Origin of the sequence: Sorangium sp. So ce1014, assembly GCF_051521505.1 — a bacterium.
GTDB lineage: Bacteria > Myxococcota_A > Polyangia > Polyangiales > Polyangiaceae > Sorangium.
The window spans coordinates 11,667,127-12,128,499 of record NZ_CP150356.1 but is presented as its reverse complement, the minus strand read 5'-3'; the positions used below and the strand labels follow the sequence as shown (position 1 = coordinate 12,128,499).

At 71.8% G+C, this 461,373-nt stretch carries 340 protein-coding genes, 2 tRNA genes, 1 other RNA gene and 2 pseudogenes (2 of these 345 cut by a window edge); 150 read left to right on the top strand and 195 right to left on the bottom strand.

Going from position 1 to position 461,373, the window contains the following annotated elements:
- The 7 genes from WME75_RS45695 to WME75_RS45665 form a co-directional block, all read right to left on the bottom strand.
- On the bottom strand, positions 1 to 234 hold the start of the coding sequence (locus WME75_RS45695; protein WP_437484651.1) for a methyltransferase domain-containing protein. Its footprint begins 2,145 nt before the window's first position; only the first 234 of its 2,379 coding nucleotides appear in the window; its start codon is at positions 232 to 234; its stop codon lies off the left edge, out of view.
- Between the two features lie 105 nt (positions 235 to 339).
- Positions 340 to 1,632 (bottom strand): DUF1552 domain-containing protein, encoded by a 1,293-nt coding sequence (locus WME75_RS45690; protein ID WP_437484649.1) that lies wholly within the window; start codon positions 1,630 to 1,632, stop codon positions 340 to 342.
- Positions 1,633 to 1,718: 86 nt separating this feature from the next.
- Positions 1,719 to 3,023, bottom strand: a complete 1,305-nt coding sequence (locus tag WME75_RS45685) for a DUF1552 domain-containing protein (protein WP_437484647.1) — start codon at positions 3,021 to 3,023, stop codon at positions 1,719 to 1,721.
- Between the two features lie 51 nt (positions 3,024 to 3,074).
- The gene (locus WME75_RS45680; protein WP_437484646.1) at positions 3,075 to 4,838 is read right to left on the bottom strand and encodes a DUF1592 domain-containing protein; all 1,764 of its coding nucleotides are present in this window, start codon (positions 4,836 to 4,838) and stop codon (positions 3,075 to 3,077) included.
- A gap of 597 nt (positions 4,839 to 5,435) precedes the next feature.
- Positions 5,436 to 5,978, bottom strand: a complete 543-nt coding sequence (locus WME75_RS45675; protein ID WP_437484644.1) for an inorganic diphosphatase — start codon at positions 5,976 to 5,978, stop codon at positions 5,436 to 5,438.
- Between the two features lie 202 nt (positions 5,979 to 6,180).
- Positions 6,181 to 8,610: a DUF1592 domain-containing protein gene (locus tag WME75_RS45670; RefSeq protein WP_437484642.1), complete on the bottom strand. Its 2,430-nt coding sequence runs from the start codon at positions 8,608 to 8,610 to the stop codon at positions 6,181 to 6,183.
- 59 nt (positions 8,611 to 8,669) lie between these two features.
- Positions 8,670 to 9,965: a DUF1552 domain-containing protein gene (locus WME75_RS45665; protein ID WP_437484640.1), complete on the bottom strand. Its 1,296-nt coding sequence runs from the start codon at positions 9,963 to 9,965 to the stop codon at positions 8,670 to 8,672.
- A 477-nt stretch (positions 9,966 to 10,442) separates the two neighbouring features.
- On the opposite strand from WME75_RS45665, the gene WME75_RS45660 reads away from it, so the two are divergent.
- Positions 10,443 to 11,948 (top strand): hypothetical protein, encoded by a 1,506-nt coding sequence (locus WME75_RS45660; protein ID WP_437484638.1) that lies wholly within the window; start codon positions 10,443 to 10,445, stop codon positions 11,946 to 11,948.
- Positions 11,949 to 11,951: 3 nt separating this feature from the next.
- Here WME75_RS45660 and WME75_RS45655 read toward each other — a convergent pair whose 3' ends face one another.
- From WME75_RS45655 to WME75_RS45645, 3 genes are all read right to left on the bottom strand, one after another.
- Complete coding sequence (locus WME75_RS45655) at positions 11,952 to 13,283, bottom strand: phosphoribosyltransferase family protein (protein WP_437484636.1); 1,332 nt, start codon at positions 13,281 to 13,283, stop codon at positions 11,952 to 11,954.
- A 141-nt stretch (positions 13,284 to 13,424) separates the two neighbouring features.
- Entirely contained in the window at positions 13,425 to 14,717 is a 1,293-nt protein-coding gene (locus WME75_RS45650; RefSeq protein WP_437484634.1) for a DUF6882 domain-containing protein, read from the bottom strand.
- A 156-nt stretch (positions 14,718 to 14,873) separates the two neighbouring features.
- Positions 14,874 to 16,874, bottom strand: a complete 2,001-nt coding sequence (locus WME75_RS45645) for a DsbA family protein (protein ID WP_437484632.1) — start codon at positions 16,872 to 16,874, stop codon at positions 14,874 to 14,876.
- A gap of 262 nt (positions 16,875 to 17,136) precedes the next feature.
- Between WME75_RS45645 and WME75_RS45640 the strand changes: the two genes are divergently transcribed.
- The 4 genes from WME75_RS45640 (at position 17,137) to WME75_RS45625 (ending at position 23,787) form a co-directional block, all read left to right on the top strand.
- The gene (locus WME75_RS45640) at positions 17,137 to 18,423 is read left to right on the top strand and encodes a GNAT family N-acetyltransferase (protein ID WP_437484630.1); all 1,287 of its coding nucleotides are present in this window, start codon (positions 17,137 to 17,139) and stop codon (positions 18,421 to 18,423) included.
- Positions 18,424 to 18,501: 78 nt separating this feature from the next.
- Positions 18,502 to 21,357 carry a DUF4175 family protein gene (locus tag WME75_RS45635; protein ID WP_437484628.1) on the top strand — a complete coding sequence of 952 codons (2,856 nt, stop codon included), beginning with the start codon at positions 18,502 to 18,504 and terminating at the stop codon, positions 21,355 to 21,357.
- Positions 21,354 to 22,925, top strand: a complete 1,572-nt coding sequence (locus WME75_RS45630) for a hypothetical protein (RefSeq protein WP_437484626.1) — start codon at positions 21,354 to 21,356, stop codon at positions 22,923 to 22,925. The genes WME75_RS45635 and WME75_RS45630 overlap by 4 nt, the downstream gene beginning before the upstream one ends.
- A 220-nt stretch (positions 22,926 to 23,145) precedes the next feature.
- Positions 23,146 to 23,787, top strand: a complete 642-nt coding sequence (locus WME75_RS45625; RefSeq protein WP_437484624.1) for a hypothetical protein — start codon at positions 23,146 to 23,148, stop codon at positions 23,785 to 23,787.
- A gap of 71 nt (positions 23,788 to 23,858) precedes the next feature.
- Here WME75_RS45625 and WME75_RS45620 read toward each other — a convergent pair whose 3' ends face one another.
- Complete coding sequence (locus WME75_RS45620) at positions 23,859 to 25,340, bottom strand: sigma-54-dependent Fis family transcriptional regulator (protein ID WP_437484622.1); 1,482 nt, start codon at positions 25,338 to 25,340, stop codon at positions 23,859 to 23,861.
- Positions 25,341 to 25,396: 56 nt separating this feature from the next.
- Complete coding sequence (locus tag WME75_RS45615; RefSeq protein ID WP_437484620.1) at positions 25,397 to 26,239, bottom strand: MBL fold metallo-hydrolase; 843 nt, start codon at positions 26,237 to 26,239, stop codon at positions 25,397 to 25,399.
- A 564-nt stretch (positions 26,240 to 26,803) separates the two neighbouring features.
- Between WME75_RS45615 and asd the strand changes: the two genes are divergently transcribed.
- Genes asd through WME75_RS45600 form a run of 3 tightly spaced genes read left to right on the top strand, consistent with a single transcriptional unit; the run spans position 26,804 to position 31,923 of the window.
- Positions 26,804 to 27,529, top strand: a complete 726-nt coding sequence (gene asd / locus WME75_RS45610) for an archaetidylserine decarboxylase (RefSeq protein ID WP_437495070.1) — start codon at positions 26,804 to 26,806, stop codon at positions 27,527 to 27,529.
- Positions 27,526 to 29,847, top strand: coding sequence for a methyltransferase domain-containing protein (locus WME75_RS45605; RefSeq protein ID WP_437484618.1), 2,322 nt, complete (start codon positions 27,526 to 27,528; stop codon positions 29,845 to 29,847). The genes asd and WME75_RS45605 overlap by 4 nt, the downstream gene beginning before the upstream one ends.
- Before the next feature lie 21 nt (positions 29,848 to 29,868).
- Positions 29,869 to 31,923 carry an FAD-binding protein gene (locus WME75_RS45600; protein WP_437484617.1) on the top strand — a complete coding sequence of 685 codons (2,055 nt, stop codon included), beginning with the start codon at positions 29,869 to 29,871 and terminating at the stop codon, positions 31,921 to 31,923.
- A gap of 22 nt (positions 31,924 to 31,945) precedes the next feature.
- On the opposite strand, the gene WME75_RS45595 is transcribed toward WME75_RS45600, so the two are convergent.
- From WME75_RS45595 to rpmE, 5 genes are all read right to left on the bottom strand, one after another.
- The gene (locus WME75_RS45595; RefSeq protein WP_437484616.1) at positions 31,946 to 32,284 is read right to left on the bottom strand and encodes a histidine triad nucleotide-binding protein; all 339 of its coding nucleotides are present in this window, start codon (positions 32,282 to 32,284) and stop codon (positions 31,946 to 31,948) included.
- Between the two features lie 82 nt (positions 32,285 to 32,366).
- Positions 32,367 to 32,930 (bottom strand): hypothetical protein, encoded by a 564-nt coding sequence (locus WME75_RS45590; RefSeq protein ID WP_437484615.1) that lies wholly within the window; start codon positions 32,928 to 32,930, stop codon positions 32,367 to 32,369.
- Positions 32,927 to 34,027: a peptide chain release factor 1 gene (prfA, locus tag WME75_RS45585; protein ID WP_437484614.1), complete on the bottom strand. Its 1,101-nt coding sequence runs from the start codon at positions 34,025 to 34,027 to the stop codon at positions 32,927 to 32,929. Before prfA ends, WME75_RS45590 begins: the two co-directional genes overlap by 4 nt.
- Positions 34,028 to 34,092: 65 nt before the next feature.
- Entirely contained in the window at positions 34,093 to 35,208 is a 1,116-nt protein-coding gene (locus WME75_RS45580) for a DUF1385 domain-containing protein (protein WP_437484613.1), read from the bottom strand.
- Between the two features lie 299 nt (positions 35,209 to 35,507).
- Positions 35,508 to 35,723: a 50S ribosomal protein L31 gene (gene rpmE, locus WME75_RS45575; RefSeq protein WP_437484612.1), complete on the bottom strand. Its 216-nt coding sequence runs from the start codon at positions 35,721 to 35,723 to the stop codon at positions 35,508 to 35,510.
- Between the two features lie 553 nt (positions 35,724 to 36,276).
- On the opposite strand from rpmE, the gene dnaK reads away from it, so the two are divergent.
- The 3 genes from dnaK (at position 36,277) to WME75_RS45560 (ending at position 41,085) form a co-directional block, all read left to right on the top strand.
- Complete coding sequence (gene dnaK / locus WME75_RS45570) at positions 36,277 to 38,196, top strand: molecular chaperone DnaK (RefSeq protein WP_437484611.1); 1,920 nt, start codon at positions 36,277 to 36,279, stop codon at positions 38,194 to 38,196.
- Positions 38,197 to 38,387: 191 nt separating this feature from the next.
- Positions 38,388 to 40,412: a hypothetical protein gene (locus WME75_RS45565; protein ID WP_437484610.1), complete on the top strand. Its 2,025-nt coding sequence runs from the start codon at positions 38,388 to 38,390 to the stop codon at positions 40,410 to 40,412.
- 163 nt (positions 40,413 to 40,575) lie between these two features.
- The gene (locus WME75_RS45560) at positions 40,576 to 41,085 is read left to right on the top strand and encodes a TraR/DksA family transcriptional regulator (RefSeq protein ID WP_437484608.1); all 510 of its coding nucleotides are present in this window, start codon (positions 40,576 to 40,578) and stop codon (positions 41,083 to 41,085) included.
- A gap of 71 nt (positions 41,086 to 41,156) precedes the next feature.
- Here the strand turns inward: WME75_RS45560 and WME75_RS45555 are convergent, their stop codons facing one another.
- Entirely contained in the window at positions 41,157 to 42,755 is a 1,599-nt protein-coding gene (locus WME75_RS45555; RefSeq protein WP_437484607.1) for a bifunctional metallophosphatase/5'-nucleotidase, read from the bottom strand.
- Positions 42,756 to 42,782: 27 nt separating this feature from the next.
- Positions 42,783 to 43,358: a peptide deformylase gene (gene def, locus WME75_RS45550; RefSeq protein WP_437484606.1), complete on the bottom strand. Its 576-nt coding sequence runs from the start codon at positions 43,356 to 43,358 to the stop codon at positions 42,783 to 42,785.
- Between the two features lie 106 nt (positions 43,359 to 43,464).
- Here def and WME75_RS45545 point away from each other — a divergent pair, with 106 nt between their 5' ends.
- The gene (locus tag WME75_RS45545) at positions 43,465 to 44,388 is read left to right on the top strand and encodes a hypothetical protein (protein WP_437484605.1); all 924 of its coding nucleotides are present in this window, start codon (positions 43,465 to 43,467) and stop codon (positions 44,386 to 44,388) included.
- 66 nt (positions 44,389 to 44,454) lie between these two features.
- Here the strand turns inward: WME75_RS45545 and WME75_RS45540 are convergent, their stop codons facing one another.
- Entirely contained in the window at positions 44,455 to 45,243 is a 789-nt protein-coding gene (locus WME75_RS45540; protein ID WP_437484604.1) for a hypothetical protein, read from the bottom strand.
- Between the two features lie 264 nt (positions 45,244 to 45,507).
- Between WME75_RS45540 and ffs the strand changes: the two genes are divergently transcribed.
- Positions 45,508 to 45,597: signal recognition particle sRNA small type (gene ffs / locus WME75_RS45535), an RNA gene on the top strand.
- Positions 45,598 to 45,684: 87 nt separating this feature from the next.
- On the opposite strand, the gene WME75_RS45530 is transcribed toward ffs, so the two are convergent.
- Complete coding sequence (locus tag WME75_RS45530) at positions 45,685 to 47,154, bottom strand: right-handed parallel beta-helix repeat-containing protein (protein ID WP_437484603.1); 1,470 nt, start codon at positions 47,152 to 47,154, stop codon at positions 45,685 to 45,687.
- A gap of 55 nt (positions 47,155 to 47,209) precedes the next feature.
- Positions 47,210 to 51,529, bottom strand: a complete 4,320-nt coding sequence (locus WME75_RS45525; protein ID WP_437484602.1) for a protein kinase domain-containing protein — start codon at positions 51,527 to 51,529, stop codon at positions 47,210 to 47,212.
- Between the two features lie 345 nt (positions 51,530 to 51,874).
- Here WME75_RS45525 and WME75_RS45520 point away from each other — a divergent pair, with 345 nt between their 5' ends.
- On the top strand, positions 51,875 to 53,281 hold the full coding sequence (locus tag WME75_RS45520; protein ID WP_437484601.1) for a sigma 54-interacting transcriptional regulator: 1,407 nt from the start codon (positions 51,875 to 51,877) through the stop codon (positions 53,279 to 53,281).
- Positions 53,282 to 53,360: 79 nt separating this feature from the next.
- On the opposite strand, the gene WME75_RS45515 is transcribed toward WME75_RS45520, so the two are convergent.
- Complete coding sequence (locus WME75_RS45515) at positions 53,361 to 53,801, bottom strand: deoxycytidylate deaminase (protein ID WP_437484600.1); 441 nt, start codon at positions 53,799 to 53,801, stop codon at positions 53,361 to 53,363.
- A gap of 256 nt (positions 53,802 to 54,057) precedes the next feature.
- Between WME75_RS45515 and purD the strand changes: the two genes are divergently transcribed.
- The 4 genes from purD to WME75_RS45495 all read left to right on the top strand — a co-directional run bounded on the left by purD (position 54,058) and on the right by WME75_RS45495 (position 57,959).
- Positions 54,058 to 55,395 (top strand): phosphoribosylamine--glycine ligase, encoded by a 1,338-nt coding sequence (gene purD, locus WME75_RS45510; RefSeq protein ID WP_437484599.1) that lies wholly within the window; start codon positions 54,058 to 54,060, stop codon positions 55,393 to 55,395.
- A 193-nt stretch (positions 55,396 to 55,588) separates the two neighbouring features.
- Positions 55,589 to 56,038 carry a hypothetical protein gene (locus WME75_RS45505; RefSeq protein ID WP_437484598.1) on the top strand — a complete coding sequence of 150 codons (450 nt, stop codon included), beginning with the start codon at positions 55,589 to 55,591 and terminating at the stop codon, positions 56,036 to 56,038.
- Positions 56,039 to 56,228: 190 nt separating this feature from the next.
- The gene (locus WME75_RS45500) at positions 56,229 to 57,107 is read left to right on the top strand and encodes an FHA domain-containing protein (RefSeq protein ID WP_437484597.1); all 879 of its coding nucleotides are present in this window, start codon (positions 56,229 to 56,231) and stop codon (positions 57,105 to 57,107) included.
- Between the two features lie 3 nt (positions 57,108 to 57,110).
- The gene (locus tag WME75_RS45495) at positions 57,111 to 57,959 is read left to right on the top strand and encodes an FHA domain-containing protein (RefSeq protein WP_437278710.1); all 849 of its coding nucleotides are present in this window, start codon (positions 57,111 to 57,113) and stop codon (positions 57,957 to 57,959) included.
- Here the strand turns inward: WME75_RS45495 and WME75_RS45490 are convergent.
- The 3 genes from WME75_RS45490 to WME75_RS45480 form a co-directional block, all read right to left on the bottom strand.
- Complete coding sequence (locus WME75_RS45490) at positions 57,850 to 58,470, bottom strand: DciA family protein (RefSeq protein WP_437495068.1); 621 nt, start codon at positions 58,468 to 58,470, stop codon at positions 57,850 to 57,852. The two genes, WME75_RS45495 and WME75_RS45490, sit on opposite strands and share 110 nt — an antisense overlap.
- A gap of 321 nt (positions 58,471 to 58,791) precedes the next feature.
- Positions 58,792 to 58,874: transfer RNA gene (locus WME75_RS45485), tRNA-Leu, on the bottom strand.
- Positions 58,875 to 59,037: 163 nt separating this feature from the next.
- The gene (locus WME75_RS45480) at positions 59,038 to 59,901 is read right to left on the bottom strand and encodes a Crp/Fnr family transcriptional regulator (RefSeq protein WP_437484596.1); all 864 of its coding nucleotides are present in this window, start codon (positions 59,899 to 59,901) and stop codon (positions 59,038 to 59,040) included.
- 372 nt (positions 59,902 to 60,273) lie between these two features.
- Between WME75_RS45480 and WME75_RS45475 the strand changes: the two genes are divergently transcribed.
- Entirely contained in the window at positions 60,274 to 61,212 is a 939-nt protein-coding gene (locus tag WME75_RS45475; protein WP_437484595.1) for a hypothetical protein, read from the top strand.
- 11 nt (positions 61,213 to 61,223) lie between these two features.
- Entirely contained in the window at positions 61,224 to 63,143 is a 1,920-nt protein-coding gene (nadE, locus tag WME75_RS45470; RefSeq protein ID WP_437484594.1) for an NAD(+) synthase, read from the top strand.
- A gap of 25 nt (positions 63,144 to 63,168) precedes the next feature.
- Here nadE and add read toward each other — a convergent pair whose 3' ends face one another.
- Both add and WME75_RS45460 read right to left on the bottom strand, forming a co-directional pair.
- Positions 63,169 to 64,350 (bottom strand): adenosine deaminase, encoded by a 1,182-nt coding sequence (add, locus tag WME75_RS45465; protein ID WP_437484592.1) that lies wholly within the window; start codon positions 64,348 to 64,350, stop codon positions 63,169 to 63,171.
- A gap of 57 nt (positions 64,351 to 64,407) precedes the next feature.
- Positions 64,408 to 65,754, bottom strand: coding sequence for a vitamin K epoxide reductase family protein (locus WME75_RS45460; RefSeq protein ID WP_437484590.1), 1,347 nt, complete (start codon positions 65,752 to 65,754; stop codon positions 64,408 to 64,410).
- 92 nt (positions 65,755 to 65,846) lie between these two features.
- Between WME75_RS45460 and rnr the strand changes: the two genes are divergently transcribed.
- From rnr to WME75_RS45415, 9 genes are all read left to right on the top strand, one after another.
- Complete coding sequence (rnr, locus tag WME75_RS45455; RefSeq protein WP_437484588.1) at positions 65,847 to 68,300, top strand: ribonuclease R; 2,454 nt, start codon at positions 65,847 to 65,849, stop codon at positions 68,298 to 68,300.
- A gap of 332 nt (positions 68,301 to 68,632) precedes the next feature.
- Positions 68,633 to 69,115: an MSMEG_0572/Sll0783 family nitrogen starvation response protein gene (locus WME75_RS45450; protein WP_437484586.1), complete on the top strand. Its 483-nt coding sequence runs from the start codon at positions 68,633 to 68,635 to the stop codon at positions 69,113 to 69,115.
- 14 nt (positions 69,116 to 69,129) lie between these two features.
- A complete protein-coding gene (locus WME75_RS45445) occupies positions 69,130 to 70,158 on the top strand; it encodes a Nit6803 family nitrilase (protein ID WP_437484584.1) in 1,029 nt (342 codons plus the stop codon).
- Entirely contained in the window at positions 70,103 to 71,422 is a 1,320-nt protein-coding gene (locus WME75_RS45440; protein ID WP_437484582.1) for an MSMEG_0568 family radical SAM protein, read from the top strand. The genes WME75_RS45445 and WME75_RS45440 overlap by 56 nt, the downstream gene beginning before the upstream one ends.
- The gene (locus tag WME75_RS45435; protein ID WP_437484581.1) at positions 71,319 to 71,825 is read left to right on the top strand and encodes an MSMEG_0567/Sll0786 family nitrogen starvation N-acetyltransferase; all 507 of its coding nucleotides are present in this window, start codon (positions 71,319 to 71,321) and stop codon (positions 71,823 to 71,825) included. The genes WME75_RS45440 and WME75_RS45435 overlap by 104 nt, the downstream gene beginning before the upstream one ends.
- Positions 71,825 to 72,811 carry a sll0787 family AIR synthase-like protein gene (locus WME75_RS45430; RefSeq protein WP_437484579.1) on the top strand — a complete coding sequence of 329 codons (987 nt, stop codon included), beginning with the start codon at positions 71,825 to 71,827 and terminating at the stop codon, positions 72,809 to 72,811. Before WME75_RS45435 ends, WME75_RS45430 begins: the two co-directional genes overlap by 1 nt.
- On the top strand, positions 72,808 to 74,037 hold the full coding sequence (locus WME75_RS45425) for an MSMEG_0565 family glycosyltransferase (protein WP_437484577.1): 1,230 nt from the start codon (positions 72,808 to 72,810) through the stop codon (positions 74,035 to 74,037). Before WME75_RS45430 ends, WME75_RS45425 begins: the two co-directional genes overlap by 4 nt.
- Before the next feature lie 8 nt (positions 74,038 to 74,045).
- On the top strand, positions 74,046 to 74,333 hold the full coding sequence (locus tag WME75_RS45420; protein ID WP_437484576.1) for an MSMEG_0570 family nitrogen starvation response protein: 288 nt from the start codon (positions 74,046 to 74,048) through the stop codon (positions 74,331 to 74,333).
- Between the two features lie 15 nt (positions 74,334 to 74,348).
- Complete coding sequence (locus WME75_RS45415) at positions 74,349 to 75,260, top strand: methylenetetrahydrofolate reductase (protein WP_437484574.1); 912 nt, start codon at positions 74,349 to 74,351, stop codon at positions 75,258 to 75,260.
- A gap of 446 nt (positions 75,261 to 75,706) precedes the next feature.
- On the opposite strand, the gene WME75_RS45410 is transcribed toward WME75_RS45415, so the two are convergent.
- The 6 genes from WME75_RS45410 to WME75_RS45385 all read right to left on the bottom strand — a co-directional run bounded on the left by WME75_RS45410 (position 75,707) and on the right by WME75_RS45385 (position 87,964).
- On the bottom strand, positions 75,707 to 76,213 hold the full coding sequence (locus WME75_RS45410; protein ID WP_437484572.1) for a suppressor of fused domain protein: 507 nt from the start codon (positions 76,211 to 76,213) through the stop codon (positions 75,707 to 75,709).
- 41 nt (positions 76,214 to 76,254) lie between these two features.
- Positions 76,255 to 76,608, bottom strand: coding sequence for a GH-E family nuclease (locus WME75_RS45405; protein WP_437495066.1), 354 nt, complete (start codon positions 76,606 to 76,608; stop codon positions 76,255 to 76,257).
- A 250-nt stretch (positions 76,609 to 76,858) separates the two neighbouring features.
- Positions 76,859 to 79,066 (bottom strand): RHS repeat domain-containing protein, encoded by a 2,208-nt coding sequence (locus tag WME75_RS45400; RefSeq protein WP_437484570.1) that lies wholly within the window; start codon positions 79,064 to 79,066, stop codon positions 76,859 to 76,861.
- Positions 79,067 to 79,442: 376 nt separating this feature from the next.
- A complete protein-coding gene (locus WME75_RS45395; protein WP_437484568.1) occupies positions 79,443 to 80,690 on the bottom strand; it encodes an RHS repeat-associated core domain-containing protein in 1,248 nt (415 codons plus the stop codon).
- Between the two features lie 102 nt (positions 80,691 to 80,792).
- Entirely contained in the window at positions 80,793 to 81,257 is a 465-nt protein-coding gene (locus WME75_RS45390; RefSeq protein ID WP_437484567.1) for an Imm26 family immunity protein, read from the bottom strand.
- Positions 81,254 to 87,964, bottom strand: coding sequence for an RHS repeat-associated core domain-containing protein (locus WME75_RS45385; RefSeq protein WP_437495064.1), 6,711 nt, complete (start codon positions 87,962 to 87,964; stop codon positions 81,254 to 81,256). Before WME75_RS45385 ends, WME75_RS45390 begins: the two co-directional genes overlap by 4 nt.
- An 890-nt stretch (positions 87,965 to 88,854) precedes the next feature.
- Between WME75_RS45385 and WME75_RS45380 the strand changes: the two genes are divergently transcribed.
- The 4 genes from WME75_RS45380 to WME75_RS45365 all read left to right on the top strand — a co-directional run bounded on the left by WME75_RS45380 (position 88,855) and on the right by WME75_RS45365 (position 92,821).
- A complete protein-coding gene (locus WME75_RS45380) occupies positions 88,855 to 89,838 on the top strand; it encodes a hypothetical protein (protein ID WP_437484566.1) in 984 nt (327 codons plus the stop codon).
- 437 nt (positions 89,839 to 90,275) lie between these two features.
- Positions 90,276 to 90,893 (top strand): hypothetical protein, encoded by a 618-nt coding sequence (locus WME75_RS45375; RefSeq protein WP_437484564.1) that lies wholly within the window; start codon positions 90,276 to 90,278, stop codon positions 90,891 to 90,893.
- 49 nt (positions 90,894 to 90,942) lie between these two features.
- Positions 90,943 to 91,422 carry a hypothetical protein gene (locus tag WME75_RS45370; protein ID WP_437484563.1) on the top strand — a complete coding sequence of 160 codons (480 nt, stop codon included), beginning with the start codon at positions 90,943 to 90,945 and terminating at the stop codon, positions 91,420 to 91,422.
- 613 nt (positions 91,423 to 92,035) lie between these two features.
- Entirely contained in the window at positions 92,036 to 92,821 is a 786-nt protein-coding gene (locus tag WME75_RS45365; RefSeq protein WP_437484561.1) for a hypothetical protein, read from the top strand.
- Between the two features lie 309 nt (positions 92,822 to 93,130).
- Here WME75_RS45365 and WME75_RS45360 read toward each other — a convergent pair whose 3' ends face one another.
- From WME75_RS45360 to WME75_RS45340, 5 genes are all read right to left on the bottom strand, one after another.
- Positions 93,131 to 94,294: a flavin reductase gene (locus WME75_RS45360; protein WP_437484559.1), complete on the bottom strand. Its 1,164-nt coding sequence runs from the start codon at positions 94,292 to 94,294 to the stop codon at positions 93,131 to 93,133.
- A gap of 75 nt (positions 94,295 to 94,369) precedes the next feature.
- Positions 94,370 to 94,738, bottom strand: a complete 369-nt coding sequence (locus WME75_RS45355) for a cupin domain-containing protein (RefSeq protein ID WP_437484557.1) — start codon at positions 94,736 to 94,738, stop codon at positions 94,370 to 94,372.
- Between the two features lie 14 nt (positions 94,739 to 94,752).
- On the bottom strand, positions 94,753 to 95,217 hold the full coding sequence (locus WME75_RS45350) for a hypothetical protein (RefSeq protein ID WP_437484555.1): 465 nt from the start codon (positions 95,215 to 95,217) through the stop codon (positions 94,753 to 94,755).
- A gap of 55 nt (positions 95,218 to 95,272) precedes the next feature.
- On the bottom strand, positions 95,273 to 96,262 hold the full coding sequence (locus WME75_RS45345) for an FHA domain-containing protein (RefSeq protein ID WP_437484553.1): 990 nt from the start codon (positions 96,260 to 96,262) through the stop codon (positions 95,273 to 95,275).
- A gap of 34 nt (positions 96,263 to 96,296) precedes the next feature.
- A complete protein-coding gene (locus WME75_RS45340; protein ID WP_437484551.1) occupies positions 96,297 to 98,282 on the bottom strand; it encodes a methyl-accepting chemotaxis protein in 1,986 nt (661 codons plus the stop codon).
- Positions 98,283 to 98,692: 410 nt separating this feature from the next.
- On the opposite strand from WME75_RS45340, the gene WME75_RS45335 reads away from it, so the two are divergent.
- Complete coding sequence (locus tag WME75_RS45335; protein WP_437484549.1) at positions 98,693 to 100,456, top strand: sensor histidine kinase; 1,764 nt, start codon at positions 98,693 to 98,695, stop codon at positions 100,454 to 100,456.
- Between the two features lie 265 nt (positions 100,457 to 100,721).
- Complete coding sequence (locus tag WME75_RS45330; RefSeq protein ID WP_437484547.1) at positions 100,722 to 102,191, top strand: Do family serine endopeptidase; 1,470 nt, start codon at positions 100,722 to 100,724, stop codon at positions 102,189 to 102,191.
- Between the two features lie 27 nt (positions 102,192 to 102,218).
- Here WME75_RS45330 and WME75_RS45325 read toward each other — a convergent pair whose 3' ends face one another.
- Both WME75_RS45325 and WME75_RS45320 read right to left on the bottom strand, forming a co-directional pair.
- Entirely contained in the window at positions 102,219 to 103,148 is a 930-nt protein-coding gene (locus WME75_RS45325; protein ID WP_437484545.1) for a phosphatase PAP2 family protein, read from the bottom strand.
- 325 nt (positions 103,149 to 103,473) lie between these two features.
- On the bottom strand, positions 103,474 to 105,339 hold the full coding sequence (locus tag WME75_RS45320) for a hypothetical protein (protein WP_437484544.1): 1,866 nt from the start codon (positions 105,337 to 105,339) through the stop codon (positions 103,474 to 103,476).
- 472 nt (positions 105,340 to 105,811) lie between these two features.
- Between WME75_RS45320 and WME75_RS45315 the strand changes: the two genes are divergently transcribed.
- Positions 105,812 to 106,387, top strand: a complete 576-nt coding sequence (locus WME75_RS45315) for a hypothetical protein (protein WP_437484542.1) — start codon at positions 105,812 to 105,814, stop codon at positions 106,385 to 106,387.
- A 184-nt stretch (positions 106,388 to 106,571) separates the two neighbouring features.
- Here the strand turns inward: WME75_RS45315 and WME75_RS45310 are convergent, their stop codons facing one another.
- The gene (locus tag WME75_RS45310; RefSeq protein ID WP_437484540.1) at positions 106,572 to 107,522 is read right to left on the bottom strand and encodes a LysR family transcriptional regulator; all 951 of its coding nucleotides are present in this window, start codon (positions 107,520 to 107,522) and stop codon (positions 106,572 to 106,574) included.
- 83 nt (positions 107,523 to 107,605) lie between these two features.
- On the opposite strand from WME75_RS45310, the gene WME75_RS45305 reads away from it, so the two are divergent.
- Together WME75_RS45305 and WME75_RS45300 are read left to right on the top strand one after the other, a co-directional pair.
- Positions 107,606 to 108,832 (top strand): MFS transporter, encoded by a 1,227-nt coding sequence (locus tag WME75_RS45305; RefSeq protein ID WP_437495062.1) that lies wholly within the window; start codon positions 107,606 to 107,608, stop codon positions 108,830 to 108,832.
- A 111-nt stretch (positions 108,833 to 108,943) separates the two neighbouring features.
- Positions 108,944 to 109,765 (top strand): FkbM family methyltransferase, encoded by an 822-nt coding sequence (locus tag WME75_RS45300; RefSeq protein WP_437484538.1) that lies wholly within the window; start codon positions 108,944 to 108,946, stop codon positions 109,763 to 109,765.
- A gap of 91 nt (positions 109,766 to 109,856) precedes the next feature.
- Here WME75_RS45300 and WME75_RS45295 read toward each other — a convergent pair whose 3' ends face one another.
- The gene (locus WME75_RS45295) at positions 109,857 to 110,582 is read right to left on the bottom strand and encodes a glutathione S-transferase family protein (RefSeq protein WP_437484536.1); all 726 of its coding nucleotides are present in this window, start codon (positions 110,580 to 110,582) and stop codon (positions 109,857 to 109,859) included.
- 253 nt (positions 110,583 to 110,835) lie between these two features.
- Here WME75_RS45295 and WME75_RS45290 point away from each other — a divergent pair, with 253 nt between their 5' ends.
- Together WME75_RS45290 and WME75_RS45285 are read left to right on the top strand one after the other, a co-directional pair.
- A complete protein-coding gene (locus tag WME75_RS45290) occupies positions 110,836 to 111,453 on the top strand; it encodes a gamma-glutamyltransferase (RefSeq protein ID WP_437484534.1) in 618 nt (205 codons plus the stop codon).
- Positions 111,431 to 112,111: a gamma-glutamyltransferase gene (locus tag WME75_RS45285; RefSeq protein WP_437484532.1), complete on the top strand. Its 681-nt coding sequence runs from the start codon at positions 111,431 to 111,433 to the stop codon at positions 112,109 to 112,111. Before WME75_RS45290 ends, WME75_RS45285 begins: the two co-directional genes overlap by 23 nt.
- A gap of 51 nt (positions 112,112 to 112,162) precedes the next feature.
- On the opposite strand, the gene WME75_RS45280 is transcribed toward WME75_RS45285, so the two are convergent.
- Positions 112,163 to 113,845, bottom strand: coding sequence for a DEAD/DEAH box helicase (locus WME75_RS45280; RefSeq protein ID WP_437484530.1), 1,683 nt, complete (start codon positions 113,843 to 113,845; stop codon positions 112,163 to 112,165).
- The gene (locus WME75_RS45275) at positions 113,842 to 114,057 is read right to left on the bottom strand and encodes a hypothetical protein (protein WP_437484528.1); all 216 of its coding nucleotides are present in this window, start codon (positions 114,055 to 114,057) and stop codon (positions 113,842 to 113,844) included. Before WME75_RS45275 ends, WME75_RS45280 begins: the two co-directional genes overlap by 4 nt.
- A gap of 204 nt (positions 114,058 to 114,261) precedes the next feature.
- Here WME75_RS45275 and WME75_RS45270 point away from each other — a divergent pair, with 204 nt between their 5' ends.
- Positions 114,262 to 115,560: an RICIN domain-containing protein gene (locus WME75_RS45270; RefSeq protein WP_437484526.1), complete on the top strand. Its 1,299-nt coding sequence runs from the start codon at positions 114,262 to 114,264 to the stop codon at positions 115,558 to 115,560.
- A 330-nt stretch (positions 115,561 to 115,890) separates the two neighbouring features.
- Positions 115,891 to 116,832: a hypothetical protein gene (locus WME75_RS45265; protein WP_437484525.1), complete on the top strand. Its 942-nt coding sequence runs from the start codon at positions 115,891 to 115,893 to the stop codon at positions 116,830 to 116,832.
- Between the two features lie 162 nt (positions 116,833 to 116,994).
- Here WME75_RS45265 and WME75_RS45260 read toward each other — a convergent pair whose 3' ends face one another.
- The 6 genes from WME75_RS45260 to WME75_RS45235 form a co-directional block, all read right to left on the bottom strand.
- Positions 116,995 to 117,987, bottom strand: coding sequence for an alpha/beta hydrolase family protein (locus tag WME75_RS45260; protein WP_437484523.1), 993 nt, complete (start codon positions 117,985 to 117,987; stop codon positions 116,995 to 116,997).
- A 28-nt stretch (positions 117,988 to 118,015) separates the two neighbouring features.
- Entirely contained in the window at positions 118,016 to 118,969 is a 954-nt protein-coding gene (locus WME75_RS45255) for a pseudouridine-5'-phosphate glycosidase (protein WP_437484521.1), read from the bottom strand.
- Between the two features lie 90 nt (positions 118,970 to 119,059).
- Complete coding sequence (locus WME75_RS45250; protein ID WP_437484519.1) at positions 119,060 to 120,667, bottom strand: hypothetical protein; 1,608 nt, start codon at positions 120,665 to 120,667, stop codon at positions 119,060 to 119,062.
- 2 nt (positions 120,668 to 120,669) lie between these two features.
- Positions 120,670 to 124,521, bottom strand: coding sequence for an RHS repeat-associated core domain-containing protein (locus tag WME75_RS45245; protein WP_437484517.1), 3,852 nt, complete (start codon positions 124,519 to 124,521; stop codon positions 120,670 to 120,672).
- Positions 124,522 to 124,870: 349 nt separating this feature from the next.
- Complete coding sequence (locus WME75_RS45240) at positions 124,871 to 127,321, bottom strand: hypothetical protein (protein ID WP_437484515.1); 2,451 nt, start codon at positions 127,319 to 127,321, stop codon at positions 124,871 to 124,873.
- Between the two features lie 152 nt (positions 127,322 to 127,473).
- Complete coding sequence (locus WME75_RS45235; RefSeq protein ID WP_437484514.1) at positions 127,474 to 127,602, bottom strand: hypothetical protein; 129 nt, start codon at positions 127,600 to 127,602, stop codon at positions 127,474 to 127,476.
- A 275-nt stretch (positions 127,603 to 127,877) separates the two neighbouring features.
- Between WME75_RS45235 and WME75_RS45230 the strand changes: the two genes are divergently transcribed.
- The gene (locus tag WME75_RS45230; RefSeq protein ID WP_437484512.1) at positions 127,878 to 128,810 is read left to right on the top strand and encodes a hypothetical protein; all 933 of its coding nucleotides are present in this window, start codon (positions 127,878 to 127,880) and stop codon (positions 128,808 to 128,810) included.
- A gap of 76 nt (positions 128,811 to 128,886) precedes the next feature.
- Here the strand turns inward: WME75_RS45230 and WME75_RS45225 are convergent, their stop codons facing one another.
- The 3 genes from WME75_RS45225 to WME75_RS45215 all read right to left on the bottom strand — a co-directional run bounded on the left by WME75_RS45225 (position 128,887) and on the right by WME75_RS45215 (position 133,346).
- The gene (locus WME75_RS45225) at positions 128,887 to 129,900 is read right to left on the bottom strand and encodes an aldo/keto reductase (RefSeq protein WP_437484510.1); all 1,014 of its coding nucleotides are present in this window, start codon (positions 129,898 to 129,900) and stop codon (positions 128,887 to 128,889) included.
- Positions 129,812 to 132,442 carry a transglutaminase-like domain-containing protein gene (locus tag WME75_RS45220; RefSeq protein ID WP_437484508.1) on the bottom strand — a complete coding sequence of 877 codons (2,631 nt, stop codon included), beginning with the start codon at positions 132,440 to 132,442 and terminating at the stop codon, positions 129,812 to 129,814. The genes WME75_RS45225 and WME75_RS45220 overlap by 89 nt, the downstream gene beginning before the upstream one ends.
- A gap of 337 nt (positions 132,443 to 132,779) precedes the next feature.
- Positions 132,780 to 133,346: a hypothetical protein gene (locus WME75_RS45215; protein WP_437484506.1), complete on the bottom strand. Its 567-nt coding sequence runs from the start codon at positions 133,344 to 133,346 to the stop codon at positions 132,780 to 132,782.
- A gap of 322 nt (positions 133,347 to 133,668) precedes the next feature.
- Here WME75_RS45215 and WME75_RS45210 point away from each other — a divergent pair, with 322 nt between their 5' ends.
- Positions 133,669 to 134,169, top strand: coding sequence for a VOC family protein (locus WME75_RS45210; protein WP_437484504.1), 501 nt, complete (start codon positions 133,669 to 133,671; stop codon positions 134,167 to 134,169).
- A gap of 34 nt (positions 134,170 to 134,203) precedes the next feature.
- Here WME75_RS45210 and WME75_RS45205 read toward each other — a convergent pair whose 3' ends face one another.
- Complete coding sequence (locus tag WME75_RS45205; protein ID WP_437484503.1) at positions 134,204 to 134,482, bottom strand: hypothetical protein; 279 nt, start codon at positions 134,480 to 134,482, stop codon at positions 134,204 to 134,206.
- Between WME75_RS45205 and WME75_RS45200 the strand changes: the two genes are divergently transcribed.
- From WME75_RS45200 to WME75_RS45185, 4 genes are all read left to right on the top strand, one after another.
- A complete protein-coding gene (locus WME75_RS45200; protein WP_437484501.1) occupies positions 134,481 to 135,077 on the top strand; it encodes a hypothetical protein in 597 nt (198 codons plus the stop codon). The genes WME75_RS45205 and WME75_RS45200 overlap by 2 nt on opposite strands.
- Positions 135,078 to 135,239: 162 nt before the next feature.
- A complete protein-coding gene (locus WME75_RS45195) occupies positions 135,240 to 135,884 on the top strand; it encodes a DUF2267 domain-containing protein (RefSeq protein WP_437484499.1) in 645 nt (214 codons plus the stop codon).
- Between the two features lie 35 nt (positions 135,885 to 135,919).
- Entirely contained in the window at positions 135,920 to 136,489 is a 570-nt protein-coding gene (locus tag WME75_RS45190; protein ID WP_437484497.1) for a YybH family protein, read from the top strand.
- Positions 136,490 to 136,761: 272 nt separating this feature from the next.
- Positions 136,762 to 137,874, top strand: coding sequence for a DNA glycosylase AlkZ-like family protein (locus tag WME75_RS45185; protein ID WP_437484495.1), 1,113 nt, complete (start codon positions 136,762 to 136,764; stop codon positions 137,872 to 137,874).
- A 48-nt stretch (positions 137,875 to 137,922) separates the two neighbouring features.
- Here the strand turns inward: WME75_RS45185 and WME75_RS45180 are convergent, their stop codons facing one another.
- The 8 genes from WME75_RS45180 to WME75_RS45145 all read right to left on the bottom strand — a co-directional run bounded on the left by WME75_RS45180 (position 137,923) and on the right by WME75_RS45145 (position 147,444).
- Positions 137,923 to 138,933 carry a UDP-glucuronic acid decarboxylase family protein gene (locus tag WME75_RS45180; protein WP_437484493.1) on the bottom strand — a complete coding sequence of 337 codons (1,011 nt, stop codon included), beginning with the start codon at positions 138,931 to 138,933 and terminating at the stop codon, positions 137,923 to 137,925.
- Positions 138,934 to 139,002: 69 nt separating this feature from the next.
- Positions 139,003 to 140,205, bottom strand: coding sequence for a CgeB family protein (locus WME75_RS45175; protein WP_437484492.1), 1,203 nt, complete (start codon positions 140,203 to 140,205; stop codon positions 139,003 to 139,005).
- Complete coding sequence (locus WME75_RS45170) at positions 140,196 to 141,392, bottom strand: glycosyltransferase family 4 protein (RefSeq protein ID WP_437484490.1); 1,197 nt, start codon at positions 141,390 to 141,392, stop codon at positions 140,196 to 140,198. The genes WME75_RS45175 and WME75_RS45170 overlap by 10 nt, the downstream gene beginning before the upstream one ends.
- Positions 141,379 to 142,671 carry a TIGR04295 family B12-binding domain-containing radical SAM protein gene (locus WME75_RS45165; protein WP_437484488.1) on the bottom strand — a complete coding sequence of 431 codons (1,293 nt, stop codon included), beginning with the start codon at positions 142,669 to 142,671 and terminating at the stop codon, positions 141,379 to 141,381. The genes WME75_RS45170 and WME75_RS45165 overlap by 14 nt, the downstream gene beginning before the upstream one ends.
- Positions 142,668 to 143,774, bottom strand: a complete 1,107-nt coding sequence (locus WME75_RS45160) for an SDR family NAD(P)-dependent oxidoreductase (protein WP_437484487.1) — start codon at positions 143,772 to 143,774, stop codon at positions 142,668 to 142,670. Before WME75_RS45160 ends, WME75_RS45165 begins: the two co-directional genes overlap by 4 nt.
- On the bottom strand, positions 143,771 to 144,892 hold the full coding sequence (locus WME75_RS45155) for an NAD-dependent epimerase/dehydratase family protein (RefSeq protein WP_437484485.1): 1,122 nt from the start codon (positions 144,890 to 144,892) through the stop codon (positions 143,771 to 143,773). The genes WME75_RS45160 and WME75_RS45155 overlap by 4 nt, the downstream gene beginning before the upstream one ends.
- A gap of 770 nt (positions 144,893 to 145,662) precedes the next feature.
- Positions 145,663 to 145,998, bottom strand: coding sequence for a DUF6968 family protein (locus WME75_RS45150; RefSeq protein WP_437484483.1), 336 nt, complete (start codon positions 145,996 to 145,998; stop codon positions 145,663 to 145,665).
- 1,245 nt (positions 145,999 to 147,243) lie between these two features.
- Positions 147,244 to 147,444 (bottom strand): helix-turn-helix domain-containing protein, encoded by a 201-nt coding sequence (locus tag WME75_RS45145; RefSeq protein WP_437495060.1) that lies wholly within the window; start codon positions 147,442 to 147,444, stop codon positions 147,244 to 147,246.
- Between the two features lie 428 nt (positions 147,445 to 147,872).
- Between WME75_RS45145 and WME75_RS45140 the strand changes: the two genes are divergently transcribed.
- The 3 genes from WME75_RS45140 (at position 147,873) to WME75_RS45130 (ending at position 150,094) form a co-directional block, all read left to right on the top strand.
- On the top strand, positions 147,873 to 148,370 hold the full coding sequence (locus tag WME75_RS45140; RefSeq protein WP_437484481.1) for an RNA polymerase sigma factor: 498 nt from the start codon (positions 147,873 to 147,875) through the stop codon (positions 148,368 to 148,370).
- Positions 148,367 to 148,672: a hypothetical protein gene (locus WME75_RS45135; RefSeq protein WP_437484479.1), complete on the top strand. Its 306-nt coding sequence runs from the start codon at positions 148,367 to 148,369 to the stop codon at positions 148,670 to 148,672. Before WME75_RS45140 ends, WME75_RS45135 begins: the two co-directional genes overlap by 4 nt.
- An 855-nt stretch (positions 148,673 to 149,527) precedes the next feature.
- Entirely contained in the window at positions 149,528 to 150,094 is a 567-nt protein-coding gene (locus tag WME75_RS45130) for a hypothetical protein (RefSeq protein ID WP_437484477.1), read from the top strand.
- 233 nt (positions 150,095 to 150,327) lie between these two features.
- Here the strand turns inward: WME75_RS45130 and WME75_RS45125 are convergent, their stop codons facing one another.
- From WME75_RS45125 to WME75_RS45110, 4 genes are all read right to left on the bottom strand, one after another.
- Positions 150,328 to 151,695, bottom strand: coding sequence for a hypothetical protein (locus WME75_RS45125; RefSeq protein ID WP_437484475.1), 1,368 nt, complete (start codon positions 151,693 to 151,695; stop codon positions 150,328 to 150,330).
- 371 nt (positions 151,696 to 152,066) lie between these two features.
- Complete coding sequence (locus tag WME75_RS45120) at positions 152,067 to 153,167, bottom strand: hypothetical protein (RefSeq protein ID WP_437484474.1); 1,101 nt, start codon at positions 153,165 to 153,167, stop codon at positions 152,067 to 152,069.
- A gap of 190 nt (positions 153,168 to 153,357) precedes the next feature.
- Positions 153,358 to 155,748 (bottom strand): substrate-binding domain-containing protein, encoded by a 2,391-nt coding sequence (locus WME75_RS45115; protein WP_437484472.1) that lies wholly within the window; start codon positions 155,746 to 155,748, stop codon positions 153,358 to 153,360.
- 113 nt (positions 155,749 to 155,861) lie between these two features.
- Positions 155,862 to 158,102 carry a substrate-binding domain-containing protein gene (locus WME75_RS45110; RefSeq protein WP_437484470.1) on the bottom strand — a complete coding sequence of 747 codons (2,241 nt, stop codon included), beginning with the start codon at positions 158,100 to 158,102 and terminating at the stop codon, positions 155,862 to 155,864.
- 300 nt (positions 158,103 to 158,402) lie between these two features.
- Between WME75_RS45110 and WME75_RS45105 the strand changes: the two genes are divergently transcribed.
- Positions 158,403 to 159,590: a hypothetical protein gene (locus WME75_RS45105; RefSeq protein WP_437484468.1), complete on the top strand. Its 1,188-nt coding sequence runs from the start codon at positions 158,403 to 158,405 to the stop codon at positions 159,588 to 159,590.
- 149 nt (positions 159,591 to 159,739) lie between these two features.
- Here WME75_RS45105 and WME75_RS45100 read toward each other — a convergent pair whose 3' ends face one another.
- From WME75_RS45100 to WME75_RS45075, 6 genes are all read right to left on the bottom strand, one after another.
- Positions 159,740 to 161,146, bottom strand: coding sequence for a sensor histidine kinase (locus tag WME75_RS45100; protein ID WP_437484466.1), 1,407 nt, complete (start codon positions 161,144 to 161,146; stop codon positions 159,740 to 159,742).
- A 246-nt stretch (positions 161,147 to 161,392) separates the two neighbouring features.
- Complete coding sequence (locus WME75_RS45095; RefSeq protein ID WP_437484464.1) at positions 161,393 to 162,421, bottom strand: hypothetical protein; 1,029 nt, start codon at positions 162,419 to 162,421, stop codon at positions 161,393 to 161,395.
- Complete coding sequence (locus tag WME75_RS45090; protein ID WP_437484463.1) at positions 162,418 to 163,086, bottom strand: hypothetical protein; 669 nt, start codon at positions 163,084 to 163,086, stop codon at positions 162,418 to 162,420. Before WME75_RS45090 ends, WME75_RS45095 begins: the two co-directional genes overlap by 4 nt.
- Before the next feature lie 276 nt (positions 163,087 to 163,362).
- On the bottom strand, positions 163,363 to 164,550 hold the full coding sequence (locus tag WME75_RS45085; RefSeq protein ID WP_437484461.1) for a glycosyltransferase family 4 protein: 1,188 nt from the start codon (positions 164,548 to 164,550) through the stop codon (positions 163,363 to 163,365).
- Positions 164,547 to 165,908: a phenylacetate--CoA ligase family protein gene (locus WME75_RS45080; protein WP_437484459.1), complete on the bottom strand. Its 1,362-nt coding sequence runs from the start codon at positions 165,906 to 165,908 to the stop codon at positions 164,547 to 164,549. The genes WME75_RS45085 and WME75_RS45080 overlap by 4 nt, the downstream gene beginning before the upstream one ends.
- 331 nt (positions 165,909 to 166,239) lie before the next feature.
- Entirely contained in the window at positions 166,240 to 170,184 is a 3,945-nt protein-coding gene (locus WME75_RS45075) for a protein kinase domain-containing protein (RefSeq protein ID WP_437484457.1), read from the bottom strand.
- Positions 170,185 to 171,132: 948 nt separating this feature from the next.
- Between WME75_RS45075 and hisC (WME75_RS45070) the strand changes: the two genes are divergently transcribed.
- Positions 171,133 to 172,218 (top strand): histidinol-phosphate transaminase, encoded by a 1,086-nt coding sequence (gene hisC, locus WME75_RS45070; RefSeq protein ID WP_437484455.1) that lies wholly within the window; start codon positions 171,133 to 171,135, stop codon positions 172,216 to 172,218.
- A 73-nt stretch (positions 172,219 to 172,291) separates the two neighbouring features.
- Here the strand turns inward: hisC (WME75_RS45070) and WME75_RS45065 are convergent, their stop codons facing one another.
- On the bottom strand, positions 172,292 to 173,041 hold the full coding sequence (locus WME75_RS45065; protein ID WP_437484453.1) for a hypothetical protein: 750 nt from the start codon (positions 173,039 to 173,041) through the stop codon (positions 172,292 to 172,294).
- Positions 173,042 to 173,249: 208 nt separating this feature from the next.
- Positions 173,250 to 174,443 (bottom strand): cytochrome P450, encoded by a 1,194-nt coding sequence (locus WME75_RS45060; RefSeq protein ID WP_437484451.1) that lies wholly within the window; start codon positions 174,441 to 174,443, stop codon positions 173,250 to 173,252.
- A 42-nt stretch (positions 174,444 to 174,485) separates the two neighbouring features.
- Between WME75_RS45060 and WME75_RS45055 the strand changes: the two genes are divergently transcribed.
- Together WME75_RS45055 and WME75_RS45050 are read left to right on the top strand one after the other, a co-directional pair.
- Positions 174,486 to 175,238, top strand: coding sequence for a helix-turn-helix domain-containing protein (locus WME75_RS45055; RefSeq protein ID WP_437484449.1), 753 nt, complete (start codon positions 174,486 to 174,488; stop codon positions 175,236 to 175,238).
- Positions 175,239 to 175,348: 110 nt separating this feature from the next.
- Positions 175,349 to 176,521: an aminotransferase class V-fold PLP-dependent enzyme gene (locus tag WME75_RS45050; protein ID WP_437484447.1), complete on the top strand. Its 1,173-nt coding sequence runs from the start codon at positions 175,349 to 175,351 to the stop codon at positions 176,519 to 176,521.
- A 15-nt stretch (positions 176,522 to 176,536) separates the two neighbouring features.
- On the opposite strand, the gene WME75_RS45045 is transcribed toward WME75_RS45050, so the two are convergent.
- A complete protein-coding gene (locus WME75_RS45045; protein WP_437484445.1) occupies positions 176,537 to 177,781 on the bottom strand; it encodes a phosphatase domain-containing protein in 1,245 nt (414 codons plus the stop codon).
- 73 nt (positions 177,782 to 177,854) lie between these two features.
- Positions 177,855 to 178,883 carry a hypothetical protein gene (locus tag WME75_RS45040; RefSeq protein WP_437484443.1) on the bottom strand — a complete coding sequence of 343 codons (1,029 nt, stop codon included), beginning with the start codon at positions 178,881 to 178,883 and terminating at the stop codon, positions 177,855 to 177,857.
- 186 nt (positions 178,884 to 179,069) lie between these two features.
- Here WME75_RS45040 and WME75_RS45035 point away from each other — a divergent pair, with 186 nt between their 5' ends.
- Positions 179,070 to 179,765 (top strand): HAD family hydrolase, encoded by a 696-nt coding sequence (locus tag WME75_RS45035; protein ID WP_437484441.1) that lies wholly within the window; start codon positions 179,070 to 179,072, stop codon positions 179,763 to 179,765.
- A gap of 112 nt (positions 179,766 to 179,877) precedes the next feature.
- Here WME75_RS45035 and WME75_RS45030 read toward each other — a convergent pair whose 3' ends face one another.
- Complete coding sequence (locus WME75_RS45030) at positions 179,878 to 180,597, bottom strand: RNA polymerase sigma factor (protein WP_437484439.1); 720 nt, start codon at positions 180,595 to 180,597, stop codon at positions 179,878 to 179,880.
- 150 nt (positions 180,598 to 180,747) lie between these two features.
- On the opposite strand from WME75_RS45030, the gene hisZ reads away from it, so the two are divergent.
- Complete coding sequence (gene hisZ / locus WME75_RS45025; protein ID WP_437484437.1) at positions 180,748 to 182,169, top strand: ATP phosphoribosyltransferase regulatory subunit; 1,422 nt, start codon at positions 180,748 to 180,750, stop codon at positions 182,167 to 182,169.
- 112 nt (positions 182,170 to 182,281) lie between these two features.
- Positions 182,282 to 183,565, top strand: a complete 1,284-nt coding sequence (locus WME75_RS45020; protein ID WP_437484435.1) for an adenylosuccinate synthase — start codon at positions 182,282 to 182,284, stop codon at positions 183,563 to 183,565.
- 102 nt (positions 183,566 to 183,667) lie between these two features.
- Here WME75_RS45020 and WME75_RS45015 read toward each other — a convergent pair whose 3' ends face one another.
- Together WME75_RS45015 and WME75_RS45010 are read right to left on the bottom strand one after the other, a co-directional pair.
- On the bottom strand, positions 183,668 to 184,333 hold the full coding sequence (locus tag WME75_RS45015; protein WP_437484432.1) for a hypothetical protein: 666 nt from the start codon (positions 184,331 to 184,333) through the stop codon (positions 183,668 to 183,670).
- A gap of 583 nt (positions 184,334 to 184,916) precedes the next feature.
- Positions 184,917 to 185,459 (bottom strand): hypothetical protein, encoded by a 543-nt coding sequence (locus tag WME75_RS45010; protein WP_437484429.1) that lies wholly within the window; start codon positions 185,457 to 185,459, stop codon positions 184,917 to 184,919.
- A gap of 457 nt (positions 185,460 to 185,916) precedes the next feature.
- Here WME75_RS45010 and WME75_RS45005 point away from each other — a divergent pair, with 457 nt between their 5' ends.
- Positions 185,917 to 186,915, top strand: coding sequence for an SDR family oxidoreductase (locus tag WME75_RS45005; protein WP_437484426.1), 999 nt, complete (start codon positions 185,917 to 185,919; stop codon positions 186,913 to 186,915).
- Positions 186,916 to 187,190: 275 nt separating this feature from the next.
- Complete coding sequence (locus WME75_RS45000) at positions 187,191 to 187,928, top strand: type 1 glutamine amidotransferase domain-containing protein (RefSeq protein ID WP_437484423.1); 738 nt, start codon at positions 187,191 to 187,193, stop codon at positions 187,926 to 187,928.
- 89 nt (positions 187,929 to 188,017) lie between these two features.
- Here the strand turns inward: WME75_RS45000 and WME75_RS44995 are convergent, their stop codons facing one another.
- A complete protein-coding gene (locus WME75_RS44995) occupies positions 188,018 to 189,463 on the bottom strand; it encodes an FAD-dependent oxidoreductase (RefSeq protein ID WP_437484420.1) in 1,446 nt (481 codons plus the stop codon).
- Between the two features lie 342 nt (positions 189,464 to 189,805).
- Between WME75_RS44995 and WME75_RS44990 the strand changes: the two genes are divergently transcribed.
- Positions 189,806 to 190,609 carry a class I SAM-dependent methyltransferase gene (locus WME75_RS44990; protein WP_437484417.1) on the top strand — a complete coding sequence of 268 codons (804 nt, stop codon included), beginning with the start codon at positions 189,806 to 189,808 and terminating at the stop codon, positions 190,607 to 190,609.
- A gap of 405 nt (positions 190,610 to 191,014) precedes the next feature.
- Entirely contained in the window at positions 191,015 to 191,869 is an 855-nt protein-coding gene (locus tag WME75_RS44985) for a DUF4142 domain-containing protein (protein ID WP_437484414.1), read from the top strand.
- A gap of 174 nt (positions 191,870 to 192,043) precedes the next feature.
- Here WME75_RS44985 and WME75_RS44980 read toward each other — a convergent pair whose 3' ends face one another.
- Complete coding sequence (locus tag WME75_RS44980; RefSeq protein WP_437484411.1) at positions 192,044 to 192,712, bottom strand: hypothetical protein; 669 nt, start codon at positions 192,710 to 192,712, stop codon at positions 192,044 to 192,046.
- A 194-nt stretch (positions 192,713 to 192,906) separates the two neighbouring features.
- Here WME75_RS44980 and WME75_RS44975 point away from each other — a divergent pair, with 194 nt between their 5' ends.
- The 3 genes from WME75_RS44975 to WME75_RS44965 all read left to right on the top strand — a co-directional run bounded on the left by WME75_RS44975 (position 192,907) and on the right by WME75_RS44965 (position 196,478).
- The gene (locus tag WME75_RS44975; RefSeq protein WP_437484409.1) at positions 192,907 to 194,148 is read left to right on the top strand and encodes a hypothetical protein; all 1,242 of its coding nucleotides are present in this window, start codon (positions 192,907 to 192,909) and stop codon (positions 194,146 to 194,148) included.
- On the top strand, positions 194,145 to 195,167 hold the full coding sequence (locus WME75_RS44970) for a tetratricopeptide repeat protein (RefSeq protein WP_437484406.1): 1,023 nt from the start codon (positions 194,145 to 194,147) through the stop codon (positions 195,165 to 195,167). The genes WME75_RS44975 and WME75_RS44970 overlap by 4 nt, the downstream gene beginning before the upstream one ends.
- 216 nt (positions 195,168 to 195,383) lie before the next feature.
- A complete protein-coding gene (locus WME75_RS44965; protein ID WP_437484403.1) occupies positions 195,384 to 196,478 on the top strand; it encodes a hypothetical protein in 1,095 nt (364 codons plus the stop codon).
- Positions 196,479 to 196,506: 28 nt separating this feature from the next.
- Here the strand turns inward: WME75_RS44965 and WME75_RS44960 are convergent, their stop codons facing one another.
- The gene (locus tag WME75_RS44960; RefSeq protein ID WP_437484400.1) at positions 196,507 to 197,349 is read right to left on the bottom strand and encodes a Uma2 family endonuclease; all 843 of its coding nucleotides are present in this window, start codon (positions 197,347 to 197,349) and stop codon (positions 196,507 to 196,509) included.
- On the opposite strand from WME75_RS44960, the gene WME75_RS44955 reads away from it, so the two are divergent.
- Both WME75_RS44955 and WME75_RS44950 read left to right on the top strand, forming a co-directional pair.
- On the top strand, positions 197,343 to 197,771 hold the full coding sequence (locus WME75_RS44955) for a hypothetical protein (protein WP_437484397.1): 429 nt from the start codon (positions 197,343 to 197,345) through the stop codon (positions 197,769 to 197,771). The two genes, WME75_RS44960 and WME75_RS44955, sit on opposite strands and share 7 nt — an antisense overlap.
- A gap of 345 nt (positions 197,772 to 198,116) precedes the next feature.
- Positions 198,117 to 200,435 carry a beta-propeller domain-containing protein gene (locus WME75_RS44950; RefSeq protein ID WP_437484395.1) on the top strand — a complete coding sequence of 773 codons (2,319 nt, stop codon included), beginning with the start codon at positions 198,117 to 198,119 and terminating at the stop codon, positions 200,433 to 200,435.
- Between the two features lie 59 nt (positions 200,436 to 200,494).
- Here the strand turns inward: WME75_RS44950 and WME75_RS44945 are convergent, their stop codons facing one another.
- Complete coding sequence (locus WME75_RS44945) at positions 200,495 to 201,232, bottom strand: glutathione S-transferase family protein (protein WP_437484392.1); 738 nt, start codon at positions 201,230 to 201,232, stop codon at positions 200,495 to 200,497.
- 83 nt (positions 201,233 to 201,315) lie between these two features.
- On the opposite strand from WME75_RS44945, the gene WME75_RS44940 reads away from it, so the two are divergent.
- Positions 201,316 to 202,041, top strand: a complete 726-nt coding sequence (locus WME75_RS44940) for a helix-turn-helix transcriptional regulator (protein ID WP_437484389.1) — start codon at positions 201,316 to 201,318, stop codon at positions 202,039 to 202,041.
- A gap of 13 nt (positions 202,042 to 202,054) precedes the next feature.
- Here WME75_RS44940 and WME75_RS44935 read toward each other — a convergent pair whose 3' ends face one another.
- Complete coding sequence (locus tag WME75_RS44935) at positions 202,055 to 202,396, bottom strand: hypothetical protein (protein WP_437484386.1); 342 nt, start codon at positions 202,394 to 202,396, stop codon at positions 202,055 to 202,057.
- A complete protein-coding gene (locus WME75_RS44930) occupies positions 202,396 to 203,349 on the bottom strand; it encodes an esterase/lipase family protein (RefSeq protein ID WP_437484383.1) in 954 nt (317 codons plus the stop codon). The genes WME75_RS44935 and WME75_RS44930 overlap by 1 nt, the downstream gene beginning before the upstream one ends.
- 215 nt (positions 203,350 to 203,564) lie before the next feature.
- Between WME75_RS44930 and WME75_RS44925 the strand changes: the two genes are divergently transcribed.
- The gene (locus tag WME75_RS44925; protein WP_437484380.1) at positions 203,565 to 206,024 is read left to right on the top strand and encodes a substrate-binding domain-containing protein; all 2,460 of its coding nucleotides are present in this window, start codon (positions 203,565 to 203,567) and stop codon (positions 206,022 to 206,024) included.
- Positions 206,025 to 206,089: 65 nt separating this feature from the next.
- Here the strand turns inward: WME75_RS44925 and WME75_RS44920 are convergent, their stop codons facing one another.
- The 3 genes from WME75_RS44920 to WME75_RS44910 all read right to left on the bottom strand — a co-directional run bounded on the left by WME75_RS44920 (position 206,090) and on the right by WME75_RS44910 (position 207,906).
- Positions 206,090 to 206,680, bottom strand: coding sequence for a Uma2 family endonuclease (locus WME75_RS44920; RefSeq protein ID WP_437484377.1), 591 nt, complete (start codon positions 206,678 to 206,680; stop codon positions 206,090 to 206,092).
- A gap of 76 nt (positions 206,681 to 206,756) precedes the next feature.
- Positions 206,757 to 207,026, bottom strand: coding sequence for a DUF2277 domain-containing protein (locus WME75_RS44915; RefSeq protein WP_437484375.1), 270 nt, complete (start codon positions 207,024 to 207,026; stop codon positions 206,757 to 206,759).
- A 91-nt stretch (positions 207,027 to 207,117) separates the two neighbouring features.
- Entirely contained in the window at positions 207,118 to 207,906 is a 789-nt protein-coding gene (locus WME75_RS44910) for a Uma2 family endonuclease (protein ID WP_437484372.1), read from the bottom strand.
- 194 nt (positions 207,907 to 208,100) lie between these two features.
- Between WME75_RS44910 and WME75_RS44905 the strand changes: the two genes are divergently transcribed.
- On the top strand, positions 208,101 to 208,883 hold the full coding sequence (locus tag WME75_RS44905; RefSeq protein WP_437484369.1) for an HAD family hydrolase: 783 nt from the start codon (positions 208,101 to 208,103) through the stop codon (positions 208,881 to 208,883).
- 70 nt (positions 208,884 to 208,953) lie between these two features.
- Here WME75_RS44905 and WME75_RS44900 read toward each other — a convergent pair whose 3' ends face one another.
- Both WME75_RS44900 and WME75_RS44895 read right to left on the bottom strand, forming a co-directional pair.
- A complete protein-coding gene (locus tag WME75_RS44900; protein ID WP_437484366.1) occupies positions 208,954 to 209,892 on the bottom strand; it encodes a hypothetical protein in 939 nt (312 codons plus the stop codon).
- Positions 209,893 to 210,113: 221 nt separating this feature from the next.
- A complete protein-coding gene (locus WME75_RS44895; protein ID WP_437484363.1) occupies positions 210,114 to 210,671 on the bottom strand; it encodes a glycine cleavage system protein R in 558 nt (185 codons plus the stop codon).
- 205 nt (positions 210,672 to 210,876) lie between these two features.
- Between WME75_RS44895 and hisC (WME75_RS44890) the strand changes: the two genes are divergently transcribed.
- The 3 genes from hisC (WME75_RS44890) (at position 210,877) to WME75_RS44880 (ending at position 214,705) form a co-directional block, all read left to right on the top strand.
- Positions 210,877 to 211,965, top strand: coding sequence for a histidinol-phosphate transaminase (gene hisC, locus WME75_RS44890; RefSeq protein ID WP_437484360.1), 1,089 nt, complete (start codon positions 210,877 to 210,879; stop codon positions 211,963 to 211,965).
- 359 nt (positions 211,966 to 212,324) lie between these two features.
- A complete protein-coding gene (locus tag WME75_RS44885) occupies positions 212,325 to 213,926 on the top strand; it encodes a DUF4832 domain-containing protein (protein ID WP_437484357.1) in 1,602 nt (533 codons plus the stop codon).
- A 290-nt stretch (positions 213,927 to 214,216) separates the two neighbouring features.
- Positions 214,217 to 214,705, top strand: a complete 489-nt coding sequence (locus tag WME75_RS44880; RefSeq protein ID WP_437484354.1) for a hypothetical protein — start codon at positions 214,217 to 214,219, stop codon at positions 214,703 to 214,705.
- 117 nt (positions 214,706 to 214,822) lie between these two features.
- Here the strand turns inward: WME75_RS44880 and eutB are convergent, their stop codons facing one another.
- From eutB to WME75_RS44865, 3 genes are all read right to left on the bottom strand, one after another.
- On the bottom strand, positions 214,823 to 217,036 hold the full coding sequence (gene eutB, locus WME75_RS44875; protein ID WP_437484351.1) for an ethanolamine ammonia-lyase subunit EutB: 2,214 nt from the start codon (positions 217,034 to 217,036) through the stop codon (positions 214,823 to 214,825).
- A gap of 43 nt (positions 217,037 to 217,079) precedes the next feature.
- Positions 217,080 to 218,492: an ethanolamine ammonia-lyase reactivating factor EutA gene (locus WME75_RS44870; protein WP_437484348.1), complete on the bottom strand. Its 1,413-nt coding sequence runs from the start codon at positions 218,490 to 218,492 to the stop codon at positions 217,080 to 217,082.
- Between the two features lie 106 nt (positions 218,493 to 218,598).
- On the bottom strand, positions 218,599 to 219,282 hold the full coding sequence (locus tag WME75_RS44865) for a DUF4336 domain-containing protein (protein WP_437484346.1): 684 nt from the start codon (positions 219,280 to 219,282) through the stop codon (positions 218,599 to 218,601).
- Positions 219,283 to 219,332: 50 nt separating this feature from the next.
- On the opposite strand from WME75_RS44865, the gene WME75_RS44860 reads away from it, so the two are divergent.
- Positions 219,333 to 219,827, top strand: a complete 495-nt coding sequence (locus WME75_RS44860; protein ID WP_437484343.1) for a MarR family winged helix-turn-helix transcriptional regulator — start codon at positions 219,333 to 219,335, stop codon at positions 219,825 to 219,827.
- A gap of 38 nt (positions 219,828 to 219,865) precedes the next feature.
- Here the strand turns inward: WME75_RS44860 and WME75_RS44855 are convergent, their stop codons facing one another.
- Positions 219,866 to 220,831: a hypothetical protein gene (locus WME75_RS44855; RefSeq protein ID WP_437484340.1), complete on the bottom strand. Its 966-nt coding sequence runs from the start codon at positions 220,829 to 220,831 to the stop codon at positions 219,866 to 219,868.
- A 235-nt stretch (positions 220,832 to 221,066) separates the two neighbouring features.
- On the opposite strand from WME75_RS44855, the gene WME75_RS44850 reads away from it, so the two are divergent.
- Positions 221,067 to 221,447 carry a hypothetical protein gene (locus WME75_RS44850; RefSeq protein WP_437484337.1) on the top strand — a complete coding sequence of 127 codons (381 nt, stop codon included), beginning with the start codon at positions 221,067 to 221,069 and terminating at the stop codon, positions 221,445 to 221,447.
- Between the two features lie 40 nt (positions 221,448 to 221,487).
- Here the strand turns inward: WME75_RS44850 and tam are convergent, their stop codons facing one another.
- Entirely contained in the window at positions 221,488 to 222,258 is a 771-nt protein-coding gene (gene tam / locus WME75_RS44845; protein WP_437484334.1) for a trans-aconitate 2-methyltransferase, read from the bottom strand.
- 382 nt (positions 222,259 to 222,640) lie between these two features.
- On the opposite strand from tam, the gene WME75_RS44840 reads away from it, so the two are divergent.
- A complete protein-coding gene (locus WME75_RS44840; protein WP_437484331.1) occupies positions 222,641 to 223,309 on the top strand; it encodes an HAD family hydrolase in 669 nt (222 codons plus the stop codon).
- Between the two features lie 91 nt (positions 223,310 to 223,400).
- Here the strand turns inward: WME75_RS44840 and WME75_RS44835 are convergent, their stop codons facing one another.
- Positions 223,401 to 225,338: a hybrid sensor histidine kinase/response regulator gene (locus WME75_RS44835; RefSeq protein ID WP_437484328.1), complete on the bottom strand. Its 1,938-nt coding sequence runs from the start codon at positions 225,336 to 225,338 to the stop codon at positions 223,401 to 223,403.
- A 348-nt stretch (positions 225,339 to 225,686) separates the two neighbouring features.
- Here WME75_RS44835 and WME75_RS44830 point away from each other — a divergent pair, with 348 nt between their 5' ends.
- From WME75_RS44830 to WME75_RS44810, 5 genes are all read left to right on the top strand, one after another.
- A complete protein-coding gene (locus WME75_RS44830) occupies positions 225,687 to 226,298 on the top strand; it encodes an NADPH-dependent FMN reductase (RefSeq protein WP_437484325.1) in 612 nt (203 codons plus the stop codon).
- Positions 226,299 to 226,716: 418 nt separating this feature from the next.
- Positions 226,717 to 227,847, top strand: a complete 1,131-nt coding sequence (locus WME75_RS44825; protein WP_437495058.1) for a glucose 1-dehydrogenase — start codon at positions 226,717 to 226,719, stop codon at positions 227,845 to 227,847.
- A 22-nt stretch (positions 227,848 to 227,869) separates the two neighbouring features.
- On the top strand, positions 227,870 to 229,648 hold the full coding sequence (locus WME75_RS44820) for an IlvD/Edd family dehydratase (RefSeq protein WP_437484322.1): 1,779 nt from the start codon (positions 227,870 to 227,872) through the stop codon (positions 229,646 to 229,648).
- A gap of 27 nt (positions 229,649 to 229,675) precedes the next feature.
- Positions 229,676 to 230,671: a C-terminal binding protein gene (locus tag WME75_RS44815; protein ID WP_437484319.1), complete on the top strand. Its 996-nt coding sequence runs from the start codon at positions 229,676 to 229,678 to the stop codon at positions 230,669 to 230,671.
- 65 nt (positions 230,672 to 230,736) lie between these two features.
- On the top strand, positions 230,737 to 231,396 hold the full coding sequence (locus tag WME75_RS44810) for a cyclase family protein (protein ID WP_437484317.1): 660 nt from the start codon (positions 230,737 to 230,739) through the stop codon (positions 231,394 to 231,396).
- Between the two features lie 4 nt (positions 231,397 to 231,400).
- Here WME75_RS44810 and WME75_RS44805 read toward each other — a convergent pair whose 3' ends face one another.
- Complete coding sequence (locus WME75_RS44805; RefSeq protein WP_437484315.1) at positions 231,401 to 233,458, bottom strand: amylo-alpha-1,6-glucosidase; 2,058 nt, start codon at positions 233,456 to 233,458, stop codon at positions 231,401 to 231,403.
- 18 nt (positions 233,459 to 233,476) lie between these two features.
- The gene (locus tag WME75_RS44800; protein WP_437484312.1) at positions 233,477 to 233,854 is read right to left on the bottom strand and encodes an SCP2 sterol-binding domain-containing protein; all 378 of its coding nucleotides are present in this window, start codon (positions 233,852 to 233,854) and stop codon (positions 233,477 to 233,479) included.
- A gap of 119 nt (positions 233,855 to 233,973) precedes the next feature.
- Between WME75_RS44800 and WME75_RS44795 the strand changes: the two genes are divergently transcribed.
- From WME75_RS44795 to WME75_RS44775, 5 genes are all read left to right on the top strand, one after another.
- Positions 233,974 to 235,845: a glycoside hydrolase family 15 protein gene (locus tag WME75_RS44795; RefSeq protein WP_437484309.1), complete on the top strand. Its 1,872-nt coding sequence runs from the start codon at positions 233,974 to 233,976 to the stop codon at positions 235,843 to 235,845.
- A 333-nt stretch (positions 235,846 to 236,178) separates the two neighbouring features.
- Positions 236,179 to 236,901, top strand: coding sequence for a hypothetical protein (locus WME75_RS44790; RefSeq protein WP_437484307.1), 723 nt, complete (start codon positions 236,179 to 236,181; stop codon positions 236,899 to 236,901).
- A gap of 30 nt (positions 236,902 to 236,931) precedes the next feature.
- The gene (locus WME75_RS44785; protein ID WP_437484304.1) at positions 236,932 to 237,447 is read left to right on the top strand and encodes a hypothetical protein; all 516 of its coding nucleotides are present in this window, start codon (positions 236,932 to 236,934) and stop codon (positions 237,445 to 237,447) included.
- Between the two features lie 4 nt (positions 237,448 to 237,451).
- A complete protein-coding gene (locus WME75_RS44780; protein WP_437484301.1) occupies positions 237,452 to 237,949 on the top strand; it encodes a hypothetical protein in 498 nt (165 codons plus the stop codon).
- A 122-nt stretch (positions 237,950 to 238,071) separates the two neighbouring features.
- Positions 238,072 to 239,460: a cytochrome P450 gene (locus WME75_RS44775; protein ID WP_437484298.1), complete on the top strand. Its 1,389-nt coding sequence runs from the start codon at positions 238,072 to 238,074 to the stop codon at positions 239,458 to 239,460.
- A gap of 387 nt (positions 239,461 to 239,847) precedes the next feature.
- On the opposite strand, the gene WME75_RS44770 is transcribed toward WME75_RS44775, so the two are convergent.
- The 3 genes from WME75_RS44770 to WME75_RS44760 form a co-directional block, all read right to left on the bottom strand.
- Complete coding sequence (locus tag WME75_RS44770; RefSeq protein ID WP_437484296.1) at positions 239,848 to 240,279, bottom strand: nuclear transport factor 2 family protein; 432 nt, start codon at positions 240,277 to 240,279, stop codon at positions 239,848 to 239,850.
- Positions 240,280 to 240,580: 301 nt separating this feature from the next.
- Complete coding sequence (locus WME75_RS44765) at positions 240,581 to 242,224, bottom strand: 5'-nucleotidase C-terminal domain-containing protein (RefSeq protein WP_437484293.1); 1,644 nt, start codon at positions 242,222 to 242,224, stop codon at positions 240,581 to 240,583.
- Positions 242,225 to 242,277: 53 nt separating this feature from the next.
- Entirely contained in the window at positions 242,278 to 242,772 is a 495-nt protein-coding gene (locus WME75_RS44760; RefSeq protein WP_437484290.1) for a GNAT family N-acetyltransferase, read from the bottom strand.
- A 204-nt stretch (positions 242,773 to 242,976) separates the two neighbouring features.
- Here WME75_RS44760 and WME75_RS44755 point away from each other — a divergent pair, with 204 nt between their 5' ends.
- Positions 242,977 to 246,213, top strand: coding sequence for a hypothetical protein (locus WME75_RS44755; RefSeq protein ID WP_437484288.1), 3,237 nt, complete (start codon positions 242,977 to 242,979; stop codon positions 246,211 to 246,213).
- Between the two features lie 71 nt (positions 246,214 to 246,284).
- On the opposite strand, the gene WME75_RS44750 is transcribed toward WME75_RS44755, so the two are convergent.
- From WME75_RS44750 to WME75_RS44740, 3 genes are read right to left on the bottom strand one after another with little or no spacing between them, the layout of a single operon-like run.
- Entirely contained in the window at positions 246,285 to 247,601 is a 1,317-nt protein-coding gene (locus WME75_RS44750; protein WP_437484285.1) for a hypothetical protein, read from the bottom strand.
- 41 nt (positions 247,602 to 247,642) lie between these two features.
- Entirely contained in the window at positions 247,643 to 248,146 is a 504-nt protein-coding gene (locus WME75_RS44745) for an SRPBCC family protein (RefSeq protein ID WP_437484282.1), read from the bottom strand.
- Complete coding sequence (locus WME75_RS44740) at positions 248,143 to 248,520, bottom strand: ArsR/SmtB family transcription factor (RefSeq protein WP_437484279.1); 378 nt, start codon at positions 248,518 to 248,520, stop codon at positions 248,143 to 248,145. Before WME75_RS44740 ends, WME75_RS44745 begins: the two co-directional genes overlap by 4 nt.
- A gap of 277 nt (positions 248,521 to 248,797) precedes the next feature.
- Between WME75_RS44740 and WME75_RS44735 the strand changes: the two genes are divergently transcribed.
- On the top strand, positions 248,798 to 251,575 hold the full coding sequence (locus WME75_RS44735) for a hypothetical protein (protein WP_437484276.1): 2,778 nt from the start codon (positions 248,798 to 248,800) through the stop codon (positions 251,573 to 251,575).
- Positions 251,576 to 251,597: 22 nt separating this feature from the next.
- Here the strand turns inward: WME75_RS44735 and WME75_RS44730 are convergent, their stop codons facing one another.
- The 3 genes and pseudogenes from WME75_RS44730 to WME75_RS44720 form a co-directional block, all read right to left on the bottom strand.
- Complete coding sequence (locus WME75_RS44730) at positions 251,598 to 253,040, bottom strand: PAS domain-containing protein (protein ID WP_437484273.1); 1,443 nt, start codon at positions 253,038 to 253,040, stop codon at positions 251,598 to 251,600.
- Between the two features lie 319 nt (positions 253,041 to 253,359).
- Complete coding sequence (locus WME75_RS44725; RefSeq protein ID WP_437484270.1) at positions 253,360 to 254,373, bottom strand: hypothetical protein; 1,014 nt, start codon at positions 254,371 to 254,373, stop codon at positions 253,360 to 253,362.
- A gap of 442 nt (positions 254,374 to 254,815) precedes the next feature.
- Positions 254,816 to 255,034, bottom strand: a pseudogene (locus tag WME75_RS44720) (hypothetical protein); the annotation flags it as partial.
- A 133-nt stretch (positions 255,035 to 255,167) separates the two neighbouring features.
- Here WME75_RS44720 and WME75_RS44715 point away from each other — a divergent pair.
- Positions 255,168 to 255,797: a TetR/AcrR family transcriptional regulator gene (locus WME75_RS44715; RefSeq protein WP_437495056.1), complete on the top strand. Its 630-nt coding sequence runs from the start codon at positions 255,168 to 255,170 to the stop codon at positions 255,795 to 255,797.
- Between the two features lie 111 nt (positions 255,798 to 255,908).
- On the opposite strand, the gene WME75_RS44710 is transcribed toward WME75_RS44715, so the two are convergent.
- Positions 255,909 to 256,889 (bottom strand): endo alpha-1,4 polygalactosaminidase, encoded by a 981-nt coding sequence (locus WME75_RS44710; protein ID WP_437484267.1) that lies wholly within the window; start codon positions 256,887 to 256,889, stop codon positions 255,909 to 255,911.
- Positions 256,890 to 257,198: 309 nt separating this feature from the next.
- Between WME75_RS44710 and WME75_RS44705 the strand changes: the two genes are divergently transcribed.
- The 11 genes from WME75_RS44705 (at position 257,199) to WME75_RS44655 (ending at position 272,879) form a co-directional block, all read left to right on the top strand.
- On the top strand, positions 257,199 to 259,337 hold the full coding sequence (locus WME75_RS44705; RefSeq protein ID WP_437484264.1) for a cytochrome C peroxidase: 2,139 nt from the start codon (positions 257,199 to 257,201) through the stop codon (positions 259,335 to 259,337).
- 141 nt (positions 259,338 to 259,478) lie between these two features.
- A complete protein-coding gene (locus tag WME75_RS44700) occupies positions 259,479 to 260,444 on the top strand; it encodes a class I SAM-dependent methyltransferase (protein WP_437484261.1) in 966 nt (321 codons plus the stop codon).
- Between the two features lie 143 nt (positions 260,445 to 260,587).
- Entirely contained in the window at positions 260,588 to 261,364 is a 777-nt protein-coding gene (locus WME75_RS44695) for an ABC transporter ATP-binding protein (protein ID WP_437484258.1), read from the top strand.
- A complete protein-coding gene (locus WME75_RS44690; protein ID WP_437484255.1) occupies positions 261,361 to 263,466 on the top strand; it encodes a TonB-dependent receptor in 2,106 nt (701 codons plus the stop codon). The genes WME75_RS44695 and WME75_RS44690 overlap by 4 nt, the downstream gene beginning before the upstream one ends.
- Before the next feature lie 39 nt (positions 263,467 to 263,505).
- A complete protein-coding gene (locus WME75_RS44685; protein WP_437484252.1) occupies positions 263,506 to 264,939 on the top strand; it encodes a DUF3526 domain-containing protein in 1,434 nt (477 codons plus the stop codon).
- Complete coding sequence (locus WME75_RS44680; RefSeq protein WP_437484249.1) at positions 264,936 to 266,438, top strand: DUF3526 domain-containing protein; 1,503 nt, start codon at positions 264,936 to 264,938, stop codon at positions 266,436 to 266,438. Before WME75_RS44685 ends, WME75_RS44680 begins: the two co-directional genes overlap by 4 nt.
- Positions 266,431 to 267,228 carry a methyltransferase gene (locus WME75_RS44675; RefSeq protein ID WP_437484247.1) on the top strand — a complete coding sequence of 266 codons (798 nt, stop codon included), beginning with the start codon at positions 266,431 to 266,433 and terminating at the stop codon, positions 267,226 to 267,228. Before WME75_RS44680 ends, WME75_RS44675 begins: the two co-directional genes overlap by 8 nt.
- 14 nt (positions 267,229 to 267,242) lie before the next feature.
- Positions 267,243 to 268,607 (top strand): MATE family efflux transporter, encoded by a 1,365-nt coding sequence (locus tag WME75_RS44670; RefSeq protein ID WP_437484244.1) that lies wholly within the window; start codon positions 267,243 to 267,245, stop codon positions 268,605 to 268,607.
- Positions 268,608 to 268,656: 49 nt separating this feature from the next.
- A complete protein-coding gene (gene asnB, locus WME75_RS44665) occupies positions 268,657 to 270,468 on the top strand; it encodes an asparagine synthase (glutamine-hydrolyzing) (RefSeq protein ID WP_437484241.1) in 1,812 nt (603 codons plus the stop codon).
- A gap of 369 nt (positions 270,469 to 270,837) precedes the next feature.
- Positions 270,838 to 271,674, top strand: a complete 837-nt coding sequence (locus WME75_RS44660; RefSeq protein WP_437484238.1) for a nicotianamine synthase family protein — start codon at positions 270,838 to 270,840, stop codon at positions 271,672 to 271,674.
- 53 nt (positions 271,675 to 271,727) lie between these two features.
- Positions 271,728 to 272,879: a methionine aminotransferase gene (locus tag WME75_RS44655; protein ID WP_437484235.1), complete on the top strand. Its 1,152-nt coding sequence runs from the start codon at positions 271,728 to 271,730 to the stop codon at positions 272,877 to 272,879.
- A 48-nt stretch (positions 272,880 to 272,927) separates the two neighbouring features.
- Here WME75_RS44655 and WME75_RS44650 read toward each other — a convergent pair whose 3' ends face one another.
- Positions 272,928 to 273,077: a class II aldolase/adducin family protein gene (locus tag WME75_RS44650; RefSeq protein ID WP_437484233.1), complete on the bottom strand. Its 150-nt coding sequence runs from the start codon at positions 273,075 to 273,077 to the stop codon at positions 272,928 to 272,930.
- A 294-nt stretch (positions 273,078 to 273,371) separates the two neighbouring features.
- Between WME75_RS44650 and WME75_RS44645 the strand changes: the two genes are divergently transcribed.
- Together WME75_RS44645 and WME75_RS44640 are read left to right on the top strand one after the other, a co-directional pair.
- Positions 273,372 to 274,226: an aspartyl/asparaginyl beta-hydroxylase domain-containing protein gene (locus tag WME75_RS44645; protein WP_437484230.1), complete on the top strand. Its 855-nt coding sequence runs from the start codon at positions 273,372 to 273,374 to the stop codon at positions 274,224 to 274,226.
- Positions 274,227 to 274,434: 208 nt separating this feature from the next.
- Positions 274,435 to 274,917 carry a hypothetical protein gene (locus WME75_RS44640; RefSeq protein WP_437484228.1) on the top strand — a complete coding sequence of 161 codons (483 nt, stop codon included), beginning with the start codon at positions 274,435 to 274,437 and terminating at the stop codon, positions 274,915 to 274,917.
- Between the two features lie 52 nt (positions 274,918 to 274,969).
- Here the strand turns inward: WME75_RS44640 and WME75_RS44635 are convergent, their stop codons facing one another.
- From WME75_RS44635 to WME75_RS44615, 5 genes are all read right to left on the bottom strand, one after another.
- Positions 274,970 to 275,326, bottom strand: a complete 357-nt coding sequence (locus WME75_RS44635; RefSeq protein WP_437484225.1) for a response regulator — start codon at positions 275,324 to 275,326, stop codon at positions 274,970 to 274,972.
- Positions 275,327 to 275,417: 91 nt separating this feature from the next.
- Positions 275,418 to 275,798: a response regulator gene (locus tag WME75_RS44630; protein ID WP_437484223.1), complete on the bottom strand. Its 381-nt coding sequence runs from the start codon at positions 275,796 to 275,798 to the stop codon at positions 275,418 to 275,420.
- Between the two features lie 22 nt (positions 275,799 to 275,820).
- Positions 275,821 to 277,083: a histidine kinase dimerization/phospho-acceptor domain-containing protein gene (locus WME75_RS44625; RefSeq protein WP_437484220.1), complete on the bottom strand. Its 1,263-nt coding sequence runs from the start codon at positions 277,081 to 277,083 to the stop codon at positions 275,821 to 275,823.
- Positions 277,084 to 277,108: 25 nt separating this feature from the next.
- Positions 277,109 to 277,846, bottom strand: coding sequence for a sensor histidine kinase (locus WME75_RS44620; RefSeq protein ID WP_437484217.1), 738 nt, complete (start codon positions 277,844 to 277,846; stop codon positions 277,109 to 277,111).
- 55 nt (positions 277,847 to 277,901) lie between these two features.
- Positions 277,902 to 278,504, bottom strand: coding sequence for a response regulator (locus WME75_RS44615; RefSeq protein ID WP_437484214.1), 603 nt, complete (start codon positions 278,502 to 278,504; stop codon positions 277,902 to 277,904).
- Between the two features lie 731 nt (positions 278,505 to 279,235).
- Here WME75_RS44615 and WME75_RS44610 point away from each other — a divergent pair.
- The 5 genes from WME75_RS44610 (at position 279,236) to WME75_RS44590 (ending at position 282,436) form a co-directional block, all read left to right on the top strand.
- A complete protein-coding gene (locus WME75_RS44610; protein ID WP_437484211.1) occupies positions 279,236 to 279,727 on the top strand; it encodes a GreA/GreB family elongation factor in 492 nt (163 codons plus the stop codon).
- Positions 279,728 to 279,878: 151 nt separating this feature from the next.
- Complete coding sequence (locus WME75_RS44605; protein ID WP_437484208.1) at positions 279,879 to 280,988, top strand: Spy/CpxP family protein refolding chaperone; 1,110 nt, start codon at positions 279,879 to 279,881, stop codon at positions 280,986 to 280,988.
- A gap of 29 nt (positions 280,989 to 281,017) precedes the next feature.
- Entirely contained in the window at positions 281,018 to 281,584 is a 567-nt protein-coding gene (locus WME75_RS44600) for an RNA polymerase sigma factor (protein WP_437484205.1), read from the top strand.
- The gene (locus WME75_RS44595; protein ID WP_437484202.1) at positions 281,577 to 281,966 is read left to right on the top strand and encodes a hypothetical protein; all 390 of its coding nucleotides are present in this window, start codon (positions 281,577 to 281,579) and stop codon (positions 281,964 to 281,966) included. Before WME75_RS44600 ends, WME75_RS44595 begins: the two co-directional genes overlap by 8 nt.
- Entirely contained in the window at positions 281,963 to 282,436 is a 474-nt protein-coding gene (locus WME75_RS44590) for a hypothetical protein (protein WP_437484199.1), read from the top strand. Before WME75_RS44595 ends, WME75_RS44590 begins: the two co-directional genes overlap by 4 nt.
- Before the next feature lie 123 nt (positions 282,437 to 282,559).
- On the opposite strand, the gene WME75_RS44585 is transcribed toward WME75_RS44590, so the two are convergent.
- Positions 282,560 to 283,483 carry an NAD(P)/FAD-dependent oxidoreductase gene (locus tag WME75_RS44585; protein WP_437484197.1) on the bottom strand — a complete coding sequence of 308 codons (924 nt, stop codon included), beginning with the start codon at positions 283,481 to 283,483 and terminating at the stop codon, positions 282,560 to 282,562.
- A gap of 158 nt (positions 283,484 to 283,641) precedes the next feature.
- Between WME75_RS44585 and WME75_RS44580 the strand changes: the two genes are divergently transcribed.
- Together WME75_RS44580 and WME75_RS44575 are read left to right on the top strand one after the other, a co-directional pair.
- Positions 283,642 to 284,646, top strand: a complete 1,005-nt coding sequence (locus tag WME75_RS44580; RefSeq protein WP_437484195.1) for a DUF4349 domain-containing protein — start codon at positions 283,642 to 283,644, stop codon at positions 284,644 to 284,646.
- Positions 284,647 to 285,121: 475 nt separating this feature from the next.
- A complete protein-coding gene (locus WME75_RS44575) occupies positions 285,122 to 285,973 on the top strand; it encodes a hypothetical protein (RefSeq protein ID WP_437484193.1) in 852 nt (283 codons plus the stop codon).
- Positions 285,974 to 286,218: 245 nt separating this feature from the next.
- Here the strand turns inward: WME75_RS44575 and WME75_RS44570 are convergent, their stop codons facing one another.
- From WME75_RS44570 to WME75_RS44515, 12 genes are all read right to left on the bottom strand, one after another.
- A complete protein-coding gene (locus tag WME75_RS44570; RefSeq protein ID WP_437484192.1) occupies positions 286,219 to 287,142 on the bottom strand; it encodes a cyclase family protein in 924 nt (307 codons plus the stop codon).
- Positions 287,143 to 287,210: 68 nt separating this feature from the next.
- Entirely contained in the window at positions 287,211 to 288,611 is a 1,401-nt protein-coding gene (locus WME75_RS44565) for a pyridoxal-phosphate dependent enzyme (RefSeq protein WP_437484190.1), read from the bottom strand.
- A 205-nt stretch (positions 288,612 to 288,816) separates the two neighbouring features.
- Positions 288,817 to 290,538 carry a helix-hairpin-helix domain-containing protein gene (locus WME75_RS44560; protein WP_437484188.1) on the bottom strand — a complete coding sequence of 574 codons (1,722 nt, stop codon included), beginning with the start codon at positions 290,536 to 290,538 and terminating at the stop codon, positions 288,817 to 288,819.
- Between the two features lie 399 nt (positions 290,539 to 290,937).
- Entirely contained in the window at positions 290,938 to 291,351 is a 414-nt protein-coding gene (locus tag WME75_RS44555; RefSeq protein WP_437484186.1) for a hypothetical protein, read from the bottom strand.
- A 194-nt stretch (positions 291,352 to 291,545) separates the two neighbouring features.
- A complete protein-coding gene (locus WME75_RS44550) occupies positions 291,546 to 293,141 on the bottom strand; it encodes a hypothetical protein (RefSeq protein WP_437484184.1) in 1,596 nt (531 codons plus the stop codon).
- Positions 293,117 to 296,113, bottom strand: a complete 2,997-nt coding sequence (locus WME75_RS44545) for a hypothetical protein (RefSeq protein ID WP_437484182.1) — start codon at positions 296,111 to 296,113, stop codon at positions 293,117 to 293,119. Before WME75_RS44545 ends, WME75_RS44550 begins: the two co-directional genes overlap by 25 nt.
- Before the next feature lie 118 nt (positions 296,114 to 296,231).
- Entirely contained in the window at positions 296,232 to 296,663 is a 432-nt protein-coding gene (locus tag WME75_RS44540) for a hypothetical protein (protein WP_437484180.1), read from the bottom strand.
- Between the two features lie 282 nt (positions 296,664 to 296,945).
- Positions 296,946 to 298,322 carry an SIR2 family protein gene (locus WME75_RS44535; protein WP_437484178.1) on the bottom strand — a complete coding sequence of 459 codons (1,377 nt, stop codon included), beginning with the start codon at positions 298,320 to 298,322 and terminating at the stop codon, positions 296,946 to 296,948.
- A 49-nt stretch (positions 298,323 to 298,371) separates the two neighbouring features.
- On the bottom strand, positions 298,372 to 299,496 hold the full coding sequence (locus tag WME75_RS44530) for a hypothetical protein (protein WP_437484176.1): 1,125 nt from the start codon (positions 299,494 to 299,496) through the stop codon (positions 298,372 to 298,374).
- A 203-nt stretch (positions 299,497 to 299,699) separates the two neighbouring features.
- Entirely contained in the window at positions 299,700 to 301,928 is a 2,229-nt protein-coding gene (locus WME75_RS44525) for a biotin carboxylase N-terminal domain-containing protein (RefSeq protein WP_437484174.1), read from the bottom strand.
- Positions 301,929 to 302,038: 110 nt separating this feature from the next.
- Positions 302,039 to 303,349, bottom strand: a complete 1,311-nt coding sequence (locus WME75_RS44520) for a FecR domain-containing protein (protein WP_437484172.1) — start codon at positions 303,347 to 303,349, stop codon at positions 302,039 to 302,041.
- Positions 303,346 to 304,125 carry an RNA polymerase sigma factor gene (locus tag WME75_RS44515; protein ID WP_437484170.1) on the bottom strand — a complete coding sequence of 260 codons (780 nt, stop codon included), beginning with the start codon at positions 304,123 to 304,125 and terminating at the stop codon, positions 303,346 to 303,348. Before WME75_RS44515 ends, WME75_RS44520 begins: the two co-directional genes overlap by 4 nt.
- Positions 304,126 to 304,424: 299 nt before the next feature.
- On the opposite strand from WME75_RS44515, the gene WME75_RS44510 reads away from it, so the two are divergent.
- Together WME75_RS44510 and WME75_RS44505 are read left to right on the top strand one after the other, a co-directional pair.
- A complete protein-coding gene (locus WME75_RS44510; protein ID WP_437484168.1) occupies positions 304,425 to 304,646 on the top strand; it encodes a hypothetical protein in 222 nt (73 codons plus the stop codon).
- A 353-nt stretch (positions 304,647 to 304,999) separates the two neighbouring features.
- On the top strand, positions 305,000 to 306,079 hold the full coding sequence (locus tag WME75_RS44505) for a hypothetical protein (protein WP_437484167.1): 1,080 nt from the start codon (positions 305,000 to 305,002) through the stop codon (positions 306,077 to 306,079).
- Positions 306,080 to 306,148: 69 nt separating this feature from the next.
- On the opposite strand, the gene WME75_RS44500 is transcribed toward WME75_RS44505, so the two are convergent.
- Both WME75_RS44500 and WME75_RS44495 read right to left on the bottom strand, forming a co-directional pair.
- On the bottom strand, positions 306,149 to 307,303 hold the full coding sequence (locus WME75_RS44500; RefSeq protein WP_437484165.1) for a ferritin-like domain-containing protein: 1,155 nt from the start codon (positions 307,301 to 307,303) through the stop codon (positions 306,149 to 306,151).
- 238 nt (positions 307,304 to 307,541) lie between these two features.
- Positions 307,542 to 309,017, bottom strand: coding sequence for a serine/threonine-protein kinase (locus WME75_RS44495; RefSeq protein ID WP_437484163.1), 1,476 nt, complete (start codon positions 309,015 to 309,017; stop codon positions 307,542 to 307,544).
- A 223-nt stretch (positions 309,018 to 309,240) separates the two neighbouring features.
- Between WME75_RS44495 and WME75_RS44490 the strand changes: the two genes are divergently transcribed.
- The 3 genes from WME75_RS44490 (at position 309,241) to WME75_RS44480 (ending at position 315,721) form a co-directional block, all read left to right on the top strand.
- Positions 309,241 to 310,050, top strand: coding sequence for a hypothetical protein (locus WME75_RS44490; RefSeq protein WP_437484161.1), 810 nt, complete (start codon positions 309,241 to 309,243; stop codon positions 310,048 to 310,050).
- A 7-nt stretch (positions 310,051 to 310,057) separates the two neighbouring features.
- The gene (locus WME75_RS44485) at positions 310,058 to 314,341 is read left to right on the top strand and encodes a serine/threonine-protein kinase (protein ID WP_437484159.1); all 4,284 of its coding nucleotides are present in this window, start codon (positions 310,058 to 310,060) and stop codon (positions 314,339 to 314,341) included.
- A 570-nt stretch (positions 314,342 to 314,911) separates the two neighbouring features.
- Positions 314,912 to 315,721 carry a sugar phosphate nucleotidyltransferase gene (locus WME75_RS44480; protein WP_437495054.1) on the top strand — a complete coding sequence of 270 codons (810 nt, stop codon included), beginning with the start codon at positions 314,912 to 314,914 and terminating at the stop codon, positions 315,719 to 315,721.
- 4 nt (positions 315,722 to 315,725) lie between these two features.
- Here the strand turns inward: WME75_RS44480 and WME75_RS44475 are convergent, their stop codons facing one another.
- The 5 genes from WME75_RS44475 to aceB all read right to left on the bottom strand — a co-directional run bounded on the left by WME75_RS44475 (position 315,726) and on the right by aceB (position 326,300).
- A complete protein-coding gene (locus WME75_RS44475) occupies positions 315,726 to 319,667 on the bottom strand; it encodes a protein kinase domain-containing protein (protein WP_437484157.1) in 3,942 nt (1,313 codons plus the stop codon).
- Positions 319,668 to 319,678: 11 nt separating this feature from the next.
- Positions 319,679 to 320,527 (bottom strand): hypothetical protein, encoded by an 849-nt coding sequence (locus tag WME75_RS44470; RefSeq protein WP_437484155.1) that lies wholly within the window; start codon positions 320,525 to 320,527, stop codon positions 319,679 to 319,681.
- 191 nt (positions 320,528 to 320,718) lie between these two features.
- Positions 320,719 to 323,073 (bottom strand): glutamine--tRNA ligase/YqeY domain fusion protein, encoded by a 2,355-nt coding sequence (locus WME75_RS44465; protein WP_437484154.1) that lies wholly within the window; start codon positions 323,071 to 323,073, stop codon positions 320,719 to 320,721.
- 230 nt (positions 323,074 to 323,303) lie between these two features.
- Positions 323,304 to 324,602, bottom strand: a complete 1,299-nt coding sequence (aceA, locus tag WME75_RS44460; protein WP_437484152.1) for an isocitrate lyase — start codon at positions 324,600 to 324,602, stop codon at positions 323,304 to 323,306.
- A 75-nt stretch (positions 324,603 to 324,677) separates the two neighbouring features.
- Positions 324,678 to 326,300 carry a malate synthase A gene (gene aceB, locus WME75_RS44455; protein ID WP_437484150.1) on the bottom strand — a complete coding sequence of 541 codons (1,623 nt, stop codon included), beginning with the start codon at positions 326,298 to 326,300 and terminating at the stop codon, positions 324,678 to 324,680.
- Positions 326,301 to 326,513: 213 nt separating this feature from the next.
- Between aceB and WME75_RS44450 the strand changes: the two genes are divergently transcribed.
- On the top strand, positions 326,514 to 327,944 hold the full coding sequence (locus WME75_RS44450; RefSeq protein WP_437484148.1) for a helix-turn-helix domain-containing protein: 1,431 nt from the start codon (positions 326,514 to 326,516) through the stop codon (positions 327,942 to 327,944).
- Between the two features lie 30 nt (positions 327,945 to 327,974).
- Here WME75_RS44450 and WME75_RS44445 read toward each other — a convergent pair whose 3' ends face one another.
- From WME75_RS44445 to WME75_RS44435, 3 genes are read right to left on the bottom strand one after another with little or no spacing between them, the layout of a single operon-like run.
- Positions 327,975 to 328,346: a response regulator gene (locus WME75_RS44445; protein WP_437484146.1), complete on the bottom strand. Its 372-nt coding sequence runs from the start codon at positions 328,344 to 328,346 to the stop codon at positions 327,975 to 327,977.
- Entirely contained in the window at positions 328,343 to 329,026 is a 684-nt protein-coding gene (locus tag WME75_RS44440; protein ID WP_437484144.1) for a histidine kinase, read from the bottom strand. The genes WME75_RS44445 and WME75_RS44440 overlap by 4 nt, the downstream gene beginning before the upstream one ends.
- Positions 329,027 to 329,053: 27 nt before the next feature.
- Positions 329,054 to 330,487 carry a sigma-54-dependent transcriptional regulator gene (locus tag WME75_RS44435; RefSeq protein ID WP_437484142.1) on the bottom strand — a complete coding sequence of 478 codons (1,434 nt, stop codon included), beginning with the start codon at positions 330,485 to 330,487 and terminating at the stop codon, positions 329,054 to 329,056.
- A gap of 812 nt (positions 330,488 to 331,299) precedes the next feature.
- Here WME75_RS44435 and WME75_RS44430 point away from each other — a divergent pair.
- On the top strand, positions 331,300 to 331,779 hold the full coding sequence (locus WME75_RS44430) for a hypothetical protein (RefSeq protein WP_437484139.1): 480 nt from the start codon (positions 331,300 to 331,302) through the stop codon (positions 331,777 to 331,779).
- A gap of 84 nt (positions 331,780 to 331,863) precedes the next feature.
- Positions 331,864 to 332,343: a hemerythrin domain-containing protein gene (locus WME75_RS44425; RefSeq protein ID WP_437484137.1), complete on the top strand. Its 480-nt coding sequence runs from the start codon at positions 331,864 to 331,866 to the stop codon at positions 332,341 to 332,343.
- Between the two features lie 305 nt (positions 332,344 to 332,648).
- Here WME75_RS44425 and WME75_RS44420 read toward each other — a convergent pair whose 3' ends face one another.
- From WME75_RS44420 to WME75_RS44405, 4 genes are all read right to left on the bottom strand, one after another.
- Positions 332,649 to 332,933, bottom strand: coding sequence for a hypothetical protein (locus WME75_RS44420; protein WP_437484135.1), 285 nt, complete (start codon positions 332,931 to 332,933; stop codon positions 332,649 to 332,651).
- 16 nt (positions 332,934 to 332,949) lie between these two features.
- A complete protein-coding gene (locus tag WME75_RS44415) occupies positions 332,950 to 333,168 on the bottom strand; it encodes a hypothetical protein (RefSeq protein WP_437484134.1) in 219 nt (72 codons plus the stop codon).
- 49 nt (positions 333,169 to 333,217) lie between these two features.
- On the bottom strand, positions 333,218 to 333,772 hold the full coding sequence (locus WME75_RS44410) for a hypothetical protein (protein ID WP_437484132.1): 555 nt from the start codon (positions 333,770 to 333,772) through the stop codon (positions 333,218 to 333,220).
- Positions 333,773 to 334,016: 244 nt separating this feature from the next.
- On the bottom strand, positions 334,017 to 334,181 hold the full coding sequence (locus WME75_RS44405) for a DUF1328 domain-containing protein (RefSeq protein ID WP_437484130.1): 165 nt from the start codon (positions 334,179 to 334,181) through the stop codon (positions 334,017 to 334,019).
- Between the two features lie 550 nt (positions 334,182 to 334,731).
- Between WME75_RS44405 and WME75_RS44400 the strand changes: the two genes are divergently transcribed.
- The 3 genes from WME75_RS44400 to WME75_RS44390 all read left to right on the top strand — a co-directional run bounded on the left by WME75_RS44400 (position 334,732) and on the right by WME75_RS44390 (position 339,890).
- Positions 334,732 to 337,578, top strand: coding sequence for a hybrid sensor histidine kinase/response regulator (locus WME75_RS44400; protein ID WP_437484128.1), 2,847 nt, complete (start codon positions 334,732 to 334,734; stop codon positions 337,576 to 337,578).
- A gap of 261 nt (positions 337,579 to 337,839) precedes the next feature.
- Positions 337,840 to 338,256 (top strand): response regulator, encoded by a 417-nt coding sequence (locus WME75_RS44395; RefSeq protein WP_437484126.1) that lies wholly within the window; start codon positions 337,840 to 337,842, stop codon positions 338,254 to 338,256.
- Entirely contained in the window at positions 338,253 to 339,890 is a 1,638-nt protein-coding gene (locus WME75_RS44390) for an ATP-binding protein (RefSeq protein ID WP_437484124.1), read from the top strand. The genes WME75_RS44395 and WME75_RS44390 overlap by 4 nt, the downstream gene beginning before the upstream one ends.
- 40 nt (positions 339,891 to 339,930) lie before the next feature.
- On the opposite strand, the gene WME75_RS44385 is transcribed toward WME75_RS44390, so the two are convergent.
- The 5 genes from WME75_RS44385 to WME75_RS44365 all read right to left on the bottom strand — a co-directional run bounded on the left by WME75_RS44385 (position 339,931) and on the right by WME75_RS44365 (position 347,698).
- Entirely contained in the window at positions 339,931 to 343,167 is a 3,237-nt protein-coding gene (locus tag WME75_RS44385) for an efflux RND transporter permease subunit (protein WP_437484122.1), read from the bottom strand.
- Between the two features lie 16 nt (positions 343,168 to 343,183).
- Positions 343,184 to 344,644, bottom strand: a complete 1,461-nt coding sequence (locus WME75_RS44380; protein ID WP_437484120.1) for an efflux RND transporter periplasmic adaptor subunit — start codon at positions 344,642 to 344,644, stop codon at positions 343,184 to 343,186.
- Positions 344,641 to 345,903, bottom strand: a complete 1,263-nt coding sequence (locus tag WME75_RS44375) for a TolC family protein (protein ID WP_437484119.1) — start codon at positions 345,901 to 345,903, stop codon at positions 344,641 to 344,643. The genes WME75_RS44380 and WME75_RS44375 overlap by 4 nt, the downstream gene beginning before the upstream one ends.
- Before the next feature lie 164 nt (positions 345,904 to 346,067).
- Positions 346,068 to 346,457 (bottom strand): hypothetical protein, encoded by a 390-nt coding sequence (locus WME75_RS44370; protein ID WP_437484117.1) that lies wholly within the window; start codon positions 346,455 to 346,457, stop codon positions 346,068 to 346,070.
- A gap of 404 nt (positions 346,458 to 346,861) precedes the next feature.
- Positions 346,862 to 347,698 carry a hypothetical protein gene (locus tag WME75_RS44365; protein WP_437484114.1) on the bottom strand — a complete coding sequence of 279 codons (837 nt, stop codon included), beginning with the start codon at positions 347,696 to 347,698 and terminating at the stop codon, positions 346,862 to 346,864.
- A 573-nt stretch (positions 347,699 to 348,271) separates the two neighbouring features.
- Between WME75_RS44365 and WME75_RS44360 the strand changes: the two genes are divergently transcribed.
- Complete coding sequence (locus WME75_RS44360) at positions 348,272 to 348,586, top strand: hypothetical protein (protein ID WP_437484112.1); 315 nt, start codon at positions 348,272 to 348,274, stop codon at positions 348,584 to 348,586.
- 2,422 nt (positions 348,587 to 351,008) lie between these two features.
- Here WME75_RS44360 and WME75_RS44355 read toward each other — a convergent pair.
- The 10 genes from WME75_RS44355 to WME75_RS44310 form a co-directional block, all read right to left on the bottom strand.
- Positions 351,009 to 351,788, bottom strand: a complete 780-nt coding sequence (locus WME75_RS44355) for a hypothetical protein (RefSeq protein WP_437484110.1) — start codon at positions 351,786 to 351,788, stop codon at positions 351,009 to 351,011.
- Positions 351,789 to 351,950: 162 nt separating this feature from the next.
- Complete coding sequence (locus WME75_RS44350; RefSeq protein ID WP_437484108.1) at positions 351,951 to 352,736, bottom strand: hypothetical protein; 786 nt, start codon at positions 352,734 to 352,736, stop codon at positions 351,951 to 351,953.
- A gap of 15 nt (positions 352,737 to 352,751) precedes the next feature.
- A complete protein-coding gene (locus WME75_RS44345) occupies positions 352,752 to 354,317 on the bottom strand; it encodes a hypothetical protein (RefSeq protein ID WP_437484107.1) in 1,566 nt (521 codons plus the stop codon).
- A 10-nt stretch (positions 354,318 to 354,327) separates the two neighbouring features.
- The gene (locus tag WME75_RS44340; protein ID WP_437484106.1) at positions 354,328 to 355,326 is read right to left on the bottom strand and encodes a PEGA domain-containing protein; all 999 of its coding nucleotides are present in this window, start codon (positions 355,324 to 355,326) and stop codon (positions 354,328 to 354,330) included.
- A gap of 756 nt (positions 355,327 to 356,082) precedes the next feature.
- Positions 356,083 to 356,164, bottom strand: a tRNA-Leu gene (locus WME75_RS44335).
- 168 nt (positions 356,165 to 356,332) lie between these two features.
- Complete coding sequence (locus WME75_RS44330) at positions 356,333 to 357,568, bottom strand: hybrid sensor histidine kinase/response regulator (protein WP_437484105.1); 1,236 nt, start codon at positions 357,566 to 357,568, stop codon at positions 356,333 to 356,335.
- A 57-nt stretch (positions 357,569 to 357,625) separates the two neighbouring features.
- Positions 357,626 to 359,299: a carboxypeptidase-like regulatory domain-containing protein gene (locus WME75_RS44325; protein WP_437484104.1), complete on the bottom strand. Its 1,674-nt coding sequence runs from the start codon at positions 359,297 to 359,299 to the stop codon at positions 357,626 to 357,628.
- A gap of 565 nt (positions 359,300 to 359,864) precedes the next feature.
- Positions 359,865 to 364,295 carry a tetratricopeptide repeat protein gene (locus tag WME75_RS44320; RefSeq protein WP_437484103.1) on the bottom strand — a complete coding sequence of 1,477 codons (4,431 nt, stop codon included), beginning with the start codon at positions 364,293 to 364,295 and terminating at the stop codon, positions 359,865 to 359,867.
- 3,568 nt (positions 364,296 to 367,863) lie between these two features.
- Positions 367,864 to 369,723, bottom strand: a complete 1,860-nt coding sequence (locus WME75_RS44315) for a S49 family peptidase (protein WP_437484100.1) — start codon at positions 369,721 to 369,723, stop codon at positions 367,864 to 367,866.
- Positions 369,716 to 371,827 carry a zinc-ribbon domain-containing protein gene (locus WME75_RS44310; protein WP_437484097.1) on the bottom strand — a complete coding sequence of 704 codons (2,112 nt, stop codon included), beginning with the start codon at positions 371,825 to 371,827 and terminating at the stop codon, positions 369,716 to 369,718. Before WME75_RS44310 ends, WME75_RS44315 begins: the two co-directional genes overlap by 8 nt.
- Before the next feature lie 400 nt (positions 371,828 to 372,227).
- Here WME75_RS44310 and WME75_RS44305 point away from each other — a divergent pair, with 400 nt between their 5' ends.
- The 3 genes from WME75_RS44305 to WME75_RS44295 all read left to right on the top strand — a co-directional run bounded on the left by WME75_RS44305 (position 372,228) and on the right by WME75_RS44295 (position 374,600).
- Positions 372,228 to 373,373, top strand: a complete 1,146-nt coding sequence (locus WME75_RS44305; RefSeq protein WP_437484094.1) for a hypothetical protein — start codon at positions 372,228 to 372,230, stop codon at positions 373,371 to 373,373.
- Between the two features lie 193 nt (positions 373,374 to 373,566).
- Complete coding sequence (locus tag WME75_RS44300) at positions 373,567 to 373,890, top strand: YtxH domain-containing protein (protein WP_437484092.1); 324 nt, start codon at positions 373,567 to 373,569, stop codon at positions 373,888 to 373,890.
- Between the two features lie 296 nt (positions 373,891 to 374,186).
- Positions 374,187 to 374,600 carry a hypothetical protein gene (locus WME75_RS44295; RefSeq protein WP_437484089.1) on the top strand — a complete coding sequence of 138 codons (414 nt, stop codon included), beginning with the start codon at positions 374,187 to 374,189 and terminating at the stop codon, positions 374,598 to 374,600.
- Between the two features lie 232 nt (positions 374,601 to 374,832).
- Here WME75_RS44295 and WME75_RS44290 read toward each other — a convergent pair whose 3' ends face one another.
- The 4 genes from WME75_RS44290 to WME75_RS44275 form a co-directional block, all read right to left on the bottom strand.
- Complete coding sequence (locus WME75_RS44290; RefSeq protein ID WP_437484086.1) at positions 374,833 to 375,144, bottom strand: hypothetical protein; 312 nt, start codon at positions 375,142 to 375,144, stop codon at positions 374,833 to 374,835.
- A gap of 10 nt (positions 375,145 to 375,154) precedes the next feature.
- Positions 375,155 to 375,529, bottom strand: coding sequence for a hypothetical protein (locus WME75_RS44285; protein ID WP_437484083.1), 375 nt, complete (start codon positions 375,527 to 375,529; stop codon positions 375,155 to 375,157).
- Between the two features lie 127 nt (positions 375,530 to 375,656).
- Positions 375,657 to 376,370 (bottom strand): HAD family hydrolase, encoded by a 714-nt coding sequence (locus WME75_RS44280; RefSeq protein ID WP_437484080.1) that lies wholly within the window; start codon positions 376,368 to 376,370, stop codon positions 375,657 to 375,659.
- A gap of 2 nt (positions 376,371 to 376,372) precedes the next feature.
- Positions 376,373 to 378,151, bottom strand: a complete 1,779-nt coding sequence (locus WME75_RS44275) for an AMP-dependent synthetase/ligase (protein WP_437484077.1) — start codon at positions 378,149 to 378,151, stop codon at positions 376,373 to 376,375.
- A 386-nt stretch (positions 378,152 to 378,537) separates the two neighbouring features.
- Between WME75_RS44275 and WME75_RS44270 the strand changes: the two genes are divergently transcribed.
- The gene (locus WME75_RS44270) at positions 378,538 to 380,559 is read left to right on the top strand and encodes a serine/threonine protein kinase (RefSeq protein ID WP_437484074.1); all 2,022 of its coding nucleotides are present in this window, start codon (positions 378,538 to 378,540) and stop codon (positions 380,557 to 380,559) included.
- Between the two features lie 14 nt (positions 380,560 to 380,573).
- Here WME75_RS44270 and WME75_RS44265 read toward each other — a convergent pair whose 3' ends face one another.
- The 4 genes from WME75_RS44265 to WME75_RS44250 form a co-directional block, all read right to left on the bottom strand.
- Complete coding sequence (locus WME75_RS44265) at positions 380,574 to 381,269, bottom strand: hypothetical protein (RefSeq protein ID WP_437484071.1); 696 nt, start codon at positions 381,267 to 381,269, stop codon at positions 380,574 to 380,576.
- A gap of 124 nt (positions 381,270 to 381,393) precedes the next feature.
- Positions 381,394 to 381,753, bottom strand: a complete 360-nt coding sequence (locus WME75_RS44260) for a YXWGXW repeat-containing protein (protein ID WP_437484068.1) — start codon at positions 381,751 to 381,753, stop codon at positions 381,394 to 381,396.
- Positions 381,750 to 382,712, bottom strand: coding sequence for a prepilin peptidase (locus WME75_RS44255; protein WP_437495052.1), 963 nt, complete (start codon positions 382,710 to 382,712; stop codon positions 381,750 to 381,752). Before WME75_RS44255 ends, WME75_RS44260 begins: the two co-directional genes overlap by 4 nt.
- 10 nt (positions 382,713 to 382,722) lie before the next feature.
- Positions 382,723 to 382,986, bottom strand: a complete 264-nt coding sequence (locus WME75_RS44250) for a hypothetical protein (protein WP_437484065.1) — start codon at positions 382,984 to 382,986, stop codon at positions 382,723 to 382,725.
- 86 nt (positions 382,987 to 383,072) lie between these two features.
- On the opposite strand from WME75_RS44250, the gene WME75_RS44245 reads away from it, so the two are divergent.
- On the top strand, positions 383,073 to 384,371 hold the full coding sequence (locus WME75_RS44245) for a formylglycine-generating enzyme family protein (RefSeq protein ID WP_437484063.1): 1,299 nt from the start codon (positions 383,073 to 383,075) through the stop codon (positions 384,369 to 384,371).
- A gap of 31 nt (positions 384,372 to 384,402) precedes the next feature.
- On the opposite strand, the gene WME75_RS44240 is transcribed toward WME75_RS44245, so the two are convergent.
- The 5 genes from WME75_RS44240 to WME75_RS44220 form a co-directional block, all read right to left on the bottom strand.
- On the bottom strand, positions 384,403 to 384,843 hold the full coding sequence (locus WME75_RS44240) for a YbjN domain-containing protein (RefSeq protein WP_437484060.1): 441 nt from the start codon (positions 384,841 to 384,843) through the stop codon (positions 384,403 to 384,405).
- Between the two features lie 200 nt (positions 384,844 to 385,043).
- Positions 385,044 to 386,225: a hypothetical protein gene (locus WME75_RS44235; RefSeq protein WP_437484058.1), complete on the bottom strand. Its 1,182-nt coding sequence runs from the start codon at positions 386,223 to 386,225 to the stop codon at positions 385,044 to 385,046.
- Complete coding sequence (locus tag WME75_RS44230) at positions 386,222 to 387,142, bottom strand: alpha/beta fold hydrolase (RefSeq protein WP_437484055.1); 921 nt, start codon at positions 387,140 to 387,142, stop codon at positions 386,222 to 386,224. The genes WME75_RS44235 and WME75_RS44230 overlap by 4 nt, the downstream gene beginning before the upstream one ends.
- Before the next feature lie 42 nt (positions 387,143 to 387,184).
- Positions 387,185 to 387,415, bottom strand: a complete 231-nt coding sequence (locus tag WME75_RS44225; RefSeq protein ID WP_012241296.1) for a TIGR04563 family protein — start codon at positions 387,413 to 387,415, stop codon at positions 387,185 to 387,187.
- 134 nt (positions 387,416 to 387,549) lie between these two features.
- The gene (locus tag WME75_RS44220) at positions 387,550 to 389,532 is read right to left on the bottom strand and encodes an aconitase family protein (RefSeq protein WP_437484053.1); all 1,983 of its coding nucleotides are present in this window, start codon (positions 389,530 to 389,532) and stop codon (positions 387,550 to 387,552) included.
- A gap of 232 nt (positions 389,533 to 389,764) precedes the next feature.
- Here WME75_RS44220 and WME75_RS44215 point away from each other — a divergent pair, with 232 nt between their 5' ends.
- The 4 genes from WME75_RS44215 (at position 389,765) to WME75_RS44200 (ending at position 394,949) form a co-directional block, all read left to right on the top strand.
- The gene (locus WME75_RS44215) at positions 389,765 to 391,114 is read left to right on the top strand and encodes a protoporphyrinogen/coproporphyrinogen oxidase (RefSeq protein WP_437484050.1); all 1,350 of its coding nucleotides are present in this window, start codon (positions 389,765 to 389,767) and stop codon (positions 391,112 to 391,114) included.
- On the top strand, positions 391,111 to 391,854 hold the full coding sequence (locus tag WME75_RS44210) for a glycosyltransferase (RefSeq protein ID WP_437484047.1): 744 nt from the start codon (positions 391,111 to 391,113) through the stop codon (positions 391,852 to 391,854). Before WME75_RS44215 ends, WME75_RS44210 begins: the two co-directional genes overlap by 4 nt.
- 84 nt (positions 391,855 to 391,938) lie before the next feature.
- Entirely contained in the window at positions 391,939 to 393,723 is a 1,785-nt protein-coding gene (locus WME75_RS44205) for a glycerol-3-phosphate dehydrogenase/oxidase (RefSeq protein WP_437484045.1), read from the top strand.
- Positions 393,702 to 394,949: an FAD-binding protein gene (locus WME75_RS44200; protein ID WP_437484042.1), complete on the top strand. Its 1,248-nt coding sequence runs from the start codon at positions 393,702 to 393,704 to the stop codon at positions 394,947 to 394,949. The genes WME75_RS44205 and WME75_RS44200 overlap by 22 nt, the downstream gene beginning before the upstream one ends.
- 49 nt (positions 394,950 to 394,998) lie before the next feature.
- Here the strand turns inward: WME75_RS44200 and WME75_RS44195 are convergent, their stop codons facing one another.
- Positions 394,999 to 396,327, bottom strand: a complete 1,329-nt coding sequence (locus WME75_RS44195; protein ID WP_437484040.1) for a S41 family peptidase — start codon at positions 396,325 to 396,327, stop codon at positions 394,999 to 395,001.
- A 381-nt stretch (positions 396,328 to 396,708) separates the two neighbouring features.
- On the opposite strand from WME75_RS44195, the gene WME75_RS44190 reads away from it, so the two are divergent.
- The 4 genes from WME75_RS44190 to rpsT all read left to right on the top strand — a co-directional run bounded on the left by WME75_RS44190 (position 396,709) and on the right by rpsT (position 399,397).
- The gene (locus WME75_RS44190; RefSeq protein ID WP_437484037.1) at positions 396,709 to 397,296 is read left to right on the top strand and encodes an RNA polymerase sigma factor; all 588 of its coding nucleotides are present in this window, start codon (positions 396,709 to 396,711) and stop codon (positions 397,294 to 397,296) included.
- Complete coding sequence (locus tag WME75_RS44185) at positions 397,293 to 398,837, top strand: hypothetical protein (RefSeq protein WP_437484034.1); 1,545 nt, start codon at positions 397,293 to 397,295, stop codon at positions 398,835 to 398,837. Before WME75_RS44190 ends, WME75_RS44185 begins: the two co-directional genes overlap by 4 nt.
- Positions 398,838 to 398,910: 73 nt before the next feature.
- Entirely contained in the window at positions 398,911 to 399,099 is a 189-nt protein-coding gene (locus tag WME75_RS44180) for a hypothetical protein (protein ID WP_437484031.1), read from the top strand.
- Positions 399,100 to 399,112: 13 nt separating this feature from the next.
- The gene (rpsT, locus tag WME75_RS44175; RefSeq protein WP_437484028.1) at positions 399,113 to 399,397 is read left to right on the top strand and encodes a 30S ribosomal protein S20; all 285 of its coding nucleotides are present in this window, start codon (positions 399,113 to 399,115) and stop codon (positions 399,395 to 399,397) included.
- Positions 399,398 to 399,558: 161 nt separating this feature from the next.
- Here the strand turns inward: rpsT and polA are convergent, their stop codons facing one another.
- The 6 genes from polA to WME75_RS44145 all read right to left on the bottom strand — a co-directional run bounded on the left by polA (position 399,559) and on the right by WME75_RS44145 (position 408,586).
- Entirely contained in the window at positions 399,559 to 402,261 is a 2,703-nt protein-coding gene (polA, locus tag WME75_RS44170) for a DNA polymerase I (RefSeq protein WP_437484026.1), read from the bottom strand.
- Positions 402,262 to 402,294: 33 nt separating this feature from the next.
- On the bottom strand, positions 402,295 to 403,626 hold the full coding sequence (locus WME75_RS44165; protein ID WP_437484023.1) for a carboxypeptidase regulatory-like domain-containing protein: 1,332 nt from the start codon (positions 403,624 to 403,626) through the stop codon (positions 402,295 to 402,297).
- Between the two features lie 19 nt (positions 403,627 to 403,645).
- On the bottom strand, positions 403,646 to 403,849 hold the full coding sequence (locus WME75_RS44160) for a hypothetical protein (protein ID WP_437484020.1): 204 nt from the start codon (positions 403,847 to 403,849) through the stop codon (positions 403,646 to 403,648).
- An 85-nt stretch (positions 403,850 to 403,934) separates the two neighbouring features.
- A complete protein-coding gene (locus WME75_RS44155) occupies positions 403,935 to 405,863 on the bottom strand; it encodes a S8 family peptidase (protein ID WP_437484018.1) in 1,929 nt (642 codons plus the stop codon).
- A 346-nt stretch (positions 405,864 to 406,209) separates the two neighbouring features.
- Positions 406,210 to 407,751 carry an aminopeptidase P family protein gene (locus WME75_RS44150; RefSeq protein WP_437484015.1) on the bottom strand — a complete coding sequence of 514 codons (1,542 nt, stop codon included), beginning with the start codon at positions 407,749 to 407,751 and terminating at the stop codon, positions 406,210 to 406,212.
- A 94-nt stretch (positions 407,752 to 407,845) separates the two neighbouring features.
- Positions 407,846 to 408,586: an SDR family oxidoreductase gene (locus WME75_RS44145; protein WP_437484012.1), complete on the bottom strand. Its 741-nt coding sequence runs from the start codon at positions 408,584 to 408,586 to the stop codon at positions 407,846 to 407,848.
- Positions 408,587 to 408,830: 244 nt separating this feature from the next.
- Between WME75_RS44145 and WME75_RS44140 the strand changes: the two genes are divergently transcribed.
- On the top strand, positions 408,831 to 409,673 hold the full coding sequence (locus WME75_RS44140; RefSeq protein ID WP_437484009.1) for a hypothetical protein: 843 nt from the start codon (positions 408,831 to 408,833) through the stop codon (positions 409,671 to 409,673).
- A gap of 96 nt (positions 409,674 to 409,769) precedes the next feature.
- Here the strand turns inward: WME75_RS44140 and WME75_RS44135 are convergent, their stop codons facing one another.
- From WME75_RS44135 to WME75_RS44125, 3 genes are all read right to left on the bottom strand, one after another.
- Positions 409,770 to 411,116: a DUF1552 domain-containing protein gene (locus WME75_RS44135; RefSeq protein WP_437484006.1), complete on the bottom strand. Its 1,347-nt coding sequence runs from the start codon at positions 411,114 to 411,116 to the stop codon at positions 409,770 to 409,772.
- A 46-nt stretch (positions 411,117 to 411,162) separates the two neighbouring features.
- Positions 411,163 to 412,842: a DUF1592 domain-containing protein gene (locus WME75_RS44130; RefSeq protein ID WP_437484005.1), complete on the bottom strand. Its 1,680-nt coding sequence runs from the start codon at positions 412,840 to 412,842 to the stop codon at positions 411,163 to 411,165.
- Positions 412,843 to 413,394: 552 nt separating this feature from the next.
- The gene (locus WME75_RS44125) at positions 413,395 to 413,832 is read right to left on the bottom strand and encodes a hypothetical protein (RefSeq protein WP_437484003.1); all 438 of its coding nucleotides are present in this window, start codon (positions 413,830 to 413,832) and stop codon (positions 413,395 to 413,397) included.
- Between the two features lie 237 nt (positions 413,833 to 414,069).
- Between WME75_RS44125 and WME75_RS44120 the strand changes: the two genes are divergently transcribed.
- The 4 genes from WME75_RS44120 to WME75_RS44105 all read left to right on the top strand — a co-directional run bounded on the left by WME75_RS44120 (position 414,070) and on the right by WME75_RS44105 (position 418,444).
- Positions 414,070 to 414,759 carry a DNRLRE domain-containing protein gene (locus WME75_RS44120; protein WP_437484000.1) on the top strand — a complete coding sequence of 230 codons (690 nt, stop codon included), beginning with the start codon at positions 414,070 to 414,072 and terminating at the stop codon, positions 414,757 to 414,759.
- On the top strand, positions 414,756 to 416,147 hold the full coding sequence (locus WME75_RS44115) for an oligopeptide/dipeptide ABC transporter ATP-binding protein (RefSeq protein WP_437483997.1): 1,392 nt from the start codon (positions 414,756 to 414,758) through the stop codon (positions 416,145 to 416,147). Before WME75_RS44120 ends, WME75_RS44115 begins: the two co-directional genes overlap by 4 nt.
- Positions 416,144 to 417,280, top strand: a complete 1,137-nt coding sequence (locus tag WME75_RS44110) for an ABC transporter ATP-binding protein (RefSeq protein WP_437483995.1) — start codon at positions 416,144 to 416,146, stop codon at positions 417,278 to 417,280. Before WME75_RS44115 ends, WME75_RS44110 begins: the two co-directional genes overlap by 4 nt.
- Before the next feature lie 186 nt (positions 417,281 to 417,466).
- On the top strand, positions 417,467 to 418,444 hold the full coding sequence (locus WME75_RS44105; protein ID WP_437483992.1) for an NADPH:quinone oxidoreductase family protein: 978 nt from the start codon (positions 417,467 to 417,469) through the stop codon (positions 418,442 to 418,444).
- A 45-nt stretch (positions 418,445 to 418,489) separates the two neighbouring features.
- Here the strand turns inward: WME75_RS44105 and WME75_RS44100 are convergent, their stop codons facing one another.
- Complete coding sequence (locus tag WME75_RS44100; RefSeq protein WP_437483990.1) at positions 418,490 to 420,709, bottom strand: glycoside hydrolase family 3 protein; 2,220 nt, start codon at positions 420,707 to 420,709, stop codon at positions 418,490 to 418,492.
- 597 nt (positions 420,710 to 421,306) lie between these two features.
- Here WME75_RS44100 and WME75_RS44095 point away from each other — a divergent pair.
- Both WME75_RS44095 and WME75_RS44090 read left to right on the top strand, forming a co-directional pair.
- A complete protein-coding gene (locus WME75_RS44095; RefSeq protein WP_437483987.1) occupies positions 421,307 to 421,696 on the top strand; it encodes a DUF1264 domain-containing protein in 390 nt (129 codons plus the stop codon).
- Between the two features lie 83 nt (positions 421,697 to 421,779).
- Positions 421,780 to 422,865, top strand: a complete 1,086-nt coding sequence (locus WME75_RS44090) for a hypothetical protein (protein ID WP_437483984.1) — start codon at positions 421,780 to 421,782, stop codon at positions 422,863 to 422,865.
- Positions 422,866 to 422,901: 36 nt separating this feature from the next.
- Here WME75_RS44090 and WME75_RS44085 read toward each other — a convergent pair whose 3' ends face one another.
- Positions 422,902 to 424,827: a fructose-1,6-bisphosphatase gene (locus WME75_RS44085; RefSeq protein WP_437483981.1), complete on the bottom strand. Its 1,926-nt coding sequence runs from the start codon at positions 424,825 to 424,827 to the stop codon at positions 422,902 to 422,904.
- A gap of 141 nt (positions 424,828 to 424,968) precedes the next feature.
- On the opposite strand from WME75_RS44085, the gene WME75_RS44080 reads away from it, so the two are divergent.
- The 4 genes and pseudogenes from WME75_RS44080 (at position 424,969) to WME75_RS44065 (ending at position 429,400) form a co-directional block, all read left to right on the top strand.
- Entirely contained in the window at positions 424,969 to 425,667 is a 699-nt protein-coding gene (locus tag WME75_RS44080; protein ID WP_437483978.1) for a hypothetical protein, read from the top strand.
- Positions 425,668 to 426,615: 948 nt separating this feature from the next.
- A pseudogene (locus WME75_RS44075) lies at positions 426,616 to 427,259 on the top strand (hypothetical protein).
- A gap of 129 nt (positions 427,260 to 427,388) precedes the next feature.
- A complete protein-coding gene (locus tag WME75_RS44070; RefSeq protein ID WP_437483975.1) occupies positions 427,389 to 428,165 on the top strand; it encodes a helix-hairpin-helix domain-containing protein in 777 nt (258 codons plus the stop codon).
- Between the two features lie 167 nt (positions 428,166 to 428,332).
- A complete protein-coding gene (locus WME75_RS44065) occupies positions 428,333 to 429,400 on the top strand; it encodes a hypothetical protein (protein ID WP_437483972.1) in 1,068 nt (355 codons plus the stop codon).
- A 75-nt stretch (positions 429,401 to 429,475) separates the two neighbouring features.
- On the opposite strand, the gene WME75_RS44060 is transcribed toward WME75_RS44065, so the two are convergent.
- Positions 429,476 to 432,028 (bottom strand): serine/threonine-protein kinase, encoded by a 2,553-nt coding sequence (locus tag WME75_RS44060; protein WP_437483969.1) that lies wholly within the window; start codon positions 432,026 to 432,028, stop codon positions 429,476 to 429,478.
- A gap of 396 nt (positions 432,029 to 432,424) precedes the next feature.
- Here WME75_RS44060 and ggt point away from each other — a divergent pair, with 396 nt between their 5' ends.
- Both ggt and WME75_RS44050 read left to right on the top strand, forming a co-directional pair.
- Positions 432,425 to 434,248, top strand: coding sequence for a gamma-glutamyltransferase (ggt, locus tag WME75_RS44055; protein WP_437483966.1), 1,824 nt, complete (start codon positions 432,425 to 432,427; stop codon positions 434,246 to 434,248).
- Between the two features lie 601 nt (positions 434,249 to 434,849).
- A complete protein-coding gene (locus WME75_RS44050; RefSeq protein WP_437483964.1) occupies positions 434,850 to 439,820 on the top strand; it encodes an AAA family ATPase in 4,971 nt (1,656 codons plus the stop codon).
- A 120-nt stretch (positions 439,821 to 439,940) separates the two neighbouring features.
- On the opposite strand, the gene WME75_RS44045 is transcribed toward WME75_RS44050, so the two are convergent.
- The 3 genes from WME75_RS44045 to WME75_RS44035 form a co-directional block, all read right to left on the bottom strand.
- Complete coding sequence (locus tag WME75_RS44045; protein WP_437483961.1) at positions 439,941 to 440,933, bottom strand: terpene synthase family protein; 993 nt, start codon at positions 440,931 to 440,933, stop codon at positions 439,941 to 439,943.
- A 75-nt stretch (positions 440,934 to 441,008) separates the two neighbouring features.
- The gene (locus WME75_RS44040; RefSeq protein WP_437483958.1) at positions 441,009 to 442,097 is read right to left on the bottom strand and encodes a cytochrome P450; all 1,089 of its coding nucleotides are present in this window, start codon (positions 442,095 to 442,097) and stop codon (positions 441,009 to 441,011) included.
- A 1,408-nt stretch (positions 442,098 to 443,505) separates the two neighbouring features.
- Positions 443,506 to 444,699, bottom strand: coding sequence for a serine hydrolase domain-containing protein (locus WME75_RS44035; protein ID WP_437483955.1), 1,194 nt, complete (start codon positions 444,697 to 444,699; stop codon positions 443,506 to 443,508).
- 182 nt (positions 444,700 to 444,881) lie between these two features.
- Between WME75_RS44035 and WME75_RS44030 the strand changes: the two genes are divergently transcribed.
- From WME75_RS44030 to WME75_RS44020, 3 genes are all read left to right on the top strand, one after another.
- A complete protein-coding gene (locus tag WME75_RS44030; RefSeq protein ID WP_437483953.1) occupies positions 444,882 to 445,550 on the top strand; it encodes a TetR/AcrR family transcriptional regulator in 669 nt (222 codons plus the stop codon).
- 22 nt (positions 445,551 to 445,572) lie between these two features.
- Positions 445,573 to 446,337, top strand: coding sequence for an SDR family NAD(P)-dependent oxidoreductase (locus WME75_RS44025; protein WP_437483950.1), 765 nt, complete (start codon positions 445,573 to 445,575; stop codon positions 446,335 to 446,337).
- A 277-nt stretch (positions 446,338 to 446,614) separates the two neighbouring features.
- Positions 446,615 to 448,138, top strand: coding sequence for an ATP-binding cassette domain-containing protein (locus tag WME75_RS44020; protein ID WP_437483947.1), 1,524 nt, complete (start codon positions 446,615 to 446,617; stop codon positions 448,136 to 448,138).
- Positions 448,139 to 448,219: 81 nt separating this feature from the next.
- Here WME75_RS44020 and WME75_RS44015 read toward each other — a convergent pair whose 3' ends face one another.
- The 9 genes from WME75_RS44015 to ffh form a co-directional block, all read right to left on the bottom strand.
- Positions 448,220 to 450,481: a S46 family peptidase gene (locus tag WME75_RS44015; protein WP_437483944.1), complete on the bottom strand. Its 2,262-nt coding sequence runs from the start codon at positions 450,479 to 450,481 to the stop codon at positions 448,220 to 448,222.
- A gap of 281 nt (positions 450,482 to 450,762) precedes the next feature.
- Entirely contained in the window at positions 450,763 to 452,337 is a 1,575-nt protein-coding gene (locus WME75_RS44010; RefSeq protein WP_437483941.1) for an Eco57I restriction-modification methylase domain-containing protein, read from the bottom strand.
- Positions 452,338 to 452,385: 48 nt separating this feature from the next.
- Positions 452,386 to 452,727 (bottom strand): hypothetical protein, encoded by a 342-nt coding sequence (locus tag WME75_RS44005; protein WP_437483938.1) that lies wholly within the window; start codon positions 452,725 to 452,727, stop codon positions 452,386 to 452,388.
- Positions 452,728 to 452,732: 5 nt separating this feature from the next.
- Entirely contained in the window at positions 452,733 to 454,709 is a 1,977-nt protein-coding gene (locus tag WME75_RS44000; protein WP_437483935.1) for an ABC-F family ATP-binding cassette domain-containing protein, read from the bottom strand.
- Between the two features lie 61 nt (positions 454,710 to 454,770).
- Positions 454,771 to 457,560 carry a YncE family protein gene (locus WME75_RS43995; RefSeq protein ID WP_437483932.1) on the bottom strand — a complete coding sequence of 930 codons (2,790 nt, stop codon included), beginning with the start codon at positions 457,558 to 457,560 and terminating at the stop codon, positions 454,771 to 454,773.
- Positions 457,561 to 458,120: 560 nt separating this feature from the next.
- Positions 458,121 to 458,696: a hypothetical protein gene (locus WME75_RS43990; RefSeq protein ID WP_437483929.1), complete on the bottom strand. Its 576-nt coding sequence runs from the start codon at positions 458,694 to 458,696 to the stop codon at positions 458,121 to 458,123.
- Complete coding sequence (locus WME75_RS43985; RefSeq protein WP_437483927.1) at positions 458,689 to 460,005, bottom strand: DUF3696 domain-containing protein; 1,317 nt, start codon at positions 460,003 to 460,005, stop codon at positions 458,689 to 458,691. The genes WME75_RS43990 and WME75_RS43985 overlap by 8 nt, the downstream gene beginning before the upstream one ends.
- A gap of 58 nt (positions 460,006 to 460,063) precedes the next feature.
- Positions 460,064 to 461,149, bottom strand: coding sequence for a carbohydrate-binding family 9-like protein (locus WME75_RS43980; RefSeq protein WP_437483925.1), 1,086 nt, complete (start codon positions 461,147 to 461,149; stop codon positions 460,064 to 460,066).
- Positions 461,150 to 461,159: 10 nt separating this feature from the next.
- Positions 461,160 to 461,373 carry the end of a signal recognition particle protein gene (ffh, locus tag WME75_RS43975; protein WP_437483922.1) on the bottom strand. Its footprint extends 1,430 nt past the window's final position, so only the last 214 of its 1,644 coding nucleotides appear in the window; its start codon lies off the right edge, out of view — the gene reads right to left on this strand; it ends in the stop codon at positions 461,160 to 461,162.

Here is a 461,373-nt window from a genome sequence, read left to right as displayed (position 1 = left end):
ATCGATGTCGACGCCGATCACCTCGAGGCGCGGATAGAGCTGGGCCAGCGCGGCGCTGCCCTGCCCTGAGCCCATCCCCATGTCGGCGACGCGGCCCTCACACAGGAGGTGCGCGGCCGTGAGCGCGACCTTCTGGCGCATGGACGCGTCCATCGCGGCCAGGTACCGCGCGTACGCGGACAGGTCGTCTCGCCGTTGCTCCGCCTCGTACCCCGCCGGCGCGCTCGTCGTCATGACGACCAGTGTACGCCGGTCGAGGGACACGGATCGACGATGGCAGCGCCGGCGCGGTCACGTGACCGGCGAAGGCCTCTCCGGGGAAGCCGCGCGCCGGCCGTCTCAGCTCGCGGCCAGGCCCGGGAGCGGCGACTTGGCCTGGAGGTTCGGATCGCCGAAGCCGCTGAAGCTCGTGACGCCCATCGCGTCGCACAGGCTGAGCAGCACGCGCTCGTGCCGCTCGTGGCTCGTGACGTAGCGGCCGCCGGGGCTCGTCTTCAGATAACCGCCCTCGCCGCTCGCCAGGACGAACTTCATCTCGTTCATGTTGTGGTTCGGCGAGTCGCCCATGTCGCGGCACCAGGCGATCAGCGTGTTGTCGAAGAGCGTCCCGGAGCCGTCGGCCTCGGGGATCGCCTTCAGCTTCGTGATGAGGTCGACGAACCGCTGCGCCAGCCACTTCTCCAGCTTGATCAGGTCGAGGTGCGCAGGGGCGCCGGTGTGGATCATGGTGCCGTGCTCCTCGCCTCGCAGCCCGATGTCCGGGAGCTCGACGTTCATGGCCTGATCCGAGCCCCACTGGATCGCGGCGACCCGCGTGATGTCGCACGCGAACGCGCCGACGAGGAGATCCATGTGCAAGAGGTTGGCCTCCAGCGGGTTGCTCGGATCGCCGGCGGGCGTCGTGGGCACGCTGCAGGCGCCGCCTTCGCCGGAGGACGCGTTCGACAGCCTCGTCTCGATCTGCCGGATCGACTCGAGGTGCAGATCCAGCTTGTACTTCTGCTCCGAGCCCAGGTTCCCCTTGAGCGTCGCGATCTCGCTCTTGAGGTTGTCGAGCACGCTCCGGCGGCGGCGCAGCACGTCGTCCGAGGAGGTGTTCGACGGGATCGCCGAGCCGAACAGGGTCGAGTAGGCGGACTTGGGCGAAGCGATCGTCGGCAGGTTGTCCGCGCGGTAGTACGGCGACCTCCCGCCGTTCACCGTGCTCTCGGCCCCGAGCAGGAGCGAGGGGATGAGCGTCGTCGTCCCGCCGGCGACGAGCTTGTCCGCGATGAACTGATCGACGGAGATCAGCCCTGCGGGGCCGCCGCTGAAGCCGAGGCCGGTGAGGCCGTCGGGGGCGCCGTGGTTGTTCCCGGGGTTCCCGCTGGGGAGGCCGTCCACGAGCACGACGTGCTGCTTCACCGCCGCGAGCGGCGACGTGGCCTCGCTGAACGTGGGCGTCTCGCCGGAGACGCTCGCGGGCTTCCAGATCTGGGTCGCCGTGCCCATCGTGCAGAACAGGAGGAGGCGCTTCGGCTTCTTCCCGGGCGCCGCCTGGGCGATGGAGTCGAGGAACGGCGTGAACAGGAAGCCGGCCCCTACGCTGGCACCCAGGCCTTGAAGAAAAGCTCTACGATGATGGCTGCGCATGAACGACCCTCTCACTCACCCGGAGCTCGCCGCGACAGGCGCGTGGGGGCGCGCCTGTCGCGGCGGGGGCCTCGCGCCCCCTGTTCTCAGGTAGCCGCCAGGCCCGGGAGCGGCGACTTGGCCGACAGGGTCGGATCGCCGAAGCCGGCGTAATCCGTGACGCCCATCGCGTCGCACAGGCTGAGCAGCACGCGCTCGTGCCGCTCCTTGCTCTGGATGAACCGGCCGCCGGGGCTCGTCTTCAGGTAGCCGCCGTTGCCGCTCGCCAGGACGAACTTCATCTCGTTCTGCGTGTGCGCCGGCGCGTCACCCATGTCGCGGCACCAGGCGACGAGCGTGTTGTCGAGGAGCGAGCCGGAGCCGTCGGCCTCGGGCAGCTCCTTCAGCTTCTTGATGACGCCGACGAACTGCTCGTGCAGCCACTTCTCGAGCTTGATCAGCTTCACGTGCCCGGGGTCGTTGCCGTGGATCAGGCCGTTGTGCTCCTCGTCGGCCAGGCCGATCTCCGGCAGATTCACGTTCATCATCTGATCCGAGCCCCACTGGATCGCCCCGATCCGCGTGATGTCGCACGCGAAGGCGCCGACGAGGATGTCCAGATGAAGCTGGTTGGCCTTCATCGCGTTGGTCATGTCGCCGGAGGGCGCTGTCGGGACGGCGCAGCCGCCGCCCCCCGGTCCTCCGCCGGGCATCGCGGTCGAGAGCCGCTGCTCGATCTGACGGAGCGACTCGAGGTGCAGATCCAGCTTGTACTTCTGCTCCGAGCCCAGGTTCCCCTTGAGCGTCGTGATCTCGCCCTTGAGGTTGTCGAGGATGCTCTTGCGCCGGCGCAGCCGATCCTCGGCGGAGGTGTCGTTGGGGACCGGGGTCGTCGGCCCCACCCCCGAGAACACGGTCGAGTAGGCGGACATCGGGGAGCCGATGGGCACCAGGTTGTTGTTCTTGTAGAACCCCGTCTTGCCGCCGCTCGTGTCGGCGCCGAGCAGGAGCGAGGCGATGGGCGTCGCCGGCTTCAGCTTCTCCAGGATGAACTGGTCGACCGAGATCAGCCCGTAGGGGCCGGCGCTGTGGTAACCCATCCCCGTGATGCCGTCGGCGGACCCGTGGTTGTTGCCGGGGCTCGCGCTGGGGAGGCCATCCACCATCACGATGTGCTCCTTCACCTGCTCGAGCGGCGAGGTGGCATCGCTGAACGTGGGGGTCTCACCGGAGACGCTCTTCGGCTTCCAGACCTCGGGAGCCGTCCCCATGGTGAAGAAGATCAGGATCCGCTTCGGCTTCTTCCCGGGAGCCGCGTTGGCGATGGAGTCATAGAAGGGCGAGAACAGGAGGCTGGCACCGAGGCTGGCACCGACACCCTTGATAAAGTTCCTACGGCTGTGGCTGCGCATGACCGATCCTTTCGCTGACTACCGATCTCTTCGTTGTTTGCAGCCGTGGGGTCACGGACCTTGGACTCTGCGGGTGAAGTGCGGCGCGCGCGTCAGCGCGAGCCACACGCTCTTCAGGCGGTACTCGTCGACCGCCGCCTCTTGCTGGACCTTCTCGTACGTGCAGCCGTCTTCCTTCCAGGTGCCGCCGAACGCGTAGTAGGACCAGTAACGGACCATGCACGCCTTGACGTCCTCGCTCGCCGCGAGGTAGTCGGCCAGCTCGGTCGCGCCGCTGAAATTGACATCCGACCCGGTGGGCGGCTCGATGATCGTGCCGGTCACGTCGAGGGGGAGCCCGTTCTCGTCGTTCCGCCACCGACCGAACGTGTCGTAGTGCTCGAAGCCGACACCGATGTTGTCCATGTACTTGTGGCAGCCGTTGCAGGTACCGGCGGTGTGATTCGCGAGCGTCTCACGCGTGGTCGCCGGGGTCTCCAGGGGCTTGACGTTCGGGTCGACGCCGGGCGGCGGGGGCTCGAGCGGCTGGCAGAGGAGACGGGTGCGGACCATCTTGCCGCGCTGGGTGGGCGAGGACAGCTTCGCGCCGCCGTGCCCGGTCAGGAAGCTGCCGTGGGCCAGGATGCCCCGATCGCGCTGCCCGGGGGTGATCTGCACCCGGGTCAGCTCGGTGCCGCCGGCGCCGCCAAGGCCGTAGTGCGCCGCAAGGCCGCTGTTGACGTACGTGTAGTCCGCCTGCAGGAGGTTGGAGAACGTGCCGTTCTGCGTGAACGCGGTGTCCAGGATGAGCGCCTGCGTCTCGGACATCATGTCCTTGCGCAGCTCGTCCGGGAGCGTGAAGACCGTGTTGTCCTTCACGCTGGTGACCAGGCGGTTGAGCTGGAGCCAGCCGCGCATGAACCGCATCATCTCCGCCTCGGCGAGCGGCTTGGTCGCCGGGTCCTCCAGGATGCGCAGCGCGTGCTGGGAGATCTGCTCGCTGGTCAGCGTGGTGCCCTGGGCGACGGCGTCGTCGGCGGCCTGCAGCAGCGCTTCGTCCGGCATGGTCCCGGTCAGCAGGTACGAGAGGTTGTTCGCGATCTCGTGCGGGGCGAGCTCGTAGACGCCCGCGCCGCCGGCCTCGGTCCCGATCTCGTGGCGGTACAGGAAGTACGGCGACTGCAGCATGGCGCTCACGACCACCTTGGCGCCGTCCTCGAACGTCTTCTCCGGCGCGAACAGGGCGTCGTAGGACGCGACGCGGTCGTCCGAGAGCTTCTCGCGGAACGCACGGCGGCCGAAGTCGCGGATGAACTCGCCCCGGCAGGCGGCGTCCGTCGCCCTGCAGGTGACCGACGTGATGCTGCCGAGCTTGGTCGTCACCGCCCACTCGGCGGTCGCCTCCGCCCAGTCCATGATTTGCTGGGCGGTCAGGTCGCGGACCACCAGCGCGTTCGCGTCGGCCGTGAACCCGAGCACCTGCGGATCGTTGAAGATGCTCGGCAGGGTGACGCCCGGATCCCTGAAGAGATCGCGGACGGTGGCCTCGAACTGGTCCACCGTCAGGCGACGCACCATGCGCGGGCCGGGGGTGCTGAGGTCCTCGACCATGCAGGCCGACACCTTGGGGATGTCGTGCGGCTGCGGCGGCGGCTCGTCGGTCGGCAGCGGGTTGGTGGTATCGGGATTGTTCTCCTCCTCCTCCTCCTCCGCGGGCGTGCCGTCAACATTGCCCAGATTGCCCAAGCAACCGAGCGGGCCGGCGAGGAGGAGCGCGACCGCTGAATAGCGGCGACACGCCCTCGCCGAAACCAAGCTATTAAGCGTGCTCATCATTGCTTGAGAAAAGCTGATGTCTCTCATGTTGTCAAGCCCCGATCAAGCGGTGTCGCCTCGATAACTCACGTGATTTCCCACGTACCTTGACGCAGCTCGTCATTCTCTATCGAATCTCTATCAAATCTTTCAAATCTTTATCAAATCTGGATCGAATCTTTATCGGATCTCTCAGCGCTCTTGCCTGGTTCCGCTGGCGGACCGGGCTGGCTCTCCAGGGGTAGAGTCGGGTCCGACGCTCCGCGTCGAGCCGATTCACGATGCCGCCCGCCACCGCGAGCGAGCTCGGTCGGCCCTCGAGCTCGGAGCCGAACCGGAGCCGCTGGATCGCCAGGCGCGCTTCGACCTCGGGGCTCGCGGCGAGCCGCTCATTTCCCGTGAGTGTCGAAAAGCGATCCACGGCGAGACACTAAGCAACCCGTGTGCCGCTCCGTCTCTCAGGAGCTACCCACGGGTTTGGGGCCAATTTATGGATTTTTTCGGAGATTTCGCGTGGGTGGACGCCAAAAAGTCCAGGAAGCGTGATCCACCCCGGCAGCGATCCATCCGTGCTCTTCTGTGACCGGGCCCCCCAACCCCGGCCACGTCAGCCCCACGTCAGCCCTTGGACCAGGCGCTGATCGAGCGATAGCTGGCGACGGACTCCTCGATGACCTCCAGGGCGCGCTTCCTGTCGTACATCATGTCCACCTCGGCGAGCTTGTTCTCGAGTGTCTTGTAGTCGATGAAGAACCGCATGAGCTCCTTGGTCACGTGCGGGGGCAGCTCCTCGTGGGTCAGGTAATGGGCCACGGAGGGGTCGTCGACGGCGACCGCGATGATCTTGTCGTCGACGCCCTTGTCGTCGCGCATGAAGAAGCCGCCGATGGCGCGCGCCCGCACGATCGTGAGCGGCACGACCGGCTCCTGCATGAGGACGAGGACGTCGAGCGGGTCGCCGTCGCCCGCGTGCGTCTGGGGGATGAAGCCGTAGCTGGCGGGATAGTGCACAGACGAGTAGAGCACGCGGTCGAGCATCAAGAGCCCGGTCTTCTTGTCGAGCTCATACTTGCACTTCGACCCCTTCGGGATCTCGATCACCACGGGAAAGAAATCGTGCCGGCTGTCAGGAAGCACGATGTCGTGAAGCGGATGTGTCATTGAGGCGTCCTGGGCTTTCGCCCCGCCCTGGAGGCGGGCGAGGGGTACGCAGGATAGCAGAATTCAAGGCAAACTGGCGCGCGGCGTGTCGCCCGCCACGCACCGGGGCGGCCGAGCTGGCTGGGTCGGGTGGGCGCGCCCGGGCCGGCGCGGCCGGGCGGGCGCGGCCGCACCGGGGCTGGCGGCCATACGCCGCCGCGGCTCACTCCCGCCAGCAGAAGCCGAAGGAAGCGGACTCCCCTGGATCGAGCTCCGCGTTGTAGCTCACGCCGGAGAACTTCACGCCCGCGCTGCCCGCCTCGGTCACGGCGTTCCACACGTCGGTGGGCGTGCCCTCGGTGTGGAGGGTGACCTCCCAGAGCACCTTGGCGTCGCCCTGGTGGGTGACCACGACCGACTTGCAGCCGCCGCCGTCCCACACCGAGTCCACGGTCTCCTGGATATCGAAGCTCGAGCTCGTGGGCGGGGGGTCGTTGTCGGTGCCCGACGGCCCCGTGCCGCCGCCGGGATCCGTCGAGGAGCCCGGGTCCGCCGCCGCCTCGGCGAGGCGCCTCGTGAAGCGCGGCGACCGCGCGATCGCCTTGATGACGCCTGCGACGGTCAGCTCCTCGGGCCCGAGCTGGCCGGTGATCTGCTCCGCCATGCAGGAGAGATCGGCCTGGTCCATGGCGCCGAAGCCGAAGCGGAGCCACTGGAGCGTGAAGCACGCCTGTGCGTCCGGGCTCTGCGCGAGCTTCTGGGCGAGCTCTCCGGTGCCGTCGAACGGGCCGCTCGCGCTCGGCGCCCCCACGATGTCGCCGCTCGCGTCGACCGGGTGCCCGTCGTCGGTGTCGCGGTAGCGGCCGACGCCGTCGAAGTGCTCGAAGCCGAAGCCGATCCCGTCGATGAGCGAGTGGCAGCTGCCGCACGCCTCGTTGCTGGAGTGCTCGAAGAACCGCTCGCGGGTCGACTTCGTGGGATCGGGCTGGGGCGGCTTGACGTCGAGCCCCGCGGGCGGCGGCGGCAGGGGCTGGCAGAGGAGCTGCTCGCGCACGAACTTGCCGCGGTGCACGGGCGACGACTCGGCGGCGTGCGCGTGGGTGCTGAGGACGCTGCCGAGCGTGAGGAGGCCCATCCGGTTCGACCCGGTGAGGTCGACCCGCGTCATGCCGTCCTGGTCCGCGGCCCCGCCCGGCGCCTCCAGGCCATAGAACGACGCGAGCTCCTCGTTCACGTAGGAGTAGCGCGCGGTGTACATCTCGTTCAGCGAGCCCGAGCCCTCCCGGATGAGGTGACGCACGAAGGCCGCGGTCTCCCGCTCGATCGCCTGCCGGACCGCCTCGGTGTACTCCGGGTAGGCGGTCATGTCCTTCGACGGCTTGGCGTTGAGCTGGAGCCAGGTCCTGAAGAACCTGAGGACGCCGGCCTCGGCCCGCGGATCCTGCATCATCCTGTCGACCTCGGCGGAGATGGCCTCCGGCGTCGCGAGCTCGCCCGACTCCACCTTGCCGAGCAGCTCGTCGTCCGGCATCGAGCTCCAGATCATGTAGGAGAGCTGGGACGCGATCTCGTGCGGCAGGAGCTGATACGTGCCGTCCTGCGCGACGGCGCCTAGCTCCGGGCGATAGAGGAAGTACGGGGACTGGAGCGCCGCGGCGATCATCGACTGGACGCCCATCGCGAAGCCCTCGTCCGCCTCGACGCTGCGGTGGAGCTCCATGTACCGCGCGCGGTCCTGGTCCGTGAGCGGCCTGCGGAAGGCCCGGCGCCCGAAGCTCTCGAAGAACGCGGTCGCGCAGGCGTCATCTCCGGTCTCCACCGCGCAGGGGATGAGCGAGCCCGGCGCCTCGATCACCCTGGCGGCGATGTCCTCGGCAGCGTCGCGCATCAGCTGAACGTCGGTCCCGGCGTAGAGGAGCGCGTCGGCGTTGTTGTCGAAGCCCTCGACGTTCGCGTCCGTCGGGAGGATGTAGCCGGTCGAGTCGACGCCGAGCAGGTCGGCCACGGTCCGGTCGAACTCGACGCGCGACATCCGGCGCAGGACGCGCCGCCCGGACACCGTGTCGGGCTCGCAGGCCGTCGGTTGCTCCTCGCACCCCACGCCCAGGTTGACGCGGTTGACGAACTTCTCGAACACCACGTAGTCCTCGCCCTGGAACGGGATGAGCGCGCCGCCGGCGTGCCCCTCGGGGTGCCGGCCGGAGGGGCGCAGGAGGAGCGCCGACTCGCCGTTCACCTGGATCGCGGCCATGTCGCGCACCGCCTCGAAATTCGCCTGCAGCGCCTCCTCGGTGCCCGAGGTGTCAAACACCATGCGGGTCCCCTTCGCGAGCCCGCTCTCGGTGTGACAGACGGTGCACTTCGAGGACATGATCGGGTCCCAGAGGTTCGCCTCGAAGAACGCGACGTTGTCGGCACATCCCGAGTCGAGGGAGCCCGTGTCGTCTCCGCCGTTCGTCTGGCCGTCGTCGTCGCCGCCTCCGAACAGGCCGTTGCAGCCGGCGACGGCGGCGCCCAGCGCGGCGCACGAGAGCACGAGCGCGTGGCCGAGGCGCGGTGTCCGCCTCCGCCGGGGGGCATCGCTCGTCGGCAGAGGCCGGGAGACAGGCGCATCCGCCTCGTCGAAGGGTCCCGTCGTGTTGTGTGTGTTCATGAGCTTGTTCCTCGTGATCCCGAGTGCTGTGGGTGGACGGCCACGCGGAGGACCGCGCATCACGCGAGCCCATCCAGCGGGCCAGTGCCCTTCGAGGCGTCGCCGAAGGTGCTGTTGCCGAGGCCCATGGCCTGGCAGATCGAGACAAGGAGCTGCTGGTGGGGAGCGCCGCCGAAGTTGACGTAGCGGCCGGGCGTGAAGGCTCCCCCGCCGGCGAGGACGAACGGGACCGACTCGCACCGGTGCAGCGGCGCGTCGCCGAGCTCCTTGGCCCACACGACAAGCGTCTCGTCGAGCAGGGTGCCGCCGCCGGAGCCGGCGGTCGACTTCAGCTTCCCGAGGAGGTAGGCGAACTGCTCGGCGAACCATCGCTCCGCGATGCGGAACCTGTCGACGTCCTCGCCCGTGCTCGCGTGCGAGAGCGAGTGATGGTCCTGGCCGGACAGGCCGAGCCACCGGAGGTGCAGCGGCGAGACCGTGTGAGAGAACTGGACGGTCGCGACCCGGGTCCGCCCGCACGCGAGCGCCGCGGCGACGAGGTCCATCTGCGCGATGGCGATGTCGGGGACGGCGTCCTCGTCGGTCGGGTTGAACGAGGGCGGAGGCGCGGGCGCCGTGTTGCAGCTCGCGGCGACGGGGCCGGCGCCCGCGCCGGCGCCGGGCGCGATCTGCTGGAGGCCGTCGATGTGCGCGTCGAGCTTGGCCTGCTCGCGCGCGGGCGCGCCGGCGCGCAGCGCCTCCATCTCGCCGTTCGTGACGCGCAGGATGCTCTGCCGGCGCTTCATCTTCGGATCGACCTCGCCGGCGCCCGTCCCGGTCGGCTCGCTCGCGCCCGTGAAGCCGTCGAAGATCTGGTTGTATGCGGTCCGCGGCTCGTCGATCACGGGAGCGAACTGCCCCGCCGCGCTGTACGACATGCGGGTCTGCGAGTTCGTCCCCCACGGGCTCGTGTAGATACCGAGGTTGACCGGCCGGCCGCCGAGCTCCTGGGCGACGTACCAGTCGAGGCTCTGGCCGCGGCTGGCGCTCCCGGCGTTGCCGCCGCCCGTGAGCATGTTGACCATGCCGGGCTCGTGGTTGTCGACGCCCTTGAAGTCGATGCCGTCGCAGAGGATGAGATCGGACTTATGCGCTGCGAGCGGCTCGAGGATCGAGCCCGCAGGGAGAGAGAAGCTCGATCCCGAGCCCGTCGGCCGCCAGAGATGATGATGAGTCCCGTTGGGGGAGAAAAAGACAACCAGGTTGCGAGCAGTCCCACCGTCGGCGCGAAGCTGGCTGATCCTCCCGAGGAACGGAGCGGCGAGGAGACCAGCGCCCAGGCCGGCGACGAAGCGACGTCGGGATATGCGGTTCATGCACGCGGGCTTTGCAGAGGCCGTGCCCCGCGAGGCGAGCGGCGCCGAGGACTCGAATTCATCGAAGAATAACAGGGCCACATGTCGCCTGAACCCGGAGCGGTTCTGGGCGCGGGATCCAGGCGATTCCGAGGGCGATCCTGGACTGAAACGAGTTCGGCGCACATGCACCACAATGCGTGAGCCTCTGCGCCACAGGAGAAGTCGCAATTTTATCTTCCGGACATCCTTTGTACCTCGGCCGCTCAACACCTCCTCGTCCGAGCACAGCCACGCAGCGAGCTCGGCAGTATCTGGTACGGTCACATCGGTACAATCGGCAGGACGCTCCGCGGCGCGGCCGCCCGACCCGACGCCGGGACCCGCAAGCCGTCCGCGTGGTGGCCGCGTGGAGCATCCCGGGATGGGCAGGAGGCGCCGCTCGTGCGATGAGCTAGGGCCCCATCGCGGGGGCAGACCTCGCCCGCGGGCCTCCGGATGGCTGTAGCGCTCCCCACGAGACCGTGCCCCACGCACGCCCCACCAGAGGGACGGGAGCGCGCGCCTGCTCCGCAGCGGCCGCGGCGCAAGGCGCCCTGCGCGCTCGCGCTGCTCGCGCTTGTCACGTCCCTCGGCGGCCCCCACGCGGCGGCAGCGCGCGCGCCGGACGCGCCGTCGGCCGGCCCGCCCGCGCCGAGCGCGCAGCCTGGCGCGCCCCCCGACGAGGCCGCCAGCCCGCCGGCCGAGGGCCGCCCCGTGGTCTCGCCGGTGCAGCGCCCCGACGAACGCGACGCCCCGCAGCGCGCCTGCTCGTTCACGTTGCCCGTCTGCGTGCACGCGCCCGCGGACGTCCCCGGCGCCGCCCTCCTGGAGAGCCTCGCTCACCTGGAGGCCGCGATGCGCGCCTACGACGCGCTCGGCCTGCCGAGGCCGCTCCCCGACGGCGCGCGGGGCGGCAGCCCGTCGTACGATCTCTACCTAAAGCGGGGCCCGCGCCGCAGCCCCGCGCGCGTCGGGCACGACCTGCGGGCGGTCGGGGAGCGGTTCGACGCCGCGAGCGCGTTCGCTTTCATCGCGGCGCCGGGGCGCGGCGGGTGCACGAGCGCGTCCGACGCGGCGTATGCGCTCGGGCACGCCGTCGCCGTGCGCCTCGACGCCGGGGCCGAGGAGGGCGCGCTCGCCATGGCCGCGAGCTACCTCGCCGCGATCGCGGCGCCCTGCGCGGCCGAGGAGCTCGCCGCGATCGACGCCTTCCAGCGCGCCCCCGAGCGGGCGCTGACGGGCGCGGCGCTCGGCGCGCTCGACGGCGCCCTGCTCTTGCCGTGGTACCTCGACGACGCCTACGGCACCGGGACGCCGGCGCAGGTCGCGATGTCGCTGCTCGCCATCGCGGCGCAGTCCACGCCCGCAGGCGCGGCGCGCTTCCGCGCCGAGCCCGACACGTTCGACGCGCTCCGGGCGTCGCTCAGGTCCCGCGGCGAGGACCTCGACGACCTGCTCCTCGAGCTCGCGATCGCGCGGGCGTTCCTGGGCAGCCGCAGCGACGGCGCCCACCTGTCGGACGCCGAGCGGTTCGGCGACTTCGGCCGGGTGCGCTTCGAGTGGTCGCTGCCCTACGCCACGCTCCCGCGGCGGGTCGCGCCCCTGCGACCGATCGAGCCGACCGGCGCCACCTATGTGTGGCTCGATCTCTCCGCGGAGAACGCGGGCGCTCGGCCGGACCTGAAGGCGGCCGAGATCACCTTCGTGGCCGACTGGGAGCTGCCCGCGCTGTTCCGCTGGGCGATCGTGAAGGTCGACAGGCAGGGCGCCGAGGCCGGCCGCGTCGAGGTGGCCGGCATCTTCGGCAGCAGCCGCGCGCAGCGCACCGTGGTCGGGCTCGACGGCCTCTCGGGGCTGCTCCTCGTGGGGGTCAACGCGGGGAGCATGATCCGGAGCCGCCCGTTCGACCCCGACGATGCGCCCTTCATGCCGCACGCCTACACGGTCTGGCTCTCGAAGTAGGCGTCACGGCCGCGCCTCGTCGCCCCTCGGGGACAGGTGCTGCGCGAACCATTCGCCCGCGAGCCGGGCCACCGCCGCGAGCGCGCCCGGCTCCTCGAACAGGTGCGTCGCCGACGGCACGACGGCGAGGCGGCGCGGGCCGGCGAGGCGCTCGAGCGCGTCCTGGTTCAGCGCCAGCACCGCGGTGTCCGCGCTGCCCACGATGAGCAGCGTCGGAGCCCGCACCCTGGCCAGGGCCGCGCCCGCGAGATCGGGCCTGCCGCCGCGCGACACGACGGCGCCCACGGCGCGAGGCCGCGCCGCCGCGGCGATCAGCGCGGCCGCCGCGCCGGTGCTGGCGCCGAAATAGCCGACGCCGAGATGACGGAGCTCGGGGCGCGCGAGCGCCCAGTCCGTCACCCCGATCAGCCGCCGGGCGAGCAGGTCGACGTCGAAGCGGAGGCGAGCGCTCCGGCGATCTTCCTCCGCGTCGTCCTCGGTGAGCAGGTCGAAGAGCAGCGTGGCCAGCTGCCATCGCCAGAGCGCCTCCGCGACGGAGCGGTTGCGAGGGCTCTTGCGGCCGCTGCCGCTGCCGTGGGCGAAGAGCACGAGGCCGACCGCCCTCTCCGGGACCGCGAGATCCCCGGGCAGCGCCGCCGTCCCCGCCTGGACGCAGAGCGGCCGCTCCGCGCCCTCCGGCGGCGGCAGCTCGCGCTGCGCCTCGGCGAGCAGCCGGACGACCGCCTCGTCGGAGGTCTGCGAGAAGTCGTCGTAGTAGGCGCCGATCGCCTGGAGGCCGGGGTCCTCCTCGATGCACGCGGTGCCGTCGACCTCGCGGCAGAGCGACGACAGGCTCGACGGCGCGGCGACCGGCACCGCGAGCACGAGCCGCCTCGGCGAGCGCCTGCGCAGGTCGCGCAGCGCGGCCCGCACCGTGCCGCCGGTCGCGATGCCGTCGTCCACGACGATGACCGTCCGCCCCTCGATGAGGGGCATCGGCCTGTCACCCCGGAACCGGCGCACCCCCCGCTCCACCTCGGCGGCCTGCTGCTCCGCGACCTCGGCGAGCTCCGCCTCGGTGATCCCGAGCAGCGCGACGAGGCTCCGGTCGATGTACACCTCGCCCCCCTCGGAGATCGCGCCCACGCCGAGCTCCGGCTGCCCGGGTGCGCCGAGCTTGCGCACGATCCACACATCGAGCGGCGCGCCCAGCGCGCGCGCCACCTCGTAGCCCACCTCGACGCCCCCTCGCGGCAGGGCGAGCACGAGCGGCGCCTCGCTCCTGTACCCCGAGAGCAGCTGCGCGAGCCTGCGCCCGGCGTCCCTGCGATCCTCGAACAGCTTCGCTCGACCCATCGCCGCCTCCCCTCACCTCCGCCCCTCTCGACCTTTCAAGAGCGGTGCCGCGCGGGTCACGCACCGCGCTGGCGCGGGGCGGTGGGGGACGGGGCCGAGCGCCGGCGCGAGCTCAGCCGCGCGGCGCCGCGCGGCGGCCCGTCAGCCGAACAGGCTCCACTCGTCCTCGATGAGCGAGAGCGCGTTGAGCAGCTCGAGCGCGAGCTCGCGCTCGAGCCACTCGTCGACGCGCTGGCCGGCCGCGACGGCGCTGAAGCACGCGCGCGGGATGCGCTTCGCGAGGTGCATCAAGCACGAGCCGGTCCGGTCGAGGCGCGCGACCCAGTCGGTGTCGCGGTAGGCGTACCTGGCCTGGTGGAGCAGCGAGTCGCTGAGCGCGGAGATCCTGTCGCGGATGACCTCGGCGGGCTCGGCGCGGGACGCGATGGCCTCGCGGATCTCGCCGATGGCGCGCAGCACGAGGCCGACCGGCGCGCCGGGGTGGAACGAGGCGCGCTTCGGCGAGAACGTCAGATCGTCGAGCGCCAGGAAGTACAGGGCCTGCGGCGAGGACACGCGGTAGAGGTACGCCGCGCCGCAGGCGTCGGCCGACCTCATCGCGATCTGCCAGGCGCCCTCCTCGTCCACGCTGTCCTGCTCCGCGGGCATCCCGTCGAAGCGCTCGATCCTCGTGCTGCTGGCGAGCGGATCGGCCCACGCCATGACCAGGACCGACGTGGCGCGCGACCAGCTGCATAGCAGGCGCGCGCCCGCCTCGGCGGACACGCGGCCGCCCGGCGCGATCCAGACGAAGCGCCCCTCCTTGAGGTCGGCGCGGTACTCGTGCTGTGAGGCGCCGTGATCGGCGAGCTGCTGGAAGAGCTCCTCGCCCCGCGCCGCCCAGCGCTGGGCGAGCGCTTCCTCGGCGCTGCCGGACGGCGTGTCGTCCCAGTCGAGCTCCGGCGGACGGGGAGGCGAGAGCTCCGCGTCGCCCGCTTTGCTCTTGGCCTTCGCGGTGCTCTTGACCTTCGCGGTCCGAGGTCGTCGCTTCGGCGGCGCGGCGCGGGGCTGCTCGTCGGCGCGCGCCCTCGCGGCGCCCTTCCTCGGCGCGGCCGCTCGCTCCTTCGCGGCGCCCTTCCTCGGCGCGGCCGCTCGCTCCTTCGCGGCGCCCTTCCTCGGTGCCGGCCGCTCCGTCGCGGCGCGCTTTTTCGGCGCGGCCCGTCGCTCCGCCGGAGCGGCCTCCACAAGCGCGGCGGCCCCCTTCGCCCTCTTGGCTGTGGCCCGCGCGCTGACGGGCGACCGCTCCTGCCTGTCGCGCAGCGCGGCCGGCGAGCCCGCATCGGCGACGCCGCGCTGGCCTGCCTTGTCACGAGGCTGCGCGCGTGCCCGCCCGGTCGATGCCTTGACGGTGCGCCTGGGTTCGGCCGAGGTCCCTCGACCGCGCGGTTTGGGCATTGGGACAAGGTATCACGAGCTCGGCGGGCGATACCGATGGACGCGCCCCGAGCAACGCGCATGGCGAACGGAAGGTCAGTCGACCGAGCGCCAGGCCGGAAGCCCGCGGCCCAAGCTCGGTCTGCCTGGCCACGTTCAGCGCACGTGCGTTTGCGTTCAGTTTGCGTTCAGTTTGCTTCCGTTCGCTTCACTGAGGGCGCGGCGCACGACCTTCTTGAATTTCGCGAGCGGCTGGGCTCCGCTGACCAGGTAACCGTTGATCACGAACCCCGGAGTCCCGGTGATGCCGGCGCTCCGCGCGGTCTGCGCGTCGGCCTCGACCGCGGCTCGATGGGTGCGCTCGTCGAGCGCCCGGGCGAAGCGCGCCGCGTCGAGCCCGAGGCTCGCGGCATGCTGCTCCAGGGCCGCGCGATCGAGGTTCGAGGCGTCATGGGCCTTGAAGAGCCGATCGTGCATCTTCCAGAAGCCGGCCGGCCCCTGCTGCGCGAGCGCCTCCATGGCCGCTTCGGCCGCCAGCTGCGCTTCGGGGTGGAAAGGGAGCGGCAGGTGGCGGAAAACCACACGGACCTTGCCCGGGAAGGCCTTGATGAGCTCGTCCATCGTGGCGCCGCCGCGCGCGCAATAGGGACACTGGAAGTCGGAGAACATCTGGATGACCACCTTGCCGGCGGCAGCGCCCTTGCCGGGGTGGCCCTTGGACGGGGGCGGGACGGACACCTTCGGTGGGGACGCCGGCGGGACAGCTTGCTTCTGGATGGACTCGTAGACCTTCGCGCGCGGCGTCCCTGCCACGACCATGGCCTCCGCCTTGGCGATCTCCTCGTCGATGAGCGCCTGGAACTTCTCGATCGGCTGCGCGCCGACGAGCCGGCGTCCATTGATGAAGAAGTGCGGGGTCCCCGCGGCGCCCAGGTCGTCCGCGAGATCCATGTCGGCCTCGATCTTGGCCGCGTGCTTGCGCGAGGCGATGGCGCGCTTCACCGCCGCCACGTTCAGCTGGAGATCCGCGGCGAGGGCCTCGAGCGCCGCGTCGTCGAGGCCGGCCTCGACGGCGAGGAGGCGGTCATTGGCCTGCCAGAAGGCGGCGTCCCCCTTCTGGGCCCGAGCCTCGCGCGCGAGCTCCGCGGCGGGCTCGGCGCGGGGGTGGAACGGCAGCGGGTTGTCCTTCCACACGACGCGCAGCTTGTCGCCGTACTGCGCCGCGAGCTTCTCGACCGTCGGCGTGATCCGCCTGCAGAACGGACACTGGTAGTCGCTGAACAGCACCATCGTGACGAGCGCCGTGTCCTTGCCGCGCGCGGGCGAGTCCCCGACGGGCACGAGGTGCACTGTCCTGCGCTCTTCCTCCTCCTCGGCGTCCTCGGGCTCCGCGGCGGGCGGGGCGAAGCTCTTCTTCGCGAGCGCCGCGTACACCTGCTCCGGCGGCGTCCCCTCGGCGCGGAGCGCCCGCGCCGAGGCGAGCTGCGCGTCGATGATCTCGGCGAACCGCTCCGCCGACTCCGCGCCGACGAGGGCGACGCCGTTGACGAACGACGCCGGCGTGCCGTTCACGCCGAGCCGCGCGGCGAGCGCCATGTCGGCGTCGACCTTCTGCGCCGCCGCGCTCCGCTGAACGAGCTGCTTGACCTGGCCGGGGGTCACCCCCGCCCGCCGGAGCGCCGCGGCCTCGAGCTCCGGCGAGAGCCGCTCGTCCGCGCCGAAGATGGCGTCGTGAAACGCCCAGAAGGCGCTGGGACCGGCGTGCGCGAACACCGCCATGGCCGCCTCGGCGGCCGGCCGAGCCTGCCTGTGGAAGGCGAGCGGGAAGTTCTTCCACACGATCCGCAGCTGCTCCGGGCCGTAGCGCCGCTCCAGCTGCCTCAGCGTGCCGTCCAGGTGCTTGCAGAAGGGGCACTCGAAATCGGAGAACACGACGATCGTCACGGGCGCGAGCCGGCTGCCGCGCGCCGGATCGGCGCGGGTCACCGGCACCGGACCGGGGTCGCCCTCCGCGACCATGACATCGTCGAGCGCCGCGCCCGCCCCCGACGGCTGCGCCGCGGCCCCGCCGGCCTTCGGCTGCGAGGTGCCCGGAGGGGGCGGCGGGAGAGCGGAGCTGCAGGCCAGGGCGAAGATCAGCGAGAGCCAGGCGACGGCGACGATGGCGCGGCGGAGCATCGCGCGAGTGTACCCCCGTTCCGTGATGGCGCCGTCGCCGCGCGCGCCTCGCTGCGCCCGGCGCGGAACGTCCCCTCGCGTCGTGCGTCGTTGAGGAGGAACGGAGAGGTGAACGGAGACGTGAACGGAGACGTGAACGGAGACGTGAACGGAGACGTGAAGGGAGAAGCCCCGGCCAGGCACGATTGACGCCCTCGCCGCCTTCGGCCATGACGGGCCCGGCGCGCCGCTCGGCCGCGCCAGGAGAGCGCACCGGGAAGCCATGCAGAAGGTCTACAGCGCCGCCCGCATCCAGCCGGAAGAGCACAGGGACGTCCTCGCGCAGCTCTGGAAAGAGAACCTCGCCCACGGCGAGGTATCGCAGGAGCTCGTGGAGCGGCGGATGCGCTGGTTCCAGGAGCAGAACCCGGCGGGCCCGCCGCGGACCTGGATGGGCTTTCACGGCCCGGAGCGGGAGATCATCGGCAGCGGCTCGTTCTACCCGCGCGACCTCTACGTCAGCGGGCGGAAGCTCAAGGCCGGCGTGCTCGGCGACTTCGGCGTGACCAGGGCGCACCGCATCGCCGGGGCCGCCATGAGCATCCAGCGCGAGCTCGCGAAGGGCTGCCGCGACGCCGGGGTCGACTTCCTGTTCGGCTTCCCCAACAAGGCGTCATTCCCGATCTTCCAGCGCGCCGGCTACAAGAAGATCGCGGACTCCACCCTCTGGGTCCGCCCCCTCATGGCCGCGTACAAGCTGAACGAGCTCGCCGCCTCGTCGGCCGGGGAGCAGCGGAGCACGGTGAGCGCGGTGGTGCAGCGGGTCGCGGAGCGGGCGGCCTCGGCGGTCCCGCACCCTCGCTGGCGCGCGCTCTGGGAGGCGGCGGCGCCGGGCGACCCGCCAGCCCCCCTCACGCAGGCGCTGTCGACGGCCGCCGAGCGCGTCGTGCAGCGAGCGACGGTGAAGCCGGACAACGCCCTGGTGCGCGCCGCCGGGCGCGCCGTCGACGCCTCCATGGCGCTCCGGGACGCCACAGCGCTGCTCGCGAAGGGCAGCCGCGTGCGCACCGAGCTCGTGGACGCCGCCGACCATCGCTTCGACGAGCTGTGGTCGCGGGCGAAGCCCTCGCCGATCGCCGGCGAGCGGAGCGCCCAGTTCCTGAACTGGCGCTATGCGCCGCTCGGCAACACGCGGCACCGCTTCTTCTGCATGCTCGACAGGCACGACGGGCGGCTGCTCGGCTACGCCGTCTACTCGGTGCGGAACAACAAGGTCGAGATGACCGACGTGTTCTGCGAGGACACCGGCCCCCTGCTCGACGCCCTGTTCCTCGAGTTCTGCCAGGCGATGCGGCGCGAGGGGCACGTCTCCGTGGGGATGCTCCTTGTGACCCCCCCTTCGTTCAGCGCGCGCCTGCGGGCGCTCGGCTTCTTCTCCCGCCCCCACCCCCCGAGCGTCGGCTCGCGGTGGCTCATCGTACATCTCGACCCCAGCTTCCCGGACGAGCTGCGGCGCGTGCTGCTCGACCCGGACAGCTGGTTCATGACCGACGGCGAGCTCGACGTCTGATCGGCCAGGCGCTCACCCCCCCGGGGATCCCACCGATCCGCTGGACCACCTCCTGCCGCCGGTTACCCTTGCCTCTCCATGGATAACGAGGCGCCCGCCCTGTCCATCGCGCGGCTGCGCTCCCTCTGGGACACCGAGGTGGATCCCTCCGCGCGGCGCGCGCTCACCGCGGCGGCCTTCGCGGGGCTGTTCGGCGCGGCGCACGTGGCGCGCGTGGGCTCCCCGCTCGCCCGCGGGCTCGCCGGCGCAGGCCTCGCGGCGCTGCTCGCGGCGGTCGTCGCGCGGGCGATCCTCGCGCGGCGGCGGCGCGGCGACGCCCGGCGCACCGTGCGCGAGATCATCGGCCGCACGGACGAGGCGCTCGGCGCCGCCACCCTGAGGGCGCTCTCGCTCGTGGATCGCGCCTCGGCCGACGATCGGGTCGGGTCGCCGGAGCTCGCCGGCCTGCACCTCCGGCGCCTGCTCGGCCGCGCCTCGCAGGCGCGCATCCTCGCGCGCGCGCAGCAGGCGGCCGCGCGGTGGGCGAGCGCGGGCCTCGCCCTCGGCGTGGCGGCGCTCGCGGCCGCCGCGATCGAGCCGTCGCGCGTCGTCGAGGGGCTCGACGTCCTCGCCGCCCGCGGCGGCGAGGCGCCGCTCGATCTACCGTGGCTCGAGGACGTCGAGATGATGGCCACGCCGCCCGAGTACCTGCACGAGGGCCCGGAGGTGCTCCTGCCGTTCGCGACGACGATGCAGCCGCGGGGGACCGTGATCACGATGCGCGGCCGCCCGATCCGGGGCGGGCGCGCGCTCGTGCTGACCGACGGCGGCGCCGAGGTCCCGTTCGTGGACGACGGCAAGGACGGCGTGATCGCCCGCTGGACGCTCGGCGAGTCGACGACCCTCCAGGCGGCCGCGCGCTTCGGGCAGGTGCGCGTCCGGCAGGCCGACGCGCAGCGCGTCGTGTCGATCGCCGACGACGCGCCGCGCGTCACGCTCGAGGGCGCGCCGCGCACGGTCAGGATCCTCGACGAGCCCAGCATCCCGCTCCGCTACGAGATCACCGACGATCACGGCCTGCGCGAGGTCGATCTCGTCCTGCGCGCCGGCGCGAAGGAGGAGCGCCGGGTGCTCTCGCGTCCGGCGGGGGACGCGAAGATCGACCGCGGAGGCTACGAGCTCAGGGCGCGCGATCCGTTCTTCCGCAGGACGTACGTGCCCGTCGAGGTGCGGATCGAGGCGCGCGACAACGACCCGATCGAGGGCCCGAAGTGGGGCAGGAGCGAGGCGATCCTGGTCATCCCGCCGCAGGTGGGCGAGCCCGAGGCGCGGCGCTACGTCGCGCTCGCGAAGGCGCGCGACGCGCTCACCGACCTGCTCGCGGACCGCATCGGCCAGAGGACGCCGGACGCGGTCGGCGCCGCGGCGCACGCGGCGCGCGAGGCCGAGGTGCAGGCGACCGCGAAGGCGGAGGTCGAGCGGGCGCTCGCCGCCGACTACGGCGGGCTCCGGGTGCGGGGGCGCATCGCGTCGCTCGCGCGCGGTCAGCTGGCGAGGCTCGACGAGGCGCTCGCCGCCGAGCGGAGAGCGACCACGCGCGCGGCGCACCAGGGGCTGCTCGACGAGACCGAGGGCGTGCTGCTCGCGTTCGACGCCGGCCTGCGCGGCCTCGGCTCCCGGGACGCCCGGGCCGTCGCGCAGCGGCTCGCCGACGTCGCGGACGAGGCCGCGGCCGCGGCCGAGCTCCTGGGCGGCGGCGATCGCGAGGGCGGCGAGGTCCGCCTCGAGGCGGCCGTCACGGTGCTGGGCGGCGGGGGGGTCGAGCTGAGCAAGATCGGCGAGCTCGGCCTCGACCTCGGCGAGATCGTCGCGAACGACCTGCGCAGGATCGCGCGCGCCCGCGGCGCCGGCGACTGGATGCACGCCGAGCTCGCGGCGCGCGACCTCGCGGCGCGGCTCAGGCGGCCGGAGCCCTCGTTCGGCGGCGGCGGCCGCGGCGGGGTGGAGTCCGGGGCGCCGCGCGGACCCGAGCCCGGCGACGCCTCGAGCGCCGACGAGAGCGTCGCGCAGAGCGAGCGGGACCTCGAGGAGCTCGCGCGCGATCACGCCGCCGAGGTGAACGCGGTCGCCGAGGAGCTCACGCGCGCGTCGCGGCCCGAGGACATCGCGGCGCTCCGCGAGGAGGCGAAGAGGCACGCGGAGGCGATCCGCGAGGCGGTGCGGGATCTGCCGCAGCCGGGCGGGGCGCCGGGCTCGGCCGAGTCCGCGGCGGCGGCTGGCAGGGAGCAGGCCGAGGCGATGGCCGGCGCGCTGGAGCAGGTGCGCCCCGAGGAGGCGGTCCGGAGCGGCCAGGGCGCGATGCGCTCGCTGGGCGAGGCGAAGCGGCTCGGCGCGCAGGGCGGCGGCTTCTTCCCCGAGGAGCGGGCCGGCCGCGAGGCCGCCGAGGCGCAGCAGGCGCTCGCCGAGGAGCTCGCCTGGGCCGAGGAGGCGCTGCGCAGGCTGCGGCAGGCTGCAGCGGGGCGGGCGCGGGAGGGCCTCGCGAGGTCGAGCCAGCGCGAGGGCTCGCTCGCCGATCGCGCGCGCGATCTGCGCAAGCGGGGCGAGCGCGGCGACGGCCGCATGCCGGAGGAGATGCTCGAGCGCCTCGACGAGGCCGAGGAGGCGATGCGCGACGCGCAGCGCGCCCTCTCCGAGGGGGACGGCGAGCAGGGCAACGAGCGCCAGCGCGACGCGCAGCGGCTGCTCGAGATGTCGCGCAGCGAGGACCAGGGTCAGGAGGGCGACGCCGAGTCGGAAGGGGAGCGGAACATGGCGAGGAAGGCCGACATCCCGGACAAGGACAAGCACAAGGGCCCCGAGGAGTTCCGGCGGCGCGTCCTCGATGGGCTCGGGGGCGCCTCGGATCCGCGGCTGAGAGAGGCGGTCAAGCGCTACGCGGAGGGGCTCCTGAAATGAGGCGCATCGACGGTGCAGCGGTCCCGGCCAGGGCTCCGCGCAGGGCGACGGCCATGGCGAGGCGCGGCCTCAGGGCGGTGATCCTCGCCGCGCTCGCGACCGTGTCGGCGACGGCGTCCGGCCGCATCACGGTCGGCGATCTCGATCGCGCCGTGCGGGCGCGGGCCGCGATCCTGGAGATCGACGCCCCGGCGGCGCGGGACATCCTGAAGGGGGCGGATCCAGCCGACCCCGCGCTCGCGATCGAGCGCGGCCGGCTCGCCATCTACGAGGGCGACTGCGACGCCGCGTCGGCGATCCTCGCGCGCCCCGATCTCGCGGCGACGGCGGAGGGCGCGGCGCTCGGGGACATCGCGCGCGGCTGCGCCCGCGCCACCGCGGCGACCGTCGTCGTGAACGACGAGGCGCGCGGCGTCTGGGTGCGGCTCCAGGACGACGAGGATCGCGCGCTCGTGCCGCTCCTCGTCGAGGTCGCCGCGAAGACGCGCGACGTGCTCGCGAAGGACCTCGGGGTCGAGCTCCTCCGGCCGCTGCGGATCGATCTCGTCCGGGATCAGTTCACGCTCTCCGCGATGACGGGCCTGCCCGAGGACGCGGCGCGGACGACGGGCACCGTCGCCATCGCCAAGTGGGGGCGGGTGACGATGCTCTCCCCGCGCGCGACGCCGAACGGCTATCCCTGGCTGGACACGCTCGCGCACGAGATAACGCACCTCGCGCTCTCGCGCGGGACGCGCGACAACGCCCCGCTGTGGCTGCAGGAGGGCGTGGCCAAGCGCGAGGAGGTCCGCTGGCGCGAGCCCGACCCGCTGGACGACGTGCCGTCCGCGGACGCGATCGCCTTCCTCGGCATCCGGAAGGGCCTCGGGCGCCCGCTCGACAAGATCGGCCCCTCGATCGCGATGCTCCCGAGCGCGGAGGAGGCGGCGATCGTGTTCGCCGAGGTCGCGAGCTTCATCCGTTACTGGACGAGGGAGGCGGGCGACACGGCGCTGCCGCAGCTCCTGCGCCGGCTCAAGGACGCGAGCAGCGACGCGGACCTGGAGCGAGCGATCGCCGAGATCTCCGGCGCGGACCTCGCGGCCTGGGACAAGCGCTGGCGCACCTACCTCGCCACGGTGCCGGCCGACGTGCCGCCCGACCTCGCGCCGGGCGGGGACATGCCGCACCGGCAGGAGGTCGCCAAGCGGGTGCGCCTCGGCCAGCTGCTCCACGATCGCGGCCACCACGCCGCCGCCGCGGTCCAGCACGCCCGCGCGCAGGCGCTCGCGCCGCATGAGCCGGCGGTGCGCTGCTTCCTCGCCGCCGCCCTGCTGGCCTCCGGCGAGCGGGCGAGCGCCGCGCCGCTCGTCGAACAGGTGGAGGACGTGAACAGCCGCCATGGCCGGTGGTGGTCGCTGCACGGCCTGCTCCACGGCGGCGCCGACGCGGATCGCGCCTTCTCGGCGGGCACCGCGCTCGACCCGCTGAGCCCCGAGGTGGCCTGCGAGGAAAAGCTGCCGCCGGAGCTCCCCAGCGACCCCACCCGCTCGGCCCTCTGCGAGGCCGCGCGCCGCAGGGCGCGCTAGCGCGTCGGAAGCTCCGGCGACCTCCGAGGCCGTCAGGACGAAGGGACACCCTCTGGCGCCGCGGAGCTCCCTCGGCCGACCTGGCGGCGTCCTGCGTCGAAAAGACAGCGAGACGAGGTAAACGCCGCCGCTCGGCGCAATGGCCTACGCTTGCCGGTTTCTGCGCGAGCACGCCCGCTTCGACTTCCGTCGCGCCGTAGCGCTCTCCTACGGTCGCGCGGTGACGAACACGGATCGCATCGCCCTGATGGTGGCGCTGAGCCTCGCTCTGTCGGCTCGGGCGTACGCAGGTGACACGCAGCGCGTCTCGGAGCCGCGCGGGGTCGGCGAGCCGCGCGGGGTCGGCGAGCCGCGCGGGGTCGGCGAGCTCAGCACGTCGACCGTGCTGGCGTCCGGCTTGATGCCCGCGACGGGGTTCGGCCCCTCGGTGGCCGCCACCCTCCGCTGGCTCGACGTGTCCATGTCGGTCGAGGCGCGCGTGCTCTGGGCGCTGGGCAGCGATCCGAGCGGCGCCCCGCCCCTGGCGCCGGTGAGCCGCGTCTGCGTCGGGCTCCTGTCGCTCTGCAGGCACCGGGATGGCGTTTTCGTGTGCAATTTCTTGCAGTCCGGCGTCGCCAACGCGGAGCTCGCAGGTGACCTGAAGCCGGTGGACGACGGCAACCTCCCCTGGATACTCACCTCCGGCGTGCGCGGGGGCGCCGATTGGCGCCTCTGGCGAACCGTGGAGCTGCGCAGCTTCCTCGAGCTGCATGTCGTCCTGGCGCGCCCTCATCTGAAGGTCGGCCCCGTCCAGAGGTGGCAAGCCTCCTACGTCGCGGCGGTCGCCGGCATCGGCGTGGCGTTTCGTGTGACCCCGGAGTGACGCGGGATCTCCCGGCGCTCCGAGCCGCGCGCCCGCGCAGGCCTCCGCGCGGCCGGAGGCGCGCCGCGGCCTCAGTTCTTCGTGCGGAGCGCGCGCGCCAGGGTGTTCCTGCCGACGCCGAGCCGCTTCGCCGCTTCCGTCTTGTTCCCCTCGCACGCGCGGACCATCGCCTCGACGTAGCGCCGCGTCACCTCGTCGAGGGTGAGGCCGAGCGGCAGCGCGACCTGCTCGTCGCCCTCGCGGCCCGCGTCGACGTGCGACGGGGCGCCCTCGCGCCGGCGCGCCGGGAGGTGCCCCGCGGAGATGCGGCCGTCCGGCGCGAGGGCGATCGCGCTCTCGACCCAGTGCTCGAGCTCGCGCACGTTGCCCGGCCAGGTATGGGCGCGGATGTGGCGGAGCGCGTCCAGATCGAAGCGCGGCGCGGGCCTTCCGTACCTCGTCGCGTAGACGTCCGCGAAGTGGCGGGCCAGCGTCTCGACGTCCTCGGGGCCGCGCTCGCGCAGGGCCGGCAAGTCGATCTCGACGACGCGCGCGCGGTAGTAGAGATCCTTCCGGAAGCGCCCCTCGGCGACGAGGCGCTCGAGGTCGCAGTGCGTGGCGCACACGACCCGCACGTCGGCGCGGAGCGTCTGGCGACCGCCGACGCGCTCGAAGGAGCGATCCTGCAGGAAGCGGAGGAGCTTGCCCTGGATGTCGAGCGGCAGGTCCCCGAGCTCGTCCAGGAACAGCGTGCCGCCCTCCGCGAGCTCCACCTTGCCCGGCACGCGCCGATCCGCGCCGGTGAACGCCCCGCGCTCGTGGCCGAAGAGCTCGCTCTCGACGAGCTGCGCCGGCAGCGTCGTGCAGTCGACGGTGACGAAGGGCCGCGTCTGTCGCCGCGAGTTGACGTGGATCGCCCGCGCGAACAGGCTCTTGCCGGTGCCGGTCTCCCCGCGGAGCAGCACGGTCGCGTCGGTCTGCGCCGCGAGCTGGACCTTCTCGTACACGGCGGCCAGCCGCTCGCTGCGGCCGACGATCCGGTTGAACGGCCCCTGCAGCACGACCCCCGGCCCGCCGCCCTCGGCCGCGCGTAGCGTCGTCAACATGAGCGCCCGGGCGAGCTGCGTCGCGAGCGCGACGAGGTAGCGCTCGTCCTCCTCGTCGAACGGCGCTCCCGCGCGGTTCAGCAGCTGGACGACGCCGCGGATGGGCGCGACGCCGTCCTCGCGGATGGGCGCGACGAGCATCGAGCGCGTCGTGTAGCCCGTCGCCCGGTCGGCCGACGGATCGAAGCGCGGATCGCGCGCGGCGTCGTCGACGCGCACGACCTCGCCGGTCCTGGCGACATGCCCTGCGATGCCGCGCTCGAGCGGCTGCCTGAGCGCGGGGAGCTCGGGCAGCAGGGCGACGCGCGTCACGAGATCGCCGCGCTCCGCGTCGACGAGCCATATCGTCGCGCGGTCGGCGCGGAGCGCCTTCGCGAGCCGCTCGCACGCCGTGCCGAGGAGGGCGTCGAAGTCGACCTCCCGGGCGAGGAGGGAGGCGAGATCGACGAGCAGCGAGAGGCGCGACATGGATAACGGAGCAAGATCCAGCATAGAGGGCGCCGCCCTTGTCGTCATCCGCGTCATCACGCGGCCCGCGCGAGGGCCTCGACGTGGATGCAGAGCCCCTCGCGCGCGGCGACCGAGGCAGGGAAGAGCTCGCGCGCGAGGCGCTCGATCTCGGCGACGCCAGCGTCCGTCCGCTGCGGGTCGTGGTGGAAGAGCACGAGCTGCCGCGCGCCGCACGCCCGCGCGATCTCGGCGCCCGCGATGTACGTCGAGTGCCCCCATCCGGCCCTCGATCGCCCTGCGTCGCCGCGGTACTCCTCCGGGGTGTACTGCGCGTCGTAGATGAGCACGTCGGCGCCGTCAGCGAGCGCGCGCAGCGCCGGATCGACGCAGGCGTAGTGCTCGGTGTCGGTCGCGTAGACGAGGCTGCGGCCTGCGTGCTCGAGGCGGTAGGCGAGGACGCCGCCCGGGTGGTTGAGCTTGGCGATGCGCACGTGGACCTCCCCGGCATCGAACGCCTCTCCCGGCCGCGCCTCCCGCAGGGTGAGCTGCGCGCCGAGCTCGTCCAGCCGGACCGGGAAGCTCGGCGCTGCCATCTGCGCCGAGAGCGCCTCGCGGAGGGTCCCGACCCCGTGCGTGCTGCCCACGATCGACAGCTTCGAGCTCGGCAGGTACGCCGGCACGAAGAACGGCAAGCCCTGGATGTGGTCCCAGTGCAGGTGGGAGAGCAGCACCGTGGCCTCGACCGACCCTTCCCGGAGCAGGGCGTCTCCGAGCTTGCGTACGCCTGTCCCTGCATCGAGGATGATCCGCGACGATCCGCAGCGAACCTCCACGCAGCTTGTGTTTCCGCCCACCGTCGCCGTCTCCGGCCCAGGCGAAGCGATGCTCCCGCGAACTCCCCAGAACCTGATCTCCATCGTTGTCGCGTGCCTCCTGTGCGCTCTTCAGCGACCTTCTCAGCGAGCGGCGTGCCAGGGCGCAGGCACTTGAAACGGCTCCGTTTTTCTGCTGCCCTCGCAGGGGTCGATCGAAGTTGCAGCGCGGTATCCGGAGCGGCGCTTCAGAATGGAGCGCACGGGCGGCGCGGTCTGCCCGCGCTCGCGGGCCCATTTGCGCGGAGCGGCGCTTCGCGGTTGACGCGCTCGCAACGACGTGGAGAAACGTGGGGCGCGGGGGACGGGCCTGGCGTCGCGCCACGGATCGCTCTGAGCGTCGCGCGTCGCGTCAAGGCTGAGCTCCTTCGCTGGATGGGAGGACCGCGCCGGCGCATGAAGGTTCGCCTGACCCGAGCGTTGACCGACGTCCTTCCCGAGGCCTAGCATTCCTGCACCGCTCTCTTTCCCGCATTGTTACCGTTCCGCACAATGACCGTTGCCACCTACGCCGCCGCACAGCTGTTGCGGGTGCTTCCGCGAGAGCGCATTACCCGGGCCGTTGGCCGCCTCTGCGACGCCAGAGCACCCGCCGCCGTCTTGAACGCGGTGGTCAAGCTCTACGCGCGCGCGTACCGCGTCGACATGGACGCTGCCGAGGTGCTGACGAGCCCTTACGAGAGCTTCGACGCGTTCTTCACGCGCAAGCTCCGCGAGGGGATGCGCCCTGTCTGCTCCGATCCCGGAGCCATCACCAGCCCTGCCGACGGACGCGTCGCGGCGCTCGGCCCCGTGACCGAGGGCGGGCGCCTGCTCATCAAGGGGCAGCCTTACCGCGTCGAAGACCTCGTGGGCGACCCCGCGGAGGCCTCGCGCTACGACGGCGGGCAGTTCGCGGTCGTCTACCTTTCACCGCGCGACTACCACCGGGTCCATTCGCCCGTCGCCGGCCAGGTGAGCCTCATCCGCTCGATGCCGGGGGAGCTGTTCCCGGTGAACGCGATCGGCGAGCGCCACATCCCGGGACTCTTCGCGCGCAACCGGCGTGTCGCGATCGTGATCGACACCGAGCGCCACGGACGCGTGACGGTCGTGATGGTGGGCGCGATGATCGTCGGACGGATCACGGTGAGCGCGGTCGACGCGCGCGACGTGCCGCTCGGCGTGCACACGCTCTCGCCGGCCCTTCCGGTCCAGTGCGGCGAGGAGATCGGCAAGTTCCACCTCGGCTCCACCGCGGTCATGTTCGTGGAGCGCGGGGCGGCGCTCCCCTGGAGCAGGGCTCCGGGGCCGATCCTCTACGGTGAGCCGCTCGACGGAGGGGGCAAGCAATGACGAGCGAGCGGCCGCGCAACCCCCTGGCTGCGCCCGCCCAGGAAGGCGGCGCCTCCGGAGAGCCCGGCGCGCCCCTGCCGGGCGAGGCAGGGAACGCGGCCTCGCTCGCGCCGCAGGGAGAGGGCTCGCTCCCCGCGCGCTCGTCCGCTCCACGGCCCGAGCGCACGCCCAGCGTGCGCCCGCAGCTCGCGACGACCACGCCGCTGCCGCGCCTCGACGTCATCCCGGGCATGACAGACGGAAGCTCCGGCGGGCAGCTCTCGGAGATCCCGGATCTCGATCTCGACCCGCGCATCGCCGGGCCGCCCACGGAGCGCTCGCGGCACGGCACTCCCCTGCCGGCCACGCCCACCTCCAGGCGGGCCTGGCAATCGCTGGCCGCGGAGGTGGAGCGGGCCGCGGAGGTGGAGCGCGGCGACAGCACGAAGGCCGCGCGGCGCCGCTCGCGGCGGCTCGTGAACGTGCCCGGAGACGCGGCGCAACAGGGCGACGACCAGGGCGCCGCGCACGACCAGGGCGCCGCGCACGACCAGGGCGCTGCGCACGCGGACACGGCGACGCCGCGATCGCCGGCGCTCGACGACGTGGAGGACGACGGGTGGCTGAACGCCGCCGCGAGGTCTCCCAGCGACCCGGCGCTCGAGGTGCCGAGGCCCGCCAGCAAGCCGGCGCCGCCGCCGAACCTGGCGGAGCTTGTCGCGCCGCGAGCGGTCCCGCGCCCGTCGCCGAAATCCTCGAGCGTGCCGCCGATGCCGACGCCGGGGCTCCTCATCGATCCGGACTCGGTCGCGGTGATCCGGCCGCTCCAGATCCTCAGCATCGAGTCGAACCTGCCGCCGGTCACCTCGCTGGCCGAGCCCGCCAAGCCGCCGCTGCTGACCGAGCCGACCGAGAACGAGTGGCCGCCGCTTCAGTTCAGGATCCGGCCGGAGGAGCGCCAGACCGTGCTGGGCCTCGAGCCGTACCAGGAGGGCCTGCCGGAGGGCCCGCCGACGGCGCGCGACACCGCGTTCGACTCCCTCCAGCCCGAGCCCCGACGGCCGCAGCCCTCGGGGCCGGAGATCGAGGCGCGCCCCCTCGACTGGCCGCCGGGGTCGGTTACGGACGAGCTCGCGGAGCTCGAGCCGGAGCCCGAGCTTGTCGACGACACGAAGGCCGAGCCCTCGAGCGCCTCGCCCGCGGAAGGCGAAGACGAGCCGGTGCAGGCCGACGCGAAGCGCAGCACCTTGCCGCCGAAGAGCAGCGAGATCGATCTCGAGGAGGTCGAGCCCGAGCGCGACGCCGAGATGACCGACGCAGCCCGGGCCGCCCGGGCCGACGCGCAGGCGGCGCAGCCCAAGAAACCCCCGCCTCCGCCTCCGCCCCCGCCGCGGCGCCCGCGCGCGCATGCGCTGGCCTCGCCTGATCTCGCGACGTTCACGAGCTCGGTGCCGCCGCCGCCCCTGTCCGTGCCGCCGCCGCACGGCGAGGCGTCGGCGCCCGCGCGCCCCTCCGCTCCCCCCGCCCCGCCCGCGGCGAAGCCGATCGAGCATGAGCCGAACTCCGGTCCCTCGACCGAGCCCGCCGCACGCCGGAAGCGCCCGTGGTGGGAAGAGCTCTTCGGCGACGACTTCCTGCGCACGCTCGACAAGATCGACGGCAAGGTGGTTCGCCGCGAGGTCAATTTCATCGAGGAGCGGCTCGGCGTCGAGAAGGGCGCGGTGATCCTCGACCTCGCGTGCGGCGCGGGCAGCCACGCGATCGAGATCGCGAGCCGCGGCTACAGCGTGGTCGGCTACGACCTGTCGCTCGCCATGCTCGCCCGCGCCGCCGACGACGCGCAGGACCGCGGCCAGAAGCTGAACTTCCTCCAGGGCGACATGCGCGAGATGACGTTCGAGGAGACCTTCGACGGCATCTACTGCTGGTCGACGAGCTTCGGCTACTTCGACGACGAGAAGAACCTGGACGTCCTCGCCCGCATCCGCCGCGCCCTCCGCGCGGGCGGCATGCTCCTGCTCGACATCGTCAACCGCGACTACGTGGCGTCCCGCCAGCCGAGCCTTGTCTGGTTCGAGGGGGACGGCTGCGTCTGCATGGATGAGATGCAGGTGGATTTCTTCACGAGCCGGCTCAGGGTGAAGCGCACCGTCATGTTCGAGGACGGCCGCTCGCGGGAGATCGACTACTCGATCCGCCTCTACGGGCTGCACGAGCTCGGCAAGATGCTCCACGAAGCTGGCTTCAAGGTCACCGAGGTGACCGGCCATCCCTCGCACCCGGGCGTCTTCTTCGGCTCGGAGTCGCCTCGGCTCATCATCCTTGCCGAGCGGAGCTGAGGCGCTAGGGCCTTCTCACGCATGAGCTTCGAGGCCGCGATCTCGCGCGCGCTGCCGGGGATCCCGCGCAGCACGTCCCCCGTCGATCAGATCGCCTACGCCCGCGATCTCTGGCCCCGGCACCACCTCGCCGTGACGGAGGGCCGCATCGCCGAGCACCGGCCCGGGATGATCGTCTGGCCGGCGTCCACCGAGGAGGTCGCCCAGGTGGTCCGCTTCTGCGCGGACGAGGGGCTCCCGCTCGTGCCGTACGGCGCGGGCTCGGGCGTGTGCGGCGGCGTCCTGCCGGACGACCGCACGGTCGTGCTCGACCTGAAGCGGCTCTCCCGCCGCCGCTCGCTCGATCGGCAGGTTCCCTCCGTCGAGATCGAGGCCGGCGCCCTCGGCATCCGCTTCGAGGAGGAGCTCAACGCCGAGGGCTTCACGCTCGGCCATTTCCCGTCGTCGATCCTCTGCTCGACCGTGGGCGGCTGGGTCGCTGCGCGCAGCGCCGGCCAGTGCTCCGGGCTCTACGGCAAGATCGAGGACATGGTGGCGTCGCTCGAGTGCGTCGTCGGCCGCGGCGAGGTCGTCCGCCTCGATCGGCGCGCGCACGGCCCGGATCTGACGCCGCTCCTCATCGGCAGCGAGGGCGTGCTCGGCGTGGTCACCGCCGCGACGCTCAGGCTGCATCCGGCCCCGCCGGCGCGCGCGTTCGCCGCCTTCTCGTTTCCCACCCTGGAGGCCGGATGGAACGCGATGCGGGAGATGTTCCAGGCCGGCCTTCGCCCGGCGGTCTCGCGCCTCTACGACCCGTTCGACTCCTTCATGGCCCGGCTCGGCGCGGTGCGCCGGCAGCGCGCCCACGCCGGTGCCGGCGACGAGCCGTCCGAGGGGGCGGCCGCGCGGGCGCGCGCCGGGCGAGGCCCCGGGGCCGGCGCCGCCGTGCTGCGCGGCCTGCTGCGCGCGCCGGGGCTCCTCAACCAGGTCGTCGACACCCTCGGGGCACGCGCGCTCCGCGGCGCGACGCTCATCCTCATCTTCGAGGGCACGGCGCGCGCGAGCGCGGACGATCTCGCCCGCGCCGCGGCGATCGCCGAGCGCGGCGGGGCCAGGCCGCTCGGCGAGGAGCCGGCGCGCCACTGGCTCGCGCACCGCTACAGCGTGAGCTACCGCCAGGCGCCCGTCTTCATGGCCGGCGCGTTCAGCGACACGATGGAGGTCGCCGCGCCCTGGTCGCGCCTCGACGCGCTCTACCGGTCGGTGCGCAAGGCGCTCGGGCGCCACGTCTTCGTGATGGCCCACCTGTCCCACGCCTACCCGGACGGCTGCAGCATCTACTTCACCTTCGCCGGCAGCGCGCCGACCGTCGCGGCGGCCGAGGCGAAGTACGACGCGGCCTGGCGAGCGGCCCTGGACGCCGCGATCGACGCCGGCGGCACGCTCTCGCATCACCACGGCGTCGGCCGCAGCAAGGCGCCGCGGCTCGGCGCCGAGCTCGGCCTCGGCGTTGGCGTCATCCATGCGCTCCGGGGCGTCTTCGACCCTGCCGGCATCATGAACCCTGGCAACCTGCTCCCGCGCGACGCCGCCCCCGCCGCGCGCCGCCCGCTGCCGCCGCCGCCCGCGGCGCCCTTGATCGACGGTGACTCCCTGCTCGTGCACGCCGCCGGCGCCGCTCGCATCGGCGAGGTCGAGCGCGCCCTCGAGCAGCGCGGCCTCACCCTGGCGCTCGACTTCGGCGCGGCCTCGCGCGAGCTCACGCTCGACGCGTGGATCGCGGCGGGCGCCCCCGGCGCGCCCGATCCGTGGAGCGACCCGGTCGATCACCTCGTCGCCGGCTTCACCGCGCGGCTCGCGTCCGGCGGCGAGCTCGCGGTGCGGCCCGCCCCGCGGCGCGCGGTGGGCCCGGATCTCTTCGCGCTGTTCCTCGGCGTCGGCGGGCGCGTCGGCGCCATCACGTCCGTGCACCTGCGCGCCCACGGCGCGTCGCGGCCCCGCGCGCTGCCGACCTCGCTGCCGCGGCAGCCGCCGCTCGGCCACGCCGAGGCAGCGTGGCTCGACGCGGTGGTGAGCGCCGCCCGCGACGTTCGCTGATGGCGTCCGGTGCTGGCCGGATTCAGCCCGGAGGCCAGGCCATGGGCCGTCCGCCCATGACGTGGACGTGGAGATGGAAGACCGTCTGACCGGCGTTCGCGCCGTTGTTCACCACGGTCCTGAAGCCGCTCTCCGCGATGCCGGTCAGCTCTGCCACCCGCCGCGCGGCGAGCAGCAGCCGGCCGAGGACGGCCTCGTCCTCGGCCGCGGCCTGGGCGATCCCCGCGATGTGGCGCTTCGGAACGACGAGCACGTGCGTCGGCGCCTGCGGGTTCACGTCGTGGAAGGCGAAGACGTGCTCGTCCTCCAGCACGACCTTCGACGGGATCTCCTTGTTCGCGATCTTGCAGAAGATGCACATGGTCGTCTCCTAGTACCGCGTCGTACCGCGCGTCAGAAATCCCTATCAGGATTTCTGACCGCCACCTCGCGGCGGCGCGGAGCTAGGGCGCTTGCGTATCGCGCCGCTCCCGGTCGCGAGGCATCGCCCTTGTCGCAGGATCCGGCTCTCCCGGCTCCCCCTGCCCAGGACTTTCCACGGCTCCGCCGTGCCCGTCGCTGGGCAGCAGCCGGGCGAGCGCGCGCTCGATCCGAGAGGTATCCGCTGGCTCCGGGAGCAGGTCGTCGGGCAACGCGGCGCCCGCCGCCGGGCTCGGCGCAGCGCCTCCGTCGTCCTGCTGCCCGGCTCGCGGGACCGCCCCGCGCGCGACCGCGATGCGGAGCACTGCGAGCTCGAGGTCGTCGAGCGCGGCGGTGCGCTTCAGCCCGAGCGATGGCACGTCGTAAGTGAGCCGCGCGCCGCCGCTCGCCTCGGGCGCGAGCCCGGCGCGGCACGCGCCGGCGACCAGCTGCCGCACGATGCTCCTGAGCAGCGCCGCCCGCCGCCGCACCCGGCGCGCTGCCGGGTCGGCGTAGAGCGAGAAGAAGCGGTTTCGCGAGAATGTGGACGGCGCCAGCACGAGCGCGACGAACAGCGCCTCCAGATCGATGGGCGGCGGCGCCCTCACGTCGCGGGCCCCACCGCGCCCGCGGCCTCCGAGAGCCCGCCGCGCCGCAGGAGCTCGGCCTGACGGTGCGTGCGCAGCGCGCCGATGAGCTCGTCGAGATCCCCTTCGATGATCTTGTCGAGCTTGTGCAGCGTGAGGCCGATCCGGTGATCCGTCACCCGGTTCTGCGGGAAGTTGTAGGTCCGCACCTTCTGCGCGCGCTCCCCCGTGCCGACCATGGTCCTTCGCTCGGCGCTCTGGGCCTCCTCCTGCCGGCGCTGCTCCAGCTCGAGCAGCCGGCTCCGGAGCACCTTGAGCGCCTTCGCCTTGTTCTTCAGCTGGGAGCGCTCGTCCTGGCACTTCACGATCATGCCTGTCGGCAAGTGCTTGATCTGCACGGCGCTGTTCGTCGTGTTGACCCCCTGACCGCCGGGGCCCCCCGACGCGGCGATCGAGATCTCCAGATCCTTGTCGTCGATGTGCACGTCGACCTCGTCCGCCTCGGGGAGGACGGCGACGGTCGCGGTCGAGGTGTGGATGCGCCCCTGCGTCTCCGTCGAGGGGACGCGCTGCACGCGGTGAACGCCGCCTTCGTAACGGAGGTGGGAGAAGACGTCCTGCCCCGTGATCAGCGCCGCGACCTCCTTGTAGCCGCCGGCCGAGGCCTCGCTCAGGTTGAGCACCTCGACCTTCCACCGCTTCGTCTCCGCGTAGCGGCAGAGCATGCGGAAGAGGTCGGCGGCGAACAGCGCCGCCTCCTCGCCGCCCTCGCCGCTCCGGATCTCGATCACGGTGTTTCGCGTCTCGTTCGGGTCCTTCGGCAGGAGGAGCACCTCGAGCTCACCGGCGAGCCGCTCCCGCTCGAGCTCGAGCTCGGGCAGCTCCGCCTGGGCGAGCTCGGCCAGGTCGGGATCGTTGAGCGCCTCCCGGTCCTCGGCGATGCGGCGCTCGACGTCCCGCAGCCGAGCGAAGGCGGCGACCACCGGCTCGATCTCGGTCCGCTCGCGGTTGAGCCGCTGGAGCTCGGCCGGCGCCGAGAGCACCGCAGCGTTGCACATGAGGTGCTCGAGTTCCTGAAAGCGGCGCTGGACCGCCTCGAGTTTCGCGATAGGTAGCATCTGCAATCCGAAGACGGCGCGGAGTTGGACGGCGGCGGCGAGGCGTGCGGCGGCGCCGGTGCGCGCTAGCCGGGGGCGCCAGCGTAGCCGGGGTCGGCCAGCAGCTTGGAGTAGTCCTCGAACACCCGATCCGGCTGGGCCGGAGCGGCCACCGACTCCTCCCGCCAGAGCGTCGCGCGGAGCGAGGCGAGGGCGACCTCCAGCTGCGCGTCCTCGGGCTCCGCCGTCGTGATCTTCTGGACCAGGAACCCCGGCCAGAGCAGCGCGCGGAGCGGGCCGGTGGTGCAGTAGCGCGCGAAGATCCGCTGGATCTCGAAGGTCACCGCGGCGATGAGCGGGAGGAACGGCAGCTTCATCAGGAAGAAGCCGACGCTCTCGACGAGCCGGCCGCCGGGCAGCTTGGGCAGGAACGCCGCGAGGGACGCCCCGGCCACCGAGAACACAACGATCGACACGAGCGCCACCATGACCAGGAAGGTCGTCCCGCAACGAGGGTGCATGGCCGTCTTCCGGCGCGCGTTCTCGACCTCGAGCGCCTCGCGCGCCTCGTAGGTGGAGATCGCCTTGTGCTCCGCCCCGTGGTACTGGAAAACGCGCCGAACCTCGGAGATCTGGCGGATCAGGAGGAGGTAGGTGACGACGATGGCCAGCTTCGCCACGCCCGTGATCGCCTGGAACCCCGGCGACGTGACCTCCAGCTGGAGGCCCAGGAGCTTGTTGACCAGCTCGGCGCCGGCCTGAGGCGCCGCCACGAAGAGCAGGACGGCGAAGAGGATCGGGATCACGCCCATCCCCCCTCCCCGCTTCTTCCCGTCCGCGCCGCCTGCGCCAGGGCTGCCCGAGATCTGCGCGGGCTCCCCGTCCTGCGTCGCGATCGCGGCCATGCTGAGCGCCAGCGAGGTGAGGGTCGCTCCGCTCGCCTGTCCGGCGCTCGAGCGCTTGGACGCCGGGCCCTTGGTCGCGGCCGCCTCTTCGGCCGAGAGATCCTGCTCGTAGAGGTCCGCAGACCACCGGAGCGCCTGGGATCCGAGGCGCAGCGACTCCACGAGCGTCGCGACCCCCCGCACGAAGGGCCAGGTGCGTGGCCCCTTCGAGATCGCGGTCATCGGCTGCTCGCGCACCACGAGCTCCCCCGAGCGGCGCCGGCAGACGATGGCGACCGAGCTCGGCGATCGCATCATGACCCCTTCAATCACCGCTTGGCCGCCAATATACGGACGTGCAGGCTGATCGCTCATACGCGTTCCAATCTAGCGCATAACGCGGCGGGCGCATCGCGCCCGGCCGACCAGCGCCGCGAATGTGGATGGGCGAGGTCGTCCGCAGCGCGACGTCTCGACCGCCCGCCCTGCGCGGCTCGGCCGCTCGTGAACCGCGGCGAGCTCGGGACGCGCCGAGCCCTCCGCCACGCCCCGGGCGGGTGCGGCGTGACGGACGTATCTGAAAAGGAGGGATTCGGGGATGTCGGTCGGGCGGGCGTTCAGACCGCCGGCTTGGCAGCGGTCCCGTACTTCCTGCGGAAGCGATCGACGCGACCGGCGACGTCCATGATCTTGTGCTTGCCCGTGTAGAACGGGTGGCAGGCCGAGCAGACGTCGGTGGTAAAGCTGCCGCGGGTGGAGCGGGTCTCGACGACGGCGCCGCACGCGCAGGTGATCGTGGAGTCCTTGTACTCGGGGTGGATGCCGGGCTTCATGGTGAGTCCTTCGGGTGTTGCGAGGGAGGGCGCCTATAGCTCAGCGCGTCTCGGACCGCAAGAAGCCCCTCCGGCGCGCCGCTCTTCCATCTCCCCGGCCTGTGTCTCCCGGACCGGGCGTCCGGCGCGGGATGCGCGGCGGCATGTACGAACAGAGCGGCCGGGGAGGGTCCTGGCGTAGCCGGCGGAGCCCGCCGCTCCGTACCAGCACATCGGACCGGGACACCGGCACGAAGCGCTGGGCAGCACGGAGGGTGGACGACCTACGTGCGGCCCGGGGTCGCTCCGGTCAAGGGCCGGGGGACGGGCCGGGCCGCGCGCACGGCAATTGCTAGGGGCGGCGTTGACGCTCGGGTGCACATGGTTAGTTTCGCGGTCGCGAGCCAGCGAGCTCGCGAAATTCGGCGAAAGTATCCGGATTCCCAGCGGTTTTGACGGCTCTGGAGCAGAGGCTCGCGGCAGCTGTCAGCCGAGCCCTGCTGGCCGGTCGGGTCTTCTCGCCCCCCGCGGCTACCAAGCCGTCGCGCAAACATTTCTCGGAGGGTTCAACGTCATGGGCAAGATCATCGGCATCGATCTCGGCACGACCAACAGCGTCGTCGCGGTGATGGAGGGCAAGGAGCCCAAGGTCATCGTGAATGAGGAAGGCTCGCGCCTCACGCCGTCCGTCGTGGCCTGGGACGACAAGGGCGAGGTGCTCGTTGGACAGATCGCCAAGCGCCAGGCGGTCACGAACCCCACCAACACCATCTACTCGGTCAAGCGCTTCATGGGGCGCCGGGCCGAGGAGGTGCAGGAAGAGTCGAAGCGCATCCCGTACAAGGTCAGCAAGGGCAAGAACGGCGACGCCTCGATCGAGGTACGCGGCAAGCAGGTCTCGCCGCCCGAGGTCTCGGCGAAGGTCCTGCAGAAGCTGAAGAAGGCCGCGGAGGACTATCTCGGCGAGAAGGTGACCGAGGCCGTCATCACCGTGCCGGCCTACTTCAACGACGCGCAGCGGCAGGCCACCAAGGACGCCGGCCGCATCGCCGGGCTCGAGGTGAAGCGCATCGTCAACGAGCCCACGGCGGCCGCGCTGGCGTACGGGCTCGACAAGAAGAACGAGCAGGTCATCGCCGTCTACGACTTCGGCGGCGGCACGTTCGACATCTCGATCCTCGAGGTCGGCGACAACGTCGTGCAGGTCATCTCGACCAACGGCGACACCCACCTCGGCGGCGACGACGTCGACCACCTCGTGATGGACTGGCTCGCGGCCGAGTTCAAGAAGGACACGGGCATCGACGTCTCGAACGACAAGATGGTCGTGCAGCGGCTCAAGGACGCCGCGGAGCAGGCGAAGATCGAGCTGTCGAACGTGCAGGAGACGACGATCAACCTGCCGTTCTTGACCGCGGACGCCTCGGGGCCGAAGCACCTCCAGAAGCAGCTCACCCGGGCGAAGCTCGAGCAGATGATCCGGCCGCTCATCGACCGCACGCTCGAGCCGACCCGCAAGGCGCTCGCCGACGCGAAGAAGACGCCGCAGCAGATCGACGAGATCGTCCTCGTCGGCGGCTCGACCCGCACCCCGCTCGTCCAGGAGACGGTCAAGAAGTTCTTCGGCAAGGAGCCGCACAAGGGCGTGAACCCGGACGAGGTCGTGGCCGTCGGCGCCGCGGTCCAGGCGGGCGTGCTCTCGGGCGAAGTGAAGGATCTCGTGCTGCTCGACGTCACGCCGCTCTCGCTCGGCGTCGAGACGCTCGGCGGCGTGATGACCGTGATGATCTCGAGGAACACCACGATCCCGACGCAGAAGAAGGAGATCTTCTCGACCGCGACCGACAGCCAGCCGAGCGTCGAGGTCCACGTCCTCCAGGGCGAGCGCACCGAGGCCCGCTACAACCGGACCCTGGGCCGCTTCCACCTGGAAGGGATCATGCCGGCGCCCCGCGGCGTGCCGAAGATCGAGGTGACGTTCGACATCGACGCGAACGGCATCCTGTCGGTGCACGCCAAGGACACCGCCACCGGCAAGGATCAGCGCATCACCATCACGGCGTCGGGCGGCCTGAAGGAGGACGAGATCAACCGGATGGTCAGCGAGGCGGCGTCGCACGAGGCCGAGGACAAGCGGCGCCGCGAGGAGATCGAGCGGCGCAACAAGCTCGACAACCTCTGTTACACGCTGGAGAAGACGATCAGCGAGAACAAGGACAAGCTGCCGGAGGGCGACGTCTCGGCGCTGAACGGGATCATCGCCGAGGGCCGGTCGGCCATCGAGAAGCAGGACGACGCCGCCGTGACGGTGGCGCTGGAGCGGCTCGAGAAGGAGGCGCACCGGATCGCGAGCGTCATGTACGAGAAGGCCGGCCCGCCGCAGGACGGCGGGGGCGCCACGCCCGGCGCTCCGGGAGGCCAGCCGCCGCCCCCGCCCGCCGGCGGCAAGGGGAAGGATTCGGTCATCGACGCGGAGTTCGAAGAGTCGAACTGATCGCCGCGAGGTGAGCCCTCCTCGAGGGGCGTAACTGACGCAACGAGCAACGAGCGCGGCTTCGTCCGCGCTCGTTTGCATTTGCCTTCCGCGCCTCGAGCCCGCGAGGTCGGCGCGGACCGCCGGAACTCCCCCGCCGCGCTCTCCTTGGGCGTCGACTCGGATGTCAGGGAGCCGTATAACCGGCGCTCATGCGAACCCTCCTGCCGCTCGCCACCCTGGTCCTGATGGCCGGTCCCGTCGCCTGTGGGCCGTCCCCCACGCCTGCCGCGCCGACAGGAGGACAGGGAGAGGTCAAGGCCGGACCTCCCCAGGCCGCGAGCCCCGCGTTCGATCTATCCCCCGTCGCCGAGCCCGCCGACGTCGTGGGCGTGCTCCGCTGGAGCAGCCCGGCGGCCACGCTGTCGAGCATCGCCACCTGCGCCGGGCTGCCGCCGGCGCTCGCCGAGGCGGGCGCGCAGGGGCTCTCCGCGGGCGTCCTGAGCGAGCTCGTGAGCCCCTCCATCGACACGAACCAGCTCGCCGCGGTGCTCGCGCTCGACGCGCCGGTGCACCTCATCGTCGCGCTCGACGACAGCTCGAAGCGGGGCAACCCGGTCGCGGCCGTGTCGCTCGGGCTCACGTCGCTGGAGCGGGCCAGGGGCGCGCTCGAGGCCGGCGCCACCCTCACCGAGGTGAAGCCGGGCATGTGGAAGATCGGCGGCAAGGAGCGCGCGTCGTCGAGCTGCTTCCTCGCCGCGTCCGCGGGCTCGACGCCGGCGCGGCTCCTCTGCGGCGAGCGGGACCGGGATGTGACGACCCTCGGGCCTTACCTCGCGCGCACGCTGCCGACGCTCGCGCCCGGGGCGCGCGACATCCACGGCGAGGTCCGCTTCGTCCCGCTCAGCACGAAGTACGGCGACATGGCCAAGCAGCAGCTCGGCGGGCTCCCGATCCTCGCGCAGAGCCAGCTCTCGATCGGGCAGCCCCAGTTCGACCGGGCGCTCACCGACGCGACCGCCGCCGTCCAGGAGGAGCTCGAGGCGCTGATCAACGACGCGAACAGGGCGGTCGTCGATCTCCAGGTCGACAACCAGTCCTGCGTGAACCTCACGGCGGCCCTGGAGCTGCGGGGCAAGTCGTCGTGGCTGGCGCAGACGATGGCCGACGGCGCGAACCGCGCCGGGCCCGCGCCGGCGCTCTACTGGCGCGTGCCGAAGGACAGCCACGGCGCCTTCTTCGACCAGGGCTACGACCCGGCGCACTACGGCGGCATCCTGAAGACGCTGCGCGCGATGCTCGAGGGGTGGCTCGAGAAGGAAAAGATCGGCAAGCCCGCCGATCGCAAGGCGCTCGCCGACGTCCTCTCGCTGCCGATCAACCAGGCGCCCGGCGTGTCCGCCCACGGGTACTTCGACGCGCCGCCTGCCGCCGCGAAGGCCGGGAAGCCGTCGCCTAACCAGGTGTTCGACAGCATGATGGGCGGCCTCGTCGGCTGGAACCTGTTCGGGTTCGAGGAGGCGCCCGACACGCACATCAAGTACCTGAAGAACGTCGTCACCGCCTACAACACGCCCGCGCTGCGCAAGCGGCTCCCGGAGCTCGACATCGATTTGAAGGATCTGCCGACGGTCAAGACCGTGCAGGCGCCGAAGGAGCTCGGGACGAAGTCGCTCGCCGTCGAGATCCAGATCACCAACGAGCTGCCGTCGCTCGACGCCGACGCGGAGCCGGCGCCCTCCGGCAAGGCCAAGCCGAAGCCCAAGATGACGGTGACGCTGCACCTCTTCCTCATGGGTGAAGAGAAGACGACGTGGATCGCGTTCGGGCACGACAAGCGTGAGCTGCTGAGGCGGCTCGCCATGGTGAAAGCGGGCGCCCCCGACACCGAGACGCTCGCGTCGCGCCCGGGGCTAGAGAAGCTGAAGACCGGGAAGTTCGTCTCGGGTGGATTCTCGACGCTCGCCCCGATCACCCGCACGCTCCAGAGCGTGCTCGCGACGATGGACAGTCCCGGCGCGGCGCCGGTCGTGCTGCCCCCGGAAGCCCGGCGGTTCGGCGAAGCGCTGGCAAAGCTCCCCCACAAAGGGGAAGGGCTGATGTTCCTCACGACGCACGACCAAGGCGGCGCCGCGCCGCGCGCCGAGCTCTCGATCAACGTGTCGAAGCCCGTGATCGAGGACATCGGCGCGCTCCTCGCCGCGGGGCTCCAGATGGCCGGCATCACGAAGCCATAGGCCCCCGGATGCGCTATCACAGGCAGGAGCGCAGCCCAGCCCAGCACGGCCGCTCCTGCTCGGTCGTGTCCTCTGGACGACGCGCGCAGCGCGTGCGTCGTCCGCCCACGTTCAAGACCGGTACGCGAATTGCCCAGCTGCTTGAAGAGATGAGAGGAAACCAATGAACAACCGTGAAGGTGCGAGTCGCGACGGAACCAGCCCGGAGCGGCCGGAGACGTCCGAGAACACCACGGCGGCAGCCCCCATGCCGAAGCCGCCCGTGCGCCGCGCGGCGCCCGATACGGACGACTCCGATCTGCCCGAGCTGGCACCGGAGCAGCTCAGCGAGCTCAAGCAGGCGCTCGAGGAGCGCCGGGCAAGCCTCGTCGCCAACATCGATGAGCGGCAGCACGCGGAGCGCGACGTCTCGCGAGAGGTAGGCGACGAGATGGACGAGGCCAACGCCGAGGGCGCGACCTCGCTGACATCGAAGCTCCTGGAGCGCGATGTCCGGGTGCTCGCGGAGATCGACCGCGCGCTCGTCAAGATAAAGGAAGGGACCTACGGGATGTGCGAGGGCACCGGCGAGCCCATCGGCTATCGCCGCCTCAAGCTGCGCCCGTGGGCGCGCTACAGCGTCGCCTACCAGGAACAGATCGAGCGCGAGGAGCGGACCGGCGGCGGCTCCTGAGCCCGCCCTGCCAGCGCACGTCCCGCGCCGCGTCAACGCGGGTCGCGGGACGTGCGCTGGCAGGACGCTAGCTAGCGGAAGCGCGCGTCCAGCGGAGCGCTCGAGCTCGTACCGAGCGCCTTCGTCCACGCGATCACCGGCGCGCGCCAGTCAAGACCCGTCCAGCGCGGCGAGGGATCCTGGGCCTGGAAGCGAAAGCCGTCCCCGCCGTAGTAGAGAAAATCGATCGTCGCGACGGTGTAGCGGCGGTCCTCGTCCAGCAAGCGCCCATCGGACAGGGCATAGCGACCGCCGACCGACGGCGATAGGCCGACGAGCACCGCATCGCGGTGGCGGAGCGTCTCGAGGATATCGCTGCCCCGGAGCGAGCAGATGACCAGCTTGTTGTCGAACGGAAGGACGGAAAATACCGTTGCTTTCGTGATCGGTCCCCTCGGGAGGGCCTGCCGGATACCGTCCTTGTTCAGGATCGCGAGGTCGACCCCGAGCTGATCGCGCCACGCCCCTGCGATCCAGCGCTGGATCTCGGCGGAGTCGCGCTCCATTCCGTCGCTTGAATACCCGATCTGCTCGCCGAGCGCGGCGTCCAGCGCGCGCTGCCAGCCCGCGGTGGCCTTGACGAGCGCCTCATCGGGCGGGACCGCGGGCGCGCCCTCCGGGTGGGCCACGTCGACCACCTCCGTGGAGGCCGACACCACGCGCTGCTGCAGCGGACGACGCGGATCGATCTCGAGCGAGACACGGGCGTAGCTGCGCATCCGCCAGCCGGGGTTGACGAGCGGGACGCCGCCCACGCGCAGCTCGGCCTTCCTGTGGCAGTGCCCGGCGCCGACGAACGACAGGCGCCACTCGGGGTAACGCGCGAGGATCGGCTCGAGCACGTCCTGGCACTCGTGGGCGACGAGCACGAGCGCGTCCGGCGCGGCGCGCCACGCCTCGGGGATGGCGCGCGCGAGCGCCGCCTCCTCGCCCTGAATATCGATGCCTTCGAAGCGGCTCGCCGTCGCGGCCTCGCGGGTGCGCGCCGTCGCCAGGCCGACGACGCCGATGCGCAGGCCGCGCCGCTCGAACACGGCGAAGGAAGGCAGCGCGAAGGCGGAGAGCGCTGGATCCGTCACGCGCAGGTTCGCCGCCAGGTAGGTGGCCCGGGACCGTGTCCTGTTCTGGAGGAAGGCGTCCCTGCCGAAATCGAACTCATGATTTCCGAAGGCCGACGCGGCGTAGCCCATGCGCGCCATCGCATCGGCCATCGGCGCCCCCATGAAATAGGAAGAGATCGCGGGGCCGGTCCAGTTGTCGCCGCCGGAGAGCGCGAGCGTCGACGGGTCCTGGCAGGCGGGCAACGGAGGGAGGCGAGGCGAAGCCCCGGGCGCCGGGTCAGCGCAGTGGCCCTCGCGCGAGATCCACACGGCCAGCATCTCGGCTGCGCCGCCGAGCACCGTGTTCTTCTCGGTGGTGGGCAGGAGCCACCCGTGCTCGTCGGTCGTGTAGAGAAGGGTGATCGCCGCCGGAGCGCGCTCGGCCGGAGCCGGCGCCCTCGCGGCGGCCGTCGTCGCCTCCCTCGGGTCGCACGCGGCCAGGGACAGGAGCGCGTGCGCGCCGAGCGAGAGCGCGACGATCCCGCTCGCTGCGCGGGACCGTCGCGCCGCCGGCGCAGCGCTCACGGGCATCGACCCGGCTCCGCGCGGCGAAGCACCTCAGCCGCCCATCCGCTGGATGAACGGGACGATGCGCTCGACGAAGGGCTGCTTGTGGTAGCGATCGAACTCCGCCCAGGTGCAGAGCGTGCGGGGATCCTTCACGCGATCGACGAAGAGCACGCCGTCGACGTGGTCCTTCTCGTGCTGGAAGGTGCCCGCCGACAGTCCGCGCACGACGCGATCGATCGGCTTCCCGTCGCGATCCAGGCCGGTCAGCCGGATCTCGGTGGTGCGATCGACGACGCCCCTCAGGTTCGGGACGCTCAGGCACCCTTCGTAGTTCTCGAACGTCTCCTGTGTGAGCGGCTCGATCGCCGGATTGACCACGATCGTGAGCGGGATGTTCGGCTTGTACGGATACCGCGGGTTGTTCTGGACCTCGACCGCGAAGATCCGCACCGGCGCGTGGACCTGCGTGGCGGCGATGCCCGCGCCGTTCGCGTCGCGCATCGTCTCGACAAGGTCGTCGATGAACGCCTGCATGGCAGGAGAGGAGAGCTCTTCCGGCGTGACCTCGCGCGCTCGCTGCCTGAGAACGGGGTTGCCGATGTGGGCGATTTTCAGGAGCGTCACGCCGCGATCGTACCATGCGCGCGCGCCGGCGACCCGGCCTGCGACGGCCTCCGTTCACGCGCCCGGCCATGCGGCGCGCGGCAGCGTCGGCTATGGAGAGGGGGCCATGCACGACTTCCCCGACGAGCCGCACGTCCCCGCGCAGCAGCAGGCGACCGCCGTCATGCACCTCCGCTTCGAAGACGTCAGCCAGAGCGGACGGGTGATGCTGGACGCGCTGCCGCACGGCCTCGGACCCGCGGTCTGGGTGAAGCTCATGCGAGCGAGCCCCATCGAGGCGCTGATGACCACACAGGGGATCATCCCGATCCTCACCCGCCTCATCATCGAGGGCGGCGACGGCCCGATCGCGGCGCGGGAGCCGCTGCAGCTCGAGGGCCGCTACCAGCTCGCGCGCACGGAGGACGCCGCGTCCGAGGTGAACCGGCTGATCCTGGCCATGTGGCTCTCGGCCACCGCGCGCCGCAGCCGGACCTACGGCCCGCCGCCGCCCGGCGCCGGCGAGCCGATCCAGGTCGGCCGCGTGTTCGCGGAGCACGTCTTCACGCGGCCCTTCGCCGAGCCCGGGGCGCGCAAGGTGCTGCGCTTCGACTCGCCGGATCTGCCGCCGGTGCCGCCGGAGCGCTACGCGTGGCGCTCGCCGGAGACGCTGATGGTCCTGCCGACGGGCGCGGAGCCGTTCGACGCGGAGCCGACCCTGGATCCGGTCTCCGTCGCGTTCGGCCTGGATCACACGGACGGGAACCAGCACGTGAACTCGCTCGTGTACCCGCGGCTCTTCACGGAGGCCGCGCTCCGGCGCCTCGCGGCGCACGGGCACAGCACGGCGCTGCTCGCCCGCAGGGTGGAGGTCGCCTACCGCAAGCCGTGCTTCGCGGGCGCGCGGGCGAGGATCTTGCTGCGCACGTTCGCGATCGACGGCGCGCTCGGCGCGCTCGGCGCGTTCGTGCCGGATCCGCCGGAAGACGCCGCGAGCGCAGCCCCCGACGCGCGCGCCTACTGCACCCTCCGCACGCTGTTCCAGGGCTGAGCGGGCCCTCGGGCGAGCGCGCCGCCGCCTCGAAAGAGAGCGGCCTGCGCGCGGCCACCGGGCGCGCTACGCGCTTACCGGGCGGGGGAGGCCGGCGCGGTCGGCGATCTCGTCGTGGAAGGCGCGGAACGTCGACTCCCGCGGCCACGAGGGCGCGTCGGCGAGGAGCTCTCCGACGCGGGTGAGCTCGCCCTCGTCGATGGCGATGACGGCGGCGGCGTAGCGCATGGCCCAGAAGACGAGCGGGCTGGCCTCGCTCGCGCGCTCCAGCAGCGCGCGATCACCCGGCACGCTCGTGTGCGCGAAGGCGCGGGCGAGCGCGCCGGCAGCCACCCGCAAGGTGACCACCCGGTCGCGGAACGGAGCGCTGACCTTCGGGGGCGGGAGGCGCTCCAGGCGACCGGCCCGATCGAGGGCCGTGTCGAGATCGCCTTCGAACGTGCAGAGGAGCGTGTCCAGGAAGAGCCGGTGCTCCAGGGCCGCCTCCCACGCCGGCCCCCGCTCGGCAGCCGCCATGGCCGCCCGCGCCTTCTCGACCCAGCCGTAGGCAGCGAACGCCGTCGCCGTCATGAGCGGAGCCATCGTGGCGGGGTGCGGGATGCGGTGGAGCGTCGGCGACCAGCGCTGCAGCACCGAGCCCACATCGCCCGAGCGGAGCAGCCTGCGCAGCTTGCGGCGAGCGAGCCAGCGGGCCGCAGCGAACGCGAGGACCACGCTCAGCACCGCCGTCATGATCACCGGCTGCTGCCAGGCGAACTGGAGCGCGGCCGCCGCCAGCGCTGCAGAGCCGGTGAAGAGCAGCACCGAGATCAGCCGGCTGCCCCGTCCCTCGTCCTCGGAATCGAACGGATCCACGACACTTCCAAGCGTACGGGGCTTCCCGTACGAGGCAAGTCCCGTACGACGCCCGCTCCGGCGCCGTCGCACGTCGCTCCCGCGCTCTGAATTGCACTCCGACTGCGGTCCGATGGCGCCCGGAGGAGCACCAGGGGAGGCGCGGAGCTCGCCACGGAGCCGCGACGCACGCAGCCACGAAACATCGCCGCGCGCTCCATGGGGCTCGACACGGCGCAGAGGTTCGACTACGAAGTCCGTGCGTCAGGCGACAGCGCCTGGACTTCATGGGTCCGCCGACAGCGCGCCGTGAACCCCGCCAGGCCCGGAAGGGAGCAACGGTAGCGGAAAGCGAGTGTGGCGGGCCCACTTGCTTTTTGTGGGCTCGAACCTCTCCCGCACCCACCTGGGGCGCGGTCCCGGAGCCCGACGCCGGGTCGCTGTCGTGGCGCTGCCTGCCGATCAGGGCGCTTCGAGCGCCGCCGGCGCGAGGGGCGCGAGAGGCACGGAGAAGAGCGCGTCCGGGCTCGTCGTGATGCGCGGGACATCCGTGGCGCGCAGCGGGCTGACGCCGCCGGCGGGCAGGCGCTGCTGCACGATACCCGCCGCCTCGTCGCCGCCCTCCAGCGTGACGGCCGCGATGCGGCTGTCCGGGCCGACGTCGCCGTCGATGAGCACGCTCGCTCGGCGCGACGGGCGGATGGATGGATTGCTGGACTCGAGCCCGTTGCCGCTCAGGACGAGCCCGGAGATCGACGCCTGCGCCCGCTCCTGCCAGCTCACGCCGTCGCCCACGACCTCCTGGGAGTGCTCGCCGCCCGCGCTCACCACCGCGGAGTCGGCGAAGGTCCCGGCGATGCGCATGCCGTCGATGATGATGCCGCGCGCGTCGCCGCTCATCCCCAGGCCGATGGCCCTGTTCTTCTCGAGGACGCCCCCCCGGAGCGCGACGGCCTGCTCCGGCGTCGTGTTCTGGATCCAGATCCCGGGCTGGTTGCCGCTCACCTCGAAGCCCTCGCCGTCGAGGCCAAGGGACGCGCTCGCGCGATCGATCAGGAGACCGAAGCCGCTGTTGTCGGCGACCCTGAGGGCCGCCCCGTCGAGGGTCGAGCAGCCGGACACCGAGACGCCGCCGCTCGGGTCGAACCCGCTCAGGCCATTGCCGCTCACCTCGACGCGGGACATCGCGGCGCGCGCCCCGACGAGCGCCACGCCGACCACCTTGTTGTCGCGGAGGATCGCGTCCTCGACCTCGAGCTCCACCTGCGCCTCGCAGTCGCATCCGCCGGTGCACTGCGCCCAGAGACCCGGACCCCGCGAGCCGGAGACGATGGACCGCACCACCGAGACGCGATCGGCGTCGAACGCGCTCAGGCCGTAGCGCGCCGAGCCCTCGATCGCGGACTCGACGACGTCGAGCCGCGCGCCGAGGCCGAGCGTCACGCCGTCGGACGCGCTCCCGGTGACGCGCACCGCCTCGATCCTCACCCGCGCGCCGGAGGCGAGCGCCACGCCGCCCTCTCGCACCGTGAGCCCGCGGAGGACCGCGCCGTCGCCGGCCGCGAGCGAGACCGCCGCCACCGACACGGAGCCGGCGCCCCGGCCCAGCAGGCTGACGCCGGGAGGCAGAGCGACCGGTCCATAGACGCCGGGTCCGAGCGCGATGCACGCCCCGGGTCGAGCCGCGTCGGCGGCCGGCGAGAGCGCCGCGTCGCCCGCGATCTCGAACACCTCGGCGCAGTCGACGGAAGCGGCGCAGAAGTCGCCATCGCAGAGCGCTCCGGCGGGGACGCCGATGCACGCGCCGGAGGCGGCGCGCGCGCCCGGGCACGCGCCCTTCGGTTCAGGGTCCGACGCGCACCCGAGCGCCGCCGGGCCGAGGACGGCCGCGGCGGTCAAAACGAGGGCTGCCTGATTCCAAGCCTTGATCATGACGAACGTCTCCCGCGCGGCACGCCGCGCTACCTGACCAGAAAAGGGTCGACCCTCAGGGTCGCGCGAGCACCGCGCGGCACTCGTCTGCCCGCGCCGCGAGCTCGCCTTCGCCGAAATGCGCCACCAGCGAGGCGGAGAGCTGCGCCGCGGCGGTCTCGGCGCGAGGGCGCGTCGAGGCGTCGCGCAGGCCCGCGCGGCAGATCCTCGCGAGGCCGAGCGCGACGTCGGCGAGGTACACGCGCCCGCCGCCCACCTCGGCGAGGCGCAGCGCCGTGCAGCCGGATTCGAGCGCCTCGCCCACGTGGCCGACCGTGAGCAGCGCCGCGGCCAGGTTGCGGTAGGCGTCCGGGAGGTCGGCGCCGGCGCCGGACTGCTCGCCCAGCATCACCGCGCGCCGCGCGTGCTCCAGCGCGGCGTGCGGGCGCGAGAGCCGGAGCTCGACCTCCGCGAGGTTGTTGTGCCCCGAGGCGATCGCCTGGAGATCGCCGAGCCGCTCCTTCAGCGCGAGCGCGCGGGCGAACACCTCCCGGGCGCCGCCGAGATCGCCCCTCGCGAACAGCACCGCCGCGACGCCGTTGAGCGCGAAGCTCAGCGCCTGCGGGCACGCGCGATCGTCGACGGCGCGCGCGGCCTGGCGGTAACAGCGCTCGGCCTGCACGAGCCGGCCGCGCGAGTAGAACACCGTCCCGAGCGCGAGGAGCAGCTGCGACGCGGCCTCGCGCCGGCGGCCGTCGCCGGGCGGCAGCGTCGAGCAGACGCGCAGGCTCCGGAGCGCGACCGCGCGGCAGGCGTCGAGATCGCCGTCGCGCCGGTGGAGCGCCGCGAGAAGGCCGACCATGGGGAGCGCCTCCGGGGCGGCGCCGCCGCGCTCCGCGAGCGCGATCGCCCGCTCGACGAGCGCGCGCGCCTCGGCCGTGGCGCCGCGCACCTTGAGCGCGAGCGCGAGGCGGAAATCCACGCGCGCATCCCAGAGCAGCGCCGCGTTCGGGTCGTGCGAGGACGGCGCGGTGGCGCGCCGCTCCACGCGGAGGATCCGCGCCCGCGCGTCGTGGTAGGCGCGCTCCGCCTCGTCGAGGCGGCCCGCCCGCCGGAGCGCGTCGCCGACGTCGAGCAGGAGCCCCGCGCGCTCGTGCCATGCGAACAGCCGGCGCTCGCCGCCCCCCGGCGCGGCCGCCGACGGGGCGCGCGCCGCGACGCCGACCGCCGCGGCGCCGCCCCCGGCGCTCGCGTGGATCTCCCGGGCCCGCTCGAAATGGCGCAGCGCCTCGGCGTTCTGCCCGAGGGATGACGCGCCCGCCGCGGCGCGCGCGTAGGCGAGCGCGGCGCTCCGCGCGTCGCCGCCGCGATCGTGGTGGAGCGCCGCGAGCGCCGCCCCGACCTCCCCGAGCCCTCGCGGCGCCGCCGACAGGCCGTCGAGCCAGGAGGCGACCGCGCGGTGCATCGCGCGGCGCACCTTGAGGCTGAGCGTGTCGTAGGCGATCTCCTGGGTCGCCGCCTCGGCGAAGACGTACTCGCAGTCCTCGGCGAAGATCGACGCGTCGCGCGCGCGGATGAGCTGCTGATCCCGGAGCCGGCGCAGCACGTCCGAGGTGCTCGAGGCGCCGCCGTCGAGCGGCGCGGCGCCGCGGAGGTGGTCGATCGCGCCCTTCCAGAACGTCCTGCCGACCACGGCCGCCTGCGCCAGGACGGCCCGCGCCTCGCCGTCGAGCCGATCGAGCCGCGCCTGGACGATGCCCTGGATCGTCGCCGGCAGGGAGAGCCGGGCGAGCTTCTCCTCGTGCAGGATCCAGGGCTCGCCGGCGCGCCGCTCGAGCGCGCCGACGTCGATGAGCAGGTAAAGCGTCTCGGTCAGCGTGAGCGGGTTGCCCTCGGCGCGCTCCGCCAGGGCGCGGATGGCCTCCGCGGAGCAGCGCGCGACGAGGCGCAGGCGATCGCGGGCCATGTCCTCGACATGCCGCCGCGATAGCGGGCCGAGATCGAGGCGCGCGTGGCCCGCCTTCCCCTCGCCCCAGTGCGGCCGCCGATCGTAGAGCTCGGGCCGCGCTGCGCCGACGAGGAGCAGCGGCGCGTCCGCGAGGCGCACGGCCAGGTCGTCGAAGAGGTCGAGGCTGGCGTCGTCCGCCCAGTGGATGTCGTCGAGCAGGACGACCACGGCCCCGCGCGCGGCCATCGTCCGCAGGAGCACCGCGACGGCCGCGGCCACCCGCTTCTTGACCTCCGCGCCGCCCTCGTCGGGGACGATCGCCATCGCGGACACGACCGGCGCCGGGCGGGGCGGCGGGCAGAGCACGGCCGCGACCTCGGCCAGCGCGTCCTCCAGGGCGAGCGGATGGGGCGCGCCGCCGGCCTCGCCGCCCGGGCCTGCCCCGGAGACGCCCGTCCTGAGCTTGCGCAGGACGACGTCGCGCGCGTCGTCGTCCTGCACGCGGAAATGGGAGCGCAGGAGCGACGCGGCGAGGTGGTAGCTCGCATCCATCGACAGCGAGGAGCACGCCGCGCCGAGCACGACGCACGGGTCCGCCTGCGACAGCGCCGCCGTCCGGATCTCCGAGAGGAGGCGGCTGCGCCCGATGCCGCCCGCGCCGACCACCGAGACGAACATCGCGCGCCGCTCCGCGACGACCGTCTCCAGCGCCTCCGAGAGCCGCTGCACCTCCGCCGCCCGCCCGACGAAGCGGGTGTCCTGGCCGAGGAAATCGGACCCGGCGATCGATCCGCTCGCGGGCTTGAGGACGCGGAAGCTCGGCACGCCCCCTCCCTGCGGCTCGACCTGGAAGAGCCCGGCCACCTGCCGGAACGTGGGCTGCGCGATCAGCACCGCGCCCGGCGCGGCGGCCTGCTGGAGCTGCGCGGCCGCCTTCATGGCCTCGCCGGAGGCGTCGACCGGGGCGCCCGGCCCGGCCGCGCCGCTCACGAACAGCCTCCCCGTGCTGATGCCGACGCGCAGCCCCGGCCGGCACCCCGGCGGCAGCTGGACGCGGAGCGACGCGGCGTCGATCGCGGCGAGCTCCAGCCCGGCGCGGACGGCCCGCTCGGCGTCGTTGTCGCTCGCGCGCGGCGCGCCGAACAGCGCGGTGACGGCGCCCTCGCTCCGGCCGTTCACGACGCCGCCGAGGCCCTCGACGCGCTCGCGGACGAGCTCGAGGCAGGCCTCGCGCAGCTCCATCTCCTGCTCCGGATCGAGCGGCGCTTGCCCGTCGCCGCCGGCCACGATCTCCGCCGAGAGCACGGTGCAGACGCGGTACTCGCCCGCAGGCTGCGCGGCCCTCGCGGCGCGCGCGGGCGCCGCGAGGGCCGGGCGCGGCGCGCTCCAGCCCGGCGCGGGCGCGCGATGGGTGTTCGCCAGCGTGACCGCCAACGGGTCGGCCGGCCTCGGCGCGGCGCCGCGGCGCGCGGCGGCGAGCGCGTCGCCGAGCCCCCGCGCGTCCCGGAAGCGCGCCGCGGGCTCGACCGCGACGGCCCGCTCGATGACCGCCTCGAGCTCAGCGCTCACCTCGACGCCCAGCGCCGCGAAGGACGGCCGCCTGCGCGGGTCGACGCAGGCGACGTAGAGATCGGCCCAGTCGCTCCCGTCGAGCGGCTGCTTCCCCGAGGCCAGCTCCAGCAGGATGAGCCCCAGCGCGAACACGTCTGTCCAGGGCCCGGTCGCGCCCAGCCTCGGATTGAACTGCTCCGGAGCGCCGTAGAGCGGCGTGAACGCGTGCAGCGTCCGCGATGACGCGAGCTCCTGCGTCGTGTCGGAGGCGGCCCCGCCGGGCGCCGACGCCGCCGATCGCCGCGTCTCGACGAGCGCCCTCGACAGCGGCATCGACGCGTCGATCACCTTGGCGATGCCGAAATCGACGATCTTGATCGTCGTCGCGCCGGGAGAACCGACGAGGAACAGGTTCGCCGGCTTGATGTCGCGGTGCGAGACGCGCTCGTCGTGCGCCATCGCGAGCGCCGACACCGCGGGCGCGAGGAGCTCGATCGCCTCGTCGACGGGGTACGGCCCGCGCCCGGCGGCGCGACGCGCGTCGATGTGCTGCGCGAGCGTCTCCCCCTCGAGCCACTCCATGACGATGTACGGCGTCCAGTGGCCCTCCGGCGAGGTCGCGGCGGAGACGTCGAGCGCCTGGACGATGCCCGTCGTCCGGCGCGAGAGCCGGTGCAGCAGCCGGGCCTCCCGCTCGAACATGTCGAGCAGCGACGCCTGCTCTTCCGGCGAGAAATTCGCCGGCAATTTCAAGCACTTGACCGCCACCTGCTCCTGGAAGCCGAGGTGCGTCGCCCGGTAGACCACGCCGAACGCCCCCTCCCCGGCCACGGCGTCCACCAGCAGCTTGCCGCCCAGGGTGCTGCCCACCCAGCCGAATGGGTCTCCCGCGATCATCCGCAGAAATTCTACCGCCCGGGCCGCGGCGCCGGGAGCGCGCCGCCTCCGCAAGGCGACGATCGCCGTCCCGCGCCACCGCCGGAAGCCGGGGGAGCAAAGCGAGCGCGACGGCAGTCGCCCTGCGCGCGCGTCCGTGCTACGCAGCCGCCTGCAGGGCGCGCCCTCGGTCCTGGCTACCGTCCTGCGCGAGCTGCCGCAGCGGTCCCCGGGACGGATCGCACGCGTGCAGTGGAAGGGCGTCCTCGGGCGTCGGGCGCGACTCTGGGGTGCGATGTGGCTGAGCCGGAAGTTCTTGCCCGCGATGGTGGCCCGCTCGAGGTCCTGATCATCACCCAGAGCTCGATGAGCACGCGACAGCTGCCGGGCTCCGGGAGCCTCGTCCTGGGCAGGGACGAGGACGCCGGCCTCTGCGTCCCGGACTCCTCGGTGTCGCGCCGGCACGCGGTGCTGCACCTCGGCCCGCCGCTCCGGATCGAGGACCTCGGCAGCAGCAACGGGACCCGCGTGCGCACCCGCCATAGCAGCGCGGCGACCGAGCGCCTCATCGACGTCGGCAAGGGCGCGCCCGCGCGGAGCGGCGCCGTCGAGCTCTCGCCCGGCGACGTGATCTACCTGGGCGCCGCGCGCGTCATCCTCCGGCAGAAGGACGGCGAGCGGGGCGCGCGCAAGGACGTCATCGTCAAGGACGACGCGATGCGCGCCGTCTACGAGCTGGCCGAGCGCGTCGCGAAGGGCCCCATCAACATCCTGCTCCTCGGCGAGACGGGCGCCGGCAAGGAGGTGCTGGCCGAGTCGATCCACAGGGCCTCGCCGCGCGCGGGCCGGCCCCTCCTGCGCCTGAGCTGCGTCGCGCTCTCCGAGTCGCTGCTCGAGAGCGAGCTGTTCGGCCACGAGCGCGGCGCCTTCACCGGCGCCGTCCGGGCGAAGCCGGGGCTGCTCGAGACGGCCGAGGGGGGCACGGTGTTCCTCGACGAGATCGGCGAGCTGCCGCCCTCGATCCAGGCCAAGCTGCTCCGGGTCATCGAGGAGCGGAAGGTGATGCGGGTCGGCGGCCTGACCCCCACGAAGATCGACGTCCGCTTCATCTCGGCGACGCACCGCAACCTCGAGGCCGAGGTGAGCCGCGGCGCGTTCCGGCAGGACCTGTACTTCCGGCTGAACGGCGTGACCCTCACCATCCCGCCGCTGCGCGAGCGGCCCGGGGAGGTCGCGGCGCTGGCGCAGCTCTTCGCGGAGCGCACGGCGAAGGAGCTCTTCCCGAGCGAGGCGAGCGCCGCGGCCGTTCCGCTCCCCCCGCCGGCCCTGGCCGCGCTCCAGCGCCACAGCTGGCCAGGCAACATCCGGGAGCTGCGCAACGTGGTCGAGCGCGCGGTGATCCTCGCCAACGGGGCGCCCATCGGGCCGGAGCACCTGCTCCTTTCCCCCCTGGCCGATCCCACCCGTCCATCGCATGAGCCTAGCCTTCCGGTGCACCCGTCGCCGGCGCCCGCCTCGGTCGCCGCGCCCCCGAACGCGAATGTGAATGCGAAGGGCGTGCCCGACGGCGCGAAGGGCGCGCTCGACGGCGCGGGCGCGAGCCCCACACGGCTGCGCGACACCATGGAGGCCCACGAGCGCGAGCGCATCGTCCAGGCGCTCGAGCAGTGCATGGGGAACCAGACGCGCGCCGCGGCGCTGCTCGGGATCTCGCGGCGCACGCTGGTGGAGCGCATCCGCGTGTACGGGCTGCCGCGGCCGCGCAAGGCCTGAGCGTTTCCCGAGCGTTGCGCAAGACGCCGCGCAAGTTGCGCGAGGGCTCGCTCAACCGAGCGCCCGCGCGCGCAACGCCTCAGGCGGGGGTCTCGCGCGGCGAAAGCGGGGCGAGCTCGATCCCGAGCTCGGTGGCGAACCGGAAGATGCGCTCGTCACGGTAGAACTCGCCGAAGACGACGCGCGAGATCCCCGCGTTCGCCATCATCTTGAAGCACCCCCAGCAAGGCGAGGCCGTGACGTAGACCGTCGCGCCGTCGATCCGCACCCCGTTCCGCGCGGCCTGGATGATCGCGTTGGCCTCCGCGTGGATCGTGCGCACGCAGTGGCCGTCCTCGATGAGGTGCCCCTCCTCGTCGCAGTGGGGCAGCCCCCGGATCGAGCCGTTGTACCCGGTCGCGAGGATGCTCTTGTCGCGCACGATCACCGCGCCGACGTGCTTCCGGTCGCACGTCGCCCGCGACGCGACGACCTCGGCGATGCGCATGAAGTATTCATCCCACGAAGATCGGTGAGTCATCGCTCGTCTCCACGACGGGGATCCGCGCCCGCTGCCCCCTCGATGCCCAGGGATCCGCGCCCGCTGTCCCCTCCAGAATGTTCAGGGATCCGCCCTCCGGTCACCCCGCGAGGAGGCCCGGCGATGCGCGCCCGCGGCCCTGGCTGAGCCGCGCGGGCGCTTCTATCACGATGTCGGGCGCCGCGGAGCCCCTCCCGGACGGTCGACCACGCGAGGCGCCTCGACAGCGAGGGCCGCCGCGTGGTAGCGCGCGTGCGTGAGCTCCACTGCGAAACCACGCCGGTCAGATCGCCGCATCCTCGTGCTCGGCTCGGGGGGGCGCGAGCACGCCCTCGCGCGCGCGTTCGCCCGATCGCCCTCGGTCGCCGAGGTCATTGTGGCGCCCGGGAACGCCGGCACCCAGGCGCAAGGCGGCGCCGGCCGCGCCCCGATCCGCCGCGCCGACCTCGCCGACCTGTCGCCCGACGAGGCGACCCGGCTCGCCGTCCGCGAGCGCGCCGACCTTGTCGTCGTCGGCCCCGAGGCGCCCCTCTGCGCCGGCGTCGCCGACGCGCTCGCCGCCGCCGGCATCGCCGTCTTCGGGCCGAGCCGCGAGGCGGCGCGCCTCGAGGGGTCGAAGGCGTTCCTGAAAGAGTTCGCCGCGCGCCACGGGATCCCGACCGCGCCGTTCCAGATCGCGCGCTCCTTCGAGGAGGCCGCCCGCATCATCCGCGAGCGCGGCGCCCCCATCGTCGTGAAGGCCGACGGGCTCTGCGCCGGCAAGGGCGTCGTCGTCGCGACGACCGTCGACGAGGCGCTCGCGGCGGCGAAGGACATGCTCGTGGATCGCCGCTTCGGCGACGCCGGCGCCACCGTGATCCTGGAGGACGCCATCCAGGGCGAGGAGGCCAGCGTGCACGCCCTCAGCGACGGCGAGGCGATCTTCGTCCTGCCGGCGGCGCGCGATCACAAGCGCGTCGGCGAGGGCGACACCGGGCCGAACACCGGCGGCATGGGCGCGTTCGCGCCGAGCGCCAGCGTCAACCCCGCCCTGGCCGCGCGCGTCGAGCGCGAGATCCTCCGGCCGACGATCGACGGCATGCGGGCGGAAGGGAGGCCCTTCCGCGGGGCGCTGTTCGCGGGCCTGATGATCACGCCCGCGGGGGATCCGATCCTGCTCGAGCACAACGTCCGCTTCGGCGATCCCGAGTGCGAGGCGCTGATGGAGCTCCTCGAGGGCGACGTCGCCGAGCTCTGCGCGTCGGCCGCGGCGGGCGCGCTGGATCCCGGGGCGGCGCGCGTCGTCCCCGGCCGCCACGCGCTCACCGTGGTCCTCGCGGCGCGCGGCTACCCCACGGCGCCCGTGACCGGCGACGCCATCCGCGGCCTCGACGCCGCGGCCGCGGTCGAGGGCGCCTTCGTGAACCACGCGGGCACGGCGGAGCGGGACGGCGCGATCGTGACCGCGGGCGGCCGCGTGCTCGCCGTCACCGCGGCGGGCGGCTCGCTCGCGGAGGCGCGGGAGCGCGCGTTCCGCGCCGCGAGCGCGATCGACTTCGACGGCAAGGTGCTCCGCCGCGACATCGGGGTGGACGGAACGCGCGCCGCCGGGTGAGGCGCGGCGCCGGCCCGCGCCGGCGCGGCGCTTGACCCTCGGCCGCCTGTCGTGCCTATCGTCTCACGAGGGCGCGCGATCGCCGCCCAGGCCGTCCGCCGAGGTGCGCGGCGACGCGGCTCGCCGGGGAGCGCATTTGCCACAGAGAGAGGGGGGCGGCGCGGCGTCGTTCCAGACGCGAGAGCGCGACACCATGGAGCCCATCATCGATCTTGCCCCGGGCGCGGAGGAGAACGCGCTCGCCGCCCACTTCGGCCGGCTCATCCGCGAGCACCTCGGCCGTGACCCGCGGCGCTTGTCCGATTTCCGGACGCTGCGCGGCGCGGTGCTCGTCGTCGCGCAGGACACCGGCACGTCGATGACGATGCGCTTCGATCACGGGCGCCTCACCGTCCATGACGGCGCCATCGGTATCCCCACCGTCACGTTCTGCGGCGACGAGGCGGCGCTGCGCCGGCTCCCCGACATCGCGTTCCACCGCTGGCTGAGGCTCCCGAAGGTGGGCCTCTTGCACCGCCGCCAGAGCGGCCCCCTGCGCGAGCTCGCGCGGCTCGTGGCCAGCGGGGAGCTCAAGATCTACGGCCTCCTCGCGCACCCGCGGCTCATCCTCACGCTGCTCCGGGTCCTCTCGAGCCACCCCTGAGCTCCGACCCGCCTCCGACCCGCCTCCGACGAGAGCACCCGCGCGGGGCGTCTACCAGTGCGACATTGTAAGACGGCAACGGACGTCGCCGTCCGCGGTGCAAGACCGTTCTTGTGGGCTTGCAAACCTTTGCTACGCGGCCCGGAAGCTGGCTTTTGACGGCCTGTTGGGCTGTTGGTATGGCTCGATCATGGGCATCCGATTGCGCTACCTCGCCCACGATCTCGAGGTGCCGCTCGGCGAGTTCTTCATCGGACGGAGCGCTGACTGCCAGCTGTCGCTCGACGACCCGCTTGTGTCGCGCAAGCACGCGCTCTTGACCGTCGGCGAGGGCGGCGTCGCGATCGAGGATCTCGGCAGCCGCAACGGCGTGCTCATCAACGGGACCCGGATCACGGGGCGCCAGCTCCTGTCGGACGGCGACAAGATCGCGATCGGGGGGCAGGAGATGTTCCTGCTCGGGGCGATCGAGCCGAGCTCGACGCACTCTCCGCGGAGCGCGCCGCTCTGGACGAGGCAGCAGAACGCGCGCACGGTCGACATGAGCGAGCTGTCGTCGGGCGAGGACGACGGCGCGACGGCCATCGCCTCGCGCAGGTCGCTGCCCGGGCTCATCCCGCAGCACCCGGACAAGCGCGTGCACGCGCTCAGCCTCATCGGCAGCGTCGCCGACAAGGCGCTCGCCCTGGGGCGGGTCGACGAGGCCGAGCGTATCCTCCAGCGCTCGCTGGCCGACATCCTCACCAAGGCGCGGGAGGGGGGCGTCGGCGCCGTCCAGCCCGAGCTGGTCGAGAAGGCCAGCACGTACGCCACCCGACTCGCCGCGGCCACCGGCCGGGGGGCGTGGATCAACTACATTTTCGAGCTGAATACGCGGCTCGAGCTCCTGCTTCCCGCCTACCTCGTCGATGAGCTGTATAGTGTCCTGCGCAAGGTGAAGGCCGTCGACATGTCCATTCTCCGTGGCTATGCGAAGCGGCTCCGCGAGCGTGCAGGAGAACGTACCCCGGCGGAGCGGTTCATCCTCCAGCGAATCGAAGGGCTCGAGCGCCTCGGCGCACTGAAATAGACCATGCCTTTCCGCCTCCGGTACCTGGCGCACGACTTCGAGCTCCCCGAAGGTCCCTTCGTGATTGGCCGGAGCGGCGACTGCCAGCTCTCGCTCGACGATCCGCTCGTGTCGCGCCGCCACGCCACGCTGCAGGTGCGCAACGACGGCGTGGCCGTGCTCGATCTCGAGAGCAGGAACGGCGTGTACGTCAACGGCACGCGCATCTCCGGCCAGCGCGAGCTGACCGACGGCGACCGCATCATCATCGGCAGCCAGGAGATGCTGCTCTACGGCGGCGAGGAGTCGCGGCCCCACGACGCCTACGGGGTCGAGTTCCGGCGCGCGACGGCGACGCTCGGCGCGATGGCGCTGACCGAGATGCGCAAGATGTCGGACGACCCGACGGAGCTCACGAGCCCGACGGGCGACGGCGGATCGAAGGGCTTCCAGTCGCTGCGCCTGCTCGCGAGCCTCGCCGACAAGGCGCTCGCGATGGGGCGGAGCGAGGAGGCCGAGCGCATCCTGCAGACCGTGCTGATCGACATCCTGAGCCGCGCGCGGACGAACGTGCCGCTGGAGATGCCCGCCGCGGAGCTCGCCGCGCGCTACGCGGCCCGGCTCGCGGGCGCCACGACCAAGGGGACCTGGGTCAACTACGCGTTCGAGCTCTTCACGATCGCGCGCCGCCCGCTGCCCGGCCCCGTCGTCGACGAGCTCTACACCGTGGTCCGCCGCGTCAAGACGCTCGATATCCAGCCGCTCAGGATCTACCTCGACGACCTGCGCCGGATGGCTCCTTCGTTCGGTCCGACCGAGCGGTTCCTGATGCAGCGGATCGAGGGTCTCGAGCGGCTCGTCGCGGCGAAGTAGCGGCCTCCGCCGCGTCGTCCGGCGCCGCGGTGGCACGCGGCGGCACGCGCGGGGCCGGGGCCGCGGTCGCACGCGAGGGCGGCGGCGGCGAGGCCACAGAGGGGGCCGGCGGCGGCGCGTTGCGAGGGCGCGCGCTCGCCTCCGCTTCCTGCCAGCCGAGGTTCGTCGCGGCGGCCTTCGCGATCGCGTCGCGCAGATCGGGGTCCGCGACCTTCCCGAGCTCCCGCCGCACCTCGAACGGAAGCGGCGCCTCCTTCGGCGCCGAGCGGACCTCCTCGCGCCACGGTGGCCGCGCGACCGCCTCCACCTTGCCGACGCGGAAACGGAGCGACTGCACCGGGAGACCGCGCGCCCGGAGCTGCTCGGTGATGACGTCGCCGAGCATCGAGAGCTCCTGCGCCCACGTCGAGCTCGCCGCACGGACGTGAAGGACGCCGCGCTCCAGCTTGAGCGGCCGCGCGCGCGCGGCGATCCGGGACCCCACGGCGGCCTCCCAATCGCGGAACGGCATCGGCGCGGTGTCGACCTCCGCCGGCGCCGCGAGCGCGGACTGCCGCTGGATCATCGCGCCAAGCCGCTCGATACCTCCGCTCCGACGCCCCATGCGCGCCGAGCGTAGCAGCCTCACGGCTCGCTGTTCCGACGGAGCGCGGCGTCCAGCGCGCGCAGCATCACGGACGGCCGGCCCCCGCCGCGCCGTCGTGCGACAACGACGCCCAACGGTCCACCGCCGGCGCCCTCACCCCGCCTGAAGGGCCCGGAACTGCAAGCGATTTCATCAACAGCGGACGAGATCCGCGCTCATGCGCCTCGTCCAAGGATTCCGCATCAGTACCGAAGGTGGGACTCGAACCCACAAGCCCTTGCGGACAGCGGATTTTGAATCCGCCGCGTCTGCCATTCCGCCACTTCGGCTCAGCGCTCCGATGTCCGTGCGCTCCGGGAACCGTAGATCACCGGGCACGACCCTGGCAACGGTCTGGAACGGGTCTGGAACGGTGAGGAGAGCGAGGGAGCGACGAGCCCGGGAGCAGCGAGGCCGCGCGGCGGCCGCGGCGCCGGGCCCCGAGGCGCGAGCTCACACCACGAAATCCAGCATCTGGAGGCGCGTCAGGTAGTCCTGGAGCGCGGCGGCGTACTCGTCGATCAGGAGATCGAGCTGCACAAGCGCGCCGTGATTGTCGACCGAATCGATGGTCCCGCTCACCGGGATCTCGCGTGCGGGCAGGACGAGCACGCCGCTCCAGTCGGCGCCCTTCGCGGCGTCGCGGAGCCCGGCGAGGCGCAGCCAGCCGTCGGAGAGCTCGACGACGGGGACGAGCGCGCCGCTGTCCAGCCGGACGGAGCTCTTCAGCGTGTGCGCCGGCTCGACCATGTAGTGAGAGCGCCGGTTCTTCTCGATGAGCTCCTCGAGCGTCGCGCAGATGACCTTGCTCAGCGGCGTCTCCTCGCTGTCGAGCACGAGCTCGAGCAGCCGCTTCATCGCCTTCTGCGTGCGGATGAGGTTCGCGCGCACCTCCTCGAGCCGCCGCGCGTCGCGCCGGATCTTGCCGGCCACGACGTTGAGCAGGTTGTTGTAGAACGGGTACGCGACGTCCCCGTGCTCCTCGAAGAAGTCCCGCAGCTCGGCGACGCCGATGCGCCAGATCTCCGAGGGCTGCGTCGTCACCGCGGTCGTCGTCCGCCGGAAGCCGGTCAGCGCGCCGAGCTCGCCGATGGGCGAGATGGGGCTCAGCCGGAAGCGCGTCTCGCCCCCGTCGAGCAGCGCGACCTCGCCCTGGACCAGGAGGAGCAAGTGCGCCGGCGCGCTCCCGGCCTCGAAGAGCACCTGGCCCGATGGGACCTCCTGGCGCTGGAACGCCATCATCAGCTCGTCGAGGTGGTCCTCCGTGATTCTCTCGAACAGGGGGATCGCGTGCAGGTCGGAAGGACGGACCGCCATGGGGGGACACTCCTCTTCAACGTGGGTCGGGCTCCGCGTCCGCAGCGTTGCGAGACACGGATCCTTGCGGCGCGCACGGCTCGGCGTGGACCGCGGGAGCGGCATCCTACTCCAGGTTCCGACGCGAGGAAGAGGGATGGCCGCCCCGCCGCGATGCGCGCGGCGGACCGCGATCCCGCGCACGTTCTCGCATCAGCCGCCCGGTCGCCGCGCCGCGGTGCGCCGCACATCGGTGGCTCGACGCAGGGGCACGCGACGCCGCGCGGACGCGCACCGACACGCAGGGAAGGCTTGCCCCGCTGGCAGGATGGAGTAGGTGCCGGTAACGTCGCCCGGGTGATGCCGTCCGTTCGTCAAGGGCTCCTCGCCGCGATGCGCCTTCCGCCGCTGCGGCTCATCGTCGTCGCCCTCGCCCTCGCCGTCGTCGCGTGCGGCTCCGCGTCGTCGGCGACGCCGGTCAGCGCGGAGACGGCGCCGCCGCCGAGGCCGCGCAACGCGGCCGCCATCGCGCAGTCGATCGCCGGGGGGAAGGTCTCGGTGCTCGTCTACGCCGACAGGACCCGGGGCCACCCCATCATGCCGCGGCTCGCGGCCCTCGATCTGTGGGGCCCCGTGCTCGCCGGCACGGGCCTCGATCCGGAGCGGGACCTCGAGCGCGCCTTCCTCACCGCGCCGCGAGCGGACGCGGCCCATGAGGCGGTGATCGTCCTCGAGCACAACGTGCCGCCGGAGAGGCTTCAGTCGGGGATCGACACGCTCCTCTCGCGCAGCCAGCCGCCGGGCACCGAGGAGAGCGGGCTCGGCGTGCCAGCCGTGCGCGTGACCATCAAGGGGCACGCGCGCGTCGTGGCGACCGTGGAGCCGAACTTCCTCGTGGTGCTGCCGGTGACGCGGGCGCGCGAGGCGCGGCGCTTCATCGGCACGGGCGGCTTCCCCGACCCGATCGGCGAGGAGGCCGCGATCGCCGCGGCGATCGACCCGGCGCGGACGCTGAAGGGCCCGCGCCAGGCGCCCCGCGTGCCGCCCACCCTGAGGTCGCTCGAGGCCACCGTGACGCTGACCAAGGACGGCGGCGCCCTGGTCGCGCTCGACGGCGCGAGCGAGAGCCGCGAGCACGCCGCCCGCGACGCGGCCTTCCTCAACGAGGAGATCGACCGAACGACCTCGTTCCGCATCGCCGTCGTGACGGTCCGGGTCGTCGATCCGATCGGGTTCTTCGCCGAGGAAGACCGGGTGAAGGCGAACCGGCGCGTGACGCCCGGAGAGCTCGACAAGCTCTTCACCCTGCTCAGCGCCGTGCTGCCGCGCTAGGCTGGCGCCCGATGCGACTCGTCAAGATCGGAATCGCCAGCGTCAACGCGACCGTCGGCGCCGTCCGCTCGAACACGGACCGGTGCCTCGCGCTCGCCGGCTCGATGGCGCGCGACGACGTCACCCTGGCGGTCTTCCCGGAGCAGGTGATCGGCGGCTACGCGCCCGAGGACCTCGTGCAGTGGCCGGCGTTCGTCGCGAGCCAGCAGCGCGAGCTCCGCCGGTTCGCCGAGCAGACCGCGTCGCTCCGCACCGTGTTCGTCCTCGGCGTGACCGTCGGCGTGGGCGGAGACCTCTTCAACGCCGGCGCGATCGTCCACGCCGGCGAGGTGCTCGCCTTCTCTCCGAAGGAGAAGCTGCCGACGTACAACATCTTCTACGAGGCGCGGACGTTCTCGCGCGGCATGCCGTTCATGGAGCTCGACGCCGACGGCGTGTTCTGCGGCGACCGCATCTTCGCCTTCGATTTCGGGACGATCGCCGTCGAGGTGTGCGAGGACATCTGGTCGCCCGACGGGCCGATGCGGCGCCGCTGCTACGCGGGCGCCGAGATCGTCTGCAACATCTCGGCGTCGCCGTTCCGCGCCGGGGTGACCGGCACGCGGCGCGAGATGATCGCGACCCGCGCGGCGGACAACCAGTGCACGATCGCCTACGCGAACCTGGTCGGCGGCAACGACGGGCTCGTCTTCGACGGCGGCGGGTTCGTCAACCAGAACGGCCGCCCGATGCTGGAGGCGCCGCGGTTCCGCGAGGGGTTCTCCACGGCGGTCGTCGACCTCGACCGGACGACGCGCTGCCGCCGCGAGGCGAGCACCTGGCGCAGCGACCTCGAGGAGTTCCGCCGCGCCTCCCCGCACATGGTGGACGTCGTCCGGATCGGCGGGGAGACCGCGGACCGCTCGCGCCTCGCCTACCCCGCCCCGCCGCCGGGCACGACCCCGTTCCTGCCCTCGGCGACGCGGCCGGCGATCTCGGCGCGCGACGAGCTGCTCGACGACTTCTACGACGTGCTCGCGCTCGGCGTCGCCGATTACTACCGCAAGATCGGCGCCTTCAAGAGCATCGGCCTCGCGCTCTCGGGCGGCCGCGACTCGCTCCTCACGCTGCTCGTCGCCTGGCGCGCGGTGCAGCTGCTCCACCCGGAGCTCGAGGGCGAGGCGCTGCGCGAGCGGATGAAGACGTCGCTCCACGCGTTCTTCATGCCCTCGCGCTACTCCAGCGACGCGACGCACCGGGCCGCCGCGCAGATCGCCGACGAGCTCGGGGCGTCGTTCGCGGTGATCCCGATCGAGGACGCGTTCCCCCGGGAGCTCGAGGCCGCCCAGGCGATGGTCGGCGGCGACCGGCAGCTCACCGAGCTCACGAGGCAGAACGTGCAGGCGCGCATCCGCGGCGGGCGCATGTGGAACTGGGCGAACACGAGCGGCGCGCTGTTCCTGCAGACGGGGAACATGAGCGAGAAGGCGCTCGGCTACACCACGGTGGGCGGCGACCTCGAGGGGGCGTTCAGCGTCATCGCCAACGTCCCGAAGACCGTGGTCATCGCGCTGCTCGAGCGGCTCTCGCAGCGCTTCGGCTTCAAGGGCATCCAGCAGACGCTCGCCACGACCGCGGGGCCCGAGCTCGCCGAGAACCAGTCCGGGGAAGCCGAGCTCATGCCGTTCGAGGTCCTCGACGCGTGCCTCTACCTCTACGGCGCGGAGAAGCTCGCCGCCGACGAGCTGGCGGCCGCGCTCCCCAGCCTGTTCCCCGACAAGGACCCCGCCGCGCTGGGGGCGTGGGCCGAGAAGTTCGCGACCCTGTTCTCGCGCTCGATCTTCAAGTGGGTGCAGTCGCCGATCGCGATTCACCTCGGGTCGCTCGATCTCGACCGGGAGCGCGCGCTGCAGCTGCCCGTGGTGCAGCGGACCGAGTGGAAGGGCGGCTGAGCCCCGCCCGGGCGGCGGCGGCGCGTCAGTTGGCGGCCTTCTCCACGGACGCGTGGGCCCCCTGCCTGCCGTCCTTCCCGTCCGGCGAGGCGACCTCGAGGACCTCGTGGCCAGGGGCCGCCTGGGGCGGGGCGGCGCGGATCGAGCCGTCGGCGGAGAAGCGCTCGAGCTCGTCGGTGACGCGGCGGAGGTACGCCTGCTTGATGTGGAACGGCAAGAAGGCGCTCTTGAAGCCGGCCACGATGGTCGACTTGATCTCCTTCAGGCCGAACCCCATCTTCGTGTGACAGTGCCAGAGCTCGTGCGACACCGTCGTGTCGGTGACGAGCCGGTTGTCGGTGTTGACCGTCACGCGCAGGCCGAGGCTCTGGTAGAGCTTCAGCGGGTGCGAGGCGAGGTCGCGCACCGCGCCGGTCTGCACGTTCGAGGACGGGCAGCACTCGAGCGGGATGCGGTGATCGTTGATGTAGTGGAGCAGGCCGCCGTCCTCGCGCAGGCGGCAGCCGTGGCCGATCCGGTGCGCGCCGCAGACGTGCAGCGCCTGCGCGATCGACTCGGGGCCGTAGGCCTCGCCGGCGTGGATCGTGCAGTTGATGTTGTTCTGGCGCACGAGCTGGAACGCCGCCTTGTGGTGCTTCGCCGGGTGGTCGTACTCGGCCCCGGCGAGGTCGAACCCGACCACGCCGCGGCTCTTGTAGGCCACCGCGAGCTCCGCCATCTCGAGCGACGACTCGGGCGAGATGTTGCGGATGCCGCAGACGATGACGTTGCTCTCGATGCCCAGCGCGTCGCGCGCCGCCCTGAGCCCGGAGAGCACCGCCTCGACCACGCTCGTGAGGCGCAGGCCGAGGCGGGTGTGCAGCATCGGCGAGTAGCGGACCTCCATGTAACGGACGTTCTCGCGCGCGGCGTCCTCCGCGAGCTCGTAGGCGACGCGGAAGAGCGCCTCCTCGGTCTGCAGGACGCGCAGCGTGATGTCGAACGCCTTGAGGTACTCGACGAGCGAGCCGCAGTTCTGGCCCAGGTTCATCACCCTGCGCAGCTCCGGCGGCTCGTACGTCGGGAGCTCGACGCGGTGGGTGCGGGCGAGCTCGATGATCGTCTCGAGGCGCAAGGAGCCGTCGAGGTGGACGTGCAGATCGGTCTTGGGTAGCTGGCGGAAGAACTCCAGCGGCAGCCTGGCGGTTAGCTCTGGATGATCACTCATGAGCTATTCTGTCACCCGCCGACCAGCCGCGAAAGGCAGCAGCGGGCGCGGCGCGGCTCACGATCGCTCGGGCGGCGAGGGCGGCGCGCTGCCCTGGCCCGCCGAGCGATCCCTGCTGCCGACGACCACGGCGACCGCGGAGACCCCGAAGAGGGCGACGAAGAGCCACGGGAGCGGCAGGCTGAGCGGATCGCCGGCGGCCTCACGGCGCAGCGCATCGCGGAGGCGATCGGGGTTGTAACCCACCACGAGCCGCCGACCGACGTAGGTCGCAGGGAGACCACGCGCCTCCATCCGCCCATACAGCGCGACGTCCGCGTCGATGGCGGCCTGCGTCTCGGGCGCGGCGAGGCAGGCCTGGAGCTCCGTGGCGGAGAGCCCGAGCGGCGCCAGGACGGACGCGACGCGCGCGTCGGTGAGCCTGCCGGGCGACGCGCTGTAGAGCAGCGCCGCGGCCTGCTCGCGCTTCTCCGCGGGCGTGCAGACGTAGGCCTTCGCCGCGGGGAGCGCGCCGGGGTGGCTGGGGAGCGGCACCATCTTGCGCACGTGGCGCAGGCGGTCGCCGTAGGGCTCCTCCATCCTGGTCATCTCGGGGTGCAGCCTGCGACAGAAGGGGCACTCGAAGTCGGTGAACGCGACGACCGTGATCTTGCCGGGCTCCTGCAGCGCCGCGAGCTCCGGCGGGAGCGGCGGGACGACCGGGTGGTCGCCCCAGAGGAACGGCAGGCCGATCGCCGCCACGGCGGCCGCGCCCCACGCCGTGGCGCGCCGCAGCCCGCCTTGCGCGGCGCGCTCGAACGCCGCGCGCGGCGTGCGCCACGCCTGCCAGGCGACGAGGGCGGACGTGACCGCGGCCGCGAGGGCGGCGAGATCGACCGCGACGCACCACGCGCAGAACGCGCCGATCGCGAAGGCCTGCAGCCCGAGGAGCACCGCGGCGCCGAGGCCCCCGGCGGCCGACGCGGCCGCGAGCGCGACGTGGTGCCAGCGCTCCCGCGCGAGCAGCGAGGCGGCGAGCAGCGTGGTGTAGGCGGCGAGGCCGAGGTTCGGCAGCGGGACCCCGAACAGCCGGCTGTACGGCGAGACCCGGACGGCGAAGCAGCCCGAGCTGACGCCGCAGAACGCAGGGTCGCCGGCGTTCTGGTACTCGACAACGAGGGCCGCGCTCGCCGCGATGGCGACGAACAGCGCGAGCCGGAAGAGCGTGACGAAGAACCGGGCGCGTCCGGCCTGCCGCTGCTCGGTCGAGGGCGCAGGCGCCTCGGGGCCCGCCCGAGGAGCGTCCATGGATCCACTCGCGGCCTGCTTGTCGCGGGCCGGACGCACCGCGAAGACGTTGCCCCTCCCGGCGAGGAAGACGAGGAGCATCAGCGCGAGGAGCAGGGCGATCGAGTTCAGCAGCATCGGTCGTGGCGGCTCGTAGAGAAGTGGGCTCGAGGCATACCGGACCGGGGCGGAGACAGCCAGCGAGAGGAGACTCGTGCTAGTCGAGTTTCATGCGTTCCTCATCTCGCGGAGATTCCCCGACCACCAGCTCCGGCGCGCGTCGCCGGGAGGCCGTCGTCGCCGTGGTCGACCTCTTGTCCTCCTTCAAGCGCGCCCTGCACACGAACGAGATCGCCGAGCGCCTCGGGGTCGATCCGAGCCGGTACACGAAGCTGCAGCGGCTGCTCGAGGAGCTGGCGCTGGAGGGCAGCATCGTCGCCTTCCCCGGCCAGCGGTTCAGCACGAGCCGCCAGCAGGTCGAGGCGCGCGGCGCCGAGCACGAGGGGACGCTGACCGTGAACCCGCGCGGCTTCGGCTTCGTGGCGCTCGGAGGGGCGGCCGATGACGTCTACATCTCGCCCGAGGCGATGGGCGGCGCGCTCCACGGCGACACCGTCGCGGTGCGCGTCGCGACGCGCTCGCGCCGCGGCGTGGAGGGGGAGATCGTCCGCGTCATCAAGCGGCGTCACGTGCGCGTAGCGGGCGTGCTGCGGCGACGAGGGAGGAGCGCCTGGCTCGAGCCGGACGACGGGCGCGTCCGCGGGCCCATCGTGATCGTGCCGCGCGAGCCGGGCGGGCCGCTCGTGCCGCCCGACGCCGAGGACGGCGCGGCGGCGGTCGCGTCGATCGTCCGCTTCCCGGACCTGCCCGACGAGAACCCGGAGGGCGTGATCGAGGCCGTGCTCGGGGCGCCGGGCGACCCGAACGTGGAGGTCGCCAAGATCCTGATGCGCGAGGGGATCGAGGAGGAGCACGCGCCGGAGGCGATCGCCGAGGCCGAGGCGTTCGGGGGCGAGGTGCCGGCCGAGGCGCTCGAGGGGCGCACCGACCTCACCCACCTGCCCATGCCGACGATCGACCCGGAGGACGCCCGCGACCACGACGACGCGGTCTGGGTGATCCGCGAGGAGAACGGCTCTTACCGGGTCTGGATCGCGATCGCCGACGTGTCGCACTACGTGCGGCCGGGCAGCGCGCTCGACAAGGCGGCGCTCGAGCGGGCCAACTCGATCTACCTGCCCGATCGCGCGATCCCGATGCTGCCGCGGGCGCTGTCGTCGAACCTCTGCTCCCTGCTGCCGGGCGTGATCCGGCTCTGCCTGTGCGTGGAGGTCGAGCTCGACGCGGCGGCGACGGTGCGGAGCGCCCGCGTCATCGAGGGGTACATCCGCTCAATCGCGAAGCTCACCTACCCCGGCGTGGCGCGCGCGCTCGGCTTCACGCCCGAGCCGCCGCGCAGCCCCGAGGCCGAGGCGCTCAGGAACGAGCTCCAGGTGATGTGGGACCTCGCCCGGCTGCTCCGCGGCAAGCGGATGCGGCGCGGCGCGCTCGATCTCGACCTGCCCGAGGCGAAGGTGGTGCTCGACCCGGAGACGGGCGCGCCCGTCGACGTGCAGAAGCGCAGCCGCGACCCCGGGCTGGCGAAGGCCTACCAGCTCATCGAGGAGATGATGCTCCTGGCGAACGAGACCTGCGCGCAGTTCGTGGTCGACCAGAGCATCCCCACCGTCTTCCGCTACCACGCGCCTCCGGACCAGGCGAAGCTCGAGCGCTTCGCGACGATGTGTGGGGAGCTCGGGCTCGCGTTCGACCCGGAGGACGCGACCGACCCGAAGCGGCTGTCGGTGTTCCTGAAGAAGCTCGACGCGCACCCGCAGAAGCAGGTGCTGCACATGCTCCTGCTCCGCGCGATGAAGCAGGCGGTGTACGACGTGGCCAACGTGGGCCACTTCGGTCTGGCCTCGAGCGCTTACCTGCACTTCACCTCGCCCATCCGGCGATACCCGGACATCACGGCGCACCGGGCGATCCGCGCGGTGCTGCGCGGCGAGAGCATCGACAGGAGCGATGCGGCCATCGAGCGGCTGCGCGAGGCGGCCACCACGTCGTCGGAGCGCGAGCGCAAGGCGATGGAGGTGGAGCGCGAGGTGGTCGACCTGCACCGCGCGCTCCTCATGCGCTCCCGGCTCGGGGACACCTTCGAGGGCATCGTCACGGCCATCGTGGGGACGGGCGTCTACGTCAACATCGAGGATCCGTTCGTCGACGTGCTCGTCCGCATGGAGTCGCTCGGCCCGGATCAGTACGAGATCGACGACGAGGGGCTGCGCGTCATCGGCCGCCGGTCGGGGGACCGGATCGCCATCGGCGACGCGATGCTCGTGCAGATCGAGGACGTGGCCATCCTCCGGCGCGCCATCTACGGGCGGCGGCTCGCCGGAGGCGCGGCGTCGGACGAGGCGAAGCCGCGCCGGGCGCGGCGCGAGGCGGCGGACGCACGGCCAACTCGTCGTGTCAAGACCAGCAAGCGCACGATGCCCGCCAAGGACGCGACGACCAGCAAGAGCGCCAGGGGCAGCAAGAGCGCCAAGGGCAGCAAGAGCGCCAAGGGCAGCAAGAGCGCCAAGGGCGGCAAGAGCGCCAAGGGCGGCAAGAGCGCCAAGGTGCGAAAGAAGCAGCGGTAGCAGGGCGCCCGAGGGCGCGACTCTCCGCCGGCATTCCCCGCCGGCCTTTGCCGCTCGGACACACGAGCGCCCAGCACCTCTCAAGCCACGTTCACGCGCGCGGACAAGCGCGCGAAACCTCCTCGAAATCACCGAGACGAGCCCTCGAAACAGTCGAGGCTCGCGTCGACGCGAGCCGCTCGGTCCGCGCGCGGCTCGCGCCGACGCGAGACCCACAATCGCACCTCCTCCGCGGCGGACACCCGCTCAAAAAGGGGAGGGCTCCTGCATTTTTCTTGCGTTCAGAAAACCGCTATGGTCTCAACTATTTCATTCTAGGAGAGAGGTAACCAATGCCGAAGCCGACGTATCCCGCCTACAACGCTGGTGACTTCCTGGTTGATTACGAGGAGAAGGTCTTCGAAGACGTCAAGGCGACGCCGGGAGAGAAGGCGCTGGTTACCTTTCACACCGTGGCCTTCGAGGGCTCGATCGGCCTCGTCAACGTGCTGACGGCGATCCGCCTTCAGCGTAAGGGGTTTGAGACATCCATCTTGCTGTATGGGCCGGGCGTCACGCTGGGGCTGCAGCGCGGCTTTCCCAAGCTCGGCAGCGAGGCGTTCTCCGGGCACCTCGCCGTGAACCAGCAGATCGGCCGGTTCATGGAAGAGGGCGGCAAGGTCTACGCGTGCCGGTTCGCGCTGCAGGCGCTCTACGGCCACGGCGAGCACGCGCTGATCCCGGGCATCAAGCCCATCAGCCCGCTCGACGTGCTCGACATCCAGCTGCTCCACCGCCGGGACAACGCGTTCGTTGTCCACTCCTGGACGCTCTGACCCGAGCGCCGTCCATGGAGTACAACCGCAAAGTCCGGGCAGCCGCGGTGCAGCTCAGTCCCGTCATCGGCAGCCGAGACGGGACGACCGAGCGAGTCGTCGCCGCGATCGCCAGGGCAGCGAAGGAGGGCGCCGAGCTCTGCGTCTTCCCCGAGGCGGTTGTCCCGTATTATCCCTACTTCTCCTTCGTGCTCCCGCCGCCCGCCATGGGGAAGGAGCACATGCGCCTTTATGACGAGGCGGTCACCGTCCCCGGCCCGGTGACGCGGGCCGTGGCGGCCGCCGCGCGCGCGCACGGGGTGGTCGTGGTGCTCGGCGTGAACGAGCGCGATCACGGGACGCTGTACAACGCGCAGCTCGTCTTCGACAGGGACGGCGCCCTGGTGCTCCACCGGCGCAAGATCACGCCGACCTACCACGAGCGGATGATCTGGGGGCAAGGCGACGGCTCGGGGCTCAGGACCGTGGACACCGCGGTCGGGAGGCTCGGCGCGCTCGCCTGCTGGGAACACTACAACCCGCTCGCGCGGTTCGCGCTCATCGCGCAGCACGAGCAGATCCATTGCAGCCAGTTCCCCGGCTCCCTGGTCGGGCCCATCTTCGCCGAGCAGATGGAAGTGACCATCCGGCACCACGCGCTGGAGTCGGGCTGCTTCGTGGTGAACGCCACGGCCTTCCTGACGCCGGAGCAAGTCCAGGAGATCGCGCCGAACGAGCCGATGCAGGGCGCGCTGCGCGGCGGCTGCATGACGGCGATCGTGACGCCGGAGGGCGCGCACGCGTGCCCGCCGGTGACCGACGGCGAGGGGATGGCCGTCGCGGACCTCGACTTCGCCCTGATCACGAAGCGAAAGCGGATGATGGATGCGGCAGGGCATTACGCCCGGCCCGACTTGCTGCGGCTTTGGATGGACACGGCAGAGCGCTCGATAACGATCGGCGCGGGCAGCCCCAAGGCCTCCTCCCTCGATCCTGCGGCGGTGGACCATGGATACCCAGACGCTGATCACCGAGCTCCAGTCGTCCGGCCTGAGGCTGGCTGAAGCCCCCGAGGGCGCCCCCGGCGCGGGCGCCGCGACACAGCAGGAGCCCGCGTCCGGCGAGGGTGAGGGCCGACGCGCGGCGTGGACCTCGCGCCGCGGCGGGGCGGGGCCGACCCAGCACGTGGCGGCGACGCTCCGCGGCGCCACCGTGATGATCCCGATCCACACCGACCAGGCCGCGGCGTCGCCGTTCGTGGCGCGGCTCGGGCGCGACGGGGCGGGGACCGTCGAGCGGGACGGCAGGGAGCTCGCGCCGATCACCCTCGTGAAGGCGCCGCGCTTCTATGCCCTCTCGACCGAGGACGGCATCCCCTACCCCAAGATCGCGCTGTTGCACGGGGCGGACGTGCTCGCCTCGACGGTGCTCCAGACGTGCATCCGGTACACGGAGCGCGAGAAGGCCTGCACGTTCTGCGCGATAGGGCAGTCGCTCGCGGCCGGGCGCACCACCGCGAAGAAGACGCCGGAGCAGCTCGGCGAGGTCGCCGAGGCGGCGGCGCGGCTCGACGGGGTGCGGCACGTGACGCTGACCACGGGCACGCCGCGGTCGGCCGATCGCGGGGCGGCGCACCTCGCCGACTGCGCGCGCGGCATCAAGGCGCGCGTCGACCTGCCGGTGCAGGCGCAGTGCGAGCCGCCCGACGATTTCGCCTGGTTCGAGCGGATGCGCGCGGCCGGCGTCGACAGCCTGGGCATGCACCTCGAGGCGGTCGAGGACGAGGTGCGCGCGGCCGCGATGCCGGGCAAGGCCGAGGTCAGCGTGGCCCGGTACTTCGAGGCGTTCGAGGCCGCCGTGCGCGTGTTCGGGCGCGGGCAGGTGTCGACCTACCTCATCGCGGGGCTCGGCGACTCGCTGTCTTCGCTGCGCGACGCGAGCGAGCGGCTCATCGCGATGGGGGTCTATCCATTCCTCGTCCCGCTCGTGCCCATCCCGGGGACGCCCGCGGCCGATCGCGGGCCGCCCTCGGGGGACTTCATGCGGGCGCTCTACGCGCACATCGGCCCGCTGCTCGCGCGGTCGGGGCTGCGCTCGACCGACGTGAAGGCGGGCTGCGCCCGCTGCGGCGCCTGCTCGGGGCTCTCGGGCTTCGAGGCAGAAGGCCGGGCCGCAGCGCCGCCGGAGGCCGGCGCGCCATGGACATCAACCTCGGAGAGCTCCGATGACGCCACATTACAGCTTCGAGCTTGTGCAGAGCAGGGACACGTATCTGGCGTACCTCCGCTTGCGCCGGGCCATCTTCTGCGACGAGCAAGGGCTGTTTAAGACGACCGACGAGGACGACTGGGACGCCTCCGCGTTCCCCATCGCCGCCGTGCAGCGCGGGGCGCCGGGGGGCGAGGCGGTCGTCGGCACGGTGCGCATCTACGAGGCGGAGCCCGGCCTGTGGTACGGCGGCCGGCTGGCCGTCGAGCGCGCCCACCGCAAGCAGGGCGTGGTCGGCCGCGGCCTCGTGCAGAAGGCGGTCACCACCGCCCACGGCTGGGGGTGCCACCGGTTCCTCGCGCTCGTCCAGGCGGCCAACGTCCCGTTCTTCGAGAGCCAGAGCTGGCGCTCGCTCGAGGAGCGGGCGCACCGCGATCGCCCGCACCACCTGATGGAAGCCGATCTCGCGAGCTACCCGCCGAGCGACGAGCCCCGCCCGCTGCCCGGGCAGAGGTTCCGCTGATGCTCGCCGGCGTCGCGGCCCAGCTGCGGGGCGCGCTCGGCATCCTCGCGAAGCGGGACGTGCAGATCCCGGCGCGGCACCTGTCCGGCAAGAGCGCAACCGGCGCGGCCGACCGGCCCGCGGCGCTCGGCGACGACTGCGCGGCCATTCCCGACGGAGACGGCTACCTGCTCCTCGCCGCCGAGGGGATCTGGCCGGCGTTCCTCGAAGGCGACCCGCGGTTCGCGGGCTACAGCGCCGTGATGGTCAACATCAGCGACATCTACGCGATGGGCGGCCGCCCCATCGCCGTGGTCGACGTCGTCTGGGGGACCTCGGCCGGCGCGCTGGAGCCGGTCTGGGAAGGCATGGTCGCCGCGTCGCGCGCCTACGGGGTGCCGATCGTCGGAGGTCATACGAGCGCGCGCAGCCCCTACAACGCCCTCGCCGTGGCCATCGCGGGGCGCGCGCGGCGGCTCATCACGAGCTTCGCGGCGCGCCCCGGCGACGTGCTCGTCGCGGCGATCGACCTGCGCGGCAAGATGCACGCGGAGCACCCCTTCTGGGACGCCTCGACGGGGACGGACCCGGCGCGGCTCCGCGGCGACCTCGAGGTCCTGCCCGCCCTCGCCGAGGCGGGCCTCTGCGACGCGGGCAAGGACATCAGCATGGGCGGCGTCGCGGGGACGCTGCTCATGCTCCTGGAGACGTCCGGCGCCGGCGCGGTGCTCGACCTCGCCGCCGTCCCGCGGCCGGGCGACGTGCGCGATCTGTCGATCGCGCGCTGGCTGCTCGCGTTCCCGAGCTACGGCTTCCTGCTGAGCGTGCGCCCCGACGCCGCCGGCGAGGTGCTCTCGGCGTTCGCGCGGCGGGGCATCGCGAGCGCGGCGGTCGGCGCCGTCGACGGCTCGCGGCGGCTCACCCTCGAGGCCGCCGGCGAGCGGCAGACGCTCTGGGACCTCGCCGCCGAGCCGCTCACCGGGTTCGCGGGCGAGGGCGCGCGATGAGCGCCGGCGCTTCAGACGGCGCGACGAGCGCCGGCGCCGCCACCGGCGCGCCGCTCTCGGTCGCTCTCCTCACCTACTCGACGAAGCCGCGCGGCGGCGTCGTGCACACGGTGGAGCTCGCCGAGGCGCTCCACGACCTCGGCGTGGAGGTCTGCATCTACGCGCTGAACAAGGACGAGGGCGGCTTCTACAGGCCGCCGCGCTGCCCCGCCGTCCTCGTGCCCGCCGCGCCCCCGCCGGCGGGGATCGACGCGGTCGTGAGGCAGCGCATCGCGGAGCTCGAGGTCGGGCTGCGCCGCCTCGGGGCGCGGCACGACATCTGGCACTCCCAGGACTGCATCAGCGCGAACGCGCTCGCGGCCCTGCGCGCCGAGGGGCGCGTCCCCCACTTCCTCCGGACGGTGCACCACCTCGACGACTACGACAGCCCGTACCTGCGCGCCTGCCAGGAGCGCTCCGTGCTCGAGGCGGACGCGTGCCTCGTCGTCAGCGAGGCGTGGCGGAGGACGCTCCGGGCCGATCTCGGCGTCGACGCGGCGATCCTCCCGAACGGCGTGAGCCTGCGGCGCTACTCGCCGGCGCCGGACGGACGGGACGCCGAGCTCCGGGCGCGGCTCCACGCCACGGGGTCGCCGCTCTACGTGACCGTCGGCGGCGTCGAGCCGCGCAAGAACTCGATCGGCCTGCTCAAGGCGTTCCTGTCGGTGCGGAGGCGGCTGCCCGGAGCCCAGCTGATCATCGCGGGCGGAGAGACGCTGTTCGATTACGCGCCCTACCAGCGCGAGTTCGAGGCGCTCGCGCGGGAGCACGGCGTGTGGCCGGCGGGCGCGTCGCCGGCGGGCGCGCCGCCGCCGCTCGTCCTGGCGGGCGTGCTCCCCGACGCGCTGATCCCGCCGCTCTACCGCCTGGCCGACGCGTTCGTCTTCCCGTCCGTCCGCGAGGGGTTCGGGCTCGTCCTGCTCGAGGCGATGGCCTCGGGCGCGCCGGTGGTGAGCTCTGCTCAACCTCCCTTCACCGAGTTCCTCCGAGACGGCGAGAGCGCGCTGCTCGTCGATCCCTCGAGAACAGAGGATCTCGCGCGCGCGATGGAGGCTATCCTGGAGGAAGGCGTGAGGCGGCGCCTGCGCGCCGCGGCCCTCGAGGCCGCGGCGCGGTACACGTGGGAGCGCTCGGCGCGCATCGCGGCCGGCGTCTACCGCGAGTTCCTGGGATCCCGCCGGAGCTAGAGCGACGTATGCCGGAGATGCGCTTCGTGATCGAGTGGCCGGGCGGCGAGCACCAGGTCTGTTACTCTCCGTCGCTCGTCGTGAAAGAGCACCTCGACGTCGGGGAGAGCTACACAATCGACGATTTCGTGTCGCGTTGCCGGAAGGCGCTCGAGCTCGCGAGCGAGCGGGTGTTCAAGAAGTACGGGTTCCCCTGCAACCTGGCGCGGGCGGAGGCGGCGCGCATCGCGAGCACGGCCGCGCGATTCCACGGCCAGAGCGGGGCCAAGGTCCGGGTCCTCAGGTTCGTCGAGTGACGGAAGGAGCAGTCGATGGTGTCGAAATCGAAGATGGAGCGCCTCCTCAGCGAGCGCCATTTCCTCGTGTCCGCCGAGCTGACGCCCCCGCGTCACCACGACCTGGAAAAACTGCTGAAACACGCCCGGAACATGGCGGGGCATGTCGATGTGGTGCAGATCAACGATCACCTGCTCTCCCAGGCGCGCTGCGCCAACATGGCCGTCGGCCATTTCGTGAAGCAGGAGGGGCTCGAGCCGGTGCTCCAGTTCTCGCTCCGCCACAAGAACAAGATCGCCCTCCAGGGCGACCTCCTCGGGATGGCGGCGCTCGGGCTCTCGAACATCATCGTCCTGGGCGGTTATCCGTGCGCCATTGGCTCGGATCCCGACGCCAAGGAGGTGAGCGACGTCGACAGCTTCGCGGCGATCGAGCTGACCCGCCGGCTGACGCGCGAGGGGAAGCTCTTCAACGGAGACGTCATCTCGCCGGCGCCCTACTTCCACGTGGGGACCATCGATTTCCCGTGCGCGGAGCAGGCGATCGCCGGGGCGATGGACCGGCTCAGCGCGAAGATCGACGCGGGCGCGAGCTTCATCCAGGTGCAGGCGGTGTTCGAGCTCGCGTCGATGCGCCGCTGGATGGCGGCGGTGGTCGAGCGCGGGTTCCACGAGCGCGCGCACTTCATCGCGGCGATCTTCCCGTTCGCCGGCGTGGATCGGCTGAGCTTCCTGCAGAAGGTGCCGGGCCTCGTGGTCCCGGAACACCTGATCGAGCGCGTGCGCCAGAGCGGCGACGCCGAGGGGGAGAGCTACCGGATCACGCTGGAGCTCGTCCGGGGGCTCCGCGACATCCCGGGGCTCTCGGGCATCCACATGCGCTCCATCGGCGCGGAGGACTGGGTGCCCCGGCTGGTCGAGGACGCGGGGCTCCGGCGGGCGGCGTGATGGATCCAGCGGCCCTCGTCGCTCGCCGATGTGCTTCAAGAGCGGGTGATCGCCCACGCTGAGCACCGATGCCACGAGCCCCCCGAGATCGCGGACCTCCCGCCTGCTGACCCGTCACCCCGGGCCGCCGTGGTCGCCTCGCTCGCCGAAGCTCTCACCCGCGCCATCGCGGTCGGCAACGAGATGGCGGCCCGGGTGAACTACGAGGCGATCGGCCGGCTGGTCGGCCTACCGCTGGCATTCGGCGTAGGGGTCGAGCCAGCAGCCATGGTCGACCTCGCTCGCGAGCGGGCTCGGCTTCCGCGTAGGTAGAGCCGAGCGGCAACGCACACACGCGGGTCGATGCGGACGGCACCCGAACGACCGGTGGTCGCAGCACTCACTGCCCAGCGCATCAACGGCGTGCGGCGCTCGCCGGTGAGCTTCAGCAGTCCACGCCGACCGCTTTACACGACGGGTGGACGTTCAAGGTCGAAGAGGTCGGGATCTGTACGCTCGAGTCGATCTTCAAACTCGTTCCATCCGAGGCGAGTTACGAGTTCGGCCTCCGCGGCATGAACCGGAATGAGCCAGGCGAACACGGTGGGGGGCTGCGTATCGGCGCAAGTAGCCAGTTCGTCAGGAAACACGACTGGTAGTGCGACGTATAGGCTGGTGCAGCGAGACCCGCGAGCAACGGCATGACCTAGGGGCAGCACCTGCCCGCGAAGGAAGGCACGGTGCTCCCGAACGAGTCCCTCGGCAACGTACGCGAGGAATTTCGCGAGGTCGTCGTCCGCGAAGCGGCGCGAAACGGAGAAAAGCAGTTCCTGACGAACTTCACGTCCTCGTGGCATCTCCAGGATGTGCCGACTCAGCCCAAGCGTCGCGTATGTCACCGTGCCCGTAGTGGGATGCTCCTCGAACAGGCAAACCTGAACACCGGCCAACTCGCCAACCCAACCCTGGGCCATTGGACCCAAGTAGCGCTCTAAGTGTTGGTCAACGGAGTATGTCATTCTGCATGCCTCGCTCCCCGACTTTGGTTGCATGTCGGACACTCGAGGCGCGTGCCCGTGTTGTAGCCGTCGAGCACTTCCTTGCGTGTCCTGCCAGCCTGGTCCCTCGTGCTCCACGGAGGCTGGTGGTCCACATCCCAGTCGCGCGGTGCCTCGCGTGTGCGCTTTCCGGGTGGGACCTTCACCTCCTTACTGCATGTTGGGCACAGCCTTCCGCCGCTGGGTCCTTCGGCGGCAGAGTCCCACGCATCCTGAACAGTACCCTTCCGGAAACTGCCAGGCCGCTTTGCTACACCCCCTGCGGCGGGCGCTGTCCCCTGCGGGTCCTTATTCCCCGACCCGCTCGACATCAGCGCCTGCGACAGCCCCTGGAGCCCCGCCGCGATGTTCCCGACCCCACCGACGACGAGCCCGGTCGACACCACGATCGCAGGCACACCGATCGTGGCGCCGATTCCGGTGGCGCTCGAGATGCCCCCGAAGGCCTCCCCCGTCAAGCCCCCGAGCGTGAGGGCAATCCCGCCGACGATCTGACCGATGGCCAGCCCGATCCTGGCTTCCGGCGTCCCATGGGCCAGCACGCCGGCGGCGTCCAGCAGCTCATGACCCACGCCGGCGAAAGGAACTGCCCCGAGTAGCAACCCGGCGACGACCCCCCCCCTCGAGCTGGGTATAGGGGTTCTGCGACCAGTCGATCGGCGCCGTGGTCACCGGCTGCGGCACGTACCCGGACGCGCTTCCGGTCGTGCTGACGTCGATCGGCGCCACGGCGCCGCCCGCCTCGGCAGCCATGGTCTTGGTATCGGCGTCGGCGCGCGCCTCGTGCTCCGAGGACGGGACGACGATCAGCTCGAGTCCGATCGGCGACAGGTCGAGCACTTCCAAACTGAACTCCGCGCCGGCCGGCAGCGGTGAGCGAGACCCGTCCTCCGGGAGCGCTCCCTGAAAGCCGCTCGGGTCGACGTATGCGAGCGGGTTGTTCAGCACGTAGCTGTACGGATTCCAGCTCTGCCCGAAGGACGGAATCGACACGATGGGGTCCGTCGTCAAGAACCGCCCGATCCTGGGATCCAAGATCCTGCCCTTCATGTTCACGAACCCGAGCTCGTCGTCGCTCTCGTGCCCGGTGAACCCCTGCGTCGTCTCGCTGGAGAACGACGCCGGCACACGCTCTCCCCACACGGGGTTCCTGCGCTGCCCGAACGGGTCGTAGCTCCGCCGCTCGATCACGTCGCCGTCCTCGTCGGTGAGCGCATCGACCGAGCCGAGGTGATCGACATGCACGTAACGGGTGCCGTCGTCCGAGCCTCCCCGGGTCACGATCGCCACCACGCGCTCCGGCGAGTGGACGTGGTACCGATGCTCTACCGTGCCCGACGCCGCCCCGGTGACCCGTTCGTACAGATCGCCGAAGTAGAGCGTCTCCTTGTCCGGCGTGGTCTTGCGGATCCGCTGCTGGTCGCCGTCGTAGGCGAACGTGACGGTGCTCGTGCCCTGCGTGATGCGCTCCGGCAGGTCGAACGGCGTATAGCGCACGGTCGTGCCGCCGGGGCGCGCGCTCTGATTGCCGACGGCGTCATAACTGAAGCTGTCCGTTCCCGCGCCGGTGACCGCGTGCGGGTGCAGCGGGTCGTCGTAGACAAGCGTTCCGACGTCCGACTTGAAGGTGAGATTACCGTTCGGCGCGTAGTCGTAGCGGAGCGCGCAGGGCGCCGACGCGCTCTCCACCTCGCCGAAGTACGCGCAGGTCAGCCGGTGGATCGCGTCGTGCCGGAAGCGCTCCGTCGTGTTCTGGGGCTGGAGCGCGTCGGTGCGGTGGGTGAGATTCAGGCGATCGTCGTAACCATAGTCCAGGTCTTGCACCTCGCCCGCGCCGCTCTGCGTCACCATGTGCCTCAGGCGCTGCTTGTCGGCGAGGTAGCTCCGCTCCGTGACCGCGCCATTGCCGAACACCTCCTCCCGGAAGCGCCCCGCGCTGTCCACGTCCGTCAAGCGCCAGTACGCGGCGTTCGTCTGGCTGTCGCGCACGGCGCGCACATGGCCATGCGGGTCGTGGTCGTGGGCCACCACGAACGACGCCGCGCCGGAAGGCGCAGGATACGTGACCGTATCGATCCGGCCGAGCTCGTCGTAGCCCAGCTTGGCTTCCAGGGGAGCGGCCTCTCCATCGATGCGGAGCGTGATCGTCTCGGTCTGGCTGAAGCGCGTGTATCCGTACGTCTTGTCGCCATCGGGGCTCGCGAGCCTGTGGAGCTTGCCGATCCCGTGCGCCGCGGTATCCCAGGTCCACTTCGTTGTCAGAAGCTCGGCGCCGAGCTGATCCACGCGCGTGTCGGGTCGGCCGAGCGCGTCGTACGTCCACGTGATCTCGCGTCCGAGCGCATCGGCCTGTGACATCGGCTCGCCGAAGCCGTCATGAATCGAAAGCGTCGTGCCCCGATCGGGGTCGTCGAGCTGCCGGACGCGGCCGAACGCGTCGCGCGTCGTGCGCGTCACCGCGCCGCCTGGATCGGTGACCGTGTGCAGCATGCCGAACGGGCCGTAACCATAGCGGGTGATCCCGCCGGCCGCATCGGTGATGGCCTCGGTTCGCCCCAGCGGATCCTGCTCGGTCACGGTCACGTGATCGAGCGGGTCGGTGACGCGCGCGAGCAAGCCGTCGTACTCGGCCGTCGTGACCGCGTTCCACGGCGTCGTATGGCGCACTTCGCGGCCCACGGCGTCGTGCTCGTAGCGGTCGTACAGCCTCTCGCGCTCGGGCGTGCTCCCGCTGACCGGCAGGTTAAGGAACGCCTGGAGCAGTGTCAAGGAGCTCGACCCATATTCTGGCTGGGTGCATCTCGTCATCTACCAATACTCTGACAGGCACTCGACGACGATTGATATTCATCTCAAGCAACGCTCGGTTCTCGGACGTAACTAGCGCCACTTTTCCGCCGGGAGTATCAATGACCCCACGAAACACTTCTGTGCTGCCTGTAATGGTTTCAGACGGGAGATCTGCCGCAAGAGTCACGGTTACATCGCCGTCGACATCCGCCATCGTGCGAACCGAGACGCAGGAGGCGTTGAAAGAGACTACCTGTCCGGGATCATACACAGGCACATCCATGCTACTGTTTGATGGATCGAAGACGAAGAGGATGGGATGCGGAGGGGAATATGTTGTCGTTCCCATTGTTCATTACCTTCTTCTTAGCTCTCGTAGAACCTCACCACCTTGACGCGCTTTGCAGTGATTGCAGTGTGGAAGAAATACCTTTGGTTCGTCAAGTGCCTGTGGCGGTTGATGGTCGGCAATAGAATTGCCGCTCTTCGTTCCCGGGTCCTTGGTACCACAGGTATGGCAGCCATGCTTTCCCATTAGTGCATTGACTTGCTTCTGCTCGCTGGCGGTTGGCCGACCTCGATGGGCGGGTATCGACTCCTTCGCGAACGGACCCGGTTTGAGGGTAGTGGGTCCCTCTCCAGCGGGCACCATCCCCTGCGGGCCCGTGTTGCCCGACCCTTGCGACATCATCGCCTGCGACAGCCCCTGGAGCCCCGCCGCGATGTTGCCGACCCCACCGACGACGAGTCCGGTTGACACCACGATCGCAGGCACACCGACCGCCGCGCCGATTCCGGTGGCGCTCGTGACGCCACCGAAGACTTCCCCCGTCAAGCCCCCGATCGTGAGGGCGATCCCACCGACGATCTGCCCGATGGCCAGCCCCATCCTGGCCTCCGGGGTCCCATGAGCCAGCACGCCGGCGGCGTCCAGCAGCTCGTGACCCACGCCGGCGAAAGGAACCGCCCCGAGCAGCAAGCCGGCGACGAACCCTCCCTCGACCTGGACATAGGGATTCTGCGACCAGTCGATCGGCGCTGTGGTCACCGGCTGCGGCACGTACCCGGACGCGCTTCCGGTCGTGCTGACGTCGATCGGCGGCACGGCGCCGCCCGTCTCGGAAGCCATGGTGTTTGGTTCGGCGTCGGAGCGCGCCCCGCGCGCCGAGGATGGAAGGACCAGCTCGATTTCGATCGGCGGCAGGCCGAGCTCGTCCGAAGTGAACTCCGCGCCGGCAGCCCCGTCCTCCGGGAGCGCTTCCTGAAAGCCGCTCGGGTCGACGTACGCGAGCGGGTTGTTCAGCACGTAGCTGTACGGATTCCAGCTCTGCCCGAAGGACGGAATCGACACGATGGGGTCCGTCGTCAAGAACCGCCCGATCCTGGGATCCAAGATCCTGCCCTTCATGTTCACGAGCCCGAGCTCGTCGTCGCTCTCGTGCCCCGTGAACCCCTGCGTCGTCTCGCTGGAGAACGACGCCGGCACACGCTCTCCCCACACGGGGTTTCTCCGCTGCCCGAACGGGTCGTAGCTCCGCCGCTCGATCACGTCGCCGTCCTCGTCGGTGAGCGCATCGACGGAGCCGAGGTGATCGACATGCACGTAACGGGTGCCGTCGTCCGAGCCTCCCGGGGTTATGATAGCGACCACACGCTTCGGTGAGCGGACGTACGGTAAAGCCGACGCTCTACCGGATGCCTCACCTCACGGAGCGGCAAGCAATCTCGTGAGCACGATCTCAGCTGCACCAGCTCCGAGGACAGCATCACGTTCGAGACCAGTCTCTTCATACGCCGTCCGGACCTCGGAAACCACGACATTTGCGTCACAATCAGAATATGCCACTTTCCATGCTTTTCGCGAGAGCTCGTCCCTTCGGAGGAACTCCGGCACCTTCCATTCGCTGCGTTGCCAGTCTGGATCGCGCCCAATCACAGGCCAAGTTTCGTCAATTAAGCCAAGGTCTCCAACTCGCAAGATCCGAACGGCAGACTCAGACCTAAGGCGCTTAACGTCCTTCAGTGGCGGTGGCTGCTCCCATACGTCACCAAAAAAGTACGACAGCACAACTCCGCCGCCTGATGAGGTTCGTGCGACCACGCCAATCGCAAACCCTCGTGAACGTAAAGGAACTGCGAACCATGTGCCTTCATCGACGATCTGTCTCATTGCCTCTCCAGGAAGAGCCTGGCTGCGTTTAGGTACTTTTGGAGCCCGGGGTTTTGCGGACTAATTGGACTGATCCGGTTCAGCGGTGGCTGATACGTTTGCTGCAACATCTGCTCCAAGCCTCGTTGCTCTGCATAGACATCGGTTCTGTGCACTGGTTCGAATCTGAGGTCTCGCACCGCAGGATCTCGACCGTGCTCCGCCGCTCTCCTTGCGAGATCATTCGTCCGCCCGGTGCGCATCACCTGCCCGGTCGCCGGGTCGCGAAGGACGTAAGTTCCGCCTCTGGGGACTGCGCCCGTTACGGTGGGCGCCGTCCCCTGCGGGCGCGTGCTGCCCGACCCGCTTGACATCATCGCCTGCGACAGCCCCTGGATCCCCGCCGCGATATTGCCGACCCCACCGACGACAAGCCCGGTCGAGACCGCGATCGCGGGCACACCGATCGTCGCGCCGATTCCGGTGGCGCTCGTGACGCCGCCGAAGACTTCCCCCGTCAAGCCCCCGAGCGTCAGGGCAATCCCGCCGACGATCTGCCCGATGGCCAGGCCCATCCTGGCTTCCGGCGTCCCATGGGCCAGCACGCCGGCGGCGTCCAGCAGCTGATGACCCACGCCGGCGAAAGGAACGGCCCCGAGCAGCAAGCCGGCGACGAACCCTCCCTCGAGCTGGACATAGGGGTTCTGCGACCAGTCGATCGGCGCCGTGGTCACCGGCTGCGGCACGTACCCGGACGCGCTTCCGGTCGTGCTGACGTCGATCGGCGGCACGGCGCCGCCCGTCTCGGCAGCCATGGTGTTTGTATCGGCGTCGGAGCGCGCCTCCTGCTTCGGCGATGGGACGACGCGCAGATCGAGTCCGAGCGGCGCCAGGTCGAGTACTTCCCACCTGAACTCCGCGCCGGCAGCCCCGTCCTCCGGGAGCGCTCCCTGAAAGCCGCTCGGGTCGACGTATGCGAGCGGGTTGTTCAGCACATAGCTGTACGGATTCCAGCTCTGCCCGAAGGACGGAATCGACACGATGGGGTCCGTCGTCAAGAACCGCCCGATCCTGGGATCGAACATCCTGCCCTTCATGTTCACGAGCCCGAGCTCGTCGTCGCTCTCATGCCCCGTGAACCCCTGCGTCGTCTCGCTGGAGAACGACGCCGGCGCACGCTCTCCCCACACGGGGTTTCTCCGCTGCCCGAACGGGTCGTAGCTCCGCCGCTCGATCACGTCGCCGTCCTCGTCGGTGAGCGCATCAACCGAGCCGAGGTGGTCGACATGCACGTACCGCGTGCCGTCGTCCGGGCCTCCCCGGGTCACGATCGCCACCACGCGCTCCGGCGAGTGGACGTGGTACCGATGCTCTACCGTGCCCGACGCCGCCTCGGTGACCCGCTCGTACAGATCGCCGAAGTAGAGCGTCTCCTTGTCCGGCGTGGTCTTGCGGATCCGCTGCTGGTCGCCGTCGTAGGCGAACGTGACGGTGCTCGTGCCCTGCGTGATGCGCTCCGGCAGGTCGAATGGCGTATAGCGCACGGTCGTGCCGCCGGGGCGCGCGATCTGATTTCCGAGCGCGTCATAAGAGAAGCTGTCCGTTCCCGCGCCGGTGACCGCGTGCGGGTGCAGCGGGTCGTCGTAGACAAGCGTTCCGACGTCCGACTTGAAGGTGAGATTACCGTTCGGCGCGTAGTCGTAGCGGAGCGCGCAGGGCGCCGACGCGCTCTCCACCTCGCCGAAGTACGCGCAGGTCAGCCGGTGGATCGCGTCGTGCCGGAAGCGCTCCGTCGTGTTCTGGGACTGGAGCGCGTCGGTGCGGTGGGTGAGATTCAGGCGATCGTCGTAACCATAGTCCAGGTCTTGCACCTCGCCCGCGCTGCTCTGCGTCACCATGTGTCTCAGGCGCTGCTTGTCGGCGAGGTAGCTCCGCTCCGTGACCGCGCCGTTGCCGAACACCTCCTCCCGGAAGCGCCCCGCGCTGTCCACGTCCGTCAAGCGCCAGTACGCGGCGTTCGTCTGGCTGTCGCGCACGGCGAGCACATGGCCATGCGGGTCGTGGTCGTGGGCCACCACGAACGACGCCGCGCCGGAAGGCGCAGGATACGTGACCGTATCGATCCGGCCGAGATCGTCGTAGCCCAGCTTGGCTTCCAGGGGAGCGCCCTCTCCATCGATGCGGAGCGTGATCGTCTCGGTCTGGCTGAAGCGGGTGTATCCGTACGTCTTGTCGCCATCGGGGCTCGCGAGCCTGTGGAGCTTGCCGAGCCCGTGCGCCGCGGTGTCCCAGGTCCACTTCGTCGTCAGAAGCTCGGCGCCGAGCTGATCCACGCGCGTGTCGGGTCGGCCGAGCGCGTCGTACGTCCACGTGATCTCGCGTCCGAGCGCATCGGCCTGTGACATCGGCTCGCCGAAGCCGTCATGAATCGAAAGCGTCGTGCCCCGATCGGGGTCGTCGAGCTGCCGGACGCGGCCGAACGCGTCGCGCGTCGTGCGCGTCACCGCGCCGCCTGGATCGGTGACCGTGTGCAGCATGCCGAACGGGCCGTAACTATAGCGGGTGATCCCGCCGGCCGCATCGGTGATGGACTCGGTTCGCCCCAGCGGATCCTGCTCGGTCACGGTCACGTGATCGAGCGGGTCGGTGACGCGCGCGAGCAAGCCGTCGTACTCGGCCGTCGTGACCGCGTTCCACGGCGTCGTATGGCGCACTTCGCGGCCCACGGCGTCGTGCTCGTAGCGGTCATACAGCCGCTCGCTCTCGGGCGTATCTTCGCTGACCGGTACCGAGCGCCGCGCGATGTGCTCGCCCAGCGCGTCGTACTCGATCTCTTGCAGGATGCGCTTCGCCTCGCCCCAGCCCTGCGACGGTTCCGGCTCGGGCCCGTACCACCACGACCGGATCGGGCGGCCGAGGCTGTCGTACTCCACCGTGTCGTCGGCGCCGCCGGTCGTCGTGCTCTGCTGCATCACGCGCCAGGCATCCTGGCTCGGGCCGCCGTCCTTTGTGCGCGAGAGCGTGACCGTCGTCGTGGTGCCGTCCGGGCGCGTCTCGATGCCGAGGCGCCCGAAGCCGTCGTACTTCCACTCCGTGACGAGCTGATTCGGGTCGACCCGCTTGAGGAGCACGCCGAGCGCGTCGTCGTACTCCACGATCGTCGTGTGCTCGGCCGCGTTCACGTACTTCTCGGGGAACAGGCCCTCCTCGTCGAGCTCCGTGGTGGATGTACGCTTGTGGCCGAAGGCGTCCTCCGCCGTGACGCCGGTGATGTTCCCGAATTCATCGCGCGTGTACGTGAGCGACAGCTTCGTGTCGGGCAGGCCGTCGTCGCTCTCGGTCGACTCGGTGTCGACCTCGCCGTGGATCGTCGTCGTTCGCGTGAGGGTCCGGCACTGCGACAGCCCCGCCGCCGCGCTGCACTCCTCCTGCGTCTCGAGCTGGCCGAGGACCCAGCGCTCGGTGTCGTTCTTGAACGTCCGCGTGACGTTGAGCGTGAGGTCGACGCCGCCCGTCGAGGCCTCCTCGGCGCGCACGTTGCCGAACTCGTCGAACTCCGCCACCTTCGACACCGAGTCGCGCAGCAGCATCGCGCCGCCGCCTCCGCCCTCGACCTGACGCACGTACGTCTCGAGCGAGGGCATCGCGCCGCTCGGGGGAGGATAGACCCCTTGCGCTCGCCTCACCCGGCGCTCGGTCGGCAGCGTGAAGTACGTCGCGCCGTCGTTCGTCGGAACGACCGTCCGCTTCACGTCGACGAACGAGAGCTCGATCTGCTCCGGGCTGGGCTGACTCGGCAGCCCAGGAGCCCAGCGCCACGTCCGTCGGACGTGCCCTGCGAAGGGGAAGACCTGCAGCTCGTCGTCAAAGGTGACATGGTCGTAGACGTCGCTCCTCGCGGCGCCCGTATCCAGATCGGTGACGTTCCGCTCCCCGAACCCGAGAAATCCGCGGCCGAGCCGGTGATAGCGCCCGTCCCGGTAGCTGACCTCGAAGCGCCGCGGTCGGTCCGCGCCATTGTTGAGGGCGTACCCGCTGACCACCCGCCGAGGGCCCACGATGCAGCGCCGCGGATAGCCGCAGTCGTCCGCCGCGCCGGAACGGGCGAGATAGAGCGCGCTCCTCCGGTCCGGATCCTCCTCCGCTGCGCCTCCGCTCGTGACCGACGCATCGGTCAGGTGGCCGTAGGAGATGCTCACGTTGGGCACGAAGTCCGGCTCGGTCGGGTCGTGCGCGTTCATCCCGTCGGAGACCGCGACGAGGAGATCCTGATCGGCCGAGAGGTTCTGGAAGATGTTGAACACGCCGCCGAGCGGCAGGATCACGTCCTGGGCGCCGTCCCCATTGACGTCTCCGGTGCGCGCCCCGTGCGGATCGGCCAGCGTGACGGCATCGCCGAGGCTGGCCGCGAACGGCACCCCTGCATCGACGAGCTTGAACGGCGGCCCCGCGCGGTCGCCGGTCGCCTGCAGGACGGCCCAGGACGGGAGCGCGTCGGAGCCGCCCAGCAGCATGCCTGGTGGGACGGGCGTGAGGAGATCCTGCCGCCCGTCGCCATTGAAGTCGAGCGGCACGGCGAACCGGAAGAACGCATCTTGATCCGACAAACCCAGCAAATCGCCGAAGCTGAACGCGCTCACGGTCCGGAACGACGAGGCCACGAACGTCGGTCCGGTGTTGAGATAGGTGATGAGCTCGTGGTGGCTGAAGCCGGATTCGACGGCATCGGGTAGGCCATCGCCATTCACGTCGAGGAAAACGACGCGGCCCCCACCCCACACGACGGGGAGCTCGGTGTCGATCACCTCCCAGCGCCCGTTGCCCCGGCGCATGATCGCGTCGTAGCTCTCTCCGAGGAGGACCGTCCCGTCACCGAACCGCCGCAGGGACGGCACGATGAGATCGATCTTGCTGTCGGCGTCGACGTCGAGCGTGTGGAGCTCCGTATCGCAGGGATAACCGGTGAGCAGCTCGATCGATTCGCCCGTGGGGTCGAATCCCGCGGGCGTCGCGCCGCGCACAGGCCGCCAGAGGTGGACGGTCCACACGGAAGAGGCCGGGATCGGCGATTGCCCCAGTCGGTCGTGGTCCTCGCACTGGAGGAGATCCGGCATGCCATCGCCGTCCAGGTCGGCGAGGTGCATCGAGCCGCCGGGGCTGCTCAGGCTCGGCGGCGCGGGCGTGACCCCGAGCGGGAACGGCCGGCGGATCCCCGTGTCATGAAGCGCGAAGGTCCGGTCCGGCCGGGACAGGAGCACATGCCACGTGGTCTTGGCATCGTAGGCATCGTGAAGCAAGACGTCCCTCCGCCCATCGTCGTCGAAGTCCAGGACCGTCCCGAGCTCGGGCTGGAGAAGGGCCGGGTCGGAGGGACCAGCCGGATCGGCGACGAACAGCCAATCCTCGAGGAAGGCGAGCTCCGCCGGTGCGAGGTAGGTCGGTGAGCTGTCCGGCCCGAGGTTTCGCGCCACCCGCCACGCGGTGATCGGATTCGACGGCGTGCTGAGCCCCGCGACAATGTCCGGAATCACGAGGTCGTCGAGCCCATCGGCGTCGATGTCGAACACCATCGGGCTCGCCAGCTCGGAGACTGGCTTGTCGACATCCGTCGTCAGCCGCTTGAATCCCGGCTTCCCATGACTGTACTGAAAGCGGGTGGGAGGCTTGCAGACCCGATCGCTCGCGCACTCCTCGACCTCAGTCAACAGCGTCCGGGTCGTCGTCGGGCTGAGCTCGTAGCGGAATCCGTAGCTCCGGACCAGCGCGTCGCCCGGACCGAGCATCTGGATCTCCTCCAGGCGAAGCGAGCGCTGGAGCGCCATGCCGCCCGAGTAGCCCGTACGAATAGCGGCCGGGTCCTTGGTGCCATACACGAAGCGCACCGCCCGGGAAGGCGCGAGCGACGGCGTGCCCTCGAAGCTCGTGTAGCGGATCTCATCCACCGCGTACTCGGCGGCATGGCCGTCCTCGGTCTCGGTCTCGGCCTCGGCGAGGCAATATGCGTACGTCATGGCGTTGCCCCGGCCGTCACGGACCTTTTCCGCGAGCCACGCGCGCGGGACGCCACCCCGCGCGAACGGCTTGCTGCCCTCGGTGCGCCCGTACTCGACGACGCGGCCATTCGGCAGGTAGGCCTCGAAGAAGAGCGCTTCGGCGGGCGCACCGCCCTCCGGAGGGTAGTGCCCGACCACCTTGACGAAGGTCTCCGGGAACGTCCGGTACTCGATGGTTCCCGGTCCCTCTCCCACGGGGACGAGGCGCTGGCCGTCGAGGCAGAGTTTGTCCTCGCCGTCGTACCGCACGCCGCGGATCTCGCCGTCTTGCGCGAGGCTCTTCGGACATCGCGTGATCGCGGAGAGCCCTGCGATGGAGAAGCCGGCGCCGAGTACGCCGTCGCTTCCATCGCTGCGAAAGACGAGCTGGAGCCGAGGTCCCATGCCCGCGCGGGAGGGCACGGTAGCCAACTCCATGGTGTACACGGCCTCCCCGGTGCTCGTGACGGAGAACGTCCCCGGGAGGGTGCCGGCGGCGACGGTCTCGACCGCCGGCGCGGGGCGGGACGTGGCAGGGCCGTGCGCGCGCTGGGTCCGGCAGGCGATGAGGCCATGGGGCGGCTCCAGGGGCGGATCGCCGCGCACACACTGGCATCCCCCCTGCGCGAGCACGCAAGCGAGAAACATCAAGAGCGGGATGAACGCCCGGAGCACACATCGCGGAATCGCCGCCATGGCAGCCTCCCTGGCGAACAGCAGTGCCATGGCGCTGCATCGCGGGTCAAGAGCCGAGCTCATGCTGAACGCCCCATCCATGCCGGCATCGAGGCATTCGTGAATGCATCTGTGCCTGTTCGGCATGCACGCCGCGGGTGCCACAGCTGCCCTCGTCGAGGCGCGATTGACCGTCCATAATGGATCAGCGGCGAGGAGAGAGCAATCCGAGCGTGAACGCGCGCGGATCGGCCGGCGTGCGCACTGCCTCGACGACCATGAGAGCGGTTATCGGCTGAGCGTCGCACAACCCGAACTTGAGTGGAGTGAGCCGGTGCAGGAGGTCAGCGTGCACGAGGGCGTGTTCGGGACGCTCGACGGGAGCCCAGGCGCGACGGCGATTCGAAACCTCGCGATGCGTGCAAGTCGCTGTCGGGCGCGTGGTGCGCGAGCGGCAGCCCGAGCACGTGGTCGACCGGCGCTTCGCCACGCGGGCCCACTGGGTGTCGAGCCCAGGGAGCGGCGCGGCGAGATGCCCCGGTCCACCCAGGCCGCGTGCTCCCTCTCACAGGGGAGCTCGTATCGAGCCGTACCTGCCACCATGAGTTCTGTCCGCGTGCGACCTCATGGGTTGCAATGCGCCGGACGCTCCGGCGCGCGACCCGTGGACGGGTCGCGAAGGCCAGCAGCAGCGGCGAGCCGGTCGAAGCGCGCGCCGTCGACGCTCGGCGCGGTTGTCCTTCGCCCGATCCGCGGGTGCCCATGGTCCGACACGCCGCATCGCACGCGTGGCCGTCGCCAAGACGCGCGCCTTGTAGGCCATGTGACCAGCGTGGTACAGGTGCCACATCCGCCGCGCTGGGTGCCGCCGGCGCGGCGTCGAAGGCCCCTCGAATTGGGCGAGGCGAACCATGGCCACTTCCCTCCGACGAGCGTGTTCATCGCAAGCAGCGGCCATCGCCGCGCTCCTCGCGTCCTCCCACCTGAACGCCGCGGAGCCTTCGCCTCAGTCCAAGGAGCTGAACGCGCTGATCCAGCAGGCCGAAGCGGCCATGAAGAACCTCGAGTTGGGCGAGGCTCGGAACCTCTGGGCACGCATCCACCACCTCGACCCCTCGCCCATGGCGATCTGCCAGCTGGGGGTGGTGAATACTCGTCTCGGTCGCTGGGACGTGGCCGCGACCGAGCTCTCCGAGTGCGTCGCGCGGATGCCGCCGCCGAAGAACCCCATCGAGCGCCGCCGCTGGGAGGTCAGGCACGCCGATTTCGCGAGGGTGCTCCAGGAGGTGGGCGAGGTCCACATCTTCACGGCCCCGGGCGTGGCGGCGGCGCATATCTTCGTGGATGGGCGCGAAGTCACCCGCGCCGATCGGGTGTACGTGCTGCCAGGCCGGCACGAGATCGTCGCCATGGCGTACGACGGACGGATCGCTCGTGTGAGCGTGACGGCCAAGGCCGGCGAGTCACAAGGCGTGCCCATCGCGTTCGAGAGGTTCGAGAGCCGGCCCGCCCTGCCCGCGGGTACCGTCGCCGGCCCGCTCGCGCCGACGCGGGCAGCGCTGTCGGAACCCGCTCCGTCCGGCGTGAAGCCGTGGGTCGTCGCCGGCGGCGCCACCGCGGCGGTGGGCCTGCTCGTGACGGGGATCGGGCTCCACATCGCGGCCAACAGCCAGGAGGACGCGCGGCAGGCGGCGCTGTGCAAGCCAGAGCGTGAAGGCAAGGATGCTCATACGGATGTTTCGGTCGAAGGAGTGAGCACCATGAGCCACCTGGGAACGGCTTCGCTCACGGCCGGGGCGCTGCTGGGCGTCGCAACATTTGCTTACGTCGTCATCGCGGCCGACACGGAATTACGGGCGCGCCCCGGTGGTGCGGAGGTCAAGGTCCAATGGTAGCCGGCCGAGATTCACACCACCCGGCGCGCCGCCGGCCTCGCTGCAACCCCGTTCTGCGGGCGCCCCGTTCCGGCTCCGATGCGGCCGCTCGCGACGGACAGAGCCGGCAGGAGCCGCGATCGTCTACCCACTGGCTGGAGGTTTTACCGATGCGAATGGCTGTATTGTTTGTACTGGCACCGGCCATGCTGCTGGCCTGTGACGATGTGCCGGAGCTCTCCGACGAGCCTCATGCAGGCTGCCCGGCGGTCTGGCTCTGGGAGGGGGCGCAAGACGAGGCTCCTGCATGTCCCGACGAGCGCGAGACGCTGTGGGAGGGATGGAAGGGAGCGATCGTGCCGCAGACGTGTGGAGCGTGCGAGTGCGGCCCTGCCGCATGCGTGCTCCCCTCCTCGGTGACGACACACTCCTCCCTTTGCCCAGGGACCGAGGAGCCGATGTCCTTCGATGCTGGCGCAGGGTGGGACGGGACGTGCTCGCCGGCCGGCGCACCGATCCCGAGCGATGCGCCTGCCTCGGTGACCTACGAGCCGCCGACGCTGGGCGCGTGCACGCCATCCCCTGCGCCCGAGCCGCTGCCGGTCATCGCGACGTTCGGGAAGGCCTGCGGTGGCTACATCGGGCAGCCACCCGAGGGCTACGACCTCTGCATCCAGACGAGATCAGATGGATCGTGCTGGGACGACTACCCGGAGAAGCGCGAGTTCACCGAGGAGCTCATCGACAATCGCTCGTGCTCTGCTTGCGAGTGTGGTCCGCCGGCAGGAGGGGAATGCAGCGCTGACGTCTTCCTGTATGGCGATGCCGCATGCAGCGAAGAGATCGCGGCATCGGAGGGGATCGGTCAAGCGGAGACGCGCTGCGCCGACGTCAGCTCGCCATCGCCGCTGGTCGCCATGCGCGCCGAGCTCACGAAGGCGGAACCGGGCTCCTGCACGCCGAGCGTATCCACGGTCACCGGCACGGTGGAGAAGGGCAAGATGCACATCGTGTGCTGCGCTCCGCGCCGTTCGCCGACCAACCAGACCCTGACGTACACGTGCCCGAGGACGTGATCGTAGCTCATGTGTGCGCGTCGTGCCCTCGCTTCACCCAGGCCTCGTCATGCATAAAACCGCGCTCGCCCTTTGGATCTCCGCCGTCTGTCTGTCGCTTGGCTGCGGATCGAACAACTCGGACATCGCGGGCAAGGCAGTCGTCGACGTGAGGGGCAAGCAGCTCGTGCTCGACACGGGCAACGACGGAAGAGATGTCGTCAACGAGTACGATCGTTGGGGAACGATATGCGGCGTGGAAGACGGCATGCAAGAGGTGTTTCTGGACGACAAAAATCGCAGCGACGGCTTCGTAAGCATACTGATCTACGACAGATCGACTGACACCAACGTCTATGTGCTCGCCGACGGATATGACTACACGGGTATCTGTAGTGTGACGGTCAAGGTGACGTCGAACGATCCCTACGAAGCGGACTTTTCGGTGGCGCCGTGCGATCTGGGTCGCGCCTTCGACGACGCCCCTGCGCGCCTCGTGTCGGCCTCCTTCCGTGTGGCGTCGTGTGAATACGACGGCCCGGGTGGATAGACGGCCCGCGTGCGGACACGCGCCGTGCCGGCAGCGCGCGGGTCCCCACCACGCCTCGGCGATCTGAGGCCGAATGGGCGCGCTCGGCCACGGGCCAGCGCCCCGAGCACCTTCCCGGCGCGCCGCCTTCCCGGTGCGAAAGCGCCCCACCTGGGCCTCGAACCCCGCCGCCTCCCTCCGCAAGCCCTGTCGGCCGCTCCGGGAGGCCACCCCCCGCGTCCCGGAGGCCATGCCGGCCGCTCTCGAAGCCTTGTCGGCCGCTCCGGAGGCCTTGTCGGCCGCTCCGGAAGGCCACCCCCCGCGTTCCGGAGGCCATGCCGGCCGCTCCGGAGGCATGTCGGTCCGCCCGACATGCCCTCCAGGCCGTCAAATCCGGCTCAAATCCCGGCCGCGCCGCCGTCCAGCCGGCCACCGAGGCCCTCGGACCTGCGCGACATCCCCTGAAAACCGCACCCCTGGGCCTTCAGGACCGCCCGACGGCCCTCTGGACCGGCCGACATGGCCTCCGCCACGCGCCGGGCACCTCCTCGCCGGACGCCGCGTTCGTGCGGGGCGCACCGCCGGCTTGCCGGCCGAGCGGGCTCCGTGCTCACCTTCCGTGAGGGAGGTTCAATTGAGCTCAGAGATCGAGATCGACGGCGAAGGTCCCAGCCGGCAGGTCCTCGCCGAGGCGCCGGCGCGCGCGCTGAAGTTCCTGTCGGCGGCGGGCAAGAACAGGCAGATCCGCGCGCTCCTCCGGGAGCGCGGCTACACCGACGAGGACCACAGGGAGGGCTGGGACATGCTCCACCGCGCCTCCGGCTTCGGCATCGGCGAGCCCGACGAGGTCGAGGACGCCGAGGTCGGCGCGGCGATCGCCGAGCTGGACGCGTGGGACGAGCCGCACTTCCGGATCATCCGCGCGGCGCTCGAGCGGCGCCACCCGCTCCAGGAGAAGTTCGTGTTCGACAACCTCACCCCGCAGGTCGGCGCGGCCGCGGTCGTGTCCGTGAAGACGCTGCTCGGCCGGCTCGACGCCCTCGAGAAGAGCGCGAAGCGCAAGCCGACCCGCAAGGACGACCACGCCGCGTTGGAGACGCTCGCGAAGCGCGGGTACACAAAGGAAGAACTCAGCCGCCTGCGGCACCTCGTTGACATCGCGTCGGGCGAGGGAACGGCGGCCGAGGAGGGCGACGGAGAAGAAACTGGCGGCGCCGAGCCGGTCAGGGCGGTCGTCGACAGTCAAGAGCACGTCGATGCGCTCCGCGCGCTTTATGCCTGGCACCGTGAATGGTCCGAGACGGCCCGCGCCATCATCAAGCGGCGCGACTTCCTGGTCCGGCTCGGCCTGGCGCACCGCAAGACCAAGGCGAAGGCCAAGCCGAGCCCCGCCGCGCCGCCCTCGCCGGACGTGTTCTGAGCGAACCCCGATCGCCAGCAGTTCAGCGTTGACCAGCGGCGGCCGATGTGCTGCCCCCTTTCATGCCCATCGTTCCGCGGAGCCGCGACCGCCCGCGGACCTCGCGGGCGGCGCGAGCGCGCCGAGCTGCCCAGCGGGCCTGGCTGCCTAGAGCGGCTCTCACTCGGATCTGATCCAGCCGTCGCAGAGCGGTGCTCAATCGCACAGGAGACGGGCCCAGATCGGCGTTTTCGGCGCGGAAGCGCACTCCAGTGCGCTGAGCACCGAAAACGTCGAGATGGGCCCGTATCCGAAGCGAGTGAGCACCGCTCACGCCTTGTGCGCGATCCAGAGCAGCGCGAGGCCGTTCATCCTGCGCTCGCGGCGATCGACCTCGAAGCCCGCGCCGCTCAGATCGGCGCTGAGCCGGTCCTCGGTGTGGCGGTAGGTGGCCTCCGCCGCGTCGGCCCACGCGAGCATCGCGTGGGCCGTCGACGGGTTGTACCGGTGGCTGCGCAGGTAGCCGGCCATCGCGACGCGGCTCATCCCCGGCGCAGGCTCCAGGAGAGCGACGCGGCCGCCCGGGCGGAGCACGCGCGCCGCCTCGGCCAGCACCGGGCCCGGCTCGGGCACGTGCAGGAGCAGGTTCGACGAGGTCACCACGTCGAACGAGGCGTCGGGGAACGGGAGCCGCGTCGCGAGCGCCTCCCGGAAGGTCACGTTGTCCAGGCCGAGCGCCTTCGCCCGCTGCGCAGCGCGCTCCACCATCGCCGCCGTCGCGTCGATCCCGACCGCCTCGTGGCACCGGCGCCCCATCTCGCGCGTCAGGCGGCCCGTGCCGCAGCCGAGGTCGAGACACCGATCCTCCACGCCCGGATCGACCAGCGTGACGAGCTCGTCGACGAGCGTCGCATAAGGGCCCTCCGCCTGCATGCGATCGAAGAAGTCGACGAGCTCGTGGAACGGGGTCGCCTGCTCCTTCGCGGCGTACCGGTCACGCCACCGCCAGACGTCGTCGAGCGCCTGGTACGTGCCCCGGTAATACAGGAGCGGTGCGCCCGCCTCGCCCCGGCCGGATGAGAGCGCGCGGCCGACATAGATGATGTGATCGCCGCCGTCGTACGCGTGCTCCACCTTGCAGTCGATGAAGGCGAGCACGTCCTTGAGGATCGGGCAGCCGGAGTCGGCCACATGCGCCTCGGTGAGCACCGCCTGCCGATCGAGGTCCGTCCCCTTGCCGGCGAACAGGTCCGAGATGTCCCGCTGCTGCTCCCGCAGGATGTTCACCGCGAAGACCCCCGACGCCTCGATGGCCGCGCTCGTGCGCGACCGCCGGTCCGCGCAGAACAGCACGAGCGGCGGGTCGAGCGAGACGGCGCTGAACGAGTTCACCGTCATCGCCTGCGGCGTACCGTCCTGCACCGTGGTCACGAGCGTGACCCCGGTCGCAAACTGGCCCAGCACCTTCCGGAACTCGGCGGGATCGAAGAGCATAGGGCATAGTACGCGCTCGGCGCGCACCGGGGATCCAGGATCTGCGCCTCTCGCGCCGCGCACGCGCGGCGCAGCTCACCCGGCGTCGCGCCGCGCGAGGTCCGGCGCGAAGGCCGGTATGCAGAGGGCGAAGTACTCGCTCTCCTCGTCGAACGGGTTGCTGTAGCGGACGCGCTGTTCAGGCTCCGTCCAGATGGCCTGGCCGGCAGCGAGGTCGACCGTCTCGCCCGCGATCTCGACCCGCATGCGGCCGCGGATCATGAGCGTCAGCTCGCCGAACGAGGGCGTCTGCGCCGGCTCGCTCCACCCCGGCGGGGCCACCATATGCGCCAGGCTGAAGCCGTCCGTGCCGGTGTTCACCCGGCCGAAGAGCTCCTCGATCAGCTTGCCACCAGGGACAGGGATCCGGGTCGCGGACGTGACGAGACGGTAAGGCTGCGCCATCGGGGGCCTCCAGATCAGAAGGCGCGGGTCCGATCGTCGGACACGCGGTAGAGCTGCATGAGCAGGTGGCGGCCGCCGAACGGCTGCAGGTAGCGGAGCGCCGCGACCTTGCTCGCCACGAAGCGGTGGTAACGCCGCGCCGGCACGACCACGAGATCGCCCGCGCCGACCCAGATCCGCAGCCACTCGTCGTCCATGCAGCGGATGTCGTAAAGGCCGTGCCCCTCGACGAACAGCCGCACCTCGTCGCCGAGATGGCAATGCTCGTCCGCCTCCCGCGCGCTCTCCGCCTCGTCGCGAGGATTGCTCGTGTCGCGGCGGACCTCCTCGTGGTCCGTCCATCCACGCTCCGCATGGATGTGCTGCAAGACAAGCGCGGCTGCGCCCGGGTCGAACGCGCCGCACCCGATCCCTTCCGCCAGCAGCTCCGCCTCGGTGTACTCGATCTCGCCTTCAGCGCTCATTCGGATCGCACGCATGCGCACCCTCCGGGACTGCGCTCTTCGACCTCTGCGCGCGCGCGACGTCAAGACGCTAACCGCGTCCAAGCATCCACATCAGGCCTGCAATGCTGAGACCCAGCACACCCAGCGCGAGCAACGCAATGAGCGCCTCCGTGAACCCCCACCCGCCGCCCTGCGCGACGCGAGGAGCCGCCGCTGCAGGCCGCGAGATCGGCGATAACGTGCTCACGGAGGCAGGCGGAGGCGTCGGCGTGGAATGCGCAGCGGGCTCTTCGGCCGAAGGGGGCTCGAACAGCGCGTCTGGACGGAGTGGCTCGCACGGGCTGCGCTCGATTTCGGCGAGCGCCTCGGCGGCCGGATGCTCGAATACGAGCCGATCGGCCGAGATCGCGAGCACCTGTCCAGGACGCCAGATCGTATCGAACTGAGGCACCGGAACGCCGTCGAGCGAGGCGCCGGAGCGCGATCCGAGGTCCTGAACTGAGAATTGATCCCCCCTGCGCGTAATGGCCACATGGCGGCGAGAGACGTCCGGGTCGTCGAGGCCAAGATCGGTGTCCTTGGCGCGTCCGACGAAGTAGGGCCGCGCCGACTCCGGAAGGCGCAGGACGCGGCCCTGGTCCGGGCCGTCGACGACGAGGACGCGCGGCGTGGGATCCTCGTCCTGAGCCGCCAGGCCGCGGGCGACAAGCTCGAGGGCGAGCTCCCTGGCGGCCACGGCCGGGGCTCCCTGCGGGACCGCCGCCTCGATCCGGAGCGCGAGCCACACGCGGCCGATGCGGATGCGGTCGCCGGTGCGCAGCGGCATGGCCGTGCGCGGGGCGATGCGGGTCTTGCCGAGGTAGGTGCCGTTGTCGCTGCCCTCGTCGAGGAGCAGGTAGGCGGCGCCGCGCTGCCGGATCGACGCGTGCCGGGGGCTCACGGTCGCGTCGGGGAGGCGGACCTCGCAGCCCTCCGCGCGGCCGAGGATGATGCGGGGCGCGTCCAGGGTCAGGGAGAGCTCGCCCCCGCCCTCCTTCCCCGCTCCGGCGGGCGCCAGCACCACGATCGTCAACGCCATCGACGCTGCCTCTGCGCGGAAGGGCGGCGAAGGGTCAAATCGCCGCCGTGCGACGCATCCGCTCGGCGGCGCTGACGAGCTGCCGCACGGCCTGATCCTGCTGCCGCGCCGCCTCCTCGATGCGCTTGCCGGCCTCGACGAGCTGCTCGCCGCCGCGCGTCTGGCTCCGGTGCGAGGCGTTGAGGCTGTGGACCATGTTCGAGATCTGCTCGATCGCGCTCGTGATCTGGCGCCCGCCGCGCGCCTGCTCCTGGCTCGACCGCTCCACGTGCTGCGTGATGGTCCGCATCTTCTCCGCGCTCTTCATGATGAGCTCCGAGCCGCGCGCCTGCTCCGCCGTGGCGGCGGCGATCTGCTGCACCGTCTCGGCGATGCGGCCGATCGCGTCCGTGACCTGCTTCGACCCCTTGGCCTGCTCGACCGTGGCGCGGGCGATGGCGCGCACCATGTTGGTCGACTTCTGCGAGCTCTCGAGGATCTTCTTCAGGGCCCGCTCGGCCTCGTTCGACACCTCGACGCCGCGGTCGACGTTGTGCGCGCCGCGCTCCACGGCGGCGATCGCGTTCTTCGACTCGGACTGGATCGTCTTGATGAGCTCCGCGATCTCCTTCGTGCTGCCGCCGGCGCGCTCGGCGAGGTCCTTGATCTCGTCGGCGACGACGGCGAAGCCCTTGCCGTGCTCGCCGGCCTGGGCGGCGATGATCGCGGCGTTCAGCGCGAGCAGGTTCGTCTGCTCGGCGACGTCGTCGATGACGGCCAGGATCTGCCCGATCGCCTCGATGCGGAAGCCGAGGTTCGAGATGACGGCCACGGCCTCCTGGCTCGACTCCTTGATGCGGTAGATCTCGCCGATCGTCTTCAGGATGGCCTCGGCGCCCTTCTCGGCGTCGGTCGCCACCTCCTCCGAGAGCCGGGCCGTCTCGTTCGCGTTCGACTGGACCTGGTCGATGGAGACGTCCATCTGGTTCATCGAGGAGCTCGTCTCCTCGGCCGTCAGCGCCAGGGCGTCGACGTTCTTCGCGACCTCGCGGATCGAGTACGCCATCTCCTCGATCGACGAGACCGTCTCGCGCACGCTCGACCCGAGCTCGCCGACGTTCTCGGCGACCTCCTCGTTGGTGGCCGTCATCTCGAGGATGCTCGAGCTCGACTCCTCCGCGCTCGACGCGAGCGACTCGACCGACTGGGCGATGTTGGCGAGGGCGGTCGTCATCTCGCGGATGTAGACGGTGGCCTGCTCGCTCGCGTGCATGACGCTGCTCACGCCGTCGCTGAGCTTGGGCAGGAGCTCGTCGAGGAGCATGGTGGCCTGGGCCAGCTCCGTCCGGCGCTGCTTGTCGCGCAGCTCGGCCTGGGTGATCCGCTCCGCGATGCCGGTGAGCTCCGTGTAGAGGCGCGAGAGCTCGGGCGGCGCGCCCTGAGGGACGCGCACCCGCTCGCCGGCGGTGGCGCGCAGCACGGCGTCGACGAGCGCGTCGACGTCGATGTCGGGGCCCCGCTGCGCGAGGTCGTTCACCTTGCGGGTGAGCGTCGCGCACTCCCGCTCCAGGGTGTCGCGCTCCTTCACGAGCCCGTCGCGCTCGCGGCTCAGGGCGTCCCGCTCCCGCTCCAGGACGTCGCGCTGCCGCTCGACCCCGTCGCGCTCGCGGCTGAGGCCGTCCCGCTCGCGCGCGAGCTTGTCGCGCTCCTCCGCGAGCGCGTGGCGCTCCTCCGCGAGCTCGACCTGTCGGCCGGCGATCTCGGCGATCTGCTCGTAGGTCTCGGCGACGTCGGCGGGGGCGCCCTCGGGCAGCTTGGGGCGCTTGCCCCGCGCGGCCGCGCGGAGCGCGTCGCGCAGGCCTCCGAGGGGGACGCCGCCCTTGCCCGCGAGGCTCGCGTACACCACCGCCACCGCCGCGGAGAGACCGAAGAACATGAACAGCTGGCTCGAGAACTCCGCCAGCGGCTTCGACGCGAGACTCAACCCGAAGCCGATGAGCAGGAGGATTACGGCGATGGCGATGGAGAGCTTGGAGTTCATTTCGTGCGTTCCAGCGCGATCGAGCAGCGGCGCGTGCGTGGCCCAACGTGCACCCGACGACCCCGAGGACGACCGAGCGTAAGAGGCGAGTGCCCCCCGGTGCAAGGAGAGCGCGCGGCAGAAGCGCGGCGAGGCGCCGCCGGCAGGCGAGCAGCGGACCGAGCGCTCCTGGGCAGAGGCGCAGGGTCGGGCCGCACTGTGGCCCCGGCGTGTGGGGAAGTCGCGATGAACTTGGACGACCTCGACCCGATCGCGTATGCACGGAGATGCGGCGAAGAAGGTTCGCGCCGCGGGGGCTCGGCACGGGCGCCGTTCCCTCCACGCCCGATCCCTGAACACCGCCGCAGGCCGCGGCGGCCGCCCGGCCGTCCTGGCCGCCGGGGTGGCCATGCGGCCGCGGCCGCCCCGCCATGCCCCTCGCCGCTCGCCTCCTGCTCGCCTTCGGGCTCGTCGCGATCATCGCGACGGCCTTCGTCGGCCTGACCTTGCGAGAGGCGTCGCGCGAGATCATCGAGAGCGGCTTCGCCGATCGGATCGCCGCGGCGCACGCCGGCGTCCGGCAGCAGCTCGTGTGGGAGGCCGAGGCGCTGCGCGATCTCTTGCCGCCGCTCTGCCAGCACGACACGTTCGTCGACAAGGCCCACGTCGAGCTGGAGCGGGGCAAGGGCGACCCGGACGCGATGGACCCGGGCAGCCGCATCGCGCTGCGCCGGCAGGTCCCGAGCCAGGCCAAGGCGCTGCGCCTCGACGAGCTGTCGCTCGTGGCGAGCAACGGGAGCGTCCTCGCGGCCGAGGACGCCTCGCGCATCGGCGCCCGCGACCCGCGGCTCGCGGAGCTGATCAAGGCCCCCGGGGGCGCGCCGCGGCTCCGGCCGGCGAAGGCGGGCGGCGAGCCGTCGCTGGAGGTCCACTGCGCCCTGTCGCGCCACGGGGTGACGCTCGGCCTCGTGGGGGCGCGGCGGATCGGCCCGGTGCTCGCGCGGATCGGCGACGCGTACCACGTGCGGCTCACGGCGGCGGCCGAGGGGCGGCCCGCCCCCCGGAGCGGCGAGGCCGACGTGGTGCGCGTCCTCGACTTCGCGGAGATCCCGGGCCTCGACGTGGTCGCCTCGGTGTCGCGCGAGCCGCTGAAGCAGGCGCTGGCCCGGCTCGATCGCGCGATCGCCCTGACCGGCGCCACGGTGCTGGCGATCGCGCTCGGGATCGCGGTGGTGCTGGCGCGCAGCCTGTCGCGGCCGATCGCGGCGCTGGCCCGCGAGACGCGCGAGGTGATGAGCGGCGCGCCGCGGCGGGTGGAGGGGCGCGGGGGGCGGGAGATCGCGGATCTCGCGGCGGCGTTCAACGCGACCATCGACGAGCTCGCGGCGATGCGCAAGCGCCTGGCGGCGACCGAGCGGATCGCGGCGCGGCGCGAGGTCGCGCGCCAGATCGCCCACGAGATCAAGAACCCGCTGGCGCCCATCCGCGCGGCGGTGGAGACGCTGCGGCGGCTGCGGCAGCGCGAGGATCCGGCGTTCGACGACTACTTCGAGGAGGCGACGTCGACGGTGCTGAACGAGGTGCACCGGATCGCGAACATCGTGACCGAGTTCACGCGGTTCGCCCGGCTGCCCGCGCCCCACCTGGAGCCGGTCGACCTCGTGGCGATCGCGCGCGGGGTGGTCACGCTGCACGCCGCGCCGGCGGGCGAGGCGATGGTCACCGAGACGCGCGGGACGGGCGGCGCGGCGGCGGCGCGCGTGGAGCTCGCGGCCGACGCGATCCCGCGGGTGTCCGCGGACCGGGACCAGATGATCCAGGTGCTCACGAACCTGGTCCAGAACGGGCTGGACGCGGCGGGCGCGATCCGGCGCGATCCGCGCGTCTCGGTGACGATCGGCCCGCTGCCGAACGACCGCGTGCGGATCGTGGTGCGCGACAACGGGCCGGGCGTGGCCGACGACATGGTGCCGCGCCTGTTCGAGCCGTACGCGACGAGCAAGGAGAAGGGGACGGGGCTGGGGCTCGCGATCGCGCAGCGGATCGTGTTCGAGCACGGCGGGGAGATCAGCTACCGCAAGGCCCAGAAGGGGGGCGCGGTCTTCGAGGTCTGGCTGCCGGTCGGGGGGCCGCCCCTCCTGGAGAAGCCGCCGGGGGAGACCACGGTGCGGCCGCGGGGGCCGGAGGCGCCGTGACGGGGATCGCTCCCGCGGCGCGCGCCCGCCACAGCGCCGCGCGCCGCCGGGAGGACCTGAGACAAAACGCCCCGGCGGAAGCGGCCGTGGACCTCCGCGGTGCTGCCCTCGCTCCGGAGGAAGCGGAGGACGTGGAGAGAGCCGGCGCGTCGTCGGCGCTGGCCGGCTCATCCAGGGTGCGAGCCGGCGGCCGGACGCGGCGCGCCGGGGCATGGGAGATGAATGCGGCGCCGGCATGCATGCACGCTGGGCTCTTTCTCTCGCCGTGATCACCGCGCTTCCGCTCGGCTGCCTGGACCGGGGGGAGCGCCGGGGCGAGCAGACCGCCGAGGCGACCCCGCCTGCGCCGGGGCCGCTCGACGTGCCGCCCTCCGCCCGCGAGGCGGTCTCGCTCCAGGAGGGATTCGCCCCGATCGTGTCGCGCGTGAGCGCCGCGGTCGTGAACGTCTCCTCGGTGCGGTTCGTGCGCCCGCCGGTCCCGGAGCGCATCCCGTTCTTCTCGAACCCGTACTTCCGCGAGTTCTTCGGGATGGACGGCGACGCGCAGCGCGGACCGGACGGCCAGCCGCCGGGCCCTCGAGTGCAGCGCGAGCAGAGCCTCGGATCGGGCGTGATCGTGTCGCGCGAGGGCCACGTGATCACCAACGCGCACGTGGTCCAGGACGCCAGCCAGGTGCGCGTCGCCCTGCCGGGCAGGCCGGAGATGAAGGCGACGGTCGTCGGCGTGGACGCGAAGACCGACGTCGCGGTGCTGAAGCTCGACGGGGGCGAGTTCGCGTTCGCGCCGTTCGGCGACTCGGACGCGGTGCGCGTGGGGGACCTCGCGCTCGCGCTCGGCAACCCGTTCGGCATCGGCCAGACCGTCACCCAGGGGATCATCAGCGCCGTCGGCCGCGGCAACATGGGGATCGTCGATTACGAGGACTTCCTCCAGACCGACGCGGCCATCAACCCGGGCAACTCGGGGGGCGCGCTCGTCAACATGGCGGGAGAGCTCATCGGGATCAACACGGCCATCCTCTCGCGCGGCGCGCAGGGCAACCAGGGGATCGGGTTCGCCGTGCCCTCGAAGCTCGCCCGCGCGGTGATGGAGCAGATCGTGGAGCACGGCCGCGTGATCCGCGGCGCGCTCGGCGTCGCGATCCAGGACGTGTCGCCCTCGCTCGCCGAGGCGCTCGGGCTCCCGCAGGACACGCGCGGCGCGGTGGTCAGCGACGTGTCCGAGGGGAGCGCCGCCGACAAGGCCGGCCTCCGGCGCGGCGACGTGATCGTCGCGCTGCGCGGGGAGCACCTGACCGACGGCCGCGACCTGCGGATGCGCATCGCCGAGACGAAGCCGGGCACGCCGGTGGAGATGCGCGTGCTCCGCGACGGGCGGAACCTGGAGCTCACCGCGACGCTCGACGAGCTGCCGGAGCCGAAGCCGGAGGCGCCCACGCCGGCGCCCACGCCGACCGGCGCGCTCGGGATCGAGATCGCCGCGCTCTCGGACGACCTGCGGCGGCGGTTCGAGATCCCGGCCGACGTGAAGGGCGCGCTCGTCCTGGGGCTGAGCCCGGGCAGCCCTGCCGCGCGGGCCGGGCTGATGCCGGGGGACGTCGTCCTGGAGGCGAACCGGAAGGCGGTGACGAGCCCCGAGCAGCTGAAGCAGGAGGTCGACGCGACGGGGAAGCAGCCGGTGCTGCTCCTGGCGTGGCGGGAGGGGAAGACGCGGTTCGTGCTTGTGGAGCGGTGAGCCGCGGCGGCGGGCCGGCGCGGCCGTTCAGCCAGGGGGCGGCCGGCCGTCGATCTTGCTCGGCCGGCGCCGCGCGACCTCGATCCCCGAGATGCAGACGGCCAGCCACACGCCGCCCGCGGCGAACCCCGCGAGCACGTCGCTCAGGTAGTGCACGCCGAGGTACATCCGGCTGAAGCCCATCGCCACGGTCCAGCCGAGCGCGAACGCGACGAACGCCAGGCGAGCGCGGAGCGTCCGGAGGAACAGGAACGCGAGGTACGAGAGCATGCCGAAGGTCACGAACGTGCCCATCGAGTGTCCGCTCGGGAAGCTCCACCCCTGGGCGACCGCGAGCGGCTCGTCGAACAGCGGCCGCGGCCGCGCGAACAGGGCCTTGAGCGCCCGGTTGAGGAGCCCGCCCCCGGCGAGGGCGATGAGCCAGCCGATCGCGAGGACGCGCTGCCGCCGCTTCAGCAGGACCGCGGCCACGACGATCGCCAGCGCCGTGAGCGCCCAGCCGCTGCCGAGGTGCGTGAAGGCGTGGAGCGCCGTCACGCCGGCGCTGCTCGACGACGCGTGGAGCGCGCGCGCCAGCGCGAGATCGACCTGAACGATCGACGCGCCGCCGCTCACCGCCTCAGCGAGCGCGACGAACACGAGCGCGCCCAGGGTGAGCACGAGGCCGAGGCCGAGGTGGATCACGACGTACTCGGCCGCGGAGAGCTCGTGGAGCACGCGCGCGACCCCGGGGAACCGGGTCGAGAGCCGCTGCGTGACCGGGTGCTCGGCCGCCGCGCGGTAGGCCCCGGCGGCCCGCGCCCACAGCGCCCGCGCGTGGCGCTCGGAGAGGCGGGCGACCGCGACGAGCCCGAGGAGCACCCCCACCGTTCCGGCCAGGAGCAGCGCGAGCAGCAGAAGAGGCCGCGCGCCGAGCGCCGAGGCGAGCTGGTCCGCGCGGAGATCCAGCGCTTCCATGGCGGAGCTCTAGCACGCGGCCCTGCCGCGGGGCTCGCTCGGGGCACGAGCGACACGAGGGCTTCCGGCGCCGAGAGATCGCGCACATGGGCGAGGTGGATCTCGTCGTCGGGGACGGAGTACACGTAATCCTCGATGTGGCGGGTCGCCGCGTCGCTCGCGGTGGGCCGGAAGAGAGACAAGGAGAGGGAGTGATGGAAAAGCTCGTTCTCGAGCCGTACGACGGAGGAGGTGTATTGGCCGGCGGAGGCGGAGGGGGCGAGGCAGGCTGGGATAGAGCGCTGAGCGGGCGTCGAGGGGCTGCCTCGAGCAGGGTGACCCGGCGTCAGCGTCGGGATGCAGCCGCCGCGGTGGACACGGCGAGGCGCCGGAAATGCTCGATGCCGAGGAGGTTGCACAGGGTCTCCAGGTGCTGCCGGCGCGCCCTGTGCTCGTCCAGCAGGCGAGCGACGGGCCCGTGCCCGAGCAGATCCACGGCGATGCTGTCTCGCGAAAGGAGCACGTCGCGCGCGTAGGCGTGGAGCGGCCCCGCGATCGCGTCGGCGCGCATGGCGTCCGCCGAGCGGCGCTCCTTGACCGAGCGGCCGCGCCACGCGGCGGCCGCTCGCCAGATCTCGCCGGTGACATAGAGCAGATCGCGCGCGAGCCGGCGCGTGACCCCGGCCCCCTGGAGCGGAAGCAGGGAGTTATCGTTCACGAGGATGCTGCGCGCGGACGGCAAGAAGCGGCGCACGATGGCGTCGTGGAGGGCCGCGTGCGTGCTTATCGGGGAGGGCAAGCTGAACGCCAGCCGCACGACGGATGGGCTCGCGTACGGGGTGAAGGTCCTCCACCAGAGGAAACGCGACGTGAGCGCGCCCCAGCGGCCATACCGCTCGAAGAGGTAGAATTGATCGAGCACGTCGTGCAGGTCGGGCGAGCGCCCGAACATCGCCTCGATCACCGCCAGCGTGCGCTCGCGGACGGCGGCCGGAGGATCGGGTGAGCGGTAGCTCAGCGCGGTCAGGCGGCGCCACTTCCGGACGAAGAACGCCGCGACGTCGCCGGCGCTGGCGCGGGCCACCCGCCGGTACTGGCCGGGGCGAGCGTAGTAATAGCCACGGAAGATCTCGCCTCCACCCCCTTCGAAGTTCAGGGGGCGCTCGTCGTCCCAGCTCGGATAGCTGTCGATGGCGCGCTTGGCGCTGGAATCGCCGTTCATGTGAAACGCGATGAGATCCGCGTGACGGCTGAAATCATCGTGGATGGGCATGTCCAGCTCGCGGTGCGCGTGGCGCACGCCCGAGAGGGCGGCGATGCGCCTGGCCACGCGCACGTCGAGGCTGTCGGCCGCGCCGGTGGTCCTGGCGACGATGCGCTCCGCCGGCACGACCGACGCGAGCAGCGCAAAGGCCGCGCGGCTGTCGATGCCCGCGGTCAGGTCGGCCTGGACCGTGTCGCAGCTCGCCGCGGCGAAGCGCGCGTTCTCGCGCATGTTGTCGACGATCTGGTCGGTCCGCTCCCTGATCGCGGCCGCGTCACGCGCGTCGATGCGGCGCTCGAACAGCCCGAGCGGCGCGGCGAGCCGCTCCAGGCGGCCACCCCGGAAGCGCAGCCAGCGCGCAGGATCGCACGGCTCGACGCCCGCGAGCAGCGGCCGCCCGCCGATGGACCAGTCGGCCGCGAGGATCGAGCACGCCGAGGCGTGGTCGATCTCGACAGGGCACGCCCCGGTCGCCGCGAGCGCGACGTCGTGCGGAGAGACGTGGAGGACCCCGCCCGCGTGCAGGGTGCGCAGCGCCCGGCGGCCGAGCAGATCCGAGATCACCGCGACCGTGCGCTCCGCGCGGTCGACGACGATGGCGGAGAAGTTGCCGTCGAGCGCAGCCACGGCGGCCCCGCCGCCCGACATCCAGGCGCGGAGGACGGCGCTCGCGGGCGACGCCCTGGATTCGCCTTGCAGGTCGCCGAACAACAGCACGGCGTGCGTGTCGGTGACCACCTGCTCGATCAGGGCGAGCCGCGGCCGCGGCTCCGGCACGAGGAGCGCCCACCCGCCGCCCACCTCCGGCAGGACCGCCAGCGTGATCCGGGGCTCCGGGCCCACCGACGGCATCCGTTCGCCGAGGAGCAGCGCCGTACGGCGAAGAAACGCGGCAGGGTCGCGGTCGTTCGCGTCCGGCAGGTTGAAGGCGGCGATGAATGAAATCAAGGGATCCTCAACTGACCTGGGATACCCGCCCAGAAAAGCAGGTGATGCGGGTGATACCGGTGATGGAGAGCGACCGCGATGAGGGCCAGTACGGAGAAGCGCGCACGCGAGCGCGAATCTAGGCGGGGCTCCCCCATCGCCGCAAGCACCCGAGCGCCGCGTCCATTTTCTGTTTTGCCAATTGACACAACAGAAATTCCGCCTCATCCTGCCCTCCGTGACAGCAGCACCAGGCCGGCCGCGCGGCAGACCGAGGAAAGATCCAGAGCGGCTCTCGACATGGGTCCCGCCCGACGGCTGGTCACGCCTGGTTGCGTGGGTCTCGCCGGAGGAGCGGAAAGCGCTGAAGCGCGTGGCGCTCGAGGCGAGCACCTCTGTCGCGGATCTGGTGCGCGCCCTGGCGAGCGGCCTCGCCGGGGGCGTCATCACACCGGAAGAGCTACTCGGCCACGTGAGAAAGGGCATTCAGGTCATGGAAAAGATTCCGACGATCTTCGATCGTGGCGACGACTTCAAGGTGCTCCCGCGGCCGCGCCAGGGCTGCGAGTGGGTCTTTGCGGGCGAGGGCCGCCCCACCGAGAAGCTCGACGGCACGAACGTGCGGCTGACCGTTCGCTCGGGCCATGTGGTCCGGGTCGAGAAGCGCAGGAACCCGAGCAAGCTCCAGAAGCAGCAGGGAATCATCGACGGCTGGTACGTCGACGCGGACGAGCACGGACCGGAAGACAAGTGGATCTTCGAGGCGGTTCGCGAGACCGACTTCGTGCGCTGGCCGGACGGCGAGCACTCGGCCGAGGCGCTCGGGCCGAGCATCCAGGGCAACTCGCTCGGGCTGACAAGGCACCTTTGCGTCCCGTTCAACCTCGAGATCCCCGTCTACGACGAGGTCGCGAGGACGTATGATGGCCTCCACAGCCTGTTCTCGCACCTGGAGAGCCGCTTCTCCCCGGGCCACCTCGCCGAGGGGATCGTGTTCCACCACCCCGACGGCCGGCGCGCCAAGATCAAGCGCAAGGATTTCCCCGGGGCCTCCGTGAAGTCGCGCTGAGGCGACGGTCGACGAGAGCGTCTCTCCGATTCGCTATCTCTCATCCACTCATCCACGAGCACCGCATCCCGCGGCAGACCACCGGCCCCAGCCTGCCCGTCACGCCATCCTGTCCGGCGGGGGCAGGTGTCAACCCCGTCGGGTCCGACCGGATCCTCTCCGCGCCTGGATCATCGCGGGCCGATCAGCCGCGCCGGGCCGCCGCGCCGTCGACCACCGCCGGCACGGACTCCCGCATCGCCTCGACGAAGCGCCGCAGCCGGGCCGGATAGAAGCGGGCATGGGGATAGACCAGGTGGAACGGCAGCGGATCCGCCTGCCACGACGGCGCGAGGTGCACCAGCCGCCGCTGCGCCAGGTCGTCGGCGACCAGCCAGGACGAGGCCACGCAGACGCCCAGGCCCATCAGCGCGGCGCTGCGCAGGGCATACAGGCTGTCGGTGCTCATGCGCGGGCGGATCGCGAGCTCGACCCGCTCACCCCCCGACGAGTGGGTCAGCGTGATCGTGTCGCGGTAGTAGGTCCGCAACGAAAGCCACGGCATGTCGGCCAGGTCCGATGGATGGGCCGGCGGCGCGGCCCGGCCCAGCACCGAGGGCGCTGCGGCCACGATGCGCGGCACCTCGGTCAGGCGGATCGCCACCACAGCCGAATCGGCCACTGCGCCGACCAGGAGCGCGCAGTCGATGCCGTCGGCAATGAAGTTCGGCTGCCCATCGTGCAGCAGCCACTCGACCGAGACACGCGGGTAGCGGCGCAGGTAGTCGACCAGCGGCTTGACCAGCTGGTGCTGGCCGAAGGCGTGCGGCACGACCACGCGCAGCGTCCCGTCGGGCTGGTCGCCGTCGCCTTGGATGTCCGACTCGAACGCCTCCAGGTTGGCCAGCAGTGTCTTCGCTCGTTCGAAGCAGCGCTCGCCGTCCTGGGTCAGCTTCATCGTGTGCGTGGAGCGCTGCAGCAGCGACAGGCCCAGCGAGCGCTCCAGCGCCTGCAGGCGGCGGCTCACGGTGGGCTGTGTCGTTCCCAGCAGGGTGGCCGCGGCCGACAGGCTACCGGCCTCGACGATCCTCACGAAGGTCTGCAGCAAGGCGATGCGGTCCAGCGACGAGGAGAAGCGCGGTGCCGGCACGGTCATACGTCAACCGTATAACTGTCGTACGTCCCACGCTACTACACCGCCAGGATGATGCTTCGTACGTTGGGTGCACCATGCACAACATGCAGCTGGCGCATAAGACCTCTGCCACCCAGTCGCCGCCCACCGCGTCCGCGCCACCCCTGCCCGCCGCCCTGGTGCTGCTGCTGGCCACCGGAGCGGGCCTGGCCGTGGCGTCGCTCTACTACAGCCAGCCCGTGCTCGGCGTGCTGGGGGGCGACATCGGCGCCTCAGGCCGCGCGCTCGGCCTCGTGCCCACGCTGACCCAGCTGGGCTATGCGCTGGGCATCCTGCTGCTTGCGCCGCTCGGTGACCGCTACGACCGGCGACGCATCATCCTGGCCAAGGCTGCCGTGCTGGCGGCCGCGCTGCTGCTCGGCGGCGCCGCTCACGCCATCGGCACGCTGCTTGTCGCCAGCCTGGTCACCGGCCTGGCCGCGACCTTGGCGCAGGACATCGTGCCCGCCGCCGCGATGCTGGCCCCCGCGGCGCATCGCGGCAAGGTGGTCGGCACCGTGATGACCGGCCTGCTGCTGGGCATCCTGCTGTCCCGCGTGGTCAGCGGTTTCGTGGCGGAGCATTTCGGCTGGCGCACGGTGTTCGTCGCCGCCGCGGCCAGCATCGCCCTGCTCGGCGCGGCGATGTGGCGCAGCCTGCCGCACTTCGAGCCGACCACGCAGCTGAGCTACGCCGCGCTGCTCGGCTCACTGGCCAAGCTGTGGAAGCGCCACGGCGCCTTGCGCCGCGCCACGCTGGCCCAGGGGCTGCTGTCGGTGGGGTTCAGCGCGTTCTGGTCCACCCTCGCCGTGATGTTGCACGGCGCGCCGTTCCACCTCGGCAGCTCGGCGGCGGGCGCCTTCGGCCTGGCCGGAGCGGCCGGCGCGGTGGCGGCGCCCCTGGCCGGCCGCATCGCCGACCGTCGCGGGCCCGAACAGGTGACGCGCATGGGCGCCGGCCTCTCGGTCGTGGCCTTCGCCGCCATGGCGCTGTCGCCCTTGCTGTCCGTCCACGGACAGCTGTGGCTGCTCGGCGCCAGTGCCGTCGCCTTCGATCTCGGCATCCAGGCCGCGCTGGTGGCGCATCAGACCCTTGTCTATGGCATCGAGCCCGGCGCGCGTAGCCGTCTCAACGCCGTGCTCTTCGTCGGCATGTTCATCGGCATGGCCTTCGGTGCCGCGCTGGGCAGCGTGCTCTTCGCCCAGTGGGGCTGGCTGGCCGTGACGGCTCTCGCCTCGTCGACGGCGGCCGGCGCGCTCATCGTCCGACTCGGACCGGCGACGCGCACGTGACCGCTCACGTGAGCCGACTTCCATGCCGCCGCCGCGGCTCTCGACGCCGCCGACGTGGCCCCCTTGCGGGCGCCGGCCCAAACTCTACAGTCGACCCCCGGAGACCCAGCCGTGCCCAGCCCTGCCGATCTCCGCACAGACCCGGCCTTCATCCCGCTCGGCCGCTCGCTCGCGATCTGTTACGGCGACCCGGCCCGCGACGCCGCGATGGATCGCCTCTACGCGCGCTTTCTCAAGCCCGGCGACCTCGCGTTCGACATCGGCGCGCACGTCGGCGACCGCGTCGCGTCGTTCCGCCGCCTCGGCGCGCGCGTCGTCGCGCTGGAGCCGCAGCCCCTCTGCGCGCGCGCCCTTCGCGCGCTCTACGGCGCGGATCCCGACGTCACCTTGGTCGAGGCCGCCTGCGGCGCCGCGCCCGGCCGCCTCGCCATGTACGTCAACACGGCGAACCCCACGGTGACCACCGCCTCGCCCGCCTTCGTCGCAGCGGCCGCCGGTCAGCCCGGCTGGGAGGGACAGGTGTGGGACCGGCAGATCGACGTCCTCGTGACGACGCTCGACGAGCTGATCGCGACGCACGGCGCGCCGGTCTTCATCAAGATCGACGTCGAGGGCTTCGAAGACCAGGTGCTCGCCGGCCTGACGCGGCGGCCGCCGGCGCTCTCCTTCGAGTTCACCACGATCCAGCGTGACGTGAGCTACCGCTGTCTGGACTACCTCGCGACCCTCGGCGCGTACCGCTTCGACATCGCGCTGGGCGAGAGCCAGCAGCTGACGTTCGAGCGCTGGCGCAGCAAGCAAGAGATGGCAGACCACATTCATGCGTTGCCGCAGGTGGCGAATGCAGGCGACGTCTATGCGATCGCCACGGCGCAGGAGCCAGAACCAGGCACCGAGAGCGACGACGAGACAGGAGCCGCGGAGCGCCCATAGCGCGCGAGCCTCAAGACGAGGGAGGGACCGGCGATGCTCGCACCCGGGATCAAAGCAGTCCAATGTTCCACGGAGGGTGAGCTCCTATCTCTTACTCTCCGCGCGGAGCGTCCTGCTTCCAGTCGGCATAGTAGCGCTGCCGCATACGCTCGCAGTAGGCGACGAGGTTCGGCTGCGCCTCGGCGTGGCGCTTCACCGGCGAGTCGGCGGGGAAGCGCAGCACGCTGACGAGGAACGCGTACACGGTCGCGTCCACGGAGCTCGGCTCGGCCCCGAGCATGAAGGGGTGGTCGCCGAGCAGGGCGGCGAGCGCGGTGAGGTCCGCCTTGCCCATCTCGTGGACCTCCTCGCGGCTGTGGAGCCCGGTGCCCTGCGCGCGGAGCATGCTCTTTACCCTCCTGCGGATGAGCTCGACGATCGGACCGCCGATGAACGGGGGCATCAGCGACCGGAAAATGGGGCGGTAGACCGCCCACGCGTCGGGCTCGACCCAGCGCGCGTACACCACCACCCAGTAGAACGCCTCGTCGAGCATGCGCCGGATCACGTGGCCGCGCGCGCGCGCCTCGGGGGCAAGTTGGGCGTCGAGCCTGTCGCCGTGGACGCGCTCCAGGTGCTCGATGATGAGCTGCGAGTCGCCCATCCTGCGGCCGTCGATCACGACGTGCGGGATCTTGCCCTTCGGCGCGCCGCGCACGTCGCCGGCGCGCACCTCGTACGGGAGACCGGCCATGCGCAGCCAGGTCTCGAGCTTGACGCAGAACGGGCTGATGTTCGGGATGCCCCACGCGGCGGGGCCCTGGTAGAGGGTGATCATGGCGGTCTCCGCGGCCCGCGGGCCACGCGGCCCACCGGTCGCTGCAGCCTACACCGGCGCTCGCCGGGGAACGAGCCGGCGAAAAATAACGACGATAAGGGACACAACCGGTCGGGACGCAACCAGGAAGAGTCCTGGACTCTTGCCTTCTCGTGCAATAGGAGAAGACAGCCTATCCACCGAGGGGCGATTCGCATGGACGCCATCGCGACTCGGCCCCTCGCGTTCGCCGGAGACGGAAAGGAAGCTTCCGATGTCCAAGGACTTGCTCCGCCTGCTCATCGTGGGCGCGACCGTGACGCTCGCGACCTCCCCGACGCTGGAGGCCGCGCCTTCGCCGACCTCGGATAACCATCCAGCCGACGAGCCGACGGCGGCCTCCGCGATGGGCCACGGCGGGAGCCCTGCGTCGTGCCGCGAGAAATCACGCCGGAACGGCGTGGTGGCCGTGAACGACCCTCTTGCTGCAGAGGTCGGCGCGAACATCCTCGATCAGGGCGGCAATGCGATCGACGCCGCTGTCGCGATGGCTTTCGCGATGAACGTCGTGGAGCCCCTCGCGTCGGGGATCGGCGGAGGCGGCTTCATGGTGGTGCACCTCGCGCGGAGCGGCGAGACCCTCGCGCTCGACTTCCGAGAAAAGGCGCCCGCGGCGTCCGACGCGGACATGCTCGGCGGAATGCCGTTCAGCCAGGTCTCGACCAGCGGTGTCTCCGTGGGGGTGCCCGGCGCGGTCCTCGGGCTCGCCACGGCCCTGGAGCAATGGGGGACATTCACCCTCGCAGAGACCCTCGATCGCCGATCCCTACGTGGCCACGCGGAGCGCGATGATCTCGGAGGCGACCCGGATGGCCACGCCCGCGGCGGGTGATCCGCTTCCGTTCAATGGCCCCACCCCCGCGTCGCCGCTCACGTCGGGCGACCAGGAAGAGGGATCAACGACCCACTTCAGCGTGGTGGACACCTGGGGGAACGTTGTCTCGTGCACCGTGACGATCGAGCAGCTCTGGGGAACGGGCATCACCGTTCCTGGATACGGGTTCCTGCTCAACAACGAGCTCACCGACTTCAATCGCCAGCCCGCCCCTGCGCCGGGCACGAACAACGTCGCGCCGTTCAAGCGGCCGAGGAGCAGCATCGCGCCAACCCTCCTCTTCAAGCGGGGTGAGCCCTTCGCGGCGCTCGGCTCTCCCGGCGGCGCCACGATCATCAACTCCGTCCTTCAGGTGACCATGAACCTCCTGGATCACGGGATGACGCTCCAGCAGGCCGTCGACGCCCCGCGGATCTCCATCACGTCTCCGGCGGGAGAGGTCACGGTCGAGCCCGGGTTCGAGCAGACCTCCCTCGACGCGCTCGCGGCCCTCGGTCACCCCCTCACCGAGGGGGAAATCGGCGCCGTGAACGCCGTGCTCATCGATCTCCGGAATGGAAAGCAGTACGGGGCGGGCGACCCGCGGCGCGGCGGCGCGGTCAGCGAGGCGTGCCGGCGGCGGCGCGGACGGGACTGCGTCGCTGTCCACGAGTGACCGGGCGGCGGCGCAGCTGCGTCCGAAGCTCCTCGGCCCCGGGGGAGCGACTCATCGCTTCTCGCGCGGCGCGGTGACCCTCGCCCACACCGCGAGGATCATGGCCTGCTCCAGGGTGCTCGGCGGGGCATGGCCCCTCGGGGGCTCGGCCGGCAGGGGCACGGGGGGCTTTCCCCTGCGCCATGGCGCGTCGTGGCGCGCCGAAGCGCAGGCCGCGGGGCCGCGGCGCGTGACCTCGTAGTCGACCGCGGCCACCGCCTCCTCGAGGATGGCGAAGCGCTCGACAAGCTCGCCATCCAGCAGGACGTGCCACCGCTTGCCGCGACCGCCGCGGGCAAGGACGGCGACCTCGCTGAGCGCTCCGGGCTTCCTCTCGAAATGGAGCGTGAGGCCGAAGCGGCCGAGAGAGGCCCACGCATTGCGCGAGATGGCCAGCACCTCGGGGTCGACGCGGAGGCTCACGGGATCGAAGTGCGCGGCGCGCTCCTGGATCTCTCGCAGCGTGATGCGGCCCGCCTCGACCTCGAACCCGGGGTAATCGAAGGCCACCTGCCGATAGAAGCGGCCCGCCTCCGCGGCGTCCCTGCCCTCCAGATCGAGGTCGCGGGGCATGCCAAAGAGCGAGGGGAGCGTGCACAGGTGGAGCGAGGAGAGGTCGACGAAATCGAGGATGAGACAATCCTTCTTGCCTGGATGGAGGCGGGTGCCGCGCCCGACGCACTGAGCATAGAGCCCGTCCGAGCGGGTGGGGCGGGCCATCGCGATGCAGGAGACGCCAGGGTCGTCGAAGCCCTCGGTGAGGACAGCGACGTTGGTGAGGACCTGGACGCGCTCTTCCCGGAAATCGGCGAGGACCCGGCCGCGGAGGTCGGAGGGCATCTCGCCGTGGACGTAGGCGGCTCGGACGCCGAGGTGGTTGAGCGCCTTCGAGAGGTTCCTTGCGTGCGCGACCGTGACGCAGAAGGCGATGGTGCGGCGGTCGCGGGCGAGCTCTTGAATGGAGCGGGCGACGAGCGCGTTGCGCTCCTCCATGTCGACGGCGTCTTCGAGCTCGTCCATGGAGAAGTCGAGTCCGCCGGCGTCGAGGCGGGAGAGGTCGGTGGCGGTGGCGACGCGGTAGCCGGTGAGGGGGGCGAGGTAGCCGTCCGCGATCATCTCGGGGAGGGTGCGGCTGTAGACGATCGCCTCGAAGACCTCGTCGAGGCCCTTGCCGTCGCCGCGGGCGGTCGTGGCGGTGAACCCGAGGAGGGTGCCTGTCCACGCGGGGTCGAAGGCGCCGAGCTGGCGGAGGACGCGGCGGTTGTCCTCGGCGGGGGCATGGTGGCATTCGTCGTAGATCACGAGGCCGATATCGCGGCCGCCGGTGACCTGCTCCAGCCGCTTCTCGTGGAGGGAGCGAATGGAACAGACGATGACGCGCGCGTCCGACGAGGCGCGGAGGTCGCCCTGCTCGACGGCGACCGTGGCCTGTCCGCCGAGGGCGCGCTCGATCTTGTCCTTGGCCTGGAAGAGCAGCTCTTCGCGGTGGGCGAGGACGAGGACCTGCCGCCTGGCGAGGCGGGCGAGATGGGAGAAGATGACCGTCTTGCCCGCGCCGGTGGGGAGGCACACGACCATGCGCCGGACGCCGCGCCTGCGGGCCGCGAGGACGGCGTCGACGGCGGCGCGCTGGTAAGGGCGCAGGGCGGGCGCGCCGGGGCCCATCGGTGCTGAGGCTGTCGTGGGGCGGTTCATGAGCTCTCGTGCTGGCGTCGCGGCAGCAGCATAGCCCGGAGCCCCTGTCCGTGCTCTTCACGGCGCGGGTCCGCGCCGCGCAGGCCCGGAGGGCGCTCGAGGCGATCGCTCGCCCCGCCGAGGCGCAGCGACCGCGGCACGGCCTCCGGGCGCGCGCCGCCCGCGATCCCCCGGGGGTGATCTCCGTGATCGCCCGCGTCCTCGTCGCTCACCGCACGGGTGATCTGTCGGATCGCCCCTCCCCGCCGCGGCGCCGCGCGACACGGCGAATTCGCGGCAGATCCCGCCTTCTCTCGCGCCAGCCGGTGATGGAACGGGTCGTGCTCCGGCCATGGGTTAACCACGGGCGAACCTCGTCGGGCCCTGGGGCCCGGTCTCACTTCGCTCCCACGCTCACCTTTCGAGGAGAATCGAAGATGAATGCCAAGAACACCTACGCTGCCGCCTTCTCTCTCCTTCTCGCTGGTTGCGGTGGAATCGACGAGGGGGCCCTGGCAGACGATGAGGGGGTGGACGTGCTCGAGCAAGGCGTCACGGCCATCGCCGAGGGTGTTTACGTCATCAAGGCGGTGCACAGCGGCAAATGCCTGGACGTGCGGTCCTCCGGCACCGCGGACGGCGTGGCCGTGCAGCAGTGGGATTGCAACGGGACCGACGCCCAGAAGTTCCGCGTCAGCTCCGTGAGCGACGGCTTCGTCAAGATCGAGAACGTGAACAGCAACAGGGCCATCGACGTCACCGACGTGAGCACGGCCGACGGCGCGCCGATCCAGCAGTGGGGGTACGGGGGCGGCGCCAACCAGCAGTTCGAGGCCTTCGACGCAGGCAGCGGCCAGTACGGCCTCCGGGCGCGGCACAGCGGCAAGGTCCTCGACGTCAAGGACGTCAGCACCGCCGCGGGCGCGCGGATCCAGCAATGGACCTGGTTCGGCAGCGCCAACCAGCGCTGGACCTTCGAGAAGGTCGACGGCTGGCGCCTCGTCTTCTCGGACGAGTTCAACGGGCCGAGCGGGTCGGCGATCGACGGCTCGAAGTGGTCGGCCGAGACCGGCGGCCACGGCTGGGGCAACAGCGAGCTGCAGCACTACACGAACCGGCTCGAGAACGTGCGCCAGGAGAGCGGGGCGATGGTGATCACCGCGACGCCGCAGGGCGCCGATCACTACGGTTGCTGGTACGGCGCCTGCCAGTACACCTCGGCGCGCATCGTGAGCCGGGGCAAGTTCGAGTTCACGTATGGCCGGGTGGAGGCGCGGATCCAGGTCCCGCGCGGGCAGGGGCTGTGGCCGGCGTTCTGGATGCTCGGGAACGATCTCGGCTCGGCGGGCTGGCCGAGCTGCGGCGAGATCGATGTCATGGAGAACGTCGGCTACGAGCCGTCGACGCTCCACGGCAGCCTGCACGGTCCCGGGTATTCCGGCGGCAATCCGCTCACGGGCTGGACGAACCTCCCGGGCGGGGCGCCGCTGGCGGACGCCTTCCACACGTACGCGGTGGAATGGGAGCCGAACGCGATCCGCTTCTACCTGGACGGCAAGCTCTATCAGACGCGGACTCCCGCGGACGTGCCCGCCGGCGCCCGCTGGGTGTTCAATCACCCCTTCTTCATGCTGCTCAACGTGGCGGTCGGCGGCAACTGGCCGGGATCGCCGAACGGGTCCACGTCCTTCCCGCAGCGGATGCTCGTCGATTACGTGCGCGTCTACCAGCGCTGAGCGGCGATGAACAGCGCGGATCGCAGCGCGGGGGATTGCTCTGGCTGCGGGTGCCGAGGGAGCAGCCCCGAGCATCGGCGGGCCTCGCGGCATCGGTTCGGCGGCCGCGGAGGGCCGGGCGTTACGCCATCCGACCCGACAGCGCCGAACGCGCGCGGCCGTAAGGAACGAGAATCACAATAGAATACCGGCTCAGAAGGCATCAGCGGCAAATCGGCGTCGTTCTTGGGTATGCTCGCGTCGAACGCGACGAACCGAACGGCGGGGAGCCGGCGACGGCCGCAGGGGCGCGCACGGCGGCCCGCTCGCCGATCGGGCGAAGAGGCGCAGATGCTCATCAATCAATCGACTCGTATTCTCTCGCTGCTCATCCTCGCCTCGGCCCTGGGGTGCGTTCAAGAACCCCCTTCGGGCCGCGTGGTCTATGCAGGCGCCCCCAATACGGGCGGCCCCAACCTGGGCGGGAGCGCCGGGGCGTATATGCCGGAGGAGCCGCCGGAGCCCAACGCGCCTCCGGCCCTGCCGATGAGGATCGATCCGGGCGGCGCGCACGGGCTACAATGCGCGGTGAGGCTCCGCCTCGACATCACGCCGGTCGCCGGGGAGCGACGGCTGCTCCGCGTGGTGGCCGAGAACGCGACCGGTCAGCCGCTCGCGCTCGATCTGCCGGAGCGATGCCCGAACGGGCTCGTCGAGTTCGAGGGGCTCGGGCCGGGCTACGATTATTACGGGACGTGCAACGCGGGGCCGTGCCTGGGCGTGAGCTCGGCGCGTCGTATAGAGCTCGGCCCCGGCGAGGCGCGGCCGATCGCGGAAGCGACGATCGCGCTCCGAGGCGCGCCTCCGTGCACCTCGGCGCTGCCGCCGGGCCAGCACGTGGTGCACGCCGGCGTGCGCACCGCGACCGTGTCCGTCTGCACCGCGGAGGCTGTCCTCGATGTGCCTGGGGCTGCGCGCCCGCAGTCACCGCCGAGCTCCCCGCCGCCCTCCGTCCCTTCGCAGAGCACGCCCCCGTCGAGCGACCCCTATGCCTGCCAGAGCCCCACCGACTGCGTGCTGTCGTGCCCGGAGCCTGCGGGTTGTTGCGGGTGGTCGTGCGGATGCCGGCACGCGATCCACCGCGACCACCGCGCCGCGTTCGAGGCGAATTTCGAGAAGACCTGCACGCGCCCGCCGCGCTGCCCGGTCGTCGGCTGCGCCTTCGAGCCCGCCGCGGGCGCGACGTGCAGGAACGGGCGGTGCGTGGCGACGACCATGCTCGGAGGGCTCTGATCGGGCGGGGGTGATCGGTGAAGACTGCGGCCACGAGATCGCCAGCGTTTACCGGCGTATACCCGTCGAACATCCCCATGGTGAAAACCTGTCAGTGGTGAGCCAACCCGGGTTGGAGTAGGCGCGACCCAACCAGGGTCGGCTCGCGCTGTCGCTCCGACGCTACGGCCCCAGCCGCTCCATCGCGTCGACCGCCGCGCGCCGGAGCGCCTCCCCTTGATAGACGACCGCACCCGCGTGCCCGGTGTCGAGCCACCGCAGCTCGCTCGCCCTCCAGAGCGCGTGGAGCTCCTCGACCTGCTCGGGGAACACGTACCCGTCGTGGCGCCCGCCCACGATGACCACGGCATCGGACCGCCGCGGCGCCGGGTGGCGGTCGAGATCCGCGGCGCCGAACAGCGCTCCGAGCCGCGCCCGCGCCGCCGGCGCCCCGCCCAGCGCCTCGAACTCGATGCTGACCGACAGCATCCCCTCGGTGAACACCGGCACGACGCTGCGCCCCGCGCCGAGGACCGCCACCGCGAGCGGCCGCGCCGTCACCGCCGCCGCCAGCGCGGCCGACACCCCGCCCATGCTGAAGCCGACGACGCCGATGCGCTCGTACCCCTCGCGGGCGAGGTGCTCCACGAGCGCCCGCGTCTCCTCCACCGTCGCGAGGTTCATCAGCAGATGCTCGGCCACCGTGCGGATGGCCGTGGCGCGCTGCCCCGCGGGCCGGCGCAGCCCGTACATGGCGTTCTCCAGCAGGATCACCTCGATGCCCTCGCGCGCGGCGAGCGGCCGCCACAGCCGCGTCCGGGCCGCGAAGCCCTCCTCGCCGGACGCCGCCAGCGCCACGTAGACCGGCCGCCGGCGGCCCCGCTCGGGCGCCGCCGGCGCGATGCGGCGCACGAACGCCGTGCTCGCGCAGGGCGGCAGCCCGGGGCACGCGGCCGCAAACCAGCCGTCGGTCACCTCGAGGGGCCCTGCTCGCCGCCCTCGACCCCAGGTGACCTCCGCCGCGCGTGGCGGCTCCGCGAACCGCGCGACGGCCGGCACCCGGCCGAGCACCCCCTCGTCTCCCCAGCCGCCCGCGAACAGCCGGCGGCGGCGCGACAGGACGGCGGCCGCGTGATCGAGCCAGTGCACGGAGCGCGATCGCGGCGCCGCGCTCATGCCCTCTCGTCCAGCACGTCGGCCTCGCTCATGCCTTGGCCTTCGGCTTTGCCCTGGGCTTGGCCCCGAGCTTGCTCATCGCCACCGCGATTTCCGCCGCCACTGCCGCGTTGTTCTCGACCAGAGCGATATTGGCGATGAGGCTCTTGCCCTCGGTGAGCTCGAAGATGCGCTTCAAGAGGAACGGCGTCAGGTCCTTGCGGCTCACGCCCTCTGCCTCGGCGCCCTGGATCGCCTCCTCGATCCGCGCCTCCATCGCCTTGGCGTCCATGGCATGGCTTTCGGGGATCGGGTTGGCCACCAGGACCCCACCCATGCCGAGCTCGAACTGCAGCGCGATGACCCTGGCCGCTTCCTTGGCGCCCTCGACCCTGTGATCCACCTTCTGCCCGCTCTGCCGCGCCCAGAAGGCCGGGAAATCCTCCGTCTTGTAGCCCAGGACCGGCACGCCATTGGTTTCGAGTGTCTCCAGCGTCTTGGGAATGTCGAGGATCGACTTGGCCCCCGCGCAGACCACCGCCACCTGCGTCTGACGCAGCTCCTCGAGGTCGGCGGAGATGTCGAAGGTCGTCTCCGCCCCGCGATGCACGCCGCCGATGCCGCCCGTGGCGAACACCCGGATACCGGCCCAGGCCGCCGTCATCATCGTGGTCGCCACCGTCGTTCCGGCCATCGCGCCCGAGACCAGAAGCGCCGCCACGTCGCGCCGCGACGCCTTCGCCGCCTTGCCGCCCGCCTTGGCCAGCCGCTCGATCTCTTCCGCCTTCACGCCCACCTTGAGCTTGCCGTCCATGATGGCGATCGTCGCCGGCACGGCCCCGTTCGAGCGGACTACCGCCTCCACGCGCTGCGCCATCTCGAGGTTCTGCGGATAAGGCATGCCGTGCGTGATGATGGTCGATTCCAGCGCCACCACCGGCCGGCCGTCGGCGAGCGCTTTCCTGACCTTGGGCGAGAGGGAGAGATGGTCCTTGATCGACACGGTGAACTCCTTCGGCTGCGGAGGTTTGGCGCCTAAGCAAGTCCAGGCGCTTCGGAGGCGTCAAGCCTCAACCGCGGGACCTGCCCTGGGTTAGTGATCGGAGATGGCCACCCCTGCGCGGGCGCATGCGGCGAGTTCCTCGTCGGTCGGGAAGGACTCGGTGTCCTGCAGGACGCGCACGGGACGGCCTTCGGCGGCGAGTGGGTGCAGGAGCTCGCAGAAGCGCTTGGTCGAGGTGGCGATGAGCTGAAAGTAGGGGCCCTGGCCCAGCGCCGCCTTGCGGTGCCGCAGCACGAAGCCGGGGCCGGCATGATGGGTGTGCCCGAAGGTGTCAAGCTTTCGCTCGACCGCGCCATGCAGCTCCGTGAGCAGGCGCTCGGCGTCGGCGGGCTGGAGGAACCCGCCCATGCTGGTCTCGGTGCGCCAGCGCTGGAGCTTCCAGTCGAGCGCGAGGCGCAGCAACGTCGACTCGAGGTCGTCGCCGCCGGGCTCCAGGTCCTCGCCGAGGCTTCCTGTCACGTAGCAGCGCCCCTCCTCGTCGATGCAGAGCCAGCGCATCTTGTCGACCTTGCCTATCTGGCGCACCGGCTTGCCCTGGATGTCCTTGATCCGCTGGTTGCCCGGGACGGTCGCCGCGATATATCCAGGCGCGATGAGCGGCGCCACGCCGAGCAGACTCCACGGCGCGAAATCATCTTCCGCGATGACGCCGCCGTGGTCCCGCTCCACCGAGGAGAGGATGGGCCAAAGGTCGTCGCTGAAGAGCCTACGCAGATCCTCCTCGGAGCGCCGGAAGCGATCCAGGCGGTGGATACGCCGGGCGAACAGGTATTCTTGCAGCTCGGGGATCGGGGCAAACAGCTCGGTCGCCGGACGCGTGCGCTGCACGAGGAGCTCGCCGTCCTCCCATTCCGCTCGCTCGGTGGCGACGTCCCCGTAATGGAGGGCCTGCTCGATCCGCCGGCCTTCGGCGATTCGAATGGAGATCTCCGCGATGCCGATCGCCTGGTGGAGCTGGGCACCCGGGGGTACGCGCTGGAGATCCTCGACGAGCATCGCCCCGGCGCGGCCGTCGTGAAGGCCGATCTCCGCGCCGGCAGCGCGGGCGGCGGCGAGCAGCGCGGGCAGGTCCTCGAAGCGGCGGGCGGCGGCGCGATCCCGGACGATGAACCAGCGGTCGTCCGACCAGCACGCGTCGTGCGGCGCCGATGCGGCGCCGTTCTCCGTGACGCGGAGCTTGGTCGCGAGCTTCCTGGCCTCGTCGCCTGCGCGCCAGTGGATCGAGAAGCCGTACAGGGCGGGCGTGGGCGAGAGCTCGGCGGCGATGCGTTCCAGGAACGCGCGCAGATCGTTGCAGAGGAGCTTCTCGTACCTGCCGAGGTACACAGTGCCCTCCCGCTGGGTCAGGAGCACGCGCCGGCCCGAGGCGTGCCTTGCGATCACCAGGTCGGGCGGGCCAGAGCGGCGGCGACGGACGCTGCAGTCGAACTCGGCGAGGGCGCCGAAGTCGTAGTCGCCAAGGAGGGGCAGGCCACGGCCCTGGGTCAGCGCGAGGAGCAGGTCCGCCGCGTCGGTCCAGCGGGGCGGGCAGCCGGGCGGCGCGAGCTTCGCGAGCGTGCGGCGGTCACAGGCGCGGCGGATGGGCGCGCGGTCGGCCAGCGCGGAGAGGGCCTCGGAGAAGCCATGGACAGCGCTCATCGCTAGGTAACCCTCTGGAACCGATCGCCCACCACGCTCCAGGTACCCACGTTCTGGATGCCTCCCGGGCGGTTCGGTCGTGTGAGGCGGTTGCTCGGGTTGCTGTGGTACGTCGGGTTCTGCGGGTTCATGGCCCCGCTGACCTCGCTCGGGCGTGGCGGCTTGCGGCCCGCCATGGTCCACAGCCGAGGGATGAGCTGGGAACAGTTAGGGCAAGCCGGGATGTTGCTGGTCCCGGTCTCGGACTGCATGCCCTGCACCTCGCCGACCGCTGCGCGAAGGTTGCGCCGCCACCCGGGCTGACCCGGTGTGCATGACCTGCCGGTCCGCTGCTCCCACTCCCGGAGATGTTCGCTCAGCACGTGGGGCTCGGCGCACTGCTCCGCAGGCTGCGGCTCCATCGGGTGCCGGGCGGGCTGCCGCGGCAATGCTCTCTCGACTGCCGGATGAAGCCTGCTCGGACTTCCGCCGCTGCTCCTCGTGATCGGGTCCCCGACGGTGCGCGTGAGCGTGCAGCGAACGAGCGCGTCGATATCGACGTGCTCGGCCGGCATGTTATCGACATAAGCGTAGGGCTTGAGGCTGCCCTCGATGCGCAGCGGCTCCGGGCTCAGATAACAGCCCGTCTCGGGATCGTAATAACGATGCCAGTTGTAATGGATCCCGGTCTCCTCGTCTGCGTACTGGCCCGGGAAGCGAAGCGGGGTCCTGGGCTCGCCATCGACCCGCCCATAGAGGGTCGGGGCGAGGGTCTCGATCAGGGTCCCGTTGCTCGCGATCAGCGCCTCGGGCGCGCCGTTCGGGCCTTCAACGTAGTACAGCAGCTCCGGCGGTTGCCCGGCCCTGGTCTCGCGCTGCGCCAGAGGCAGCACGGTCCCTGGCAGCACGACATAGGTCCGCTCCTCGACGATGGGATCGCCCGCCGCGCGCGCAGTCTCGTGGAGCTCGCGCACGAGGGCGTCGCCGTACCAGGCGTAGCGGGTCACGCTCTCGATGCGTCCGTCGCGCTCGACGCACTTCTCGGTCCGCCGCGCGAACGGATCGTACGCGAAGCGGACCGTCCGCCCATCGGGCAGGCGCACGGCCATGAGCCGGTCGTCGTCGGCCCAGGTGAACGACCAGGCTTTCCCGTCGGGTGCCCGCTTGTGCGACACGCGTCCCAGCGCGTCGTAGGCGTACTCGACCTCGCCCCGCCGGACGACGCGGCCTCCGGGAGCGTACTCGCGTGGGGCGGCCGACTCATGAAGATCGCCGCTCGCGCCGTAGCCGTACGACTCGGCCAGGGCGTGCTGCACTCCCTGAACACGACGCTTCTCGGCGACACGCCCGTTCGCGTCGCGCCGGAGCTCGACGCGGCCGCCGCTCGCGTCGTCAACGGCCGCGAGCAGGCTGGCCGGGGAGTAGTGATAGCTGCGCGCGAAGGTCTCTCCGAGGGGGTTCGGACCGACCCACGCCGGCTCGCCCGGCCTGACTTGCGGCGCTGCCCTGGGGCTCAGGACCTGCACGCGGGCGAGCATGCCGTCGGGTGTGAAGCCCTGAGCGATGCGTCCGCCGCCGGGCAATATCTGCTCGAGGACGCGGCCAGTGGGGTCACATTGGAGCTGTATCGGCGCGACGTCGCCGTGATGGATCCGCACGGGGCGGCCGGCAACGTCGCGCTCGACCGCGATCGCGCCGAACGGGCCCTCCGCGCGTACGGCCTTGCCCATTACATCGTACGCAGTCTCGATGGTGGTGATGGCGCCGCGATCGGTGAGCCTCTCGCGCACCATCCGGCCGCGCGCATCGTAGGTGTACTCGCAGGCGCTGTCGCCGCTCTCGACGTGGACGACGCGGCCGAGCGCGTCGTGCTCGATCCGCTCGACGCGCCCGTCCGAGAAGCTCCGCTCGACGAGGCGGCCGCAGGGATCGTACGTGAGCTCCGTCGGGCGCGCGCCCTCGCGGACAGCGACGATCTGTCCCATGGCGTCGAGCCGGTAGGACATGGCGCGGCCGTCGAAGGTGCGCTCGCCAACGATGCGTCCCTCGGTGTCGCGCTCATAAACGTGCTCTTCGCCGACCTCGTTGATGATCCGTGACAGGTCTTGCTCGCGGTCGTAGCGATACCGGACGATCTGACCATCGGGCCGCACGACCTCCGTGACCACGCCAATGCCTCCCCAGCGGAGCAGGGTCGCGCGTCCGTCGGCGTCCTGCATGCGCGAGACGTTGCCGTCGGCGTCGTACTCGTAGACGACCTCAGCACCGCCGGGGGTGCGCATGCTGCGGGTGCGACCGCAGGCGTCATAGGTGAACAACGTCTGAAGCCCGCGCTCGTCGGTGAAGCCCACCACGCGGCCCAGGTAGTCGTACCGAATGTGGCGCGTGGCGCCGTGCGGCTCGACGACGGAAATCCGGTTGGCGAGGGCGTCGTAGTCCATGCGGGTGACGCCGCCGTTCGGCAGGGTGGCGCTGACGAGGAGGCCGCGGGCGTCGTAAGCGAAGGCGACGACCAGCCCCAGCTCGTCATGCACGGAGAGTACGTCGCCCCAGGCGTCGCGCTCATACCGGGCGGCGCCACCCAGCGCGTCGCGCATCTCCACGACGTCTCCGCGCTCGTCGTACACATACTCCGTCACCGCTCCGGTGGGATCGACGGATCGCAGCAGGCGGCCCTCGCCGTCCCGCTCGGCGCGTGTGGCGTGGCCGAGCGCGTCGATGTACTCGATAGGCTCGCCCGCCTCGTCGTACGCGTAGCTGTGCACGCCCCGTGACCAGGTGACCAGCGTGGGCTGGTCGAGCGCATTGCCGTGTACGCGCCGGATGCCGCGCGAGGTGACGACTTCCGTGCTGTCGAGGCCAACCTCGAGGCGCACGTGGAGCAAGCCCTTGGCCCGCGTGGTGTGATCGGCGAGGAACTCGGGGATCGAGGCGTCGAGTCCGTCATTGCCTTCGCGGTGACACCAGCTCTCGTGGCAGCGGCCTTCCCGGTCGTAGCGGAACTCGGCGATCAGCCCGCCGGGCTCGGCGCGCCGGAGAAGGCGGTGGTCATCGTCGTACTCGTAGCGCGTCGGATGGCCCTCGCCATCGATGGCCGCGACCAGGTCGCCTCGGTCGTTGTACACGTACGTGCGGAAGGAGACCCGGCGGCCCTGGGCCTTCGCATTCTTGACCTCGAAGGCGGCGATGTGTCCGTCCGGGTGCCTGCGCACCGTGACCACCCTGCCCACGCTGTCGAGGACGGTCGCGAGCTTGCCACGTTCATAATGGAGGCTGATCGCATTGCCGCGCCGGTCGACGATGCGCGACAGCCTCCACCGCGAGCCCTCGGGCTCGCCGAAGAGGTACGCGAGCCCATTTCGATCGATCGCGTAGCCCCAGGGGTGTCGGGTAAGCTTGCCGCAGGGCAGGCGCATCGACGCCCCCTCGACTGGGCGCGGCGTCTCTGTCGGGTTCGCGCCGGGCTCGATCACGAGGATCGAGCGGCGGCGCTCGTCGATGGTCCAGGCGAGCGCGTGGGTCCAGCCGAAACCGAGGCCGAGATCCTCGTGGGCCAGAGTGCTGCTGTAGCTGCGGGTGATGACGAGCGGGATGGTGCCGGGCAGCGCGAGATCGACGACAGCGGTGGTGTAGACGCGCCCGGTGATCGGGTCGACGGGATCCCCCGCCTGGGTGCCGCGACCGCCGTGGCTCGGGTTCGGGCATCCGCCACCGCTGCCCTGCCCGCAGGAGCCCGCGTCCTTGCCGCCGCCGCTCGCGCCGTTGCCGCCATTCTTGCCGCCGACCCCCTGTTTACCGCCGCGTCCGCTACCACCTCGCCCGTTTCCTTCGCCGCCGCCTCCGCCGCCTCCCATGATCCAGGTGCCCGGGTTCATGCCCGGAATGGCGGGGATGTTGGGTACGGGAGCGGTGCGAGCCACAAGCCCATGTGTCGCCGCACGGGGGCGGCTGTCAACCCCGTCGGGTCCGACCGGATCCGCGCCGCGGCTGGATCATCGCCGGATTTTCGCGTCGCGGCTCTGTCGGTGGGGCTCAGGCGGTAGGGTATCACCAGGGCGTCGTGCGGGCGCAGCATGGCCGGCTGGACGCGGCGAACGCGGCGGCTATCCCGACCCGGGTCGCCCCAATCCGGGTCGGGTTGCTCATCAACCACTTACCCGTGCATCGAAGGATGCCGCCTTCACTGCACAGCCAGCCTCCGGGAGCTCGTCCAGAAGGCGCCTTCTAATCGCCCTTTTTCCGCGAGATCCACCGGAGCGCCTCGGGGAGGACGCTGGCGACGGCGGCGAGCACGTCATCTCCGCCGACGCGCGCGATGAGGGGCGCAAGCTGCTCCACGCCGCCCCAGCGGCTCAGGGTCGAGACGAGCGTGACGTCCTCCGCCGCGTCCCCGAGGCTCACGACGAACAGCCTTGCCGCCGTCGCGAGCGACATCCAGGGAGCGCAGCGCACCACGCTCTCCAGGCCCTCGGTACCCCGGTCGTCCTGGTAAGCAGCGACAGCACGCGCGGCGAGCGCGGGGCGCGACGGCTCGGGGGCGGCGAGACAGAGCGCCGCGAGGGCCATGATGCGAGCGGCCTCCGAGCCACCTCCGCCGCCTCGCTCGGCGATCTCCACCGCGGCATCGAGCCCGAGCACCTGGATCGCCTCGGCCGCGTGATCACACACGAGCCCCGCGGCGGCCCACGGGGGATCCAGCGATGCCACGGCGTCGCGCGCCGCTTGCACGAGGGAGCGGCCTCCCTCCGCCGCTGCGGCGCAGAGCAGCGGACGAGCGGCGAAGATGCCGCTGCCACAGAGCTCTCGGATGATGCCGAGCGCGCGTTCCGGAGCGCCGAGCTCGGCAAACCGCACAGCCAGCGCGGAAGGGGGCGGGAGGGCCTCGTCCAGCAGCCTGGAGAGCTCCGCCTGCCCGAGGAAGGGAAGCAGGGCCGCGGTGCACGCGTCGGTGTCGTGCCTCTCGGCGTCCTCGTCGTGGTCGGCAAGGAACGCATCGAAGGACATCGAGACAGCGCGGGCCCGCTCCTCCTCGGGCAGCACCGGTAAGAGGGGCGCCAGCGCGTTCGCTCGGGACGTCGGCGGAAGAGACACCGCCGCCGTGGCGAGCCGCGCGAGCGCCTGGTTCTGGCCGATCCCCTCCGCCGCGGCGAGCCGCGCGAGCGCCTGCCCCGGCTTCGCGCTCGACAGCGCGCGCTCGACGGCTTGCTGGACGAGCGCTTCAGCCTCGGATTGGGGCAGGAAGTCGGCGGCCGTGAGCCACGCGCTCAAGGAGCTGTCGGGCCCTCCTTCTGCGCGCCACGTGGCCGAGATCGCCCACCGCGCGAACGTCGACGCCTCGTCGCCCGACGCCGCGCGGGCCGCGTTGAGCAATACGAGCGCATCTTCCCAGCCGTCGCCGCGCCACGCCGCGCCTGTCCGCCTCACGACGTCGAGCGCGCGCGCCTCGATGCTGGCGCGCAGCGAGGGAGAGGCGCGCGCCGCGAGAGCGAAGAGCGAGACGGCGAGCGCCCGCTCCGTATCGTTCCACGCCTCCTCATCGGCCTGGTCGGCTTCAGGAGGCCACGCGCGGTGCAGCGTTGCGAGCGCGCCCTGCGCGAGCGCGACCGTCACGAAGCTCGACAGCGCGTCGGGCGGGATCTCCGTGGCGTCCGAGGCGCCGAGCGGCGCCGACATCGAGCGTCGCACGCGTCGCAGCTCCGCCCGACGCGCCGCGAGATCCTCGCGCGAGCGCGGCCATGCCCATTGCGGTGCGCAGAGCGGAAGGAGATCGGCGCGCGGTGCGCCGGAGGAGACGAGGTGGTCGCCGGCGTACCGGCGGAGGTAGGTGACCGCGCCCCTCTCGGCTGTGTCGACGCTCTCCCAGGTGCGAACGAGCGCTCGGGCAGCCTCGGCGAACCGCTGCTCAGCGAGCGCGACGTGCTCCTGGTGCCCGTCCGCCCAGGCGGCGCGCAGGGTTTCATGACGAAAGCGAATCCGGTGACCCTCTTCACGCCATTGCAGAACCGGCTCAACGGCCTCGCGGTGCGTGTCGAGCCAACCGGTCACCTCGGCGACCTGCGCGCCGAGGAGCGGCGCCAGCTCGGTAACGTCGAGCGGCGCGAATGCGCACGCGAGGGTCGTCATGAGCGCTTCCAGCGGCGCCGCACCGCGATCGCGGAGCGATCTCGCGATCGCGTCCACATGGGCGCGTGGACCTGGACCGTCGACCGCCGCCCAGGCGAGAGGGTCGCGGCGAGATGGATCGATGTCCTCCAGGCGAAATCCGTCGACCGAAACATACATCACGTGCGCGGCGCGGAGACCAAGCCGCTCTGCCCACCGCTCGGCGACGTCGCGCGTGCCGGAGACCGCCACCAGCACACGCGCGGCGGGGCCTGGCTCGTCCAGCACCGAGCGGCGAGGGTCATCCGGCCAGTCCACACAAGCGTCAGGCGCGATCAAGCCAATCAAGAGCTGCGGCTGGCCGTCCTCGCCGTCCCAGTTCATGATCCGATTCACGAGGCTCGTGCGGACACCGAAGTGAACCTCGTCATATCCCGTGCCTTCGGGCCACGGGCCGGCCGAGAGCCGCGCGAGCGCTTCCTCCTCGAAGGCCGCGCCAGATACGCGTCCGGCGTGGACGAGGAGCTTCAGGGTGCCAGGACCCGTGATCGAGCAGAAGAAGCGTTCAACCACGGTGCTCTTCCCGGCGCCGGAGGGACCATGGACGACGCACGCCGAGGGGCGCCCCGCTTCGTGCCAGGATCGCAGCGCTTCGAACGCCCTGGACTGGCCTTCACCAAAGAACTGTCCCTCCATCGAGCTCACCTCAACACGGGGATGATACGTCATCTTCGCCGGAACTTCCCGAACTTGCCGCGCTTTCCTTCCTCGCCGACCACCATCCGCTGGTCGAACAGGCTCCGATACGTGGTGGGCCTGGAGCTCTTCTTCTTCGTCGTCGTTCGGGGGGCCATGGAGTCCTCCTGGCTGGTTCAAGGTCGATGATGGCTTCGCCACCGTGGAATGATGGGTCGGCCATCATTCCGCGATGGAACGTCCATCGTCGAAGCCTGCGGGGTCAACCCCGGAGCAAGACCCGGCACGCAGGTCACACGGCGTGACCACTCGAGGGAGGTGCCCGGAATTGAAGAGGTGGAGGCGGCTGCTCCGGCCCCTGCGGCCCGTACGCATGGGTTTGGCGCGCCGCTCGAGAATTCAGCATGGCTGCAACCACCCGAGAGACGACCCGATGCCCTCCGTGACCCATGAAGCCCTGGTGGAGCTGTTCAAGAACCGGCCGACGCTGGCCGCCGAGATGCTGCAGGACGCGCTCGGCCAGCCGGTCCCGACCTACACGGAGGCGCGCGTCGAGTCCTCCGACCTCGCCGAGATCGTGCCCTCGGACCGCCGGGCGGACGTCATCCTCGTGATGCTGCTCGGCGAGCAGCAGCGGCCCGCGATGGCCATCGTCGTCGAGGTCCAGCTCGGCGTGGACCCGGACAAGCCCTACGTCTGGCCGGTGTACGTCATCCAGACCAGGGCCCGGCACCGCTGCCCGACGTGGCTGCTGATCGTCACGATCGACCCGGAGATCGCGCGGTGGTGCTCGCGGCCGATCGACGCGGGCCACCCCGGCTGGACGCTGACGCCGCTGGTGCTCGGGCCGGCGGGCGTCCCGGTCGTCACCGACGCCGAGCAGGCGAAGGCGGCGCCCGAGGTGGTCGTGCTCTCGGCCATGGCGCATGGGCGGGGGAAGGCGGGGGAGGCGATCGGCGTGGCGTTCCTGGGGGCGGCGGCCGGGCTCGATGAGGAGCGCCGCGCCGTGTACGGGGACCTGGTGCTATCCTCGCTGAACGGTGCGGCGAGGCGGACGTTGGAGGCGATGATGAAGAGCGGATACGAGTTTCAGAGTGAGTTCGCGCGCAGCTACGCGGCCAAGGGCCGGAAGGAGGGCATGGAAAAGGGCCGGAAGGAGGGCATGGAAAAGGGCCGGGAGCAGGGGATCCTCGAAGCCAAGGCGCACGACGTGCTGGCCTTCCTCGAGGCCCGCGGGCTGGAGGTCCCTGCCGAGGTCCGGGAGCGCGTCCTCGCGAGCACCGACCTCGCCGAGCTGGACCGCTGGATCCGCCGCGCTGCATCCGTCGGCGACGCCTGGGAGCTGCTCGCAACGACCGGCTCCTGAGCCACCGGCGCAGGCACGAGGCCGTGAGCGAGATCCGCAACGCGGCCCGCGTGGAGCTCGAGCCCGTCGACCTTCGTCAGTAGTGATCCCCCTTCTTCGTGACGCCGAAGGGGATGAGTTGCGAGGGTTGACCGTTGATCGTCGTCCCCCCGGCCTGGATCATCCGCGCAATCTCGAGAAACTCGGCCGGGAAGTTCAGCTTCGGCTTGGTGAGGGCGTCGAGCGCTGCCGTCTGCTCCGGCGCGAGCTTCACCTCCAGCGCCTTCACGTTGTCGTCGAGCTGCGCCAGCGTGCGCGCCCCGATGATCGTGGACGACACCGCCGGGCGTGCCTGCACCCAGGCGAGGGCCACGCGAGCGACCGTTGTGTCGAGCTCCTTGGCGATCCGTTCGAGCTCGTCGATCACGACATAGCTCTTCTCGTCGAGGAAGCCCGCGGCCCACTGCCGCCCCTCCGGCTTGACGGTCGCGCCGTTCTTCCGCGTGTACTTGCCGCTCAGGATCCCGCTCTTCAAGGGCGACCACGGCGTCACCGCCACCCCGAGCTCCTCGGCCATGGGAATGAGCTCCCCTTCGACCGTCCTCTCGAGGAGCGAGTACTCGATCTGTAGCCCGATGAACGGCGCCCATCCGCGGAACTGGGCGATGAGCTGCCCTTGTGTCACCTTCCACGCCGGGGCGTCGGACACGCCGATGTAGCGGACCTTCCCCGCCTGGACGAGGTCCTGTAGCGCCGCCATGGTCTCCTCGATCGGCGTCAGCTTGTCCCAGTTGTGCAGCCAGTAGAGATCGATGTAGTCGGTGCGCAGCCGGCGGAGCGACTGCTCGCAGGCGGCGAGGATCGATTTGCGGTTCGAGCCGCCACCGTTGGGATCGCCGACGTACAGGTTTCCGCTGAACTTGCAGGCGAGCGCGCCGAGCTGGCGCGTATCCTCGCGCGGCTGACGGAGGAGCGCCCCGGTCCACGCTGACGTGCGGGCCCGCGACGAACGCCCGGCAGGTTCAGTACTGAAGCTCGAGGACGTACTGGACAGAGTCTCCCAGCGTGAGCCTGTCGTCCGGGTTGGGATAGGCGTCCTCCGGCTGACCATGGTCGTGGAAGACGACCACGTACGACTCCCCCTCGGGAAGCGGATAGGTCGTCGCCCGATCCGCGCAACGCGCCGGCACGGAGGCGGTCCACCTGGGCGCCATGCCGGGCTCGTTCTCGACGGGGGGGCCGCTGGGATCGACGTAGGGCCCCACGCAGAGCGAGGGCTGCAAGGTGTCCCCGCCACCCGGCAGCGTCCTGACGGAGACCGCCCTTGCCCCGGTAGTCGCCTTGCTGATGCGATAGACGTCCTTCTCGCCGCGCCCGAGGAAGCCCGTGACGCCGCTCGCCGTCAGCCAGAAGTCCGGTCCGGACTCGTACTCGGCTTGCAGCGACAGGACGTCGTCCGCGCCGACGTCGTCCGTGGGGCCCAGCGGATCCCAGGTGACGGTGTTCGTCGTCGTGCCGCCAGGCTTGTATCCCGAGAGCACGAACGCCGCCCTGCCGTACTGCGCCCTCGGCGCGATCCCCTCCGAGTAGCGCTCCCAGAGAAATTGATACGGGGTGTTGCCCGAGGCATCGGGGTTGGTGGCATCGAACGCGTACCAGGGATCGGCGTCGCTGTCCGGGCTCGAGCTGCTGTTCTCCGTCTTGCCGCCGTGCAGGGGCACGCCCGGGATGTACGCCTCCGTGAAGAAATGGTTCCCCCAGCCGCCGAGGAAGCCGTCGCTCGACACGACCCGGGAAAGCACACCCGCGCTGCGGGCGATGGCCGCCAGGACAGGAGCGTAATCGTAGCACTGGACGCCGTTGATTCCGTCCTCCCAGCCAAGCTGCGAGCCCGGCTTCCCGTACTGGAGCGATTCAGCGGGATCCAGTCCATCGCTCAGGAAGATGGACGACACGTCGCCCTGGTTTGTCGCCTGGCTGTACCGGTAACGCTGCGTGACGAGGCGATAGAGCCGGCGCATGGACTCGAACTCGCTCGTGGTCCCCTGCGCTGCCGCCACCGCGTGATCCAGGAACGAGAACGTCGACTCGTCTGCCGTCCGGCGGAACGCCGCGGTGAGCTTCGTGTGCACGTCGTACGGCGGCGACCACTCGTAGAGCACCGTGAAGTGGTCGCGCAGGCTGTCCTGATCGCTGCCGTACCCGCCGTGCAGCGTGACGCCGTCCTCGTCCTCGTCGTAGCCATACGTCTCGAGCTCTGCCTTGGAGATGGCGCCGCTGGCGACGAGCGGATAGGGGTTGTGGATCACGTAAAACACGACGTCCTGGCCGATCCTGGCGCCCGAAGGGGCGAAGGCGCGCACCAGGTAGCGTCCGATGGGCGCGTCGCTCGGAGCGGTGATCCGCCAGTGCTCGCGGTTCCGGCTGGAGAACGCGCCGCCCGTGAAGATCCCTCCCCTGTAGTCGACCTCGGCGGGCAGTGACTTCGCCCAGGGGACCTCGGCGCCCGTGGCGTCCGAGAGGATCCGCAGCGTCGCGTTCTGCGTGGCGCCGTTCAGGCTGGAGTCCTCGACGGCCACCGAGAACGTCGTGCCGCGGCGGACGGGCGGAGGACGGACCCCGTTCGTGACCGTGGCGCCCTGCGCGAAGGCCACTCCCTCGCTCCAGGCGTCATAGTCGCCCGTGCGCATCGCGCCGTGGTAGAGGAGCTGGACCCGGTCCCAGCTCGTCTTGGCGGCCGTCGGCGCGAAGCTCTCCTCGCTGACGCCGAACCAGAACTTGGCAGGATCGTAGCCGCTGGCGGTCAGCGAGAACTCGAGCGTATGCTCCGCTGCGTTCAGTTGCCCGAGCGGGAAGTTGTAACGGCCCTGATCGAACCCGCGACGATAGAGCAGGTTGCCGTTCAGCTTCACGTTGTCGGCATGGGCGAACTGGTTGGGGTCCGTGTTCCGGTAGGCGCCTCCCTTGAGGAACACGGGGGACGCCGAGCTGTCCACGGCGACCCTGGCGCGGACCTGCACGGCGGCGCTCGGGGGGTCGACCCAGACGATCTTCAAGGAGCTCCCGGAGACGTCGGTGGCCTTGAAGCTCAGGGTGCGGCCCGCGTTCGGGGCGACGTACCTGAGCTCGAAGCGATACCAGCCCTGGCGTGAGCTGGAGAGCTCGTACACGCGCTGGCCGCTGCTGTTCGACAGCGTTTGCTCGCTCTGGTCCGGCTCTCCCGGGCGCGAGGTGACCTTGACGGACTCGAACCTGTGGCTCGTGTCCACCTGTCCCGTCGCTGTCTTCGCGGCGAGCTCGAACCGGATCCTCTCTCCGTTCGCGTCGGGTTGATAGACGTGAACGACCTGCGAGAAGGTCCCCGATCCGGCGAACGTCTCCTCGACGGATTTCATGTAGACCCTGCCAGGGACCTCGAGAGCTCGGATGGGCGCCAGGGTCTTCTGGAGCGCTTCGTCCGGGATATTGGGGATGCTCGTGAGCTCCTGAGCGGAGGCCTCGATCGGCGTCTCGAGCGCGAGCTCGTCGTCGGAGCAGCCGGCGACCGGGCCGAGGGCGCCGAGGAGCAAGAGGGCCAGAGCGTCGCCGTGACGGGCGGCGCGCCGGGCGCGACGAGACGTGACTTGCGTCGACGAGATGCGGTTGTCCAACATACTGCCTTTCTCGGAGATGCGGAGCCCCACGCGCGCGGGGCGGACGTGCGGCGTGAAAGGTCGATCACGGCGAGCCAGCTCGCCCGCGGCGGCGCGGCGCTCGGCGTCGATCCGACGGACATCTGGATCATAGTAAATAGTGTTGCCAAACCAAAAGCTGCATGTCCGTCATGCATCCTGTGCATCTCGTCGCCGTGGCCTCGCGCGGGCGCGAGCTCCGTGGCGCCGGAGCGCGGCATGTTCAACGGGTCCCCGGCGGGGCGCCTGCGGGCTCAGCCGGTGCATCCATGTTTGTTCCGGCGAGCGCGCGGGGTGCGGGTCCCGCTCATCGCGGGCGCTATCGCAGGCGGTGCAGGTGGTGCTCCTCGCCGTTCAAGGTCAGCACCGCCATGAACCCGTCACGCGCGCGCTCGCTCTCGAACCTGAACTCGTGCGTTCCCGGGGTGACGGGGGTGTCGACGAGGCGCGCGACCTCCGGCTCCAGGACGGAGCCGGGGTAGCTGTAGATGTCGAGGCGCAGCGTACAGGCGCGCTCGATCGTCGCGCGCGCGACGATCGCGTCATCCCCCTCGGTCACCGAGAAGGCGCTCCCGAGCTCTCCCTCGACCGAAGATCTCCTGAGCGCCCAGGCGATCTGCTGGGCGGCGATCGGGGCGTACACGTCGAGCACCATCACGTCCTTGTTCTGCTCCTTGAAGCGCGCGTGGAGGCGCTCCCGGGTGGCGGCGTCCACGCCGCCGCCGAGGGTGATGAGGTCGAAGTCGCCGGCGTGGAACTCCGTGTCCGGTGACTCGCTCACCGTGCCGGCCGCCGCGTGCCCCTGCTTGTTCAGCGCTGCCACGGCCCGCTCGAGAATATCGGCCCTCTTGCCGATGACCAGGATCCTCTTCTGTCTCGATGCCATATTCTCTTCTCCCTCGCGCGCTGCCGCCGCGCCCTGCTGGGACGCTTTCAGGTGGCGCTTTAGCCGCTCGTTGAACCCTGCTCCGCCGCGCTCGGCGCCTCCGGCCCGGCGCATCCGGAGAGGAACGTGCAGCAGCGCCGCCCGCAGGCTGGACTCCACGCCAATCCATTGGAAACATTCTGTTCGTTTGTTGCAGGCCGAGCCTCCGGGCGCTCCGCGTGGGCCACGTCCTTCGCGCTCGTCACAGTCGCCTCCGGGAGCGCGTCGCCACTTCACGATCTTCCCCGGCGACTCGATGGAGATCCTGGCTACACTGATCGCCATGAACCTCGCCGGAATTGCCCATATCCAGCTATCGGTCACCGACTTCCCGCGCAGCCGCGCGTTCTATCGCGCGCTGTGCGAGCACTTCGAGATGCAGTGCCAGTACGACGATCCGGGCAGCGAGAGCGAACGCCCCACGCTCTATTACATCGGCGGCAAGACCGGCCTGCTGATTCGCCCCGTGAGCCCGGAGCACGCCGGCACCCGCTTTCACCAGTACAAGCCCGGCCTGCACCACCTGTGCTTCCGCGCCCGCAGCCGCGAGGATATCGACGCGTTCCACGAGTTCTTCGAGGGCACGCTCGCCGCGCTCGGCGGCAAGCTCGTGCACGCGCCGCAGGAGGGCGCGTGGGCGTCCGGCTACTACTCGATCGTGTTCGAGGATCCGGACGGCATCCGGCTCGAGATCAACCACGTCCCCGGCAAGGGCAACCTGTCCGAGGGCGTCAATCTTCCGTTGCCCGCGCGCTTCTCGGGGGGTGTGCCCGAGCAAGAGTGAGAGGGCCCGCAGCCTCGCCGCGGCCGCGCGGCGGCTACTTCGGATCGAGAAAGTCACACGCGGTGAGGTTGCGCCCGTCGGTCCAGCGGAAGCTGTCCATCCATCCGTCGAGCACGCCGCGCGCATAGGGATCGCCATAGGCCTGGACGAACACGATCGACCCCGTACCGGCGCAGATCGGGACGAGCACGAGCGTGCCGGGCCGCTCGACAACGAAGTTTCGATGGAGGCTGAAGCCTCCATCCCTGCCCTCACGCATCCATCCCTCGCGGAGGGCGATCGCCGGCCCCAGGGACGGAGCGGAGGCACCCATGATCAAGCCACCGCCCAGCCGCGACGAGCTGCTGGCGATCGTCCACGAGCACAACCACGTTCACAACGAGCACCAGCGGGCGACCGCCGAGTCCATCCGGCGCAAGCTCGAGGCGCGCATGCTCGAGATCGAGGGCCGCTTCGAGCGCGAGCTCACCGAGGCGATCGCCGACGAGGCGCTCCGGCAAGCCTGGCGCGATCACCTGCACTGGCGCGGCCCGGCGCCGAACGAGCCGCCGCCGGTGTCACCGCTGGTCTTCCGCGGCCGATCCGAGGTCGGGTCCGAGGCCGTCGCGCGCGAGAAAGCCGGCGACGTGCACATCGAGGTCGACGGCGCCGTCTACGATCGGCGCCTCGGCCTCGATCTCGCGGCCGATCCGGGGGGCACGGTGCTCCGGGTCGGCACGCTCCCGCCCTTCCGCGAGCACTTCGAGCTGCCCGCCGAGGCGCTCGACGCCCTGCGCGCCTGGTTCGAGCGCCCGGGCAGCGAGCCGCCCTGGCGCTGGGCGCGCGAGCTCGTCGCCGAGGGCCTCGTCGACGGCCACTTCGCCCTGACCGACCGCGGCCGCCGCGCCCTCGTGCGGCGCGCCGCATAGAGGCTCGCGCGCGGGGGGTCCGGACCCGGCAGGCGCGACCTGCAGGTCGGCGGAACGCCCAGGGGCTCATCACGACGGCGGCTTGCGTCGCGTGTTCGACGGCTCGCCGGGTTCCGCCGTGGCCCGGGCGTCGCAAGATCGCGCTCAGCAAGGAGGTGCATCATGGAATACGAGCGCTTCGTCGAGGAGGTGCAGCGCCGCGCCGGTTTGGAGGGCCGTGACGAGGCCGAGCGCGCGATCGTGGCGACCGCGCGGACGCTGGGCGAGAGGCTGCTGGAGCACGAGGCGGCCGCGGTCGCGGGCAGGCTGCCGGGGCCGGTCGCCGCCGCGGTGCGCGGCGTGGCGTACCAGGGCGACTTCGATCGCGATGAGCTCTACGACCGCGTTGCCCGTCGCGAGGGCGCGCCACGCAGCTTCGGCATGGAGCACGCCCAGGCCGTGTGCCAGGTGATCGGCGAGGCGCTGCCCGAGGCCGAGCGCCTGCGGCTCCAGCGGCACCTGCCGGACCTGACGGACCTCTTCACGCCGCGCGCGGCCGGAGCGCCCCCGCCGCGGCCGCTGCACGCAGCGCCGCCGCCCGACGTCGGTCAGGGCTCGACGCTCGCCTCAGGAAGGCCCGGCAGCCATCACCCCCTGAGCGAGGCGCGCCCCGCGACGGCGCACACCGAGTCGGTCGCCCGCTCGGACGACCCGCACGCGGAGACCCGGCTGTCGAGCAGCCCGGGGCTGACGCAGGAGCGCCTCGGGGACACGCTGGCGGAAGGGCGGCCCGGCCCCGAGCACCCGGTCAGCGAGACGCAGCGCTGATTGAGTCCCGCGCCGCCTGGAGGTAATGGCACCCGATGCATCGCTTCCTCGCCACCGCTGCGCTGCCGCTCCTCTTGCTCGCCTGCGCCCCGGCCTCGCCGCCGCCTGCCGCGCCTGTGACTCCCGCGACGCCGGCCGCCGCGGCGGCGCCCGATGCGCGCGCGCAGCAGGCGCTGGGGGAGCAGCTCGTGGCTGCGTTCAACGACGCCTGGAACCGGCACGACATGGATGCGTTCGCTGCCCTGAATGCCGAGGACGCGGACTTCGTGAACATCTTCGGGATGTGGTGGCACGGGCGCGCGGCCATCCGGGACAGCCATGTTGGCATTCACAAGACCGTCTTCCGGCAGAGCCGCCTCGAGAGCGTGCGTGTCGAGACGCGCTTCGTCGCGCCGGACGTCGCGGTGGTCCGCTGGGCATGGGTGCTGACAGGCGCCCTCCGGCCCGACGGCCAACCGGCGCCCGACATGCAAGGCATCCTTGTGCACGTCGCGCGGCGCGAGGGGGACAAGCTCCAGATCGTGACGACGCAGAACACGCAGGCGACCGACGACGCTTTCCGCCTGGTGCGCGGCTCGGATCCGCAGGTCAAACCCGCCCAGTAGTCCCACCCACAAGGAGTCCGGCCAGGGATCCGGAGAGAGATTTCAACGCAAAGTCGCAAAGTCGCAAAGTCGCAAAAAGAACAAATCTCGTTCATTGTTGCGTCCTTGCGCTCTTCGCGTCCAGCCCCCAGGGCGATCCATTCGACGCCCAGAAGGACATGTTCATGGCCTGGCTGGTTGCGATGACCGCGCAGCTGCTGCTGGCCGGCTGGCACGACCGGCAGCTGGCGCTGCTCGCGGCGCCCGCCGCGCGCCGACCTTCCTGAGCCACCATGCCCGCCAATAGAAAAAGCATCGATCTGGACGACCTGCGCCGCTATGCGGTGGCGCGCACGCTGTTCGCGCCCACCACGCTGGGGCGCGCGATCTCGCGCCTGGGTTTCGTGCAGGCCGACCCGATCCGCGCGCCAGCGCGCGCCCAGGACCTGACGCTGCGCCATCGCGTCAGGGACTATTGCGCCGGCGACCTGGAGCGCCGCTATCCGCGGCTCGCGATCGAGGAGGACCGCCTGGTCAACTACGGCTTCCTGCCGCGCGAACACCTGGCGCTGCTGCATCCGCGCATCGCCAGGCGCGCATGGGACGCCGCCACGCGGAGCCGCGCGACCGAGGTGCTGGCCTTCATCCGCGAGCGCGGCCCAACCCATCCGAAGGAGGTGGCGGCCGAGTTCTCGCATCACGGCCGCGTGCAGGGCTACTGGGGCAACACGCTCAATGCCAGCACCCAGCTGCTGGAGGGCATGCACTACCGCGGCATGCTCCGGGTGGTGCGGCGCGACACGGGCACGCGCGTCTACGAGGCGGCGTCGCATCCGCCGGCCGACGACAGCCCGGCCGGCCGCGCGCGCCGCGCCGCCGCGCTGGTGGAGCTCGTGGTGCGCAAGTACGCGCCGCTGCCGGCGGCCAGCTTCGGCTACCTGGTCAGCCTGCTGGGCCACGGCGCGCCGCAGCTGCGCAGCGAATCGCGCGCGGCGATGCGGCTCGCGCGCGCGCAGCTGGCCAGCGTCGTGATCGACGGCACCACCTGGCTGTGGCCGGCCGACGAGGACCCGGCATCGCGCCGCCATGCGCCGGATGAAACGGTGCGCCTCCTGGCGCCCTTCGATCCGGTGGTGTGGGACCGCCGCCGCTTCGAGCTGCTGTGGGGCTGGGCCTATCGCTTCGAGGCCTATGTGCCGGCACCCAAGCGCAAGCTGGGCTACTACGCGCTGCCGCTGCTGTGGGGCGAAAAGGTGATCGGCTGGGCCAACCTGAGCGCACGCGACGGCGTCGAGCGGGTCGAGCTCGGCTATGTGTCCGGCCGCGCGCCGCGCGATGCGGCGTTCCGCCGCGAGCTGGCGGCCGAGCTCGAACGCATGCACGCCTTCCTGGGCCACGACACCTGAAGCGAAGTGCCCCGGCACAGAGCCGGGCCGTGGCCTTCGGTCGACTCCTCAGCTCGCCAGCGCCGGCTCCCCCCGCCGCGGGCACTCCCCCGCCCCCAGGAGCGCCGCCCGGAAGCTCTGGATCGTCGCGTAGAGCCCCTGCCGGAGCGCCACCCGCGGCTCGAACCCCAGGCTTCGCCGCGCCAGCTCGATCGCCGGCCGCCGCTGCCTCGGGTCGTCCTCCGGCAGCGGCCGGAACACGATCCGGCTCGCGCTCCCCGTGAGCCGCACGATCTCCTGCGCCAGCTCGAGCACCGTCACCTCCACCGGATTGCCCAGGTTCACAGGCCCCACCTCCAGCGGATGCTCCATCAGCCGCACACACCCCTCCACCAGGTCGTCGATATAACAGAAGCTCCGCGTCTGCGACCCGCTCCCGTAGACCGTCAGCTCCTCTCCCCGGAGCGCCTGGACGATGAAGTTGCTCACCGCGCGCCCATCGTCGAGCGCCATCCGGGGACCATACGTGTTGAAGATCCGCGCGATCCGCCCCGACGCCCGCCCCTGACGGTGGAAGTCCATCACCAGCGACTCCGCGCAACGCTTGCCCTCGTCGTAACAGGCGCGCACCCCGATCGGGTTCACCCGCCCGAGGTAGCCCTCCGGCTGCGGGTGCACCTCCGGGTCGCCGTACACCTCGCTCGTCGACGCCTGCAACAGCCGCGCGCCGTGCCGCTCGGCGCACGAGAGCGCGTTCAGCGTGCCCACCACGTTCGTGATCGTGGTGCGCACCGGATCGCATTGATAGCGCGCCGGGCTCGCCGGCGACGCCAGGTTGTAGACCCTGTCGATCTCGTAATCGAAGGGCTGCGCCACGTCGCGCTCGACAAGCCAGAAGCGCCTGCTGCGCATCAGGTGGGCCACGTTGGCCGGCGAGCCCGTCGAGAAGTCGTCGAGCGCGATGACCTCATGGCCATCCGCGAGGAGCCGCTCGCACAGGTGCGAGCCGACGAAGCCGGCGCCCCCCGTCACAAGGATGCGCATGCTCCTCCCCACCGATCTCCCGTTCGCGTCCACCATCGGAACACCTCCGTTGTCGCAACCCCGCCCCTCGCGGAGCGCCGAGACCCCCTCCGCCCGCCCCGCGCCTCACGCGAGCGGGCTCCGGTGATGCGCCGGGTCGCAGCGGCGAACCCCGGACGCCGCCCCGCTCCGCTCCAGCTCGTCCTGCTCCTCGTCGCCGGCGAGCCGGTAGAACGGCCGCAAGAGCAGCTCGTCGGCGAGGTCGAGCAGGGTGTCCGCGCGGTGCGCGCACGTGTGGCGCGACAGCACCGTCCGGCGCCCGTGCTCGGCGACGCCGCGCGCGAAATCGGGGTCCGCGAGGAGCGCGCGGAGGTGCTCCGCCATCTCCGCGCCGGTGCGCGCGACGAGGTAGTCGCGGCCGGGCGAGAAGAGGCGCTCGGCGTCGGTCCACGGCGCGCTCACGAGCGGGATCCCGCACGCGAGCGCCTCGAACGGCCGGATCGTGGGGATGCCCGGGAGCAGCGCGGCGTACGGCCGCCGCGGGACGTGCACCGTGACGCGCGCGCGCGCGAAGGCGTCGGGGACCTCGTGGTTGGGGAGCCAGCCGGCGTGCTCGATGCCGGCGCCCGCGAGCGCCGCGAGCGCGTGCTCGGGATAGCCCACCCCGTGCACGCGCGCGCGCAGCCCGAGCGCCTTCACGGGCTCGATCAGGAACTCGCGGAGCTCCGCCTCCCGCTCGCCGTCCCCCCAGTTGCCGATCCACACGAGATCGCGCTCCTTCTCGACCCCCGGCAGCGGCCGGAAGACGCGCGCGTCGGCGGCCTCGTGCCACACCACGGCGCGCCGGGCGATGCCGCGGCGCAGGTAGAGATCGCAAAGGCTCTTTCCGAAGCCGAGCACGCAGTCGTACCCCGAGAGATCGCGCCGCACGATCGCGGCCGGATCGGTGAGCAGGCGGTGGTGCGTGTCGTGGAAGAACAGCCGATAGCGATCCGCGCGCGCGCGGTGCTCGCCGAGGCGCCGCACGAGCTCGGGGTCGCTCCGCTCGTGGACGAGCACGACGTCGACGCCCGCGAGCGCGGCGTCGAGGTCCAGCGTGGAGAGCGCATAGCGGCGCGGGCAGAGGCGGGGGTACACGGCGGCGGCCTCGCCCAGCGCGGCCGGGCCGCGGGCGGCCACGAGGCGCTCGGCGCTGAGGGCGTCGGCCGGCTCGAAGGCGAGGACGTCGTGGCCGCGCGCGTCGAGCTCCGCCGCGATCCCGCGGAGGAAGTGCGCGTGCCCGTGGTCCCAGTCGGAGAGCAGGGAGTGGCAGAAGAGCGCTATTCGCATGGTGTCCCGCAGGGCGTCGGCGTCGAGGGAGGGCAGAGCTGCGAGGCGGCCGGCCGCCGGGCCGCGAGCGCGACGGCGTAGACCTCGAGGTAGCGGCGGGCCATGGCGTGCGGGCTGAAGCGCACCGCGCGCCGGCGGGCGAGCGCGCCGAGCGCCTCGCGGCGCGCGACGTCCCGGACGAGGTGCGCGAGCGCGCCGAGGAGCGCGCCCGGATCGTCCGCGGGGACGTAGACGGCGGCGTGGCCCCAGACCTCGCGCAGGCTGGGCAGGTCGCCGAGCACGAGCGCGCAGCCGGAGAGGCCGGCCTCGAGGACCGACATGCCGAACGGCGCGTACCGCGCCGGAAAGGCGTAGATCGCGGCGCGCCCCATCCACCACGCGAGCTCGCCTTCGCTCATCCAGCCGAGCGAGCAGAGGCTCTCCCCGGCGCGGCGGCCGACGCCGCCCGACGCGACGTCGCTCCCGGCCACGAGCACGGGCCACGGCAGGTGGGGCGCGACCTTCTCGAGCGCCGCGAGGTTCTTGGCCTCGTCCCAGAGCCGGCCGGCCGCGAAGATGAAACGCTCCTTCGCCCCCGGCAGGAACCGCCGCCTGTCGCGCGCGTGCGGGATGACGTGGCCGCGCCCGAGGCCGAGCGCCCCGTACTCGCCCGCGAGGGCGCTCAGCATGGACGCGCTCGGCGCGACGACGGCCTCGGCGGCGCGGAGCCCCTCCGCGACCCGCGCGCGGTAGCGCTCGTAGCGGACCGGCGCCGGCCGGCGGTGGACGGCGCGCCACCACGACAGCAGGCAGGCGTGCCCCACGACGACGCGGGGCGCACGGAACGGCAGGGCCGCGTGGCAGTACCCGTTCAGGTGGACGAGGTCGGGCCGCGTCCGCTCCTCCAGGTCGAGCAGCCAGTCGCCCGCGGCCGCGACGTCGTCCCACGGATCATCCATCCACTCGAGCCGGTAGGCGCTCTCGACGAGCTCGAGCCCCGGGATCGCGGCCGCGGCCGCGCGCGCCGCGGGCGACAGCGGCCCGCCCATGACCGCGAGCACCGTGGCCACGCCGGAGCGCGCGAGCGCCGCGGCGAGCTCGAGCGCGTGGGTCCACACGCCGCCCTGGGTGTCGGCCGTCATCAGCACGCGCTCAGGCCGCGGCCGAGGCGCCGCCGCGCCGGAGAGGCCGCCGTCACCGCGCGCCATGCTCGAGCTCCGTGAGCGGCAGCGGCCGGCTGTCCTGCAGTTCGCCGAACGCCCGGTGCTCGGCGACGTAATGGGCGTGCGCACGCTCCCAGGCGCCGTCGTCGGGCGCGCCCCACCGCCGGGCGTACGCCGGAGAGCCGGGGTACGGGAAGCTCGGGACGGGCTCGTTCGCCCACACGCCGAGCCCGAGGAGGCGCTGCCGCCACGCCGCCGCCTCGGCCGGATCGCCATCGCCCGCGTGGCTCAGGTTCGCCTGCACGAAGGGCACGCTCCGCCGGGCGTGGACGAGCAGCGCGGTGATCTCCTCGGGCGACGCGCTGCACCGCCTGGCGAGCGCGCCCCTCCCCTCGTTCGAGGCGCTCTCGACGCCGGCCTCGATCGAGACGCAGCCCGCGCGGCCGAGGAGATCGAGCATCTCGCGCGACCAGCCGTCGATCCTGAGCTGGACGCCGAACACGACGTCCCGCGCGCAGAGCGCCTCGAGGAGGGCCCGGTCGGGCAGGAAGAGCTCGTCGATGAAGTAGACGTGGCGGACGCCCTGGGCGAGGAGCCCGTCGAGCTCGTCGAGCACCGTCTCGAGCGGGCGCTTCCGGAGCGTGTCGCGCGCGCTCTCCTTCGCGCAGGAGGCGCCGCGGTGGGGGCAGCCGCGCGAGGTCTCCATCTCGGCGCTCGGCCCCTCGGGCACGGCGTCGAAGCGGTGGTGGTGGTGGACGTGCCGCGCGATCGTCGCGGCGTCCCACCGCAGCGCCGGCAGCGCCCTCACGCACGCGGCGTAGGGGCCGCCTTGCACATGATCGATGCCCTTCCTGCGGTAGGCGATCGACGGGATCTGCCAGAAGCGCGATCCGGTCGTGCCCGCGAGCATGACGAGGATCTCCTCGCACTCGCCGAGGACCACGACGTCCACGCCGAGCTTGCGGAGCGCCGCGCGGGGCGTCGTGGAGCCGTGGGGCCCGACCGCGACGAGGAGGCCGCCGTGGCCCCGCAGCGCGGCGGCCGCCGCCATGGGCACGCGCAGCTCGGGCGGCGGGCAGCGCCAGAGGAGGTAGCTCGGCGCCGTGGTGATCGCCGTGATGTCCGGGCGAAACGCGGCGACCTCGGCGCGCACAGCGCCGAGGTCGATCCCGCGCGCCTGGGCGTCGACGAGGGCGGCCTCGTGGCCGGCGCGCTCGAGCAGCGCCTTCGCGTAGCCGAGCTCGAGCGGCAGGTGCGGCTCGCGGCAGCCGAGGTAGACGCTGCCGTCGAAGCTCCAGGGCGGGTTGACAAGCGCGACCTTCACGAGGCGACCCCCAGCCGCCGGTCCAGGCGGCCCAGCCGGGCGGACGCGGGCGCGTCCGTGTAGACGGCCCCGAGGCGCTCCTCGACCCCGAGGCGCCATTTGTAGAGCGCGCGCAGCCCGTCGCGGAGGGCGACGCGCGGCGCCCAGCCGGTGAGCGCCTGGAAGGCGCGGCAATCGGAGACGTAGTACCGCGGATCGCCCGGCCGCCGCGCGGCGAGCGAGACGGCGGGGCGGCGCCCGTCGACGTCGAGCTCGGCGATGAGGTCGAGCAGCTCGACGAGGCTCACCGCCCGCTCCGGGCCGCCCCCGAGGTTGAAGGCGCAGCCCGACGCGGGCTTGAGCTCGCGCCGCGCGAGCAGCAAGGCGTCGACGAGATCCTCGATGAACAGCGCGTCGCGGACCTGCAGCCCGTCGCCGTGGAGGGTGATCGGATCGCGGCGGATGGCGCGCCCGACGAAGTGGGCGATCCACCCCTGGTCCTCGTTGCCGAACTGCCGGGGGCCGTAGATGCAGCTCATCCGGAGCACCGCGGCGTCGAGGCCGAAGGTGCGGGCGTAATCGAGGACGTACTGGTCGGCGGCGCCCTTGGAGCACGCGTGGGGGCTCTGGAAATCGAGCGGCTGCGCCTCGGAGATGCCGTGTTCGCGCGCGCGCTCGCAGAGGGGTCGAACCCGGTCCTCGCGCCGCTCGAGCGCGAGGTGGGGCAGCGCGCCGTAGACCTTGCTTGTCGAGGCGAAGAGGAGCGGCGGCGGGCGGTCGAGCCGCCGGAGCGCCTCGAGCACGTTGAGCGTGCCGCGCGCGTTCACCTCGAAGTCGAGCGCCGGATCCGAGACGCTGCGCGTGACGGCGCCCTGCGCGGCGAGGTGGAAGACGAACGAGGCGCGCCGCACGGCGTCGCTCACGGCCTGCGCGTCGCGGATGTCGCACAGGAGGATCTCCACGCCGGTGCCGTGGCGCTGCCGGAGGAGCTCGACGTTCCGCTCGACGAACGCGCGCGAGAGGTTGTCGAGGACGAGGACCGGCTCCCCCTCGCGGAGGAGCCGATCGGCGAGGCTCGATCCGATGAAGCCGGCCCCGCCGGTGATGAGGACGGGCGGCGTCACAGCGAGAGCCCCCGCGCCTCGAGCTCGGCGCGCGCCTGGGCGGCGCCGTCGCGCGCGGTCTGCCCGTCGATCCAGCCGGCGAGCTCGAGGAGCCCGCGCTCGAACGGGACGGACGGCGTGAACCCGAGGACGCGCCGCGCCTCGCGGGTGTCGGCGAAGCAGTGCCGGACGTCCCCCACGCGGCACCGGCCGGTGATCTCGGGCTCGATCTCGTGCTTGCCGAGCGCCTTGCAGAGCGCCTCGGCGACGTCGCGGATCGAGCGCGGGCGGCCGGTGCCGATGTTGAGCACCTTGCCGGCGGCGGCGGTGTCCTCGGCGAGCGCCTTGACGCAGGCCTCGGCGACGTCGTGCACGCTCACGAAGTCGCGCTGCTGGAGCCCGTCCTCGAAGACGAGCGGAGGACGGTTGTTGAGCAGGCGCGCGGCGAAGATGGCGAGCGCGCCCGTGTAGGGGTTGGAGAGCGCCTGGCGCGGGCCGTACACGTTGAAGAGGCGGAGCGCGACGGCGGGGATGCCGTGAGCGCGACCGGCGATGAAGCAGAGCCGCTCTTGATCGTACTTGGACAGCGCGTAGACGGAGTCGAGGGCGGGTATCTTGTCCTCGGGCGTCGGCACGGGGACGAGCGCCTCGCCGTCCGCGGCGCAGATCTCGAAGGCGCCGCGCTTCAGCTGCTCGACGGGCCGGCTGCGCGGGGCGACGAGCTCGCCGCTCTGCCGGCGGTAGAGGCCTTCTCCGTAGACGCTCATGCTGGAGGCGATCACGAGCCTTCGCACGGGCTGCTCGGCGAGGGCCTCGGTGAGCACGGCGGTGCCGACGGCGTTGACGGACGTGTACCGCTCGACGCGGTACATGCTCTGTCCGACGCCCACCGCGGCGGCGAGGTGGACGACCGCGTCGACGCCCCGGAGGGCGCGCCTCACGGCGTCGCGGTCGCGGACATCGCCGACGAGGAGCTCGACGGCCGGGTCGAGGTGGGCCGGGCGGCGCCGGTCGGGGCCGTGGACCTGGGGTACGAGGTTATCGAGGGCGCGGACGCGGTGCCCTGCGCGCAGGAGCTCGTCGGCGAGGTGGGAGCCGATGAATCCGGCGCCCCCCGTGATCAGGACATGGTCAGGCATATCATGCTCCGTTCCGGTCTGGACGAGCAGCGGGCGGCGCGAGAGAGCACCTCGCGAGCGGGCGGCGCAGGGCGGCGCGGCGGACAGAGCGTCCGCGCGCCGCGCGATGTTCCCCCCGGCTCCGCGCCTCGCTGCGCTGGAGTCTCCGAGGGGCACCGATTAACATGCGGTCTTGAGGCTCGCAATCCGATCCAAGGAGCTTTGTCTCACGGTAGGTATCTGACCTGGCGCAGGCCTTAGAGAGGGTACGGAGGCGCCGGACGCTGGCGTGGATTCATGGGTGGCAAAGGGGGGATCGCGGCGAGGAGCGGCCGTGGACAGGAGGGGGCGGGGAGCGGGGGGCTCGATGGGGGGCGGAATGTGGGATTCCGCGGGGCGGGAGGGGACGGGACGGGAGGAGGAGCCGAGTTGCCCGGAGCGAGGAGAGCCTGTTCGTCGCGCGGCGCGGGGGAGCGGAGCGGCGCGATCGGGCGGACTTGCGCGGGTTTCGAGGGGATCGAGGGGATCGAGGCGGACGCCAACCTGCTGATCGTGAGCGCTAACCCCGCGATCGCTGGTCGGCCGGACGATTCCCTGACGCTTCCGGCGGTCCCCGCGGCGGCCGTGACGGACGCGCCATGGGGCACGACCATGCCAGAGGCGAGCCCGCGCCAGGCGCTCGTCGCCACCCTGACACAGACGATCGCCGCTGCTCATTGTGCGGGCGACACGCCGCTCGACCTCGCGATGGGGGAGCCTCGCCTCGCCGTGCCGTGTGACCTCCCGTGGCCCTACTCGGACCGTGGCTCGCCTGTTGTTGGCTTCGTCAATCGAGGAATAGCAGGAAACCAGTGCCAGTCGTCCTCATGGGCACTCACCTGGCCCAATGCACCGAGGCCGTCCATTAGGATCGGTATCATGTGTAACGCGCCGTACAAAGCTTGAAAGGCGTCGTGCCCTGACCCATGAGAGCGCGTGACCTCGCTACCCGGCCCTCGGATTTCAAAATCAACCTCCCATCCGCGCTCATGCCTGAACTCCGGCTTCCACAACAGAACACGGATCGCTTCTTCGGTACCGTCCGGCCGCTTCAGCGTGAGCTCTCGCTCTGCGATGGGGAGCTGCATGCGCCGATGGTGCCACCGTCCTCGGCATCGGCAAGCGTCCGTCCTCTGCATACTGCAAGACACCTGCCGTTGCCGAACGTGCGTGCTCTGTCGCACACTTTCCGGTGCTTACGTGGAATTCTCTCCGAGCAATACAGATCCCATCGTTGATTGAGCGTTCTGCAGGCGTTTTCGCAAGTGCCAAATCGGCAGGCAGCCACAGCCTTTGCGCGACCTTCGTTGTGCTCGGCATGGCATTGCCGTTTGGTCTTCGGAGATGCCACCAAAGCGCCGCACATGAGTTGCCACACGTCCGATCCATCGTTTACTGCGTTGTCGCATCGCCCTTGTGGTGCACGTTCGGGTTCCAGATCCTCAGCTGTGACCGCTCCAGGTCGAAGAACAAGTAACAGCGTGAACGTTACGAGCGCGGCTTTGAACATCACCTGACCCCCGCTCGCCTATATGAAGCGCCCGTCGGAGAGCGGAAGGGGCGTGCCGATGTGTAGCGTACCTTGACTCAGTACGTGTGTCCTCGTGAGAGCGCCTGGCTATCCACTTACGACCCGCAGGCTGGAGATCTTCACGGCCCGCGGCGGCGCGGCAGCGCGTCCTCGCGAGCACCGACCTTGGCGAGAGCGGCTTCGATCGTACGAGCTCAAGACGATCCTGGTGGAGGCCGGCGTCCCCGATGTCTGGGCGCATCACTACCGCAACAAGACGATGCCGCAGGCGGTGATCACAGGTCCGCTCGCCATCGAGCAGGACTACGGCATCAGCACGACATGGGCAGGCTCGCGCGAGTCCGCCGAGAAGATCGCCGCGCTGATTCTCTCGCGAATTCATCGGACGCGCGGAGGTGCGGGATGCACGCTAAATCGACCTCGGCACAGCCATCGACGGCGGACCGGAGCGGCACCACGGCCATGGCGACGACGCCGCTCGACACGCCGCATCTCGCGAGACTGGCTCAGTTGCGTGCTGCCGGTCAGCACGGCGCCGCGGACGTGTACGAGGCGATCCACGGCGCCGCGCTCGCAAAGGAATGCGCCGGGCGCGACGAGCAAGCGGAGCGCGCCGAGCACGCTCGGCTCGTTGGCCACGCCTCGCCGCTCGCCGGGCTCACCGTCAGCGAGAAGATCGCCCGTATCATCTCGGGGCAGTCGGGCATGTCCGACGACGACGCCGTTGCAGCGCAATCTCGGCTCGGGTCGGAGCGGAGCGCGATGCGCAGCGGTACCAGCGACGACCGTGAGCGGAAGGCGCCTATCCTGTCGGCGCCTTCCGCGGACGACCTCGTTTTACCTCTGGCATCGTTGCCGGGCGGAGCAAGAGCCCTGGGGATACCTCGAGCGCATCAGCGAGCTGGACGAGAACACCAACACTCGGGTTCACGCGACCGGCTTCAATGCGCTGAATGAAGGTCAAATGGAGGTCGGCGGCTTCGGCCAGCGCCTCTTGAGTCATGTCGCGCTTGAGCCGAATCCGTCGGACGTTCGCCGCGACGTACCTCAGCACCGTGTTGACGCGGGCGCTACTCACGTTCGCAGACGTAGCGCCGCGGTCTTACCGGATTAACAGACGATCGTCTGTATTTCGTTGACGGCCTGCAGGGCCTGTGCGTAGCCTCTACGGACCACAAAAAAGTGCTCCCCGCGTCGGCGCCAACCGACCGGGGAGCGTGGCCGGAACCCCGAGGAACGAGGTCCGACATGGGCAAGTTACGTCCGCAGCCCGAAAAGGGCCAAAAGATCGAGCTGTCCGTCGACAGCCCCACCCATCAACCCGATCGCTTCCTTCACCGCCGAGCACGGCGGTCCAGCACCGAAACCAGCCGCGGCGCGGGTGCCGAGCATGAGGAGCCCGCGAGGCGGCATCCTGCGGCCCATCCGAGCATGGAGGCGATCCTCGCGGAGCGGTCCGTGATCGTCGCCGTGCTCATCGCGAGCGGCGTACCGCAGCGCGACCGCGCCGACGTGGAGCAAGGCATCTTGCTCGGCGCCTGGCGGTCCGTGCAGCGCGGCATGTACCGGCCGGACCCCGCGCAGGACGCCCGCAAGGCGCTCCGCGCGTGGCTCTACGGCATCGCGTGGCGCAAGACAGGGCACTACCTCGGGAGCGCGTGGGTGCGCCGTGCCGTACTCCACGCGCAGCCGCTCGGGTTGCTGCGCGAGCCCGTCGGCCCGAGCCTGGAAGCGCAGGTCGCCGCGCGCGAGACGCTGCTGGTCTTCGAGAGCCTGAAGCCCTGGCAGCGCGACATCCTGCTCGCGGTCGACGATCCCCGCTCGCTCGTCGCGTTCGCCAAGGCCAGCGGCATGCGCCCGGGGACCGCGGCGAGCCGACTCCGCCTCGCCCGTGAGGCGCTGGCCCTCCAGCTCCGGAGGCGCCGATGAACGACCGAGCCAAGCGGAGACGCGCCCGCAGGAAGCTGCCGAGGCCGCCCACCCCGATCCTGACGGACGTCGTGCTGACCGAGGCCGACCTCAGCGCCATCGCCGAGGCGGCGCTGGCGCTCCTCCCGTTCCCCGTCCGGCCGTGGAACCGCGAGCGCCTGTGGAGCGCCGTGCTCGATGACCAGCTCTACGCGAAGACGCAAGACGACCGCGAGTTCGTCGCCGCGGCGCGCGGCGCCTTGCAGGTGCTCGACGCCATCGAGCGGTTCTTCGTGCGTCGCGAGCGCAACGGGACGCGATGAAGCAGCGACAAGGTCCGACCGAAGCACGCTGCAGCACGCTCGCGTAGCGCTGCTGAGCGTGGGCGGCGCCAGGACGCACAGGAGCATGAGTTTTCATTATTACAGGGAGCAGGCAACTTGATCGGCATCCAGGCTGCACCAGCACGCCGCACGCCGTACGCCGCCGGAGACTTCGCCCACAGCGCAAAGTTGCACCGCATTCGGTCCAGCAGAAGCAACGGAGGCGCCGCTTGAAGCCGATATGGCCCCGCGACCCAGGGGCTGTCCCTGCATTCCCCCTCCCGATCCCCTGGTTTCTTGGCGCCCTCTTCGTCATGGCGGTTCGCTCCCCGGCGCGACTCCCCGCAGCAGCGATAGCACTGTTTCATTTCTCGAACGCCGCCGTTCCAGCCCGCTGTCTGGCGTCGCCCACCGTATCGCCGCATACTCTGGACATGATCCTGGCGCGGTCGCGGGGCGGGTCGGATGCGCCTGTCTCCGGACCTCGGGCTGCGGGTGAAGGGAGACGACGTCGCGAGCGGCACGCGCCTCGCCGAGCTCTGCGACCCACGGGCGAAGTCCAGAGTCCGACCGAAGGCAAGGCCTGTTCTGCTGACCGGGTGACTGGGATCAGACTGCCATTTCCATCTCAACAATAGATATCCATGAAAACGACACGCTCGCTTGGACGTTGACAGCGTTTCCGCTTCTGAGAATGATGCCTCCGCGCTGGCCGATGAAGCACGGGACGGGCTCTCCACTGCGGAGCCCACAACGCACCTTGCGGCGCGACCAGGATGCACCGATGAATCCCTGCGCCCGACCACGCGCTTGGCTTGGAACCATAACTCACCATAACAACACATTGGCGAACAAATGAAATACATCTCTCACATGAAGCCCATGCGCGCCCTGTTCTGCAGCCTTGTCGTCGGAGGCATCTCGCTGAGCGCCCCCGCTGAAGCTCAGGCGGTGGAGTTCGGAATATACGAGGGAGAAACTTGCCCCTCAGGATACACACCGTTGACCATAGCCGACGCCTTCTGGACGTTTGTCGGCCGCTGCGATGCGCTCCCCTATTCAGGAGTCTTTCGTATCGCAGGCGAGAATTCGATCGATGGCCAGTGGAACAACTGCCAGCAGAATGCTGACGATACCCGCGAGCTCGACTCCATACTCTGCAAACCCAACTACGAGCTCTTTGACATCGGCGAGACCACCTTTGCGGCAGTGAGAGGCGGAGGTCAGTGCCTGGAAGGCTTCGAGCACGTGGATCTCGCGACCGTCTCCGCCTACTCGGCTGAGATATGCACTCACGTCGGGCTCTGGGGGATCGCGAGGATCGCTGGAGGGGGCTCCATTGACGGTCCAGGCTACGGCTGCGGCTTCCGCGCGACCGACTCTCGCGAGCTCGGTGATTCCATCTGCGTGGAGATCGAGTAAATCTCCCGGACCAGAGGCAGCTCGCGCCCTCCAGCGCCGCGACGGACAGGGGCTCCTCAGGCCTGCCCGCCTTCGCAGAACCAACCAGCGACGAGCTTGGGTGATCTCGGGTGATGCCGAGATGGATCGTTCAGTCCGGACGGCGCCGGTCCGGCGTTCCGATCATCGACAGTGGCTGCGCTGGAGGAGCGTGGACCGGGCCCGGGGAGGCGCGGACGGGAGCCGCCGGGGGCTCAGCTTGCGGTGGGCTGGCCGGTCAGGCGCAGATAGATGTACGCGTAACCGATGGCGGCGATCGGCCCGGCCACGAGCGTGCCGAGGCAGCAGGCGAGCAAGCCCGCCAGCACGAGCGCGAAGACGAGCAAGCCATAGACGAAGATGCCGCCCTTGTGGCCGGTCGTGATTCGCCAGCTCTCCTTCATCGCGTCGATGGCGCCCAGGTTCTTATCGACGATGCACATGTTCGTCATGCTCAGGCCGAGCGCGAGGATGACGCCGGGGACGATCAGGAAGACCATGCCGAGGGCGATGGCCATGAAGGTCAGGATCTGGGCGCCCAGGATGGACAAGAACCACTGCCCGCCGCCGAGGATGTCGTTGAACGAGTACGGCTGTCCACGCGCCACCTTCAGGAGGAGACTGGACAGGCCTCCGGCGAAGTAGCTGCCCACCACGAGGCCGAGGAGCTGCATCATGCCCTGGATGCCCGACCCCACGGCGGGCGCGTCGCTCGCGAGCGCCGCCTGGATGCCACCGCCAATGAAGTTGGGGAGGTTCGCCGCGAACCCGACGACGGCCACGGCGCCGATGATGACCGCCGGGTCGCGCTTCACGCGCTCCCAGCCGAACGACGCCGCATCTCCCGCTCCCCACGACGTCGTGTTGCCCATGCCAGGGGGCGCACCGTAAGGGCCGCCGCCCGGTGGCGGACCGTAGCCCCCGCCGCCAGGAGGCGCGCCGAACGCTCCGCCACCCGGAGGCTGGCCCCATCCGCCGCCGCCGGGAGGCTGGCCCCATCCGCCGCCGCCCGGAGGCTGCCCCGGAGGCGGGCCGTAGCCGCCGCCACCCGGAGGCTGCCCCGGCGGCTGGCCGTAACCACCGCCGCCCGGCGGCTGGCCGTAACCCCCGCCACCCGGCGGCTGCCCCGGAGGCGGACCGTAACCCCCGCCGCCCGGCGGCTGCCCCGGAGGCGGACCGTAACCCCCGCCGCCCGGCGGCTGCCCCGGCGGCTGGCCGTAACCACCGCCCGGCGGCTGCCCTGGCGGCTGCCCGTAACCCCCGCCGCCCGGCGGCAGCCCAGGCGGCTGGCCGTAACCTCCGCCCGGCTGCCCCGGCGGCTGGCCGTAACCTCCGCCCGGCTGCCCCGGCGGCTGGCCGTAACCTCCGCCCGGCTGCCCCGGCGGCTGGCCGTAACCCCCGCCCGGCTGCCCCGGCGGCTGGCCGTAACCTCCGCCACCCGGCGGCTGCCCCGGCGGCGGACCGTAACCCCCGCCGCCCGGCGGCTGCCCCGGCGGCGGACCGTAGCCACCGCCACCCGGCGGCTGGCCGTAACCACCGCCGCCCTGACCGCCCCCTGATCCGCCCCAGCCACCTTGGCTCATCTTGTCTCCACCGGGTGTGAATTCCAACTACGCCCAACCCAACCACCGCCACTATACGTGGCGGGCGCCGGCACGGAACAACTAACTTCTGGCAACCGCAACGCGGCGAGCGCCCCGTCCGCACCCGCACCGCCGCGCAGGATCGGCCGCCGAAAGCTTCGCCGGCATTGCGACAAGCGCCGTCACGACAGATGGCGCATGGCGCTTCTCGATGAACGGCAATCGACCGTTCGAGGTCCATTGCGGGACACGGCCACGAAACGGCACTGCACGAAACGGCACTGCACGAAACAGGACCGCACGAAACGGAAGAGCACGAAACGGAAGCGGACTCCCTCGGCAGCACGCCGCCCAGGCAAAGCCCGGCGACACTACCTCGGCAGCACGCCGCTCAGGCAAAGCCCGGCGACGCTGCTCGTGAACGAGGTCCCGTCCTCGCGCTGGACCTCGGCGGTGTTGCCCGTGAGCGGCGACGAGAACACCTCCTCGACGACCCCCGCCCCGTTCTTCGCCGTCACGAAGCGGCCAACGAGAGACCCCGGCGACACGGCCTCGACCGGCGCCCCCGGCGCGATCGCCTGCTCCTCGGGCAGCTCCGCGCGCCGGAATCCCCCGAACCGCACCGCCGTACCACCCTCCGTTTTTGATACAATTTTCCCGACACACTGCCCCACCGACGTGCTGACGACGACGTAGCGCACGGTGGCGTCGATCGGCAGCCGCCGCGATTCGCCCACAAGGACGGCGGCGACGGCGAGGACGAACGCGGCGACCGGGACGACGAGCGCGGTCGCCACGACCGCCGCGGCGGCGCCGGACGTCGCCCGGCCGAACGAGGCGAGCTCGGCGCTCACGGCCTGCTCGAACGATTGCAGGATCACGACCTGCCGCGCGCGCACGCGCTCGAGGACGGCCGGCGCGACGAGGTTGTCGGCGGCGCAGAAGCCGCAGCGCGCGATCGCGCCGTCGCCCCCGCCGAGCGGCGCGCCGCACACGTGGCACGCCGCCGGCTCGCCCGGGACCGCCGGCGGACGCGCCGCGCACGCCTCCTCGATCCGCCCCTGCCTGCGGCGCATGAGCACGAGCACCGCCGCGCCCGCCCCGACCGTGCCGAGCCACGACGCCACCACCATGCCGCCGGTCACGAGGTTCCCCTCGGTGTCGGGGCTGACCCAGAGCCCCAGCAGCAGGAGCGCCGCAAACGCCGTGATCGGCACCGACGCGAGCGCGAACACAACGAGGAGCCGCGCGTGCCGTTGCGACGCCGTGACAAGCATCCGCCGCAGCGCGTCCGAGAGCTGGCGCCGGCGAACATCGGTCTGGAAGACGACGTGCGCCGCGGCGCGCAGGCCCTGCGCCGCCTCCCCGGGCGGCGGGCCGCGGTAGGGGCACGCGGCGCACGCCATGAGATCCGGGCTGGCGAGCGACACCGGCGCGGGGCGCCCGCAGCGCGGGCAGTGCACGGCGAGCATCGGCCGATTCTACGCCAGCCGCGTCGCGGCACGTCAAGGCGCCTCGCCGCGCGGGGGCGCCTGACTTGCCCCGGAGTGATTCCCATGAAGGCGGGAAGAAAACCCTAATGATCTTCCCGCCTTCCCACCTTCCCGCCTTCCTGGGAACTCTCTCCGGGCAAATGGGAGCACGACCGAACGCGAGGAAGCCCTACCGCGCGCCCCGCTTCGCCTTGCGCGCGCGCCTCCCCGCCGGCGCCAGCTCGCGGAGCGCCGCCGACAGCGACGAGAACGTGGCCAGAACGCCGAGGTCGACGCCGACGAGGCTCATCGCGATCTCGGGCCGCACGCCGACAAGATAGACCCGCGCCCCGAGCAGCGCGGCCGCCCGGCTTGTCATGCCCAGCGTATCCGCGACCTGGGCATCCACGAACGGGACGCCCGTCAGGTCGAGCAGCACGCAGAACGCCCTGTGCCGGCTCACCCCCTCGGACACCTTCTCGAGCACCTGCCGCGCGCGGTCGCCGTCGATCATCCCGATCAGCGGCACGAGCAGCACGCCGGGCAGCAGCGGGATGAGCGGACAGCCCAGCTCCCGCACCGTCTCCGACAGCGCGCGCTCGATCCCGTACGCCTTCTGCAGATCCGCGTGCTGCGCCGACAGCGATTCGAGCAGCGCGTCGCGCTCCAGCGCCGCCCCGAGCAGCGTCCCCCAGATCGCCACCGTGCCCTCGTCCCCGGCCATGTCGACGGGGGTCGGGCCGATGAGCACAAGGATCCCCCAGTCGCGCCGGGCGGAGCGAATCGGCAGCAGCAGCACCGTGTGCGTGCCGTCGTTGGCCGACGGCGGCAGCATCTCCGCCGGCGGAAACGCCTCCAGCCGGCAGCGGCTGCCGATCGACGGGGTCGGGCTGCCGTCGCGGCTGTAGGCGCCGGCGACGACGAGGTCCGTGCGCGCCGCCGGGTCCTCCCACAGGGCGAGGCAGCTCCAGACCGCCGTGGTCGTCTCGAGCCACGACAGCGACCGCGACGCCTGCTGGGTGCCGCCGAGCAGGGCAAAGCTCACGTCGTGGTTGGTCCTCGCGAGCACCCCGAGCTGCTGGACGTACTGCGTCTCGGCCTCGATCCGGGCCCGCGCGATCGCGAGGCGCGCGAGCTCCAGGAACGCCTCCACCCGCCGCCTGGCCGCCGCGTCCAGGGGCGCGCCGCGCCGCTCGTGGAGCTGGCCCAGCAGGCGGACCGCCGCCAGCAAGGTGCCCACATCGGGCGTGATGCCGACCGCCTGCCGGCAGGCACACGCGAGCTCGGCCGCCGAGGGCAGCGCGGCGCCCCGGAGCGCCGCGAAATAGCCGTCGATCACCGACGTGACCGCCGGCCATACGTCGGTGGGCGGGGTGCCGGGCGGGAGCGACCGGGGCAGGAGCAAGAGCTCGACCATCCGCCGGGCGAGGACGCCGGCGTCCTCCTCGGGCGCCGCGCCGTCCGCGTCGAGGAACTCCTGGACCGTGTTGCACCCGCACGAGCTCCGCACGACGAGCACGTTCGCCGTGTGCACGCCCGCCGGCGGAAAGGGCTCGCCGTCGATCATCGACGCCATGAGATCGCACGCGGCGCTCCCCATCATCTCGAACCGCTGGCGCACGGTGGTCAGCGGCGGATCGACGCCCTCCGCCTCCACGACGTCGTCGAAGCCGACGATCGCGAGATCCTCGGGGATGCGGACGCCCGCCGCCTTCAGCAGGGGCATCATCCCGAGCGCGTTCTTGTCGGTCCCGAAGACCGCCGCCGTGCACGCGGGCAGCTGCGCGAGCAGCGCCGGCGCGGCGCCCTGGCCGCCGCTGTACCAGTTGTTGTCGCTCCGGATGACCAGCCCGGGATCGAACGGGATCCCCGCCTCGGCGAGCGTGTCCTTGTAGGACGCGAAGCGCTCGCGCACGTCGTACGCGTCGAAGTGGCCGACGAACGCGATGCGCCGGTGCCCGTGCTCGATCAGGTGGCGCACCGCGCTCCGCATGCCGCTGCGGTTGTCCGGGAGCACGGCAGGACAGGCGACCTCGGCGGCGCGGGTGCCGACGGTGATGAACGGGACCCCCGCGCGCGCGAGCGCCTCGAGGCCGTGCAGCTCGATCAGGACCATCCACCCGTCCACCTGCTCCCCGGCGAGCGACGGCGCATGGACCTCGAACGGCGTGCCGCGCAGCACCAGCGTGCGGAACCCGCGCTGCTGGGCCGACGCATGGATGCCCTGGAGGACAGGGCTCCAGAATGTGCCGTCGAGAAAGGGGGAGATGACGCCGACCGTGCGAGGGCGGTGCGCCGTGCCGACCAGCGTGCCGAGGAGCGGCGGGGCGTCGGTGCGCCGCGCCGGAGGCAGCGAGGAGCCGGCCCCTCGTCCCGGGCCCTCCCCCGGCCCCGGGGCGTCGGTGCGCCGCGCCGGAGGCAGCGAGGAGCCGGCCCCTCGTCCCTGACCCTCCCCCGGCCCCGGGACGTCGGTGCGCCGCGCCGGAGGCAGCGAGGAGCCGGCCCCTCGTCCCTGGGCGCCGGGACGCTCGCCCCACTGCTCCGGCACCACGATGCCGCTATCCCGGCCCCCCTGACCCATCCTCGTGCTCCCTCCCGGACGTGCTTGTCCGCGTCCAGCCGAGCCTCCTCGTCCGGAGGCCCGATCGATCCCTAGCCGATCTCGAGAGCGCGATGTGGAACGCGACGAGGTTCTTAACGCGCGCCCCGCCTCGCCTTGCGCGCGCCCGCCGGCGCCAGCTCGCGGAGCGCCGCTGACAGCGACGAGAACGTGGCCAGCGCGCCGAGGTCGACGTCGACGAGGCTCATCGCGATGTCGGGGCGCACACCGACCAGATAGACCCGCGCCCCGAGCAGCGCGGCCGCCCGGGTGATCATGCCCAGCGTATCGGCGACCTGGGCATCGACGAACGGGACGCCCGTCAGGTCGAGCAGCACGCAGGACGCCCCGTGTCGGCTCACCCCCTCGGACACCTTCTCGAGCACCTGCCGGGCGCGGTCGCCGTCGATCATCCCGACCAGCGGCACGAGCAGCACGCCGGGCAGCAGCGGGATGACCGGACAGCCCAGCTCCCGCACCGTCTCCGACAGCGCGCGCTCGATCCCGTACGCCTTCTGCAGATCCGCGTGCTGCGCCGACAGCGATTCGAGCAGCGCGTCGCGCTCCAGCGCCGCCCCGAGCAGCGTCCCCCAGATCGCCACCGTGCCCTCGTCCCCGGTCATCGCGACGATGGTCGAGCCGACGAGCGCGAGGATCCCCCAGTCGCGCCGGGCGGAGCGTATCGGCAGCAGCATCACCATGTGCGTGCCGTCGTTGGCCGACGGCGGCAGCATCTCCGCCGGCGGAAACGCCTCCAGCCGGCAGCGGCTGCCGTCCGGGGGGACCGGGCTGCCGTCGCGGCTGTAGGCGCCGGCGACGACGAGGTCCGAGCGCGCCGCCGGGTCCTCCCACAGAGCGAGGCAGCCCCAGACCACCGTGGTCGTCTCGAGCCACGAAAGCGACCTGTATTCCTGCTCGGTGCCGCCGAGCAGGGCAAAGCTCACCTCGTAATTCGTCCTCGCGAGCACCCCGAGCTGGTGGAGATACCGGGTCTCGGCCTCGAGCCGGGCCCGCGCGATCGCGAGGCGCGCGAGCTCCAGGAAGTCGTCCACCCGCCGCCTGGCCGCCGCGTCCAGGGGCGCGCGGCGCCGCTCGGGGAGCTGGCCCAGCAGTCGCGCCGTCGCCAGCAGCGCCCCCACATCGGGCGTGATGTCGACGGCCTGCCGATAGGCCCGCTCCAGCTCGGCGGCCGGCGCCGGCGCGGCGCCGCGGAGCACCGAGAAATACATGTCGACCACCCGCGTGACCGCCGGCCATACCGCCGCCGGCGGCAGCTCGAGCGGGAGCGGCCGGGGCAGCATCAGCAGCTCGACCATCTGCCGGGCCACGACCCTGCCGGCGTCCTCCTCGGGCGCCGCGTCCTCCGCGTCGAGGAAGTTCTGGATCACGTTGCATCCGCACGAGCTCCGCAGGATCAGCGCGTTCGCCGTGCGCACGCCCTCGGCCGGGAAGGGCTCGCCGTCGATCATCGACGCCATGAGATCGCACGCGGCGCTCCCCATCATCTCGAACCGCTGGCGCACGGTGGTCAGCGGCGGGTCGGCGCTCTGCGCCTCCACGACGTCGTCGAAGCCGATGATCGCGAAATCCTCGGGGAGGCGGACGCCGGCGGCCTTGAGCTCGGGCATCATCCCGAGCGCGTTCTTGTCGGTCCCGAAGACCGCCGCCGTGCACGCGGGCAGCTGCGCGAGCAGCGCCGGCGCGGCGGCCCGGCCTCCGCTGTACATGTTGTTATCGCACGGGATGACCAGATCGGGATCCAGGGGGATCCCCGCCTCGGCGAGCGCGTCCTTGTAGGCGTCGCGGCGCTCGCGCACGTCGTACGCGTCGAAGTGGCCGACGAACGCGATACGCCGGTGCCCGTGCTCGATCAGGTGGAGCACCGCGCTCCGGACGCCGCCGTGGTTGTCCGGGAGCACGGCAGGACAGGCGATGTCGTCTGGGCGGGCGCCGAGGGTGATGAACGGGACCCCCGCGCGCGCGAGCGCCTCGAGGCCCCCGTACTCGATGATGACGATCCACCCGTCCACCTGCTCCCTGGCGAGCGAGGGCGCCTGGACCTCGGACGGCGTGCCGCGCAGCACCAGCGTGCGAAACCCGCGCTGCTGGGCCGACGCATGGATGCCTATCATGACAGGGCCCCAGAACGCGCCGGAGAGGAAGGGGGCGACGACGCCGATGGTGCGGGGGCTGGCCGCCCCGCGCGGGCTCTCGGCCTGGCGCGCCTCGGGGCCGGGGGCGCCGGCCTTTCCGCTGGCCTGCCGCCCCGCGGCGCCGGGCAGCTCGCCCCACTGCTCCGGCAACGGCACCCCCCTGCCCTGGCGACCCTGACCCATTTCCGACGGCCTCCTGCTCCACGACCTGGTCGCCCTCCCCAAGACTTCTGTGGACCCCCACAGCGTACACGCTGCGCCGGCCCCCCGGGCGAGAACTCTGGTGTTCTGCCGCTGAATCCGGAGCGAACCGTCAGACCGCGGACACCGCGAGCCCACGCGCCGCCGGCGCCCCGGCGCCCCGCCCGCCGCGGCGCGGGCGCGCGTCCCCCGCGGCGCGGGCGCGCGTCCCCCGCGGCGCGGGCGCGAGGCGCTCCGGCGGCCCGCGCATCGGGCGAGCTGCCCGGGTGCTATCGTGGTGCGATGCAGTACCGCGACGAACGGGACGCGCTGCGCGGACGCGTCGACAGCCTCGAGGAGCAGCTCGCGGCGGCCAAAAAGGAGCTCGAGGACCACCGGGACGACGATCGGGCGGCGCGCGTCGAGCAGATCGAGCGGCAGATGGCGGAGGCCCGTCGCGTGCTCGACCAGCTCGGCCGCGAGCTCGACGCGGTGCGCGGCGGGCCGAGGCGCTCGCTGGCCGTGCCGATCCTCGCGTTGTTCGCGGGCCTGGGGCTCTGCGCCATGGTCGCCGCCTATGCGCTGATGCGGCCGGCGTCCGACGCGATCGTCGACGTTCCGGGGCCGGTCCCCGCCGTGCCGGCCGAGCCTGCCCCCGTGCCGCCTTCGCCCGAGCCCGCGCCGGCGCCGCCGGAGCCGGCCGCGCCGGCCCCCGAGAAGCCGTTGCGGCGCGCGACCGCGACATGGAAAGCGGCCGTCACGCGCGCCACGGGGCTCCCCCTCGCGGCCGGCGCGCCGTGCACCGTCGAGGCGGAGCTCACGAGCTCGGGCGACGACATCCGCGTGCCCTCGCTCGAGGTCGTGTGCGGCGGGAAGCCGATCTATCGATCGCGCGATCCGCTCAACGGCATGTCGATGTTCAGCAGCGGCGTGGAGGAGGAGTCCGGCGCGGAGCCTGGCACCCATGTTTATGTCCTCTCGTACGAGGACAAGGGCTCGCGCGCCGGGGAGCGGGCCGAGGTCTCGCTCGACAGCACCCGCAAGGCCGGCGCCGTCTGGCGCGACTCGGCGCCCGCGTACCGCGTCGAGCTCATGCTGGCGTACCAGAGCCCGCCCGTCGCGGGGGAGCCGCTCCTCGACGCCACCCGGAGGGCGCTGCGCCGCTCCGCGTTCGTCGCCGAGTCCACGGGACCGAGCCCGGTGAAGGTGGGCGCGAGGTGCGCGCTGCAGGTCTCGCCGCTCCCGCGAGGCGGCAAGTGCCTCACGCGCCTCGCGTGCGCCGGCCGCATGCTCTACGGCGCGGGCACGACCGGGGTCTCGGAGTGCACGGTGGAGGGGGACCAGATCGTCCGCGTCCACGACGGGAACACGACCCCGAACGGCGGCGATCCGGCGTTCGATCTCGACGTCGCCACGGGGCGCATCACCGTGAAGGACGAGGCGGGTGGCGCCACGTGGACCGTGGGGGTGGTGCTCGATCCGAGCGGCTAGTGGAGCGACCCGCCCCGGTGCCATCCTGGTCATCTCGGCGTTTCCACACCGGGCCTGAATTGGCACAACGGGGGGCGAGCATCGTGAGCCCGCGCAGCGCCCGGATATCGTTGGAGCACGCCTCGTCATCGGGTGTCGTCTCCCGGAGTTCACGCGCTGGTGCTGGAGCCGATTTCGGACGCGCGCGTTGCCTCGGTGCTCGCGCTGGGCAGCTCGAACCAAAAGAGGCTCCCCTGGCCCACGACCGTGCGGAGCCCCACGCGGCCGCCGTGCGCCTCGGTCAGGCGTCTGACGGTGGCGAGGCCCAGGCCCAGACCCGGCACTCGGGCGCCTTGCGCTCGGACGTGAGGCTCGAACACCATCTGCTCGAGGGCCGGCGCGACGCCGGGCCCCGTGTCCTCCACCTCGATCCGCACGACGTCTCTCTCGTCGAGCACCCGGATCACGACGCGACAGACCGCCGAATCGCCGAGGTACTTGAGCGCGTTGCGGATCAGGTTGGCGAGGATGCTGGTCAGCACGCCGGGGCTCGCCGCCACCGCGCACGGGGCGAAGGGCTCGACGCAGAGCTCCGCGCCGAGCTCCTCCGCGACATGGACGAGCTCGACCATGAGATCGTCGATGACGGGGCGCACCTCGGCGCGCGCGCCCGGCTCCGGCCTCGCGCCCGCACGAGCGAACTCCAGGAGCCCGTCGGTCGTGCGCTTGACACGCGCGATGGCGTGCCGGCCCCGTTCGAGCGCCTTTCGTGCCGGATCTCCCTCGCCGCACCGCCGCAAGGCGAGGTCCAGCGAGAGCGCGACCGATCCGAGGGGGCTGAGCACGTCGTGCGCGACCCGGCCGGCGAATTGCTCGAGCTCATCCGCTCGACGCTCCAGGAGCACGCCCTGCCGCCAGAGCAGCTTCACATGGCGACGGATCTGCACGGCGGCCGCCGCGCAGGCCAGCAGCGCGAACGTCACGCTCGCCGTGTTGAGCACGAGCGCGATCCGACGAGAGCGAACGCGGTTGGCTGCGATCTCGATCGCCAGACGACGTGCATGCTTCGCGTTGAGCTCGATGCTCGCCATCACGGCCTCGCTCGTCGCGTCGAAGTCCGCTCGCAGCGTGTCGTCCACGAGCTTGTTGGCCTCGTTCCTATGGCCGTTCGCCAGCAGCAAGAGGGCCCGGTCGGCGTCCAGATCGAGCTTGCGGAGCTCCTGAGCGACGGTCTGCCACTGCTTGAGCTCTCCCGGATAGACGGGCATGCCGAGGTAGGCGTCGAGGCTCCGGGATAGATTGTCACGCGCCTCGTCGAGCTCGTGGCGATCGAGCGGGCGGCCCAGCGCGACGTCTTTGATGAGGTCGCTCAGGAGCGCCTGGGTATGCCTCAGCTCGGCGCGCGCGGTCGCCAGGAGCATGATGCTCGGCGTGGCGTTCTCCGCCAAGCTCATGGCCGCCGCGTCGATCTCGGCGGCTCGGTGCTCTGCGTAGCCGGCCGAGATCACGAAGCTCGCGATAGCGACGAAGAACGCGACAAATAGCGACAGCAGGATAGACGGCAGCCGCTCGAGCATAAGAGAAGACTTCGACCTCCCCGGGGCCTTCCGCCGTCGCGTCTCCATGCCGGGATGCTGTTCCGCCGTCCGCCCGAGCGCAAACGGGGGAAGAGCGCCGGTGCCACGGCGGATCGCCCGCGCTGCATCGGCGGATGTTCCCTGGGCTCGTGTCGGGCGATGATAAAAGCGCAACCGCTCTGGTCGCCGTCCTTGTCTTCCTGGGACGACCAGCCGCCGCCGTGACGACGGGCGTCCTGGGTAAAGCTACCAGGGCCTCGGGAGGTGGTCGGCCATCGCCGCCCACGTCTTCCGCGCGGCGCGGACCGCCGCGAGCCAGTGGACCTGGGCCGGGTCGCCGTCCCACGGGGGGACCTCCCGCCAGCGCGCGTCCCAGTACTCGCGCGCGGCCGCCTCGGCCGTCGCGAGCTCGCCCTCGTCCTCGGGCGCGTCCTCGACGCGCTCCGCGAAGACCAGCCATGGCCTCGCATCGTCGTCGTACGGCTTCGGCCAGGGTGGAGCGGGCGCCCCGTCAAGGATTCCGTCGCTGCTCTGGAGATAGGCCTCATAGGCGCTCTGCGCCACCGCGTCGCGCCGATGGACGGTGACCCAGTACGCGCACGTCTCGCGGTATGCCTCGGCCCACGCGCGGTCCTCCTCGGGCACGTCCTCTCGCCAGGCGCTCGCATGGAGCTCGCGCAGGGCCTGCTCGCTCGCATCCACGTCCTTGCGACTCGCGCCGCTCGCGCGCCACGCGGCCACGAGGGCTCGCTCGCGTGCTGCGCTCGGTCCCGGCAAGTTCGCGTCCGCCTGCTGACGGTACCAATGATAGGGAGGATCCACCATCCGGGGGATGTTCCTCTTCGTGGAGCAGGGTCTCTCGCTGTGTCCCAGCCGGAAGCCCCGCTGGAAGGCGCGAAGCGCCTCGGGGCCGTTCCCCTGGGCCACATCCGCGGCCGTCAACATCTTCCAGAGAGAGCTCCGGTCGAGGCGCGCCAGCAGCTCGGCCTCGCTGGTGGGCTCGCGCTGGAGAGACTTGCGGGAGGCGAGATATACTCGCTTGACGGCGGCGAGCAGCATGGGCCACGAGGGAGCGGGCCTGCCGTCGATCCATTGCCTGAATTCTTTGCGATGCGCCTCTGCCCACGCGCGGTCCTCGTCCGGCAGGCCGTCTCGCCACGCTTCGCCGCACAGCTTGCCCAGCTCCTCGAGACGCGACTTCCACTCTCGTGGCTCCTTGGTGATGAACAGACCGTACCCCGCGAACAGCTCGCGCTCGCACAATCGAGGCTTCATTGGTGGTCCCCGCCCGTAGGGTCTGCGGGCTCTCCGCCCGTGGGGATCGAGTCGGATGGTCTGGGTGGGCATCCCCAGTCCGGCCCTGCGCCGAGCGGGCAGAGGAGCGGCGCGAACCGAGGAAGAGCCCATCCCGGAGGCGGCCCCGGGAGGGTGATCATGGCTTCGATCACGTCATCTGGCGTGACCGCGTCTGGATCGACTATCTTCGGATCCACCTTCTCGGGCTCGTATCGAAAATCCCACACATACTTGCACTCGACGTCGGTGAACTTCGGTAGCAGCTTCTCGATCTCTTTCTTCGCGTCAGGGACGACCCACGACGCAAATTCTTCGGCGCAAACGAGATATGTCGGCGAGTCGGCCTTTTTGACGAGGCAGTTGACCACATCCTCGACGGTCAAGAACTTATTCGGGCGGCCGTACCAGCCGCTCCATAGCCCGCCCTCGTTGTCGCGGCACACTACCTTGCCCACCTCGTCGTTGGGGTCCTTGCCCGCCAACCATCTCTGTGCCCTCCAATTCATGTACCATTTCTTGTACGCCTCTGCCTCAGGGGACGGCATCGACGCGATCTGGTGTCTCAGCTCATCGCGATCTCCGGGGTCCAGGATCGAGCAGCCGACGACGAGCGGAACGAGCACGGCGAGCCGCAGCGGTTTCATGAGCTTCCCCCCTCAGCGTGACGGACGCTACCATCGCGCCGTGTCGCCGGACAAGACGTCCCGCAGACTGTGGAGCACCAGCGACAAGACATCCTGTGAACATGGCATCCGCAACGTCGACCCGCGTGGCTCCCGCACCTGCGGCGACGACGGAAATCACCAGGCGCAACGACGATCCGTCACACAGCACCACCAGCGACGGCTTGCCGCTGCGACGAAACCGGCCCCCGGGCGCTCGCCAGCGGAGCCGACGTCCGATGTCGTGCGCTGCGGAAGTTACCCCCCGAGCACCTCGTCATAGAGGTCCTCGTACGCGCGGACCATCCGGTCCACCCCGAACCGCTCGACCACCCGCGCCCGCCCGCGCATCCCCATCGCGGCGCGGTCTTGCCGCACCGCGACCGCCTCGAGCGCCGCCGCCAGCGTCTCCGGCGCGCCCGGCGCCACGAGCAGCCCCGTCTCGCCCTCCTCGAGGATCTCCGGGTTGCCCCCCACCCGCGTCGCGACGATCGGCACCCCCGCCGCCGCCGCCTCGATCAGCGTCAGCGAGATCCCCTCGGTCAGCGACGCGAGCGCGAACACGTCGAAGGCCGGCAGCAGCTCCGCCACGTCGCCGCGCGTCCCCGTGAACGTGACCGCGCCGCCGAGCCCGAGCCGCGCCGCCTGCTGCTCGAGCGCCGGCCGCAGCGGGCCGTCGCCGATCAGCGAGAGGTGCGCGTCCGGCCGCACCTCGCGGAGCCGCGCGAACGCCGCGAGCAGCGTCGCGTGGTCCTTCTCGGGCGACAGCCGCGCGACGCACCCCACGTGGTAGCCCGACGCCGGCACCCCGAGCCGCGCCCGCGCCGCGCCCGCGTCGCCCGGCCGGAACACGTCCGTGTCCACGCCGTTCAGGATCGTCACCACCTTCGCCGGATCGACCCGCTCCACCTCGAGCGCGACAGCGCGGGCGTCGTCGCTCACCGCCACCACCCGGTCCGTCAGCGCCGCGGCCAGCCGGTTGACCAGCACCTTCCGCCTCTGCTTCGGGTAGTTGCGCCCGTGCTTCGTGTGGATGACCCGCGGCCCGCCGCCGCCCGGCAAGCGCGCGGCCCGCGCCAGCCCCGCCGCCAGCGCGCCGTAGAGGTGCGGCCCCGGGTTGTGCGTGTGGACGAGCCGGATCCCCTCGCGCCGCAGCCACGCCGACAGCCGCACCGGCAGCCCCGGGTCGAGGCCCGGCCTGCGCGCGAGCACCACGAGCGGCACGCCGAGCCGCGCGAGCTCCTCGGCCAGCGCGCCGGGCTCGTGGAGCGCGCACACGACCGGCGCGAACCGGTCGCGCGCCGTCCGCTCGAGCAGCCGCAGCACCACCCGCTCGAGCCCGCCCACGTTGAGCGACAGCACGACGTGGGCGACCTTCGCGGGCTGACCCGGCGCGGCGCGCGGCCCCACGCCCCGCGCCGGCCGGACCTCGGGCGCACCGTTCACGCCGCGGCCCCGCTGCCGAACTCGATCGGCACCTCGGACACGGTGAAGCGGAACTTCCCGCCCGAGGTGACCGGGATCTCGTCGACGAGCAGGACCCGGATGTCCGCCCGCTCGCCCAGGAACTGGCGCAGATCGCGCCGGATCGCCTCCGACGTCTCCGCCCGGTAGCTCTCGCCGGGGACGATCCGGATCGTGATCGCCCGCGACTTGTCCTGGTGGACCTGATACCGCTCCACCGTCGGGTTGTCCTTGAAGAAGTAGGGGAAGAACACGGCCGACAGGAGCTGGCCGTCCGGCCCGACGATCATGTCGAGCACCCGCCCCTCGACCGAGGCGAGCAGCGGCAGCCCGCGACCGCACGAGCAGGACCTGTCCGCCGCGATCACCACGTCCTCGTTCTTGTAGCGGATGAGCGGCATCGACCGGCACAGGAGGTCGGTCAGGATCACCTCGCCCGGCTCGCCGGGCCGCGCGAGCCGATCGCCGCACTGGATCTCGAGGAAGATGTTCTCGATGTTGAGGTGCTTGCCCTCGCGGCGCTCGCACTCCGCGCCGATCAGCATCATCTCCCTGCAGCCGTAGCGATCGTAGACCGGCGCCTGGAACGCCTTCTCGATGACCTCGCGCTGGTGAGGGAAGAGCCGCTCCGCCGTCGCGATGATCCCCTTCGGCGTGGGCAGCCTGCGCCCCGTCTCGAGCGCGTAGCGCGCCGTGTAATAGAGCGGGCTCGTGTACCCGACAACGAGGTTGGGCTGGTAGCGGAGGATCTCGTCCACGACGCCCGAGAGCCGCGCCTCCGCCAGGTTCCACGCGCTGACCGTCTTCTTCCGGAGGAACGCCTCGTGCAGCGTGCGCTTCACCTTCTTCCAGCGGGGCTCGTGGGTCGGAATACCCCAGATGTACAGCTCCTTGTCCCCGATCCGACCGCCGGCCCACGCGTCGGCGCGCAGGGCGGCGGCCTGACGACACTCGTAGGTCGTGTGATCGTAAAAGAACCGCGCCGGCTCCCCGGTCGATCCGCCCGTACCGCTCCTGAAGAGCTTGCCGTTCCACCCGTCGGCGATGAGCTCGTCGCCGTGCGCGCGGAGATCCGCCTTGGTCAGGACCGGAAAGCGCAAGAGATCGCCCGGCGCATGGACGTCCTTGACCCGCACCCCGTGCTCGGCGAAGCGGCGCCGGTAAAAGGGCACGTTCTGCTCGGCGAAGCGGAGGGTCGCCAGCATCTTCCGCCAGTTGAGCTCGCGCAGCTCGCTCTCCGGCCGCCACTGGGACCGCTGCAGCTCCTCGAAATACGTCAGCGTCGCCCTCCTTCGGAGTTTCGTCTCGTAAAAAGGAAAGAGCACATTCCGGAAGAGCATTGAATACATAACCCGACTGATGATTCTTTCGGACCTACGACAAACAGTCAAGCTGCGGCGGCCGGGACGCCGTCGCCGTCGTGCGCGCGCCCGCGGGCGGCAACGGAGGTGTCGTGAAGGGACTCCACATCAGGTCGGTTCCAGCGCAGGCGGCCAGCGGACACGACCGCTGCGCACGGCGCTCCGTCCGGCCACCGCGCGAGGCGCACGAGCGAGCTCGTCGTGCCGCGGCGCCGCGCGCGGGCCGCGACTCGGCGCCTTCGCCTTCGGTCGCCTTCACTCCCCTTCAGTCGCCCTCACTCCCCTTCAATCGCCTTCCGTCGCCTTCAGTTCATTGCAAGGTAGGCTCCACCTCTTGCTGCCAGAGCGCCGCCAGCGCGAACGTCTTGGCGTTCTCCGGCACGGCCTGGCAGAAGCTCTGCCGCCGCGCCGGGTCGAGGATCCGCTGCGCCCGCGCGACGAGCCGCTGCATCGCCACCGCGATCGCCTCGCGCGCCGCCTCGTCGTGGCCGGAGGCCCGGAGCGACTCGGCGTACACGAGCCGGATCTGCGCCTCGCCCTCCTCGGTCCCGCCGACCGACACGAGCAGCCCGAGCCCGCGCCGCGCCGCCTCCAGCGCCTCGTGGGCGCGGCCCTGCTCGAGCAGCACCCGCGCGCGCACCGAGAGCGCGAGCGCCTGGAGGGTCGGCACGTGCGCCAGCATCGCCACGGCCGCGCCCGCCTCGTTGTCCGCCGCCTCGAGGTGGCCGAGCCGGGTCAGGATCGCCGCGAGGTACGCGCGCGACCGCGCCTCCTGCCGCCGGTTCGCCTGGGCCGCGAACGCCTCCACCGCCTCGGCCGTGACCGCGCGCGCCGCGCCGAGGTCGCCCTGCTGGATCCAGAGCAGCCCCAGGTTCTGCTTCGCGAACGCCGCCACGTTGTAGAGCCCCAGCCGCTCCGCCTCGGCGAGCGCGTCGCGCAGCTCCGCCTCGGCGCGGCTGTACGCCCCGAGCTGCACGAGGCAGTGCGCCGCGTTCACCCGGCTCAGGCACGCGTTCCTGATGTCCCCGGTCTGGAGGTACGCCGGGATGCTCTGCTCGGTGCACTCGAGCGACGCCGCCGGATCGCCGTAGCAGAGCGCCCGCGACGCCCGGAGCGCGTGGATGCGCGCGGCCACCGCCGCGTCGCGCTCGGCGAGCGGCATCGCCACCCGCGCGAGCTCCTGCACGATCTCCTCGGCCGCGGCGTACTGGCCCCCGTGCAGGAGCGACCCGGCGATGCGCGCCAGCGCGCTCACCGAGGCGCCGGTCGCCTCGTCGAGCAGGTCCGGCGCGCCGCCGCGCTCCCCGCCGCTCGGCCTGCCGTCCCGGAGCTCCTCGACGAGGTCCGCGAGCCGCTCGCCCATGCCGAGGCGCACGCGCATCGACGCCGCCTCCGCGGCCGCCGCGTACCAGAGCGCGCTCTTCCTGGGGAAGTCCTTCATCGCCATGACGGCGCACCGCTCGGCCTCGGCGGCCTCGCCGAGCCACTTGTGCGCCTCGGCCTGGACGAGGCGCAGCGCCGCGAAGAGCTCCCCGTCGGCGTCGGCGCTCGCGACGCCCTGCTCGGCGCGCTGGATGGCGGCGCGGAAGTCGTTCGCCCCGAGCGCCTGCTCCGCCGCGCGCCGGAACCAGATGACCGCCCGCTCGGCGTCGCCGCCGCGCTCGAAGTGGTCGGCCAGGAGCGCCGCGTCGCGCTCGTCCGCGGCCTCCAGCCACTCGCCGGCGAGCAGGTGGCCGAGCGCGCGGTCGCCGTCCGTCAGCGTCACGTACGCCGCCTCGCGCACGAGCGCGTGCCGGAACGTGTACTCGTCCTCGCCCCGGAACTTCCCCTCGCCCCGCCGCGCGATGAGCTCGCGATCGACGAGCACGGCCAGCCACCCGTCCACCTGCGGGGCCCGGCGCTCGCCGCCGAGCAGCGCCATCAGCCCCCCGCGCCAGAACTTCTGGCCGAAGACGCTCGCCGCCCGGAGGACCCGCCGCGCCTCGACGTCGAGCGACTCCAGGCGGGCCTGCACCATGGACAGCACGGTCTCGGGCAGCGCCTCGGTGCGCCCCGACGCCGCGGCGCGGATGAGCTCTTCCAGGTAGAACGCGTTGCCTCCGGCGCGCTCGCAGAGCCGCGCGCAGAGCTCGGGCGTCACGGCGTCGCCGAGCACCTCGCGCACGAGGCGCTCGCTCCCCCGGCGCCCGATCTCGCGCAGCCGGATCTCCTGCACGCCGCGCGAGACCCACACCTTCGGGAAGACGGTCTCGACCTCCGGCCGCGCGAGCGCGAGCACCATGAGCGGCTGGTCCCGGAGGGCGAGCGCCGCGTCGATGAGCTTCACGGTGGGCACGTCGCCCCACTGCAGGTCCTCGAGCACGAGGAGCACCGGCTCGGCGCGGCACTCGGCGAGCACGAAGTCCTCCCAGGCGCGGCGGATCTGGTCGCCCATGAGCATCGGGTCGCTCCGCGCGGCGCGCAGCTCGACCCGCCCCTCGTCGGAGAAGCGGATCCGCGCCACCTCGCCGAGGAACTCGGTCACGCGGGCGAGGTCGCCGCCGCTGAGGGTGCGGCCGACGCGGGCGCGCAGGCGCTGCTCCTGGACCTCCTGCGGCTCGCCGCCGGAGAGCCCGGCCTCGCGGCGGAGCATCTGGCGCAGCATCCCGAACGGCGATCCGGCGCTCATCGGGTCGGCGTGGCCGAGCCAGACCTGCACGCGCTCCTCGCGCTCCTCGACGCGGCGGAGGAACTCGTAGCGCAGCCGGCTCTTGCCGAGCCCCGCGGGCGCGGTGATCACGACGGCGCGCGCGGTCGGCTCGGAGACGCACTCGTCGAGCACGGCGTCGAGGATGGCGAGCTCGTGGTCGCGCCCCACGAACGGCGTCGTCCGCCCGAGCAGCGTGCGCGCCGCCTCGACGAGGTCGCGCTCGGCGCGGAGCACGAGGCCTGTCGCGTCGCCGTCCACGTCGAAGCGCGCGTCGAGCAGGCCGGCCATCACCTCGTCGAGGCGGATGGAGCCGCCGTCGGCGCGGTCGAGCAGCCGCACGGCGCGGTCGATGGTGGGCCCCATCGGGAGCCGGTCATCCGCGGAGCCGCGGCCTGCGACGAGGGCCATCTGCACGCCGGGCAGCAGGTCGCGCACCTCGATCGCGCACCGCGCCGCGCGCGCCGCCTGGTCGGTGATGAGGCCGCGCCCCTCGAGCGTGATGAGCAGGAGCCCGTCGGCGAGGGTCTGGAGGGTCCCGCCGAAGCGCGCGGCCACGCGCTTCACCTCGTCCTCCGGGACGGTGCGCGCGAGGGTCATGGTCATCGGGAGGGTCATCGGCAGGGTGGGCCCTTGCCACGACGGAGTTTCCGGCGGGCCCATGCGGGCGAGCATCAGGCAGAGCGTCCGCCGTTCGCCGGTGGTGAGCGCGCTCGCGCGCCGGCTCACGGGCGCCGGGGGGGTGCTCTGGATCTCGCCCACGCGGAGCAGCTCGAGGGCGACGGCGGCGCCGTTCGCGGGCCTCTGGTGCGGATCCTTGGTGAGCATGTGGGCCACGGCGGCGTCGACGCTCTCGGGGATGTCGGCGCGCATGTCGCGGAGGCGGGGGGCCTCGTCGAGCACGACGCGGAGGAGGGCGGTGTGGATGTCGTCTCCGACGAACGGCGGGCGTCCGGTGAGGCAGTGGAACAGGACGCAGCCGAGGGCGAACACGTCGGCCGGGGTCCCGACGGCGCGCTCGCCGCGCGCCTGTTCGGGCGCCATGTAGAACGGCGTGCCCATGACGACGCCGGTCATGGTGAGGGGCGCGAGCGACGTGAGGCGAGCGATGCCGAAGTCGAGGAGCTTGACCTGTTCGACGGCCTTGCCGACGAGGTAGAGGTTGCTCGGCTTGAGGTCGCGGTGGACGATGTTGTTGCGGTGGGCCTCGGCGAGGGCCTCGGCGATCCGGAGGCCGAGGGTGACGCTCTCGCTGACGGTGAGCCCGCGCCGGCGCAGCCGGTCGGCGAGGCTCTCGCCCTCGAGCCACTCCAGCGCGAGCCACGGCTCGCCGCTCTCGGTGGCGCCCTGCGCGATGTACCGGACGATGCCCGGGTGCCGCAGCTCGGCCAGGACCTGCGCCTCGCGGGCGAAGCGTTCGCCGTGCTCGAGGCCGCGGCCCGACATGACCTTGAGCGCGGCGGTCTCGCCTGTGAGCCGGTCGAGGGCGCGGTAGACGGAGCCCATCCCGCCCGACCCGGCGAGGCGCTCGATCAGAAAGCGGTCGGCGACGATGTCCCCGGGTTTCATCGGGACGGCGAGTATCACACGGAGGGCGGACGTAGAGGCCAGATCCCGGCGGTCGGTCGCGCTGCGGGGGGCGCCGGCGGCCTCGCCGCGCGGGTCCCGCGGGGAGAGGGGGGCGGTGGAGCCGTGGGGAGGTGGGAGGACAGCCGCCGGGCTGCGGGGGGTGGCACCCCGTGTGTCCCGAGGTTCCGACGAAGGGGCTCCGAAATGACACTACGTGTGTCCGAACGTTTACAGGAGACCCTGCGAAATGACACTACGTGTGTCCGAACGTTTACAGGAGACCCTGCGAAATGACACTACGTGTGCCCGAACGTTTACAGGAGACCCTGCGAAATGACACTATGTGACCACCGGTGCACACGGCTCGGGGTGCGCAGCGACCCCGAGGCGTTGCGGGGGCGGCTCGAGGGGGTCTGTCGCGCGAGCTGGGGGTCTCTCGGTCTCGCGCGGAGCGTGCTGCCGGGTCGCTGAGAGGGTCGTGAAGGAGAGATTCAACGCAAAGGCGCAAAGGCTCAAAGACGCAAAAAGACGGGGATGGGTTGGGCGAGGACGAGATAGCCGCGGTCATCGTGGATGCGGCGGGATCATCGCTGCCAGGGCCGGCGAGCCCTCTGACAAGTCCCCATTCTCTCTTTTTGCGCCTTTGCGCCTTGGCGCCTTGGCGTAAAATCCCCCCTCTCTTTCTGGCGCCTTGGCGCCTTGGCGCCTTGGCGTTAAATCCCCCTCTCTTTCTGGCGCCTTTGCGCCTTGGCGCCTTGGCGTTAAATCTCCCCTCTCTTTCTGGCGCCTTTGCGCCTTTGCGCCTTGGCGTTAAATCTCCCCTCTCTTTCTGGCGCCTTGGCGTTGAATCTCCCCTCTCTTTCTGGCGCCTCTGCGCCTTGCGCCTTGGCGTTCAACATGGCGCCGCACGCTCGCATGGCGTGGCGGACGTGTGATAGGGTGCGCCCCATGTCAGCGCTTGTTCTGCCTACCGTCGAGACGCTCGTACCGTACGAAGGAGGAAAGCCGCTCGATGAGCTCGCGCGCGAGCTCGGCGTGACCGACGCCGTGAAGCTCGCCTCGAACGAGAACGCGCTCGGCCCGAGCCCGCGCGCCGTCGAGGCCGTGCGCCGGGAGCTCGCGAGCATGCACCTCTACCCGGACGGGGCGGCCTACCGGCTCCGCGAGCGGCTCGCGGCGGTCCACGGCGTCACCATGGGCGAGATCGTCCAGGGCAACGGCTCCAACGAGCTGCTCGACCTCATCGTGCACGCCTTCGCGACGCCGGGATCGCACATCGTCTTCGCCGACCCGGCCTTCATCGTCTACAAGCTCGCCTCGCTCGCCTACGGCGTCCCGTTCACGGCCGTGCCGCTGCGCGACCTGCGGCACGACCTCGAGGCCATGGCCGCGGCCGTCACGCCGCAGACACGCCTCCTGTTCGTCGCGAACCCGAACAACCCGACCGGCACGCACGTGGGCCGCAGCGCGGTCGAGCGCCTGCTCAGGGAGGTGCCGCCCGAGGTCATCATCGTCATGGACGAGGCGTACATCGAGTACGCCGACGCCGCGGATTTCCCGGACTCCATCCGCCTCCGCGGGCTCCGCGAGCGGCTCATCGTCACGCGCACCTTCTCGAAGATCTACGGCCTCGCAGGCCTCCGCGTCGGCTACGCCGTCGGCCCGGCCCAGCTCATCGACTACCTGAACCGGGTGCGCGCGCCGTTCAACGTCAGCGCGATCGCGCAGGCCGCCGCCCTCGCGGCGCTCGACGACACCGAGCACGTCGAGAAGAGCCGCGCGCTCAACCTCCGCGAGCGCGAACGGCTCACGCGCGAGCTCACCCGGCTCGGGCTGTCGGTGGCGCCGAGCCAGGCGAACTTCGTGCTCGTCGACGTCGGGCGGCCGGCGCGCGCCGTCTACGACGCCCTGCTCCGGAAGGGCGTCATCGTGCGACCGTTCGGCAACCTGCCGACCAGCCTGCGCGTCACCCTCGGCACCGAGCGCGAGAACCAGCGCTTCCTCGACAGCCTGTCGGACGTGCTGGCGACCTGACCCCGCCCGCGCACCGCCCGGGCGCGGGATCACCCTGGCCACCGGCTCGACCGCGGTCGAGCGCCCCACGGCTCTACCAGCGCTTCGCCTCCGGCCCTGCATAGCGCGCCGCCGCGCGCACCATGCCGCCGAGGCTCAGCGGCACGAGCGCGATCAGCCCGCGCCCCTCCGCCGGGCCGGGGTGCGCCGACACGAAGCAACGGACCGATGGGTTCTCGTAGAGGTGCAGAAAGTCGCATCCGTCGGCCAGCTCGCTCGTCCGCTGCCCGACCTCGAAGACGAACGGGCTGCCCTGCTCGCCCGCCCCGAGATCGAACGAAGCGGCGAGCCCGGACATGAGCGCGTCGGCGCCCGCCACCCGGCTCTCGGCCGGGCTCGTGTGCGTGATGTCGACGAACCGCGAGAACAGGGCGTAGCTCGACGGGTGCGCCAGCGAGCACAGGCAATAGACGGGTCGACCCGGGTGGGCGAGCATGTACCGGATCAGGCGCTCCAGGACGAGGCGCAGGGCGACATCGCCGCCGGGGCGCTCGCCGAGCGCGCCGGACTCGCCGCGGAAGATCGCTATCCGCACGCCGGAGGACTCCCGCTCGAGGATCTCCATCGCGAAATAGCCGACGATCTGTCCGCCCGCGCTCCGGCGGAGCACGACGGCGCCGTGCTCCGTACCGGCCTCGATGACGTGGCTGGCGAAGCTCCGCCTCCGCTGCGAGCCCTCGAAGATCCGGCGGCGGAGGCCGTGGAGGTCGTCGACGAGGATCTGCTTTTCATCCGGCGTCATCTCGCGCGGAACAACGACCTCGATGAAGGTCTGCTCTTTCATCGAGGTCTCCACGCCTGCCCGGTCCTGTCGGCCGTTCGACTGCACGGGATCCGCATCAGCAATGGCGGTGCCAGCGGAGGAAACCGCGGCGAAGACCTCGCGGTCGCTCCGGCCGGATCGCGCAGCGGAGCGGGTGCGGCCGAAAGGCATCAGACCGGCAGACATCAGCAGAGCCGGACGCGCCGCGCGTCGAGCGACGCACGCGCGCTCACTCCTTGGACGGGGCGAGGCGCCTCCCCGGCGCGAAGCGGATCGGCAGGCGGGTCGGGCCGAGCACGTGGATCGCCCGGCGCGGCTCCCACGGCGCGTCGCTCGCGAGCTCGAGGTCCGTGAGCCGCGCGACGAGATCCGACAGCGCGATCCTGGCCTCGAGGCGCGAGAGCGGCGCCCCGAGGCAGAAGTGGATCCCGTGCCCGAACGCGATGTGCGGGCTGGGATCGCGCGCGATGTCGAAGCGGCCAGGATCGCGAAAATGCGCTGGGTCTCGGTTGGCCGAGCCGATCATCGCCAGCACCGGCTTGCCGGCCGGGATCACCTGGCCGTGCATCGGGACATCGCGCTTCGTCACGCGGAACATCGCCTGGACCGGCGAGCGGTAGCGCAGGACCTCCTCGATCGCGGAGGGCAGGAGATCGGGCTCGGCCCGGAGGCGGGCGAGCTCGGTCCTGTGCTCGAGGAAGCACAGGATGGCATTGCTGAGCAGGTTCGTGGTCGTCTCGTGGCCGGCCACGAGGAGCAGCTGGAAGAAGCCCAGGATCTCGTCCTCGTTCAGCCGCTCTCCGTCCACCTCGGCGTCGACGAGCCGGGTCAGGAGATCGTCCTGCGGCGCCGCCCGCCGCTGCGCAAGGAGGCCCCTCAAATAGGCCTGCATCTCGGCGGTCACCGCGGCGAACTCGGCGATCGCCCGGGCCGCCTCCTCGCTGCCCGAGACCGTGGTGCTGAGGTCCAGGATCACGTCGCTCCAGCGCTTGAACCGCGGCTGGTCCTCGGTCGGCGCGCCGAGCATCTCGGCGATGACGAGCAGGGGGAGCGGGAGCGCGTAGTCCTCGACAAGGTCCATCTCGCCACGCTCGATCGAGCGGTCCAGGAGCTCGCGCGACAGCTGGCGGATGCGCGGCTCGAGCCCCGCCACGGCCCGCGGGGTGAAGGCCCGCTGGAGGATCGCGCGCAGCGTCGTGTGGCGCGGCGGGTCCGAGAAGACGAGCCACTCGGAGGTCCTGTTGCCCGGCGGCGACACGACGGAGCTGAACGCGTCATGATCGTGGAGCGCCCGCTTCACCCCGTCGTAATCGAAGATCATCCACGCATCGGAGGGTGGATAGTGGAGCACCGGAGAGCCGCTCCGGAGCTGGTCGTACAGGGGGTAAGGGTTTCGTCGCATCTCGTCCGAGAACAGGTTCATCGCTCACGACCTCCTTCGCGCGCCAGGGTAGGATCCGGGGCCGTGGGCCGCTTGAACGAAACCCGGATCGGCGCCGTGATCGCGGAGGCCTTCGCGGTGCGCGCCTCGACGGCGATGGCGTCGACGCTCCACGCCGAGCACGGCGCGGCGGTCCTGGTCGGGCTGGAGAGCGACGTGACGGTGACCGTGCCCGAGCCGGGCGGCGCGGTCGTGCGCGGGCGCGTGGTCGTGGTGCCCCCGGATCGGTGGCACGCCGCCTCGAGCCCCGGGCCCACGATCGGGCTCCTTGTCGATCCCGAGGAGATGCCGCGCGTGGCGAGCTACGCGCGCCTGCGCGGCGGGGCCTGCCCGCTCGAGGGCCGCCTCCTCGCGCGCGTCGAGGCGGCCGTGGCGGCCCACCGCGCGTCGCTGTCGCGCCCCGAGGTCCTCGACGGCCTCGCGCGGGAGGTCGCGGCCTGGCTCGCGCGGGAGTCGCCGCCGCGCGCACTGGACGGGCGCGTCGCCCGCGTCCTCGAGGCGCTGCGCGATCCGGCGGCGGGCCGGCGGCTCGCGATCGCGCGCGCCGGGATCTCCGAGGCGCACCTGCAGGCGCTGTTCGTGCGCGACGTGGGGCTGCCGATCCGCACGTTCCAGCTGTGGCGCCGGCTCCTCGTCGCGCTGGCGGCGTTCGCGCGCCTCGACGCCACGGGCGCCGCCCACACGGCAGGGTTCGCCGATCTGGCGCACTTCTCGCGGACCTGCCGCCGCATGCTCGGCTACTCCCCGACCGAGCTGCGCAGCGGGCTGATGGAGTAACCGGCGCCCGAGCGGCGCCGGCCAGCAGCCGCTGCCGCCGCCGGCGATCGCCGCGATTGACGTGGTGTCGGCCAGCCGGCAGCGTGTCGGCCTGCCGAGGAGATGACGTGATGACGATGGATATCGCCGCGCTGCGCCGCGACACCCCGGGCTGCGCCGGCGTGCTGCACTTCAACAACGCGGGGTCGTCGCTGCCGCCGGCGGTCGTCGTCGACACGGTGGTCGAGCACCTGCGGCGCGAGGCGGCGATCGGCGGCTACGAGGCGGAGGCGGAGGCGGGCGAGCGGATCGAGGCGGTCTACGGCGCGATCGCGCGGCTCATCGGCGCGGCGCCGGACGAGATCGCGCTCGTCGAGAACGCCACGCGGGCCTGGGACATGGCGTTCTACTCCCTCCGCTTCGGCCCGGGCGATCGCATCCTGACCGCGCGGGCCGAGTACGCCTCGAACTACATCGCGTTCTTGCAGGTCGCGCGGCGCACGGGCGCCGAGATCGTCCCGATCCCGAGCGACGAGCGCGGCGCCGTCTCGCTGTCCGCGCTCGATCGCCTGCTCGACGAGCGGGTCAAGCTGATCGCGATCACCCACGTCCCCACGAACGGCGGGCTGGTCAACCCGGCGGAGGCGATCGGCCGCCGCGCCAGGGCGGCGGGCGTGCCGTTCCTGCTCGATGCCTGCCAGTCGGTGGGGCAGCTGCCGATCGACGTCGAGGCGCTCGGCTGCGATCTCCTGTCGGCGACGGGGCGCAAGTACCTGCGCGGGCCGCGCGGCACCGGCTTTCTCTATGTCCGGCGCGCGCTGCTGGACCGGCTGGAGCCGCCGTTCCTCGACCTTCACGCGGCCCGCTGGACCGCGCCGGACCGCTACGAGCTGCGACCCGACGCCCGGCGCTTCGAGAACTGGGAGAGCTACGTCGCCGGCCGGCTCGGGCTCGGCGCAGCCGCCGAGTACGCGCTCCGGCTGGGCCTGCCCGCGATCCGCGACAGGGTCTCTCTGCTGGCCGAGCGCCTGCGCGCGCGGCTGGCCGAGCTGCCCGGGGTCGCCGTGCGCGACCTCGGCGAGCAGCGCTGCGGCATCGTGACCTTCACCCGGGACGGCGAGGACGCCGCGACCATCAAGGCCCGGCTCGGCGCCCAGGCGATCCACGTCAGCGTGTCGACCGCCTCGGGGACGCTGCTCGACTTCGAGGCGCGCGGGATCCCCGATCTGGTGCGCGCCTCGGTCCACTATTACAACGACGACGCCGAGATTGACCGCTTCGTCGCCGCGCTCGCCGCGGCCTGACGAGGTCGAGACGCGTTACAGCGCCCCGTCGAGGCGCAGCGACGGCGGCAGGAGCTCGTTCAGCCGCGCGGCGTCGCGCAGCAGCTCGAGGCGGCGCGGCGCGCGGCCCTCGTGCGACGGGAACGGGATCGCGGCGAACGCCGCGAGCGCGGCCTCGGCCACGCGCGCCGCGCCCTCGAGGGCGAGGAGGCCGCGCTCGAGCGCCGTGGTGGCCGCGCCGATGTACGTGTCGAACAGGTGCACCCCGCCGAGAGCGAGCTCCTGCCGCGCGCGCTCGGGCGTCGCGACGACGTCGTGAATGAAGATGGCGTGGACCGACTCCGGCGCGAGCTCGAGCATGCGCTGGCCGAAGTGGACGTCGCCCTGCCCGCTGTCGCCGACGAAGACGAAGCCGTACTCCGGATACAGCCGCCGGTACTCGAGGAAGTTCTCGAGCTTCTTCTCCGCGATCGTGCGGTTGCCGATGAGGCGGGTGAACGAGCCCGCGAGGACGGTCGCGGCGAGCTGGCCGCGCTCGGCGAGCGCCCTGAGCGTCGCGTCCTCGACGAGGCCGAGGCGATCGCCGGGGCGGGCCGTGACGAAGGTCAGGTCGCCAAGACGCGCGGGCTCCGGGCCCGGCCCGCGGTCGAGCTCCGCGTAGAACTGCAGGACGCCTGGATAGACGGTCTTCTTCGGATACCGCGCGTCCTTCCAGTTCGCATAGAAGGTATCGTCGATATCGGAGAGGATCTTCATATCGCGCGTCGTGACCGCGGCGGCCTCGCGCGCGAGGTGCGCGAGCAGCTCCTCGCGCAGGGCGTCGTCGTCGATATCGTGATAGAAGAGCTGGTGAAGGTCGTGGTAGCCGCCCCGGCCGTCGACCGCGTTCTTGAGCCGCGTGAGGTCGGCGCCGCGCGTTCCGAGCCAGAGGCGGCGCAGCGCCTGCTCGTCGCGGCGGCCCGTGCGGCCGCGCTGCAGCGCCGAGGCGAGCGCCGCGCGCGCCGGGATGCCGAGCTCGCCGAGGCGCTCCGCGGTCAGCAGATCGAGCAGCGCCGTGCGGTTGTCGGGGCCGATGAGGCGATCGTCGACGTCGCCGAGCAATGCGCGCAGATCCAGCAGGAGGAGCAGCTGGTCGAGCTCGACGGCGGTCGCGCCGGCGAGGATCTCCAGGATCCGCCGCTCGTCCTCCCGGTCGGTGTGGGCAGCCATCCGCTGCCGGATCTCGTCGAGCTTCGACAGCACCGACGGGATCGGCACGTCGGGGGTGGCATCGATCGTCATGGCGCCCCCGCAGCATAACGGATCTGCCGGCGCCCGTCGGGCTGTCCTCCGCGCGGTGGGCGGCGAGGACGGCTCAGCCGGCGTTCGACACCCCGCCGCCGAGCACCTCCGCCAGGGCCGCGAGGACGCCGTCCAGCCGCGGCGCCGCGCCGCCGAGCGCGCGCAGGAAGCTCACCAGATCGGGCGCGAGCAAGCGCGTCGGAGAGCCATAGTCACCGTCGGACAGGTAGATCTCCGCTGTTCCCACGCGAACCGCGAGATACATGGCCACGGTCCACTTGACCTCGACGCCGCGATCGGACTCCGTGCACACGATGTGCCCTGGCAACCGGGCGAGCTTGAGGAGCTGCATCTCTCCCCTCGGGCTCGACGAGCTCGATTTGCGGATGACGAGCACCGAGTCGAGCGGCGACACGAGGACGAGCGCCGCCGACGGGAACACAGCGGGCCACGGCACGCGGGAAGGCGCAGAGGTCGGGTCGACAAGGGCGAGGCCGTCGAGCGAGGCATAGAGCGCCTCGATCTGCGGGTGAAGCGCCCCGTGCAGCGCCTCGACCTCGGCCACCTCGCGCCGGCGATCGGCAGAGGGGGGCTTCACCGCGACGGACCAGCCGGCGCGCGGCGCGGAGGAGGCGTCGCTCCCCCGCGCCAGGGCGCTGCGGAGCGTGTCGCCGAGCCCGTCGTCCGCGGACGGCGCGGCGCGGCGCGGGTCGAGGCAAGCGTCGATGAGCTGCGCGAGCGCCTCGTCGACGGCCGGGTCGGCGCGGAGGGGGCCGCGGTCGAGGAACGGCGCGTAGCGGAGCGCGGCGGCGATGCGGGCGACCTCCTGGCGGCCGCGCGCGCCGTAGCGCCGCTCGAAGTACGCGCGCCAGGCCTGGGCCGCCTCCGAGAGCGCCGGGAGCGCCGCGCGCACGAGCGCGTCGACGTGCTCGCCAGAGAGGACCATGCCGAACAGCATGCCGCCGCCGCGCTCGACCGCGATGAGGCCCGTCAGCACCGAGGTGAAGCTCGCCTGCGCTTCGGTGAACGAGAGCGCGTCGTCCGGCTTGTGACGCGCGAGGGCCTGGTCAAACCACGCGAGCATGCGTGCCGCACCGTCCATGGTGCCCGGCATCCTACGCCCTGACGTGGGAGCCGGCCCAGGCCTGGCCGCGCGATCGCCTCACGGGCTCAGCCATCGGCGGCAGCGACGCCCGAATCGTCCTGCCACATTTCATTCCTACAACCTGCGACGTCGGCGCTCGCCACACCTTCCGTCAGCGAGGGCGCCGGCGTAGGCTCTGGGACGATGGTTACTCCCACGGCGGTCGTGTTCGATCTCGACGGCACGTTGATCGACAGCCGAGGCGACATCGTGGCGGCGGTGAACCATGCGCTGGAGGCGACCGGGCGGTCCCCGCTGCCGGCGCAGGTGATCGTCCGGTACGTCGGCGACGGCGCCCGCGCGCTGTGCGCGCGCGCCGCCAAGCTCCCCGAGTCGTCCGAGGACGTGGAGGAGCTCCTCCGGCACTTTCTCACGTACTACGAGCAGCACCCGCTCGACTTCACCCGCTGGATGCCGGGCGCGCAGGACATCATCGAGAGGCTCGCGGACGTGGGCGATCTGTCGATCTGCGTCTGCACGAACAAGCCGCGCTCGACCACCGACGCGGTGCTCGCCGCGCTCGGGGTCGGCGCGCGCTTCCACGCCGTGGTCGCCGGCGGCGACGTCGCCGACAAGAAGCCGTCGCCCGCGCCGCTGCTCTACCTCGCGCAGCTCCTCGGCATCCAGCCGCGCAGGCTGGTGATGGTCGGCGACGGCCCCCAGGACATCGAGTGCGCGCGCCGCGCAGGCGCGCGGTCGATCGCCGTCCTCGGCGGCTTCGCCTCGGAGGAGGAGATCCTCAACGCCCGTCCGGACGTGCTCCTCCGCACCCTGGACGAGCTCTGGGACGTCCTCCGCCGCTGGCGCCAGGCGACCGCGAGGCTCTCCGCCGTCCGCTAGCTCAGGCCTCGCAGCGGTCAGGCGTCGCAGCGGTCAACCTTCGCACAGTCAGCCTCCGCACAGTCCGCCTTCGCACAGTCAGCCTGCGCACACGGCCCGCCCGCGCCCGCCCTCAGGCCGCGACGCCCTCGGCGATCTCCCGGCCGAACGCGGTCGCGTTGAGGATCGCGCGCAGCCGCACGCGCGCCCGGTGGAGCCGCGAGCGCACCGCGCTCTCGCTCACCGCGAGCTTCTGCGCGATCTCCTGCAGGCCGAGATCCTCGTGGTAGTGCGCGAGCACCACGTCGCGGTAGTCCTCCGGCAGCTCGCACAGCGCCTCGCGGACGCACGCCTCCCGCTCCGCCGCCGACGCGGCGTCGTCCTCGCCGATCGTGCTGCGCATCGTCGGGAGCAGGCCGAGCTCCTCGAAGTCGAGCCCCTCGACGATGCGCGCGCGCTGCCGCCGCTGCGACCGCATCAGCATGAGCGCCTCGTTCGCCGTCACCCGGAACAGCCACGTCGTGAAGCTCGAGTCGCCGCGGAAGGAGCGGATCGTCCGCACCACCTGCAGCAGCGTCGACTGCACGAGGTCGAGCCGGTCCTCGTCGGACACGGGATAGCGCGCGAGCTGCCGCTCCACGTGCGGGCGGATGAGCCGCGTGAGCTCGTCGAGCGACTCCCGGTCTCCCTCCTTCGCCCGGCAGATCGCGTCGGCCAGCGGGCCCGCGCTCGCGGCCCGGGACGCCGGGCGCGGCCCGACCGCGCCGGACGGGGTGAGACCGCACGGCGCCAGAGGAGTCTCGGGCCTCGTGCTGGCGCTCGGAACATCGGTCGGAACGGCGGTCAGAGCCATGAGCCATCTCTCCGTCGAGGGCGCCGCGTGCGCTTCCGGCCCACGGGCCCGGTGGTGCGCTCCGATCAGCAAACGGCTTGCCACGGCAAGCTCAACGGACGTGCGCGCCGCGTGCGCACCGCGTGCTCAGCCGGTATAAGCGGGGCCACGATGTCCAGCGACGCTCCGCGATGGGAAGCCCCCGAGGGGGAAGGCCGCCACGCTCCGACGCCCGAAGTGGACCGGCCAGCGCCGTCCGTCTCCGCGCCGCCCCGCGCGCTGGCGCACCCGCTGCCCGCCGGCATGCGCGATCTCCTCCCGGAGGAGGCGCAGCGCCGCCGCGCGCTCGCCAGGCGCGTGCTCGATCACTTCGTCCTGTACGGCTACGAGCCGGTCACGCTGCCGGCGTTCGAGTTCGCCGAGGTGCTCGAGCGCGGGCTCGGCACCCTCGAGGCCGCGGACGTGCTGCGCTTCATCGAGCCCGAGTCGGGCGAGGTCGCCGCGCTCCGTCCGGACATGACCCCGCAGATCGCCCGGCTCGTGGCCACGCGCCTCGCCAGCGCGCCCCGCCCGATCCGCCTCTGTTACGAGGGCACCGTCCTGCGGCGACGCCAGGGCCGGGCGCGGCGCCACCGGCAGATCCCGCAGGCCGGCGTCGAGCTGTACGGCGTGGGCACGCTCGGCGGCGACCTGGAGATCCTCCGCCTGGCCGCCTCCGCGGTGCGGGAGGCCGGCCTCGAGCACTTCGTCGTGGACCTCGGGCACGCGATGATCGCGCGCGCGCTGCTCGACGCGGTCCCGGCGGGGCTCGCCGCCGAGCTCTCGGAGGTGCTCGAGCTGAAGGACGCGTCGCGCCTCGCCGCCGTGCTCGCCAGCCCGCGGGCGACCGACGTTCCACGCCGCATCGTCGCGGCGATCGCCGCGCTCCCGGACCTCGCGGGCGGCGGCGAGGCCGATCCGGACGGCGCCGTGGTCTTCCACCGGGCCGCGGGCCTGCTCGCCGGCACGCCCGCCGAGGCGCCGCTCGCCGAGCTGCGCGCGCTCTGGGACGCGGCGAGGAAGAGCCCCGAGCTCGGCCCGTCGCTCCGGGTCGACCTCGGCGAGCTCCGCGGCCTCGCCTACTACACGGGCGCAATTTTCCACGTGCTCGCCGACGGCCCCGGGGAGCCGATCGCGGCGGGCGGTCGCTACGACACGCTGCTCTCCCGGTTCGGCCTGCCGATGCCGGCGGTCGGCTTCGCCTTGAACCTCGACGCGGTGGCCTGGGCGCGCGACGTCGCGGGCGCGGCGGACGAGCCGGCGCTGCGGGTGCTCCTTTCGGTGCCACCGGAGCGCGCCGAGCCGCTCGCGGCGGCGCTGCGGGGGCTCGCCGTCCCGGTCGTGGCGCACGCTGCGGACCAGGATCCGGAGGGGTATGCGCTGTCCTGGCGGTTCTCCCACCTCGTGCGCGAGCGGGACGGGGCGCTCGTTGTCGAGGCGGCGCCCGGCGGCGGGGCGTCCGAGGCGGGCGTGGTCCCGGCGGGCCTCGACGACGCCGCGGCGGCCCGGGCGATCGTGCTGAAGACGGGGGCGCCGCGTCGGGGCGGCAAGTAGACGCTCGCTCGGCAAGCGAGCCTGGGGTAAAGGCGGACGTGGACCCGGACGGAGCCGCTCGGAGGTACGAGCGGGCCGAGGCCGGGCCAGGTGATCCGGGAGGAGCTTCGGAATGACCGCGATCGTGATCGTCGGCGCGCAGTGGGGCGACGAGGGCAAGGGCAAAGTCGTCGACCTTTACACGGAGAGCGCCGACCTCGTGGTGCGCTACGCCGGCGGGCCCAACGCCGGACACACGCTGGTGGTGGGCGGGGAGAAGCTGATCGTTCGGCTCATCCCGAGCGGCATCCTGCGCGCGAACGCCCGGTGCGTGATGGCGCAGGGCATGGTGGTCGACCCGGGGGTGCTGGTCGCCGAGATCGACGCGGTCGAGGCGCGGGGCTGCTCGACGCAGGGGCGGCTGTTCGTCTCGGATCGCGCGCACCTGATCCTGCCGTACCACCCGCTCGTCGACTCGCTCCGCGAGGCGGCCGCGGAGGACGGGACGCGGCTCGGGACGACGAAGCGCGGCATCGGCCCGTGTTACGAGGACAAGGCGTCCCGGCGCGGGGCGCGGCTCGGCGACCTGCGCGACATGAAGCGCCTGGCGCAGCTCGTCTCGCGCTCGATCGAGGCGTGGACGCCGACCTTGCGCGCGCTCGGCGGCGAGCCGCCGTCGCTCGACGCGATCCTCGAGGAGCTCACGCCGCTGGCGAAGCGCATCACGCCGCTGCTCGCCGACACGTCGCAGCTCATCGACGGGGCGCTCCGCCGCGGCGAGCGGGTGCTGCTGGAGGGGGCGCAGGGGACGCTGCTCGACATCGATCACGGCACGTTCCCGTTCGTCACGTCGTCGTCGGCGATCGCCGGGGGCGCGTGCGTGGGCGCAGGGGTCGGCCCGACGCGCATCCGCCGGGTGCTCGGCCTGGCGAAGGCGTACTGCACGCGCGTGGGCGAGGGCCCGTTCCCGACGGAGCTCGGCGGCGCGCTGGGCGAGCGGCTGCGGTCGGTCGGCGGGGAGTACGGCTCGGTGACCGGTCGCCCGCGGCGGACCGGCTGGCTCGACCTGCCGGCGCTGCGCTACGCGGCGCGCGTGAACGGCCTGGACGGGATCGCGCTCACGAAGCTGGACGTGCTGACGGGCATGCCGGAGCTCAAGGTGTGCGTCGCTTACGACACGCCGTCGGGGCGGACGCGGGAGTTCCCGATCGACGACATCGCGACGGCGAAGCCGGTGCTCGAGCCGGTGGCCGAGTGGAGCGAGTCGATCGACGCGGCCCGCTCGATGACCGAGCTGCCGGCGGCGGCGCGGCAGTACGTGGAGCTTGTCGAGAAGGAGACGGGGGTGCCGGTCGACGTGGTGTCGGTCGGCGCGGACCGCGAGGCGACCATCGTGCGGCGCAACGCGTTCGCCTGAGGGGAGCGGGCGGGTGAGGGCGCCGTCGTCGGGGAGGGCGCCCCGCCGCTGGGGAGGGAGCGCCCGCCCGGCGACTGCCTACGGCTTTGCAGACCTCCCCGGTTACCGGTCTAACGTCTCGTAGTCGTCCACGGAACCCCTTTCGTGATGCTTGAACTCGTCGGATGGCGAGCTCGAGAGCGCAAACACCATGAAGCGCTGCCCGACGAATCCGAGCGGGTAGAACCCTTCCGCTTGCACGCGAACCAGCGAGAGGAACGGGTTGGGGCCTTTCCCTGCTCCTGATCCATCGACCACCTCCCAGATCAGCGCGTTCCAGGCGTTCTTCTCGACGGTACACGCAAGTTCCCACCAGAGCTCGCGTTCAGCCGTCGGAGTGTTGGCCAGCAACGTCTCGGGATCATCGACGACGAGCGGCTGCACCACGTTTACGATCTGGGGCACGGACCACAGAGGTGGGCCGATTCGATCCCGGACGACGGCGTCCTGCATCGCTTCATCGGTCACCCGCTGCAGGAACCTGCCGAGCTTGGCGTTCCATCGATCGGCGAATGCCTCCCCGCCCGGTTCGCTCGCGATGCGGTCCCGCAGCCCGCGCAGTGTGCGTTCACCTCCTAGAATGATTGCTGGCGCAGCAACCAGTCCCAGGTCGACGATTTGCGCGTACTGCATCATGTGTTCTTCCACCAGCTGAACGATCGAGCCGGGAACACTCTCATGACGCGGGAAGAATTTCGTACGCGCAACGAGGCACAGCACATCGTTCACGCGGCTCGTTGCGTCACCATAGGATCCCGGCGGTACCTGACAAATTTTCATATCGATCAACCGGTCGCGAAGCCTCACGCGAATCTTCCGAGGGCCCGATCGCCTGACCCAGCGGGGCACGATCGAGGAATGAGCCCTCTGCCGTGGTAACTACTCCTGTGCGAGTGACCAGCGACCCAAAGACCTGAACGCCCTGGAACTCGCCCAGGAGGTGTACCTGTCCGGCAGGGATGATTTCGCCCGTGGCCTGAGCGAGCGCAACCAGCGGGTCACGACCTCCGCGCGCCAACGCGGCAGTACGTTCGATGACCTGCGCATCCTTCGGGTGCAGTCCCGGTCACGGCGCCCGTCGCGGCGTTCACGACCAGCCGCGGGGGGCGCGCCGCCGCCACGGCGCGGTGCGGCAGCGTGTGCAGCTGGTCAAGAAGGAGACGGGCGTGCCGGTCGGCGTGATCTTGGTCGGCGAAGGTCGCGACGCGACCCTCCTGCGGCGCAATAGGCTCAGGTAGCAGCGCGCTACGGCATCTCGGTCCGGGACAGGCGCGGCGGATCGCGGGCTAACGGGCGCGCCGGCTCACCGACGTTATCCGCCGCCCGGCGTGCGGCTACCGCCCTGGGTGCCGCTGCCGCCCTGGGTGCCGCTGCCGCCCTGGGTGCCGCTGCCGTCCCGGGTGCCGCTGCCCGGTGTACGGGAGCCGCCCCCCGGCGTGCCCGAGCCGCCCGGCGTGCCGGTCCCGCCGCTCGGTGGCGTCAAAGAGCCGCCGCCCGGCGTGCCTCCGGCTCCGCCCGGCGTGCCTCCGGTCGTGCCGCCCGGCGTGGCGCCGGTTCCGCTCGGCGTGCCTCCGGTCGTCCCGCCCGGCGTGCCGGTTCCGCTGCCCCACTCCTGCGTGCCGCCCTGGGTGCCTGACCCGCCCCGGGCGCCTCCCTCCGGCGCTCCCATCTCTCCTTCAGGCGTCGTCCCCGTGCCGGGAGCTCCGCTCTCGGGTGCTCCCATCCCCTCGGTGCCGCCGGGCGTCTCTCCGCCCGTCTGCCCGGTCCCAGGCGAGGTCGATTGTCCGCCGCCTTGGCTGCCTCCGCAGGCCATGAGCGGCAGCGCGGCCATGACTACCAGAAACATGCTTCGCATGATGTGTCCCCCAGATCGTCTGCGTTTGCGGCCCGTGCCGAGCCGCCGTCGATGCGGACGCGTCCATGCGCGCGAGGGCCCACCCAAGGGCCCGGCCGCGTAGCGTCCCACGCTCGACATGCTGGAGCCGGATCCTGCCGTCGGGATCGAGACACGGCCGGAACGGCGCATCGGGCCACGCCCGATCAAGCACCGCTGCGCGCTCGAGACGCAGACTGGCCCCCTGACGCCGGCCGGCGTGAGCGGGCGCGCTCGACGGCTGGCGCCGGCCCGCGCACCGAACGGAGCGGGCGAGTCGATCCCCGAGCGGCGCGAACCGCCCTCACGGCTGGACGCGGCTTGCCCGGCGCTTGCATGAAGCCAGGACCACCTGTGACCGGGGAGCACGCCGCGCCCGCGCGCGGCCGCTCGCCGCGCCGCGCAGCGTCGCAACGCGGCGCAGAGGAGGGGGTGAGGCATGCGCGAAAAATTCCGGAATACGGTCGTCGTGATCACGGGCGCCTCGAGCGGCATCGGCCGCGCAACAGCGCTGGAGTTCGCCAGGCGCGGAGCCGCGGTGACGCTGGCCGCCAGGCGGGAGCAGCCGCTGCGCGAGCTCGCCGCCGAGTGCGAGCAGGCCGGGGGCAAGGCCCTCGTCGTGGTCGCCGACGTGACGAGCGAGGCCGCCGTCCTGGAGATCGCGCGGCGCACCACCGAGGCGTTCGGCCGGATCGACGTGTGGGTCAACAACGCGGCGGTGACGCTCTTCGGGCTGTTTGAACAGACGCCCTCCGAGCCCTACCGGCGCGTCATCGAGACCAACCTGTTCGGCACCATCCACGGCGCCCGCGCCGCCCTGGCCCAGTTCCGGCGGCAGGGCAGCGGCGTGCTCATCAACGTCGGCTCGATGGTGTCGAGGCTCTCCGAGCCTTACGTCAGCGCCTACGTCGCCTCGAAGCACGCGATCCGCGGCCTCTCCCAGAGCCTGAGGCAGGAGCTCGAGGTGCTCCGTGCCCGCGATATCCACGTCTCCACCGTCCTGCCCGCGACCATCGACACACCGTTCTTCCAGCACGCGGGCAACTACACGGGGCGCACGCCGGTCGCCATGCCCCCGGTGTACCCGCCGGAGCGCGTGGCGCGCGCCATCGTGCGTACGGCACGGACACCCCGGCGGGAGGTCTTCGTGGGCAGCACGGCCAGGCAGCTGGCGTTGCTGTCCCTCGTGGCGCCGAGCATCGCCGAGCGCCTGCTCGCGCGGAGCGTCGACCGGCTGCACCTGAAGCACGACCGCGCGGCCTACGCGACGAATGGCAACCTGTTCACGCCGCTGCCCGAAGGGACCACCGTGAGCGGCGGATGGAAGCCGCGCGGGAAGAAGCGGCTCCTGCGCGCCGCGGTCGTCGGCCTCTCGGCCCTCGTGCCCGCCGTGCTGGGCCTCTTGTGGCTCCGCCCGAGGCTGATCCTGTCGAGGTGACGGCGCGCTCCCGCCGCCTGGCGCCATGAGCCGCCTGTCGCAAAACGACACACTCGCGGGGTCGGCCGCGGGCGACGCCCGCAGCTGCGCTCGCACAGGCCACGAAATCGGCGCTGGCCTCGGTTGCGGAGCGGGGCGCCGGCTCTAGGGTGCGTCGGAGGAGACATGTCCGAAGGGCAAAGAGGGCAGTACGAACAGGCACCTCCTGGCGCAATCCGAACGACACAGCGACACAACGACACAACGATACAAAACGACCAACCGTTGAGGGCAGCATGAAGGAACGAAAGAAGCTTGCAGGCAAACGAATCGCGGCGCTCGTGGCGGACGGGTTCGAGCAGATCGAGCTGACGGTGCCGATGAAGGCGCTCCGCGCCGCGGGCGCGACGGTGGATGTCGTCTCGCTCCGTCACGGCAAGATCCGCGGGATGAACGTCCACGAGCCCGGCGCGAGGGTGCGCGTGGACCGGACGCTGGCCGAGGCCGATCCGGCCGAGTACGACGGGCTGCTCCTGCCGGGAGGGTTCATCAACCCGGATCTCCTCCGGCAGAGCGAGGAGGCGCGCCAGTTCGTGCGCGCGTTCGACAACCTCCGGAAGCCGATCGCGACGATCTGCCATGGCCCCTGGGTGCTCGCGTCGGCGGAGCTCGTGAGCGGACGGCAGCTCGCGTCCTGGCCCGGCATCCGCGACGACATCGTGCACGCGGGCGGCGTCTGGCGCGACGAGGAGGTGGTGCGCGACGGCAACTGGCTGTCGAGCCGCGGGCCGCAGGACCTGCCCGCGTTCGTGCGCGAGATGCTCGATCTGTTCGCCGAGACCGCGCCGATCCACGCCGCGGCGTCGCCGCTGGCCGCCCAGTCGTCGCCGGCGCGCACCTCGCCCCCGCTCGCGGCGGTCGGCGCCACGGCGTTCCTGCCGGCGCCTTCCAGGGCGCGGAAGATCCTGAGCGGCGCGGCCACGCTCGCGATGGGCGGGCTGGCGCTGTTCGCGCTGCGCCGGGTGCTCCCGTGACGTGAAGCTCGGACATCGGCCCTCCCCGCCCCGCCCGACGAGCGCCCTCTCCGGGGGCCTACCGTCGGCCTACCATCGAATGGCCAGGCTCATCCGAATCGCGGGAAGAGGCCAGGGCCGTGCTTGCTGGCCGCCGCGAACGGCGCCTCCCGGACGCGATCGGCGAACAGGATGTGATTCGCTGCTTCACGCCCCGTCGATACAGCCCTCTCCAGGAGGGCGGACGGGTACCTCGTGTGAACCCAGTCGCCGGCGAGCGCGAGGTTTCGCACGCCGGCGAGGAGCGCAAAATCGCTGGTCGGGCGCTGCTTTCCCTGCCCCACCTCGAGCGAGGTGAAGTTCTGGAACGCGCCGAGCGAGAAATCGAGCGCGCGCGCCCCGCGGAGCTCGGGGAGGACATCCTCCACCTCGCCACGGATGGACTCGTAAATGACATCGGCGCCGAGGCCGCCGAGCCATGGAGTGTTGTAGAGGTGGAGCTCGACGACGGAGCCGCCTCGCTCGCGGGCCCACGCGGCCGATTGCTCCTCCAGCATGCTGAAGATCGCGATCAGGTGGATGGGGCGGTGCTGCGGCGTCTCGATCACGGCCTCGACCTGACGCCGGCGGATGGGCCTGTCGAACCAGCCGCGGAGCACGTGGTACGCGGGCGCGACGGCGAGCCGGTCAAGGCGGGCGCGGAGGGCGGCGAGCGCCGCCGCGCTCGCCGCGTCGAAGGCAACGGACCCGGCGAGGATCCGGTGGAGCCCTCCGACGTCGGACGCGAGCACGACCGCGTCGTAGCGCCCCGGCGAGCCGACCTCGCCGACCGCGCGGCCCGCTTCGAGGCGTAGCCCGGCCACGGGAGCGCTCACCTCCACGATCACGCCCAGCGAGCGGAGCCGCGCGACCCACGGATCGATGAGCGCCGTGCCGTGGTCGACGGTCGCGACCGAACGCCGGAACGCCTTCGGATGGCCGAGGAAGAAGAGGTGCATGTAGAGCAGCATCTCGGCCGCGCTGACCCTCGCCGGGTCGTTCAGCGTCACGGACGCGACAGGGCCCATGACGATGTCCCAGAACCTGCGGTTCACCCGGGTGCGCCTCCCCCACGCGTCAAACGTCTCGTCATCGAACCGGCGGTAGTTCAGGTCGTGGTTGTACCCGACCAGCTCGCCGAGCGCGCCCCGCGCGCCGGCCACGTCGAGGACGCTCAGGTTCGGCGATTCCCTCACGACATTGATGACGTTGAAGGGATACGGCCCGACGCTGCGGACGATCTCCGGCTTGTACGTCTTGAACTCGTAGTAGACCTCCACGAGCGGACGGAAATAGCGCTCGCGACCGAGGCGCCGGATGATGTCGAAGGAATTGTAATACTGCCAGAACCACATGTGGAGTCCGTGCTCCACGCGGAACGCGCCGGTGCGCAGCCGCTCGTCGCGCGTGTGCAGCCGGCCGCCCAGGACAGCCGCGGCCTCTTTCAGCGTCACCTGATACCCACGCTCGGCGAGCTCCAGCGCGGCCGATAGCCCGGCGACGCCTCCGCCGATCACGAGCACTCGCCGGGCTACCCCGCCCGGCAGCCGACCCGCATCGCAGGGATTGCGCGGGCCAATCGTGTCAGGAACGGATGGATGGTCCGGGATCATGAGCCAGCCGATCACGCGGGCGTCTCGCAAGCGCGATGCCCGCATGACGGGTGCTCGACGGGCGACTTCGTCACCGGGCGCTCGCGGCCCCGGGCGCCGGCGAGCGCGGCCGACCGGACAGCGACGACGCCGTCGTGTGCAGCGGGCGCACGGGCACAGCACACCGACCGGAAGGGGTACCCGGACGAGGCACGCCGGGAGAAGTTCGCTTCTTCCTTCACGGAATCGACTATTATGTCCATTCCTATGGCCGAGAGCAGCTACGTGTTTGCGGGTTCGGAGCGTGCGCGAGAGCTGGAGCGCCTGCGGCGGATCGAGGGGTTCTTCGACCCCGGCAGCTGGCGCCTGCTCAAGGCGTCCGGGATGGGCCCCGGCTGGAGCTGCCTCGAGGTGGGAGCCGGCGCCGGATCGATCGCCTCCTGGATGGCCGAGCGCGTCGGCCACGAGGGCGAGGTGGTCGCGGTCGACCTCGATGTCGGGTTCATGGATGCTTCTCGGCTGCCGGGCGTCCGGATCATCGAGGGCGATATCCGCCAGCTCAACCTCCACGCAGCCCGCTTCGATCTGGTGCACGCCCGCTACGTGCTCATCCACAACGCCGATTTCCAGGATCTCCTCGACGCCATGCTCGCGGCGCTGAAGCCCGGCGGCCGCCTCGTGCTCGAGGAGCCCGACTTCACCGCGGCCAGGGGCGCGTCGGGCCCGGATATCGAGGCCTTCGATCGGGTCAATCAGGCGATCCTCGCGATGTACCAGGCGGACGGCAAGGACCCGGGGCTCGGCCTGCGCCTGCCCGCGATCCTGACGTCGCGAGGGCTCGCCATCGAGGCCGTCGAGAACGAGGTGCCGCTGTGCCCGGGCGGCCACCCGCTGTCCGAGATCATGAGCCTCTCGGCCGCCCAGCTCCAGGACAAGTACCTCGCCACAGGGCGGATCAGCGAGGAAGATCTCGCCGGCTACGCCCGGTTCGCGGCCGACCCGGCGGCGTGGGGCATCTACTACGGCGCCGTCGGCGTCGTGGCGCGCAAACCGGCCAGGTCCGCGGACTGACGTCCCGCTCGCGCCCGGATCGCCGGGAGCCCGAGCTCGGGCCCTTCCTCCAGGAAAAGCGTTGATGTCCGTCCTGCCGCCTCCGTCGAGATCGGGCACGGCATCACGCCGATCCCCCGACAGCGCCGCTCCCCGGCCCCTGCCCACCCTCCCGTGACGACGCCGTCGCCGCCGCCCCGCAGCGACGGCGTCCGTTCAGCGACCTCGAGAAGTGGCACCTGCGCGCCGGTTCGTCGCGCGGTGCGGAGGGTTCAACCGATCCTGTGCGCTGGTGAGAATCATCGATTTGATGAGCTCGCGCTTGCATATCCCCAGAGCAGCTCAAGATACATGACGGGGCGGGCCAGGCATCACCGCCAAGCGCTCCAGCGCCGGCACCGCTTCCGTCAATGACATGGGGGAAGTATGAGCATTCGAATCGATTCTCTTCGTTTTGCATGGATCGCAGGCCTCGCGCTCGGAGGAGCCAGCGCCTGCTCCGTCGCGGTGGAAGACAGTCACCTCGCAGCGGCGGACGAGGATCGCGCGGAAGAGGCGGTCGAGTCCGCCTCGCAGGCCTTCATGCTCTCGAGCCCGGAGCTCGCCGCGGTGATCGCCGCCTTCGATGCGACCCAGATCGCGGAGGCGCAGATCGCCCTGACCCACGCGACGGACGGGTACGTCATCGAGCTCGCCCAGGAGCTGCTCAATCACCACACCGCCGCAAGCCAGCAGCTGCTGACCGCGCTCGGACAGACCGGCGTGGTGCCGCAGGACAGCTCGATCAGCCGGGCGGTCATCGAGCAGAGCGCGATAGATCAACAGTTCCTCGAAGGGCTCACAGGGGTCAATTTCGACTGGACGTACGTCAACCTCCAGATCCGTCGACACAAGGAGCTCCTCGCCCATCTCAAGGAGCAGATCGTCGTCGTCGGGCCCGAGCTGCACCCGGGGATCTCTCACCTCGTCCCCGGTATCCGGGGCGCCACGTCGCGGCACCTCTCGTTCGCCACGTCGCTCATCTCGCTCGTCGGTACGCCGTACGTCTCGGAGCACGGCAATTCGCCTCGCCCGCCTTACAACGGCGGCAACCCGCCTTATTACGGTGGCAACCCGCCTTATTACGGCGGCAACTCGCCTTATTACGGCGACTCGCCTTATTACGGCCCCAACGGGCCTTACTCGTCCACACGCACGCCCTACTGGCCTTACGGGCGCAGCGCGTCGTTCGGCTCCGGAGCGCCCAGCCCGTATCCCCCTTATTCCGGCCATCGCCCGTGAGCCTGGCCAGCAGGGGGCGAACGCCGCGCACGCGCACGCCTGACGCTGTCTGACGAGCCGCGGCGCGGCCGAGCCGTCGATCCGGCGCGCCCTCGCCGCGCCGGATCGACGGCTCACGGGCTTCCTCGGGCCTCCCCTCTCCCGGATCCAGGGACGAAGCTGAGCGACGAGGAGCTACAGCCGGCGCCGCGCCCGGCCGCGATCCGGGATCACGCCGTGGATCTCCGGCTCGCTGAAGCCGGCGGCCTTGTAGAGGCGCTTCAGGTGCACGAGCTCGATGTGCGCGCTCTTCGCCACCGCGGCGCGGATACGATCGAGCACGCTCAGCCGCTCCAGCGGGAGCCGCGTCGCCTCGACCGTCGAGCGCAGCGCCGCGGCGGCCGACTTCACCTCGGCCGCCGCCGCCTGCGCCTTGTCCAGGCTGAGCTTCGGGTGAATCCCGGAGCCGAGCAGCTGCGCCAGCACCTCCAGCCGATCCGGCTGCCCGGTGATGTCGCCGTCCTCGTGGTCGGCGAAATAGGCCACGCCGCCGGGGAACAGGATCGACAGCGCAGGATCTGCGGAGGGGCGCCCCACGGCGTTCCAGACGTCGTCGGCGACCTTGCCGAGCGCGTCGTCGGCGCGCGCCGACTCGGCCTCCACCTTGGCGAGCAGCGGCTCCGCCTCGGACCGCGCGGCGTTGCGCTGGGCCTCCACCCCGTCGAAGAGCGTCAGCACGGGCACGAGCCGCTGCTCGGCGAGCTCCCGGAGGGACCCGCCCTTCGCCGAAGCGCTCTGGAGCGTCGCGCGCACGTCACCGATGATGTCGTCCGCTGGCGCATCCTTGCGAATCACCTCGCCCATGATGTCGATCCTCCTCTGGCCTCACGAGGCACCAAGGCTGCGGAGTCCAGCGAAACACGACCCGCGAACGCCCCCCGTGGCGCTGTCACCTCGGGCACCATATCGGACCATCGCCCGCCCGATCAACCGGATCCCAGCCCGCCGCCTCCGGTCCGACGTGGGCCTCCGGAGCGGGTCGCTGGTACACTCCCGCCGTGTACCTCGGTTCGCTGCTGCTCCCGGCCCTGCTAGCCCTCCCTCTCGCCGCGCACGGCGGACAGGGCAGCGGCGATCTCGTCGCCGCCGCCGCGGCGGCAGGGCGGCCGCCCGAGTGCTCGGCGCGGACCCGCCGGGCTATCGCACGTGGACCCACCATCTGGGAGAGCGCGCGCGCTCCGGAGCTCCCGCGCTACTGCGACCTCCTCGCGCGCGGCCAGGCGCAGCTCGGCGGCGACGCCGAGGCGGCGCGCGAGGCGGCGCGCCTCGCCGACCAGATCCTGCCGGGGCGCGCCGCGCCGCAGGTCCTGCTCGCGCGCGCCGCCCTCGCCCTCGGCTCGCCGGCGGACGCCGCGCGCGCCTTCGACCGCGCGCGGAGCATCGACCCGCGCAGCGTCGAGGACCCGCACACGCTGCACGATCTCGCCCGGTCGCTCGCCCGCACCGGCAAGCGCGACGAGGCGATCGCGATCTACCGCGCGCTCGTCCCGCGGATCGACCTGCTCGGCACCGCCGACCAGCGCGCGCTCGTGCTGCTCGAGGCGGCGCACCTGTCGATGGCCGCCGCGGCCGCGAAGCCGCCGGCCGGCGCGCCCGCCGAGGGCGCCCGCAGCGACCTCGATGAGGCGATCGCCTACCTGCGCGAGGCGCGCCAGCGCACGCAGACGCAGCTCGCCCGCGACGTCACGCTGTCGCTGGCGCTCGCGCTCGACCGCGCCGGCGACAAGGCCCAGGCCGACGCCGCGCTCGAAGGCGAGGCGGGCGACGCGGCAGCCGGGGCCGACCAGCGCGCCCAGGCGGCCGCGCGCGCCCGCGCCGAGGCCGCCCGCGCCCGCGCGGCCGACCACCGCGCCCAGGCGGCGGCCCGCGCCCGCGCGGCCGACCCGCACGCCGGCGCCGCCGCGCGCGAGCACGCCGCGGACGACCTGGCCAGCGCGGCGGCGCGCCTGCGCACCCTCGATTACCTCGCGGTCCCGGAGGACAGGCTCGCCCTCGAGGCGCTCGCGCTGGAGCGGACCATGACGGCGGCGGCGATCGCGCGCTGGGAGGCCTACCTGTCGGGCGCCGGTGGCCAGGGGCCGTGGGCCACGGCGGCGCGCGCGCGCCTCGACGCGCTCCGGAGAGGCGGCGGAGGGGGCCACCGGCCCGCGCGCGCTGCGACGGCGGGGCCGGCCGCGCGCGTCCCGCGGGAGCGCGGCGCGGCTCCCCCGCCCGGGCCGAACGCGGGAGGCGCGCGATGATCTGGCGGCCGCGCCTGCCCGGGCGGCCGCGCCTGCCCGGCCTCGCGGCGCTCCTTTCGTTCGCGCTCGCGGCGGCGCCCCTCCGCGCGGCGCCGACCGTCTGGTCCCGCGCGCTGGATCCGGCGGCCGACGAGCGCGCGGCGCTCATCTCCGAGGCCGACGCGCTCCTCGCCCGGTACGACCAGCTCCGGCGCTCGCCGCTCCTGGAGCGCATCGAGGAGATCGGCCCGCTCTGGCTGCGCGAGGCGCGCGCCCTGTACGAGCGCGCCGGCGCGGCGACCTCGCGCGACCCGTCGGTGCGGCTGCGCTACGCCGATATCCTGGAGCACCTCGGCGACGTGCAGGGCGCGGTCGCGACGCTCGAGGGGCTCCTGCGCACCCACCCGCCGGCGCCCTCCCGGGCCGACGCGTGGCACGCGCTCGCGGTCTGCTATGCGCGGCTCGGCAGGTACACGGAGGAGATCAAGGCGTACGACGAGGCGCTCGCGCTCGAGCCGCACGCGGCGTCGCGGGCCCTGCTGCTGGCCAACCAGGCCGAGGCGTACATGGCGCTCGGCGACATCACCTCCGCCGTCGAGGGCTACCGCGCCGCGCTGGCGGCGCTCGGGTCGCTCGACATGTTCCGCTACGGCGTGACGACGCTCTGGGGGCTCGCCGTGGCGCTCGACCGGTCGGGCGACCTGGAGGGCGCCCTCGAGCACATCCGGCTCGCGAGGACCTACGACCGGAGCGACCAGCAGATCCACGGCGCGGGCTGGTTCTACGTGCCTCCGTACGACGAGGCCTGGTATGCCGCGCTCGGCCACTGGGCCGCGGCGCGGAGCGCCGAGCTCGGCGCCGCGCGCGCGGAGGCCTACCTGCAGGCCGTGGATGCGTGGGAGTCGTACATCGCGCGCGCCCCGGGAAACGATCACTGGCTGCCGCTGGCCAAGGCGCGGCGCGTGCAGTGCGAGCGGGAGCGCGAGCAGACGCTGAAGCGCCTGCGCAAGTCCGCGCACGGGCCGCCGCAGCGGCGCTGAGCCGAGGCGCGGGTCAGGCTGCGTGCGGGCCGCCGGGCCGCGTACGGGCCGCCGCACGTCGCTCCCGCACGTCGCCTCCGGTCGCGCTCCGATCGCACTGCAGCGGGATGCGAGGACGCCCCTTTACGACCCCGCCCGGCGGGTTCACCTTACCGTGGTCGCCCTCGCGCGCGGGGGCGGCGCCGGCCAGCTCACCCCGAACGGAGAACCGTCGAGATGCGCGACTCGGTGTTCAATGAGACGGTGATCTGGTCCGGACGTCCCAAGGTCGTCGCGACGCCGCTCCTCTATGTCGTGGGCGCGGTGGTCTGCGGCGTCACCTCGGCGATCAGCACGGCGTCCGCCATCGTGGTGAGCCAGGCGCTCGACGCGTCGCCGACCCAGCTGCTCGCCTTCGCGGCCTGGATGGCGAGCCTCGCGGTGGCGTTCAGCTACCTGCCGCGCTGGTGGCGCTCGGAGCTCGAGTACCAGCTCACCGACCTGCACATCGTGGTGCAGCGCGGGAAGCTCCGGCGCTCCATCGAGCGGCGGTCGATCAGCTACGCGCGCATCCACTGGCATCCGAAGCACCCCGGCGTCGGCGACCTCGAGCTCGTGAGGGCGGTGCCGACGGGCGCGCTCCGCCGGCGGCTGTCGATCGTGCTGAACGGCGTCGTCGCCCCGGATCGCGTCTGGGCGATCCTGCGGGGCGTCGTCCCGTCGGCGCCCGCGGGCGTCGGTCACCGGCTGCTCTCGCAGCGCCTCGACGAGGGCGAGCGGGTGCTCTGGTCGGCGCACCCGGCCGACGGCTGGCACAAGTGGCTCCCGAACGGCCTGCGCGGCGTCGGCTCGGTGCTGCTCGGCGTGCTCCTCGGCAGCTTCGCGGTGGTCACGGCGGTGCACGCCGTGCGGAGCATCCGCATCGTGACCGCGGCGGGCATGGATCCGGAGAGCGTGTCCTTCGTGGCGCTCGTCGCCTCCCTCTCGCTCACGATCGTGCTGCTCGTCGCCGCAGGGGCGGCGATGCTCTACGTGTCGGTGGTGCGCCCCGCGCGGCTCGCGGCGCGGACGCGGTACCTCATCACCGATCGGCGCGTGCTCATCCAGCGGGGCGACGAGGAGCTGCACCTCGATCGCTCGCGCATCGTCGACGTGATCGACGCGCCGGGCGCCGGAGGCCTACGGGACGTGTTCCTCGTGCTCGACGGCCCCCGCGCCCGCGCCGTCGCGGCGAGCGGCGCCTTCGGCGAGGCCCCGGGCGCCGGCCTCCAGCCGGTGCTGCACCGGGTCGCGGACGTGGACTCGGTGCGCCAGATCCTGCGGCCGGCGTAGCGCCCGGTCACGCGCCGACGCGCGCCGCTCACCGGCGCGCGACGCGGGCCTCCAGGTCGCGCACGCGCGCCTCGAGCTCGCGCACGCGCGCCTCGGCGGCGGCGCGGGCGCGCTGCTCCGCGACGCGGGCGCGCTGCTCCTGGGCGCGCACCTCGCCCTCGGCGCGCAGGGCCTCCTCCTCGGCGGGCACGAGCTCCGTCGCGCGGGAGGTCCGCGCGACGCGCAACGTCGGGTGCGGGCCGTCCTTCAGCACGACGACGTGCGCGTCGAACGCCTCGACCCAGAGGGGATCGGCGCCGGCGTGGACGCGCAGGTAGGTGCCGTCCGGATCGCGGCGGTAGAGCTGCAGCGGCACCCGCTCCTCCGCGAGCGGCACGCGGGCAGAGGCCGCCTCGGGATCGAAGAGCAAGAGCTCGGGACAGCCGAGCTGCCAGTACTTGGCCGGCGTGACCTCGTACGCCCGGCGCCAGTCGCCGGAGACGATCTCCAGCGCGAACCGCGGCGGGCGATGGCCCGGCAGCCACGTCTGCCACTGCCGCGGCAGCGGCGGCAGCGGGCGGTGATCGAGGACGTAGAGGTCGGGCAGGACGCGCACCAGCGGCTCGCCCCGCACCCAGGCGAAGGCGTGGTCGGCGCCGGCGTACCAGTCCACCCAGCCGCGCTCGCGCGCGAGCTGCGCGAGCACCGAGAGCAGCAGGCGGACGATCCCGGACCGCTCGGCCTTGCCATGGCGCTCCGCGTCGTCGGGCAAGTACCAGCCGGACCAGTCGATCGCGGCGCTGGCCTCCTCCGGCGATAGATCGCGGAGCACGAGCGCGCGGGGCGCCCGCCGGGGGTTGAGCGGGAACCCGATGCGATTCGGCGATGCCACCCGAGGAAACTAGCACCCCGGCGCACCCCGCGGCGCGAGCACCGCGCGGCGCGGGTCATCGCGCGACAGGGTCCTGCGACAGGCTTGACAGGGACAAAGGTTCCCGTCTTCCTACCTGCTCAAATCTCGGGGTCTCGATCCCGGGGATCCACAACAGCTGGCCCAGGTGGTCGCCGGAGACCACGACCGTCGACGGCAAGACCTATTACTGGGTCATCTTCTCGTCGTCCCGCGACGGCTACACGCTCCACAAGGACGCGAACAAGAAGGCATCGCAGCTCTACGTGACAGGCGTCGTCGTGGAGGGCACGACGGTGCGCACGTACCCGTCAATCTACCTCTGGAACCAGACGACGGGCACGAGCAACCACACGCCCGCATGGGACGTGTTCAAGATCCCCCCCGCGCCCGTTCCCCTCTGAGCCCGCTGGTGGAAGAAACCAGTCACACCATCCCCCATGGCACACGTGTGCCAGACGGCCCTCGCCAGTGCATGCATGTCGTGCTTGCCGCGGCGCGGCAAGCCTGAAGGCGCGCGAATCGCCGCGATTCGCGGCCATCCGAGCGAGCGGGCGGATGGCGCGGGCCTTGCCAAGTTGCAGGGCACCATGCGAACACACCGCGCCCACTCCTCCCTCTGGCTTCTCGCTGCAACAGGCCTCCTCGCCGCCGGATGCGATGCGGGGTCCTCCTCCGGCGAACCTGAGACAACGTCCCAGCGCGCGCCGCTCCACCGGGCTCAGTCGTGCGACGACCTCGGAGCGCTGTTGAAGCAGGACGCGCTCGCCAAGATGAACGCCCAGATCGACGCCATGATCGCGAGCTATGCCGTGTATGGCGACATCCGCGGCGGCGGCGGCGTCGACCTGGGCGGCGATGTCGCGGTGCCCGGGGGGGGCGAGGCGCCCACCGACGCGCCTTCCCCGACGCCGCCCCAGGCCGACAGCGGGACCAACAGCGGCGAGGGCGCGGCGGCGGACGGCGACAGCGCCGGGCCGGCCCACTCCGATACGAACACCCAGGTCGCCGGCGTCGATGAGGCGGATATCGTCAAGACCGACGGCAACAACCTCTACATCCTCCACGGCGAGAGCTTCTACACGCTGGCCGCGTGGCCGGCGTCGTCGCTCGCGGTGGGCAGCTCGCTGGCGATCGAGGGCAGCCCGCTCGAGATGTTCGTGGCGGACGACCAGGTCGTCGTCTACTCGTCGGTCAACGGGGCACCGATCTACGAGGCAGCAGGCGTCGAGCCGCGGCCGGGGTACTACGACTACCGGCTCATCGACATCGGCATGGCCGGCGTGCCCGGAAACGCCGGTGCGCCGGACCGCGGGCCGGGAGACGACGATGCGCCGGTCCCCCCCGAGGGCGGCGGCTCGATGCCGTCTCCGGGGAACGCCGAGCCGCCGGACGGCGCCGACATGCCGGCGCCCCCGCCGCCGGACGGCGACGACAAGCCGGCTCCCCCGCCGCCGGACGGCGACGAGACACCGACCGAGCCCGTACCGCCGGACGGCGGCGCGAGCCCCGATGACCCGGCGACCGACTTTGCCCCGCCGCCCGACGTCTACGCCCCGCTCACCAAGCTCACCGTCCTGAGCCTCGCGAGCGGCGCCCCCAGCGTGGTCAAGGAGCTCTACTTCGAGGGCGGCTACGCCTCGGCGCGGCGCACGGCCGCGAACGTCCGCACGGTGCTCACCGGCGGCGCCCACGGGCCCGCGCTCAACTACTGGCCCTCCAACCTGACCGTCTATCCCGAGACCGCCGAGGCGTGGACCGCGGCGTTCGAGCAGCTCCGCGCCGAGAACACGACGCTCATCGAGGAGGCTCCGCTGTCGGCGTGGCTGCCGTACCGCTTCGAGAAGCAGGGGGAGACGGTCACCGAGCTCGGCGCGAGCTGCGCGGACTTCTACATCCCGGAGGCGGGCACGACGTCGTACGGCCTGACGCAGATCGAGTCGATCGACCTCGCCGACCTCGACGAGGCGCCGGAGTCGACCTCGATCATCGGCGCGACCGACACCGTGTATTCGAGCCACGACGCCCTCTATGTCGCCGCGCGCGGCTGGCAGGAGCCGACGTCGCAGGAAGTCGACGAGGGCGTGAGCCTGGACTCCACGCACCTGCACAAGTTCGATCTGGTCGCCGACCCGAGCCAGCCCCGGTACGTCGCGTCGGGCTCGGTGCCCGGCCACATCCTCAACCAGTTCTCGCTCGATGAGCACAACGGCAAGCTCCGCATCTCCACGACCGCGATCCTGCGGTCGGCGACCGAGTGGACGACCAGCAACAGCGTGTTCGTCCTCGAGGCGCAAGGGACCGAGCTCGCGCGCATCGGCGCCGTCACCGACCTGGCCCCCGGCGAGCAGATCCGCTCGACGAGGTTCTTCGGGGACCGCGGCTATGTCGTGACGTTCCTCCAGGTGGACCCGCTGTTCGTGCTCGATCTCTCCGACCCGGAAGCGCCCTCGGTCGCGGGCGAGCTCAAGATCCCCGGCTTCAGCGAGTACATGCACCCGCTCGGCGACGGGCACCTCCTGGCGATCGGCAGGGATGGAGACGAGAACGGCGTGGTGACCGGCCTGGCGCTGCAGATCTTCGACGTCACGGACCCGTCGGCGCCGGCGCTCCTGCACAAGGAGACGCTCGATGGGGATTACGCGTATTCGGAGGCCGAGTACAACCACAAGGCGTTCACGTACTACGGCGAGCGCGACGTGCTCGCCTTCCCGGTCGTGAGCTACGATCGGGAGACCGGCGCCGTCGCGAGCACGCTGGAGCTCTTCAACGTCGATATCGCCGACGGGTTCAGCCACCTCGGCGCGGTCGACCACAGCGGCTTCTTCAGCGCGACGTCGGGGTGCTACTACGGCGGCGCCGAGGTGCGGCGCGGCGTGTTCATCGAGGACCACGTCTACTCGATCTCCTTCGGCGGCGTGATCGCGAACGCGCTCGACGACCTCGCGACGCCGGTGGCGTCGCTGCCCCTGCCTGCCCCGGCCTCGTGGGGGTCCGCCTGCGGCGGCGGCGACGTGGGCGAGCCCACGCCGGCCGAGCCCGCGCCGGCTCCCCCCGCCAAGGAGTAGCGCCGGGCGGCAGAACGCAGGCCGCGGCGCCCCGCCTGTCGAGCGGGGCGCCGCGGCGGTCAGGCCCCCGGCCGCGCCGGCCGGGGCGCCTCCCACGGGTGATCCGGGTAGAACTCCCTCATCAGCCGCGCGGTGTACGCGACGAGGTTCGCGAAGCCCTCGGCCCGGCGACGCAGCGGCGAGTCGAAGAACGGCGTGAGAATGCCGGCCAGCACCGCGAAGGCGGTCGCGTCGACGCCCGCAGGGCGCCCGCCGAAGAGGTACGGCCTGTCCCCGAGCAGCACCGAGAGCGCGGTCAGGGAGCGCGCGCCGAGCTCGACGATCTCCTCGTCCGAGTGCCGTGCGACGCCCAACGCGCGGTACGTCTCGCGGACGCGCGCGAGGAGGTCCTCGCGCAGCTTCGGGCGCAACTCCTCCGGCGCGCCGTCGACGAAGTGCGCCGGGCCCTTCGCGAAGTTCTCCGGGATGAGCCAGCGCGCGTACCCCGAGGTCGCGGCGAAATGGTTCTCGAGCATGCGCTCGATCGCCCACGCCTCGGCGCGCTGCCGCGGGTCGAGGCCGGCGTCGAGATCCTTGCCGTGCTTGCGCTCGAGGTGCTCGCGGATGAAGTGCGAGTCGGCGATGCGCGCGCCGCCGTCGTCGATGAAGGGGACCTGCCCCTTCGGCGACTGATCGAGCCGCGCTGGCTCCTTCCTGTAAGGCAGGCCGAGGAGCTTGAGCTGGACCTCGGTCTTTGTCACGTAGGGGCTGGCCTCCGGCAAGCCGAACAGGGGGCCGAAACCGTGCAGGGTGATCATGCGCAATCTCCGAGAGCTTGGGTCCGTCGTGGACCTCGCTTGATGTAACCCTGCCCTGCTGACAACCTTGTGTCAGCATCCTCGTGCGACGCGCCGATCGACTGTTCCAGATCCTTCAGATCCTGCGCCGGCAGCGGTCGCCGGTCACCGCGGCGGCGCTCGCCGAGGAGCTCGAGACGTCGAAGCGCACGGTGTACCGCGACGTGGCGGATCTCCTCGCTCAGCGCGTGCCGATCCGGGGCGAGGCGGGCACCGGCTACGTGCTCGAGCGCGGCTTCGACATGCCGCCGCTGATGCTGACGCCCGACGAGATCGAGGTCGCGGTCCTCGGCGCGCAGTGGGTCGCCCACCGCGGGGACGCCGCCCTGCAGAGGGCAGCGCAGGACCTCATCGCGAAGATCGCCGCGACGGTCCCCGAGCGGCTGCGCCCGTTCGTGCTCGAGCCGGCGACGGGCGCGCCCCCCGCGTGGAACCAGGCCCCCGACGCGCTCGATCTGGCCGAGGTGCGCGCGTCGATCCGCGCCGGCACGAAGATCGCGCTTTGTTACCGTGACGAGGCGGGGCGCGAGAGCGAGCGCGTCGTGTGGCCCGTCGTGGTGGGGTATCGCGAGTCGACGCGCATTCTCATGGCGTGGTGCGAGCTCCGCCAGGACTTCCGCTCCTTCCGCACGGACCGCGTGGTCGGCGCCACGTTCCTGAAGGAGCGCTATGGCGAGAAGCCGAGCGCCCTGCGCGCCCGGTGGCGCGCGACCCTGCCGAGGCGCGGCGAGCCGCCGAAGGGCGTCCGCGCGCCCTCGAGCAGGGGGTGATCCCGGCCCGGGCTCACGTCACCTCGTCGTCCGGGCTCCCGGAGGGCGCGTCCGGCGCGGCGCCCGCGCCGCCGTCCGGCGCCTCCGCCGGCCGTGTCCTCTGCTCCACGAGAAAGAGGGCCACCTCCACCGTGACCCCCACGGCGCGGTTGACGAGGCGGATCGCCCCGTGGACGCCGGACACCGTCGTATCGTGAATGAGGCGGATCCCCCTCACGGGCGCCTGGATCGGGGGAATCTGCTCCAGCAGGTCGAAGGGCAGCTTCGCCGCGTGCTTCTGCAGGCGCTCCACGCTCCGGGAGCCGTGGTCAACGGCGTCCTGCACGAGGTCCTTCAAGCCGCGCCACCGCTCCATCACACCGCCTCCTCGCACCACGCGCGGATCTGCGCGTAGACGTCCGGGTCGTGGGCCAGGCGCAGGTGTCCGAGCGACGGCATGATCCGCGCGTGCTCTTGAGGGAAGGGCGAGCACCGGTCGTCGGCGACCGCCCGGCCCGTGGCGCTCCGCAGCGAGACCATCGCGTCGCCGAACAGGAGAGAGAGCCTCGGGTCGGCCGTGAGCGCGCCGGCGATGAGATGATGGCGAATGTGGGGGAGCAGGGGCACCGGATGGCGGCGATTCTGGAGCAGGGCGTTCGCGTCTGCGCCCTCCCAGTCCTCGCGGCGGAGGTTGGCATAAGCCAGGTCCTTCATCCCGCCGCTGCGGAGGTTGACGATGTCGGCGATGAGCTTCGTGTACGGGTTGTCGATGCTCGCGAGCGCCCACGTGACCACGTTGCCAAAGCGCTCCAGCGGGGCGCCGAGGTGCGGTGTGCCGAGATAAAAGGCGCGCTTGACGAGGGGCAGCCACCTTCGATTTTTGTCGCTCGCCGCGTGCGCGGCGCTGCGCGCGATGAGGCCGCCCATGCTGTGGCCGATGAGGACCAGCTCCTCCACGGGAGCAGGAGGAGCGCAGACGAGCTGCTCGAGGAGGACATCCAGGGCTTCGCCGTTCTCGGAGACGCGGAGACCGCTGTTGTACCGCACGTAAAACGGCGTGTACCCGAGGTCGCGCGCAAGGAGCGATCCGTACGTCTCGCCGTCCGGCATCGTCCAGAGCTCCTCGGTGCTCATCAGCCCGTGCACGAGCACGACGACGCGCGACGTGGCCTGGGCAGAGGCGCCCGCGGGAAATGCCCTGGCGAGCGACACGGGGTGTCCGTCGCGGACGAGCTGCATCGCGGTCGCGAGGCCGTTGCTGGTCCGCTTCAGGTAGTCGCCGAGGACCCCGTTGAGCACCCCGACGACCCGCTCCAGGTGGTTTCCCATGCGACGATCCGGCCGCATCCTGGCACGGATGGGCGGCGGGTGCGACGCCGGGCGGCCGCCGCGCCGGACGGTGGTCCTCACCACAGAGCTCCGCGATTCGAGCTCATCAGGGGCGGGGCGCGCCGGTTGGATTGCTTGACAGGGGACGGACCGATCGCGCCTGCTGGCGTGGACCCTCGCCGTGCTCTGTCCGGTGGGGTGTAGGTCGAACACGCATGAGCACCGGTCTGGACCTCTTCGCAGCGCTGCATCGCATCGTACAGGACGCCACCGACAGCCTGCCTGGAGCGCGGCGCGGCAGCCTGCTGCTCCGAGAGGGAGATCGCCTTGTGGTTCGGGCCGCCGTGGGCCTCGAGAGCCTGCTGCCAGGGCCGCTGCCGATCCCGTCGGACGCGGGGCCGGCCAGCGCGGTCTCGCAGCTCGACCCCGACGGCGGCGCTCGCGTGGTCGGGGCGGCCGCGTGGTACCGAGAGCACCTGCCGGGCGCGGTGGCGGTCGATGACCTGCCCGCGGGCGCGGTCGTGGTCCTCACGCCGGTGTGCCTGCGCGGACGGCCGATCGGCGTGCTCGCCCTCGAGCCGCCGGACGCCGAGCCTCTGCCGGACGAGCGCCGGGCCCGGCTGCTGGGCCTGGCCGGCAGCGCGGCCGCGGCGCTGGAGCGGCGCGAGCTGTTCGATGACAAGGCGCGGTCGGCCCACGAGAACCGCGTGCTCGAGGAGGTGCTGAACGCGGTGGCCGCCCAGGCCAGCCCGCATGAGCTCGTGGAGATCATCTCGAACGGGATCAAGAGCGTGCAGCTGCGGCCGCAATGGAGCGCCGTGGAGCTCGTCCTGCTGGACGACACAGCCGGCGGGGGCTCGTCCGCGAGCGACCCGGGAGCGTCGCGTGAGCTCCGCATCTACCGGGTGCCACGGCGCGCGCCGGTGGCCTACTGGAACAACCTGCGGGAGGGCGCGCTCGTCGCGGGGCGCACCCTCGGCGCCAGCGTGACCTACCGATGCGGCGACGCGACCGGCGAGGCGAGCCAGAGCGCGCTCATCGACGAGGGCGTGCGCCGCGGCGTGCACGGCATCGTCGTGGCGCCGAGCGATGCCGCGGACCTCGAGCCGGCGATCCGGCGGGCCGCGGAGGCGGGGATTCCGGTGATCACGTTCGATGCGCCGCCGGTGGAAGGCAGCAGGGCTCTGGCCTACGTCGGCACCGACAACGTGGCGGCGGGCCGGCTCGCCGGCGAGGTGATGGCGCGGCTCCTGCCGGACGGCGGGATCGTCGGTGCGCAGCTGGCCTCGCTTCGCGCCATGAACGGTCGCGATCGCGTCGCGGGGTTCGGCGCGGCGGCCGCCGGGAAGGCCATCGCGATGCGACCTCCCCTGGAGAATCGGTACGACACCTCCGTGGCGCTGCAGCTCGCCCTGGACGCCTTGCGGGAAGGAGGGCTGTCCGGCGCCTTCGGCGCCTGCGCCGAGAACGGCCCGGCCTGGGGCATGGCCGCGCGGGCCCTCGGCCGGGCGGGAGATCTCAAGATCGTCGCGTTCGATCTCATCCCGGAGACGATCGCGATGCTCAGGGAGGGGACCCTCCATGCGGCCGTGGTCCAGCGAGAGCACGACATGGGCTATCGCGCCGTCCAGCTGCTCCACGAGATGAGCTCGAGGGGGGTCGAGGCGACGCTGGCCGAGCTCCCCGCGCCGAGGCAGGCCGAGGATCGGTGTTCTCCGCGGTTCATCGACACCGGTGTGGATCTCGTGACCCTCGAGTCCACGCCCTGGTCTCGCTCCTTGTCGGATCACCTGACCCTGGAGACGAGCCGCCGGTCCGCGAGCCGGAGGCGCGGGGTCGCGGCGGTGGACCGCTCGATCGAGCTCCTCGTGATCAGCTTGAACGCCGACGAAGAGGGCTTCGTCGAGGAGCGCGCCCGCCTCGACCGGGAGTCCCTGGTCGGCCAGGTGCTGAGCAGCGGCCGGCCGGTCGTGATCGACACGCTGGCGAGCGAGCACGACCGCTGGCCCGATGCCGTCGAGGCGCGCCGGAAGGGCAGCCTCACGCGGGCCGGCGTCCCGCTGCTCGCCCGGGGGGTCGCGTTCGGCGTCCTCGTCCTCGACAGCGAGCGCCGCGCGGCGTGCTCGCCCGAGGAGCTCGGGCTGATCGAGCGCATCGCCGACACCCTGGCGGTGGCGCTCGAGAACATGCAGCTCCTCCGGCGCGTCACCGAGCGGACCCAGGAGCTCGAGCAGGCGAACCGGCACCAGGCGTCGCTGCTCAGCACGATCCATGAGCTCTCCAGCCCGGTCGTCCCGATCGCGCCCCAGCTCCTTGTGATGCCCCTCGTCGGGGCGATGGACCGCCAGCGTTCGGGCCGCTTTCTCGAGTCGATGCTGCAGGAGATCGCCGAGCGCCGCGCGCGTGTGGTGCTGATCGACGTCACGGGGATGGCGGCCGTGGACGCCGCGGCGGCGGATCACCTCATGACGGCGGCGCGGGCAGCGAGGCTGCTCGGGGCCGAGGTCGTGCTCGTCGGCATCGCGCCGGCGGCCGCGCGGCTGATGGTGGAGCAGGGGCTGGACCTCGGGAACGTCGTCACCCGCTCGACCCTCGAGCTCGGGTTCGCCTACGCGCTGTCGAAGACGGGCGGCCGGATCGTCTACAGCCGCTCGTCGAGCGCCCGGCCGCCCTGAGCCGCGCCGTGCGCGCGTGCTCGCCCTCGCGACGGGCCGACGGCGGGCCTGCCGCGCTCCCCCCTTCAGCCGGCGTCGAGCTCGAAGGCGCCCTCGTAGATGGCATCGACCGGGAGGGTGGCGCCGTTCGCGAGCGTGATCGCGCCCCCCGCCTCGATCACGCGGTAGCGCCAGGACCCGTCGGCCTCGCGCCGGAAGTGCTCGACGCGTACCGAGATCTGCGAGACGAGCAGGTAGTCCGTGAGGGACGGGATGCGCTGATAGGCTGCCCACTTCTCACCGCGGTCGTACGCCTCGGTGCTGGGCGACAGGACCTCGACCACGACGCTCGGATTCGCGAGCACGTCGCTGGTGCCGGGTTCCATCCGTACACCGCCGCACGCAACGACGGAATCCGCATAGACGTAGCGCTCCCCCTGCTTCGCCGAGATCCGCTGGTCCGGTGACAGGACATGGCACGGCTTGCCGCGCACGGCCGCGCGGAGCTCGGCGCCCACAGCGTTCGAGAGGACGTTGTGCCGCGGGCTGCCGCCCGCCCTCGCGAAGACCTCGCCGAGGTGATACTCGTGCTTCGCGCCCTGCTCGCGCTCCCACTCGAGATACTCGGCAGCGCTCATGCGCCGGGTGGTGGCGGCGTCGCCCATGCGCGCGAACATGACGTAACCGCAGGGCCAGAGCCAGGCTCGGCGGTCCGGTCTGCGGCCGGCCGCCCGGGAGGAGCGGACCGGCGCGTCAGGAGCCGAAGCGGCGCGCGTTGCGGAGGCGGGCCTTTGCGGCCTCGACTTCCTTGTTCCTGGGCGGCGCCGTGGTCTCCAGCGACTCGACGAGCCGGCGCGTGACAGCGGTGATGTCGTCGACGGCTTGCTCGAAACAGGCGACGTTCTTGCCGGTCGGGCTGCGGGTCCCGCTCACCTTGCGCACGTACTGCAGGGCTGCCGCCCGGATCTCTTCCTCCGTCGCAGGCGGCTCGAAGTTGAACAGAGGACGGATGTTTCGACACATGCCGCGAGCCTACCGCTGAACGCGGCGCGCCGCCAAAACCGGCGCGGCGCTCCTGTCCAGCGCTGTGGCGCCGCGCTCCGCGCGACGCGCGTCATCGCGGATCCAGCTGCTCCAGCTCGCGCACGCGCGCCTCGAGCTCGAGCACCCGCGCCTCGGCGGCTTCCCGGGCGCGCGCGTCGGTCGCCGCGGCTTCTTCCTGGGTGGGCACGAGCTCACCCTTGCCGCCCGGACGCGCGAGCCGGAGCCGCGCCTCGGCCCCGCTGCCGACGACGCAGAGCGAGCTGTCGAGCGCGGGGCTCCACGCGGGGCCGGCGCCCGCGTAGACGCGGACGTACGCGCCGTCGGGGTCGCGCCGGTAGGCCTGGAGCGCCACCCTGCCGGCGGGCGGCCGCTGCGCGGCGGCCTGCGGATCGAAGATCGCGAGCTCGGGACAGCCGAGCTGGCAGTACTTGAGCGGGATATCCTCGTAGGCCTTCTGCCAGTCGCTCGTCACGATCTCGAGCGCGAAGCGCGGCGGCCGGTGGCCGGGCAGCCAGGTCTGCCATTGCTTGGGCAGCGGCGGCGCGGGCCGGTGATCGAGGAGGTAGACGTCCGGCGAGACGCGCACGAGCGGCTCCTCGCGCACCCAGGCGAAGAACCGCTCCGAGCCGGCGTGGTGGTCGGTCCAGCCGCGCTCGCGCGCGAGCTGCGCGATCGAGGACAGGAGCAGGCGGGAGATCTCGTCGTGCTCGCCCCACGCGCCGATGCCGTCCGAGTCGTCGAGGTACCAGTCCGACCAGTCGACGGTGGCGCGGAGCTCCTCGGGCTCCGGGTCGCGGACGACGAGCGCGCGCGGCAGGCGCGTCGCGTGGGGGTGGGCTCCGGTGCGGACAGGCGGCACGAGCTTCCAAGGTAGCACCCCCGGCGCGGCGGCGGGAGGCGGGCGGGCGTCGCCGGCGGTATCGGCCGGCGCATCGCTGGCGCAGGCAGGCGCGGCCGGGCGCGGGCGCGCAGGCAGGCGGCGCGCAGGCGGCGCATCGCATCGCCTGCGCGTCCGGGGCTCCCGGTACGGCGCGCCGGCGCCATGTCGGCGGCATGCGTTTCGAGGGGGTCCTCTTCGACGTGGACGGGGTGGTCGTCGACTCGCCGCACGAGCGCGCCTGGTGCGAGGCGCTGGAGGCGCTGATGGCGACCGAGTGGCGCGCGATCGCGCCCGAGACGCGCTACGCGCCCGAGCGGTTCACGACGGCCGTCTACCAGGGCGAGGTCGCCGGCAAGGCGCGCGAGAGCGGCGCGCGCGCGGCGCTCGACTACTTCGGCGTGCCCGACGCCGAGGCGCGCGCGCGCGTCTACGCCGAGCGCAAGCAGGCGGCGCTGCTCCGGAAGATCGAAGCGGGGGAGTTCGTCGTCTTCCCTGACGCGACGCGGCTGATCCTGGGGATCAAGGCGCGCGGCGTGCCCATCGCGGCGGCGTCGTCGTCCAGGAACGCGAGCGAGCTCCTCCGGAGGATCCGCGCCGACGCGTCCGCCGAGCAGCAGCGCATCCGCCGCCCACCCGTCGCGCCGGGCGCGACGCTGCTCGACCTGTTCGACGCCGACCTCTGCGGCGCCGCGGTGGCGCACGGAAAGCCGGCGCCGGACCTGTTCCTTGCCGCCGCGGGCGCGCTCGGCGTGCCGCCGGCGCGCTGCCTCGTCGTCGAGGACGCCCCCTCCGGGGTGCAGGCCGCCAAGGCGGCCGGGATGACCGCGCTCGGCGTGGCGCGGCTCGCCGACGACGCGCTGCTGGCCGCCGCGGGGGCGGATCGCGTCGTGACGACGCTCGACGAGGTCGACCCGGACGCGCTTGTCGAGGGGCGGATCGCGGCGCGCGCGGCGTGAGGTGCAGCGCGCCTTGTGAGCCCCGCACGCCTCACAGCGCAGCACGCCCCGGCGCCAGCGCGCGCCCGCCTCAGCCGCCTTGCTTGCGCACGATGGCGAGGCTCCAGATCTCCCCGGCGCTCGTGCCCACCCACAGGGTCGGCGACCCCTTGCCGGCGACCACGAGCACGGCGGGCTCGCCGCGGGCGCCGAGCGTGACGCTCGCCGTCGGCGCGAGCGGCGCGCCGGCGGCGGACTCGATGGCGGCGCCGTCGAACAGCGCGACGCGGCCGTCGGCGAAGCACGCGAACAGGCTGGACTCGAGGACGGCCACGTCGGCGACCGGATCGCCGAAGGCGAGCATCTTCGCCGCGAGCTTGCCGGACGACCGCACGATCGCGCAGACCGCGCCCGCGCCGCGCTTGTACACCGCCGTCAGCTTCGGGCCGCCGCGCACCCGGTCGAGGTTCTGGGCCGCGCGCGGCAGCGAGGCGCGCAGCGTCGGGCCCGGCTCGGGCGTCGCGCCGGGGTGGACGCGGAGCTCGCCCCCCTCCCCGGCGACGTCCATCACCGCGTGCGTCTCGGTCTCGGTCAGGTCGAACGCCCGCGCCGAGCCGCGCACCGCGAACGTGCGGCCGTTCACCTCGGTCCGGTCGAGCTTCAGCTCCGTCGCGCCGCCGTCCCAGCCCAGCGCCAGCGCCGTCTCGCCGGACGGGCGCGTCGCGAGGTGCCGCGCGTCCCGGCCGACCTGATCGAGCTTCGGGCCGTGGGTGATGCCGAGCAGCGCCCAGACCGCGTCGTCGCTCCGCACGACGGCCACGTCCTTCGAGAGCAGCGCCACGTCGTGCGCCGAGGACAGCGACAGGTTCGTCGTCTTCGCGCCGGCGCCGCCGATCGGGCAGACGCCCAGGCGCACGGGATCGGTCGAGACCATCGCGACCAGGCCGGGGCTCGCGAGGAACGCGGCGCCTCGGATCTCCGCGTCGAGGCCGTGCACCTTGCGGGGGGAGCTCAGATTGCTGAAGGGCATGGCCGATGAAGATACCGGTTCTCGCGGGGCGCGTGGCCAGCGTTCTCGCGAGGTCGCCCCGGCGAGCTCCCGGGGCGGATCGCCGCTGCACGGGGGGCGCTGTCGCGCCGGCGGGGGCGCCGCCGTACCCGGAAGTCCGAGCCGCACCCGCGGTCGCCGCCGCACGGGGGTCGCCGCCGCACGCCGGGGCATCCTGCCCTGGCGGCGCGGGCGTCGCGACGTCAGCCCTTGATGAGCGAGCGGACCTCGATGTCGAGGTTCTCGGACTCCGCGACGGCGTCCATCGCCTTGCGGAGCTGGGCGAGCGACACCCCGACGGGGACGTCGACGTGGGCCTCCATCCGGAAGAGCTGCGAGCCGGTGACGGGCGCCTCGTAGGCGGAGGTCTCGAGCGAGACGATGTTGACGCCGGCGCCGTGGAGCGCGCGCGACACGGCGCGGACGATCCCCTCGTGGTCGAGCGCGTCGACGGAGATGACGCAGGGGATCGTCGCCGCGCGCCGGTGCGACTCGGGGCTCTTGGTCCTGCGGCTCTGCACGGTGAGCCCCGTCGCCCGGGTGAGCGTTCCGGTGTCGCGCTCCACCGCCTCGACCGCGCCGGGGGGCCCCGACGCGAGCAGCAGGATGCCGAACTCGCCGCCGAGCACCGCCATGCGGCTGTCCTCCACGTTGGCGCCGCGCTCGGTCAGGTAGTGAGTCACCTCCGCGACGAGGCCCGTCCGGTCAGGGCCGAGGCAGGAGAGGACCAGGAAGGCTTCGGGCTCGGGCGTCGTGGTCATGCGGCGCATCTTAGTCCGATCCGCGCAGCCGGCGCGACCGGCGCAGGCCGCCGCGGGCGCGCGTCCGGGGCGACGAGCGCCCGGGCAGCGCCGTCCGCATCCGCCGGCGAGCTTCCCGGGGAACGACCGGGGCGAGCGGCCGCGCGCCGCGCCCGACGAGGCGCTTGTCTCCGGCGAGACAGTGGGCGAGAGGACGGCCATCCCCATGCTGTACGAACGCGACAACATCCACCGCCTCACGCCTTACACGCCCGGTGAGCAGCCGCAGCGGGCCGACGTGGTCAAGCTGAACACCAACGAGAACCCGTACCCGCCGCCGAGCGCGGTGCTGGAGGCGATCCGGGGCGTCTCGGCCGATCAGCTCCGCCGGTACCCGCCGCCCCGGGCGCAGCAGTTCCGCGAGGCGGCGGCGAGGCTCCACGGCCTGTCGCCCGAGCAGGTGATCGCCACGAACGGCGGCGACGAGCTGCTGCGCATGGCGGTGACGGTGTTCTGCGAGCCCGGCGGTCGCGGCCTCGGCGAGACGTACCCGACCTATTCGCTCTATGACGTGCTCGCGGAGATCCATGGCACGGCGGTCACCCAGGTCCCCCTCGAGGAGGACTGGTCGGTCCCGGAGGATTTCGCGAGCCGCCTGAACGACAGCGGCTGCCGGCTCGCGCTCCTCGTCAACCCGCACGCGCCGTCGGGGCGGCGCGAGCCGCTGGACAAGCTCGAGCGCGTCGCGCGGGCGTTCCGCGGCGTGCTCCTGATCGACGAGGCGTACGTCGACTTCGCGGAGGCCGACGCGACGCCGCTGCTCGACCCGGCGCGGGGGCTCGACAACGTGCTGCTGTTGCGGACGCTGAGCAAAGGGTACTCGCTCGCGGGGCTCCGCTTCGGGTACGGGCTCGGCCACCCGCGGCTCATCGAGACGCTCGACAAGGCGCGCGACAGCTACAACACGGATATCCTCTCGCAGGCCGCGGCGACCGCGGCGCTGTCGGCGCGGGACGAGGCGAGGACGAGCTGGGAGAGGGTGATCGCGGAGCGCGCCCGGCTCACCGCGGCGCTTCGCGCGCAGGGGTTCACGGTGGCGCCGAGCGAGAGCAACTTCGTCCTGGCGACGCCGCCGGCAGGGGGGCTGTCGGCGCAGGCGACGTACCGCGCGCTGTACGACCGGGCGATCTTCGTGCGGTACTGGGACGCGCCGCGCCTCCACGACAAGCTGCGGATCACGGTGGGCACGCCGGAGCAGAACGACGCGCTGCTCGGGGCGATCGCCGAGGTGTCTCGCGCGGCGGCCGGGGTGTAGAGACGGAGAGAGAGCAAAGAGATTTAAAACGCCAAGGCGCCAAGGCGCCAAGGCGCCAAGACGCAAACAAGGTCGCGGGCGCATGGGTGCTGGCAGACGAGCACGCAGCACACCCGATCTGAGACCACGCCCCTCCGGCGGACAGCCCGTCGAACCGCCCTCACGCCGGCAGACCGCGCCTGCTGTCCACTTCGTGCGCAAGTGGTCGATCCATGCGCAGCTCCTCACCTCCGTGCCTCGCGTTCAGGCGGGCCGCTCCGCTGGCCTCGACCGTGCAATGAGCAGCGCGCAACGGACAGCGCGCCCGCGAGGTCGGGTGGTCCAGCTTCATTTCTTCACGAGGAGAGGAGATTGCCTTCATGCGTCACCAGAGCAGCCGGTCATCGTGCCACGTCCTGTCGCGCCTTCTTCGCAGCGGCACTGTACCCTGCCTTTCCCTCGCGCTCGTGCCGGCGTGCGGCGCTGACGCCGTCGATGGCAGCCCGGCCGGCACGCTGACCTCCAACGTGAGCGACGCGGGCTCCACGGGAAGCACCAGCGGCGGCGGCGGCGGCAGCAACGGCGGCGGCGTCAGCAACGGCGGCGGCGGCAGCAACGGCGGCGGCGGCAGCAACGGCGGCAGCAGCAGCAGCGGCGGCGCCGGCACCGGCGCTCCGCCTGGCACCTGCGGGCTGGACGGCGCCACCGTGGAGCGCTCCTATTCGCCCGGGCTGTTCGCCGCGGGCGCGGACCCCTCGAGGGATGCCGAGTGCAGCGGTGTGCTCAACCCCGAGCGCGGCGTCTTCCGTTTCACCGACCTCCGGAGTCTCGGCTCGCTCTCGCACCTTCGGGGCGAGGGCTACACGCTGATCTACGGCAAGGTGCTCATCGACGATTACCGGACGCGGGACATCGACCAGGACCTCGTCGACCAGCTCAACGCGAGCTTCGCCGCAGCGCGCTCGGCGGGGCTGAAGGTGCTCCCCCGCTTCTATTACTCGACGGACATCGGCGTGGCCGACGCGCCGCTCAGCCGCGTGCTGTCCCACATCGACCAGCTCAAGCCCGTGCTCGAGGCGAACGCCGATGTCATCGCCGTGCTGCACCCCGGCTTCGTCGGCGCCTGGGGCGAATGGCACTCCTCGACGAACGACCTCACCAGCCCTGACAGCCGCAAGCAGATCTTCGACGCGCTGCTCGAGGCGTTGCCGAGCGACCGGATGACCCTCGCGCGCCGCCCATCGCACAAGCTCGAGGCGTACGGCGGCCCGCTGACCGAGGAGACGGCGTTCTCCGGAGCGCCGCTCTCGCGCGTCGGCCACCTGAACGACTGCTTCCTCATGGGCGACGACGACGCTGGGACCTACGAGCTCCGCGGCGAGAAGGCGTATGCCATCGCGGACTCCGCGTTCACGCCCGTCGGAGGCGAGACGTGCGGCCCCGCTCCGCCGCGCAGCCAGTGTGGCTCGGCGCTCGACGAGCTCTCCCTGCATCACTGGAGCTTCATCAACACGGACTACCACACCGACGTGATCGATGGCTGGAGGTCCGAGGGCTGCTTCGAGACGATCGCCTGCCGCCTCGGCTACCGCTTCGTGGTGATGGGGCACGAGTCCCCGGAGCAGGTCGCGCGCGGGCAGTCGCTGTCCCTCCGGCTGCGCCTGTTCAACGACGGGTATGCCCGGGCCTACACTCCGCGCCCGGTCTACCTCGTGCTCCAGCAGGGCGAAGCGCGGCGCGTCGTCCAGGTCGACGCCGACCCGCGCCGCTGGGCGCCGGGCGAGGAGACGGAGCTCTGCCTCGGGGCGCAGATCCCGGTCGATCTCCCCCCGGGCGACCACCAGCTCGGCCTGTGGCTCCCGGACGGATCCGAGCGCCTGCGCGGCGACCCGCGCTACGCGATCCAGCTCTCGAGCGGCGCGACGTGGGACGGCGAAAGCGGCGTCAACCTGCTCGACGCCACGCTCCGGGTGGTCGAGTGACCCTTCTGCTGTGAGAGGTGGACTCCTCGATTCGAGGGACCACCTGTCGACACCACGCCACGTTCCAGGATCTTGATTTTCATCCTCCCCGGCCGGAGCGCTCCGCGCCATGAGTGCCGGTGTCGGCCGGAGGATCGGGATCGGCACCGGGCCCCACCTCGACGGGATGTACAACCGCGCAAGTGTGTTCACGGTGTCCGCCGCTGCCGCCTTTTTCCCCGGGCCGGTGCTCCGGCGGTCCTCGAGCGGCTGGACCTCGTCGTGCTAGATTATCAAAGGAGGTCCCGGCCATGCGACACCCATTCGAGCTCATTTCAGCAGATCGACGAACACCGATCCTGTGGTCGCTGCTGGGCCTCGCGGTCGCGAGCGGTGCGGCGCTGGCGGTCGCCGACAAGCGCCTGCGGACGAAGGCTGCTCCGTGGGGGATCATCTCGTTCGAGCTGGCGGGGACCAGGGCGCGTGTCCGCAACATCCTCGAGTCCTGGGATGAGGATGCGCGCAACAGCGCTGCGCTCAGCCTGGGAGTCGCCATTGACGAGGGACTGACGTGGCATCTCGCTGAGGGTCTGACGGCTCGTTCGCCGACTTGGGTTCTCGGTGACGCGGGCCCGAACGTTCTCGTGGGAACGTCACCGGAGGGCGTCTCGATCAGCCACGACGCAGGGGCGAGCTGGAAACCGAGCGCCGCCGGGCTCCCGGCGGATGCGGCGGTCGTCGCGCTCGCGGCCGACAAGAACTATGTTCTGGCGGGGGTAGTGACGCAAGACGGCAGGTAGACGAAGGGCACCCCGCAACACCGCCACGGAAGGAGCGCTATCGGTCGTCACGCTGGAGCGTGGGGGCGCCGTGGCCTGATACCGCACGCAGGGGCGCACGCCGGGCGCCGGCGGCGCTCAAGCCGCATCGCCGGCGAGCGACGCCTCCAGCCGGTTGCCGCCTGCGCGGCGCGCGAGCATCTCCAGGACCTTCTCGACGAGCACGCCGCCCGCCTCCGCGGCGGGCAACCCGCCAGCGTGGATGTTGGAGATGACCGTGTACTCGAAGCCGATCACGGGGTTGCCGCTGAAGGAGGCGGCCGCCTCCTGGTCCACGCCGGGCGTGAGGCGGTAGGCGAGGTAGGCCGAGAGGCTGCGCGAGGCGAGCTCGCCGCTGCCCGGCCGCTCGCCGAGCAGCATGACGACAAGCCGGGCCCCGAGCCGCTCGGCGACGGCCTCGGCGAGCTTCACCCGGCCGTGGCGCGCGAGCAGCGGCTGGCCGACGGTCACGCCGCGCGCCCCGAGGCCGTCCAAGAGGACCGGGAGCAGGTCGGGGAGGTTGTGGTGGACGGCCTCGGCGCTCAGGCCGTCGGACACCACGATCTGCACCTCGGCATCCTCCGGCGCGAGCCGGGCGGCGCTCTCCGGGGAAAGGCGCGCGCCCGCGTCGGCGGACCCGAGGTGCTCGCCCTTGCTGGCCGCCGCCGTGGCGACGATCCGGAACGCCGCGACCCGGGTCAGCTCGTCCTCGCGCAGCTCGCTGGCGAGCGCCCCGCGCGCGATGGCCTGGTCAAGGCGCCCCCGGCGGCTCACCGCGTCGGCCGGGCGCGGGCCGGCGGTGGCAAAGCCGTGAGCCGCGGGCGTCGCCGCGAGGAGCTCGGCGAGCTCGGCCTCGTCCGGGCAGAACTGCCGCACGTCGCCGAAGCGCGGCCCGCGGGTGATCGCTCCCGCCTTCTCCTCCCCTTCCCCCTCCCCCGCGCGCGCCAGGATCCCCCGCTCGAGGGCCCACGCCAGAAACTCGCCGCCAGGCGCGCGGCCATGGATCTCGCGCAACGTCTGCACGTCATGCCCGCTCGTGTCGAAATAGGCGAGCATGCGATCGGTATTGAGGCAGACATCCATGTAGTAGTTGGCGCCCGCGGCCGTGAGGAGCTGCGTCGCCATCTGCTGGCCCTCCAGCGTGACGTGGGCGTGAAGGGTGTAACAAGGGGCCATGCCCATGGGCAGGCCGAGGAGCTTGCCCATGAAGTGGTCCTGGAGGTTCGCGAGGATCATCTCGCGATCATCGAGGTGCGTCTCCGGGCCGATGAACCCGGTGACGTTGTTGAGCATGAACGGGTCCCAGCGGCGGGCGAGGCCGTAACAGAGCGCCTCGGCCGTGCCCATGTCGATGCCGTTGTGCTTGCCGTAGGTGAGCTCGCTGCCCTGGCCGGTCTCGAAGTACATGAACTGCTCGGCCTGGCCCGCGAGCGGGCCGCGCGCGGCCATGCGACGGTAACCGTGGTCGACGAGAGCCACGGTGACGTCGAACTCGGCGAGGCAAGCCTCGGTGCCGGCCAGGCTCTGGAAGAGGATCTCCACGGGCGCGCCCTGGTCGAGCGCGGTGAGCTGCACCTTGAGGTGCGACAGGCAGCAGATCTGCGTGGGGACGCCGGTCGCGCGGCGGATGCGGTCGAGGTGGCGGAGGATCGCGGCGGTGATCTCCGCCGTGCCGGCCGCAGGGTTGACGCCGAGCAGCGCGTCGCCGGCGCCGATGGAGAGGCCCCAGTAGAGCAGCAGGGTGATGCCGCGCAGGTCGTCGGTGGGGTGATTCGGCTGCAGGCGCGACGCGAGCGTGCCGGGGGCGCCGAGGAGCGTGCGCGCTCGGGTGGGGCGGCTGATCTTGCGGGCGAGGTAGACAAGCTCGTGCACGTCGCAGAGCTTGGCGAGCGCCGCGGCCATGACCCCGGTCAGGGCGCGGCCGAGGCGCGCCACCTCCGGCCCCGGGACGCGGAGCAGCTCGTCCTTGAGCTCACCGAGGCGCAGCGAGGCGATCCGGGCGAAGGCGTCGCGGTCGAGGTCGTAGTTGACGCGCATCACCGCGTCGATCTCGCCCCGATCGTCGGTGAGCGGGTGGTCGTGGAGGTGCTCCAGCGTCAGCTCGCCGAGCAGCTCCCGGGCGGCCTCCCGCGCCGCCTCGTCGGGCGCCGCGAGGCCGGCCTGGCGGTCGCCCGCCTTGCTGCAGTCGGCGGCGCCGAGGAGCCGCTTCAGGCCGCGGAACGAGGCGTCGTGGCCGGGCAGGCGGGCCGCGTACGCGGCGTCGGGCCGGGGACGGGGGACATCGATCCGATCGAGCGGGGTCAGCTCCTTCACGGCGCGCTCCTCCCTCAAGTCACGGCAACATCCCCGAGGGACGTCACGGCGTCATCCCGTAGAACGAGACCGGCAGGACCTGATCGCACATGCGGCCGACCTGGACGAACCGGGCGCCGCGCGTCTGCACCTCGTCGATGACGAGGAGGTCGATCGGCAGCGCGCCCCAGCCGGTGACGTAGCCCCCGAGCGCCTTGCCCGCGTTCTGCGCCGTGAGGAGCACGAGCGGGTGCTCCGGGATCGGCCCGACCCGGCGCAGCGCGCCGGCGAGGCGCCCGCCGAGGTGCCGGAGGGCGGGCGCCGAGACGTCGTCGAGGGCGATCTCCAGGCAGCAGCCGCGGGAGCTGCGGCGGAAGAGGTCCACGGCGTGATCGAGCTCGGCGTCGGCGGAGGCAGACGAGAGCCGCGCCAGGATGGGCAGGTCACGCAGGGGCAAGCGCTCGGGGCGCGGGAGGAACAGCGTCGCGCCCGAGAGCTGGGTGGCGTGGCGCAGGAGGCCGTACGCCGTCGCCCGGCCCATGCTGGCCGGCGTCGCCACCCGCGCGCTCAGCTCCGGCGAGGCGAGGATCGCGCGGGCGAGGTCCACGCCGAGATCGCCGTGGTGAGCGGGCCCGGGCAGGGGGCGCCCGGCGAGGCCTGTGTAGATCAGCTCGCCCACGCCCCCGGAGAAGGTCAGGGTGGGCGCCGCGATCCCCTCGGGCAGCGCGAAGGGCACCTGCACGTGGCGCGCGGCGGCGGGCGCGACGAAGGCCTCGGTGCGCCCCGCGATCGCCGCCTCGAGCAGGTGCACGTAGAAGGCGACCACCGCCTCGGCATCGGCCTGGGAGAGCGCCTCGCCGGGGCCGCGGCGGAGCCCGAGGTGGTCGAAGGCCGCCCGCGCCTCGGACGAGAGCGACCGGATACGGCGCGAGCGCGGGTCGAGCGCGACGTGGCGCGCGCCCACGAGGAGGCAGCCGGTGCGCAGCACCTCGCCGGCCAGGCCGAGCGCGAGGTTGGTGGTGCCGCCGCCGATGTCCAGGTTGACGATGGGCTCGCCGGGGCGTGCGCGCGACAGGGGAGCGGCGCTGCCCATGAAGGCCACCCACGACTCGAGGCAGGGATCCTCGGCGACGGCGAGCAGCGCCTCGCCGACGCGCGCGCGGATCAGCCGTGCGAGCGCGTCAGCGTTGCGCCGGCGCGCGGCGAGGCCGGTGAGGATCGCGCCGCCGCCGAAGAGGGCCTCGGGCTCCACGCCGGCCTCGGTGAGCCATCGTTCGAGCAGCGCCGCCGCGGCGTCGAGATCGAGGTCGTCCCCTGCGAGGGGCGTGAGCGCCATCTCGGACCGGTAGCGCTCCTCCAGCGCGCCGAGCGCCACGCGGCCGGTGCCGGCGGCGCGCGCGAGCGCCGCCGAGGCGACGACGGCGCAGCTGGTGGTGGAGCCGAAGTCCAGGCCGAGCAGCGTGACCTGCGCGCCCATCAGGAAACGGTCCTGCGCTTCGTGAACAGGCCAGGTCCCCGCTGCGCGAGGGGGTCGAGACGGGGGCCGTCGCGCTCTTCCCCGTGGCCTCGCGTGTCCCTGGAGCTCACAGCATCCGCTCGAACGCGCGCTCCAGCGCGGCTCGCCCGCCGCGCTCGATCACGTCGCCGTGCGCCACAACGATGCGCTCCGGCGCCCACGCGAGCATCTGCTTCACCGCCGCGCCCACCGCCGCGCGATCGCGCATCATCGAGCGCGCGACGCGCGACGGCCCGAGCCGCCCGTAGGCCCCGTTCAGGCGCATGAAGAGGCGCGTCGGGAAGTGCGCGCTCTGCGTGATGTGAAAGCAGAGATCCCAGAGAAACAGCGTGCTGCTGGGCCGGTGGAAGAAGGCTACTTCATCGAGCCTGGGCACCCCGCCGACCGCCACCTGGTCGATCTCCGCCGACCAGAGCGGGTCCGGCGCGCCGTCGAGCACGCCCGTGAACGTCACGTCCGGGCACTTCTCGCGGAGCCCCCGGGGGCCGTACAGCCGCGCCCCCGGGAACGCCCGCGCCGCCGGCGCGAGGCCGAGGTGGTGCATCAGGTTCGGCGCCACGATCGCCCGCACCTCCCCGAGCGCGCGGATCTCGCCCGCCACCTGCTCCACGCCCGGGAGCGGCGAGAAGAGGATCAGCCCGCCGTCCCCGAGGCGCACGACCGGAGACCGCACCGGGAAATGGAGGCCGAGGCCTGGCAGCTTCAACGTGTCTTCGGCGGCCCAGAGGGCTTGATCGAGCTGTCGCAGCATGCTCCACTTGGTAAAGCTGCTTGACCATTTAGTCAAGCAGCTTTACCATCATGACCAAGCACGACCTCGATCCCCGCGATCTCGCCGAGCTCGCTCAGCGCAAGCGCTCGAGCCTCGGCCAGCTCCTCCTTCGCTCGGCGCGGCTGCTCGACGAGCGGGCGGTGGCGCGCGTCGCCCGGCGCGGGGCGCCCGGGGTGCGCCGGGCGCACACCGCGCTCATGCCGTACATCGATCTCGAGGGCACGCGGCTGACCGATCTGGCGGAGCGCACCCGGGTGACGAAGCAGGCGGTGGGTCAGCTCGTGGAGGAGCTCGAGGCGATGGGCGTCGTGGAGCGGACGCCCGATCCGGAGGACCGGCGGGCGAAGCGGGTGCGGTTCACGCCGTACGGGCTCAAGGCGCTGCTCCACGGGCTCGGGGTGCTGCACGAGCTGGAGGAGGAGCTCACGCGGTCGCTGGGCCAGAAGCAGATGACCTCACTGAAGAAGGGGCTCACCGCGCTGCTCGCGGCGCTGGAGTCGCTGGAGCCACCCGAGGGCGGGTGAGCGCCGTGGGGCTGGTACCCGCGAGGCTCCCCGGTGCGTCAGGAGAGCACGTCCGAAGCCTTCTTTGCCCCGAGGACGTTATCGACCCAGCGATCGAGGGTCGCCGGATCCGTGCACGCCGCGATGCGCGCGCGATCGTCGTCGGTGAGCGCGATGCCTGCACGAGCGAGCAGCCTGAGCAAGGCGTCGCGCTTCCCGTTGAGCTCCCCCTCGCGGATGCCCTCGCGGATGCCCTCGCGGATGCCCTCGCGGATGCCCTCGCGGATGCCCTCGAGCTTGCCCTCGCGGATGCCCTCGATCCGGCCGCGCTCGATGAGCTGCTGGGCGAACGGGGGGAAAGTTGCCTTGCCTTCTGTCTGCCTTTCCATGATCAGCGCCTCCAGGGCCCTCCGCATGGGGTCACGCAACGCATTGTAGACGATCTGGAAGTACACCGCCGCGTGCTCGAGGTCGAACCGTCCGAGCGCGCCGAGCGCAGCCTCCACCACGGCGAGCCCGTTCGCTCCGTTGCCATGCGCCGCAGCCGAGAGAATGGCGAGCTCTGTCTCCTTTTCCGCCTCGCCCTGATCCGTCACCTCGGGAACGATCGCCGGACCCAGCACCAGCGGCTGGACCGTTCCAAGCCCCAGGCCCAGATCGATCTTCTGCGCGGCCCAGGTGGCCACCTCGGCGTCGGGGGCGACGACCAGGACGATGGCCTGGCACTCCTTCTGCGCCCGCACGACCGCAATATAGACGGGCCACGAGTAACCCTTGCGCCGATCGATGTCGCGCTGGACCTCGAGGACGATGGCGAGCACCACCGCCCCACCGCCGTCGCGGAGCTCGAGCACCAGATCAGCGCGGAACTCGACCGGGATGAGCTGATCCAGCGAGGCCTCGACCACCGCAACCGCGGCGTATGGCGGGAGATCCAGATGAAAGAGGATCTCGAGGAAGTGAGGCGCGAGCGACGGCTTCTCGCGGAACATGTCGACGAGACCGTTGTGCTCAAGCGTCGGCATGGGCGGCACGCTACTGCGAGCTATGGAGATGGGCAAGCTGCGCACAGGGATTCAAATCATGGTTCCCGTAGGTGTGAATGAGTCAAACGAGTCACGGTTCGATAACGTAATAGCCCGTCCGGGCTCGCGCGCACCGGCCCTGCGCGCCCTTCAGCTGCGGCCGCAGGCCGGCGCCCGCCGGCCCTCTCGCGACGAGGGCTTCCCCCGGAGCCGCCGTCGCGATACGACATCGCCCGTGACACGCACGATCGCCCGATGGGTCCCCCTCTTCGCAGCGCTCTCCTCCGGATGCGCCCCGGGCCCGGCCGCTCCGGCGGCGGACTCGTCCACGACGCGCGCCACGAAGGCGGCGAGCGTGGCGCTCACCGCGCTGTCGCACCGCAAGTTCGACGTTCACGGCTGCGCCGCCTCCGAGGCGCGCGTCGTGGAGGAGGCCGAGGCGCGCGCGGGCACGCCTCAGGGCGAACGGTGCGCCATCCTCGTCGCGCGCAGGAGCGACCAGACATGGCTCGTCGTCGTCCGCTCCTCCCTCTCGTCGAGCTCCTTCGGGGCGCAGGCGCTCGTGACCGTGCTCCCCCAGGCCGAGGGCGTCAGCGCCGTCGAGTACACGCGCTGATCCATCGCAGCGCCCGCGCTGCACCAGCGCAATCCGGCGCTCACCTCGCCCTGGCGACGAGGAACAACCTCCGGAACGGAAACGGCGTCTTCCCGTCCGCGGCCTTCGGATAAGCCGCAGCCAGGCGCCTCCCGTACGCCTCCAGGAACTCGGCCCGTTCGTCCTCATCGAGCACCGTGAGCAGCGGACGCAGCGCCGTCCCCAGGGTCCACTCGACAACCGGGCTCTCGCCCTCGAGGACATGCAGGTACTCGGTCTCCCAGAGGTCGACCTGCGCCGCGTGCGGCGCCAGCACGCTGTAATACGCCGCAGGCGCCGCGACCGGGCTCTCCCGCACCACCGGCGCCAGCTTGTCGCGGAAGCGCGGACCCCGGCTCGCCTCCACCATCGCCGTGTGCGACGGCGCGCCGTGGTTCCTCGGCATCTGCACCGCCAGCACGCCGCCGCGCGCGAGCCGCCCGAGGAGCGCTGGAAACAGCGCCGGGTGGTCATCCAGCCAGTGGAGCGCGGCGTTGCTGAAGATCAGCGCCGGCGGCGCGGGCGGCACGAAGCGCGCGATATCGCCCTCGATGAACCGCGCCCCCGGCAGCGCGGCGCGCGCCTTCGCCAGCATCTCCGGCGAGCTGTCGACCCCGACGATCCCCCGGTCCGGGAAGCGCTGCGCCAGGAGACGGGTGATGTTGCCCGCCCCGCAGCCGAGATCGACGATCTCGCCCGGCACGTCGACGTCGACCCTGCCGAGCAGGTCGACCGCCGGTCGGGCCCTCTGGTCCTCGAACTTCAGGTACTGAGCAGGATCCCAATCCGCCATTGCGCTCTCCACCGGACCAGCGCAGCAGCACATGAGCTCCCCCGCTGCCCTCTCATGAGCTCGTCTACTTCCATCAGATCCCGTCGCGCCTGTCGACGCCGAAACCGGCTCTCGACTCCCCCCCGTCCGCCGGCGCCCCGCTCCGTGCTCGCGCCGCTGCTCCCCAATCGCGTCCCCGCGGCGACCGCCGGCCTGCCGCGGGGCGATGTGCCACAAGCCTGCCAGGTCGCCACGGCGGCGACGTGAGCGGCGCGCGCCCGCGCGGCGCCGCCGCGCCCGGCATGTGCATTGCTCGATGCCCGCCCGGAGTCCAGCGGCCCCTTGGCGGCGCTGTCCGGGAACCCGGCCGCCGTCACGCCGCGAACAGGAGAGGTCCCGGGTCATGGCATCCATTCGCGGCGTAATTTTTGATGTCGACGGCACCCTGATCGACAGCAACGACGCGCATGCGCGCGCCTGGATCGATGCGCTGGAGGAGTTCGGACACAAGGTCCATTTCGAGGAGGTGCGGCGGCTCATCGGGATGGGCGGCGACAAGCTCCTCCCCAAGGTGACGGGGATCTCCAGCGACAGCCCGGAAGGGAAGAGGATCAGCGGGCGCTGCTCGGAGATCTTCATGAAGCAGCTCTTGCCCGAGCTCCGCGCCTTCCCCGGGACGAAGGAGCTGCTCGAGGAGCTCCACCGCCGCGGCATCAAGATCGTCATCGCGAGCTCGGCCCAGGAGGAGAAGCTCCGCGAGCTCCTCAAGCTCACCGGCGCCGATGGGGTCATCGAGAGCGCCACGTCGTCGAGCGACGCCGAGCAATCCAAGCCGGATCCCGACATCGTGCAAGCGGCGCTCGACGACCTGAAGCTGCCGCCCGGGGAGGTCGTGATGATCGGCGACACGCCCTACGATGTCGAGGCGGCAGCGCGGGCCGGCCTGCGCACGATCGGCTTCCGCTCGGGCGGCTGGACCGACAGCGGGCTCGCGGGAGCCATCGCCGTGTACGACGGTCCGGCCGACCTCCTGGCGCACCTGGAGACGTCGCCCCTCGCCGGGGGCGCCTGAGGCGCGAACACCGCGCCCGAGGCCGAGGAGACCCCGCGACAGCGCACCGTGGTGCGAGGCGCCCGGCCGCGCTCGACCCCGCTAGAGCTCGCTATCGCTCGCCGCCCGCGATGTGCGCGAACAGCACCTCGGGAGCGATGGGCTTGATCAGGTGGGCATCGCACCCGGCCTCCCTGGATCTGCGCAGATCGTCCTGCTGCCCGTACCCCGTGAAGGCGACGATCCTCAGGGCCCCGGCGCCCGCCTCGCCCCGCATCCTCCGGGCGACCTCGTAGCCGTCCATCTTCGGCAGGCCGATGTCGAGCAGGACCACCTCGGGCGCGAAGCTGCGCGCCGCCGCCAGCGCTTCAGGACCGTCGTGGGCCAGCGCGGTCACGTGGCCCGCCTGCTCCAGGAGGAGGGCGAGGGCGAGCGCATGGTCGCGGTTGTCGTCCACGACGAGGATCCGGCGCGCGAGCGCGCCCGCGACCGGCCCGGGCGCCCCCTCGGGCTCGCCCAGCGGCTCCGCGGCGGGCAGGCGCACCGTGAACTCGCTGCCGCGGCCCTCGCCCTCGCTCGCGGCCGACACCGAGCCGCTGTGCATCTCGACGAGCCGCTTCACCAGCGTGAGCCCGATGCCGAGCCCTCCGCGCGCGCGGTCGAGCGTCGGGTGCGCCTGCTCGAACAGGTCGAACACGCGCGGCAGCATCTCCTCCGGAATGCCGTAGCCCGTGTCCTTCACCCGGACGACGACCTCCGCCCCCTCCGGGCGCGCGGTGAGCCAGATCCGCCCGCCCTCGCGGGTGTACTTCGCGGCGTTCGTGAGCAGGTTGACGATCACCTGCTCCAGGCGCGCGGTGTCGCCGAACACCGAGAGCGGCCGCGGCCCCACGTCGAGCGTGAGCTCGTGCTTGGAGGCGTCGATCAGCGGCGCGGCCGCCGCCACCGCCTGGTAAACGACATGGCCGAGATCGAGCGGCTCCTGCTTCAGCGTGATCTTGCCGCGGGTGATCCGCGAGACGTCGAGCAGATCGTCGACCATGCGGCCGAGCTGGCTCAGCTGCCGCTGCATGACCGCCTGCGCCCACGCCCGCCGCGGCTCGGGCACCGAGGGCATCTGCGAGACGCGGAGCGCGAACTGGATGGCCGAGAGCGGGTTCCGGAGCTCGTGCGCCAGCATCGCGAGGAACTCGTCCTTGCGGCGATCGGCGTCCAGGAGCGCCTGCTCGGCCTGCTTGCGCGCGGTGATGTCGCTGCAGGAGACCGCCACGCCGTCGCCGACCTTCACGGCCATGTTGCGGACCCACATGCGGTGCCCGTCGGCCGTGTACCCGACCTCGATGTCGTGCGGCTCGCCGGTCTCGACCACCCGCACGTAGAGCGGGAACAGGTCCGTCCGCTGGTCGGGCAGCACGTCGAGGAGCCGCCGGCCGACGAACGCCTCCACGGGCCTGCGGAGGAGCCGGCCGGCGGCCGGGTTCGCGAACTCGAACACGAAGTCGGCGACGCGGCCCCCCTCGTCGCGCGCCGCGCGCAGCACGAAGAACGCGTCGAGCGAGAGCTCCTGGGCCGCGCGGAAGCGCTCCTCGCTGCGGCGCAGCGCCTCCTCCGCCTGCTTGCGCTCGGTGATGTCCTCGATCACGCCGACCGCGCGCACCGCGTTGCCGCGCTCGTCCCTGAACACCGCGCCGCGAACCACGACCCACCGGATGGCGCCGTCCTTCCGGACGAACCGCTTCTCGCTGCGCCACTCGCGATCCGCGCCGCCGCCGACCGCCTCGTGGTAGATGGCGAGATCCCGCGAGCGATCATCAGGGTGCGTGAGGTCGACGAAGGTGCGCTCGAGGAGCTCCGCCTCGGAGTAGCCCGTCAGCGCGCAAAACTCCGGGCTGACGGCGAGGATCCTCGACGTCGGCGGCTCCCCGGTGGCGACGGCCATGCCCGCGACCTCGAGCGTGTGGTGAAGGTCGCGCTCGCTCAACAGCTCCGCGGAAGCCCGGTCGAGCTCGCGTCGAGGGCCGCCGTCGCCGGAGCTCCCTGCCCCGGACATCGATGGATTCTCCGCGCGTTTCCGCTCTTCTCGAGTCGCTGTCACCCGCCCTCCCCCGGCGACACCCCGCCGGACCGCCGAACGGCGTGCCGGCGGTCCGGCGCGCGTCGCGGCCATCGTAGACCAAACGGCGCGCCGCTGACAGCTGCCGAAACGAGCCGGCTCGGCCCGCCACGGCAGCGCCGGCGCTGCGGCGGCTCGCCGTGGGCCGGAGTCGCCTCTCGCCTGCGCGCGGCGCACCGATGGAATCCTCGACTCGACGCGCGAGGCCGGGGTAGCATCCCGCGCCGCAATCCACCGATAGCCAGGAGCGCCGCGCGATCCCGCGCCCGCCGCATGCAACGCCCCATGAAGCTCTCTGTCATCTCAGGTAGTCACCGCAATGGCTCCGAATCGGGGAAGGTCGCCCGCTACGTGCAGCGGCAGCTGACCTCGGCGGCGGAGGTCTCCTCCACCTACGTGCTCGATCTCGCCGACAACCCGCTGCCGCTCTGGGACCCGGAGGCATGGCAGCCCTCGGAGAAATGGGAGCGCCTCTGGTCCCCCATCTCCGCCGAGCTCACCGCGTCCGACGCCTTCGTGATCGTGACGCCGGAGTGGAGCGGCATGGTCCCCGCGGCGCTGAAGAACTTCTTCCTCCTCTGCTCCAAGGGCGAGCTCGCGCACAAGCCCGCGCTCATCGTCGCGGTCTCCGCGAGCCTGGGCGGCTCCTACCCGATCGCCGAGCTGCGCATGAGCAGCTACAAGAACACGTACCTCTGCTACATCCCGGACCACGTGATCGTGCGCCACGTCCGCGACCTCCTCAACGACCCGGCGGAGCCGCAATCGCCCGATGACGGGCGCATCCGCGAGCGGTTCCACTACGCGCTGGGCCTCCTCCTCCAGTACGGGAAAGCGCTGCAGCAGGTCCGCGAAAGCGGCGCAATCAACCTGACCCGATATCCCTTCGGAATGTAGCCGGCCGACTGTCCGCCTCCAGCCCGCCTCCAGCCCGGGAGAGAGACCGGACCGCGGCCGCGTGCTCGCGCGGAACGCGAGGCTCGGACCGTCGCGCTCGGTCGCGGCGAGGAGCAGCGACCGCGTCTCGATGCCGAGCGGCTCGGCGCGGCTGAGCGCGCACGGAGCGACGGTGTGCGACCCGGTGGGTCCCGAGTTGATGGCGCCGCCGGACCGGCCCGCTGACGAGGGAGAGCGCTCGACAGCCTGACCGTACCCGAGGCGCCGCTATCTAGCTCGGTCGCCCGGGAGTCGCGGACCCGTCTGCCCAGAGGGGGCTTGCCGCGTTCGTACGGGCTACCCATGGAGCCAACCGCGCGGCGGCGCGCGGGCAAATGCTCGCAGGGGAGGGGGACGCGTGAGATCAGTTGCTGCCTTCATGGCCGAAAGGGTGGTGCGTCTCGTGGAGGAAGACGGACCGGATACCCTGCCGCTGGCGCGCGGGCACGTGCTGCTTCGCATGCTCGAAGTGGGCGTGTGCGGAACGGACCGAGAGATCGCGGGATTCGCCTACGGATCCGCTCCTCCAGGGACGGACCGGCTGGTGCTGGGACACGAGGCCGTCGCGGAAGCGGTGCGAACGGGTGAGGGCGTGGAGCGCGTTCGTCCCGGAGATCTCGTGGTGCCGACCGTGCGCCGGCCCTGCCACCGCGTCGAGTGCCCTGCCTGTCGCGCCGGGCGTCAGGACTTTTGCACGACGGGCGAGTTCATCGAGCGCGGTATCTGCGGGGCTGGCGGCTTCATGACCGAGTTCGTCGTCGAGGAGGAACGCTACCTCGTTCCCGTCCCACCGGCGGTCGGCGAGCTCGGCGCCCTCGTCGAGCCGCTGAGCATCACGGCCAAAGCGTTCGCCCAGCTCGACGCCATCCTGGCGCGCCTGCCGTGGGATCATGGCCGGGCGCGGGGCCTGGTCCTCGGCGCTGGACCGATCGGCGTGCTCACGGCGATGGGCCTGGTTGCGAGGGGAGCTCGAACGGTCGTCTTCTCGAGGGAGCCGGACGACGACGACCGGGCGCAGCTCGTGCGCAGCATCGGCGCCGACTACGTGTCGAGCGCCTCCACCGACGTCCACGGGCTCGTGCGCCGCGCCGGGCGGTTCGATGTGATCATCGAAGCGGTCGGCGTGCCCGAATTCGCGTTCCAGACCGTCGCCGCGCTGGCGCCGAACGGCGTGTTCATCCTCACGGGCGTCCCCGCCCCGAGGCCCGCGATCGGCTTCGACGCAGCCGGTTTGATGCGCGATCTCGTCCTGCAGAACCAGGTGATGCTCGGGACCGTGAACGCCGACCGCGAGTCCTACGAGCAAGCCGCTCGCATGCTCGAGCGGTTCCTGGTGCTGTTTCCCGACGCCGTGCGACGCGTAATCACGCGACGTGTAGCGCTCGACGAGGTGCCGGCCTTGCTGCGAGAGCCAGGGGGTGGCGTGAAGACGGTGATCCGGATCGCAGAGGCCGGCACGGCAACGCGCGACGAAGGGCTCCCGGCTCCCGGGCGGGCCGCGGCGCCATAGGATCGCAGAAAGTGAACGAGCGATGAGCGAGAGGCGAAAGCTGCGAAGCCAGGCGTGGTGGGACGACGAGACCAATCCGGAGATGACGGCGCTGTACGTCGAGCGCTACCTGAACTTCGGGCTGACCCTCGGAGAGCTCCAGGCCGGCCGCCCCATCATCGGGATCGCCCAGACGGGGAGCGATCTCGTACCATGCAACCGACACCATCTGAGCCTGGCCGTCCGGGTCAAGGAGGGCGTGCGCGACGCCGGCGGGATCCCGCTGGAATTTCCGGCGCACCCCCTCCAGGAGACAGGCAAGAGGCCCACCGCAGCCCTCGACAGGAACCTCGCGTACCTCGGGCTGGTGGAGGTGCTCTTCGGATACCCGATCGACGGCGTGGTGCTCACGACGGGCTGCGACAAGACGACGCCGTCCTGCCTGATGGCGGCAGCGACGGTCGACCTGCCCGCGATCGTGCTCTCGGGCGGGCCCATGTTGAACGGATACTACCAGGGGAGGCTCGCCGGCTCGGGGCTCGTGCTCTGGGAGGCGCGCAGGCTGCTGGCGGCCGGCGCGATCGATTACGCAGAGTTCATGGGCATGGTCGCCGCGGCAGCGCCCAGCGCGGGACACTGCAACACCATGGGAACGGCCCTGTCGATGAACGTCCTCGCCGAGGCCGTCGGGATGTCGTTGCCCGGATGCGCGGCGATCCCGGCGCCGCACCGGGAACGCGCGCAGATGGCGTACGCGACCGGACGCCGGATCGTGGAGATGGTCCACGAGGACCTGAAGCCGAGCGCGATCATGACCAAGGCGGCGTTCGAGAACGCCATCGCCGTCGCCTCTGCGATCGGCGCGTCGCCCAACTGTCCGATCCATCTGAATGCCATCGCGCGCCATATCGGGGTCGACTTGACCAACGACGATTGGCAGAGGGTGGGGCAAGACGTGCCCTTGCTCGTCGATTGCCAGCCCGCCGGGCGCGTCCTGGGCGAGGACTTCCATCGCGCGGGAGGCGCGCCCGCCGTCATGAACGAGCTGCTCCGCGCGGGTCGCCTCCACGCGGATGCCCTCACGGTCTCCGGACACACGGTGGGGGAGAACGTGGCGAACGCCGCCGCCACCGACCGCGACGTGATCCGACCGTACGAAGCGCCCCTGCTGCGCGCGGCAGGCTTGCTCGTCATGAGCGGGAACCTCTTCGACTCGGCCGTCATGAAGACGAGCGTGATCTGCGAGGCCTTTCGCAACCGCTACCTGTCGGACCCCGAGCACCCCGACGTCTTCACGGCGCGGGCCGTCGTCTTCGACGGGCCGGAGGATTACCACGCGCGCATCAACGACCCATCGCTCGGAATCGACGAGAGCTGCATCCTCGTCATGCGCAGCACGGGGCCGGTTGGTTATCCGGGCTCCGCGGAGGTCGTGAACCTGCAGCCGCCCGACGCGCTGGTCCGGCGCGGGGTGATGTCGCTGCCGACGCTCGGCGACGGCCGCCAGAGCGGTACGTCGGACAGCCCCTCGATCCTGAACGCGTCGCCCGAGTCCGCGACGGGAGGGGGCCTCGCGCTGCTCCGGACCGGGGATCGCATCCAGATCGATCTGCGCCGTCGCCGCGTGGACGTGCTGCTCTCCGACGACGAGATCGAGCAGCGCCGCAAGTCCATCACGCCGTCGCACTGCGAGGACCAGACTCCATGGCAGGAGCTCTACCGGAGCTCGGTCGGCCCGCTGTCGACCGGCGCGTGCTTCGAGCCGGCCATCCGGTACCAGCACCTCGTTCAGCTTCGCGGGCTGCCTCGCCACTCGCACTGAACGGCTCGGGAAGCTGAGGTGAGAACCATGAGCATGAAACAGACGGGGCCGGTCGTCGTGCTGGACCACGATTTCGGCGAAATCGATATCGAGCGCTCCATCATGGAACCGGCCGGCCTGGAGGTGGTCGCCGCGCAATGCAAGACCGAGGAGGACGTCGTGGCCGCCGCGCGCGATGCGGTCGGCGTGCTCACGCAGTACGCAGAGGTCAAGGAGCGAGCCATCTCGGGGCTCCGCCGCTGCCGGGTCATCGCTCGGTACGGCACCGGCGTCGACACGGTCGACGTCGCGGCGGCGACGAAGCGTGGGATCCGCGTGACCAATGCGCCGAACGATTGGTGCGCCGACGAGGTCGCCGACCACGCCGTGGCGCTCCTGCTCACGCTCGCCCGCAAGCTGCCCTCGTACGATCGCGCCACGCGCGGCGGATCCTGGTCCTGGCAGGATGGCCGGCCCATCCACCGGATGCGGGGGGCGACCCTGGGTCTCCTGTCGTTCGGCGCGATCGCCCGGGGTATCGGCGCGCGGATGGCGAGCTTCGGCGTGCGCGTCACGGCGCACGACCCCTTTCTCGACCCGGACGAGATCCGCGCCGCTGGCGCTATCCCCGTGTCCTTCGACGAGCTCCTGGAGCGCTCCGACTACGTCGTCGTCCAGGCGCCGCTCACGTCCGAGACGCGTGGTCTCCTCGGGGAGCGCGAGCTCCGGCGCATGAAGCCGACAGCCATCCTCGTGAACACCGCCCGCGGGCCCATCATCGACGACGACGCTCTGCACAGGGCGCTCCGGGAGGGGTGGATCGCAGGCGCCGGGCTCGACGACATCGCCGAGGAGCCGGCGAAGCGGCGCGACTGGACGCCGGCGAGCCCGCTCTTCTCGCTCGATAATGTCGTCCTGTCGCCCCACGCGGCCTACTACTCCGAGGAGGCGCTCGAGTTCGTCCGGCGGTTCGCGGCGAACGAGGTCGTTCGGGTTCTCTCCGGGCAGGAGCCGATGTCGCCCGTGAACCTGAAAGCCGCGTGAGGTCGCCGGCGTCGTCGGCGCCAGCGGGCATGGCGGATGCCTTTTGATGATCGATGGACGCATCCATGCAACAACCAGCCCTGAACCGGTCCGAGGAGCCCTGGCTCGACGTGAGCGTGCCGATCCGTAACGGCATGGTGCACTGGCCGGACAACCCCGATGTAGAGATCGTCCAGACGCACCATCTCGAGCGCGGCGATCCGGCGACCGTCTCGCGCCTCTCGCTCGGCGTCCACACCGGCACGCACGTGGATGCTCCGGCTCATTTCATACGCCGTGGGGCGGGTGTCGACCGCATTCCGCTCGATCGGTTGATCGGGCCCGCGCGCGTCCTCGATCTCGGAGAGGCCGATCGGATTCGGCCGGCCCACCTCGCGCGGGTCGAGCTCCATCCGGGCGACCGAGTCCTGTTCAAGACGAGGAACTCCCGAACCTGGGACGACCCGCGATTTCGCTCCGATTACACCTACCTGTCCCTGGATGCGGCCCGTCACCTGGTCGAGCGAGGCGTCTGGACCGTGGGGATCGACTACCTGTCGATCGGAGGCATGGATGATGGCGCCGAGACGCACCAAATCCTGCTCGCCGCGGGCGTCTGCGTCATTGAAGGGCTGGATCTCTCGCGCGTCGAGCACGGTTGGTACGACTTCGTCGGTCTGCCGATCCGCCTGGAGGACCTCGACGGCGCTCCTGCGCGGGTCGTTTTACGCCGGCGGCGATCGTAGGTGGTCAAATTGGACCATGGCCCTCCGGCCCCGGACGCGCGCGGCCGAAGGCGTCGCTCCTGCCCCAGCGCCCAGGGATGTCGAGGAGTCGAATCTCCCCGAGCTCGGCAGGGACCGCCGGATCGACGACCAGGCGGTTGCCCACCGGCTCCAGCCCGAGCAAGACGCGGAGAAAGAGCAGGGGAGCCCCGGCGGCCCACGCCTGGGGGCTGCACGCGGTAGGATACTCGACCGGAAACTTCGTGAGCTCTCGCGGATACCCGGCGAACGCCTCAGGCAAGCGGTAATGGAAGAAGGAAGCCGCCGCCAGGTTGCTCGTCGCGACACGCCCGGCCTCCACGCTGAAGCCGTAGCGCTGGAGCCCGAGCGCGATCAACGAGTTGTCGTGCGGCCAGACCGTACCCACGTGATAGCCGATGGGGTTGTACCCGCCTTCGTCGTCGGCCATGGTACGCACACCCCAACCGCTGAACAGGCGGGGGCCGAGGAGGTGCTCGACCACCCGTTCGGCCCTGGATTCCTCGACGATGCCGCTCCAGAGCAAGTGGCCGATGTTCGAGGTCAGGGAATCGACCCTGCGCTTCTGGCCATCCAGGGCGAGCGCGAAGAACCCGCGATCGTCGAGCCAGAAGTCCTGGTTGAATCGACGTTTCAGCTCCTCCGCCTCTCGCTCCAGGCGCGCCGCGAGCTCGGGGTCCCGCCAGAGCTCGCGCGCGAGCCGGGCGCTCCGCACCTTCGCGTCGTAGACGTACCCCTGGATCTCACAGCACGCGAGAGGCCGCGGCGCGAGCGATCCGTCGTGAAACACGATGGCGTCCCATGAGTCTTTCCAGCACTGGTTCTCCAGGCCAGTCGCGGGGTTGCGCGTGTCGTACTCGACATACCCGTCGCCATCCCGATCCCCCCATTCGTCGATCCATTGAAGCGCCGCGCGCGCGGCGTGCTCCATCGACAGGACGAGCTCCGCGTCGCCGGTCCAGCGCTCGTACTCGTCGAGCAGGATCAGGAAGAGCGGCGTCGAGTCGGCAGCGCCGAAATAGGGCGAGTGGGGCCGCTCTTCGAAGGCGGTCAGCTCGCCCCACCGGACCTCGTGGAGGATCTTCCCCGGCTCCTCGTCCCGGAAGTCGTCCCGGCGGGTGCCCTGGCGGCGCGCGAGGTAGCGGAGCGTGGAGCGCGAGAGCTCGGGGACGAACGGCAACGCTTGCAGGCTCGTGATGACGCTGTCGCGGCCGAACGCCGCCATGAACCACGGCAGGCCAGCGGCCGGTATGGCGGCGTCCGGCATGAGCTTCGAGAAGAAGCGCAGCGCGGCCAGGTCGATGAGGCTCCGCTGGTACGTTCGCGCGAGGGCATCGTTCGAGGTGATGAGTCGTGGTGCCCTGTCGAGCCAGCTCTCGAGGCTGGTGCCGATGTTCGGGCGCGCATGGCTCTCGCCGTGGGCATACTTCACCCGGCTGTGCCGCTCCTCCAGCCCGTCGATCGCCGCCAGGACGTCGAGGCAGGTGCTCCAGGTGCCGTGCGGCTCGATGTGCACCCGGAAGGCGAGGCCGCCCGGCTCGATCCGCGCGGGCTGCGATGCGGAGATCCATGTCTCGCGCACGAAGCGCTCGCGCCGGTATCCGAGCACGAGTCGGTTGTCCTCGACGCGGTGATAGTGCTCGCCTCTCTTTTCAAGCATGTCCTTGACCTCGAACAGGTCGGCGAAATCGGCGGCGGCTCGGATGCGGACGTCGAGATCGACAGGGGACTTGTCGTGGTTCATGAGCAGGAGGTCCTCGTGGAACCCGTCGCCCGCAAACCGGGTCCGGACGACCGACAGGGTCGATTGGACGTACATCGCCGCAGGCCTCGGGACGAGGAAGAACTGGGCCTGGAAGTACTGCACGTCGTCGGTGGACAGCGCGGCCGGCACGACGCCGTCGATCGTCAAGATCCATTCGGAGAGAAAGCGCGTATCGAGATGAAAGAGGCCGAGCGGGCGGTTGACGGAATGTTCGATGTTGCCGCGCAGGTCGCTGACGACGAACGTTCCGCCGTCCAGGATGCTCACTTGACGTTCCATGTCTCCCTCCGACGATGATCAGCCCGCGCGTCGCTTCGGGAGCTCGCTCGTCCCCCGGGGCGTCTCTTCGGGGGCCTGTCCGTCGCCCGGGCAGAAGACGCTCTGGAACATCTGCGCGATGACCAGATCTCCTCGCGCTGCGACGCGACCCTGCATGATCGCGGTGATCAGGTTCTGTTCGCCGCGAGCGATGCGCGAGAAGTCGTCGAGCGAGCAGGAGAGCTGGCAATCCTCGCGCGCGCCCTCGGGCGCGATTCCGAACGACCCATCGTTGACCTCCACCGCGACGCGCTCGTCGTCGGTGAACTGCAGAGCACATACCTTGCGTGTGCCTCGCAAACGGGCGTCGTACCGCCCCATCACGAGGGCCTCGATGAGATCCCTTGCTTGCCGCATGATGGCTCCGTGGTTCCGGGTTACCAGTCTCGCCTTCGCGCCTTCGGCCAGCGAAGCAAGGGGCGTGCCCAGCTCGCCTCCGGGCTTGCGGGCCGGGCATCGGCGCGCATGTAGTAGCCATGCCAACTCCGATCGAACATTATGGTCTCATCGGTGACACGACGACGGTCGGTTTGATCTCGCGTAACGGCTCGCTCGACTGGCTGTGCCTTCCGCGCATCGACTCGGACGCGTGTTTCGCGAGGCTGCTCGGCCATGACGACCACGGTTACTGGACGCTCCGGCCAGCGACGAGGATACGAACCGTGGAGCGACGGTACCGGCCGGACACGCTGGTCCTCGAGACCGAGTTCATCTGTGACAGCGGACGGGCGCGGTTGATCGACTTCATGCCTCCGGGGGTCGTCGCGCACGATGCCGCCCAGGTCGACGAGGCCATCCAGGGTGTCGCCGCGCACGACGTCATCCGGATCGTCGAGGGGATCGAGGGCGATGTCCCGATGCACTCCGATCTGATCGCGCGGTTCGGCTATGGCCGCGTGATCCCCTGGATCCAGTGCGATGGAGGCCGGGCCACGCTCACGTCCGGACCGGCTGCGCTCGTGTTCCGCAGCCCTGCGCCGCTCGACCTCGACTGGGACGCCGCACGGCTGGAGGCGAGCTTCATCGTCCGCGCGGGGCAGCGCCTGCCGTTCACCCTCACCTTTTTCCCGTCGCACGAGCACGCCCCCGACCACCCCGTCGACGCGGAGCGGGAGCTCGCGCGAGCGGAGCATCACTGGCGAGCGTGGGCGAGCCGCTGTCCCTACCAGGGCCGCTTTCGTGACGCCGTGGTGCGGTCGCTCCTCACGCTGAAGGCGCTCACCTATGCGCCCACGGGCGGAATCGTGGCGGCGCCGACGACCTCCTTGCCGGAGGATCTCGGCGGCGTTCGCAACTGGGACTATCGCTACTGCTGGTTGCGGGACTCCACCCTCACGCTCGACGCGCTGATGCGCGGCGGGTACCTGGAGGAAGCCGAGGCGTGGCGCGACTGGCTCATGCGCGCGGTGGCCGGCGCTCCTGCGCAGCTGCAGATCATGTACGGCGTGGCCGGCGAGCACCGGCTCACCGAGATCGAGCTGCCGTGGCTCCCGGGATACGAGGAATCCAAGCCAGTGCGGATCGGCAATGGCGCATACGATCAGTTTCAGCTCGACGTCTACGGCGAGGTGCTCAACACGCTTTATGACGCCCACGTGCAGGGGCTGCCGGATCTGCCGCACACCTGGGACCCCATCGTGGAGATCGTCGACTTCGTCGAGAAGGCCTGGCAGCGGCCGGACGAAGGCATCTGGGAGGTCCGCGGGGCAAAGCAGCTACACTTCACGCATTCGAAGCTGATGGCCTGGGTGGCCGTGGATCGCGCCGTGCGCATGATCGAGGAGTTCGGAGCAGGCGGACAGCATCGACTGGGGCAGCGGACCCAGCGGTGGCGCGCGTTGCGCGAGGAGATCCGCAGCGACCTGCTCGCGCGCGGATTCAACGCGCGCATCGGCGCGTTCACGCAATCGTACGGCTCGGACGCGCTCGACGCCAGCGTGCTCCTGATACCGCACATGGGCTTTCTGGCCGCCGACGACCCGCGCATGCTGTCCACCGTCGCAGCGATCGAGAAGGGCCTCACCCGGGATGGTCTCGTCCTGCGCTACGCGACCGATACGGGGGTGGATGGACTGCCGGGCCACGAAGGGACGTTCCTGATCTGCAGCTTCTGGCTCGCCGACAACTACGCGATGGCCGGTCGCCTGGACGACGCGGAGGCGCTCCTCGATCGGCTGGTTTCGCTCCGCAATGACGTCGGCCTGCTCGCCGAGGAGTACAGCCCTGAGCTGGGTCGCCAGCTCGGCAATTTCCCGCAGGCGTTCTCTCACATCGGGCTCGTCAACACGGCTCACATCATCGACGCGAAGCGCGCCGGGAAGAAGGTGCACATTCCGTCCGCAGCGTAGTTTCGGCCACCAGCTTCAGGTGTGCAAATGCAGGACTGCCACAAGAGCTCGGAATTACACGGATTTTCGCAAGATGGGCGGGATCGTTGTAGAAATTGGTAGTAAAGAGGATGTTCACCGCGCAACGCGATCGATGCGAACGAAATCTCTTGACTTGACTGCCGGCACCTATTTTGTGCCATGTCTCACATATCTGGCCCCGCGTACCCGGACGGCGTCTTCGGGCCGCCGGCCGTCCGGGCCCCGCAACGTGGATCTCCGAGGCCTGGCGGCTCGCCGGCTTCGGCGACGGCTTGACGGAATCCCCCGATGGCTCCAGAAAGATCCTCCTAAATGCAAACGAAGACCATCCTGCCTGTCGTGGTTTTGACGGCCCTCGCCGTCGCGGCCTCCGGTTGCGGTAAGAGCGGCACCAGCGAGCGGTCCGGCGAGCGGTGGGCGACCACCGAGAACACCAACGTCGACCTCGACTTCGACAAGATCAACGAGGCGTACAAGACCGCCGAGGGGCCCGAGGACTTCGAGCGGCGCGTCAACGAGATCTACACGGGGAGCGAGGTCATCAGCGTGGCCGTGCAGGACCTGGACGCCAAGACGCAGGTCGTCACCGGGTTCTTCGACAAGAACAGCGACGGCGGCGTGCAGGACCCCGAGAAGGTGTTCACGATCCGCCGTGACGTCTCCGGCGAAGGCACCGCGCAGATCCAGACGTCCGGATACGGCGCCTACGGCTACTACCACTCGCCGTTGATGGGCATCGCGTCCGGCATGCTCCTCGGCTCGATGCTCTCGTCGGCGTTTCGCCCGAACTACGTGCCGGTCTACACGCAGCCGTACACAACGCCGCCCAATCGCGCGTCCGATCTCCGATCGCAGCGCGACTCGTACCGCGCCTCGAGCCCGTCCGGCGCCAACAACAGCAAGTCGTCGCAGACCGGGCGGCGCTACAACAACGCTGGCGGCAGCCGCTTCGGGAGCGGCAAGTCCGGCGCCGGCTCGCGCTTCGGCGTCCGCCGCGGCGAGCGCGGTCGCAGGCCCGAGCGCCTCGTCGCGTAACGGATACCGAAGAGCGCACCGCCCGCCGCGATGCAGCCCCTGCGAAGCATCTCGGAGCTCCCGTTCCGCGGCCGTCCCGCGCTGGAGCTGCTGAACCTCGAACAGCACCGCGACGAGCCGGACGTGGAGTCCACGCAGTTCGGCTGGTGCCGGGTGGCCGAGCTCTGGCTCGACGGCCGCGCGGATCGCGAGCCGCTCCGGGTGGCGGGCGCGCTCGTCGTGGCGGTGCACGCCGCGGACGAGCCGGAGGTGCTGCCCGATGACGTGGAGCTCGAGTTCTTCGTCGAGGAGGTCGCGAAGGACTACTCGGTGACCGTGCTCCTGTCGGCGTTCCTCGAGCGCTGGCTGCCGGCCGCGCTCTCCGACGAGCGCGCCATCGTGCTCGCCATGTGCAACCCCCACGCCGCGCGCATCCGCCGGCCGAAGGCGGCGGGGCTCACCCCCGTGTACTACGCCGACGGCGACGTCGACGCGTGGCTCGACACCGACGAAGACGGTCGCCGGCACATCCGCCTCGAGGCGGAGGCCTGGCACAGCGCGGAGTGAGACGATGTTCGATGGACGCAGACAGCCGGTCGTGTCGCGCGAGCAGAAGCTGGTTTATGCCGGCATCTACGTGCTGAAGAAGATGGACCTGAAGCCCGCCGACGGAGGCATGGAGATGCCCCTCGTGATGCCGTCCGAGCTGAGCCCGCTGGAGGACGTCCTGCAGGAGCTCGTGAACGCGGACCTCGTGGAGGTCAACCGCCGCAAGGCGCGGTTCGAGCTCACCAAGAAGGGGCTCGCCTACCTCGGCGAGATCATCGACGAGGCGGAGGCGCTCGTCGACGAGTTCGACGACGAGTCGCTCGAGGACGCGGTGGCCGAGCTCCGCAGGCGAAACGTGGACGTGCTGCGGGCCCGCTTCCTGTGGGGCTGGTACGACGGCGAGCTGGACGATCTCGTGCTCTTCCAGCAGCGCCGGGGCGCGACGACGGTCGAGCCGTGGTGGGCAGACTACCTCATGAGCGACGCATTCTACGAAGCGCTGCTCCGCGACTTCGCCTGAGCGAGGGGGCGCGCGGGCGCACGTCGTCGCGGCGCGGCCTGAGCTAGCGCTCGGAGCGCACCGGCGTACGATGCGCTCCGGCCGCATACGGAAATTCCGCTATGGGCCAGGAGAGCGCGACCATGCTCGACGAATTCGATCCTCCGTCCAGAGGCGCCGCACCATCCATTCGCAAGCCTCCACCGCGCGCCCGCGGCTATCCGGTGATCGGGCTACTTCCGGGGCTGGTGCGGGACGCGCCAGGCCTCTTCCGCCGGCTCGCGGGGCAGCACCCGGGCGCGCTCATCGAGCTCGACCTCGGCCCCGCCAGAGCCTACCTGGTGACGCACCCCGATCAGGCCCAGTACATATTCAACGACAACTGGCGCAACTTCACCAAGGAAGGCGGGATGTGGAGGCCCATCGCGAGGCTCCTCGGCAACGGCCTCGTCACGGCCGGAGGCGACGAGTGGCTCCGGAACCGCCGGCGCATGCAGCCGCTGTTCGCGCCGCGGCAGCTCGCGAGCCTGGTCGATCTCATGGTCGATGTCGTCGAGAGCGACCTGCCGCGGCTCGAGCAGCAGGCGCGCACCGGCGCCGCCATCGACATGGACAGGGAGATGATGCAGCTCACCCAGCGCGTCATCCTCGCGACGATGTTCAGCGCCAGCATCTCCCCCCGGGAGACCGACAGCCTCGGCGAGGCGATCGGCGCCGCATTCCAGACGATCAACGCGAGGATGTTCTTCTACTTCATGCCCGAGCGCCTGCTCCCGGGCGAGCGCGCGCTCAGGGACGCGATCTCCAGGATCGACGCGTCGATCCTGCGCCTCGTCAGGGAACGCCGCAGCGGCGGGGAAGAGCGGGACGACCTCCTCTCGCTGCTCCTGCGCGCGCAGGACGAGTCCGGCTCCGGGATGGACGACCGCCAGCTCCGGGACGAGCTCGTCACCATGTTCGTCGCCGGCAACGAGACGACGGCGATCACGATGACCTGGCTCTTCTACCTGCTCGACAGGCACCCCGAGATCGAGCGCAAGCTCCGCGCGGAGCTCGAGGAGGTCCTCGGCGACAGGCGGCCGACAGCCGCCGATCTGTCAAAGATGGACTACACGAAGAGGGTGATCCTGGAGGCGATGCGCGTCTATCCACCCTCCTGGCTCCTCCCGCGCATCGTGAAGGAGGACGACCAGATCTGCGGCTATCCCGTGCCCGCCGGCGCGATCGTCATCGTCAGCCAGTACGTCATGCACTACGATCCGGCCTTCTGGGAGGCCCCCGCGGTGTTCGACCCCGAGCGCTTCACCCCCGAGCGCTCGGCCTCCCGCCCGCGCTACTCGTTCATGCCGTTCGGCGGTGGACCGCGGCAGTGCATCGGCAACCTGTTCTCGATCATGGAGGCGCAGATCCTGCTCGCCGTCCTGCTGAGGCGGCTCCGCGCGCGCCTCTTGCCCGGTCACCCGGTGTCGCCCCAGGCCATGACCACCTTCCGGTCACGCCATGGCCTCAAGATGACGCTCCACCCCGTCTGACCGCATTGTCCGCCAGACCATCGCGTTCAAGGCCACCGTGGAGCCGGGGGCGAGCGCCATCGTGCCGATCGTGCTCGCGTGGAAACTCCCGGTCACACAGTCAGGCTCAGGGGACAGGGGGAAGAGCGCAGAGAGCGCCAACAAACGATGGGTGGCTCGCATACCGTACCTCGTGGATCCACGAGGTCCGAACAGGATCCGAAAGTCGAGCTTCCCATCATGGATCGGGTGACCGCCAGGTTCCGTGCGGGAGGCGCGCGGTCGCGGCGAGGGGGCCTGCGGAGCACCGCGGACAACTACGCCGCTGGGGCACGCCTGGCGCGACCGCAACGACCCGCGTCACGTGCGGGAGGCGCCGTTCAAGCTCAGACCGCCGGAGCCTGGCGCTCAGTTCATGAGCCGCGAGCCAGCCGGAGCCCGCCGCTCCGGCCTTGGCGTGGAGAGCGGACCAGCATGGTGGTGGACCATCTTCCATTGGCTGTCTTCGAGGATGAAAATGTTCGTCGCGCACAGGTGTGCAGGCTCGTCGCCGTCGGCCTCGAGGCACGTGACGAAGGCGAATTCGCCGAACAGGTGCGCCACGGCGCCTTGGCAGCGCAGGCGTAAGGGCGAGCTTTGGTGCAAGATCTGGCGCCAGCTCTCGAGCACGCTGGCGCGCCCCGAGAGCGCCTGCATACCGGGATGGGCGCAGGCCACGGGCGTCCGCTTGGACCACACCTCGCGCATCGCCTGGTGATCCCCGGAGCGGAACGCCTCGTAAAAGGCCTCGTTTGCGACCAGAACGAGCCGTTTCGCTTCGACGCTCTCCTCGACGCTCATGCAGAAACAATGCTCCCCGGCCGGCTCTGATGCAAGAGCTTCGAAGACGACCCGCGGGACGACGCAGCGGCCGGCCTCCGGAGAGCTCGGCGGCGGTGGGCGCCAGCGGGTCCTCTCGCGAAGCCCACGAATGGCTCGGGCGGCGTGCACACGCCGAACTCGCCCCCTCCCGTGTGGAGCGCGGCGCGGAGCCAGGTGCCGTCGGGATAGCCAGGGCGGTAGTCGCCAATCGCCACGTCGTCGAGCTGGCGGACTCCGCGGTGGCCACCGGGCAGGGCCTCAAGACACGCCAAGCGACCCGTCACGGCTCGGATCGACCGCGCGACCCCGCCACCGGCGCGGAGGTGAGCGCGCCGGACTCGCTGCGCGTCACGAGCCTGTCCCCGTCGCTGTCGAGCGCCTTCAGCATCTCGCCGACGACCACCTCGGACGGCGTCTCGGAGGTCGCCCTCGAGACAGCCGCCCTCAGCTCCTCGGCCGAGATGCGGCCATCGCGGTCGGCGTCGATCGCCTCGAAGGTGCCGAGCTGGCGCCAGAGCTCCACGGCGAACGACTCGGCCAGGACGAGCTTCGGCTCGCGGCCGCTGTCCACCGGCGGCACCTCCTCCGGGTGTTCCTTGGCGAAGCGGGCCAGCGGAGCGATGTCATCCATGCCGCCGAGGAGCGCGCGCGGGAGGGCGATCCGGTACGCGCGGTCGTCGACCAGCGGGAGGCCGCCGATCGCGGTCAGGACGCCTCGGTCATCGGTCGCCATGCGATCGTCGATCTGGAGGTAGCCGGCGTGCTGGGCGGGGGCGCGCGACCGCGACGCGGCGACGGCCTCGCGGACGACGCGGCCGGGCATGCGGACCACCACCACCTCGTTGCTGAAGGGCACCTCGGCCTTGAGATCCCCGTAGGTGAAGCGCTCACGGTACTCTCGACCGCCGCGGATGCCGCCGCCGTTGAACAGGCACCCGTCCGCCTCGACCGCGTCCCGGATCCGCGAGCAGAGGAGCGCCCCGAGCGAGGTCTGCCGCGTCCGCGTCCCGACGGACGACAGCGCGCTCCCCGGCGGGAGCCGGAGGAGGGTGGCCGCGTCGAGGTCGCGCACGAGCTGCATGTGGCGGTCCACGCGCGCGCGCATCGCCGGATCCTCGGGATAGCCGCCGACGTCCTCGATCCGGACGGTGACCGCGGGCAGGTCAGGCACGCCGGCAGGCGGCGCCTCGGCAGGCCACGCGAGATCGATGACGGCCGCGCTCGCCGCGTCGGTGCCAGCCTTGACGACCCAGCAGCCGTCGACGTCGTCGAGGAGCACCTCGTGCTCGTGGCCGCCGAGGATCACGGGAAAGCGCGGGTCGCGCTGCATCCGCGCGAGCGCGAGGTCCTCGCCGCGGCTCTGGTGCGTTATCGGGATCACGCAGGCGCAGCCCTCTTCGTGGACGAGCCGACGGGCCCAGAGGACGGCCGTCTCGTTGGCCGGCGCGATGGGGATCCCCCCGAACGCGCCCCGCCGGTACAGGCCCTGCACGTGGACGAGCAGGCCGAGGAGGCCGACCCGGACCGTCCGCCCGCCGGGGCTCGAGACGGCGAGGATCTCGTGCGTGGGCAGCGCCGGAGCGAACGAGGGCATGTTGGTGTTGAGCCACGTGCCCTGAAACTCCTGCACCCGCGCCATGAGCTCGTGGAGCTCCACGTCGGCCTCGTGGTTGCCGAAGATGGTGTGCGTGATCGGCACCGCGTTCATGCAGTCGACCATGCCCCTGCCGTGATCGAGGCTCGAGAGGAGGCTCGGCGCGAGGAAGTCGCCGGCCATCACCGCGATGAAGCGATCCGCCGGCCCGGCGGCGTGATGCCTGACCAGGCTCGCGAGGCGCGGGAGGTTGTCGAGCGAGTAGACGTCGTTCACGCAGACGATCCGCAGAGAGGGGCCTCTGGGCGTGCCTTGGTCGCCGGCGGTCATGTCCCCTGAAGATAGCCCAGCGCGCGGGCCCGCGCTCTCCGCGCACATCGGCGTCAGAGGGCGACGCGCTCGGGAACGCTCTCGAAGGAGAACACCCGCCAGGCATGCGGCTGGCCAGGGCGCGTTGACTCCGTCGCAGCGCCGTTCGTGAACTCCGCGACGACGCCGCGCCAGAACTCGAGGGCCGCTGCGTTCCCCTCGGAGACGCGCACGGTCCACTTGCCCGGAATGCGCTGCCAGAGGAGGACGGCCGCCCGGCGGCCCACGCCGGAGCGGCGGTATCGCCGCAGGACGAAGAACTCGGCGATATCGAGGACGTCCGGGTCAGCCGCCGCCGGCGAGCCCCGCGTCGCCAGGACGAACCCCGCGACGCGGCCGCCACATCGAAGGACGAAGGCGAACCGGCGGTCCCGCTCGGACCCGTAGAGAGGGAGCTTGTCGTAGCCGAAGCGCCCGTCCGCCCTCAACTCTATGCCGGGGAACACGTCGCTGAGATCGTGAATGTACAGCTCGAGGAGGTTGGACAGCAGCAGGGCATCGGACGACATCGCCTCATCGAGAACAACTGTATTGGAATCCGCCATGGCAACTCCTCTGGCCTGCTCAAACCCCATTGCCGGCCTGCGTCGAACGCCGGCAGGACGAGACCGCAGCGTAACAGGACGCTTGGTTGAAGCGCCAGGGGGAGAGGGCGAGCCGCTTTTCGTGGAGACCGGATGAACGCGGCGCTCCTGTCGAGCAACGAAGCCGCCATGTCCGAAACCATTGAACGCCGTGGCGTGAGCCCCAGGGGTCGCCCCTGGAGGGCTTCCGCCCTGACCATCGCGGCCCTTGCCGGCCTCACCGCGTGCGAGCCCATCGGGCGCGGCGGGGGCAACGGCGGCGCAGAAGGCACAGGCGGCAGCGGCGGCTCGCCGGGGGCGAGCAGCGGCGGCGTCACGGAGGGAGCGGGTGGCTCGAGCGGCGACGGCGGCGCACCCGGCACCGGCGGCGACGGCGGCGCACAAGGCACCGGCGGCGGCGGCGGCGCACAAGGCACCGGTGGTGCGCCTGGCACCGGCGGCGACGGCGGCGCACAAGGCACCGGCGGCGGCGGCGGCGCACAAGGCACCGGCGGCAGCAACTCGACGGGCGGCCCCCCGCCAGTCACGTGCGTGCCGGGCGCGGTCGTCGCCTGCTACACCGGCCCTGCCGGGACGAACGGTATCGGGCGCTGCGCTTCCGGGACGCAGACCTGCCGCCCCGACGGCTTCGGCTACGACGCGTGCGCAGGCGAGGTGACGCCCGCCCCGGAGCGCTGCGCCACGCCAGAGGACGAGAGCTGCGACGGCGAGCCCCACTGCGCTCAGCCGCCGCCGTGGGCGCGGGGCTTCGGCGGCCCTGCCAGCGACGAGGGCTGGTCCATCGCGAGCGACGCCCACGGCAACTACTACGTCTCGGGCTCCTTCAGAGGGACCGTCGACTTCGGTACCGGCCCTCTGACCAGCGCCGGACAGGCGGATATCTTCCTTCTCAAGCTCGATCCCTCGGGCTCGGTGCTCTGGAGCAAGCGCATCGGGATCGAGCGCGACGAGCGCGGAGGCGCCGTGACCGTCGACGAGAACGGCAACGTCTTCCTCACCGGGAGGTACGAATCCACGCCCGGGCTGCCGGGGCTCGATCTGGGCGGATGTCCCCTCCCCATCGAAGACATAACCCCGCAGACGACCTTCTTTGTGGCCCAGTTCGATCCCGACGGCAACCACATCTGGAGCGATGGCCCCTATGCGTTTCCGAATGTGCAGTCCGTAGAGCAGATCGCCGTCGATGCTCTTGGCGATATGTACGTCGTCTACCTCCAGTGGCAGACCGCCTACCTCGTGAAGATCGACGCCGCGAGCAAGGCCCTCCTCTGGAGGGAGACAGTACCCGTAAGCTTCCCCTACGGCGCGCGGCTCGCGCTCGACAGCGCCGGCAACGCCGTGGTGGTGGCGACCGCGGGCGCGGGCGCCGCTCCCATCGTTGCGAGCACGTTCGTCGTCTCCAAGTACGCTCCGACGGGCGATGTGCTCTGGGTGCAGGCTTTCGAATCCAGCTCGGACCCTTTGTTCGGCGGCGGCGTGACGGCGCACGCGGTGGCGATCGATGCTGCGGACGAGATCTTCGTGACAGGCGTGACGGATGGATCCATCGATTTCGGCAGCGGGACCCTCCCCGTCGGCTCCGTCCTCGTCAAGCTGGATGCCGCAGGCGAGCCTATCTTCGGCCGCTCGGTCCGCTTCGGCGGCAGGATCGTGCTCGATCCCGCCGGCGACATCATCGTCGCCGGTCGCGGCCTTTCGAAGATCGATGCGAGCGGGATGGAGCTCTGGTCGATCAACTTCAATGCCGACGTGCAGGATATCGCCCTGTCCCCCAACGGCATGGTCGCCGTCGCGGGCAGCGCGTTCGGCCCCGTGGACTTCGGAACCGGCCCGATCACCTATGGAGGAGGAGGGCATGCCGACGCCTACGTCGCTGCCTTCAACCCGCCGATGAGCGGCGGCGGCGGCGGCGGCGGCGGCGCAGGGTCGACCGGCGCAGGTGGCGGCTCGACCGGCGGCGACCCGCCTGCGACGTGCGTGCCCGGCTCGGTCGTCGCGTGTTACACCGGCCCGGCCGGGACCCGGGGCGTCGGGCGCTGCGCTCCTGGCACGCAGACATGCCTCCCCGACGGTGCCGGCTACGGTCCCTGCGCAGGCGAGGTGACGCCCACCGGAGAGGTCTGCGCGACACCGGAGGACGAGGATTGCGACGGCGAACACATTTGTCCTTCGCAGCCGCCGTGGTCCCGAGGCTACGGCGGCACCGGCGCCGACGTGGGCTGGTCCATCGCGAGCGACGCCGCCGGCAACTACTACGTCACCGGCTCCTTCGAAGGTGCCGTCGACTTCGGCGCCGGAGCTCTGACCAGCGCCGGCCTCACGGACGTGTTCCTCCTCAAGCTCGATCCCACCGGCGCTTTGCTCTGGAGCAAGCACTTCGGCGGCAGCTCCAATGAGACCGGCCGAGCCGTCGCCGTCGATGGAAGCGGCAACGTCTTGCTGGCCGGCACCCACGTTCCCGACGGGTGGTCGCGCCTGACCTTCGGCGGCTGCGAGTTCCTGTCCCCTACCTATGTCGAAGAGGTCTTCGTCGCCAAGCTCGACCCCGAGGGGAATCACATCTGGAGCCGGGGGTCCGTCTCGTCAGACCCGCACTTTGGCCAGCGCTTCGAACAGCTCTCCGTCGACACGCTCGGCAATGCCTATGTGACGTCTTTTACCCCGGGTGCGGGCGAGTCGACTGCCTCCCTGGCGAAGCTGGACGCCGCAGGAAGCCTGCTCTGGAGCAAGCCTCTCACGGCGGCGATCCCGACCCACGACGACTACCAGAACCAGAACGACAACGTTCTCCTCGCGGTCGACGGCGCCGGCGACGTGATCACGGCGAGCGCGTCCATCTCCGGTCACCCGTCCTGCCCCTGCGCTCACCGGTTCACCGTCCAGAAGCACACCCCGACCGGCGACGTCGTCTGGAGCCGCCAGCTCGGTCCCTCGGAGCTCTCCGAGACAGACATCGGAGCGTCGGCCCTCGCGCTGGCGGTCAATGCCGACGAAGAGGTCCTCGTGACGGGCTACACGGACGGAACCGTCGACTTCGGCGGCGGCGTGCTCCCCGAGGGGCCGGTGCTCATCAAGCTGGACGCCGCGGGCGAGCACGTCTTGAGCCGCTCGATCCCCTTCGGCGACGCGCTCGCCCTGGATCCCTCCGGGAGCATCGTCATCGCCGGGGACGGGCTCTCCAGGCTCGACGCGAGCGGGACGACGCTCTGGACGAGCAGCTTCGACGCGAGCGCAAAGACCATCACCATCTCCCCGAACGGTACGATCGCTGTCACCGGCGCTGCCGAGGGAGCCACGGACTTCGGGACCGGGCCGATCCCCTACGCGGCCGGCACCGACGTCTTCGTCGCCACGATGAGCCCCTGAGCGCCGCCGCACCATCGAGGCGCAGAGAATTCTCCGAACGACTACCCGAAGGTACGCACCTGCGCGGAGCGCTACGGCATCGTGATCGCGTCGGCGCCCGGGACGGGCCGGAGCTCGATCTCGGCGAAGCGGCGATGGGTGAAGCTGAGCTGGATGCGAAAGGGCGAGGTGGAGAGCACGGTGGCCTTGGCGCCGCACGCCTCATCGCCGGTCCCGAGGACCGTCCGAGAGCGGCCGCCGGATAGGGCGCCATCGTTGCTGAGGCACGAGGTCTGGTTGATCCCGCTCTTCTGGGACCAGAGGAAGACACCGAAGCCCTTCTCTTGACCCTCGGGCGGGGGGTACGCCTCGTCGACGTACTCGAACATCCCGACGTGCAGCTGGGCCCCGTAGAAGCCCGTGATGCTACCATCCCGCTCGAGGAGCCCGGTGGGGCCGCACACGCCGTAATCGAGCTCGTTCGTGCTCCGTCTGTACACGATCGTGCCCACGTCGAGCCCTTCACAACCGCCGAAGGGGTCCGTCAGCTCCACCGCACCAGAAGGTGTGCCCGTCACGTCGACGAAGCTACCGAGCGGGGTGGGCGCGGGCGGCGTCGGCGCCGGATCCCCCGCGCAGAGCGGGACCATGGTGGGGATCGTAGCCTGGGTCGGCCCCGGCTCTGGCAATCGATTACCCCAGCACCAGAGACGGTCGTTCTCCAGCACCGCGCACGGCGTGATCCCGAGCGTCACCCGTTTCGCCTTGCCGGCCCAGAGATCCACGTCGACGAAGGTCGTGCGATCGACGTAGGCGTCGTTGCCCAGCTCCCCGTCGCCGCCGCGTCCCTGGCAGCGAATGCCGCCCTCCAGCGTGACGTAACACTGGTTGAAGATCGCCTCCGCGTAATCGGCGGCAGAGACGTCCGGCACCGGCACCGGCACCGGCGCCGCGAGGCAAGGGCCCGCGTCGTTCTCGTCGCCGACCCCGCAATAGACCGCGTCTGATTCCGTCACCGCGCAGCCCTTTCGGAGCGAGACGACGCGCTCCCCTCCGAAGTCCAGCTGCACCGGGGCGCAGGACTCGTGGCTTGGGCCCGCGCAGTGGACGGCGCCGCCCTCGTCGAGACCGCACACCGACCACGGCGCCACGCTGATGTCCGTGATCCGCGCGCCGTCACCGAGCGCCATGAATTGCCACGCGTCGAGCTCGTCATCCCAGCAGGACACGTCGCTGTCGTCGCGCAGCACGCAGAACCAGTTGTCGTTCTGGATCGAGACCTTCCTGATCCCGGCCGGCGTGTCGGGGAACCGGACGGGCTCTCGCTCGGTGTTGGCGGCGGCGCGCGCGTCACGGATGGGGTCGGGCTCGTATTCTCCCCAGTAGAAGAGCTCAGCGGCCTGGTTCACGGCCAGCGTCTCGCCGGAGTACGCCCGCGCGCCGTGATCGGCTATGCCTCCGTGCGGGCGTCGCCCAGGTAGTAATCGCGCTGCGCCGGATAGTAGTCGGCGAAGCTGGGCAGCGGCTCACCGAGCCGGGAGGCGACGAGCATGTCGAGGTAATACTCCCAGCCCGGCCCTGTATCGCCGGCGAGCGCGGGATCGGTGAGGTGCTGGACGAAGGTGAGCTCGGTCGTCTCGCCCTTCGCCGCGAGCGACAGCTCGAGCCGCCACTCGCCGTAATCGTCCTTCGTCGCGAGCGCGACGCGATGCGGCGGCTCGCACGCGTCAATCGAGACGTCGCACCACGGCGCCCCCTGCTCGAACGCCATCTGGAGGCGCACCGTCTTGCCGGACCCCGCCTCCCCCTCCCACGGGCCGATCCAGCGCGCCGTGCTCTCGGAGGCGGTGACGCTCTGCCAGACGTCTTCAATGGGAGCGCGAAAGCTGCGCGTGATGACGAGATCGGCGCCTGTCGCCGTGCTCCGGACGCGGCCGGTGGGTCGGGGGCTCATGCTGTCTCCTTCTTGCGTTTCGTTTCGTTGCTGGATGGGGTCGCGGTCACCATGCGCCGCTGTCGGCCGACGCGGTGCACCTCGGTCTCGAGCGCGTCAAAACGGCGGTGCCACGGGCTCTCGGCGTGCAGCTCTCGCAGGAACGCCTCGATCTCGGCGAGCGCACCGAGCTCGAGGCGGTACTCGCGCTCGCGGCCGCACTGGACGTCGCGCACCAGGCCCGCCTCGCGCAGCACGCGCAGGTGCCGGCTGACCGCCGGGCGGCTGACCGGAAACGCGCCGGCGATGCTGCCGGCCGTGGCGCTGCGGTCGCGCAGCATCCGCAGGATCTCCCTCCGGATCGGATCCGCCAGCGCCTGGGCAACCGCGTCCATCGACGTGATGCGTAACCGATCTGTTACGCGTCGTCAAGCCGCACGGCGCACCCCGGCATGCGGAGTTGACGCACCGGCGTGCCCGACGTGAGCGTCCATCCAATGGGCGCCGCCCGCGTTCCGCCAATGCAACCATCGATCCTGCGGCGCGGCTCCGGCGGGGCACGAATGCAGGGCCGCGCGCATCGATAAATACAAACAACACTTGATTCCAGGGCGCCGCCATGCGGTTCTATGCTGAGGGGATATCTCCCCTTTACCCCGCAAGGAGGTCAGGATGGTCCTACATCGTCATCCACGCTCTCTCAGTTCCCTGCTCATCACCGCCACCGTTTTCGTGTGCCTCTTGGTCGGGCACCGGGCGGAGGCGGCTCCGTCGTATACGCTCTTCGAGAGCGGCCAGGTGAGGCCGCTCGCACTCTCGCCCGACCGCACGCTGCTGCTCGCGGCCAATACACCCGACAACCGCCTGGAGATCTTCCGCGTCACCTCGAGCGGCCTCTCGCACCTCTCCTCCGTGAGCGTGGGCCTCGAGCCCGTCGCCGTCGCCGCGCGCAGCAACGACGAGGTGTGGGTCGTCAATCACCTCTCGGACAGCGTCAGCGTCGTCGACGTGTCCTTTCCCTCACGCCCGCGCCTCGTGCGCACGCTCCTCGTCGGGGACGAGCCGCGCGACATCGTCTTCGCAGGCCCGGGTCGCTCGCGCGCGTTCATCACCGCGGCCCACCGGGGCCAGAACGCGCCGTTCGATCCGCAGCTGACGACGCCCGGGGTCGGCCGCGCGGACGTCTGGGTGTTCAACGCGAACGCGGTCGTGAATGACGCGTCGCTCGGCGGCGCGCCCCTCACGATCCTCACCTTCTTCACCGACACGCCGAGGGCGCTCGCGGTCAGCCCTGACGGGGCCTCGGTCTACGCCGCGGGCTTTCACACCGGCAATCGCACGACCGCCGTCCACCGCGTGCTCGTGGAGGAGGGCGGCGGACTGCCGCCGCCGATCACCAACTTCCTCGGCGAGCCGCAGCCGTCGACATCGCTCATCGTCCGCCACGACGGCGACCACTGGGTCGACACCCTCGGCCGCCCCTGGGACGACGAGATCAGGTTCTCGCTGCCGGACAAGGACGTCTTCGTCATCGACGCCATGGCCAGCCCCCCGCACCAGCGCCCCGGCAGCGCCGGCTTCTTCACCGGCGTGGGGACCATCCTCTACAACATGGTCGTCAACCCGGCGAACGGGAAGGTCTATGTCTCCAACACCGAGGCGTTCAACCTCGATCGCTTCGAGGGCCCGGGCACCTTCGCCGGCTCGAGCGTCCGAGGGCACCTGCACGAGAGCCGGATCACCGTGCTCGGCGGCGGCGCGGCCCTGCCGCGGCACCTGAACAAGCACATCGATTACACGACGTGCTGCGCCCCCGTGCCCAACCCGGAGAACGCGAAGAGCCTGGCCACGCCGGTCGATATGGCGGTGACCAGCGACGGCTCGAAGCTCTACGTCGCCGCGTTCGGGTCGAGCAAGATCGGGGTCTTCACGACGACCGAGCTGGAGAGCGACACCTTCACGCCGAGCCTGGCGAGCCAGATCCCGGTCAGCGGCGGCGGGCCGAGCGGGCTCGCGCTCGATCAGCCGCGCGGCCGGCTGTACGTGCTCACGCGCTTCGACAACTCCATCTCGATCATCAACACCGTGACGCGCGCCGAGACCGCGCACCTCGCGCTCCACAACCCCGAGCCGGAGAGCGTGGTCCGCGGGCGGGTGTTCCTCCACGACGCGAGCTTCACGTCGAGCCACGGCGACTCGTCGTGCGCGAGCTGCCACGTGTTCGGCGATCTCGACAGCCTGGCCTGGGACCTCGGCAATCCGGACGCGACCACCCAGACGAACGCTGGGCCGTTCACGAGCATCAACCCGCCGTTCCCCGCCGACACCACGCTGAAGCCCATGAAGGGGCCGATGACGACCCAGAGCCTGCGCGGGATGGCCAACCACGGGCCGATGCACTGGCGCGGCGACCGCACGGGCGGCAACGACGAGCCCACCGCGCAGCCGGACAGCGGGTCCTTCGACGAGCGCGCGGCGTTCAGGCGATTCCAGGCCGGCTTCACCGGCCTGCTCGGCCGGGACGCGCCCATCCCGGACGACGACATGGAGGCGTTCACCGACTTCATCCTCCAGCTGACGTATCCGCCGAACCCGATCCGGAATCTCGACAATTCCCTCACCGCCGACCAGCAGGCCGGGCGCGATCACTTCGTCCGCGAGGGCGTCGACGGCACGTTCTCATGCGCGTCCTGCCACAGCCTGGACCCCGACGCGAACGCCGACGTCGGCGAGCCTTTCCCCGGCTTCTTCGGGTCGGACGGCTCGAGCGTCGGACAGGAGAACGGTCAGAGCTTCAAGAACCCTCACCTGCGCAACATGTACCAGAAGGTCGGCATGTTCGGCATGGCCGCGGTCCCGAGCCTCTTCCACCCCGGAGACAACGAGTTCATGGGCGACCAGATCCGCGGCTTCGGGTTCATGCACGACGGGGTCATGGACACGCTCTTCCGCTTCCACCAGGCGATCGGGTTCGAGGAGAGCGGCTTCACGCCGAACGGCTTCCCGCTCGACGCCTCCGGGGTGATCCTGCGCCAGCAAGCGGTGGACTTCATGCTCGCGTTCGACACGAACCTCGCGCCGATCGTCGGCCAGCAGGTCACGCTCGGCGCGCACAACGCGGCGGCGGCCTGGCCGCGGATCGACCTGCTCCTCGATCGCGCCGAGGTCGGGGAGTGCGACCTCGTGGCGAAGATCCCGTTCTTCCTCGAGGAGATCGGGATGCTCTATGCAGGAGGTGGCCAGTTCACCACCGATCGGAGCGCGGCCCCGCCGGTGAGCGACGTCGGCCTGCGCTGGTTCTCCGTGCTCACCGGGCACCGGGTGACGTACACCTGCACGCCGCCCGGCTCGGGCCCGCGGAGCGGCGTCGACCGCGACGGCGACGGCGTTCGCGACGGCGACGAGCGCGACGCCGGCACGGATCCGGCGGATCCGTCGAGCCCCGGCTGAGCGGGCGGCGCGGCGCGGCGCCTCAGCCGCGCCGCGCCTCGCGCATGCACCAGCGCAGCGCCTCTTTCAGGCTGCGCAGCGTGCATACCTGCGAGAGATCGAAGCCCAGCCCGACCATCGTCTGCGCGACCGGCGGGCGGATGCCGGTGACCACGGCCCGGCAGCCGAGCAGCGTGAGCCCATTGGTGATCTTGATCAGGTGCTGCGCCGTGGTCGTGTCGACCGAATCGATGCCGGTGAGGTCGAGGATGGCGAAGGCCGCCTGCCGCTCCACGACGGCCGCGAGCAGCGACTCCATCACCATCGCCGCGCGATCCGCGTCGACCGCGCCGATCAAGGGCACGATGAGCACGTCCTGCCAGACCTCGATGATCGGGCTCGACAGCCGTGCGATCGACTCCTGCTGATCCCGGGTGAGCCGCAGCTGCTCCCGCAGCTGCTGCTCGACGCGGCGCTGCTGCGTGATGTCCTCGCTGATGGCGCCGACGCCGATGATCTCGCCGAGCACGTCCTTCTGGGGGACGAACCGGGTCCGCCAGACGCCGTCTTGCCGGTGCTGCTCGGCGTGCGCGACCTCGCCGGAGAGGGCGCGCTGGAAGGCCTCGCGCACGTCGTCCGTGTCGCCGCAGAGCTCGACCATGTGCTTGCCCAGCCCGTTTCGCTCCATCGCGCCGACCTGCGCGAGCGCCCCGCCCTGCGCCACCACGCAGACGCCGTCCTTGTCGAACGCCCAGATGATGATCGGCATGCTGCTGATGCACGCGCGGAGCAGCTCCGCCTGCGCGGCGAGGTTGACGTGGTCGGCCAGGTTGATGCCGAACGTCTGCACGCCATCGATCTCGCCGTCCTCGCCGCGGCGGGGCGCGTAGTGCACGATCCAGTGCACGCCGTCGGCCACGGTGTCCATGCGGACCGTCTCGCCGGCGAGCGCGCGCTTGCACAGCTCGTGGACCTGCGCGCCCTCGCCGTAGAGCTCGAGCATGGTCTTTCCGACGAGCTGGCCCGACTTGAGCCCGAGGTTCACGAGCCCGTTGCCGTCGGAGACCTGGAGCGTGCCCGCCCGGTCGCAGGCCCAGATCACCGCATCCATGGTCTGGAACACGTCGACGAGGACGCGCGCCTGCGTCTCCCACGCCTCGCGATCGGGCTTCACGGCGGCCCAGAGCGCCGTGTCGTCGGCGCGCCACAGGGTCCATCGCAGCGGGGTGGTCTTGCCGCGGGCGTCCACGAGGCGCGCCGTCGCGGAGACGCTGCCCGCGGCGGCGCGCGCGGCCGTCATCCGCGCCGTCAGCTCGCCGCGATCGTCCTCGTGCACGCGCTCGAGGACCCGCCCGGGAGGACCGACGCGCTGCTCCCAGGGTGGGTTACAGGCGACCACCTCCCCCGTGCCGGAGAGCAACGCCATCGGCATGGGCGTGCCGTTCAGCAGCGTCGTACACGAGATCGAGGTGAGCCTGTTATCCATTGCTTCCTTGCAACAAGGCCAGAGGTGGCGAGCCCGGCGCGCTCCCAGGCCTCTCGCGATGGGTGTAGAACCGAGCTCGGGTCACCGTCGAGACACCAGGTGCGAACAGGTAGGAGACTGCCGGGAGGACCTTGGTTCTGGGACGGTCGAGCACTAGCTACAAAGCGAGCCGTGCTCCGGTGATATCATTTGACAGCGCGTGGGCGCCAGCTCCATCGCTGTGAGGGGCACCGGCATCCGGGTGGTGGCCCGCCCGGACCGGGGAGGGCGACATGAAGGCGGGAGTCGCGCGCCCGGTCTCCTGTCTTCCTGCAGGAGCTCACGATGGGCGTATCGGCTCCGCGAGCCAGCGAACCAGCGCCTCGCCCTCGAGATCGAGCAATGCATCCTCGACCTCGCACGGGCCGATCGCGCGGGCTCGCTCGAGGATCGAGCGCTCTTCTTCGGCCGTCGGTCGTCGCCCGAGCCGCCGCGCGAAGAGGCGGCCGAGCAGCTCGGCGATCGCCTGCTGCTTGCCACGCTCCTCTCCGCGCAGCTCGCCGCGTTGCTCGCCTCGTTGCTCTCCGCGCAGCTCGCCTCGCAGCTCGCCTCGCAGCTCGCCTCGCTGCTCTCCTCGTCGCTCGGCCTCGATGATCATCTCCCCGATGATCGGCGTGCGCCGGAGCAGCCCCTCTTCCTTGTCCTCCACCATGATGATGAGCTCCTTCAGCAGATTATGCCCCCAGGGATCGATGGTCGCCATCACCAGGAGCGCCGTGTACAGCTCGGCCCGCTCCTCGACGGTCGTCGCCCCCGCGTGGATCTCCGCGACCACCTCCTTCAGCGCCGCCGCGGTCGCGTTACGTGCAAGCGGGGTGAATACCAGCCAGAGCACGCTGCCGCGCGCCCGGAGCTCGCCGACCGTGCGCTGGTAGACGGCGTCGACGCGGAAGTGCGTGCCGCTGAACGGCCGCCCCGGCCAGGCGGTGCGGCGCTGGCCGGTCGCCGGCAACCGCCGGCTGCGGCCCGACAGGACCACGGCGACGCTCTCGATCGGCGGCACCGGCTCCCCGGGGCCTTCGAGGCGAAGCGCGGCGAAGAGGAAGCCGAGGTATTCGAAGAGGCGATCCGGAACGTCGTCGCGGAGCGCGAAGCAGAACTCGACGTGCAACACCCGCGGCTCGCCGTCGACCCGCAGGCGCAGGGCCTTGTCGAGGCGGCGCTCGATGTTCGTGACCTGGCTGTCGACCCAGCCGAGGACCTCGATGCGGCGTCCCTCGGGGACGAGGGCGCGCACCAGGTCCTCGGGGCGCCTTCGGGCGAGGTGGCGCAAGGTGATGTCGGCGTCTCCCATGCACGGCTTCCATGGCAGATCGCGTACCAGCGGTTCAGGAGGCAAAAAAACAAGGGATTCCAGGGTGAGGCGTGCCGTCGGGCAGGTGGCGGCGCCATGGCGGGTGACAGCCTCGCGAGCCGCGGGCAGCAGACTACATGCCACGGCGAGGGTTGAATACGCACAGGGCGCTGCCCGGCGTGCGCGTCACACGAGCAGGGCACCCGCGCATGCTGCTGCCGGGCGAAGTGGTGACCATGATCATTGGACGCGGGTATCGCGTCGCCGACGGGCGCATCACCGTACGCGCCCCGAACGGGAACACCGTACTGACGCGGCATGTGCCGGTCCCTGAGACAGGTATCCATTCAGAGTCAATCGAGCTCAACGTCGCGTATCGCGCCGACCCGCTGATCGTACCGAACGACGCACCGCGCCGAGCGCACGTCGCTTGCTCGGAGGGTCAACCGCGTTCCGGGACACTGACGACATCGCCGGAAGCGGGCCGGTCCCGCTCCGCGCGTGCCAGGGTCACGAGCACGTCGACCGACCACTGATCGTCGACGTGCTCGCCGTACTTCGCGGCGAGCACCCGCCCGTCGCTCGCGATCAACAGATCGGCCGGCAGCCCGAGCCGGCCGCCGTGCGGATCGAGCGAGGGAGCCGGCTGCCGCCGCGCGACGACCGCCGGCAGGCTCGCCGCGGCGCCGGGTCTCAACCGCTTGGACATCGAGCCTCCCTATCCGCTGAACGGTCTCGTAGGTGTACTGTGTATACTTAACAAGTATGCGCGTACGGTGTACGCTGTCAAGGCCATGCCCCGCCCGCGCTCGCTTTCCCCGCAAGGCATCGCCGCCGCCGCGCTCGCCGTCATCGATCGGGAGGGGCTCGCGGCGCTCTCGATGCGGGCGGTCGCCGGCGAGCTGGGGATGAGCACGATGGCGCTCTACCGGTACGTGAACGACCGCGAACAACTCGAGCGGCTGGTGGTCGACCTCGTGCTCAGCGCCGTCGACGTCGACGTGCCCGCGTGCGCCCCCTGGAGCAAGCGGGTGACGCTGCTCGTCACGCGCGTGCGCGACGCGTTCCGCGCGCACCCGGCCGTGGTCCCGCTGACGCTGGCCCACCGGCACAGCTCCGAGGGGCTGCGGCGGTTCGGCGAGGCGCTGCTCGGGGTGCTGACCGCGGCCGGCTTCGCCGGAGCGCACCGGGTCATCGCCTTTCGCAGCCTGATCAGCTACGTGAGCGGCGCGCTCCAGGCCGAGCACCTCGGACCGCTGTCGGGGGACGGTACCGCGCGGCTGGCGGCGCTCTCCGAGGCGGACTATCCGTTCCTGTCGGCGACGGCTCGTGACGCGCGGCGCGTGCCGCCGGACCAGGAGTTCTTCGGCGGGCTGGCGATCGTGCTGCGCGGCCTCCACGCGGACGAGCAGCGCTCTCGGTAGCGCTTCGCGCGCGCGAGGCTCCGTTGAACAGGTCTTCGTTCCGAATCAAGCGAGCGCTCCTCTGCTGACTCACCCCGTGCCCTGGACCGCCGGCCCATCGAAGGCCGGAGCTCACCGGCAGGGCCACCGACCGCCGTCGAGGTCGAGCGGCATCTCCATGCTGTTGAAATTCCACGCGTTCGCTCGCGGGCAGAAGAGCGATCCATCGGTCATGTGACCCGAGAACGGATCGTCGTATTCCACCTCGAACACGGCCTTGCCGTTCGCCAGGAACGTATCGACGAGGATCTCGCACTCGTCGTACTCGAAGCACTGCTCGTTCAGCGTCCAGTCAAAGTACGGCCACAGGTCCTCCGCCTGCTCGATGTCGCCCTTGAGCCCGACGGACATGCCCATGCCGTGGGCGAGCTCCGCGATGAATCGGTTGTAGGCGATCTGGTCTTCGTAGGTGAGGGGGAACCCTGAGTCGTTGGCATAGCCGTCGACCTCGTCGGGCTCGATGGCGTCGAAGCCCTTGTCTTTACAGGCCTGGAACCGGGCCCGCATGATCGGCCCGAGGACGTCGATCTGCCGGATATCGAGCCAGAACGAGCCTTCCCAGTGGTAGTCCGGGTTGCCCTTGACCGACTCCGGGAAGTCGCCGGCGTCCGGCCGGTAGTCCTCGAACGCGCCGACGTCGACGTAGCAGATGACCCTGGCGCCCATCGCGTGGAGCGCGGCGACCGTCTCGGCCGGCGTGAACTCCCAGTCGAGGTCGTAGACCGAGGGGGGCGGCGTATCGAGGGGTGCTCCGGTGGGATCGACCAAGCCCATGTCCCTCGGGTCGTTCACATCCAAAGGGTGGTCGATCATCCAGTGCCACGACGTCTCCAGCGCCGGGATCCAGAGATCGGGGTCCCCTCCGGCGGACGTCGACGAGGCGGACGTCGACGAGGCGGACGTCGACGCCGCCGGCGAGCTCGATCCGCCGGGCGGGTCTCGGCTCGTACCCCCTGCTCCGCCCGGATCCGTGCCGGCGTCGGCGCACGCGAGGAGCACCGACGCCAGGACGGGAACCAACGATTCGACCACCGCGAGCCACGATCGATGCATGATGGCGCTCCTCTCATCGCTCCGGAGCTCGACCGCTCCGGCGGGGGCGCATGGACGCCCACCCGGCACCCAGACGCCTCACGGCCGGAGCTTCGCCCTGGAAGCGAGAGAGGGAAACACAGAAAGCGGAGATAGCCTGCTCTTGCGCTCGTCGACTTCGCGCCCCTCCGCGGCGTCAGCACGCCGAGGAGGCGCTGTTGATCCTGAAGAACAGGGGGAGCCTCGCGATCGATGCGGCGACCCGAGGAGACGGTCCCTCCTCAGGGATGCGCCTGTCACACGATCGCCCGCTCGCCCGATGGTCCGGCCATGAGAGCCGCCGCCCCGACCGCCCTCGCCCTCCTGATCTCCTGCACCCCCGCCCCGCGCGACGCGGCCCCACCGGCGCCGAGCGCCGCCGCCGCCGGACCGACGCCGCCGATCATCGCAGCCGCCGGACCGACGCCGCCGCCGTCCTGCGCACGGCGCACCGCGGGCCCCGCCCCCGCGCCGCTCGATCCGACCCACGCCGGCTCCGGCGTCGCCCTCGCGGACCTCGACGGCCGCACCCTCGCCTTCGTCGCCGACGAGGACGATCGCGCTCTCCACACCGTCGACCTCGACGCCCGCGCCGCGCTCGCGCGCACCCCGCTCGCGGGCCGGCCCGCCCAGGTGATCGTGCTGGGCGACGGTCGCGTCGTGGCCTCGCTGCGCGACCGCGGCCTGCTCGAGGTGCTCGAGCCGACCGGCGCCGCCGCGCCGCTCGCGCGCCTCTGCCTGGTGCCCGTGGCGAGCGAGCCGGTGGGGCTCGCGATGACGCCGGACCGCGCGACCCTGCTCGTCGCGAGCCGGTGGGCCCCTGCGCTCACCAGCTTCGCGACCGCGGACCTCCGGCGGCTCGGCGAGCTCCCGCTCGCGCGGGATCCCGGCGCGGTCGTCGCATCCGCCGACGGCCGGCGCGCGTTCGTCGCCCACGCCGTGGGCGGCCGCATCAGCGTCGTGGCGCTCGGCGATGGCGGGGCGCCGACCTCGGCGCGGGAGCTCCCGACCGACGGGGTGGAGTGGCGCCCACGGGCTGCACTGTCGAAGCTATCGAGCTGGGTTGCCCCTCCCGTGCCGAGCGGGGCCGCTCGAAGCGCGCCCGCCGGGCGGAAGGGCCTCGGGGCGGTCCAGGCGCCCGCGCCGGTGCGCGTCGACCGCCGCGGCTCGCAGGGCTTCGCGCTGGCGCGCGCGGCGAACGGCGCGATCTTCGCGCCCATCGCGCTCGTGGATCCGGGGCCCGGGACGAACAGCGGCGGCTACGGGGCCGCACGCGCCCAGACCGCGATCGACCACATCGCGGTCGTCGACGCGCTGGGCGAGCGCGCGGACGTCCCGCCGGTGTCGACCCACCTCGGGACCCAGGGCTGCCAGCTGCCGCGCGCGGCCGCGATCGCGCCCGCGGAGGAGGTCTTGCTCGTCACCTGCCTCGGCCGCGACGAGGTGATCGCCTACGACGCCCGCGCCCGGATCCCAGGCCAGACGAAGGCGGCCGGATCGGCGCGGGATCGCGAGCTCTACCGCGCCCGCGTGGGCTCCGGGCCCACCGCCATCGCCGTCGACAGCGCGCGCGGGCGCGCCGTGGTCTTCACCCGGTTCGACGGCGAGCTGACGATCCTGCCCGCCGCCCGCGCCCCGGCGTCGGCCGTGATCCGCAGCCCCAGCAAGGAGCTTTCGGGCGAGCTGCCGGTCGTGGTGCTGCCCCGCGCGTCGCGCCTCGACGAGCGGCGCGCGGAGGGCCAGCGGCTCTTCCACGCGGCCGGCGGGCGGCGCATCGCGTTCGACGGCCGCGCCTGCGCCAGCTGCCACCCCGACGGTCGCGACGACGCGCTCACGTGGTCGACGCCCGAGGGGCCGCGCCAGACGCCGGTGCTGATGGGGCGGCTCGACGGCACCGCGCCGTACGGCTGGGAAGGCGACAAGAAGGACCTGGAGGGCCACTTCGCCCGGACCCTGTCGCGGCTCGGAGGCGCCGGCCTGACCGCGGAGGAGCGCGACGCGATCTTCGCCTATCTCCGCGCCATGGAGCCGCCCGGCGGCGCGGCGGACCTCACGGCCGAGGAGCGCGCCGCGATCGTTGCGCCGCCGCCGGCCGGCGCCGCGAAGGCAGGCGTCCACGCGGCCCTCGCCGCGCGCGGCGAGGCGCTGTTCAACGCCCGCGAGGCGGGCTGCTCGAGCTGCCACGTGGGCGATGAGCTGACCACCGACGGCGCGCGCCACGACGTGGGGAGCGCGACCCGCTTCGAGGCGGTGCGCGCCTTCGATACACCCTCGCTGCGCTTCATCGGCAGGTCGGCGCCGTACTACCACGACGGCCGCTACCCGACGCTGCTCGCGCTACTCGACGGCGTGGACGGAACCATGGGACACACCGCCCACCTGTCCGCCCAGGATCGACGAGCCCTTGTCGCCTACCTGGAGTCGCTCTGACGGCGTCCTGAGGCCCGCGCTGCCGAGCCGTTCCGGCCCGCCGGCACGAGCGCTACCACCGAGCGTGAGTTGCGGAGAGCGCACCGGAGGCGATACGTTGAGACCACACCTTCTCGTGAGGTCCGCCCGAGGTGCCTTGTCATGGGAAATGAATTCTCCGAGCACCGCGCGCACTCGGCCGAGTACTTCGGCGACACGCGCGACAGCTGGTGGAATCACGATTACGTCGAGCTCCTCGCGCGGAGGTGGGGCCTGAGCCGGGTGCGCGAGGTGCTCGACGTCGGGTGCGGCGTGGGGCACTGGGGGCGCGTGCTCGGCGGCGTCCTGCCCAGGGCGGCGCGCATCACCGGCGTCGACCGCGATCCCGTCTGGGTCGAGAAGGCGGCCGAGCGCGCGGCGGCGCGCGGGGAGACGGAGCGGTTTCGTTATCAGGTCGGGATCGCCGAGCAGCTGCCGTTCGAGGGCGACACGTTCGATCTCGTGACGTGCCAGACGGTGCTGATCCACGCCGCGGATCCGGCCGCGATGATCGCCGAGATGGTCCGCGTCGCCAGGCCAGGCGGGCTCGTGGCGGCCGCCGAGCCGAACAACCTGGCCGGCGCCCTGCTCGACGCGGCCGTGCTGCGCGCGCCGGTGGAGGAGACCCTCACCCTCGTGCGCTTCCAGCTCCTGTGCGAGCGGGGCAAGGCGGCCCTGGGCGAAGGGCACAGCTCGCTGGGCGAGCTCGTCCCCGAGCTCTTCGCCAGGCACGGTCTCCTCGACATCCAGGTCTATCTCAACGACAAGGCGAGCGGGGTCCTGCCGCCCTATGCGTCGGCGGAGCAGCGCGCGACCGTGGAGGAGATCTCCGACTTCGCCCGGCGCGACTTCTGGATCTGGAGCCGGTCCGACACGCATCGCTATTTCCTCGCCGGCGGCGGCGAGGAGCACGATTTCGAGGCGTGCTGGGCGGCGGCGCTGGCCGCGGCCCACAGAAACGCCGAGGCGATCGCCCGGGGGACGTACGCGAGCGCCGGCGGCACCGTCGGCTACATCGTGTGCGGGACGAAGCCGTTCCCGCATTCGAGCCGCCACCTGCCCGCCCCGCCCCTGCACCGGGATCGATGACACGGGCGAGGTGATCGCCGCCCCGCGTCGACCAGGAGACGAATGAGCGTCTCAAATGCAACTGCATCACATTTGCATTTGACTTTTAGTTGTGCCGCTGGCATAAGGTGCGCGCCGGCGGCGATGGCCCCGGCTGCCCAGTCATGCTCACGGCGAACAAGCTTTCGAAAACCTACGGGGGCGTCCCCGCGCTCGACGCGCTCGATCTCGAGGTCCCGGCCGGAGAGGTGTTCTGTCTCCTCGGCCCCAACGGGGCGGGCAAGACCACCACGCTGAGCCTCTTCCTCGGTTCCACGAGGCCTTCCTCCGGCGCCGCCTACGTGGGCTCCGCTCACGTGGAGCCCGATCCCATCGGGGCGCGGCGGCGGATCGCCTACGTCCCCGAGCAGGTCCAGCTCTATCCGCACCTCACCGGCTGCGAGAACCTCGCTTATTTTCTCGGCCTGTCGCAGGCGCGCGTGCCCCCCTCGGCGGAGCTCTCGCGGCTGCTCACCGCGGCCGGGCTGCCCGAGGGCGCCGTGCGCCGCCCGGCGAGCGGTTACTCGAAGGGCATGCGGCAGAAGGTCGTCCTCGCCCTCTCGCAGGCGAAGAGCGCCAGCGCCCTGCTCCTCGATGAGCCGACCTCCGGGCTGGATCCGGGCGCCGTCCGCGAGCTCTGCGCCGCGATCCGGCGCGAGGGCGACCGCGGCGCCGCCGTGCTGATGGTGACCCACGACCTCGGCGCCGTCGCGAGCATCGCACACCGGATCGGCGTCATGAAGGCCGGCCGGCTCGTCGAGATCACGAGCGCCGCCGGCCTGTCCGAGGCCGAGGTCCTCTCGCTGTACCGCCGGCACTTCGACCCCCCCGGCGACGCGGCTCCCCCGCTCCCCGCGCGCGGCGCCGCTCCCGCCGCGCCTGCGCCGCAGGCCCTGTCATGACCCCGCGCGCGCGCACCTCCGGCCTCGCCACCGCGCTCGCCGCGCTCCTCTCGACCCCCGCCGCCGCGGCGGCGCCCCCGGGAGACGCCGCGCCGGCCGGCGCTCCAGGGACCGTGGCGCTCGACGCCTCTCCCGCGCTCGGCGAGGAGGTCGTCGTCATCGGCCAGCGGGTCGGCCCGCTCGACAGCGCCGACGTCGTGACCTCGGTCGATATCCTCGGCGGCGAGGCGATCCAGGGGCAGAGCACGGCCGAGCCGCTCGAGCTGCTCCGGCGCGTGCCCGCGGTCTACGTCGAGTCCTTCAACCAGGGCATCATCAACGCCGACGTGGGGCTCCGCGGCTTCAACACGCAGGGCGACGTCGCCCACACGAAGCTGCTCATCGACGGCATCCCCAGCAATCACCACGTCGGCCTCCCCGACATGAAGGCCGTCTTTCCGCTCGAGATCGAGCGGATGGAGGTCGTCAAGGGCACGAACGACCCGCGCTATGGCCTGAACAACGTCGCTGGCAACATCCATGTCATCACCCGCAAGACGGGGAGCGAGCGCATCGCCCGGCTCCTCGCCGGGAGCTTCTGGACCGTCGAGCCCCAGCTGCTCGTCGCGACCGAGCACGACGCCCTGAGCCAGACCTACTTCGCCGGATACCGCGGCTCGGACAACTACCGCGATCACACGAGGACCGACAGGGTCGCCGGCTCGGCCAAGTGGTTCTACGAGCCGTCCAGGGAGCTGCGGGTCGGGCTCATCCTGCGCGGCATGCTCCTCGACGCGGACGCCCCCGGCTACCTATCGGCCGAGGACGCGCGCGCGCGCCCCACGGCGTCGCCCGCCCACTCGGCGACCGACGGCGGCCGGCAGACGACCCTCCACGCGAGCGTCCACCTGGATCACGAGCTCGTCCAGGGCCTCTCGTGGCAGCTGAAGGGCTACGGGCAGGCGTTCCTGCGGGACCGGTGGGTGAAGTTCGATCCCGACCTCGACCAGCAGCTACGGGTCGAGAACGACAGGCAGTACGGCGCGATCTCCGTCCTCACGTACCGCACGCGCGACCCCCGGGCGCTCGGCCTCACCGTCGAGTGGGGGGTCGACTACCAGCTCCAGGACACACGAGCTCAGCGCATTCCCACGGTCGATCGCGAGCGGCAAGGCGCCCCGTTCCGCGACGAGGACTTCGCCCTCCACGCCGCCGGCTCCTACGTGCAGGCGAGCGCGAGCCCGATCAAGCCGATCAAGCTGGTGGCCGCGCTGCGGGCCGACCGCCTGGCCGGCGCCGGCAGCTTCCTGGAGCAGCCCGAGGGCGAGACGGCCCGGATGGTCGACTACGATCTCAACGACTACGGCTTCATCTGGCAGCCGAAGGCGAGCGTCATGGTCACGCCGGTGAAGGGACAGAGCCTGTACGCCAACTACGGGCGCACGTTCCAGATCGGCACGGGAAAGGGCGCCTATGCCCTTCAGGGCACCCCGCTCGATCCGTCGATCAACGACGGATGGGAGATCGGCGCCAGGTCGAGCGTCTTCCCGTGGGTCACGAGCCACATCGCCTACTGGGAGCAGCGCGCGAGCGGCGAGGTGCGGGACAAGGGCGACGGCTCCGGCGACGCCGAGAACGTCGGCGAGACGCTGCGGCGCGGCTTCGACGTCGAGCTCACGCTGCGGCCGTTCGAGTTCCTCTCGGTGTGGGGCGCGTTCAGCCGCGCCCTCTCGGAGCAGGTCGAGCCCGGGCCGGCGCTCGCCGCGAACAAGGGCAAGGAGCTCGATCACGTCCCGAGCTTCAGCGCCAAGGGCGGGATCGACGTGCACCCCGTGCAGGAGCTGCTCGTGTCGCTCTTCTGCTACGCGCAGGGCGATTACTACCTGAACAAGGAGAACAGCACCCCGGAGCACGGCGCGCGGAAGGTCGGCGATTACGTCGTCGTCAACGCGAGCGCGGCCTACGACGTGAGCGAGGCCCTCTCGGTCGGCGTCGAGGTGAACAACCTGCTCGACCGGTCATACGACACGTCCATCTGGTACAAGGACTTCGGCGCCGCAGGGGCCCAGCACAACCCGGGCAACGCTCGCTCGGCGTACGTGACTGGCACCTTGCGCTTCTGAGACCGCCGCGGTCCGACGAGCCCCTCAGGGAGTCAGCGCATGAGAGCCCTCTTCACAGCGGCGCGGCACGAGGCGATCCGCGCGTTCCGCAACCGCACCTTCCGCATCGCCGCCGCGCTCGTCGCGGCGCTCCTCGTCGCGGCGTTCCTCCTCGAGGCGGCGCGCCACACCGGGGAGGCCCGCCAGCGCGCCGCCCTCCAGGAGCTCGTCCATCGCCAGTGGGTCGACCAGCCCGATCGCCACCCGCACCGCGCCGCCCATTACGGCTCCTTCGCCTTCCGGCCACCGAGCCCGCTCGGTTTCTTCGACCCAGGCCTCGAGTCCTTCGCCGGCACTTCCCTCTTCCTCGAGCCGCACCAGCGCAACGCGCTGAGCTTCAGCGAGGCCGCGCAGTCGAGCGAGCTCGCGCGCTTCGGGACCCCGAGCGCCGCCTTCGTCCTCCAGGTGCTGCTCCCGCTGCTCCTCTTCTGCATGACCTTCGCCAGCGTCGCCGGCGAGCGCGAGGCCGGCACATGGGCCCTCGCCGTCTCCCAGGGCGTGGACGCGCGCGTCCTCATCGCCGGCAAGGCCCTCGGGACGCTGCTCGCGGTCGCGCTGTGGCTCGCGCCGCTCCTCGCGCTCGCGCTCGCCGGCGCGATGCTCACCGGCGTCCTCGACGCCTCCGGCGACACGCTCGTCCGCGCCGCGCTCCTCGCGGGCGGCTATGCCGTCTATCTGACCGCCTGCACGGCGCTCGGCGTGCTCGTCTCCTCCTTCCACCGCCGCGCGCAGGGCGCCCTCCTGACGCTGCTCGGCCTGTGGGTCGCGCTCTGGATCGTCGCGCCGCGGCTCGCCACCCAGGCCGCGAGCCGCCTCCACCCGACGCCCTCGCGGGCCCAGGTCGAGCTCGACCTCGCGCGGGCGATCCGCGACGTCGGCGACAGCCACGATCCCGGGAATCCCCATTTCCAGGAGCTGCAGCGCCGCACCCTGGCCGAGCACGGCGCGTCGCGGGTCGAGGACCTCCCGGTGAACTACGGCGGCGTCGTGATGCGCGAGGGGGAGAAGGTCACCACCGCGCTGTTCAACGACTACTACACGCGCCTGTTCGACGCGCACCGCGCCCAGGACGGGCTGGCGCTCCAGGCGGGCCTGTTCACGCCGCTGCTCGCGATCCGCTCATTCTCGATGGGGCTCGCCGGCACCGACGCCCACCACCTCGTCGACTTCGAGCAGCAGGCCGAGGCGCACCGCTACGCCTTCATCCAGCACCTGAACCAGCTGCACATCACCAGGATCCGCTGGCACAACGACAAGGCGCAGCGCGTCGATCGGGCCGAGTGGAGCGAGCTCTCTCCCTTCGAGCACAGGCGGCCTCCCGCCGGATGGGCGCTGTCCCGCGTCGCGCCCGCGGGCCTCGCCGTGCTCGCGTGGGCGGCGGCGCTCTCGCTCGGGGTCGCGCTCTTCACCCGCCGGCACGGAGAGGCATCATGAACCCCTTTGTCGCATGGGCTCGCCTCGAGCTCCGCCAGCTCCTCCGCGCGCGGGTGCTCCTCGTCACCGCCTCTCTCCTGCTCGCGGCCGGCGTCGCCGCCATCGTGGACGGCGCGGCCCGCGTCGCCGCGGAGCGCGAGGTCATCGCGGCGCTCGAGCCTGCGCTCAGGGAGGAGGAGAGCTATCTCCGCGAGACCCACGCGCCGCACGACGACCTCGGCCTCGTCCTTTACTACCTCGGGATGCCGATCGCGCACGAGCCGAACGAATGGACGGCGCTGTCGACCGGGCTGCGCGACGTGCACCCGTACAGCCGTCACTTGCGCTTCATCGGCCTCGTGCCCCAGCTCTACCAGACGGATATCGCCAATCCGCTCAAGCAGCTCGCCGGCAGCTTCGATTACGGGTTCGTCCTCATCTTCCTCGTCCCGCTCTTCATCATCGGCGTGAGCTACGATGTCCGCTCGCGCGACGACGACCTCGGCACGGCGGCGCTCGTCTGCTCCCAGCCCACGCGCCTGTCGCGCCTGCTCGCCGTCCGGCTCGCGCTGCGCGCCGCGCTCGTCGCCGCCGTGGCGCTCGCGCTGTTCGCCTTCGCTGTCGCCTGGCTCGGCCTGCCGCTCGACGCGCGCGCCGGCGCCTTCGCGCTCGCCTCGCTCGCGTACGTCGCGCTCTGGTTCGTGCTCGTCTTCCTCGTCGCCTCGTTGCGCCGCTCATCGGCGTGGAACGCGATCACGCTCGTGGGCGCCTGGATGGCCTGGTGCGTCCTCTTGCCCGCGATGGTCAACCTCGCGATCCTCACGGCCTCTCCCGCCCGCGGCGGCGTCGAGCTCACGCTCGCGCAGCGTCAGGAGATGAACGCGGGCTGGGACCGGCCGAAGCGCGCCACGCTCGATCCGTTCTTCGCGCGGCGCCCCGAGTGGGCCTCTACCCCCGTGCCCGAGGACCGCTTCTCCTGGCCCTGGTACTACGCCATGCACGAGATGGGCGACGCGCACGTCGCCCGGGAGGTCGAGGCGTATCACGCGGCGCTCGCGCGCCGGGAGCGCTGGACCGAGCGGGCCGCCCTCGCCCTGCCGCCCCTCGCGCTCCAGCTCCTGCTCGACCGGATCGCGGGCACGGACATGGCCACCGAGCTCGCCTTCCGGGACAGCATCGCCGCCTACCATGGCGAGCTGAAGCAGTATTTCTATCCGCTCGTCTTCAACTACAAGGGCCTCGCGGCGTTCGACATCGACGCCGTCCCGCGCCATCGATTCGCGGGCGCCGGGCAGCCGGTGCCGCTCTCCGCGCTCGCGGGGCTCGTCGGCGTCCTCGGGCTGCTCGGCGTCATGCTCCCGCGGGCCGTTCGCCGCATCGACGCGACCCCGCGGCCGGAGGAGGCGACCGTCGCGAAAGAGGAGCTCTCTCCGGCCGGCCGCCGGCCCAAAGCCCCCGAGTCGCCGCCACGGATGGATGACGCGCGACGGGAACGCGCGGGAGACATGAGCCATGGATGATCGAACGCCGCGGATCGAGGACATCGACGGTCTGCTCTTCACCCCGGATGAGCTCGCCGCGCTCGCCGAGCCGCCGAGGACCCTCTATCTCTCGCTGCCGCCCACGCTCTCCGCCGAGGAGATCGAGCGGGTCAACCGGGGCACCCAGGTCGCGGGGGGCGACTACGTCTATCGCGGGCTGAATTTCGCGGTCCCGTCCGGCGTCCTCGTGCCGGGCGGGACGAGCGAGGTGATCTTCGACGCCCTCCACGACGGGCTCGTCGAGACGCAAGGCGCCTCGGTCATCGTGATGGGGTGCGGGGCGGGCGTCGAGCCCGTCCTCGCGCGACGGCGCGGCGCCCGGGAGATCCACGCCATGGATATCCATGAAGCGAGCGTCGCGTCGAGCCTCGCGAGCTTCGAGCGGCACACGGGGCCGCGCGACCCCGAACGGCATCACTTCGTGATCTCGGATCTCTTCTCCGCGCTGCCGCGCGGCGAGCGCGCCGACGTGATCGTCTTCAACCCGCCCGCGAACCCGCTGCGCTCGGACGATCCCGATCTCACCCGGGTGAACTTCTCGGGCTCCGCGATCATGGTGCGCTTCTTCGACGAGATCGCCTCGCGGGCGCTGCTCGCGCCGGGCGGCAGGGTCGTCACCGTGCTGTCCAACGCGAGCGACCTCCGGGGCATCGTGGCGCACGCGCTGCGGCGGGGCTTCAGGCTCGAGATCGTGAGACGGAAGACCTGGTCCGCTCCCTACGACAAGATCCTGACACACCTCCTCTCCTTCACGCTGGACGAGCGCTGACGAGGGATCGACCGATGGCCCAGCACCGAACCCAGCCCGGCGAGCCGCCCTTGAGCTTCGGGTCGTACTGGAAGCTCGCGCTTCCCCTGACCCTCGCCGGCCTGTCGGGGCCCCTCATGAACGCCACCGACACCGCCGTCATGGGGCACTTCGGCGACGCGACCACGATGGGCGGAGTCGCCGTCGGCAGCCAGATCTTCAACACGCTCTACTGGCTCCTCGGCTTCTTCCGGACCAGCACGAGCGGCTTCGCCGCCCAGGCGCGCGGCGCCGACGACCGCCAGGAAGCCGCCTTGCAGCTGCTTCGCCCGCTGGTCTTCGCCGGCCTGGTCGGCTGCGTCTTTCTGCTGCTGAAGGCGCCTCTGGGGGCCGCCGGCCTCGATCTGATGGGCGCCCACGGAGCCATCGCGTCTCACGCGGCAGCCTACTACGAGGCGCGCATCTGGGGGGCGCCTGCGGCGCTGATGGGCTACGTGGTCGCAGGCTGGCTCATCGGCATGGCCGAGGTGCGCTGGGCCATGCTCCTTTATGTCGGGATGGACCTCCTCAACCTCGTCCTGACCGTCACCTTCGTGAAGGTGCTCGGCCTCGGGGTGAGCGGCGTCGCCTGGGCCACCGTGCTGGCCGAGGTGACGAAGGTCCTCGTCGGTTTCCTCGTGATCTGGCGCAGAGGTCACCTGCGGGGCGTCCATCTCCGAGGGCAGCACTTCGTCGATGTCCACGCGTTCACCCGCATGTGGCGGGTGAACGGCGACGTGCTTGTGCGCACCACCTGCCTCCTCGGCGTCTTCGGCTGGATCACGCGCCAGAGCGCGCTGCTCGGCCCCGAGGTCCTGGCCGTCAACGCGATCCTCATGCACATGCAGCTCGTCATCTCCAGCGCGCTGGGCGGGCTCGGCAACACCGCGGGGATGCTCGCCGGCCAGGCGATCGGGGCTCAGTCCCGGCGGCGCTTCCGCGACACGCTCCGGCTCTCGTTCTGGACTGCGTCGCTGTCCGCGCTGGCCATCAGCCTCGGGTGCATCGTCGCGCAGCCGGCCCTCCTCGGGCTGTTCACGCCGGTGGAGTCCATCGTGCAGACGACGGGCCGCTACTACGTCTGGATGGTCCTGTTCCCGGTCGCGATCTTCTGGAGCATGATCCTCGAGTGCGTCTTCACGGGCGCCACCCGGGCTGGCCCTGTCCGTAACTCGCTGCTCGCCGCCACCCTCGTCTTCTTCGTCACCTGGCCCGTCTTCTCGGCCCGCTGGGGCAATCACGGGCTCTGGATGGCCTTCCTCCTGTTCAGCCTGACACGCTCTCTGTATCTCCAGCTGGCGCTCCCGCGGCTCGTGCCGCTGGCGTTCCCGACGCGCCCCCGAGAGCCCGTCGCCGCCTGACGCCCGCTCCCCGCGGGCCGCCGTCCCCTCACTTCCAGGAGAGCGCTCGATGTGTTCCATCGCCGGCATCTTCAACAAGGACAAGAGGCGGCCCATCGCCGCCGCGCAGCACGACGAGATGGCATCGCTCCTCGAGGCGATGCACCACCGCGGGCCCGACGCGCGGGGCGCCCTGCAGTGCGCGAGCTGGGCTCTCCTCGGGAGCAACCGGCTGCGCATCACCGACGCCGGGAACCCGGGCGCGGACATGCCGCTCACCTCGACCGATGGGCGCCTCGCCATCGTCTATAACGGCGAGATCTACAACCACCGCGACCTGCGAAGGCGGCTGTCGGGCTTCCGGTTCAGGACCGCCTCGGACACCGAGGTCATCCTCGCGGCGTACGAGGCCTGGGGGCTCGCCTGCCTGGAGCGGCTCGAGGGCATGTTCGCCTTCGCCCTCTTCGACAGCGCGACGCAGACGGGCGTCATCGCCTGCGACCCCACCGGGCAGAAGACCGTCTATCTCTGGGAGGACGACGACGCCCTGGTCTTCGCCTCGGAGATCGACCCGCTCGTCAAGAACCCCTACCGGAGGAAGGACTGGGACCTCGAAGGTCTCGCGGAGTTCACCGCGCACCGCTTCATCCTCGGCAGCGCGACGCACATCCGGCAGATCCGGAAGCTCGAGTCCGGCACCTGGCTCAAGAGGTCGCCCGAGCGGCAGGAGGCAGGGCGCTTCTACAGGATCCCGCGCGGCGATCTGTCGAGGATCGACGTCCCCGCGATCCAGCAAGAGATTCGGGACGCGGTCGTCGACGGCTGCCGCAGCACGTTCGATCTGGAGGTCCCCTACGGCCTCCTGCTGAGCGGCGGTATCGACTCCACGGCCGTCCTCGCAGCGGCGCGACGGGCGGGCCTCCCCATGAAAACGTTCTCGATCGGCTTTCGGCCGACGGGTCAGCTCCTCCCTCGGAGCGCCAGCGTCTTCGACGAGTTCGCCTACTCGAGAGAGCTGGCCCGGGAGCTCTCGACGGAGCACACCGAGATCACGCTGTCGGACGCCGACTACTGCGCTTATCTCGACCGGTGGATCGCGATCGCCGGCGAGCCGCTCGGCTCCCAGGAGGCGCCCTGCCTCATCCGGCTCTTCGAGGAGGCGGGGCGAGAGACGCGCGTCATCTTCTCCGGGAGCGGGCCTGACGAGATCTTCGACGGCTACTCCTACGGCCAGGCGATGGCGGACGTCCCCCTCTCCGAGCTCGCCGAGCGCTACTACGCGACCTTCCGCTGGTCCGGGACGACCGACCTCGGGCAGCTCATGCCTCACCACGACGCCGCGCGCCTGACGACCGGCAAATACCGCGAGATCCTCTCGCTCTACCGCGACTGGCCGCTCGACAGCCTGGAGGCCGTGCAGCTCCTGCACTTCCACGGCCGGCTCGCCGTCTACGAGTTCCGGCAGATGGATCTCATCAGCATGCGCCACAGCGTCGAGGCCCGCTCGCCCCTCGCGAGCGCCGGGGTCGTCCGCAGCGCCTTCAATTTCCAGAGCCAGCTGAAGCAGCTCGGCGGCCACGAGAAGGGGATCTACAAGCAGGCCCTCGCGGATCTCGTTCCCCCGGTCATCGCCTCGCGCAAGAAGCAAGGGTTCCCCATCCCCGGAGAGATGTGGTGCTCGAGGCCGTTCGTGGAGCGGGCAGCCATCCTGTTCGACCCGGGTTGCGTGCTGAGCGGCGCCGGCCTCATCGATCAGGGATACCTGAGGAGGCTCTGGGAGGACCCGGACCCGGCCACGCGCAACCTGTTCTCCCGCCTGTACACCGCGGAGGGCATCCTCCGGCGCCAGGCGCCCTACCTCTCGCCGTCGCGGGCCGCCTGATCCCGGGCGCGTCGCGACCGGGAGATGACGCCCCGGAGGCGAGGCGCGCGCAGTAATCGCAATTCATTTGCAATTGACTTTCTGTTTTCGATGACACATATGGAGCCTGCCGGCGGCGGCAAGCCCGCCGGCAGGCTCCGACTGCCGGCGGCGCAGCGACGTCTGGCGCCGTGGGGCGGAGCCTCCGCGCGCCGCGCCCCGGCCTCGAGGCCACACGGCACGCCCGACGAGCTCGCGCCTGATCTCCCGTCATGAGCCAGCGTGTCCCCGCGGCTCCGCGCGCTTTTACGGCTGCTTACGACGGGAGCGTCGCGCCCTTGCCCTGGCACATCGACCCTGACGAACGGCTCCGCTGAGCTGGAGGGCCTCATGGACACGATCACCGATCCTTCGCTTTCGACACGCATTCACCGCATCTACCAGGAGCTCGCGACCATGGGCTCCCTCGAGCCGAGCCAGCGGGTGAACCACCTGTTCGGCGAGCTCGTGAGCATCTCCATGTCCCGATCGCGCGGCGAGGTCGACGAGGTGCTCGGAGATCCGGTCGTGAGCACGATCCGGGAGGGCCTGTGGCGCGTCTGCTCGCGCGGCGAGTTCGAGCTGGAGCGCCACTGGGCGCGGCGTATCGTCGCCGCGGACGACCCGGCGGCCGAGCTCCGGAGCTTCCCCTACGCCGTCAATTACGAGAAGCTGACCCGGCTCGAGCTCTCCAGCCTGCGGGGCGTGCGCGACCAGCTGCCGCGGCGCGTGTTGTTCATCGGCTCCGGGCCGCTCCCGTTCACCTCGATCCTGCTCGCGGAGCGCCACGGCCTCGCGGTCAGCAACCTCGACGTCGACGAGGAGGCGTGCGCCGCCGCCCGCGCGATCGCGCGGCGGCTCGGGCTCTCGGACAGGCTCGAGTTCGCCTGCGCCGACGCGCTGTCCTGCGCCGACCTCTCGGAGTTCGACTGCGTGTTCCTCGCCGCGCTCGTCGGCATGAACCGGCGCGAGAAGAGCCGCCTGCTCCACCACCTCCACGGCGTGATGCGCCCGGGCGCGCTGCTCCTCGTCCGCAGCTCGCAGCGCCTCCGCGCGCTCCTTTACCCCGAGGTCGACATCCATGGAATGACGCCGTTCGAGCCGCTCCTGGAGATCCATCCGCACGACGAGGTGATCAACTCGGTGATCATCGCCGAGCGGCCGGGGCACGACCGGGGCGCCGGCTGAGGGGGTCGCATGCTACGATCCCGGCCTGTCAGGACCCGGCCGAGGAGCCCATCATGACCACGCCTGCGTTCCCATCGAAGCTGCCGTCGACCGGCGTCAGCATCTTCACGGTGATGTCGCGCCTCGCGAACGAGCACGGCGCCATCAACCTGTCGCAGGGCTTTCCGGATTTCGACTGCGCGCCGGAGCTCTGCGACGCCGTCGCCCGCCACATGCGCGCCGGCCTCAACCAGTATGCCCCGATGCAGGGGGTGCTGGCCCTGCGCGAGGCGCTCGCCCTGAAGATCGAGCGGCTCTATGGCCGCCGCTACGATCCGGCGACCGAGATCACGATCACCTCGGGCGCGACCGAGGGCATCTTCAGCACGATCACCGCGTTCGTCCGGCCCGGGGACGAGGTCATCCTGTTCCAGCCCTGTTACGACTCGTACGCGCCGGCCGTGCAGCTGAACGGCGGAACGCCCGTGTTCGTCACGCTCCGTTTTCCGGAGTACCGCGTCGACTGGGACGAGGTGCGGCGCGCGCTCACGCCGCGCACGCGGCTCCTGCTCATCAACTCGCCGCACAACCCGACCGGAACGGCGCTGTCGGCCGACGATATGCGCGAGCTCGCGCGGGTCGTGGACGGGCGGGATGTGATCGTCGTCGGCGACGAGGTGTACGAGCACATCCTCTTCGACGGGCGCCGGCACGAGAGCCTCGCGCGGTACCCGGAGCTCTCCGACCGCTCCGTCGTCATCAGCTCCTTCGGCAAGACGTACCACACGACCGGCTGGAAGGTGGGCTATTGCGCGGCGCCGCAGCCGCTCTCGGCCGAGATCCAGCGGGTGCACCAGTTCGTGACGTTCGCGGTGAACGCGGCCATCCAGCACACGTATGCCGAGGTCGTGATGCGCGACCCGCTCGCCGCCGATCTCGCGCCCTTCTACCAGGCGAAGCGGGATCTGTTCCTGAGGCTCATCGAGGGCTCGCGGTTCCGCCCGCTGCCGTGCGAGGGCACGTATTTCCAGCTTGTCGACACCTCCGCGATCACGACCGAGCGAGACGCCGACTTCGCGCTGCGCCTCCTCCGCGAGCACGGCGTCGCCTCGATCCCGATCTCCCCGTTCCTCTCCGGCGTGGAGCCCGGGCCCGTCCTGCGGTTCTGCTTCGCCAAGCGGGACGAGACGCTGGAGCGCGCGGCGGAGCGGCTGCGCCGGGTCTGAGGGGCGCCGCGGCGGCCGGCTGGTCCTCGGGATAGAGGGTCAGATGGCTCATCGCCGCAACCTCATCTTCTCGAGCTCGTAGGTGAGCAGGTGCTCCAGCGCCACCGTGTGGCGGCGCGCTTCGCGCATGGAGCGGCTCCAGGCATAGAGACCGTGACCCGCGATGAGATAGCCCACCGCCTCCGGGCGGCTGGCCATCTACAACGGGAGTCGATCAAATGCAACCAATTTGCATTTGATCCTCACCGCTCGGACATCCATACCTGGTCACGACGCGCGCAGGTGGCTCCGGGGACCACGATCTCGGGTCAGCGCGCGATCGCGCCTCTGTAGACCTAATTTCATTTGCAATCAATATACAGTAGTAGTATCAGGGCTGAGCGCGCCCGGGATCAAGCCCGGTCGCCGCGCGCCGCGGCGGCCCATCCACGTCGATGGGCAGGGCTCGCCCGCCATCCCGCCCTCTGCCAGGCGCCGCCGAATGGAGGCCTCATGCTGAAGTACACGTCCCAGCTCCGAGAGATCCCCCGCGACGTCATCGGCGGCATGCTCGAAGACGTCGCGCGCGCCGACATCCCGTGGTCCGAGAACTACTCGCGGTATCAGTCCGGCGGGTGGAAGACGGCCGCGCTCTACAACGCGAGCGGGGACTCGCAGGAGAACGACCTCGCCGACTGCGCGCCCGTCCCGACCGAGGTCGTCCCGCGGCTGCCCCGGGTCCGCGCCTTCGTCGAGGGGTCAGGCCTCAAGCTGATGTGGGTCAGGCTGCTCCGGCTCGATCCGGACGCGTTCCTGTGGGAGCACACGGACTACGGGGCTCACAACCTGAGCCGCGTTCCCCGGCTGCGGCTCCACGTTCCGCTGAAGACCAACCCGGACGCGCTCATCGTCCTGCCCTCGCGCTCGGTCCACATGAAGAGCGGCTTTCTCTGGAAGCTGTCTCCTCACCAGACACGCCATGGCGCCTGCAACCGCGGCTCCGAGGACCGAATCCATCTGATCCTCGACTGCTACATGAACGGAACCCTGGAAGAGCTCATCTCCCGGGAGTTCCTCCACCCGGACGCGCTGCGGGACAAGCCCTGGCTCTCGGAGGAGCGCTTCGCGGAGCTCTGCCGCGCCGCCGACGCGCTGGTGAGCGGCGGACACCAGAGCGCCGCAGAGGACCTGTTCCGGAAGGTGTTCCACGATCACGATCTGGGCCCCCTGTCGAGCTACGACCTGCTCGCGCGCTATCACGAGGAGCGCGGCGACGCCGCCCGGCGGGATCACTGGTTGACCGAGAAGACCACCTTCCTGAACCTCAACGTGCCCGGACATCCGTTTTATCAGCGCGCCCATGCGTGAGGCATGGAATCAAGGAATCAAGGCGTTCGAGGGATCGAGGCGCCCTGCCGCTGCGCTGCCCCGAGCTCACCCACATCGACCACCGCACAGCGCCTCCGGCGGCGCCCGAGGCGGAAAAATACGCCTGCTTGCCAGCGAGCCAGGACCTTCATAGCATGAACGGTTGCGAGCGCGCGGAGGCTCCGCGCTTCGCAGGAACGGGCGGATCATGCTTAAGATTGAACAAGCACAGACACGCGCGCTGGAAGACCTCTCCCGGACCGGCGCCGAGGCGCGCCCGGCGGCCCGTCGAGAGCGGGAGCGGCTCGCCGGTCCGCGCGACGCCGCCCCGCCCAGCGAGGGCCGCATCAAGGCGGCCCCCGCGCGGCGCTGCGTCACGGCGCGCGCCGTCCGGTCCGACATGCTGCTCGTGCTGCTCGTGCTGCTCGTCGCGCTCGCCGCGGGCGGCGCCCTCGGGTGCGGCCACGCCTGCAACCACGGCTTTTCGCCGTGCCCGGCGGTGTCCCCCGCGACCTCGGTGTCGAGCTCGACGGCCGCGGCGGGCACCTGCCCGACCGAGTATCGCCCCCTGTGCCCGGGCCTCGAGACCCGCTGCGTGACCGACAAGAACGGCTGCCAGGTCTGCGATTGCGCCGAGACCGGGGCCGCGCCGCTCCACCCGCGCGACGTGCAGGCGACCGACAGACAGTAGCCGGGCGCCGCCGGACGAGCGGGCGCAGCGCCCCACCGACGGGCGCGACGCCTCAGCCGACGAGCCGCCGGAGCCGCTCGAGCAGCTCCGGGAAGTCGATCCCCTTGGAGAGCACCGCGTCGGGCGGCGGCGCGCCGCCGAGGTCGTCGTCGCCGCTCCCGCTGAGCAGCACCGCCTTCGCGCGCGGCAGGCGCGCCCGCAGCGCCGAGAGGAGGTCTGTGCCGCGGCCGTCGCCGAGGTTCTGATCGAGCAGCGCGAGGTCGTACGCCGCGCCCTCCGCCGCGAGCTTCCGGCTGGCCTCGGCGAACGAGGCCGCCAGGTCGACCTGGAAGCCCTCGTCCTCGAGCAGCGTCGCGAGCACGAGCCGCGACGACGCGTCGTCGTCCACGAGCAGTACCGTCAGGCGCATGCCGCCCCCCGGCGCCGCCGTGGCCGGCGCGCTCCCGGCCGGGCGCGGCGCGGCGCCCGCCTCCGCCGCGCCGGGCGATGTCCCGCGGCCCTCAGCATGTCCCTGGATCGCTCCGGGCGCGCGCGATCGTGTGCATCAGCTCGCGCACGTCGAACGGCTTGCGCAGGCAGGCGTAGCCGCCCCGGCTCGTGAACGCGTGGATCATCTCCGGCGCCGCGTGGCCGGTCATCGCGATCACCGTGAGATCCGGCTGGATCCGCCGGAGCTCCCGGAACGTCTCGACCCCGTTGAGGCCGGGCATCTTCACGTCGCTCAGCACGAGCGCGAAGCGCTGCTGCCGCACGAGGTCGAGCGCGTGCGCGCCGTCGCGCGCCTCGACGACCTCGTACCCTTCGAGCTCGAGGTTCGCGGCGACCGTGGCGCGCATCCCCTCCTCGTCATCCACCACGAGCACCCGTCTTGTCGCTTGCATCGACGGCTGTCCCCTTCCCCTGTCACGCGGGCTGCGTGGAGTGTACCTCGGGCGCCGCCGCGCGCGGCAGCCGGAGGGTGAACGTCGTCCCTGCGCCGAGCTCGCTCTCCACGGCGTCCTTGTCGAGGCTCGGCACGGGCAGCGCGGCGGGCACCTGGTTCACGAGGCGCACGTGCGCGGGCGCCTGGACGACCGAGATCGCGTCGTCCACGAGGGGCGCGAGCGGGCACGCGGAGCGGCAGAGCCTGCGCTCGCGCGCGAAGTCCAGGAGATCGCCGATGATCCTGGTGCACGCGAGGAGCTCCTTCTCCATGAGGCCGAGGAACTGGGCGACGCGCGGATCGGCGCCGAGCTCGGTGCCGGCGAGGCGCTTCGTGAGGTAGTACGCCGCGTTCCTGACGGCGCCGAGCGGATTGCGGAGCTCGTGGCCGACGCTCGCCGCGAGCTGCCCTATCGCGGCGAGCCGCTCGACGCGCAGCCGCGACTCCTGGGCCTCGCGCAGGCTCTCGGCCATGTGGCGGAGCGCGGCGCCGATGCGCCCGAACTCGTGCTTTCCCAGGTCGGGCACGCGGTGGTCGAGGTCGCCTCCGGCGATGCGCCGCGAGCACTCGGCGAGCGCGCTGAACCCCCGCGCCATCGAGCGCAGGAGGCCGCCGAGGAGCACGACGAGGAGCAGGAGCGCCGCCGTCATCAGGGCCACGCTCGCGATCCTGATCCTCGCGCTCGCGCGGCCCGCCGCCGCGGCGTTCCGCGCGACGTCGCGCCGCGCGTCGCGGATGGCCGCGTCGATGTGGGGCACGAACCCGCGCTCGTACTCGGCCTCGGGGCGCTCCACGAACTGCCGGTGGGCGGCCAGCCGCTCCCCGGCGCTCGCCATGCGGGACACCTCGCCGACGTCCCCGGCGATCTTCGCGAGGCTCGCGCGCATCCTTCGCAGGCGCTCGTCCTTTTCCTGGGTCTCGCCCGGCTCCTCGCGCAGGCGCGGGTCCTCGACCCACGCCCGCTCGAGCGCCTCCACCGCGGAGAGATCCCGCGCGACGACCTCGGTCAGGTGGCGGAGCTCCTCGGTGTCGCCGCCGCCGAGGGAGATCTCCGCGGCTTCCCGCATGGCGCGGCCGGCGTGGTTGGCGAGCGTGATGTGGCGGGTGAGCGCCTCGTACGACAGCTCGGAGCGCCGCTGGAGCAGCGAAAGCCGGGCGGACGTCACGGTGAGCGCGCCGGTGGCGAGCAGGACGACCGCCGCGGCCACGGCGAAGATCAGCGCGAGGGCGGTCCGGATGCTCATCACGGCGCCTCCGCCGCGCCCGCCGTCACGGCGGCGGCGCCGCGGGGCCGGCGGTGGGCGGCTCGGGCGTGGCCGCGAGGGGCAGCTCGATGCAGGCCCGCGTGCCGCAGGGCGCGGCGCTGCCGAGGGTGAGCGTCCCGAAATAGCGGCGCGCCACGCGCCCGGCGATGTTGAGCCCGAGGCCGAGGCGGCCGGGCTTGGTGGTGTAGAACGGGCGCGTGATCGCCTCGCGCTCCGCCTCGGGCACGCCGGCCCCTGTGTCGCCGACCTCGATGCGGTAGCGCGCGCCGACCACGCTCCCGCGCAGCGCGACCACCCCGCCGCCGGTCATCGCCTCCGCCGCGTTCTCCACGAGGCACCGCACCGCCAGGGACAGCGCGGCCGGATCGACCTCGACAAGCCCGTCCGTCGCGTCGACGTCGACGCGCGTCCCCGGATCGGCGATGCGCGCGCACGCCGCGGCCAGGCGGACGCACTCGAGGGCGCTCGCGCCCACCGGCTCCCGCCGGAGGTGCGCGTTCGCGTCGACGACGCCGTCGACGAGCGCGCTCGCCGCGATCGCCTCCTCGTCGATCACGTGGAGGAACTGCTCCACCCGCGGATCGTCCTGGAAGACCTGCTCCCGAGCGACCTTGCGCCGGAGGAAGAACGCCGCGTTGCGGATCGTCCCGACGCAATTGCGCAGATCGTGGCGCAGCGTCGCGACGATCTCCTCGGCCGTCGCGATCTGCTCCGCCGCGCCGAGCGGATCTCGGCTCATCATCGTGGGGCTTCACCTCCCTCGGCTCCCTCGGCGCCGTGCTCGTCTCGGCGGGCGGTCACTTGAGGAATCGGGCCGGGAGCCCGGCGTCGATGAGCCGCGTCGCTCCGACGCAGCTCGACGTGCGGGAGGACGGGGGCGGGTACGAGCTCACCCTGGTGCGCTGCGAGGACTCCGGCGCGTCGCGGGGCTCCGGCGACCTGTGCGGCGGCGCGCCCCGCATCGAGGGAGACGAGCTCGCCTCGCGCGCCGTGGACGCGCTCGCGAGGGCGTCGACGGACCGCCTCGCGCTGGCGAGGCGCGCGAGCTCCAGGACGAGCCGGGTGATCCGGGCGGGCTCGAACGGCTTGAGGATGACGTAGTGGCGGCCGCCCTCGCTGGAGCGGATGTACTCCTCGGCGCCGGTGATCAGCAGGCAGCTCGTGTAGAGCGGCAGGCTGGTGACCCGCATCGGGAGCTCTTCGCCGTTCATCCCCGGCATCTTGTAATCGGAGCAGACCACGTGGAACTGGCCTGTGTGCAGCAGCTCGAGCGCCCGGTGGGCGGACCTGCTGGTCGTGACGTCGGCGTCATCGGAGAGGATCGCCGCGATGCTGTCCAGCATCCTCTGCTCGTCGTCGACGACGAGCACGCGCAACCTCTCCTGGGCATACAGGCTCACGATACTCCTCTTGTGTGCTCGTAAGGGGGCTGAACGCTGACCTGGCGAGCGACCCCGGTGAGCCCTCGCGTCATGTCCTGTACGCGCGCCCGGGTCGCTCGCCGGAGCGACGTCTCGCGATGAAACCGCGCCGCGACCTCGCGCCCTCGTGCCGATACGTTCCAGCGCGGAGCAGCGGCATGGGCAGACTAGGAATCTACACCACCGCCCTACCCCGGTAAAGCGATTCCTGAGCTCATCGTCGATCATCACAGCGGGCATCACAGCGGGCATCACAGCGGGCATCACAGCGGGCATCACAGCGGGCATGTTCACAGTTCACTGTTCTGAAACACTCAATTCACGCGAAAGATAAGCGCATCTGCAGGCCTGCGCTCATGGATTGCATGTCTGCAAGAAGCGCGTGATTTCAACTCTGCTCTGCAAAAAGACGCATGCATTGCAGATTCGAAAGAGGCGCCGCGATGGCGCTCGGCTGGCCTCGGGCCTTGTGCCCGTGCACGATGGCCAACCATGCGATGCGCACGAGAGCGCGCCGCGGACCGCGGGACCTCCGGGTGGGGGCGCGGGTGCGTGGGGGCGCGCGGCCGGCGGGCCGCCCAGGCGGGAAGGGAACACCGGCCGTCCAGGGGCGACGGGCGCTCGGGGGCGCGCCAGCCCCTTGCCGTCGAGAGCAGCGCTCCTGGCTGACGGCGGAGTGACCGCCGCGACCCGGTCTGGTAGGATGTTCCATGCCTCCGGCCATCGACAAGCGCGCGCTGCTCGCGGCCATCAAGGACCAGCTCGCTCGCGAGCTCGAGCGCTCGACCGGGCGGGCGCGCGACGCCGCCAGCGCCGTGACGCACGAGGAGAACCGCGCCGAGGGCGACAAGGACATGCGCGCCACCGAGGCGTCGTACGTCGCGCGGGGCCACAGCGAGCGCGTGCTCCAGCTCGAGCAGGCGCTCGCGAAGCTCGGCGCCCTCGCGGCGCGCGATTTCGGCCCGGGCGCCGGCATCGAGAGCTCGGCGCTTGTGGAGCTGGAGAGCGGGAAACGGCGCTCTCTCTATTTCCTGCTGCCGGCCGCCGGCGGCGAGCGCATGCAGTTCGAGGGGGTCGATGTGCAGACCCTCGCCACGACGAGCCCGCTCGGCGCGTCCCTGCTGGGCCTGTCGGAGGGCGACGAGGCCGAGGTCTCCACGCCGCAGGGGATGCGCACCTACCTGATCACCAGCGTGCGGTGAGGCCGGGCCGCGCGGCGACGCGGCGCCTCGCCGGCTGCCGGGCCCGCCTCCAGGAAAAAGAAGCGGACCTTCGTAGGGAGCGCCTGCCCGGCGGCGTCCCAGGGATGAACGACCCGCTCGGCACGACGCGGGCGACCCAGGAGAAGAGTCCATGATGCAGTCTCGTTGGTGGAGGCTTGGTGGGATCTTGCCGCTCGTCGGCGCGCTCGTCGGTGCGGCCGGTTGCACCGCGGAGACGGGCCAGAGCGACACGTCCCCGAGCGAGGAGGCCGCCGAGGCGGCGCTCCAGGGGCCGTCGAAGGGCGGCCGCCACGGGGAGGACGGCGGCCACCGGAAGGGCTTCGGCGGCCACCGCGGCGGCCCGGAGCACCTCCTGCGCGCAGCGCTCCACGAGCTCGATCTCTCGGACGCGCAGAAGACGACGATCAAGGGCGCCTTCGAGGGCCTGCACGACGGCGCGAAGGCGCGCCCGAAGGACGGGGCCGTCTTCGCGGCGCTCGCCGAGGGCGTGCGCGCGGGCAAGATCGATCGCGCGGCGATCGAGGCGAAGCTGCCCGACGCGGGCCGCGCGGCAGAGGAGCGCCGGGCGCGCGTCGCCGGGGCGCTCGGCACCCTGCACGCCACGCTCACGAAAGAGCAGCGCCGACAGCTGGTCGACGCGATCGCCGCGAGGATGGACGAGCGCGGAGAGAAGGGCGAGCGCGGCCGGCGCGGCGGGCGGGACGGCCAGCACCACCGCGGCCCGGACGGCGAGCGCGGCATGAAGGGCGGCCCCGGCATGAAAGGCGGCCCCGGCATGAAGGGCGGCCCCGGCATGAAGGGCGGCCCGCTGGGCCACCTCCTCCGCGGCCTCGACCTGCGCGACGAGCAGCGCGCGCAGATCGACAAGGCCCTCGAGGGCATGCGCCCGAGCGACGCCGGCCGGAGCGCGCGGGGCGAGGATCACGCGGCGAAGCGCGCCGAGATGCGCGCGCGGCTCGAGACGTTCGCCGCCGATCGCTTCGACGCGAGCGCGTTCCTGCCGGCCGCGGACGCGAAGATGGGCCCGCGGGCGCACCTCGACCACAGGATCGACGCGCTGGCCGCGATCGTCCCGCTCCTCGACGAGGCGCAGCGCAACGAGCTCGCCGACCGCCTCGAGAAGGGCCCGGCCGCGGGCAGGCCCGAGCGCGGCGAGCGCGGCCACTTCCGCGGCGAGCGCGGCGAGCGCGGCCCTTTCCGCGGTGACCGCGGCGGCGAGCGCGGCCCCGAGCGCCGCTGAGCGCTGGTCCCGGTGGCGCGCGCGGAGCCATGGGCGCAGAATCGCGGGGGCACGTGATCGTCGACCTCAGGCTCGTCGCAGCGCGCGTCGCCGGGGGCGATGACGCGGCCTTCCGGCAGATCGTCGAGCACACGCGCGCGCCGATGTACCGCCTCGCCGCGCGCGTCGTGGGCGACCTCGCCGAGGCCGAGGACGCGCTGCAGGAGGCGTTCGTCGATGCCTACCGCGCCCTGCGCGAAGGGCGTTACGACGGGAGATCGAAGGTGGAGACCTGGCTGTACCGCATCGTGACGAACGCCTGCCTCGACGCCCTCCGGCGCCGCCGCGACACCCCGCGCGAGGCGCCGGCCGAGCCGCGCTTCGACGGCCTCGTGTCCGCCGAGGCGCGCGTCGCGCTGCGCGAGCTCGACGCCCTGCTCGCCGCGCTGCCGCCCCAGGATCGCGCCGCGCTCGTCCTCGTCGCCGTCGAGGGGCTGCCCGCGAAGGAGGCAGCGGCCGCGCTCGGTTGCTCCGAGGGCGCCGTCGAGCAACGTTTGGTGCGCGCCCGCGCGGCGCTCCGCGCGCGACAGACCGAGAAGGAGGCGCCGCATGCCTGACCGCGACGACGAACGGACCGAGCTCGATCGGGACCTCGCGCGCCTCGCGGCCGCGACCGCCCGCCTCGACGCCGACGACCACTTCACGGAGGCCGTGCTGCGCGCCGCCGCGGCGGCCGACGACCCGCTGGCCCGCGTCGCCCGCGCGACCGGCGACCTCGCGCCGGACGCCGCCTTCACCGAGGCCGTCCTCCGCGCCGCGACGGCCGCTCCCCCGCCCGCGCGCCCCGCGATGGCCGACGGCATCGTCCGCTCCGGTCGCGCCGCCATCGTGGTCACCGCCCTCGCGGCGGCCGCGAGCGTGCTCTTCTTCCTGCGGACGCAGCGCGACGTCGACACCGCGATCCTGGCCTCCGTGGAGACCCTCGAGGCGATCGAATGACCGTGCCCCCGCCCCTCGCGCCCCCGCCTTCCCCTGCGCGCTGGAAGCCCCTGGCCGTGCTGGCCGCCGTGTTCCTCTTCGGCGGCGTCGCCGGCGTGGCGCTCGGCCGCGGCATGGCCCTGCGCGACCTCGAGGCCACCTTCCGGGGTCCTCCGGCCGAGGCGCGCGCCCAGTTCCGCCTCCGGGCGATGCGCCGCCACCTCGACCTCACGGACCGCCAGGTGCGCGAGCTCCGCTCCACCCTGGCCGAGGCCGAGACCGAGCGGGACCGGCTCCTCTCCGAGTGCCGCCCCGCGCTCGACGCCCTCCGCGACAGCACCGATGCCCGCGTGAAGGGCGTGCTCACGCCCGACCAGCTCACCCGGTACGAGGAGTTCGAGGCAGAGCGGCAACGGCGGCGTCCCGGCCCGCCGCCGCACGGGCCGGGGCACCCCGGCCGAGGCCGCGGGCCGGGCGGCCGGGGCGACTGAGGGCTGCAGGTCGGGGCGAGCTGATCGCCCAGAGATCGCCGGCCTACCGGCGGCCGCTCGCGTGGCGACCCACGGATCACACACCGAGGCAAAATGCCACACGCGCCGCGACGGCAGGCTTCGCTACGCGAGATCCTCCTCCTGCAGGGCGCAATTGACCCCGAACGCCGCGTCGGCGCCCTCGGCGGCGGCCATGATGGCGAGCAGCACGTCCTTCGACGCGTCTCCGGCCACGAAGACCCCTTCGCAGGTCGTCTCCTCGTGCTTGTCCGCCGTCTCCACGCCGCGCTCCTCGGTGATCTTGCAGCGGAGCTTCCTGGCCAGATCCGCCCCCTGCTCCTGCTTCGTCTTCAGGAAGAGCGAGCGGCGCTCCACGAAGCTGCCGTCCTCGAGCACCACGCGTTCGAGCATGCCGTCCCTGCCCTCGAGCCGCGCGATCCGCTCCTCGCGCACGCCGATCCCGTGCCGCGCGAGCCGGGCCGCGTCGGACCTGGACAGCGACGCTGGACCGTCCGTGAAAAGGATCACGTCATCGCTCCATGTCTTCATGTTCAGGGCCAGCGAGAGTCCCGTACATCCCTGTCCGTAGACGCCTATCGCCTTGTCGCGCGCCTCCCAGCCGTCGCAGTAGGGGCAGTGGTGCGCGCTCTTGCCGTACATGGCGGGCAGGCCCGGGAGGTCTGGCAGCCGGTCGACGAGCCCTGTGGCGAGCAGCAGCTTGCGGCAGAGCAGGCGCTCACCTCCTTCCATCGTGACCTCGAACCGCGTCGCCTCGCGGCGGACGTCGGCGACGGCCGCCTCCCGGATCTCGACGCCATAGGGCTGAAGCTGCTCGCGCCCTATCCGTCTGAGCTCGGACGGTGCGATCCCGTCGCGCGACAGGAAGCCGTGCATCGCGTGCGCGGCGTGGTTGCGGTACCGCCCCGAGTCGCACACGAGGACCCGCCTCCGGCACCGCCCCAGGATCAGCGCCGCGCTGAGGCCGGCCGGCCCTCCGCCGATGATGATCACGTCGTATCCCCGGACATCCGCGCTGCTGGTCGACATGGGTCCGCGGCCACCTCGCAATGAGCGCGCCGGGCCCCCTCGCGCGCCGAGCGCCCGCGACCCGCCCTGGGTGGGCCCGCGGCCGCTCGGCGCGCGTCCCGGCGGCGGTTTCGTGCGCATCATTCGCCGCGCTTGCCCTCGACCGCTACGCTGGCCGCATGCGCCTGCGAACGAGCCTGTCCGTCGCGTTGCTCTCGGCTGTGACCCTGACCGGCGCGTGCGCCAGATCGGATCGTTCGAGCTCGGCGCCGAGGGAGTCCGCGCCTGCGCCCGTGCAGGCGGCGGCGCTCAACCTGCAAGCGCAGGCGCCTGCGCCCGGGGTGCCTCCGCTCGCCCAGCGGGCGATGCGGATCACCGTCGATACAACGATCCTTGTCGACGCCTTCGATCCGGCGATGCATCGGCTCCGGACCGCGGTCGAGGAGCACGGCGGCTACGTGAGCGAGGCCAGGGTGCACGGCGGCCCGCACCGCAGCGCGTCGCTCGAGGCGCGGGTCCCCTCGGCGAAGGTCGGCGCCTTCCGCGCCGTGGTGGCCTCGGCCGGCGAGGTGGTCGCCGACGCGGAGAAGGCCGAGGACGTGACCGAGCAGCGCGCGGACATCGGCGCGCGGCTGCGCAACGCCCGCGCCCAGGAGAAGCGGTTGCTCGACCTCCTGTCGGACAGGACCGGGAGCCTCGCGGACGTTGTCGCCGTCGAGAAGCAGCTCGGGAGCGTGCGCGAGACGATCGAGCAGATCGAGGCGCAGGAGCGGTTGCTGGAGGGGCAGATCGCCTATGCGACCGTGAAGATCTCGATCACGACCCGCCGCGAGGAGCCGACCGTGGGCGCCGGCGGCAGGATCGCCCGCGCGGCCAGGGAGGGGGTCGAGAACGCGGGCGCTGTCGTCGTGAGCACCGTGGTCTTGCTGGCGGCGGCGGGTCCCACCTTGCTGCTCCTCGCGGCGCTCGGCGGGGCGCTGTTCTACGCCCTCCGCGCCCTCGTCCGGCGGCAGCAGCGGCGCGCCGCGGCGACCTTCCGTCCGCCCTTCCAGGCGGGCCCCATGCATCCTTATCCTCCGCCTCCGGCCGGCGCGCCGCCGGCGCAGGGCCCGCAGCCTCACCCGACCGGCGCGCCGCCGGCGCAGGGCCCGCACGGCGGCGGAGGCGAGGTCGGCCCCGGTTGAGCCGGGGCGAAGGCCCGATCCCCTCGACGACCGCCCACCCCGCCCCCGCGTACGTGCCTTCCCGATAACGCCGATTGAAGGCCGCTTCGGCGCGCGCTCGTCAGCGTTGTGCCCCACGCCGTCGCTCCCCCGCTGCGTGCGCGCGCATGCCGTCGCACAGCGCGTGGCAACGACACACAGCCAGCTCGCGCCCGTCCTGTTGTCCCTTCATGGGATGTGAGATTTCGATCATCAATCGCGCTTCGCTCGCTTCGCTCGATTCGAGGTGGAGCGCGACGAGCGGCGACGCGCGACGCGCGACGCGACACACAGCCTCACGCTCGCTCTCCACGCTCTGGACAGAGCAGACTCGCAATCAACGATTCAATGATTCAACACGGATGTTCTATTGAACACTGGACATCGATGGCGATTCTTCGGTACAACCAATTCGACCTTCGACGCGACCGCGAAGGAACGAACCGGGGGGACGACCATGTACCGAATCAGCACCGCTGACTTCGCAGCGCTGGCGCTCGTGTTTCTTGTGTCCTGCGTCACGGACCAGGAAGAACAGGAGGGATTCGTAGGAATTGCCCCTAATGCGCTTGAGTACCTCAACGCCCTCAACCCCAACGCTCTCAACCCCAACGCCCTCAATCCCAACGCCCTCAACCCCAACGCCCTCAATCCCAACGCCCTCAACCCCGGCGCGCTCAGCCCAGCCGCCCTGAGCGCAATCCAGGCCCCGGGGGAGGCGGGCGATCTCTCGCGCCAGCTCCTCAGCTATGTGGTCGGCTGTGCGTTCAGTTCCGCGCAGTCATTCACCTTCTCGTGGACCGATGACTCGGGCACGGTTCGTAACGAGGAATACTGGGGGCTCATCGGCCTCGCGCAGAAGTGGCGCGACAAGCCGCTCGGGCAGACGGATCAGCAATGGATCTCTGCGTGCCTCGCGTCGCGGACGAACTGGTACGGCGCCTCCGTGACGATCTCCTCGCGGGGCATTCATTCGGCCATCGACAAGTCCTCTACACCCGAGCTCTCGACCTACACGCGACAGGAAGGCGCCTTCTGGGGCAATCTCTTCACCGCCTCGCCCTACCTGAAGGCTTGCTACAACGAGGCCAACCGTGACCACGCGCGCTCGCTGAACCGGGAGTGCGCCGCCGGTCACCTCGACGGCAGCGGAGCCGCCCAGGAGTGCGGGATGATCCACGTGCTCGGGCCGTGCGACAGCCGCTGCCTGCCGCTCAACCAGCAGGGCGTGTACTACCCGGGCTGCGGCGACGACGTCATCGGCGGCCCGGGCTGGACCAGCACGGTCATCACCGTCTTCCTCCCCTAGAGCGACAAACGGGTTGAAACTGCCTGAAAAGAGCAGAGTTTCGAACCGCCAAGGCGCCAAGGACGCCAAGAAGAGAACAAATTCTTGGCGTCCTTGGCGCCTTGGCGGTCCATTTCTCGGTCGCGCAACCTGATCGGTGCTCTAGCCACGCGCGAGCCGCGCGTGGCCCGGGGTCGCGTCCCGTGGGCCCGCTCTCCTCCGGCTGGGACCCGCGCGCCGGGCGCCGCCGGCGCTCGGCCTCGCGCCTACTTCCCCGCGACGCCGGAGGCCGGCACAAGCGCCAGCACCCGGGCGGGCGCGCCGCTGCCGCGCGTGAGCGGGAGCGGCGCGACCACCACGACCGCCCCGGCCTCGGGGAGCTGCTCCAGGTTGGCCAGGTTCTCGATGTGGTAGCCGCCGGCGCCGAGGAACGCCTTGTGCTGGTCGAACGACTGGCTCGGCCCCGGATCGGTCGACAGCGTGTCGATGCCGACGCAGCGCACGCCGCGCTCGCGCAGATAGCGGCTCGCCTCCACGGAGACCCCGGGAAAGTGCATCACGCCCTGCGCGTCCTGGTTCAGGTACTTCGCCGGATCGGACCAGCGGGCCCCCCACCCCGTCCGGATCAGCACGATGTGCCTCGCGCCGAGCGCCCCGTGCCGCGCCTCCCAGCCCCGGAGATCGTCCACGGTGACCTGATGGTCGGGGCTGGCCGCGACCTTCGCCGTCACGTCCACGACCGCCGCCGACCCCACGAGCTGCTCCGGCGCCATCTGCTCGACGGTCGGCGCCCCGGCCTTGAAGTGCGCCGGCGCGTCCACGTGCGTGCCGGCGTGCTCGTCCATCGAGAACCGGCTCGAGTAATACGCGTCCTTCTCGACGGTGCTGAGCGTCTCCGACGCATAGGGCTTGTTGCCGGGATACAGCGGCATCTCCGGCGTGATCGGGTGCGTCAGGTCGACCACCCGCGCCGTGGCGATGTCGAGGAGCGCGGGCGCGGCCTGCGCCGCGGACGGCGGCGCCGCCCCCTCCGCCTGCGCCGAGGACGGCGGCGCCGCGGCGGGCGGCGACCCCGCGGCAGGCGCGCACGCCGACAGGGCGAGCGCCGCCGGGCACAGCGCGTACGCCGCGGCGCCCCTGGCCCCCGCTTGAAGGAAGCTGACCACGCCGGTTCCATGCGCCTTGTGCATGGCGCACATGTCACCACAGGCCCGCTCCCGCCACAAGACGCACGGCCGGGCCCTCGCGTCGGGCCGGCTCAGACCTCGTGCAGCTTCACCCGGCGTCGCAGGTAGTTGAGCAGATCGATGCGGGTGACGAGCCCGACGAACTCGTCGCCGTCGGTCACGATCGGGACGAGCCCCGCGTCGAACATCGGGAGGAGATCCCGGATCGGCGTCCGCACGTCGACCGTCTTGAGCCGCGTCGTCATCGCCGTCTCCACGGACTGGCGGAAGCGCGTCACGTCGTCGACGGCCGCGAGGAGGAGGTCGGACTCGTCCACAAGGCCGACGATCTTGCCGTCCTCCAGGACGGGGAGCTGCGACACGTCGTAGAGCTTCATCCTCGCATAGGCGACCAGGAGCGCGTCCGCCCGCTGCACCGTGACCACCGCCCTGTCGGCGTGGCGGCGCGTGATCACGTCGCGCAGGTCCCCTGTCGGCTCGCGATCGGTGAAGCCCTGATCGGCCATCCAGAAATCGTTGTACATCTTCGACAGGTACTTGTTGCCGCTGTCGCACACGAGCGTGCAGACGCGCTTGGGCGACGACTGCTCGCGGCAGTAGCGCAGCGCCGCCGCGAGGAGCGTCCCGGAGGACGAGCCGGCGAGGATGCCCGTCCTGGAGAGGAGCAGCCGCGCCGTCTCCAGGCTCTCACGGTCGGAGATCGTGTACGCGTGCTTGACCCGGGAGAGGTCCAGGATCGGGGGGAGGAAGTCCTCGCCGATGCCCTCGACGAGCCACGAGCCCGCCTTGCCGAGCTTGCCCGTCTTGATGTAGCCCGCCAGCACCGAGCCCTCCGGGTCGGCGAGCACCATGTCGCAGCGCGGCTGCGCCGCCGCGAAGTAGCGCGAGAGCCCGGTCAGGGTGCCGCCGGAGCCGACGCCGCACACCATCGCGTCGATCCTGCGGTCGAGCTGCGCGTCGATCTCGGGGCCGGTCCCGGTCTCGTGCGCGAGCGCGTTCGCGGGGTTCTCGAACTGGTTCACGTAGAACGCGCCCTCTTCGCGCGCGATGCGGGCCGCGAGGTCCTGGTAGTAGCTCGGGTGGCCCTTCTCGACGTCGGAGCGCGTCATCACCACGTGCGCGCCGAGCGCCTTCAGGTGAAAGATCTTCTCCTGGCTCATCTTGTCGGGGATGACGAGCGTCAGCCGGTAGCCCTTCCGCGCCGCGACGAGCGCGAGGCCGAGGCCCGTGTTGCCCGCCGTCGCCTCGACCACGTGCCGCCGCTCGCCGCCGAGCTGGCCGTCGCGCTCGGCCGCCTCGATCATCGACAGGCCGATGCGATCCTTGATGCTGCCGCCGGGGTTCTGGCTCTCCATCTTGAGAAAGAGCTCGCACGGGCCGGTGTCGAGCTGAGTGACCTGGATCATCGGGGTGCGGCCGATGAGAGAGACGATGTTCTCGGCGGGCGGAGGGGTCGGCATCGGCGTCGTCATGGCAGCTCAACGGTCACACGACGCGCACCGTCTGTCGAGGCGCTCGGCCGGCCATCGCGCGGGTCAACGCGGGCAGCCCTGGAAAACGGACAGAGGTCCGCTAGGATGGATTGTCCCTTGTGGCGCGCGGGGGGGAGTGTACGCCGCGACAATGTAAGTAGTGTTTCTTATGTCTCGACCGTTCCCGGCGTCGCGGCGCCGCGCGTCAGGCGGCGGGCCGCACGGCCTTCTTGAACGCGGCCGGGCCGAGCGCGTTCAGCACCTCGCCCCGGCGGAGGCCGCCTCGCCGCGCGGTCCCCACGCCGAAGCGCAGGTTGTGGAGCGCGTTCGTCGAGTGCGCGTCGGTCGAGATCACGAAGCGGATACCGCGCTTGCGCGCCTCCTTGATCCACCGGGGCTCCATGTCGAGGCGGTACGGGTCCCCGTTCACCTCGACGGCGGCCCTCGACTCGGCCACGGCGTCGAGCACCTCCTCGACGTGGCACGCGAACGGCTCGCGCCGCTGGATGAGCCGGCCGAGCGCGTGCCCCCAGATCTTGAAGACCGGCAGCTTCATCGCGCTCACGAGCCTGCGCGTCATCTGGTCCGCGTCCATCTTCATGCGCGAGTGGATGCTCGCGATGATCACGTCGAGCTGCTCGAGGATCGCGTCCGGATAATCGAGCTCCCCCGACTCCAGGATATCGGACTCGGTGCCCCGGAGGAGCTTCACGCGCACGCGCTCCTGTACGCGGGCGATCTCGTCCCATTGCTGCTTCAGCCGGTCGAGGCCGACGCCGCCCGCGTAGTGGGCGGCGGGCGAGTGATCGGTGATGGTGAGGTATTTCATCCCCATCGCCTCGGCCTCCAGGGCCATCTCCTCTATCGTGTTCTTGCCGTCCGAGTACACCGTGTGGCAGTGCACCATGCCCTGGAGTTCGCCCTCCACGATGAGCTCGTCCTCGCCGCCGTCACGCGCGACGGCGGCGAGGATGTCCTCCGCGCCCTCGCGGAGCTCGGGCGCGATGTACGGGAGGCCGAGGTGCCGGTAGAGCTCCTCCTCCGTCTTCGCCGAGAGGCGCTGTTTGCCGCGGAGGAGCCCTCGCTCGTCGAGGGTGAGCCCCAGCTCGCGCGCGAGCGCCCCGAGCGCCTCGAGGTACGCGGGCGCGCCCGTCCTGTGGTGGAGCGCGGCGGCGTAGTACCGGGGCGGCACGCAGAGGAGCTCGCCCCTGAGGCCGCCCGAGAACCTCACCTTGCACCGCGCCTCGCCGCGCTCCTCGACCTCGGCGACGCGCGGGAACCGGGCGAACCAGTCGACGACCTGCGCGGCGTCGTCCGCCGCGGCCACGACGTCGACGCCGGCCACCGTCTCTTCCCAGCGCCGGATCGCGCCTGCGACGTCGGCCTGCTCGGCGGCCTCGCACCCGCGCACGTGGGCGAGGAGCGGCTCGGCCAGATCGAGGGCGTCGACGAGGAGGATGCGCTCGTCGCGCGTCTCGTGGCGGTGGATGCCCTCGAGGAGGCTCGACTCGATCTTCGCCCCGAAGCCCTTCACGGCGCGGACCTTCCCTGTGAGACAGGCCCTCTTGAGCTCCTCCACGCTACCGATGCCGAGCGCGTCGTGGAGCGCCTTCATCCGCTTGAGGGTCATCCCCGGCACCTGGGAGAGCTCGAGGACACCGCGGGGCAGCTCGGCGCGGAGCTGCTCGAGCTGCACGGAGCGCCCTGTCTTGTAGAGCTCGGCGATCTGGGCGGCGAGCGCCGCGCCGATGCCCTTGAGCTCGGTGAGCCGCTTTCCGTTGATGAGCTCGCCGAGGTCGTCCGTGAGCTCCTCGAGGGCCCCGGCGCCGGTCTCGTAGGCGCGCGCTCGGTAGGGGTTCTCTCCCTTGATCTGGAGGAGCATGGCCATCTCGCGGAGGGCGCGGGCGATGTCGAGCTTGTCGAGCATGGTTGGCGGCAAATATAGCACTCGCAGCGAGGAGGCCATGCCGCGCGGGTCGGGGGAGCGGGGCAGTTTGCCACACGGACACCGTGGGTGGCGCGGCCGGCGGGAGCGCCGCGCCGGCACGTCGCGCGGTCGGTGGGGCCGGCGAGATACCGGACGATGGCCACAAGGTCCCCCGCCCGGGGCGGGCGGCACGCCGCGAACCCATCCGGATGAGCTGGCGTGTCCACCGTGGAGATGGGTGCGACCCATCTCCACGGTGGACACGCCTCCAACGAAGGTAGTAGCGCTTCGCATGCGTCCCCCGAGCTCGTCACGAGCTCCAGGTTGCCACCGCGCAAGAACGCCGCTGTGGGCTGGCCCCCGAGGGCGATATCGCTCGTCAAGCAGCCGTTCGAGTCCTCAACCCCTCGACGGTTCGGTCCACTCGCCGCGGGCGAAGTGGAGCGCCTCCGCCTCGATCGTGGTCGCGAAGCTTGTCGCGCCGTCCTGGCGCGTGAGGCGGCTCACCTGCAGCAGGCCCGCCTGCGTCCCAACCAATACCGCCGTCCGCGCGAAGCTCGACGTGATCTGTGCCCGCATGCCGTGCATCGCCTTCTCGAACTCGGCGTCGTTGCGCGCGGACGCCTGGCGCATGTCGACGACGATGCCAGCGCTCCGGTGTCGCGATGCGATCAACCACAGCACTGCCGCGTTGGCGCTCGTGAGCTCCGCGATGGAGGCGAAGGGCACCGGCTGGCGCGCGAGCCACACGACGCGCCCGTCGCCGTCCTCCTCCATCAGCCAGTGGGTGCTCGCAAGCAGCGTCGTCTTCACCGGATCGGAGGGAATTATGGCACCCCATGGGCACGAGGGGCAGAAACCCACGTCCTTTGCAGCTGAACGCCGCGAGACGCTTCTCTTCGCGGCCGCCGCGGCGAAGCCGCGCAAAGCTGGGTCGGCTCACGACAACGGATCGCGCCAGGCCGAAGCCGCCGCGGAGCGCGCACGGCCCACCGCGCCGCCCGCCCCTACTTGCTGCACCCCAGCCGGCACACCATGGCCGCCGTGTAGGCGCACCCGTGATCGCCCCATATCGACGAGCTCGGCCCCGTGCACCGGAACGCGCACCCGCGCCCGTCCGCGGTCGCCTCCGCCGTCAGCCGGTAGCCCTCCGCGTTGCAGCTGCCGGTCGACGACAGGCAGCTCGACAGCTGCGGCTCGCACTGCTCCACCACGTAGCCGGCCGGGCACGTCCAGTCAGCGCTCGCCCGCCCGTAGTCCGGCGACCGCCCCGTCTCGGTCGCGAGCGGCTCGTGCTTCGAGAAGGTCGGCATCCCCGTCGTCACTTGCAGCGGCACAACGACCGCCCGCTCGCGCGGCACCACCGGAGAGGCTGCGTCCTTCGGCTGCACCACGAACGTGTCCCGCCGCGTCTGCCGCTCGCAGCCAGCCGTCGCGCCCTCCGGCGTCCACGAGAACGTGAGCTCCGCGCTCCCGTGCGCGGGCACCTCGACCGTGCGCTCGCCGTGCGTCACCCGGACGTCGACCTGCGCCCGGTTCGTGATGAGCGCCTGCGCCGTCCCGGTGGCGCCGTACGGCACCACGCCGAGGTCGACCGGCAGCGGCGCGATCTCCGGCTCGGCGAGCGAGAAGCGGCACACGTCCGCCACCGGGTAGATCGCGTACGCCAGCGGCACCGCCTTCTTCACCTCGATCCGCAGCGCGCCGAACGCCTGCCCACCCCCCTTGGCGCCGCCCGGTCCGCCCGCCACCGGCGCGCCCTCGACACCCTCGATGGCCAGCTCGCCGACCGAGGTCATCGTCACGCGACGGTCCCCCGCCTCGATCCGGGCCTTGAACAGGCCGATCGCCGTGCCGTGCGCCTCGCCGGCCGTCACGTCCGTCTCGTAGGCGACCATCGCGCCGCGCTTCACGGCCCCGATGAAATGCGTCGCGCGACCGCAGGCGCAGCCGCCGCCCGGCGCCGGCACGACGCTCTCGGTCGGGTCAAAGAACTGCGGATCCTCGTCCGCGACCAGCGCCATCGCGACAAGGCGCAGGCGGCGCTTGTCGAGCGTGCCTCCGGCGCTGAAGTACGCCGGCAGATCGACGTCGGCGCCCACGAGGACCGAATCGACCGCGATGCCCACGTAGCGGAAGTCGATCGCGCGCTCGCCCTGCCCAGGCGCGGGCCCGCCCTGCGCCGCCGCCGATGCCGTCGCTCCCGTCACCGCCGTCGCTCCCGCGACCGGCGGCGCTCCCGTCGCCGCCTTCGGCTGGGCGCAGGCGAGGCCGACCGGCGAGAACACACCCGCCGCGCTCCGCGACAGCCCGCGGCCCGGCACCATCGCGCTCGACGTGTCGAGCAGGTAGTCGTGCCGCACGTCGCTGAACGCCCGCGCGGCCGCGAGCAGCGCCCCGGCCTGCGAGCAGCCGCTCCCCTTGCAGGCCGGCAAGACGCCCGCGGCTGCCGGCCGGCCCGACGGCGCGACCGGCACCTCCGGCGGCCCCGGGCAGCCGAGCGCCGAGGCCAGCACCCCCAGGAGGAGCGCGCCCGCGCGCGCAGGCGCAGCGCGCCGACGAGCGCGACCCGCGCCGCTCACGGCCACGCGATCGTCATCCACCGGACGCGCCCCGAGCCGCTCACCGCGTCGTCCGCAAAGAACAGCGACCCGCCGGAGCGCCCCGCGAACACCGGCGACACGTCCTGCGACGCGCTGCCCGTCAGCCACGCCAGCTGCTTCAACGCGGGCGCCGCCGCCTCGCCGGGCGCCAGCGAGAAGGCGCTCAGCACCACCGAGTCCCCAGGCGCCGACGCGAGCACGCCGCGGCAGGCCTTGTCGCACGCGAGCGCGATCGACGACACCGGGGTGCCGTCCGGGCCGGCCACCGCCACCGGCGCGCCCTGCGCCGCGCCGCCGTTGTCGAGCCGCACGAGCCACGCGCGCCCGCCCGACCCGCCGGCCGCCGCGCCCCCGCGGGCCGCCGAGCCCCCTCCGGCCGCCGCGCCCTCCCCGGCCGGCTCGTCGACCCAGCCGACGAGGACCCCGCCCTCGTGCGGCGCGAGCACCGGGCTGCGCGAGTGCTCGGGCGACGCGTGGAGGCGCGACTCGTCGCCGATCCGCTGCAGCGTCTTCGCGTCGAGCCGCGCGAAGAACACGTCGCCGGTGGCCTCGCCGGCCTCGCCGGCCGCGCCGCCGCCCGCGGCCGCGTCGCCGGCCGGCCGCGCGTCCGACCACACGAGCCACGCCTCCTGGCCGCGCACCGCGATCTGCACCTCGGCCGCGTCGAGCGGCGCGTTCGTGATGCGCCGGTCCGGCACCGTCCTGTTCAGCGCGCGGTCCACCCGCGCCGCGTACACCTCGGCGTTGCCGTCGCGCGTGTCGACCCACGCGACGATGAAGCCGCCCGCGCCGTCGTAGGCGATCGCCACGTCGGACGCCTCGCTCGCGGCGCCGCCCTGCTTCTTCCGCGGCGCGGTGGTGAGCTTCTTCTGCGCGAGCTTCGCGCCCGTCGCGTCGACCCGGGTCACGTAGACCTGCGTCTCGCCCCGCTCGCGCGCGACCCACGCGATCACGCTCTCGCCCGGAGACGCGCCGCCCTTGCCCTTCGGATCGGCCGGGGGCGGCGGCGCCGTCGCGATCGCGACGCCGCCGAGCGACGACGCCTTCTGCGTGAGGACGTTCAGCTTGCCGAGGCCGCCCGGCGACGCCGCGCGCACCGCCAGCGTCGCCGAGAGGTCCTGCCCGCGCGGCGCCGCGTCCGACGCCCCCTCCACGAAGTACGTGACCCACGCCGCGAGCGCCGCGCCGCCGTCGAGCTCGACGGCCGCCACCCTGGCGAGGTGGTCGCCCTCGGCGAGCGCGCGCACCGCGGTCGCGCGCGGCGGCGGCGCCTTGTCCTCCCGGAACGCGGGCGCGCGCCACGCGCTCTCGCGCACCGGCAGCGACACGAGCGCGAGCGGCGCCCGCGCGCCCGCCGCGCCCGACGCCTTGCCCGCGCCGCCCTGCTGCGGGCCGGCCCCGGCCGCCGCGCTCGCCAGCGTCACGCACGCGCCCTTGTGGCAGCTCAGCCCGCGCACGAGGTACGGCACGCCGTCGGTCGCCGCGAACGGCGCGGCGCGCACCGGCTCCGCCGCCCGGACCGAGAGGTCCGGGCCGAAGCGCACGAACGTCGGCCAGACCGGCGGCGCGGCCGCCGCGTCGCGGGCCGCCTTGAGCCTCGCGGGCGCGAGCGTCACCGCCGCGAAGCCGTCGCCGTCCGCCGCGAGGTCGGGCGGCCCGCTCGCGCTGAAGACGAGCGCCGCCCGCTCCGCGCCGAGCGCGCCGTCGGGACCCACCGAGGCGAGGTGGATGAGGCGCCCCGCCCCGCCGGCCTCCACGCCGCCATCACGCTCGCCGCCGCGGGGGCGCAGCAGGTCCTCCCATGCGAGCAGCGCCCGGCCGCCCCCGGCGGAGGGCGCGACGAGCGACACGAGCGCCTGCTCGCCGGACGGCGGCGTCGCCTGCCGCGGCGTGACGACCACCTTGCCGCCCGGCTCGACCGCCGCGAGGTACACGGCGCCGTCGATGTCCCGCTCGTCGGTCCACGTGAGCAGGTAGCGCCCGCCGACGGCGGCGATCTCGAGATCGATCTGCGCGGTCGGCTCGGGGCTGACAGCGACCGGCGCCGAGACCTTGCCGGCCGCGTCGATCTCCAGGAGCGCGATGGATCCGAGCTTCTCGGTGTCGGCGGCGTCCTCCGCTTCCGCCTTGCGCGCGGGGTTGCCCTGGGCCCTCGCCACCGAGCGCGGCGCGGCCGGCGGGAGCACCAGGGCGACCGCCGCGCCGCGCTCGGTGGCGACCGCGTGCCACCCCAGCACATCGCGCGCGACCGACGCGGGCGCCGTCGGCTTGATCGCGGCGCCCTTGTCCTGCGCCACGACGGTCATGACCACGTCGACGCGGTCGACGTCGCCCTGGGCCACGTCGCCCTGGTCCTCGCGCGGCATCTCCCACAGCACGAGCGCCCCCTTCGCGTTCGGGAGCACGTCGAGCCACGTGATCTCCTCGGCCGTCTGCGCGACCGGGCTCGCCGGGGCGACCGGCTTGCCGGCCGGGTCGAGCGCGAGCACGCGCACCGCGCGGCTCCCCCCGCTCTGCTCGATCCACGCGGCGATGTAGCCCTGCGGCCCGGCGCGGAGCGCGGCGACGGGCACGTCGGCGGCGACCGGCCCGGCGTCGACGAGGTCCCCGCGCGGCGCCCCGTCCGCGCCGATGACGCGGGTCCTCAACCGGCCTCCCGCCGCGTAGAGCAGGAGCGCCTCGTCGCCTCGCCGGGCGAAGTAGGGCGCCGCGTCCTCGCCCTCGAGCTCCGCGACCACCTGGGCCGGCAGGAGCGGCAGCCCCTCCGGCGCCTTCGGCTGCCCGGGCGGCGTCTTCACGGCGCGCGCCGGGCGCGCGGCGGGGGCCTGCGCGGCGCCGGAGCACCCGAGCAGCAGCGCGAGCGCGGCGCCGAGCAGCGCCGGAGCGCGGCGCCGGAGCGCGGCGCCGGTCAGGCGGCCTGCGTCGCGCTGCGGGCCGCGTTGAACCGAGGGGAGAGCACTGCGGACGAGCATGGCGGCGACCATGCCAGAAGCGAAGAGCGCCCGCTACAGGGCGCCACCCGCGGGCGGGGCGCACGCCCCGGTCGCACGCCCGCGCTGCGCTGGACGTCGCACGCCCGCGCTGCGTCACTCAGAAGGCGAGCAGGCGCCCGAGCAGCGACCTGTACCTGCGCAGGGCGAGCCGGAGCTCCTCCGTCGACACCTCCGGTCGCCCGGGCTCGCCGTCGAGCAGGCGTTGCAGCGCGCTGCGCTCCTCCCGGAAGCTCTGCATGACCCGCTGGATCACCTCGGTCACGAGCGCGTCGGCCTGCTCGACCGCCTGCCGCGGCGCCTCGATGAAGCCCGCCTGGATCGCGCCCCAGCGCTCGGACAGCTCGCGCGCCTCGTCCGGCGTGAGCGCGGGCGCGCGCTCCGGCCAGGGCTCTCCGGTCGGACCGCCCCGCGCCGTGTAGGCCGCCGGCTGCCGGCCCGACTCCGGCGGGAGCTCCTCTTCGGCGATCCGTGCCTCGGGCTGGCTGCTCTCGCGCGCCGTCACCATCCGCTCTCTGTGCAATGGGCTCACGATGGCCACCTCTCCGCTCGTTCGCGTTGTCCGCCCAGCGGGCCAAGCAAGCCGCATGCGCGCCTCGATGTGCATCCGCGCCCGCTGCCGGCCGCAGCGCGGCAAGGCCAGAGGCTCAGAAGAGCCCGAGAAAAGCGCGAGAGATCTCCGGGCGAGCGAGGCCGCCCGATCCCCATCGCTCGGGCGCCGGCCGCGGCAATCCCTCACGAGCCGGGGAGGCGGAAGAGTGAGGAATACGCGCGCTGCGCGGCGGAGCCGCCGCCCCGGCGAGGGCGCCCGAGCTCACCTGAGCGAGGCGCGCAGCTTCGTCACGACCGCGCGGATCTCCCGCACCACCTGGAGGAGCGCCTCGTCCTCGTCGGACCACTTGGTCACGGGCTTCCCGTCTCGCGGCACCGCCTGGAGCTCGGCGAAGCGCGTCGTCTCCCAGTCGCAGGGGCGGAGCAGGATCGGCACGACCGCGGCCTGCCCCGCGGCGCGCCGCTCCATGGCGCGCGTCACCTGCGCGTCGCCCTGCTCGGACGCGAGGAAGCTGGCGCTCACGAGGAGCAGGACGAGATCGGCCGCCTCGAGCTGCTCGCCGATCGCGCGCTCCAGGTCCTCGCCCGCGCCGATCTTCCCGCTGTGCCACGGCGCGATCAGCCCCTCGCGCTTGAGCGGGCTCAGGTGCGCCTCGAGGCGCGCGAGGAGCTCCTCGTCGCGCGACGCGTAGGAGAAGAAGACGCGCACCGGCCGCGCCGCGGCCGGGAGCGCGTTCGCCGGCGGAGCCGCGGTCGGGCGCGCGCTCACGGCCGGGTGCGGCGCCGGCGTCGCGACGCGCGGCGCCGGGGGGGGCGGCGGCGGCGGCGCGGCGGTCGGCTCCAGGCCGAGGAGGACCTGCGCGACCTCCGCGTGATCGCCGGCCTGGTTCTCGTAGAGGAGGAGGCGGATGCCCGACTCCTCGAGCAGCCGGCGGCGGAACGGCGGCACGCCCTGCGGGAGCAGCGCGAAGTGCATGGGTGGCTGCCCGCCCGCGAGCGCGCGCACGCGGGCGAGCGTCTGGTCGATGTTGTCGTCGGCGAGGCCGAAGCCCACGAACAGGATGGAATGCGCGCGGTAGAGGGCGCCGAACGCGTCCTGGAGGAGGGGCGTGCCGAAGATCGCCCGGTCGTACTGGTCGCGCGAGAACACCCAGGTGTCCCACGCGCGCAGCGTGCCGTGCAGCTTCAGGATGAAGCGCCTGTCCATGACGACGTCGGCCGCCGGCCGGTCGATCACGCGCCACTCGCCCTGGAACGCGCGCTCGAGGAAGCGGTCGATGTTGGTGGTGAGCACCGCCTTGAGCTTCGGCTTGAGCGCGGCGATCGCCTGCGCCACGTCGGGCACGTCGCGGCCGGTGTCGTCGAGCTCCTTGTCGACCGTCCAGTTGAAGTCCTGCGGCCCGAGCGCGAGCTTCGCGGCGGAGAGCGCGTTGATGAGCTGGTTCGAGGCGATGTACTGCTGGATCTCGTCGACGACCGCGGGGTCGGCGCTCCGCTTCCGCGCGCGGTCGCGCAGCTTCTCGGCGAGCTGTTTCCAGGTGGGCATGCCCGCCGCGGCCGACACGCCCGCGCCCGCGAAGACGATCAGGTTCTCTGCCGCGTAGCGCTCGCGCAGCTGCTCCAGGATCTCGTCATCCATCAGCGAGCACGATACCGCGGATCCGCGCCCGCGGGCGGCGCCGCGCCCCTCACCGCGGCGGCGAGGAGCGCCGCTCCGTGGCGAGGGAGAGGCCGACCCCCAGCCAGACCCCCTCGACGGCGCCCGCCGTGCCGTCGGCGGCCTCGTACGGCGCCGGCCGGAGCACCACCCCGGGGTCCAGCGTGAGCCCGAGCCACACGGGGCCGCCCAGCCGGGTCTCCACGCCGAGCCCGAGGCCGGCGCGGGCGGACCACGTATCGTGCTCGCCCGCGATGCCGTCGACGGAAGCGGCGGCAGGCAGCCTGACCGAGGCGAGCGACGCGGTGGCGCCGATCGACAGGCGCCACGAGGCGGCGAGCCAGAAGCGGTAATCGCCCGAGAGGCCGCCCTCGAGCCAGCGCAGCGTCTCGCCGCCGGACGGGGTGGCCAGCAGGCGGGCAAAGAGCGACTCGGTGAGCCGCAGGCGCCGCAGGCCGAGCGTCAGGCCGGCGCCGCCGAGCACCTGCGGCCCGCCCGTGACGACCGCGGCGTAGGGTCCGGCCGAGACGGACAGCGCGTCGAGGTCGCGCGAGGCGAGCTCGACCTCGTCCGGGGTGGGGCGCCGCGGTGACGGCGGCCGCCGCGGGGAGCGCGCCCGGCGCACCTCGGCGCGGATCATCTCGGAGGCGGCGATCGCGACGAGGCGCGCGGCCACGTCCGAGGTGAGGCCGGAGACGGCGATCTGCCGCCGCACGACCGCGCGGCCGTCGAGGCGCACCTGGATCTCGAGGCGGGCCGCGGTGGGCCGGTCGATCCACACGTTCGCCACGCGGTCGCCGAGCGGACCGACCGGCTCGGTGGCGAGCGCCGCGCCGTCCGGGAGCTCGATCTCGAGCAGGCGCCGCACGCGAAGGCTCGAGACCTCCTCCGCCGCGCCGCGCGACAGCGCGACGCGCACCTCGATGGGCGCCGTCGCGGCGGGCATCGGCGGCGCGCTCGGCGCGGGGGCGCCGCCGCTGCCCGCCACGAGCGCCCGCGGCTCGGCCGCCGCGGCGGGGGCCGCGGAGCCCAGCAGGAGGACGGCCGCGACGAGGGCGGGCGCGGAGGGATCTCGGCGCCGGGCGCGCGTCGGGGGCAGGCGGCGGAGGCCCTCCCTCTGCAGCCGCGTCCACGCCGGAGATGATCCGCTGGGCATCCTCGCACCGGCCATCGGGGTACTTGGCCACATACCCCGTTGCCGTCTGAATTGCCTCTTTCTTGTCGCCCGTGACCCCCTCGCCAGGGCTGCGCTTGCCCGACGGCGCTCCCTCGAGCGAGAGCGACCGCGCGCACCCGTAATATTTCGCTGTCAGCGCTCTGCTCACGAGCGCCACGCGCCGAGCGCGGCGATCTCCCCGGCTACGCCTCTTCGCGGAACGCGGCCACGACCCAGTTCACGTGACGGCCTCGACCATCGTTGCTCGAATGACGCTTGAACAGCGGCATCCTCAGGATGCGCACGTGATCCTGGAGGTTCGTCTTGAAGGGCGAGCCCGCGATCGGCGTCCCGTCGGATCGCACCTGCCGCCCCTCGATCTTCATCTTCTTCAGCACCTCGAGGGACGCGAGGCGCAGCAGCTCATAGGCCCTGTCCGGGTCCTTGCTGCTCACGGAGACAATGAGCTTGCCAAACGTGGGGTCCTTGTTGACCAGGACGTCCCCCGCCTCGAAACCGCAGTCGAAGCGGATCTTCAGGTCGGTGAGGCCCTTCTCCTCGAGCGCCTCGCGGATCGGGCCGGCGTCGGGGAGCGCGATGCGATCGAAGACGCCGCCGTTGGGCAGGAACATCCCCTTGCCGCCGTCCCGGGAGTCCCTGAGATCCGGATTCCAGCTCTCCGCGTTGATGCGGAACTCGCGGCTGCAGTGCGTCTGCACCACGTGCTGCTGCTCGAAGTCGATGGCCTGCCCGTCCGCGATGCGGATCTGCCACGCGACGAGGTTCACCGGGACGCGGCTCCGCTTCCGCTTGATGGCGTAGCTCTCCTCGCTGACGGGGTGCTCCACCTGGATACGCGTGTTCATCTCCAGGAAGTAGAACTTCCCGTCCTTGAACATCAGCTCCACGGTGCCCGCGCCCACGTAGCCCACGCGCTCTGCGATCTGCACGGCGAGCCCGCAGATCCGGTCTTCCAGGCCGGGATACCGGCGGAGCAGGGCCGGCGGCGCCTCCTCCTGGATCTTCTGGCTCGCGCGCTGCTCGCTGCAGTCGCGCATGCCGAAGTGCCGCGTGTTGCCGTAGCGATCCCGCAGCACCTGCACCTCCAGGTGGATCGTCTCCGGGATGTTCTGCTCGAACATCACGCCAGGCTGCCAGTTGAACGCCCTGATCTCGCCGAGGACCTTCTGGATGGCCTGGGGCACCTGCTCCGCGGTCGGGATGACCGCCTGCCCGCGCCCGCCGCCGCCGTTGGCGGCCTTCAGCCGCCCCGGGAAGGTGAAGCGCCCGGCCTCGTGCGCCTCCAGGATGATCCGCTGGATCTCGTCGGGATCATTGCTGTCGATGACGAGCCCGGGCGTCACCGCCGTCGCGTCGAAGTCCTGGGCCATCAGGCGGAACTTGCGCTTGTCGCCGGCGTTCTCCACGACGTCCTGCATCGGACCGATGAAGACGATGTTCTTCTGCCGGAAGTGCCGGATCGCCCCGGCGTTCTCCGCGAGCGGGCCGTATCCCGGGTAGAGGCCGGCGCGCGACAGCTCGTCCTGCCACCCGTCCTCGAAGCGCCGCTCGAACTCGGCCCTCACCTTGTCCGCGATCTGGGTGGTGTTCGCGTAGCTCTCGCGGAAGCTCCCCTCGAGGCCCACCGCGAACCCGCCGCCCTCCCGCGCGATCCGCACCTGCAGCGCGTTGTCGTCGTCCTTCAGGCTGTAGAGGACCACGGGGATCTTGCCGAGGGCGATCGCCTCGCGCGTGGCCCGCACGCCCATCTCCCCCTTGTCCGCCACGAGGACGTACCTGAGCTGGCCCGCGCTCACCGTCGTGGCGGGATAGCTGTCGAGCCGGTGCACCGCGGCGTAGAGGAGATCCAGCACCTGCGCGTCGTCCCGCAGGAGCTCGCCGGCCCGGGAGCGCAGGAGCTCCGCCGCCTGGTCGCGGAGCGCGGGCACGTCCTGCTCCAGGATCAGGAACTTGAGGAAGCGCTCCTCCTCGAAGTCACGGCGCTTCAGCGCCCGGAGCAGCCCGCCCTCCAGGTACCGCGCGAACCCGTCGCGGTCCGCGGGCGTGATCGACGCGCGCGCCTCCCGGAGCCGCGACAGGAGGCCCTCCGCCGCCGACAGGAGCTCCTGCACCCGCTCCTCGCCGAGCAGCTCCCTGCGCAGCGCCGCCTCCAGCGCGCGCTGCCAGCCGAAGTGCGCTCTCCACACCTCGCCGTTGGCGATCAGATACCGCAGCCCGAGGAGGCGGTGCGCGTCCTGGCCGCCGGCCAGCGTGCCCAGGTCGAGCAGCACGAACCCCGGGACGCCCATGGCCGTGGTGAACGCCTCCATCGAGGAGACATAGCCGCCTCTCGGCAACACAAGCTTCCACGGCGGGAGGGCCTGAGCGTCGTTGCGAGCGGGTAGGGAGCTGGTGCGGACGGCGGTGGTCATCCTCAGCGGTTCTCCGGCTCGGCAAGCAAGCACAGAACCGCTGCGGGATGTCAAGCCTGTCGGCCGGGCTCAGCAGGAGGCGAATTGCGACGAGGCGGGGCGCGGGTAGATCACGGCGCGGGGGCCGCGTCGGGGGCCGGCTGCGGCTGGGGCGGCGCGGCCTCCTCCCCCTCCTCGGCCTCCACCTCGCCCGAGACGATCCGCTGGACGTCCTCGCACCGGCCGTCCGGGTACGTGGCCACGTACTCCTTGGCCATCTGCGAGGCCTCGTCCTTGTGCCCGGCGGCGACCTCGGTGCGGATGCGCTTGCAGAACGAGTCCTCCGCGAGGTTGCCCTCGGGGGACAGCGAGCGCGCCTGCTCGAAATACTTCGCCGCCAGCGCCTGCTCGCCCATGCTGGCGTAGATGTCGCCGAGCTTGTAGGCCGCGATCGGCGCGTACGCGTCGGTCGGGAACCCCTCGACGACGCGCGCGAAGGCGCGCATCGCGGCGGCGCGGTCGCCGCCCTTCGCGCGCAGGAGATCGCTGAGGTCCATCAGCTCCCTCGCCGTCGTCGCCGAGGCGATGGCGCCGTCGATGCCGCCGCTCTGCTGCTTCAGGCTCTGCAGCGCCTCGGCGACGTTGCCCGCGTTGTACCGCGCGCGCCAGTCCGGCGCCGCGACCGCCGCGACCGCCGCGGCGGCCGGCGCGTCGACCGGCGGGGCGACGGGCGCCACCTCCGCGCTCGAGCGCGGCAGCGACGCGACGCGGGCTCGCCGGGGCTCCGGCGGCGCCACGACCGCCGTGGGCGGCCGGATCGGCACGCCCTCCTCGGCGTCGCCGCGCCCGAGCTCCCGCGAGCCGGCCGGCGAGGTGAGCTTGACCGAGCCGTCGGCGACGTTGACGTCGATGTCGTCGACGTTGTGCCGCACGCGCAGCACGCTGCCCGCCGCCGCGGCGAGCCGGGCCTCCCCGGCGACGATCGAGAGCGCCGCCGTGCGCGTCCCGCTCACGGTGTCGAGCCACGCCTCGCCCTGCACGAGCCGCAGCGTCAGCGCGCCGCCGTCCGCCTGCACGACCTCGACGGTGGTGCCCGCCGTGAGCGAGATCGTGCCGCCGCCCGGCAGCTGGAAGGTGCGCCCCCGCGAGCCCGCGGCGAACACGTCGACGAGCGACGGCGCGTCGTCGGCCGGCGCCACGGCGGTGAGCGCCGACGCCGCCTGCCCCTCGCTCCAGATCGCCTTGCCGAGCCACAGGCCGCCGGCGAACGCCGAGAACGTCGCCGCCGCGAGCAGCGCGGCCACGCCCGCGCGGCGGGGCGACGACGGCTCGCGCGCCGCCAGGTCGTGCTCGATGCGGCCCCAGACGCGCGCGATCCGCTCTTCGGTCGCGTGGTCACGCAGATCGGCCGGGGCAATCCGGGGTAGCGTTCGCCGGCTCATGAGGACGCCTCGCTGTGGGTTGGATCGACAAAGTGACCGTCAAGGAAGTGTTGCGCCCGAGAAATCCGCCGCTTGACGGTGGCCAGCGAGCAGTCGGTCATCTGCGCGACCGTCTCGAGATCGTGCCCCTCCACCGAGCGGAGGATCCACGCGATCCGGTCGTCGGCCGGTAGCGTCTGGAGCAGGGCGTAGATCTGCGCGATCTGCGCGCGCGCGTGGGGAGAGGCGGCCGGGCTCGCGAGCGCGTCGAGATCGACCGGCTCGCTCGACTTGCCCATCCCGAGCACGCCGAGCAGCCGCGCGCGCCGCATCCGCGAGCGGACCTTGTGGACGACGATCGAGCCGAGCCAGGCGCGGAAGGCGGCGGGATCCACGAGATCGCCGAGGCGCTCGAAGGCGCGGAGGAACGCGTCGTGCGCGATGTCCTCCACGTCGCGCGCCGAGCCCTCGATGCGCGTCGCGAGGTGGATGGCGAAGGCCGCGTGCCGCCGGTAGAGCTGCTCGAGCGCGTTCACGTCCCCCCGCGCGCCGAGCACCACGAGCTGCGCGTCCGGCAGCTCCGTAAGGCCTCCCCCCCGCTCCGCCGGCACGCCCGCGACGGCGCTCCGCCTGTCCCCGGCGCCCCCTCCGCGCGCGCTTCCGGGCTGGACATCGCTCCGGCCGCGCTCCTCCGGGGCGAAGGCGGACCCTGCCTCACCCACCTCCGCCTGAGCCTCCGCCACCGGGGCGGCCGGTTCGACAAGGCGCAGGCGCCCTCGCTGAGGTCTCAGAGCCATGGGTTCGTGTACCTGAAAAGGAGCAGCTGGGGTGGGATCGAGACGCCGCGGCGGGAAGCGGGCCCTCGGCCCAGGCGGAGCCTCGCGTCCCGGGCTCCTGTCCGGAGCGCAGTCAGGTGCGCCCCGAGCTTCCCACAGCTTTCCAGACGCCTGGTGGGGTCCGGGCGGCTCATCGAAAAAACTGTGAGCCGTTCTGTCGACCCGCGGCGTCTGGGTGGGTGGCCGCCGGATTTGACGTGCGGCTCATACGTCTGCTGTTTGGGGGTGGCCTCGCCGCCCCCTATTTTCGGAGGATTCCCATGAACAAGCTCGTTCTTGCGCTCGTCGCCGTCTCGGTCTCGTCTCTCGCCGTCGCCTGCGGCGGCAGCCCTGCGGCGCCGACCGACCCGTCGGCGGCGCCGACCGACCCGGCGGCGGCCCCCGCGGCCGACCCGGCGGCCCCCGCGGCCGACCCGGCGGCCCCCGCGGCTGACCCGGCGGCGGCCCCCCCGGCTGACCCGGCGGCTGCCCCGGCGCAGTGAGCCTCCTGCGCGGCGCGCCGCTTCCTGGGTGAAGCGCGCACCGCGGAGTGCTTTGGGCGGCGCCTCTCCGGAGGCGCCGCCCTCTTTCATTTTGTGCCTGCGGCTCCGTCCCGCCTCTCCGACCGGACGCCGGGGAGCGCGACGCCGATCCCGGCAGCTCACCGCCCACCCCCGTCACCCCGGCCGCACGGCGAGGGCGGCGCGCCTGTGCTTTGACGCCTTCCGCCGACGCTCTCCATGTATGTTCCGTCCGCACGTCGTTTGTGGACGGCTCGGCGCGGCGCAGCCGCGGCCCGCGAGCCGCCTCCGCTCCTCCTTACAACCCGATCTCTCATGCCCCGGGAGCCGATCGTATGGGTACCACTAGCCGGCTGAGCTTCCTGCTGCGGTCCGGGCGGCATCGCCCTGGCTTCTTCTCCGCGCGCGCCCTCGCCTGGACCGCGCTCGTTGCCGCCGCGGTCGCCGGGCTCGGCGCGGGCTGCGGCCGCACCGAGACATGGGAAGATTTCGGCTCGTCCGGCGCCGATCCCTGGGCGTGCGGCAACGGCGTCTGCGACGGCGTGGAGGACTGCGGGAGCTGCGCCCCCGACTGCGGCAGCTGCCAGGGGTGCGGGGACGACGCCTGCAACGGCGCCGAGACGTGCTCGAGCTGCCCGGGCGACTGCGGCGTCTGCGGGGCGTGCGGCGACGGCGCCTGCGCGGGCCCCGAGAACTGCGGCAACTGCGCCTCGGACTGCGGCCTCTGTCCGAGCTGCGGCGACGGCGCCTGCGACCTGGGGCCCGAGTCGTGCACGAGCTGTCCGCTCGACTGCGGCGTCTGTCCGAACTGCGGCGACGGCGCGTGCAGCGGCGCCGACACGTGCCTCACCTGCCCGGCCGACTGCGGCGTGTGCGCGGGCTGCGGCGACGGCTTCTGCGGGGCGTCGGAGGACTGCTCCTCGTGCGCCCCCGACTGCGGCGCCTGCGCCCCCTGCGGCAACGGGGTGTGCAACGCCGGGATCGAGAGCTGCTTCTCGTGCCCGGCGGACTGCGGCGCCTGCGCCTCCTGCGGCGACGGCGCCTGCTCCGGGACGGAGACGTGCGCGTCGTGCCAGCGCGACTGCGGCGTGTGCTCGGTGTGCCCGAACGGCGTCTGCGAGAGCTTCGAGACGTGCAGCGTCTGTCCGGCGGACTGCGGCGCGTGCGAGGTCGCCGATTGCCAGGAGGTCATCGCCTGCACCTCCCGGTGCATCGACACCGAGCAGTCGCCGCCGGCCTTCAGCCTGGCGTGCGTCTCGAGCTGCGTGTCGCGGGGCTGCGCCGACGTCCAGTTCTTCGTCGATCAGGTCATGACGTGCGCCCTCCCGCTGCTCCCCGCCTGCAACGGCGACTTCGGCTGCATCCAGGAGCGGTGCGCCGTCGAGGTCGCGGCCTGCCTCGGCGCCACCTGCTGATCGCGCCCCGGAGGCCGGCGCGGGCGTCTGCCCTGCCCGCGCCGTCCCCGGGCCTCGCTCGCCCCGGTCTCACGCGTCGTCGAGCAGCTCCTTGGCCGTCAGCTCGCTGGCCGACCGCCCGTGCTCGTACTCGAGCAGCCCGATCGAGGCGTAGCGCGGCCGGATCCGCCCGGAGAGCAGGCCGATCCGCTTCAGGTTCGGGACGATCCGCTTGAACATCGTCCGGCGGAAGAACCCCATCAGGTCGCTGTCGAGCATGAGCTTATCCCACGCGGAGCGCGTCATGCGATGTGCGTAGAACTCGTCATAGAACTCGTGCGCCAGGAACCGGTTGCGGAGCAAGAGCGACAGCTCGAACGCCCAGTCCTCCCGCTCCCTGCGCGCCCGCTCGCCTATGCCCTCGCGGTAGAACCTGCTCAGCGCGAGGACTCCATAATGCACGTGGCGCGCCTCGTCGGTGATCACCGACCGCAGGACGTCCTTGAGGAGCGGCTCGCTCGTCACCTGGCGAATCGAGCCGAACGCGCCGAGCGCGAGGCCCTCGATCATGATCTGCATCCCCAGGAACTTCATGTCCCACCGCCCGTCGCTCATGATCGCGTCGATGACGACATACAGGTTGTCGTTGATCTCGTAGAGTTTCTCCAGCTTCTGCGTGAGGTAGGCGTGGAACACCTCGACGTGGCGCCCCTCGTCGGCGACCTGCGTGCTCCCGTAGAGCTTGGCGTCGAGCGAGGGCACGCACTCGGTGACCTGCGACGCCGCGAACAGGGCGCCCTGCTCGCCGTGCAGGAACTGGCTCAGCATCCAGGAGAGGAGGCCGTGGCGCTGCGTCGCCCGCTCCCGCGCGGAGAGCCTGCCCCAGCCCGGCAGCTTGGACGGCGGCATCCAGCTGTCGGGCAAGAGCGGCATTGCCGGATCGAACCAGTCGACGTCCCGAGACCAGTCGAGGTCGGTCGTCGCGTTCCACTGGGACGTCTTGGCCAGGTGGTAGAGCCTCGCCATGTCGGGGTCGTCCCGCCCGTAACTCCAGTTAAAGCTGGCCTCGTATCCAACCGAGATATCGGTCGAGCCCACGCCCTTGCCGCGGCGCTGGACGAAGCCGCGAAAGGCGGGCCCGAGGAGCGACGCGAGCACCCGGACGTTGCCGCTGCTCGATGCGTCGCGGAGGAGAGGGGCGGAATCAAGGAGGGTCTGGAGAGCTTGCTGGAGGCGCATGGACATGAAAGCTTCCCGGAACGGCGAGGCGCGGACCGGCGCCCACGGGCGGCCCTTATAATGGCATCTATCGTCCAGCGGCAATCGCCTCACGATTGTTTTTGCGTCGTCATATCGACTCCGGGAGCTCCCGAGTCCGCCAGGGGGTCCACGCCGGGCGCGCGCCCGTCGCTTCCCTGACACCGCACGTCGCGGGCAAGCCGCGCGACGCGCGGCGCGCGCCGAGGACCGCGCGCCCGCCGCCTCAGACCGCGGGGCTTCGCAGCGTCGGCGCCGGCGATGAGCACTGCGCCGCGAGCTCGCCGATGAGCGCGAGGCCGCCCGGCCCCGGGGAGAGCTCGAGTCCGTCGACCCCGCGGACCGCCTCCTCCGTCGCGCAGAGCCCGTGCACCGGCTCGACCGGCGCCCACGCGCCGACCCGGGCCAGGTCGCCGCCGAGGATCTCCGGGTGGATCATCGAGCGCACCACGACCCGCCCGGCGTGCAGGCACAGGTTCGGGTGCACGAGCGTGTCCGGGCGGCTCCTCAGCCCGATCTCCTCGTGGAGCGCGGCGGCGATCTCGATCACCGCCGCGCGCTCCCGCAGCGCCTCCCCGGGGTCGCCGGAGAGCAGCCGCACGCCGAGGATCTCGCTGCCGGTCACGGACACGAGCGTGAGCCCGGCATCGCGGAGGCGCTCCTCCGCGATGTCGAGCACGAGGCCGAGCTCCTCGGCGAGCGTATCGTCGATGTCGTCGGCGTCGGTTCGCAGCCGGAGGTCGAGGTAGACCGCGATCGCGTCGGCCTCGATCTCCGGCATGCTGCTCCGCCCCGACGTCGGCTCGCCCACGGCCTCGCGGAGCGTGCAGAGGAAGCTCTTCACCGACGGGTAGCGATGCTCCGGCTGCTTCTCCAGGCAGCGCAGCACGACCGCGTCGAGCGCGGGCGGCAACGGGGTGCGCCGGCTCGGGCGCGGCGCAGGCTCCTCCAGGTGCTGCCGGAGCAGCTCGGCCGCGTCCGGCGAGTAGAACGGGAGCTTGCCCGTGAGGAGCCGGTGGAGCAGGACGCCGAGCGCATACACGTCGACGCGGGCGTCGAGGGGGCCGCCGAGGATCTGCTCGGGCGCCATGATCGTGAGTGTGCCGGGCGCCCTGCCCGCCGTGGTGAAGCCGCTCGGCCCCTCGTCGGGCTCCATCATCTTCGCGATCCCGAAATCGAGGAGCTTGACCGCGCGCGGCGCGCCCCGCGAGACGAAGATGTTGCTGCCCTTCACGTCGCGATGAATGATGCCGGCGGCGTGCGCCGCGTCGAGCGCCGAACAGACCGGCTCGAGCAGGTCGAGCGCCTGTTCCGGCGAGAGCCTCCCCTCCTGCCGGAGGAGCACGTCGAGCGTCACCCCGTCGAGGTGCTCCATCACGTAGAAGGGCCGGCCGTCCAGGAGCTCGCCGGCGTCATGAATCTCGACGATCCCAGGGTGGTTGAGCAGCCGCACCACCTCGATCTCGCGCAGGAAGCGCTTCACCATCTTCGGCGAGGCGGCGAGCGTCCCGTGCAGCACCTTCATCGCCACACGCGCGCCCGTCTGGAGATGTCTCGCCTCGTACACAGCTCCACATCCGCCCCGGGCGATGGGCGCCCCAACACTGTAATTGCCCGCGCGCGCGCCGCACGGCAGCTCGCCTCGGGAGAACGACCTCTCCTCCAGGGAGAATGCCCGCGTCTCGTTATCACGCGTTGCCATCGCATCCAATGTCATAACCCCCCCGATACGACTAAGGGCTCACCCGAGCGACGTTTTTACCAGCACGGGACGATCGTGTTGGCGCTACACGTCGCTTCACCTGGTGGTACAGTAAATCCATCGTTATCCCGACGGTAGCCTATTCCATCTGCTAGCAGAATGGGGGGAACAGATGAAGAGGCGAATTTACGCGCGGCACCTGCGCATGCTTCTGTTGGTCTCATTGCCCTGCTTGCCGTGCTGCGGTGGCAGCGACGGATTTCCTGCGGAATCGGGGTCGGTCGAAGAGGTCTCAAGTGCGCTCCGGAATTACAACGCGCTCAACCCGAACGCCCTCAACCCGAACGCCCTCAACCCGAACGCGCTCGACCCGAGCACGCTCGCCCCGAACAGACTCGAGGGGAGCAGCCTCGCGGAGACCGCCTTCACCGCCATCACCGACCCAGGGGAGCTCGGCGCGATGTCCAGGCAGCTCCTTCAATACATTGTCAGCTGCGCGCTGACCCCATCGCAGTCGCTCAGCTTCTCGTGGCACGACGAGCTCGGTGAGCTGCATGAGGAGGTGTACTCGGGCCACCTCGGGCTCGCGCCGGGCTGGCGCGACGAGCCGCTGAGCGTCTCCCGGAAGCAGTGGATCTCGGCCTGCGTGGCGTCGCGCGCAAACCGGGCTGGCGTCTCGGTGATGATCTCGTCCCGCGGGCCACACGTGGCCCTCAGGTACCCGGACCGGAGCGAGGTCACGTCGTATCCGAGGGAGGAGGGCGCGTTCTGGGGCAACCTGTTCACGAGCTCCCCCCGCTTCTATGCCTGCTACAACGAGTCGAACGCGGAGAGCTCTCGCGCCCTCAGCAGGGACTGCGCCGCGGGGCTCCTCAGAGCCGACGGCAACGTCCGGGAATGCCCGAACATTCACATCGTGGGCTCATGCGATCTCGCGTGCGGCGGGCTCAGCGCTGCCGGCGGCTATCGCCCGAGCTGCACCAACCATGGAGGCGAGTCGTCGTCCGCGGTGATTACGACGTTCCTGCCCTGAGGCCCCCATGTTGCCCGATGCTCGTCGAGACGGACGCATTGCCCGTGCCGGGGCGCTCGCCGCGCGGTGCAGGGACTGCGGCCGGCGGGTCGCGCACGCGGCTCCCGGGTGTCCGCAGCACGGCCCGGTGGTGCGGCAGGCCGGCCCGGAGCCAGGCGCGCCGAGCGGCGCCGACGACTCCAGCGCCGGCTGGCTCCTCGAGGCGCCGCCGCCCCGCATCGCGGGCTACCGCGGCTTGCGGCTCGCCGGCGCGGGCGGGTTCGGGGCCGTGTTCGCGGCCGAGCCGGAGGACGGCGGTCCGACCGTGGCGATCAAGGTCGCGCGCGCCGACCGGCCCGACGCCGCCGTCCGCCTCGTCGAGGAGATGCGGGCCCTCCACGACATCGGCCCGCCCCACGTGCCCGTCGTCCATGCGTGCGGCCAGCTCCCCTCCGGGCTGCCGTACTTCGTCATGGAGTACCTCGACGGCCCGACGCTCGCCGACCGCATGGTCGCGTCCGGCGCCGCCGGCCAGATGCCGGCGCGCGCGGCGTGCTCCCTCGTCCGCGCCGCGCTCCGGGCCCTCGAGGCGGTCCACGCGCGCGGCTACGTGCACCGCGACATCAAGCCGGAGAACCTCTTCATCCTGTCCGGCGCGCCGTTCACCGCGGCCGCCCGGGACGGCGGGCACCGCGCCACAATCATCGATCTCGGCCTCGCGGCGGTGCCGGGCGCGTCGCCCCACATCACCGCCGAGATCGACGCGCCCGGCACCGCCGAGTACATGGCGCCCGAGCAGTGCGACGGCCGCGGCGACGTCGACGCGCGCGCGGACCTGTATGCCCTCGGCGTCGTGCTGTTCGAGCTGCTCACCGGCAAGCCGCCGTTCTGGGGCCCCCCCGCCCTGGTGCGGCAGGACCACCTGGGCCGCCGCCCGCCGCGCCCCTCCTCGCTCGCGCCGATCTCGCGCTCGCTCGAGGAGATCGTGCTCCAGTGCCTCGTCAAGGACAGGAGCCAGCGCTTCGAGAGCGCCGCGGCGCTCGGCGCCGCCCTGGAGAGCTTCGAGCGCGATCAGGAGCGCCGCCCCTCGCGCCTCCGGCGCCTCACCACGGAGCCGCCGCCGCCGAGCGCCCGCCGCGTCGAGCGGCGCGCCGTCGCGCTGCTCTTCTTCGAGGCCGAGCTCGACGTCGTGGCCCTCCAGCGGAGGCTCAGCGCGCTCGGCGGCGAGCTCGCGCACGCCGCGGGCAGCCGCTTCGTCGCCGTCTTCGACCACGCGGACGGCGCGAGCCCGCTGCGCCGCGCCATGCACGCCGGCCGCGAGCTCGAGCAACAGCGCGTCCTCACGCGCGGCCTGCTCGACGTCGCGTCCGTGTCGGTCCAGGCGCGGCCCGACGGCTCGCGGCGGTTCCTGAGCCCGCTCTTCCACCGTCACGATCGCTCCGCGCCGGGCGATCCCCCGGGGCTCGCCCTGTCGCCGGCCGCCGTGGCGGCGCTCGGCGACGGCGGCTCGCAGCCCCCGGGCGACTCCCTCCCCCCGCCCGGGCCGACCTCCGTCCAGGCCGGGCCGTCCTCCGCCCGGCCCGACGCCGACACCGCGTTCGACACGAGCTCCCAGCCGCTCTTCGGCCGGAGCGAGGTCCTCGACGCGCTTGTCGCGGGCGCGCGCGACGCCGTGGAGAACGCGAGGCCCACCATCGCCAGCGTCATCGGCGTGGCCGGCCACGGCAAGAGCCGCCTCGCCGGCGCCCTCGTGCAGCGGCTGCGCGAGCTCGACGTCCGCGCCGAGGTGATCGAGCTCCGGACCGGCGAGCCGGTCGCGGGCGGGGCCGACCGCGTCGTCCGGGAGATCCTCCAGCAGGCGCTCTCGCTGCCGTCGTCGCCCCCGGCGGACGGCGGCCGCGAGCTCCTCCGGCGCCGCCTCGGCGCCGCGCAACAGGCGCGGCTCGGGGCCGCCGTCGCGCTCGCGCTCGGCTGGATCAGCGACGGCGCGGTCGCCGAGGGGCGCTACCCGGAGCTCCGCGCGCTCTCCGCGGCGCCCGGCGCGCTCCGCGCCGCGCTCACCGTGGCGGCCGGCGAGGCCCTCCGCCGGCGGTCGCGCCGGACGCCGCTCTTCGTGGTGCTCGACGACGCGCACGCGGCGGACGACGCGGCGCTGGCCGCGCTCGAGTACGCGGCGCTCGCCGAGGCGCAGACGCGGCTGTTCATCTGCGCGTTCGGGCGGCCCAGCTTCGAGAGCGCGCGCCCCGACTGGGGCGAGCGCGCCGCGCGCCGCGAGACCTACCGCCTCGAGGCGCTCGACCGCGACAGCGCGATCGCCCTCTGCCGGCGGCTGCTCCTGCCCGCGGAGGACGTGCCCGAGCCGGCGCTCGCGCACCTCGTCGAGCGCGCGCAGGGCGTCCCGCTCCTGCTCATCGAGCTCGTGCGCGGCCTCAAGCGCGAGGGCATCGTGCGCCGGCACCCGAGGGGCGACGCCTGGTACCTGGCCACGGACGAGCTCGATCGCCTCCCCGACATGCCGCTCCTCGACTGGCTCGCGCTCGGCGAGATCGACGCGCTCCCGCCCGCGCTCCAGGCGCACGCGCGCCTCATCGCGCTCCTCGGCCCCGACGTCGCCGTCGCCGAGGTGGCCGGCGTGCTCCAGCGGCTCGACGAGCACGGCGAGGCCGACGATCTCCCGCTCGACGCCGAGGTCGCCGTGAAGCGCCTGCTCACCGCGGGCCTGCTCGTCCAGGACCGGCGAGGCCGCATCGGCTTCCGCCACGCGATGGTCCGCGAGGCGGTGTCCCGCGGCGCGCCCGAGCCGCTCCGCCGGCGCGTCCACCTCGCGGCCTTCAAGCTGCACCGCGACGCCTCCGGGGACGAGGTGGGCGAGCGCGACGCGCCGCACCTCAAGGATGCGCGCCTCATCCCGTTCGCGTACCACGCGGCCCAGGCGGGCCTCGGCGAGATCGCCGAGGCCGCCTACCTCACCCTGGCCGAGCGCGCGCGCGCCCGGCACGCCTACCTCGACGCCGAGACGCTCTACAGCCGCGCGCTGGAGCAGCCGATCGAGCCGACGGCGCCGAGCGCGGGCGGGCGCGGGCCGGCGCACCCCGCGCTCGGCGGCGCGCCGGCCCGCGCGCGCCCCGACCGCGCGGCCGCGCACCGGGGCCGCGGCCTCATGCGCTACCGCCTGGGCCGCTACCACGACGCGCTCGCCGACTTCGCCAGCGCGCGGACCATCGCGCGCGCGCGGGGCGACGTCCCGGCGCAGATCGACATCCTCCTCGACGAGGCCACGGCGCTCGACTGGATGGACGAGTTCAAGAGCTCCGAGGAGCGCGTCGAGGAGGCGGGCGCGCTCGCCGCCGGGATCGCGCTGTCGCCGGCGCTCGCCGCGCGCCTCGCGCTCGGCGTCGGGCGCTCGCTGCACCGCTTCAGCCGCGAGGAGCAGGCGGCCGCCGCGCTCGAGCGGGCGGCGGCTGCGTCCTCCTCGCTCGGCGACGACGGCTACGAGACGCGGGTCATCTCGCTGCTCATGCTCGGCTTCGTCTTCCAGGGGCTCGGCCGGCTCGACGAGGCCGAGGAGGCGCTCGGCCAGGCGATCGCGCTCTGCGAGGCGCACCACGACACGCTGCACCTCGGCTCGGTGACGAACAACCGCGCGCTCCTCTGGGCGTGCCGCGGCGACAAGACCCGGATGATCGCCGACCTCGAGCGGGTGCTCTCGCTCGCGCGCGAGCTCGGCCAGAGCGGGCTGGAGCGGGTCGGCGAGTACAACCTCGGCGAGTACCTCTACCTCATGGACGACCTCGCGGCGGCGAAGCCGCACATCGAGCGCGCGCTCGAGATCGAGCAGCACCGGTTCTGCGGGACGTGCCGGCCGGTCGCCCTGCTCCTCGAGGCCCGCTTCCTCTTCTACTGCGGCGAGCAGGCCGAGGCCCGCGCGCTGTTCGAGCGGATGCGCGAGATGCAGGAGCAGGCGCGCGCGGAGGGCCGCGCCGACGCGCTGATGGGCCCCTCGGAGGAGGTGCTCTGCGCCATGATCGACCTGGCGACGCGGGACGGGAGCGACGCCGCGTGGGACGCCCTCGTGGACCGCTCGGCGCAGAGCTCCGTCGGCCAGGAGCACATCGAGGTGCTCGAGATCCGCGCGGTCACCGCGCTGCGCTGCGGCCGGCTCGCCGCCGCGCGCAGCGCGCTCGCCGCCGCGCTCCTGGCCGCGGAGCGCATCCCGAACGTGATGGCCGACCGGCTGCGCCGCCACGCCGCCGCCATCGCCGAGCGCGAAGCGGCAGAGGCCGCCTCGGATCGACCGACGCTGCCCGCGTGAGCGCACCTCGGCAGGCGATGGGGTGCATGCGCCCCCCCCGCGCAGGGTCGCTCTCGGACGTCGTGACAGAAAGCTGACGCCGGCCGTCACACCGCCGCTCGCTACGTCAACGCCTGATCCGCTCTAGGGGGTTCGCTGTAGCGAGCGCCGTCCTTTGGTGTCCCGGATGCTCCTCTGCCAGAGCGTCAACCCCGCGGCGATTGCCACTCGCCCGAGCGCGCCGGCAACGCGCGAGTCCGGCGTCGGCTCGACGAGCGTTAGGCTCGACCGGCTTGACATGTCATGAGCTCATCACGGAGTGACAGGCTTGCATCGAGCTCGGCTTGACAAAGAGGGTCTCGAGCTCGACTTGATCTCGCGGTTCGCAGTCACGATGTTGGACTCCAATTCACACGAGCGACGTGGCGGGAGCGGTCAGCCATTCATGCGCGGCCGCCCCGGAGCGCATCGCTCACATAAACAATGGACATTATTGATGAAATTGCCACGTGCGGGTGTCGCCCGCGCCCTCTGGAGCGGGCCATGGGGAGGCTCGAAGGCGGTGCGCACGTGAGAGGGCGACAGGCCACCGTGTGGGGGCTCATCCCGGCGGCCGGCCGGGAGAGCCGGCTTCAGCCGCGCGCCTTCCCGAGAGAGCTGCTCCCGATCGGCAGCCGCGGCGAGCGGGGCGCCGAGCGGCCCCGCGCCGCGAGCGAGCACCTCGTCGATCGCATGCTGCTCGCCGGCGCGACCCGGGTCTGCTTCGTCATCTCGTCCGGCAGGTCGGACCTCCTCGAGTACTACGGGGCCACGTTCGGGCAAGCAAGCCTGTCGTATGTCGTCCAGCCGCGGCCGGCCGGCCTCTGCGACGCGGTCTTCCGCGCGCTCCCGCTCATCGCGCCGGAAGATCTCGTGTACGTCGGCCTACCGGACACGATCTGGTTCCCCGAAGACGGGCTGTCCGCGCTCCACGCTCAGGCGCTCTCGTTCCTCCTCTTCCCGGTCGACCACCCGGAGCGCTTCGACGCCGTCGTCACCGACGGCGAGGGGCGCGTCGTCGAGATCCAGACGAGGCGCCGCGACGCCACCTCGCGCTGGGTCTGGGGCGCCTTCAAGCTGACCGGCGCCGTGCTCCAGGAGCTCCACGAGCTCTGGCGCGAGCGGAGCCGGCGCGACGAGCACATCGGCCCCCTCATCAACGAGTACATCGCCCGCGGGGGCGTGGCGCTCGGCGTCCGCGCCGGGCACGCGTACGTCGAGATCGGGACCCTCGACGGCTACCGCGAGGCCCTCCGCCTCCTGAGCTCCCGGGCGAGCCGGCAGGCGACCGGGGCCGGCGAGCCGCACGAGCCCTCCAGCGCGCCCGCCCGGCTCCACGCGGCCGGGGGCGAGGCCCCCTGAGGCGTCACCCGGCGAGCGCCAGGGTCCTCGCGTTGTCGGGCACGCACGTCAAGAAGCGCTCGCGGAAGCTCGGGTCGCTGATCTTCTCCGCGCGGCTGAGCAGGTGCTCGCGCGCGGCGGCGAGCGCCGCCGCCGCCTCGAGCTCGGCCCCCGCGGCGGCGAGCGCCTCGGCGTAGGCGAGCCGCACCAGCGACTCGCCCTCCTCGAGCGAGCCCGCCGCCTCGAGCTGCGCGAACGCCTCGCGCGCGGCCGTCAGCGCCTCCTCCCGGCGGCCCTGCGCGAGCAGCGCGCGCGAGAGCACCGCGACGGCGGCGGCGCGGAGCGGCGGCGCCACCGTCAGCGCCTCGACCGCGGCGCGCGCCTCGCGCTCGGCGGCCGCGGGATCGCCCGAGAGCAGCAGGATCTTCGCCAGGTACGTCAGCGTCACGCCCTCCATCCGCCGGTCGCCCTGCTGCTGGAACGCCGCGGCCGCGCGCTGCTCGAGGAGCTTCGCCTCCTCGAGCTGCCCGAGGTGGGCGATGACGTAGCCGAGGTTCTGGAGCGCGGCCGTCTCCAGATCGTCGAGGCCCATGCGCTGCGCGGCCGCGAGCGCCGTCCGGAGCGCCGACTCGGCCACCTCGAAATCGCCGAGCTCGCAGTACAGAAAGCCCAGGTTCTCGCGCACCGCGCAGGCGTTCCGGCGGTCGCCGGCCTGCTCGAACGCCGCGACCGCCGCCGTGAGCCCGCTCAGCGCCGCCCCGATGTCGCCCTTCGTCTGCGCCCGGATCGCGCGCGCCTGCTGGTAGAGCCCCGCCGCCTGCGGATCGAGCCCCGCGGGCTCGCTCGCGACACCGTCGAGCATCCGGATCAGCTCGTCGGCCGCCGCGTAGCGGCCGCCGAAGATCAGGTACGTCGCCGCCTCGCACAGGCACATGATCCGGGCGCTCATCGCGCCCGCGGCCTCGGCCGCCCGCGCCACCCACGCCTCGACGCGATCGAAGTGGCCGAGCTTCCCCTCCGCCACGATCACCTGCCCGATGGCGCGGAACCACGCCGTGCTGCCGGTCCGGACGAGGCTCGCCGCCTCGGTGCCGCGCTGCGCGGCGAGCGCCGTCTCCTGCTGCCACAGGCTGATCTCGGCCTCCACCAGCCGCAGCCGCCCGAGCTCCTCGTCGGCCGCCCCGCACTTGACGCCCATCTCGGCGCGCGCGAGCGCGCTCGCCAGATCGTTCGCCTCCAGCGCCTGCTCCGCGGCCCGCCGGTACCACTTCACCGCGCGCTCCGGCTCGCCGCCGAGCCGGAAGTGCTCCGCCATCGCCATCGCGTCGGTGTGCCCGCTGCGCTCGAGCCACTCGCCGGCCAGCTTGTGCCCGAGGGCGCGGTCCGGCTCCGTCAGCATCGCGTACGCCGCCTCGCGCACGATCGCGTGCCGGAACACGTAGTCGGTCGGGATGAGCCACCCCGGCGTCGAGGCCGGCGCGATGAGCTCGCGCGCCGCCAGCGCGTCGAGCCACGTCTCGGTCTCCCTCACGCGCGTGGCGCCGCCGAGCAGCGCCGCCACCGCGAGCTTCGAGAAGCGATCGCCGAAGATGCTCGCCGCCCGCAGCACCCGCTTCGCCTCGTGCCCCTCGGCGTCGAGCCGCGCCTCGACCGTGCCCAGCACCGAGTCGGGCAGCACGTCCCCCTTGCCGTCCGCGACCGCGCGGATGAGCTCCTCCAGGTAGAACGGATTGCCGTCGGCCCGCTCCACGACCCGCGCCACGATCTCGGCGGACGTCTCCTCGCCGAGCGCGCTCCGCACCATCCGCTCGCTCGCCTTGGCCGGCAGCGGCCCGAGCTTGATCGTCTGCACCTCGCGGTCGGTCCACAGGCCGGGGAACTGCTTGCTGACCTCGGGTCGGGCCAGCGCGAGCAGCATGAGCGGCAGGTCCCGGTGGTTCCGGAGCGTCTGGTCGATGAGGCGCACCGTCGCCGGGTCGCCCCACTGCAGGTCCTCGAGCACGAGCAGCACCGGCTGCGCCGCGCACTCGGCGGCGAGCCAGTCCTCCCACGCCGCGCGCGTCGCGTCGGCCATCAGCATCGCGTTCTCGCGCGCCGCGCGCAGCCCGCTCGTCTCCCCGTCGGGGAACGGCGTCCGCGTGAGCTCGCCCAGGAAGGCCGCGACCCGGTTCAGCGCGTCGCCTCTCAGGTGGCGCGCCAGCCGGCGCTTCAGCTTGCGCCGCCGGGACTCCACCGGCTCGCCCTCGCGCATCCCCGCCGTCCGGCGGATCGCGTCCGCGATGAGGCCGAACGGCGACCCCGCGGCCACCGACTCGGCCCGGCCGGAGAGGATCTCCAGCCCCGCGAGCTGGCGCCGCACCCGGGTGAGAAACTCCAGGCGAAGCCGCGACTTGCCGGCCCCGGCCGCGCCGAGCACGAGCACCGCGCTCGCCAGCGACTCGCTCACGCACCCGGAGAACACGCCCTCCAGCATCGACAGCTCGCGCATGCGGCCGACCCACAGGCTCGGCTTGCCGAGGAGGACGGGGGTGCTCTCGTCGGCCGCCGTCTCGCTCGCGAGGAACGGCCCCTTCTCGTCCGAGTCCACCTTGAGCCGGCCGCCGACGACGCTGGCGGTCACGTCGTCGAGCCGGACGACCCCGCCCTGCGCCGCCCGCAGGGCGCGCACCCCCCGGTCGATCACGTCGCCCTCGATGAGCTTCGCCGACGACACCCCGCGCCCCGTGGCGACCGCGAGCGGGATGCCCGGGAACCGCGCGCGCAGGGCGAGCGCGCACCGCACCGCCCGCTCGGCCCGGTCCACGGCGCTCCCGGCGCCGGCGAGGATCGCGATGAGCGACCCGCGCGAGATCTCGGTGATGTGGGCGCCGTAGGGCTCCACCGCCGCTCGCACCTCCGAGCGCGGCACCGCGGAGCCTGGGCCCTCGTTCGAGAGCTCCTGCAGCACGCTCGACACGTCCGAGGCGCTCGGGACGCCGCCGGCCGCCGCCACGCTCATCTCGACGTCGTCCGGCTCGCCGGCGAGCACGAGGGACACGAGCCGCTGCTCGCTGCGCGTGAGGAAGCCCGGGGGCCGCGCCGAGCGCATGGTCGAGTCGCGCTGGGACGCCAGCGTGGTGGGCCGCGGCGTCGCCCAGGCGTCCAGCGCCTCCGCGAGCTGCGCGAGCTGCACCCCGACGTCGCCGCAGTCGCGCGGCCGCTCCTCGGGGTTCTTCGCCATCATCCGGTCGACGAGGAGCTCCAGCGGCTCCGGCACGTCCGCGCGGACGTCGCGCAGCCGGGGCGTCTGCTGGAACAGGAGCTTGGCGAGCGCCGCCATGACGTGCGCCCCCTCGAAGGCCGGGCGGCCCGCGATGCACTCGTAGAACACGCACGCGAGCGAGAACACGTCCGCGCGCGCGTCGAGGGGGCTCCCGCTCTCGATCTGCTCGGGCGAGATGTACCCCGGCGTTCCGAGGATCCCGCCCGTGTAGGTGAGCCGCCGCGACTCCCCGTCGGGCCGCGCGATCCCGAAGTCGACGAGCTTGAGCTGGCCGACGTCGCCGGCGACGAGGAAGATGTTGCTCGGCTTGACGTCGCGGTGGATGATCCCGCGCGAGTGCGCGAAGGCGAGCGCGTCCGCCGTACTGCGCAGCACCCCGAGGCTCTCGGCGAGCGAGAGCTTCCGGCGCGCGAGGCACGCCGCGAGGTCCTCGCCCTCCAGCCACTCCATGGCGAGGTAGTGGTCCCCGGCGCCCGTCCGGCCGTGGGTGACGTACCTCACGATCCCCGGGTGGCTCAGCTCGGCCAGGATCTGCGACTCGCGCTCGAAGCGCTCGACGTCGAAGGCCTCGCGGCTGTGCAGGAGCTTGAGGGCGACAGGGCGGCCGTCGAGGCGGTCGTGGGCGCGGTAGACCGTCCCCATCCCCCCGGCCGCAGCCTGCTGCTCGACGACGAAGCGGCTCGCGAGGACGGCGCCGGACTCCACGCTGCGCGATGCTACTCGAGGAAGACGCTCACCGAAGCCTTGTACCGGTCGGTGCCGCGCGGAAAGATGCCGGTGCCGCACGGGAGCGTGAAGATGGGCTCCCGGTCGTGGCAGTCCGTGAAGCTGCCGTCGCGCCGTGGCCCATCGCACACGTCTTCACATTCGCCCACCACCTCGACCACGCAGCCGTCGAGCGAGGGCCCGCAGACGCGCGGGATCGACCGCTTCCCGGGCGCGAGGCACGCGAAGCGGCGCTGGGTGTCCAGGAAGACGTTGCCGTAGTAGGTCGCCTCCGGCGCGTCGTACCTGTCGCGCTCCTTCTTCGAGGACGAGAGCGCGTCGTCCTTCCCGCGGAGCGAGATCATGACGTGCTCGCCCCGGTAGTTCACGCGCGAGAGCAGGCAGGCCGAGACCCACTCCTGGCACTTTTCGCCACACGAGCCGTTCCTCTTGCCCCACTCGGGCGCGAGCCCGAGCTCCCCGGGGAAGGTGTACGACTTGCGGCCGACGTCGACTTCGATGCTCTCGTCCTCGGGGAGAGCGCAGCTCACGATGAAGCTGAGGAGCTCCCTCGCCTCGGGGTCACGGAGCGCCTCGCTCGTGAGCGAATTGCCCATCAGTGCGTTGCGGGTCAGCGCGTTGCGGGTCAGTGCGTTACGGGTCAACGCGTTACGGGTCAGCGCGTTGCGGGTCAGCGCGTTACGGGTCAACGCGTTGTAGACCACGACCTCCTGCTGCACCTCCGCCACCGCCTCATCCTCGCCATCGAGCCCATCGAGCTCGGTCGACGCGATACAAGCAGCCTGCGAGGACGATACCGCCACGCAGACGATGAGAGCGAACTGGCGTGCAGATTCCATAGTCCTAATCTCATCTACATCACGCCAGCTCTCAAATTCAATTTTTTTATGGACATTTTGCGGGATATCTTTCTCCACACTGCCATGACAGGCATCACGTAGTCAGGTGTTGGGCGCGGGGCAACGCAGAGCGCAGCACTCCCGCGCACCCCGAGCAGGGGGGGAAGCGAAGCAGCGTGTGGGTGGGAGATTTACGCCAGTTTCCTGGTCAGCAGCGTATTGACCAGGTCGGGGTTCGCTTTGCCGCCGGAGGCCTTCAGGACCTGGCCGACGAAGAACCCGATCAGCTTCGTATTCCCGGCGCGAAAGCGGGAAACCTCGCCGGGGTGCGCGGCGATGATCTGGTCGACGATGCGCTCCAGGGCGCCTTCGTCGGCCACCTGCCGGAGCCCTCTGCGTTCCACGATGGCCCGCGGGCTACCGCCCTGCTGCATTATCTCAGCGAGGACGTCTTTCGCGATCTTTCCGGAAATCGTCCCGTCATCAATCAGCGCCAGGAGCTCGCCGAGCTGCGCACCTGAGAAGGGCAGGTCGCCTGTCTTCCTGTCCTTCAGCTCGCGCGAGAGCGAGTGGATGACCCAGTTGGCGGCGCTCCTCGGGTTGTCGTGGACCGCCACGGCCTCCTCGAACAGCCGCAGGAGGCCGTCGTCCTCGGCCAGGACGAGGGCGTCGTCGCCGGGTATCCCGCGCGCCTCGACGAGGCGTCTGGCCCTGTCGGCGCGCGCCGGGTCGAGCCGCGCGAGCCGCTCCTCGAAGGTCGCGCGCTCGGCTTTCGGCCTCGGCGGCGGCGCCTTCGCGGCCGCGCCCTCGGGCGCCGCGGCCGGAGCGGGCTTTTCGCCGGCCAGCTTCGACCACGAGTCCTTGAGCGCCACCGTGCGGTTGAAGACCGGCGCGCCGGGCGCGGAGTCGACCGGATCCACGAAGAAGAACCCCTGGCGCTCGAACTGGACATGGCTGCCCCGCTCGACGGTGGACAGGCTCGGCTCCACCCGGCATCCGGTCAGGGAAGCCAGCGAACCCTGATTCAGGTTCTCCAGGAAGTCCTTTCCCTCCTCGACCGCGTCCGGCCGCTCGACCGCGAAGAGCCGGTCGTAGAGCCGGACCTCGACGGGGATCGCGTGGGCGGCCGAGACCCAGTGCAGCGTCCCCTTCGGCTTGCGGCCGTCGGGCGCCTCACCGCTCTTCGTGGGGTGATCGTAGGTGCACCGGAGCTCGACCACCTCTCCTGTGGTCGGATCTTTCACCACCTCGCGGCAGGTGATGAAGCCCGCGTAGCGGAGCCGCACCTGCTGCCCTGGCGCGAGCCGGAACCACTTCTTGGGCGGGTCCTCGAGGAAGTCGTCGCGCTCGATGAAGAGCACCCGGGAGAGGGGGACCTTGCGGGAGCCCTGCTTCGGCACGTCCTCGGGCCAGTAGGGCGCGTCGATCTCCTCCACCTGCCCTTCGGGGTAGTTCTCCAGGACGACGCGGAGCGGGCGCAGCACCGCCATGACGCGCGGGGCGCGGAGGTTCAGGTCGTCGCGGACGCACGACTCGAACTTCGCGATGTCCACCATGCTGTTCGTCTTGGCGACGCCGATCTCCTCGCAGAAGGAGCGGATGGCCTCGGGCGTCACGCCGCGGCGCCGGAGGCCGGCGATGGTGGGCATGCGCGGGTCGTCCCAGCCCTTCACGTGGCCGCCCTTCACGAGCCCGAGCAGCTTGCGCTTGCTCATCACCGTGTAGTTCAGGTTGAGCCGCGCGAACTCGTACTGCCGGGGGCGGGACGGGACGTCGAGGTGCTCGATGAACCAGTCGTAGAGCTCCCGGTTGTTCTCGAACTCCAGCGTGCAGATCGAGTGGGTGATCCCCTCGATCGCGTCGGAGAGGCTGTGAGCGAAGTCGTACAGCGGGTAGACGCACCAGGCGTCGCCCGTCCGGTAGTGGCGCGCGCGCTTGATGCGGTAGATCGGCGGATCCCGCATCTTCATGTTGGGAGCGGCCATGTCGATCTTGGCCCGGAGCACGTGCGCGCCCTCCGGGAACTCCCCTGCTCTCATCCGGGCGAAGAGCTCCAGGTTCTCCTCGACGGACCTGTTCCTGTAGGGGCTGTCTCGCCCGGGCTCGGTGACGGTGCCGCGCATCTCGCGGGTCTCCGCCTCGCTCAGGCTGCACACGTACGCCTTGCCCTTCCGGATGAGCTCCACCGCGAACGCGTACAGCCGCTCGAAGTAGTCCGACGCGAAGAAGAGCTTGTCGCCCCAGTCGCCGCCCAGCCAGCGCACGTCGCGCTGGATGGCCTCGACATACTCCAGGTCCTCGGCCGCAGGGTTCGTGTCGTCGAACCGCATGTGGCACACGCCGCCGAAGTCGGCCGCCAGCCCGAAATTGAGCAGGATCGACTTCGCATGTCCGATGTGCAGATATCCGTTCGGCTCGGGCGGGAACCGGGTCACGACCCGCGTGTGCCTGCCTGCGGCGAGGTCTTCGGCGATGATGTTGCGGATGAAATTGGACGCGGCGCCGCCGCTGTCAGCGTCGCTCGGTCTGGGGCTCTGCGTTGTCACAGCTGTTTTCACCTCGGCTCGGGCGACGCGGCCGGGCGCTGCCGGGTATCGCGGCCCGAGCGGAGCCTACTCGAACGGCCCCCCCTGGACCACCGTCGAGAGGGCGCCGCGCGGCCCGCTCCCTCGCCGCGCGCGGCGCTCGCCTCGGGGCGGGCGCAGCCGGCGCAGCGCGGGCGGGCCGGGAACGGCGCGGGCGGCGCGCGGACGTGCGCGACGGCCCGCGCGGGCGCTCAGAACTGGGCGGCCTCGGTGGACTCGTGCAGGGCCAGCGTGGACGCCGCGCCGCCCGAGATCACCTGGGCGACCTCGTCGAAGTAGCCCGTCCCGACCTCGCGCTGGTGGCGCGTGGCGCTGTAGCCGAACTGCTCGCCGGCGAACTCGGCCTGCTGGAGCTCGGAGTACGCCGACATCCCGCGGCGCTGGTACTGCCTGGCGAGCTCGAACATGCTGTGATTGAGCGCGTGGAACCCGGCGAGGGTGACGAACTGGAACTTGTACCCCATCGCGCCGAGCTCGCGCTGGAAGCGCGCGATGGTCGCGTCGTCGAGGTGCTTCTTCCAGTTGAACGAGGGAGAACAGTTGTAGGCGAGCGGCTTGCCCGGGAACTGCTTGTGGACCCCCTCCGCGAAGCGCCGCGCCTGGTCGAGGTCCGGCGTCGAGGTCTCGCACCAGACGAGGTCGGCGTAGGGCGCGTACGCGAGCCCGCGCGCGATGGCCGCCTCGAGGCCGCCCTTCAGCACGTAGAAGCCCTCCGGCGTGCGCTCGCCGCTGATGAACGGCTTGTCGCGCGGGTCGACGTCCGAGGTGATGAGCTTGGCGCTGTCGGCGTCGGTGCGGGCCACGAGGATGGTCGGCACGCCCATGACGTCGCTGGCGAGGCGGGCCGCGACGAGCGTGCGGATGAACTGGCTGGTCGGGACGAGGACCTTGCCGCCCATGTGCCCGCACTTCTTCTCGGAGGCGAGCTGGTCCTCGAAGTGCACGCCCGCGGCGCCCGCCTCGATCATGGACTTCATGAGCTCGAAGGCGTTCAGCGGCCCTCCGAAGCCGGCCTCGGCGTCGGCCATGATGGGGGCGAGCCAGTAGCGCCCCGCCTTGCCCTCGGCGTTCTCGATCTGGTCCGCGCGGAGGAGCGCCTGGTTGATGCGGCGCACGAGCGTCGGGACGCTGTTGGCCGGATACAGGCTCTGGTCGGGGTACATGGTCCCGGCCTCGTTGTTGTCCGCCGCCACCTGCCACCCGCTCAGGTAGATGGCCTTGAGCCCGGCCCGGACCTGCTGCATCGCCTGGTTGCCGGTGAGGGCGCCGAGCGCCGCCACGTAGGGCTCGCTCTGCATCAGGTTCCAGAGCCGCTTGGCCCCGAGGGTGGCGAGCGTGTGCTCGATACGGACGGTGCCGCGGAGGCGCGCGACGTCGGCCTCGGAGTACGGGCGCACGATGCCGCTCCATCGGCCGGGGGCGACGTCGCTCGGCGTCGCGTGCAGAGAATCGGCGGAGATCGGCGTGTTGAGCGGGAAGGCAGCGGACATGACTGGGCTCCTAGTGCGTTGGGGTTGCGGGCGGCAGCTGCCGCTGTGTCGACGTCACGACAGGCTGGCTGCGCGTCACGAGCTCTGCGCTCCGGCGCGCGAGATCAGGAGCTCGTAAGCAGACAGCGTGAGGAACTCCTCGAAGGTCTCTCCGACCGACAGCCGCTCGAAGAGCCGGCGCGCGTCGGCGAAGCGGCCGCCGTCGAAGCGCGCCTCGCCGAGCGCGCCGCGCAGGGCGGCCATCTCGCCGTCGACGACCGCGCGGAAGCGCTCCTCGGTGAGCGGCTCGCCCTCGTCCAGCGTCGCCCTGTGGCGGATCCACTGCCAGACCTGGGTGCGCGAGATCTCGGCGGTGGCCGCGTCCTCCATGAGGTTGTAGAGCGGGACGCAGCCGAGGCCGCTGATCCACGCCTCGAGGTACTGGACGCCGACGCGGATGTTGTGGCGCAGGCCGGCCTCGGTGCGCGCGCCGGACGGGACGCGCAGGAGGTCGGCCGCCGTCACGCGGACGTCCTCGCGCTTGCGCTCGATCTGGTTCGCGGCGGGCATGTGCGCGTCGAACACCTCGCGCGCGAGCGGCACGAGCGCCGGGTGCGCCACCCAGGTGCCGTCGTGCCCGTCCTTCACCTCGCGCAGCTTGTCGGCGCGCACCTTCTCGAGCGCAGCGCGGTTCGCCTCGGGATCGCTCTTGATCGGGATCTGCGCCGCCATGCCGCCCATCGCGTGCACGCCGCGGCGGTGGCAGGTCTTCACGAGCAGCTGGGTGTACGAGCGCAGGAAGTGCTGCTCCATCGTCACCTGCGAGCGGTCCGGCATCACGCACGCCGGGTCGTTCCGGAGCTTCTTGATGAAGCTGAAGATGTAGTCCCAGCGACCACAGTTGAGCCCGGCCGAGTGCTGGCGGAGCTCATAGAGGATCTCGTCCATCTCGAACGCCGCGGGGAGCGTCTCGATGAGGACGGTCGCCTTGATCGTGCCCGTGGGCAGACCGAGCGCATCCTGCGCGAACAGGAACACCTCGTTCCAGAGCCGCGCCTCCAGGTGACTCTCCATCTTCGGCAGATAGAAGTAAGGCCCGGTACCGCGGCGAACGAGCTCACGGGCGTTATGGAAGAAGAAGAGCCCGAAATCGAAGAGCCCGCCCGGCAGCGGCTTTCCGTCGAGCTCGGCGTGCTTCTCCCAGAGGTGCCAGCCGCGCGGGCGCACGAACAGGGTCGCGGGCCTGTCGCCGAGGGCGTAGCGCTTGCCCGTGGCCGGGTCCTCGTGGCGGAGCTCGCGCCGCGCCGCGAGCCGCAGCGCCGCCTGCCCCTCGATGAGGTTCTTCCACGTCGGCGAGGTGGCGTCCTCGAAGTCCGCCATGAACACGCTCGCGCCGGAGTTCAAGGCATTGATGATCATCTTGGGATCGACGGGGCCGGTGATCTCCACGCGCCGGTCGAGCAGGTCCTCGGGCAGCGGCGCCACCGTCCAGTCCGCCTCGCGCACATCGCGCGTCTCGCGGAGGAAATCGAACCGCTCGCCCGCGTCGAGCCGCGCCTGCACCCCGCGCCGCCGCTCGAGCAGGGCCGGTACCCGGTCAGCGAACTTACGTCCAAGGCCCGCGAGGAAGCGAAGCGCCTCTGGCGTGAGGACAGACGCGTCGCCCGCAACACGGGGGGCGAGCAAGCTCAGGTTCGAGGTCGCATGATTCTGGCTCATCCACATCTCCTGCAACGCTGCGCGTCGTTACAACGAACCTATGTTTGTCGAATGGGTTTCAACGTCAACTTCGCTTTGAAATGCAGGCGGATAACGATGTCGACGAAAGGCCTTTACAGCCTGTCAACGTGTAAACTATTGTAAATTTCTGACGGCAGCGCGCCGCGCCTACACGTCGGTTCAGTCAGTACAGCTACGTTCGGGAGGGTTCTCATGGCCGATGCACCTCTTCTTGGAGCCAAAGTCCGTGCGCTCCGGCGTCGCGAGCACATGACGCAGGTCGATCTGGCGGAGCGCCTCGGTGTCTCGGCGAGTTACCTGAACTTGATAGAGAACAACCGGCGTCCGTTGACCGCGCCACTTCTCATCCGGTTAGCCCAGATATTCCAGCTCGACCTCCAGAACTTCGCATCGGAAGGGGACGTCCGGCTGACAGCCGATCTCCACGAGGTGTTCGGCGATCCCATCTTCGAGAGCCACGGGCTGACGAACGCCGATCTGCGCGAGCTCGTCGCGACGTCACCGAACGTCGCGCGCGCGGTGCTCACGCTCTACCGCACGTACGCGACGACCCGGGAGTCGCTGGACACGCTGGGGGAGCGGCTGGCCGGGGACGGGTTCGTCGCGGTCGACAACTCGCGCCTGCCGTCCGAGGAGGTGAGCGACCTGATCCAGCGCCGGATGAACTACTTCCCGGAGGTCGAGGAGGGCGCCGAGGCGCTCTGGCGCGAGGCGGAGCTCGACGCGGACGACGTCTACCGCGGCCTCGTCCGGTACCTCCACGCGACGCGCGGCATCGAGGTGCGCATCGTGCGGGTCGCCGACGAGCGCCAGGCGATGCGGCGCTACGATCCCGACAGGCGCGTGCTCAGCATCTCCGAGGTGCTGCCGCCCCGGAGCCGCCGGTTCCAGCTCGCGCACCAGCTCGGGCTGCTCACGCAGTCGGCGGCGATCGACCGCATCCTGCGCGACGAGAACCTCACGACCCCCGAGTCCCGCGCGCTCGCGCGCGTCGCGCTGGCCAACTACTTCGCCGCCGCGATCCTCATGCCGTACCAGCCGTTCCTGGAGGCGGCGCGCGCCGAGCGGTACGACATCGAGCTCCTCGCGCACCGCTTCGGCACGAGCTTCGAGCAGGTGTGCCACCGGCTGACGACGCTCCGCCGCCCCGGCGCCGAGGGGGTGCCGATGCACATGGTCCGCATCGACATCGCGGGCAACATCTCGAAGCGCTTCAGCGGCTCCGGCATCCGCTTCGCGCGGTTCAGCGGCGCCTGCCCCCGCTGGAACGTGCACGCCGCCCTGATGACCCCCGGCATGATCCGGATCCAGCTCTCCCAGATGCCCGACGGCGCGGTCTACTTCTGCATCGCGCGCACCGTGCGCAGCGACCGCGGCGGCTACCACGTCCCCCACACGGTCCAGTCGATCGGCATGGGCTGCGACGTGCGCTACGCCCGCGAGCTCGTCTACGCCGACGGGATCGACCTCGACAACATCGGCGCGGCCGTCCCTGTCGGCGTCACGTGCCGGACCTGCGAGCGCCTCGACTGCGCCCAGCGGGCGCTGCCGGCGCTGCAGCACCCGCTGCGCCTCGACGAGAACCGGCGGGGCGTCTCGTTCTACGCGTCCGTCGACAAGTGAGCGACAAGTGAGCGACGGCTGAGCGCGCGCTCAGCCCGGCCGGCCGAGCAGCTCGTTGAGCGTCGACACGAGCCGGGTCACGTCGACCGGCTTGACCAGGTGCACGTGCGCCCCGGCCGCCCGGCTCTTCTCGCGGTCGTCGTCGCCGCCGAAGCCGCTCACCACGACCAGCGCGCGCGGCTTGCCCGCGAGCGACGCGAGCAGATCGAGGCCGCTGCCGTCCGGCAGCGACACGTCCGTCACCAGGGCGTCGATGGCGTGCTCGGCGAGCATCGCGCGCCCCTCCTCGCACGAGCGCGCCACGACCACGCGGAAGCCCCGGCGGCGGAGCGCCATGCCGAGCAGCGACGCCGTGTCGTCGTCGTCGTCCAGCACGAGGACCTGCGGCAGCTCCTCGCTCATCGGGCGCCCGCCTCGTTCAGCGGCCATTCCAGGGTGATGCGCGTCTCCGCGCCCGCGCGCTCGACCCGCGCCGTGCCGCCGTGCGCCCTGAGCACGCCGTCGATCACGCGGACGGGCAGCGCGCCCTCGTCGAGCGGGTCCGCGTCCGGCGAGAGCGCGGTCTGGAAGAGCTGCTCGACCGAGGGCGTGTCCGCGTCGCTCGTGAGCACCACCCGCGCCTTGTCGCCGTGGGCCGAGAGCTCGACGGCGACCCGCGCGCGGGCGGCGCGCAGGGCGAGCATGAGCGCGTCCGCGAGCGCCGCGGTCATCGAGGCCGGGTGCGCTGAGCCGCGCAGGGGCGCGAGGTCGAGCGCCACCGTGACCTGGCGCCTGCCATAGACGAACGACGCCTCCGAGACGGCCTGGCGGACGAGCGCCTCGAGGTCGAGCGAGTGCACCGGGGCGTCCGGCTGCCGCGACAGCTCCGACGCGGCGGTGTAGCGGTCGGCGAGGCGCAGCAGGCGGCGCACCCCCCGGCGCGCCATGGTGAAGAACGCCGCGTTCCGGGCCGTGGTCTCGCCGCCGAGGGCGCGCTCCAGCTCGTCGAGGGCGCCGGCCACGACGCCTGCCGGCCCTCGGACGTCGTGCCCCGTGCGCGCGAACAGCTTGTCGACCGACTCGGAGAGCGCCTTTTCCGTCATTCCTTCCGCCTTACCTCGCGCCTCAACTCAGCTCAGCGAAGAGCTCGCCGACCCCGGCGAAGAGGCAGCCTTGTCCTTGTCTGGGCCCTCGTCCCCGCCCAGACCATCCTGCTCCCCGTAGCGCTCCAGCTTGCGGTACAGCGTGCGCCGGTCGAACCCGAGCATCTGGGCGGCGCGCGACTTGTTGCCGCCGACGAGCGCGAGCACGCGCTTGATGTAGCGCTTCTCGAGCTCGTCCATCGTCATGATCTCCGCCGGCTCGTCGACGGCGACGACGAAGCGGTCGGGCCGGTAGGCCTGGACCTTGTCCGGCAGGTCCTCGACCGTGATCTGCTCGAAGCGCGCGAGGGCCACCGCGCGCTCGATGCTGTTCTCGAGCTCGCGCACGTTGCCCGGCCAGTTGTAGGCGGTGAGCTTCTCCGCGGCCGCCGTCGAGAGGGAGAGCACGCCCTTGCCGCTCCTGGAGGAGAACTTCTCGAGGAAATGCATCGCGAGGTGGAGCACGTCCGTCCCGCGCTCGCGCAGGGGCGGCAGGTCGATCTTCACGACGTTGACGCGGTAGAACAGGTCCTCGCGGAACCGCTTCTCGTACACCTCGGTCTCGAGGTCGCGGTTCGTCGCCGTCACGATGCGCGCGTCGAAGGGGATCTCGGCGTTCGAGCCGACCGGACGCACCTTCCGCTCCTGGAGCGCGCGGAGCAGCTTCGGCTGGACCTCGATCGGCATCTCGCCGATCTCATCGAGGAAGATGGTGCCGCCGCTCGCCTCCAGGAACAGGCCGGTGCGCTGGGTCTTCGCGTCGGTGAAGGCGCCGCGCGCGTGGCCGAAGAGCTCGCTCTCGAGGAGCGCCTGGGGCACCGCGGCGCAGTTGACGGCCACGAAGGGACCGGGACGGCCGCTGGCCTCGTGGATCGCCCGCGCGATGAGCTCCTTGCCGGTGCCCGTCTCGCCGTGCACGAGGACCGAGGCGTCGCTCCGCGCGACGCGCCCGATGAGGTCGTAGACGCGCTTCATCGCGGGGCTGCGCCCGACGAGGCCCTTGGTCTGCTGGACGTCGTGGGCCGCCTCACGCAGGCGCTTCACCTCGGACCGGAGGCGCCGGTGCTGGACGGCGCGCGAGACCGTCAGGCCGAGGAGGTTCGCGTCGAGCGGCTTCGTGACGAAATCGAACGCCCCCGCGCGCATCGAGGAGATCGCCGTCTCCATGCTCCCGAGCGCCGTCATGACGATGACGAGCATGTCGGGCCGGGCGCCGAGGATGCGCTCGCACAGCTCGATGCCGCTCATCTCGCTCATGCCGACGTCGGTCAACACGACGTCGAAGTCGTCATCGCTCACGAGCTCCAGCGCGCTCTTCGCGGAGGTGCGCGCCGCCACCGAGAATTCCTGCCTCTTGAGGAGGGCTTCGACCAGATCGCACGTCGCTTCGTCGTCATCGACGACGAGTATCCTGCCGCTCATCGCGTGTCCTTCCCCGGCAGCTTCACTAGGTCGACCGCTGCCTGCAGTTGCAGGGAACGTGCCACGGAGACACCGCGCCATCAAGCCCAGGCCGCTTATCCCCGGTGTTATCGAGCGTGACGTTTCGCCACAGGTGAGATTTCCTGCCTCAACCCTGCCTGCGCGCCCCGTGGACGCGGCGCCGATGCGCTCCCTTCCCCGCCGCTCCCTCCCCCGCCGCGCGCTCCCGGGGCGACCGCGCTCTCGGCCGCCGTTTCCGGCAGGGTTACCCGCTCTCTGGATTTCCACAGGCTGACAGCACGTCGCCCGGCGATGCACATCGCGCGCCTCTCCGGTGCGCGCAGGGAGGCGGCGCGGCGGGGAGCGCCGCTCGAGGGCGGGCGCGGCCACGACAAAATCCTCGGGTCCCGCGCAGATGCAGGGCAGGCGCGGCCGCGCACGCGAGGCCGAGGCCGCGTGAGGCCCGTGGTCGGCAGCGGGCTCGGGCGTACGGCGCGCAGGGCGGCGCAGCATCGCTGTCGGGTGAAGCGGGAAAAGGGCGTTTGGGGAGAGAACGGAATTCACGGTCTTCGCTGCGACGGACACCCGCGCGCCGGGCGAGAGGGGCGATAAGCCCTTGTTTTGCCACCGGTCATGCGCCGGCGCCGCGAGCCGGCGTTGGCCTGAGCACCTCGACTGCCCTGGATCCGTCAAGTCCGTCCGAGTTGCCGGTGAGAGGCGAAATTCCACATCGACAGATCACATCTGGCGCCCCAGACATGCGCGCATCCGGAATATGCCCAATCGGCACGAGGGTTGCTTGAAGGGTTCTCATGAAGCGCAAGAGGGGGGGACGGGTCGAGCGCCGAGAGGAGACCTGCCTGCTGGTTGCTGAGTCCGGTGCGCCCTGGACCGAATGCGCCGCCTGGCTGAGCACCCAGACGCGCGACGTCGAGACGGTGGTCCAGCTGCCCAACGAGCCCCCTTTGACGTTTCAATCGCGCTTGCAGGAGAAGCTCCGGCTCCTCGGCGCGGTGAGCACGGCTGTGTTCGTCGCGGGGTCGACCGCGAACAAGCTCACGGTCCGGTCCTCGCTCATGCGCGCCGTTCTCGGCGCGCTCCCCGGCGTCAGGCGCGTTGTCCTGTGCCCCGGCTCGGACCCGCAGGCCCCTGCGGTTCACGAGCTGGCGGGCCTGTCGCTGACGATGCGCGAGATGCTCGGCAGCGGCGGCGCCGTCACCTTCTCGCTCGAGGGCCCCCGGGGCGAGCCGCTGCGCGGGCTCGCGCACCTGGCGGCCCGCGCCGCTGCCTGAGTCGGTCGCAGCGCGAGAGCAACAAGGTCCCTGTTTCGCCTTGATAAACCACACTACCACGTTCGGTGTCCGGGAGGAGAATGCATGAAAGCGACACAGCTCTTGAAGGGGCAGCACCGCGAAGCCGAGAGGCTATTCGATCTGGCGATCTCGGGCATCGGCGATGTCGGGCGGGTGACCGACGAGCTCACGAAGCACCTGCTCGCGCACATGCTCGCCGAGCAGGTGGTGCTCTTCCCGGAGCTGCTCGCGATCGAGCCGGAGCTCGTCGGCGGGGCCTGCGAGGAGCACACGGTCGCGCGGTTCGAGATCCGGCGTGTCGTCAGCACGGCGCCGGAGGACCCGAGCTTCAAGGCCAAGCTCACCACCCTGAGGGAGCTCGTCATGCGCCACATCGACGAGGAGGAGCGGGAGCTCTTGCCGTGGATCGAGGCGGAGCTCTGCGAGGAGACGAACGAGCGGCTCGGCGAGCAGATGCTGGAGCTGTTTGACGCGCTCATCGCCCACTCCCGCCGCGCCCACGGCTCGAGCCACGCCGCCCAGCGCACCGCGACCGCGGCCTGACGGCGGCGCTCCTTCGGAGCCTCTTCTCCCACCCTTCACTCCAACGCTCTGCGGGCAGGTCCCGCGCCCGGCGGCGCGCCGCGGGCGATGTCCTGTAGTGAGGAGAATTCAACGCAAAGGCGCAAAGGCGCAAAGGCGCAAAGAGACAGAGATTGAAGGGAGGCAACTCCCGAGGTTTTTCTATCTTTCTTTCTTGCGTCTTTGCGCCTTTGCGCCTTTGCGTTAAATTCTCGGCTGCCCGGCTCGCGCCCCCCGGCCGGGCAGCCCGGGATCATCGTGGTGGTTTGCAGGGGGGGCGGGTGGGCTCACGGGGTGGTCGCCGGCGCGTCGCCGGGGCCGGTGGGGCCGCCGTGCGCGGGCCCGTACCCGTGGGACTCGCCGTAGCCGAGATCCTCGGGGACCATGGTGTCCGCCGGGCTCGACGGGACAGGCGAGGCGGCGCTCCGCGCGTCGTTCGAGGCGAGCTCGTAGACGCCGCGCTCGAGCTCCATCTCGTCGAGGGCCGAGCCGCAGGCCCGGCAGGGGGTGGCCGCCGTCGACACGAAGACGTACCGGCGGCCACAGGAATTGCAGCGGAGCTCGCGGATCATCGCAGGCTCGCCGGGATCAGCTGGGTCGACCGCGCCGGGCGGCCTCCTGGGCTTTGCGCAGCTCGTCGCCTTCGGGACCGTCCAGCGCCTGGGCGGCCTCCTCCGCGTGCTCCTCGATCTTGCCGCCCTTCACCGACCTCTCCACGCCTTCCCGGTAACGCCGATCGGCCGTGGGGTTGCCCTCGCCTTCGAGGTCCGCCGGCTGGTTCTGCTGAGATGCCTTCTGGTTATCCATCTTGTCCTCCTCGTGTTGACTTGCTGGGGTCAGGGGCTGCAGGGCACGATCAGACGCGCCGCTTCGCCTCCTGGATCGCGCGATCGAGCTCCTGCACGCGCTGGTCGACGCCCTTCTTCACCTGATCGAGGTTCGTGCTCGTGGCGGCGTCGAGGTCGCGCAGGCTCCTGCGGACGGCTTCGGACTTGTCCTGGAGCTCCCTCACCATGCTGTCGACCTCGTCCTTGGACAGCTTCTTCTCGGCCCTGGCACGGAGCTCGGCGACGTCCTTCTCGAGGCCCTCGATCTTGCGCGTCGTGGACGCACGCACGTCCTCGCGCGCCTTCAGGAGCTCCGCCTGGGCCTCCACGGTCTTTTCCTGGGCCTCCAGGGCAGCGTTGTTGAGCTTCTCCGCGGCCTCCCGGAGCGCCTTGTCGGTCTCCCGCTCGGCCCGCTGGTCGATCTCGGCGACCTTCTTGTCGAGGTCGGTCGCGACCTCCGCCGCCTTCTGCTCCGCCTCGCGCTGCGCGCGCTCGGCCTTGGCTCGCGCGTCTGCTGGGGACTCGCAGCCCGCGAAGACGCTCATGACGATGGCGATAGGAAGGAATGTACGGACGGTCAGCATGATGATCTCCTCCGGTCTGCCGCTCTGGCCCGACCTTGCGCCCGGGCAAGAGCCCGGCACGACACGAAAAGCCCCATCGAAGCTGCCCGGGATCGATCTCCCGGCGCCCTGGATGGGTCTCTCCAGGGCCTATTGCGACCGGCGTGCCATGCAGAACCGCGGAGACCGCCCGCCCCCGGCGAGACATATCGCCCCGATCGTGGCCTCCGAGCACGTGCAAGCCGACATGGATGACACAGGGGCGTCAGGTCGGGGCGCGGCGGCCGAGCGCGAGGGAGACGACCGCCAGGACGAGAAAGATCACGAAGAGCAGCTTCGCCACCGACGCGGCGCTCGCGGCGATGCCGCCGAAACCGAAGATGGCGGCGATGATCGCGACGAGAAAGAACGCAACACTCCAACTGAGCATGATAACCTCCAGATCGGGTGAATGGGTGTTCCAGGGTCTCGAACCAGCGGAGTTGCAGCCGCCGTGCCGCGACGTCTCATGTTGACCCACGCGTCGATCAAGACGGCTGATCCTCCCGAGGCCCCACAGCCCGCTTCAGGCGCCGTCGCACGGCCGGAGCGGACGAAGGCGCTGCGGCAAATTGCCTCGTTCGTGACGGCGCGCGCCGCACATCGCCGCGAGCACCGGCCGTCCGAGCTCGGCACAGCGCTTGCTCACACCTCGGCTTGTGCGCGCGCGTGGAAAATCGAGCTCGGCTCAGCACCCATGTCGAGGCCGATCTCGACGGAGGACCGCGGGCGGCTGTCCCGTGAAAGCAGCGGTCGCCCGCCCGTCGCCGCGCGGGGTGCGCTGGCGGGGCGCCTTGTGGCGCTCGGCCAGCTCGCCGAATATGTCGTGCTCGCTGACGCCCCCCGCGTCCCGGGTCACCCGGGGCCGCCCCCCGCTGGCTGCCCGGGCCCCTGACGGCGATGCCTGCCGGGATGGGCCCCACGCCGCGAACGACCCGATCATGACGATCCCGATCTCCACGCTCATCAGGACCCGCCGCGAGGCCATCATCGAGCGGTTCGTCGGCGAGCTGCGCAGGCGAAGCTCGGCGGTGCGCGACATGCCCAAGCCCCTGATCATCAACTCGCTACCGAGCTTCCTCGACGAGGTGGCCGCCAGCCTGGAGAAGGGAGCGTCCACGAGCGGCAGCGACGAGGCCGCGCGCGAGCACGGGGAAATGCGCTGGGAGAACGGGTTCAACCTGGACGTGATGGTCCGCGAATATGGCGTTCTCCGGCGATCCATCCTCCGCGAGCTCCAGGAGGCGGGGAGCACGCCGAGCCTGAGCGAGGTCGAGGCGCTCTCCGAGCGCGTGGATGCGGGGATCGCCCAGGCGGTCAGCGAGCACACCCGGCTCCAGCTGGCGGCGCTCGAGACCGAGCGCAAGCGCACCGAGCTGGAGCGGGGCAGGAGCGGCTCGCTGCTCGCCCAGGCGCCCGCGCCGATCTGTCTCCTCAGGGGCGCCGATCTCGTCTTCGAGCTCGCGAACCCGCTCTTCTGCCAGATGGTCGGCCGCGACGATCTGCTCGGCAAGCCGCTCGTCGAGGCGGTCCCGGAGCTCCGCGGGCAGGCGCTGCACGCGCAGCTCGAGGCCGTCATGGCGAGCGGCTCGCCGAGCGTGGGGAGCGAGATCCCCCTGCGGCTCATGCACTGGACCGGCGAGGTGGTGGAGCGGCTGTACAACGTCCTGTGCAATCCGGTCCACGACGTGAGCGGCGCCGTGGAGGGCGTCGTGGCGACGGCGTTCGAGGTGACCGAGCAGATCGGCGCGCGCCGCAAGGCGGAGCGCCTCGCGCTCGAGCTCCAGCAGAGCGTGACCCAGCGCCTGCGCGCGGAGCAGGCGCTCCGCGTGAACGAGGAGCGCTTCCGCAAGGCGCTCCGGGGGTCGCCGGTCATGGTGTTCAACCAGGACCGGGACCTCCGCTACACGTGGATGCACAACTCGTTCGGCAAGTCGGAGCGCGAGGTGCTCGGGAAGACCGACGCCGAGGTGCTGGAGGACCCGGACGCCGCGAGGGCGCTCGACCGGACGAAGCGCGAGGTGCTGTCCAGCGGGGTCGGCCAGCGGCGCGAGATCGCCCTGCACGCCGGCGGGCGCACGCAGCACCTCGACATCTCGATCGAGCCGCTGACCGACGACGCGGGCGAGATCGTCGGCATCACCTGCACGGCGACCGACATCACGGAGCGGAAGTCGATCGAGCAGGCGCTGCGGGCGAGCGAGGCGAGGTTCCGCACGGTGAAGGAGGCGTCGCCCGACGGGTTCATGATCCTGCGCAGCGTGCGCGACGCGTCCGGGGCGATCTCCGATTTCGAGTGGGTCTACGTGAACCCCGCCACGGGGCCGATCGTCGGCGGCCGCGGCAAGGATCTCGAGGGCAAGCGAATGCTGGTGGAGATGCCGGGCAGCTCGCTCGCGAGCGCCTTTGACACGTACGCGCACGTGGTGGAGAACGGGGAGGCTGCCCGGATCGAGCTCTTCTGCGCGCACGAGGGGGCGCCGCAGACGTTCCGCGCCATCGCCGTCGCGCTGGGCGACGGGGTGGGCGTCTCGTTCCACGACATCACCGAGCAGAAGCGCTCGGAGGCCGAGCGCGCCCAGCTCCTCGAGCAGGAGCAGAAGGCGCGCCAGCACGCCGAGCAGCTGAACAAGCTCAAGGACGAGTTCCTCGCGACCGTGTCGCACGAGCTCAGGACGCCGCTCCAGTCGATCCTGGGCTGGGCGCGGATCCTCCGGACGGGCGAGGTGGACACCGAGTCGCTCGAGCGGGGGCTCGCCACGATCGAGCGCAACGCGAAGGCGCAGTCGCAGCTCATCGAGGACGTCCTCGACGCCTCGACGATCATCGCGGGGAAGCTGCAGCTCCGCACCGACCCGGTCGACGTGCGGCAGGTGCTCGCCACGGCGCTCGATCTCGTGCGACCGGCGGCGCTGGCGAAGGGCGTCACGGTCAACGCCTGGGTCGTCGAGGACGTGGGTATCTTCATCGGCGACGCCGATCGGCTCCAGCAGATCGTGTGGAACCTGCTCACGAACGCGGTGAAGTTCACGCCCTCGGGGGGGCAGGTGCGGGCCTCGGCCCGGCGCGTCGACGCGATGCTCGAGGTCGAGGTGGAGGACAACGGCGAGGGGATCCCGAAGAGCTTCCTGCCGTTCCTGTTCGAGCGGTTCCGGCAGGCGGACGGGGGGGTGACCCGGGCCCACGGCGGCCTGGGGCTCGGCCTGGCCATCGTGCGGCACCTGGCGGAGGCCCAGGGCGGCAGCGTGAGCGCGGCGAGCGACGGAGAGGGCAAGGGCGCGCGCTTCCGGGTGCAGCTGCCGATCCGCGCCGAGGCGCACTCGGCGCTGCCGTCGCCGCAGCGCCGGGGCAGCGACTCGCCGGGGGGCGCCGCGCGCCGCATGCTCGAGGGTATCCGGGTGCTCGTGGTCGACGACGAGACCGACGCGCGCGAGCTGCTCGGCATCATCTTCGTGCGCGCCGGGGCCTCGGTGAGCGAGGCGGCCTCGGCCGGCGAGGCGCTCGAGGCGCTCCGCGCGGACGAGTTCGACGTGCTCGTGAGCGACATCGGCATGCCGGGTGAGGACGGTTACGCGATGATGCGGCGGCTGCGCGCGCTGGGGGCCGAGGTCCCCGCGAGCGGCATACCGGCGCTCGCGCTCACCGCGTACACGCGCATGGAGGACCGCCGTCAGGCGATCGCCTCCGGCTTCCAGATGCACCTGGCCAAGCCCATCGAGCCGAGCAGCCTGGTGACGGCGGTGGCGCACCTCGTCGGCCGCGCGGGCCCCCGCGGCAGCTGGCCGTAGCCGGCGCCCCGGCGGAGCGCGCGCCGTCTGGCGCGGGCGGCCGTCATGGGCACCCGAGCCCACGTTATCTCCACTCGGCTCTTCCCGGCGCCGCAGGCCCACGTTAACGTTGGCCGCGCGAAGCAGGCCGGTCGCGGTTTCTCCGTCCCCCGGAAACGAGTGAGCCGGCCTCCAGCTCCGTCGTCATCGCCCTGCGCCACGTGCAGCGGTGCTCTCGTATGCTATCGACGGGCCAGCGTTTGCCCCTCAACGAGGACGAGGATGGACGGCAAAATCCTGAACATTATTCTGGTAGAGGACGACACCGTCGACGTGATGAACGTCCGGAGGGCGTTCGAGAGGGGCAAGATCACGAACCCCCTCTGGGTCGCGGGCGACGGGGTCGAGGGGCTCGATCTGCTGCGCGGCACCCAGGTGCCCAGAGACCGGCGCCTCGTCCTGCTCGACCTGAATATGCCCAGGATGAACGGCATCGAGTTTCTCCGGGAGCTCCGCTCCGACGCCGCGCTGAGGGCGACGCCTGTCGTCGTGCTGACCACCTCGAACGACGATCGGGACAAGGTGGACGCGTACGATCTGAACGTCGCCGGCTACCTGCTGAAGCCGGTGACTTTTCTGAGCTTTGTCGAGCTCATGACGGCGCTGAACCGGTACTGGACGCTCGTGGAGATGCCTTGAGCCATAGGTCGGTTCGTCTCCTCGTGGTCGACGACGACACGGTCGATCGGATCGCGATCTTGCGAGCGCTGCGGAGCGGCCGCGTCGACGCCGAGATCCGGGAGGCCGATTCCGTCGATTCGGCGCTCGCGGTGCTGTACGAGCAGCAGATCGACTGTGTGCTCCTCGATTTCTACCTGCCCGGGGGCGACGGGCTCACGGTGATCGAGGCGGCGCGCAAGGCGAAGCTCACGGCGCCGTTCATCATGCTGACCGGGCAGGGCGACGAGTCGCTGGCGGTCGATCTGATGAAGCGGGGGGCGGCGGACTACGTGCCGAAGAACCTGCTGACGCCCGAGCGGCTCGTGCAGAGCCTGCGCTACGTCCTCCGGCTGAACGAGGCGGAGCGCCGCGAGGACGAGGCGCGCCGGGCGCTCGCTCGCCACGCGAACCAGCTCGCGCAGCTCACCGAGGCGACGCTGCGCATCCACCGGTCGCTCTCGCTGAACGAGCTGATCCAGCGCACCACCGAAGAGGCGCGCGCGCTGCTCGACGCGAACGTGGCGGTCGCGCGGCTGGCCTCGCGGGGCGTGGCGCAGCGGCCTTTGACGGGCCTCTCGATGTCCGAGGAGTACGCCGCGCGGGAGGACCGCGACAGCATCCGCGAGATCGCGTGCGGCCTGATCGAGCGGAGGAGCACGAGCGTCCGGCTGACGGGCGACGAGATCGCGAGCGATCCCACGTGCGCCGACGTGCTGTCGCGCGCGCCGGCGGAGCTCTACCCGCGCTCGCTCGTCGCGGCGCCGCTGCGCGGGAGGGACGGCCAGTGCATCGGGAGCATCCAGCTGCTCGACCGGCGCGACGGGCCGTTCGTGGAGAGCGACGAGGTGCTGCTCACCCAGCTCGCGCAGTCGGCGTCCGTCGCCCTCGAGAACGCGCGGCTGTACAACGAGGCGCAGGCCGCGACGCGCGCCCGGGACGACCTGCTCGCGATCGTGTCGCACGACCTCCGGAACCCGCTCAACACGATCGCGATCACGGCGTCGCTGCTGCGGAGCGATCTGCTCCAGCGGAAGGACGGCGAGGAGGACGACGCCGTCCAGCTCGTCGACCGGATGGACCGCGGGATCCAGCGCATGACGCGGCTCATCGAGGATCTGCTCGACGCGTCGCGCATCGAGGCGGGGCGGCTCGTCGTGTCGCCGCGGGTGGAGCGGGGCGGGGCGCTCGTCCGCGAGGCGCTCGAGGCCGCCGCGTCGCTCGCCGAGGCGAAGGGCTGCCGGGTGACGCAAGGGCCGCTCGACGCGGGCCTGGAGGTCCTCGCCGACCGGGACCGGGTGCTGCAGGTCTTCTCGAACCTGCTCGGCAACGCGCTGAAGTTCACGCCGAAGGGCGGCGTGGTGAGCGTGTCGCTCTGCCGGGTCGCCGATCTCGCGCGCTTCTCCGTGGCCGACACGGGCCCGGGCATCCCGCCCGAGCATCAGCCTCACCTCTTCGATCGCTACTGGAAGGCCTCGCAGGAGTCGCGCACCGGCGCGGGGCTCGGCCTGTACATCGCGCGCGGCATCGTCGAGGCGCACCACGGGACCGTGGCGGTCGAGAGCACCCCGGGCCAGGGGACGACGATCCACTTCTCGGTGCCCCTGGCGAGCTGAGCGCCCGTCATCGCGTCGCGCGTCGACGCGCGCGGTCCTCTCATCCCGCCGAGCCCGTCTCCGCATCCGCGCGCTCCCCCGGGGCGCCCGGCGCTCCCTGCCGATGCGTCAGCCGGTAGAGGACCGGCAGGACGACCAGCGTGAGCGTGGTGGAGGAGAGGATCCCGCCGATGACGACCGTCGCCAGCGGGCGCTGCACCTCGGAGCCGGTGCCGGTGGCGAGCGCCATCGGGACGAAGCCGAGCGCCGCGACGAGCGCCGTCATGAGCACGGGGCGGAGCCGCGCGATCGAGCCGTGGAGCACGGCGTCGTCGAGCGCCTCGCCGCGCTGCCGCAGGTTCTCGATGAACGTCACCATCACGAGCCCGTTCAGCACGGCGACCCCCGAGAGCGCGATGAAGCCCACGGCCGCCGAGATCGAGATCGGGAGCCCGCGGCCCCACAGCGCGAGGATGCCGCCGGTGAGCGCCAGCGGGACGCCGGTGAAGATCAGGGCGGCGTTCCTGAGCGTCCCGACGGAGAGGAAGAGCAGGCCGAAGATCAGCCCGAGCGCCAGCGGGACCACCACGGCCAGGCGCCGCTCGGCGGCGAGCAGGTTCTCGAACTGGCCGCCCCAGGACATCCAGTAGCCCGGCGGGAGCTTGATCTCGGCGTCGATCCGCTCCTCGGCGTCGGCGACGAAGCCGCCGAGGTCGCGGCCGCGCACGTTGCACTGGACGACGACGCGGCGCTTGCCGCTCTCCCGGCTGACCTGGTTGGGGCCCTCTTCCACGCGGAGGCTCGCCACGGCGCCGAGCGGCACGAACGCCGCCCGGCCGGGCGCCCGCGCCGACGCGGCGAGGGTCGGACCGCTCGGGCCGGGCGCGTGCGCCTGCGTGCCCCGGAGCGGGATCGGCAGGCGCTCGAGCGCCCCGATGTCGCGGCGGATGACGTCGGGGAGCCGGAGCACGAGATCGAAGCGCTTGTCGCCCTCGAAGACCTCGCCGGCGCTCACGCCGCCGATCGCGGCCTCGACGACCGCCTGCACGTCGGCGACGTTGAGCCCGTAGCGCGCCACCATGCGCCGATCCACGTCGATGGTCAGCACCGGCAACCCCGTGACCTGCTCCACCTTCACGTCCGCCGCGCCCGGCGTCGCCCGCAGGAGGGCGCCGATCTTGCTCGCCTCTTTCAGCATCACCTCGAGGTCGTCGCCGAAGACCTTGATCGCGACGTCGCTCCGCACGCCGCTGATGAGCTCGTTGAACCGGAGCTCGATCGGCTGGCTGAACTCGTAGTTTTGCCCCGGCAGCTCCCGGATCACCTCCTCGATGGCCCCGGCGAGCTCCTCCTGCGTCGCCGCCTTCGTCCACCCGCTCCGGGGCCTCAGCATCAGGTAGGTGTCGGAGACGTTCGGGCCCATCGGATCTGTCGCGACCTCGGCCGTGCCGGTCCGGGCGAAGATGTGCTCGATCTCGTCCGGGAACCGCTCCTTGAGCACGCGCTCGAGCTGCGCCTGCATCGCCACGCTCGTCGTGAGGCTGATCGAGGGGATGCGGGCGGGCTGGAGCGCGAGCGCGCCCTCGCTCAGCCTGGGCGCGAACTCGCGGCCGAGCCCAGCGGCGACCAGGCCCGAGGCGACGAGGACGACGCCGGCGGCGGCGACGACGAGCGGCTTGTGGGACAGCGCCCAGGCGAGCCCCCGGCCGTAGGCGCGCTTCGCGTGGTGGAAGAGGAAGTTCTCCTGCTCCGACACCCGGCCCGTGAGGAGCAACGCCACGAGCGCCGGGACGAACGTCATCGACAGGATCGTCGCCCCCGCGAGCGCCAGGACGACGGTCTGCGCCATGGGCCGGAACATCTTCCCCTCGATGCCCGTCAGCGTGAGGATGGGCAGGTAGACGATCGCGATGATGAGCTCGCCGAAGATCGTCGCCTGGCGGACCTCCTGGGACGCGTCGTAGGCGAGGCCGAGCCGCTCATCCCGGGTGAGCGCGCGCCCGAGCCGGCGCTGCTCCTCGGCGAAGCGGCGCACGCAGTTCTCGACGATGATCACCGAGCCGTCGACGATGAGCCCGAAGTCGATGGCGCCGAGGCTCATCAGGTTGCCGCTGATCTTGCCCTCGACCATGCCGGTGACGGCGATCAGCATCGAGAACGGGATCGCCAGCGCGGCGATCAGCGCGGCCCGGAGGTTCCCGAGCAGGAGAAAGAGCACCACGACGACCAGCGCGGCCCCTTCGAGCAGGCTGGCCCGCACGGTGCTCAGGGTGGCGTCGACGAGGTAGGTGCGGTCGTAGATGGTCTTGACCGTCACGCCCTCGGGCAGGGACTTGTTGACCGCCTTCATCTGCTCGTCCACGCGCCTGGAGACGGCGCGTCCGTTCTCCCCGACGAGCATGATGGCCGTGCCGATGACCGCTTCCTCGCCGTCCTCGGTCGCCGCCCCCGTGCGCAGCTCCCGGCCGACGCCGACCTCGGCGATGTCCTCGATCCGGATCGGCACCTCGCCGTGGTCGCCGACGATGATGCCCCGGATGTCGTCCTCGCTCTGCACGAGGCCCGTGGCGCGGACGAGGTACTGCTCGCCCTTGTGCTCGATGTACCCGCCGCCCGCGTTGGCGTTGTTGGCCGCGAGCGCCTCGAGCACATCGCGGAACGAGAGCCCGTAGCCGACGAGCTTCGCCGGGTCCGGCGAGACCTGGTAGAGCCGCTCATAGCCGCCGATCGAGTTGACCTCGGTGACCCCTGGCACGGTCCGGATCTGGGGCCGCACGATCCAGTCCTGGATCGTGCGTAGATCGGTCAGGTCGTACGGCTGCCCGTCGGGCCGCCGGGCGTCCGGCGCGGCCTCGAGCGTCCACATGTAGATCTCGCCGAGGCCGGTCGCGATCGGGCCGAGCTGCGGCTCGCCGAGCCCCGGCGGCAGGCTCTCCTTCGCGGCGCCGAGGCGCTCGGCCACGAGCTGCCTGGCCCAGTAGATGTCGGTGTCGTCCTCGAAGATCACCGTCACCTGGGAGAGCCCGTAGCGGGAGAGCGAGCGCACCTGCTGGACGCCCGGGATCCCGCCCATGGCCCACTCGATGGGAAAGGTGATCTGACGCTCGACCTCCACGGGGGAGAGCGCCTTCACCGAGGTGTTGATCTGCACCTGGACGTTGGTGATGTCCGGGACCGCGTCGATCGGCAGGCGCGTGAAGTTGTAGGCCCCGAGCGCGCCGACCGCGATCGTGAGGGCGACGACGAGGAAGCGATGGCGCACCGAGAGCGCAAGGATCCGCGAGAGCAAGGTGAGCATGGGGCCGGCGCGCTCCTCAGTGCTGGTGGCCGGCCTCGGACTTGCCGAGCTCCGCCTTGAGAATGAAGCTGTTCTTGCCGGCGTAGCGCTCGCCGGCGGCGACCCCCGCCAGGATCTCGACGACCAGCGCGTGTTCGACGCTCGGGGCTCCGGGTCGCCTGTCGGCGCCCTTCGCCCCGAACTCAGGTTCGACGCTCGGGGCTCCGGGTCGCCCGTCGGCGCCCTTCGCCCCGAACCCCAGCGCGCCGCGGCGTCCGACCTTCACCGGGCGGATCTCGAAGCCGCCGCCCGCCTCGACGAAGACGACTTCCCTGCCCTCGATCCGCTGGATCGCCTCGTCCGAGACGACCACCGGCGCGGCCACCTCCTCGATGGCGATGTCGGCGGTGGCGAAGAGCCCGGGGCGCCAGGCTGCGCCCGGGCTCTCGAGGACGACGCGGGCCACGGCGGAGCGGTTCTGCTCGTCGACGACCTGCCCCAGGTACGCCAGCGTGCCCTGCGCGGCTTGCTCGATGCCCTCGGCCTTGACCCAGGCCGTCTGGCCGACCTGCACGCGGCTGAGATCCTTGGCGTAGACGGTGACGTTGACCCAGATCGTGGACAGGTCGGCGATGACGAAGACCTGGGTGTCCTCCTTGAGGACCTCGCCGATGGCGATGTGCTTCTCGATGAGGGTGCCGTCCATCGGGGCGACCAGCGCGTAGCCGGTGCCCCGGGTCGCGCCGGAGCCTGCGGTGGCGCTGAGCTTCTGGGCGGCGCTCCGGTGCTCGATCCGCGCCTCGGCGACCGCCTGCTTGGCCGCCAGGTACTCCTTCTCGGCCGAGATCCGCTCCTTCCAGAGCGCCTCGTGGCGCGTGAAGCTCGCCTCGGCGAGGGAGAGGCGCTCCTTGGCCGCCAGGAGCTCGCGCTGGAGCTCGGCCAGCTCGCGGCTGTCGAGCACGGCGAGCACCTCTCCGCGCTTCACCGTGTCGCCGAGCTGCTTCTTCACCTCCCGCGCCGTCCCCGGCACCCGGGGCGTGACGTGCGCGATGGCCTCGGCGTTGAGCGCCACCTCGCCGGGCAGCGTGACCGTCACGGCGACCTTGCCCGGTCCGGCGGTGAGGATCTCCAGCCCGGCGTTCTGGATCATCGCGGGCGAGAGCTCGAGCCTGCCGCTGCCGTGGGCGTGCGCTTCCCCGGCCTCGTGCGCCGGCTCCTTGCCCTCGTCGTGCGCGTGGTCGTCGCCTTCGCCGTGCGCGTGGTCCTTGCCCTCGCCGTGCGCGTGATCCTCGCCCTCGTCGTGCGCGTGCGCTCTCTCGCTTTTGCCGTGGTGGTGCCCGTCCTCGTCTCCGTGGCCGGCCTCGGGGTCGTGCCCGTGGCGTCGATGCTCGATGAGCACCGTGAGGGCGACGGCCGCGACGACGAGCGCCAGCACCGCCGCGGCGATCACGGCGACCGCCTTCGGCGAGAGCTCGATCTTCCGCTGGGGAGCGCTCATCGGAGCGCCCTCCCCGCCGCGACAAGGAGCTCGATCTTGGCCGCCGCATGGGCGTGCTCGGCTTCCAGCAGCGCCGCCTCGGTCTCGATGACCTCGCGGCGCACCAGGAGGACGCTCGCGAGATCCTTCTCGCCGAGCTCGTACCCTCGCGCCGAGATCGCGGCCGCCTGCTCCATGAGGGTGGCGGTCGGTGCGAGGGCCTGGAGCGCCTCCTTCGTCGCCCGGTAGCGCGCGTACAGCTGGTGAATCTGGCCCACGGCGCCGGCCCGCGCGGCGTCGGCGCGCGCCCGGGCGACATCGATCTCCGCGGCGGCCGTCGCGGCGCCGGCCCGGTTGGCGTTCAGGATCGGCAGCGGGACCGCGAGGCCGAGCATGCCGATGTTCGCGCCGTCGTCGTGTTCGACCTGGGCGATGACGCTGACGGTCGGCCACCTGGCCGAGCGCTCTCGCTCCGCCCTGGCGCGCGCCGCACCGACCGACGCCTCGGCGGCGCCGACATCGGGGCGCCGCTCGACCTCGCCGAGGCTCGACGCGAGCGCCGGCGGCTCGCCGGGAGGCACGAGCGGCCCCTCCACCGGGAGGCTCTGCGCTCCCGGCGAGGTGAGGCCGAGCAGGGCGAGGAGCGCGGCCCTGTCGGCGTCCCGCGTGCCTTCCGCCGCCTTCGCCGCTGCGACGTCGCGTCCTTTCTGGAGCAGCGCCAGGGCGACGTCGACCTCCGGCACCTCGCCCGCCCTGCGCTGGCGCTCCGCCGCGGCGTGGAGCCGCTCTGCGAGGGCGACGCGCGCGCGGGCGAGCTGCACCTGCCGCTCGTCCCGGAGCACGAGGGCGTGCTGGAGCAGGGCGGCGAGCAGGACGCGGCGCCGGCCGTCTTCGGCCTGGATCTCGGCGGCGCGCTGCTCGGCCTTCGCCGCGGTGATGCGCCCGCCCCGTTGACCGCCGAGCTCGATCGGCCACTCGATGGACGCTTCAGCGGCGGCCGGCTTGCTCCCGTCGGGGTTGAGCCGGACGCCGCCCATCCCGGTGAGCACGGGGTTCTCGAGCGAGAGCACGCCGGCCGCCGAGGTCGCGGCGCGGGCGACGCCGGCCTCGGCCGTGGCCACGCGCGCGCTCGGCGCTGCGCGGGCGAGGTCGGCGACGCGGGCGCGGGTGAGGGGCGGCTCCGCGGCGTGCATCGCCGCAGGCGCGAGCAGCAGGAGGAGCAGGAGGCCAAGGGCGATCGAGGAGGCGACGAACGGACGACGCACGCAGGGACGGAGCATGGACGGGCAGCCCTCGAGCGCGTGGAGCGCTCGCGCGAAGAACCGCGGTTGTGCCCGGTCAGGATCGCGCGAGGGGGCCGAGCGCGGGGCGGCGTGGCGCGGGGGCGCTCATGCGCCCGAGCGCGGCTGCCGTGCTCGTCGATGCGATGCCTGACGCGGGCGCCTCAAGCGCGCGGGCGTCGGGGTGGCCGTTCGAGGCGGCAGGTGGGGCAGCGCCCTGGCATTTCCGGCGGCGTCGATGCGGCGATCTCGTACGCCTCGAGGAGGAGGTAGGGCGGCACCTCCTCCAGGGCCAGCGTCATGGGGATGCGGCCACAAGCGCAGTCGTTGCAGCTGGGCGGACAGTCGTCGTGCGAGCTGTCCGGATGCCCGTCCTCCGCGTCATGGGCGGAGGACGACTCGAGCATCGGGTGCTCGCAAGCGATCGCCACGCCGAGCGCCTGGAGGGTATGTCCCTGGGCCAGGAGGCCGACGACGAGGAACACCGAGAGCGCGGCGCAGATCCAGCGAAGGATGGCGCTGCGGTTACGGTGGGGTCGCCGGACGCGGAACATCCGCCACGAGGGTGGAGGAGGATGCGACGACCGTCAAGGAGGGCCCGCGCCTCGCAGAACGCGGGGACCGAGCTACCGCCGGTCGGAGGGTAGGGGTCCAATTTGAACATGAGGGCGTGAAGGCAGGAAGAAAAGACCACGGATCTTGCTGCCTTCACGCCTTGATGTGAGCTCTCTCTGGGCCAACGTGACCATTGCCTGAGCGCGAGCCGCATAACGAACCCCTGAAGGTCGGGCTCAATCCGGACTGGCCCCTTTCGCGCGGGCCAACTTACAGGCCGTTCAACGCGAGTCCATCGCGCATCGATGAGGATCGAACAGAACACATCCCATCTCGGGACGCCGTCCTCGGTGCATTGGGTGAAGGAACGCGGCGCGGGGCGGGACGGCGGGCTACGGCCGCTTCAGATCGGGTTTACAAGAGGCAGCGGCGCGTCGGCCTTCTTCTTCGCCCGGCGCGCAGACTCGGCCCGGCGCCGCCGCCCATAGGCGCTGGTCACCTCGCGCACGATGTCCGGCCGGTCCCGGAACACGAACCGCGCCGCCGCGCGCACCGTCGCCATCCGGGCATTCAGGAGCCCGATCACCTTGTTGCGGAGGACGAGCGCCTCGCGCGCCTTTTCGCCGAGCCCGGCGCTCTCGGTGGGGTGCGCCCGGAGCCCGGCCGCGAGCTCCTTGGCCTCGTCGAGCATGGCCACGTCGAACCCGCCGAGGCCGTCCATCGCCTCGCGGTGGGGCGCTGCGAGGGCGGCATAGTCGTCCAGGGCCAGCGCGAGCGCGTCGGCGGTGGCGGGGTCACCCGCGTGGGCCTGTCCGAGCTTGGTGAGCCTCGCGTCGTTCGCATCCTCGACGCCATCGTCGAACAGCCACTCGAGCGTCGCGGTGATCTCGTCGAGGACGACCTGCCCGCGCTCGAAGGGGCTCGCCTTCTTCGGGTCCACGGCGAGCAGATAGAGCGTGCCCGCCTCCACGGCGGCGCGCTGGAGCGAGAGGATCTCCTCGCCGGTCTTCGCGGTCAGGGCGTTCCCGTTCTTCTTCTTGCTCGCCGCCATCTCGAGGCCGCGGCGCACCACCTTCCCGTCCTTCACCTCCGGTTTCCAGTAGCTCTTGTGGAACCTCGCGACGTCGACCGCTTCACCGAACAGCACATGAAGGGGCACGGAGAGGGAGAGCTCGTTGGTATCCGGAGAGGCGAGCGCCTCGTTCATCCACAGGTCCAGATCGGTCCTTGCTTTGGGCATCGGAATCTCCTGATGTGCCGAGGGATTGTTCTTGGGGAGAGTGCCTCTCCCCAAGCCTTCTGGCTAACAGACGGAAGCGACGAGCGGCAAGAGCGCTCGACCGGGAGCCCCGAGGAGAGCAAGAATACGGCGGCGGCGAGGGCGCCGTGCTGTCCAGGACGTTCTCGGCACTGTCCAGGAACCCAGGCGCGCCGTCCAGGAATGGGCACTCCCGTCCAGGAACCCAGGCGCGCCGTCCAGGAACCCAGGCGCGTCGTCCAGGAACCCAGGCGCGTCGTCCAGGAACCCAGGCGCGTCGTCCAGGAAATGGGCACACCCGTCCAGGAACCCAGGCGTGCCGTCCAGGAAATGGGCACCCCCGTCCAGGAACCCAGGCGCGTCGTCCAGGAAATGGGCACCCCCGTCCAGGAACCCAGGCGCGCCGTCCAGGAAATGGGCACCTCCGTCCAGGAAACCGGCGGCGCCGTCTGCCGCATCCAGCCAACGGGCACATCTTGACGGCGCCATCGGCGCTCGTCCGGGTCCCGTTGCTCGTCCGAGGCACGCCCGTGCTCCCCGCGGCCATGGCGGTCCATGACGCGCGAGCTCGGCCATGTCGCGGGCGTCGAACGGCTCGACCGCGGCGAGGTCCTCTGCGCGTCGAACAGCCCGATCGCGCGCCACGGCAGTGAGCTGCCCCTCACGGTAAGGCCATGGTTCGCCAGCTCCACGCCGTCGCGCTTGTACACCACGCCGGTCGGTGAGCGGCGCGGACGCGGAGGTCGAGGCGCACATCGGCGAGACGGATCCATCGTCGTTCACCAGTACGCGTTCGGCGAAATCAAGAACCATCGTGCGCGGCGCTGCGCGAATTCCTGGGCGTGGACTGTTCGCCAACCAGAGGGTTGACGAACACGCCTGCCGCGCAACCGACTGCGAACATGCGCACGCCCTGGATGCTCGAAGTGTAGTTGCATTCGACTCGCCGAGTTTCTCCTTGACGCCCACGCCACACCCCAAGAAAATAGTTCGTGCCCCGACAGCGCTCGTCGCGATCTGGCCAGGGCTTCCGCCATGTCCACGCGCTCACACGGCAAGGTCTGCCTGCTCTGCGCTTGTCCGCTCGTCGTTGTCCCGGCGCCGGCACAGGCACTCGACGTCAGCGTTGGCATGAGTGTGGGCGGGATCCAGGTCGAGACCGAGCCAAAACTTGCGGTGAGTCCCTTCGTCGGGTGGCTCTGGCGCAGAGAGAAGGACTTCCGGATCGAAGTCCAGAACATGCTCAGCATCGTCCCAGGGGCGCGTGTAGGGGTCTACGATCGAACGGCCGTCGCTCTTGGATACGTCACGGAGACAGGCAACGTCAGTCTTGGGCCGTCCCTGGCGATCTACGCGATGCCCGTGTGTGGTGACACATGGTGTGACAGCGTGGTGGGTCTTGCTCCTGGTGTTCGCACACAGTCCGATTGGTACTTTGCTGGGCGCCTGGGCGCGTCCGTGAGCGCTAACGTAGACTGGGCTGGCGGGAGTAGCCGATTTCTTCCAGGTAGCTGGGTTGTGATGGTTACAGCTGGGCCTGTTTGGAGATTTGGTGGGGAGTCTAAATGAACAAGCTGCTTGCTCTTCTATGTTTCGGTCTCGCGGGGTGCAACTTCGATGTCGGGGATTGCTACCTCCGGAGTGAGGGCGAGAGCGGTGCCGGCGGCATCATCATCACCGCGACAGGGGTCGGCGGCTACGGGTTCGGCCAGACAGGGGCCGGCGCCTTCGGGCCCGTACCGCTGGAGACGCAGGACATGGATCCGCCTTCTCCTCCAGTCTGCAACATCGCGAGCCAGACACCATGCGAGGAAAAATGCGAGGCGGACTCCGAGTCTGACAATATTCAGTGTGGAAAGATCGAGAACGAAGCGCAGCGGACGGCGTGTCGAGATGGCGCGCACACTAGATACAAGAGCTGTCGAGAAGGTTGCGAGCTGACGAGTAATCGCAGCTGCAATGAGAAGTGGCAGGATTGCATGGACCGCGGTCCGTGGTCTTGTGCAAGACCAGGGTCTGGAAGCGAAGGCACGAAGTGTCGGAGCTGCTTTAAACGGTGCGAGTCTGGGGATCCTCCATCGCCGGAGTGCAAAAAGTGTTTGTTCTGAGATTTCAATGACTATTCACGTCACTACAAATGAGGACATTCGGAAAGCGATCCGGCGCGGGCTTCGCCTTCCTGTGCGTTTCGTGGGCGATAACATGCTGGAGGGGCCGTGCGCGTCCGTGCCCGAAGACCATTGTGAGCGGCGGTGCGATTATTGGAACCTTCGTGGACGGGAAAGGACACGATTCCGTTCGCGGTTTCATGATGTTATCGATGCGTTGAAATCGCAACAGAGAATCGTCGTATGGACGTCCGGGTTGTGGAGCGATAGGCTGATGCTGTGGGCGCTCTGCGCGTGGAGGCTCCGCTATCGGCCCGAGCACCCGGATCTCGACATCGTCGTCCTGGGGGATGCGCCGGAGGATGGGTTTAGCCGTGGATTCGTCCACGTGAAGCCGGCTGACGCGCGCCGCGGTCTGGACGACGCGCGCGCTCTATCTCGGACGCGCGTCCAGCACATGGCGCGCTCTTGGCGAAAGGTATCCGGTCGGTCTCCGGTCCTGTCCACCGAGGGCGGGCGCGCAGATCGAGCACGGAAGGATCTCGTAGAGCTGGGCACCCACCAAGCGGCATTCTTTCCTCGGGTGGACGGTAGCACGCTCACCCTATCTCGGATTGACGAGCTCTTGTTCTCGTGTCTCGGCAAAGACTGGTCGACGCCCGTGGACGTATTAATGCACCGTTCATCGGCTGGCGCAGAGCTGCTTAAGTATTGGATGATACGCATCAGCGATTGCTATTTTGCCATGCGGCTGCGCCAGTGGGCCGAGCACCGTGGGGCCGAGGCCGCGCTGGAGAGTGTGCCCTATAGGACGGACAGACCACCTATGCTAGAGGCTCGCTATAGGTTGACGGCTGTCGGTGATGAAATAAAGCGACACGGTCTTGCAGACATCGCCCAAGGACCACCGCTGCCCGTGTGGGGTGTCACGGCGTACGACCCGCGGGCTCCCTGGGTCGTGGTGGACTACGGCACAGCTCACCAGCGCATCCAGCGACTTGAAGAGCCCGCCACGCAGGACGCGGAATGACGCGGCGAGGCGCGCGAGCCCCTCGATGGCGCCCTCCGGCGACGCGCGCGCACTCCCAAACTCGTATCGTGACCGGGGCGGGCGGCTCCGCGGCTCGATGATCAACGGCTCGGCCGCGGCGAGGGCCCATGCACGTCGCCCCCCCGACCGCGCGCTACGGCAGCGTCGTGTCCCTCACGGTAAGGCCATGGTTCGTCAGTTCCACGCCGTCGCGCTTGTACACCACGCCGGTCGCCACATCGGTCATCGCGCCAAGGCCGAGCTCTCCGTAATCGACCTCGATCCGAGTCCAATAATGCCCAGAATCGTTGCGCTCGGTTGGAACGTCGGTGCTGAACGTGGCGCCCGTAAACAGGTTCTTCAGGTAGTACGTCGCCGTGTCCGGCTCCGGCACATCGGCCCTGTCGGGGTCGATCCCGGCGGAGAGGTTGACCAGTACAGCGTCATCGGACGAAATGTGCTCGTAATAGGCGAGCGGCGCGCCTCGCTCGAGGCCGATGGCTCGCGAGATGTTGTTGTCCGGCCAGCTGGCCAGCAAGAAGAAGCTCGTCGTGTAGCGCTCCTCGCAGCCGAAGCCCACCTCCCCGGCGGACAGCGCCACCGACCAGTAGGTGCGGTCCGCCTCGTCGTGCACGAGATCCCAGCCTCTGAGCGTGCCAGCGGGCATGTCCCATGCGACGAACACGATGCGCTCGACCCGCGGCCACGCGGGGTTGGTCCCCGGCGGCCGGAACGGGGGCCAGTAGAGCTCGGGGAGCCAGAGGTCGTCCTCGCACAAGAGACCACGGTCCCAAAGGCTCGAAGCCAAGTCGTAAGTGTCCCTGCTGTGCCCGGCGCGCGCGAGCAGCTCCGCGACGTCGGGGGGAGGGGGGTCGGCGCAGGAGACCGCCGCGAACGCGACCATCGCGAGACCAACGAGCTTCGACCGCTTCATCCGTTCCTCCTCGGCTCCCTGGGGAAAACTGCCCACGTCGATGGCCAGCCCATGTTCGCCCGCGGGTCCAGGGACGCTCGGGCTCGCCCCAAGCCCATGTCACGGGCGCCGGACAGCTCGGCCGCGGCGGGTCCTCCGCGCGCCGAACCGCCCGACCGCGCGCTACGGCAGCGTGGTGTCCGTCACGGTAAGGCAAAGGTTCGTCAGCTCCACACCGTCGCGCTTGTACACCACGCAGGTCGCCACATCGGCCATCGCACCAAGGCCGAGCTCTCCGTAATCGACCTCGATCCGAGTCCCGCTATTCGGAGAATCGCCGTCGGTTGGAACGTCGGTGCTGAACGTGGCGCCCGTGAACAGGTTCTTCAGGTAGTAGGTCGCCGTGTCCGGCAACGGCACGTTGGCCTTGTCGACGTCGACCCAGGTAGACGAGCGGACCAGGACATCGTCGTCGGACACGATCCTCTCGTAGAAGGCGTCTCGAGGGGCTCGCGGGAAGCCGACGGGTCGGGAGATGTTGTCGTCCGGCCAGCTGGCCAGCAAGAAGAAGCTCGTCGCGTAGCGCTCCTCGCAGCCGAAGCCCACCTCCTCGGCGGGCAGCACCGCCGACCAGATGCGGCGGTCCGCCGCGTTCCGCACGAGATCCCAGCCTCGGAGCGTGCCAGCGGGCATGTCCCATGCGACGAACACGATGCGATCGAGCCGCGGCGGCCCGAGCGGGGGCCAGGAGACCTCGGGGAGCCAGACGTCGTCCTTGCACACGAGATCATCGGGCACGAGGCTCGTCACCAAGTCATCGTCGTTCCTGCTGCGGCCGGCGCGCGCGAGCAGCTCCGCGACGTCAACGGTCGCGACCTCCACGGGGAGAGGCTGGTCGCCCCCGTCGCCGCCGCAGGAGACCGCCGCGAGCGCGACCATCGCGAGACCAACGAGCGCCGACCGATTCATCCGTTCCTCCTCGGCTCACTGGGGAAAGCCGGCCACGCCGAGGGCCAGCCCATCGTCGCCCGCGGACCCAGGGACACTCGGGTTCGCCCCCAGCCCGCCCTTGCCGCCTGTTCCCACCTTGGGCTCAGGCCCCGTCACCCCCGGGAGCGATGCTCCCACCACGGCGATGGCGATCGAGGGCCCGCCCTGCCCTCCGCCGCCGTGCCCGCCGTTGCCCCCTTTGCCGCCGTCGCCGCCGGAGCACCCGAAGGGCGAGCCGCCGAAGCCCTGCCCGCCGGGCGCCCCGAGCCCAGGCGCCCCGCCGATCTGGAAGAGGCCACCATCGCCGCCATCGCCGCCTCGCGCGGCTTCGATCTCGGTGCCGTGGAGGTCCACGCGCGCGCTCAGGATCAAGATGCCGATGCTCGCGCCCCCATGGCCGCCGCCGCGGCCGCCGTGCCCGCCGCAGCCGCCCGAGCCGCCGGAGCCACCGCCCGCGCCGCCGGCCATGCGCGGGGTGCCGCAGAACATCGCGCCGGCCCGCGTGCCACCCCCGCCGCCGCCCCCCTGCCCGGGGAGCCCGTCGCCGCCGTCGCCGCCGTTCACCCCGAGGTAGAGCCCCTGCGGGTCGAACGTGCCCAGGCCTCGCGCGCCCAGCCCGTTCGCGCCGTCAAGCCCGTTCGCGCCGGTTTGCCCAGCCAAGCAATCGTCGGTGCTGGTGGCCCCTCGGCCACCGAGGCCGAAGCCGCTGGGGTTCGGGATCGGCATCAGCTCGCCGTCGCCGCCGGGCGCTCCGTGGTCGATCGTTCCATCACCGCCCCATCCGCCGAACGAGTCCCCTTGCTCACAGGCGCTCTGCACCGGGTCGGCGCCGGGCACGAAGTCGCCGGTACACGCGTCCTGCCCGAACCGGCCGTGGCGCCCCGCCCAGGCCGGCGTCTGCTTCGGCTCGCCCGGCGCGCCGTCGCGGCCCCGCGCGCCGTCGCCCGCGAGCAGCGCGCCGCGGTGCAGGGTGACCCCGGCGCCCTCCAGCACGATCGCCGCGATCGAGGAGCCGCCCGGCGCCGTGGCCGGCGCCGCCCGTGCCGCCAGATCGAAGACCGTTGCCGTGGCGCCGGCTTCGAACGCGAGCGGGACTTCGTCCGGCCCGGGCTCGATCACGGTGTTGCTCCCGCCGCCGTTGTGGATCCACTTCCGCTTGCACCCGAACCCGCCCCAGATCTCCAGGGTCCCGCGGACGCGCACGGCCTCGGGGAAGCGTTCGCCACAGGCATGGATCCTCGGACGCCGCTCGGGCTTCTCGGCCAAGAGCTCGATGGCCCGCGCGATCGTCTTGACGGGGGCGATGCTCGTCCCCTCGTTCCCATCGTCACCGAGGCTCGAGCTGACGAAGACGCCGCACGCGTCCGTTGCCTCCAGGTCCGCCTGGGGCTCGTCGGGACAAGGCGGCTCCTCGGCGGCCGGCGGCGGTTCACAGCGCAGGCGAGGCCCGCAGGGGACCTCCGCGCAGCCGGCGCCGAGGGCGCAGGAGGCCAGGATCAGGACCACGGCCCCCGTGAAGGCAGAGCGCCGCGAGCGCGTGCGCTGGAGGGGTCGCGGCATCGAGGTCACCTTACCAGACCCCGTTGAACGAGATGCCAGCCTGATCGCCGTTGATCATCGGCACCACACGCACAGGACGACGCCGGCTCCGCTCGACGCCATCGTAGATGAACGAGCCGACCGTCGCGGCGGCGACGACACCCGCGCCGATGAAGAAGCCTGTCGCGACGTCCCGGGCAATCTCGTGCGCATCATAGAAGTCGTTGATCTCAGCGCATGTCACGGCGTGCTTGGACGAAGGTGATGCGCAGATCCAGGAGCTGTCGTCGTTGTTCCGCCGGAGCCCCGCGGCGCGCCGCTCTGCCTCTTCGCCGTACTGCGCCGCGAGACCCGAGGCGACGAGGCCCCCGGTGAGCGCGAGCGCGGTGACGCCGATCCCACAGATCCGCTGCGCGCCCGCCATCCCGTCGAACGGCCCAAGCGGCTCCGGTTGGGTCAGGGGCTTGGCCGGGAGCCTGGCCACGGCCTTCCTGGGGGTCACGGGCTGGGTCGAGGCGCGAGCGGGCGCCGGCGCCTCCTTGGGCCGCTCGACGAACCGGAGCACGACCTGGACAGCCTTCCCCTTGTCCACCTGGACGGTTTGCTCGACATCGAGGAAGCCGGGAAGCGTGGCTTTGATCGTGTGCGCGCCGGGCTCGACGTACACGTAGCCGGTCGTCGACGCGTCCCTGTCCCGGACCTTCCCGCTGATCGTGACCCGCGCGCCCTGATGGCTCAAGTCGAAGTCGATCTGGCCCACCTCGCGCCGGGCTCTCTCGAGGCCGTCCGTGTAACGGTGCCGCTCGGCGGCCGTTCCCGCACCCGGATCCTTGAGGCATCTGTCGATGGCCATGGCGGCGTCGACGCGCCGCCGGAGGGCGAGCAGCGCCATTCCCCATTCGCAGCGGACCCTACCGCCTGCGCCAAGCCTGTACGCGAGGTAATAGGCCTCTTCTGCCCGCTCCCATCTTCCCTGGTTGCGGGCGGTGTCTCCCACGCGGATCAGCGCCTGGAGTTCGGCGTTGGGCACGCCCTCCACCTTCGCCGGAGACCCTCCATCGTCGAGCCGAGGTGGGGCGGCACGGCTTGGCTCAGCGACAGCCAGGCTTGCAGCAAGAAACAACAGCGCCGCCACGCAAGATGGCGTGATCTGAGCCTGCGACACGCACTCTCGTAGGATGCACAACCGCATGGCTCACCTCGCGCTATCGACGGAAGCTGCCGCCGTATTGGCTTACCCAGCGCGACGTCGTTTCACTGGTCACCGATAACACCCTCTCGCGGCACGGCGGTCAAGCGCCTGTCGCGTCCATCGCGCGCCGCTTTTGCCGAGAGATCTTTCCGCACGAGCGTCCGAAGTTCTCAGCACGATTGGCGAAATCGACCGTGGCGAAATCGTCTCCGACGATCAACCGCCAGGGCGAGGCCTTCGCGCGCAGGCCGCACCGCATCGCCGAGGCTGAGCAGCTCGGCCGCGGCGAGGTCCTCTGCGGCCTCGCGACGATGCGCCCGCCCCCGGCCGCCTGGCGGCCGGAGGTGTCATTCGGCGCCCCCCCTCGCCCGAGGGCATGGGCAGCCCGCGGGCGTCGCCGTGCGTCCAGCTGGACACACGCGACCGCTCAACCGTGCCAGGGCAGGCCGTCGAGGCTCAGACGCGATCTCCAACACCGAGCGGCGCCGTCGAGACACAACGACGGCGCCGGTGGTACTCCACACGAGCTGTGCGGGAACGCACTCAGCCAGGTGCGCACAAGGATTGGAGAACGATGCGTCGAGTGAGAGGCAGTGCGAAGGGGGGGACTTGAACCCCCACGGTGTTACCCGCTAGCACCTCAAGCTAGTGCGTCTGCCAATTCCGCCACCTTCGCGAGTGCGTTGCGGGACGGAACCTACCCAGCTGGCCAGGGAAGTCAAGCTAATCCTCTCGGAGCCATCACACGGCGCGGTTCTCGCGCCGCCCAGCGCAGCGTGCCGGCCGAGCGGCATCGGCGGCGGCGACCCTCCCTCGGTGCCCGGCGCGGCCCGAGGCGCGACCCTCAGCGGACGAGCGCCTCGACGATCTCGCGGATTTCGAACGGCTTGCGCACCCAGGACACGCCGGAGCTCGCAGGGAGGGGAGCGGCGATGGCGCTGCCGGACATCACCACGAGCCGCACGTCGGGGTTGGCCCTGCGCACGGCGGAGACGGTGCCGAGGACGTCCTGCTCGATCGGCGAGATGTCGAGCAACGCTGCCTGGAACGGACCGGACGCGAGCGCGCCCGGCAGCTCGACCGCGCTCTGGACGCTGACGATGCTCGCGCCGCGCGCGGTGAGCGCCGTGTCGAGCAGATCCACCACCGCGTCGTCGTCCTCGACCACCAGGATCCTCACGCCCTCGAGGACCGCCCCCGGAAGCAGCGACGTCCTGCTCCGCGGCACGGGCGGCGCCTCCTCGGCCTCTCCGACGCCAGACGGGCTGTCGGCAGGCGCGAAGCCCTCGATGGGCCAGCGCAGCTCGAAGCGGGCGCCCTCCTCCGACGGGACGAGCGTGAGCGCGCCGCCGGCGGCGCTGGCCAGCGCCGCCGAGTGGCGGAGACCGATGCCCGCCCCGCCCGGACGCGTCGAGACGCCGGAGCTCAGCAGCGTCGCGCGGCGCGACGGCGGCACCCCGGGCCCCTGATCGGCCACGCCGACGATCACCGCAGCACCGTCGAGCCTGGCGTCCACGCGCACAGCAGAGTCGCGGGGCGAGAGCGCGACGGCGTTGAGCAGCAGGTTCGTCAAGATCTGCACCACCGAGGCGCCGTTGCTCACGCAGGTCCGCGCGACGGCGGGATCGATCGCCGCGCGGAGCGCGATCGCCGAGCGGCGCGCCTCGGAATCGAGCCCGGTCACCGCGTCGTCGATGACCTCGGCGAGCAGGCGCGTCGGCTCGCCCAGCGGCGTCGACGCGACCTCGCGGTCGCCGGCCGGACGCCCCTCGGCGCCGGCGCCGATGGCTCGCCGGATCAGGCGGCGAGCGTCGCGCGCCCGCGACACGGCGACGCCAAGCGCACGGCTCAGCTCGGGGCCCTGCTCGCCCTGGGCCCGCTCGACGCAACCCACGATGACCGTGAGCGCATTCGAGACCTCGTGCAGCGCGACCGCGAGCTCGTGCGCGGACGGCAGGGACGTCGCGCTCGCGCGCTCCTCGTCGGTACGCTGTCCCGGATCGCCGCGCAGAGGAGGCGCGAAGGTCAGGCCATCCTCTGTTGAAGGCTCCGATATCCCACCGCGCGTCGGCTGCGCCACGGGCGTTAGCCTATCTCGCTCCGCGCTGAGCTGGTACCGCCCTTTTTCGCTCCGACTTCACCGCGACGTCGACGGGGGGAGCGGCAGGACGTAGGAGCCGTCGGGCGCCGACCGGGTCTCGCCGACCTGGATGACCCCCGTGAACGTGCCCTGCGCGGCCTTGCTCTCGACCGGAAGCCAGGCCACGACCGCGGCGTCGCCGAGCCGGTCGCCCGACGCGTCGCGGACGATGCCCTGGAGCACGGCCGGGTACGACATGGCGAGCTCGAAGTCGGTGACCGCAGCGTCCGTCGCAGGGACCACGAGGCGCGGCCGGACGAGCCACGGGTAGGCGGAGCCCGGCGTCGGCCGGACCGAGAAGTCGAACTCCCCCGGGTCGGCGTCGATGGAGAACGCGCCGTTGCGCAGGACCCCGGACGCCTGCCGGGGCAGCAGCGGCTCGGGCGTCAGCACCTGGTGGAGGTAGGTCGTGACCTCGCCGAGGGAGGGGACCGCGAACACGCTCGCGCCATCCATCCACTCGCCCTTGGGCCCCTGGACGCGGCCGCGCAGCGTCCCGGCGTCCGGGAGGACGACCGACTGACCGCAGTAGCAGTCGTCGCCGGCGGCGAATTTGAGCGGCTGCCTGGCTCTCGCCTTGGTGGTGTCGTGGATCGGCTGCGCGAAGACGACGTACTCGCCAGGCGGGAGGTCGGCCCGGAAGAGGCCGTTCGCGTCCGTCTCGGTGTCCAGCTTGTAGGCGGCGGTCGGAGCCTGGTCGATGTTCGCGCTCTGGATGCGGACGGCGGAGGGCACCGGGTTTTCCATCGTGTCGAGCGTCCGGCCCTCCACGCGGCGCGCCGCCGCGTCGAGCTGGAGCAGCGAGAGGGCCAGGTTCGCCGTGGATCCATGGAGCGCTACCCCCTCGAGCTCCCAGTAAACCGTCGGCCGCGGCTCGCCGTCCGTGGGACGCAGGCGGATGAGCGGGATCTCGTCCTTGTCGGGCCAGTAGAACTTCACGCTGAACTCGACCCGCGATGCGGTCCCCGGCGGGGTCGGCTCGCCTTGCTCGAGGATGCCGACCTGCGAGATGACGCTGCCCGTCTGCGGCTCGACGAGATCGAGCTTCCACCCGTCGACGCTCACGCCCGCCGGCACCTGCAGGCTGCCTTGAAGCACCGCGGGAGGCTCGGCGTTGATGCCGAGCGTCCATTGCTCGGGGACCAGCTGGCTCGGCAGGAAGATCGGCGGGGGGACGTCGCGGCAGTCGCTGCGCGCCTGCGGGATCAGGTAGAGATGGTAACTGCCGGCAGGGATCGCGAGCTGGAGTCTCTGGGCGTCGCCGTTCGGCTCCGAGAGCGTCGAGTAGCTCTGCGTGGGCAGGCCCAGGACGGGCGCGATGCGCCGGAACTCGGCCTTCACCGGGAACTGCCCGCCGGTGAGGCCATCGCAGTAGGAGCCGCCCAGGCGCAACGTGACCTCCACGCGCGCAGGCGGGGGGATCCCGAGATCGAGGGAATGCACCTGTCCGCCGGGATCGTCAGGTGGGAAGCGGCCGCCGACGTCGACGTCGAGGAGATGGGAGACCTCCGCGCCCACCTCGCGCGAGGCGCGCGGCCGGATCTCCAGGATGAGCCCATCCAGGCGCGCGCTGGTCGAGACGCACGCGCGCTGCCCGCTGACATCCGCGCAGGTCGCCCCCGGACCACACTCCGCCGAGCTGTCGCAGGCGTTCGTGGGGCCGGAGTCCATGGACTCGAGGGGAATGCTGCAAGCCACCGAGGCCGGCAGGCAGGCAAGCAGCAAGGCACGCACGGCGGGTCGCGAGCTCACAGGGGCCCCCTCGCCGAGAGCGCGACGCGCTCGGCGCCGAGCGCGCCCCCACGCCGTCCCGGCGCGGTGAGGGAGCGCGACGGCTCCGCCGGGACGCCGGCGATCGGCAGCGGTCGAGCTGAGGAGAACAACACGCGGTGCCCGAGCGGGTCCGCACCCGAGCAGGCGCAGGGAAACATCACGCCAGAGAAAGAAGGCGATGTTCGTGCCAGCTTGCCACCGGCGTTCCGGGCAGCGCGAAGCGCGCCCGCTGTCGGTTGAGCAGCGCGCAACCGGCGGCGGGGCTCTGACAGCGCTGTCGCGTTGAGGCGGACGCGTGGAGGTGGCCAGGCCGCAATCGTCGCGGCGGAGTGAAACGTGGGCGTGCACACGGGAGGCCTCGGGTGGATGGGGTGCAACAGGGTCCGTGCCGGTGCCGCGGGGCGCGCGGTCCGGGGCAGGAGCCTCGTCGCCGCCGACGTCAGCGCGGCGGCTGCCTCGACGCCTACGTGCCTGCGCGGAAGCGCGAGCTGCCCGTGTCGACCCGCCGGAGCGAAGGCACCGTACCGGGCTGCCATCGCGCTTCGGCGTACTCCATCCGCGTCGCGAGGCGTACGAGATCGGCGATCTCCGGGTACGCCGCGCACGCCGCGGCGAGCCCCTCGGGATCGGAGAGCGGGACAGCCAGCTCCAGGCCGCGCTCCTTGAGGGTGGCGTGCACCGCGGTGGCGAGGTTGCCCGCGGCGAAGAGGCCGGCGCGACGCATGGCGGTGCGGGTCATCTTGACGGCCGCCTCGTAGGTCATCTTGCTGGCGCTGTCGCAGATCTCGCGGAGGCGACGCTCGGCGCGCGGAGGAATGAGCTGCCAGAGGTTCTGCTCGAGCCGCACCACAGCCGGGTTGCCGCGGGTGCTGTGCGCGGTGTCCTCGAGCGGGCCGAAGGCGGCGACGATCGCGGAGAGGAGCGTGCGGAGCTCGTCCTCGGCGCTGGTGTTCACGAGGACATAGTCGGGCATGGCGCCGGCCAGGTGAGCGCCGAGCAGGTACCGCAGCTCGGGGGTGTCCTCGCGGATCTCGCCCCGCAGCAGCACGGCCGGCGGGTTGACCCGGATCACCTGGCCCTCGGGCGACGACGGAGCAGGCGACGGCGCGCGCTGGTGGAAGAGCGCGGTGCGCAGGAGACCGAGGTGACCGGCCACGACACCGTAGAGCTCACCGAGCAGGGTCGGCGAGGTCGGCTGGACCCGCTCGGAGGCGACGAGCCCGGACTGGGCCGCGTCGCGGCGATAGAGGCCCGTCTCCCAGACGAGCGCGAGGGCCTCGTTGACCGGAGACTCCAGGTCACGGAAGAGCAGGGCGCTCACGAGCTCCGGAGCGTCGCGCTGCGCGGCGAGGAGCGGGGGCGAGACGGCGCCCTCGCCGCGCCGGTCGGACGGCTCGTCGCCCTCGAAGGCGCGCAGCACGTGCTCGATGGCGCGGCCATAGGTCATGTTCTTGTCGGCGATCGCGGCCGCCTGGAGGCGCTCGAGGGTGCCCCGATCACCGAGCCGCAGGTGCGCCTGCATCCGGCGGACCGCCAGCGCCTCGCGCGAGCGATCGTCGCGCGGGGCGAAGCTCTCCATGAGCCGCTCGCCAGCCTCGTACGAGCCGGCGGCGAGCTCGCGGAAGAGCGCGGCCTCCTCGAAGCTCTCGGCCGCGGACGGCGGCCACGTGGTCAGGAGACGCGTCGCGGAGGAGGGCGGCTGGAGCGACGCCGGGGCGGAGACCGGCGGCGCGGCGTGCTGCGCGCCGATGCCGGCGCGGCCCGAGGCGGCGCCGCGGCGCGCGGCGTTGCTCTCCGCAGCGCCGGGGGCCGGCGCCCGCGAGGCCGGGGTGACCGCCGGACCATCGAGCAGCTCGTCGTCCGATAGCGCAGGAGAGCTGACCCGGGACGCGTCGGCGGCGATCAGCGACTCGTCGAGCGGATCGTTGAGCTCGACCAGATCGATGTGCGGATTGCCGGAAGCCGGCGCGCTGCCGCTGGATGGCGCGCGGCTGCTCGACGGTGCGACGCCGCTCGACGGCGCGCGGCTGCTCGACGGCGCGCGGCTGCTCGACGGCGCGCGGCTGCTCGACGGCGCGCGGCTGCTCGACGGCGCGACGCCGCCGGCCGCCGAGGATGGGCCGGGCGGCGCCTCGGGTGCCACCGGGGCAGGCTCCGAGGTGATGACCCGGATCAGCGTAGCGTGAGGCACTTCCTCGGGCGGCAAGGTCGCCCGCTCGCTGGCCAGCTCGGCGTTCAGCTCGGCGATCTTCAGCCCCAGCGAACGATCCGAGCCCGCCAGCACCGTGGCCTGCGAGAGGATGTGCGCCGCGCGCTCCGGATCGCTCGCCGAGTGCAGGCGCGCGAGCTGCATCAGCGCGCGCGCCCGGTCGATCCCCGAGCTCTGCGCGACGAGCTCTTCGAGGGCCTTGCGGGCGGCCTCGGGCTCGCCCCGGGCCGCCGTGAGCTCCAGCTGGCGCCGCAGCGCCAGCGCGCGCGTCTCCGGCTCCGCCGCGGCCTCCTCGAGGAGCCGCGCGGCCGTCTCGAGCTCGCCAGCGTTCTGAGCGGTCTCGGCGGCGGCGAGCGCGACGCGACCGCGCGCGCGCATGCCCTGGAGCTCGCCGTCGAGCGCGCGCTCGAACAGCGGAAGGGCGGCGGAGAAGTTCCGCTTCAGCGCCAGACGCTCCGCCATGCCGAGCGCGACAAGCGTGCTCGGGCCGACCTCGGCGTGGCGCCGGGTCAGCTCGCGCATGCCCGCGCCGTGGCCCTGGATGACGTCGAGCGTCTCGGCCAGCAGAAATGCGTGGAGGTCGACGTGCGCCGGGCGCAGGCGCGGCGCGATGCGCCCGAGCTCCTCCACCGCGGCCTGCGCGTCGCGCGGCGTCCCGGTCCCGCGCAGGCGATACTCGATGCGGCGCGCCTCGAGGACGGCGTCGGGAGAGTCCGGGGCGAGCTTCACGGCCCGGCGGGCGCGCTCGAGGGCCGTGGCGTCGTCGCCGAGCATCGAGGTGGCGCGCGCCGCCTCGACGAGCAGCTGCGCGCGCTGCTCGGGCGCGTCGCGCGAGGCGCTGGCGAGCTGATCGAGCGCCGCGGCGAGCGCGTGGCCGTCCCCCTCCCGGCGGGCGATCTCGACGCGGAGCTCGATCACGGCCTCGCGCGGCGCGATGCGAGCGACGCTCTCCAGGGTGTCCTTCGCGGACTCGACATCCCCGCCGCCGAGATAGCTGCTGCACGCGCGGAGGTTGTACTCGGCCCGCTCGTCGGTGGTCGTCGCGAGATCGCCCAGCCTGCACCAGAGCGGGGCGGCGCGGAGCGGCGTCCCGAGCCGCTCGTAGATGTCCGCGAGGAACCGGAGCGCGCTCACGTCGTCCGGCGACGCCGCGAGCAAGGACTCCAGCTCGCCGCACGCCTCGTCGAGGAGGCCGAGGCGCTGCTCGAGCAGGGCAGCGCGCCGGAGCCGCAGCGCTCGCCGCGTGTCCGGCAGCGGAGCCGCCTCGATGCGGCGCGCGAGGAGGGCGGCGACGGCGGCGTGATCGCCGCGGTCGCTCGCGTCCTGCTCGACGACCTCGAGGGCGTGCATGTCGGTGAGGTCCAGCCGGGCGATCGTCTCGTAGAGCGCCACCACGGTGCCGCGATCGCCGAGCTCCTGGGCGAGCGGCGCGAGCTCGCGCAGCACGAGCAACCGCTCCTCGTCGCTGGCAGCGGCGCCCTGGAGGCGCGTGAGCACGTCGAAGAGCTGCCGGCGATCGTCGCTGCGCCGGGCGAGCCGGATGAGCTCGTCGAGGTGCGCCTTGTCGAACGGCGTCTTCTGCGCGGCGTCCAGGAGGAGCTCCAGCGCGCCGTGGAGATCGCCGCCGGCGGCGAGGATGCCGGCGAGCTCGCGCGTCATCTCGAGGCGGACGGCGCCCGTCACGTCCACGCGCGCGAGCTCGGCCAGGAGGAGCGCCTGGAGATCGCCGCCGCGATCCTCGGCCGCGTACAGCCGCCGGAGCCGGGTGACGACCTCGATGCGCGTCTCGCCCTGGAGCTGGCCGCCGGCGAGCGCCCGCTCCAGCGCGACCGTGGCCTCCGCGCGCTTTCCCTCGCGCTCGTGCTTGTCGGCGAGGTGCAGCAGCGCCTCGAGGCGGCGCGCGACGGGCAGGGCGTCGTCCAGAGACCGCTTCAGCGCCTCGTCGCCGGTGGCCTCGACCGCCGCCTCCGCCTCGTAGGCGAGCGCGTCGTCCTCGGGCGCGCGCCGGGCCGCCTCCACGAGCAGCGCCGCCGCGACCGGCGGCACGCTCAGCGCGTCGGCGAGCTTGCTGGCCCACCGGAGCAGGGCAGGACCGACGCTCGAGTGCGGCCTCATCGCGGCGGCGTACACCGCCGCGATGAGGTGCGACGCCGGCTCGGTCTGCTGCGCGAGCTCGCCGACGATGTCGAGCAGCGTCTGGAACTCGTCGATGTCGCCGTCGGCGAGCATCGCGCGCTCGATCGCGGCGAGCGCGAGCGCGGGCGCGTCGAGGACCTCGACGGCGATGCGCGCCATCGCGAGCCCCGCGCGAGCCCCCTCGGGCCCCTCGAGCTTCGCGATGCTGGCCTTGACCGCGCGGTCGAAGCGGATGGCCTCGACCTCCGGCTGCCCGGTGCACTCGACGAGATCGCGGATGGCCGCGCCGACGTCCTCGACGATCGCCGGATCCGGGCGCACGACCATCGCGCGGAGCAGGATGTCGAGGCGCAGCCGGAGGCCCTCCTCCGTGCGGCCGGTGAGGGCCGCGGCGCGCTTCAGCCATGCGTTGCGCGACGCCGGATCGGCGGCCGCCGCCACCCGCTCGAGCGCGCGCACGGCCTCCGCGGGCTCGCCGGCGTGCTCGGCCAGCCGCGCGAGCAGCACGTACGAGGTGCCCTCGGTCGGCACCGCCTCGAAGCTGGCCACCGCGTGCGAGAGCGCGAGCTCGAAGGCGCCGCGCCGCTCCAGCTGCCGCGCCGCGCGGTAATGGGCCGCGCGGCGGCCGTAGCAGCCCAGGGCCGCGTCGGCGAGCAGCCGGTAGGTCTTGTCGAGGACGGCGACGCCGCCGTCGGCGTCGCCGATTTCTCGACGAGCGCGACGGCGTCGGCGCGGAGAGGATCGAGCTCGATCGCGCTCGCCGCCGTGGCCAGCGCCCGCTCGGGCAGACCCTGCTCGTGCGCGAGGTTGGCGGCCTCGATCAGCAGGTTGGCGCGCCTGCGTCGCTCGGGCCCGACGTCGCCCGACCACCTGCTCTCCTCCGCCGCGGGCTGCGCTTCCGCTTCGCCCCGCGTCTCGGCGGCGCGGACGACGATCGCGTCGATCGCGGCCTCGACGCCCGCGAACTCGCACATGTCCCGCGCGTAGCGCTCGGCCCCGCTGCTCGGCGCCACCTCGCTCGCCCGGAAGAACGCCGCCTCGGCGCCGCGATGATCCTCCGCCAGATCCCAGAGCAGGCTCCCGAGCTCGCGCCACGAGGCCGCCGCCTCCTCCGCGGCGTCGCCGCCCTGGGCGGTGAACGCCCGGGCCTTCGCCTCGACCAGCGCGATGGCGCCGTCGGAGCTCAGCCCCTTCGCGTCGAGCAGCGACGACTCGATGCGCTGGACCCGCGCGAGGACCTCCTGGGGGTCGGCCACCGCCGCGGCGGCGCGCGCGAGCTCCTGCGCCGCGCCGTCGGGGTCGCCGCCGTCGAGGCGGCAATCGGCCAGCATGAACATCAGCTCGGGGGCGTGCGGCGCCGTGATCTCGACGGCCAGCCACCGCTCGAGCACGGTCACGGCGAGGTGAGGATCGCCGGCGTGGCGCGCGAGCTCCAGCAGCCGCTCGCGCAGGAGCGGGTTCTGCGGGCCGAAGACGTCGAGCGAGCGCCTCGCGAGCGCCGTGCCGCGGGCGGGATCGAGGTCGTAGAGGGCGTGGAGCGCGCTCGCGAGCGGGGCCGCCATCTCGCCGAGCGGCTTGGGCTGCGCCAGGATCCACGCGAGCGCGTCCGAGAGCCGGGCCGCGTCGCCGGCGACCGCGGCGCGACGGATGAGCTCCGTGGTCGCCTGAGGGCACCCGGGCCGGAGCGCGAGCCAGCGCTGCGTCCACGCGAGCGCGAGCGGCAGCTCACCCAGCGCCTCCAGCGCCCTGGCGAGGCCGTCGCAGAGCGCGCCGCGCGGGAACACCGTGGTGATCGAGCGCTCGATCGCGGCGACGACCGCGCGATCGACCTCGAACGGAGGCGCCTCGCCTGCCTCCGCGGCGGCGGCGAGCTCCGCCGTGAAGATCGACGCGAGCGTGGCCGCGGCGCGCGTGCACGACGGATCGGCCTCGCAGGCGAGCACCGCGATCTCGCGCGAGAGCGGCGCGGCGCGCTCCCGCTCGTAGAGCGCCGCGGCGACCGCGAGCAGCACCGCGCGCAGCGCCGGCCAGACGGGCGCGGCGAGCTGCACGATCGCGTCGGCGCGCTCTCGCAGGCGCCCGGTCCGCGTGGCCAGCACGAGCGCAGCGCTGGCGGCGCCGCGGTGCCCCGGCGCCTCGACGAGCAGCGGCGACACCTCGTCGAGCGCGCGGGCGTCCTGGCCCTGCCGCCGGGCGATCGCCGACAGGAGCAGCCGGGCGCGCACCAGCTCGACCCGCGTCAGCAGGGGCACGCGCATCGCCTCGGACCTCGCGGAGCGCGCGCCCTCGGCCTCCGAGGACGGCGGCCGCGTCGCCTCGGCCAGCCGCGCGCGCAGCAGGGCGTCGAGCGCGGCGCCGCCCCCGGTCCGCCGGCTCAGCCGATCGAGCGCCAGGAGGCAGCCGCGGTCGGTCGGCAGCGCCCGCGAGAGCCCCACGAGCGCCTCCTCGTAGGCGGCGCGCTCGGTCGGGCGACCCCGGTAAATCACGACGAGCCGGCGGAGCGCGTCGATCCGCCCCTCGGCCGCGTCCGCGCCGCGGAGCGCTCGCTGCGCCGCGGCGAGCGCCTCGTCCTGCGCCTTGAGCCGCTCCGCGATCCGCTGGAGCCCCGCCGCGGAGCGCTCCGGGTCGCCGCCGACGTCCTTCAGCGTCTCGAACGCCCACTGCGCGAGGCCGGGGTCGCCGATCTTCTCTTCCGCGAGGCGGGCGAGCTCCGAGAGCGCGTCGATCCGCGCCGCCGCGTCCTCTCGCGCCCTCGCCTCCGAGCCCTCGCCGATGCGGATGAGCGCCTCGACGAGGGGCGCCATGTCGTGCAGGGTCGCCGCGTGCTCGCGCAGCGCGGAGCGCGCCGCCGCGCTGCTGGAGTCGCTCACGGCGGCCTCGATCCAGGCCTCCACGGCGCGGTCGGGGCTCGCGAGCGGGCCGGCATAGAGCCGCGCAAGCGCCGTGTACGCCTCTGCCCTCGGCCCCCCCACCCGCTGCTCGGACTTGATCTCGAGCCGCGCGGCCACGAGCTCGTAGAGCCCCGCCTGCTCGATCACCTCGTCGATCACGCGGGCTGCGTCGCCGTCGACCTCGCCGTCGAGGCCCGCGTCGAGCACGCAGCCGACCGCGCGCGCCCAGTCTCCCTCGTTCGTCGCGCCCTGGAGCCGGTGGCCGTGGACCGCCATCGCGCGCTGCAGCGCGGAGGGGGCAGAGGCCTCGCCCCCGGACGCCCGCGCCGCGAGCGCTTCGGCGTGCGCCCGGAGCACCTCGTCGGCGGCGCCGTGCCGGCTGCGCACGAACAGCGCGGCGGCCATGGCCTTGGCGGCCACGTCGTCGTGAGGGGCGATCTCGAAGGCGCGCAGGCGGTCCTCGAACGCCGCCTCCCGCTCCCGCGCGGCCTCGCGCCGCTTGGCCGCCTCCAGGTACGCCTTCGCCGCGACCGTGGGGAACACCTCCTCCGACGCCCAGGCGGCGATCGTGCCGAGCAGCTCGCTCGCCATCGCGTCGTCCGGGGCGAGCTCGCTCGCCTCTTCGAGCGCATCGACCGCGCCCGCGACGTCGCTGGCGCGCGCCAGGAGCACGGCGATCTTCACCAGCACCCGCGCCGTCGCGCCGGGCGGCTGCGCGTCATCGCGGAGGCCGCGCAGCGCCGCTGCGGCCAGGGCTGGCTCGCCCAGCCCCGCCAGCCAGCCGGCCAGCTCGCCCCTCATCGCGGGGTCGTCGCCCAGCGAGAGCGCTCGGCGAGCCAGCGCCGCCGCCTTGTCGAGCTCGACGCCGCGCGCGGCGAGGATCCTCGCGAGGGCGAGGGCCGCCTCGCGCTCCCCACGGGCGTCGCCGGCGGCGCGGCGGTCGTCCACGCGCGCGCGCCAGTAGGCTTCTTCAGCGCGCGGGCCGCGGTGGCGCGAGACCGGCGCGACGGATCGACTCCCCCCGATGACCAGCTGCCCCGCAGAGGCGGGCCCCGCTGGCTCCATCAGCTCCGCCGAATGCAGCGTCCTCCGCGCGCCCGACGCTGATGCTGCCCGTTCCGGAGGTGAAGAGCTCATTTCGGCAACCAGCTTCGGGTATTCTGAACCCGCTCAGCCTACCAGAACGACCGAGGTACAAGGCCAATCTTCCGGTGCGATCTCGCGCCCTACCGGAGCGTCACCGCGAACGGTAACACCGTCAGCGCCCTCTCTCCGGCCAGGAGCGGCGCCATCGCGGCAGCAAAGGTGCCTACCTCCGGCGCGACGCCGAGCCACTCGGGCAGCAGGGCCCCCGCCATCGCCTCCCGCGCGCGCGCCTTGAGCGCCGCGCGGTCCGGGGTCCGCGCGGCGCTCTCGCCGGTCTCGTCGCCGCCGGCCAGGAGCTCGAGCAGCCCTCCATCGTCCTGCTCGATCTCGACCGGCGCGTCCGCGGGCAGCTTCGCGAGCTCGCGCGCGAGCGCTACCGCCCGCTCCAGCCCGCCGAGCTCATCGACGAGCGAGCGCCCCTGGGCCTCGATCCCGCCGAAGATCCGCCCCTCCGCGGACGGCGCGATCGTCTCCAGCGGGAGGTTCCGTCCCACCGTGATGCGCTTCAGGAACAGGTCGTAAACCGCCTCCATGGAGGCGAGCACGCGGGCGCGGGTGGGCTCGTCCCAGGGCGTGAGCGCCGACATGTACGCGGCGCGCGCCGCCCGCTCCGGATCCGGGTTGGCCGCGACGGTCTCTGCGTTGATCCCGATCTCCGCGAGCGCCTTCCCGACGGCGAACTTGCCGCCCACGACGCCGATCGAGCCGATGATGCTCGTCGGCTCGGCGAGGACCTTGGTGCCGGCGCAGGCGAGGTAGTAGCCGCCGCTCGCCGCCATGCCGCCGATCGACACGACCAGCGGCTTCTCCTCCCGCAGCCGCATCAGCTTCTGCCAGAGCAGATCCGAGGCCAGCGCGGACCCGCCGGGCGAGTCGATCCGGAGCACGACCGCCTTCGTGCTCGTGTCCTTCGTGAGGCGCGTGATGATCCGTCCGAGCTCGCGCTCGCCGATCCCGTCCGACGAGCCGAGCGGCACCCCGCTGGCGGTCATGGTGATGCCGCCGATCGCCGGGACCACCGCCACGTGCGGCGTGCCCAGCGTGCTCGCCCCAGAGATCGAGCGGAACACGTCCACGAGGCTCCGCGAGAGGCTCGGGTCGCGCGGGGCACCGCCGAACCGCGGCACGGAGATCTCGGTGCCGGAGAGCTTCTTCGCGTCCTCGATCGCGGCCTCGAGATCGCCGAGCTCATCCACGAGCCCCCTCGCCTTCGCGTCCTCCGGGGCGAACGGGCCGTCCTCGACGGCCTCGCGGAGCTCCTGCTTGCCGCGCCCCTCCACGATGCCCGAGAGCCACGCCTCACGCAGCCCGCCCAGCGCCGACTGGAGCGACTGACGCGCCTCAGGGCTCGCCCCTTCGCGCGTGAACGGCTCGCTCGCGCCCTTGAACTTCCCCACCTGAAGGAAGTCGACGTCCACGTTGAGCTTGTCGAGGAGCCCCTTCGCGAACACCAGCTGCGCCGCGATCCCCACCGTGTCGACCTGCCCGGCCGGGCTCAGCCAGAGCTTGCTGCAGGCGGCGGCCGCCAGCAGCATCGTCGCGTTGTTGTACTCGTCCGCGTGACACACGACCGGCCGCCCCGCCGCGCGGATGTCGCCGAGGATCCGGCCGATCTCGTGGGCTCGCGCGAACCCGAGGCGCGCGCTCCCGAGCCGCACGAGGAAGCCCTTCGCGCCCTCGGCCTCGGAGAGCGCCCGCAACGACTGCACGAGCTGCGCGTGCGTCCTGCCGCTGGGCGGGCCGAAGAGCGACGCCGATGCGCTCTCGGGGAGCCCGCGCGAGAGATCGATCTCGATGACCGCCGGCTCGTCGAGGCGCCCGGCAGGCGGCGCCGGCAGCGACGCCGCCCGCTCTCTCCCGGTGCACCCTGCCATCGATGCTGCCACCGCGAGGACGCCGGCACCGGCCCACCGCATCCGTCGAGCTCGGCGCTTACTCATGCTTGATTCCAGGCAGATCGGAGGTGTCGATCGCCGGCGCTGTCGTGCTCGGCGAGGCGGTCGGCGGCGGGTGCACGCCGGGAAGGTCGCTCGTGTCGATCGTGCCGCCCGGGGCGACATAGTCGTCCGGCACGCGGCCGTCGTCCGGCTCCGGCCCCCGCCGGACGCGCCCCGGCGGCGCCGGCGCGGCCGACGGGCTCGGGTCGGGAGCGCCCGCCGGAGGGCTCTCCGGGCGCGCGCTCGAGGCCGGCTCGGCGCCGCCGCTCGGCTTGTCCTGCGCCTTCTCGATCCGGTCGATGAAGGCCCGGAGCGGGCGCGCGAGCAGGTGCGGCCGGCTCGTGGCGAGCAAACGCTCGTTCTCGACGCGCGCGGCCGCGAGATCGCCGGACCGCGCGAGCGCGACCACGAGGAGCGCCCGCGCCCGCCCGGGGATCTGCTCGATGCTCGCCGCCGCCCGGAGCCGCTTCACGGCCCAGCTCGGCTGGGCCTCCGCGAGATCGAGCGCGGCCAGCGTGAGGGCGTTCTCCGGCTGCGCGCTCTCGGCCGAGATCGCGCCGACGAGCTGCCGCGCCGAGGCGAGGTCCCCCTGCATGCGGAGCAGATCGATCGCGGCACGGTTCACCTCGGCGTCCTCGGGCGCGACGCGCCGCGCGTGCTCGACCGCCTTGCCAGCGCGGTCGATCGCGCTCTGGAGCTCGTGGCGCATCGTGTCCAGATCCGGATCGTCCTCGGCGAGCAGCTGCAGCCGCAGCCACCGCATGTCCGCGTTCACCGTCTCGACCCGGGCCAGCGCCACGGCGACCCGCGGGTCGTCCTCGGCGAGCGCGCTCGCCTTGACGAGCTTGTCCCTCGCCGTCTCGAGATCCCCCTCCGTCAGGCTCCGCTCGCCGTCGGCGAGCAGGGTCGCGACGCGATCGTCGCTCGTCGTCGGCCGGGCCTGGGCGGCCGGCTTGAGGTACTTCGGTCCGAGGGTCGCGACGCTCACCACCATGAGACCGATGACGATGAGGCCGACGATCCACCGCGCGATCCCGGTCCTCCTCATGGGCAGCGAGGTGAACCGCGGTTCCCCGTCCCCTTCGTCGGCGTAAGAGGGCCCCCCGTCGGGGTCGGCGGGCGACACAAGCGGCATCGGCGCCCCCGCCCTCCGCGCTGCGCGATCCTCCGCGGCGGCGCGCGGCGCCCCGCCGCGCCTCGCCGCGGGGCCGTCTTCTCCCTGGCCGTCGGCCGGAGCAGACGCGGCCGCGCGCTCGATGCGCGGCGGCGGGACGCTGTTCGGGATCCGCAGCGGAGCGAGCCCGGCAGCCCGCCCCGACGCTTCGCCGCTGGCGTCGGCGGCCCCGGGCTTGACGCTGCCGTGGCGCACCTCGGCGACCCCGGCGCCGCGGAGCGTCCGCGGCTCATGCCGGCGCGCGGGGTGCGCGTCCGGCAGCGGCGGCGCCTCTTCCGGCGGCACCACGACCCCGGGCAGCGCGCTCGGCTTGAGCATCGCCTGCGCCGGAGCGCCGGCGTCGGGCTCGTAGACCGCGGGCATCGTGGCGCGGCGCGGCGAGGGGCGCTCCTTCGCGGACTGGACCTCCCGCACGTCCCGCACGATCGTCTCGGCCTCGTGGACGGACTCGGGGCCGGCCTCCTCGCTGGGCTCCGCGCGCGGGAGCGGGATCGCGATCGAGACCTCGGTCTGCGCCGGCGCTGGGCCGCCGAGCCCCTGCGGCGTCAGCGACCTCGAGCGGCCGGCCAGCGGCGAAGGCCCGCCGATGCCCAGCGCGGTCCCGGCCATGACCACGCTGCCCGGGCCCTTGAAGAACGGCTCCAGCTCCGCGATCGACCCGAGCCGCCGCGGCCGCGCGTTGCCGCGCGAGATCACGTCATCGCGGGTGATCTGGCCCTGGGCGATCGCCGCCTGGAGCTCCCGGAGCATCTTGAACTCGAGCTCCCTGCCGCCGAGGGTGCGCACCACCCACCTCTCGGGGAGGGCGCCGCCGGTGCGGCGCACCTTGAACTGGTAGCCGCAGTTCGTGCACTTGACCGTCGTACCGCGCTCCGACACGAGCGCGTCGTCGAACTCGTATTCGGTGCTGCAACGCTCGCAGGTGACATCCATCTGCTCGACCGGTCCCCGTGTCCTCGCGAACGGCTGGCCCACAGGCGCGAGCCTGCCGGGATCCCTCGTTCGGAGGTGGCCGCCCGGAACTCGGCGGAACGGTAGCACGGGTTCCCCTGCGCGCCCCAGGCGGTCCGCGCCGCGCCGCGCCATCCTGCCCGGTCGCTGCGAACCGGCCTCCGCGAGGCGCGGCGCATGGGCCGCGCAGCGTCGCGCCGCGCGCGGCCACATCCCGACGTGAACGCGGCTTCACGGCGCGCGCGCGAGCGGCCGAAATTTGCCGCGCCTCGCCGGGCTTGTTCGGGGCATGTCGCTTGCTACGCTCGTCCGGTCGCGACCGTCACGCGCGAGGGCGCCGCCCCTCGACGCCGGGCGGCCGAATGCCTTCGGGAGACGGTGAATGAAGCGACTTACTCTGCTGGGTCTCGCGAGCGTGATGGCGCCCCTCCTCGCGGGTTGCCCCATCTACGATGACGCCGACAGCCACTACTTCTGTGATGCCGAGGACTGCGGGCCCGGCGTCCCGAGCTCGAACGGCTGCGAGGAGCCGGCCGACTGCGGGGTCAACGAGACCTGCGGCGATGACAACGAATGCCACGTCGGCGACTGCACCACGTGGGGGTGTAGCGGCGGCTTCGAGTGCGTGATCGCCGACGATCACACCGCCTCGTGCGTCGCGACCGGCTCCTCCGGGGAGGGAGGAGGAGGCGGCGGCGGCGGCAGCGGAGGGGGCGGCGGCGACGCGGTGTACTGCGGCAACCCCGACGACTGTGCCGAGGGCGAGACCTGCGCGCCGGACGGCACGTGCCAGCCCGGCAGCTGCGATCAGGTCCTCCCGAGCGGCGAGCCCCTCGGGTGCATCCACGGCTATGTCTGCGAAGGCAACGGCGACGCTGCGACCTGCGTCCCGGCGACCCCGGCCGCGTGCGGCGCCGACGCCGACTGCGCCGGCCTCGGCGCTGACTACCTCTGCGTGAGCGGCATCTGCACCGCGCCTCAGGACCAGTGCTTCGACCAGACCCAGTGTCCGGTCAACGACAAGTGCGTCGAGGGCAAATGCACGCCGGCCTGCAGCGAGGACGCGGACTGCCCCGGCAGCTACCGCTGCGACGCGACCCTCGGCATCTGCTCCCAGCCTGCGCAGCCCTGCGTCATCACCGACGACTGCGGCGGCCCCGCTGCCGTCTGCGTCGACGGCGCCTGCGTTCCGAGGAGCGACGGCGCCGACTGCCCCGAGGGCGACGTCTGGGTCGAGAACGGCTGCATCCCGAATCAGTCGAGCAACTTCGTGTGCGGCGAGGATGGCGCGCAGGACGTCTGCGCGCCGGGGTCGATCTGCCTGCACCACAGCTGCTACATCTCGTGCGAGCAGCCGAACCCGAACGCCTGCGACAACCAGTCGCCCTCGCTGAGCGAGTGCAGGACCGTGACGACGTTCTCCGGCGTGCATCAGGTGTGCGGATCGAGCGAGAACCTCGGCGGCGAATGCGAGCCCGAGACGTCCTGCAGCGACGGCGGGGTCTGCGTCGACGGCTTCTGCCGCTAGCGCAGCGGCGCTCCTCGCACCGCGCTCGTATCCACGGCAGGGCGCCCGCGCGCCCTGCTCCCTCCGTGCGCAATATGCCCTTGGCATGCGCGCTGCCTCACGTCCCGCCGGTCACTGTTCCAGCCACGTGAATCCACGCTGAGGGATACGCGATGCTCGCGCCCCGAACGCTGTGCGAACCGACGGAGCCACAATGAAGGCAACCGATCTCGTCTACTACATGGCCGACATGTTCCCCTACAGGAGAAGGAGCTCACTCGACTGGATCGTTCCCGTTTCGATCGGCCTCGGCCTCGGCGTCGCGGTCGGGGTCGGGGTCGGCGTCCTGGTCGCGCCGACCTCGGGTGACGAGGCGCGCCGCCGGCTGCGCGACAGCACAGGCCGGCTGCGTGAGCGCGCCGAGAAGGTCAAGGATCGCGCCCTGGGCGCCGCGCGGCGGGCTCAGGACGAGATCCAGGAGAGCACCAGCGCGACCCCCGGGGAGCGCTCGTTCGCCAACGACCTCGGCATTCGCTGAGCGAGCCCCCGGAGCAGGGCGCGAAGGCGCCGCACCGTCCCAGCGCGGCGCGGCGCCTTCCATCATTTCCCGAACGCTTTCCGGCGGCCGAGCGACATCTGCGCAGCCCGAGCGGCACAAGCGATGCTTTTCCGAGAGCAGATGGATTGAACGAGCCACCTCGCGAAGCGCGTCACAGGGGCCCTCGTCGAATGATGTATTACCGGACGCTCACTGCATTCTTCCCAGGCCGCACGGAAGCCGCGGGCGCGCTTGGCCGCCTCCTCGCCCTGGGCGTCGCCGCCGAGGACATCAGCATGGTGCCCAAGCCGCACTCCCGTCTGGGCGAGATCGAGCTGACGATCCACAGCAAGGCGTCCGAAGGGGCCGCCTTGGGCGCTGTGATCGGAGGGCTCCTCGGGGGCGCGCTCGCCGCGATGACGGCGGGAGGCGCGCTGATCATCCCGAGGCTCGATGCGTTCCTGGCGGGGCCCCTCGTCGCGTGCCTCGCCGGAGCGGGCGCCGCCGGCGCGGCCGGCACCCTGCTGGGCGCCGTGCTCGGCGCGCGCTTGCCCGAGTACGAGGCGCGGCGGCTCGACGAGGCCGGCAGCACGGGCGGCGGCGCGGTGCTCTCCGTCCGGTGTCTGCCCGACGTGTCCCGCAGCGTCGAAGAGGTGCTGAGCGAGAGCGGCGGTCGGCGCATCCGCAAGGCGTACAGCCGTCAAGCCTGATGGACGCTCGCCCGGCGCGGCGCGACCTCGTGGACGACCGGCGCGCAGCGGCCAAGGCGACGCCTCGCGCCAGCGGCCCGCCCCGGGCGCGCGTCCCGGTGCGCGCGCCCGGGGCGGCCGTCGAGCGCTGTCCTGGCCGAGGTTCCGCACGACGGGTGCGACGTGGGGCGGCGCGCATCCCGCAAGACGCGGCGCAGGTGCCGCCGGAGGCGCACGCGCAGGTGGTGGGGGGTCAGGGCGACGATCCGAGCTGTTCCTGGGATCGCGCCTGCTCGTCGAGGAAGGTTCCGACCGCCTGAGCGAAGGTGCTCTTGACATAGCTGCGGGTCGCGAAGGACCCGAGCCTGCTGAGCACGCGCGGCGTCAGGCCCCCACCGAGCAGGAACCCGAGCCCAGCCGCCGCAGCGATCGCTACATGCGGGTTCTCCCGCGCGAACGCCGAGACCGCCCGTGTGACCTCCGTTGCGTCGAGCCGACCGAGCGCGTCGTTCACCTTCTCCCGCGCCTCGCGCTCCCGTGTCGCCTCGACCTCGCTTTCCGTCATGGTGACCTCCTCAACCCAGCCGTGTAACGACCCGTCCGATCAGGTAGCCCACCGCGGCCACCACGCACAGCGTGGCCACGGGGCGCTCGTGCACGAGCGAGACAAGCCGCTCGTCCGCGCGGCGGGCCTCGCTGAGGACGCGAGGGAAGACGGCGGGAACGTTCGCTTGCCGCTCCCCGAGCACGGGCTCTTCTTCGATGCTTGCATCCTTGACGACCATCGTGAGCCGGTCTCCAGCAATGCCCGAACCACCCGAAAGACGTGCATCGGCTGCACGATCCGGAGACCGGCGCGCCAGCGCGGGGCAGCAGGACGAGGAGATCCCGGAGAGAAGCGCGCGCGACGCGCGCGGGGCGAAGGCGCCTTCCGGGACGTTCGTGCTCACAGAAGGAGGGCGCCGGTGGAGCGCGGCCCGCGGTGGCCTTGCACGTCGGCTGCGCCCCTGCGGACCACCGCCCGCCTGACGGGCCCACGAGCGCGGAGCCTCGTGCTGGCGCACGAAGGTGGACCGCCTAGAAGCGCACGCCGAACGTCCTGAGCGCGCCGCGCAGCGCGCCCGCGCCGTCGCACACGGCCACGCGCTCGGCGTGGGGCATCTGCGCCGCCCGCTGCGGATCGCCCTTGAACCAGACGGCTCGCATTCCTGCCGCGAGCGCGCCGTCGACATCTGCAGCGAGGGAGTCGCCCACGTGGACCACCGCGGCGAGCGGCGCGCCGAGGCGCTCGGCTGTCCACGAGAAGATCTCCCTGCCCGGCTTCTCGAACCCGAGCCGCCCCGAATCCGCGACCGCCACGAAGTGCGCAGACCAGCCGAGCTCTTCGACCAGCTCGGCGAGCCGGCCCTCCGAGTTCGACAGCACCGCGACCGGCACGCCGGCCCGCCTGAGCTCGACCACGACGTCGATCATCCCGGCGATCGGCCGGCGCCAGAGATTCTTCCGGGGCTGCTCCGTCCAGAGCCAGTCGACCGCCGCGTCGAGCGCGCCGGCCGGCACGCCGCCCGCCTCGAGCAGGCGACGCATCATGATCTTCCACGGGTGCCCGCCGAGCCCGCGCAGGATCGCGTCGTTGTAGGCGCGCCATCCCTCGTCGACCGCCCCCTCCAGCTGCTCCCCGGACGCGGCGATGCCCCGCTCCGCGAGGCGGGCGGAGAGCAGCCCGGTGTCGAGCTCCACCAGGGTCTGGCCAAAGTCGAAAGAGACGGCGGTAGCAGGCTCGTTGCGCATGATCACTCGGCGTACATCGCCTCGATCTCGCGCGCAAAGTTCTGGCTCACGTTGCGCCGCTTGATCTTCAGCGTCGGCGTGAGCTCGCCGTCCTCGATGGTGAAGCCGCGCGGCAGGATCGAGAACTTCTTGATCGTCTCGACCTGCGCGAGCTGGCCGTTCACCTCGTCGACGGCCCGCTGCACGGCCTCCTGGATCTCCGGCGACGCGCGCGAGAGATCGCCGCTCTGCCCGCGCTCGGCCGCGAAGCGCTTCACGGCGTCGGGCGCCAGCACGAGCAGGGCCGTGAGGAACCTGCGCCCGTCGCCGACGACCACCGCCTCGGCGATGAGACCGTGGCGCTTCAGCGCCTCCTCGATGTTCTTGGGAGAGACGTTCTTTCCGCCGGCCGTGATGAGGATTTCCTTCTTCCGCCCGGTGATGTGGAGGAACCCTTCCTCGTCGAACCTGCCGAGATCCCCCGAGCGGAGCCAGCCGTCGACAAGGGCTTGCGCCGTCGCCTCCTCGTCCTTGTAGTAGCCGAGGAACACGGTCGGCCCCTTCACGAGGATCTCGCCGTCGTCGGCGATCCTCACGTCCAGGCCCGGCACCACGGGGCCGACGGAGCCGAGCTTCGTCCTGCCCGCCAGGTTGTAGGTCGTCGCGCCGGTCACCTCCGACTGACCGTAGACCTCGGTGATCAGGAGATCGAGCGACGCGAAGAGCTCGAGGAGCTCCTTCGCGATGGGGGCCGCGCCGCTGCTGCACACGTGCGCCCGGCCGAGCCCCAGGGCCGCCTTCACCTTCGAGTAGACGAGCTTGTCGAAGAGGCGGTGCTGCAGCGCGAGCAACGGCCCCGGCTTCTCGCCCCGCGCGCGGAGCTCGCTGTGCTGGAGGCCGACGCGCCGCGCCTGATCGAGCGAGAGCTTCTGCAGGCCCTTCGCCCCGGAGAGCTTCGCTTCGACCCCGGCCCTCATCTTCTCCCAGACGCGCGGGACCCCGAAGAAGGCGGTCGGACGCACCTCCCTGAGGTTGTCCGCGAGCGCCTCCATCGACTCGGCGAAGTACACGGCCGCGCCGACCGAGGCCGGGATGTGGATCGTGAACATCTGCTCGGCGATGTGCGACAGCGGCAGGTAGGACAGGCCGATGTCCCAGGGCGAGACCGGGAGGATGCGCGCCGCCAGGTCGGCCGAGCTCGTGAGGTTCTCGTGGCTCAGCATGACCCCCTTCGGCGGCCCCACCGTCCCGGAGGTGTAGAGCAGCGTCGCGAGCCCCCGCGGCTCGAGCGCGTCGAGCCGCTGCTCGAGCAGCTCGTCCGAGATCCGGCTGCCCCGGGAGAGGAACTCGTCCCACGACAGCACCCGCGGATCGCCCTCCGGCGCCGCGCCCCGCATCAGCACCACCCACGAGAGCTGCGGCAGCCGATCCCACTGGCGGAGGACCTTCTCGAGCTGGCCCCTGTTCTCGACCAGCACGAGCTTCGAGGCCGAATGGTGCACGACGTGGCGCACCTCCTCGGGCGAGCACGTCGTGTAGATGCCCGCGGGAGCGCCCCCGATCGCCATGCCGGCCACGTGGAGCACCACCCACTCGGGCCGGTTGAAGCAGAGGAGGCTCAGCTTGTCGCCGGGCGCGACGCCGAGCGCGATGAGCGACTTGCCGGCGCGCCGCACCTCGCTCGCGTACTCCCGGAAGCTGGTCATCCTCCAGAACCCACCCTCCTTGACGTAGTGGGCTGGAGCCTCGGGCCGCGCCTTCGCCTGACCCAGCAAGCGCCGCGGAATCGAGTCACAGGGCATCGGCTACCTCTTCACGAGAAATGGTGCGCAAGTCAGGGCGAGCTTCTCACATCCTCCCCCCAGGTACAGGAACCTCGCCGCGAGTGATATTTCTTACAATAGCAGCCGCCGCGTCGGGTTGCTGAGGGCGAGGCGATCCTGCTGCGCGCTTCTGTCCGGCGGCGCTCAGGGCGCGCGCTCGTCCGGCGCGCGAGGGCGGCTGCGCGCTCCGGCGTGGGCGGCCCGGCGGTGGTCAGGGCTGCGGTTCTGGGTCGGACGCCGGCTCGCCGTCATGGGCGAGCCGATCGTCATGGGCGAGGCGATCGGCGCCCGCCCGATGCGGTGCAAGCGCTTGCCCGCGCTGCCGCCAGCTTGACTGGACGTCGCTGGATCAGGACCATTCTGCGGTGAGCGAGCCCAAGGGTACGAACGACGAGGCTGACTGGGCGGTGGACTCCGCTCGCAGCAACGAGCTCGCCGCCTCGGGCCCGCCGGAGCATGTGCAGACTGCGATCGACGCTCGGACCCTGCGGTCCACGCAGCTGCCCGTCCCTGTGTCCGCCGAGCCCCCGCCGACGGTCCCCATGCGGCGCCCGGAGCGCGACGCGCCGACCCCCGTCGGCCGGGATGCGCCGCCGGACGTGCCGCTGTCCCCTTCCGACCGGGACCCGCGCAGCCTCGGCAAGTATCGGTTCATCGCGACGCTCGGGCACGGGGGCATGGCGGACGTGCACCTGGCGGTCGCGGTGGGGCCGGCAGGCTTCAGCAAGCTGCAGGTCATCAAGCGCCTGCGGCCCAACATCGCCGACGAGCCCGAGTTCCGGGACATGCTCCTCGACGAGGCCCGCCTCGCCGCCCGGCTGAACCACCGCAACGTGGTGCAGACCAACGAGGTCGGCCTCGCGGACGGCGAGTACTTCATCGCCATGGAGTACCTCGACGGGCAGCCGCTCAGCCGGGTGATCTCCCGCGCGCGCGAGCGGGAGCGCGCGATCCCGCTCGCCGTCTTGCTGTGGATCCTCAGCGAGGTGCTGGCCGGCCTCCACTACGCCCACGAGCTCGTCGACTACGACGGGACGCCGCTCCACGTCGTGCATCGCGACGTCAGCCCCCACAACATCTTCATCACGTACGACGGACAGGTGAAGATCGTCGATTTCGGGATCGCCCTCGCAGCACACCGCGTCGTCGAGACGCAGGCCGGCACGCTGAAGGGCAAGGTCGCGTACATGGCGCCGGAGCAGGCGTTCTCGCACTCCTCCCAGATCGATCGGCGCGCCGACCTCTTCTCGGCCGGCGTCATCCTCTGGGAGGTGCTCACCGGCCGCCGCCTCTGGCGCGGCCTGACGGATCCGCAGATCATCTCGCGCCTGATGCGGGACATCCCGGACGTGCGGTCCGCCCGCCCCGACGTGCCCTTCGAGCTCGCGCGCATCTGCGCCCAGGCGCTCGCCCACTCGCCCAACCGGCGCTATTCGACGGCCGCCGATCTGCGCGCGGAGCTCGATCGCTACGCGGAGCGCCTGAGAGAGCAGGTGGCGGCCGAGCAGGTCGGCGAGCTCATGGGCGAGCTGTTCGCCCACGAGCGGGCCGAGATCCGGGCGATCATCGATCGCCAGCTCAAGCAGCTGCGGGAGCACGGCCCCGACGCGGGGGGCGCGGAGCTCGCCGGCCGCGCGTCGAAGCTGCCTTCGCTGCCGATGCGCGAGCCGCTCGACTCCTATCCTTCCTCGGATGAGGGGGCGATCACGACCTCCTCGCCCTCGACGCCTGCGCGTCCGCTCCACCGCTCGAGCCCGCCGCAGGCGACGCTCCACGCCGTCGTGCGGACCGAGCCCGCCCCCGCCGCTCAGCCCGCGCCGGCGCCGCGGCGCTCGCGGCTGCCGCTCGTCGCGTCCGCAGCGGTCATCGCGCTGATCGGTGCCGCGACGCTGTACCTGAAGGTGCGCGATCCGGGCCGGCAGAGCGCCCGCATGACCGCGCCGCCGGCCCAGAGCGCACCGCCTGCGCCGACACTGCCGAGCGCCGAGCTCTCGCCGCCGGCAGCCGAGAGCAGCGCCCGACGCGCGGGGGCGGACGCTGCGCTCCTCCGCGCGTCGATCAAGGCGAGCCCGACCAGCGCGCAGATCCTCGTCGACGGGGTCGCGCTCCCCTCGAATCCTTTCGATGGCAAGCTCATCAAGGACGGCGCGGCGCACCGGATCGAGATCTCCGCTCCAGGCCACGTCGCGCAGCGACGGATGCTCGTGTTCGACAGGGACATCGAGCTCGAGGTGACGCTTTACCAGGCGCAGAAGGGGCCGGCCCCCTCCCCCGCGGCCAAGGCCGCCGCGCAGCCCGTCGCGCCCCCTGCCAAGGTGGCTCCGCCCCTCGCCTCACCCGCCGAGGAGGCTCCGCCCCTCCCGCCGCCGAAGCCCGATCCGTACTGACGCGACGGACGCGCTTACAGATCCCTGTAGCCCGTGGGCGGATCGACGAGCTTGGCCGCCTTCGCGACCCCGCGGAACACGTAATCCGAGTAGCTGTAGGGGCCGTCCGACCACACGAGAAAGTCGTCCTCGAGCAGCCCGTTCGGCGCCCCCCCGCAGAGCTCGGGCGCCGCGAGGACGGGGCCTTCGTTGTAGATCGGCGCCGACGCGCTCACCTCTTCCTCGGCTTCCTCCATGGCGGCCAGCGCCCCGGCGTGCCGGTCCGCATCGAGCTCGTCCACGGGGTAGAGCTCCCAGTCGAGCAGCACGAGCTCCGGGTGCGGAGGGTCGTTCGGGGCCGACGCGAAGGGGGCGTGGGTGGCCTCGGGGAGGCCCGTCCGCGCGAGCGCCTCGAGCAGGCGGCCCCGGTAGCGCTCCGCCGCCTCGTCGGGGGTCCAGAAGGCCGTGAGCGCCGCGATCACCTCCTCGGTCCTCGCCTCTCGCCACAGCGAAGGATCGCGCGAGCCGAGCTCGATCCCGCGCTCTTTCTTCAGGCGCGCCTGGAACGCGGCGGCGGGCGGCGCGAACTCCGGCAGCTCGGCGAGGGCGTGATCGACGGACCAGTGGAGCCGATGATCGACCTCGCGCACGTACCGGTGCTTGCCGAGAGCGCGGAGGAGTCGGGCGATTTCGTCGGGTGTGCGCGCTGCGAACGACCAGGCAAGCATCATGGGGCTGAGCTCATGGATCCGTGCAGGGGACGGCGCGCCGAGCTGGCTCGCCGGCGCCGGCCAGGCGGCGGGCGTCGAGCCCCTCGGCACGGGGTGACTTTCCATCGCACGGCCGCGGCGTCGATCACTTCTTGCCGGGCACGTGCCACACCCCGGCGAACCACACCAGCGATCCGTCGGAGCGGCGTACGGTGGCGGTGGGAGCGAAATACCCGCCCGGCGGGACGGCCTCCCATCGCCCCGGCTGCCACGCCCAGCGGCGGCTCCGCCACTGCCACTCGCCGTCGATCCAGACGAGGCCCGGCTCCTCGGGCGGCGAGAGGATCTCGACCCGCGCCGGCGGCGGCGGATAGGGCACGACCACCGCGGGCTCGCTCGGCAGGTGGGGGCCGGTCGGAGGCAGCGGGAGCGAGCTGCCGCAGCCCGCGAGGGCGAGGAGCAGCGCGATCGGGGCCCCGAGCGCGCGGCGGAGCTGGGCCTTCATCCGGCGTCGATCCATGAGAAATACGCGTCGAGGACGTCGCGGCCGACGAGCAGGCATTCCAGCGTCGCGAGCGCGAGGAACGGGCCGAACGCGATGCGGGCCTGGCCGAACCCCTCGCCGGGCGCCTCGGCGAGCGGATCCTGCGCGATCTCCTTCTCGGCGGCCACGCGCTCCTCGGGGGACATCGCCGCGAGCTCGGCGCGGATCTGCTCCCGCTCGAGGCGCACCGCCTCGGGCTCCTCGATGCTCCCGCGCAGGAGCAGCATGCCGATCGCCACGATCGAGCCCTGGATGGCGCCGGCGCCGAGCACGAAGAGGGCGCCCCCCCAGCCGAACCAGGCGCCCGCCAGCATGAGGAGCTTCGCGTCGCCGAGCCCCATGCCCACGCGGCCGCCGCGGATCCGCGGGTAGAGCACGACGAACGGGAGCCAGACGACGGAAAAGCCGATGGCCGCGCCGAGGAGCGCGTCGGTGAAGCCCATCGAGCGCAGCGACGCGGTGGCGACGCCGAGCACCGCGCCGCCGATCGTGATCGCGTCGGGGATGTACATGTGCTCGAGGTCGATGAACGTCGCCGCGAGCAGCCCGAGCGCGAGCGCGAGATCGGCGGTGTACGTGGCGAGCGCGTGGAGGATCGGCGTCGACCAGGGGAGCTGGAGGATGATGAGCTCGACGATCGCGAGCGACAGGACGCCGCCCGCCGCCTCGACGAGCGGATACCGCGGCGACACCGGCGCGCCGCAGCAACGGGCGCGACCGCGCAGCAGGAGGTAACTGAGGACGGGGATGTTGTCGAAGGCGCGGATCGGCGTGCCGCACGCGGGGCAGCGCGAGCCCGGCCGGACGACGCTGAGCTCGCGCGGGACGCGGTGGATGACGACGTTGAGGAAGCTCCCCCAGAGCAGGCCGAAGCAGAGCGCGAAGGCGCGCAGGAACCACGGAGGGAAGTCGGCGAGCATCACCGGCGGCTCATGTCCTCGGGCTCGAGGCCGCGAGCCGGAGCATCATCGTGAGCGCCTGCTCGAGCTCCGCGACCGTGGGTTGAACGGGGTTCTCGGAGAGCGCCGCCTTGAGGTCGATGAGGCGCCCGCCGAGCTCCTGGTAGTGCCGCCGCACGCCCTCGGTCGGCGCCTCGGCGACCCACCGCTTCACGATCTCGCGCAGCTCGTCGAGATCGCTGCTGGCGAGGAGCTGCGCCATCTGCGAGGCCATCGGATCCGGTGCGTCGCTCACGCCCTGCCCCATCCCGGCCAGCATAGCGCGCGCACTTTGACGGGCGAGGGGTCCTGCGACATAAGGCGGAGCGCTTTCGAGGAACCGTGCCGACGAGGACGCCCGCCGTTGCCCTGATCCTGTTCGTCGCCGCCGGCATCACCGGAGGGTCCGGCTGCGGCCGCGCGGAGCAGCAGCAGCAGCAGCAGGCCGGGGAGAGGCGCGCGGACGGAGGCCCGCCGGTGACGGCCGCGCCGCCGGGGAAGGTGCTCGAGGCGGCCGAGAACGAGTCGCCCGCCGCGAGCGCGATGCCGCAGGCCGGCGCCGCGGCGGCGGGGCCCGCGCGCATCGAGATCCCCGCCGGGAAGCTCGTCGCGGGCAGCACGCCCGGGGACAAGGGGCGCGATCCGACGCTCGAGCCGGCGTTGCTCGACATCGAGCTGGGCGGCTTCACCATCGATCGCTACCTGTACCCGAACGACCCCGCGCAGGCTCCGCTCACCGGCGTGACGCGGGCGCGCGCCTCGGAGCTCTGCCAGCAGGCCGGCGGGCGGCTGTGCGCCGAGCTCGAGTGGGAGCGCGCGTGCAAGGGCCCTGAGGGGACGCCCTACGCGGGCGGGGCCGCGTGGGACCCGGCGTGCGCCAAGGCGCCGGCGTCGTGCGCGTCCGGGTTCGGCGTCGTCGGCATGGGCGCCGCGCTGCGCGAGTGGACCGCGAGCGACGTCGCGCCGATCGAGGACCTCCAGCCCAAGGCCGCCGCCGTGCGAGGGGCCACGGCGAGCGCGAGCGGCGTGGATCATCGGTGCGCGCGCCGCGCGGCGGTCGATCCGAGCGCGTCGGGCGACGACATCGGCTTCCGGTGCTGCCACGGCGCGCCGAACGCGGCGTCGATCCCGTCGCCGCAGTGGCAGCAGACGTTCCGGCGCGCGGAGATCGGGCCGCAGCAGGTCGCCGAGCTGCTCGCGTCGGTGCCGCAGCTCCGCGATCTCGGCGGGGAGGTGTCCTTCTTCAAGGAGCCTGACGACGTGAACGTCGTGCTCAGCCGGGGCCGGACGCGGCTGTCGCCGAGCGGCACGCCGGCGCTCCAGCCCGAGGCGGGCCCGCCCCCGAACACGACGCTCACCACCTCGCCGCTGCTCTGGAACCCGGCGCCGGGCGAGGAGGTGCTCGTGGTGACGGGGAAGTCCGACGACGACACGTTCATCGTCGCGTTCCTGAAGCTCCCTGGAGACCGCTACCGGATCGCGTCGTCGCTCCTGCTGAAGGGCGAGCCGGGGCCGATCGCGCTCGGCTTCAACGGCTACGTGCGGCGGCGGCTCACGTGGGCGACCTGCTGGGATTGCCGCGGTGAGTCGGGCAACATCTCCTACCGGGACGACCACCGCGTGGTGATCACGCAGCGGTGATCGCGCGAGAGCGCCGGCCGTGCCCGACCTGTCAGGCGTCGGTGCCGAGCAAGGCGTGCCGGTACGTCGTGGCGTACTCGATGAGCCGCTCGACCGTATCGACGAACTCGGAGCGGTCGAGCGACTCGGTGGGCAGCTCGGCGCACAGCAGGATCTGGTTCCGCTCGTCGAGGGCGAACTTGGCGACGCGCATGTCGCGGTTGGCCTCGATCAGGTGACGGAGCAGGCCGAGCATCTGACCGATCCCCTCGGCCAGGGGCGTAAGCCTCGCTCCGTCCTCGTCGCGGCCGTCCGTGTCGACCGGATCGAGCACGCCGAACATCGAGAGCACGACCCAGTTCTCGGTGCACTGGACGAAGAACGGCGGGAGCTCGACGACCCCTTCCTCGCGCGGACGGATGCGCAGGGTCGACGGCTTCTCCAGCTCGGCGCTGTAGCCGATGTCCTCCGTCCAGCGCTGCAGGGTCGCCACGTCGATCACGGTTCAACGTGATCGCCCCGCTGGCGCCGGAGATCAAGGTGCGCGCGCGGCGAGACGCTCGTGCGGGTCGCCCTGGGGCGCCCGAGGCGCGTCCGGCGCCGGCGCGGCCGCGCAGCCGAGCTCTGTGCAACGACGCAGGCGCCTCGGGCGGATCGCGCGCCGCGGCGGCAGAGCTCCGACAGGCACCCGCGCTAGAGGCTGAGGACGGCGTCCTCTCCGCCGTGGGCGATCTTCACCTCGATCAGGCTGAGCAGCGCTTGCCTCCGCTCCTCGAGCTCGACGAGGGCGCGCGGCGGCACCAGCTCGTCCTCGAACCCGCCGGGGCGCAGCGCCGCGGCGGCCTTCTCGGGTCCGAACCGCGCGAGCGCGTCGCGGAGCGCCCGGGGGAAGCGCGCCGCCTCCACCAGGCGCTCTAGCTGCCGATCCAGCTCGCGCGCCTTCACGTGCAGCGGGAAGGCGCTCGCGTTGGCCTCCAGGCTGAGGGCCCCCGCGCTCACGTCGATGACGATCTCCTTCCGGAGCCCATTGCCGGCCAGGTAGTCGAGCGCGAGCACCTCCAGGTAATCGCGGAGGATCGAGGTGCGCTCACCGCGCGCTGGCGACGGGGAGCGGGCCCAGCGCGCCCACACGTCGAGCTCGGGCGCGTCATCGAAGCGGACCGATCGCCGGCGAGACGACACCCAGCGCGGGCCGGGTGGACCCGGAGCGGGCGCGAGGACCAGCGCGTCGACGGTCCCGTCGTTCATGACCGCGAAGCGACGCAGGAGCTTGCGCGCGTTCGGCTCGCGACCGATGAGCGCCACGAGCTCGCCGACGCCGATCCGGCGCGCTGCGGCGACGGGCACGACGTGCGCGCCGAGCGCCCTCGCAAGGCGATAGAATGCGACCGGGCGCCGGAACGCGAGCGGGGCCTTCTTCTGCGCCGGCGCGAGCTTCACCTTCACCTCGCGCGGCGCCGCTCCTTCGACGCCTGCGCCGAGCGCCAGGATCGCCTCGAACCGACCGTCGGCCAGCTTGCCCGTGAGCCGCAGCGCGCGCAGCGGCGAGCGCTGGAGCGCGCGCGCGACGTGCGCGTCCCCCGCAGCGCGCTCGAGCTGCGCGTCCCCCGTGGCTCCAGCGTCCGGCGCTGGGGGCGCGGGCGGCGCGGGCGACGAGCGCGCCTCGGGCGCGCTGGGCGCGGGCGCGGCCTCGTTCTCGGCCAGCGCGGCGATCGCGCCGGCGGCCCCGCCGCTGCGCTCGGACGACGGCCGCGCGCACGAGGCCGCGATCATCGCCCCCGCGACGAGCAGGCCCCGCGACGCCGCGCCGCCGAGGCGTCGCAGCAGCCCGCGCGCCGGTCCGGGCGCGCGCCCGTCTCGCGCGCGGCGGCTCATCCGTGCTTCGCGATGACGCGCTCGAGCAGGAACTGCTCCACGCGTTCGATGACCATCTTCTTGCGCTCCAGCGGGACGACGTGCGTGCCGCCGCTCACCATCATCAGCTCACCGCGCGGCAGCGCCGCCGCCATCTCCTCGGCGAGGCGAGGCGGGGTGAACGTGTCGCGATCGCCGGCGATCACGAGCGCGGGCAGATCGATCTGCGGGAGCAGATCGAGCGTCGAGTGCTCGCCGGCGCTGCGCAGCATGTGGAGGAACATCGAGAAATCGATGTCGACCATGTGCCGCATGTACGGCAGCAGATCCGCCGGGGTGACCGCGCTCGCGTCGACCTCGCGGGCGAGCAGCGCGATCCGGAGCGCCATCGGCGCCGGCACACGGCTCCATATGGCGCGCGCGATGTGCGGGTACGCGTCAACCTGCTCGATCACCCGCGGCAAGAGCTGCGCGAGCACATCCGTGCCTTTGAAGTGGTGCGTGATCCTGCCGGACGAGCCGCAGATCAACACGAGCCCGCACACCCCCTCGCGGTGGGTCCGCAGATGCTCCAGGATGACCTGACAACCCATCGAGTGCCCGAACAGCACCACAGGGCCGTCGCCGATCGCCGCGCGCACCGCAGCGAGATCGCTCGCGTGGTCGCGGAGCTCGACCGCCTTCGGATCGACAGGCAGGCTGCTCCGCCCGTGGCCACGATAGTTCCAGTGGGCGACGTTGACCGTACGGGCCAGGTCGTCCCATAGGTACTTCCAGATGAAGCCGTCGCAGGCGATGCCGTCGCAGAGCACCGCGGTGAGGCGTTCCGAGCCCGCCCCGACCCCGCTGGCCAAGCTTCCGGTGCCGCCGGGACCTTCCCGGTAGCGGACATAAATCCGCGTACCGTCCTTCCCGGCGGCGAAGAGCTCTCGACCCATCGATCCCCGAGCGACGCGTCTTACGCGAGGCTCGCGGCGATGTTAGTCGCCGCTATCCTCGTCGTCAGCCACGTCATTGACACTGGGAAGCTTTTTGATGTCTATCCGCGCCAGCTTCCACGCGCGCTGCACAACCCAAGAAAGCGAGCGATCGAGCCGCGCCGCTTCCTCCTTGATTTCTTGCAGCATCGACTCCGGAAAGTAGAGGCTTTGCTTCCGCTTGTCCGTCTTCGAGGCTTCGTTGTTTTTCGCCAGCGTGTCCTTGTCGGTCATACGCTCTTGGGGCTCCTCCCGATCCGCCACAGAAGATCACCTTACCGTACGGCGCACTTCCGTGGAAAGCATTCGTTTTTCCATCATGCCGATTGCGGGCACCATGTATGCAACTCCGCGATAGGCGCTCTGCGTCATGACTGCGGGAAAGCGATTTTGCCCGCGATCGCGCTCGCCGCGACGACCAGGGGACTGGCCAGGTAGACCTGGCCGGGGCCGCTTCGGCCCGGGAAATTCCGGTTGATGGCCGAGACCGTGATCTGCTCCTTGCGGTCGGATACACCGGGCCCGGCCTTGATGCACGCCCCGCAGGAGGGGTCGACGAGCTCAGCGCCCGCCTTCTCGAAGATCTCCAGGTAGCCCTTCGCCTCCGCGTAGCGGCGGATGTCCTGCGAGCCGAACTGGATGTAGAGGTGCACGCCCTCGGCGACGCGCTTGCCTTGCTCCACCGCACGGCGCAGCACCGACGCGTACATGTCCATGTCGGCCTTCTTGCCGCCCGTGCACGAGCCTCCGTAGGCGATGTCGATCTTCACCTCGCCGCCCGAGACCTCGTGGAGCGACCGCAGCGGCACGCCGTTCCGCGGATCGCCGGGCGTCGCGACCATCGGCTCGACCGCGGCGAGATCGATGTCGAACGTGGCCATGTACTCCGCGCCGGGATCCGCGCGCACGATGCGCGCGCGCACGTCCTCCGCGGCGAGCCCGCGCTGCTCGACGAGGTAGCGCACGATCTCCTCGTCGGCCTCGATGATGCCGGTGAAGCCGCCCGCCTCGACCGCCATGTTGGTGAGCGTCGCCCGCTCGTCGAGGCCCATCGCGCGGACGCCGTCGCCCGCGAACTCGAGCACCTTGCCGATGCCCTGGCCCGTCTTCCAGAACGGCTGCGAGAGCAGGAACAGCATCACGTCCTTCGCCGTGACCCCCGCCCCGAGCCGCCCGGTCAGGTTGAAGCGCACCGACTGCGGCACAGCGAGGCGGACATCGCGCGTGAGCCACGCGTTGGCCATGTCGGTCGATCCGACGCCGAACGCGAAGCACCCGAGCGCCCCCGCCATGCAGGTGTGCGAGTCGGTCCCGGCCACGACCTGCCCCGGCAGCGCGAGCTCCTCGATCACCTTGTTGTGGCAGATGGCCTCCGAGCCCACGGTCCTGCCGCCGCGCTCGACCTCGCCGTACAGCTTGATCCCGTGTCGCTCGGTGAAGGCCTGCTGCACCGTCGCGAGCGAGGCCGCCTGCTCCCGCAGGCCGAGCTTCAGGTGCGCCTCTGGCATCACGCGGTCGAGGAACGTGAGGTGATCCCGGAAGGCGAAGACGCTCTCCGGCCCGGTGACGGCCGCGTCCGGCCCGAAGCCCGCCCGGAAGAGCGACTCGGCCATCGGCGTGACGTACTCGTGCGAGAAGCGCACGTCGATGCGGACGAAGAGCGCGTCACCCGGCTTCACCGCCGGGACCCCGATCTTGTCCGCCCTGGCGTCCACGATCGCGCGCGCCGCGATGATCTTCTCGCACAGCGTCATCGGCCGCGGCGGCGTGTCGAGCGTCGGCGGCGAGACCTCGCCGGCCATCCGCGCCTTGTTGTAGGCGAAGAGGCCGCCGTACTCGACGACGTCGGCGCTGATCGGGTCGAGCCCGCGGGTGAACTCGCCGATCGGGATCTCATCGCCCCGCGCGAGCCGGTCGAGGAGCGAGAAATCGGTCGTCGTGAGCAGCCCGATGTTCTGGCAGTTCTGGCCGTAGATCTTCTCGATGCTGCGCGCGACGACGATCTGGATCCCGGCCTCGCGCTCCGAGTACGGCGCCGTCTCGCGCGAGCTGCCGCACCCCTTCGAGCGCCCGCTGACGATGACGCCGAAGCCGCCGTTCTTGATGGCGTCGCGCTCGATGAGCCCACCGCGCAGGCCGACCAGGCAGTACCGGGCGAGCGTCTCGTCGTAGTAGTAACAGACCCACCCCGGCGTGAGCTCGTCGGTCGAGATGTTGTCGATCAGCTTGTGCTGCTCGGGCTCGAAGCGAAGCTCGCCGCCCGCCAGCTGCTGCTTCAGGTGCGCCGAGTCCTCGGTCAGGTAGAGGATCCTCCCGGTGACTTGGACCGACTTGCGGCGGGGGATGGGCATCTGCACCTCGGACGCCCCGGAGCGCAGGGCACGCGCGCCGGGGACAAGACACACACCTAGTCCCTCTGAGCGGAGGCGCCAACGGCGGTCTTCGCCGCCGTGCGCGGAGCTCCGCCCGCCTCACGCCGAGGGCAGGAAATCCAGCATGGGCGAGCCTCGCCGGGCGGGCCACCGCGCCTTGACGGCGCACCGGGGAGGTGGTGTCTTCGCGGCCGCGGCCGGGCCGCGAGCGATGACCCGACCCACGATTTCCAGCGTTCCCGTGGCGATCCTCGGCGCCGGCTTGACCGGCATGGCGGCCGCGTACCACCTCGGGCGAGCGGGCGTGCCGCACCGGGTGTTCGAGCGCCTGCCGCGCCCGGGCGGCCACGCGATCACGCTCGAGGACGACGGCTTCCGCTTCGATCGGACAGGGCACCTCCTCCACCTGCGCGACCCCGCGACCCGGGAGCTCGCGCTCGGCTGGCTGGGCCCTGACCCTCTCGAGATCGAGCGGCGCTCGATGATCTGGTCGAACGGCACGTACACCCGGTATCCGTTCCAGGCGAACACCGCCGGCCTGCCGCCCGCCGTCGCCTACGAGTGCCTCCGCGGCTTCATCGAGGCGCACTTCGCGCAGGACCGGCCCCAGCCGAGGAACTTCGAGGAGTTCTGCCTGGCGCATTTCGGCGAGGGGATCAGCCGCCACTTCATGATCCCCTACAACAGCCGCCTCTGGGGGGTCCACCCGAGCGAGATCACCGCCGACTGGTGCTCCCGCTTCGTCCCGTTGCCGAAGCTCGAGGACGTGCTCGCCGGAGCGGTCGGGCTGAACGACCGCGAGCTCGGCTACAATGCGAAGTTCCTCTACCCGCGGCTCGGCATCGGGCAGCTGACGCACGGGCTCGCGCGGGCGCTCGCCGAGCAGCGGCCGCGGGACGCGGGCACGCCGGCGATCGAGCTCGGCCGCGCGCCCGTGACGATCGACTGGCGCGCGCGCGAGCTCGTGTTCGACGACGAGATCGTCCGGTACGACGTGCTCGTGTCGTCCGCGCCGCTGCCCGCCCTCGTGCGGCTCCTCTCGGACGCGCCTCGAGGCGTCGCCGAGGCGGCCTCCCGGCTGCGCTGCACGCACCTTCACTACCTCGACGTGGCGCTCGACACGCCGTGCGGGAAGCCGCTGCACTGGGTCTACGTCCCGGAGGCGAAGTACCCGTTCTACCGCGTGGGCTGCTACTCCAACTTCTCCGCCGACATGGCCCCGCCGGGCAAGGCCGGCCTCTACGTCGAGCTCGCCGATCGCGCCGAGCCCGATCTCGCGGCGCTGCTCCCGCGCGTCGCGGAGGGCCTCGTCGAGATGGGCCTCATCCCTGCCCCGAGCGCCATCCGCTTCGCCCGGCTGCGCCGCATCGACTACGCGTACGTCGTGTTCGATCACAGCTACTTCGGGTCGCTGGAGGCCGTGCGACCGTTCCTCGAGGGCCAGCGCGTCCTCTCGTGCGGGCGCTACGGCGGCTGGAACTACTCCTCGATGGAGGACGCGCTCCACTTCGGGCGCGACGCGGCGCGCCGGGCGCAGGCGCTCCTCGGAGGCGCGCCGTGAGCGCCGCGGATCCCGGCCCCGGCGACGCGGGTGAAGCGCCGGAAATCTCCATCATCATCCCCGTTTACAACGAAGAGGCGATCCTCCACGCCGCCGTCGTGGACCTGCGCGAGCGGCTGTTGCCGTTCGGCTGGCGCTGGGAGCTTGTGCTCGCCGAGAACGGCTCGCGCGACGGGACCCTCGCCATCGCCGGGGAGCTCGAGCGCAAGTACGCAGAAGTGCGGCACTTCTCGATCGGCGAGCCGAACTATGGGGCCGCGCTCCGCGCGGGCATCGAGCGGGCGCGCGGGCGCTTCGTCCTCTGCGACGAGATCGACCTCTGCGACGTGGACTTCCACCGCCACGCGATCGCGATGCTGCGGGCGGGGGACGTCGACATGGTGATCGGGTCCAAGCTCATCCAGGGGGCGCGCGACGACCGCCCGTGGGCGCGGCACGCGGCGAGCCAGATGTACAACGGGCTCCTCCGCGCCACGCTCGGCTTCCGCGGGACGGACACGCATGGGCTCAAGGCGTTCCTGCGCGAGCCGCTCCTCGGGATCGCGCGCGAGTGCGTCGTGGACAAGGACGTCTTCGCCAGCGAGTTCGTCATCCGCGCCTACCGGGCCGGCCTGCGGATCGAGGAGATCCCCGTCCGCGTGCTGGAGAAGCGGCGCCCCTCGATCAACCTCACGCGCCGCGTCCCGAACGTGCTCCGCAGCCTCGCGAAGCTGACCTGGGCGATCCGGGTCCGCGGCTGACGACCGATCTCGTCCGGCATCTGCAGCGCCACGCGCGAGGCTGGGCCCGCTCGTGGAAAAGTTCTGGCATGCTATACGCCGCAGGTGACGATCCTCCCTTCGAGCGCCGCAAGACCCGCCCGCCGCGCCGACACCGACGTGGACGTCGTGGTCATCGGCGGCGGTGTGAACGGCGTGGGGGTCGCGCGTGACGCATCGCAGCGGGGGCTGAAGGTCGCCCTCTTCGAGCGCAATGATCTCGCGTTCGGCGCGAGCGGCAACTCGAGCGGCATGATCCACGGCGGGCTCAGGTACCTGACCAGCGATCCGCACGTGACCGAGAACTCGTGCCGCGACTCGGGGCACATCCAGGCGATCGCGCCGCACCTGCTCTTCCGGATCCCCTTCCTCGTTCCGTTCGAGAACGCGAGGCACGGGCGCATCCTCTACACGCTCGCCGACGGTTTCTTCGAGGCGTACGACAAGTACCAGCCGCTCAAGCGCGGCAAGCCGCACGCGCGCCTGTCGCCCGACGAGCTCCGGAGGCTCGAGCCGGGGCTGCATGGAGACCTCGTGGGCGGCTTCAGCTTCGACGAGTGGGGGATCGACGGCGCGCGGCTCTGCATCGCCAACGCCGTCGACGCGATCGAGCGCGGGGCCAGGGTGTACGTGGGGCACACGGTCGAGCGGATCGAGCGCCGCGAGGACACCGGCGAGGTCGTCGCCGTCCGCTACCGGGACCGCGTGACCGGGGAGGGCGGGCGCCTCCGCACGAGCACGGTCGTGAACGCGACCGGGGCGTGGTCGCCGATCACCGCGTCGCTCGCGGGCCTCCCCGCCTCGAGCTCGCGGGTGCGGCCCGGCAAGGGCGTGCACGTCGTGTTCGACCGGCGCCTCACCAACTACGCGATCATGTCGAAGACGATCGACGGCCGTCAGATCTTCGTCGAGCCCTGGGAAAACATGAGCGTCGTCGGCACGACCGACGACGACTTCTACGGCGATCTCGATCAGGTCCGCGCGACGAGCGAGGAGGTCAGGTACCTGATCCAGGGCATCGCCCGCGTGTTCCCACAGATCCACGAGGCGCGCGCCATCGGCACGTTTGCGGGCGTGCGGCCCACGCTCTACGCGTACGGACCGACCGAGGACGCGCTCTCGCGCGAGCACCAGGTCATCGATCACGCAGCGCACGGCGCGCCGGGCCTCTACTCGATGATCGGCGGCAAGCTGGCCAGCTTCCGGCTCTTCGCCCAGGAGATGACCGACGTCCTGGCGCGGCGCTTCGACCTCGGCGCCCGCTGCGTGACGCACACGACCGCGCTGCCCGGCGGCGATCGCGCCGTGGACGCGCTCGCGCTCTCGCGGCGGTTGGAGATCGACGCGGTGGCCGCGCGGCGGCTCGTGTACCGGCACGGCTCGCGCGCGCTCCGGATCGAGGAGCGGGTGCGCGAGCGGCCGCGCGAGGCGGCGACGGTGTGCCCCTGCGAGCCCGTCATCGAGGCCGAGGTGCGCTACGTCCTCCGGCACGAGCTCGCACGGAGCGTGGCCGACGTCGCGCGCCGCACCCGGCTCGGCCTCGGCGCGTGCGGGGGCATGCGCTGCGCGGCGAGGTGCGGGCAGATCGTGGCGCAGGAGCTCTCGCTCCCGCCGCGCGACGGGATGCGGCAGGCGATGGAGTTCCTCTCGCGGCAGGCGATGACGCGCGCCGTCGCGCTCGGCCCGGAGCAGGCAAGGCAGGAGGCGCTCGCGATCGCCAGCGTGCGGTCGGAGCTCGGCGCGCCCGCGGACGACGGGATGACCGCGGCGGCGTGCGAGGACGGCGATCGCCGGTCGACGCGCCCCGCGCGGGAGCCGGAGGAGAGAGCGTGGCGCGATCGATCCTCGTGATCGGCGCCGGCGTCGCCGGGCTCGCCGCCGCGTGGAGCGCGGCGCGGCGCGGGGCCCGGGTCACCGTGATCTCCGCGGGCGTCGGTGAGACGGCGCTCGCCGGCGGCGCGGTGGACGACGTCCCGTGGGAGCAGCTCGAGCGGGCCGCGCGGCTGCTCGGCAGCGACCTGCCCGCGGGCGACCTCGCGCCGGCGATGAGGCAGTTCGCGGCGGAGCTCGGCCTGTGGGACGTGCCGCAGGCGACCGGCGTGCGCCTCGCCACCGTCGCCGGGCGGATCCGCCCCGCCCGCGGCAGGGATCGCGCGCTGCTCGATCTCGCCCCGCTCCGCCGCACGCGCGTCCTCATCCCGCGCGCGGCGCGCGCCGCGTGGGACGCCGACGCGCTCGCGGAGGCGCTCACGGACGAGCCGTTCGCCCGGGCGCGGGGGCTCCGCTTCCTGCCGGTCGACGCGCCGGTGCTGCGCTTCGACGACGAGCGGCGGATCGCCGACGGCGATCTCGCGGCCCGGCACGACGATCCGGCGCGGCTCTCGTGGCTCCTCGAGCGGCTCCGGCAGGCGCTCGATGGCGCGGGCGGCGCGGGGGCGATCCTGCTCGGCCCCTGGCTCGGCGCGCGCGCACCGCGGGCCGAGGCGCTCGCGGCGCGCCTCGGCGTCCCGGTGGGCGAGGCGCTGATCGGCGCCGGCTCGCCGGCGGGGCTCCGCTTCGAGGCGGCGCGCGACGCGCTGCTCGCCGCGATCGGGGCGCCGCGGCGCCACGGCCGCGTGCGCGCGGTGGGCGGTGGCCACGGGGGACCGGGGGAACCGGGCGAAGGCGTCGCGGTCCACGTCGAGGGCGAGGACGTGCCGCTCGCAGCGGACGCGGTGATCCTGGCGGTCGGCGGTCTCGCCGGTGGAGGCATCGCGTACGCCCCGCCCGAGCGCTTCGCCGGCCCCGACCTCCCGGCCCGCGGCGCCGCGCCGTTCGCGCTCTCGATCGAGGCGCCCGTCACGATGGGCGACGCTCGTGGCGCGTTCGGCGTGGTGAGCTCCATGCAGGGCCCGGAGCTCGATGTCATCGCGTGGCCCCGCGGCGAGCGGCCGGGCGCGCTGGAGGCGGTGGGCGTGCGGTGCGAGGGCGTCCGCGCCGCCCCCGGGATCCTGGCGGCCGGGGCGACCCTCGCCGGGAGGGCGCGCACCGTGCTCGACGCGGTGACGACCGGGCTCCGCGCCGGCGCCGAGGCCTGACGCGCGACGCGAGCGCGAAAGCGCAGCTCGCCCCGCGCGCGACCTTGCGCTAGCGGCTCGCCGGGATCGCGCGGAGGAGCTGCTGGTAGCCGACGGCGAGCGCGAAATCGCTCCCGCGGGTGGGATCGGCGGGCACGTCGCCGGCGATGTCGCGCGCCGCGGCCTCCGCGCGCTTCTCGACGAGCACGGCCCTCGGCGAGCCGCCGCGGAGCGACCCCTCGGCGGGGAGGTGCCCCTCGAGATCCTGCTCGCGGAGGATGGCGGCCGGGACCTGTTGCTGCGCGCTCTCGATGACGATGTCCGGCCGGATGCCCTGGGCCTGGATCGAGCGCCCCTTCGGCGTGTAGTAGCGCATCGTCGTGAGCCTCACCCCGGCGCCGCCGGGCAGCTCGTAGATGGTCTGCACCGACCCCTTGCCGAAGGTCGTCGCGCCGACGACCGTGGCGCGCCCGCTGTCCTGCAGGGCGCCCGCGACGAGCTCGGCGGCGCTCGCGGAGTACTCGTTCACCAGCGCGACGACGGGCAGCGAGGCGAACGCGCCGCCGTCGTGCGCCTTCGCCTCGTCGACGACCTGGTTGCGCTGGCGCGTCGAGTAGATCGTCCCCGACGAGAGGAACTCGTCGGCCAGCGCCTCCGCCTCGTGGACGAGGCCGCCGGGGTTGTTGCGCATATCGAGGATCACCCCGGCCAGCGGCGTCTTCGATGCGGCGCGCAGCCTCGCCGCAGCGCGGAGCATCTCCTCGTGGGTGCCGTCCTGGAACTGCTTCACGCGGACGTACGCGACGTCCCGATCGAGGCGCTTCGCGGCGATGCTCGTGACGTGGATCTGCTCCCGCGCGAGGTCGAACGTGAGCGGCTCGGCCGCGCCCTGCCGGCGGATCGTGAGCTTCACCCGGGAGCCGGGGGGCCCGCGCATGATCTTGACGAGCTTGTCGAGGCGCTCGCCGCGCACGGGGCGGCCGTCGATCGCGATGATCTGGTCGCCCGAGCGGATGCCCGCCCGCGCCGCCGGCGAGCCCTCGATCGGCGCGATCACGGTGATGTGATCGTCCTTGGCATCGACCTCGATGCCGACGCCGCCGAACGTCCCCCCTGTCTCTTCCTGGAACTGGGCGAACTCGGAGGCGTTCATGTACGCGGAGTGCGGGTCGAGCTCCGCGACCATTCCCTTGATGGCGCCGTCGATGATCTTGTTGCGCTGTGCCGGCTCGACGTACTGGTTCTCGACGAGCACGAGCACGCGCGCGAGCTGCTCGAGCGGGGCGTAGGGGCTCTGCGCCTGTGTGCTCGCGCCCGCGAGGTGGGAAGTCGCCGCCCCCCCCGCGAAGGCCGCAGCGATGAGCCCCAGGGTGCGCATCCAGCTCGAGAAGCGTCGCATCCGCCGACCATAGCAGCGCCGCGGGCGGCCGCGGCCAGCGCGCGGCCGCGCTCGGCTCGACGCCTGCCCCGGCGCCCCGTCGGCCAGGACGCCGCAGCCGGCTCGGGGCGCGCCAGCGCGGGCGTACCGACCGGCCCGTCGAAGTCGCGCCGCGATGCCCAAGGTACGGGGCGCATGGTTTGTCCTAGGAGAAGTGTTCGGCTATCTTCGCGCGCCTGAACGTGGAACTTGCCTCCTCATCGTCCAGCTTCGCCTCCGCGAAGCAGGGCTCGCCGCGAGGGGCTTCTCTCGTCGAGACGGTCAGCGGCCGTCGCGAAGAGCTGTCCGCGGCAGCGCTGTCGTCCGTGCGCGGGAGACAATTCGCATCCCGAGGCGGCTAGGATGGCCAAGATCAGCGATCGTGAGCTCGTCGATCAAGCCCGGGGCGGGGATGCCCAGGCGTTCGGGGCGCTGGTGCGTCGACATCAGAAGCGCATCTTCCGGCTGGCGTTCCACCTCGTCCGCTCGGGCGCGGAGGCAGAGGACGTGACCCAGGAAACCTTCGTCCGGGCCTACCAGGCGCTCGATCGGTTCGACGGGCGGAGCGAGCCCTTCACCTGGCTCTACCGGATCGCCGTGAACCTCTCGCTCAACATGATCCGGGCTCGCAAGCCGAGCAGAAACTCGACCCCCGCGGACGATCCGCGGATCGAGGCGCTGCTGCTCGAAACGCGCCCGAGCCACGGCGTCGATCCGGCCGCGACGACCCAGCAGCGCGAGCTCGCGGCCGCGCTCTGCGACGGCATCGAAACGCTGTCGGACACGCTGCGGACGACGCTCATCCTCGTGTGCATCGACGGCGTGCCCCACGAGGACGCGTCCAGGATCCTGGGCTGTCCAGAGGGAACAGTTGCCTGGCGCGTCCACGAGGCGCGCCGCAAACTCCGCGTCTACCTCGCGGAGCGCGGTTTCGGAGGGGACGCCGAATGAACGTCACCAGCAAGCTCGACCTCGATCGGATGCTCAACGATTGGCCTGCCCCCGCCGTCGACGAGGCGGCGTGGGAGACGCGGGCAGCTCGCATCGTCGAGGTCGCCCTGTCCCGGCGATCGGAGGACACGGCGGCGGTGGCCGACCTCCTCGCAGCCCCGGACCTCGCCGCAGAGCCAGGCGAGGAGCAGACGGGGGACATTCTGCGCGAAGTACGCGCAGCAGGAGAGCGCAGTACCATGGCGGACGGATCAGACACAGGCAGGGCCTCGAAGGCTGAAGCGCGCCTGTCGGGCGGCAGCGCTTCACGGCCCCCGGAGAAGAAACGTCCGTCGCTGAAGGAGATCGCCGAGCGCGCCAGCCAGGCGCCGGGTCGCATGAGCGGCGTTTCCGGGAGCAACCCGGCGCACTCGACACCGCTGCCGTCCGGGCGCGGCCCGCTGTCCACGCCGGTGCCGTCCGGGCGCGGCCCGCTGTCCACGCCGCTGCCGTCCTCGGGACGTGGCTCGATGCCTCCGGGGCGCGGCTCGCTCGCCGGCGCCCTGCGCGCGTCGTCGCCTTCGTTGCGGCCGGCCGAAGGGGTGACCGAGGACTCCGGCGTCATCGATCTCAACCGGCTCAGCGCGTCGGTGCCCCCGGAGCAGGTGGAGGCAGCCGAGAGGGCGCAGCCCGTTACGGCCGACCTGCTCGACGAGGACGAGAAGCCGGCCGCGGTCGCGGCGGTGTCGGTGAGGAAGCCGCGCGCCCCGTCCGCGCCCGTTGCCGAGGCTCCTGCGAAGAAGCGGTCCGGCGGGATGATCGCCGGCGCGGCCCTCGCGGCCCTGGGCTTGGCCGCGGCGGTGACGGTCGTGGTGAAGACGAGGGCGCCGTCGCCGCAGGATACGGCGGCAGCGCCGCCCGCCGTCCTGGCGCCTGCCGCGCCGCGCGAGGAGCGGCCGGCACAGCCCGCTGCCCCGGTCGCCGCCGCGCCCGCCGCGCCGGTAGAAAACGCGCAGCCCGAGCCGCAGCCCGTGGAAGCGGCGGAGAAGCTGGCCGCGGCGCCCAAGGCGCCAGCAGCACCGGTCGGCGCCGGCGCGGCGGCGCCCGCAGCGCCTGCCTCGCCCGCCGCCGCGCCGAAGCCGGAGCAGGGAAAGGTGGCAGCGGCGCCGACAGCGCCTGGCAAGCCGGGGGATCTGCCTTCCGCCATGCAGGCCGCCGTGGGCAACGACGGCGAGAAGCAGCCGTCGGTGGTATCGGAGGCGCCGGTGCCGGCCTCGGGCTCGCTCCGGCAGCAGAACATCCCCGAGCAGCCGTCGCAGGGCTCGGTGCAGGCCGCGCTCGGCTCGGTCATGGGCAACGCGAGGGCATGCGTGGCGGGCGCGGACGACGTGTCGCGCGCGCAGATCACGTTCTCGTCGACAGGCCAGGTGAGCAAGGTCAGCGTCAGCGGCTGGGCGGCGGCGAACGGCCAGTCGAGCTGCGTGCAGGCGGCGCTCAAGGGCGCGAACGTCGGCCCGTTCTCGAAGCCGTCGTTCGCGGTGAGCGCCACGATCCGGCCCTAGCCCAGGCCATAGCCCAGGGAGGACAAACCTCCCGGTTGACATGAGGGGGCCCGCAGGTAGAATGCGCGCCCCCATGGTTTCCGCGACCCAGCAAACCCAGCGCATCCGTCGACGCAAGGCGCGCACTGCGGGCACCGTCCGCAAGCGCTTCGAGCGCGCGCACGGCACCCCCAAGTTCCCGATCCATCCGGCGGGTTACGATCAGAACGCGCCGGACGCCCTGCGCGCTGCCACGCCCACCGAGGCGCAGGCGAAGAAGTAGGAGAGCTTTTCTCATGGCCAATCACGCATCCGCCGAAAAGCGCAATCGCCAGCGCATCACCAGGACCGCGCGCAACCGCGCCATCAAGTCGGAGCTCCGCACGGTCGTCAAGAAGGCGCGCACCGCGCTGAAGGGCGTCTCGCAGGAGTCCACCGCGCCGGTCACCGCCGCGGAGAGCGCGCTCGATCGCGCCGCGTCGAAGGGGGCGATCCCCGCGAAGCGCGCGTCGCGCGTGAAGAGCCGCCTGGCCCTCGCCCTTCACAAGGCGAGCGTCGCCGCCAAGACCGCCGCGAGCTGAGCAACAACCTCTCCGCACGTACGCCCCGCTCCACCGCAAGGTGAAGCGGGCGTCGTCGTTTTGTCTCCCCTCATCGCCGTGATGCCGCGGCCGGCGCCGTGGTGCCGCCGCAGGCCTGCTCATCGCGGCGCACCGTGGCGGCGGCCCAGCGGTCGCGAGCGTCAGTGGGCGTCGGCCCAGGTCGGGCCGTGGTCGATGTCGACGACGAGCGGCACGTCGAGCGGGAAGACCGACTCCATGGCCTCCCGCACCCTGGCCTTCGCCTCGTCCACCGCCTCGGCCGGCACCTCGAACGCGAGCTCGTCGTGCACCGTGAGCACCATGCGCGCGCCGGGGACCACGGGGCGCGGGACGCGCACCATCGCGAGCTTCAAGAGATCCGCCGCCGTCCCCTGGATGGGGGTGTTCTGCGCGATGCGCTCGGCCTGGGCGCGGCGCATGCGGTCGCTGCTGCGCAGATCCGGGAGCAACCGGCGCCGGCCGAGCAGCGTGCGCACCGACTCGGAGCGCTTCGCCTCGGCCATCGTCCGCTCCATGAACTCGTGCACGCCGCGGTAGCGCGCAAAGTAGGCGTCGATGAAGCGCGCCGCCTCCGCGCGCGAGATGTCGAGGCGCTTCGCGAGCGCCGACTCGCCCATCCCGTAGATCACGCCGAAGTTGATGGTCTTGCTCCGGCGGCGCATCTCGTCCGTGACCCCCGCCTCGTCCACGCCGAAGATCTCCATCGCGGTGCGCACGTGCACGTCCTGCCCGGTGCGGAACGCGTCGACGAGCACCGGATCCTTCGACAGGTGCGCGAGCACGCGCAGCTCGATCTGGGAGTAGTCGGCGCTCACGATCACGCTCCCCGGCGGCGCGATGAACGCGCGCCGGATCATCCGCCCGAGCTCCGTGCGGATCGGGATGTTCTGCAGGTTCGGATCCTGCGACGAGAGCCGCCCGGTCGCGGCCACGGCCTGGCTCCAGCGCGTGTGGATCCGGCCCGTGCTCGGGTGCACGAGGCGCGGCAGCGCGTCGACATACGTGCCCTTGAGCTTCGCGATGACGCGGTGCTCGAGCACCACGCCGGGGAACGGGTGGTCCTCCGAGAGCGTCTCGAGCACGTCGGCGTCGGTCGAGCGGCCGGTCTTGGTCTTGCGCTGGGAGCGCAGCTTGAGCTCGTCGAACAGCACCGCCTCGAGCTGCTTCGGCGACGCCAGGTTGATGTCGTGCCCCACCATCTCGCGCGCCTTCTGCTCCAGCGCCGCGAGCTCGGTCGTCATCTTCGCGCCGAGCTGCGCGAGCGCCTGCGGGTCGACCAGGACGCCCGTGAGCTCCATCTCCGCGAGCACCGCGGAGAGGGGCAGCTCGATCTGCATGAGCAGATCCTCGAGCCGCTCGGCGCGGAGCCGTGGGCGCAGCCGGTCGGTGAGCGAGAGCGCGACGTCGGCGAACGCCGCCCCGTAGGTCGAGGCCTCGCCGAGCTCGATCTCGTCGAGGGCGCGCTGCGCCTGCCCGCGGCGCTTCGGGGCCACCTCGTCGAGGGTCTGCATCTTGGCGCCGAGCTCGCGCTCGGCGAGCTCGTGGAGCTGGTTCTTCCCCTCGGGATCGAGCAGGTAGCTCGCCAGCATCGTGTCGAAGGCGACGCCCAGGAGCCCGATGCGGTGCCGCAGCAGGATCACCTCGCAGTACTTGACGTCGTGGCCCACCTTCGGGAGCTCGGGGTCGGCGAGCAGCGGGCCGAGCACCGCGTCGATGTCGCTCATCGCGAGCTGGGCCGGCGCGCCGAGGTAGCGATGGCCCAGCGGGACGTAGACGGCCTGCCCCGGCTCGCAGGCGAGCGCGATGCCGCAGACGTGGGCGCTCATCGGCTCGCGGCTCGTGGCGTGCACGTCGATCGCGAGGCGCCCGGCCGCGCGCGCGGACCTGGCGAAGCCCTCGAGCTCCTCGCGCGTCGCGATGACCCGGTAGGTCGCCGCGCGCGCGGTGGGCTCGGGCGCGCCGACGGCCTTCAGGAAGCGCGAGAAGCCGAGCTCGGTGAAGAGCTCCCTGAGCCTGCCGGTGTCCGCGCCGCCATAGCGCAGCGTCTCCAGATCGAGCGAGACGGGCGCGCTGCCGTCGAGCGTCACGAGCTTCTGCGACAGGAGCGCCTCGGCCTCGTGCAGCTTGAGCGAGTCGCGGATGCGGGGCTTCTTGACCTCGTCCAGGCGGGCGTAAATCGAGGAGAGCGAGCCGAACTGCGCGAGCAGCTCGGCCGCCGTCTTCAGGCCCACGCCGGGCACGCCGGGCACGTTGTCCGAGCTGTCGCCGACGAGGGCGAGCAGGTCGCGCACCTGCTCCGGCGGCACCCCGAACTTCGCGACGACCTCGGGGTGGCCGTAGACCTTGTCGCGCATCGCGTCCCAGAGCATCACCCGCTCGTCGTCGACGAGCTGCATGAGATCCTTGTCGCTCGACGCGATGACCACGCGCAGCCCCCGCTCCTTGGCGCGCGCGACGGTGACGGCCACGAGATCGTCCGCCTCGAGCCCCTCCTGGATGAAGATCGGGATGCGGTACGCCTCGACGATCTCCCGGCACCGGCTCATCTGCACCCCGAGATCGGGCGGCGGCGGAGGCCGGTGGGCCTTGTAGCGGGGGTCGAGATCGTCGCGGAACGTCTTGCCCGGGGAGTCCATCGCCACGCCGAGGTACGCGGGCTTGCGCTCGTCCACGAGCTTCGAGAGCATCGCGACGGTGCCGTACGTCGCATGAGTCGGTTCGCCGCTCGGGCTCGAGAGCGGGCTGATCGCGTGGTAGGCGCGGAAGACGTAGCCCGAGAGGTCGATCAGGTAGAGGACGTCCGGAGCTCCGGCCGGGGGAAGCGCGGTAGGGCGCATGGACATGGATCGACCCTTAGCACCTCGGCGCGCGGCCGTTCATCGAACCACGATGTCGCGCCGCATTGTCACATCGAGGACGCGCCCCTCGCGCTCGACGCCGACGGTGACGCGCGTCCCCGCCGGGCCGCGGAGGCGCTGGATGCAGTCGGCGAGCGGGAGCTCCCTCGCGTTCTCGCCGTCGATGCGGACGATGACGTCGCCTTGCGCGAGCCCGGCAGACACCGCGGGCCCGCCCTCGATGAGGCCCGCGATCGTGACGCCGCTCGACGAGACCGAGAGCATCGCGCCGATGCCCGTGAGCTCCTCGCGCGATCCGCCGTCGTCCAGCATGCGGAGCTCGATGTCGGTCCGCACCGAGCCCGCGCCGCGCGCGTCGAGGCCGGACACGATCTTGGCCATGTACTCCTCGTGGCGCACGCGCACCGAGAACGGGCCGCTCGCGGGCACGCCCTGGAGCTCGTAGTCGCCGTTCGAGTCGGTGAGCGAGAGCGAGATCGCGTTCGCGCCAGACGAGGTCACGGAGTCGAGCTCGACCTGGGCCTCGACGACCGGGGCGCGCGACGCGGCGTCGACGACCCTGCCCCTCAGCGTCGCGCCCTGCGGCAGCACGATCCTCACGCGGTCGGCGGTGCGGCCCGCCTCGACGTCGACGGCCGCGCTCCGCGTCGGCGGGCGGCCGGCCGCGCTCACCGTCAGCACGTAGCGGCCCGGCGCGAGCTCGTCCAACCGGAACGCGCCGCCCGGATCGGACACCTTGCGCGCGCGGCCATCGACGCTCCCGCGCGCGCCGGACCCGGCCGGCTGGAACGACTCGATCGCCAGGAGGTACGCCTCGATGGGCCTGCCCGACTGATCCACGACCTCGCCCGCGATCCCCCCCGCGGCGCTCAGGTGGAGGACGTTGTCGCGGCCCGCGGCGAGGCGCGTGGGCTCGCCCTCGCCGAACGGAGGCTGCGCCGCGGTCGCGGTGCAGCCGTCGGCCTCGGGCGGCAGCTCGAAGCGCCCCTCGGCGTCAGCGCTCGCCGACACGCCCGGCTCATCGCGGCAGCTGACCACGGCGCCGGCGCTGGGGCGGCCCTCCGAATCGAGGACCACGCCGCGGACCGGCTCAGCGCGCGCGGCCGTCGTCTCGCGCGGCGGCGGCGGCGCCGGCGGCGGCGCCTCGACCTCGACCTCGCGCGGCTCCGCGAGCTCCGGCTGCGGCGGAGGGAGCAGCGCCGTCGCGGGCTCGCGCCGCGCTGCCATCACGGGGTCGGGGTGCGGCACGAGCAGCCAGAAGAGGAGCGGCGCGACAAGCAGCGCCACGGACAGCAGGGCCGCGGAGAGCCAGGCCCTTCGCTGCGTGCCCGCCGTCCGGCTGTCCCACATGCCGTCCTCCGCCGCCGGTTCAGCGGCCGGCGTCGGCCTGGCCGGCCGAGCCCTCGTCCACGCCTTCGGGGGTCTCGCGCCCGTCGACCGGCGCGATCGCCGCCTCGTCGGTGGGGCCGAGCGCGGGGCTCTCCGGCTCGGCGGGCCACGGCGTCTCGCTGGAGGAGCCGCCGCACGCCCCGAGGAGCAGCGCAAAAGGTAGGAGCAAGGTGCCGGGCCGCATGGCCGGCATCCTAGCTCGTTTTGCTGGGGAGGTCATAACGGCCGGGCTCCTGGCCCGGCCACGAGCGAGCGCGGGGAGCGCCGGCTCAGCGCGCGGAGAGGTTCGTCCGGGCGATCCAGAGGCAGGCTGCGGCGTTGGCCGCGCACCAGACGACCAGGGCCATCCGGCCAAGGGGGCCGGCGACCTCACCGAGCACGACGACCGACGTGAGGTAGGCCGCCGTACCGACGGCGATGCCCGCGATCGCCGGCCGGAGCTTCTTCACGCCGAAGAAGATCGAGGTGAGGCCGAGCGGGATGAGCGCGTTGGCGAGCGGCAGCCAGCGGTGGACCGAGGCGCCGATCAGCAGGTCCAGGTCGGCGATCGGCCGGGCCAGCACGTCGACGGCGAGGTCCACGCGCGGCAGGAGCCACGGCGCGAAGAAGAACAGCCCCGGCCCCGCCGCGAGCGCCGGGAGGAGGAAGCTCGCCTGCCACGGGCTCGTGGCGTTCGCCTCCTTCTTGCGGGCGCGGCGGCTGACCCACATCGCGAGCACGAGCAGCGCGAGCAGCCGCACGACGATGTGGCTCTGCGTGACGCGCACGACCGAGCTCGCGGCGTCGAGGATGCCGGCCCCGTAGAGGAGCTTGCCGCTGTCGGAGTCGTCGACGCTGCGCGCACCTGAGCGGAGCGCGTCCTCGACCGCGCGCGGGTCCGACACGCCGAGGCTCACGAGCAGCGCCGCCGCGCCGGCCACGTGGGGCGCGGCCATCGAGGTGCCGCTGTACACCGGGTAGCCCTCGCACTTGTCGCGCCCGCGGTTGCAGATGGTCTGCTGGGTGACGTTCACCCCGGGCGCCGCGACGTCGACGCCCTGGCCGCGCGAGGAGAACCGCGCGATCTTGTCGTTCGCGTCGGTGGCGCTCACGCCGATGACGCCGTCGGAGGCGCCGGGGAACTGCACGCGCCCGCCGGTGTTGCCGGCCGCCGCGACGACGACCGTGCCGCGCGAGACCGCGTAGTCGATCGCGCTCTGGAGGACCTTCGAGTTGCGCGGCCCGCCGAGGCTCAGGTTGATGACGTGGGCGCCGTGCTCGGCCGCCCACCGGATGCCGTCGGCCACGTCGGCGGTCGTGCCCCAGCCGCTCTCGTTCAGCACCTTGACCGGCATGAGCCGCGCGTGAAACGCGAGCCCCACGGCCCCGAGGCCGTTGTGGGTCGACTGCGCGATCGTGCCCGCCACGTGCGTGCCGTGGCCCTGGTCGTCGTTCGCGTGGATCGTCTTGTTGACGAAGTTCCATCCCTCGACGCACTCGGTCGAGGCCAGGTCGGTGCCCTTGGTGAACGGCCCGTGCGTCTCGCACGCGATGCCGGTGTCGACCACGGCGACGGTGACCCCGCGGCCGGTGGCGAAGTCCCATGCGCGCTCGGCGCCCACGCGCGCCATGTGCCACTGGTCCTTCAGCAGCGGATCGTTCGCGACGAACGAGGCGCGCACCCAGGCGAGCGGCTCGGCCACCTCCACGCGCGGATCCTGTGCGAGCCGCTGCAGCGCCGCGCTGACCGGGCCATCCACGGTGGCGATCTGGATCCGGGTCTCCGAGGCGAGCGCGGTCGGCATGACGCTCAGCGAGAAGTCGCGCACGAGCGCCTCGAGCGCGCTGTCGTCGAGATCGTCGCGCGCGTCGACGACGATCTGCCCCGGGATGTCGTAGCTCGTCTCGTCGAGCTCGGAGGCCAGGCCGTGCAGCGGCTCGCCCGCGGTCGCGACCGGCTCGCTCAGGAGATCGAAGCCGTTCGAGCGATCGACATCGACGGGCAGCGCGGGGTTGGCGTACCCAGGGAGGCGGGGCTCGAGCATCCCCGGAGAGCGCGCCGCGAGCGCGACCCCGGCGCCTCGGCCGTCCGTTCCGTCGGCCCTGGCCGCGCCGGCTACGGCGACCAGCGCCGCTGCTGCGAGCAACGACGTCGCGAGCGCGCGTCCGCCTGGGTGAATGGCGGTCCCTGACCCACGCTGAAGGCGAGACTTGTGCATAGGGATCTCCTCCTCGGCAGCGTAGCGCCGCTATCCCCGAGCAGCCATCGCTCTGGCGTCAACGTACCGCGCGTGGCGCCGACGGATCGCGCTCGTCGCGCCCGCATGCCCGCTGCGGAACGCGGTCGCAGCGTCTGCAAGCGGTGCAGGGCCCCTCGCGATCGCGGAGTTCCTGGACCCCAGGACATCCCGCCGACAACCTCCCACACCGCCGCCGTGCCCCAGGCTTTCTGACGAGCCCGATTGCCCGCGCCCGCTGTCTCCAGCGCGCTCTCCCCTCCCCCTGCGGCTCCCCTGCGTCGGCGAAATCCCCGCCCGGCCCCCCTGCGGCTCACATCACATCACATCACCTCGCCGCCGCCGCCCACAGGCCGGCCATCCACGCTTCCACGTCGCTCACGGTCCGCGGGATATCGATCGACAGGTTCCGATATCCGGTCTCCGTGACGAGGATATCGTCCTCGATGCGCACGCCGATGCCGCGATAGCGGGCCGGGACCGTCTCGTCATCGATCTGGAAGTACAGGCCAGGCTCCACCGTGAGCACCATGCCCGGCCTGAGCTTGCCGAACTTGTAGACCTGCTGCCGCGCCTGCGCGCAGTCGTGCACGTCGAGGCCCAGCATGTGGCTCACGTTGTGGAGCGAGTACCGGCGGTAGAACTGCTTGTCTTCCTTGAGCGCCTCCTCGGCCGAGACGCTCAGGATGCCGAGCCGCTCGAGCCCCCGGGCGAGCGCCCGCATCGCCGCGCGGTTCGGCTCCATGAAGTCGTTTCCCGGCTTCACCTCGTTGATCGCCGCCTCCTGCGCCTCGAGCACGAGCTCGTAGATCGCGCGCTGCTCCGGGGAAAACTTCCCGTTGATCGGCAACGTCCGGGTGATGTCGGCGGTGTAGAGCGCGTTCCCCTCGACGCCGGCGTCGAGCAGAAGGAGCTTGCCCGGCTCGAGCGCGCCGTCGTTCCTCGTCCAGTGCAGGATGCAGGCGTGGTGGCCCGACGCGGCGATGGTCCCGTAGCCGACGTCGTTGCCCTCCACCCGGGCGCGCAGGTTGAAGACGCCCTCGATCTCTCGCTCGCTCCGCCCTCGCGGGAGCGCACGGATGACGTCCTCGAAGCCCCGCTTCGTCGACGCGACGACCGCCTCGAGCTCCTCGACCTCGAGGGCGTCCTTGAGGAGGCGCATCTCCGAGAGCGCCTCGCCGAGCTGCTTGTCGCGATCATGCCGGGCGAGGAGCTTGTCGACGCGCTCGGACATGCCGCGGAGCACACGGTGCGGACGCGTCACCGTGCCGACGAGGCCGCTCAGGTACGCGTCCAGCTCGGGGAGCCCGCGGCACTCGTCGACGCCGAAGCGCGCGCGGCTCTGCTCGACGCCCAGGCGGGGGCCGACCCACAGCTCTCCCTTCGCTCGATCGGTGAAGAACGTCTTGTCGCTGCGCCCGGGGTTCGGCTCGACGAAGAGGATATCCCGGTGCCCGCCCCCCTCCTGCGGCTGCAGGACAAGCACGCAGTCAGGCTCGAGGTTGCCCGTCAGATAGAAGAAGTCCGAGCCGGGGCGAAAGCGGTAGTGCGTGTCGTTGGCGCGCACCTTCTCGTGCCCCGTCGAGAGGACGAGCGTCTCCGCCGGGAAGAGCTTCGAGAGGGCGCGGCGGCGGGCAGCGAACACCTCCGCGTGCGCGATCGGCTCGGGGAGCTCGCTGGGCGCCGGCGCCCAGCGGTCCAGCATGAACGCGATCAGGGCCTCCGGCAGCGTCGAGTCGTGGCTGGCCGGCTTGGCCTCGGCGCCGGCGACCGCGGCGGCGGGCGCCTCGGTCGGGCCGCTGCCGGTGGGCGCGCTGGGGGCAGGATCTGCCTGGAGGGGGGCGGCGCTGGTCTCGGGCGTGTGGCTCATGGGGCTCAAACTATGGGTCGATCGGGCAGGGTCGTTCAAGCCAAAGCGCGCGCCCGACCCGCCGCGCGGATCGTCCCCTACGGGAGGCGACGCCTCACGCGACCGAAGCGCCGCCGTCGACCGCGAGGATCTGGCCGGTGATGAAGTCGTTCTCAGCAAGGAACACCACGGCGCGCGCGATGTCTTCGGCCTCGCCGAGGCGCCGGAGCGGGATGCGCTCGCGAAGGCGAGCGAGCGTGTCCTCGTCGTAGGAAGAGGGCGGCAGGACCGTCCCGGGTGCGATGCCGTTGACGCGCACGTCAGGCGAAAGCCCCACCGCGAGGCCGCGGACGAGGTGGGCGAGCGCGGCCTTGGAGACCGAATAAGGGATGTAGTTCCTCCACGGGCGCTCGGCGCTCACACAGACGACCGCGACGACGCTGCCGTGGCAGGCGCGGAGCGCAGAAGCGAGCTCGAGCGTGAGCAGGTACGGCGCGGTGGCGTTGAGCGCCATGGCGCGGTCCCAGGCGTCAGCGGAGAGCTCGGCCGGCGGGACCCGATCGAAGTTCGCCGCGTTGTGGACGAGCAGGTCGAGCCGGCCGGACGACCAGTCGAGCACCGCACGGGCCAGCGCGGCGAGCGCCTCGCGATCGTAGAGGTCCGCCTGGAGCGCGACGGCGCGCCGGCCGAGCGAGCGCGCCTCGTCGACGACGGCATCCGCGCCGGCGCCGCTCGTGGCGTAGTGGACGGCCAGGTCGGCCCCCGCGGCTGCGAGCGCGCGGGCGGTCGCGGCGCCGATGCGGGTACCGGCGCCGGTCACGAGGGCGACACGGCCGATCAAGGGAACGTGGGGCATGGACGCCGTTTAGCCGATGTGGCGCCGCGCGCGTCGAAGGGACAGCATCGAAGCGGTCAGGGCCGCGAGCGGACGGCCCGAGGGCGAGGGTCACGTCGCGGTCTCTCGAGCTCCGCGTCCATGGCACCCTCCTGGCCCACCCGCCTCGCAGGCTCCTGAGGCTCGGTGCTCCGACGCGCGCGCCCGCTGTCGCCGTTTTTTTCTCCCGCGACGCGCCCCGTGGCACGCTGCGCCGGCTTTGCCGATGCCCCCGACACGCCGAAGCTCCGCCCAGAAGCGCTCCAGGGAGCTGACGTGGCGCCTGTGCGCCCTCGCCGCCGCGCTGCTGTGCGCGGGATGCAAGGAGAAGCTCGAGTCCATCGATCTGCCCGGCCTCGACCTGCCCGGCCTCCATGGGCCTGACACCGGCGCTGCCGCCGCGCCGGCGAGCGCCGCCCCGCGAGCCCAGAGCCCCCCGCGCGCCGTCGCCGCCACCAGCGCCGCCCCGCGCGCCGCCGCGGCGGGCGCGCCGTCGCTCGACTGCGACGAGCTGCCGTCGGAGGAGGAGGAGCGGCGCGCGCAGCTGCCGCCCCTGACGGCGCTCGGGAAGGCCGTGCCCGTGGAGCCGTGGACCCCGCCGCCGTACGAGGTGCTGCCGGGCGTGATGCTCCCCGCGAAGATCGCCGCGAAGCTCGAGCAGATCGACCGGGAGTACGCGCGGCGCACGCGCGAGCACCTCGTGATCACGAGCGGGACACGCGACGCGAACCGACAGGCCAGGGCGATGTTCACGAAGCTCAGGCTCGGCGAGGATCTCCTCAAGCTCTACCGGAACAAGGCGGCGATCCTGGAGATCAAGAGGGCGTACAAGGCGCGCTCGGGCAAACCGCCGGAGCAGGTGGTCGCCGCCATGGAGGCCGTGATCCAGGACCAGATCGACCGGGGGATCTACGTCTCTGCGCACCTGCGCCGAGGCGCCGTGGACGTGCGCAACAGGACCATGTCGCCAAAGGAGAAGCGCGCGTTCCTCGAGAGCACCGCGGAGGTCGGGGGCGTCCTGGTCATCGAGGAGACGACGCCCGCGCACTACCACCTGCAGATCGACTGACAGGCAGGTTCACGACGAGCACTCGAGATCACCTGAGCGCGGGCGCGCGGCGGCGCCGAGCCTGCGCTCGCCTCGTCGATCGGCCGGCCGCGCGGCTCACAGACCGGCGATCGGGCCGCTCGCCGGGTCGCCGTACTTCGACAGCTCGACGCCGAAATAGTTGATGATCGAGCAATGGAGCCCGCCGGTAGGCGCGTTGTTCGCGCGGACGGCGCGGCCTGTCTGGAAGCCCCCCACGTGTCCGGCCAGCATGATGGGCATGTTCTTCCGACCGTGGGAGTCGCCGTCGCCGTTCTCGGACGTGTAGAGCACGAGCGACTCGTCGAGGAGGTTGCCTGTCGCCGTGGTGGCGGCCTTCATCGCGTTGAGCAGGTAGGCGAAGCGGCGCACCTTGAACCGCGAGGTCTGGACGACGCGGGCGTTGGCGATGCGCATCGCCTCCGCCTGCGGCAGGCCGTCGAGATCGGTCGCGCGATCGCGGTCGCCGAGCTTGTGCGAGATGAAGTGGTCGCTCCAGTCCCCCACGCCGTCGGGCAGATCGTAGCCGGCGAAATCGAGGCCCCAGCTGTTCGAGTACTGCAGGACGAGCACCCGCGTCAGGTCGCAGGTGAGCGCGAGCAGCCCGAGATCGATCATCTGCTTGAACTTGCCGTGCAGGTCGAGCCCCCGCGGGGGCTCGCCGGGGACGGTGCAGCTCGACTGGGTCGTGGACTGGATCTGCTTCTCCAGCTCGAACACCGACTCGAGGTGCTGCTCCACGCGCGCCCGGTCCGCCGCGCCGAGGCGCTGGTTCAGCCGCCTTGCGTCCTCTCTCACCCAGTCGAGGACGCTGGCGCGGCGCCGCCGGATGTCGTCCATCCCCTCGCTCGGGTCGCCCAGGTTGCTGAAGAGCGTGTCGAACAGGCGGGCCGGGTCGCGGAAGGCGTCCTCGACCTGACCGCCGTCCCGGAACGAGGTGAAGCCCTGCGTGACCGCCGTGTCGCCCGTGGGCGACACGTTGATGCTGCGGTAAGGGGTCTCGGCCGCGATGTGATCGGCCAGGTACTGGTCGAGCGTGGCCTTGCGCGGGACGGACTGTCCGCCGCCGTCGGTGTGGGCGCAGAGCGCCATCGCCGGGCTGTGGATCTCGGAGCAGATGACCTGGTGGTCGACGTCGGACACCATCGTGACATCGCTCCAGATGGGATCGCCCGCCGGCCACTCGCGCTCGGCGGCGAAGCCCTTCATGTCCACGAGGGCCGGCGTCAGCCCCTCGGCCGAGAGCGGCCCCGCCGTGCGCGGGTGCCACGCGCCGGGGTCGGTGCCGTTGGGAACGAAGAAGGCCACGAAGCGCTTCGGATCCGCCGGCGCGGCGCTGGCGCGCTGCGGCCGCATCGCGTCGAGGAACGGCAAGGCGACCGCGACGCCGGCGCCGCGGAGCAGAGCTCTTCTCGAGATCTTCACTGGCGACACTCCTCTTCCATCATCGGTCGGACGGGTTGCGAGCACATCACTCTGGCGCCCTTCGCAGCCGGAACGCCGGAGACTGCACGATGGCGGTCAGGAAGGAGCGGAACCGGTTGCCGTCCTGCGCGAAGCTCTCCGCGGCGGCGTCGATGGCGCAGCGGTCCTCGACCGCCGGCTCGCGTCCCTGGGTGTACGTGAACAGCTTCTCCGCGACGCACGCGGCCAGCTTCGGGCTCTGCCGGAGCTCCGCCGCCAGGGCAGCGAGGGAGTCGAACGACTCGTTGGCTGCGCCCTGGAGGCGCGGCTCGAGCCCGAACTCGTCGATAGCGATGCTCCCGTCGTATCGCCCCTGCTTGTCGTACTGGGCGAACCCGACGCCGATCGGATCGATGCGCGCGTGGCAGCCGGCGCACCCCGCCTGGGTGTTGCGCTTCTTGACGACCTCGAGGTAGCTCAGCCCGGCGAGCTCGCTCTCCAGCTCCTCGAGGAGCCCGGCGGGGATATGGATCTTCTCGCAGAGAAAGGCCTGCCGGAGCCACTGGCCGCGCACGGAGATGAGGTCGCCGTCGTTCTTGGCGCTGATCAGGCTGGCGTGCGTGAGCAGCCCGGTGTTCGCCCGGTGGTGGTCGTCCGGAAACTCCACGCGCGTCATGCCGTCGTCCGGCGCCTCCATGCCATAGAACTTCGCGAGCGCCGGGCTGATGTACGTGTGATTCGCGGTGAGCGCGTCGAAGAAGTCGACGCCCGGGGTGAAGGCGTGCTCGTCGAGGAGGAGCTCGCTCTCGGTGATCATGTCCCCCAGGAGGGCGGGCGTCGACGCGTCCGGGTTGGCCGGCGGGCGGAGCTGCTCGAACGTCAGCCACTGCTTGAAGAAGGCGTTGTAAAAGCGCGGAGTCCGCTCGTCTTCGACCATCTCCTCCGCGACCGCGAGGAGCCCCTTGGGGGTGTCGAGCTCGCCGGCCTCTGCCTGCGACAGGAGCTCTGCGCTCGGGGACCGACCCCACAGCGTGAACGACAGCCGGGAGGCGAGCTCGAGCGGCGACAGGGGCGACGTCTCCGCGCCGGTCGCGCCGACCTCGATCCGGAACAGGAAGCTGGGCGAGGTGAGCAGCGCCTCGATGACGAAGCGAAACGCGTCCGCCCTGTCCTGCGCGACCTCGCTCGCCCGCCCGACCAGGTCGCTCACCTCCTCGGAGGACAAGGGCCTTCGATACGCGAGCTTGCCGAAGCGCTGCACGAAGCGCTCGAGGCAATCGGAGGCCTCCGGCTCGCAGCCGAGCACCGAGGCCCGGCGCGCCTCGTCGGCCATGAGCTCCTGCCCGAGCGCCTCCGCCGTCCCCAGGTAGGCCCGAAGGTGCTGATCCGACACGTTCTGGAGGGCGGCGATCGTCCGGAATCCGCCCTGACCGGTATCTTCCGGAATACTGTCCACAACGGGCGGCTCGGCGAGCTCGAACAGGTCCTGGAGCGTCAGCTGGTACTCGAGCCGGGACAGGCGGCGCAGGACGCTGGGGCTCGTTCGAGCGACACTGCAGTCTTGCGCTGTGGGCTGCCCCGTGACGGGGTCGATCGGCGTGCCGTCGTCCGAGCTGCCGTCGCCGAGCTGCCCGGTACAGGCAACCGCCGTCAGGCAGAAGAGCGCCATCGCAGATGCGCCCGCCGCGAGGGAACGCCGGTGAAACGGTACCGATCGAGCGGTGTCGGGCGGCATTGTCTTGCTCATGGAGTGACCAGCCATTCAGGTGGAGCGCACCTGACGCACGCCGAGGCATTCCGGCGATGCGCCACGTCGTGGTCTGAGGCGAACTTTTGAAGCAAGGCGGAACGTGCGCGCCCCGGCGTCAGCTCGGGGCAGGGGCTACATTCCCATAGCACGCTCTTCTGATCACCGCATGGCGCGGATCGCTGGCTGCCACTCTGCTGGCTCGCGTCGAGACAGCGGCGCGCGGCGGAGCACGAGGAGCCCGGCAGAGAACAGCACGTCGGCATGGCGACCGAATCCTACCGTTGCTGTACAAATCAGCTCACCGGGCTTAGCCGATATCCAAGATCACTCCTTGCCTCGGCGAGAACTCGATGACGTACGCTCCACGGCACGGGTGGCCCTGTTTGCCCCGGAGTGATGCACATGAAGGCGGGAAGATCCTTGATCTTTTCGTCCCGCCTTCCCGCCTTCATGTTCAAATCCGGCCACCACCAGCTCAGCTGCCCTTGAGGCACCGTCTCCGGTCCCGGCCGGCGCGCTGCGCGTGCTCTGAAACGGGCCTTTCGCCGCTCAGCGCGACGAGCTGCCCGCCGCCGGGATCGCCGTCCTCGGCCCCGGGCCCGACCGCGCGCCTCCCTTGATGCGCGCCTCGGTCACGACCTCGTCCCACTGCGCGTCGTAGCCCTCGAAGTGGACCCGGTAGGAGCCACGGGCGACGACGCCGGTGACGATCGCCGGCTTGTACGACCCCTTCCACTCGACCTCGATGCGGTCGCCGACCTTCCGCGCGCCGGCGTCGCCGGAGGCGCGCTGCTCCTCCTCGCGGAGACGCCGCGCGCTCCCCTCGTGCAGGCACTGCTCGCGGTGGCAGGCGAGGCCGGAGGCGCAGTCGTCGTCAGCGCGGCACGGAGACCCGAGCGGCGCCTTCTTGCCGCAGGCAGCGAGCGCCGCGGGCAAGGAGGCCACGATCACGAGCGCCCTCAGGAAGGTAACGGCTCGAACACGCACGACACGGCATCCCAGCAGAGCGGCCGCTGCCCGACAACAGGGATCTCGACGCCTGTGACGGGCATTGCCTCCTCTCCACCCGGCCCCCAGCGCCCGGGGCGCACACGGCAGCCTCCCTGGCGCCTCGGATCGCTGCCTTGAGCACGCCGCAGCCCCGCCCGCGACGCCTCGCTTCGCCGCCCCCGGCGAGCCGCGCCCCTGTCAGCGGGGCCGCCCTCTGCTATGGTCGCCCCCGCCGTGCGTCTGCTCGCCGCCCTCGCGCCCGTGGCCCTGCTCCTCGCGGCGCCGCCGCTCCTGGGCTGCGGCGGCGCCCCCGCGACGGACGCGGGCGTGTGCGCGGGCGCGGGCGTCTGCGGCGCCCGCTTCTGCGTCGCGGGGCGCTGCCGGCCGCCGAGCGCCCTCCCCTCGCCCATCGACGCGCGCCGCGTGCTGCTCCGGCCGGCGGACCTGGCCGTGATCGCGGAGGACGGCGACGCCGCGGCCACGCCCGGCGTCCCCGACGCGATCGCGCTCGGGCGCGCCGGGACCGGCGACGTCGTGCTGCTGCTCCGGTTCACGCCGACCTTCGGCGTCGACGCCGACATCGCGAGCGCCTTCGTCCTGCTGGAGCCAGCGCCGCTGGCGCCGCCCGCCGAGCACGCGGTCACCCTGGAGGTGGCGCGCATCCTCGAGCCGTGGCGCTCCGAGACGGCCACGTGGGGCCGGCAGCCGCGCCTGTCGATCCCGGAAACCGCCGCCATCGTGCGGCGCCGCCCGGCGACGCCGCTGCGGATCGACGTCACCTCGCTCGTGCGCGACTGGGCCAGGCGGCGCAAGGACGACCACGGCATCGCCCTCCTCGCGCCGGGCAAAGACGCCGTCGGGGCAGCCTACTCGATGGGCATCTCCCAGGGCGCCGGCCCCCTCCTCGAGGTGTACGTACGGTGAGCACCGGCCAGGACGACGAGGGCGACGAGGACGACGACCTCGGCGCGCGGAACTCGCTCCCCCTCCCCCTCATCCGCCACGACGGCGGCTGGCGGAGGCCCTCCACGCCCAGCACCCCGCCCGGCGCATCGCCCACGCCAGGCGCACCGCCCGCGTCCGGCGCACCGCTCACCCCCGGCGCACCGCCCGCGTCCGGCGCACCGCTCACCCCCGGCGCACCGCCCTTCGCGCGCGGCGCCCTCGCGCGCGGCCTCCACGATGACGACGACGAGCCCGCCGTCACCCAGCGCTCGACGGCGAGCGTGCGCCCGTTCCCGCTCCTCCGCGCCGCGCCGCCGGCGCCCGAGGAGGCCCCGCCGCCCGCGCTGCTCCGGGTGAGCGACCTGCGCGTCTCGTTCACCGCCGACGGCCGCGTCACCCGCGCCCTCGACGGCGTGTCGTTCACGGTGCCGCGCGGGCGCACCGTCGCGCTCGTCGGCGAGTCGGGGTGCGGCAAGACGGTGACCGCGCTCAGCATCCTGCGGCTGCTGCCCGCGCCCTACGCGGCCATCGACGGCGGCGCGATCGAGCTCGAGGGCCAGGACCTCCTCGCGCTGAGCGAGCGCGAGATGCGCGCCGTGCGCGGCGGGAAGATCGGCATGATCTTCCAGGAGCCGATGACCTCGCTGAACCCCGTCTACACGGTCAGCGCCCAGATCGCCGAGGCCGTCCGGCTGCACCTGCCCATGTCCCGCGGCGCCGCCCGGCTCTACGCGGTGAGCCTCCTGCGCAAGGTCGGCTTCCCCGAGCCCGAGGTGCGCGCGAACAGCTACCCGCACGAGCTGTCCGGCGGGATGCGCCAGCGCGTCATGATCGCGATGGCCCTCGCGGCAGGGCCCTCGCTGCTCATCGCCGACGAGCCGACCACCGCGCTCGACATGACCACGCAAGCGCAGATCCTGGACCTCCTCGATCGGCTCAAGGCCGAGACGTCGATGAGCCTCCTGCTCATCGCGCACGACCTCGCGGTGGTCGGCGAGCTCGCGGACGAGATCGTGGTCCTCTACGCCGGCGTCGTCGTGGAGCGAGGGCCGGCGCGCAACGTGCTCGCGGCGCCGTCGCACCCGTACACGCGCTCGCTCCTCAGGAGCGTCCCGGCGCGCGGGTTCCGCCCGCCCCGCGTGCGCGGCCAGCGGGCGCTGCGCCTGCCGACCATCCCGGGCGGGCTCCCCGATCTGCGCGATCCGCCCCGCGGCTGCCGCTTCAGCGACCGCTGCGACGCCGTGTTCGATCGCTGCCTCGTGGAGGCGCCGGACATGTACGCCGTCCCGCCCGGCGCGGGGCAGCACGCGGCGCGGTGTTTTCTCCTCACAGGCCCGGGGCGCGCGGGCGACGAGGGCGCCGCGTGACGCGCGACCGCGGCCTCCCGCCGCCCGCCAGCGGCTCCCCGTCGCCCGGCCCGAGCGACGGCGCCGGCGCGGCGCGCCCGGACAGCATGCGCCCGGACAGCATGCGCCCGGACAGCGGCCTCCCAGAGAGCATGCGCTTCGACAGCGCGCGGGGCGAGCGGCCGCTCGTCCTGGCCGAGGGGCTCTCGAAGCTGTACCCGGTGCAGCGCGGCCCCTTCGTGAAGCCGGCCTTCGTGCAGGCGGTCGACGGGGTGAGCTTCCACATCCACCGCGGCGAGACGCTCGGCCTGGTCGGCGAGTCGGGCTCGGGCAAGAGCACCCTCGGGCGCCTCGCGATCCGGCTCATCGAGCCCACGGTCGGCCGCGTCTTCTTCGACGGCGTGGACCTCACCGCCCTCTCGGCTCGCGCGCTCAGGACCATGCGCCGGCGGATGCAGATCGTCTTCCAGGACCCGTATGGCTCGCTCAATCCGCGCATGACGCTGCGCGAGATCGTCGGCGAGGGCATCGTGATCCACCGCCTCGCGCGGAGCCGCGACGAGGAGACCGCGATGGTCGAGGGCGTGTTCCAGAAGGTCGGGCTGCGGCCGGACATGATGGGGCGCTTCCCCCACGAGCTCTCCGGCGGGCAGCGGCAGCGGGTCGCGATCGCCAGGGCGCTCGCGGTCCGCCCGGATTTCATCGTCTGCGACGAGCCCGTGAGCGCGCTCGACCTCTCGGTCCAGGCCCAGATCGTCAACCTGCTCGAGGAGCTCCAGGACGAGCTCTCGCTCGGCCTCCTGTTCATCTCGCACGACCTCCGCGTCATCCAGCACGTGAGCCACCGCGTCGCCGTGATGTACCTCGGCCGGATCGTGGAGATCGGCCCGGCGCAGGGCGTGGCCGAGCGGCAGCACCACCCGTACACGCGCGCGCTCTTCGAGGCGACGCCGTCGATCGAGCGAGGGGGCAAGGCGCGCCGCCTGCTGCCGGGCGCGCCGGCGAGCGCCATCAACCCGCCCGAGGGCTGCGTGTTCCACCCGCGCTGCCGGAAGGCGGAAGAGGGCAAGTGCGATGTCGAGATCCCGCCGCTCGAGGAGCTCGTCCCCGGGAGCGGCCACCGCGTGGCGTGCTGGTACCCCGAGGGGGAGTGACCGCGGCGCCGGCGCGTGCCTGATGGGATGTAACGGAGCGGGCGGAGTCGCGCGTACGGGAAGCAGAACGCGCGAGATAGAGATATATATATCACGGAGACACAGAGGAGATGAAGAACAGGCACTCTGTGCTTCCGTGCGCCTCCGTGGCTCGGCTCTCGCGCTTTCTGCTAAGGTCCGCGCACCATGCACGCCTGGCGCGGACACTCCTTCGGCTCCCCCGAGATCCTTGTCTGGGAAGAGGTGGACGACCCGCCGCTCGCCGCGGGGGAGGCCCGGATCGAGGTCGCCGCCTCCGCGATCAACTTCCCCGACGTGCTCTTCACGGCAGGCGCCCATCAGGTCAAGCCGACTCCGCCGTTCATCCCCGGCTTCGAGGTCGCCGGCGTCGTCGTCGAGAGCCGCGAGCCGTCACTGCCGCCGGGCACCCGCGTGGCCGCGACGCTGCCCGGCTCGGGAGGGTACGCGACCCACGTGATCGCAGGCCCGCGCACGACGTACACGCTCCCCGACGGCATGCCGTTCGAGGACGCGGCGGCGCTGACCATCACGTACCAGACAGGCTATCTCGCGCTGCACCGCCGCGCCGGCATCAAGCCCGGCGACACGGTCCTCGTGCACGCCGGCGCAGGCGGCGTCGGCAGCGCGGCGATCCAGCTCGCCAAGGCGGCCGGCGCGACCGTCATCGCGACCGCCGGCGGAAAGGAGAAGGGGGCGGTCTGCCGCGCGCTCGGGGCAGACGTCGCGATCGACTACCGGCACGAGGACTTCGTCGCCATCGTCAAGGAGCGGACCTCGGGCCGAGGGGCCGATATCATCTTCGACCCCGTCGGCGGAGACGTCTTTGACCAGTCCACCAGGTGCGTCGCCTTCGAGGGCCGCATCGTGGTGATCGGCTTCGCCTCAGGCCGCTTCCCCGCGGCGCGCGCAAACCACCTGCTCGTCAAGAACTACGCGGTCATCGGCCTCTACTGGGGCACCTACAGCCGCGCCGAGCCCGCCGTGACGCGGGGCGCGCAGGACGCGCTCTATGCGATGTATGGAAGGGGCGCGATCAAGCCGCTCGTCTCCGCCGCGCTGCCGATGGCGGACGCGAAGGCCGCCATGACGGCGGTCGCGTCCCGCGCGACCACCGGCAAGGTGGTGCTCACCACGCAGCGATGAGGGGCGCCGCCGCTCGAGCGAGCGGCGGCGGCACGGAAGAAGGGCTCAGTTGCAGGCGGTCCCGGTGGACGCCTCGGCGAGCGTGCCGAGCGTGTCCTGGTCCTTCGTGGTCAGGCCGAAGCCGTAGGGGAACTGCGCCGTCTTGCCGTCGTTGCGGTTGACGAGCTGGCACTCGCTCCCGGGCCAGGAGAACGAGAGCTTGCCCTGGAACTCGTGCGCACCGAACAGCACGTCGGCCACGCCGCCGCCCTCGGAGCCCGGGAGCCACGCCGCCACGAACGCGCTGGAGAGGTTCAGCTCCTTGTTCACGTAGAGCGGGCGGCCCGACAGGAAGACCGTCACGATCGGCAGCGCCGGCGCGGCCGTACGGATGGCCTGGAGCACCTGGAGGTCCTCCGGGTGGAAGCGCGCGTGCTCCAGCGTCTTCGCGTGCTCGATGTTGTCATCGGCGTCCTTCCCGGACTGGATATCGCCCTTCATCTCCGCGTAGGGGGTCTCGCCGATCACCACGATCGCCGCGTCGAAGCTCCCCGACGAGGCGGCGGCGCCATTGGCGCTCAGCATCGCCTGGCCGCCGCCCGCCGACACGAGCGCCTGGATCCCCGCGTAGATGGACGTGGCGCCCGGGAAGTCGGCGTTCGAGTTCTCCGTGCCCTGCCACGTCCGCGACCACCCGCCGGTCTGGTTCGAGAGGTTGTCCGCGGACTTGCCCGCGACGAGCACCTTCGCCGACGGAGCGAGGGGGAGCACCGAGCCCGCGTTCTTCAGGAGCACGAGCGACTTCCTGACCGCCTCGCGCGCGAGCGTGCGGTGCTCCGCGGCGCCGAGCACCGACTGCTCCCCCGCGAACATCCGCTCCGACGGGGCGCCCTTCGTCTTCTTCGGGCCGAGGAGGCCGGCCCGCATCTTGACGCGCAGGATCCTCGTCACGGCGTCGTCGACCCGCTCCATCTTGATCTGGCCGGACTTCGCCTGAGCGAGGGTGTTCGTGTAGAACGCCTTCCAGGCGGTCGGGACCATGATCATGTCCACACCGGCGTTGATCGAGGCCGCGCACGAGTCGTCCGTGCAGCCGCTCACCTGCCCATGACCGTTCCAGTCGCCGATGACGAAGCCGTCGAATTGGAACTTGTCCTTCAGCACGCCGGTGAGCAGATCGCCCTTGCCGTGCATCTTGTCGCCGCGCACGCGGTTGTACGACGCCATGACCGTCTGCGCGCCCGCCGGGATGGCGGACATGTACCCCTGACCGTGGATCTCGCACAGCTCGGTGTCGGACCCGAGGTAGTTTCCCTGGTCATCGCCCTTGTCGGTGCCGCCGTCGCCGATGAAATGCTTGGCCGTCGCGATGACGCGCGCAGCACCGAAGAGATCCGGGCTGTTCGCGGCGCCCTGGATGCCTTGCACGACCCGGCCGGCGTAGGCGTTCACGATCTGCGGATCCTCCGAGTAGCCCTCGTACGTGCGGCCCCACCGGTCGTCACGGACAGTCGCGAGCGTCGGCGCGAAGGTCCAGTCGAGCCCCGTGGCGACGACCTCCTTGGCCGTCGCGGCGCCGATGCGCTCGAGCAGCGCAGGATCGTTCGCCGCGCCCAGGCCGATGTTGTGCGGGAAGAGCGTGGCGCCGCGGACATTGTTGTTCCCGTGCACCGCGTCGATGCCCCAGATGATCGGGATGCCCGCGCGGCCACCGGACGTGTCCACCGAGGCCTTGTAGAAGGCATCGGCGCGCGCGACCCAGTCCGCCGCCGACGCGCTCTTGCTGCCGCCCGGCCAGGAGCCGCCGCCGTTGAGCACGGAGCCGATGTTGTACTGCTTGACCTCTTCCGGCGTGATGTAGCCGATCTCGGCCTGCACCATCTGGCCGACCTTCTCCTCGAGGGTCATCCGGCCGAGGAGCTCGGCGACGGCCGCCTCGATGGCCGGATCCTTCGCGATCGCGCTCTCTACCTCGGGCCAGCCGCCGTCGCAGGGCAGGAGACCCACGCTGTCGCCGGCGCCGCTGCCGCTGCCGCCGCCGCCGGTGCTGTCGCCCGCGCCGCTTCCATTGCCGCCGGTGCTGTCACCGGCGCCGCTGCCGTTGCCGCCGGTGCCGGTGCCGGTGCCGGTGCCGGCGCCGCTGCCGCTGCCGCTGCCGCTACCGCTGCCGGCGCCCGCTCCGGTCGATGAGCTGCTCGGATTGTTGGACGTGTCGTCCCCGCAGGCGGCCGGCGCGAGGACAACCGTCGCCGCCATGATCCATGTCGCATACCGTGTGAGGCGCATAGGTGCTCCCCTCTCTATGTCAATGAGATGAAGGATGGGCTCTGAGGTGAACCGTGACAGTCAAGCAAAGCGTCGATCGGGATGAGCCCCGCGCGCCGTTCGCCCGCGAACGAATCGAGCAGGACGGCCGATAACAGGCCTCGTGCTCGGAGGCCCGGAGGTCACCCCCTGCTCCAGGCCGGTCGCCACGCGATGGGTGTAAGACAACATAAGACAGAATGGGAATGTTCTAATCCATGACTCCACCCGCACGCAAGCCCCCCTCACGCCGCGAACGATGGATCGATCGCCGTTTCGATGCGCGCGTCGCGTCGCAGCCATGAATTCGATCCTGGCGCGGCCCTCGCGGCGCGTCGGATGACACGGCGCGTCCTGGAACGCCCACCCGTTAACCATAGTCCGAGTCGCGCGGCAATACGCAAACCGGATGGCGCAGCGCGGTAATTCACCCGTGGCAGAACGCCACAACCGACGCAGAGGCCGCGGCCTGCCCCGCGACCCGGGGGGAAGAGCAATTTTTCGGAGGGTGGCCGCAGATTTGCAGCTCACGTAGATCGCGCAGATCGCGCAAGCCGCATTCCCTGGGAGATCCTGACGATGGCGAGACGTCATTGCAAAGGGGTCAATGAAGAGTTCACGCAGTGTGTGATCTTCGACGGGAACACGAAGGACGCAAATATCATCGGGGTCGAGTACATCCTCTCCGAGCCGATGTTCGAGGGTCTGCCCGAGGACGAGCTGAAGCGCTGGCACCCGCACAACTACGAGATCCTCTCAGGACAGCTGACGCTGCCCGGCGTCCCGTCGGTGGCCGAGAAGGCTGCGCTCAAGAGTTTCCAAACGCGACCGGGGCTCCGGAGAGCGTCCGGGCGAAGCAGCCGGACGCCACGCCATGAGGCGGCCGCCCGAGGTCGGCAGGGCGACGCGGCGTCATCGCAGGGCGAGCCACCAGCCGAGCCCGGGCGCCGCGATTCAGCGAAAGCGTAATCCGCCAAGGTGACAATGGCGAAATCTTGCATTCGCCGTCAGCGGCATTTACCCGCGAGGCGGTACGTGCCTATTCTCCGCGCATGGTCTTTATTCCACGCACTTCGATCCGTCTCTTCATGACCACGGGCGCGCTGGTCCTGGCGCTCACCGCATGCGGTGACGACGATACAGGCACAATCACCGGCGGTACCGGCACCGGTGGTGAGGGCGGCGCTACCGGCACCGGTGGTGAGGGCGGCGCTACCGGCACCGGCGGCGAGGGCGGCGCTACCGGCACCGGTGGTGAGGGCGGCGCTACTGGCACCGGTGGTGAGGGCGGCGCTACCGGCGGCGAGGGCGGCGCTACCGGCACCGGCGGCGATCCCACGACGGGTACCGGCAGCGCGGGCGGCGATCCCACGACGACCACCACCGCCGGCGTCGGTGGCTCGGGCGGCGATCCCACCACGACGACCACCACGGTCGGCGTCGGCGGCTCGGGCGGCGATCCCACCACGGTCGGCGCGGGCGGCTCGGGCGGCGAGTCCTCCGCCGTCGCGGTCGGCGCAGGCGGCGCGGGCGGCGAGTCCTCCGCCGTCGCGGTCGGCGCGGTCGGCGCAGGCGGCGCGGGCGGCGAGTCCTCCGCCGTCGCGGTCGGCGCAGGCGGCGCGGGCGGCGAGTCCTCCGCCGTCGCGGTCGGCGCAGGCGGCGCGGGCGGTGAGTCCTCCGCCGTCGCGGTCGGCGCAGGCGGCGCGGGCGGTGAGTCCTCCGCCGTCGCGGTCGGCGCAGGCGGCGCGGGCGGCGACACGGGCGAGGGTGGCGCCGGCGGTGGCGCGGGCGGGGCAGGCGACGATGCCGTCCGATGGTCTGACGTGGAGCCAATCCTGCTGGCGAAGTGCTCGGAGTGCCACACCCGCACGACTCCCCCGCCGGCCAGCGACTTCGCGATCACCTACGTGTCCTCGCAGCTCATCGCAAACTCGCCCCCGTGCATCGTGGATGAATCGGGTGAGCCCGTGACGATGACGCAGGGTGCGTGCGCCATCCTCCGCATCAGCAGCGGCTCCATGCCGCGCAACCGCGGATGCACCGGCGACCCGGAGCTCGACGTCGAGAACCATGCCTGCCTGACGGCCGAGGAGCAGCAGACGCTCATCGACTGGATCGCGGACGGTCAGCTGGATTGACCCGGCCAGGCGCGGCGGCGACCACCGCGCCTCACGTCACCTCGGCGGCTCCAGGAGCGCACCGTCTCGATACGCCACGATGAGCCGCTCCAGGATCTCGATCTCCCGCACCAGCTCCTCCCCCTTCTCGGTGTCCCCCACCCGGCGCTCGGCGTCGTAGACCTCCACGTCCGAGATCTCGGGGATGATGTCCTCCCCCGCCTCCACCGCCTGCTCGACCGACGTGAAGTGGTGGTGCTGCGCCAGCCGCGCCCCGCTCGCCTCGAGCACGAGCGTGTACCCCTTGTCGCCGTAGGCCTCCGAGAACGCCCCGTCGATCGTCACCGCGCGGTGCGACGCCTTGATCGGCGACTCCCCCTGCTCGACCCGCACCGGCACGTGCCCGTTCACGATGAGCCCGCGCTCCTCGTCCAGGCCGAACTCGCGGCACACCCGGCTGCAGAAGCCAGCGTCGTGGATCAGGTGGAAATACGGGTTCTTCGTCTCCCTGTGCGTCCTCGCGTCGGCCACGAAATAAGACTCGAACGTCGTCATCCGGTCCTTGCCGAACATGGGCGAGAGCGGGCCGGTCCAGAGATACCAGAGCAGGTCGACGTCCTCCTGCGCGCCCGATCGGAAAGCCCGGCGCACCACGCGCTCCAGCGCGTCGAACAGCGCCCTGCCGCGGCGAGGCTCGCCGTCGACCACGAACGGGAGGAACGCGCCCTCGCCGTCCACCGGGACACAGCCGTGAAAGATGAGCGCCCGATCGCGCCGGAGCCACGTCGTCCCCTGCTGCACCATCCAGCGCATCCGGCGCGACAGGACAGGGCTCTTCACGAAGGACTCCTTGAGCAGCGCGACGCACGACGCCTCCTCCGGCGTGAGCGCGTACGGATCGGCGAAATCGACGGTCGGGAAGCGCGCGTCGAGGAGCGGGTACACCTCGCCGTCGATCGCCACCGTGCCCGCGCGCGGGTCGATGCGGTGAAGCAAGCACCGGTGATCGAGGGCAAGCTCCGGGCGCCGCCGGCAGAGCTGGCCCTCCAGCTTGAACTGCACGACCGCCATCGCCTTCTGCATCCGCGCCATGAGGAGCGGGTCGCGCAGCCCCTCGCCCCGCACCGCGAAGCGCTCCGCCGGGTCGTCGGCATAGACGGTGCGCGCGAGCCGGTCGATCGGGGCGACCGGGATGCCGAAGCCCTCTTCGAGCTGCTCGAGGCGCCCGTACCGGAGCGAGAGGCGGACCACGGTGGCGATGAGCGCCTCGTGGCCGAGGCTGGCGCCCATCCAGCTCACGTCGTGGTTGCCCCACGCGACCCGCGCGCGCGGCTGGCGCATCAGGTACTCGATCACCTTGTCCAGCCGGGGACCGCGATCGCCGAGATCGCCCGCCACGACGAGCTCGAAGACCGTCAGATTCCGGATGACGCGCGCCGTGGCGCGCAGGATCTCGATCTCGCGGCAATGCTGCACGAACGGGTCGATGAGCGCGTCGAGGTAGCCGCCCTCGCCGAGGGTGGCGCGCGCCGAGACGAGCTCGCGGAGCAGGCCGCGCATGTCGTCCGGGAACGCTTGCTCCACCTGGCGAAGCGTGTAGCGCAGCGACAGCTCGCGGATGACCTCGACCTCGCGCGCGAGCGTCCAGAGCAGGAAGGCCCGCCGCTCGGCCTCGCCGCCGGCCGCGACCCGCGCGTAGCTCTCGCGAGGATAGTAGATGACCGAGAGCAGCGCGCGCTTCTCGCCCGCCGTGAGCCGGTCGCCGAAGACCCGCTCGACAAGCGGCCGCAGGCTCCCCGAGGCGTTGTTGATGATGTGCTTCAGCTTCCTGTGCTCGCCGTGGACGTCGCTGACCACGTGCACCGTCCCCTTCGGAAGCGACAGGATCGCCCGCAGGTGGCCGATCTCGGAGAGCGCGGCCTCGGTCGTCGGATACCGGGCCGCGAGGGCGCGGAGGAGGGGCAGCTCCCGCGTGTCGAGCATGGCGCCGCAGCATAGAGCAAAGGCGCCGGCCGCCACATCAGGCGAGCGCGCTGTGGCGAAGCGCCGGCGCGAGCTCGCGCGGGCGCGCGGCGGGCACGGGCGGGCGCGCGGCGGGCACGGTTGATGAAGGCCACCGCGGCTGTGCAATGTTCGCTCTCTCCCGGGCCGGATGCGCCCGCGGCGCTGCGCACGGGCGAGGCGGCGCGCTCCGGCCGAGCGGCCGCGGCGGCGCTGATCACCTCCCTCCTGCTCGCCCCGGGGTGCGTCCGTGAGGCCGCGAAGCAGGCGACCCGCGGCACGCTCGAGGCGCTCGACCGCAGCGCGCAGGACCGGACCGCGCCCGCCGGAGGATCGGGCGAGGGGACGGCCGAGGGCGCGCGGGAACGCGAGCGGCCGCTCGTGGGGGCCATCGTCCACGACGCGGTCCGGGCGGGCGCGACGGAGATCGGGCGGCAGGCGGAGAGCCTGGAGCCGGTGATCGCGCAGACGAGCGAGGCGGTGAGCAGCGCCGTGGTCCAGGGCGCTCTCCAGCACGATCGGGCGCTCGTCACCCTCGTCGAGCAGGGCTCGGGCGCGGCGGCGAGGGCGGTGGCGCGCGAGGGGACGGCGCAGCTCGTGGAGCAACTCGCGGGCTGCCCCGCCGGCGACCCGGGCTGCTCGAGCGCCGCGATCGAGCGCGCGAGCCGCGCCGCCGCCACGGGATTCGCGGACGGCCTGGGGAGGGCGATCCAGCCCTGGGTCATCGGCCTCGCCTTCGGCGGGGGGTTCCTGCTCGCCGCGCTGATCGCCGTCGCCATCGCGGCCGTCGCGCGGCGGCACGAGCGCACCGCCGCGCACTGACCTGCGCGCTCACGGGCGAGCGCTCGCGGCGTCGCTGCCGGCCGGGCGCCGGCCGTACGCGCTCGCGACGCTCGCCGACGTCCTGCTCGCGGCCGGGAGGCGCGGCGAGGCGCTCGAGGAAGCGCGCCGGGCGGCGGAAATCCTGAGCGGGATCGGACAATTGGACGAGGGAGCGGCGCTGGTGCGGGGGGTCCACGCCGAGCGCTCTGGGCGGCCGGCGACCGGGAGGGGGCGCGGTCGGCGCAGGCGGAGGCGCGGCTCGGCGAGCGCGCGGCTCGGCCCCCGCGATTTTTTCAACGCTTCCGGCACAGGGCCGCCGAGCCGTTCGACATCGGCGAGGTGCAACCGGCCCAACGCCAGCTTGTTCGTGATGAGATGCTCGCGGGAGATCACCTGAATGGGTTGATCGTCGTCATGCTCCCACGACGAGGCATTCCGGACATGCGCACCCAATTTCCACGCAATCACTCCTCCGTCGCGATGCGCAGCACCTCTCCTTCGCGGCAAGCCCGTCGCATGGGGCCGTGACCCCCGCCCCCCTACGTGCGAGCGGACGCCCTCCATCCTCTTATTCATCCCGCTGCTACGCCGCCTCCGCTCAGGCCCTCACTCCCCACACCGCACAACCCCGAACGGGTCCACCCCGGCATCCGTAAACCACGTCCGTGCCTGCGCACGGCGGCTCACGCTGCTCCGGGAGACAGAGCCCCCTGGCCCTGCGTGGCAGCCATGGGCCGCGCTCTGCCCCTGCACACCAGCTCACGCAGTTCCGCGCTCGAGTCGCTGCGCGCGACATGCAGAGCACAAACACAAATCGGCCAGCCCGGGTGTCCGCAAATAGAACATAGGAGCCAGCCGCTTCTCCCCGGCGCCGCCATCTCGGGATGGCACCCGATCGTGGAGCGCTTTCTCTGCTGGCCCAGCCGGGAGGACCCATCCATGCCGTCGATGATCCATGAGGCCCTGCTGCACCTCTTCCGCAACCGGCCGGCGCTGGCGGCCGAGGTGCTCCGTGACACCCTGGGAGCGCCGGTACCGCGGTTCACCGAGGCGCGCGTCGAGCCGGCCGACCTGACCGAGATCGTCCCTGTGGAGCACCGCGCCGATCTCGTGGTGCTCCTGCTCGACGGCCGCCCCGTGCTCGCAATCGTGGTCGAGGCGCAGCTCGGTCGCGACCCTGATAAGGAGTACGCCTGGCCCTCGTATCTCGTGGCAGTTACGCGCGCGCTGCTGCCCTGGCGGCCGCTGCCGGGCTGGATCAGGAGCAGCAGGACCTGTACCTCGATGTGGTGCTATCCTCTCTGAACGAGGCAGCGAGACGGAGTCTGGAGGCGAAAATGAAGAGCGGGTACGAGTTCCAGAGCGAGTTCGCGCGCAGCTACGTAGCCAAGGGCCGGTTGGAGGGGCAGCGGGAGGGGCACGCGAAGGCCGTGTTGAAGGTGCTCGAAGCGCGCGGCCTGGAGGTCCCCCCGGAGGTCCGCGAGCGCGTCCTCGCAAGCACCGATATGCTCGAGCTCGACCGCTGGCTCCGCCGCGCCGTCGTCGTCGCCGACGCGAAAGCCCTCCTCGGCACCGATACCGGCGGCTCCTGACGTCCTGAACCCTTCCCTCCGCGCGACGGTGACGCGCGACGCTCGCTCGAGCGCAGCGCTGGATTGGCGGTCACGCCAGCTTTCGGCTGCGTTCCGTCGGCCCTACAAACAGCCCGGGGAGGCTCGACCATGACCAAGGCATCGCGCGCACCGCGCATCGACCTGAACACGGCAACGGAAGAAGAGCTCATGACGATCGAGGGCATCGACGGCGAGCGGGCTCGACTCCTCATCGAGCGCCGGACCGGGCGCGGTCCCTTCCGGAGCTGGCAGGACCTGCACCACGTGCCGGGCATCGACGGCGCGCTGCTCGGCAAGCTCCAGCGCGGCAGCTCGCTGGGCGGCGCGGCCGAGCCCTCGGCGGAGGCCGCCGCCGCCGGAGAGGCGGCCGAGGCGGCGGCAGGCTCCGCGAAGAGGCCACGCTCCTCGGGAGGCGGCGAGCTCGGCGATCCATCAGGGCTGGAGCAGATCATGGGGTTGATCCTGCTCGACAGGGCGGCCGCCGAGGCGTACCGCCTGGCGATCGACGTGTGCAAGACGCCGGAGATCAAGAAGCAGCTCGAAGGGTTCCGGGCAGATCACGAGCGGCACGAGCGCGAGCTCCTGGACGAGCTCGGCGCCGCGCCGACCGACGAGCCCGACGATCGTGGCCAGTGCATTCGCCGCTATACCGAGCTGTCGGCGCGCGAGGAGCGGACAGCGCTCGTCGCCATGCGCGCCAACGAGGAGCTCACGAACGATGCCTATGCCTCCGCGCTCATGAGCGATCTGCCGGACGAGGTCCGGCGGATGGTGGAGGCGAACTGGCAGGACGAGCGGCGCCATATCCGCTGGATCAACGAGGAGATCCGGACGCGCGGCTGGGAGCTCCCGGAGGTGCCGTCGACGCTGGCCGAGGCCGCCTGAGCGCGACGCCCCGGTGAGGAGGGCAATCGCTCGCGCCCCGGGACAGGTGGCCTGGCGGCGGGCCGATCCCCCCGAGCTCAAGGGGCCGCCGGACGGGGCAGGCCTCGCTTGTGGTGCCCGAGGCGGGCGGAGTAAGCTCGCGGGAGCTCGGCTGAGCTTGCGCGGGAATGGCCTCTCGAACCAAGGGAACGCGCGGCGGTGCACCTCCTCCCGGCGGCGTCATCGACACGGAGGAGGGGGTCGACGACCTGTACAGGAAGCCGATCGGCGACTTCACGCGCGCCCGGGACGAGCTCGCGAAGCGCCTGCGGCAAGCCGGGGACAAGGGCGCGTCCGATCGCGTGAAGGCGCTGCGGCGGCCGACGGCGGCGGCCTGGGCCTTGAACCAGCTCGCGCGCCGCTATCCGCAGCGCGTGGAGGGCCTGCTCGACGCGGGCGAGCGGCTGCGCGAGGCCCAGCGGGGGGCGCTCGCGCCGGGCGGCGCGCAGGGGCTGAGGGACGCGGGCCAGAAGCACCGCGCGATCGTGAACGAGCTCCTGCGCGCGGCGCCGGCGCTCTTTGCGGAGGGGGGCTATCGGGAGAAGGGCAATCCAATGGATCGCCTCCGGGACTCGCTGCTGGCGACCCCCACCGCGAGCCCATCGGATCTGGAGCTGCTCGCGCGGGGGCGGCTGTCGGGAGAGATCGAGCCGGGGGATCTCTCCGAGTTGCTCGGGCTGCTGCGAGGGCGGCCGTCCGGGAGGCCCGCCGAGGCCGAGGCGGACCGCGGGCGCAAGGGGCCGAAAGCAGAGACGCCGGCGCGACGCGGGGAGCGCGAGGGCAAGCAGCCGCCGAAGCGGCAGAAGAGAGCGGGGGAGGAGCGCGGGCGCGGGCGCGAGGAGCAGCGCGCGGCCGAGGAGCGCGAGCGCAAGGCGACGCTCGCCGCCGAGCGGCGTGAGCGAAAAGAGCGGCTCGCGGCGGAGCAGCGCCAGCAGAAGGCGCAGCTCGCGGCGGCGGAGAGGGAGCGGGATCAGGCGAGCCGCGACGCAGCGCGGGCTGCCAGGGAGGCGGATCGCTTGACGAAGGAGGCCGCCAGGATGAGCCGCGCCGCAGAGAAGGCCGAGGAGGCCGCCCGGGCCGCGAAGAAGCGCTCCGACGAAGCGGAGCGGAGGGCCGCGGAGGCGCAGCAGAAGGCGGCCGATGGCGCGGATCGCCTCGAAGCGGCGGAGGACAGGCTCGACAAGCTCGGGCGATGACCCGTCGTCAGGGCGGCCCGCTCACCCTGGGCGGCTCAGTCCCTCCTCGTCCGAGCACCGCTCCCCGGCACCGAGCTACCGCTTCTTTCGCGCCTTCGGTGGGACGGTTGGCTTGATATCGATGGTCGTGGCCCCCTGGCAGGGCACCTGCGCCGTCACACCTGCGCTGGCCCACTCGGGGAACTTCGTCTTCCCGGGACGGCCGACGCGTACGAAGAAGCGGCCGCAGCGCACCGTCAGCGGCACGTTGACATCCCCCGCGAACTTGCCCGTCACGTAGACGCCCCCCGGCTCGGGGAACCCCACCTTGAGCACGCCCTGCCCCTTGGGCAGCGTGGCGGGGTTGACCCCTGCCTTCGCCGCGGCCTCCTTCGCCGCGGCCTCCTTCGCCGCCGCGGCCTCCTTCGCCGCAGCCTCCTTCGCCGCCGCGGCCTCCTTCGCCGCAGCCTCCTTCGCCGCCGCGGCCTCCTTCGCCGCAGCCTCCTTCGCCGCCGCGGCCTCCTTCGCCGCCAGCTCCTTCGCCGCCGCGGCCTCCTTCGCCGCCAGCTCCTTCGCCGCCGCCGTCTCCTTCGCCGCCAGCTCCTTCGCCGCCGCCGTCTCCTTCGCCGCCGCCAGCTCCTTCGCGGAAGGCGCCTTCGCGCTCGGGGGCCGCTTCACGGGGGGCGGCGCGCTCGGCGCCGGCGCCGCCGCGGTGGCGACGGGCTCGACGATCTGCGTCGCCTGCTCCACCGACGCAGCGGCGGCCGGCGCGGGCCGCTCCCGCCGCGCGACGTAGATCCAGAGCGCCGCCACCACCGTCGCCGTGATCGCCGAGACCGCGATCGTCCCGACCGGCGACAGCGAGCGCGGCGCCTGCCACGCCAGCGTGGGCGAGCGCTGGCGCCGCATCGGCGCGCCCGCCGATGACGACTCCGCCGAGGGGCCGCGCAGGACCGCCGTGCTCGGGTACGGCACCCCGCCGGGCGGCGTCAGGCCCGAGGAGTCGTCCATGGGCACCGTCACCCCGGACGGCGTCAGGCCCGTCGTGCCCATGGGCACCATCACCCCGGACGGCGTCACCGGCGAGCCGGACGGCGGCTTCGGCGGCGGCGGCGCGAAGAACGGCGGCGTGAGATCCGCCGGAAGCGCCGGCGGCGGGCCGAAGCGGATCGCCTCCGGGATCGCAGAGATCGACGGCCCGAAGCGGACCGACACGGCGTCGGTGCCCGGGATCGTCGCGTCGTCCTCCTCGAACAGCGGCTCCACCTCGGGCAGCGTCGCCGGCCCGGCCCCCGCCGGCACCTCCTCGGCCGCCGCCGCGTCGCGCTCCGCCGCGCGCCGCGACGCCTCGTACAGCCGGCCGAACGTCTCGCGATCGGGCAGCGCGGGCTTCCGCCCCTCGACGCCCTTCATCCCGTCGCCCCTCACCACGACCGGGGTGGGCGGCGCCTGGTTCGCCGGCACCGGGATCGTGATCGGATCGGGCCCCGACGCGCGGGTCGTCGCCCGGCCGTCCTGCCGCGCAGACCCCGCCAGCGCCTCGGACGCCGCCGCCGAGGGAGGCGCGGTCTTCGCCTGCGCGCCGCCGGGCCGCAGCCTCGCGGCCACGCCGTCCCTCGCGGCCTGATCCTTCGCGAAGAGGTCCTTCGCGAGCCGCTTCGCCGCGTCGGCCGCGGGCCTCGCGGTCTGCCCTCCCTTGCCCTTGACCGGGATCGTCGGCCGCCGGTCCTCCTCGGGATCCGCGTCCTCGATCTCGATCGTCGCGTGCGCGGACTGCACGCGCGTCACGAGCTCGGCCTTCCCCTTCTCCGGACGGGCGACCTTCGCGAGCGCCTGCTCGATCTCCTGCGAGGTGATCTTCCGATCGTCCGGCGACGGCGCCAGGGCCGTGTCGAGCAGCGCCACGATCGGGCGCGGGATCTCGGGGCGGATCGACGCGATGCCGGGCGGCCTCGTGCCGTCCGCCGACGGCCGCCGCGCCGAGAGCAGCGACCAGAGCAGGAGCCCCACGCCGTAGATATCCGCCTTGACCGTGACGCGCTCGGCGCGCACCTGCTCGGGCGCCATGTAGCCCGGCGCCCCCTTCACCACGCCCGCGATCGTGTCCGGCGTGCGCCCGAGGATCTTGCCGATGCCGAAGCCGGTCAGGCGCACCTGCCCGTCCCACCCGATCACGATGTTCTCCGGGTGGAGGTTGCGATGAATGACCGGCGTGGGGCTGCCGTGCTCGTCGGTCGCGCCGTGCGCGTGCGAGAGCGCGGCGGCGATGCAGTGGACCAGGTAGTAGACCGCCGCGTCGGCGAGCTTCTGCTGCCGCGTCGCGAGGTGCTGGAGCAGCCGATTGAGGTTCACGCCCTCGACGTGCTCGAGCACGAGCACGAGCCGGCCGTCGTGCTCGAAGAAGTCGAACATCCGCACGATGGCCGGATGGTTCATCGACGCGCAGATCGACGCCTCGCGGGCGAGCTCGTCGGCGAACCGCGGATCGCCCTCGGCCGTATTCGGGACGAGCTTCAGCACGCAGACGCGGCGAAACCCGAGCGGGCCGTCCAGCCGCCCGAGATAGACGCTGGTGGGCCCAGAACCGGCCAGGCGCCGGAGGATCTTGTAGGCCCCAATCGTCTCGGGAGCGGGCTCCGTCGGAAACATCCGGGGCCGATCATACCCAAGCGCGGCGAAGCCCCCAAGCCAACGACCAACACGGAACACTTCGCGGCGCCGAGAGGCGTCTCCGGGCGCCTCGGTAAGACGCCCTGCTCCACGCGCCCTGTACGGTGCGTTGCCCTCCGGCTCGCCGGAGAGCGGGACAGCCGATCCGCAGAAACCCGAACAGCTGTGACGGATCACGGCGCACGGAGCGCCGCGCGGCCGCGGATCGGGGTCGCCCTTGCCCGGAGAGAGCTCACATGGAGGCGAGAAGACGGGAAATGTGGAAGATCATTGGTTTTTTCTTCCGCCTTCCCGCCTTCGGGTCCGGATCCGATCACCGCGCGGCCGCGCCTCCGTCCTTCGAGCGGCGCTGGGCCTGGGTTATAAGCCGCCGCGATGAAGCTCCGCGCCTTGCATCGGCTGCTCGCCGTCGTCCTCCTCGCCGGCTGCGAGGCCGCCGTCCCCCCGCCGCCGCCCGCGCCGCCTCCGCCCCCGTCGCCGAGCGCCGCCGCCTCGGCGCCCGCGCCCGCGCCCGCGCCGGCCGCGCCTGTGTCGCGGTTCCCGGCCGGGTGGCCTTACCCCGAGGGCGCGCCGCCGGTGCGGGGCCCGTCGATGGTCTCCAGCGACGCCGCGCTCGCCACGAAGGTGGGCGCGGACGTCCTCTCCTCGGGCGGCAACGCGGTCGACGCGGCGGTCGCGACGGCGTTCGCGCTCGCCGTTGTGCACCCGACGGCCGGCAACCTCGGAGGCGGCGGGTTCATGGTCGCGCGCCTCGGGGACAAGGAGCACGCGCTCGACTTCCGCGAGACCGCGCCGGCCAGGGCGACCCACGACATGTACCGGGGCAAGGACGGCAAGCCCACGGAGAGCTCCCGCGTCGGCCACCTCGCGGTCGGCGTGCCCGGCAGCGTGGCGGGGCTCTGGGAGGCGTACGACAAGCTCGGCTCCAAGAAGAAGACCTGGGCCGAGCTCATCGCGCCGTCGATCCGGCTCGCGAGGGAGGGCTTCCCGGTCGACGAGAACTTCGCGACCACGGTCAAGTCGGCGTCGAGCAAGCTCGCGCGCTTCCCGGCCTCGGTCGCGCTGTTCCTGCCGGGCGGCGCGCCCATCCAGGTCGGCGTGACGTGGAAATCGCCCGAGCTCGCGACGACGCTCGAGCGCATCGCCGAGAAGGGGCCCGCCGGCTTCTACGAGGGCAAGACCGCCGAGCTCCTCGTCGCCGAGATGCGGCGCGGCAAGGGCCTCATCACGGCCGCGGATCTCAAGGGCTACAAGGCGAAGTGGCGCGAGCCGGTCGTGTTCGAGTACCGCGGGCGCCGCGTCGCCTCGATGCCGCTCCCCTCGTCGGGCGGCCTCGCCCTCGCGATGATCGCGCACCAGCTCGAGGGGCTCGACGTCGCGAAGCTCGGCTGGCACTCGCCGTCGCACGTGCACGTGGTCGCCGAGGTGATGCGGCGCGTCTTCATCGCGCGCAACGAGATCCTCGGGGACCCCGACTTCGTGAAGAACCCGGTCGAGGAGCTGCTCTCGGTCGCGTGGGCGGAGAAGCAGCGCGCCACGATCGTGCCGGACCGCGCGACGCCGACCGACACGCTGACCGGCGGCGCGGCCGCCAAGGACTCGGGCGGCCGCGGCCCGCACACGACGCACTTCTCGGTGGTCGACGCGCAGGGCAACGCCGTCGCGCTGACGACGACGCTGAACGGCTGGTACGGCGCGGGGGTGACGGTGACGGGCGCGGGCTTCGTGCTGAACAACGAGATGGACGACTTCGCCGCCGTGCCCGGCACCGCGAACCAGTTCGGCCTCGTGCAGGGCGAGGCCAACTCCATCGCGCCCGGCAAGCGCATGCTCTCGTCGATGTCGCCCACGATCGTGTCGGGGAAGGACGGGCGCGTGGAGCTCGTGCTCGGCGCCGCGGGCGGCCCGACGATCCTCACGGCGGTCTTCCAGATCCTCTCCAACGTGGTCGATTTCGGCTTCGACGTGACCACGGCGGTCAACGCGCCGCGCTTCCACCACCAGGACTACCCCGACAAGCTGTTCGGCGAGAAGGGCGGCTTCCCCGACGAGCTGAAGAGCGCGCTCGGCGCGATGGGCCACACCCTCGACGAGCGCGGGCACATCGCCGACGCGCCGGCGATCGGCCGCGAGGGCGCGACCTTCGCGGGCGCACGGGAGCCGCGGCGGCCGGGCTCCGAGGCGGCGGCCGGGAAATAGCCGGCGGAGGCGACGGCCGTCCTCCCGCGGGATGTCCGAGGAGCCGATTGCCGCTCATCTCATCGCCTGTCGACGCGCGAGCTCGCCGCAAGCATCAGGACCTTCCCTAAGAAATTCCGTCCACCCTGATGTACCGTGCCGATCCTGGCACCGCGAGTGAGCTCAATGCATCGACGCTCTCGCATTGTGTGAAGCCGTTATCGCGTGAAGCGCAACGCCGTCGAGCGCGCCGTCGCCGCGGAGTGCCGTGCGCCCGCGCCTCGTGGACACGCAGACGTTGCATTCGCTCCAGGCGCTCGAACCGAGTCGCGCGCCGCTGTCGTGACGCGCGGCGTCTCGACAGCGGAGCCACGTGAAAGCGCAGGATCCGTGCGGTGGAGAACCGACGGTTCGACCTTGACACAACGCGCTCGTTTGGATTGCTTACGGTGATGCGCTCCGCCGCGCAGGGTCGCTCCTCCGGCGGTTCGCGCGTGCTTCCGACGACGCCGCCGATCTCAGCGCCCCCGAGGCGCTGCCGTGTCCCCGGGGCCTGCCTCTCGATACCGACCGAACCGCCGCGCCGAATCGATCGCCTTAATCATTCCAGGGGGTAGCTGTCATGGTGGAACTACTGAATCACGAGCTGCTTGACACGCTGCACGATGGAGCGCGCAGCAGCGTCTACCTCGGCCGGAAGAAGAGCACGGGCAAGATGTGCGTCATCAAGGTCGCCCGCAAGGGGGTCAATGGCACCCGCAACGTCGCGATTTTGAAGCGCCAGTACGAGATCACGCGGAACCTCGATCTGGAGGGGGTCATCAAGGTCTACGACCTCGAGGTCCGCCTCGATTACGCCGCGCTCATCATGGAGTACTTCGCGGGTCGCTCGCTGCGCGCGATCATCGACGAGAGCGGCAAGGGTCAGGGCGTCGGGCTCGTGCGGTCGGTCAGGATAGCGCTCCAGCTCGCGGACGCGCTCGGGGCCATCCACGAGCGGAACATCATCCACAAGGACATCAAGCCCAGCAACATCATCGTCGACAGCGACGTGACCACGGCGAAGCTCACGGACTTCTCCATCGCCTCGCTCCTGCCGGGGGAGCGCGCGGCGGCGGTCGACCCGTGGACGGCCGGCGAGGGCACGCTGCAATACATCTCGCCCGAGCAGACGGGCCGGATGAACCGCTCGATCGACTTTCGCTCGGACTATTATTCGCTCGGCGTCACGCTCTACGAGCTCACGACGAGGCGCCTCCCCTTCGAGACGACGGATCCGCTGGAGCTCGTGCACCATCACATCGCGAAGACGCCCGTCGCGCCGCACCTGATCCGGCCGGAGATCCCGGAGGCGCTCTCCGGGGTCATCATGAAGCTGCTCTCGAAGACCGCGGAGGAGCGGTATCAGAGCATCTTCGGCCTCAAGGCGGATCTCAGGGTCTGCCTCGACATGCTCGAGCACGGCGCGCCCGCGCTGGACTTCGTGCCCGGGAGGAAGGACAGGCCCACGAGGCTCCAGATATCGCAGCGGCTCTACGGCCGGCAGGAGGAGGTCGACACGCTCCTCTCGGCGTTCAGGAGCATCAGCAGCAGAGGGCCGGGCGCGGCCCAGGGCGGCCAGTCGGAGCTCGTCCTCGTGGCCGGCTACTCCGGCGTGGGCAAGTCGGCGGTCGTGAGCGAGATCCACAAGCCGATCGCGAAGCAGGGGGGCTACTTCGCCGCCGGCAAGTTCGACCAGTTCACGCGCAATGTCCCGTATTCGGCCGTGATCGCCGCGCTGCGGGAGATCGTCCGGCAGATCCTCACGGAGAGCAAGGAGGAGCTCGCCGACTGGAGGGCGAGGATCCTCGCGGCGGTCGCCCCGAACGGCCGGGTCATCGCCGAGGTGATCCCGGAGATCGAGCTCATCGTCGGCGAGCAGCCGCCCGTCCCGGCCCTGGGCTCGATGGAGACGCGGAACCGGTTCAACCTGACGTTCCGGAACTTCATCGGCGAGATCGCGCTGAAGACGCGGGCTCTCGTGCTGTTCCTCGACGATCTCCAGTGGGCCGACACGGGCTCATTGAACCTCATCAGCGTCCTCCTGGAGGACGCCGACATTCGCCATCTGCTGCTGCTCGGGTCGTACCGGGACAACGAGGTGGACGACGCGCACCCGCTCATGATGATGCTGAGCGCGCTCCGGGGGAGCGAGGCGCGCGTGCGCACGATCACGATGAGGCCGCTCGCGCCCGAGCACGTGAACCAGCTCGTGTCCGACACGCTCGGCGCGCCTGCGGAGGAGTGTCGGCCGCTCTCGGACATCATCTTCGCGAAGACGGCCGGCAATCCGTTCTTCACGATCCAGTACCTCGAGAGCGTCTCCCGCGGCGGTCACCTGCGCTTCAGCTCGGAGACGGGCGCCTGGCAGTGGAGCATCGCCGACATCGAGCGGATGGACGTCGCGGACAACGTCGTCGATCTGATGGTCCGGCGGATCCAGGGCCTGGGCGAGTCGACGCAGCGGGTCCTGAAGCTCGCCGCGTGCATCGGCAACCAGTTCGATCTGAAGATCCTCGCCCTCATCCACCGGGAGGACCGGCACACCACCGACGAGGACATCTGGCACGCGCTGGACGCGGGGCTCGTCGTGCCCATCGACGACGACTACAAGCTCGCGCGCTTCCTCGACGACGAGGACGGGGGCTCGGTCAGGCTCAAGTTCCTGCACGACCGCGTGCAGCAGGCGGCCTACAAGCTGCTCACGGAGCTGGAGCAGGAGACGATCCACCTCGAGCTCGGGCGGCTCCTGATCAGCGAGACGCCGATCGAGTCGATCGAGGAACGGATCTACGACATGGTGATGCACCTCAACATGGGGGCGCCGCTGATCGTGGACCGGCAAGAGCGCTGCGAGGCGGCGCTGCTCAACCTGAGGGCCGGCCAGAAGGCGAGGCGCTCCACGGCGTACGGCCCCGGGGTGCAGTGCCTCCGCGCAGCGGCGGCCTTCTTGCCGGAGGACGCGTGGGAGGCGAACCACGATCTGTCGCTCGCCATCTACACGGATCTCGTCGAGCTGGAGTACCTGACGATCAACTTCGAGCGCGCGGAAGCGTGCGCGAAGATCATCGAAGAGCGAGCCAGGGACGTGCTCGAGAAGATCCGGGTCTACGAGACGCGTATCCAGTTCTACATATCGCAGAGCCGCATGCAGGAAGCCATCGACGTCGCCTTGAGCGTGCTCGCGATGCTCGAGGTTCCGCTGTCCGAGGCACCGCCGGCCAACGTCGACGTGTCCCTCCTTGCGCAGCTGCCCCGGATGTCCAACAAGCGGATGCAGGCGGCGCTCCGGATCATGACGACCGTCAATCCGGCCGTGTACCTCGCCAGGCCGGACTTGCTGCCGACGAACGCGTTCACGATGGTCGACCTCTGCGTGCGGCATGGCAACTCGCCTCTCGCCGCGTTCGCTTACTCGATCTATGGCGTCATACAGTGCCTCATGAACAACACCGACCAGGCCTTCGAGCTCGGTCGGCTCGCGATAAAGCTGGCGCACGCCTTCGGCGCCATCGAGCTGGAATCCAGGATCCATGCCACCGTGCATGTCCTCATTCACCACTGGAAGCGGCATCTGCGGGAGACGCTGGATCCTCTGCTCCACGCCGTCCAGATCGGCTTGGAGACGGGGGACATCGAGTACGCTGCATATGGCTCGATATTCCATTCGACACATTCATTCTTCGCCGGCGAGGACCTTGCGACGACCGAGCTGCGGATGAAGAACTCGGTAGATCTATCTCTGAAGCTCAACAACCAGTACTCGCTGTATCAATGCAGCATCTGGAAGCAGCTCGTTCGCAGCCTCCGGGACCCATCAGCCGACAAGCTGCGCCTGGTCGGGGATAGCTTCGACGAGACGACGATGCTTCCACGCCTGGGCCAGAGCAGGACATCCATCATGTCACTGCACCTCGCAAAAGGCATCCTGCTGTACTACTTCGGCGACGCGCAGCAGGCTTACGCCTGCCTTCTCGCCGGCGAGGAGTACGAGGACGCCGTCGCGGGCATGGTCGCCGACCTCGAGTACAAGTTCTACCACTCGCTCGCGATCCTCGCCGCGCTCGATCACCTACCGGACGGGGAGCGAGAGGCCGCGCTCGCCAAGGTCGACGCATACCAGCGACGGCTCGAGATCTGGGCTCGATCTGCGCCCGACAACGTCCAGCACAAGTACGACCTCGTGAGCGCCGAGCTCGCGCGCGTGAAGCATGCGGTGGTCGAGGCGATGGACCTTTACGACCGTGCGATCGAAGGCGCTCGGAAGCATGGATACATGCAAGAAGAGGCGCTGGCGTGCGAGCGAGCGTCGTCGTTCTATCGAAAGATGGGCCGGCGCGAGATCTCTCAGCACTATATGACGCTGGCCTATCGCGGTTATGCGCTGTGGGGTGCGGACGCGAAGTGCCAGAGCCTCGTCTCCACGTTCCCTCAGCTCATCCTCGAGGGGACGCCCGACCCGCGGACGTCGATCACGGCGACGTCCACCCACGACGCCGCGGCCCTCGATCTGCTCAGCGCCATCAAGGCGTCGCAAGCCGTGGCGAGCGAGATCGTCCTGGAGAGGCTGCTGGAGAACCTGATGACGATCGTGCTGGAGAACGTCGGTGCGCAGTCCGGCGTGCTGACCCTGGCGCGCGGCGATGCGCTCTTCGTGGAGGCAGAAGGGACCGTCGAGCCGAAGCAGGTCAGCGTGCTCAAAGGCGCTCTTGTGAGCTCATTCAGCAAAGCACCGATCACGCTGATAAGCTATGTACAGCGCACGCTGAAGAGCGTGCTCCTGGACAACGCTGCGGATGACGCCAGGTTCGCGGCCGATCCATACATCCGGGAGCGGCGGCCGAAGTCGCTCATGTGCACACCGATCGTGCGCCAAGGCCGGCTGGTCGGCGTGCTCTATCTCGAGAACAATCTCTCGACCGGTGTTTTCACGAAAGATCGCTTGGAGCTCCTGGGGCTCATCTCGACGCAAATTGCGATCTCCATCGAGAACGCGAAGATGTACGAGGGGCTCGAGAAGGAGGTCTCCGCGCGCACCGAGGAGCTCCGGTTGTCCAACGAGCAGCTCCGCGCCGTCAACGACAGGCTGCAGGTGGAGCTCGCCGAGCGCGCCCTCCTGCAGGAAGAGCGCGTCCAGATGCAGGAAGAGATCATCCGGAGTCAACGGGATCGGCTGCTCGAGCTGTCGACCCCGTTCATCCCGATCACCGATGACATCATGGTGATGCCCATCATCGGGACCCTCGACGAGAAGCGGGCTGCGCAGATGATCGAGGCCGCGATGCAAGGCGTCGCGGCCAGCTCCGCGAAGGTCGTCATCGTCGACGTCACCGGCGTCAAGAGCGTGGACACGTGCGTGGCGAGCAGGCTGATGAACCTGGCCCACGCGGTGGGCCTGCTCGGGAGCCGGGCTATCCTGACCGGGCTCCGTCCCGCAGTAGCGCAGAGCCTCGTCGCGCTGGGGGTGGATCTCGGTTCGATAGAGACGCGGGCCAACCTCAAGGCGGGCATCGCCTATGCCATGAGGCGCACCACCGCGAGATTGCACGCGTGAAGGGCGCGAGCGCCTCCGGCTGGCGACCGGTGCCCGCCATCCGCCGGCGCTCGACGCTCCTCCCGCGCTCGCCGCCTCTCCGCGCGGCCCTGGGGCGGGCTACCTCTGGAGGCGACCCCCTTATCCGGCGTGCGCGTCGACCGCCGATAGCTCGGAGTAGCGGAGCGCTGCCAGCGCCCAGCGCTGATGGCCTGCGATCATGGCATCGGTCGCGTCGAGGTACTGACGGATCCCGCTGGTCGACCACAGCGAGAGCACCTTGTCCTTCACGTCCTGGTAGTAGGCGACCCGCTCGTCGTGCATGTGCCTGAGGCGCGCGGTGGCCTCCTCCAGCGAGACGCCTTCATTGTCTCGGAGCACGACGATCAGGTTGTGCACCTCGCCCGACCTCAGCTCCTTTTCGAGCGAGAAGTAGTCGTTCGTCCAGCACAGGATGTCATTGCAGATCTCGCGGACGCTCCGGAGCAACGGATGCTGCACGATCTCCAGGGGCAGCGGCTGATCGAGCATCAGCTCGATCAGGTCACAGTAGGGATAGACCGCTCCGCTGTAGCGTCTCATCATGACGTACTCCTCGAGGCGCGGAACCCTCCTGCGCATGCGGTTGTTCGCTTCCCACAGGTTGGCCTCGTAGTAGTACTGGAAATGAGAGAGCCAGCGGTTCAGGAAGAAATGGGGGTTACCGTCCCTGATCCTGTCGCGGATGTCGAGCAGCCCACGCGTCAGCGGGTCGTCCATGTCCGCCTGAGCATAACCGAAGAGCTCGCCCAGATATTTCTCGTTCAGCCTCGCGACTTCCTGAGGATCCGCGCTGAGCGCGCCCTCGTCGTAAGCATCGTCCAGCAGGAATAATACGGCGGTGAAGTCGGACGCCAGCTGCAGGATCTGCGCGTTCGCGGAAGGAAACACCCACCCCGCCAGGTGAGCGACGTTCGCTGCCTTGATGCGCCAGAGCGCACGTTCGTCGGGCGCCAGCCTCAGCCGGCGCACCCACTGAAGTGTGCGGCGCTCGGCGGCATCGACCAGGGGATGACATGACGCACGAAACGGATACTCGAAGCGGTCGGCTTCGTTTTTACTTACGACAACGCTGATTCGACCGGACGACATCATACACTCCAACGCAAACCTTGAATCTTCTGCTTCTGCTGTCCATCGGTGATGAGCCGCGCGCAGGCGACGATGTGATCAGGCGGGGATCACCTCGATCGGGAGCGTTATCGGGCAGCGGGTGTTGAGGACCGAGTTCCACTCGATCCGCTCGGCGCGGAGCTCGAAGCGACGACACCGCGGCAGGAGCTCCTCCAACACCACGCGGGCTTGCGTACGCGCCAGCAGCGCTCCAAGACAGAAGTGGGCGCCATGACCGAACGCCAGGCCGGTCTGCACGCGGCGCTCCGGGTCGAAGCGGTCCGGGTCTTGAAATCTGGTCTCGTCGCGCAGGCCCGAGCCCAGGAGCAGCGCCACGACCGAGTGCGCGGGGACGCGTACGCCCCCTATCTCCGCCTCTGCAAGGGTCAGCCGCATCGTGGCATGCACCGGCGGCTCGAAGCGGAGCACTTCCTCGACGAAGCGCGGGATGAGCGCTGGCTCTCCTCGCAGACGATCCATCCAGGCTGGGCGCTGCGCCAGGATCAACACCATATGGGTCATCAGCGATACCGTCGTCTCCATCCCTGCGACAACGAGCAGGAACAGGAGGGCGACAAGATCCTTGTCCGTGAGCGCGCTGTCGTTCACCTGAGACCGGAGCAGGTCGCTGACCAGGTCGTTCTCCATCTGACGACGCCGGCTGGCGAGCAGCTCCTGCATGTAGTGCTCCATCTGATCGATAGACTGGCGCACCGCGTTGATCCGCGTGTGTTGCTCCGGGGAGAGGCTGCCGACGCTGACCATGTCCGCCGTCCAGCGACTGAACTGCTCCTCGAGCGAGGGATCGAGGCCGATCAGCTGAGCGAGTAAGGTGATCTGCGCGCGACAAGCGACGTCAGGAAGGAAATCGACCACGCGCCGCTCCATCACTTCGTCGACGAGCCGCGCTGCCGTGGAGCGCATCCGCGGCTCCAGCGAGCTCACCGTGCCGGTGGTGAAGCCTCGGCCGATGAGGTTGCGCAGCTGGCTGTGCCGCGGCGGATCCGCGACGATCATGGAATCGGACAAGGGGTTATAGCGTTGCAGGAAAGGTGGTTCGGTGGCCATGCGCAGCCCCGCCGACGAGAACACCTGCGTGTTCTTCAGCGCCGCGACGATGTCGTCGTACCGGGTGACCACCCACATCCCGTTCGGGTCCACCTGGCACACGGGCGACTCGCGCCGCAGCGTCGCATAGAAGGGGTAAGGGTTCTCCCGCACGTCGGGGGCGAACAAGTTCAATCGATTCATTGCGCTCTTCCTGTAAGATGGGTTGGACAAGGCCGCAGCGCCACGGCGGCACACGTCGATCGACGTGCAGCGCCGCGCTGCCTCAGATGCCCTGATGGGCGACGCTATGGCGTTGGGTCGGCTCTCCCTGGAGAGCCGTCTGCCTGGCGCTGGAGAGAGCACGAATCGGACGCCGCAGGCCGCGTTTCCGCAATGCTCCGGCGCGTGGCCACCTGGGCGCATCTCTCGCCAGCAAGGCGCTGCGCAGCCGCCGCGCAGCCCGAGCCAATGGCTCGGTTCCCGCACGAAACGGCTGCGTTCCTCGGTCGTCGCCGCGCTCGCGATGATGCGAGCGCACGACTCACGATCGCCTGGACTGCTGCGAGGGCATCTCCCGGTGCATCATGAGACCAGAGCGAAGGAGAGAGCCGCTAGGCTCCCTTCATCGCTGCGGGCGTCCGATGGTTCATCCGTGCTCCTCCATCTGAGGACAGGATGGTATACCATGCGGACGAATGCGCAACTGTATTCTTTGTGCGGAAACTACCCACGACGTCCCTCGCGTGTTCGAAGCCTCGAGGATACCGAGTCTGCAGACGCGATGGTCGAGCCATGGCACACGACTCGTGTGAACAAAAATACATTCTTGGGCGACCGGCGCGCGTTCCAGCAGCGGGCGTCGAAGAGACCTACTGCACCTGGACGACACTGCAGTGGCCATTCGGTAGAGAGGCGGTGCGATGGGCGTACGGTGACCGCTGGAGGATCTGCATGAGATCTCGGGAGCGACTGTGCAGCAATGAAAGCTGGAGTCGCCGCGGGTTTCATCTCTGAATGCATGACGCCCGACCCGGACACGACGCCGCGGCGCGCCGGATGGAGCGAGCCTCAGCAACGAGAGAGCCCGAAGCATGCGTCGGATCGAACGCTCAGGGCTTTTCCCAGAGATGCTGACGGCGAAGTAGTTCACTGGCGATGTGACGTGCATTGCAGCGGGGCAGCACGGCGCGACGATGAGGCCGCTCGCTATGCAAGATGAACGCCTCGCTCCCGCCGGGCGCGATCATCGTTCCTGGACGAGGTCGCCGCGGCGGCCATGACGGGGGTCGCTCGACCCGCTGCGCCGCGGGCCGCGTCACGCGCCCTGCGTCGATGACGCGACGGCCCCCGGGACGTCGTGCGACGCCGCCGAGGCCGCGGCCCTCGGTAGCGGTCGGATTTCAACAGGCCGGCGGGACGGAGGGAGGAGGGCGGGAACGGGAGAGCATGGATCCCCCCGACTCCATGTGAATGATCACGAGGAGGGCGCGACCCAGACCGGCCCTCAGGCGGTGGTCTTCAGGCATGCGTAGAGCGCCGTCGCGAGCGCCTCGGCCCGCGCGTCGGTCGTGAGCGCGAGGATCATGCGGTTCGGGAGAAACCCGAACCCTACCCGGGAGACGGGATCCGCGAAGCCGATCGCGCCGCCGAACCCGGGGTGGCCGAAGGCCTCGTCGTGCGGGCCCATGGCCAGGCTCGCCGAAGGGCGCATGTAGCCGAGGCCGATCCGGACCGGGTTCCCCCAGATGCAGTCGTTCCCGTCGTAGTGCACCTCGGTGTGGCGAGCCATGGAGTCGGCCGAGACGAGCCGGGTGCCCGCGAGCTCGCCCCCCGAGGCGAGCAGGGCGTACAGCCGGGCGACGCCGCGGGCGGTCCCCACGCCATTGCGGGACGCGAGCTCCGCTCGCCAGAACGTCGGATCGTTCATCGCCTCCCGGATCAGGTCCCCGAAGCGCCGGCCGGGGCTCAGGAACATCGCCTTGCCGGGCGCCGAGTCGGCGTTGATGAACTTGTAGAACTGGTCGGTGTCCGTGATCGGATCGGGGATCAGCCACGCGGCCCGCGGGTGCTCGGCCTCGGGCAGCCCGATCCAGTACTCGGCCCCGAGCGGGCCCGCGATCTCGTCGCGCAGGTAGGTCCCCAGGCTCTTGCCGGTGATGCGACGGACGATCTCGCCGACGATCCAGCCGTAGGTCGTCGAGTGGTAACCGCACTGCGTCCCCGGCTCCCAGACCGGCGGCGCCGCCTCGATGAGCCGCGCGATGACCTCGACGTCGAGCAGCGTCTCGGGGCGATCCAGGCGCACGCGCAGCTCGGGGTCGGGGAACCACGGCAGCCCCGCCTTGTGGCTGAGGACCATGCGCACCGTGATGCCGCCTTTGCCCTGGGAGGCGAACTCCGGCCAGTACGCGGCGACCGGCGCGTCGACGTCGAGCTTCCCCTGGTCCGCGAGCCGCTGCGCCACAAGCGCGGTGACGCCCGTGGCCACCGAGGCCCCGCACGCGATCGTGTCCTCGGTCCACGGGACGCCGGGGCGGGCCTCGCCACCCCAGAGGTGGGCGACCTCGACGCCGTCGACGTAAGCGCAGAACGACGCGCCGGCCTCGTCCTGTCGCGTGAGGTTCTCGACGAACGCGTCGCGTACGCGCTCGAAGCCAGGGGCCACGCTTCCTTGGATCATCGGCTGGGTGCTGGTCACGGATCGGTCCTTGGTAAGGAGGGGGTACGCGGGGCGGGATCCGCCCTCACACCGCCATCATCGCCCATCTGGCGGCGCAAGGGATGACGAGCGTCGATTTCGTGCGCACGCCGCGGCTCCCACCCGCCGCCGACGGCATGCCTTGACCATGCGACCGGTCGGTCATATGACTGATCGGTCGCATGCCGAAGAGCACGTTTTATGGGCTTCCGGAGGAGCGGCGGGACCGCCTCGTGCGCGAGGCGATCGCCGAGTTCGCCGATCGGACCTACGCCGAGGCGTCGCTGTCGCAGATCGCGCGCCGCGCCCGCATCCCGAAGGGCAGCTTCTATCAGTACTTCGAGGACAAGCTCGATCTGTACCGCTGGCTGCTCACCGAGGAGGCGCCGCGGCGCAAGCGCGAGTTCGTGGGCGCCGCGTGCCTCGAGGGCGACTTCTGGGCTCGCCTCGAGGTCCTGATCGAGCGAGGCATGGCGTTCCTCGTCGAGCACCCGCGCCTCGCCCGCCTGTCCGCCGCGGCCGCCGATCCGACGGCGGACGTCGAGGTCCGCGGCCTGCACCGGGCGATCTGCGAGGCCGGCGTCGCCGAGCTCCGGGCCTTGCTCGAGCAGGGGCTCGCGAGCGGCGCCCTGCGCGCGACCGACACGAGCCTGGAGGTGGCGACCCGCCTTGTCGCCGCCGTCATCGGCCCGGGGTTGACCGATGTCGTGCTCCAGGAGCTCGGGGCCGAGCTCCACGAGGTGCTGGCCTCGGACTCGCTGCGCAAGCAGCTCGGCCCGAAGCGCCGCCGCCGCCTCGCGCAACAGGCGGTCCGGCTCATCCGGGGCGGCCTCGGCGCGGACGCCGCGTAGTTTCACAAGGAAGGGAGCTGTCATGATCACGTACGACTTCTCCGGGCGGGTCGCCCTCGTCACCGGGGGCACCTCGGGCATCGGCCTCGCGACGGCGCGCGCCTTCGCGCGCGGGGGGGCGCGGGTCGCGGTGGCCGCGCGGGGCGACGACGCCGGGCGGCGGGCCTGCGCGGCGCTCTCGCGGGAGGGCGCGCCGGCGCTGTTCGTCCAGACCGACGTGCGCGACGAGGCCTCGGTGCGGCGCGCCGTGGAGCAGACGGTGCAGCGCTTCGGCCGGCTCGACGTGGCGGCGAACTGCGCGGGCGTGGGCGGCGACATGGCCCGCCTGGAGGACACCGATCAGGCGGTGTGGGACGGCGTCATGGCGACAAACGCCCGCGGGGTGTGGCTGGCCATGCGGCACGAGGTCCCGGCGATGCTCGAGTCGGGCGGGGGCGCCATCGTCAACATGAGCTCGATCTACGGCGTCGCCGGGAAGCCGGCGCACCACGCGTACGTCGCGTCCAAGCACGCGGTCGTCGGGATGACGCGGTCGGTGGCGCTGGAGGTCGCGTCCCGGGGCATCCGCGTGAACGCCCTCTGCGCCGGCGTCACCCGCACGCCCGCCATGGAACAGGCGGAGGCGCTCGCGCCCGAGCTGGTCCGGGGGCTCGTGGGGCAGCACCCGATGGCGCGCATGGCGACCGAGGACGAGATCGCCGGCGCCGCGCTGTGGCTCTGCTCGGAGGGCGCGGGCTACGTGACCGGCGCCGCGCTCCCGGTCGACGGCGGCTTCCTGGCCGCGTGAGGCACGGAGGTCCTTCGAGGCCCTGCTCTCACCCAACCTCACGACGGAGCTCTCCGGGCCAATGCCCCCACCCCCCGACGGAGCCTCGGTTGCGCGGGCGGTCACGGGCTGTTACACATTGCCGCTGACGCAAGAGGAGAGTGCTCCGGTGAAGATCAGCTCCTGAATCGGTCTCCGTCGCAGGTCGCGAGCGCGCCAGGTCGGATGAGCCTGCCCGCGCAACGCAGCCTGCCCGTCCCGTGACCGGGCCGCGTGGCCCTCGGATTCAGGAGCTTGTATGTCGTCGTTGCGCGCGCATCGTCTCTCTTTTTGTTATTCCGACGCGTCCCCGGTCCTCGCGGGCGTCGATCTGTGCCTGACGCCCGGCTGGTACGGGATCGTCGGGCCGAACGGCGCCGGCAAGACGACGCTCCTCCGGCTCTTCGCCGGCGATCTCGCGCCCGACGCGGGCAGCCTGCGCCTCGAGCCGCGGGGCGCGGCGATCGCGGTCTGCCCGCAGGCCGTGGAGCACGCGGACGCGGCGATCGGCGCGCTGGCCGAGGCCGAGGGCGGCCTCGCGCGCCGGCTGCGCGGCGAGCTCCGCCTCGATCCGGCGGAGCTCGGGCGCTGGGCCACGCTGTCGCCCGGCGAGCGCAAGCGGTGGCAGATCGGCGCGGCGCTCGCCGCCGAGCCGGACCTGCTCCTGCTCGACGAGCCGACGAACCACATCGACGCGGACGCGCGGGCGCTGCTCGCCGGCGCGCTCGGCGGATTCCAGGGGATCGGCGCGTGCGTCTCGCACGATCGCGAGCTCCTCGACGCGCTGACCGTCGGCACGATCCGGGTCGAGCAGGCGGCGGCGCGGCTCTATCCCGGCGGGTACAGCGCCGCCAAGGAGCTCTGGGAGGCCGAGGCGCGCGGCCGCGAGGAGGCGCACCAGCGGCTGCGCGCCGAGGAGCGGCACCTCCGCCGCCGGCTCGGCGAGGAGCGGCGCGAGCAGGCCTCGGCCGACGCGGAGCGGAGCACGCGGAAGCGGATGAAGGGCCCGCAAGACAGCGACGCCCGGGGCCTGCTGGCGGACTACCGCGTGTCCACGGCCGAGGCGCGGCTGTCGCGCACCGTGGGCGTGACGCGGCGCAAGCTCGAGAAGGTGTCGGCCGAGGCGGGGACGTTCGAGTTCGAGAAGGCGGTGGGGCGCAGCGTGTTCGTCGGCTACGAGCGGTCGCCCGCGCCGTGGCTGTTCGTGCTCGACGCGCCCGAGGTCCGCGCGGGCGGCGGCGATGGCCCCGTGATGCTGCGGGACGTGCGGCTCGGCGTCGGCCGCGAGGACCGCATCCGGATCGCCGGCCCGAACGGCGGCGGCAAGACAACGCTGGTGAAGGCGCTGCTCGCGAGCGCGCGGGTGCCGCGGGAGAAGGTGCTCTATGTGCCGCAGGAGCTCGGAGAGGCGGAGGAGCAGGCGCTCATCGCCGCGGCCCGGCGCCTGCCCCCGGAGGAGCGCGGGCGGGTGATGTCGCTCGTGGCGGCGCTCGGCGTGGAGCCGGGGCGGCTGCTCGCGTCGGCGCGGCCGTCGCCGGGCGAGGCGCGGAAGCTGATGATCGCGCTCGGCCTCGGGCAGCACGCGTGGGCGCTCGTGCTGGACGAGCCGACAAACCACCTCGATCTGCCGTCGATCGAGCGGCTGGAGCGCGCCCTGGCCGACTACCCGGGCGCGCTGCTCCTTGTCACCCACGACCGGGCGTTCGGGAGGCGCTGCACGTCGATCCTGTGGACCGTGGCCGAGGGCGACGTGCGGGTCACGTCCGACGACGCCGGCGCGTGACCCCGGCCCGGCGCCGCGGCCTCGACGGACGCTGCGCCCCGCGGCGGCGGCGCGGATCGCGCGCCGCCGCCTGGGCCGCGCTCAGTCGATGGCCGGCGTGCCGCCCATCTCCTTGAGCACGGCGTCCGCGCCGGACACCGCGTCCATCACCCACTGCATGTAGCGGTGATCGACGTGGATGGTCCGGGTGATCGACGGCATGAAGAGCCAGTCGGACGCCATCGCCTCGTAGTTGCCGTCGAAGGCGAGGCCGACGAGCTCGCCGCGCGCGTTCAGCGTGGCGGAGCCGGAGTTGCCGTTCGTGATGTCGAGATCGCTCAGGAAGCAGACAGGGACCTCGCCGAGGTCGTCGTCCACGTACGGGCCGAACCGCCGCTCGCGCGCGGCCTCGAGCAGGGCCTCCGGGGTGTTGAACGGCGGCTTGCCGGTGGTCTTCTTCACGACCTCGCTGAGGACGGTGAACGGGCGATAGACCGGCTTGTCGAGCTCCGGGCGGTAGCCCCGCACGGTGCCGTAGGTGATGCGGAGGGTGCCGTTCGCGTCGGGCGCCAGCATGCCGCCCCGGTACGCGCGGAGCGCCTCGACGAAGCGGGGCTTCACGAGGGTCATCGCCCCGGCGTAGGCCTTGTCCCGGGCCTCGATGGCCTTGTCGACGGGCGCGAGCGAGAGGGCGAGGCGGATCATCGGATCCTGGCTCGCGTTGAGCTCCTCGGTCGTCGCCGTCTTGAGCAGCTTGACCCGGGTCGCCGCGTCCTCGAGCGCCGTCTTGGCGTAGAGGGCGTCGACCGCCGCGGCGAGGGCGGCCTCGGTCTGCGCCTGCCCGCCCACGAGGCTCCCGATGAGCGCCGGCCTGTCCTTCGGATCGAGCCGCAGCGCGCGCTTGAGCGCCAGCTTGAAGGTGCTCCGATCGAGGGTGCGGTCGTAGGACTTCTGCAGCGACACCTGCGCCTGCTCGAGCCGCTCCCAGTCGCGCTCCTGGTACCCGGCGTCGCGCTCGGCGTCGGCCTTGGGCCGCTCCTCCGCCATGCGCACGAGGGTGACGGCCGCGTCGAGGAGCCTCGCGGACGAGAGGATCTCGGACACGGCCGCGTCGTGCTCGCGCGTCTTGCTCTGCTCGGCGTGCACCGCGGCGATCTTCTCGATCGCGCCGCCGTAGGCCGCCTTGCGCTCCGGCTCGGCGTCGATCCAGGCCTTGAGCTCGTCCTCTACCCTCGCCTTCTCCTTGGCCAGGCCGCCCTCGACAAGCCCCTCGAGGAGACCGCGCGTCTTGAGCAGGTAATTGCTGTAGCCCTGGATGGACGAATGCGCCTTGATGCGCACCGCCGGGTCGTTCTTGCCGAGCTCCTCCAGGAGGGCGATCGACTCCTCGTAGAACGACACCCGCTTCGGGTACTGCCATGACACGGCGGACTCGACCTCTGCCGCGGTCCGGAGCCGGCTCGTCGTGCCGGGATAGCCGGCGACCATCACCAGGTCGCCCTGGTTGAGCGGCGCGGAGGCGAGCTTCAGGTGGTGCGCCGGGCGATACGGCACGTTGTCCTCGGCGTGGCCCGCGGGGCGGTTGTCCTTGCCGACATAGGCCCTGAAGAAGGCGAAATCTCCGGTGTGACGTGGCCAGCGCCAGTTGTCGATATCCCCGCCGAAGTTGCCGATGGCCTCGTGCGGTGCATAGACGATGCGGACGTCCTTGATCTCCAGCTGCTCGATCAGGGAAACCTGGCCGCCGCCGAAATACTCGGCGATGGAGCAACGGATCTCCGGGCGCCCCTGCTCGCACGCGGCCACGAGCTGCTTCTTGCGCCGCTCGGTCTCCTCGTATCGCTCGAGATCGCCCTGGATCGCCTCGATTTCGCGCCGCACCTCGCCGGTGACGTCGCGGAAGCCGCGGGTGACGAAGACGCGCGCGGTGGGGCCGGCCCACCGCTCCTCGGCGCGGGATCTCGCCAGGTAGCCGTTCGTCAGGAGGTCCTGCTCCGGGGTGGAGTTGTACTGGAGCGCCCGGGTGGCGCAGTGGTGGTTCGTCGCGATGAGCCCGTCGGGCGAGACGAACGACGCCGAGCAGCCTCCCAGGCTCACCACCGCGCCGAGCGGGGCCGCCGTGGGATCGGTGAGCGACGCCGGATCGATCTCGAGCCCGAGCGCCTCGAGCTGGTCCTTGTGCTGCGCCATCTGCTCGGGCATCCACATCCCGCCCGGGTTCTCGAACGGCGTCCCCTGGCCGGGCCCCGAGGCCGGAGGCTTCGTGTCGCCCGCTTGCGGGCGCTCCGACCCGCAGCCCGGCGCGAGCGCGGAGAGGGCGAAGAGCGCGAAGAGCGCGTTACCACGCAGAGAGGAATGAAACATGCGGTGTTGTTACCATCGCGGTTGGATAAAGCAACCACACCGCATCTCTCGAGCAGCCCCAGCACCGCGTCGCATGAGCTCTTTCCTGGCTTCATGTGAGAAGGAACCACAGAGACACAGAGGACACAGAGTTTCTTTGTTCTCTCCTCTGTGTCCTCTGTGCCTCTGTGGTTCAAATTCGCCTGCATCACAAAACCAGGAACGAGCCAGCGCGAGGTTCGCCTGCTTCAGCGCGTTTGCCGGAAAGCCATGTTCTCTGCGTCAGGCGGCCAGACTGGCATTCACGGCATCGCTGTCGATTCGCCCTCGGGGACGGCGTCTCGCGCGCCCGCGCCGAGCGCCTCCTCGACGGCGCGATCGATCTCGTGCTGGCCGAGGGCCCGGTCGCCGGCGCGGGCGCCGAGCCGCTCGATCGTCTCCAGCGCGGGATAGGTGAGCCGCCGGAGGTCGGCGGCGTTCACCTGCGTGTGGCCGCTCCACTGCCGGAAATACGTGTCCACGAGCGTGGAGCTCAGGAAGGCGCGCAGGCCGCGGGCGAGGAGCGGCGGCAGCCCGGCGCCGCTCCGGTGAAAGACGTTGAGGTGGTTCTCGAAGCCCACGCGCGCGCAGGGCACCGTCGCCGGATCGAAGACGGCCGCCGTGATGCGCCGGCGCTCCTCCTTCGAGGAGCAGCGCTTGACGACGACATAGATCCCGCTCGGCATCCAGAGATGGGCTGTCGCGGCGCAATCGACCAGGGCGTTCGGCTTCTTCCCGGGCCTCGGCCAGCGGACGACGCCGGCGTCGAGGTGCGCGGGGTAGATCAGCGGCGCCGTGTCCGCCGCGGGGTCCGGGCGCAGGAGCGCGCGGGCGCGGAAATCCACGACCTTGCCCGTGGAGATCGAGAGGCCGAGATCCGCGAGGCGCGCGGGCAGCCGCGCGAACGCGTCCGCGACGTCCTTCCCTGCCTGATCCGGGACGACGTGGATGAGGCGCTCCGGGTCGCCCGGCCGCACCACCTCGGCGTGGGGGACCTGCCGCGCCGCGATCGGCCCGTCGTCCGGGCCGTTGCTCGACGAGATGAGCACGGCGCCCGGCGGCGCGCCCTTCACGCCGCAGAAGACGACGTTCTCCTGCAGGATGTCGTCCTCCGCGAACGCCGCCGTGCGCGACTCGAAGACGTGCACCCGGCGGAGCGACATCTCGCGGAGGAACAGCTCGCGGAAGGCGCGGAAGTAAGGACCATTGCAGAAGCTCCTCGGCGTGATGGCGACGAGCTCGCCCCCGGGCTCGAGGACGCGCACCGCGAGCGCCAAGAAGGCAGCGTAGAGGTTGTTCGCCTCGATCCCGGCGCAGCGGAGCGCGCGCCGGGCCGCCGAGCCGGCGCCGAGCTTCTTGTAGGGCGGGTTCAGGATCGCGTGGGTGAAGCGCGCCCGCGGCCCGGGCAGGGAGAGCTCCTCGACGGCCGCGGCGATGAAGTCGGCGCGGACCGCGCGCCCGTCGAACGCGATGCCCGCCGCACGGCACGCGTCGCGGCAAGCGCGCATGCCTTTGGAAAGATGCTTTACCAGCGCCGGATCGAGCTCGTAGCCGACGGCGAGGATGTCTGTCGGCGCGTCGGGCCGGGAGCACGCCTCGGCGACGAGCGCCGCCGTGAGCGAGCCGACGCCGGCGCCGGCATCCAGGACGCGGACCGATCCGCCGAGGCGCTCGAAGAGCGACGCCATGAACGAGGCGAGCCGGGGGGGCGTCAGGAACTGGCCGAGCTCGGATCGCCGGGCGGGGTCGAGGCGCCGGCAGGCCTGCGCGCGGTGGCGATCGACCGTCTGGATCAGGGACGCCGGCGGCGAGCGCCGGAGCTCTCGGGCCGCGCTCATCGGCTGGACGCCATGGCTACCCGGGGGAGCGGATCGTGCCGGGGCGGCTCAGTCGACCTGGTGGAGCCGGAACGAGGCCACCGCCCCGCTGGTCTCCAGACAGCGATGGATCCAGGTGGCGTCGCGCGCGCGCACGGCGATGAGCCGGACGTCGCCGGCGCCGTCCAGCGTCTTCAGGCCCTGGAAGCCGACAAGCTCTGCTTCCTGGACCGTCATGACCTGCGCTCCGGTCTCGTTGATCACCTCGGCGGTGAGCAGGTCGGCGCTGGCTGTCCCCGGGGCGAGGTACACCTCGAACACGGTCATCATGGGACCATGGTCGCCGGACGGCGCGGCGCCGACAAGGGCCGTCGTGCGCGGCGCGGCGCTCACGCCGGTCACGCCGGTCACGCCGGTCACGCCTTGCCGGCGGCCTCGCGCTTCGTCTCGAGCTCCTCCCACCGGCTGACGAGGCGCGCGGCCTCCTGCTTGGCGCGCTCGAGCTCCGAGAGCAGCCCCGCGACGTCCGCGCCGCGGCTCGCGTACAGCGTCGGATCGGCGAGCTTCGCCTCGAGCTCGACGACCTGCTGCTCGGCCGCGTCGATCCGTCCGACGATGGCCTCGAGCTCGGTCCGCTCGGCGAACGAGAGCTTCGGCTTGTCCCCGCCGCGCGCGGCGGTCTTTGCCTGCGCCTGCGCGGCCCGGGGCTCCGCCGCCTGCGCCTTCGCGGCCCGCGCGTCGGCCTCCGCCGCGAGCGCGGCGTGAGCGCGCTGCTCGCGGTAGGCGTCGTAGTTGCCGGCGTAGCGCACCACGCGGCCGTCGCCCTCGAACGCGAGGATCGAGGTCGCGACGCGGTTCAGGAACCAGCGGTCGTGGGTCACGACGAGCGCCGAGCCCTCGAGCTCGATGAGCATCTCCTCGAGCGCGGCCAGGGTCATCACGTCGAGGTCGTTCGTGGGCTCGTCGAGGATGATCACGTTGACGCTCTGGGTGAGCATCTTCGCCAGGGCGACGCGCGCCCGCTCGCCGCCCGAGAGCGAGCCCACCGGCTGTCGCGCCTTGTTCGGGTCGAAGAGGAACCGCTCCAGGTAGCTGCGCACGTCCATGGATCGGCCGCCGATCTCGACGCGCGTGTGCGAGCCCGCGATGTTCTCGAAGATGGACTTGTCGAGGTCGAGCCCGCTGCGGTGCTGGTCGAAGTAGGCGACGCTCGAGTTCTTTCCGAGCACGACCTCGCCTTCCATCGTGGGCCCCGCGGCGGCCGCGCCGTCGCCGGCGGCCTCGATCTGGCCGAGGATCGCCCGGAGCATCGTTGTCTTGCCGGTGCCGTTGCGGCCGACGACGCCGACGCGCTCGCCCTTGGTCAGCGAGAAGTCGAGGCCGCGCACGAGCCATTTGCCGTCGACCGCGAGGCCGAGCTTCTTCATCTCGAGGATGGTCTTGCCGGTGCGCACCGAGTCCACCGAGAGCTGCGCTGTCCGCTCGGCCTTCGGCGGCGGGGCGGACTTTGTCGTCTCGGCGCGCTGGATGCGCGCCTTCTGCTTGCCGGTGCGCGCCTTCGGCTGCCGCCGGAGCCACTCGAGCTCGGTGCGCAGGAAGTTCTGCCGGTTCGACTCGGTGCGCGACTCGAGGGCGAGGCGGTCGGCCTTCTGCTCGAGGTACTCCTCGTAGCCGCCGTCGTAGCTGTAGACCTTGCCCTTGTCGATCTCGAGGGTGCGCTCGGCGACGCGGTCGAGCAGGTAGCGATCGTGGGTGATGAGGAGCAGCGCGCCGGGGTGCTCGTCGACGAGGAAGCGCTCGAGCCACTCGACGGTCTCGACGTCGAGGTGGTTGCTCGGCTCGTCGAGCACGGCGAGGGCGGGCCGCGACACGAGGAGGCGGGCGAGCGCGACGCGCCGGCGGTCGCCGCCGCTGAGCACGCTCATGGGCGCGTCCGGCCGGGTGACGCCGACGTGGCCGATGATGGTGTCGACCCGGTGCATCATGTCCCACCCGCCGAGGCGCTCGATGTCGGCCGCGACGGCGGCCTGCTCGGCGAGGAGCGCCTCGGCGTCCCCGGTGCCGGCCGCGAGCGCCCGGCTCACCTCGTCGTGGCGGGCCTTGGCGGCGTACCACGCGGAGAGCCCGGCGAGCACCACGTCGCGCGCGGTGTCGGACGGCTCGAAGACCGGGTCCTGGGAGAGGACGCCGATCTCGGCGCCGCGGCGGCGCGCGATGGTGCCGCTGTCGGGCTGCTCGAGGCCGGCGAGGATGCGGGCGAGCGTGCTCTTGCCGGAGCCGTTGACGCCGACAAGGCCGACCCGCTCGCCCGTGCGGATGTTGACCGTGACGCCATCGAGGACGGTCTGGGGACCGAAGGATTTGTGGAGATCGTGAGCGGTGAGGACGGGCACAGGGGGCGGAGCTTAGCGCAGCCAGGGAGGGGTGGGCCGGGTTTGCTCGGGCGCGTCGCGATCAGGGCGTGCTGTTCGGATCGGCGGGCTCGCTGCCAGCCGCGCGCTCGTCGCCGTCGAGGAACCCATCGAGATCGCGATCGACGCCGATGCGGTCCCCGGAGCCCGGCGGCGCGCAGGTGTAGGTGAGCGAGCTGCCGCTCCCGAGGACGACCGCGCGCAGGAAGGCGTCGGCAATCGGGGGCATGAGCTGGGAGTCGCCCGCGAAGTGGTCGTCTCCGACGTACAGGAAGCCGAACTCATGTTGGCCTATCTGGCCCTTGGCGACGAGATCGCACTCGCCCACGTCGGCGCGCGCCTTCAGGAGATCGATGCGCAGCCCGGCCACCGCCTGGCTCATTGTGTTGAGAGTCACCTGCTGCCCGACGATCGGCGCCAGGTTGCTGTCGAAGGCGAGCATGAACTCCTCCATGTTCCGCTTGACCTGCTCGCCCTCCGGCGTGATGGGGATGCCGACCGGGTTGAGGGGGCTCGCGTCGAAGCCGCTCGTGAACTGGAAGAGGCTCGGGACGGTCCCGTCGTGGCTGAACCCGAAGCCACGGATCTGGTCGCCGAGGAATGGATCGGGCGGGATCGAGCCGACGGGGACGGCCGAGCCGAACATGCCGATCTTCTGGTACATGTTGCGCAGGTGCGGGACCTTGAAGAGCTGCGGCGCCAGGGCGAGGCCGGAGCGGCCGTCGGTCCCGAAGAAGCCGGCGAACTGGCCCGCGCTGGGGTTGGCCTCGGGGTCGAGGCGGTGGCAGTCATTGCACGTGCCGTTCGGCGCAAGGATGGTGTCGAAATAGGCGTCGCGCCCGACCTGTTGAGACGGCGTGAGCGAGTTGTCGAGGTTCCGGATCGGGTTCGGCGGATACACGACCTGGAGGATGAAGTCCGTGAGCTTCTGCATCTCCTCATCGGCGAGCGGCGCGCTGCGGCCGAGCAGCGCCACGAATGCCCCGTTGAACTTCTTGAACCCCGCCTCCTCGTCGAACACCCCGTCGTCGGGCTGCGAGGTCGGCTCGTCGTTGCCGCCGGTGCGGTCGCCGCGCCAGTGCATGGGGCCGTGGTTCGCCATGCCGCGCAGGCTCTGCGTGGTCATCGGCCCCTTCATCGGGTGAAAATCCTTGGGCACGCCCCCGGTGGGATCGGGAGGGAAGCCGGGCACCACGAATGGCACGATCGGGCTCGGGTTGTTGAGCACGGTGCCGTCCGGATTGCCGAGGTTCCACGCGAGGCTGTCGAGATCGCCGAACACGTGGCAGCTCCCGCAGGACGAGTCGCCGTGGCTCGAGCTGCGCCGCGCGTCGTAGAGGAACTGGCGCCCCTCGACCACGCTCGGCGGCTCGGGGTTGAACATCGCGTGGCGCGCGATCTCGCGCTTCACCGTGGTGTCGACAACGGCGATCGCGTTGTCGAAGCGGGTGAGCACGTACATGCGCTGGCGCGCCTCGTCGAGGACCATGCCCGTCGGACCGCCGCCGCGCAGCCGGATCTGGCTCGCCGCGCTCGGGACGAAGGTGTCGTTCTCGAGTGCCGCGGTCGAGTAGACGCCGATCTTGGAGGAGCCGAACGCGGCCACGTACAGCCTGGATCCATCGCGGGTCACCGCCATGCCGAGCGGCTGTGCGAGGCTCGCCTCGTTCTCGGCGTTGGGGATGGGGGCGCCGGCGGTGCTGTAGTCGATGTGCTTGTTGAGGTGCCTCGAGGCGACCGCGCCCGCGGCACCGAGCACCGCGATCCGGCTCTCGTGCAGGTGCCCCCGGAGGCTGTCGCCCGCGAAGTCGCCCGGCCCCTCGAAGTTCAGCTCGTTCCGGGCATCGGTGTTCGAGACGTAGACCTTCCCGTTCTTCGGGTTGACGGCCATGTTGAAGAGCACCGTGCCCACGCCCGCGTAGGCGCCCGCCGCTCCCGCGAGCTGCGCCGGCGGGCTTGCGGCCGCGTCGATGACGAACACATCCTTGTCGGGGAGGGAGAACTTCACCTTGTCGTCCCAGAGGCGGCCGAGCGAGTCGACCCAGCTCTGGCCGTCGTGCTTGACGATGACCCCCACCTCGGGCGCCAGGATCCCCTCGAAGTTTGTGTTGGGCCCTGGCACGCCGCCCATCTCCTCGCCCCCGTCCGGCACCGCCTGCTCCGGGATGGTCGTGGTGCGGTTGCCCGAGTGGAACGCGGCCGCATACACGCGCGATCCGTCGGGCGTCACCGCGAGCGCGCGCGGCGTGTCGCCGAAGAGGGTGACGATGGTCAGCGGATCGCCGCCGAGCGACGCCCCCAGATTCCTCGAATCGAAGACCCAGACGTCGGCCCGGCCGACCCCCGGCGTGGTGAGCTGCGGGTCGAAGGGCACGTTCTGACCGCGGTGCGCGGCAGTGATGAACGCCCTCTTCTTGCCGGGGCCGGCGAAGACGATGTCCCGCGGCTCGTCGCCGACGAGCAGCGTGCGCACCACGACACCTCCCCTCCCGCTCGCGTTCACCTTCACCACGCTGACGCTGTCGGAGAGGTGATTGACGACCCACACCTCGTCGTCGCTCCGGGCCGCGACCGCGACCGGATCGAGCCCGACCGGCACGGCCCCCCGGTGGACGAGCCCATCGTTCGTGACCCGGAAGATCTCGAGTCGGTTGTCCGGCGTGTTCACGGCGAAGAGCAGCTTGCCGTTCGGCGAGAGGGCGAGCGGCCGGACCTGCCCGCTCTCGAACACCGTGAACGACGCTGCCGAGGCCTCCGCGCCGGCCGACACGCCCACGGCGAGCGCAGCCGCGAAGATGGTTTTGGAAATGACACGACGAGACACGAAGCGCATAAGACCTCCTTGAAAGGACGGCGGCGCACCGTCGCACACAGGAGCGCCGCGTGGCTACGCGCGAGCTTGCACGCAGACACGAAGCAGGCGTGGACGGCGGCCCCGGGTGCTTGGAACGGACCTCGACCTCTCGACGCCTACACGAAGCAATCGAGCGTCGCCGCATCACGCATCAGAGCAAACCTCGCACCAGCCGAAAGGCCTCCCCTGACCACAGGGCCATCCGCGACGACTGCGCGTGCTTGCGCGACTTGAGCAGAACGTGCGCAACCGCCGCCGGCGGCTCTGCTCAATTCGAGCGACCGGAGGGCAACGGCGTGATGCGCCGCGGAGTCGCCGGTGCGCCCCTCGCGAAGATTGCCCCCATCGGCAATCCTCGGGTAGCGACGCGCCGCCCTGCCGAGCGATGGAGCGGACCGCGACGGTGCGACATGGGCAGGTCAGTAGAACGAGCCCTATCGTGGCCCCATGAAGCGGACCCGCCCGAACCGCGCGCATCCAGGAGGACAACTGCGAGACGGCGAGCCACGCGGCGCGGACCTGAGCCCGCGGCGCGGAGCTCAGCGCGCGGCGCCGTGGTCGGGGGGGCCGGCTCGGTCCTGTTCGTGATCGCCTGCCCCCGGAGGCATCTTCTCGGGGTTCTTGCGCCAGAACTCTCTCTGGCACCACCCGGGGAGGAGCTGCTCCACGATGACCCCCGCGGCGGAGAGCGCCTCTTCGTGCTCGTGCCAGTCGGTGTCGCACGCGTTGACGATGGTGCTTTGACCACCGGCCGAACGATGCGCGAGGTGCGCCGCCACGAGCTTCTTGTCGGAGTTATCGAAGCGCGCGAGCCCCTCGGGGACGACGGCGTACTCTCCGTCGTACTCCACGGAGACGAACGCCGCCGTCCGCAGCTTCTCCATCGCCACGACGAGACCGTAGTCCTGGGCCGTCAGCTTCTTCTTGTACTCGCGCAGGAGGCCGCGGGCCCTGTCCATGATCAGGCGGCGCCCGTGGTCGCCACGGAAATCTCTGAGCCATGCGAAGACGATCCTCCGCTCGTCCGCGGGGACGTGGGTGTCCTTGAACGGCGAGGCCGGATCGGCGGCGCTCGCGACGATGAGCACGTTGGTGTCGACGACATGATCAGCCACGTCGCTCGTCCTTCTCCATGCGGTCGAGCATCCGCTCCACCTGCCGCTCGACCTCGCCCACCGTGTCACCGAAGAACTTGTCGGGCCAGTTCGCGACCCGCCCGTACTCGTTCACCTCGAGCGGCTCCAGCACCGATTCTCCGCCATCGCACCTGGCAAAGTACATGGCGCACTCGTCCGGCGTGATGCGCTCTTCGGCCATCAGGGTCTGGATCCGCCGGAAGAGGTGCTCCGAGTGCGTCTCCACGAGGAACTGCACCCTGCGCTCTCGCGTCGCCTCGACGAGCAGATCGCCGAGCGCCGATTGCGCCAGCGGGTGCAGGTGGAGCTCGGGCTCCGACATGATCACCGTCGAGCCCTCGGGCGCGAAGTACGCCGAGGTGACCACGGGCAGGACCTGGGAGACGCCGAAGCCGACGTCGAGCAGGTTCGTCCGATGCCCCTGGAAGGTGATCATGACCTGGAAGAACGTCGTCGCGTGGCGCTCGATCTCCATCCTGTCCGCGACCCCGAGCCGCGCGAGCCCCGCGGAGACCTGCTCGACGAGGCGGCCCCGCTCGGACCCGTCGGCGTGGCGGCCGACGAGGCTCGCGATCAGCGCCGGGATCGCGTGCTCACCGCTCGAGCCGAGCTGTCCGACCGAACGCCCCGTCCAGGCGTGGTGGCGCGTGGGCACGCTCCGGTGGGGCCCGAGGTAGGCGAGCCGCTGGAGCTCCCGCGTCAGCGCGAGCGCGAGATCCTGCGCGTCCGCGCCCTCGGCGCCCAGGGCAGCGACCGCATCGGCCGAGAAGCCGACAGAGCGCTCGGGCTCGTAGGCTCGCCGGGTCCGCCGGTCGTCTGGCAAGGGGCCGCTCGGCGCGGAGAGCGCGTAGGTGCCGTCTCGCTGGCGTGCGACAGCATAGGAGCCGCCGGCAGTGACGTACGAGAGCCGCTGCACGCAGGGGATTTCGTCCTCCGCGGCACCATAATCCACCTCGTACTCCACGGAATCGAGCGTGCGTGGCTCGGCCCCCTTGCCGATGCTCACCGGGCCGAAGGTCAGGCGGAACCCGAGCTCGGCGCGACGATCGCCCCCGGAGACGACGTCGGAGAGCCTGCCGAGGTCCAGCATCTCACCGGGATGTCCGCCCAGGTTGAGCGCCAGCGACCGGTCGGGCGACTCGACGGTTTGCTTCAGGAGCAAGAGCGGCTGAAGCAGGCTCGTCTTGCCGGCCGAGTTGACGCCGAGGACCAGCGTGAGCGGCTTGAGGTCGAACAGATGTGCGCCACGCCAGGCCTTGAAGTTCCGGAGTCCGAGCTTCGTGAACATCCTCTGCTCCTTTTTTTCACTGAGGGCTCACGCCTCATGCAAACGCCGGGTGCGCAGCTCAGCGGTCGGGCGGATCGGCCCGGTAGTCCGGCCTCGGACCGGCCGACGCGGAGGGCACCCGCGCGCCCGGCGTCGCCCGCTCCGCGCTCCTCGCGCCGGGCGGCGCCGCCGAGGGCGCCGCGCCGGCGTCGCGCGGGGGCGCCGCGCCGGCGTCGCTCGGGGGCGCCCCCGCGCCGCCCGTCTCCCCGCCCGACCCGACGAAGCGGACGCGCCCGAAGCGCCGCGCCCGGTGGAAGTTGCCCTCGCCCAGGATGGGCGACCACGCCACGCCGCCGTTGTTCTGCATGGCGTAGAAGTTCATCCGCCACGCGTCGCCGGGCGAAGGCGGCGCCGCCTTCGCCTTCGCGAACGAGCGCCACGGGATCTTCGCCTCGACCACGTACCCTCGGTCCTCGTCCGAGTCGTCGTCGATCGTCCCTCTCAGCACCACCGCGCTCGCGAGCCCCGCGCTCCACGCCTGGTGGCCGAAAGGCCCGCTCGCGCCGCCCCTCGGAGCGTTGTAGTCGTCGAACTGCGAGTCGAAGACGAGGTTCTGGGGGCTGATCTGGATCTCGTAATAATCCTTGTTGTCGCCGTCGCCGTCGGGGTCGATCATCACCTCGACGGTGTCCCGCTCCCAGAGGTGCGGATCCCGCGCGTCCTGCGGGAAGCCGCCGGTGATCGTCCCGTCGCTGACGTCGAAGCCGACGTAGAGGAACGCGTCGTCCCAGAGCAGCCGCGCCTCGCCCTGCGTCGGCAGCGACAGGTCCTCGCGGCCCGTGCCCACGTTGACGAACGGGCCCGTCCTCGCCGCGGCCTGCCACGCCGGCTCGTCCAGGCGGCCGTCGATCGCGACCGCCGCGCCGGGCGCGAGCTTGCGCACCGAGAGCTCCTTCACGGCGGCAGGCTGTCGTCTCTGGCCCTGGCCGGCGCCCGCGCCGCTGCTCGCCGGCGCCCGGCCAGCGGCCCCCGCGGGCGCCGTCTCCTGCTCGCCCCCGCCGCCCCGGGAGCACGAGGCCCCGGCGACCGCGGCGACCATCGCCAGGGCCCGCGCGCACGCGCGGGCGTGGGCGAGAGCGCGCCGCTGGCTGCAGGGCCGGCGCATCCGGCCGCCGCTACTTCCGGCCCTTCTTGCGGGCGTCGCGCTCGCGCTTGCGCTGCGACTTCTTGGCGTTGCGCTCGCTGGCGCTGAGCGTCTTCATCTTCGTCATGTTCGGGCCGCCCGCACCGGCGCCCCCGAAGCCGCCCATGCCCGGCATCCCCATCCCCGGAAAGCCCATCCCCGGGAAGCCCATGCCCGGCATCCCCATCCCCGGCATCCCGGGCATG

Bases quoted from the DNA above. Each gene is read 5' to 3' on its own strand.
- WME75_RS45690 (WP_437484649.1), bottom strand. From the start codon at position 1,632: ATGCGCAGCCATCATCGTAGAGCTTTTCTTCAAGGCCTGGGTGCCAGC.
- WME75_RS45685 (WP_437484647.1), bottom strand. From the start codon at position 3,023: ATGCGCAGCCACAGCCGTAGGAACTTTATCAAGGGTGTCGGTGCCAGC.
- WME75_RS45680 (WP_437484646.1), bottom strand. From the start codon at position 4,838: ATGATGAGCACGCTTAATAGCTTGGTTTCGGCGAGGGCGTGTCGCCGC.
- WME75_RS45675 (WP_437484644.1), bottom strand. From the start codon at position 5,978: ATGACACATCCGCTTCACGACATCGTGCTTCCTGACAGCCGGCACGAT.
- WME75_RS45670 (WP_437484642.1), bottom strand. From the start codon at position 8,610: ATGAACACACACAACACGACGGGACCCTTCGACGAGGCGGATGCGCCT.
- WME75_RS45665 (WP_437484640.1), bottom strand. From the start codon at position 9,965: ATGAACCGCATATCCCGACGTCGCTTCGTCGCCGGCCTGGGCGCTGGT.
- WME75_RS45660 (WP_437484638.1), top strand. From the start codon at position 10,443: ATGGCTGTAGCGCTCCCCACGAGACCGTGCCCCACGCACGCCCCACCA.
- WME75_RS45655 (WP_437484636.1), bottom strand. From the start codon at position 13,283: ATGGGTCGAGCGAAGCTGTTCGAGGATCGCAGGGACGCCGGGCGCAGG.
- WME75_RS45650 (WP_437484634.1), bottom strand. From the start codon at position 14,717: ATGCCCAAACCGCGCGGTCGAGGGACCTCGGCCGAACCCAGGCGCACC.
- WME75_RS45645 (WP_437484632.1), bottom strand. From the start codon at position 16,874: ATGCTCCGCCGCGCCATCGTCGCCGTCGCCTGGCTCTCGCTGATCTTC.
- WME75_RS45640 (WP_437484630.1), top strand. From the start codon at position 17,137: ATGCAGAAGGTCTACAGCGCCGCCCGCATCCAGCCGGAAGAGCACAGG.
- WME75_RS45635 (WP_437484628.1), top strand. From the start codon at position 18,502: ATGGATAACGAGGCGCCCGCCCTGTCCATCGCGCGGCTGCGCTCCCTC.
- WME75_RS45630 (WP_437484626.1), top strand. From the start codon at position 21,354: ATGAGGCGCATCGACGGTGCAGCGGTCCCGGCCAGGGCTCCGCGCAGG.
- WME75_RS45620 (WP_437484622.1), bottom strand. From the start codon at position 25,340: ATGTCGCGCCTCTCGCTGCTCGTCGATCTCGCCTCCCTCCTCGCCCGG.
- WME75_RS45615 (WP_437484620.1), bottom strand. From the start codon at position 26,239: ATGGAGATCAGGTTCTGGGGAGTTCGCGGGAGCATCGCTTCGCCTGGG.
- WME75_RS45605 (WP_437484618.1), top strand. From the start codon at position 27,526: ATGACGAGCGAGCGGCCGCGCAACCCCCTGGCTGCGCCCGCCCAGGAA.
- WME75_RS45600 (WP_437484617.1), top strand. From the start codon at position 29,869: ATGAGCTTCGAGGCCGCGATCTCGCGCGCGCTGCCGGGGATCCCGCGC.
- WME75_RS45595 (WP_437484616.1), bottom strand. From the start codon at position 32,284: ATGTGCATCTTCTGCAAGATCGCGAACAAGGAGATCCCGTCGAAGGTC.
- prfA (WP_437484614.1), bottom strand. From the start codon at position 34,027: ATGCTACCTATCGCGAAACTCGAGGCGGTCCAGCGCCGCTTTCAGGAA.
- WME75_RS45580 (WP_437484613.1), bottom strand. From the start codon at position 35,208: ATGATGCGATCGCCGAGCTCGGTCGCCATCGTCTGCCGGCGCCGCTCG.
- rpmE (WP_437484612.1), bottom strand. From the start codon at position 35,723: ATGAAGCCCGGCATCCACCCCGAGTACAAGGACTCCACGATCACCTGC.
- dnaK (WP_437484611.1), top strand. From the start codon at position 36,277: ATGGGCAAGATCATCGGCATCGATCTCGGCACGACCAACAGCGTCGTC.
- WME75_RS45565 (WP_437484610.1), top strand. From the start codon at position 38,388: ATGCGAACCCTCCTGCCGCTCGCCACCCTGGTCCTGATGGCCGGTCCC.
- WME75_RS45560 (WP_437484608.1), top strand. From the start codon at position 40,576: ATGAACAACCGTGAAGGTGCGAGTCGCGACGGAACCAGCCCGGAGCGG.
- WME75_RS45555 (WP_437484607.1), bottom strand. From the start codon at position 42,755: ATGCCCGTGAGCGCTGCGCCGGCGGCGCGACGGTCCCGCGCAGCGAGC.
- WME75_RS45545 (WP_437484605.1), top strand. From the start codon at position 43,465: ATGCACGACTTCCCCGACGAGCCGCACGTCCCCGCGCAGCAGCAGGCG.
- WME75_RS45530 (WP_437484603.1), bottom strand. From the start codon at position 47,154: ATGATCAAGGCTTGGAATCAGGCAGCCCTCGTTTTGACCGCCGCGGCC.
- WME75_RS45525 (WP_437484602.1), bottom strand. From the start codon at position 51,529: ATGATCGCGGGAGACCCATTCGGCTGGGTGGGCAGCACCCTGGGCGGC.
- WME75_RS45520 (WP_437484601.1), top strand. From the start codon at position 51,875: ATGAGCACGCGACAGCTGCCGGGCTCCGGGAGCCTCGTCCTGGGCAGG.
- WME75_RS45515 (WP_437484600.1), bottom strand. From the start codon at position 53,801: ATGACTCACCGATCTTCGTGGGATGAATACTTCATGCGCATCGCCGAG.
- WME75_RS45505 (WP_437484598.1), top strand. From the start codon at position 55,589: ATGGAGCCCATCATCGATCTTGCCCCGGGCGCGGAGGAGAACGCGCTC.
- WME75_RS45500 (WP_437484597.1), top strand. From the start codon at position 56,229: ATGGGCATCCGATTGCGCTACCTCGCCCACGATCTCGAGGTGCCGCTC.
- WME75_RS45495 (WP_437278710.1), top strand. From the start codon at position 57,111: ATGCCTTTCCGCCTCCGGTACCTGGCGCACGACTTCGAGCTCCCCGAA.
- WME75_RS45490 (WP_437495068.1), bottom strand. From the start codon at position 58,470: ATGCCGTTCCGCGATTGGGAGGCCGCCGTGGGGTCCCGGATCGCCGCG.
- WME75_RS45480 (WP_437484596.1), bottom strand. From the start codon at position 59,901: ATGGCGGTCCGTCCTTCCGACCTGCACGCGATCCCCCTGTTCGAGAGA.
- WME75_RS45475 (WP_437484595.1), top strand. From the start codon at position 60,274: ATGCGCCTTCCGCCGCTGCGGCTCATCGTCGTCGCCCTCGCCCTCGCC.
- nadE (WP_437484594.1), top strand. From the start codon at position 61,224: ATGCGACTCGTCAAGATCGGAATCGCCAGCGTCAACGCGACCGTCGGC.
- add (WP_437484592.1), bottom strand. From the start codon at position 64,350: ATGAGTGATCATCCAGAGCTAACCGCCAGGCTGCCGCTGGAGTTCTTC.
- WME75_RS45460 (WP_437484590.1), bottom strand. From the start codon at position 65,754: ATGCTGCTGAACTCGATCGCCCTGCTCCTCGCGCTGATGCTCCTCGTC.
- rnr (WP_437484588.1), top strand. From the start codon at position 65,847: ATGCGTTCCTCATCTCGCGGAGATTCCCCGACCACCAGCTCCGGCGCG.
- WME75_RS45450 (WP_437484586.1), top strand. From the start codon at position 68,633: ATGCCGAAGCCGACGTATCCCGCCTACAACGCTGGTGACTTCCTGGTT.
- WME75_RS45445 (WP_437484584.1), top strand. From the start codon at position 69,130: ATGGAGTACAACCGCAAAGTCCGGGCAGCCGCGGTGCAGCTCAGTCCC.
- WME75_RS45440 (WP_437484582.1), top strand. From the start codon at position 70,103: ATGGATACCCAGACGCTGATCACCGAGCTCCAGTCGTCCGGCCTGAGG.
- WME75_RS45435 (WP_437484581.1), top strand. From the start codon at position 71,319: ATGACGCCACATTACAGCTTCGAGCTTGTGCAGAGCAGGGACACGTAT.
- WME75_RS45430 (WP_437484579.1), top strand. From the start codon at position 71,825: ATGCTCGCCGGCGTCGCGGCCCAGCTGCGGGGCGCGCTCGGCATCCTC.
- WME75_RS45425 (WP_437484577.1), top strand. From the start codon at position 72,808: ATGAGCGCCGGCGCTTCAGACGGCGCGACGAGCGCCGGCGCCGCCACC.
- WME75_RS45420 (WP_437484576.1), top strand. From the start codon at position 74,046: ATGCCGGAGATGCGCTTCGTGATCGAGTGGCCGGGCGGCGAGCACCAG.
- WME75_RS45415 (WP_437484574.1), top strand. From the start codon at position 74,349: ATGGTGTCGAAATCGAAGATGGAGCGCCTCCTCAGCGAGCGCCATTTC.
- WME75_RS45410 (WP_437484572.1), bottom strand. From the start codon at position 76,213: ATGGCCCAGGGTTGGGTTGGCGAGTTGGCCGGTGTTCAGGTTTGCCTG.
- WME75_RS45405 (WP_437495066.1), bottom strand. From the start codon at position 76,608: ATGTCGAGCGGGTCGGGGAATAAGGACCCGCAGGGGACAGCGCCCGCC.
- WME75_RS45390 (WP_437484567.1), bottom strand. From the start codon at position 81,257: ATGAGACAGATCGTCGATGAAGGCACATGGTTCGCAGTTCCTTTACGT.
- WME75_RS45385 (WP_437495064.1), bottom strand. From the start codon at position 87,964: ATGGCGGCGATTCCGCGATGTGTGCTCCGGGCGTTCATCCCGCTCTTG.
- WME75_RS45380 (WP_437484566.1), top strand. From the start codon at position 88,855: ATGGCCACTTCCCTCCGACGAGCGTGTTCATCGCAAGCAGCGGCCATC.
- WME75_RS45375 (WP_437484564.1), top strand. From the start codon at position 90,276: ATGTCCTTCGATGCTGGCGCAGGGTGGGACGGGACGTGCTCGCCGGCC.
- WME75_RS45370 (WP_437484563.1), top strand. From the start codon at position 90,943: ATGCATAAAACCGCGCTCGCCCTTTGGATCTCCGCCGTCTGTCTGTCG.
- WME75_RS45360 (WP_437484559.1), bottom strand. From the start codon at position 94,294: ATGCTCTTCGATCCCGCCGAGTTCCGGAAGGTGCTGGGCCAGTTTGCG.
- WME75_RS45355 (WP_437484557.1), bottom strand. From the start codon at position 94,738: ATGGCGCAGCCTTACCGTCTCGTCACGTCCGCGACCCGGATCCCTGTC.
- WME75_RS45350 (WP_437484555.1), bottom strand. From the start codon at position 95,217: ATGCGTGCGATCCGAATGAGCGCTGAAGGCGAGATCGAGTACACCGAG.
- WME75_RS45345 (WP_437484553.1), bottom strand. From the start codon at position 96,262: ATGGCGTTGACGATCGTGGTGCTGGCGCCCGCCGGAGCGGGGAAGGAG.
- WME75_RS45340 (WP_437484551.1), bottom strand. From the start codon at position 98,282: ATGAACTCCAAGCTCTCCATCGCCATCGCCGTAATCCTCCTGCTCATC.
- WME75_RS45335 (WP_437484549.1), top strand. From the start codon at position 98,693: ATGCCCCTCGCCGCTCGCCTCCTGCTCGCCTTCGGGCTCGTCGCGATC.
- WME75_RS45325 (WP_437484545.1), bottom strand. From the start codon at position 103,148: ATGGAAGCGCTGGATCTCCGCGCGGACCAGCTCGCCTCGGCGCTCGGC.
- WME75_RS45315 (WP_437484542.1), top strand. From the start codon at position 105,812: ATGGAAAAGATTCCGACGATCTTCGATCGTGGCGACGACTTCAAGGTG.
- WME75_RS45310 (WP_437484540.1), bottom strand. From the start codon at position 107,522: ATGACCGTGCCGGCACCGCGCTTCTCCTCGTCGCTGGACCGCATCGCC.
- WME75_RS45305 (WP_437495062.1), top strand. From the start codon at position 107,606: ATGCAGCTGGCGCATAAGACCTCTGCCACCCAGTCGCCGCCCACCGCG.
- WME75_RS45295 (WP_437484536.1), bottom strand. From the start codon at position 110,582: ATGATCACCCTCTACCAGGGCCCCGCCGCGTGGGGCATCCCGAACATC.
- WME75_RS45290 (WP_437484534.1), top strand. From the start codon at position 110,836: ATGTCCAAGGACTTGCTCCGCCTGCTCATCGTGGGCGCGACCGTGACG.
- WME75_RS45285 (WP_437484532.1), top strand. From the start codon at position 111,431: ATGGCCACGCCCGCGGCGGGTGATCCGCTTCCGTTCAATGGCCCCACC.
- WME75_RS45280 (WP_437484530.1), bottom strand. From the start codon at position 113,845: ATGAACCGCCCCACGACAGCCTCAGCACCGATGGGCCCCGGCGCGCCC.
- WME75_RS45270 (WP_437484526.1), top strand. From the start codon at position 114,262: ATGAATGCCAAGAACACCTACGCTGCCGCCTTCTCTCTCCTTCTCGCT.
- WME75_RS45265 (WP_437484525.1), top strand. From the start codon at position 115,891: ATGCTCATCAATCAATCGACTCGTATTCTCTCGCTGCTCATCCTCGCC.
- WME75_RS45260 (WP_437484523.1), bottom strand. From the start codon at position 117,987: ATGAGCGCGGCGCCGCGATCGCGCTCCGTGCACTGGCTCGATCACGCG.
- WME75_RS45250 (WP_437484519.1), bottom strand. From the start codon at position 120,667: ATGAGCGCTGTCCATGGCTTCTCCGAGGCCCTCTCCGCGCTGGCCGAC.
- WME75_RS45245 (WP_437484517.1), bottom strand. From the start codon at position 124,521: ATGAACCCGGGCACCTGGATCATGGGAGGCGGCGGAGGCGGCGGCGAA.
- WME75_RS45235 (WP_437484514.1), bottom strand. From the start codon at position 127,602: ATGGCCCCCCGAACGACGACGAAGAAGAAGAGCTCCAGGCCCACCACG.
- WME75_RS45230 (WP_437484512.1), top strand. From the start codon at position 127,878: ATGCCCTCCGTGACCCATGAAGCCCTGGTGGAGCTGTTCAAGAACCGG.
- WME75_RS45225 (WP_437484510.1), bottom strand. From the start codon at position 129,900: ATGGTCAGCCGGAGGACGCCTATCCCAACCCGGACGACAGGCTCACGC.
- WME75_RS45220 (WP_437484508.1), bottom strand. From the start codon at position 132,442: ATGTTGGACAACCGCATCTCGTCGACGCAAGTCACGTCTCGTCGCGCC.
- WME75_RS45215 (WP_437484506.1), bottom strand. From the start codon at position 133,346: ATGGCATCGAGACAGAAGAGGATCCTGGTCATCGGCAAGAGGGCCGAT.
- WME75_RS45210 (WP_437484504.1), top strand. From the start codon at position 133,669: ATGAACCTCGCCGGAATTGCCCATATCCAGCTATCGGTCACCGACTTC.
- WME75_RS45200 (WP_437484501.1), top strand. From the start codon at position 134,481: ATGATCAAGCCACCGCCCAGCCGCGACGAGCTGCTGGCGATCGTCCAC.
- WME75_RS45205 (WP_437484503.1), bottom strand. From the start codon at position 134,482: ATGGGTGCCTCCGCTCCGTCCCTGGGGCCGGCGATCGCCCTCCGCGAG.
- WME75_RS45195 (WP_437484499.1), top strand. From the start codon at position 135,240: ATGGAATACGAGCGCTTCGTCGAGGAGGTGCAGCGCCGCGCCGGTTTG.
- WME75_RS45190 (WP_437484497.1), top strand. From the start codon at position 135,920: ATGCATCGCTTCCTCGCCACCGCTGCGCTGCCGCTCCTCTTGCTCGCC.
- WME75_RS45185 (WP_437484495.1), top strand. From the start codon at position 136,762: ATGCCCGCCAATAGAAAAAGCATCGATCTGGACGACCTGCGCCGCTAT.
- WME75_RS45180 (WP_437484493.1), bottom strand. From the start codon at position 138,933: ATGGTGGACGCGAACGGGAGATCGGTGGGGAGGAGCATGCGCATCCTT.
- WME75_RS45175 (WP_437484492.1), bottom strand. From the start codon at position 140,205: ATGCGAATAGCGCTCTTCTGCCACTCCCTGCTCTCCGACTGGGACCAC.
- WME75_RS45170 (WP_437484490.1), bottom strand. From the start codon at position 141,392: ATGGCGCGCGGTGACGGCGGCCTCTCCGGCGCGGCGGCGCCTCGGCCG.
- WME75_RS45155 (WP_437484485.1), bottom strand. From the start codon at position 144,892: ATGCCTGACCATGTCCTGATCACGGGGGGCGCCGGATTCATCGGCTCC.
- WME75_RS45150 (WP_437484483.1), bottom strand. From the start codon at position 145,998: ATGCAGCTCCCCATCGCAGAGCGAGAGCTCACGCTGAAGCGGCCGGAC.
- WME75_RS45145 (WP_437495060.1), bottom strand. From the start codon at position 147,444: ATGACTCAAGAGGCGCTGGCCGAAGCCGCCGACCTCCATTTGACCTTC.
- WME75_RS45140 (WP_437484481.1), top strand. From the start codon at position 147,873: ATGGAGGCGATCCTCGCGGAGCGGTCCGTGATCGTCGCCGTGCTCATC.
- WME75_RS45135 (WP_437484479.1), top strand. From the start codon at position 148,367: ATGAACGACCGAGCCAAGCGGAGACGCGCCCGCAGGAAGCTGCCGAGG.
- WME75_RS45130 (WP_437484477.1), top strand. From the start codon at position 149,528: ATGAAATACATCTCTCACATGAAGCCCATGCGCGCCCTGTTCTGCAGC.
- WME75_RS45125 (WP_437484475.1), bottom strand. From the start codon at position 151,695: ATGAGCCAAGGTGGCTGGGGCGGATCAGGGGGCGGTCAGGGCGGCGGT.
- WME75_RS45120 (WP_437484474.1), bottom strand. From the start codon at position 153,167: ATGCTCGCCGTGCACTGCCCGCGCTGCGGGCGCCCCGCGCCGGTGTCG.
- WME75_RS45115 (WP_437484472.1), bottom strand. From the start codon at position 155,748: ATGGGTCAGGGGGGCCGGGATAGCGGCATCGTGGTGCCGGAGCAGTGG.
- WME75_RS45110 (WP_437484470.1), bottom strand. From the start codon at position 158,102: ATGGGTCAGGGTCGCCAGGGCAGGGGGGTGCCGTTGCCGGAGCAGTGG.
- WME75_RS45105 (WP_437484468.1), top strand. From the start codon at position 158,403: ATGCAGTACCGCGACGAACGGGACGCGCTGCGCGGACGCGTCGACAGC.
- WME75_RS45100 (WP_437484466.1), bottom strand. From the start codon at position 161,146: ATGCTCGAGCGGCTGCCGTCTATCCTGCTGTCGCTATTTGTCGCGTTC.
- WME75_RS45095 (WP_437484464.1), bottom strand. From the start codon at position 162,421: ATGAAGCCTCGATTGTGCGAGCGCGAGCTGTTCGCGGGGTACGGTCTG.
- WME75_RS45090 (WP_437484463.1), bottom strand. From the start codon at position 163,086: ATGAAACCGCTGCGGCTCGCCGTGCTCGTTCCGCTCGTCGTCGGCTGC.
- WME75_RS45080 (WP_437484459.1), bottom strand. From the start codon at position 165,908: ATGCTCTTCCGGAATGTGCTCTTTCCTTTTTACGAGACGAAACTCCGA.
- WME75_RS45075 (WP_437484457.1), bottom strand. From the start codon at position 170,184: ATGAAACCCGGGGACATCGTCGCCGACCGCTTTCTGATCGAGCGCCTC.
- hisC (WP_437484455.1), top strand. From the start codon at position 171,133: ATGTCAGCGCTTGTTCTGCCTACCGTCGAGACGCTCGTACCGTACGAA.
- WME75_RS45065 (WP_437484453.1), bottom strand. From the start codon at position 173,041: ATGAAAGAGCAGACCTTCATCGAGGTCGTTGTTCCGCGCGAGATGACG.
- WME75_RS45060 (WP_437484451.1), bottom strand. From the start codon at position 174,443: ATGAACCTGTTCTCGGACGAGATGCGACGAAACCCTTACCCCCTGTAC.
- WME75_RS45050 (WP_437484447.1), top strand. From the start codon at position 175,349: ATGACGATGGATATCGCCGCGCTGCGCCGCGACACCCCGGGCTGCGCC.
- WME75_RS45045 (WP_437484445.1), bottom strand. From the start codon at position 177,781: ATGACGATCGATGCCACCCCCGACGTGCCGATCCCGTCGGTGCTGTCG.
- WME75_RS45040 (WP_437484443.1), bottom strand. From the start codon at position 178,883: ATGGACGGTGCGGCACGCATGCTCGCGTGGTTTGACCAGGCCCTCGCG.
- WME75_RS45035 (WP_437484441.1), top strand. From the start codon at position 179,070: ATGGTTACTCCCACGGCGGTCGTGTTCGATCTCGACGGCACGTTGATC.
- WME75_RS45030 (WP_437484439.1), bottom strand. From the start codon at position 180,597: ATGGCTCTGACCGCCGTTCCGACCGATGTTCCGAGCGCCAGCACGAGG.
- hisZ (WP_437484437.1), top strand. From the start codon at position 180,748: ATGTCCAGCGACGCTCCGCGATGGGAAGCCCCCGAGGGGGAAGGCCGC.
- WME75_RS45020 (WP_437484435.1), top strand. From the start codon at position 182,282: ATGACCGCGATCGTGATCGTCGGCGCGCAGTGGGGCGACGAGGGCAAG.
- WME75_RS45010 (WP_437484429.1), bottom strand. From the start codon at position 185,459: ATGCGAAGCATGTTTCTGGTAGTCATGGCCGCGCTGCCGCTCATGGCC.
- WME75_RS45005 (WP_437484426.1), top strand. From the start codon at position 185,917: ATGCGCGAAAAATTCCGGAATACGGTCGTCGTGATCACGGGCGCCTCG.
- WME75_RS45000 (WP_437484423.1), top strand. From the start codon at position 187,191: ATGAAGGAACGAAAGAAGCTTGCAGGCAAACGAATCGCGGCGCTCGTG.
- WME75_RS44990 (WP_437484417.1), top strand. From the start codon at position 189,806: ATGGCCGAGAGCAGCTACGTGTTTGCGGGTTCGGAGCGTGCGCGAGAG.
- WME75_RS44985 (WP_437484414.1), top strand. From the start codon at position 191,015: ATGAGCATTCGAATCGATTCTCTTCGTTTTGCATGGATCGCAGGCCTC.
- WME75_RS44980 (WP_437484411.1), bottom strand. From the start codon at position 192,712: ATGGGCGAGGTGATTCGCAAGGATGCGCCAGCGGACGACATCATCGGT.
- WME75_RS44970 (WP_437484406.1), top strand. From the start codon at position 194,145: ATGATCTGGCGGCCGCGCCTGCCCGGGCGGCCGCGCCTGCCCGGCCTC.
- WME75_RS44965 (WP_437484403.1), top strand. From the start codon at position 195,384: ATGCGCGACTCGGTGTTCAATGAGACGGTGATCTGGTCCGGACGTCCC.
- WME75_RS44955 (WP_437484397.1), top strand. From the start codon at position 197,343: ATGCCACCCGAGGAAACTAGCACCCCGGCGCACCCCGCGGCGCGAGCA.
- WME75_RS44945 (WP_437484392.1), bottom strand. From the start codon at position 201,232: ATGATCACCCTGCACGGTTTCGGCCCCCTGTTCGGCTTGCCGGAGGCC.
- WME75_RS44935 (WP_437484386.1), bottom strand. From the start codon at position 202,396: ATGGAGCGGTGGCGCGGCTTGAAGGACCTCGTGCAGGACGCCGTTGAC.
- WME75_RS44930 (WP_437484383.1), bottom strand. From the start codon at position 203,349: ATGGGAAACCACCTGGAGCGGGTCGTCGGGGTGCTCAACGGGGTCCTC.
- WME75_RS44925 (WP_437484380.1), top strand. From the start codon at position 203,565: ATGAGCACCGGTCTGGACCTCTTCGCAGCGCTGCATCGCATCGTACAG.
- WME75_RS44920 (WP_437484377.1), bottom strand. From the start codon at position 206,680: ATGTTCGCGCGCATGGGCGACGCCGCCACCACCCGGCGCATGAGCGCT.
- WME75_RS44915 (WP_437484375.1), bottom strand. From the start codon at position 207,026: ATGTGTCGAAACATCCGTCCTCTGTTCAACTTCGAGCCGCCTGCGACG.
- WME75_RS44905 (WP_437484369.1), top strand. From the start codon at position 208,101: ATGCGTTTCGAGGGGGTCCTCTTCGACGTGGACGGGGTGGTCGTCGAC.
- WME75_RS44900 (WP_437484366.1), bottom strand. From the start codon at position 209,892: ATGCCCTTCAGCAATCTGAGCTCCCCCCGCAAGGTGCACGGCCTCGAC.
- WME75_RS44895 (WP_437484363.1), bottom strand. From the start codon at position 210,671: ATGACCACGACGCCCGAGCCCGAAGCCTTCCTGGTCCTCTCCTGCCTC.
- hisC (WP_437484360.1), top strand. From the start codon at position 210,877: ATGCTGTACGAACGCGACAACATCCACCGCCTCACGCCTTACACGCCC.
- WME75_RS44885 (WP_437484357.1), top strand. From the start codon at position 212,325: ATGCGTCACCAGAGCAGCCGGTCATCGTGCCACGTCCTGTCGCGCCTT.
- WME75_RS44880 (WP_437484354.1), top strand. From the start codon at position 214,217: ATGCGACACCCATTCGAGCTCATTTCAGCAGATCGACGAACACCGATC.
- WME75_RS44870 (WP_437484348.1), bottom strand. From the start codon at position 218,492: ATGGGCGCGCAGGTCACGCTGCTCGGCCTGGACTTCGGCTCCACCACC.
- WME75_RS44865 (WP_437484346.1), bottom strand. From the start codon at position 219,282: ATGCTGCGACAGCTCGATCAAGCCCTCTGGGCCGCCGAAGACACGTTG.
- WME75_RS44860 (WP_437484343.1), top strand. From the start codon at position 219,333: ATGACCAAGCACGACCTCGATCCCCGCGATCTCGCCGAGCTCGCTCAG.
- WME75_RS44855 (WP_437484340.1), bottom strand. From the start codon at position 220,831: ATGCCGACGCTTGAGCACAACGGTCTCGTCGACATGTTCCGCGAGAAG.
- tam (WP_437484334.1), bottom strand. From the start codon at position 222,258: ATGGCGGATTGGGATCCTGCTCAGTACCTGAAGTTCGAGGACCAGAGG.
- WME75_RS44840 (WP_437484331.1), top strand. From the start codon at position 222,641: ATGGCATCCATTCGCGGCGTAATTTTTGATGTCGACGGCACCCTGATC.
- WME75_RS44835 (WP_437484328.1), bottom strand. From the start codon at position 225,338: ATGTCCGGGGCAGGGAGCTCCGGCGACGGCGGCCCTCGACGCGAGCTC.
- WME75_RS44830 (WP_437484325.1), top strand. From the start codon at position 225,687: ATGAAGCTCTCTGTCATCTCAGGTAGTCACCGCAATGGCTCCGAATCG.
- WME75_RS44825 (WP_437495058.1), top strand. From the start codon at position 226,717: ATGGCCGAAAGGGTGGTGCGTCTCGTGGAGGAAGACGGACCGGATACC.
- WME75_RS44820 (WP_437484322.1), top strand. From the start codon at position 227,870: ATGAGCGAGAGGCGAAAGCTGCGAAGCCAGGCGTGGTGGGACGACGAG.
- WME75_RS44815 (WP_437484319.1), top strand. From the start codon at position 229,676: ATGAGCATGAAACAGACGGGGCCGGTCGTCGTGCTGGACCACGATTTC.
- WME75_RS44810 (WP_437484317.1), top strand. From the start codon at position 230,737: ATGCAACAACCAGCCCTGAACCGGTCCGAGGAGCCCTGGCTCGACGTG.
- WME75_RS44805 (WP_437484315.1), bottom strand. From the start codon at position 233,458: ATGGAACGTCAAGTGAGCATCCTGGACGGCGGAACGTTCGTCGTCAGC.
- WME75_RS44800 (WP_437484312.1), bottom strand. From the start codon at position 233,854: ATGCGGCAAGCAAGGGATCTCATCGAGGCCCTCGTGATGGGGCGGTAC.
- WME75_RS44795 (WP_437484309.1), top strand. From the start codon at position 233,974: ATGCCAACTCCGATCGAACATTATGGTCTCATCGGTGACACGACGACG.
- WME75_RS44790 (WP_437484307.1), top strand. From the start codon at position 236,179: ATGCAAACGAAGACCATCCTGCCTGTCGTGGTTTTGACGGCCCTCGCC.
- WME75_RS44785 (WP_437484304.1), top strand. From the start codon at position 236,932: ATGCAGCCCCTGCGAAGCATCTCGGAGCTCCCGTTCCGCGGCCGTCCC.
- WME75_RS44780 (WP_437484301.1), top strand. From the start codon at position 237,452: ATGTTCGATGGACGCAGACAGCCGGTCGTGTCGCGCGAGCAGAAGCTG.
- WME75_RS44775 (WP_437484298.1), top strand. From the start codon at position 238,072: ATGCTCGACGAATTCGATCCTCCGTCCAGAGGCGCCGCACCATCCATT.
- WME75_RS44770 (WP_437484296.1), bottom strand. From the start codon at position 240,279: ATGAGCGTCGAGGAGAGCGTCGAAGCGAAACGGCTCGTTCTGGTCGCA.
- WME75_RS44765 (WP_437484293.1), bottom strand. From the start codon at position 242,224: ATGACCGCCGGCGACCAAGGCACGCCCAGAGGCCCCTCTCTGCGGATC.
- WME75_RS44760 (WP_437484290.1), bottom strand. From the start codon at position 242,772: ATGTCGTCCGATGCCCTGCTGCTGTCCAACCTCCTCGAGCTGTACATT.
- WME75_RS44755 (WP_437484288.1), top strand. From the start codon at position 242,977: ATGTCCGAAACCATTGAACGCCGTGGCGTGAGCCCCAGGGGTCGCCCC.
- WME75_RS44745 (WP_437484282.1), bottom strand. From the start codon at position 248,146: ATGAGCCCCCGACCCACCGGCCGCGTCCGGAGCACGGCGACAGGCGCC.
- WME75_RS44740 (WP_437484279.1), bottom strand. From the start codon at position 248,520: ATGGACGCGGTTGCCCAGGCGCTGGCGGATCCGATCCGGAGGGAGATC.
- WME75_RS44735 (WP_437484276.1), top strand. From the start codon at position 248,798: ATGGTCCTACATCGTCATCCACGCTCTCTCAGTTCCCTGCTCATCACC.
- WME75_RS44730 (WP_437484273.1), bottom strand. From the start codon at position 253,040: ATGGATAACAGGCTCACCTCGATCTCGTGTACGACGCTGCTGAACGGC.
- WME75_RS44725 (WP_437484270.1), bottom strand. From the start codon at position 254,373: ATGGGAGACGCCGACATCACCTTGCGCCACCTCGCCCGAAGGCGCCCC.
- WME75_RS44715 (WP_437495056.1), top strand. From the start codon at position 255,168: ATGCCCCGCCCGCGCTCGCTTTCCCCGCAAGGCATCGCCGCCGCCGCG.
- WME75_RS44710 (WP_437484267.1), bottom strand. From the start codon at position 256,889: ATGCATCGATCGTGGCTCGCGGTGGTCGAATCGTTGGTTCCCGTCCTG.
- WME75_RS44705 (WP_437484264.1), top strand. From the start codon at position 257,199: ATGAGAGCCGCCGCCCCGACCGCCCTCGCCCTCCTGATCTCCTGCACC.
- WME75_RS44700 (WP_437484261.1), top strand. From the start codon at position 259,479: ATGGGAAATGAATTCTCCGAGCACCGCGCGCACTCGGCCGAGTACTTC.
- WME75_RS44695 (WP_437484258.1), top strand. From the start codon at position 260,588: ATGCTCACGGCGAACAAGCTTTCGAAAACCTACGGGGGCGTCCCCGCG.
- WME75_RS44690 (WP_437484255.1), top strand. From the start codon at position 261,361: ATGACCCCGCGCGCGCGCACCTCCGGCCTCGCCACCGCGCTCGCCGCG.
- WME75_RS44685 (WP_437484252.1), top strand. From the start codon at position 263,506: ATGAGAGCCCTCTTCACAGCGGCGCGGCACGAGGCGATCCGCGCGTTC.
- WME75_RS44680 (WP_437484249.1), top strand. From the start codon at position 264,936: ATGAACCCCTTTGTCGCATGGGCTCGCCTCGAGCTCCGCCAGCTCCTC.
- WME75_RS44675 (WP_437484247.1), top strand. From the start codon at position 266,431: ATGGATGATCGAACGCCGCGGATCGAGGACATCGACGGTCTGCTCTTC.
- WME75_RS44670 (WP_437484244.1), top strand. From the start codon at position 267,243: ATGGCCCAGCACCGAACCCAGCCCGGCGAGCCGCCCTTGAGCTTCGGG.
- asnB (WP_437484241.1), top strand. From the start codon at position 268,657: ATGTGTTCCATCGCCGGCATCTTCAACAAGGACAAGAGGCGGCCCATC.
- WME75_RS44660 (WP_437484238.1), top strand. From the start codon at position 270,838: ATGGACACGATCACCGATCCTTCGCTTTCGACACGCATTCACCGCATC.
- WME75_RS44655 (WP_437484235.1), top strand. From the start codon at position 271,728: ATGACCACGCCTGCGTTCCCATCGAAGCTGCCGTCGACCGGCGTCAGC.
- WME75_RS44650 (WP_437484233.1), bottom strand. From the start codon at position 273,077: ATGGCCAGCCGCCCGGAGGCGGTGGGCTATCTCATCGCGGGTCACGGT.
- WME75_RS44645 (WP_437484230.1), top strand. From the start codon at position 273,372: ATGCTGAAGTACACGTCCCAGCTCCGAGAGATCCCCCGCGACGTCATC.
- WME75_RS44640 (WP_437484228.1), top strand. From the start codon at position 274,435: ATGCTTAAGATTGAACAAGCACAGACACGCGCGCTGGAAGACCTCTCC.
- WME75_RS44635 (WP_437484225.1), bottom strand. From the start codon at position 275,326: ATGCGCCTGACGGTACTGCTCGTGGACGACGACGCGTCGTCGCGGCTC.
- WME75_RS44630 (WP_437484223.1), bottom strand. From the start codon at position 275,798: ATGCAAGCGACAAGACGGGTGCTCGTGGTGGATGACGAGGAGGGGATG.
- WME75_RS44625 (WP_437484220.1), bottom strand. From the start codon at position 277,083: ATGAGCATCCGGACCGCCCTCGCGCTGATCTTCGCCGTGGCCGCGGCG.
- WME75_RS44620 (WP_437484217.1), bottom strand. From the start codon at position 277,846: ATGATGAGCCGAGATCCGCTCGGCGCGGCGGAGCAGATCGCGACGGCC.
- WME75_RS44610 (WP_437484211.1), top strand. From the start codon at position 279,236: ATGCCTCCGGCCATCGACAAGCGCGCGCTGCTCGCGGCCATCAAGGAC.
- WME75_RS44605 (WP_437484208.1), top strand. From the start codon at position 279,879: ATGATGCAGTCTCGTTGGTGGAGGCTTGGTGGGATCTTGCCGCTCGTC.
- WME75_RS44600 (WP_437484205.1), top strand. From the start codon at position 281,018: ATGGGCGCAGAATCGCGGGGGCACGTGATCGTCGACCTCAGGCTCGTC.
- WME75_RS44595 (WP_437484202.1), top strand. From the start codon at position 281,577: ATGCCTGACCGCGACGACGAACGGACCGAGCTCGATCGGGACCTCGCG.
- WME75_RS44590 (WP_437484199.1), top strand. From the start codon at position 281,963: ATGACCGTGCCCCCGCCCCTCGCGCCCCCGCCTTCCCCTGCGCGCTGG.
- WME75_RS44585 (WP_437484197.1), bottom strand. From the start codon at position 283,483: ATGTCGACCAGCAGCGCGGATGTCCGGGGATACGACGTGATCATCATC.
- WME75_RS44580 (WP_437484195.1), top strand. From the start codon at position 283,642: ATGCGCCTGCGAACGAGCCTGTCCGTCGCGTTGCTCTCGGCTGTGACC.
- WME75_RS44575 (WP_437484193.1), top strand. From the start codon at position 285,122: ATGTACCGAATCAGCACCGCTGACTTCGCAGCGCTGGCGCTCGTGTTT.
- WME75_RS44570 (WP_437484192.1), bottom strand. From the start codon at position 287,142: ATGCACAAGGCGCATGGAACCGGCGTGGTCAGCTTCCTTCAAGCGGGG.
- WME75_RS44565 (WP_437484190.1), bottom strand. From the start codon at position 288,611: ATGACGACGCCGATGCCGACCCCTCCGCCCGCCGAGAACATCGTCTCT.
- WME75_RS44560 (WP_437484188.1), bottom strand. From the start codon at position 290,538: ATGCTCGACAAGCTCGACATCGCCCGCGCCCTCCGCGAGATGGCCATG.
- WME75_RS44545 (WP_437484182.1), bottom strand. From the start codon at position 296,113: ATGCTCGTCCGCAGTGCTCTCCCCTCGGTTCAACGCGGCCCGCAGCGC.
- WME75_RS44535 (WP_437484178.1), bottom strand. From the start codon at position 298,322: ATGGATGACGAGATCCTGGAGCAGCTGCGCGAGCGCTACGCGGCAGAG.
- WME75_RS44530 (WP_437484176.1), bottom strand. From the start codon at position 299,496: ATGCCCAGCGGATCATCTCCGGCGTGGACGCGGCTGCAGAGGGAGGGC.
- WME75_RS44525 (WP_437484174.1), bottom strand. From the start codon at position 301,928: ATGACCACCGCCGTCCGCACCAGCTCCCTACCCGCTCGCAACGACGCT.
- WME75_RS44520 (WP_437484172.1), bottom strand. From the start codon at position 303,349: ATGAGCCGGCGAACGCTACCCCGGATTGCCCCGGCCGATCTGCGTGAC.
- WME75_RS44515 (WP_437484170.1), bottom strand. From the start codon at position 304,125: ATGGCTCTGAGACCTCAGCGAGGGCGCCTGCGCCTTGTCGAACCGGCC.
- WME75_RS44510 (WP_437484168.1), top strand. From the start codon at position 304,425: ATGAACAAGCTCGTTCTTGCGCTCGTCGCCGTCTCGGTCTCGTCTCTC.
- WME75_RS44505 (WP_437484167.1), top strand. From the start codon at position 305,000: ATGGGTACCACTAGCCGGCTGAGCTTCCTGCTGCGGTCCGGGCGGCAT.
- WME75_RS44500 (WP_437484165.1), bottom strand. From the start codon at position 307,303: ATGTCCATGCGCCTCCAGCAAGCTCTCCAGACCCTCCTTGATTCCGCC.
- WME75_RS44495 (WP_437484163.1), bottom strand. From the start codon at position 309,017: ATGGCAACGCGTGATAACGAGACGCGGGCATTCTCCCTGGAGGAGAGG.
- WME75_RS44485 (WP_437484159.1), top strand. From the start codon at position 310,058: ATGTTGCCCGATGCTCGTCGAGACGGACGCATTGCCCGTGCCGGGGCG.
- WME75_RS44470 (WP_437484155.1), bottom strand. From the start codon at position 320,527: ATGGAATCTGCACGCCAGTTCGCTCTCATCGTCTGCGTGGCGGTATCG.
- aceA (WP_437484152.1), bottom strand. From the start codon at position 324,602: ATGTCCGCTGCCTTCCCGCTCAACACGCCGATCTCCGCCGATTCTCTG.
- aceB (WP_437484150.1), bottom strand. From the start codon at position 326,300: ATGAGCCAGAATCATGCGACCTCGAACCTGAGCTTGCTCGCCCCCCGT.
- WME75_RS44450 (WP_437484148.1), top strand. From the start codon at position 326,514: ATGGCCGATGCACCTCTTCTTGGAGCCAAAGTCCGTGCGCTCCGGCGT.
- WME75_RS44445 (WP_437484146.1), bottom strand. From the start codon at position 328,346: ATGAGCGAGGAGCTGCCGCAGGTCCTCGTGCTGGACGACGACGACGAC.
- WME75_RS44440 (WP_437484144.1), bottom strand. From the start codon at position 329,026: ATGACGGAAAAGGCGCTCTCCGAGTCGGTCGACAAGCTGTTCGCGCGC.
- WME75_RS44435 (WP_437484142.1), bottom strand. From the start codon at position 330,487: ATGAGCGGCAGGATACTCGTCGTCGATGACGACGAAGCGACGTGCGAT.
- WME75_RS44430 (WP_437484139.1), top strand. From the start codon at position 331,300: ATGAAGCGCAAGAGGGGGGGACGGGTCGAGCGCCGAGAGGAGACCTGC.
- WME75_RS44425 (WP_437484137.1), top strand. From the start codon at position 331,864: ATGAAAGCGACACAGCTCTTGAAGGGGCAGCACCGCGAAGCCGAGAGG.
- WME75_RS44420 (WP_437484135.1), bottom strand. From the start codon at position 332,933: ATGATCCGCGAGCTCCGCTGCAATTCCTGTGGCCGCCGGTACGTCTTC.
- WME75_RS44415 (WP_437484134.1), bottom strand. From the start codon at position 333,168: ATGGATAACCAGAAGGCATCTCAGCAGAACCAGCCGGCGGACCTCGAA.
- WME75_RS44410 (WP_437484132.1), bottom strand. From the start codon at position 333,772: ATGCTGACCGTCCGTACATTCCTTCCTATCGCCATCGTCATGAGCGTC.
- WME75_RS44405 (WP_437484130.1), bottom strand. From the start codon at position 334,181: ATGCTCAGTTGGAGTGTTGCGTTCTTTCTCGTCGCGATCATCGCCGCC.
- WME75_RS44400 (WP_437484128.1), top strand. From the start codon at position 334,732: ATGACGATCCCGATCTCCACGCTCATCAGGACCCGCCGCGAGGCCATC.
- WME75_RS44395 (WP_437484126.1), top strand. From the start codon at position 337,840: ATGGACGGCAAAATCCTGAACATTATTCTGGTAGAGGACGACACCGTC.
- WME75_RS44385 (WP_437484122.1), bottom strand. From the start codon at position 343,167: ATGCTCACCTTGCTCTCGCGGATCCTTGCGCTCTCGGTGCGCCATCGC.
- WME75_RS44380 (WP_437484120.1), bottom strand. From the start codon at position 344,644: ATGAGCGCTCCCCAGCGGAAGATCGAGCTCTCGCCGAAGGCGGTCGCC.
- WME75_RS44375 (WP_437484119.1), bottom strand. From the start codon at position 345,903: ATGCTCCGTCCCTGCGTGCGTCGTCCGTTCGTCGCCTCCTCGATCGCC.
- WME75_RS44370 (WP_437484117.1), bottom strand. From the start codon at position 346,457: ATGTTCCGCGTCCGGCGACCCCACCGTAACCGCAGCGCCATCCTTCGC.
- WME75_RS44365 (WP_437484114.1), bottom strand. From the start codon at position 347,698: ATGCCCAAAGCAAGGACCGATCTGGACCTGTGGATGAACGAGGCGCTC.
- WME75_RS44360 (WP_437484112.1), top strand. From the start codon at position 348,272: ATGACGCGCGAGCTCGGCCATGTCGCGGGCGTCGAACGGCTCGACCGC.
- WME75_RS44355 (WP_437484110.1), bottom strand. From the start codon at position 351,788: ATGAAGCGGTCGAAGCTCGTTGGTCTCGCGATGGTCGCGTTCGCGGCG.
- WME75_RS44350 (WP_437484108.1), bottom strand. From the start codon at position 352,736: ATGAATCGGTCGGCGCTCGTTGGTCTCGCGATGGTCGCGCTCGCGGCG.
- WME75_RS44345 (WP_437484107.1), bottom strand. From the start codon at position 354,317: ATGCCGCGACCCCTCCAGCGCACGCGCTCGCGGCGCTCTGCCTTCACG.
- WME75_RS44325 (WP_437484104.1), bottom strand. From the start codon at position 359,299: ATGGACTCCGGCCCCACGAACGCCTGCGACAGCTCGGCGGAGTGTGGT.
- WME75_RS44315 (WP_437484100.1), bottom strand. From the start codon at position 369,723: ATGAGTAAGCGCCGAGCTCGACGGATGCGGTGGGCCGGTGCCGGCGTC.
- WME75_RS44310 (WP_437484097.1), bottom strand. From the start codon at position 371,827: ATGGATGTCACCTGCGAGCGTTGCAGCACCGAATACGAGTTCGACGAC.
- WME75_RS44305 (WP_437484094.1), top strand. From the start codon at position 372,228: ATGAAGCGACTTACTCTGCTGGGTCTCGCGAGCGTGATGGCGCCCCTC.
- WME75_RS44300 (WP_437484092.1), top strand. From the start codon at position 373,567: ATGAAGGCAACCGATCTCGTCTACTACATGGCCGACATGTTCCCCTAC.
- WME75_RS44295 (WP_437484089.1), top strand. From the start codon at position 374,187: ATGGTGCCCAAGCCGCACTCCCGTCTGGGCGAGATCGAGCTGACGATC.
- WME75_RS44290 (WP_437484086.1), bottom strand. From the start codon at position 375,144: ATGACGGAAAGCGAGGTCGAGGCGACACGGGAGCGCGAGGCGCGGGAG.
- WME75_RS44280 (WP_437484080.1), bottom strand. From the start codon at position 376,370: ATGCGCAACGAGCCTGCTACCGCCGTCTCTTTCGACTTTGGCCAGACC.
- WME75_RS44275 (WP_437484077.1), bottom strand. From the start codon at position 378,151: ATGCCCTGTGACTCGATTCCGCGGCGCTTGCTGGGTCAGGCGAAGGCG.
- WME75_RS44265 (WP_437484071.1), bottom strand. From the start codon at position 381,269: ATGATGCTTGCCTGGTCGTTCGCAGCGCGCACACCCGACGAAATCGCC.
- WME75_RS44260 (WP_437484068.1), bottom strand. From the start codon at position 381,753: ATGAAGGCCCAGCTCCGCCGCGCGCTCGGGGCCCCGATCGCGCTGCTC.
- WME75_RS44255 (WP_437495052.1), bottom strand. From the start codon at position 382,712: ATGCTCGCCGACTTCCCTCCGTGGTTCCTGCGCGCCTTCGCGCTCTGC.
- WME75_RS44235 (WP_437484058.1), bottom strand. From the start codon at position 386,225: ATGAGCCGCCGCGCGCGAGACGGGCGCGCGCCCGGACCGGCGCGCGGG.
- WME75_RS44230 (WP_437484055.1), bottom strand. From the start codon at position 387,142: ATGGGTCGAGAGCTCTTCGCCGCCGGGAAGGACGGTACGCGGATTTAT.
- WME75_RS44225 (WP_012241296.1), bottom strand. From the start codon at position 387,415: ATGACCGACAAGGACACGCTGGCGAAAAACAACGAAGCCTCGAAGACG.
- WME75_RS44220 (WP_437484053.1), bottom strand. From the start codon at position 389,532: ATGCCCATCCCCCGCCGCAAGTCGGTCCAAGTCACCGGGAGGATCCTC.
- WME75_RS44215 (WP_437484050.1), top strand. From the start codon at position 389,765: ATGACCCGACCCACGATTTCCAGCGTTCCCGTGGCGATCCTCGGCGCC.
- WME75_RS44195 (WP_437484040.1), bottom strand. From the start codon at position 396,327: ATGCGACGCTTCTCGAGCTGGATGCGCACCCTGGGGCTCATCGCTGCG.
- WME75_RS44190 (WP_437484037.1), top strand. From the start codon at position 396,709: ATGGCCAAGATCAGCGATCGTGAGCTCGTCGATCAAGCCCGGGGCGGG.
- WME75_RS44185 (WP_437484034.1), top strand. From the start codon at position 397,293: ATGAACGTCACCAGCAAGCTCGACCTCGATCGGATGCTCAACGATTGG.
- WME75_RS44180 (WP_437484031.1), top strand. From the start codon at position 398,911: ATGGTTTCCGCGACCCAGCAAACCCAGCGCATCCGTCGACGCAAGGCG.
- rpsT (WP_437484028.1), top strand. From the start codon at position 399,113: ATGGCCAATCACGCATCCGCCGAAAAGCGCAATCGCCAGCGCATCACC.
- polA (WP_437484026.1), bottom strand. From the start codon at position 402,261: ATGTCCATGCGCCCTACCGCGCTTCCCCCGGCCGGAGCTCCGGACGTC.
- WME75_RS44165 (WP_437484023.1), bottom strand. From the start codon at position 403,626: ATGTGGGACAGCCGGACGGCGGGCACGCAGCGAAGGGCCTGGCTCTCC.
- WME75_RS44160 (WP_437484020.1), bottom strand. From the start codon at position 403,849: ATGCGGCCCGGCACCTTGCTCCTACCTTTTGCGCTGCTCCTCGGGGCG.
- WME75_RS44155 (WP_437484018.1), bottom strand. From the start codon at position 405,863: ATGCACAAGTCTCGCCTTCAGCGTGGGTCAGGGACCGCCATTCACCCA.
- WME75_RS44150 (WP_437484015.1), bottom strand. From the start codon at position 407,751: ATGAGCCACACGCCCGAGACCAGCGCCGCCCCCCTCCAGGCAGATCCT.
- WME75_RS44145 (WP_437484012.1), bottom strand. From the start codon at position 408,586: ATGCCCCACGTTCCCTTGATCGGCCGTGTCGCCCTCGTGACCGGCGCC.
- WME75_RS44140 (WP_437484009.1), top strand. From the start codon at position 408,831: ATGCCCCCGACACGCCGAAGCTCCGCCCAGAAGCGCTCCAGGGAGCTG.
- WME75_RS44130 (WP_437484005.1), bottom strand. From the start codon at position 412,842: ATGAGCAAGACAATGCCGCCCGACACCGCTCGATCGGTACCGTTTCAC.
- WME75_RS44105 (WP_437483992.1), top strand. From the start codon at position 417,467: ATGCACGCCTGGCGCGGACACTCCTTCGGCTCCCCCGAGATCCTTGTC.
- WME75_RS44100 (WP_437483990.1), bottom strand. From the start codon at position 420,709: ATGCGCCTCACACGGTATGCGACATGGATCATGGCGGCGACGGTTGTC.
- WME75_RS44095 (WP_437483987.1), top strand. From the start codon at position 421,307: ATGGCGAGACGTCATTGCAAAGGGGTCAATGAAGAGTTCACGCAGTGT.
- WME75_RS44090 (WP_437483984.1), top strand. From the start codon at position 421,780: ATGGTCTTTATTCCACGCACTTCGATCCGTCTCTTCATGACCACGGGC.
- WME75_RS44085 (WP_437483981.1), bottom strand. From the start codon at position 424,827: ATGCTCGACACGCGGGAGCTGCCCCTCCTCCGCGCCCTCGCGGCCCGG.
- WME75_RS44070 (WP_437483975.1), top strand. From the start codon at position 427,389: ATGACCAAGGCATCGCGCGCACCGCGCATCGACCTGAACACGGCAACG.
- WME75_RS44065 (WP_437483972.1), top strand. From the start codon at position 428,333: ATGGCCTCTCGAACCAAGGGAACGCGCGGCGGTGCACCTCCTCCCGGC.
- WME75_RS44060 (WP_437483969.1), bottom strand. From the start codon at position 432,028: ATGTTTCCGACGGAGCCCGCTCCCGAGACGATTGGGGCCTACAAGATC.
- ggt (WP_437483966.1), top strand. From the start codon at position 432,425: ATGAAGCTCCGCGCCTTGCATCGGCTGCTCGCCGTCGTCCTCCTCGCC.
- WME75_RS44050 (WP_437483964.1), top strand. From the start codon at position 434,850: ATGGTGGAACTACTGAATCACGAGCTGCTTGACACGCTGCACGATGGA.
- WME75_RS44045 (WP_437483961.1), bottom strand. From the start codon at position 440,933: ATGATGTCGTCCGGTCGAATCAGCGTTGTCGTAAGTAAAAACGAAGCC.
- WME75_RS44040 (WP_437483958.1), bottom strand. From the start codon at position 442,097: ATGTGGGTGGTCACCCGGTACGACGACATCGTCGCGGCGCTGAAGAAC.
- WME75_RS44030 (WP_437483953.1), top strand. From the start codon at position 444,882: ATGCCGAAGAGCACGTTTTATGGGCTTCCGGAGGAGCGGCGGGACCGC.
- WME75_RS44025 (WP_437483950.1), top strand. From the start codon at position 445,573: ATGATCACGTACGACTTCTCCGGGCGGGTCGCCCTCGTCACCGGGGGC.
- WME75_RS44020 (WP_437483947.1), top strand. From the start codon at position 446,615: ATGTCGTCGTTGCGCGCGCATCGTCTCTCTTTTTGTTATTCCGACGCG.
- WME75_RS44015 (WP_437483944.1), bottom strand. From the start codon at position 450,481: ATGTTTCATTCCTCTCTGCGTGGTAACGCGCTCTTCGCGCTCTTCGCC.
- WME75_RS44010 (WP_437483941.1), bottom strand. From the start codon at position 452,337: ATGAGCGCGGCCCGAGAGCTCCGGCGCTCGCCGCCGGCGTCCCTGATC.
- WME75_RS43995 (WP_437483932.1), bottom strand. From the start codon at position 457,560: ATGCGCTTCGTGTCTCGTCGTGTCATTTCCAAAACCATCTTCGCGGCT.
- WME75_RS43985 (WP_437483927.1), bottom strand. From the start codon at position 460,005: ATGTTCACGAAGCTCGGACTCCGGAACTTCAAGGCCTGGCGTGGCGCA.
- WME75_RS43980 (WP_437483925.1), bottom strand. From the start codon at position 461,149: ATGCGCCGGCCCTGCAGCCAGCGGCGCGCTCTCGCCCACGCCCGCGCG.